Raw genomic sequence first — 461373 nt, 5'->3', positions numbered from 1 at the left:
ATCCCGGTCGCGGCGCGGCGTCGAACAGTTGCATTGCGGTGTACAGACATCGGTTTTCCTTGCTGCTGAGGGTTTTCGGATATGACGACATGGCGGACCCATCGGCCCGCGGACGTCTCCTCAGCAGCGGATCACCTGCAACTGCAGGTGGGAGTGGATGGCCCACGGGGGCGGACGTCCGAGGACGACGACGCGCCGACGGGCCCGGCGGTACAGTGCAGCCGCCGACAGGGACAGGAATGCCCAGGCGAGCAGGACGAGCGCGGCGGCCGGGAGATCGAGGTCGGCGGCTCGGATGAACACACAACCGTGGTCGTGATCGCCGCAGTCCGCTCCGGACATCGACGGGGCCTCACCGATCATCGCAGCGGGCGTCATGCCGGGATGCGACGTCGCCGCCGCCTGATGACCGGCGGGGGAATGGGAGCCGGGGCCGCCGTCCGTCGCGGCCGGACCCGCGATCACGGTGTGCATGAGCATCACCGCGAGCACGAGAGGAAGGATCAGCCCCCGGTACCGTCGAATCGTCCGGGCCCTACGCGAGCTCACCTGTCCCAGGCTAGCGACGTCAGGACGCGGGCGTCGACACCTTCTCCGCGTCCGGGTCCTCGCTGTCGGATTCGATCCCGGCAGCTTCCGCTTCGGCCTCGGCGGCCAGGCGTTTCTGGCGCGGTATGAGGTACTTCCGGTCGACGATCTGGTACACCCCGATCACCGCCGCGGCGAGCGCCCAGCCGAGCACGATGTCGAAGATGTAGTGCTCGCCGGTGTAGGTGAGCGCGAACGCCATCGCCAGCGCGTAGCCCATGTAGAGCGTTTTTCCGAGCGCCTTGACCCGTGGCCACATGAACAGCGCCAGCAGCATGGTGAGGCCGGCATGCAGCGACGGGATGGCCGCGACGAGGTTGGACTTGCCCTGCCCGAGAGTGACCAGGTTCGACGCGGCGTGGATGTTCAGATAATTCCAGCCACGCGCCGAGATGCGCTCGACGTACGGATTCGCGTCGGGGTACGCGTTGTCCAGCGGGCCGAGCAGCCCACCCGGTTCGTTGGCCTCCTGCGAATACATGCAGATCGGATCACGCGGATAGTCCTGCACCTCGGCCGCGGTGCATCGTGCGGCCGCCCACGGCGGGGCACCGGGCACGAGGGTGTATCCGACGAGGGCCAGGAAGGTCGTCGCGACGAAGCAGGCCGCGTACCGGCGCCAGGCCGCACGGTCCTTGAGCCAGAGCCATGCTGCCACGGCATAGGGAATGATGAAGTACGACATGTAGACGACGCTGACGATGACTTCCCACCACGGCGGGCTCGCCTGCTTGAGCTGCTCCTGCAGCCACGCCGTGGGCGTGACGCCGCCGAAGAAGAAGGCGTCGAAGTCGATCGCGAGATGCCAGTGCGTGGGCATGCCGACGATCTGCGCGATGTTGCGCGTCCAGTCGTAGAGGATCAGGATCAGGGCGAACGGGGCCCAGTCGAGAATGATCGTGATGAACTTGCGGCGCCCGATGCTCGCCGCGGCCAGGCCGAGGCACATCAGGATGATCAGCCGGGTGCGGTCGAAGGCCAGGCCCTCGAGGGCGATGTGTACGCCCATCAGCACGAACCAGGCGGTGACGGCGATGCGTCGGACCATGGTCAGGTCGCGACGGTTCTCCGGTTCGGCCTCCATCTCCGCGGCGGCGGCCAGGTCCTCGAGGACCGGCGCGATCCGCGGCGGGTCGGCCTCCGACGCCTGCGGAGCGGGATCACCCTGTCCGGCCGTCTTCGACAGGTTCACATCCGTCGAGGTCGTGTCCTCAGCCGAGCTGCCCTCACCGCGCTTCGAGGACTCACCCGGCCGCGGGACGCCCACCGACTCGTCAACACTCACCCGACACAATCCCGCCCGTCACGCCCCTCAGGGCAACCCACGCTCGTAACCTGCCGTCAGTGTAGTGGCCATCTTCGATCGGTGAGCCACCGCAGCACGGCCCGCGCCCACCGGCCGTCGCCACCGGCACGAACACCGTGGACGTCGCCGGTTTCGACCGAAGTACCGCTCGTGGGCGTGTCGTGGATCACACTGGAGGCCGGCAATCCCCCATCACAGAGGAGGTCTCGGTGCCCAATCGCTACCTGCGCTACGGCGACCAGCGCTACATCATCACCAAGGAGGCGGAGGCCCGGCTGAACCGCACCCTCGATGCGGTGTATTCCGACGGGACGCGCGGTCACGAATGGCTGAATCTGTACCACGACAGCGCCGCCCCGTGCCGGCTGCTGATCGCGGCCGGGGTACCGATCACGATCGAGACGGAGCCGGCGCCCGGCGAGTGACCGCCGCGTCGTCGGATGAGCCCTCTCCGGGCACCGGCATCGCCGACGGGATGCGGGCACTATCGTTGACGCATGCGCATCGGAGCACACCTTCGTGAGGACACCGACCCCTTGGTCACCGCAGCAGAGCTGGGGATCGACGTGTTCCAGATGTTCGTCACCGACCCGCAGAGCTGGAAGAAGCCGCAACCGAATCCGCATGCCGCGGCCATCCGGGAATCCGACGTCGACGTCGTCGTGCACTCCAGCTACCAGATCAACGTCGCGAGCCTGAACAACCGACTGCGTATGCCGTCGCGCAAGGCCGTCGAGCAGCAGGCCGCCGCGGCCGCCGAACTCGGAGCCTTCGGACTCGTCGTGCACGGTGGGCATCTGCGTGACGGCGAGGAGTCGTCCGAGGGATTCGCCAACTGGCGCAAGCTCTTCGACCGCCAGGTCGACAAGGGCGGCTTCGGTGTGCCGATCCTGATCGAGAACACCGCCGGCGGCGACCACGCGATGGCCCGGACCCTGGAGTCGATCGACCGTCTGTGGGAAGCGGTCGGCGACTTCGAGCAGGCCGGCTTCTGCCTCGACACCTGCCACGCCTGGGCCGGTGGCGAGGACCTCGTCGGCCTCGTCGAGCGCGTCAAGGAGATCACCGGACGCATCGACCTGGTGCACCTCAACAACTCCCGCGACGAGTTCGACTCCGGGCGCGACCGTCACGCCAACCTCGCGTCGGGCCAGATCGACCCCGAGGTGCTCGCCGCCGTGGCTGCGGCCGCCGATGCACCGGTGATCCTGGAGACGCCGGCCGAGGGCATCCCGGCCGACCTCGAATACCTGCGCTCAGCGCTGTAGGCCGATCACGACAGATTCCAGCCGGGGGCCGGCGGGGTCACCGGATAGGCCGCGACATTCATGTCGACCGTCCCATCACAGGGCCCGCCGTCGATCGTGGTCCGCCACACGCCTTTGAGCGTGCCGTCGCCCTGCGGCGTGTAATACGCGACCGACTTCGCCGGCCGCCACACCTTGGGCACGCCCGCGCCCTGCCAGCAGTCCCACTCCCAGTCGTAGCGGTGAACCCAGGAACCGTCTCCCCAGGTGTAGCGCGGCGGTTGCGGCAGCGTCGGATTGGCGGGCTTCGGACCGTCGACGACGGTCGCCACGCACGTACCGCCGTCGCATGAGCTCCGGAAGGTGTAGTCGTCGGAGAAATCCGGTTCCGGCTGCCGCGCGGCGAGGCTGGTCCCCGTCTTCGACGCCGCGAATCGCTTCAGTGAGTAGACGCCGTTCCAGGCCGGCTCCGCGGCGTTCGCCGGTCCGGCGCTCACCGCCGGCGCCAGTCCGACAGCGACGACCGCTGCCACGATGCTCGTGATCCCGCCCCTGGTCCATCGTCGTGTGCGCATGTCCGATTGGACCGCATCCGGTCCTCACCTGCAGCGGTTGCCGGAATTGTCGTGGGACATAGTCCGCCCCCGCCCTCGGCGCAGATCACATGGATCAGCGATTGATCCCCTGGCGATATGGGTCTATATTGGCGGTTACCGGCGAGTAACTTAGCTCGAACCGAGACAACTCCACCAGGACCGGCCGGTACCCACTCCAGCCGAATGGGGTCGGACCGGGACCTGGCAGACAACACCGTCATCACGCATACGGCCACACCAGAGAAGGAATTCACCATGGGCCATTACAAGAGCAACATGCGCGACCTGCAGTTCAACCTGTTCGAGCTGTTCGAGCTCGACAAGGTGCTGGAGTCGGGCGACTTCGGCGACCTCGACCACGAGACCGCCGTGGACATGCTCCGCGAGGTCAAGGCGCTGGCCGAGGGCCCCATCGCAGAATCCTTCGTCGACGCCGACCGCAACCCGCCGGTCTTCGATCCCGAGACCCACAGCGTCACCATCCCCGAATCCTTCAAGAAGTCCTACAACGCCCTCGTCGAAGGCGGCTGGGACAAGATCGGCATCCACGAGGAGCTCGGCGGCCTCCCCGCCCCGCGTTCGCTGTACTGGGCGATCGGCGAGATGATCCTCGGCGCCAACCCGCCGGTGTTCATGTACGCCGCCGGCGCCGGATTCTCCGAGATCTTCTACAACAACGGCACCGACGAGCAGAAGAAGTGGGCCACCATCTGCGCCGAGCGCGGCTGGGGCGCCACCATGGTGCTGACCGAGCCCGACGCCGGTTCGGACGTGGGCGCCGGCCGCACCAAGGCCACCCAGCAGGAGGACGGCTCCTGGCACATCGACGGCGTGAAGCGCTTCATCACCTCGGCCGACCAGGACATGACCGAGAACATCTTCCACCTCGTGCTCGCCCGCCCCGAGGGCGCCGGACCGGGCACCAAGGGTCTGTCGCTGTTCTTCGTGCCGAAGTTCCACTTCGACTTCGAGACCGGCGAACTCGGCGAGCGCAACGGCGCCTTCGTCACCAACGTCGAGCACAAGATGGGCATCAAGGCGTCGGCCACGTGTGAGGTCACCTTCGGCCAGCACGGCATCCCGGCCAAGGGCTGGCTCGTCGGCGAGGTCCACCAGGGCATCGCGCAGATGTTCGAGGTCATCGAGCACGCTCGAATGATGGTGGGCACCAAGGCCATCTCTACCCTGTCGACCGGTTACCTGAACGCGCTCGAGTACGCCAAGGAGCGCATCCAGGGTGCCGACATGACCCAGATGACCGACAAGGCCGCGCCGCGCGTGTCGATCACCCACCACCCGGATGTGCGTCGTTCGCTCATGACCCAGAAGGCCTATGCCGAGGGTCTGCGCGCGATCTACCTCTACACCGCGTCGCACCAGGACGCCGCCGCCGCGAAGATCGTCTCCGGCGCCGACGCCGAGATGGCCGCTCGCGTCAACGATCTGCTGCTGCCCATCGTCAAGGGCGTCGGCTCCGAGCGCGCCTACGGCACCCTCGGCCACGAGTCGCTGCAGACCCTCGGCGGTTCGGGATTCCTGCAGGACTACCCGATCGAGCAGTACATCCGCGACTCGAAGATCGACTCGCTCTACGAGGGCACCACCGCCATCCAGGCGCAGGACTTCTTCTTCCGCAAGATCATCCGCGACAAGGGTCAGGCACTGGCACACGTCGCCGGACAGATCCAGAGCTTCATCGACTCCGAGGCGGGCAACGGTCGCCTCAAGGCCGAGCGCGCTCTGCTGAAGACCGCCCTCGACGACGTCCAGGCCATGGCCGCCTCCCTGACCGGCAGCCTGATGGCCGCACAGGAGAACTCGACCGAGCTCTACAAGGTGGGCCTCGGTTCGGTCCGCTTCCTGATGGCCGTCGGCGACCTGCTCATCGGCTGGCTGCTGCTGCGCCAGGCCGAGATCGCCCTCGCCGCACTCGACAACGGTGCCTCCGACGCCGACAAGGCGTTCTACGAGGGCAAGGTCGGCGTGGCAGCCTTCTTCGCCAAGAACATGCTGCCGCTCCTCACCGCCGTGCGCGTCACCGTCGAGAACGTCGACAACGACATCATGGAGCTCGACGTAGCGGCCTTCTGATCTGAGGATCCGCAAACCCACCCTTAATCGGCAAACCCACCACCTTGCGAGGTGGTGGGTTTGCCCATTTGTGGTGGGTTTGCGGAGCGGTCACTCGAGCAGCGAGACGCAGTATCCGGTCGGCTTAGGTTGGGCCACGTAGTACTCACCTTGCCCCTCGGGGCAATCCGGCTCCCGGGACTCCTTGGTCTCGACCTTGAAGTTGGTCGCCTCGCCGGCCGGAACCGGTTGGCCGCAGTCGATCTCACGGGCCTGAGCAAGCGACGTCGTGTCCGCGCCCGACGATTCGGGCAGGTGGTAGCACTTCCCGGCCTGGGCGAGACACAGGACCTCCTTCTCGTTGCCGGCGAACCAGAACGTCGAATAGCCGAGCCCGCAACCGAATCGGGTGAACGACTTGCCGGCGACGACGTAGTGGAAGTCCGTGGTGTCACACGAGATCTTCTCGGCCTTCAGCGAGTCCGACCCTGACGTCACCTCGAGACACTGCCCCACGTCGACGTCGTCGGCGTTGTAGACGATCGCACCGTCGGAGTTCCCGACCAGTGCCACCCCGCCGGCGATCACCGCGCCCACGACGAGGAACGCGAGGACGCCGAGCGTGATCCAGAGCCCCTTGTGACTCTTCTTCGGCGGCGGCGGTCCCCAGGGACCCTGCGGATACTGGCCCGCCGGCGGTTGTCCCGGGTACGGCGGACAACTCACAGACGCCTGCAAACCCACCATTTTTCCGCAGAATCACCCCGTCACAAGGGGCTGGGTTTGCCGAAAAGGGGTGGGTCTGGGATTGCGGTCGCGTCTCAATACGAGAAGGCCCGGGCGTGTCCGGCGAAGGTCTCCTAGCCTCGAGGAGGGAACCACAGACAGTCGGAGACAACTCGAGGGAGAGCCGATGAAGGCACTCGTATTCTACGGTCCAGGCGAGAAGAGCTGGGACGACGTACCCGAACCGAAGATCCTCCAACCCACCGACGTCATCGTGAAGATGGACGCGACCACCATCTGCGGCACCGATCTCCACATCCTCAAAGGTGACGTCCCCGCGGTCGAACAAGGCCGCATCCTCGGCCACGAAGGCGTCGGCACGATCACCGAGATCGGCTCGGCGGTAACCACTCTCGCGGTCGGCGACCAGGTGATACTGTCGTGCGTCTCGGCCTGCGGGAAATGCGACTTCTGCAAGCACGGAGTGCATTCGCACTGTCTCGGCGACGAGGGGGCGCCGGGCATCGGTTGGATCTTCGGGCACCTCATCGACGGCACGCAGGCCGAGTTCGTACGCGTGCCCTACGCCGAGACCTCCGTCTACAAACTGCCGCCGGGGGTCACGCCGGAGCAGGGCGTCGTGCTCAGCGACATCCTGCCGACCGGACATGAGATCGGCATCCGGTACGGCAACGTCAAACCCGGTGATGTGGTGGCCGTCGTCGGCGCCGGACCGGTGGGTCTCGCGACGATCGCGACGTCGGGACTGTACGGGCCGAGCCGCGTGATCGCCGTCGACATCGACCCGAACCGTGTCGAGCAGGCCAAGGCCTTCGGCGCGACCGACGGTGTGGTGTCGTCGGATCCCGATTGGAAAGACCAGGTTCTCGCGATGACCGACGGGCTCGGCGTCGACGTCGCAATCGAGGCCGTGGGCATCCCGCAGACCTTCCAGATGTGCCTGGACGTCGTCCGGCCCGCGGGCCATGTCGCCAACGTCGGCGTGCACGGCGCCCCGGTGGAGCTCGCGCTCCAGGACCTGTGGATCTCCAACATCAACGTCTCGATGGGCCTGGTGAACACCGACACGCTCGGCGTTCTGCTCAAACTCGTCGCGCAGCGTCGAATCGACCCCGACCTGTTCGTCAGCCACCGCTTCGACCTCGGCGACATCATCGAGGCCTACGACGTCTTCGGCCGGGCCGCCGAGACCAAGGCGCTGAAAGTCATCCTGCAGGCCTGACCGACACAACCCACCGGAAAAGGCCGAACCCACCGCCGGTGAGAGGCAGTGGGTTCGGCGAGAAGTGGTGGTCTTACGGACTACTTCGGAGGCATCCGGATGCCGCCGTCGACGCGGATCACCTCGGCGTTCATGTAGCTGTTGGTGACCAGCTCGACGACCATCGAGGCCAGCTCGTCGGGGGCGCCCAGACGATGCGGGAACAGGACCGACTCGCCCAGCTTCGCCTTAAAGGCCTCGGCGGCCTCGCCCTCGCCGTAGATCGGGGTGTCGATCAGGCCGGGGGCGATGGTGTTGACGCGGATGCCGACCGCGGCCAGGTCACGCGCGACCGGCAGGGTCATGCCGACGACGCCGCCCTTGGACGACGAGTACGACGCCTGGCCGATCTGGCCGTCGAAGGCGGCGACACTGGCCATGTTGACGATCGCGCCGCGCTCACCGTGTGCGTCGAGCGGCTCGTTGCGGCTCATCGCGGTGGCGGCGAGACGGATGCAGTCGAAGGTGCCGATCAGGTTGATCGCGATGACCTTCTTGTAGGCGTCCAGGTTGTGTGCCGATCCGAATTCGCCGTCGCGGCCGATGGTGCGCTGGGCCCAGCCGATGCCGGCCGAGTTGACCAGCGCGCGCAGCGGGCCGAGCTCGGTGGCCGCGTTGACGGCAGCCTCGATCTGCTCGGTCGAGGTCACGTCGACGGCGACGAACTGCCCGCCGATCTCCTTGGCGAGTTCCTCACCCTTGTCTGCGTTCAGGTCGGCGACGATGACCTTCGCACCCTTGGCCGCCAGCTGGCGAGCCGCAGCTGCGCCGATCCCCGACGCGCCACCCGTGACGATTGCACTAGCTCCATTGATATCCACGACTCGGAGCCTATCGAGCGTTCTATCGCTCGGTAAAGACCCCGGGCGAAACACTCCGATCGGTCTACACGCACTTCACGTTCGGCTCGGGCGCATACCGGACGGTGCGGGTGTGCCGCTTGACCTCTTGTCCGGTGCGGGCGTCGCGGATGATCCGCGTATTCGACGTCGTGAAACCCTTGCTACCGTTGCTGGCGATGCAGTCGTCACCCTTGGGGAGTTTGATCTTCTCCGGCTCGGTGGGGTCGGTCCGCTCGCCGGTGATCGACTCGACCTCGAAAGCCTTGGTACCCCACAGCCGCACGGTGACCGCGGACGGCGACCAGCTGGTCTCGATGAGCACGCCGTGACGGGTGTTGTTGCGGAACTTCAGGTCGATGGCGCCCTCGAAGACGGTGGCCTCGCGCGCCTCGGGGTACCGCGAGATGTAGTACGCGTGCTCGGTGTGGTCGACGTCCTCGAGTCCGGCGAAGTAGGCGGCGTTGTAGAGAGTGGTCGCGAACTGGGAGATCCCGCCGCCGACGGCCGTCGCGGCGCGGCCGTTGTTGATGATCGTCGAGTCCACATAACCCTCGGCGGCACCACGCGGACCGGTGTGCCCGTTGAGCGAGAACACCTTGCCGGGCAGGACCAGCGCGCCGTCGACCTCGGCGGCGACGAGACGGATGTTCTCGCCGGATGCGCTCGAGAAACCGTCGGTGGTGTACTCGCTGATCAGTTCGCGCACACCGAGTTTGCGGGCGGCTTCGGTGGTCAGCTTGGGGTCGACGTCGTCGTAGACCACGTCGGTGGTTCGGTTGCCGCCGTCCGCGACCGCGGTCGTGGCGAGCGTCTGGAGCGTCTTGTCCCAGTTGATCTTCGAGCCGGTGACCGCCGGCACGACGGTCGGACTGCCACTCGCGAGGCTGAATGTCGCACTGACGGCCGGCCGCTGGGAAGGATCGAGATCTGGGGCGAGCGACTCTCGGGCCTTCTTCTCGTCGACGCGGGGCGCGAGTCCGCCCCGGCCGTCGGGACCGAAGGTCAGCATCGACGCGATGTCCCCCGCCGGGACCTCGACCGTGCGCTTCCGCCGATCGGTCAGCTTCACCGCCGCCGACGTCGCGCGTTCGGCGGGGCCGGCGACGGTCGCGGCGACGACCTCCGGGCTGACGGTCGGCGAGAACGGTTCCATCGGCATGTCGATCGGCGCCCCGTCGAGCCAGCGGTCGACGAGCACGACCGCCGCGGCCTCGCGTGCGACGCGTTCGCCCGGTGCCGGCTCGTCGCCCACCGGCGTCGTGCCCTGATAGTGCACGCCGCCCTCGACCGCCGCCTTCTCCAGCGACCGACGATGGGCGTCGAGGGCCTTGTTCATGGCGGCCGGGTCGAGTTCCACGACCGGTTCGACGTCGAGACCGCGGCCGAAGAGGGCCAGAAACCGCGCGACCGGGTTACGCGGCTGTTCGAGGAGACGCGCGCGGGTCGCGTCCCCGTCGAAGGAGAGGCCGAGTTCTGCCGGCGCGACCTCTGCCGACCCCTCGGGGGTTCGTAGGACGACCGGCTGGGTGGAGCGCTGGGCCAGCTCCTCGATGACGGGGTCGAGCCCGCCGGCGTCGCGATTGCCTGCCGAGATCCCGCCGATGACGGCTCCGCGGGCGGAGTGATCGCGGGTGGCGACGAAGTCGATGGAGAGCGCGAGCGTCACGAGGACGACGACGGCGAGCACAGCGCGTATCGCGTGGCGGACTCGCCGGGCGCTCGTGGTCACAACTCCATCCATCACGGCTGACTACCTGGGCCAGTCGTGGTGGTGGCCGCAGAACTCATACCCCAGAAATGTAGGTGCTCCGGCTGAGCTGTCGGGTCGGGGGTCTGACAGCTCTGCCGGAGCTGTCTTCATGTTTACGCTACTTTTCGGCCGTTGACACGTCCGGGGTCTCGTTTAGTCCAAACATGTGACGAAGGACCCCATTTCGAGGTCGAAAAAGAGACGGATCGAGCGATTCGTCGCCCGATCCATCTCTTTGTTCAGTTCGGTCCGGCAACCGAGCCGGACGCGGGATCAGCCCGCGATGATGGCGGTGACGCCCTGGCCGCCGGCGGCACAGATCGAGATCAGCGCACGACCACCGCCGTTCTCCTTGATCTGCTTCGCCGCCTGCGCGACGATGCGGCCGCCGGTCGCGGCGAACGGGTGACCCGCCGCGAGCGAGGAGCCGTTGACGTTGAGCTTGGACCGGTCGATGGGTCCGAGAGCCGAGTCGAGGCCCAGACGCTCCTTGCAGTACTCCTCGGACTCCCACGCCTGCAGCGTCGCGAGCACGACCGACGCGAACGCCTCGTGGATCTCGTAGAAATCGAAGTCCTGCAGGGTGAGACCGTTGCGGGCCAGCAGACGAGGCACGGCGTAGGTCGGGGCCATGAGCAGGCCGTCGGGCCCGTTCACGTAGTCGACGGCAGCGGTCTCGCTGTCCACGAAGTACGCGAGCACCGGCAGGCCGCGCTCGGCCGCCCACTCGTCGCTGGCCAGCAGGACGGTCGACGCGCCGTCGGTGAGCGGGGTCGAGTTGCCCGCGGTCATGGTCGCGTCGCCGAGGGAGACGCCGAAGACCGGCTTGAGCTTGGCGAGCTTCTCGGCGGTGGAGTCGCCGCGCAGGTTCTGGTCGCGGGTGAGGCCCATGAACGGGGTGATCAGGTCGTCGAAGAACCCGTCGTCGTAGGCGGCGGCCATGTTCTGGTGGCTGCGTGCGGCCAGCTCGTCCTGGTCGGCCCGCTTGATGCCGAATTCCTTGGCCGTGATGGCGGCGTGCTCACCCATCGACATGCCGGTGCGCGGCTCGCCGTTCTGCGGGATCTCGATCCCGAGCTTGGTGAGCAGCTTCACGGCGCCGAGGATCTGGTCCTTGGTGGACCGGGCGCGGTTGACCTCGAGCAGCTGGCGGCGGAGGCCCTCACCGACTGCGATCGGGGCGTCGGAGGTGGTGTCGACGCCGCCACCGATCGCGGCGTCGTAGCGGCCGCGCGCGATGCCGTCGGCGACGGTGGTGATGGCCTGCAGGCCGGTGCCGCACGCCTGCTGGATGTCGAAGGCGGGCGTGTACGGCGAGAGTGCCGATCCCAGAACCGATTCACGGATGAGATTGAAGTCACGGGCGTGCTTGAGCACGGCGCCGCCGGCGACCATGCCGAGCTTCTCGCCCTGCAGGCTGAAGCGGCTCACCAGACCGTCGAGGGCCGCGGTGAACATCTCCTGGTTGCTGACCTTGGCATATGCCTTGTCCTGGCGGGCGAACGGAATGCGGTTGCCGCCGAGGATCGCCACCGGACGGTCGGTGCGGGTCTCGGGCTTCTTCGGGGTGGTGCTGTTCTCTGCCACGTCGATCTCCAGGGTCGTGTGCGGTATCTATAGCGTATTCTTACTCAACAGTAAGTTCGTTGTCGAACGACAGTCAGAGGAGATCAACGTGGCCGCCAACGGAAACACTGGCCTGTACTCGAGCTTCGTCCATTCCGCGCCGGGCGCATTCATCGCCAAGCAGGCCGGACTCCCCGTGCCGCCGCCCCTGCGGCGCTACAAGCCGTCCGAGCCGCCGCTGCCCGGACCCGTACTGCTCGGAGGATCGGGACGCCTCGTCGAACCGCTGCGCGAGATGCTCTCGGGCGACGACTATGACCTCATCCAGAACGCCGTGACCGGCCGCAGCGCCGACAAGTACGGCGGACTGGTCTTCGACGCCACCGGCATCACCTCCCCTGCCGAACTGCGCCAGTTGTTCGAGTTCTTCCAGCCGGCGATGCGCTCGACCGCCCCGTGCGCGCGCTTCCTGGTCATCGGCACCACGCCGGAGCTCGTGACCGATCCCTCCGAGCGGGTCGCGCAGCGCGCTCTCGAGGGCTTCACCCGCTCACTCGGCAAGGAGCTGCTCAAGGGCTCCACCGTCCAGCTCGTGTACGTCTCGCCCGACGCCAAGACCGGTCTGACCGGCCTGGAGTCGACCGTACGCTTTGTGCTGTCCGCCAAGTCCGCTTTCGTCGACGCGCAGGTCATCCGGGTCGGTTCGGCCGACGCGACCGCCCCGAAGGACTGGGACCGACCGCTCGAGGGCAAGGTCGCCGTGGTGACCGGCGCCGCCCGCGGCATCGGCGCGACCATCGCCGAGGTCCTCGCGCGCGACGGTGCTCACGTGATCGCCGCCGACGTCCCGCAGGCCGGTGACGCGCTGTCGGAGACCGCGAACAAGGTCGGCGGCACGTCGTTCCCCATCGACGTGACCGATCCCGAGGCCGGCGCGAAGCTCGCGGAGCACGCTCTCGAACGTCACGGCGGCATCGACATCATCGTCAACAACGCCGGCATCACCCGCGACAAGCTGCTCGCCAACATGGACGACGCCCGCTGGGATGCCGTCATCGCGGTCAACCTCATCGCCCCGCAGACCCTCGTCGAGACGCTGCTGGAGAAGGGCGCGCTGCGTTCGGGCGGCGCGGTCATCGACGTGTCGTCGATCGCCGGTATCGCCGGCAACCGCGGCCAGACCAACTACGGCGCATCGAAGGCCGGTGTCATCGGCCTGGTCGACGCCTACGCACCGATCCTGGGTGAGAAGGGCATCACCATCAACGCCGTCGCGCCCGGCTTCATCGAGACCAAGATGACCGCGGCGATCCCGCTGGCAACCCGTGAGGCCGGCCGCCTGATGAGCTCGCTGCAGCAGGGCGGCCAGACCGTCGACGTCGCCGAGACCGTGGCCTACTTCGCCAATCCGGCGAGCAGCGCCATCACCGGCAACGTGGTCCGCGTCTGCGGCCAGGGATTCCTGGGTGCGTGATGGCCAAGACGATCACACTCCCGGGCGCTCCCGGCACCGGCGACCTGTACGGCAAGGCCGTCACCGCCATGCTGCCGGGTATCGGCAAGCCCGCCCGTGTCGCGGCCGACGCGACCGTCCCCGACACCCGCTACCGCCTCGACGACGTCCGCGTCGATCCCGCTGCGCTGCAGGCGTATTGCCATGCCACCGGTCAGCGCTTCGGCACCACCCTGCCGGTGACGTACCCGTTCGTACTGCAGTTCCCGGTGGTCATGAAGCTGCTGACGTCGGATGAATTCCCGTTCGGCGCAATCGGTTCGGTCCACATGACGAACAAGATCGAGCGCAAGCGTCCGATCGAGGTCGGCGAGCCGTTGTCTATCGAGACGCACGCGGAGAACCTGCGTGAGCATCGCAAGGGAATCCTCGTCGACCTCATCAGCGAGATCAGCGTCGGCTCCGAACTGGTGACGACGCAGACCGCGACCTTCCTCAAGCAGCAGCGGACCAGCCTGTCCGACGAGCCGCGCGGTCCGGAGCCGAAGTCGAAGACCCCGCCGCCGCCGGATTCGATCCTGGCCGTGGACCTCAAGCGGATCCGCGAGTACGCCGCCGCGTCGGGCGACCGGAACCCGATCCACATGGCGAACCTGACGGCCAAGGCCTTCGGTTTCCCCAGGGCGATCGCCCACGGGATGTGGAGTGCCGCAGCCGCAATCGCGAACGTCGAGTCACAGCTGCCCGGCGCGGTCACCTACGACGTGAAGTTCGGCAAGCCGATCCTGCTGCCCGCCAAGGTGAACCTCTACACCCGCCGGATCGACGGCGAGGGGAACTTCGACATCGCGATCCGCGACCGTCGCAAGGGATTCCCGCACCTCACCGCGACGACGCGGAAGGGCTGACGGCACCTCATTCCCGCTTGACCGTTTCCTTCCCGCTGATCGGATCCAATCAGCGGGAAGGAAATAAGCCCGCGAGAGTTACTGCGGGACAAGAAGTCATAGCTACGCGGACCGTCCACCCGCTTCGTCGAACCCTTCGATGATCTCGACGAGCCTGGACAAACGGTCCATGTCGAACACTTGGTCCGGCCCCTGCGGCGCCTTGTCGATGAACGGCGGGTCGTAGAGTTGGCCCGGTTCCATCGAGCCGTTCCGGGTCAGATAGTCGACGATGAGACCGACGAAGTCGATCTGGTCGGCTGTTGCGTTGGTCTCGGCGAGGAAGGCTGTGAAGCGCTCGTTGACTGCCTGCCGGTCGAGTCCGACGAGCGACCGGATGAACTTGGACAGACCTTGCGCTTCGTCGATGGCTTGCTGAAGCTCTTCGGGCGAGCCCGCTCCGCTGCGGCCCAGGAGTTCCTGCAGCGAATCGAGGTCACTCTGCGTCAACGGTTTTCCGGTCCGGAGTTTCTGCAGAGCAAGGTTGTCCGGTTGGTATCGGAGATAGTCGCGAATCTTCGCGGTGAACCGTTCCTTATCCGTCCCGGTGCGCATGACCGGCATGTCGACTTCTTCGACGTCGCCGATGAAGGTATCGGCGAACTCGGTGTAGACGATTGGCTGCTTGGTCTTCTCGAGTAGACCGACGAGCGATCGGACTTCCTTGCGAACTTCCTCGAGCATCTCCGGCGTGACGTCGACCCACCACTCTTCGGAAGCGACTTCACGCAGGAGCGCTTCCTTGGCTTTGATCTTCGGGATGGTCAGCTGTTCGAGAAGGCCGTCCGCGATCTCCCGCATCCGGTCTCTGCGGTGCGAGAACTCGGTCTCGTCGCCTTCGATGACTGCGAGCTGGCCACTGAGCACGATCAAATCGAAGCGTTTGGCCATCTCGTCGGTGTCGCGGATGGTGGTGGGCAGATCGGACAGGTTGTCGACGATCTCGCGGAGTTTCTGCTCGGTCAACGAATCCCATTGGGCGCGATCGCGATAGGCTTCGACCTGGCGACGCCGTGGCCGGACGAGGAAGTTGTCCAGGTTCATAGACTGGACGTGCCGGTGAAGACCGTCTGCGACCTCGTCGCGTAGACCGGGGTAGATTCTTGACCTGTCGAGTGCGAAGACAATGTCGGTGCGCTTCTCGAAGAGCTTCTGCGACAGACTCTTGACGATCGTTCCCTCTGTGGATTCCGGGTGAGCGCCGAAGAACTCGACGTTGCCACACAGGTCGAAGATGAAGAAGTCTTTCTTGTCCTGGTCCGGGCCGTAGAGGTCGGGCCGTAGCCGCGTTCCCCGGCCGACCATCTGCCAGAACTTGGTCTTCGATCGAACCGGTTTGAAAAAGACGAGATTGACGACGTCGGGAACGTCGACGCCGGTGTCCAGCATGTCGACAGAGACGGCGATGTGCGGCTCTGAGTTCGGCTGCGAGAACCGATCAATCAGGTCTTGGCCATGTGAGACCGCGTGTGTGATGACCGCCGCGAATGTTCCTTTGTACTGGGGATAGTTGACGTCGAAGCGTTGCGCGATGAAGTCGGCGTGGCGCTGGTTCTTGGCAAAGATGATCGTCTTGCCGAGCCGGTCGCCACCGGCGACCTTGTGTCCTCTCGTCATGAGTACTTCGAGCGCCTTGTCGACGGTGTCGGTGTTGAACAGCCATTTGTTGACGGCCTCAGCATCGACGGCATCGGGATACTCGTCATCGTCGTCACCGAGCTCCCAATCCTGGGCCTCCCAGCGCTTCTTCTCCTCGTCGGTCAGGTCGTCGTACTTGATCCCGTGGCGTTGAAATCCCAAAGGCACGTTGACTGCTCGCGGCGGGACGAGGTAGCCGTCATTGATGGCTTCCTCGAGTTCGTAGTCGTCGGTGGGAACACCGGTCTCGAGCCCGAAGAGCTGAAAGGTGTTGAAATCGACGTCGTCCTTCGGGGTGGCGGTGAGGCCGAGCAGGAACGAGTCGAAGTACTCGAAGATCCGGCGGTACTTCTGGTACACGGATCGGTGCGCCTCGTCGATGACGATGAGATCGAAGTAACCAGGACCGAAGCGGCGTCGGCCGTTGTCGATCTCGTTGATCAGGCCCATCATCGTCGGATAGGTCGATACGTAGACGCGGCCGTCGGTGCTCTTGTCGGTCAACAAGTTCACCGGTGGCGCCTCGGGTAGGAAGGTCTTGTAGGCGTTCACGGCCTGCTTGACCAGCGCCACCCGGTCGGCGAGGAACAGGATGCGTTTGGCCCAGTTGGCGCGCATCAGCATGTCGGAGAGGGCGATGACCGTCCGCGTCTTACCAGACCCGGTCGCCATCACCAGGAGCGCAGACCGCTGACGCTCGTTCTCGAATCGGTCGGCGACCCGCCTGATTGCTCGCGTCTGATAGTGGCGCTCGACGATCGACGTGGGGACATCGATGTCGGCGAGCTTCTTGCGGGTCGTTCGACGTTGGATCTCGAGCTCGAGTTCGTCTCGCGTGTAGAAACCCTCGACGAGCCGGGCCGGATAGTTCAGATCGTCGTGCAGGTAGATCTCGAACCCGTTGGTATAAAAGATGATCGGCCGACGACCCGTCATGGCTTCCAAGCTGTCGGCATAGAGCGTGGCCTGATGTTTGCCGGCACCGGCGTCCTTGGACGTTCGTTTGGCTTCGACGACCGCGAGCGGCAGCCCGTCTTTGCCCCACAGTACGTAGTCGACGTATCCATTCTTGCCGTCCGGCATCCCGGTCACGGGATACTCGCGGTCCCGCGGCTCGTTCAGAGGCCAGCCCGCTTCGTGCAGCATCAGGTCGATGATGTCGCTTCGGGTTTGGGCTTCGTTGTAGTCGTGGGTATCCCGACGCGGCGCGGCCGCGTCCTTGGCTGCAACGACCTGTGCTCGCAGGGCTGCAATCAGGTCCTCGAGTGTCGCTTTCTCGGCATCCGCCGCCTTGAGCTGGTCGTCGCGGGCGGTGAGCTGGGCGGTGAGGTCGGCGCGCTGCTGGGCGGCCTGTGCGAGTTCTGCATCCTTCTGTTCCAGCTGCGCGTTCAGCTGCTGCAGTTGGGCAACCGTCTTCGCGACCCCTGGACCACCACCTGGTTTAGGAAGACGCTCGCGCTCCAGTTGTACGTCGGCCGCCGGTTTGGAGGCCGGGTTCGACGCGTACTCGCGCGCCAACCACGACAGGATGTGGAACAGCTCGCCCAGCACCCGGAGTCCGAACTCCTTGCTGACAGGCCGGTCGTCGTGGACCGCATGGTTGCCGCTCTTCCGAATGAGGTTCATCTTCGGGAACAGCTGCGGCGGCAACAACTGCTGGAAAGCCGGCTCGTGAATTCGCGCGGAGAGGTCGTCGCGGTACGGAGCCTGGAGGTCGTGCGCGGTGTAGAGCCACTGCACTGTCGATTCGAGTGTCCGACGCGCGTAGAAGCATGTGGTTCGGGCATCGAACAGTGCGTCTCGCTCTGCGCTCTTGGCGCTTGCGTATAGCTGTGGCCACTCGGCATGCAGGAACTCGAAGTTGCCTGTCATTGCTGCCTCCCTTCACCGCCCCTGATCCTGACACAAAGATGCTCCGTTGTTGCCGAGCCGACCAGCGTAGCGAGGCGGTCGGACAAACTGACTGACAATAGCGTTCCGCGGAACGCCAGCAACGCCAGACGGATGTCAACAGCGCATACACCCAGGTCGACGATCAGGTGTTTCCGGCGGCGCCCGTGAATTGTCGCCGATTCATCGAGATGCTGCCCGATTCTCGGATGCAGCAGCACACCTTCCGCCGTCGACTTCTCGGGAACGGCCATCTGATTGTGTAGGCGTGCCGCATCGATGACATCAGATGCGCGACCCTAGAACGAATGGAGCCCCAAGCCGCGTGCCGAGGGCAGAGGCGAACATGGGGCGTTCACGGATCAGGATAGCATCGTTCGGTATGAGCAGCGGTAGCCATCTCGTAGCGTTGTTGAGCAGTGACCGGTTGGCTCCGTATCTGCGGGAGGCTGACGGTGACGAGGCGCTGGCGTTGAGGCTCTATGAGTGGAACACCCAGATTTCCGCAGCGTCGATGGAGGTGCTTGCCTACCTCGAGGTGCTTCTGCGCAACGCGATTGATCGTGAGCTGACCAAATTCGCTGACGAGAGCCGTCGAGGGCTCCCCTGGTTCATGCTGCCGTCGGTGAACGGTCCCTCCCATAACGAGATCACTACCGCGGTTGAGACGACGCGGGGCCGCCTTCGCGGGATCAGCCCGCGCCGGGATGCGCGGGGCCAGATCATCGCGGGGTTATCGTTTGGCTTCTGGACGGCGTTCTTTAAAGCGCCCTATGAGGACTTGTGGCGCAGCGCGCTGACGTATGCGCTGCCGGGTACCCCTTCGGGGAGTCGGAAGAACGTCATTGTGGCCTTGGAGCGCACCCGCAAGTTTCGTAACCGCTTGGCCCATCACGATTCCCTCTTGGCGCAAGACATCCTGCTCGAACTTGACACCATGCTGTCACTGGTGGAGTGGATCGATCCTGACGCACGTATCTGGCTCGACGGCATCCAGAGAGTGACCAAAGTCTATACCGAGCGACCGGTGGCTCCGGTCGACACTCTGGTGGTACCCGCGGGGCTCGCGTGGCCGCTCTATCAGTCGACGTCGGTGTACATCTGTCCGCCTGATCGCAACTTTCGTCCTGCGGACTACATGGCGTTCTACGCTGACAAGGAGATCAAGCCGGAGGTTCCGGCCATCCTGCATCATCGTCCGAATGTGGTGTGGACTTCCGCCGAAGCCGCCCGACTTCAAGGTCTGGCAGGCGACACTCACAAGAACGACCGCAAGATCGGCAAGGCGATAACAGCGAGCCTCTCGGTGGGTTGGACTCATGGCCGGTACCAGGTGTTCCTGCTCAGCTCGGGTGGCCACCCCAAGCACCTGACCCTGGCCAAACCTATCCCGCATCTTTCCACAGGGCGTGGGTCCGCTTACGTCCAACGCCACCGTTACACTACGCACCACTCGCTGGAAACTGCGACAAGCACGGACGAACTCGTCTGAACCCCTGAGCGTTTCAATCCCTGAGTTCGTGCAGCAGGTCGGCAGCGGCAGCAATCCAACTGCTTACATCGTTGCAGCGTTCGATGACCTCGACGACTGAGATCAAGCGTTCCGCGGAACGCTCAACAGCGTCTCTCGGATGGCAGCCGAACGGCAAGCCGTGCTTTCGCGTGAACGCGGCCTTGATCGCGATTCGATCGCCTGGCTTCATCGTCAGAATCTGCTCTGCATATTTGTGTGGGGTGCCCGCATGCCACCGACCTTCGGCCCGGAACTGGTCGGTGTGGTCGTACGCCTCATCTCCTTGTTGATCACCGAAAACTGCACCGACAAACCAGAACACCGGTAGGTTCTCCGAGTCTTCGTCGATCGTCGAGGCATCGTCGAGATTCTGCGGCGACGCTTCCAGATCGGCGGATGTCAGCTGGTCGGGGTGTTCGTCGAGCAGCTGGTGACCAAATGCGGTGATCTTTGCCTTGCCAGGTCCGGCAGCCTCGACGGCTCCACTGACTTTGAGTTGATACAACGCCCAACTAACGCGTGAATGAAGACGAGTGCCGCCCGACTTCACGGTCTCCGCTCGCTGTTTCGGCGTCAGATGCAAGGCATCGGCCACGGCGTCTCTCAGCTCGACTCTGGACCAAGACTGGTCGTCGCTCATCAAGTTGAGGATCGGCCGAGTCAACTCAATCTTGGTCGGGAGTGACGAAACAGGTTGATTCACAGTTCGCCTCGGAAGGCTCGGGATTGGAGCGCATTGAAGAGAGCGTTAACGTCTTGACCTTGCGCTTTTGTAGCCAAACCACGAATGCACGCAATCCGTTCCGCAAACTCGTGCTGCACACCTATTTCCGGGACAGGCACTTCCAGTTGCCGACACACTGGGACCGATAAATGCTTTACCGTAGATCCCGACTCGAATCTACCAAATTGTCTTTGCACAAATGGTGACTTGAGTGCGTACAGTAAGTAGTCCGGAACAAGATACTGCGGATCCGCACGATAAAGCATTAGGCGCTGTCCGAGAAACACACGGCCTGACTCCTCGAGTAGACCAACCTCTCCGACGGGGGCCTCACGCGTGAGTAGTACATCCCCCGGCACCGGCAACACTCGACGTGTCCATCGGTCAAAAACATCGGCCGTCACGTACCGAACGCTCTCTAGATCCACCCGCGCATTCCTGACATTCGAGGTACGGATCATTCTGTACGGAGTAGGAAAGTCCACCGTGGGAGCGGTCTTATTGACACAGTCAACAACGAGGCTGCATACGTCACCTACCGACCTCGTCTGCTCAACGATGCTGCCGTCTCCAAAAATGTCACTGAAGGTCGCACCGATTAGTTCGTCAAGCCGAACGATGGCCTCGCGACGCTTGACCCGTAGGGCCTCGGCATGGTCGAGGATGGCTGCGATGCGGCGTTGTTCGGGGAGGGGAGGGAGCGGAATCTCAATCGCAGACACTACCGCCTTCGATACCTCTTTGAAGGTGGCCCCGTTCCCCAGGCTCTCAAGATACGCGCGATTCTTCCTAAGCCAGTGGTACAGATATTTCGCGTTGAGCCGTTCCGGGAAGGGAACGAAGCTCTTGAAGCCCTGGTTAGTCGCCATCGGTACAGAATTGATTGCAACGTGGCCTATCGGCGCGCGCGAACTGAAGAGAACCGAGTTTGCTGGCAGCAAACTCGCTGAGCTCTTCTCCAAGCCGAGTTTACTTATGGTTCGTGGAGTCTCCTCTATATACGAACCAGTCAAGGCGCTGAGATCCTTCGGGGTGACCCAGGGAACGCCACCGTCCCAGTACTCTCTGACATCCGATTTAGGGGTACCACCAGAAACAATCTCTGCCACTTCGGCAAGCGCTGCCGTCGGCCAGTTCATTCTGCGCCTCCAGCCAACATCTGCCGCAACTCCGCGAGCCCTGACTGAATGTCCAGCTCGATTTTGTCCAGCTCGTCGAGGATTTCTTCCGGTGCGCGGTGCTCGACCTCCTCGTGGACGATCTCCTTGTAGCGATTAAGGCTGAGGTCGTAGCCCTGCTCCTCGATAGCGTTCCGCGGAACGCAGAACGACTGTTCCGTGCGGGCCCGCCTGAGCTCGGAGCCGTCGCGATCGGCCCAGCGTCGCAGCACGTCGGGCAGGTTGTTCTTGACGTGATCGTCGTCGGACAGGTCCGCGAGCGGTCCCAGTTTGTCTGCGTCCAACAACGGGGTCCGTTTGTCGTCGAGCGAATACCCATCGGCTTGGACGTCGTAGAACCAGACGTTCTCGGTGCCGCCGGAGTTGGTCTTGGTGAAGAACAGGATGGCCGTGGAGACACCGGCATACGGTTTGAACACACCAGACGGGAGTTTCACCACTGCGTCGAGCTTGTGGTCGTCGACGAGCATCTTGCGAAGTGTCTTGTGCGCCTTCGATGATCCGAACAGCACGCCGTCGGGCACGATCACCGCGGCTCGCCCGCCCGGCTTCAACAGTCGCAGGAACAACGCGAGAAACAGCAGCTCGGTCTTCTTGGTCTTGACGATCTGCTGGAGATCCTTGGCGGTGTTCTCATAGTCGAGGCTGCCGGCGAAAGGCGGGTTCGCCAAGACCATCGAGTAGGCGCCGGCGTCGCCGGTGTTGGCCTCCGCCAGCGAGTCTCGATACCTGATGTCCGGTTGTTCCACGCCGTGCAGCAGCATGTTCATCGAGCCGATGCGCAGCATCGTGTTGTCGAAGTCGAAGCCGTGGAACATGTCGTTGTGGAAATGCTGTGCGTTCTTACCGGAGTTGATCTCGTCAGCATGGTGTTTACGCATGTATTCAGTTGCCGCCACGAGGAATCCGCAGGTCCCGGAGGCCGGGTCGACGATCGTGTCGCCGGGCTCGGGCGCCATCATCTCGACCATCAACTTGATGATGTGCCGCGGCGTGCGGAACTGCCCGTTCTGGCCGGAGCTCGCGATCTTGGCGAGCATGTACTCGTAGATGTCGCCCTTGGTGTCGAGGTCACGCATCTCGATCTTGTCGAGCAGGTCCACCACCTTCACGAGCATGGCTGCGTTGGGAATCTGCAGGCGCGCGTCTTTCATGAAGTGCGCGTAGGTGGAGTCCTCGTCACGCATCGTCTGGATGAACGGGAAGACCTTCTTGTCGACGGTCTCGAACATCTCATCGGCTGCGTAGTTCTTGAAGACCGACCACCGGAGTTCCTCGCGGTCAACGGGGAAAGGGTTGTTCTGTATAGGCTTCTTCGTCAGGTTCGCGCGGTTGAGGGCGCGCGTCTGCTCGTCGTCAAGACGGCGGATGAACAACAGAAAGGTGATCTGCTCCATCACCTGCAGCGGGTTGGCGATGCCACCCGACCAAAACGCGTCCCAGACCGCGTCGACCTTGCTCTTCTGCTCTCCGGTGATCACTGATTGCACTCCATACCGTCGTTGACGAACCCGAACAGAACTGTATAGCGGAGGGGGAGGATAGCGACGGCGTGTTCGACCCTTCGTGGCTCGTCGCTATCGCTCCTCGCACCTCAGGGAGCAGAGAAAGCAGGGCTTCGACGCGGTGCCTCGCTACGCTCGGTACCGGCTCAGCCGGCAGTGGGAACAGAGGCAGCAGGAGCAGGCGCGGCTCAGATGTCGGTACCGACACCCTTCAGGCCGCGCCAGGCGATGCCGACGAGCATGTTGGTGGCCTTCTCGAGGTCGACGTCGCCCTCGGTGATGCGGTCGGCGACGGCCTCGCAGGCGCCGACGATGGCGACGGCGGTGAGTTCGAAGTCGATGTCGCCGGCCGTCTCGACGGTGGTACCGGCCTTGATGAGCTGCGCGACCATCTCGGTCACGCGCTGGCGACTGTCGGAGACGATCCCGGAGAAGCTGGCGGTGCCGATCGCCACGCGGTACAGCACGCGCCACGACTCGCGGTTCTCGTGGACGAAGCGCAGGAACTCGCGGATGACGGTCACGGCCTGCTCGCGCTGCGAGAGCGACGGGTCGAAGCCCACGCTCATCGCGTCGATGAACAGTCCGGACTCACGGGCGATGCACGCACTGAACAGCTCCTCCTTGGAGCCGTAGTACAGGTAGAGCATCGGCTTGGAGATCTGCGCCTCGGACGCGATGGCATCCATCGAGGTGTCGCGGAAACCGTTCTGCGCGAACACCTTCACGGCGGCGTCGAGCATCTGCTGTTCGCGCACTGCACGTGGCAGGCGCTTGGTTCCGCCCGACATGGCCACCTCCATCCTCACTGTCGTGTCCCGAACGACGATACCCACAAACTTACCAATCGGTAAGTTTAACGTTCGCTCGGGCCAACCCCGACAGACTACTCAGCAGGTCACGACGCCCTTGGACCGGAGGATGCGGATCACCTTCGCGTCGAGCCGCGCGGGCGCGAGACGTCCGCGCTTCACCGCGACCTCCAGGTTGTCCAGGACCGACGAGACGCGGTCGGTGGACAGCCACAGCGCGACGTCGCCGCCGGCGAGGATGAACTTCTCCACCGCCTGTTCGATCGGGTACTGCGCGCTGATCGCCGCCATGCCCGACAGGTCGTCGGAGAAGATGACGCCGTTGTACCGCGGACCGTCGTAGCCCACACCCGTGCGCAGCATCTGGATGGCCGGCCGGCTGATGGACGACGGCAAGCCGTCGGTCAGCCCGGGCACGATGAGGTGCCCGACCATGACACCCGCTGTACCGGGGTCCTGCAGCAGATTGCGGAACGGGATGAGGTCGCTCTTCCGCAGTTCGTCGAGCGTCGGCACGGTCACCACGCCGAGGTGCGAATCGCCCGAACCGTGACCGTGTCCGGGAAAGTGCTTGTAGACCGGCGTGATTCCGGCCTGGGCGAGTCCGGCGGCGTAAGCGCCGGCGTACTCGGTGACCACGGCCGGATCGTTGCTGAACGAGCGATCGCCGATGACCTCGTTGTCGGATTCGTCGCTGACGTCGGCGACCGGTGCGAAGTCGACGGTGACGCCGAGCCCCTTGAGTTTGCGACCGACATCGGCCGCGATCGCCTTCACCTGCTCGGGCGTCTTCGTCTGCGCCAGTTCACGAGGTGAGGCGTGATCGATACCGAGTGCCGACAGCCGCGACACCCGGCCACCCTCCTGGTCGACGGTGACCATCAACGGGATCGGCGAGTTCTGCGAGATCCGTGACGCCGCACCGCTCGTCAGGATCGCCTTGTCGGTCCAACTGCCGACGAAGATGCCACCGATCTCCTCGTCGTCGACGATCTGCTTGGCGTCGACGGCACCCGTGACACCCACGACGATCAGCTGCGCCAGCTTCTGTCGCAGCGACAACTTGGCGAGTTGCTCTGCGCCACAGGGATTCGCGACGGTCGTGGTCGTCGCCGACACCGACGACGGCGAGGCCGACGGCGAGGCGTACGCAGACGTCGTCGACGGCGGGGAGTCCGGTGTCGACGACCCGCACGCGACGAGACCGAGACCCAAGGCCGCGACCGTCCCGGTCGCCAGCACGTTCCGAATCCATCGAGGTCGTCGAGTTGGGCCCATGGTTCGAGTCTGGCATGTAGCCTGAGCAAATGGACGTGGGGTCCATCTCGGCCGGGTCCGCGACCGCCCCCAGCGGTCGCGGTGACAATCGCGCCAGACAGACGCTGATGATCGCCTACGACGGCTCTCCGAACGCCGATCGTGCCATCCGCTACGCCGGACATTTCCTGCGCGCCGAATCCGCCGTCGTCGTGACCGCCTGGCAGCCCGGCGGCATGACCCCCGCACGCCTCTCCACCCTCGCCGGCGGCATGCAGCCGTTCGTCGACACACAACTCGACGCCGGCGTCGACCGCGCGCTGGAGGACGAGGCGGCCCGGATGAACGAGCGCGGCGTGGCACTGGCCCGCGAATCGGGCCTGTCGGCACGCGGCACCCTCGTCGAGGTCGAGTCGACGGTCTGGGGCGCACTCGTCGCCGCCGCCGAGGCGCTCGACGTCGATCTGCTCGTCACCGGTACCCGCGGGGCATCGGGACTCAAGGCGTTGCTGCGGTCCAGCGTCGCCGAGCGCGTCCTCAAGCACTGCCATCGCCCGGTGTTCATCGTCCCGGCCAAGTGTGAGCAGCAGCCGCAGGTCACGCTGTAGGGGTTTCGATACGGCCTCAATGCTGGTTGAGCCGGTAGCGAGCGAAGCGAGCCACCGCGTCGAAACCTCGCGTCCCTGCTGGTTGGGCCGGTCGGTGGGGCGTGGTGGCGGGCGGGTTTCGACGCGACGCCTCGCTTCGCTCGGTGTCGGCTCAACCGGCAGGGGGACGCGCCGCTTCGCTCGGTGTCGGCTCAACCGGCAGGGGGACGCGCCGCTTCGCTCGGTGTCGGCTCAACCGGCATGGGGAGACTCGGTGTCGGCTCAATCGGCATGGGGAGGCTCGGTGCCGGCTCAACCGGCAGGGGCAGCAGGGGATGTCCTCAAGTGTGGGATGCATGTCCTGGACGACGGGATCGCCGTCGGCGACGATGAGCTCATGACACGAACGGTGCTGGTTCTCGGGTTCCCCGGGGTGCAGTCCCTCGACGTGACGGGACCGGCCGACGTCTTCACCACGGCGTCGATCGCACTACGTGATCAGGGTTCGCCCGTCACCTACGACCTGCGGATGGTGTCGCAGCAGGGCCGGCCGGTCGACACCGGCGTCGGCCTGCAGTTCGTCGCCCACCCGCTGCCCGATCCCGCCGAGCCCATCGACACCCTGGTCCTGCCGGGTGGCACCGGGGTCCACCAGGCCACCCAGGACACCGAGCTCATCGACTGGATCCGCGACGCGGCCGGACGCGCGCGCCGCGTCATCAGCGTCTGCAACGGCGCCTTCCTCGCCGCCGAGGCCGGGCTGCTCGACGGTCGGCGCGCGACGACGCACTGGGCCGTCAGCGAGCACCTCGCCGAGCGGTACCCGGCGATCCGGGTCGACGCCGACGCCCTGTTCGTCCGCAGCTCCGACCACGTCTGGACGTCGGCCGGTGTCACCGCGGGCATCGACCTCGCCCTCGCCGTCCTCGAAGAGGACCACGGCACCGAACTCGCCCAGCTCGTCGCCCGGTGGCTGGTCCTCTACATGCGTCGGCCGGGCGGTCAGAGCCAGTTCGCCCCGCCGGTGTGGATGCCGCGCGCCCGACGCGACGTGATCCGCGAGGCGCAGCGACGCATCGAGGCCGAGCCCGGCCTGCCGCACCGGCTTCCCGACCTCGCGCAGGAAGCCGCGATGAGTCCGCGTCACTTCTCGCGGGTCTTCACCGAGGAGACCGGCGAGGCGCCCAGCGACTACCTCGAACGGGTCCGCACCGACGCGGCCCGTCGCGCATTGACCGAATCCTCCGACACCATGCCGGTGATCGCCGCGCGCTGCGGCTTCGGCTCGTCGGAATCCCTGCGCCGCACGTTCAGCCGACGCCTCGGCGTCTCACCGGACCAGTACCGAAAGACCTTTGGCCGACCCCGCAAGACCTCTCGCTGACGCATCACCTCGACCCACGGCATCGAACAGACAGGCAGAACCATGACCCAGATCGCGATCGTCCTCTACCCGCGGTTCACCGCACTCGACTTCATCGGCCCCTACGAGGTGTTGCGGATGCTGCCGGACGCCGACGTCCGGTTCGTCACCCACGAGCCCGGACCGGTCGTCGCCGACTCCGGTGTTCTCGTCGTCGGCGCGACACACTCGTTCGACGAGACGCCGTCACCCGATCTGATCCTCATCCCGGGTGGGCCGGGATGCTTCGGTGCGGCGAAGGACGAGAAACTCCTGGAATGGCTGCGCGCCGTCAGCCCGGCCGCACAGTGGACGGCGTCGGTCTGCACCGGCTCGGTCGTCCTGGCCGCCGCCGGACTGCTGGACGGCCTCCGCGCGACCACCCACTGGTCGTCGCTGACCGCGTTGTCGCTCTACGGCGTGACCGCGGTGTCGGACGAGCGCATCGTGCGTGCCGGCCCCGACGAGCGGATCGTGACCGCGGCCGGGGTCTCCGCAGGCATCGACCTCGCGCTGTGGCTCGCCGACGAGATCGCCGGGACGAAGAAGGCCCAGGCGATCCAGCTCTCGATCGAGTACGACCCGCAACCGCACCTCGACTCCGGCCACCGGTCGAAGGCGTCGGCCGGCACGATCACGGCGTCGACGCTGATGCTCAGCCGCGACATCGACAAGCCGGAGATTCTGAAGCTGAGCACCCAACTGCTGTGGGATCGCGCGCTGGCCAAGGTCCGCGCGCGCCGTTGACAGCCGCAATTACGCGACGTGACACGTCAGATGCGCGGGTGAGACCGGGGTGAGACGAGGCGCGATGGTAGTTTCTTCGCCATGACCAACAACCGCCTTGTGGCCGGCGCCGTCGCCGGTGTGGCCGGCATCCTGGTGGGACTCGGCGCGGTGTTCCTCGGCGGGTTCCTCGCCGCGGAGAACAGCCCGTCCACGGACCTGAACAACATCAATCCGAACAGCGGATTCGTCCAGGGTTCGGTCGACTACGGGTCGCGCGGCGGCGCGGGCGAGACCAACTGACGCCCACCCACGACGCTGCGCGTCGTGGATCCTGGCGGCAGCAGCAACTGAGTAGTACATCGACCACCGCTCCCACAGGTGTCCTGTCGGCACGTGGGGTCGGTGTCGCTGCGGCGATTGCGCTGATCGTCTGCCTGCTGCAGTCCCCGGGACGGATCGCGGCCGACACCAAGCTCGACCTGACGGCCAATCCACTCGGATTCCTGGCCCGGGCGGCGCACCTGTGGACCCCGACGCCCCGATGGGCCAGGTCCAGAATCAGGCCTACGGATACTTCTTCCCGCACGGCGCGTTCTTCGCCGTCGGTGACCTGCTGTCGATTCCGCCATGGATCGTGCAGCGGTTCTGGTGGGCGTTGCTCCTCACCGTCGGCTTCGTCGGCATCGTGCGCGTCGCGGAGGCGATGCGGCTCGGCTCGCCGGCGTCGCGGATCATCGCGGGCGTCGTCTTCGTCCTGAGCCCGCGCGTTCTCACCACTCTCGGCTCGATCTCGTCGGAGACGCTTCCGATGATGGCCGCGCCCTGGGTGCTGCTGCCGGTGATCCGGGCACTCGACGCGCCGCTCTCCGACGCCCGGCCGCTGCGGAAGGAAGCCGCACGCTCGGCGGCCGCCGTCGCCCTGATGGGCGCGGTGAACGCGGTGGCGACGGCCGCCGCCCTCGGCGTCGCGGCCGTGTGGTGGCTCCTGCATCGGCCGCGCGACCGCCGGTGGTGGCGCTTCGGTGCGTGGACCGCGGCCGGCCTGGTTCTGGCGTGCGCGTGGTGGATGGTGCCGCTGCTCATCCTTTCCCGGGTCAGCCCGCCCTTCCTGGACTACATCGAGTCCTCACGGGTCACGACGCAGTGGACGTCGCTGACCGAGGTGTTGCGCGGCGCGAGTTCGTGGACACCGTTCGTCTCGACCGAGCGGGTCGCCGGTTCGGTCCTCGTCACCCAACCGGCCGCAGTGCTGGCCACCGGCGCCATCGCCGCGGCCGGACTCGCCGGCCTGTGCATGCGGCACATGCCGTTTCGCGGTCGCCTCGTCACCATCCTTGGCATCGGCCTGGTCGTCATGTGTGTCGGCTTCGACGGGGGGCTCGGTTCGCCGATCGCCGAGCAGATCCGGGCGTTCCTCGACGGTTCGGGTGCGCCGCTGCGCAACATCCACAAGTTCGAACCGTTCATCCGCATCCCGCTGGTTCTGGGTGTCGCGCACCTGCTCGCGCGGGTTCCGCTGCCGGGCAGCGTATCCGTCCGGGAGACGCTCTCGGCGTTCGCGCACCCACAACGATCCCGTCCGGTCGCCGCGGCCATCGTGCTGCTCGTCGCGGTGATCGGTGCCGGCTCGCTCATCTGGACCGGCCAGCTCGCGCCCGCCGGGACCTACACCGCGATCCCGAACCACTGGAAGCAGACCGCGGACTGGTTGTCCGAGAACAGCACCCGCCCCGGTGACACCCCGCCGGCCCGCGGCCTCGTCGTCCCCGGCGCGCCGTTCGCCGACCAACTGTGGGGTCTCACGCGCGACGAGCCCCTGCAGCCGCTGGCCGACACCCCCTGGGCGGTGCGGGACGCCATCCCGCTGACACCGCCCGGCGCAATCCGCGCGCTCGACTCGGTGCAACGCGAGATCGCCGCCGGACGCGGCTCGCCCGGCCTGGCCGAGACACTCGCCCAGCAGGGCGTGGGATTCGTGGTCCTGCGCGCCGACCTCGACCCCGAGACCTCCCGATCCGCACGACCACTCCTCGCCCAGCAGGCGCTCGACACCTCGCCCGGACTGACGCGGGTGGCGCGGTTCGGCCCCGATGTCGGGCCACCGGGTGTCCGTGGAGTGATGCGCGACAACGGGTTGCGACCCACCATGCCCGCGATACAGATCTATGCGGTCGAGGCGACCGGCTTCGACGGCACCGGCCCCCTGCTCGTCGACCGGAACGGTCTGCCGCGCATCGCCGGCGGACCGGAGGCCATCGCCGCGCTCGCCGAAGTCCGCGCACGCCAGGGTCTTCCACCTCTGGGACCGGTCCTGCTCGATGCCGATGCCCGGCGCGCCGGGATCACCGACGGCCCGCTCATCGTCACCGACACCCCGAACGACCGGGAGACCGACTTCGGACGGGTCGACGACCACAGCTCCGCCATCCGATCGGCCGACGACCCGCGTCGCACGCAGAACGCGGCAGCCGACTACCCCGTCGTCGATCAGCCGCTCGTCCGCGGGGAATGGTTGCTGGACAACCGGAGTGGTGCGGTCGAGGTGACGACGTCGGGTTCGGCGTCGGACGCGGTGCAACCGGGTCAGACCTCCCCCGCGAACTCGCCGGCCGCGGCCTTCGACGGCAACCCCCAGACGGCCTGGGTCAGTGGCGGACTCGAGGGAGCAGTCGGCCGGTGGATGCGGATCGGGTTCACCACTCCCCAAACAGATCTGGCGCTGACGTTGACCACCGCAAAGGCTCTCGGCGCGGATGTGACCAGCGTCCTCGTCACCACCGAGGCAGGCAGCACCGTGGCGTCGGGGCTCGAGCCGGGTACGCCGACGACGGTGACCGCCCCGAGCGGCCCGACGCGATGGATTCAGATCCGCGCCCTGCGCACCGAGGACGGCTCCGCCGGCAACCAGTTCGCCCTCGGTGAGGTGGAGGTGTCGAACCTGCGGACCTCGACGCCGCTGAAGATCAGGCACCGCGTCGTGCTGCCCGAACTCGAAGCCGGAACCGCCGTCGCCCAGTGGCTCCTGTACTCCGAACTCAACGGGCGGGCCTGGTGCGTCGCCGACCCCGCACGCGAGATGACCCGTTGCGCTCCGGGACTCGGGCTGTCACCGGAGACCTCGTCGCTGTTCAGCCGAGCCCTGTCGGTTCCTCGAGACACCACGGTCACCCCGTCGGTCATCCTCCGTCCCCGGCCCGGTGACGCGCTCGATCGGCTTCTCGTCACACCGGGCGACGTGACGGCCACCGGTCCGCGACCGGTCGCCGACCCCCGCGGCGGTCCGGGGGCCGCCGTCGACGGCGATCCCGGAACCGCGTGGACCGCACCGCAGATCCCGGACGAGGAGAAAGCCAGGGATCGCGAAGACGACGAGGAGTCGGCGGAGGACGCCGAGCCGACCCTGGTGATCCACCTGCCCGCCGAGCAACGCGTCGAGGCGCTGAAACTCGTTGCGCCGGGCGACTATCCGGCCACCCCCACCGAGGTCGCCGTCGATCTCGGCACCGGCGAACAGATCCGCGAGGTCGGCAAGGACGGAATCCTCCGGCTCGATCCCGCGGTCACCGACCGCATCGAGATCACCGTCCGCGCACAGCGCGACCTGATCGACGTCAACAGTCTCGGATTCGCCACGGCCGCACCGCCGGGCATCGCCGAGGTCGAGGTCTTCCCGGCACCCGCGTCGCCCGCCGCCGGCGGGGACCGGGTCGTCGAGATCCGTTGCACCGACGGCCTCGGCATCACCGCCGCCGGCCAGGTGGTCGGGATCTCCGCGCGGACCACCACGGCCGCACTGCGTTCCGGCGAGCCGGTGGTCGCACGCGCATGCGCACCCGGCGAGCTGCGGCTGCCCGCCGGTCAGCAGGAGGTGTCGGTCAACCCCGGGCAGGCCTTCTCCGTCGACGCGGTGTCACTGACGGCCGGGGCTCCGGTGACCGGGGTGCCGACGACCACGCCGGACGTCACCGAGTGGACGGCGGCGAGCCGCACCGTACAGATCGCATCCGGACCCGAACGCCTGCTGGTGGTGCCCGAATCGACCAATCCGGGCTGGATCGCGCGGGTCGACGGCCGGGAGTTGTCGCCGGTGGTCGTGAACGGCTGGCAGCAGGGTTGGATCGTGCCGGCCGGGGTGTCGGGTGCGGTCGAGCTCACCTACCGGTTCGATTCGCTGTATCGCTGGTCGCTGGTCGTCGGACTGGCGTTGATGGCCCTGCTGCTCGTCGCCGCATGGTGGCCGTCGTCGCGGCGAGAGAGCATTGCCGAACGGAGAGCGGTGCCCACGGGTCGGCTGACCCTGGTGGCCGCGGGACTGGGGATTCTCGGGGCGTCGTGGCTGCTGTCGGGCTGGTGGGGTCTCGCCGTCGGCCTGGCCGTCGGCGCGGCCGCCGCGGCGGTACCGCAGAAGGTCGGCGTGACGACGACGTTCGTGATGATGATGACCGCCACGATCGGGCTCACCGCCGGCCCGTGGCACGCGTCCGACGGCTACCACGGCTGGGAGTGGTGGGTTCAGTTACCGGCGCTGGTCGCCGTGCTGTCGACCGGCTGGCTGGTGTTCTGGGGGACGGTGGACTCGTGGCCCGAAGGAGAGGACGACCCTTCGAGGCTCGCTTCGCTCGCACCTCAGGGAGCGACAGGGTTGCTGCGGCGTCGTATGTCGCGGTTGCGCAACCAGTTTCGTGCCGGTTCCTCGATGAAGGCGTAGGACGCCGCGGCGATCCCGACCGAGAGTCCCAGCGTGATCACCCAGACGAGGACGGTGTTGCCGTTGAACGGCACGATGCCGAACAGCGGGAAGACGATCGCGAGGACCGCGACGTGCCAGATGAAGATGCCGTAGGACCAGCGTCCCAGCGCGAGCATCACCCGTGAGTTGAGGAAGCGGAACGGCCCCGGGTTGCAGACGAGCGGCGCGAGAAGCGCATAGCCGCAGAGCGCACCGAGAACCATCTTGGTGACGAACTCGATGTTGGACACATCGCCGAGTCCGGTGGGGCCGGCGAAGCGGGTGCAGGCCAGGCCGTACGCGACGACGAGGAGTCCGAGCATCAGCCATCGGTTCGCGCTGAGCCGGATCGCCAGGTTCATCCACCGCCCGCGCGACGCCCCCGCGGTGTCGAGGACACCGGCGACCTCGGCGAGGATCAGGCCCGCGACGAACCACACCAGGTGACCGAACACCCAGTTCTTGGTCTCCACGCCCTCGGCGACCGGCAGCGACGCACCCACCCAGGCCCAGCCCAGGCTGAGCACACCGATCGCGAGGAGGACCGGGATGCGGGCACCGACACGTCGGCCGCGCAACCGCAACAGCGCGAGGCCGAAGACCGGGAGCAGCGCGTAGAACGCGATCTCGACCGACAGGCTCCACATCTGGGTGAGCCCCGCGGTCAGCGTGAGGGGCACGAAGACCTGGGTCAGCGTCAGATTGGCCAGCCAGACGTCGAAGTCGGCGCCCTGGGCCTCCGGCAGCAGGAGCAGCACCAGCACGACGGCCACCACGTACGCCGGCCAGATGCGGACGACGCGGTGCCTCAGATAGCGCGGGATGGAGGGATGCCCGGCCCCGCGGTGCGCGGCGTCGACCCACGGCCGCCAGAGCAGGAACCCGGAGAGGCCGAAGAACAGGGCGACCGCGAGGTCGAGGCGACCGAGGACGGGACCGAGCACCGGGATCTCGACGGCGCGGGTCTGGAAGGCCACGTGAGTGGTGAGCACCCCGATCGCGGCGAGCGCACGCATGCCCTCGAGTTGCGGATAGAAGCGTCGCGGGCTGGTCGCCGGACCGGGGGTGCCGGCGTGCGGCGCTGCGGCGCGCGTATCTGTGCTCGAAGAGGCGACGGAGTCGCGGATCGGGTCGGTGCTGGTCATGCTGGTGACAGGGTAGCCCGGTGGCATCGATTACCCTCGCCACCATGTCTTCGGAGCCGTCCCCGGTGCCCCAATCCCCGGTGGAGCAGTCCGCACCTCGCCGTTGGTCGACCGCGGACCTGGCCGGACCGACGCTGATCTTCGTCGGCAGCTTCCTGATCGCCGTGACCATCGCGTTGCCGACGCTGCTCGTCGGCACCTTCCGCACGATCCCGCTCAGCACCGACTTCACCACCGTGGCCACCGCCGAGAAGGCGACGATCCTCGACCGCTGCTCGCTCGCGACGCCTGCGGCACGGACCCTCGACGCCGATCTCGTCCGCCAGCAACGGGTCGTCGCGGTACAGCCCTCCGACGAGCACCGCGTCACGCTGCAGGCCGGCACCTCGGTCCAGGCGGAGACACTGCGTATCGGCGACCGCACGGTGGAGCCGGAGGACCCGCGGCCCGGCAGCGACGCCGACGCCGACTCGTCGGAGGCCTGCAACGACGCCACGGTCAACGCGGTGAAGGACCGGGTGACGCTCGACCGGGAGACCGCCGAGCCGCAACTGTCGGCGCGCGGGGCGTCGGAGATCCAGTACGACAGCAACCAGGCACCGGTGCTGGTGCCTGATCGCCGCGGATTCACCTACCTGCTGCCCTTCGACACCAGCCTGACCGACCACGAGTTCTTCGACGTCGTCACGCGCACCACCGTGCCCCTGGAGTACGACGGCAACACCGAGGTGGTCGGCAAGGACGTGGCGCGGTTCCGCGCGGAGGTCCCCGCGACCGACCTGGCCCGCGCCGCGTTCGGCCGGCCGGTGGGCACCGACGTCGTCATCACCCGGCCCGCTTCGTGGTTCGGGATCGACGGTCCGCGACGCGACCTGACCGCCACACTGCGACACCGCAGTTCGTGGGATCTCGCAGTGGACGCCCGCACGGGGACCATCGTCGACGCGAAGATCACCGTCGACGAGTTCTACGCCTTCCCCGACGGCACACCCGGTGTGCCCGCGGACTTCCGGCTGCCGCACCTGCAGGCGAACTTCACCTACGACGAGACGACGCAGTCCGAGATGTCGCGGCTGGCTTCGGATCTCGCGACGCCGATCACGATCTGGGGTCGTATCGTGCCGATCGCGACCGGCGTCCTCGGCGTCCTCGCACTGGTCGTCGGCGGATTCCTGATCAACCCGGCGTGGTTGCCGGCACGGTTCCGGCGGACCGATCGGGAACCCCGCGAGACGGCCTCGCATTCGGACTAGCACCCGGCGACGCTCGCCGAGCCGGCGCCGTCCATGACCACCGGTCAGCGGCTCACGACTCGACTCCGGCGAATGCCGCATGCAGGGCACGGACATCGTCGGCGAGCTCTGGCACGGGGCCGGTGACGCCGATGCCGGGCGCGACCTCGTTGATGGCCAAGGCCGCGACGGGCGCATCGGGCAGCCCCCACCCGGCTCGCCAGTCGGCCAGCTGACGGCCTGACGCCACGTAAACGATGCGGCCGAGCCCGACCCAGGCGTGGGCCGCCGCGCACATGGGGCAGTGCTCGCCCGACGTGTACACGACGGCCTCGCCGCGACGGGCCGGGTCGATGTTCCCGGCGGCCCACCGAGCGATCTCGAACTCGGGATGACGGGTGTGGTCCCCTCCGGACACCCGGTTGCGGTCGGCGTACACGACACTGCCGTCGGCGTCGACGAGGATGGAACCGAACGGCTCGTCACCGGCGTCGAGGGACTCCCGAGCCAAGTCGATGCACCTGCGGAGGAAGGCGATGTCGGTCGGCGTCAGCGGTACATGGGACCTCGGATCAGAAGGTTTCGTCACACGTCGACAGTAGGTAGCCGATCGGCAACGGCAAAGACCACGGCCTCATCGCGCGCGTCCCGGAATGCCGGGCGTCAGGAAATCGACTCCGCGGCAAGGCGGCCGAGGGTGTCCTCGAGCTGGGACTCGGTGACGAGTGGGAACTTCACCTGTTCGAGGAGTTTCTTGTCGGTGACCTTCGACCAGTCGTAGGTGTGGCGGACCAGAGTCTCGTTGGGGCCCTGGGACTCCAACTCCCACAACCACTCCCACCCGGGCGGCTCGGTGCCGGCGGGCGCGGTCTGCCAGGCCAGCAGTTTGTCCTTGGCGTATCCGGTGATGTGATTGTCGGTCTTGTACTCGCCGCCCATGTGGTCGCCCGCCATGTTCATGGTGAACACCTCACCGACCTTCTGGATGCGATCGGCGTGGTCGACGCCCCGGATGAAGCCCGAACCGTCGAGCGTCTGATGCTTCTCGGGATTGGAGAGCACATCGAACACCGCGTCGACCGGCGCCTCGATGACTCGTTGGACAGTGACCTGGGTGACTCCGTTGTCGCTCATTCCACAACCCTGCCGAAACTTTCCGACCCCGGCAACGTTCCTGCGTGTGCGGCGAACAGAAGGCTCTCAGCGCGTGAGGGCCCACGTCCCGGCCGCCGCGACCGTCACCGCGACCGCCGCGGTCGCCGCGACCCCGACCACCGAACCGGCGACGGTGAGGATGACCGCCACCTCGACCGCCACGACGATCCAGGTCCCGAACGCGACGCGGGTGCGATCGCGGGCGATGGCCGACAGCAGGACCACCTGGAGAACGGCGAGGGCTGCGCCGATGTAGGCGAAGAGCCACAGGAGCGGGACGAGTTCGTCGTAGCCGTCGCCGAAGACCATCGGCACCATCGGCCCGGCCGCGCCGGCGAGCAGGGTGAGGACCACGCCGACGCCGGCGACCACCGCCACGGCCTGGCGCAGGGAGACCCGGGACCGGGCGGGATCGGCGAGGCGGGGGTAGAAGACGACGCCGATGGCCTGCGGCAGCCAGAACGCGACCTTGGTGGCGATCGCGCCGAGCGCGTACACACCGACCGACTCGGCGTCGAGGACCCGCGGGGAGAGCAGCAGATCCACCGACGACGCCACGATCAGCACGAGCTGGACCTGCGACGCGCGGACCACACTGAGGACTCCCACGGTGCCCGCGTCCGACGTGCGCTCCCCGACCTTCCCGACGACCACCCAGACGACGACCGCCGAGACCGCGGCGCCGATGGTTCCGGCGAACAGTCCGCCCGCCGCACCGGCACCCGCGACGAAGGCGCCCACGATGGGCATCGACCGCAACACCCCGACCGCGGCCAGCACCCACGACAGCGTCCGGAACTCTCCGCGCCCCTGCAGAATGCCCTGACCTGCGGCGATCAGCGTGAGCAACGGGGCAGCGCCGAGGGCGGCCAGCGTCGTCACGACACCGGTGCGCATCAGCAGGGCGACCAGCGGTGTGGCGACCGCGACCAGGACGACGACACACAGCGTCGTCTGGATGCCCACCCGCCGCAGACGACGCTCGTCGCACCCCAGGACCACCTCGCGTGCGACGACGTTCTGCAGGGCCAGCGCGGGCACGCCCAGCACGAGCATCGCCGACAGCAGGACCGCGAACTCGCCGTACTCGCTGACATCCAGATAGCGCGCGCTCGCGGCCAGATGGACCACGTACATGCAGATGTTGGCGACCATCGAGCCGACGGCCACCGATCCGACGGCGCCGACGGTGCCCGAAGCGGCTCGGCGCCGTCCGGTCGGCCTGGTCTGCTGCATGGCACAAGTGTGCCGAGTTGGTACCGGCTCTCGCGCGCAGGGTGCTTTGCACCGGTCGTCGGGCATAGGCAACGATGGGTAGGCTGCAGAATTCACGGACGAGAGATATCGATGTACGACGACAACACGACCTACGACGCCGAATCGACCGATGTCGGTTCGCGTATCGACCCGGTGCTGGCCCGAAGCTGGCTCCTGGTCAACGGCGCGCACTACGCGAAGTTCGAGCCGGCGGCTCGCTCGCGCGCCGACATCGTCGTCCTCGACATCGAAGATGCGGTGGCCCCCAAGGACAAGGTCTCCGCGCGCGACAACGTCGTGCGGTGGATCGGTCCGAAGGACGGTTCCGGTCCCGGCGCCGGTGAGTGGGTCCGGATCAACGGATTCGGCACGCCGTGGTGGGCCGACGATCTCGCCGCGCTCGCGGAGACCGCCATCGGCGGCGTGATGCTGGCGATGGTCGAGTCCGTCGACCACGTGACCGAGACCGCCAAGCGCCTGCCGGGCCTGCCGATCGTCGCGCTGGTGGAGACCGCACGCGGACTCGAGCGGATCAGCGAGATCGCGTCGGCCAAGGGCACCTTCCGCCTCGCGTTCGGCATCGGGGACTTCCGTCGGGACACCGGCTTCGGCGACAATCCGCAGACCCTGGCCTACGCCCGATCGCGATTCACCATCGCCGCCAAGGCCGCTCACCTGCCCAGCGCCATCGACGGCCCGACCGTCGGTTCGAGCGCACTGAAGTTGAGCGAGGCCACCGCGGTGAGCGCGGAGTTCGGCATGACCGGCAAGATCTGCCTCACCCCGTCACAGTGCGCGCCGGTCAACGAGGGCCTGTCCCCCTCCCAGGACGAGATCACCTGGGCGAGAGAGTTCTTCGCGGAGTTCGAGCGCGACGGCGGGGAGATCCGCAACGGTTCGGACCTCCCGCGGATCGCCCGTGCGACCAAGATCCTCGACCTCGCACGCGCCTACGGCATCACCGAGTCGGAGTTCGACGACGACCCGGTGCATGCGCCCGCGCCGTCGGACACCCACCACTTCTGAGCCGCGCGGGTCGCGGTGTTCCCCGGACGGTTGCTCCCGGCGCTCTACCTGACGAGTGTCGTTGCGGCCGTGGCCGTCCTGGCACCGCTGCTCCCCGGATTGATCGGCGTCGCACCGGGTCACCTGCTGTACCGCGATGCGGTGTCGACGCCGCGTACCCACGTCACCGACACCACGCTCGGAATCGGTGACCTGCCACCACGCGCGGTGCCGCAGGACTGGTTCGTCGCCATGGTGTCGTCGGCCGTCGACGGCGGGGTGGTGGTCATCGCGGCCCTGCTGGCCGCGTTGGTCTTCGCCGGTGTCGGGTTCGGCCGGCTGGCGTGTCGCCTCGTTCCGGGTGCCGGGCGTCTCGGCGGCGTCGCCGCCGCGCTCGTGGCGATCTGGAACCCCTATGTGGCCGAACGGCTCCTGCAGGGCCACTGGAGCCTGCTGGCCGAATACGCCTCGCTCGGCTGGATATTCGTCGCCGTGCTCGATCTGCGGGAACGGCCCGAGCCGGTGCGGTTTCTCCAACTCGGCGGATTACTGGCGGCAGCGGGGCTGACGCCGACCGGATCGGTGCTCGCCGGGGTCGTGCTGGCCGTTGCCCTCATCGGTCGTCCGGTTGGTCTGCGGCACAGCCTCATCGCCGTCGGTCTGTGGATTCTGAGCACGCTGCCCTGGGTGGTGACAGCCGTGATCAGCGACGCCACCACGACGTCGGCCGCGGCGGGCGTCGATGCGTTCGGCCTCCGGTCCGAGCCGGGACTCGGCCCGGTCGGGACGGTGCTGTCCCTCGGCGGGATCTGGAATGCCGATGCGGTCCCGGCCAGCCGAACGATGTGGTGGGCGGCGATCGCGACGTTCTGCTTCCTGCTCGTGATCGCAGCGGGCGTCGTCGCCCTGTGGCGTCGTCGTACCGCGCTCGATCCGCTGGTACCCGCGATCGGGGTACTCACCGCTGCCGTCGCGATCCTGCTGGTCCTCACCACCTTCGGTCCGGGCCGGTGGTTGCTGGAGTTCGCGGTCGAACACATCGCCGGGGCGGGCCTCCTGCGGGACACCCAGAAATTCTCCGCACTCCTCGTCCCCGGTGTCGCGCTGGCCGTGGCCGGTGCGGTGACGGCGGCCCGCCGGCGGGTGCCGTCGGGTTTCGCGCTCGCCGGCGTCGTCCTGCTCGTCGTGGCGCCGCTTCCCGACCTCGCCTGGGGCGTAGGCGGTTCCGTGCGGACGGTGTCCTACCCCGACGACTGGGCCGCGGTGGCCGACATCGTGCCCGCCGACCGGGGCTCGGTTGCCCTGTGGCCCACGGACACCGTGCGGCACTACCGCTTCGCCGACGGCGTCTCGCTCGACCCCGCGGCACGCATGTTTCGTGCACCGGTGATCGAGTCGGGCGCACTCACCGTGGACGGCGAGGTCGTCGACCCGCCGAGCGATCATGCAGCAGCCGTTGCGTCCGTTCTCGAATCCGGGGGCGCACCTGCCGAACTCGCCGCGCTCGGTGTCGGATGGGTTCTGGTCGAGAACGATTCGACGCCCGCGCTACTCGCCGCGGATGCGCGTCTCGCCCACGACGGAGACGATCTGCGGCTGTACCAGGTCGGCGAACCGGCCGAACGCGGTGCGGGAGTTGCCGATCGGACTCTGGCGATCGTCGCACACCTGGTGTGGGCGGCGATGCTACTGGCAGGGATCGCGGGGGCGGTCGTCGCTAGCGTGCGAGAACGGCGTCGAACGTCTCGATGAATCCGTCGCAGGTCGCCGCCCAGGAGTAACGGCTCGCCTTGATCCTGGCGTTGCGCCCCAGCCGCTGGGTCTCGTCGGGATTGTCGATCAGCTTTCTCGTGGCACTGACCAGTTCCTCGACGCCGTCGACGAGGAGGCCGGTGTCGCCGTCGTCGATGGAATCGGTGAGACCCACCGAGCTGCGGTAGCCGATGGTCGGGACCCCGTGCTGTGCCGCCTCCACGACCGCCAGACCCCAGCCCTCCTTACGCGAGGGCATCAGGTGGACCTGCGCCTGCGAGAGCAGTTCGTGCTTCCGCCGCTCGCTGACATGGCCGTGGAAGGTGACCGCGTCGGCGACATCGAGTTTCGTTGCCGCGGAACGCAGCTCGTCGGACCACCAGCCACCGCCGATGACGTCGAGGTACACCTCGACCCCGGATCGACGCAGCTGCGTCAACACGGTGAGCGCATCCTCGACCTGCTTGTGCGGGACCAACCGGGACAAGACACACAGACGCACCGGCTGATCGTCGGCCGCCTTGACGGCGATCTCCGCGTCGGCCGGGATGGGATCTATGCCGTTGCGCACGACGGAGATCCGGTCCGCGTCGACACCGAGCGCGACGAGCTCGGTCTTCGACGGTGTGGACACCGTGACGTATCGGTTACGTCGATGAATCCTCGGCGACAGTCGCGACTCGATGAACCAGCCGACATGACCGAGCAACCGGCCGGCGACCGGCCACTGCTCGCGATGGCAGTGATGGACGAGGACCACCGTCGGCGCCGAGGCAACGGCGGTCGCGAAGAACGGCACCCCGTTCTGGGTGTCGACGACGACCTCGGGATCGCATCCCCGCAGCGGCCCGACACCGAACCGACCGGCCAGGATCGCGGCCAGCATCCGCGGGTACACGCTGATCCGCCCGCCGGCTCGCACGAACCGCATGCCGTCGCGGGTCTCCTCACGGGCGGCGCCCGGATACGACGAGGTCAGAAAGGTCACGCGAGCGCCGCGCCGGGCCAATTCGGCGCCGACGCGTTCCAGATAGGTCTCACTGCCACCGCCCTGAGGGTGGCGGGTATCCCGCCAGCACAGCAGCAGGACGTCGGAAGGTACGCGCATCGCACGTCAGACTACCGACAAGTAGCTGCTGAACAGCCATACGACCGGTGGATTAGAGTTCCCGACGATGACGACCACGACTTCCGGCCGGAACCGAATGGCCCGGCTGGCCACCCTGCGACGTGCGGCCGGGCTCCTGAACGACTTCCGGTACGAGCAGTCCGACCCCGCCCGCTTCTACGGTGCTCTGGCGACCGACACCGCGGACATGGTCGAGGCGTTCGTCCCCGATCTCGACGGAGGCGTCATCCTCGACGTCGGCGGCGGACCCGGCTACTTCGCCGACGCCTTCCGGGATCGCGGCGCGCACTACATGTCGGTCGAACCGGACCCGACGGAGATGCACGCCGGCGGGCTCGAGCACCGCGGATCGGTCCGCGGATCGGGCCAGAACCTGCCCTTCGCCGACGACTGCATCGACGTGACGTTGTCGTCGAACGTCGTGGAGCACACGTCGACGCCGTGGGAGATGGCCGACGACATGCTGCGCGTGACCCGGCCGGGCGGCGTCGTCATCATCAGCTACACCCTGTGGTGGGGACCCTTCGGCGGCCACGAGATGGGTCTCACCCACTACCTGGGCGGACACCGCGCGGCGCGTCTCTACACGCGACGCCACGGCCACCCGCCCAAGAACCTCTTCGGGACGTCACTGTTCGCCGTCAACGCCGCCGACGGCCTGCGCTGGGCGGGTTCGGTGACCGACCGGGCCGAGCTCCTGGCCGCCTTCCCCCGCTACATCCCGCGCCGGATGTGGTGGGTCATGCGCGTTCCCGGCCTGCGCGACGTCCTGGGCACGAACCTCGTGCTGGTGCTGCGCAAGCGGTAGTGGTTTCGATACGGCTCGTCGCAAGCTCCTCGCCTACTCAACCAGCAGAAATACTCCTGCCGGCCGAGTAGCGCCGCCCGAGCGGAGCGAGGACGCCGCGTATCGAGGTCCGCTTACTCCGCCGACAGATCCGCGGAGCAGTTCAGCGTTCCGCCGTTACTCGTGGCGGTCGCGAGCTGTTCGCCGTCGACGAGGATGCTGCAGGTCACCGGGCCGCGGACGACGATGGCCGACAGCTTCGCCGTCGTACCCTTCACATTCACCCGTTGCGACCAGGGCGCGCCGGTGGCCGCGATGACGGTCGGCGCGCCGCCGCCCTTGCTGAAGCTGAGCGCGACCACGTCACCGTTGCCGGTGAGCTGATAGGTCACCGTCCCCGAGCGCGGCTTCTTGCTCGGGGTCGACGTCGTCTCCTCGGTGGTGGTCGTGGTGGTCGGAGCCGAACTGGTCGTCGTCTCCTCGCTGGTGGTGGCTGTGGTCGACGACGAACCGGCCGCCGTGGGCGCGTCGTCGCCGCCGGCCTTGGTGACCAGCAAGACGACCAGACCGAGGATCACCAGCGCCGCCAGGGCGACCAGCGCGAGACCGATAGTGCGGCCCTTCGACGACCCGCGCGGCGGCTCACCGTTCTGGGGCGAGTCGTACGGCGACGCACCGTAAGGCGACGCACCCGTGTACCGGGGCTCCCCGTACTGGGGTTCCGTGTACTGGGGTTCTCCGTACCGGGGTCCGGCGTGGGGCTCGGTGTACGGCCCGGGATACGGCTGACCTGAGGGTTGCTGGGTGTAGGCCTGCGACGGTGGCGCCGACGGGTCGTAGTCGGGATCGAACTGTCGGGTCTCCGGCGGATTGTTCCGCGGATCGTTCGGATCGCCCTGGGGTGGTCGGGTCATGCGGACGATTCTGTCATCCACATCCTGATACCGACCTGTGGGCACGCGGCCCGGGCAACACCCGGGCCGCGCGACACACGGATCACCGAGCGGTCGTCACAGGTCGGCGATCGCCTCGAGCGGCCCCGTCCGAGCGGCACGGACCGCCGGCCACAGCGCCGCCAGCACACCGACCACCGCCGACGCGACCAGCGTGATCACGATCAGCGACCACGGAATCACCGGTGCGCCCAGCCCCCAGGCCGCGAGCGTGCGAACCAGGGCCACTCCGATGAGTGTTCCCAGGAGCACACCGACCACGGCACCGAAGATCGAGATGAGCACCGATTCCAGGTAGATCGATCGACGCACCTGGCCACGCACCATGCCGATCGCGCGCAGCATGCCGATCTCGCGCTTACGTTCCACCACCGACAGCGCGAGGGTGTTGATGATGCCGAGCACCGCGATCAGCAACGCCAGCCCGAGCATCGCGTACAGCGTGCCGAGCATCTGGTCGATCTGCGCCGAGATCTGGCCCTTGAACTGGTCGCGGTCCTTGACCTGGACGGTCAGGTAGCCGGCGGTCGCGTCCTCGAGCCCGGTGCGCAGGGTGTCCAGGTCGGCGCCCGCCTCGGCCTTCACGAAGACCGTGACGTCGAAACGCGCCGCGGGCGGGACCAGCCGGTCGTAGACCGCGGACCCGACGACCCACGGCTGGAGGGCCTCGTTGTCGGCGTACACGCCGGCGATGGGGACCTGGACCTGCTCGCCGATGGGCGAGGTGAAGTCCAGGACCTGACCGCGTTCCCAGCCCTTCGTCATCGCCGTGCGATGGCTGATCAGCATCCCGTCGTCCGGCAGCGTCGACGACGCACCGTCCTCCATGTCCATGACCGTGACGTCGCTCAGCCGCCCGCCGACGGCGGAGAAGCCCTGCACCGGCTGACCGTCGACCTTCGCCTGCACGACGCCGAACGAGACCACCTCGCCGACGCCCGGCACCTCCTTCACCGCCGGACCCACCGTGGGCGGCAACGGCCCCTGGTTGGTGCCCGCGAGGATGTAGTCGGCGGTGATGCCCGAGTCGACGGCCTCGTCGACGGTGCCCTTGAACGACTGGCCGAGCGTGCCGATGATCGCCACCAGCATCAGACCCAGCGTCAGCGCGAAGGCCGTCGCCGCCGAACGTCGGGGATTGCGAACAGCATTCGTGCGTGCCAGTCGTCCGATGGTGCCGAACGGTGCACCGACCACGCGGCCGAGCACGCCGACGAACGGACGCGCGACCGCCGGGCCGACCAGGACGGCGGCCAGCACCGCACCGGCCGCACCCGCACCGACCGTCAGAGCCGGCCCCGAGCCCTCGTCCATCGCACCGATGACGATCGCCACGATCGACGCCAGACCGATGACCGCGCCGATGATGGTGCGGTTGCGCAGCGACGCCGATCCCTCGGCCGCCGATGCGCGCATCGCCTCGACCGGCGGCACGCGTGCGGCGCGAGCGGCAGGTACCCAGGCGCTGATCATCGTCACCACGACGCCGACCAGGATGCCCGCGAGAACCGCGCCGACCCCGATCGTCAACTCCCCGTCCGGCAGACCCGACGTCGCGCTGGTGAACGCCTTGAGCGCGGCCGCCAGGCCGATGCCGATGGCCAGACCCAGCGCGCCGCCGAGCACGCCGACGACGAACGCCTCGAAGAGGACCGACCGCGACACCTGGCGCTGGCTGGCGCCGACCGCCCGCAGCAGCGCGAACTCGCGGTTACGCTGCGCGACGATCATCGAGAAGGTGTTGTAGATGATGAACGTGCCGACGACCAGACCGATCGCCGCGAACGCCAGCAGGATGTACTGGAAGATCTGCAGGAACTCGTTGACCTGCGCCTTCTGGTCCTCCCGCACCTGGTCGCCGGTCCGCACGTCGTACAGGTCGGCGTCGGCGCCGAGGAGGGCGCGCACCCGTTCCTGCAGTTGCTCCGGGGACACCCCGTCGACGGCCGACATGTCGACGAGCCCGACATGACGTCCGTCGGTGAACAGACGCGACGCGGTCGCCGCGTCGAACTGTGCGTTGACGTAGCCGCCGGTCGAGGACGGCAGGTCGATCAGTCCGACGACCGTGACGTCGAGCGGGGCGGCGTTGCCCTGGCCGATGACGACCTTGGTCTTCGAGCCGACCTTCAGTCCGGCCTCTTCGGCAGCCGAGGAGTTCAGGGCGATCTCGCCGGCGTTGGCCGGCCCCCGACCGCCCGGAATGATCCGGGCCTCGTCGGCGTCGAGCGCCTCGTTCTCCGGGATGTAGGTGGTACCGACGCTCGGCGCGCCGCCGGTCTGGATGGCCTTGCCGCCCGAGTCGGCGACGGTGATCAAGCCGTTGTTGTTGACGACGAGCTTGTCGATGCCGAGTTCGGCGCGCTGGGCGCGCAACTGGTCGACGACCGACAGCGGAACGCCCGGCGACTGCTGGTCGGCGGGCGTCACCTCGACGGCCACGCCCTGCGCGGCGCTGTCGAAGATGTCCGTGAAGGCCTTCGAGATGGAACTGGTGAACACGATCGAACCGACGACGAAGGACGTGCCGAGGACGATCGAGAAGAGAGTCAGGAACAGACGTAGCTTGTGCGCCCGCAGGTTTCGCAGCGAAACCCGGCGCATCACCGATGATGACGCCACGGCTCAGAGCGCTTTGGAGGTCTCGGCGGGAGCCGACTCGGACGAGTGGGTGTGGTGGACCCCGTCGAGGTTCTTCATCACCTCGAAGACGTCGTCGGCGCTCGGACGGGCGAGCTCCTGCACGATCTGCCCGTCGGCGAGGAATACGACGCGGTCGGCATACGACGCCGCGCGCGGATCGTGGGTCACGATGACGACGGTCTGCCCGAACTCGTCGGTGGCGGCGCGCAGGATGGAGAGGACCTCACCCGACGACCGGGAGTCGAGGTTACCGGTGGGCTCGTCGCCGAAGATGATGGCCGGCTTGCCGATCAGCGCACGGGCACACGCCACGCGCTGCTGCTGGCCGCCGGACAGCTCGCTGGGGAGATGCCCGAGCCGGTCGGTGATGCCGAGTCGGTCGGTGACCGCGTCGAACCATTCGGTGTCGACGGTACGGCCGGCGATGTCTACCGGGAGGGTGATGTTCTCTTTCGCGGTGAGCGTCGGCACCAGGTTGAACGCCTGGAACACGAACCCGATGCGGTCGCGGCGGAGCATGGTCATCGACTTGTCGGACAGCGTCGTGAGATCGGTGTCGCCGATGAAGACGCGGCCGTCACTCGCGACGTCCAGACCGGCGAGGCAGTGCATCAGCGTCGACTTGCCCGACCCCGACGGCCCCATGATGGCGGTGAACTCACCCGCGCGGAACGAGATCGAGACGCCCTTCAGCGCCTCCACGGCGGTGTCGCCCGTGCCGTACCTCTTGGACAGGTTCTCCGCACCCGCAGCCACTCCGTGTTTGGGCTCTCCGGCATCGCGGGCGGCCGCATCAGTCGTCGTCATGCCCTCAACGGTGCCAAATCCGGAGCCGAATCGCTATCAGGTAACCCCCTGATGCCACCCTGAGGGGGAATTCTCACACCTGCCCCCCGCCGGTTGAGCCGACACCGAGCGAAGCGAGGAGTCGCGTCGAAACCCGCCCGCCGCTCGCGGAGGGAAGCCAGGCCTACTTCGGCAGCTGGACCTCGAACGAGTGGATGCGGGTGGGCGATCCGGCGTTCTGCGAGACGATGAGCAGCGTTCGGCTGCGCGTCTTCGCGTACGGGGCGTCGGGGTGCCAGTTGCCCCAGGCGAGCCCGGACATGTCGCCGGTGACGAGACGCGGCGTGCCGGTCGTCGAGAAGATCCGACGCTTCGTCATCGCCTTCTCCTTGCCGGAGAGCTTCTTCTTGCCGGTCACCGAATCCGCCCCGCGGGTGGTGGTCCAGAAGATGTTCGTCAGCTTGCCGGCACCGCGTTCGAGGACGAGGAAGTCGGTGGCGTTGACGGCCAGGACGTCGGCGGCCACCTTGTTGGCATCGGTGCGATAGACGAACTCGCGATCGGCCTTGCCGAAGGTGAGCAGCCGCGCCGAAGTGCGCCCGTCCTGCTTGAGTCCGCCGGCGGTGAGCACGGAGACCTGTCCGGTCGGTCCGACCGCGAGGCCGGTGAGACCGCGCTGCCCGGCCACGCCGGACTTGGACGTCGGGCGCCACGCGGCCGGCAGCGGCAGGTCGCGGACGAACTGGCCCAGCGAGCCGATCTGCCGGACGAACTGGTTGTTGCCGCCGCTGACGACGGTGTAACCGCCGTTGCTCTTGCGGATGCCCTCGAACTGCGCACCGCCGGGCAGCAGCGGCAGGAACCACGGTCCGAGGACCGTGCCGGCGCCGTTGACACCGGGCCGGCCCACGAATGATGCGGTCTCCGAGGAGTATCCGATGCGGGCGGTGTAGAACCGGGCCGGGAGGACGTCCTCGGCGATCAGCGTGTACTGCCCGTTGCCGGTCCGGTCCAGTCCGGTGATCCGGTTGAACTGCGGGACGAAGTCACCGAGGGTCGTCGTGTCGGTGTAGTACGCGGAGACTCCGTCGCCGGAAGCCGGTGCGGCAGAGGCTGGTTGAACTGCGAGCGGAGAGGTCAGCCCCAAAACACAGGCTCCCGCGATCGTGGCCCCCCACAAACGTAGCTTCATGAGGGGCACGATACCTCAACTGTCACATCAGCCTCAGGCCGAACCAGCGGACCGATGGCGGATCAGGCCAGACGCTGCTTGAGGGCGTCCAGTTCGTCTCGCAGCGACGTGGGGAGCTTGGGACCGACGAACTCGAAGAGCTCCTCGATCGACGGGATCTCCTCACGCCACTCGTCGGCGTTGAACGCCAGCGCCTCGGCGACGTCCTCGGCCGGCACGTCGAGCCCGGACACGTCGATGTCCTCGGGCTTGGCGACGATGCCGATCGGGGTCTCGACGCCCTGGGCCTCGCCCTCGATACGGCTGATGATCCACTTCAGCACGCGGCTGTTCTCACCGAATCCGGGCCACAAGAAGCGCTTGTCGTCGCCACGACGGAACCAGTTGACGTAGAACACCTTCGGCAGCTTGGACTCGTCGGCGTTCTTGCCGATGTTGACCCAGTGCTGCAGGTAGTCGCCGACGTGGTAGCCCATGAACGGCAGCATCGCCATCGGGTCGCGACGCACGGTACCGACCTTGCCCTCGGCCGCTGCGGTCTGCTCGGAGCCGACGGTGGCGCCCATGAAGACGCCGGTCTGCCAGTCGCGGGCCTCGGTCACCAGCGGGACGGTGGTCTTGCGACGGCCGCCGAACAGGATCGCCGAGATCGGCACACCCTTCGGGTCGTCCCACTCGTCGGCCAGCGACGGGCACTGTGCGATCGGGGTGCAGTAACGCGAATTCGGGTGTGCGGCCTTGTGATCGGACTCCGGGGTCCAGTCGTTGCCCAGCCAGTCGGTGAGGTGCGCCGGCACGGGGCCGTCGATGTCCTCCCACCAGATGTCGTTGTCGTCGGTACGAGCGACGTTGGTGTACAGGGTGTTTCCGGCCTCGATGGTCTTCATCGCGTTCGGGTTCGAGTCATAGCTGGTGCCGGGGGCGACACCGAAGAAACCGAACTCCGGGTTGATGGCGTAGAGACGGCCGTCCTCGCCGAAGCGCATCCAGGCGATGTCGTCGCCGACGGTCTCGGCCTTCCAGCCCGGGATGGTGGGCTGCAGCATCGCGAGATTCGTCTTGCCACAAGCACTCGGGAAGGCCGCGGCGATGTAGTAGACCTTGTTCGCCGGGCTGGTGAGCTTGAGAATGAGCATGTGCTCGGCCATCCAGCCCTCGTCGCGGGCGATGACCGACGCGATGCGCAGCGCGTAGCACTTCTTGCCGAGCAGCGCGTTGCCGCCGTAACCCGAACCGTACGACCAGATCTCGCGGGTCTCCGGGAAGTGGGTGATGTACTTCTCGGTGTTGCACGGCCACGGCACGTCCGCCTGGCCGGGCTCGAGGGGAGCACCCACCGAGTGCAGTGCCTTCACGAAGAAGCCGTCGTCGCCGAGGATCTCGAGGACGCGCGGACCGACGCGGGTCATGATCTTCATCGACAGGACGACGTACTCGGAGTCGGTGATCTCGACGCCCAGCTTGGGGTCGTCGGAGTCCAGCGGACCCATGCAGAAGGGGATGACGAACATCGTGCGGCCGCGCATCGAGCCGCGGTACAGCTCGGTCATCGTCGCGCGCATCTCGGCGGGCTCGACCCAGTTGTTGGTCGGGCCGGCGTCCTCTTCGGACTCCGAGCAGATGTAGGTCCGCGACTCGACGCGTGCGACGTCGGCGGGGTCGGAGCTGGCGAGGAAAGAATTCGGCTTCTTCTCCTCGTTGAGCTTGACGAGGGTACCGGCCTTGACCAGATCGTCGGTGAGGCGCTCCCACTCGGCATCGCTGCCGTCGGACCACACCACCCGGTCGGGCTGGGTCAGCTCGGCGATCTCGGCGATCCAGGCCAACAGACCCTGATGGTTGGTCGGCGCGCTGCTCGGGTCCAGTCCGGGGATGGTGGCTGCGGTCATCGTTGGGGCCTCCTGGCGAGCGTGTGACCTGCTGGAATGGTCACCGGTCAGTCGTCTAGGTGTCCAGGATACGTGTACCGAGCGGGCGCTAGGTGCGGGGGGCCTGCGACTGCGGCCTATCCCACACCCCGGCGATTTGGGACCAAAGTCCCTGGAAGCGGACCGTCGACGGTTCCCCGGGCTGTTCAGCCGATGCGCCCCGAGCCGCCGGGGATCCACTCGCCGGTCTCCGGGTCGAGGACGGCCGAGCTGAATGCGCCGTCGGCGCCGATCTCGGTGATCTTGTCGACCTGCCCGTCCCGGTCGCTGTCGGTGTACACGGTGAACCCGTCCGGGCCGTTGCGGGTGAGCGAGTCGTTGACACCGTCGTTGTCGGTGTCGACCTCGGCCGGTCCGAGGTCCCAGATCCGGCCGTCCTCGTGCATCCACAGGTGATCGTCGAGATCGTCGGCGGCCGATTCCGCGTGGATCGCGGCCACCGAGTCGACGTGTGGTTCGAGTCCGGACCCGGCGCCGGGCAGGTCGCCGGTGTCGGGGCGGCCGGCGTCGAACGGATCGCCCGCCGGGTTGTCGCCGTCGAAGATCGAATCCATCGTGTTCACCTGTTCCCGTCGTCGGTTCGGCCTGGTTCGTCCGGGTCTGCTTCGTCCGGGTTTGCGGCCCACAACCTCTCGAAGCGTGCGAGGAGTTCGCGGTGGACGACCTCGGCGCGCTCTCGGCGTCGACGCGCCTCCTGGGTCGCCGTGCCGGTGCGCAGACGCCGGATGTCGTCGTCGATCTCCGCGACCTGTTCGGTCATCCGCCGCGCCCGGCGTTCGTGGGCCCGGGCGATCTGTCCCGCTATCCGCGTCTCGGCCGCGGAGAACCGCAGTCCGAGCTGATGGTCGAGTGCGGTGCGGGCGACGGCGAGCCGGTCGGTCCCGCGGGCGATGCGATCGGCACGATCCAGCGCGCCACGACGGACCCGGATCACCCAGACCGCCACCCCGATCCCCAACAGCAGCGTGAGGGGCATGCTGATCCACTGCAATGTCTGCACCGAGGACATCGGTGCGACGACGAGGCGTCCGACACCGAGGCCGGTCGAGGCCCCGATGACGACGAGCAACGCGTCCTCCGCTCCCCCGCGGCGACGACGGCTGCCCGCGCCATCGGCGGGCAACGGGGTGTCGGCCCAAGGATCGGGCGGGGAGGGCTCCTGCGGGGACGGCTCGGGGTCGAGTCCCACCAGCGCGGTGGCCGCAACCTCGTCGATGCGCTCGTCGGCATCCCGGCGGATGCCCTCGGCGAGGTCGGCCCACCGGCCGCGCAACCACGACTGGTGCTCGGCGTCGGCGTCCGGCGCATCCTCGGCGGCAAGAGCGGAGAGCTCGCGGACACGCGTCTGGAGTTCGGCCGAGGTCTGCACCCTCGCGCGGGCAAGTCCAGCGCGCAGGGCGGCGAGCCGGTCGACCCGACCGCGATCCCGCGACGCGAGCAGTCGACGACGCGCACCCATCAGGTCGTCGAGCGCCACGGACGAGTCGGTGTCGGTTCCCGCGTCGGAGCCGCCCAGCAGGTGTTCGACGGCACCCACACCGGCCGCGAGCCGGGCCCGCTCGACGCGTACGGCGTCGGGGAGCTCCTGCGCATCGCGCAGCCAGTCCACGAGCGTTTCGATCCCCGACTCGTCCACCGCGCCGCCGAGTGCCGCCGCTGCGGACACCCCGAACAGCGGCATCGTCCCGAACGGGTCGAGGGTCTTGCGGTGGGCGCGCACGATCCGCGGCCACTCCCAGAAGGCGTCGATCTTGGTGCACACGAGCGCGACGGTGCCGACCTGTGCGCGCATCCGCTTGACGAGGTGACGCTCCTCCTCGCCCACCGACGACGACGGGTCGACGACGACCAGCGCGACCCCTGGCTCGGCCCGGCGGTCACCGGCATGGCTGTCGCGAGCAACGAGATCGAGGTCGGGGGCCAGTTCGTGCACCGCGTCGACGAGCGTGCGGACGCCGACGCCCTCGGTCCCGACGACCAGGACCCCGGAGCCGGAACCGACGCGCTCCGCGTCGAATCCGGTCAGTTCGCGCGCCGCGTCGAGAAGCCGTGCACTCATCCGACACCTCCCGCCAGCAGCCGTTCGGCGCTCTCGCGGTCGTGGCCCGCGGCCGCCGCACGTTCGAGTGCGGCGCGGATCTCGACCTCGCGCCAGAACCGGACGCGACCCACGTGATCAGCGAACGCCGCGGTGAGCTGCGGAACCCCGCTGACCGCGTGCAGGGAGCGGTTGAGTGCAGCGGCGTCGGTTGCCGCCTCCGATCCCTCCGCGAGGAGGCGAAACGCGGTGTCGATGCCGAACGCGTCGATGCGGCGCAGCAACCCCTGCCGCAGGAGTCGTTCGCCCGACCCCGGGGCCCCGACGAGGAACCGGCCGGCCATCGAGGGCATCTCGACCTGCTCCGCGGCGAACTGCGCGAGGGCCGCGAACTCCGCTGCGTCGAGATCGGCGCACGCCAGCAACTGGGACACCGCGTACACGGGCAGCCCGAGCTGCGTCGAGGCCCGGGAGGCGACCTCGACGGCGGAATCCCAGTCGGGATGGGTGTCGGCCTTGCCGAGGACGACGACGACCCGGTCGGCGGGCAGTGCGCGCAGCAGTTCGTGATCGGCCCGGCGCGGCGGCCCGGCCAGCAGGAGAAGCCAGAGGTCGGCATCGGCGGCGGCGCGTGCGTCCTCGCCCGGGCCGATCACCGTCAGCGCCAGCCGCTCGCGCAGGGCCCGCGCCATGGTGTCGCGTCCGGCTCCCGGTCTACCGACCACCTGCACATGTAGAGGACGCAGGAAACGTCGTCCGGCCGTGGACAGGATGGGGACCAACGGCGACGACGGCTCTACGAGTCCGGCGAGTCCGCCCTGCTCAGCCGCCATCGACAGCGAGTTCCGGCCCGGCCGTCCCGCCGGTGACGGGTTCGTCGTCGTGCCCACGTTCGCCCCCACGTCTCACATGCCCTTCCCCGCCCGAAACCCCCGCGGGTTCCCGCGGCTGGCCCGAGACTAATCCCGATTCACCCGGATGGGCTTCCTGACCTCCACATCCCCTCCCGACCGGCCGTCTTGTCCCCACGACTCGCGTGTCACTTCGCGGACACGATCCCCCGCGACTTCGCGGAATAGCCACGATGCGCAACGATGGACGGGTGAACAACAGCGCTGACAGGTCACGGTTGTATCCCCGCGTGACGAGCTTCCGATTCCGCCGGGGGACCCTGACGACCGGGCAGCAACGCAACTGGGAGACCCTCTGGCCCGTGCTCGGCCGCGACCTCGAGATCGGCCCGGAACGCATTCCCGAACCCCAGCTCGATCTCGACGCCATGTTCGGTCGGGACGCTCCGAAGGTGCTGGAGATCGGCAGCGGCACGGGGATCTCGACCGCGGCGATGGCCGAGGCCGAACCCGACGTCGACGTGGTGGCGGTCGAGGTCTACAAGCCCGGCCTGGCCCAGCTGCTCGGCCTCATCGACCGCAACGAACTGACCAACGTGCGGCTCATCCGCGGCGATGCGTCGATCGTCCTGAGGGAACTGATCCCGTCGTCGAGCCTCACCGGCGTCCGGCTCTTCTTTCCCGACCCCTGGCCCAAGTCGCGTCACCACAAGCGCCGGTTCGTCCAGACGGGCACACTGGAGCTGATCGCCGACCGGCTCGTCCCCGGCGGCGTGCTGCACATCGCCACCGACCACGCGGGTTACGCCGAGTGGATCGCCGAGAAGCTCGCCACCCAGGACGCCGACCACCCCCATGTCGTGCAGCTGACCCGCGAGTCCCCGATCCTGCTGGAACGGCCGACGACGAAGTTCGAGGGTCGGGCGGAACGCGAGGGCCGGTACGTCAGCGAGTTCGTGTACACGCGGCCCATCGTGCCGGCTTCCGCGTCCGGCGACACCCCCGACGGGAGCCCCGCATGACCGACCAGACCGCCGGCGGATCCACTGCCGGATTCGCGGACACCATCTCGGGCCAGACCGGCACGCGCCGGATGCTGCTGGTCTGGGATGCGCCCAACATGGACATGGGCCTCGGCGCCCTCCTCGGAGGCCGCCCCACCGCCGCCCACCGGCCCCGATTCGACGCGCTGGGCCGCTGGTTGCTGCAGCGCACGGCAGATGTGTCAGCTCTCACGACGGACCAGGGCGCCGTCGAGCCCGAGGCGACCGTCTTCACCAACATCGCCCCAGGTAGCGCCGACGTTGTGCGTCCCTGGGTGGACGCCCTCCGCAACGTCGGATTTGCGGTGTTCGCCAAGCCGAAACTGTCCGAGGACAGCGACGTGGACTCCGACATGCTCGACCACATCGAACTTCGGAGGCACACTGTTGGACTAGCCGGCGTGATCGTGGCGTCCGCCGACGGTCAGGCATTCCGCGAGCCGCTCCTCGAAGTGGCCGGCGACGGAGTGCCCGTCACCGTCATCGGATTCCGCGAACACGCCAGTTGGGCCCTCACCACCGAGGAACTGGAGTTCGTCGACCTCGAGGACATCCCGGGCGTGTTCCGGGAGCCGCTGCCGCGCATCGGGCTGGACTCGCTGCCGGACGAAGGCGCCTGGCTCACACCATTCCGGCCGCTCAGCGCACTACTGCGCTGACCGGTGCGCGTGCCTCGTCGGATGACGTCGGGGTGCTCGCTGAGGGTGTCACCGACCCCGATACCTCAGGGATCACTCAGGCAACACTGTCAAGATCTCACGCAGAACTGACAGAATCGCGACCGGCACCGTTCACCCCGGCACGGCGCCCGCCCGAGCGCACCGACGGCCCGACACCCCCGATCGCGGCCCAGGCGCCCGACACGTCGCACACGAAAGGACATCAGCGTGTTCCGAGTAATCGGCACATTCGTGTATCGAATGCGCTTCCTCGTCATCGCGGTGATGATCGCCCTGATGGCGGGACTCGGACTATACGGTCTCGACCTCAGCAAGCATCTGAGTCAGAGCGGTTGGTTCGACCCCACGTCGGAATCCGATCGCGGCGCCCGCTACGCCGACAAGGCCCTCGGCCGAGACCACACGTCTGACGTCATCCTCCTGGTCACGCCACCCGAGGGCACGAAAGTCGACGACCCGGCCTTCGGGAAGAAGGTCGAGACCTTCGTCGAAGATCTCATCGCGACGCACCCCGACATCGTCGGGCGCGCCGATCCCGGCCTCTACGACCCGTTCCTCGTCCAGCCTGCGCAGAGCGCCGTCCAGGAGCGGCTGTTCACCCCGGACAAGAGTCAGGCCTTCATCAGCATCGGCGTCGCGGGCAACGACGACACCACGGTGCTGGCGAACTACAACACCATCGAGCCGTTCTTCGACGACATCGCCGAACGCTTCGACATACCCGGTGCCACCTTCGAGCTCGCCGGCCTGCAACCGGTCGCCGGCTCGATGGCCGACGGCATGGACAAGGACATCAAGCGCGCCGAGGTCATCGCGCTGCCGATCGTCGCGCTCATGCTGTTCTTCGTCTTCGGCGGCGTCATCGCGGCGTGTCTGCCGGTCCTGATCGGCGGTCTGACGATTGCCGGCTCGCTGGGCATCATGAAGATGCTCGCGCTGACCACCGAACTCAACATCTTCGCGCAATCGGTGGTCACGCTGATCGGTCTCGGCATCGCGATCGACTACGGCCTGTTCATCGTCTCGCGCTTCCGCGAAGAACTCGGCGAAGGCTATTCCACCAAGGCAGCGGTCCGAAGAACCGTGATGACCGCGGGCCAGACCGTGGTGTTCTCGGCGACGATCATCGTCGCCGCCCTGGCCTGCCTGCTGATCATGCCGCAGGGATTCCTCAAGTCGGTGGCCTACGGCGCCATCGCATCGGTCTCGCTCGCCGCGATCCTGTCGATCACGGTGCTGCCGGCGATCCTGGCCATCCTCGGCCCTCGCGTCAACATGCTGTCGATCGGCACCCTGCTCAAGTACACGGCGATCCCGCTCGTCCGACGCTTCTCCACCGAGGAACGCGCCGCCGCACTCGAGAACCGGTTCTCCGGGCGGATGAAGACCAGTCAGGAAGTCGAGAACGGCTTCTGGGGACGACTCGCCACCTGGGTGATGAAGCACCCGCTGAAGACGGCCATCCCGACCGTCCTCCTCCTGCTTGCCCTGACGGTCCCGTTCGGCAACATCCAGTTCGGCGGCATCAGCGAGAAGTTCCTGCCGCCGGACAACTCCGCCCGCGTGGCGCAGGAGAAGTTCGACGAGTACTTCCCCAGCGAGCGCACCGAGGCGGTCAAGCTCGTCATCGTCTACGACGAGACGAACCAGGAAGACCAGAACAAGCTGGAGGCCATCGCCCAGCAGGCCGATCAGGTTCCGGGATTCACGAACAAGTTCAGCGACCCGAGCAAGGCCGGGTTCGGCTCCTACGACCCCGACAACTACCCCAACGTCGGCGTCTACCAGGTCTCCGCCGGCCTCGTCGACCGCACCAAGGCCGCCCAGGCGATCGAGCAGCTGCGGGCGATCGACACCCAGGGCCTCACGATGTACGTGACGGGTACACCGGCACTCACCCAGGACTCGATCGACGCGCTGATGAACCGGTTGCCCCTGATGGCGATCATGCTGGTCCTCATCACCGGCCTGTTGATGTTCCTGCAGTTCGGTTCGCTCGTGCTGCCGATCAAGGCCGCACTGATGACCGCTCTCGGCCTCGGTGCGACGCTGGGCATCCTGACCTGGATCTTCGTCGACGGCCACGGCGCCGGCCTCGCGAACTTCACCCCGGGCCCGCTGTTCGCCGCGATCCTGGTCCTGATCATCGCCATCATCTTCGGTCTCTCCACCGACTACGAGGTGTTCCTGCTCTCCCGCATGGTCGAGGCCAGACAGCGGGGCGCCAGCACCACCGAGTCGATACGTAGCGGCATCGCCCACACCGGCGGGATCATCACCGCCGCGGCGGCCATCCTGGTCGTCGTGACCGGCGCGTTCAGTCTGTCCGAGATCGTGATGATGAAGTACATCGCGTACGGCATGATCGCGGCGCTCATCCTCGACGCCACCGTGATCCGCATGCTGCTCGTGCCGTCGGTGATGAAGTTGCTCGGCGACGACTGCTGGTGGGCACCGCGCTGGATGCAGACCCTGCAGCGCAAGATCGGTCTCGGCGAGGCCGTCCTCGAGGACGAGCCGGACGAGCAGCGCGACTCCGGCGTCGCACGCAAGATGAGTGCGGGCACGCTCGTCGCAGAGGCGCCGACCTCGGTCATGACCGCGGCCCGCACACGTACCGCCCCGCGGCCACCGGCCCGGGCCGGCGCCGTGCACCCGGCGGTGACGGTCGACAGCCCGTTCCCCCGCGTCCCGCCCCGATGGCACCGGTGACGAACGCACCGTCGACGACGACCCGCCGGCCCGGTGCACCCGTACAGCGCAACGGCGGCCAGGGTCCCGTCCCGCCCGCACCGACGCCCGGGGACGCCCCCGGTCGCCCGGTCCCGGGCCGCGTGGGCCCGTCGGCACCGCCCAACGCACAGCCGTCCGGCGCCCAGAAACCGGGCGGGCCGTCGTCGAACGCACCGGCACCGGGCGCGCCCACCGAGGCACCCGGGCCCGAACGCCGACCGGCGGCGCCGTATCGGCGTCCGGGTCTGCCCAAGAGCGACCGTCCGGACACCGGTGGATGGACTCTCGGCGAAGGCGGCATCCGTCTCGGCGACGCACCGCGCGTGAACGGTGATCGTCCGCCGGTCACCACTCCCCCGCCCCCGGCTCCGCCGGTCCAGACACCCCCGGCCCCGCCCGTCCAGACACCGCCGCCCGCGCCCGCACCCCCGCGCGACACGGGTTCGCGGTCGCCGCTCGGACGGCGTCCGAGCCTCGACGACGCGGGTCGCCGTCCACTGGCCGCTTCGGTGTCGCCGGAGAACTCGACCCCGACGACCCGCGGTCGCCGGACCCCGGGGCCGTCGCCGATGGAACGCGGGCTGAGCCCAGACGCCACACCGGCAGCCACGCCCCGGCCGGGGACCGGCGCACCGGCCCCCGAGCCGAGGTCCGGGGACTCGGACTCCCGCCGCCGCCGTCCGCGCGCCGACCGGCACGCCCGCTCGGACGAGTCCGGCGACGAGTCCCAGATCAGCGTGCAGGAACTGCTCAAGCGCAGCCGCTCGGAAAAGTGATCACCGCCAGGTGACCACCGAGAAGTGATCACGACCGGCCGGTGGGGGTTCGCCTCCACCGGCCGTTCTCGTTATCGATCACTCGCACTCGTGGATCAATCCGGGATGGGCCAGGACTGGGCATTGCCCTGATGTGACTGCGCCCACATCCCGCGCAGGATGTCCTTCAGCACACCATCGCCGGAGGGACAGCCCGCATGAACTCATCGACCTGGACGTCGCCGGAGCACCGCAGAAGCGTGCTCTGGATCGTCGCCCTCGCCGCCGTCGCCATTATCTTCGACGGGTACGACCTCGTCGTGTACGGCACGGTGCTGCCGACCCTGCTCGACGATCCGGGTCAACTGGGCCGTCTGACCCCGGCCACCGCCGGCGCGCTCGGCTCCTACGCACTCATCGGCGTGATGATCGGGGCGCTGGTGGCCGGTGCGTTCGGCGATCGGGTCGGCCGGCGCCGGATGATGTTGTTCAACATCGTCTGGTTCTCGGTCGGCATGGCGGCCACTGCGCTGGCCACCGATCTCGTCTCGTTCGGAATCCTGCGCTGTCTCACCGGTATCGGGATCGGCGGTCTGGTCGCGACCGCCGGGGCGATGGTCGCCGAGTTCGCGCCGACCTCCAAGCGGAACCTGTTCAACGCGATCGTCTACAGCGGCGTCCCGGCGGGCGGCGTTCTCGCATCCCTGCTCGCGATGCTGCTGGCCGATCACATCGGGTGGCGCGGACTGTTCTGGATCGGGGCGTTGCCGCTCGTGACGCTGCTCCCGCTCGCGGTGCTGAAGATGCCCGAGTCACCGCAGTGGCTCGCGGCGCGGGGCCGCTACGAAGAGGCCCGTGAGATCAGCGCGCACACCGGGATTCCGGTGGATCTACGGGCACGCCACCTCGGCGAGGAGCAGGCGCACGCACCCGCGAAGCTGGGCTTCGCCGCCCTGGTCACGCGCCGATTCGCCGTACCCACACTGCTGTTGGGCACGATGAGTTTCGTCGGGCTGCTGCTCACCTACGGTCTCAACACGTGGCTGCCGCAGATCATGGAATCCAACGGATTCGACGCCAAGGGATCGCTGGCCTTCCTGCTCGTGCTCAACGGCGGCGCCATCGTCGGCGGCCTGATCTCCGCCCGTCTCGCCGACCGTCGCGGTCCGCAGCAGGTGGTGGCGACGTCGTTCTGCCTGGCGACCTTCGCGCTCGTCTGCCTCACCTTCGGTCTGCCACTGCCGATCCTGCTGGCCGCGGTCGCGGTCGCCGGCACGGGCACCATCGGTACCCAGGTCCTGATCTATGGTTTCGTGTCGAATTTCTACCCGACCGAGGCCCGCGCCGCGGGGGTCGCCTGGTGCGCCGGCTTCGGTCGCCTGGGCGGGATCGTCGGCCCGGTCATCGGTGGCCTGCTGATCGGCGCCGGGATCTCGTCGGGAACCGCGTTCTACCTGTTCGCCGGGATCGCACTCGCCGGTGCGGCGGCCACGCTGATGGTCGTCTCACCGAGAGCCGCAACGTCGGCCCCCACCTCGCCGGCCGCCCTCGCCGCCACGGAATAGGTCTCTGCACAACGGCTTTCACAACACGGCCTGGAGAAGAACTCAGTCCTCCTCCAGGCCGTGTTCGATGACGTACCGGGTGAGTTCCACGCGATTGCCCAGCTGCAGTTTCCGGAGCGTGGCCTGGACGTGGTTCTCGACGGTGCGGTGACTGAGGGACAACCGTCGGGCGATCTGCTTGGCGCTGAGACCTTTCGCCACGAGCCGCAGTACCTCGGTCTCCCGTTCGGTCAGGGCCGGGGTCGCCGGTGAGGCGTCGGGCTGCTGGGACATCCTGCGGTATTCGCCCAGGACGAGACCGGCGAGCCCGGGCGTGAACACCGCCTGCCCGTCCGCGGTCGCGCGTACCGCGGACACGAGTTCCTCGCGGGACGATGACTTCACCAGATAGCCGCTGGCACCGGCCTTCACGGCCTCGAGCACATCGTCGCGTTCCCCCGACGCCGAGAGCACGAGGATGCGGGTCCGCGGCGACACCTCGAGCACCGCCGCGGTCGCGTCTGCACCGGAACCGTCGGGGAGCTGCATGTCCATCAGCACGACATCAGGGGTGACCGCAGCCGCGCGACGGCCCGCGCTACCCACCCCGTCGGCGGTGGCGACGACGTCGAAGCCCTCGTCGGCGAGGTCGCGGGCGACCGCGTCTCGCCAGATCGGATGATCGTCGACGACCATGATCCGCAGCCGCCCACCTCCGCCGTCCACCACGTGTTCGCCCTCCGATTCGACTGTGTCCATACGTTCCTCCCTCGGTCCCGTGACTGGTTTCATCGGCGCGGGACGGTGAACTCCCATTCGGTCCCGCCGCCGGGTTCGGTGTCGAGGACGGCCGTGCCGCCCAACGCCTCGATCCGGCCGACAATGGATTTCGCGACGCCCAGGCGCCCTTGTGACACTGCTTGAGCGAGTCTGCCCTCCGCGATGCCCGCACCGTCGTCGCGCACACTGACCACCACGTCGTTCCCCAGATCCTCCACCAGGATGTAGGCGCGCGCACCGGGTCCCGCATGGTGGTTCGTGTTGTCGAGAGCGTTGACCACCGCAGCGCGGATCTCCCGCCCGATGCCGGCGGCGACCGGGACGGGGTCGGCCGGAGCACTCACCGAGACCCGGTCGTCGGCGAACATCCGCAGCGCGGCCGCGAGGTCGAGCTCGTCGGCTCCTCCCGCGCCGTCGATCACGGACTCGGAGCCCGCATCGCCGGCGTCGGAGACGAGGCGGCGCAAGGCACGCTCCTGCTCGGCCGCCAGCGACGCGAGTTCCGCTGTGGCACCACCGATCTCACGCCCTCGTCGGGCGATCAGCGCAAGCACCTGCAGCACTCCGTCATGCACCTCCCGCGACAGACGCTCCCGTTCCTCGGCGGCCGCCGCGATACGTGCTGCCGCCGAGAGCTTCTCATGCGACCGGCGGGCATTGGCCGCGGCGAGTCCCACCGCCATACCGGTCGCGACGATCACGACGATCGTGGCGTTGCGCCCGAAGTTCAGGTTCAGCTCGCCCTTGACGAAGGTGCTCGTCCCGCCGACGACGAGACCGGCGACGATCCCACCGATCGGTCCGGCCAGGATCGCCACCGAGATCACCGCGTTGGTGGCCCACAGCGTCGTCGGCCAGGTCTGGTTGTTCCACGCCCAGTCGGCGTCGGCCACATAAGAAGTGGACAGCATCAGGCCGCACACTCCGACCACCTCGGCGGTCACCCAGTACCGGTTACGAGCGAATCCGACAAAGTAGCCGATGCCGCTGACCAGCGTCCAGGCCGTCAGCAGACCGAACAGCGCCCATGCGACGGCCCGGTGGTCCAGGTCGTCGTTGATGGCGATCTGGAAGCCCAGCGCATACAGATATGACAGCAGCCGGAAGATCTGCGCGCCGCGCCACAGCGGGCCGACCGGGTCGACGTCGACGGCACGGGCCAGCCGTCCGGCCTCGGTGTCCCGCATCTGCGCGACCCACCGCGCCGACGGTTGCGCAGTCACGGCGTCCCGGGCTCCCGCGGACCCGCCCCCGCGCCGTCCGCCCCCGCGCCACCCGTCTCAGTGCCACCCGCTTCCGGGTCATTCGGCTTCGGGTCTGCCCGGGTCGCCGGCATCGTGCCACCGGACTCGGCCAACGACTCCGCCGCCGCGTCGGGATCGGTGGTGTCCCATACGGGTCCAGAGGGTTGTGCTTCGTAACCGCCGACGGCCCCGGTGTCGGCATCGGAGTCCGAGGTGCCCTTGAGGTGCCGGATCGCGGTGTTCAGGAAGGCGATGAGCGGCACCGCGAGCAGGCCGCCGATGATGCCCGCCGAGACGAGACCCGCCGCGATCCCCAGGACCACCGCGACCGGATGCAGCCGCACCGAGCGGCCGAGAAGGAACGGTTGCAGCACATGGCTTTCGAGTTGCATCACACCGATCACGATTGCGAGTGCCACGACCGCCGCGATCCAACCCTGGGTGATCAGCGCGACCAACACGGCCAGCGAACCGCTGATCAGCGCGCCGACGATCGGGATGAACGCACCGAGGAACACCAGCGACGCCAGCGGGAGCGCGAGCGGCACCTGCAGGATGGCGAGACCCACGCCGATGCCGCAGGCGTCGACGAAGGCCACGGCGACCGTCGCCCGGACGTACCCGACGAGCGTGCCGAACCCGGCGATCCCCGCCCGCCACACCCGGTCACGGCTCGCGGCGGGTACGGCACCGACCGAGAACCGCCAGATCTGATCGCCTCCGTAGAGGAAGAAGATGAGGAGGAAGAGCGTGAGCAGCGCGCCGGTCAGGATCTCGCTCGCGGTGGTGGCGGTGGCGAGTGCGCCGCTGGTGACCCGGTCCTGGTTGTGCTGCAGGAAGTCCAGGACGTCGCTGCCCGCATTGCGCACCTGGTCGGGATCGAGGTCGAGCGGCCCCTCGATCAACCACTTCTTGGTGCTCTCGACGGTGGCACTGACCTCTTCGACGAGTTGCGGGACACCGCGCATGAACTCGCGCACCACGAAGGTCATGACACCCGCGATGAAGCCCAGGGCCAGGAGGATGTTCAGCAGCACCGCCAGGGAGCGCGGAACCCCGCGACGATCGAGGGCGTCCACCGCGGGCACGAGCATCGCCGCGACGAGAATCGCCAGCGCGACCGGGACCAGGACCTCTTCGAACTCCACGAACAGCTTCGCCGCGACGTACGCCGCGAAGAGGAGCAGGAGCAATCGCCACGCCCATTCCGCGGCCGCCCGCACCTGCGGGTGGACCCTGGCGCGGTCGAGGGACGCGAGGTCTGGGGCAGCATCCGGCCGACCGGCCGGTTCGGCTTCGCTCACGAGAGCAACAGTAGACAGTGGATCTACCTGGTGGTGGTGGACATGCGGGAGTATCGCCTGGCCTAGGGTGGCACGTATGTCGGAGGATGTTGGCTCGCCGGGGGACGTGACCGCCCGCCCGGTCACCCGTCCCCGCTTCTGGTGGGTGCGCTGGGTCCTCCTGGCCGTCGTCCTGGTGATCCTCGGCGTCGAGATCGTGCTGATCTGGCCCGAGTTGAAGAAGGCCTGGCTGCGGATCGGCGACATCAAATGGCATTGGGTGTTCGCCTGCGTCGTCGCCGCGATGCTGTCGATGGACAGCTTCGCGCAGGTCCAGCGTGCGCTCCTGCGCTCCGCAGGCGTCCGGGTGACCCAGTGGAAGTCCCTGTCGGTCATCCTCGCGGCCAATTCCCTGAGCCAGACGATGCCGGGCGGTCAGGTGCTGGCACCCGCCTTCACCTACCGCGAGACGCGTAAGTGGGGCGCGACGCCGGTTGTCGCGTCGTGGCAGGTCGTCATGTCCGGCCTGCTCGCCGGCGTCGGCCTCGCCGTCCTCGGTTTCGGCGGCGCGATGCTCGCCGGCGCAAAGACCAGCCCGTTCTCGGTGGTGTTCTCGGTGGCCGGACTGCTCGCCGTCGCGGTCGTCCTGCAGTACCTCGCCAGCCATCCCGAGTCGTTGAAGAGCACCGGCATCCGGGTCCTGGGGTGGATCAACCAGCTCCGTAACAAGCCCGACGACCACGGCACCGAGAAACTCTTCGAGCTGCTGGATCAACTCCGCGCGGTACAGCTCACCAAACGCGACACCTCGATCGCCTTCGGGTGGAGCCTGTTCAACTGGGTCGCCGACGTGGCCTGCCTGATGTTCGCCTGCTGGGCCGTCGACGCACATCCGAGCATCGCGGGCCTGATGGTCGCCTACGCGGCAGGCAAGGCCGTCGGCACGGCGATCCCGCTGCTCCCGGGCGGTATCGGCGTGGTCGACGCCGTGCTGGTCCCCGCACTGACCAGTGCCGGGATGCCCGCCGCCGACGCCATCACCGCTGTCCTGATCTACCGGATCATCAGTTATGTGTTCGTGGCGGCGGTCGGCTGGGCGGTCATCGCGATCATGTTCCGCACCCGGATCAGGCGCGACGACACGTTCATCGACGTGGTCGAACAAGACGTCGACGAGGCGTCCCGTGGGGACTCGCCACCTACGGAATCCGGTCAAGGGTCCGACACTGATCCACCGCCGGACCCGGTACGGTAAACCACCATGCTGAGCTCGAACCCCACCGACACGGGGACCTCACCGGCGCGGGGAACCGCGACCGGACCGGTTGCGGCCCTGTTCGACGCGGTGGCCATCACGATCTTCGTGGTGATCGGCCGGGCCAGCCACGAAGAGGGCTACGCCCCGGCGGCATTCCTGCACACCCTGTGGCCGTTCCTCGTCGGCTGCGCGGCCGGTTGGTCGATCACCTACGTGTACGCGCACGTCCGCTCCAGCGACTTCTTCGGCCACGATTTCCGCCCCGACCGGGTGGTGCCGGTCGGGATCGTCATCTGGTTCTGCACGGTGACCGTCGCGATGATCCTGCGCTTCATCCTCAGCCAGGGCGTGGCCGTCAGCTTCGTCATCGTCGCGACCGTGACGCTGGCCCTGTTCCTGCTCGGGTGGCGGGCGATCTTCGCGTACCTGGGCCGCCGCGCCGCCGCCCGCTGACACCGCGCCGATGACCGCAAGCCACGCCGGTTGAGCCGGCACACCGCGCCGATGACCGCAAGCCACGCCGGTTGAGCCGACACCGAGCGCAGCGAGGCGTCGCGTCGAAACCGCCCGCCTACGGGGCCGGCGGTGGCCTCGTCTACTCGATGATCGACTCGGCTACTTGATGGTGAAGTACTTCTGGGCCACCTGGAGCGCCGCGGTTCCCGACTTCGGACCCTCGGTGTAGATCACCACGACCTGACCGCCCTGGATACCGACGAACCAGCCGGGCCCTTCCGGACCGTTGGTCCCGACCAGTGCCTTCAGTCCGGGCGCACGGGTCAGGTCGCTGGCGTCACCGGTGGCCGCGGTGGTGGTCATGGCCTTCAGGATCGGCCCGAACAGAGCCGGGTCGAGGCCGCCGAGTTCACCGCCGGTGATCTTGGTCGGCACGTTCTTGAGGACGAACGGCGCCACCGACGACGCCTGCCCCACCGAAGCTCGTGCCAGTGCGACACCGAGCGCGCCCATGTTGGTCATCGACATGTTGGTCTGGCCCGGGCGGAAGCCGATGGTCGCGATACCCGACTGGCCCGGCGTCGGAACGCTGGCACCGGGCACCGTGAACTGCACGCCGAGGCCCAGGCGGTCGAGCAGCGTCTCCCCCTGTTCGGGCTGCTCTCCGGCAACGCGGCCGACCTCGTCGAAGACCGGGTTCAGTGTCGAACCGACCGGATACGCACGGTCGATCTCGATGTTTCGTTCGGCCGCATAGGTGTTCTGCGCCATGCCCAGGATCGCGCCGGTCAGGGCATCGAGGGTGAGGATCGTGGCGGGCTGCCCGACCTCGACCGCGGCGTCGCCGAGGGTGAGCTGCACACCCTGGTCGACGGTCGACAGCACGTCCGGTCCGGGCGGGCCCTGCTCACCGGCCAGCCGACGCGGCCGGACCCCGGGGTTGACCATCTCGACCTGCCAGCCGGCCGTGGCGTCGCGGATCGCCTGCCAGTAGTTGGTCAGGCCGTCCTCGAGCGGCGACGACAGCCGGCGGTCGGCCATCACCAGCTGGTCGGTGCGGTTGACGCTCACACCGGCCACGCGCGCGGGATCGCCGGCGAGGACCTGCATGTCGGGGTCGCGCAGCGTGACGGCGATGACCGGCTTGCCCGGCGACTCGGCCAGCTTCTCGCCGATGACCGCGGGCGTGATCAGCGGCGCGATCGGCGCGATGACGCCCGCCAGTGCGCGGGTCGTGGCCGTCAGATCTCGGGTTTGTGCAGGGTCGATGACGATTTCGTTGACCGGCTGCAGGTACATGAAGACCTTGCCCGACCGACTGCGCACCGACGGTGAGGGAGTCGCATCGGTCCGGATCTCGCGGAGATGTCCACCGGCGCCGAGACCGGGCTGCAGAATCGCCGGATCCCAGGTCACCTTCCAGCCCGACGACAGCTTCCGCGCCGTTCCTTCGCTGCTCGACTCGTAGGCGCGCCCCTTGTCCCAGTTCCACTTGGTGGTCAGGGCGAAGGTCGCGGTGCCGTCGCTGTATTCGACGGGTTTCTCGATGTCGATGTCGATCCGTTGTGCCGACATCGCTTTCAGCGTCGTGGTCAGACTGTCACCGGCCTGACCGGGTGCAGTGGTGAACTGCGCGGCGCCGTCGGCGTCCTGTTGGCTCAGCGCGGTGGCGAATGCGTCGATGGCGGCGGAGGCGCCGGTGTTCGACGATCCGGTGAGCGAACAGGAGCTCACCACGACAGCACAGGTGACCGCGGCACAAGCGGCGGACGTTGCGCGCTTGACCCAGATCTTCATGACGACAATTTTCACTCTTGTCACAGCCGAAATCGACGCTCCCAGCTTCCATTCGGGAATCAAGCCGGTCACGAACGCATCTCGTCCCGCAATCTCCGGCCACACCGCGCGGTTCGTGTGGCGCCCTTCACCGAAAGCCGGGCTAACCGGGCCGCGATCGGCGCGGGCCGACTGCGATGATGGACCCATGGCGTTCACGGTGATCCCCGGCGACGATCGCATGGTCACGACGACCGACTGGCTCACCTCTCGGCACGGGTTCTCCTTCGGCGACCACTACGATCCGGCCAACACCCACTTCGGCGCACTCCTCGCGTTCAACGACGAGGTGGTTGCTCCGGGCGAGGGCTTCGACCTCCACCACCACCAGGAGAGCGAGATCGTCACGTGGGTGGTCTCCGGGACGCTGGTGCACCGGGATTCGGCGGGACACTCCGGAGTGCTCTATCCGGGTCTCGTGCAGCGGATGAGTGCCGGCACCGGGGTCGAACACTCCGAACGCAACGACCCCTCGCCGGAACTGGCGGGTTCCGGGACCGAGCCGGTGCGCTACGTGCAGATGTGGCTGATGCCCGACCGCCACGGACTCACCCCGTCCTACGACCAGGCCGACGTCGCCGACCGGCTGGCGACCGGCGAGCTGGTCCCGGTCGCCTCCGGTGACCCGGACCGTCGGGCCGCGATCTCCGTCGCCAACGCCGGCGCCACCCTCTACGCCGCGCGGCTGGGTTCCGGCGGGACCGTCGAACTCCCGGCCGCCAGATTCACCCACCTGTTCGTCGTCGAGGGACGGGCCGAGGTCACCGTCGACGGCGAGTCCGTCGTCCTGAACCCCGGCGACGCCGTGCGCGGCGTCGACGCCGAACCGGTGTCGGTCACCGCCGACACCGGTGCCGAGATCCTCGTCTGGTCGATGGCGACGGGACTCGGCGGTTCCTGAGGTCCCACCGCTGCCAGAGGTGTGAGGAGCCCCGGCGACGAGCCACGAAAGCCCTGGCGACAGTCATTCGAGGCGGGGCCCTACTCCGCCGTCCGCGACAAGGCGTGCAGATTCTTCGCCGTCGGTGATTTCTCGACGGTGTCCGGGTCGGGGTAGGTCCGGAGCAACCGGTCGACGGTGCCGGCGGTGGTGACGGCGAACCAGTAGTGCTCGTTGCGGTAGTGGTGGAACCGGTGGTTGCGCCAGATCCGGCGGTAGAACGCGTGCCGCGGCCGGTAGTCGGAGTGGATCAGGTAGTGCGTCCACTCGTAGACCAGGCCGATCGCCGGCAGCACGACAAGGAATGTGAGCCCCCGCTCGGCGCTGGCGAAGACGAACAACCCGACGATGACGGCCGCGATCACCACACCGATCAGTACCTGCCACGGGATGAAGATGAGCGGGATGTCGCGCGGATTCCGGTGGTGTTCACGGTGTTTGCGTGCGACAAGCGGGTCGATGGTGACCGGGCCCAGCCGCTTGGGGCGCCAGTGCAGGACGAACACGTGGATCAGCCACTCCACCAGCGGAAAGCTCGCGACCATGGCGACGGGGACCAAGACGTCCGCGAAACCCCAGCCGCCCAACCACACTCGCGCGACGAGGGCCACGCTCAGAAAACCCGCCATGATCCACGGCGACGGGTGCCGGACGAACTCGGCGAATGCGTCACGCAATGACATCGAGTGCCGCGACCGCATGCGACGTTCCTCGGCCGCGACCTGCCGTCGTGCTCGGATGTCTATCTCGTCGGCGGCCATCAGCGCCCCTTCTCCTCGTCGGCTTCGGCGTTCTCGAGCGCCTCGCAGAGTGCGAGCAGCGCCGTCGTCGCGGGTTCGAGCAGGGCTCGGGCAGCGGCTTCGGCTCGTTCGGGTTCGTGGGCGGCAAGAGCGTCGACGAGGGCGCGGTAGCCCTCGATGTTCCCGACCTCGGGTTCCAGCACCCCGGCGAGAGCGGGGACCGCGGGCTCGTAGGCGGCGCGCAGCGAGTTGTACATGAGCCGGAAGGCGATCGAGTCGGCCGCGTCGATGACCGCGCTCCAGAACTCCAGCGCGGCCACCTGCTGGCCGACGGGCTCCGGCTCTGCAGCCAGGTGGTCGAGGATCGACCGGATCGCGACCAGGTCGTCGTCACCGGCGCGCTGCGCCGCGAGACGCGCGACCTCCGGCCCGACGGCCGCACGGGCTTCGACGATCGACCGCGCGACGTTCGGCACGAGCGCCCCGCCGCGGATGAGCAGACGCGGCAGGAGGTCGAGACCGCCCGCCCGGGCGATGTCCTGGACCCGCGCGCCGTCGCCCTGCCGGATGGTGACCAGGCCCGCTGCCGCGACCCGCTTGAGCGCCTCCCGGACCGTCGGCCGGGAGACTCCGAGCATCCGCGCGAGTTCCCGCTCGCTGGGCAGCGCCTCCCCGGCAGTCAGATCTCCCGACAGCACGCCTTCGACGATCTGGTCGAAGACGATCTCGGGCGCGCTCTGCTGGGTCACCGGCTCGAAGGGCATGACCGTGACGGTAGCCACAGTCGGTCAGGTGGTCAAGTGGTCAGACCAATTACCACACCAGGATCGTCAGCTCCGGCCAGACGCGCTATCGCTGCGTAGCGAATCTGCGGAGAAGTGGCGATTCCTGCCCAGGTCAGCGCAACTGGTCCAGCAACCGCAACCACACCTCGCTGACCGTCGGATACGACGGGACCGCATGCCACAGCCGCGACAGCGGCACCTCACCGACGATCGCGACCGTCGCCGAGTGCACGAGTTCGGCCGTCCCACCCCCGACGAACGTCGCGCCCACGAGAACGTCCCGCGCAGCGTCGACGACGAGGGACGCATGCCCCGAGTAGTCGAATCCCAGCAGGTACGACCCGGCGACCGAGATGTCCCCCTCGGCGACGCGCACGTCGAGGCCTGCGTCCTCCGCCTGAGACCGGGTCAGCCCGACCGAGGAGATCTCCGGCCTGGTGAACACCACCTGCGGAACCGCGGCGTGGTCCGAACTCGCCACATATTTCGCCCCGTCGAGTTCCCTGCCCTCCGCCCGGGCGGCGATGACGTCACCGGCGACCCGCGCCTGATACTTGCCCATGTGGGTCAACGCGTTGCGGCCGTTGACATCTCCGACCGAGTACAGCCACGGATGGCCCGGCACCGTCAGGTGGTCGTCGGCCGTCAGCGGCCCCTTCGCCTCCAGCCCGAGCGCGTCGAGGCCCACATCGGTTGTCGCCGGCGACCTTCCGGCCGCGACCAGGATCTCGTCGACGGTGAGCTCCCCCGCGCCGTCGCCCGCGAGCCGGACGACCGCCGGGCCGCCGTGCAGTCGCCCGTATCCCGAGGCAGTTGCGTCGGTTCGTTCGACCGCCTCGATCGTCGTCCCGAAGCGGATGTCGACGCCACGAGCCCGCAGCGCGTCGGCAACCCGTTCCGAGGCAAAGGGTTCCATCCTGGGCAGCAGCCGGTCCCCACGAATGGCCATCACCAGGCTGCGCACCCCGAGGTCGAGCAGCCACGTCGCGGCCTCACAGGCCACCACGCCACCGCCGAGCACCACCACCCGCTCCGGGATCTCGAGGATGTTGGTCGCATCGCGCGATGTCCACGGCAGCGCCTCGCGGAGTCCCGGGATGGGCGGGACCGATGCGGTACTGCCGGTTGCGACGACCACCGCCTCACGCGCGGTGATCAGCCGGTCACCGACGCGGACCTGTTTCTCGCCGACGATCCGGCCGTGACCGCGGATCACCTCGATCCCGGCGCCGTTGGCCCACCGCACCTGACCGGTGTCGTCGTGGGTAGCGGCAGCGTCGTCGAGACGGCCGGTGACGGTGTCCCGCCACCCGAGGACGCCGGCCGGTTCCGGATTCGACGCCGACGCCCGTTCACGGGACCCGGCCAGCGAGCGCGCCTCGTCGAGGGCGTTGCCGGGTCCGAGAAGCGCCTTGCTCGGCATGCACGCCCAGTAGGAGCACTCCCCGCCCATCAGTTCGTGTTCGACGATCGCGGCGGTGCGGTCGCTTCCCCGTATCGCGTAGTCGGCGGCGTTCTCGCCCACCGGCCCGCCGCCGATCACGACGACGTCATAGCTGGCATCTCCCACCATGGATCCACCGTAGGGACCCGCACGCCGACCTCGCTGGTTTTCGCCCTGTTGGATTTCGCCGGTACCGAACGCTGCTGACGGATCGCCCATCCGGTGACAGGATGGAGCGCGTGACTGCTTCGAATACCGATCTCAAGTCCGGACTCGACCTCGAGTGGGTCGACGATTCCGTCCGCATCCAGGACGATCTGTTCGCCCACGTCAACGGCAAGTGGCTGGAGTCGCACGTCATCCCCGACGACCGCTCTGTCGACGGCGCGTTCCACGTCCTGCGCGACAACTCCGAGGAGAACGTCCGCGACATCATCACCGAGTGTGCGGAGTCGAGCCCCGCGAGCGGCTCCGACGCACAGAAGATCGGCGACCTCTACGCGTCGTTCATGGACACCGACCACATCGAGGCGCTCGGCATCGGCCCGATCACCGGTGAGCTCGAGAAGATAGCGGCCATCGACTCGGTGGACGCGCTCGCCCGACGCATCGGCCGACTGCAGCGTCACGGCGCCGGCGGACTGTTCGGCTACTACGTCGACACCGACGCCAAGAAGTCCGACCGCTACCTGGTGCATGTTACCCAGTCCGGCCTCGGGTTGCCCGACGAGTCCTACTACCGCGAGGACAAGCACGCGGACACCCGCACCGCCTACGTGGCGCACGTGGAGCGGATGTTCGCCCTCGCCGGCTTCGACGACGCGGCCGCCCGCGCCGCGACGATCCTCGATCTCGAGACCGCCATCGCCGCCGAACACTGGGACGTCGTCAAGCGTCGTGATGCCGAACTCACCTACAACCTGATGACGCTGGACGAATTCTCGTCCACCGCCGACGCTTTCCCGATCGGCGAGTGGCTGGGCGGCCTGGGCACCACCGGCGACCCGACCTTCGCCGAGGTCGTCGTCGCGCAGCCGTCCTTCGTGTCGGGAGCATCGGCACTCATCGCCTCCCGTCCGCTCGAGGAGTGGAAGACCTGGCTCACGTGGCGTCTCCTGCGGTCCGCCGCGTCGTACCTGTCGTCGGACTTCGTCGACGAGAGCTTCGACTTCTACGGCCGCACGCTGACGGGCGCGGAGACCATCCGCGACCGCTGGAAGCGCGGCGTCGGCTTCGTCGAGGGCGCGATGGGCTTCGCGGTCGGCAAACTCTATGTGGCCAAGCACTTCCCGCCGGAGGCGAAGGCACGTATGGACGAGCTCATCGCCAACCTGGTGAAGGCCTACCGCCGCAACATCTCCGACCTCCCGTGGATGACCCCGGACACCCGGGAGAAGGCCCTCGCGAAGCTCGAGAAGTTCACCCCCAAGATCGGCTACCCCGCCAAGTGGCGCGACTACAGCGCCCTGAGCGTCGACCGAGGCGACCTCATCGGGAACGTCGCGCGCGCATCGTCGTTCGAGCAGGACCGTGAGTTCGCCAAGATCGGCGGACCGGTCGACCACGACGAATGGTTCATGACGCCACAGACGGTCAACGCCTACTACAACCCGGGCATGAACGAGATCGTCTTCCCCGCCGCCATCCTGCAACCGCCGTTCTTCGATCCCGAGGCCGACGACGCGGTCAACTACGGCGGTATCGGCGCGGTCATCGGCCACGAGATCGGCCACGGCTTCGACGACCAGGGCGCCAAATACGACGGCGACGGCAACCTCGTCGACTGGTGGACCGACGCCGACCGCACCGAGTTCTCCTCACGCACACGCAAACTCATCGATCAGTACGGCGAGTTCACCCCCACCGGCCTGGACCCCGAGCACAAGGTCAACGGCGACTTCACCATCGGCGAGAACATCGGCGACCTCGGCGGGCTGTCGATCGCGCTCGTCGCCTATGAGATCGCAACTGAGGGAACCGAACCCCCGGTGATCGACGGGCTGACGGGTACGCAGCGGGTGTTCTTCAGCTGGGCGCAGATCTGGCGCACCAAGACCCGCGACGCCGAGGCGATCCGCCGCCTGTCCATCGACCCGCATTCGCCGCCGGAGTTCCGGTGCAACGGCGTCGTGCGCAACATGGATGCGTTCTACGAGGCCTTCGACGTGAAGTCGGGCGACGCGCTCTATCTGGATGAAGAGCAGAGAGTCCGGATCTGGTGACCGACGCATCCGGCGACGGCGGCCCTCAGGACGGCGCCCCGGCGCCGGCACCGGGGTCGCAGCCGGATGCCTTTGTCCTGGCGAAGGGCCGTGACCTCACGGTCGCCCTGCTCCGACCGGTCGGTGCCGCTGTCGTCCTGCTGGTCGGCTACTTCCTGTTGCCGATCAACCGGGACAGCGATCTCAACGTCCTCGGGATGATCGTGGGCGCGACCCTGCTCGTGTCGTTCTGCGTGTGGGAGGTCCGGAAGTTCACCCGGTCCAACCACCCGGTCGCGACCGCCATGGAGATGCTGGTCGCCCTGGCGAGCTTCTACGTCGTCGCATTCGCCACCACGTATTACCTGTTCTCCGAATACGATTCGGGCAGTTTCAACGAATACCTCACCCGCGTGGATGCTCTCTATTTCTGCCTGACCGTGTTCACGACGACGGGTTTCGGTGACATCGCGGCGGATTCGCAGGGTGCGCGGATCGCGGTCTCGATCCAGATGGCCAGCACGCTGGTGCTCCTCGGACTCGGCCTGAGATTCCTCAACCTGCTGATCAATCAGCGACGCCAGGCCACCGCAGGGTGACCTGGCGTAGCTGATCCGCTTGTCGGAGAGCGATCAGTAGTCCTCGCTCGTAGAGCGATCAGTAGTCATCGTCCCCGTAGACGATCATGCCGCGAATGTTGTTGCCCGCCAGCATGTCGTCGTAGGCCTCGTTGATCTGGTCGAGCCGGTAGGTGTTGGTCACCAGGTCGTCGAGGTTGAGCTTGCCCGCCCGGTACTCGTTGAGCAGCGCCGGAACCTGGGTTCGCGGGCTGGCACCACCGAAGATCGCACCCTGCACCCGCTTCTGCATGAGCGTGAGGTCGAAGAGGTTCATCTGGGCGTCCATGGACTGGAAGTTGCCCATACCCACGACGACGACCTGTCCGCCCTTGCCGGTGAGGGCCAGAGCGGGCGCGATCATCGAGCCGTCGATCTCACCGACGGTGAGGATGGTGGTGTTGGCCATCTTGCCCCAGGTGATGTCGCCGATCGCCTCCAGCGCCGCCTCCATCGACGGGAAGGTGTGCGTCGCACCGAGTTTCTCGGCCATCTGCAGTTTGAAGGGGACGGGGTCGACGGCGATGACGTGGCGCGCACCGGCCGCGGCCGCGCCCTGGATCGAGTTGATGCCGACACCGCCGATACCGACCACGACGACCGTGTCGCCGGCATGGGTCCCGCCGATCTCGACCGCCGAGCCCCAACCGGTGGCCACGCCACACCCGAGGAGTGCCGCGGCCTGCAGCGGGATGTCGTCCTCGATCTTCACCAACGAAGCCTGGTTGACGGTGATGTACGGCGCGAACGTGCCGAGCATGCACATCTGGACGAGCGGGAGTCCATCGTGCGTGTGCGCACGGTTCGTGTCGTCGGCGATCGAGAGACCGGTCAGCAGCCGAGCGCCCTCGTCGCAGATGTTCTGCTGTCCGCGCGAACACGGCTCACAGGTTCCACAGGCCGGGATGAACGCGGTGACGACGTGGTCGCCTTCCTTGAGGTTCGTGACGCCCGGGCCGACCTTGGTCACGACGCCGGCACCCTCGTGACCGCCGAGGACCGGCATCGGCGCGGGGCTGTCGCCGGTGCGGAGGTGGTGGTCGCTGTGGCACAGGCCCGAGCTCACGAGCTTGACCTGGACCTCGCCCGCCACCGGATCACCGAGTTCGAACTCCTCGATCTGCCACTTCTCGCCCGGATTACGGAGAACTGCACCCTTGGTCTTCACATGTGCTCCTTGCTCGTGCCGCCCCGAAACAGGGCGTTAGATATCGCCGTCTGCTTATGCGACGTACATCACATGTTGGTGCAAGCCGTCGACTGCCGCAGCTGTTTCACGTGATCCATGTCACGCGTTTGCGCTACGGCCATCCGACCGCCCGCGCGGCGTCGAATCGGTTGCATGCGACCGTCCTCGAGCCCCTCGTCGGCACGTGAGAGCAACGCATGGAACGATGGCCCCATGTCGGACAAGACCGTTTCGAGTCCCCGTCCCACCCGCAAACTCCGCTGGCTGATCCCCGCGCTCCTGCTTCTCGGCTGGTTGATCATCGGCGGCGTCACGGGACCGTTCGCCGGCAAGCTGGCGAGCGTCGCGAGCAACGACAACAGCTCGTTCCTTCCCGCGTCGGCCGAGTCGACGCAGGTCCAGGAGCTCCTCACGGGCTTCCAGGACACCGACGAGATCCCCGGCATCGTCATCGCCGAACGTTCGAGCGGCATCATCCCCGGCGACCTCGAGTTCCTGCGCACCACCACGTCCGAGCTGGCCGGCACGCCGGGATTCGGTCCGGCGGTCTCACCGCCGATCCCGTCGCAGGACGGTCAGGCCGCGCAGGTCTTCGTCCCGATCCAGAGCGCCGGTGAGCCCGCCGACACCGTCGAGATCCTGCGCGACAAGCTCGCGAACGCCCCCGACGGCCTGACCGTCGCGGTCACCGGTCCCGCGGGGCAGGTCGCCGACCTCGGCGAGGCCTTCGCCGGCATCGACGGCCTGCTGCTGCTGGTCGCGGGCGCCGTCGTGATCCTGATCCTGATCGTCGTCTACCGCAGCCCGATCCTGCCGTTCGTGGTGGTCATCTCCGCGGTCTTCGCCCTCGGACTCGCGTCGGGGCTCGTCTACTTCCTGACCAAGCAGGGTGTTCTCGACCTCAACGGTCAGAGCCAGGGCATCCTGTTCATCCTGGTCTTCGGCGCGGCGACGGATTACGCGCTGCTGCTCGTGTCCCGGTATCGGGAGGAGCTGATCGCGACCGAGGACAAGTATGCGGCGCTCCGGCAGGCGTGGCGCGCCACGATCGAGCCGGTCGCGGCGTCGGCGGGAACGGTCATCGCCGGTGTGCTGTGTCTGCTGCTGTCCGATCTGAACTCCAACAAGAGTCTCGGCCCGGTCGCCGCGATCGGCATCGTCGCGTCGTTCCTGGCGTCGATGACCTTCCTGCCCGCCGCGCTCGCGCTCCTCGGCCGGTCCGCGTTCTGGCCGCTGCGCCCCAAGTACGCTCCCGAGACCTCGGCCGACAGCGGTGCCACCCACCGTCTGTGGAAGCGCATCGCGGACACCGTCGCCTCCAAGCCGCGCGCCATCTGGGCCGGCACGCTGATCGTGCTGCTCATCGGCGCGGCGTTCGCCCCGACCTTCAAGGCCGACGGCATCGCCTCGACCGATTTCTTCATGGGATCGGTCGAGTCCGTGGAGGGCGCCGAGATCCAGGCGAGGCACTTCGACGCCGGTAGCGGCACGCCCACCTACGTCATCGCCGATCAGGCCGCCGGAACCGCCGTACTCGAGGCGGTTCGTGCGACCGATGGGGTGGCAGATGCCGAACTGATCACCGAGGGCGACGCCCCGAAGGTCGTCAACGGCAAGGTCGCGATCACCGCGACGCTGACCGACAACGCGGAGTCGCTCGCCGCGCAGGACACCGTCTCCGACATCCGCTCGGCGGTGGACTCGGTTCCGAACGCCGACGCGCTGGTCGGCGGTACCACCGCCATCGATCTCGACACCCGCGAGACTTCGATCCACGACCGCAACCTGATCATCCCGATAGTGCTGATCGTCGTGTTCCTCGTGCTGGTCGCGCTGCTCCGCAGCGTCCTGGCGCCGGCGATCCTGCTGGCGACCACGGTGTTGTCGTTCGCGACCACACTGGGCGTGGCGGCACTGCTGTTCAACGGCCCGTTCGGCTTCCCCGGCGCCGATCCGGTGGTTCCGCTGTTCGCCTTCGTGTTCCTGGTGGCGCTCGGCATCGACTACAACATCTTCCTGATGACCCGCGTGCGGGAGGAAGCGCTTCTGCACGGGACCCGCATCGGCATGATCCGCGGACTCACCGCGACCGGCGGCGTCATCACCTCGGCCGGTGTGGTGCTGGCGGCGACCTTCGCGGCACTCGCCGTGATCCCGCTGCTGTTCCTCGCACAGGTCGCGTTCCTGGTGGCGTTCGGTGTCCTCATCGACACCCTGATCGTGCGCACCCTCCTGGTTCCCGCCCTGACCCTCGACATCGGTCGCAAGATCTGGTGGCCCAGCGCGCTCGCGAAGAAGGAGGAGCCGGACGAGGCCCGGGAGCCGGTCTTCGACAAGACGTAACACCGGCCACTGCAAGCGAATTCGCTGAACCCCATACCGTTCGCACGGTAAAGGGTTAGCGTCGGGTATTCGCATTTTCCACCTCAGTTGGCTGGTGATCTCATGACCCTTATCGAACACAAGGAAGAGGGCCGCCAGGACTTCTCGTCGTTGCGGCAGGGCGGTCTCAACTGGGACTCATTTCCGTTGCGTCTCTTCATCAAAGGGAACGCACGGTTCTGGGACCCGATGGCGATCGACTTCTCCCGGGACGCCCAGGACTGGGTCGAACTGAACGACGAGCAGCGCCGTAGCGCAACCTATCTCGTCAGTCAGTTCATCGCGGGTGAAGAGGCGGTGACCGAGGACATCCAGCCCTTCATGAGGGCGATGGCGACCGAGGGACGCTTCGGCGACGAGATGTACCTGACGCAGTTCTGTTTCGAAGAGGCCAAACACACCCAGGTCTTCCGGATGTGGATGGACTCGGTCGGTCTCCGCGGCGACCTGCAGGCCTTCGTCGCCGAGAATCCCTTCTATCGCCGTTTGTTCTACGAGGAGTTGCCGGAGTCTTTGCACGCTCTGGAACACGATGCGTCGCCGCGCAATCAGATCCGCGCCAGCGTCACCTACAACCACGTCATCGAGGGCAGCCTCGCGCTCACGGGGTATCACGCCTGGCAGAAGGTCTGCACCCGCTTCGACATCTTCCCCGGCATGCAGAAGCTGATCCGGTTCATCGGCGACGACGAGCGGCGCCACATGGCGTGGGGCACCTTCACCTGCCGCCGCCACGTCGCCGCCGACGACTCGCTGTGGGCCACCGTCGGCGAACGCATGGACGAACTCCTCCCCCTGGCTCTCGGCATGATCGACTGGGTCAACCAGCAGTTCGACGAGCAGCCCTTCGGCCTCGACAACAACGAATTCCTCACCTACGCCGCCGACCGCGCCCAACGTCGACTCTCCGCGATCGAATCCGCCCGCGGCCGCTCGGTGGCCGACATCGACGTCGACTACTCCCCCGAGGTCCTCGAGGACGCCATGGGTGAGGACGACGCGGCGCGGTTGCAAATGTAGTTGCTCTTCTGCCGGCTGAGCCGACACCCCGACCCGACGGCTGAGCCGGCACCGAACTCCCTCCGCCGGCAGCGAGGCCCACACCGCCGGTTGAGAAGCGTGCGTTGGTCGAAATGATGTCGCACGCGACATCAATCCGGCTAGGCGATTTCCGCCGATGTCGCTGCTCCGGATTGATGTCGCACGCGACATCAATCCGGCTACGCTCCCGCCGCCCGCGCGAGGAGCGCACCCAAATCTCGACGCCTTCAACGAGGCAACCCGCATGTCGGACGCAGAACTCGTGTCGGCCTTGCGAGACCTGCTCGGCGCCGAGTTGGTCGCCTATCTAGGCACGGTCAAGGAAACAGGCGGTGTCCGACAGTGGGCCGAAGGTAGCCGTGCGATTGCCAATCCGACAGACAAAGAACGTCTGCGAATCGCCTACCGCGCGGCCCGGATGATCTCTGAACGGGATAGTCCGGCCGTGGCGCAGGCTTGGTTCCAAGGACTCAATCCCATACTCGACGACATCTCGCCCGCGCGAGCCCTCCATGACGGGGACCTCGACGCCGAGGGACCGAGAGTTCTTGGTGCAGCGCGCCAGTTCGCCGCGGTTGGATGAGCGAGGCGTCCGCTTCTAACCGGATCGCATACGCGTCTCGCACCACCTCACCAGGCATCTAGATCGACTACCCGATCGCACCGCGCGTCGACGAGCCGGCGCTGGTGACTGACCAGGACCATCCCCGCCCCGTCGTCGACCAGCTCCTGAAGGAGTCCGATCACCGCCCGTGCCGAGATGGGATCGAGCATCGCCGTCGGCTCGTCGCACAACACGAACCGGGGTGCCTGCACCAGCAGGCGACCGACGCAGGCGCGCTGGAGCTGACCGTCGGAAACCTGCGAGGGAAAGCGGTCGAGCAGAGCAGAGTCGAGGCCCACGCGCCCGGCCACCGCCTCGACGTCACAGTTCCGTCGCACGATCGCGGCGGGTTCGGCAACGATCCGTCGTAACGTCCATCGTGGGTTTGCGACCACCCGAGGATGCTGCGCGAGTAACCCGATGTTCCCCGGGCGTGGGTCCACACCGCGCTGCTCGACGCTGCCTGCTGCGGGCTCGGCGAGACCGGCGAGGATGCGCAGCAGCGTCGTCTTGCCGGTCCCCGACCGTCCGACGACGCCGGTGATCGATCCCGCGTGCGCCGCGATATCGAGGCCGGAGAACACCTCGCGGTCTCCGAAACGTGCGGTCAGGCCGCTTCCGAGCAGAGCCGCCGTCATGAGACGGGCTCGAAGAAGGCGGCGACGTACTCGTCATCGGACGCCGCGAGGTCGGCGGCTGGGCGATCCTCGACGATCCGGCCGGCGCGCATGACCGCGATCCGGTCCAGCCCCGCGCCTCCCGGACGGACCCCCGCCCCAGCAGCGACACCCAACCCCTCGCCCCCTGAACACACCCCCGCCCCAGCAGCGACACCCAACCCCTCGCTCCCTGAGGAGCGTCCGGAGCTTGCGGAGGACGCGTCACGAAGGGCGCCTCCCAACGTTTCCACGTCATGGGTGATCACCAGCACCGCGGCACCGCGTCGAGCGGTGGCCGCCAGGAGGTCCCAGATGGCGGCGGCGAGGTCGGGGTCCAGGGCGGAGGTCGGCTCGTCGGCGACGAGGATCTCCGGATCGCCGGCGAGAGCTGCAGCGATCGCGGCGCGCTGAGCCATGCCGCCAGACAGCTCGTGGGGAAACAGATCGAGCGCGGAGGGATCGAGACGGACCGCCCGGCACAGCTCGGCGGCATCGCACGGGCCGTCGAGCGTCGCTATCACCTCGTCGAGCTGCGCACCAACGGTGCGCACGGGCGTGAACGACGTCGCAACCGATTGCGGCACCAGGCCGACGCGGCGACCACGGAGACCCGTCCATCGCGCGCCACGTCCGACCAGCTCATCATCGATCATCGTCTCGTCGCCGATCGTCAGCCGCCCACGCGCGGTTGCGCCGGCGGGAAGCAAACCGCACAGCGCGGACGCAACCATGGACTTGCCGCATCCGGACTCGCCGATCAGCGCGGTCATCGACGCGGACGGCAGGTCGAGGGCCACACCGTCGAGCACGCGCACCGAACCTCTGTGCCATCGGTGCCGCACCGCGACGTCAACGGTCAGGTCGTCGATCCGCGCGGCGGTCATCGCCACACCTCCCCGCCCGGAGGAAGCGTGGCCCGCCGCAGCGACGAGGCGGCGGCGGCACACGCCAATGCCGCGGCCATGAGGGCCACGCCCGGTACGACGAGCGTCCACCAGGCACCGGTGAGGACGTCTCCCCGCGCTTGTCCCAGGAGGGAACCGAGGCTCGCCGCGTCGGGCGAGAGCCCGACGCCCAGGAACGACAGCGTCGTCTCGTGCCACACCGCATGCGGGAGCAGGACGGTCATCGCGACCAGTACCTGCCCGCTCACCGCCGGGAGCAGGTGCCTCGTGGCGATGAACGTCCTCGACGCCCCGGCCAACCGAGCCGTTTCCACCCATCCGGCCGACGTCGCCTCCAGCAGCTCGGCGCGGACGACGCGGGCCACCGCCGGCCAGTGCGTGAGCGCGATCGAGGCGACGATCGCGATGGGTTCCCCGCGCCACATAGCCGCGATGACCACTCCGACGACGAGATGGGGCAGCGCGTTGACCCCGTCGACCAGCCTCATCACGATCGCGTCGAACCAACCGCCCACGGTCACCGCACCCACACCCACCACCACCCCGATCAACGTGGCGAGAACCGCACATGCGACGGCGATCGCCAACGAGATCCGCAGCCCCTGAGCGGTTCTCACACCGAGGTCGTAACCCGAGTGGTCGGTGCCCAGGAGCGCCTCGCCGCCGGGCGCCTGCAACGATCGTGCGAAGTCGGCGACCTGGTCACCGGCGAGCATCGGCCATCCGAGGGCGACGAGCGCCAGGCCGCCGAGGACGATCCACGGGGCGAACAGCTGCACGCGGTATCCGATGGCGGCCCAGCGAGACTCGATTTTTTGAGAGTCGACGGTCGCGGTCACGCGCTCAACCCGATTCGCGGATCGATCCACACCGCCGCCGCGTCGGACAGTGCCGAACCGATGAGCACCAAGATCGTCGATCCGACCCCCAGGCCGGCGAGCAGCGAGAAGTCCAGGGCCACCGCGGAATCGACGAGCGCCTGCGCGAGACCCGGCCAGCCGAACACGGTTTCGACGATCGCCGCACCGGCGATGAGCTCCGGGAGCCGCGTTCCCAGCAGAGCAAGGGTGGGAAGGACGGACACCGGCGCGACATGTCCACGGAGCAGAGTCCAACCGCCGATTCCGCGTGCCCGGGCGGCATGCACCGCGTCGGATGCCGCCGCGTCGACGACAGCGGACCGCATCGTCAACAGCAGCCACGGGACCATCGACACCGTCAACGCGAGGTAGGGCAACACGGCGTGCGTGAGGAGACCGTCGACCGAGTAGTCGTCGCCGGGGCGTCGGGCACCGGAGGTCGGTAGCCAGCCGAGCCCCACCGCGAAAACGCTGACCAGGACGAGAGACACCACGAAGGGCGGCGTCGCGGCAAGCATGGCGGCTAGCGCCGTGCACGCCCGGTCGAACAGACCGCCACGCCGCATACCGATCACCGCACCGAGCACGATCGCGACCGCCGCAGCCGAGATCAACGCCGCCAACGACATTCCGAGCGTGAACGGGAGCCGCTCCGAGATGACGTGGGCAACGCTCTGGCTCTTCGTCGACGACCATCCGAGGTCCCCGTGCAAGATGTCGGCCCACCAGTTCCACCAGGCCTGGAGCCAGTTCTGGTCGAGATCATAGGCCTGCGTGACGGCGTCCCGCTGCGCCTGCGTCGCCGACTGGTAGCGGTCACCCAGGTGCGCGGTGAGCGGATCGAACGGCGATGCCGCCGCCACTGCGAAGATGCCCAGTGACACCAGAATCGTCGTCGGGATCATCACGAGAACCCGTCGGCGCAACAGACGGAGGGCAGCACGAGCACGTAAACCGTTGGTGGATCGTTTCGTCGGTCGTTGCCCGGTGGAACCACTGGCATCCCCGCCGACAGAGGAGCCCGCCGGCGCGGACGTCCTCTGCGGGCGGAGGGAAATGGTCATGCGGAGGGCGTCCAGGAGGGCAGGTTCCACCACGGCCCCCAGGTCACGCCATGTGAGTGGGGTTCGAGGATCGGGGCGTCGTGTTTCCATCCGGCGCCTCGCGAGGCGTAGGTGTGGCGCAAGAAGGCGAGGAACACATACGACGGCTGCTTGACGTAGATCTGCTGAATCCGGCGGTAGCGCTCGTCGTTCTCCGGCCCCGGAGCGGATTCACGTGCCGCATCGAGCGTTTCGTCGAGACCCGGCGCGGTGAAGTCGCCGGGATTGGAGTACGGCGACGAGTCGGGCACGCGCGTGTGCAGGGTGTCGTAGACCTGCGAGTCGATGCTGTACGGGGTGGCGCCACCGCCCAGCAGGACACCGGCGCTGGTCATCTTCGTCTCGATCTCATCCCAGCTCGTACCGCGGGTGAGCACCTCGACCCCGATCTTCTTCATCGACGCGGCGAAGGCCACCGCGAGATCGCGGCGCAGGGTGTCCGACGCGTTGTAGAGCAAGGGGAACGACGCGCGGGCCCCGCCGCGGCCCCGAATCCCATCGGCTCCCTTGCGCCAACCGGCGGCGTCGAGGATCGAGCCCGCCCGGTCGGCGTCGAACCCGAACTGTGCGCCCTCATCGAAGGCGTCGCCGTAGACCGACGCGATCGGGGTGCTCGCCGCCTCACCCTTGCCGATCAGCACCTCGTCGACGATCGCCGTGCGGTCCACACCTACGTTCATCGCCAGGCGTGCAGCCGGGTCGGCAGTGAAGGCATTGTCGTTGGGCAGCGAGACACCCCGCCAGTCAGCCGATTTCACCGCGACGACCTCGATGCCGTCGCGGTCGGTCAGTCCGTCGGCGAGCCGAGGCGGGAGATTGGCGCCGTCGATCTCGCCGGTACCGATCCGCTGGGCGCGGGTGTTGTCGTCGGGCACGTGGCTGTAGACCAGTCGCCTCACCGAAGGTGTATCGCCCCAGTAATTCTCGCGCACCGCGAGGACGGCCTGGTCGGGTTCCAGGGATTCCAGCGCGTAGGCGCCGGTACCGACCGGCGCGGTGTTGATCGCCCACTCGGCGGCAGGTGTGGTCTCAACCCTCTCCGACGGCACGATACCGAGCAGCAGGTACGGCGACGGGTCGGCGTCGGTGTCCATCCGGACCGTGACTGCTTGCGGGCCATCGGGTTCGACGGCGACGATCGGCGCGAAGTCGGTGGAGATGTCGGCGGCCACCCGCGGATCGACCACTGCCCGGTAGGTCGCCACCACGTCTTCGGCGTCGAAAGCGGTGCCGTCGGAGAAGGTGACCCCGCTCCTCAACACCACCCGCCACGTGCGCGGTGCCACCTGCTCGGGAATCGACTCAGCCAGCGACGGCACGAGGTCGGGCACCCGGTCGTCACCATCCGCGGCAGGGATCAGCAAACCTTCGTAGATCGGCGAGACACCGAGCTGGCCGTAGCCGAGCATCGGGTTGAAGTCGCCGAGGTCCTGCCCCTCACCGAGCACGATCTGATCGGAGGAGGGTGCCGAAGAGCCGCCCGAGCAGCCGGCGAGCACGGGCCCGGCAAGTAGAAGCACTGCACCCGCGGCGGCCAGCAAGTGCCGGCGGCGGGATTCCCCCACACGTGTCATCACGGACATATGTTCCCCCAGACACGCATTTGCCGCCACTCCACGGGTCGTGAACGATGTAGTCCTACATTCACCCGACCAGAGGAGGCGCCGGTGACCGATTTCGACGCGGACTCATGGGCGGCACGTTTCACCCTGCTCAGCGACCCGACGCGACTCCGTCTCGTCGCGGAGATGCATGCCCACCCGGGCTCCACGGTCGCCGAACTGGCCGCCGCGGTCGGGATCACCGAGAACGCGGCGTCGCAGTCGATACGCGCCCTCCGCGATCAGGGCTGGGTGCGCTCGGAAAAGGCCGGCCGGATGGTCCGCTACGAGGTCGTCGGCGACGCGATCGTGCACCGCATCCTGCACGACATCATCGGAGTCGGCCATATCGCCCCAGGTCACGGACACGATCACGCACACCCGTGACAACAGATTAGAACACGTTCTAATCTGTTCGCGTGGATGTCTCCTTCGATGCGACCAAACGGGAACTGACGACCGACCAGGGCACCCTGCGCTACCACGAGGCGGGTGACGCCGACTCTCCGCCGCTGATCCTTCTGCACGGCTCCGGCCCCGGGGTCACCGGCTGGCGCAACTACCGCGGCAACCTCGGCCATTTCGCGCAGACACATCACTGCTACGTGATCGAGTTCCCGGGCTTCGGCGTCAGCGACGCTGTCGAGGGGCACCCGGTCCTCACCGCCGGCGGCTCGGTCATCCGGTTCATGGATGCGCTCGGCATCGACAAGGCCCCGATGATCGGCAACTCGATGGGCGGCGTCGTCGGCGTCAACCTGGCGATCAAGAAGCCCGACCGCGTCGAGAAGCTCGTCACCATCGGCGGGGTGGGCCCGAATGTGTTCAGCCCCAGCCCCAGCGAGGGCCTGCGACTCCTGCAGGAGTTCACCGACGCCCCGGACAAGGACAAACTCGTCCGCTGGCTGAACTCGATGGTCTTCGACCGTTCCCTGGTCACCGAGGAACTCATCGAGGAACGCTGGGAGGCCGCCATCAACCCCGACGCCCAGAAGACCGCCCAGATGATGTACGGCTCTGCGGCTTTCGAGATGCAGCAGCAGTTCATGGCCGCCTCCGACGCCCCGCCGTACTGGGCGTCGATGCACAAGGTCGCCTGCCCGACACTGCTCACCTGGGGCCGCGACGACCGCGTCAGCCCACCCGACATGGCGATGGTCCCCATGCGCCTCATCCCCGACGCCGAGCTCCACATCTTCCCGAAGTGCGGCCACTGGGTGATGATCGAGGCCAAGGAGGCCTTCGAGGCGACGGTCACCTCCTTCCTGACCCGCTGACCGCCCGGTCCCGCTGCACCTTTTCCTTCCACCCCATACGTTTCCTTCCGGCTGGTAGAACTCGATGAGCCGGAAGGAAGCGGTTCCGCGGGAACGGCTTTGCCCCACGCCGTCGAACCATCCCACCGGGTCACACGGTGCTGACCTACCGGGGTACCGAGGTCCAGTGCCCGGAAACCGGCCGTCACCGGGTTCCCAACCCCGAGTCGACCGTGACCGTCGACCTGCGCGACCGACTCATTCCCGTTGCGCCGCAATAGACCTCACCTTGGGCTACATTGCGATCCGCGTCGCGGCGGCCGAAGTCGCCGCGGCCGTCGGTGTCGAGTTGCTCGATGCCGTCATCCGCGTGCGTGCGATCCGTAGGGGGTGGGGGTGACAAACGGGGAGGGTCGAGGTGGGCCGGGTGCGGCCCGGGTCTACCGGGCGGGTGATCGTGCCGCGTGTTCGATTCCGGTGGCGGCGCGTAGCTGTTCGGGGTCGTAGCCGTTGGCGGTGTTCATGTCGCAGCGGACCGTGCCGTAGCCCTCGGGGAGGCTGAATCACCCTAGGTTTTGTGCCGCCTCCAATGTGGGCTGGTCCTCGGGGCCGAGGCCAGCGTAGTGGAGCGTTTCGAACTCGGTCGGGGGAATCTGGCCAATACTCGAGTGCAACCTGCTGTTGTTGTACCAGTCGACCCAACCAGCGGTCGCGAACTCGACGTCGGAGATCGTCCGGTACGGGCCGGAGTGGAAGATCGTGGTCCGGATGCACTCGGTCTTGTACAAGCCGTTCACCGACTCGGCCAGCGCGTTGTCGTAGGCGTCCCCGACCGATCCGATCGACGCTGCGATGTCTTCGAGTCGCAGACGCTCAGTCAGTGTAACCGATGTGTACTGACTTCCGGCATCCGAATGATGAATAAGCTCAGCAGCTTTCACCGGATGCCCTTCCCGATTGCGCTGCCACAGTGCCATCCGAAGCGGGACTGTCACCAACTCCACCGACTTCGATGTCGAGGCATGCCATGCCACGATTCGACGGGAGAACACGTCGATGATGAACACCACATACACCCACCCAGCCCAGGTCCGGCAGTAGGTGAAATCGGTCACCCAAACCCGGTTCGGTTCGGCAGCACTGAACTGTCGGTTCAACAGATCCTCCGCGCGGACACCATCAGCGGATCTGACGGTCGTTCGGACTCCCTTCGACCGTCGAATTCCTTGGTGGCCTAACACTTTCATCGCTCGATCAACGGCGCCATAGGACACCCCAGGCAGAGTTGTGCGATGCAGATGGGCGCGCATCTTCACCCGCCCGTAGAGGCCCTCGGGAGTCATCTTCCGCCGGCCGTCGTCACCGGTGCGCCAGACGACAGTGCGCACCGCATCGACGACGTGGGCATCAGAGACCGTCCGTGCGGCAGGCGTGCGTGATCGCCATGCCCGGTAGGTTCGTGCGGCAATCTGGCAGCCCTGCCCACGCAGGACCCGGCAGATCGACTCGACCGCAAACCCGTTGGCGCGCATTTGATCTATGAACGCCACGATCATCGGTTGCGGGGGTCGAGTTCCCCCGCGAAGAAAGTTGTCGCTGCTTTCAGAATGGCAACGTCTTCTCGTAACTGCTTGTTCTCGGCCTTGAGGCGCTTGATCTCGGCGGACTCCTTCGTAGTGGTCCCGGAGCGGGCGCCGGCATCGATCTGGGCTTGTACGGCCCATCGACGTACCGTCTCCCCGCCGACACCGACCTGCTTGGCGATCGCTTCGGCCGCGGCAGTCAACGACGTGTACTCGCCGCCGTGGGTCTCCAGCAACCGCAAGGCCCTCGAACGGACCTCCGGGTCGATTTTCTTAGGCATGTGCTCATCCTTCCTGACTCAGAAGGAAGCGGTATCAAACCTGGGGTGATTCAGGCCGTTTCCGTAGCCCTGGCCGTCGGTGTACTGGTGGGCGATCATCTGTGCGGCCAGGTCGCGGGTGTCGGCGGTGAACCTCGGCCGTGAGCCGTAGGAGGGGACGACGAACCCGATCGGGGGGCGGGTGGGCCAGATATGGGCGTCATGGGGGTTGAGGTAGCCGATCACGCGCCGCGGCTTGCCGTGGACTTGGGGGCCGCGCCAGTCGCTGAGGCCCCAGACAAGCCGGTTGATCGGGTCGCTGTTGTCGCCGGTGATCTGTCCGCCCCACGATTCGACGTCGACCATGGACACGACGTCGGGGCGGTTCTCGCCTTGCATCTGTCGGTGGGTGGCCAGCACGTCTCGCCAGTTGCGCCGGTACACGCAGTAGACGATGAGCCCCCGCAACCGGCCTGAGTCGAGCCACGACCGCGCCGTATCCCAATTACGGGCGAAATTGCGGTCACGATAGGTGCCGTCATTCGATCGGATCGATAACCATTTATAGGGATAGCTGTCATCGATAGGTGGCTGCCATTCGGAAGTATCAGCAAACACTGTGTCGACCATTATCTTCTTCTCCATTTCTGATGATTCGGGGTTGATCGTCGGAGCGGTAGAGACTGAGTCGGTCGGTGGCGCTCAGCCACCCTGCCGTGACCGACCTACTCCGCAAACCCATTGGGGTAAAGCTGCTCTCAGGTGTAGTGCAACCTGCCGACAGATGTGCTGCCGGAGGGGCGAAAAGACTGTTGTGATCTTCGGTGTTGCGTGGAGGACGGGTGTCCACAACACATCCTGCTGCACCGGTTGGCGTATTTGGGTGTCGATTTATGGTGCGGCCTGGGTTGATACGTAAGTGTCGGTGGCGGATGCCACCCTGTCGTCGGCTTGTCACCTGCGGGCGCCGCCGCGGGGAGCATGCTTATGTCAGTTACGTAGGTGAACACCTGCCCCCAAACGAATACAAGTGCCGGGGTGCCTTCCCCAATGGTCACCATGGAGCCGCACCCCTGATCGACTGAGACGCTGCCCGATCGGCCCGTCAGCATCTGCGCGGAGCAGACATTCTTGTCGCTCTCGCTTCGAGCGTGCGTGCTGACACGCGCCACACGGCGAACCAGCCAGATGGCGGTGCGGGTGGACAGAACTGCGCCGTGATGGCGGTGTACGGGGTTCGCGGGGCTCACTAGAGTGTGATCCGTGACACTTCAGGAAGAGGGCGGCAGGGGTGCGGGCGTACGGCGTCCGCGTTTCGACCCCGAGCTGAAGGCCGGCCTTGCGGTTGTCGGTGGGGTCTTTCCGCCGACCATTACCCCCGACTTGATCCCATTCATGCGACGGTCTTATGCGTCCCCGCCGGTGGCGGAGACCCTTGAGGGCCGCCACGTCCTCCACGAGGAGTACACCGTTCGGGGTCACGGCGGCGACGAGATCGTAACCTCGGTCTTCCGATCCCCTGACCATCCCGGATCGCGGCCGGCCATCGTGTATGCCCACTCGGGTGGGTTGATGTTCGGCGATCGCTTCAACGCGCTGGCGATGAACCTCGATTGGGTCGAGCAACTCGGCGCCGTTCTCGTGTGCCCCGAGTACCGGTTGGCACCGGAATTCCAAGACCCGTATGCCCGCGAGGATCTATACGCCACCCTCGTGTGGTCGGTCGCCAACGCCGGTGATCTGAGCATCGACCCCCGTCGAGTGATGGTCGCCGGCGCTAGTGCCGGGGGCGGTCTGGCCGCTGGCGCCGCACTGGCCGCCCGCGACCGGTCGGGTCCCGCGCTGTGCGGACAGTTGCTCGTCTATCCGATGCTCGACGACCGGGGGCGAACCCCGTCTACCGGGCAGTTCGACGGCGTCGGGGTGTGGGACCGCATCAGCAACGAGACCGGGTGGGCGGCGGTGCTGGGTGACAGATACGGCAGCGACGATGTCTCGCCCTATATCGCCCCTGCTCGCGCTACCGACCTGACCGGCCTCCCACCGGCGTTCATCGACGTGGGGTCGGCGGAGATCTTTCGCGACGAGGCGATCGACTATGCGACCGCGATCTGGCGGGCCGGTGGTGACGCCGAGCTGCACGTATGGACCGGCGGGTTTCATGCCTTCGACATTTTCGCCCCGCATACCGCGCTCGCCCAGGGCATGATGCGTGCCCGTTTCGACTGGGTGGCGAATCGGTTGTCCGACTGAGTTCTCGCAGTGAAAGTTACACAGAACAAAGGAGTTCACGATGACAACGACGAATAGCAGCTCGATCGCCGAGGCGGTCGACCGCGTCGTTCAGGACGCGGCGTCTCGGGTCCCCGGCGTCGTCGCCGGCGTCACGACGGCGGAGGAGACGCTATACCTCGGGGCCTCCGGATACCGCGACCTGGGCACCAAGACGCCGATGACCACCGACTCGGTGTTCGCGATCTTCTCCACTACGAAGGCCCTGACGGGTGTCGCGGCACTGCAGCTGCGCGAGAGCGGGGACCTTGACTTCGACGCGCCGGCAAAGGAATACGCTCCGGCGCTGGGCGAGGTGCAAGTCCTTGAGGGCTTTGACGACAACGGTGATCCGGTCCTGCGGGCGCCCAAGTCCGACATCACCACCAAGCAACTGCTGCTCCACACTGCGGGGTTCGGATACGACTTCTTCAACGAGCAGTACAACCGTCTGGCGGAAAACCATGGGCAGCCCAGCATCGTCACTTCGAGTCGCCGCGCTCTGCAGACACCTTTGCTGTTCGATCCGGGCGAGCAGTGGGAGTACGGCAGCAACATCGACTGGGCCGGACAGGTGATCGAGGGGATTACCGGCCGCCGGCTCGGTGAGGTGTTCCGCGACCGCATCCTCACTCCGCTGGGCATGACCAACACATCGTTCACCCTTGATGGCGACATGGAATCGCGGGTGGCGACCATGCACCAGCGCGGCGCCGACGGGACGCTCGAACCAACCGACTTCCGTCTGCCCGACCCCGAGGTCCACATGGGTGGTCACGGCCTGTACTCGACGGTCGGGGACTATCTGTCCTTCATTCGGATGTGGCTCAACGACGGCTCGGCGACGTCGGGCGAGCAGATCCTGCGGCCCAACACCGTCGAGTTCGCCGCGCAGAACCACCTCGGCGATCTCAAAGTCAAGATGCTCCCCGGGGTGATCCCCACTCTGAGCAACGACGCAGAGTTCTTCCCCGGCCAGTCCAAGTCCTGGGCTTACACCTTCATGGTGAACGACGAGGAGGCGCCGACGGGACGTCCCGCTGGCAGCATCGCCTGGGCGGGGCTGGCAAATCTCTACTACTGGATCGACCGACGCAACTCGATCGGCGGATACTGGGCCACGCAGATCTTCCCGTTCGCCGACGCGGACTCCGTAACCGGTTACCTAGACCTGGAAACCGCGACCTACCGGGCGTTGCGCGGCTGACAATGGGTCTCGCCCGTCCGTCGCCGTCCCGTCGCTGAGGAGTTCGTGATGCAGGAGCTGCTCGGCAGAATCGCGGCGCTCGACCCCGACGCCAGTCTGGGGATTCGAGTGATCGCCTGCTTCGACGAACTCATCCTCGGCGACGTCAACACCCGTGGTCTGCTGGCTACCGCAGCGTCGCTGGCGGGGTGTCCGGCGGGGGCCAAAACCGGCGCCGGAAGATCCGAGCTACGGCTCGGCCCTTCCGGCGACGTGCTCACAGGCGCCCGCCCCGACGACGTCACGGTCAGCCAGCTTCCGGGGGGCGTCCACGTCTGGTTGGAGCGCAGCGGGTCGCCACACGCCAACGACGCGATCATTCTCGAGCGATTAGCGCTAGCGGTGGGCGTACGGGCAGGGATTGAGCGCCGGGAGATCGAGCCGCGCCGCGATCTGCGTGTCGTGCTTGACTCGGCGACGTCCGCGTCGGAGCGAGCCGAGGCAGCCGGACGGCTGGGCCTCGACGGGACCCGGACCCACAGGGTCGTAGCCGCTCCGCTATTCGCTGTGTGGGAATCACATCCGGCGGGTCCCTCGGACGTCATCAGCACCGCGTTTGGTCCGGTACACGCCACGGTCGTGCCTGCCACGACCACCGAGCTCGACGTGCGACCGTCGGGGGTCGGCATTGCCACCCCCATCGACGAACTCGAGGCGTCGTTCCGCACCGCACTCGTCGCGGTCCGGCTGTGCCGCCCGCCGTCGGACCCGTTCGTCTGCGCGGACCGTTACGGCGGGCTGATTCAGCTCCTCGCCGACGCCGGGCCATCCACGACCGCCACCAGCGACTCGGCCCGCATCGCTACGGTGATGGCCCACCCGTGGGCCGATTCCACCATCGAGGCCATTCTGGCCACGTCGTCAGTACGCCAGGCCGCCCGCCACGCCGGCGTCCACCACAGCACGGCGCAGACGCGGTCCGAGCTTCTCCGCGCCGAGGTCGGCTTCGACTTCCAAGACGGGTACGGCCGCATCAGGCTCGGCCTGGCATATCTCGCATGGCGACTCGACTCCTCGCGAGTCTTCGACCTTCCCGCTCCCGGGTAGGACGAATCCGGGCACCCTCCTGATTACGTCGACTCAAGCCCGAACCCCCCTGTCGTTCCACTGGTTTGAAATGCCGACAACGTAGCGTTCTGACACTTGTGTCATCGTCAGCGGTCAGAACCGGCGCGGGTGGGCGCTGCGGATGATCCGGACTCTGAGTGCTCGGGATTCATGGCTTTGTCGTCGGCGACCAGTGCCTCGGTGTGCACGGGCGGCGGCCCGATCCCGTTGAACCGCCTCGAGATGGGCGGTCGCGCCCTTCGGCGCTGTCACGGTGTCCGCCAATCAACTCAGCATCCTGCTCACCCACCGTCGTGGTTCCCCGCGAGGTCACGATCGGGGTGTTGCGTTCAATCCAGTTCCGCAGTGTTGCCTGGTTGATGTCGAGCAGAGCACCCAGGCCTGCGGGCTGTCGGCGGTGCGGCGGGCATGCACGGGGCGCCGCCCCGCGGTTAGTTCTGGAGCTGTTGGACCAGTTCGACGATCATGGTTGCCGACAGCGACAGGATCGCGAGGAACCCGACTACGCCGAGGATGTTTTTCCACCAGGTGTTCTTCAGGTCGCCCATGAGGTTTCGGTTGTTACTCATGGTGAGCAGCAGGTAGCCCAGAAACGGTGCGACGAGCACGGTGAGGGCTTGGGCGAAGATGATCAGTTGGACTGGGGATTTGGTGAACAGGATGGTGATGACCAGTCCCCAGAGCAGGATCGTGGCGCTGGTGCATCGGGCGATGCGGGTGCTGGGTGAGGGACCGCGACCGAGCGCGTCGGAGAGCATGGTGCCGCCGGCGGTGGCGTTTGCGACCATGGCTGAGAACGCAGCACCGGAGAGCCCGAGGGCGAAGATAGTGGAACCAAGCTCTCCGGCAACAGGTTCGAACACTTTCGCGAGGCCGGCCAGGGTAGTGGCTTCAGCACCCTGTTGGCCGAGAACGGCAGCGGCGACGACAATGACCAGCGAGGTCATGATGCCGGGCGCGATGATGCCGGGGATGGTGTCGACGATGGTGGTGTCGCGGTACTGCGCTCGGGTGCGGCGGCGTTCGTGGGTGCCGTAAGAGGTGAAGAACGCAGCGTTGAGTGAGAAGTTCGTGCCGACCATGGCGATGACTACGAGCTGCGCGCCGGGCGGAATCGTGGGGATCAGCCCCTCCGCCGCTTGAAACCAGTCCGGGCGGGAGATGATCGCGCTGACGACAAAGGTGATACCCAGCAGCGCCACGATCACCAACAGGATCTTCTCGACGGTGCGATACACGTTGCGGAACAACAGGATCAATCCGACGAATCCAGTGCACAATGCGGTCCAGACAACGGGGGAGCCGCCGAACACCATGGACAGGCCAAGGCCGGATCCGACAGCGTTTCCGACCGAGAAGCACAGAGTGATGATGAAGACGCCGAATCCTGCGGCCAGGCCGACGCGATGGCCTAGGACGTCCTTGACCGAGCTGATCATCGAGATCGGGGTGCGGATGCCCAGGCGCACGCTCATGTCGGCGTAGACCAGCATGAATGCGGTCGAGACAACGATGACCCAGATAAGGGCGTATCCGTAGTCGCTGCCGGCTTGGACTGCGCTGGCAAGGTTACCGGGTCCGAACTGCCAGGCTCCGGCGACGAAGGCAGGGCCGGCTAGGGCGAGGGTACGCCACCAGGCGCGGGCCTTAGGGGGGCCGGTGATGGACAACTCGGCGGATTCGGTGACATCGGTCGCGGCGTCAGGCGCAGTGGACTCGCGCGTCCCGCTGGACGATGAGGAGGAGGGTCGACTCATCGGTGAGCCTTTCTGTGCGGCGTCCCGGGAGGTCGGGCGCCAAAACCGACCGAGGCCGGTGGAATGAGGTAGATCGTAGGGCGACTTGCCCCGGGAGCCGCAGAATCGGCAGCCCCCGGGGCACCAGTTGAGCGGATCAGGCGAACGCGGCAACCGAGCCGAGTCCGGCCGATTGCAGCGCCGCGGCAATCTCGGCGTCGGCGCCGGCGGCCAGCGGCAGCAGCGGCGAACGCACGGTGGCGTGCTCGAGGATGCCGCGAGCAACGAGGCCTTCCTTGAGAGCCACGGTTCCCTCCATGTGTGAGCCGCGGTGATAGACGTTGGCGGTGACTGGCAGCAGACGGTCGTGGATCTCACGAGCCCGGGTGTAGTCCTTGGCCTTGCCGGCAGCGATGAGCTCGACCAGCGGCTCCGGGGCGAGACCGCCGTAACCGACCAGAGCGCCGTCGACGTCGAACATGGTATGCAGCAGATACTCGTCGTGGCAGGTCAGGATCTGCAGATCCGGGAACTCCTGGCGCAGGACCGGGATCTCGCGGTCCCAGCGGCGCATGTTGCGGACACCATTCTTGGTGGCGAACACGCCGGGCTGCGATGCGATTTCGAGCTGCGTTTCCAGGTCGTAGGTGGCTTTGGTGACGTCAGGGTACTGGAACAGGATCAGCGGTAGACCCGACTCGTCGTAGATCTGCTTGTAGCGATCCTGAGGGGCACCCTTCTGGAAGCCGAAACGCAGCCACCCATGCGACGGGTAAACGAGGCCGGCAGTGGCGCCGGCGTCCACGGCGCGCTTGGCTTCCTCGGCAGCTACCGCGGTGCCTTCGCCGGTGATTCCGGCGATGATCGGCAGCCGATCCTGTACTGCGTCGCGAAAGGCAGCAATGGTTCGGACCTGCTCGTCCTGGGTGAGGAAGGTGCCTTCGCCTGCGTGGCCGAGAACGACCAGACCTTTGACACCGTCCACGCTGGCCAGCCACGACCCGAGTCTCTGGATGGCAGCGTAGTCGACCTCGCCGTCACGGGTGAAGGGGGTGACCGGGGCGGGGGTCAGTCCGCGCAGATCGATGGACTTGGGATCGACAGTGGACATCTGCGTCCTCGCTTTCCTGATGGTTGCTGAACGGCGGTGGCCGCCGAGATCGCGGTCGTGAAATCGTTCTTGGGAACGTTCCCGCTACGGTTGCTACACAAAGTCCACACCAGGCGATGTGTCAACGGTCATGTACAGGGTCGGTTGTTGCTTTCGTCGCAACACGGATTCGAGGGTGTTTGAGAGATGATGAGGGCGATGTCCACCAACAACACCGCCAAGCCGATGGGCGCAGACACCCCAAGCGCGGTCACACTGCTCGACGTCGCGCGCGCCGCGGGCGTGTCGAAGTCGACCGTCAGCCGCGTTCTCGACGAGCGCATTCCGCCCTCACGCTCGGCTACTGCCCGCCGAGTGCGAGAGGTGGCCAACGAACTCGGATATCGGCGCAACACCTACGCCTCGAACCTGCGGCGAGGGGCCACAGCGACCATCGGAGTCGTGGTGCCGCGCCTGAGTGACACGGTAATGGCCTTGATGTTCGAAGCCATTGAGCGTGCTGCGCTTCGTCGCGGGTACTTCGCGATCGTCGCGACCAGCGGAGATGAACCCGCCGATGAAGCAGCTGCGGCATCGACACTGCTCGACCGCAACGTTGATGGACTGATTCTGGCGTCCAGCAGAATCGATGATCCGCTTCCTCAGCAACTCCGGAAGGACCGGGTTGCCCACGCGCTGGTCTTGCGGACCGATGGCAAAAGTCCCTCGGTGATCGGAGACGACGAGGCCGGCGGATACCTGGCGGTGCGCCACCTTGTGGACCTCGGCCACCGCGATATCGGGGTTCTCAGCGGGCCGCTGTTCACCTCGAGCGCCACGGGACGCCTCGCAGGGGCACGTCGCGCACTGTCAGAGGCCGGGCTCACCGTGCCCAGTGATCGGTTCATCGAGTCCGGATATGGGATCGAGGACGGAGCGCAGGCCGCACGGACACTGCTCACCGATCCCGAGGCACGACCGACCGCCGTCTTCTGCGCCAACGACAACCTCGCCATAGGCGCCATGTCCGCCGCCCACGAACTGTCCCTGGCCATCGGTACGGACTTGTCTCTCATCGGCTACAACGACATCCCGCTCGCCGCACGACTCCCCACACCGCTCACCTCGGTGCGTACCGCATTCGACACAATCGCCGCCGAGGCGCTAGCGATCGTCTTGCAACCCGACCCCGGACAACCCCTTGTCCGCACAGTCCTGCCGACACTCATCCCCCGCAACTCGACCCGGCCGTTCGCGCGACCCTGACACCCTGACGCCCGGCGATCGAAACCGTGCCGTCATCCCGGGCGAGTAACACAGCACCCGGGATCGCTGCCGTTTAGCCCAGGTCGGGTCTGTCCGATATTCGGTGTAAGCGGCGGTTTTCCGATTGCTCGGTGGGTCAGCGTTCTTCGGCTGCGGGCATACGATCGGCGAACGTGATTGCCAGGGCGTTGAGCGCTGGCTTCCAGCGTACGGCCCACTTCGTCTGACCGGTACCCTTCGGGTCCAGTGACCGGGTCACCAGGTAGAGCGTCTTGAGTGCGGACTGCTCGTTCGGGAAATGCCCTCGAGCGCGCACTGCACGCCGATATCGGGCGTTGAGACTTTCAATCGCGTTGGTAGAACACAACACTCGCCGAATCTCGACGTCGTAGTCGAGGAAGGGGATGAACTCTTCCCACGCGTTCGCCCACAACGAGACGATCGCCGGGTACGGCGTGCCCCACTTCTCAGCGAATTCTCCCCACCGCACCCAGGCATCAGCGGCGGTCGGCGCGGTGTAGATCGGTTTGAAATCGACGCTGATCTTGTCCCAGCACATGCGGGAGGCATATCTGAAGGTGTTCGGAGATCAGATGGGTGATGCACGTCTGCACTGTGGCCAACGGGAACGCAGCAGACACACTGTCGGGCAACCCTTTCAACCCGTCACAGACAACGAAGAAGATGTCGCGGACACCCCGGTTGTTGAGATCGGTGAGCACCGCCAGCCAAAACTTGGCCGACTCGCCATCCCCGTCGCCGGCCCACTTCCCGAGGATGTCTTTGTGCCCGTCGAGATCAACACCGATCGCAGCGTAGATCGGCCGGTTACGCACCTGCCCGTCCCGGGTCTTGACCATGATCGCGTCAATGAACACCGCCGCGTACACCTTCTCCAGCGGGCGTGCCCACCAACTCACCATCTCCTCGATCACCCGATCAGTGATCCGGAAACGGTGTCTTTCGACACCGACGCACCGTACACATTGAATCGCCCCGGGTTTGCTGGAGGCTCGGTTAGTTGGCTCCAGCGGTTGCCGGGACCGGGTTCTCACGGTAGCTGGTGACCGTGTGGGTCGACCAGTAGGCGGTCTCGTACTCGACCGGCGGGACGTGTCCGATCTCGCCGGGCAGGCGGCGGTGATTGAACCAATCGAGGTACTCGGCGACCGCGATCTCAACCTCGCCGACACCACTCCAGCCACCTCGAGGACGCATCACCGGGTTCCGGATGCACTCGGCTTTGAACAACGAGTTGAATGCCTCAGCCATCGCATTGGCGTACGAATCACCCTTGGAGCCAACCGAAGTCACCGCTTCGGCCTCGGCCAATCGTTCGGTGTAGCGGATGGCTCGATACTGCACGCCGCGGTCGGAGTGGTGGATAAGGCCGGCCACGTCCTGGCCGGCACGCGAACGCGCCCACAATCCCATGTCCAGGGCATCAAGGGCAAGGCTGGTGTGCATGGTGGTCGAGACCTGCCAGCCCACGACCATCCTTGAGAAGACGTCGAGGATGAATGCGGCGTACACCCAACCCGTGTGGGTACGGATGTAGGTCAGGTCGGCCACCCACAGCGCGTTGGGCGCCGCCGCGGTGAACTGGCGTTTCACCCGATCGGCCGGCTGCGGAGTTTCGGCCCCCTCGCTGCGAGTGGTCTTCCGCGTCTTCAGCCGCGGTATCCCGTGCAGCCCATCAGCTTTCATCAATCGTTCAACGGTGCACCGTGCCACGCCGACACCCTTCCTGCGCAGTTCGGCATGAACTTTGCGGGCACCGTAGACGCCGAGGTTGTCGGCATGCACGGTGCGGATCTCGCCGAGGATCTCGCGGTCGCGGACCACTCGTGGCGCCTCGATTCGTCGAGAGCTCAGATGGGCTCGGACTGTGGACGGAGCGATCTGGGTGGCCGTGTCGCGTAGGGCCGCACAGATCGGATCGACTCCGTGTTCGTCACGGGAAGCGGCGACGAACTCCACGATCAGCGCTGTTGGCGGTCGATCTCCGCCGCAAAGAAAGCCGAGGCCTGCTTCAAGATGGTGTTCGCCCGCCGCAACTCCCGGTTCTCCCGCTCCAGCTGCGCGATCCGCTCAGCCTCGCCGGTCGTGGTGCCCGGTCGCACCCCGCCATCGATCTCGGCCTGTTTGACCCAGGTGCGCAGCGCCTCCGGGTGCACGCCGAGTTGGTCGCCGATGCGTTTGAGCGCTCCCGGCCGCGTAGCCGGGTCCCGGCGGGCTTCCACCGCCATCCGCGTCGCCCGCTCCTTCAGCTCAACGCTGTGCTTCCGTGGTGCTGCCATACTCTCCATCCTTCACAGGTTCGAGAGCCTCCGACAACCCCTCGGCGATTCACATCGGCGAAATGCGCCGATATCTCTCCGGTCGTGAGGCCTTTGACATACAGCGACAGCACTACCCGATCCACATCGGTGACGCGTCGTTTGCTCTTACCGACGATCCCCGGATCGAAAGTGCCGTTGCGGTCGCGGGGCACCTCGATCGGCACCTGCCCGCACGCGTCGGTCAGCACCCGATTCGTACGCGTGCCATTGCGTGAATTGCCGGTGTTCCGGCCGGCCACGTCATGTTTGTCATAGCCCAGATGCTCGGTCAGCGCTACACCCTGAGCACGTGAGCTGCGCACCAGATCGCTCACCAAGGCCTGCTCGGCCTTGGTGAGCTCACGCACCGCGTCCGCGGCGGTGACATCGTGTTCCTGACCGGTCCGAACCGGCCCCGCCACTGGGGCATCCACGCCCCCGATTGTGTCGGTCAGCGTCGTGATTCCTCCTGCCCCACGCCGGGGGCGATCAAAACCACTTACACCGAATCAGCGACAGTCCCTAGCGCGCCGGTGGATGCCGAGGACTCTGATTGCTTGCCGCAAAGTGGTGGTGTCAGCGATCTGTGAGACTCCCAGTGTCGAGCCATATGTTGACTCCGCGTCTCAAGGACAGACGATCTCGAGAGTCGCGGCGAGGCCGTGTCAGTCATTGCAAACTTCATCGAATCTGGCTGTGGGGCTGCTGATGGCAGCAATTCGGCACTGAGGTTCGTCCTGACCATCAGCCAGTCCTCCGGGATATCGCTCCGGCCGGGAGCGGTCTTCGGAGTCATGCTACGCCAGATTTGTTGATCCGGAAGACATTTCCTTCTGGATCACGCAGGACAGATTGATATGCACCATAATACGTCGTGTAGGGAGCCTTGACGAGGCGACCGCCGGCTGCGACTGCTGAGTCGGTGAGGGTGTCGACGTCCTGTTTGCCGTGGACCTCGAAGGTCCAGAATGCTGCTGCTGCATCACCGATCGGGGTGTCTTGCGGAAGGTCGAGCAGACTGATGGCGGCCGTAGTGTGAAACCCGAGGATAGTGTCGCCGAGTCTAAGCGCGCGGAAGTGGTCGGAGGACAGCTCAGTGGCTGTCGGTAGCGCGAAAACGCCTGCGTAGAATGCTGATTGCGCAACGATATCATTACAGATGACGCTCACGAACGAGAGCGATACGCTGGGGAATGCTGTCATTTGAGTCTCCTTGGGGAGATCTGGTCCAGTTAGTGGGGGTGGCTAGAGTTGGCCGGCGGGCAATAGCGTTGGCGCCAGGCATGACCTGCTGAACTGCACGGTTGTAGAGCGTTAATCAGCTGACAGTGGCTGCGAGGGCCCGTCGGCGCAGGTACTCGCCTGCTTCGATCGGTGCCAGGTTCGTGTTCTTGCCGATCGGAGCGGGCATCGGTTTGATGACGGCGTCGACGTTGGCATCGCAAAACTGGATGAGTGAGATCAGCTCTTCTTTCGGTGCCTGATCCTGCGGGGGCAGGACGCGGTGGCGGGTCGATCGCCACCGATCGCCGGTCCATCGGGCCATGAGGTCGCCGATGTTGATTACCAGTGCTCCTTCTACGAAAGGTGCGTCGAACCACTGTCCGTGGCTTTCGACCTGGAAGCCGCCGTATCCGACCTGACGGTCAAGCAACGTGAAGATGCTCCAGTCGGTGTGGGGGCCAACACGAAATTGGCCATCCTTGGGTGCGCCGGTCTCTTCCATGGAAGGGTAGCGGTTGATGTTGAGGGTGCGAGTTCCGTTGGCGCAGCGTTCGATGAACCAGTCTGTGCCCAGTCCGAGCGCCGCACCGCAGATGCGGAGCAATTCGTCGTACACGCCGTACATCTGATCCATGTAGCGGTTGGCCTGGGCTTCGAGTTCTGGCACCTCTGTGGGCCACACGTTGGCTCGAAACCAGTACTCGTCTATAGCGGGATCACCGGTGAGGTGATTGCGTCCGATGGTGTAGCTCTCTTTCATGTCGGGTTTGTCGGCGTCTGCGTCCTCTCCGTCGAATGAGTTGGCCTCTCTGCCGCTTGGAAGCCAGCCGCGGCCTCCGACGGTGGTTTCGTATTGCGCCTTGATCTGTGTTGGTAGGGAAAAGAACCGTTTCGCGGCTTCTCGCAGGCTCGCTCCGAGGTGGGCGGCGACGCCATGGTCCGCGAGCAGCAGAAAGCCTGACTCAGTGAGTGCGCGATCCACTTCTGCAGCGACTGCCGCCCGGGACTCGTTGTCTCCGGTGCGCCACGAGTTGAGGTCGATGAGCGGAATGTGTGGTTGGTTCATGGTTTTCCTTTTGTCGATATTGACGAGGGCGATGGCAGGGGGTTGTGCCTTAGCGGCGTCGCTCAGGCTTGGCCGTAGCCGTTCGAGGCGGCAAGAACCCGCGATGCTTCCCGGACGGCGGCGGTGTTGGCCTTACCTTGCTGGGAACCAGCGAGTTTGGCCTTGATGTGGTCGCGGACCACGATTGGTTCGTACGCCAACCCGTCGGCAGCGTCGAGATGGCTTGGCAGTGTCGCAATGGTGGCGTCGATGTTGCCGTCGTGGAAGAAAGCCACCGATCGGCGGCGCTGGATGGTGCCGTCGATGATGGGTGGCTTGACGCGATGCAGAGTCGACATCCAACGGTCGTTGGTCAACCGGGCGGTAAGGTCGCCGAGATTGACCAGCAGGGCCCCATCGATGGGCTGGACGTCATGCCAGTTGCCCTCGCGGCCAAGTACTTGCAGGCCAGGGACTTGATCAGCCCACAGTACGGTGACAAGTCCAAAGTCTGTGTGCTCGCCCATGCCGGTGAGATCGCCATCAAGGGTGACGGTGCCTTCGGGGAGCGCGTAATTGTTCATGCGTAGTACGTCAACCGAGTGGTCGGTGAGGTACTCGAAGTAGTCGTGTGGCAGGTTCAGAGCATCGGCGAAGACGGTGGTCAGGGTGCGTGCGACTCGTGAGGCGTGGACATAGTACTTTTCGACGTTGGTGCGGAAGTTGGCGATGTCCGGCCACACGTTCAGGCCGTAGTCGTCCTCGGAGAGTTCCAAACCTGCGAACGACTGTGCCTCTGTGCCAACATTGAACGCCTCAAAGAAGTCGTTCATCCGTGTCGCAGATTCCAGTCCGAGGCTCAAGCTCAACGATTCGCTCTTCGGGGGTGTGTAGCCGCGATTTCCCTCGACTATGTAGCTCTTCTTGAGGTGCAAGGGCATGGCGAAGAAGGCGTCGACCGCGTCGGACAGCCCGACAAGTACGTCAGCGGGGATCCCGTGGCCAAGAACCTGGATGAACCCGACAGTGGAGCACGCGACATCGAGTTGACGGGCCGTTTCTGCTCGGGCGGCGATGGTGCGTTCCGAGGTGTACGAGCTGATGTCGACGGCGGGGACTTGAAATGTCTCAGCGGTGTCAGGATTTGGAAGCGACATGTGCGTCTTCTCCGATCATGTTGTGGGCTGCGAATGGGGATGAGTCCGACTTGTCGGGTGTCATGGCCCGGCGGGCGTTAACCCGAGTGCCGTGTGATTGAGAGCAAGGTTGAGTGTGAACGCAGTGATCGCGGCCAGGGTGATACCGCTGCCCAGCACGATCTGGGTGGAGTCGGGGAACTTAGCGAACATGCCGGGCATGAAGGTAGGGAGTAGCCCCACGCCCACAGTGGCCGAGGCGATAGTCATGTTGATTGGGTCACCGAGGTTGATGTGACGGAGTGTGTTGATTCCGACGATCGCGACCACGGCGAACATGATCAATCCGACGCCCCCGATGACCGGGCCCGGAAGGCCCGCTACAAAGGCGCCGAGCTTCGGCACCAAGCCCAGCGCGATCAGGATGACTCCGCTGACTGCCGTGACGTATCGACTGAACACCCTTGTCGTGGCAACCGCGCCGACGTTGTTGGTGTACACGGTGTCAATGAAGGCGTTAAAGACGGCTCCGAAAATGCCCGAGATCGCGTCGCCGGTCAGTCCGCGGGCGAGGTCACCACGGCCGATGTCTTTGCCCGTAATCTCGCTCAGCGCCAGAATGCTAGCGGTGGATTCAGCGAACACCACGATCATCACGATCGTCATCGCAACGACCGCCGTCAGTGGGAATTGTGGAGCACCGAAGTGGAACGGCTGGGGAACCCCGAACCAGGACGCATCTCCCACGGCGTCGAGGTTGTAGAGACTCAGGGGCAGCGCGACTGCAGTGCCGATCATTAGCGCCAGCAGCACCGCGAGCTGCCGCCAGATACCGCGACCGAGACACAACAGCGTCACTGCGATGGCGATAACCAACACTGCAAGACCAATGTTGCCGGGCGAAGCGTAGTCGGCGGCTTGGGTGTCTTGACCGACAATGAGTCCCCCTGCGACGCCGATCAGCGATAACCCCACGACAGTCAGGACAGCCCCGGTTACCAGGGGCGGGAAATAGCGCAACAGGCCAGCAAAGGCCCAGGCGAGAGGAATGCCGATGACACCGCCGAGCAGCATCGACCCGTAGACCGCCGGCATACCGTACTCATGGGCGATCAGAATCATGGGCGTCAACGCCGTGAAGGTGCCACCGCAGATCACCGGCAATCGCACCCCGACCGCCTTCCATAGCCCGATGCTCTGAACAACGGTGATGGCCCCCGATATCAGCAAGTCGGCCGAGATCAGAACACCGATGTCAGAAGCGTTTAGTCCGACCGCGGCACCGAATATCAGCGGCACACTGACGCACCCGGCGTACATGATCAGCACGTGTTGAAGACCGAACGCGAACAAGCGTGGGATCGGGGGTCGGAGATCAACGGGGTGCGCATCCGAGGGAGCGTCGGGTTCAGAGACAGCAGGCATGGAATACTCCGGAGGGGTGGGAAAGCGTGGCTCGCCAATATTCTCTAGGAAATATTTCATTGGCTGGATCAATAAAGTTGCGGTGCTGTTTCCGTTGTAACTGCCTGGTTACGTCCGCGACACCAGGTCCGTTTTGGCTGCTTTCGGGGCTGCTACCTTGCGTAGGTGGATGTTGATGACCAGCTGTTGCTCGCGCGGTCTCTGGGAGCCTCGATCCGGGCCGCGCGTAAGGCGGCGCAGCTCACCTTGTCCGAACTCGCACGAAGGACCGATCTCTCCCAGCCCTTCCTGAGTCAGGTGGAAAACGGAAACACGACACCCAGTGTGATCAACCTGCACCGGATTGCGCAGACCCTGGGCACCACCGCGCACGACCTGCTCGAGCAGAGCAACCGGTCGCCGGTCAAAGTAGTCAGGGCACAAGAAGCGCGACGCTACAACCTCGGCCCCTCGGCAGTGTTGCGTTTCTGCGTTACCGGCACCCGTGAATCACCCTAGGTTTTGTGCCGCCTCCAATGTGGGCTGGTCCTCGGGGCCGAGGCCAGCGTAGTGGAGCGTTTCGAACTCGGTCGGGGGAATCTGGCCAATACTCGAGTGCAACCTGCTGTTGTTGTACCAGTCGACCCAACCAGCGGTCGCGAACTCGACGTCGGAGATCGTCCGGTACGGGCCGGAGTGGAAGATCGTGGTCCGGATGCACTCGGTCTTGTACAAGCCGTTCACCGACTCGGCCAGCGCGTTGTCGTAGGCGTCCCCGACCGATCCGATCGACGCTGCGATGTCTTCGAGTCGCAGACGCTCAGTCAGTGTAACCGATGTGTACTGACTTCCGGCATCCGAATGATGAATAAGCTCAGCAGCTTTCACCGGATGCCCTTCCCGATTGCGCTGCCACAGTGCCATCCGAAGCGGGACTGTCACCAACTCCACCGACTTCGATGTCGAGGCATGCCATGCCACGATTCGACGGGAGAACACGTCGATGATGAACACCACATACACCCACCCAGCCCAGGTCCGGCAGTAGGTGAAATCGGTCACCCAAACCCGGTTCGGTTCGGCAGCACTGAACTGTCGGTTCAACAGATCCTCCGCGCGGACACCATCAGCGGATCTGACGGTCGTTCGGACTCCCTTCGACCGTCGAATTCCTTGGTGGCCTAACACTTTCATCGCTCGATCAACGGCGCCATAGGACACCCCAGGCAGAGTTGTGCGATGCAGATGGGCGCGCATCTTCACCCGCCCGTAGAGGCCCTCGGGAGTCATCTTCCGCCGGCCGTCGTCACCGGTGCGCCAGACGACAGTGCGCACCGCATCGACGACGTGGGCATCAGAGACCGTCCGTGCGGCAGGCGTGCGTGATCGCCATGCCCGGTAGGTTCGTGCGGCAATCTGGCAGCCCTGCCCACGCAGGACCCGGCAGATCGACTCGACCGCAAACCCGTTGGCGCGCATTTGATCTATGAACGCCACGATCATCGGTTGCGGGGGTCGAGTTCCCCCGCGAAGAAAGTTGTCGCTGCTTTCAGAATGGCAACGTCTTCTCGTAACTGCTTGTTCTCGGCCTTGAGGCGCTTGATCTCGGCGGACTCCTTCGTAGTGGTCCCGGAGCGGGCGCCGGCATCGATCTGGGCTTGTACGGCCCATCGACGTACCGTCTCCCCGCCGACACCGACCTGCTTGGCGATCGCTTCGGCCGCGGCAGTCAACGACGTGTACTCGCCGCCGTGGGTCTCCAGCAACCGCAAGGCCCTCGAACGGACCTCCGGGTCGATTTTCTTAGGCATGTGCTCATCCTTCCTGACTCAGAAGGAAGCGGTATCAAACCTGGGGTGATTCACCCGTCTCATGGACTGCAACGAGGTAACCGCCGAGCCACATAGCGCCGCCGAATCGGGAACAACCCACGCCGGTGAAGAGTTCGTGTACGTCATCTCGGGCGAGATTCGACTCAACATTGATGGCCAAGACGTCGCGCTGCGCGCCGGCGACACCGTCTACTACTCGGCCAGCGTCCTCCACCAGTGGTTCAACGACACTGACGAGACCGCCGTATTCCTCTTCGTAAGCACGCCCCCAGCTTTTAGGTGGTGGGAGTCCCGGTTTAGGCCACCTCCGCTTCGGAGGCGGCCGTCTCACGGTAGCGCGTCTCGTACTCGATGGGCGGGCAGTAGCCGATCGCTGAGTGCAGCCGCTCGGTGTTGGACCAATGCACCCACGCGGCGGTCTCGCGCTCGACCTCGCCGCGGCCGGTCCACGATCGCTGGCGCTCGATCGGTTCGGTCTTGTACAACCCGATCGCTGATTCCATCAACGCGTTGTCGAGTGCATCGCCGACCGAGCCGAACGATACGGCGAGGCCGGAGTCGCGTAGCGCCTCGGTAGACGCCAGCGCTGTGTACTGGGCGGGTTCAATCGGTCCATGCAACACCGGGTTGTTGTAGTGAGTGTAACTGTCCTTCAAAGACTTCGGCGGGGGTCTTCCAGCCGAGGGCCTTTCGGGGACGGTTGTTGAGGGTGTATGCGATGGCTTCGAGGTCGTTTGCAGACCACCGTGACAGGTCAGTTCCCTTCGGAAAATATTGGCGCAGCAGCCCATTAGTGTTCTCGTTGGACGGTCGCTGCCACGGTGAATGCGGATCGGCGAAGAACACCTGCGTTCCGGTATCCATCGCGAACTGGGCATGAGCGGACAGTTCCTTACCGCGATCCCACGTTAACGTCTTGCGCAACTGCTGCGGCAGCGCCGCTATCGACGCCGTCAGTGCCGCGTTCATCGCGATGGCGCCGTAGCCACCGAGTGCCGGCCCGTTCTTCACCGGCGGTTGCTCACCCCACCCTTGCAAGCGTGGGAGATGGACTAGAATCGTTGCGCGACTGCGCCGTTCGACAACAGTGCCGATAGCCGACCGACCCACACCGATGATGAGATCACCCTCCCAGTGGCCGGGGACAGCACGGTCGTGGGCCTCAGGCGGGCGCTGGCTGAGGACGACATCGGAGGTGACGTGACCCTGCGGCTTGTTGCGTGAGCGAGCACGGGGCTCCCGTAATGCCCGCCCGGTCCGCAGGCACGCCACCAACTCGCGTTTGAGCGCGCCACGGCCCTCGATGAACAGGGATTGATAGATTGCCTCATGACTGATGCGCATGGATTCATCATCGGGGAAATCGACCCGCAGGCGCTGGGAGATCTGCTCCGGACTCCATGCCAGAGACCACCGCCGGTCGGCCCGGTGCGGCTTGTTGAGCCCCTTCCACGGCGGCGGCGTGGGGCCGGCGACGATCGTGCCGTCGGGGCTACGGACAGTGCCCGCCAACCGCTCCTGCACGTACTCCCGCAACTCGACGTTGGCCACGAGTTTCGCTGTTTTCGGGCGCTTGGCGGCCTGCTCAGCTTTCCACTGCGCCACCGAGGCTCGATACTCACGTTTCCCACTCCTGGTAGCGGAGTTGCGGCGCAACTCACGCGAAATCGTTGCCGGACTGCGTCCGATCTGCCGAGCAATCTCTCTCACACCACACTGTTGGGCGCGGAGCAGCGCGATCTCTTCCCGTTCAGCGAACGACAGGTAACGACCCGCCGGCTCGTCCAGACTCAGTGGCGTCATTCCGCCAGCGTGGCGGAACCACCGCGACCCCACCGGCACCGACACGCCGACCGCCACCGACGCCTCCGCCGTGCTCATCCCCGTCGCGATCAACCCCCAAAACTGACGTTGCACCGCCCGCGACGGCTCGGGCCGGCCCGGCGAACGCATCGCCGGCCGCAACGCACGATCAGCTCGCCACTGCCGACGAACCCCCGTGGGCGCATCGCTGGTCTTCTTGCTCCAGTCTGCTGTAGCCAAAGCCAACACCTCCAAGATCAAGGTGTTGCGACGACAAGTTGAATTCACCCTGACTGCCCGCATCGCTGTGGTGCACCAATCCTGTTGCGGTAAACGAGAAGTCGATGCTTCGTCGGGCGAACAAGGGGGACTGCTGCACGGATAGGTGCCAGTGGGGTGTCATACCGCGGTTCCCTTGCCGGTGTGGTTGCCGAAGATATCTCTGAGCCGCAGGCAGTTTGGAGCATCAGCGGTGAAGCTGCGTTGGACCGGATCGTCCTGAACGGGTCGACCTGATCGCCGGCCGTTGCGCCCTCGCTTCTCTCCGAAGACCGACCACCAGCGGTTGTCGCGGCAGATCCGCCATGCGGTCCGCTCAGCCAGATCCCATGTGGCCCCGGCCAGCCGACGCCGGCCGGGAACGCGGAACAAAACCAGCGGCGCACTGTAGTCGATCGCAAGCGCGACGATCCACAACCTTACTCGTGCTGCATCATTCGCGAGGCCGCCGGCAATCCAGAATACGCCGGCGGCGATCAGTAAGAGGAGGATCCGGCCGGCTCGCTCGCGCTCGATCGTGCCCTTCGCAGCGACGACGAACGTCAGAACGCGTTGGCGCCGACCTGGATCGAGACGTAGGCGTCGGACGAGCCTCAGCTGCGCCAGTGCCGGGTGCGGGTCGAGGAGTCGACCCGCATTCGCAAGTGCCCGCAGCGTGAGGCAGTGCCGAACGGTGCCCGCGTCGTGCTCAGCGTCGGCGGTGCCGAGGCGCCGTCGGAGGATTGAGTTTCGCGCGTATGAGTTTCCGTCCCGCCTCTTGAGCTCACCAGATGGGACGGAAGTCGATGCGCGGGACGACAAGGGCCCCGACCGGAACGAATCCGGCCGGGGCCCTTGAGGTCTGCTGGTCACCCAGCGAGATCGTCAATTCGCAGTGAGATTCTCGTTGGTCAGCTTGGTGACACCCTGGTCAGCCTTCTCGACGAGCGAGGCCGGCGGCTCGAAGTGCTTGCCGTACTTGCCGGCAAGTTCCTTGGCACGCGCGACGAAACCGGGCACGCCACCCTCGTAGCCGTTGATGTACTGGATGACACCACCGGTCCAGGCCGGGAAGCCGATGCCGAAGATCGAACCGATGTTGGCGTCCTCGACGGAGGTGAGCACACCCTCGTCGAAGCACTTGACGGTCTCGAGGGCTTCGGCAAAGAGCATGCGCTCCTTCATGTCCTCGAGCGGGATCTCCGTGGTACCCGACTTGAACTGCTCACGCAGACCCGGCCAGAGCTGGGTGCGCTTGCCGTTCTCGTCGTAGTCGTAGAAGCCCTTTCCGTCCTTCTTGGCGGTACGGCCGTTCTCGACCATCCAGTCGACGACGGCGTTCGAGCCGTGCTGCGGAACTTCCTTGCCCTCTGCCTTGAGCGCCGCCTCGGTCTCCTTGCGGATCTTCTGCGGCAGGGTCAGGGTCAGCTCGTCCATGAGCTGGAGCGGCGCGGCCGGGTAACCGGCCTGGGTGCCCGCATGCTCGATGAACGCCGGTTCGACGCCCTCGCCGACGGCCGCGATGGCCTCGTTGACGAAGGTGCCGATGACGCGGCTGGTGAAGAAACCACGGCTGTCGTTGACGACGATCGGGGTCTTGCGGATCGCCAGGGTGTAGTCGATGACCTTGGCCAGCACGGCATCCGAGGTCTTCTCACCCTTGATGATCTCGACCAGCGGCATCTTGTCGACCGGCGAGAAGAAGTGGATTCCGATGAAGTCCTCGGACCGCTTCACGCCCTCGGCGAGGATGGTGATCGGCAGCGTCGAGGTGTTGGAGCCCAGGACGGCGTCGGGCTCGACGATGTCCTCGATCTCCTGGAACACCTTGTGCTTGACCTCGACCGACTCGAAGGCGGCCTCGATGACGAGGTCGACACCCTTGAAATCAGCAGGATCGACGGTCGGGTGGATGCGGGCGAGGAGCGCGTCGCTCTTCTCCTGCGTGGTCTTGCCCTTGGCGACAGCCTTCGCCTCGAGCTTCTCCGAGTAACCCTTACCGCGCTTGGCAGCCTCGAGGTCGATGTCCTTGAGGACGACCTCGATGCCGGCCTTGGCCGACACGTACGCGATTGCCGCGCCCATCATTCCGGCGCCGATGACGCCGACCTTCTTGGCGGTGAACTTGTCGTAGCCCTCGGGACGCGAGCCGCCACCGTTGATGTGCTGCAGGTCGAAGAAGAACGCCTTGATCATGTTCTGTGCGACCTGGCCGGTGACCAGCGAGACGAAGTAGCGGGTCTCGATGATGTCGGCGGTGTCGACGTCGACGTAGGCACCCTCGACGGCCGCGGCCAGGATGGCGCGCGGAGCCGGCATGTTGGCACCCTTGATCTGCTTGCGCAGCAGGGCCGGCAGGGCCGGGAGGTTCGCGGCGAACGCCGGGTTGGTGGGAGCACCGCCCGGGATCTTGTAGCCCTTGACGTCGAACGGCTGCTGAGCCTCGGGGTTCTCCTTGATCCAGGCCTTCGCGGCAGGGATCAGTTCCTCGACGGAGCCGACGACCTCGTTGACCAGACCGGTCTCCTTGGCCTTGGTCGGGTTGAAGCGCTGGCCCTGGAGCAGGACACCCATGAGGGCGTTCTGGATTCCGAGCAGGCGGACGGTACGGACGACGCCGCCGCCACCGGGCAGCAGACCGAGGGTGGCCTCGGGCAGACCGATCTGGACACCCTTGACGTCCGCGGCGATGCGGTAGTGGGTGTGCAGCGCGATCTCCAGGCCGCCACCGAGAGCGGCGCCGTTGATGGCCGCCACGACGGGCTTGCCCAGGGTCTCGAGACGACGCAGCACCTTCTTCATGGCGTTGGTGGTCTCGGTGATCTGCGTGGCGATCTCGGCCTTGGAGACGTCCGAGCGGTCGCTCGTCATGTCCTTGAGGTCGCCGCCGGCGAAGAAGGTCTTCTTCGCCGAGGTCAGCACGACACCGGTGATGTCGTCCTTCTCCGCCTCCAGGCGGTCGACGGTCGCAGCCATCGACTCCTGGTAGAGGGCGTTCATCGTGTTCGCGCCCTGGTTGGGGTCGTCCATGGTCAGGATGACGACGCCGTCGGCGTCCTTCTCCCAGTTGATCATGTTGTCACTCATGGTGATTCGCAGAGTTCTTTCTGTGGAGGGGTCGTCAGAGACGTTCGATGATGGTCGCGACGCCCATGCCGCCACCGATGCAGAGAGTGATCAGGCCGTAGCGGCCGCCGGTGCGCTCGAGCTCGTCGAGGCAGGTGCCGTAGATCATCGCGCCGGTCGCACCGAGCGGGTGACCCATGGCGATCGCGCCACCGTTCACGTTGACCTTCTCGTGCGGGATCTTCAGATCCTTCATCCACTTCATGACGACCGAGGCAAAGGCCTCGTTCAGCTCGAAGACGTCGATGTCGTCGACGGTCAGGCCGGCCTTCTTCAGCGCCAGCTCGGTGGCCGGGGTGGGGCCGGTGAGCATGATGGTGGGCTCGGAACCGACCTCGGCGAACGAGACGACGCGGGCGCGCGGGGTCAGGCCGTTGCGCTTGCCGGCCTCCTCGCTACCGACGAGCACGAGGCCCGAACCGTCGACGATGCCGGAGCTGTTGCCACCGGTGTGGACGTGGTTGATCTTCTCGACGCTCGGGTACTTCTGCAGCGCGACGTCGTCGAAGCCGGCCATGTCGGCGAGGGCGGCGAAGGCGGCCTTCAGCTTGCCGAGGCTCTCGACCGTCGAACCCGGACGACGGTGCTCGTCGTGGTCGAGGATGGTGACGCCGTTGAAGTCCTTGACCGGCACCACGGACTTGGTGAAGTAGCCGCTGGTCCAAGCCTTCTCGGCGCGAGCCTGCGACTCGGCGGCGTAGGCGTCGACGTCCTCGCGCGAGAAGCCCTCGATGGTGGCGATCAGGTCGGCGCCGATGCCCTGCGGGACGATGTAGTGGTCGTACGCGGTGGCGGGGTCGGTGAAGAGTGCACCGCCGTCGCTGCCCATCGGGACGCGCGACATCGACTCGACACCACCGGCGAGAACCAGGTCGTCGAAACCGGAGGCGACCTTGGCGGCCGCGAGGTTGGTGGCTTCCAGGCCCGAGGCGCAGAAGCGGTTGATCTGGGTGCCCGGGACGGTCTCGGGGAGACCGCTGTTGAGGGCGGCGGTACGTGCGATGACCGCGCCCTGCTCGCCGACCGGCGAGACGACACCGAGGATGACGTCGTTGACGTCGGCGGGATCGAGGCCGCCGTGGCGGGCCAGAACCTCGTCGATCAGACCCGAGACCAGGTCGACCGGCTTGACGCTGTGCAGCGCACCGCCGCGCTGCTTGCCACGAGGCGTGCGGATCGCCTCGTAGATGAATGCTTGATCAGGCACGAAAGTGTTCCTTTCACACGAACCACCAGTTGGTTACTCACCGTAGGCTAACGCGGAATCACTTATTTGGCTATACCCCGTGGTCATCGGGTCTGGCGAATCTGTGAATGTGCGCTATGGTCTGTTCACCATGCCGGACCGTAGAACGACCCGCACCAAGGGCGCCGACCGCAAGCGACAGCTCGTCGACTCCGCGGCGTCGCTCTTCGTCCAGCGTGGCTACGCACAGGTGTCGGTGGCGGACATCGCCCGCGCGGCCGGCGTCACCGCACCGTCGGTGTACAGGCATTTCGACGACAAACAGTCACTTCTCGGGGAGGCCGTTCTCGCCGGTGTCGACGACCTCGAAGCGTGCACCGATCGCGCGCTTCGTCACGGAGACGACGCCGCGACCCTGATCTCGACCGTGTGTGCGCTCGCCGTCCAGCGCCCGCAGACGGCGTCGCTCTGGCGCTGGACGAGCAACTACCTGACCGTCGAACAGAACAAGCAGGTCGCGCTCCGCACCCGCGAGGTGATCGGGCAGTGGGCGGCGGCGATCCTCACCGGCCGCGACGACCTGACCGAACGCGAGGCGGTCCAGCTCGCGTGGGCGATCTTGAGCGTCAGCGGCAGCCTGACCGTCCATCACACGCGGATGTCGAGCGCTCGTTCCCGGGAGGAGATCGAGAAGCTGGTCCGACGCCTGCTGGTCCTCAGTCCGTCGACCGCGCCCCCGCTCGACACCGCGCCCGTCATCGCCGGTGTGACGCGCTCACGTCGGGACGAGATCCTCGACGCCGCGGCTGCACTCTTCGCCGACCGCGGCTACTCCGATGTCGGCGTCGACGAGATCGGCGGAGCCGTCGGCATCGCGGGACCCAGTGTGTACAAACACTTCCCGTCCAAGATGGCGATCCTGGTGGCCATCGGTTATCGCAGCGGCGCCCGCCTCGACGCCGGGGCGATGGCGGCTTACGGCGCAACCGACGATCCGGCGAAACTCTTGGCGGCACTCGTCGATTCCTATGTCGACGTCATCACCAGCACGCCCGACCTCTCGGTCAGCTTCAACAACTCGTCCGTGCTCGCCGGGCAGCCCGGCGCGACCGACCTCCTCGACATCCAGCGGCGCTACGTCGCGCGGTGGATCGACCTGCTCGTCCAGGTCGATCCCGATCTGAAGCGCGATCAGGGGGCGATCGCCGTGCACGCGGCGCTGTCGATCGTCAACGACGCGGTACGAATGCGCCGAGGTGCGCAGAGCCCACAGTTCGCCGCACGGATGGCCTATCTGATGAAGGGCGTGCTCGCCATCTGAGCCGCATCTTCGTGCCGGAACGTCGGTGACGACCCTCAATGATCTCCCCCGGAACCCCGCAGTACGGGACACTGTGTCCATGCCGGAAGACCCACCGTCGCGCACGGACAGCCGAGAGCGGCCGGACAACGCCGACGCCAACACACCGCGCTATACGCGAGACGAACTGATCGCCGAGCTCGGCATCGAATCCGATTTCGCCGAGAAGGCTTGGAATGCTTTCGGTTTCGTGCGCCGATCCGCCGACGACAAGGTCGCCACCGAGAGTGACGTCGCCGCGCTGCGCATGTTCGCGGCGTCGTCGGGCGCGATGCCGGAGTCGACGCAGATCGCGATGGCACGAGCGATCGGCCAGACCATGTCGCGTCTGGCCGACTGGCAGGCCGATCAACTCCGGGAGATCGCCGACGACCCGGACATCCCTTGGACGCTCGAGCAGATGAGCGCGGCACTCGGCCAGGTCCAGCAGCTGATCTGGCGACGCCACATGGCACTCGCGCTCGAACGTCACGCCGACCATTCCGCGGATGAGCAGTTCGACCTGATCGTCGGGTTCGCCGACATCGTCGGGTACACGAGCCTCTCACGCCGCATCGACCTCGACGACCTCGAATCGCTTCTCGGGTCTTTCGAGGACGACACCTTCGACGTCGTCGTCGACCACGGCGGACGCGTGGTCAAAACACTCGGAGACGCGGTGATGTTCACGTTCGACGACGCACACGCTGCCGCAGCTGCGGCGATCCGCATCCACGAACTGTCCGAGAACGACCATCTACCACCACTTCGCGTCGGCCTCGCCCGCGGCCCGGTGCTGACCCGACTCGGCGACGTCTTCGGCGAACCCGTCAACATCGCTTCTCGCCTGGCCGGATCTGCCCGCCCGGGAACGACTCTCATCGACGACACCATCGCCGACGAGATCAGTGCCGACGACCGGTTCTATCTGAAATCGATGCCCTCACTACGGGTCCGGGGCTACAAACACCTCAAAGCCCGCGTACTCGAAGCACATCGCGACGGCCCGCTCAGCGACTGACCGGCGAACCTCAACTCGACCGGCAGACTTCGATCGAGGTCTGACAGTCGAGTTGAGGTTCGCCCGTCGTCTGTGGACAGAGATCCAGGGGTCCCGACCTGCCGAACTAGGGTGGCAACCGAACATCTATGGTGGTTTGCGACATCAAAGGGGGGATTTGTGTCGGACTTGGTGGTCGACCCGTCAGCGCTCGAAACCGCAGCGACGGATGTCTCGAACTGCGCCTCACGGTTGATGGCACTCGAGTTGACGTCATATGCAGGCCTTGAGGGTACGTCGTCGACCTTCGGCGAGCTCGCCGGCAACTTCAAGGGTGCGACGGCAGACATGTCGGTCGTGGCAGCTACAGCTGACGAACGCATCTCCACCTCTCTGGCCAATCTGTCCGGCGCAGTCGCCGCATTCTCGGAGCTGGTGGTCGACGCCAAGGACACGACCGTGGAGACCGATTCGAAGAGTGCCGGCGAGATCTCCTCGGCCGTCCCGTACCCCACGCGCGACGGCGATCAGAAGCATCACGTCGTTCCCCTCCAGATGCTGTTGTCGGTGCAGTAAGACCCATGCCACCGAGCTACAACGAGGTGACCTCGTGGAAACCCGAGGTCATGGCACAGATCGCGTTCGGCGTCGTCCGGCTACAGGCCCACCTCGAGGTCGAGGCACCGAAGGCTGGCAACCCGATCCTCAACCTCACGTCCGCGCAGTGGCACGGCGAGGCCCGTGGCGCCGCCGACAACCGGGCCGAGGGCGTCACTCGATGGATCAGGAACACCGCCGACGAGTTCGGCGATCTCGCAGAGGTCCTGCAGACCGGTGCAACCAACATTCGCAACGCGATCACCGCCTTGGAAAGCCGGACCACTCTCGCTGACAGCCGGGGTTACATCCTCGACCGCGGGAGCCGTGGGTACGCAATCAACTTCGATCCGGCTCGCGCGCCCGAGGGCGCCGAGTACGACGCCGGGGAAGCGTACGAGCACCACTCCGCACTATCGAGCCTCGCCACGGCGGCCGACGACACGGTGACAACCACCCGTGATGGCATCAATGGTGCGCTTGGTGAGATCGGGGAGATCGCCCCGGCTTCCGTCGCGACAAACCGGGGAGTCGTCGACCCGAACCTCGCTGAGAGCGACGCGAAGGCAGTACTCGCCGGCACAGCGACACCCGAACAGCGTGGGCGCTTCCTCCGCGCGATGAATCTGACACCAGATCAGTTAGAGAGACTCGCGGCGGGCGAAACAAACGGCATCGAACCGTCAAGACTCGAGTACGCACTGGCTGCCGTCGGCCTGAAGGACATCGACCCCAAGAGCGCCGCGGCCACCGCCGCATTCGGCGCCCTGGAACGACGGGGTAAGGACCTTAGCGCGCTGCACATTGGCCGACATGCGATTCGCGCCAACGATGCAGCTTTGGTCAAGGGCCTCGGTAAGGGGCTGACACGCGGCGTGCCCCTCGTCGGCGTAGGAGTCACGGGACTCGACGAGATCATGAAATACATGCGAGACGAGCAGGACGGCGGCGACACGGCCGCGGCTATCGTCGGCTCGGTCGGAGGCGGCGCGCTGGGTGGCGCTGCCGCCGGTGCCGCCATCGGTACTTTCGCCGGCCCTGTGGGGACCGCGATCGGTGCAGGGATCGGAGCGGCGATCGGTAGTCACTGGGGCTCGAAGGCCGCCAAATGGTTAACGGGAGGTTGATTGATGCATACCGGCAGCAACGACGATGATACGAATCGGCCTCGCCACCAACGCGAGTCGTTCTCGTCGGGGTTCGTTGAGTACTTTCTGTCTGACGCGTGGGCCTACATCAAGAACGTGTTGATCGCGCTGCCAGCCGGAACCGCGTTCATGCTCGGCCTAGTCTGCGGGCACGGAATTGCCGGCTGATCTACCAGGAGTCGATTAAAACATGATCAGTGCCGTTGAATACGCAGTCGTCAACCTCGGAGCCATCGCCACCCTGCGGGCATCAACACCTCAACTGGATTTCCTTGCCCACCACAGTTGGTATGACCTCGACGTCGACTCCGCACACAGATCGATGGCAAGCCGAGTTCTGCTGCGCTCAGAGAGCCCAGAACCTGACTTCACGTCGAATCTCGTCATCCAGCACTTCAGTCTCGGGAGAACCGAGGTTGTACGACTCTCCGAGCTCGACACAACCCTGGACATCGCTGCTCTTGGTGACGCGGTCGTGCTCAACCACGCCGTCGACCTCAACGGGTACCTGTGTGTCGACGACGGCACGTACAGAGCGGACGGATTTCAATTATTCGTGCGTCGATCGCAGTTGGCCTACGCGTCCGCCGACGGTAAGTCGATGCTGTCGATACTCACTGCTACAACTCCAGAACAAACGTGGATGACCACCAACTCCGAGATCACAGAAATGGAAGGCCGTTGGCTACAGACAATAACCAACACAACAAGTGGCGCGAGCCAAGGACCTACCTCACCGGAAAGTTTTCGATGTTCGTCACCTACCCGCTATTGATGTTCCCCGCCGGCACCCTCATCGGGTACCTCATCTCGCCGTCATAACGCGGGAGGAACGCATCCCAACTCGGGCGCGGTCGAGCGAGAAGCAACACTCACCGCCCTGTACGTGGCCTGTTGCTCGCGTCACCGCAGCGGAGGAGCATCGAGGGTCTTTCGGACGCTACTCCAGACCGACTCACCGCGCCGCGCCCGCACTGACTCGCACCGCGCTGGCGGTCGACCGACGGCGGAGAGCGAGTGACATGAAGTTCGCAATGCACGCCGATTACCCGACGCTGCCCTCCCAGAAGGGAACCACCGTCGCAGATCTACCAACACGATGAAGTCGTCATACACAGGACCGAGGATCTCGTAGAAGTCCGCAACCGGTACATCAACCCGACTCCCAGACCTCGATCGAAGTCTGCCAGTCGAGATGACCTCTGCCGGTCACCGGTCGGCGACCGCGCTCACCCGAACCTCGCTCGCCTTGACCACGAGCACGACCTCGATCCCGGTGACCAACCCCAGGTCAGCGACCGCGGCCCAGGTGACCTCGGCCGCCACGACCTGCCCGCCGACGTCGGTGCTTACCACCGCGTGGTCGCCTCGTGGGACCACATCGCGAACGTTGGCGCGCAAGGCGGTTCGCGGACTACCGTGCGGTGCATCGAGATACACGGCCACGGCGCGCGGCGAGAACGTCGCCGCGGCAGGTGTTCCTCCGGTGAGATCCGGGGCGTCATCTCCGGCGGTCCCGGTGACCTGATTCCCGAACTCGTCCACGACCGCGCCGGTCTCGGCCATCCGCCCCACGAACAGATTGAGCCCCGACAGCGAAGCACTGAACCGGCTGCCCGGGTTGGTCAACACGTCTCGCGTGGAACCGGATTCGACGACCCTCCCCCGGTCCAGGACGACGATGTCCTCCGCAAGCCCAAGCGCATCCACCGGATCGTGCGTCACCATGATCGTGGTTCGTCCATGATCGGCGAGCAGACCACGCAGCAGCGCTCGCAGCCGACTCGCGACATCGACATCGAGCGCCCGGAACGGCTCGTCCAACAACAGTATTCGTGGCTCGGCGGCCATCGCCCGAGCGATCGCCACCCGCTGCGCCTGCCCGCCCGACAGCTCATCGGGTTTGCGATCCGCGAGTTCTGAGACCTCCGCGGCGGCCAGCCAACGGGACACTCGATTGCCCACCTCCGCGCGCGGCAACCGCTGCGACGACGGCGCAAAGGCCACGTTCTCCGCGACGGTCAGATGAGGGAACAACCGCGCCTCCTGTGACAACAGCGCAACCCCTCGTCGATGCGGCGGCACGAAGGTGTGGCGATCCCGGAACACCTCATCCCCCAGGGAGATCCGCGAAGGCCCGTCACTGCGAAGCAGCCCCGCGACTACCCGCAACATCGTCGACTTCCCCGCACCATTCGGTCCGACGACAGCGGTCGTCCGTCCCCCGGCGAACCGATGCTCGACCTGCAGCGGCGGCACCGCCTGATCGATGGACACCACCAGATCCGCGCCGCTCACACCGCACCCGCCGTGCTTCGTCGACGGCTGTGCACGCCCACCACCACGACCAACGAGATCACAACCAGGATGAGCGACAACGGGATCGCGGCCTGCGGGTCGTCGACGGAGGACACATAGATCGCCAGCGGCGCGGTCTGGGTGACGCCCGGTGCGTTGCCCGCGAAGGTGATCGTCGCACCGAACTCGCCGAGCGCCCGCGCGAAGGCCAGCACCACCCCGGCGAGCAGCGACGGCGCGATCAACGGCAGTGTCACCCGCCACAGGGTTCTCGACGGCCCGGCACCGAGGGTCGCCGCGACCTCCTCGTAGCGCGTACCCACAACGCGTACAGCACCTTCGACGCTGATCACCAGAAACGGCAGTGCGACGAACGTCTGCGCGAGCACCACCGCGGTGGTGGTGAAAGCGATGTCGATCCCGGCGTCGTGTAGATGCTCTCCGACGATCCCGAGTCGACCGAAGGTGTACAGCAGGGCCAGTCCGCCGACCACCGGCGGAAGAACCAACGGCAGCAGCACCAGCGATCGCACGACCCGGACGAGGAGACCGTCGTGCCGCGCGAAGATCACCGCCATCGGCACACCGACGAGCAGACAGCAGATCGTGCTGATCGTCGCGGTGATCAACGACAATCTCAGCGCGTCGAGCGAAGACGGTGAGGTCACCTGCTCGACGAAGGTGTCCCACGGAGCGCGCACCAGTATGGCGAGTGGAGGAAGGACGATCAACGCGACTCCGAGCGCGGCCAGTCCATACGTCCACTTCGGCAAGCCTGTCGGATCGCGATGAGCGAGACCGGAACGCATGGTCATGGTGCCCCGAAGCCGGCGTCGCGCAGAATGCGTTGCCCGTCCGGGCCGAGGACGAGCTCCACGAACTGCGCCCCGAGTCCTTGGTCTGCGGCGCCGCGGACCGTCGCGATCGGATACCTGTTGACGACCCTCGCGAACGCCGGATCGGTCACGATGCCCACCTGATCACCAGCAGCTCGTGCGTCGGTCACGTACACGATCCCGGCGTCGGCCTGTCCGGTCGTCACCTTGGTGAGAACCGCGCTCACCGACTGTTCCTCCGACGCCGCGTCGATCGTGATCCCGGTGTTGCGTTCCACGGTGTCGGTGGCTGCGCCGCACGGTTGAGCCGACTGGCAGACGACAGTCGTGACGCCCGGCCGGGCGAGGTCACCGAACGACCTCACGTTCAACGGATTTCCCGGCGCGGTGACGATGACGAGGGTGTTGGTCGCGAAGACCTTCGCACCGACCGCCAACTCCCCGAGCTTGGTCATGTTCTTCTCGTCTGCACTCGCGAAGACGTCCGCCGGGGAACCCTGCTGGATCTGATTGGCGAGCGTCGACGACCCGTCGAAGGACATCCGGACGGTCACACCGTCGTGCTGTTTCTCGAACTCCGCCGCGATCGCCGTGAAGGTCTTCTTCAGTGACGCCGCCGCCGAGACGTCGACAACGCTTCCCGCCGGCTCGTTCGACGAGCATCCCGCGACGGCCGACATCGCGATCACGGCGAGGGCCGCCCATCTCCTCATCGAGGGTTCTGCGTGGTCTCGACGATGACATTGGTCGACTTCACGATCGCGGTGGCGATCGAACCGGGCGCCAACTCCAGCTCGCGCGCCGACTGGGCGCTCATCAGCGACGTCACCTCGAAGGGTCCGCACTGCAAAGTCACCTGGGCCATCACCCCGTCCATCAGTACCTCCGTGACGAGACCGGTGAACCGATTCCGGGCCGACCGCGCGACGGGCGCGCCGTCGTCGGGAGCCACGGCGCGTTCCCGCGCCAACTCCGCGAGCCGGGCTCCATCGACCGTGGCCACCGGACCGTCATCGGACTGCTCGAGCACCCCGGACGCGACCCATCGTCGAATCGTGTCGTCGCTGACGCCGAGCAGCGCCGCGGCGTCCTTGATGCGTATGGCGGTCACGCCCGCCATCGTATCCGCACATACGGAATCAATTGCGAACTATCACCGCAGACGCGGACACCAATCCGGTCTTGACTTCAACCGAACTTGAACCCCTAGCGTGAACTGCGCAGCGACCGTCGGAGTTCGGGTCGCCGGACCGATGAGTTACGAGGGGGGTCACGGTCTGTCATGTCGAGGACCGCCGGAGTTCCCCGATGTGCCCCTGAGATGCACCCCGAGCACACCCGGAGACACCGGAAAATCGTTCGCCCCTGTCAGTCCCCATCGATACCGTGGAGAGTTATGAGCTCAGTCACTGTCCCCGCCGCCATGCCCGGCGATGTCGCGACGCCCGACGTCGCGATCGAGGCCATCGATCTGGTCAAACGCTTCGGCGATTTCACCGCGGTCGACGGCGTCAGTTTCACGGTCCCGCGTGGGTCCGTGCTCGGCCTGCTCGGCCCCAACGGCGCCGGCAAGACCACCACCGTCCGCATGATGACCACACTGTCGCCTCCCACGAGCGGCACCGCTCGCATCGCCGGTTACGACGTCCGCGAGCACCCGGACATGGTCCGTCAGAACATGGGCCTGACCGGTCAGGCCGCGACCGTCGACGAGATCCTCACCGGACGTGAGAACCTGCGCATGATCGGCGGCCTGTACGGCATCGCACGCAAGACCCTCGCCCGCCGTTCGGACGAACTGCTGGAACAGTTCTCCCTCACCGAGGCCGGGAACAAGCAGGTCAAGTCGTATTCCGGCGGCATGCGCCGCCGACTCGACCTCGCCGTCAGCCTCCTTGCCGCCCCACCCGTCCTCTTCCTCGACGAGCCGACCACTGGTCTCGATCCGCGGAGCCGCTCCGAACTGTGGGATGTACTGCGTGACCTCGTCGCCGACGGGACCACGCTGCTGCTGACGACCCAGTACCTCGAGGAGGCCGACCAGCTCGCCGACGACATCGTCGTCATCGACAAGGGCCGGATCATCGCGCACGGTACGCCGTTGCAGCTCAAGGAGCAGGCCGGGTCGGCCAGCCTCGTGCTGACCGTGTCGAACGGCAACGACCTCCCCGCGGCGGAGGCCTTGCTGCGCAAGAACGGTGCCGAGGTCTTCGTCGACGTCCCCGCACGCCGCCTCACCACCGCGTCCGGCGGCCTCGGCGACCTCCCCCGCGTCGCCGCCTGGTTCGACGAAAGCGGCATCGCCGTCGACGATTTCGGACTCGCACGCCCGAGTCTCGACGACGTCTTCCTGTCCCTCACCGGCCATCGCGCCGAGGACACCACCAACACCACCGACGAGGAGACCGCCTGATGACCACCACTGCAGAGAAAGACGCGGTGGTCGCGAGCACACCGCGAGTCCACCCGACCTCCCTCTGGCAACAGTCCTGGATCATGGTCAAACGCAACATGATCCACACCAAACGGATGCCGGAGATGCTCTCCGACGTCACGATCCAGCCGATCATGTTCGTGGTGTTGTTCGCGTACGTGTTCGGTGCGTCCATCCAGACAGACAGCGCGTCCTACAAGGAATTCCTGCTGCCGGGCATCATGGGCCAGACCATCGTGTTCACCGCGTTCATCGTCGCGTCGGGAATCACGGCGGATCTCGAGAAGGGCATCATCGATCGGTTCCGGTCACTACCCATCCGTCGGTCGTCGGTGTTGATCGGCCGGAGCATCGCAAGCGTCCTGCACAGTTCGATCGGCATCGTGGTGATGTCGTTGACCGGTCTCGCGATCGGCTGGCGAATCCGCGGGTCCTTCGTCGAGGCAGTTCTCGCGTACGGCCTGTTACTGCTGTTCGGATTCGCGATGATCTGGTTCGGCATTCTCATCGGATCATGGCTGCGAACCGTGGAAGCGGTGAACGGCTTCATGTTCTCGACGCTGTTCCCGATCACGTTCCTGTCGAACGCCTTCGTCCCGACCGACCCGATGCCGACCTGGCTGCGGACGATCGCCGAATGGAATCCGATGTCGTCACTCGTGCAGGCGTTGCGCGTGCTGTGGGGCAACGGCCCGGAGTTCGGTCCGGGTTCGGCACTGCCGCTTCAGCATCCGGTGATCTCGACCATCATCTGGGCGGTCGCACTGACCCTGGTCTTCGCCCCGTTCGCCTTGCGCGCCTACAACAAGCGGACCATCGACTGAACAACATCGAGGGGACTACAGCGGCCCGTTCAGGCGGTCAGCGTGATCGCCTGCAGCGGGTCGCTGTAGATCGCATCCAGCGAGACCGCGCCGGCCGCCTGCTGCTGCACCGTGGCTCCCGAATGCGACACTCGCACATCACGCTCCGTGACGATCGAGGTCTCACGGACGGCACGCGCGACCGTCGGCAGGCTGGTCGGGTAGTCGGTGAACGCCTGGCCGCCGAGGATGATGTGGTCCGGGTTGAAGATGTCGGCGATGAGGCCGACCGTTCGACCGAGGACCTCGGCACGCTCCTCGAGGAGGGCGCGAGCAGTGGCGTCACCCGTACGGGCCAGGCCGTGCAGACCCTCGACGTCGGCCACCGAAAGACCAAGCGCCCGAGCGGCTTCGACGATGCCGGTGTCACTCACCGCGGGCTCCAGTCGACCGGTTCGGTTCGGGTCGAGCAGCGTGGTGGCACCGGTCGGGAAGTGTCCGATGACCGGCGGTCCCGCGGTCGGGGTGTGCACGGTGCCGCCGACGCTGAAGGCGATGCCCAGCATTTCGCGGGCATAGAAGTACAGGAAGCTCGACTGCTCGTCGTCGGGGTTCAGGACCAGCTCGGCGGCGGCCATCGCCTCGACGTGCGAAGCGACCGACACCGGCAGGCCCACGGACTCGGCGATGACCCGCCCGACGGGAGCGCCCTCCCAGCCGAGGCGGTGGTGATCGACGATGCCGCCCTCGGCGACACGACCACCGAGTGCCACGCCGACCCAGAGGACGCGCTTGCCGGTCCAGCGCTCGGCGAATCGGCGGGCGCTCACACCGATTGCGGCGAGGGTCTGCTCGGGGGTCTCGGCCACCGGCGTGGGGATCTGGATGGCACCGACCACGCGGTGCAGGAGGTCGTGGGTGGTGATCGAGGTGACCTTGTATCCGATGTGGATGCCGAGAGTGAGGAACTCGGCGAGGTTGACCTCGAACGGCAGACGCGGGCGTCCGATGGCTCCCGACGGGGCGAGGTCGGCACGCTCGCGGATGAGGCCCGCCTTGAGCAGCGCGCTCACCTGACGGTTGACCGTCGAGATGCTCAGGCCGGTGCGCTCGGCGGCGTCATCGCGGAACAGCGGACCCGCCAGACGGGCGGCCCGGAGGACCAGAGCGGCCGGCTTGTTCGACAGCTCCAGGCGCGGCGTCGACACGTGCACCCGCTGATCCCCCTTTCCGAATCCACGTCGATCTGCGATCGGTCCCGGGATCCGGGTCGACGGTGCCGACGAGGGTACGGATGACAACGGTACGGGCTGGCGACTGACCTGCGGCCCTCGGCGCACCGGACGTGATGCAGGTCGACGGGTCAGCGGAGTGGGTGCGGTGCGCACGGTACGAGTGGAGATCTCAGGAAGAATTGCGGTCATGATTGTCCTCGTCGAAAATCCCCGCGCTCGGGCGGCGGGGCAGGGTGGCTGAAGTGCTCGGAAGAAGAGACTTGGAGCGACACCCCGTGACGAGGCGTCGACTCAGCGCATTCGACGACAACAACAGAGAACACGAGCGAGCGGCAGACGGCAGCCCAGCGCGGTGGTCACATAGGTGACCTCCGACAGGTTGCGGTCGACACTCGTCATGCGGATCAAGCTAGCAACGCCGACCCCGCGGCGGCAAGCCCATTCCTCCAGGTGACGGAGCATTCCGGACCCGAGGACACACACGCTCACCGGCGAATTTAGCCCGGGAGGCAGCGGCTCGCGCGGGTTGTGCTCAGCGTGATTCCAAATCGACACCCTGCACGTACCCGACCTGCGTCCCATCCCGACACGACGAAGGCCGCCTTGTTTTTCCGAGTCGAGTGTGTCGGTGATCGACGGTAAATTGTGAGCATGACCACAGCCGCGGGTGAATCCGTTTCCGACGCCGATTTCCTCGAAATCGCCGAACCGTTCCGTCGTGAGATCGTCGCCCACTGCTATCGGATGATGGGTTCCCACCACGACGCCGAGGACCTCGCCCAGGAGACCTTCCTGCGCGCCTGGCGTGGCTATGCCAAGTTCGACCACCGTTCCTCGGTGCGGACGTGGCTGCACAAGATCGCGACCAACACCTGCCTCACGGCGCTCCAGAGTTCCCAGCGCCGGCCGCTCCCGTCCGGGCTCGGCGGCGACGCGTTCGACCCCGCCGACGACCTCCTCCAGAACCACGAGGTGCCCTGGCTCGAGCCCTATGCCGGCACCGTCGACGAGATCACCCCCGGCGACGACGCCGACCCCGCATACGTCGTCGGCGCACGGGAATCGGTGCGGCTGGCGTTCATCGCCGCCCTCCAGCACCTCCCGGAGCGGCAGCGGGCGGTGCTGATCCTGCGCGACGTCCTGCAGTGGCGGGCGGCCGAGGTCGCCGACACCATCGGTGTCACCACCGCGACCGTCAACAGTCTCCTGCAGCGCGCCCGCGAACAACTGAAGACCGCACGACCCCAGGCGGAGTCCGCGAGTTCGGACGCCTCGGTCCTCGACGACGACGCCAAACGAGAACTGCTCGCTCGATATGTGTCCGCCTTCGAGCGCTACGACGTCGATGCGATCGCGGAGATGTTCACCGACAAGGCGATCTGGGAGATGCCGCCGTTCACCGGTTGGTACCAGGGCCCGGAGGCGATCGGAACGCTCATCCGCAAGAACTGCCCGGCGGAGAAAGAGGGCGATCAGATCCTGCTGCCCACCGTCGCCAACGGGCAGCCCGCATTCGGTCTCTACATGCGTGAGCCCGACGGCGTCCATCGACCGTTCCAGCTCCAGGTCCTCGACATCGATCCGCAGACCGAGAAGGTCGGGTACGTGGTGGCGTTCTTCAGCGACACCATGGAAGCCGACTTCGCCAGATTCGGCCTGCCGCCGACTCCGTACGAGGCACCCGCTCGAACGGAGCCGAGCCCCTTCCACTGACGACGCTCGTGGGGCCCATCGTCAGTCGGGAGTCTGCGGCAGCTGAGAGGGGTCCATCCAGACCACCTCCCAGGCATGCCCGTCCGGATCGCAGAAGCTGCAGCAGTACATGAACCCGAGATCCTCGGGGTCGCGCAGCGGTGTGCCACCCGCCGCGAGCGCTGCGCACACGACCCGGTCGGCGTGCTCTCTGCTGTCGGCGGAGAACGAGACGAGCGCCTCCCGCCCCCGGGCGGGGTCGGCGACCCTCCCGGCCGCGAAGCCCTCGAAGCGTCGGCGCTGCATCAGGATCACCATCGCGGCGTCGTTGATCGACATGCAGGCGGTGGCCGGGTCGCAGAACACCTCGTCGAACCGGAACCCCAGCGCGCCGAAGAACCGCCGTGAGCGGGCGACGTCGGCCACCGGCAGATTGACGAAGAGCATCGATGCCACGGCGGCCTCCAGTCGAGAGCGGGACTCGCCCCCACCCAGGAGCCGCATGTGAATCGGCCGATCGGGACAGGGTCTCACCCGATACAGACCGGCCAGCGCATCCGAACTCATCGGCGTCTAATAGTGTGCAGTCATGGGCGTCATCTATCTTGTGCGGCACGGTCAGGCGAATGCGTTGGCGTACGGCGTATCCGACGCCACGGATGACCTCCGGAACGGTCCGGGCGGGCTCACCGCGACCGGCGATACCCAGGCGGCGGTGTCGGGTGCATTCCTCTCCGGCCAGATCGACGGATTCACCGCCGCCGTGAGTGGCGACCTGCCCCGGCAGAGCCAGACCCTCGACGGTGTCCTCGGCACGTTCGACGCACGACCGGACGCGAAGGTCGACCCCGGTTGGAACGAGTACTCGCTCCCAGCCCTCGTGGGACACGCGTCGCCGGAGATGTACCGCGACGGCCGCAACTACCAGCAGCAGCTCGACAAGGGACTCGCTGCGTGGATCGCCGCAGGTGAACACGACGCCGAGCCGGGACCCGACGGTGGGCCCGCCGAGAGTTACCCGCAGTTCCAGGCACGTGTGCACGACGCCGCGGCACGCGCGACGGAGATGGCCGGATCAGGTCAGACGCTTCTGGTGGTGTCCTCCGCGGGCACGATCACGCAGTGGATCGCACAGCTGTGGGGCATCCCGGACGAGCAGTGGCCGAAGATGGCCCGCTCGATGGTCAACGCGTCCATCACCAAGTTGATCGTGGGCCGGCAGGGTGTCTCGGTGGTGTCGTTCAACGAACACGGCCACCTCTCCGACCGCGAGGGCGGGATCTCGACCTTCCGCTGAGATCGTCTGTGGTGGAGGGGTTCTGACCTCCTACCCCACACAGGAACGCCACCGGCTCCGTCGGCCGAGTCAGCCACCACCCCATACAGGAACGCCCCCGCTCCGCCGGCCGAGTAGCGACGACCGAGCGGAGCGAGCACGCCGCGTATCGAGGTCCCCGACTACGCCCGATGCAGGTTCGCGCCCGGACGGGTGAGCACCACGTTCGGGAGCACCGCGTACCGCGACAGCTGCGTGATCGAGTGTGCGACAACGGCGACGTCATCGGCCGTGATCATCTCGTCCTTCGGGATGCGGTCCTTGAGCCAGTCGGTCATGTCGGTGGCCACGTAACCCGGAGCGATCGTCGTCGCGCTCACGCCGTTCTCCGACTCCTCGAGGTTGAACGTCTCGCACAGCGAGATCAACGCGGCCTTGGTCGCACCGTAGGCGGATAGCTCGGGCTCCGGGTAGACGCCGGTGATAGACGCCACTGCAATGACTTTCGCCGCCCCGTTGGCTTCTGCGGTGGCGCGAAGCGTCGGCAGGACCGACTGCAGCAGGATGTACGGAGCCCGTACGTTGACCTCGTAGAGACGGTCGAAACGCTTGACCGGCATATCCGCCACCGCGCCCTTGGAACCCATGCCCGCGTTGATGATCAACGCGTCACAGCGCCCGAAGGCCTCCGCATGGGCGGTGCCGAGCGCGGTGATCGCCTCCGCATCGGTCATGTCGGCCGGCACGACCTCCACCCGGCCGGCGCCGTGCTCGCGCAGCTCGGCAGCCTTCTTCTCCAACGCTTCCCGGCCGCGCGCGCTGATCGTCAGGTCCCAACCGTCCGCGGCGAACCGTGCGGCGATCGCCGCACCGATGCCACGGGATGCGCCGGTGACCAGTGCGGACCGGGTGTTCGACACTTCGCTCATGTACTCGTCCTCGTACTTCTGCCTGTTCCGTGTGACACTCAGCTGATGTGGCGCAGGCCGTCGGCGATGAAGGCCGCGGTGGCCTCGCCCGCACGCTCGGCGCCGTCGCCCGACGACGCACCCGAGAGGGCGCGGTAGGTGATGCCCTCGGCGATCACACCGAGCTTCAGGTTGGCGAGACCGAGGTAGAAGTCCCAGTCGCCGAGGTCGGAACCGGTTGCGGTGGAGTACTTCTCCGCGATCGCGTCCACCGACGCGTAACGGTCGCTGGTCCACGCCGCAGAGAAACCGAGCACCTGGTCGAAAGCCCCGGTCCGGTACACGCACATGAGCGCGACGTCGGTGAGCGGGTCACCGAGCGTCGACATCTCCCAGTCGACGACGGCAGCGATCCGTGCCGGGTCGTTCGCGTCGATGATGGTGTTGTCGACGCGGAAGTCGCCGTGCACCACCGATTCCCGGGCCTTCTCGGGAACCCGTTCGGACAGCGCCTCGACGAGGCGCTCCACGTCGGGCAACTCGCGCGTCTTCACGTGACCCCACTGCCGGGCCCACAGCTTCACCTGTCGCGCAGCGAATCCCGCCGGACGACCGAACTCACCGAGGCCGACCGCCTGGTAATCGACGGCGTGCAGGTCGGCGAGGGTCCGGACGAGTCCGTCGAGGTTGGCGGCCACGTCGTCATCGGAGTACGCAGCGAGATCCTCCGCGGTGCGCACCACACGTCCGTCGACGAACTCGACGACGGTGCAGGGCGCGCCGATGATCGAACCGTCGGCGTCGAAGGCGACAGTCCGCGCGACCGGCACCGAAGTCGACTGCAGCGCACTGGTGACCGCCCACTCGCGGTTCATGTCGTGGGCTGACGGGGTGAGGCCACCGGTCGGCGGACGACGCGCGACCCACCGGGTCGTGCCGTCGGTGACGGTGTAGGTCAGGTTCGACTTGCCACCGCTGATGAGGTCGATGGACAGGTCACCGGCGAGCTCGACGCCGTTGTCGACGAGGAGCCGACGGAGTTTGTCCGCCTCGAGAGCTGATTCGACTCCGGTCATTTCGCACCCGCCGCGGCCTGAGCCTTCTTCGCACGGCCGACGGCGCGGCGCGCGATGGCCCAGCGATGGACCTCGGACGGACCGTCGTAGACACGGAACGGACGGAGTTCCTGCGCCAGGCGCGCGATCGGCAGGTCGGCGGAGACGCCGAGGCCACCGCACATCTGGATGCTGCGGTCGGCGATGCGCGAATATGCCTCACCGGCAAACGTCTTGGCGATCGAGGTCTCGTCGGAGGCGTGGTTGCCCAGGTCCAGCTCGTGGCATGCCTTGAGCAGGAGCGCGCGCGAGGCGGCCAGGTCGATCTCGTTGTCGGCGATCATCTGCTGGATCATGCCGAGGTCGCCGAGGCGGCCACCGAAACCCTCACGGCGCGAGACATAGTCGACCGCGACGTCGTGGCAGCGCTTGGCGGCGCCGAGCCAGCGCATGACGTGGGTCATGCGGGCGGGGCCGAGCCGGACCTGCGCGTAGCGGTAGCCCTCGTCGACCTCGCCGAGGATGTCGGCGTCGGGCACGAAGAGGTCGTCGAAGGTGACCTCGCAGTGTCCGCCGATCATCGCCTTGTCGATGGTGTTGATGTGGCGACCGACGGTGATTCCCGGGGTGCCGGCCGGAGACAGGAACATCGTCGCGCCGCCGCGATCACCCGGCGAGCCCGCGGTGCGGGCCATGATGATGAAGAATCCCGCGCCCTCGGCGCCGGTGATGAAGTGCTTCTTGCCGTTGATCTTCCAGCCGCCGTCGACGCGGACCGCCTGCGTCCGCAGCGCATTGGGGTCCGAACCCGCCCCCGGCGCCGGTTCGGTCATCGCGAAGGCCGAACGCACCTCGCCCGTGGCGAGCGGGGCCAGGTACTTGTGACGCTGCTCTTCGCTGGCGATGCGCTCGAGCATGTGGATGTTGCCCTCGTCCGGCGCACCGATGTGCAGCGCCACCGGACCGAAGGTGGAGTAGCCCGCTGCCTCGAAAACCGGTGCGCGGTCGGCCATGTCCAGTCCGTGTCCGCCGAACTCGACCGGTGCGTGTGGCGCGAAGATGCCCTCCGCCTTGGCCTTTGCATTCATCTCGCGGCGGAGGTCGTCGCCGCCGGCTGCCGTGATGTCGCCGGCGTTCGCATCCTCGAGCGGCAACACGTAGTCGCGAACGAAACGTTCGGTCTTCTCGACGAGCTCGACCACCGCGGGATCGTGGCGCAGGTCTATGGGCATCGTGACTCCTTTGGCTGGACCGACGGGAACTTTCCCCGACGCCGACCGAGCGATCGTTCGGCCGTCCATACCTTGCCAGGCGTTGCCACCGCGGTCAAGGCGGACCGGATGAAATCCGTGCCGTCAGGTGGTGCGGTAGCCGACCAGCGCACGGGCGAGCTGGAGATTCCGTGAGATCAGTTCGTCCGGGCCCAACAGACCATCGAGCTTGAACCAGGTCGAGACGCCGACACACATGGTGGCGACGGCGCGGGCCGCGTCCTTCGGGTACTCGGTGGTGAAGTCGCCCGCCTCGACACCGGCGAAGACGATCTCGTCGACCATGCGCTGCTGGCGGTCACGGTGGCCGATGTACTTCGGCCGGTAGTCGTCGTCGAGGCTCCGGATCTCCGTGGAACCGACGAAGGCCTGCTCACGGCGGTACATGTGGAACCGCAACAGCGACTCGACGACCGCGTCGAACTGCTTCACCGGTTCGGGTCCGGCTTCCACGATGGCCGCCTCCGACCGGGCCAGCAGGTCGGTCATGGTGCGTTCGAGCAGACCCTGCAGCAACGACTGCTTCGACGGGTAGTGGTGGTACAGCCCGGGCACCGAGAGGTTCGCCCGCGCGGCGATCTCCCGCACCGACGTTCCGTGATACCCCTGCTCGGCGAACGCCGCGAGGGCTGCGGCGAGCGGGATCGGGAGCTCTGGCTCGCCGTAGTCACGCCAGGCGCCCAGAGGTTGCTTCGCCGGTCGTACGTCGGTTTCGCCGGATCCGCTGCTCATGGGATCGACCCTATCTTTCGCCGCAGCACTACTCACCATCGGCGCTGCCGTGGGACAGGCTCTTCTCCAGGATTTCGGCCGGCGACACGAGCAACGCGATACTGAGGTCCACGACGTCCGACTTCGAGAGCTCGACGTCGCCTTCGAGCCATGCGGCGAGCAGACGGCTCAGTCCGCCCACCTGGTAGTGCGCCACGCCCGCGGCCTCGGCCGGGCCGACGTGCACATCGAGGATCGCCGAGGTGCTCTGGAGCGTCAGGCCCGCGAACAGGGCCGTCGACTCCGACCGCTTCGCCGCGATCACCGGGCTCAGCAGCGCCTGCGAGAACAGGAGCCGCCCCTTACGACGGTCCTGGTCGATGAGATCGACGATCGCCGCGACCGCGCCGGACACCTTCATGCGCATGGTCGCCCCCTCGGAGAACGCCGCGAGACTCCGATGGGCGATCTCCTCGATGATCTCGTCGTACACCACGCCGACGAGCTGATCGACCGACTCGAAGCTCTCGTAGAAATAGCGTGCGGTCAGGCCGGCCCGCCGGCAGACGCCGCGAACCGTGACGGCCTCGGCGTCATCGGCGCCGAGCAGGTCCAGAGCTGCGTCGATCAGAGATGCGCGTCGTCGCGCGACCCGGGTGTCGCCGCCCTCCCCGCCGTACGCGCGCAGGGAAGCAGCCGAATCCGACGCGGCGGCGTCGGACCCGTTTTCCGGGGTCGAAGGTCCTCTTCCCATGGTTCCTATCTTGACACCCCAGTAAGTTCATGTTTTATAAAACGGGAAACAAACGTTTCCTAAATCCGACAAGGAGGGGTTCGATGGCATCGGAGCCTATCACCAGTGGAAGCTCGGCCCTGTCGCCGCAATCGTCGGCCGACGTGACTGCGGAGGTCGAGGAGTTCCTCACCGCCGAACGCCCGGACACCGAGTTCCTGCCGTCCACCGCACGCATGTCGCGCGCCGAGCTCGACGCCCTCCCGTCGGCACCTCTCGACCCGCTCGGGGTCGGAGTCCTCGCCGGCGCAGCAAACGTCATCATGCAGCTCAGCATGCCCGCCGTCGGCTACGGCGTGTACGAGTCGAAGGTGGACACGGGCAACCTGTTCAAGCATCCGCTCAAGCGCGGCCGCACGACGCTGAGCTACCTCGCGGTCGCGGGCATGGGCAACGCCAAGGACCGCAAGGCCTACCGAAAGGCCATCGGCAAGGCCCACGCCCACGTGCGGTCGACCGCCGACAGCCCGGTCAAGTACAACGCCTTCGACCAGAATCTCCAGCTGTGGGTCGCGGCCTGTCTCTACCGCGGCACCGAGGACATGCACCGCATCTATGGCGGCGTCACCGAGGTGACCGACGAGTTCTACCAGGCCGGCGCCGTCCTCGGCACCACGCTGCAGGTACCGCGCGAGGCCTGGCCGGCCGACCGTGCGGCCTTCGAGGAGTACTGGAACTCCACGGTCGAGACCCTCGAGATCGACCCGGTGATCCGCGAGTACCTGATGCAGATCGCCCGCGCCGAGTTCCTCGGCCCGATCGTCTCCAAGGTGCTGGGCTGGTACTTCCAGATCCTCGCCATCGGCTTCCTGCCGGACAACTTCCGCCGCAAGATGGACGTCCGGCTGTCGCCGTGGCAGGAGCTCTTCTTCGACAAGCACAACGCAGTCCTGCGCGCCATCGTCACGCGGGCCCCGAAGGTGATCCGCGGGTTCCCGTTCAACCTGCTGCTGGCGGACGTCCGCTGGCGGATGCGCACCGGCCGCCCGCTGGTCTGATCCGTCTCCTGGTTGGGGGAAGCCCGTCCCGCTCACGCCAAGCGGGACGGGCTTTTCGGTTTCCCGTTCGATGAGCCCCTCCCCGCCCGTTGAGCCGGCACCGAGCACAGCGACGATCCGTGTCCCGCTCGTTGAGCAGGCGAGGAGCGCAGCGACGCCCCCTCCCCGCCCGTTGAGCCGGCACCGAGCGGAGCGAGGCGCCGTGTCGAAACGCGCGCGCCTACACCCGACGCAACGCGTCGCGATCCAGTTCGGTGACGTCGGTGTGGCCGGCGAGTCCGAGGGTGAGGTCGAGTTCGGCGATGATGTCGGCGACCGCATCACGGGCGCCGTCCGCACCCGCGAGCGCGAGACCGTACATGTGCGGCCGGCCGATGCAGGCGGCGTCGGCGCCGAGGGCGAGTGCCTTGAACACATCCGCGCCGGTGTAGATCCCGGAGTCGATGAGCACCTTGATCCGGCCGTCGACCGCCGGAGCGATCTCCTCGAGGGCGTCGATCGTGCTGATCGCACCGTCGATCTGGCGTCCGCCGTGGTTGGACACGATGATCCCGTCGACCCCGGCGTCGACGGCGCGGCGGGCGTCGTCGGGATGCAGCACGCCCTTGAGCACGATCGGCAGCGACGTCCGGGCGCGGAGACCCGCGAGGTCGTCCCAGCTCAACGACGGGCGTGAGTAGATGTCGAGGAAGGTCTGCACCGCGGCGCGCGGTTGGGCCGACGTGAGATTCGCGAGGAAGCGCCCGGGTGCGTTGCGCGTGATCGAGATCAGCGTCGCGATGGCGCCGACCGAGATCTCGGGCCGCTCCGCGGTGGCCGCGCGCAGGCGTTCGGCGACGATGTCGACGAAGCGCCGGTCCGAGGTGTACTGAGCGATCCCCTCACCCCGTGCGAACGGCAGCGATCCCAGGTTCAGGTCCTGGGGGCGCCAGCCGAGCATCGTGGTGTCCAGGGTGACCACCACCGCGTCGGCGCTGATCGACTCCGCACGGGCCAGCAGGCTGTCGACCAGGTCGTCGTCGGTGGACCAGTACAACTGGAACCAGCGCGGGGCACCTGCGGTCACGCCGTCCATCTCGGCGGCCACCGCCTCCATCGGCACGCTCGCCTGGTTCGAGAAGATATAGGGCACACCGAGTTCCGCGGCCGCGTGACCGATCAGCCGGTCGGCTTCCGGAGCGGCGAGCGACCCGGCGCCGACCGGCGCGAACAGCACCGGCGCCGGGATGCGGCGCCCGAACAGTTCCACCTCGAGGTTTCGCTCGGAGACGTCGCGAAGGATTCGCGGCACGATCGCCCACCGGTCCAGGGCCTGACGGTTGGCCGCCATCGTGCGACCCTCACCGGCACCACCGCCGATGTACGCCCACGCGCGGGCCGACATCGCCCGCTTGGCGCGACGCTCCAGTTCCGCGAAATCCGTTGGTACACGGGGCTTTCGCCGGTGGACACCAACGGTGTAGATGTCGTTCTGCCGCGCTCGCCCGTATCCCGTGGTCATGGGAGCCGATCGTAACGTCGGGCCACCACGGCCCGCGAGGATTCCGCGGGAGGCGGTCTCAGCGGGTGGCGATCGCCGTCGCGCCGGCCGCTGCGACGGTCACCGCGCCGACTGCAGGCCAGGCACCGATCTTCTTCGCGAGAGGATGCGACCCGCCGAAGGCCGCCAGGTACCCGGCGAGCAGCCCGCCGGCCACCACCGGACCCTTCTTGACCGCCCACTGACGAGTGCACCAGGCACCCGCCGTCGCGAGAACCACCCCGCCGAGTTCTCGTCGTCCGCTGTATCGGGCCGCCGCGAAACCGCCGACCAGACCGACGGCCACCACGGGCACCGTTGCATCCACTGCCATACGACCCAACTTACCGGCAGCCCGCGGTCCGGCACCCATCCGCCGCGTGTCACCGCTCCGAAGACCGGGTACCCGCAGCCATCGGACCCTCCAGCCGACCCCGCACCCCCGAAGGGCCTCGACATGACACAGACCGCCGAGATGACCGACTCATCCCTCCCCCACCGGCCTGTCCTCGACACCGGCTCCTCTCTTCGCGCGATCGACGACGCGACGACCGAACTGGAACTCGTCGAAGAGGTCCTGACCGCTCACTTCCGCCGCCACGCGCTCACCCTGCAGAAGGTGGGTTCCGAGCTCACCCCCGCGGTGGATGCCGTCGGTGCGCGCATCGGCGGTGGGAAGCGCCTGCGCGCCGCCTTCTGCCTGTGGGGTGCACGCGGTGCGGCGCGGGGACTGTCGGTGCCCGGTGTCGTCGAGTTGGCGTCCGCGATCGAGCTGTTCCACTTCGCCGCGCTGGTCCACGACGACGTGATGGACGATTCCGACACCCGTCGCGGCCTCCCCACGGTCCACCGACACTTCTCCGACACGCATCGCGCCGCCGCGCGTCGCGGCAATTCCGACACCTGGGGTACCGCCGTCGCGATCCTCGTCGGCGACATGTGTCTCTCGTGGTCGGACGATCTCGTCGCCGCCGCCGTCGACACCGTCGGCCGTGACACCCGGCAGGCCGTCCGCGCGACCTGGACGGAGATGCGCGACGAGGCATATGCGGGGCAGTACCTGGACATGCTGAGTCAGACCGAGGACCACACCGACGCCGACCGCACCGAACGCATCCTCCGCTACAAGAGCGCCCGCTACAGCATCGGCCAACCGCTTCGTCTCGGCGGCACCCTCGCCGGCGCCGGCGCCGAACTCCTCGCGGACTACGACCGCATCGGACTCAGCGCCGGTGAGGCATTCCAGCTGCGCGACGACATCCTCGGCGTCTTCGGCGACGAGAAGGTCACCGGCAAGCCGGCGATCGACGACATCCGCGAGGGCAAGCGCACCATGCTGATGGCACTCGCCGAGGAATCGGCCAACCGGATGGAGCGGCGGGTGATCGCCGACTGTCTCGGAAACCCGGAGCTCGACGCCGACGGTGCCGCCCGGATGCGCGAGATCCTGGAGTCGACAGGCGCACTCGAGCGCGTCGAGCAGCGCATCACCGAACTCGCCGAGGACGCCCTCGGCGTCGTCGCGGGCGCTTCGGTCGACGAGCGGACCCGTCAGGCCCTGACCTCCCTCGTCGAACGCTGTGTGTGGCGCCGCTCATGACCTCGTATTCTCCTCCGACCGTCGAGCTGCGCGTCTGGGGTGTCGACCGGGTGATGCCCGCGCTCGGAAGGATGGCGTCGGGCCGCCGCGCACTGCGTGCGACACCGGGACTCCGATTCGCCAAACTGCTCGGCACCGGTACCGCAAGGACTTTCACACTCGAGAGCGCCGACCTGCGACACTGGGCCGCACTCACCGTCTGGCACGACGACGACGCGGCGCGGGCGTCCTCTGACTCCCGGGTCCTGCGCCAGTGGCAGGACTCGAGCACCGAGGAACTGCGAATCACGATGCAGCCCATCCGGTCCAAGGGCCGCTGGTCGCGCGTCGATCCGTTCGGGCACCAGTCTCCCGGAACCGCGGCAGAGCGCGGACACGGCTGGACGGGACCGGTCGCCGCACTCACCCGCGCCCGCCTGCGGCCGACGACGATGGCGTCGTTCTGGCGCGCGGTTCCACCTGTCGCATCCGAACTGGCAGACGCGCAGGGCAATCGGCTCGCACTCGGCGTCGGCGAGCTGCCGATCGGGGTCCAGGGAACGTTCTCACTCTGGGACTCCGCTCGCGATCTCACCGACTTCGCCTATCACTCCCCGGCGCACAGGTCGGCCATCTCGCGCACCAAACCCGCCCGCTGGTACGCCGAGGAATTGTTCGCCCGATTCGCCGTCCTCGACGTGACCGGGACCTATCAGGGGAGGCCGGCATGAGTACGACCCGACATTCACCACCCAACAGTCAAGGAGCACAGGCGCACACGCCTCCGCCGCCTGAGGTGCGAGGAGCCCAAGCCCCAGTACCTTCGCTGCCTCAGGTGCGAGGAGCCCAAGCCCCAGTACCTTCGCTGCCTGAGGTGCGAGGAGCGCAAGCCCCAGTACCTTCGCTGCCTGAGGTGCGAGGAGCCCAAGCCCCAGTACCTTCGCTGCCTGAGGTGCGAGGAGCCCAAGCCCCAGTACCTTCGCTGCCTGAGGTGCGAGGAGCCCAAGCCCCAGTACCTTCGCTGCCTGAGGTGCGAGGAGCGCAAGCCCCAGTACCTTCGCTGCCTGAGGGGCGAGGATTGCAAGCGACGAGCCTCGAAGGCCTGCCGAGCCGATCACCCCACCGTCACCACCTCATCCCGCTCGCGTGGGTTCTTCTCGCCGCGACCATCGGGGTGCAGATCGCTTTCCCGCTCACCGGCGGCGGGACTCTCCCACTCACCGTCGCCAGCGTGGTGTTGCTGGCCTCGGCCTCGACGCTTCATCTCGCCGCCACGCGCGGCGTCGGTGCTGCGATCGCGCTGGTGGTCATCGCCGGAGGCGGCGGCCTCGTCGCCGAGGCAATCGGCGTCAGCACCGGATTCCCCTTCGGCACATACGACTACACCGACGGCCTGGGAACCAAGGTTCTCGGCGTTCCGGTTCTCGTACCCCTGGCCTGGATCATGATGTCGTGGCCCGCGCTGGCCGTGACACGACGACTCGTCGGCGCCATGCGGCTGTCCGGCACGAGTGCGCGCGTGGTGACCGCATTCCTGGGGGCGTATGCTCTGACGGCCTGGGATGTCTTCCTCGACCCCCAGATGGTCGATCAGGGCCACTGGGCGTGGCAGTTCCCCGACCCGTCGCTGCCCGGGGTCGACGACATCCCGCTGACCAATTTCGCGGGCTGGCTGCTGGTTTCGTTTCTGATGATCTCCATCCTGGACCGCGTGATCGGCACCCGGAGCGAGAGGTTCGACGACGCGGTACCCGTCACCGCCTACCTGTGGACCTACTTCTCATCGGTGATGGCACATGCGGTGTTCTTCGGTCGTCCGACGGTCGCACTGACCGGTGCGGTGATCATGGGTGTCGTCGCGCTGCCGCTGCTCGTGATCGAGGTGCGTTCGCTCCGGTCCAGGAGACATGGTGCGAGCGTCTGACATCTGGCGTCGCACGGTGGCGGTCGGCACCGGCCTCTCGCTGGCATCGCTCGCTCTCACCGTCGACAACGCGATCCGCGTCCGCCGACCCGGTCTGGCGGACATACCTCCCGCGGAACCCCTTTCGGTGCTGATCCCGATGCGGAACGAGGTCGCCAGGGCCGAGCGTTGCCTCACCGCCGCCCTCGAAGCCATCGATCGCTGGCCCGGACCGGCCCGCGTGCTCGTGCTCGACGACGGTTCGGTCGACGGAACCGATGCACTGCTGGCACGACTGGCCGCGCACGACGACCGGATCGAGGTGTTCGAGGGTTCCCCACCCCCGGCGGGGTGGCTCGGGAAGTCCTGGGCCTGCCGGCAACTGGCCGACCATGCCTACACCGACGGAATCCTGGCCTTCGTCGACGCCGATGTCGTGCTGGAGCCGCACGCCTTCACGTCGTCGTTCGCGTTGTTGCGCAACGCCGGACTCGATCTGGTCAGCCCCTATCCACGGCAGGTCGCGACCAGCGCGGCCGAACGACTGGTGCAGCCGTTGTTGCAGTGGTCGTGGCTCAGCACGCTGCCCCTCGGTCTCGCGGAGAGTTCTCCGCGCGAATCCCTGACGGCCGCGAACGGCCAGTTCCTGATGGTCGACGCCGGGACCTATCGGCGCTCCGGTGGTCACGAGGCCGTCCGCGACGTGGTGCTGGAAGACATCGCACTTCTCCGCGCGATCAAGGCCGGCGGGGGCCGCGGCGTGGTCGCCGAGGGAAGCACCGTGGCGACCTGCCACATGTACGACGGATGGCGTGAAGTCCGTGCGGGATACCGCAAATCGCTCTGGTCCGCGTTCGGTTCCCCGGCCGGGACATCGGCGGTGACCGCCGGCCTCTGCCTGATGTACGTGGTGCCGCCCCTGGCCGCGCTGACCGGGTCACGAACCGGCCTGGTGGGATATCTCGCCGGTGTCGCCTCGCGACTGGTGGCCGCTCGCTGCACCGGCGGGCGAACGTTTCCCGACGCCTTCGGCCACCCTGCGTCGATCGCCCTCTTCACCTTTCTCGCAGCTGATTCGACGCTCGCCCGACACCGCGGCGAGCTCCACTGGAAGGGTCGCACCATCGAGGTTCCCCGATGAGCCGGGTCATCGTCATCGGCGCGGGTGTCGGCGGACTCGCTGCTGCGATGCGCCTGCAGGCGGCCGGCCATGAGGTCACCGTGCTCGAGCAGTTCGATTCCGTGGGCGGCAAACTCGGCGTGATCGAGCACGACGGCTTCGTCTTCGACACCGGGCCGTCCCTGGTGACCATGCCGCACGTCCTCACCGAACTGTTCGCCGACACCGGGGCACCGGTGCACGACGTCCTCGACCTCCGACGTCTCCCGGTCGCGGCACGGTATCGCTTTCCCGACGGCACGGTCCTCGATCTGCCCGACACCCTCGACGCCATCCCGCCCGCACTCGATGCGGCGCTCGGGCCCGGCCGCGGGGACCAGTGGTCGTCGTTTCTCGGTCGCGCCGAGTCGATCTGGGACGTCACCCACGGCCCCTTCCTCGAATCGCCGATGAGTGTGCGGACGATGATCGGCGGGATCGCGACCCCGTCCGACGTGCGTACCGTCGCGCCCTGGAAGTCGTTGCGCGGTCTGGGTACCGAGTATCTCGACGACCCCCGGCTCGCGATGCTCCTCGACCGCTACGCCACCTACACCGGATCGGATCCGCGTCGTGCACCAGCCGCGCTCGCGTCCGTCCCGTGGGCCGAACAGGCCTGGGGCTCTTGGTATGTGGGCGGTGGGCTGGGAAGAATCGCGACCGCGATGCGGGATCGGCTGCTCGCGCTCGGCGGCCGGATCGAGTTCGGGGTCGAGGTGTCCCGGGTCTCGACAGATGATCGCGGCCGCGTCGACGGGGTTCTTCTCGCCGACGGCGGACACGTTCCCGCCGACATCGTCGTGGCGAATGCCGACGCCCGGCAGGTGTACGACCGCCTCGTGCCGCGCCGTTCCGGTCGCATCCCGTCCACGCTGCTGCGACGCTCGACGCCGTCGCTGTCGGGATTCGTTCTTCTTCTCGCCCTCGACAATCCACCCGCTGACCAGGCGCACCATCACGTGTTGTTCGCCGAGGACTACGACGAGGAGTTCGACGCCGTCTTCGGATTCAACGGCCCACCGCGGCCCGTGACCCGGCCGACCGTGTACATCTCAGCGCCCGACGATCCCGAGATCGTGCCCGGGCCCGACACCGGCGCCTGGTTCGTGCTCGTGAACGCCCCGCGTCACGATCCCGAGCATGGAGTGGATTGGGACGCACCAGGACTCGCGGAGAGCTACGCCGATCAGATCATGCAGGTGATGGCCGACCGCGGCCTCGACGTCCGCGACCGCGTCCGCCATCGCCTTCTGGTCACGCCGGCCGATCTGGAACGACGCACCATGACGCCCGGCGGGTCGATCTACGGCTCGTCGTCGAACGGCCCGCGCGCAGCGTTCCTACGGCCGAAGAACACGTCTCCGGTACCGGGGCTGTACCTGGTGGGCGGGTCGTCGCATCCGGGCGGCGGACTGCCGCTGGTGATGATGTCGGCGAAGATCGTGGCGGATCTGATCGAAGGCGCACGGTAGCCGAGCACCCTCACCGCCGCCGAGTAGGCCCGAGGGCCGTATCGAGGCCACCGACCGCTCCCTGAGGCGCGAGCGAAGCGCCCCCCACTGCTCCCTGAGGTGCGAGCGCAGCGCCCCCACTGCTCCCGCTCCCTGAGGTGCGAGCGCAGCACCCCCACTGCTCCCTGAGCTGAGGTGCGAGCGCAGCGAGCCACGAAGGGTCGGCGAGATTATCTCACCAACCCTTCGTGGCTCGTCGCTAACGCTCCTCGCACCTCAGGGAGCGAGCGGGCCATCGCACCTCAGCCTGAATCTTTCACGGTTGAGTGGGTTTTCGCTGATCGGTTGTCGGTTCGGTGTGCGGTGGTCGGTACTGGTGTGTGGGCGGGGTGGATCGCCAGCGTTCGGTTCGCTGGTTGTTCGGGTTCCTGGGGCGGGGGTTGGGGGCGGCTGTGACCGGGTGCGTTGACCGGGGGCTGGTTACGCGGCGAGGCGTTGCCAGCCGTGGCGTATGTGGTGGTTGTAGGGCCAGTCGGTGGGTAGTCGCAGGGTGGTGGTGCGGGCGTGGGTGATGATTTTGCCGGCGACGGTGAGCAGGCGGTGGCGCAGGCGTTTGGGTTCCCAGTGAATCACCCCAGGTTTGATACCGCTTCCTTCTGAGTCAGGAAGGATGAGCACATGCCTAAGAAAATCGACCCGGAGGTCCGTTCGAGGGCCTTGCGGTTGCTGGAGACCCACGGCGGCGAGTACACGTCGTTGACTGCCGCGGCCGAAGCGATCGCCAAGCAGGTCGGTGTCGGCGGGGAGACGGTACGTCGATGGGCCGTACAAGCCCAGATCGATGCCGGCGCCCGCTCCGGGACCACTACGAAGGAGTCCGCCGAGATCAAGCGCCTCAAGGCCGAGAACAAGCAGTTACGAGAAGACGTTGCCATTCTGAAAGCAGCGACAACTTTCTTCGCGGGGGAACTCGACCCCCGCAACCGATGATCGTGGCGTTCATAGATCAAATGCGCGCCAACGGGTTTGCGGTCGAGTCGATCTGCCGGGTCCTGCGTGGGCAGGGCTGCCAGATTGCCGCACGAACCTACCGGGCATGGCGATCACGCACGCCTGCCGCACGGACGGTCTCTGATGCCCACGTCGTCGATGCGGTGCGCACTGTCGTCTGGCGCACCGGTGACGACGGCCGGCGGAAGATGACTCCCGAGGGCCTCTACGGGCGGGTGAAGATGCGCGCCCATCTGCATCGCACAACTCTGCCTGGGGTGTCCTATGGCGCCGTTGATCGAGCGATGAAAGTGTTAGGCCACCAAGGAATTCGACGGTCGAAGGGAGTCCGAACGACCGTCAGATCCGCTGATGGTGTCCGCGCGGAGGATCTGTTGAACCGACAGTTCAGTGCTGCCGAACCGAACCGGGTTTGGGTGACCGATTTCACCTACTGCCGGACCTGGGCTGGGTGGGTGTATGTGGTGTTCATCATCGACGTGTTCTCCCGTCGAATCGTGGCATGGCATGCCTCGACATCGAAGTCGGTGGAGTTGGTGACAGTCCCGCTTCGGATGGCACTGTGGCAGCGCAATCGGGAAGGGCATCCGGTGAAAGCTGCTGAGCTTATTCATCATTCGGATGCCGGAAGTCAGTACACATCGGTTACACTGACTGAGCGTCTGCGACTCGAAGACATCGCAGCGTCGATCGGATCGGTCGGGGACGCCTACGACAACGCGCTGGCCGAGTCGGTGAACGGCTTGTACAAGACCGAGTGCATCCGGACCACGATCTTCCACTCCGGCCCGTACCGGACGATCTCCGACGTCGAGTTCGCGACCGCTGGTTGGGTCGACTGGTACAACAACAGCAGGTTGCACTCGAGTATTGGCCAGATTCCCCCGACCGAGTTCGAAACGCTCCACTACGCTGGCCTCGGCCCCGAGGACCAGCCCACATTGGAGGCGGCACAAAACCTAGGGTGATTCACAGCGGCGGATGGGGTGGTGGCGGTGGTAGCCCAGGGTTTGGGTCCAGGCGAGCAGGTCGGAGGCCAGGGCGACGATGTCGAGCCAGAGTTGATTTTTGGCGAATGAGTCGAAGGGCAGGTTGGCCATGCCGGTGTCTTTGAGGCAGCGGATACGGTCTTCGGCGCGGGCGCGTTGGCGGTGACGTAGTTCCAGGGTCGGCAGGGTCCAGCCGCGGCCGCGGGTGTTGGTGGCGAACACGGTGTAGCGGCGGCCCTCGATGTCGGTGATGAGGTGTTGGGCTCCGTTGTGGGGGTATTCGCGGCGCACGATCAGCCGCATCCCGGGTGGCCAGGGTTCGTAGGCGGTTTCTGCATCACGGACCGGGCGCGGCAGGGTGATCTCGGCGACCTGGGCATCAGCGCGCGGATCGGCATCGTCGTTGGTGATCGCGGTGACCCAGGCAGCTTCAGGCAGCATGGCCAACGCGTCTTTGACCAGTTCGGAGATGGTGAACCCGACCGAGTACTGCAGATTCTGCTCGGCCAGGTGGGCCAGGAACTTCTTGGCACACCCGGCCGAATCGGTACGTATGAGCACCTGGGCGCGTTCGGCGGCGGGTAGCTGGGCCAACGCCGCCTCGAGGGCCGCGATGTGCATGTCGGCACCCTTGGGTGAGGCACCTCCACGCCGTAGGTCCAGGTGCAGGGTCTCCCCGGTGCCGAAGGCGCCGTGGTCGACGAACGAACACATCGGGGAATGCCCGAACACCCGTTTATAGGTTTTCTGGGCCTGTTCTTTCGCCGAGCCGGCCGTCACGGTAGTGGCATCGAGATCGACGATCACCAGCCCGCCATCGACGCTGCCCGCGATGCCCTCCAACGGGCGGGCGGTGGCCCACACCCGCTCCCGCGCTGCGGCGCGAGCCGCACTGATCGCGGTACTGACTGCCTCGACATCAGCAGCTAGCCGGGTGATCACCCGCGACATCGTGGGATCCGAGGCCACCTGCCCGTACACCTGTGGCTGAGCCCGGACCGCGGCCACATCGGCCACGCAGTCACCACCGGCGGCCAAGGTCATCGCCAGATCCAGCACGATCTTGGCCGGGTCGTGGACGGTGGCCGTTGTCCGCCACGGCGCCATGGCCGCGGTCAGGTCGGCGCCCAGGCCCGAGACGTCCACGGTTTTCGTCAGCAACACTGCGCCCGAGGTCGTCACCACCGACTCCGTGCGCGTGGGGTCCACCATCATCTTGGGATACACGTTATTCTTCACCTGCGAGGTGCCTTTCTCCCTGTGACTATTTGTTTGTGGTGAATCAATAATCACAAGGCAGACAGGCACTTTCGCGTATCACACGCCGGACGTCAGCAACATCAGTGAAATATCCAGGCTCAGGGAGCGAGCGGGCCATCGCACCTCAGGGAGCGAGCGGGGCACCGCACCTCAGGGAGCAGTGATTGGCCGCGTCGGTCCCACGGAGCGATCCCCGTTGAGCCGCTTGCGGATCAGTTCCGCGCTGATCAGGCACATCGGCAGGCCGATACCCGGACGCGTGCTCGATCCCGCGTAGTACAACCCCTCGACCTTGCGTGAGCGGTTCGTCGAACGCAGGAATGCGCTCTGACGCAACGTGTGTGCCGGTCCGAGAGCACCACCGCACCAGGAGTTCACATTGTCGACGAAGTCGGCCGGGCCGACGGTGCGGCGGACGACGATGCGGTCGGCGAGGTCGGGAACACCCGACCACTGGCCGATCATCGCGATGGCACGGTCGGCCACCTTCTCGATGTCGGGGTCACCGCCGCCGTTCACGCCACCGTGACCGAGACCGGGATCGGGTGGGACGGGCACCAGGATGAAGACGTTCTCATGATCGGCCGGCGCGACCGAGTCGTCGGTGGCCGACGGCTTGCACACGTAGAGCGACGCGGGATCGGGTATCCGCGTGGGAGTTTCGAAGATGGCGTCGAAGTTGGTCTTCCAGTCCTCGGTGAAGAACAGGGAGTGATGTGCCAGTTCGGGCAGCTCACCGCTCACGCCGAGGTAGGCCAGCACCGCACCCGGCCCCGACGTCGCGCGCTCCCAGTAGCGCTGCGGGAAGGTCTGCAGATCATCGGGCAGGAGCTTCGTCTCCAGATGATGCAGATCGGCCGCGCCGACGACGATGTCGGCGGGCACATCTCGTGTTCCCCCGTCGGATGTCTGCACGCGAACCCCGACCACCTCGGCGCGGCGGCGCAGCCGGCGACCCGGACGTTCCCGCGTGAGCACGGAGGTGGCCGCCGTTCCGGTGTGGATCACCACACCGCGTTCGCGCGCGACGCGTTCGAGTGCGTCGACGAGAGTCGTGAAGCCGCCCTTGGGGTATCGGACCCCGTCGGCCAGATCCAGCCAGCTCATCAGGTGGTACATCGACGGCGTCCGTTCCGGCGACGAGCCGAGGAACACGGCCGGATACCCGAGCACCTGCTGCAACCGTCGGTCGCTGAAGCGCGACGAGATGAACGACTGCAGCGAGCGGGTCAGCAGCGATGCGAGAGTCGACGCGTGGCGCAGTACCGGCAGACTCAGGAACGCGCGCGGGGAGTCGAAGCTGGTGTACAGGAACCGTTCGACGGCAAGGTCATACGCCTGACGCGCGGTCTCGAGGTAGGAATCGAGCGCGGCACCGGCGCCCGGCTCGACCTGCTCGAACACCTCGCGGTTGCGGTCCAGGTCGCCGAAGATGTCGATCGGCGGTTCGTCGGAGCCGTGCTCCCCGAAGAACACTCGGTATCCGGGGTCGAGCCGCACGAGGTCGAGCTGCTCTTCCGTCGAGGTGCCGAGCATCTCGAAGTAGTGGTCGAAGACCTCGGGCATGAGCCACCACGACGGGCCGGTGTCGAACCGGAAGTCGTCCTTGCTCCACAGCCCGGCACGTCCACCGAGGTCGTCGTTCTTCTCGATCACCTCGACGTCGTGCCCGTCGTGGGCGAGCAGCGCGGCGGTGGCCAGGCCGGCGACACCGCCGCCGATGACGACGATGCGTTTACGAGCGGTCATGCGGTCACTCCCCGTGCTCCACGCGGCATTCCGCGGCGGGCGACCGCGCCGGCCGCGATCTTTGCCTTGCCGGCGTTGGGAACCCGGACGCGTTGACGCCTGGCCTCCGACGCCGAGGACTCACGCAGTCGCGCAGTCAGTTCCGCGAACAGGTCGTGGGCGGTGCACACGGCGACACGACTGCTCGCAGGGAGGTGAGGGATGGCCTCCGCCGCAGCGGTGAGGTCGAGGTCGATGTCGTCGAGCCACAGCGACCACGCGTCTTCATCCGGCTTGTCCGGGTTCAGACCGACGAGATACCGACGGCCCAATCCGTCACAGTCCTCGCCGAAGTCGCGCAGGAAGTTGATCTTCTGGAAAGCCGCGCCGAGTCGACGCGCACCCGGTGCGAGGTGGTCGTAGCGCGCATCCGCCTTGGACTCCTCGGCGAGGAACGCCCGCAGGCACATCAGGCCGACGACCTCGGCCGAGCCGTAGATGTAGGCGGCCAGGCTCTCGAAGTCGTGCTCGACCTGCGTGAGATCCGCTCGCATCGAATCGAAGAACGGCGTCACGAGGGCCAGGTCGATCCCGACGCGTCGGGCGGTCCGGGCGAAGGCATGCACCACCAGGTTGCTGCTCGATCCGGTGATCATCGCCGCGGCGGTCTGTTCCTCGAGTTGGTCGAGTTCGTTGCTGCGGTCGACGAGACCCTGTTCGGGGCGCGGTGCGTCGACGATCTCGTCGGCGACCCGGACGAGCGCGTAGATGTTGCGGACGTCGCGGCGGATCGCGGGGGCGAGCAGGCGTGAGGCGAGCCCGAACGAACTCGAGTACGACCTGATCACCAGCGCCGCGCTCGCCTCGGCGACGGCGTCGTACCGCCGGTGCGGCGGGACCACTTCGATATGACCTGGTAGATGCATCATCCGATCGCTCCTGCGGTGTGACGTCGGGGATGGTGGGGATGCGGGCCCGGCAGTTGACGGACCTGGTCGGCGAACCACGGACTGACCGCCCACGGCGTCTTCGCGACGAGGTCCCACACGTCGGGCACCTCGGCCCACGCGTACTCGGCGACCTCATCCGGATTCGGTTCGAGGGCGCCGACCGGACGCGCGACGAAGACGGGGCAGATCTCGTTCTCCACGATGCCGCTCGCGTCGACGGCCCGGTAGCGGAAATCGGGCAGGATGCAGCGCACGTCGTCGACGTCGATCCCGAGTTCACGCTGCGCGTACCGATGCACGGCGTCGACGACGGACTCACCCGGCCGCGGATGGCCGCAGAACGAGTTGGTCCACACTCCCGGCCAGCTGCGCTTGGACAGGGCCCGACGGGTCATGAGGATCCGGTCGCCGTCGACCAGGTGACACGAGAACGCGAAGTGCAGCGGCGTGTCGACGCCGTGCACGCCCTCGCGGTCGGCGGTGCCGCACGGGCGGCCGTCGGCGTCGGCGAGAACCACCGAGTCGTTGGTCATCAGTTCCTCATCAGAAGTCGAGATCGTCGGGGTCGAGAGCAGGTTCTCCCATTCTTCGTCACCGAGGCCCGGATCGGATGGGCCGATCGGACCAGAAGCAGAGCGAGGAGATGTCCCGCGACTCGACGGAGCTCGCCTAGATGGTAGGCAGGTCGGGCGGATCACATCTCGTCGCCGAGGCCCGCTGCACGCATGAGCGCGCACCAGGTGTCCACGTAAGCGTCCACGTCGACGTCACCGACGAGTGACTGCTGCACGACGACGCCCTGCATCACCGAGACCATCGGCAACGCCAGATCTGCGGGTTGACCAGGCAGTTCGTGGCCGGCGTCGCGCCACCGGACCAGGACGTGCTCGAAGACCGCGCGGAGTCCCCGGATGATCTCGCGGACGATCTCCCGCAACTCGGGGTTGTTGGCCGCCTCACCCCAGATGGTCATCACCATCCGGAAGTCTTCGGTGAGCGGTGCGATCTCGGCCAGCACATGCGCCGCGAGTATCCGGATGGCGTCCTCGGGCGACGCGGGAGCGCCGTCACCGTCGACGAGGTCGCCGAGGCCGGATTCGTACGCCAGGAACACCGACCGCGCCACCGCGGCGATCAGTTGCTCCTTGGACGAGTAGTAGGAGTACACCGCGCCGGCGCTCAGCCCCGATTCGCGGATCACGTCGGACATCGAGGCCCGGTGGAATCCCTTCTCGGCGAAGCAGCGGCGGGCGGCGTCGAGAATCTGCTGACTGCGCTCGAGCTTGCGTTCTTCGCTGATCTTCGGCATTCGGCAAGTATAAAACGAATATTCGTTCTTGATTGTTGACCCAGCCGAGCGCATACTTCCAAAAACGAGAGTTCGTTCTTTTTGGAGGCCATGATGACCACGTTTGCCGAAGAGTCGGATCGACAGTCCGCCACCGCGGCGCAGCCGCCCGACGCTCCCGAGGCGCACACCCCGTCGTGGCGCATCGTCGCCGCCCTGGTGCTCGCGATCCCGATCGTGATCAGCACGATCGCCGCGATGTTCGTCTCGCTCGCCGTGGACCCCGAACCGCACGAGGTCCCGCTCGGACTGGTCGCCCCGGCCCCGGCGGCGCAGGCCATCGAGTCGGCGCTGGCCGACCGCGCAGGTGACGACGCCTTCGCGATCGAGCGGTTCGCCGACCCCGCCGCCGCGCGGAGCGCGATCGAGTCCCGCGACATCGCCGGCGCCATCACCGTCGGTCCCGAGGGAGTCACCATCCTGACCGCCGAAGCCGGATCTCCCGCGCTGGCACAGATCGTCGCGGGGGTCGGCACCGGCATCGCGACCGCACAGTCGTTGCCGGTGACCACCGAGTCGGTGGTCGCGCCGCCGTCCACCGACGCACGGGGAACCGGCTTCGCGGCCGGACTGCTGCCGCTGCTCATCGCCGGTATCGCACTCGGTGCATCGTCGGCGATCGCCCTGGCCGGCCGCGTCTGGATGCAGGCCACCGTCGTCCTGCTCGGTCCGCTGGTCGCCGGCCTCGGTTTCGCGGCGGTCTGGTCGTGGCTCGGGGTGATCGACGGACGCGTGATGCCGGTGGCACTGGCGCTCGCGCTGATGATCGGCGCGATCTCCTGGTTCACCGCCGGAGCGGGCGCACTCCTCGGGACGCCGGGCGTCGGCATCGCGGCGATCCTGATGATGCTGATCTCCAACCCGCTGTCCGGGCTCGCGTCGTCGCCGTATCTGCTCCCTGCTCCGTGGGGAACTCTCGGTCAGTGGCTGCCGACGGGCGCGGGCGGCACCCTCACCCGGTCGGTCGCCTACTTCCCCGACGCCTCGATCGCCGGTCCGCTCTGGGTCCTTCTCGGGTGGGTCGCCGTCGGCGCGATCCTGCTGGCGCTCTCCGGCTTCCGGCAGCGACGGGCCTGATCAGGCGGGCAGCCCGCGGGTCTGTCGGAACACCGCGAGCAACAACTGAAGTACGCCGATCACCGCGAGGATCGCACCGATCCCGGCGGTGATCGCCGCCAGCGCCTGAGCACCACCGGCGGACAGACCGACCTGCCAGACGATCGCGGCCATGACCGTCGCGATCACGGCCAGGATGACGCGTGACGGCCGCTCCCACACCGTGACCGCGCCCGGGCCGACCATGCCCGCCGCCTGGGCGGTGGCCCGGATGCCCTCCAGAAACAGCGTGAGCACCGCGATCACCACGCCCAGCCACGGCGGCGCGCCGGCCATCACGACGATCCCGGCGAGGAAGATGTCCGACCACCGGTCGGCCAGCGTGTCGAGGATGCGGCCCCACCGCGTCGCCGCCCCGGTCTGCGCTGCGATGGCGCCGTCCACCCCGTCGAGGACCGCGGCGAGGAGTATGACGAGGGCCGCCACGGCGAACCACCCACGACCGGCGAAGGTCACCGCGAAGGCGATCGCGGTGACCGCGGCACCGCAGACGGTGATCGCGTTCGGGGTGGCGCCGAGTCGCACGAGCGGTCGGGCGCAGGCGCTGCTGAGGAGCACCCACCGCTCGACCCAGAACGAGTCGCGCGGGTCGATGCCGCCGTGCAGCTCCGACCACGCGTCGAGGACGCTCTCCCGTTGCGACCGGCGCGCACGCTGCCTGTCGCGGGCCAGGCCACCCGGTTCAGCCGGCATCGTCACCTGCTCGGGCCCCTGCTCGCCGGACCCCCGCTTTCCGAACCTCACCGAGCGCTTGTCCGACAGCCCATCCCACGATCACCAGTATGTGCAGGACGAAGAGCCAGAGCCCGGCCGCCACCACTCCGCCGATGACGCGCAGACCTCCGTACGGGATCCCGACGTCGATGGGCAGGGACAGGAACAGCAGGAATCCCTGCACGAAGCCCGCGATGAACGACGCCGTGCCGAGCGCCGTCACCGCGGCGACGGCCAGGCTCGGGCCACCCGGCGTCACTTTCCAGTACACCCAGGTCAGTGCGGCGGCGACGGTGAGCCACACCGTGACGAAACCGATGACCACCCGAGCCGCGAGGTCCCAGAAGCCCCCGGTACCACCGCCGTCCGGCGCCAGTCCGGTGATCGACCCGCCCACCGCGACCGCGACGTGCGTCAACGGCGGCACCAGGACGAACAGTGCCAGGATCGACAGGCGGGACCGCCAGCCGGTGAAGCGGTCCTTCTCCGGGTACAGGGTCAGGCACGCGCGGCGGAGGCCCTCGCCGTAGAACGACGCGGGGAACAGGAGCACGAGCGCGCTCAGGGCGGACAGGCCGGTGCCGACCGCGACCGCCTCGTCGAAGACCTCGCGGCCACCCATGGCCGGTGGGATCAGGACGTCCAGGCCCAGCCACGTGCTCGCCGCGTCGGACGCGCCGCGCACCCACGTCGTGGACCAGATGGCCAGCAGCACCCAGGGCACGACCGCGATCGCCGCGTAGTACGTCATTGTGGCCGCGGCGGCGGCGAGGTCGCCGCGGGCGAGGATTCGTCTCGTGCCGGACACCAGCCCACGCACATCGGACGGCGAGATCCGCGACGCTCGCGTCGTCGGCGGGGCTGAGGCACTGAGGGTCACGCCGTCCGGTTTACCCGAAAGTTGCTGCGCCTATTCCGGGCGCGACGGTGCGACGCAGCCGGACCGCCGCGATCAGACCGATGCGAAGAGCGCGATCGCCATGCCGATCATGATGACCGCGACGACACCGTCGAGGATCTTCCACGCCCGCGGGCTGGCGAAGAGATGCGACAGCCGCCGAGCACCCCCGCCGAGCGCGGTGAACCAGAGGATGCTGGCCACGCACGCGCCGATGGCGAAGGCCCACTTGCCGTTTCCGTGGCCGTTGGCGATCGCACCCATGGTCAGGACGGTGTCGAGATAGACGTGCGGATTGAGCCAGGTGAGCGCCAGCGCCGTACCGACGGCGACCCATCGACCGGCGGATTCGGCCTCCTCGGCGTTCGCGGCGATGGCCTCGTTGCTGCGCAGGCAGCGCTTCGCGGCGAGCAGCCCGAGCGCGAGCACGTAGAGACCGCCGACGATCTTGCCGACGGTGATCACCTGTGGATGCGCGGCGACGATCGCGCCGAGTCCGGCCACTCCCGCGACGATCAGCACGACGTCGGAGATCGCGCACACGGCGACGATCGCGCCCGTGTGCCGGCGCGCCACACCCTGCCGGAGGACGAAGACGTTCTGCGGACCGATCGCGACGATCAGGCCGGCGCCGGTGAGCAGGCCGGCGATCGCGGGGAGGAGGTAGGTGGACACGAAAGGAACGCTAAGACCGCCTATCCGATCAGTACAGCGAATGTTTCTAAAGAATCATCAGCTGTTCTTCATCTAGCGTGGTCGCATGGACATCAGTCAGGAAGGTCTGCGCACGCTGGCCGCAGTCCTGCGCGAGGGAACGTTCGACGCCGCGGCGGCGTCGCTGCACATCACGCCCTCGGCGGTGAGCCAGCGGATCAAGGCGCTGGAGTCGGCCGTCGGGCGGGTGGTGCTGCGTCGGACCAAACCGGCGTCGGCGACCCCCGACGGCGAGGTGCTGGTCCGCCTCGCCAGGCAGTGGGAGCTGTTGCTCGCCGAGACCCGAGCCGAGTTCGTCGGCGAACCCGGCGACGACGACACGCCGGTCACCGCGCGACCCCGAGTGCATCTCCCGATCGCGACGAACGCCGACTCGCTGGCAACCTGGTTGCTCCCGGTCCTCGCCCGGTTCCACCGGGACCACGCCGTGGCCGTCGAGGTGTTCCGCGACGACGAGACGCGCAGCAGCGCCCTGCTCAGGTCGGGTGATGCACTCGCCGCGGTGACGTCCGACCCTCTCGCCATCCGCGGCTGCGCCCTGCAATCACTCGGCAGCATGCGGTATCTACCGGTCGCGACACCGGAATTCATCGACGCCTGGCTGTCCGACGGCCTCGATGCCGACGCACTGTCGCGGGCCCCGATGGTCCAGTTCGATCGCAACGACCACATCCAGCTGAACATGGTGGCCGCGTTGGCCGGACGCGCCGTCGACCCGCCCGCGGCCTACATCCCGGCGTCGACGGAGTACCACCGCGCGGTGTCCCTCGGAATCGGCTGGGGCGCAGTGCCGGTCGTCCAGATCCGGGACGCGCTCGACGACGGCCGGGTGCGCCTGATCGCCGACCACCACCTCGACGTCCCGCTCTACTGGCAGTACTGGAAACTCAGTTCGCCTCTGCTGCAACACCTCACGGAGATGGTCATCGCGGGCGCGGCGGAGGTTCTGCGGTAGCCCGGGCGCGGGACCGGCGGGTCACTCGTTCATCGACACCAGCTTCGGCGGCACCTCGTCGTCGAGCGGGTTCTCGATCTCGTCGCGCCACATGCGGGCCGCGAGGTAGAAACCCCACGCGATCGGCACCGGCAGGAGGCCGGCCAGGACGAACGTCGCGGTCAGCCCGATCGCCGCCGAGACCGGGGCGGCGATCGCCATCGACACCGGCATCAGCGCGACCGACACGAAGAAGTCGAGACTCGCGATCCGGCCGAGCAGTGCGGGCGGGACCCGGCGCTGGAGCAGCGTCCCCCACAAGACCATCGGGCCGTCGAACATCACGCCCATGCCGACCCCGGCCGCGACGAACATCCAGGTCGCGTCGGCAACACCCATCAGGACGAGCGGCACGCTCGAGAACGACCATATGCCGAACATGACGGTCAGATACCGCCGCGGCATCGGCAGCGACGCGAACACCAACGACGTGGCGGCCGCGCCGATCCCGAACCCGGCGAGCACCCACGCATGCTGGGAGGCGCCACCGTCGATGCGCTCGCGCAACGCGAAGGGCACCAGCACCTCGATCGGTCCCATCGTCGCCAGCACCAGGACGCAGGCGAAGAACAACGTCCCCCACAGCCACGGGGTGCGGATCATGTAGACGAAGCCCTCGACGAGGTCGACGACAACACCGCCGGCACCTGCGTTCGTGCGCGCGATCTCGGCCTCCGAACTCTCCGGATCGCCCAGTCGTCGCGACGTCACCGGGGTCATCAGCAGATAGCAGAATCCCGACGCGACGGACGCGACGGCGGCGAGCACCACCGCTTGTCCCGGCGCGGTGGCCCCGATGATCGCGCCGGCGATCATCGGACCGACCGCCTGGAACACGACCGGCCGGAAGAAGCCCTCGATACCGTTCGCCGCCTGTAGTTCCGACGCCGAGACCACACCGGGCAGCAGCGCCGAGTACGCCGGGTAGTACATGCCCATCGTGACGCCCGCGAGGAGCGAGGCCGCGACGACCATCCAGAGGTCGAGGACACCGGCCACCGACGCCACACCCACCGCACCGAATGCCAGCATCTTGGTGACCTCGAGGCCGACCATGATGTGGCGCTGCGAAACCCGATCGGCCAGCACACCGCCGACCAGGGTGGAGACGAGCATGCCGACCGCGGCGACACCGGTCGCCAACGACACCTGCCCGGGTCCACCGCCGAGTGCGATGACCTGCCAGATCACGGCTATCGTCCAGATCCCGTCACCGAACATCGCCAGGATCAGACCCGACGCCAACAGCCGGTACTGCTTTCGCGCCAGGGGCTTCAGGGCGCGCGGCAGACGGGTGTCGACGGAGGTGCTCACCCTTCGAGCTTGCCGGACGCGGCGGGTCTCAGGCCAGCGAATATCCGCGGGAGAGCACGATCAGCTGGCTTTTCGGGAGGCCTTCTTGGCCGGCGCCTTCTTGGCGGTGGTCTTCTTGGCGGTGGCCTTCTTCGCGGTGGTCTTCTTCGCCGCGGCCTTCTTCGCGGGAGCCTTCTTGGCGGCCTTCTTCGCCGGGGACTTCGCGGCCGTGTCCGACTCCTCGGACCCGTCGTCGGAGTCTCCCCGGTCCTTCACCGAGGCGCGCAGGGCGGCAAGCAGATCGGCGACCTCCGAGTCCTCTTCGTCCGGCTTCTCCTCGTCCGGCTCCGGGAACGCCTCGCTGCCCTCGGCTTTCGCCTCGATGAGTTTGGACAGCTCGTTCTGGTAGGTGTCCTCGAACTCCGACGGGTCGTAGTCGGAGGCCATCGACTCGATCAGCGACGCCGCCATCTTCAGTTCCTGGTCACGGATCTCGGTGTCCTCGTCGAGGAACCCGAAGTCGGGTTTGCGCACTTCATCCGGCCACAGGAGTGTCTGCAGGGTCATCACCCCGTCGACGACGCGCAGCGCCGCGACCCGAGTGCGATTGCGCAGGGTGAACGACGCGATGGCCAAGCGATCGGTCTCCTCGAGGGCCTTGGCCAGCAGCACGTACGCCTTCGGCGACTTCGACGACGGTTCCAGGTAATACGGCTTGTCGAAGTAGATCGGATCGACCTGTTCGGCCGGCACGAACTCCAGGATCGAGATCTCCGGGCTCTTCTGCACCGGCAGCGTCGACAGGTCGTCCTTGGTCAGGACCACCGTCTCGCCCGACTCCGCCTCGTAGGCGTTCGCGATGTCGGAGTAGTCCACCTCGGTGTCGGTTCCCTCGCGCACGCGGCGATAGCGGATGCGCGTGCCGTCGGAGGAGTCGACCTGATACGACTTCCGATCGTGGCTCTCCGTCGCGGAATAGACCTTGACCGGTACGTTCACCAGGCCAAAGCTGAGATCGCCCTTCCAGATCGAGCGCATGTCGGCCATTCTGCCAGTAGTTCACGCGAGACGTCGGCAACCGGGCACAAACGCGACCGGCGCGGACACCTCTGCGGCGATCGTCGGCCGTTCGACGTCCGGGTGTGGAGAATGGGAGGATGGCAGGCGGAGAGATCCTGGAGGTCGACGGCCGCCGGATCTCGATCACCAATCTCTCCAAGGTGCTCTATCCGGCGACCGGGACCCGCAAGTACGACGTCATCGACTACTACTCGCGCATCGCCGACGTCATGCTGCCGCATCTGCAGGACCGCATCGTCACCCGCAAACGCTGGCCGAACGGCGTGGAGTCGACGCCGTTCTTCGAGAAGGACCTCCCCGACAGCGCACCGGAGTGGGTTCGCCGGTACGGCATCCAGCACAGCGAGCGGGTCATCGAATACGCCCTGGCCGAGGACCGCGCGGCGCTCGTGTGGCTCGCCCAGATGGCCGCGCTCGAGATCCACGTCCCACAATGGCGACTCCCGATCGGACCCGACGGCGAGCGGATGGCGAACCGTATCGTCTTCGACCTCGACCCCGGTCCGCGTGTCCCCCTGCGCGAGACCGCGGGCGTGGCGATGGAGATCCGGAACTGGCTGGGCGGCACCACCACCTACCCGGTGACCAGCGGCGGCAAGGGAATTCACATCTACGCCCGGCTGCCCAAACCGGTGAGCTCGGAAGCCGCCAGGAAGGTCGCGCGGGAGGTCGCGAACGAGTTCGCCCGGCAGAACAGCGATTTCATCACCGCCAACATGTCGAAGAAGATCCGTGACGACAAGGTCTTCATCGACTGGAGTCAAAACAACGCCTCGAAGACCACCCTGTCGCCGTACTCGCTACGCGGACGTGAGCAACCGTGGGTCGCGGCGCCGCGCACCTGGGACGAGATCGCGGATCCCGAGATCGCCCAGTTGCTCTACACCGAGGTCCTCGATCGGGTGGCAGACGTCGGCGACCTCCTCGATGGACTCGACGCGCCGTACGACGACGATCCGGCCACCGACGACGCGCCCGACGAAGCGGACACCCGACCCGACGCGGAGCCACAGGCCGGTCAGATCATCAATCTGCGTGAGTACCGTCGCAAACGCGACGAGTCGAAGACCCCGGAACCCTTCGGCGACGAGGAACATCGGCGACGACTCGAGGAGTCCGACGATGACACGGAACCGGAATCCGGTCCGCGCGCACCGATCTTCGTCATCCAGGAACACCACGCCCGACGGCTCCACTACGACTTCCGCCTCGAACACGACGGGGTCCTGGTCTCGTGGGCCGTGCCCAAGAACCTCCCCACCGACCCGGACCAGAACCGGCTCGCGGTCCAGACCGAGGACCATCCGATGGACTACGCCGACTTCGAGGGCGACATCCCGGCGGGCGAATACGGCGGCGGTCATGTATCGATCTGGGACAAGGGCACTTTCGAGCTGGAGAAGTGGCGCGACAAAGAGGTCATTGTCCGTCTCCACGGTGAGCGCGTCCAGGGCAGGTACGCGCTGATCCGCACCGGCGACAAGAACTGGCTCGCCCACCTCATGACCGACGAACCACGCCCCATCGTGCCCGACAGCCTCACCGACCCGCGGCCGATGCTCGCGACCGACGAGCCGATCGAGAGGCTCGACGAGCGCGACTGGGCGTTCGAGGGCAAGTGGGACGGTTACCGGCTCCTGGTGCGGTCGATAGGCGGCGAGTTCCGTCTCACGTCCCGCTCGGGGATCGACATGACGAAGGATTTCCCCGAATTCGCAAGCATCGCTGACGATCTCGGACTCATGGACGTCGTCCTCGACGGCGAGGCGGTGGCCATCGACTCCACCGGCCGCACCAACTTCACGCTCTTCACCTCGCGCAAGCATACCGAGGAGCCGTACACGCTCAAGCTGCACCTGTTCGACATCCTCTACCTCAACGGGACGTCGTTGCTGCGTAAACCGTGGTCGGTACGACGCGAACTCCTCGAGGAACTCGCGCCCGCATTCCGCCGCTCGGCGTATGTCGACGTCCCCCCGCTGCTGCCGACACCCGCGAGCGCGGCGGTCGAGTACAGCCGCGAACACAACCTCGAAGGTGTTGTCGCCAAGCGCCGCGACTCGGTCTATCAGCAAGGTCGACGCTCCACCAAGTGGCTGAAACACAAGAACTGGAGCGACATCGAGGTCGTCGTCGGCGGGTACCGGCCCGGGCGTGGCAACCGGTCACACACCATCGGTTCGCTGCTGCTCGGCCTGCCCGAGGAGACCGGGCTGCGATACGTGGGCCGCGTCGGCACCGGATTCACCGACGCGCAATTGCGCTCTCTCGCCGAGGAACTCGAGCCGCTGGAGATCTCCCGGTCACCGTTCCTCGAGAAGCTCGACCGCCCCATCGCGTCGAGCGCGGTCTGGGTGCTGCCCAAGATCGTCGGCGAGGTGCGCTTCATGGACTGGACCACCGCCGGCCACCTACGACACCCGAGCTGGCGCGGCATCCGCCGGGACAAGCTCCCCGGAGATCTCTGATGACACATTCCGCCGAGCCACAGTCGAACAGACTCGACCGCTCCGTGATCGTGACCGGTCTCGTGATCGTGTCGGGCATGGTCATGGTGGTTCTCGACACCACCATCGTCAATGTCGCCCTGGAGTCGCTGAGCACCGAACTCGACGCCTCGTTGTCGACGACGCAGTGGGTGGTCACCGGATATCTCCTCGCCGTCGCCCTCGTCATCCCGCTCACCGGCTGGGCGATGGATCGGTTCGGACCCAAGCCGACCTGGATCACCGCGGTGACGCTGTTCGTCGCGGGTTCGGCCCTGTGTGCGGCGGCGTGGTCGATCGAGACCCTGATCGTCTTCCGCATCCTGCAGGGTCTCGGCGGAGGCATGCTCCTGCCGGCCGGGCAGGCAATCATCACCCGCGCCGCAGGACCCGACCGGCTCGGCCGGGCGATGGCCATCCTCGGCGTCCCGATGCTTCTCGGCCCCGTCCTCGGGCCGGTCATCGGCGGCTTGCTCGTCGAGTACACGAGCTGGCACTGGATCTTCCTGGTCAACGTGCCGGTCGGCCTCGTCGCGGTCGCCCTCGCGGTGTGGAAACTGCCGTTCGGCGACAAAGCTCCCGACCGTGACCGTCTCGACCTCCTCGGCCTCGCCGTGCTCTCCGGCAGCCTGGTCTCCCTGCTCTACGGTCTGTCGCGCGCGAGCTCCCATGGTGGCTTCGGCGAGGCCGATGTCCTCGGATGGCTCATCGCCGGTGCCGTGGGTCTGGGCCTGTACACCTGGCACAGTCTGCGCAAGGGCAAGGACTCGATCGTCGACGTCCGGCTCCTCACCAACAAGGTGTTCGCCGCAGGCACCGTGTCGGTGTTCCTGGTCGCGATCGGGCTCTTCGGCGGCATGCTGCTCCTTCCGCTCTACTACCAGACCGTTCGCGGTGAGGGCGCGCTGAACGCGGGCCTGCTGCTCGCCCCGCAGGGCCTCGGCGCGATCGTCGCGATGGTGATCGGCGGACGGATCACCGACCGCATCGGCGCCGGATACGTGGTCCCCGTCGGCGTCGTGCTGGCGATGATCGGCACGTATCCGTTCACCCATGTGGGCTCCGACAGTTCCTACCTGTGGCTGAGTGTTGCCCTCTTCGTCCGCGGCATGGGCCTGGGTTCGGTGATGATGCCGACGATCTCGGCCGCCTACAGCGATCTGAGCAAGGAGGTCGTGACCCGTGCCGCCCCCACCCTCTCGGCGATCCAGCAGGTCGGCGCGTCGTTGGGTAGCGCGTTGCTCGTCACGGCGCTGACGCAGCGACTGACCCACGAGCTGAACTCCCACAAAATCCCGGCCTCCGGTGGCGGCACCGATCAGATCGGTTCCGTCCCACCGGAAGCCATGCCCGTCGTCGGGCCATTGCTGGCCGACGCCTTCGGGTATGCGTTCTGGGTCGCGTTCGCCCTCACTGCGGTGATCTTCGTACCGGCGATGTTCCTGCCGCGGCACCGACCCCGCGGTGCCGACGCCGCACCCGCGCCACCGGCCGGAATCTGACGGTTTCGACGTGAACGACCCGAATGCAACAGCACACCAGGAGGAGTCACGCATGACCCCCGCAGTACACGGCGAGACGATCACAGTGCCCGCGGCCTACGGCGACACCGAGATGTACGTGGCCCGCCCGGCGGACGCGGCCGGGTCGCCGCTACCCGGTGTCCTGTTCATCACCGACGTGATCGGATTGCGCCCCCGTACCCGAGCGATGGCCGACCGGATCGCGTCATGGGGTTACGTCGTCGCGGTACCGCACCTCTTCTACCGCGACGGCACCGCCGCGGAATGGGCGCCGGCCGACGACCTGCTGCTGCCCGAGGCGCGCGACGCATTCTTCAAGAGGGCGATGCCCCGGGCCTCCACCCTGACCTTCGACGTCGCCCGCGCCGACCTCGTCGCCTATCTCGACGCGCTGCACTCGGTGCCGGGCGTCTCGGCCGGCCCGATCGGCGTCACCGGATATTGCATGGGCGGCCGGCTGGCCCTGAATCTGGCGGCGGCCCGTCCCACCGAGGTCGCCGCCGTCGGGATCTTCCACACCGGCAGACTCGTCACCGAGGACGCCGACAGCCCACATCTCCACCTCGTCGACATCGACGCGTTCGTGCTCGCCATCCACGCCGACAAGGACCGGTCGCTGCCGCACACCGCCGTCGCCCAGTTCGAGCATGCGCTCATCTCCAGCGGCGTCACGCATTCGGCAACCGTCTACCCGGGTGCCGCACACGGTTACACGATGTCCGACATCGCCGCATATCACCACGAGGCCTGCGAACATCATTTTGCCGAACTCGAGGCCCTGTTCCGGCGAACCCTCACCGCGTGAGCGCCGGCCTGGACGAGTGCGCCATCAGACCTGCCGATTGGTCTGACGAATGAGTCACACCATCGGGAGTGGAGAGTGTTTCGACTCGCGGCGGCCCCGTGGTGCGCGTGGAGGCCGCCCCTAGGACTAGCCTCGTGGAAGTCAGTGACCGTGACAGGAGCTTTTCGTGTTCGTTGTCGCCCACATCAGCGACCTTCATTTCAACGGGACGCGGTTCAACCGGAGCCGCATCCAGTCGACGCTGAGTTACATCAATGCGCGAGCGGCCGGAATCGACGTCCTGCTGGTCACCGGTGACATCGCCGACGAGGGCGCGCCGAGCGAGTACCGAGAGGCCTTCGGCGTTCTCGACAGTCCCCTGCCGATCCTCATCACCGCGGGCAACCACGACGTCCGCGAACCGTTCAGCGCCACCCTGCTCGGCGCCGAGACGTCGGGACCGATCAACCATGCCCGACGCGTCGGCGACGTGTTGTTCCTGATGTGCGACAGCTCGATCCCCGGACGCAACGACGGTTACCTCGACGACCGGACGATCGCCTGGATGTCGGCTCAACTCGAGTCCGAGGGCCCGGACACACCTGTCTTCATCGCGTTCCATCACCCGCCGGTCGAGCTGCACATGCCCTTCATGGATTCGATCCGGCAGACCGGCGAGGAGCGACTGATCCCGCTCGTCGAGCACCACCCCAACATCGTCGCGTTCCTGTGCGGCCACGCGCACACACCGGCGGTCACCCGTTTCGCCGACCGACCGCTGTGCCTCGCGCCTGGTGTCGCATCGACACTGAATCTGCCGTTCGAGGGCACCGAGATCGTCAACCGCGGCCAGCCGCCGGGCATCGCCTTCCACATCTACGACAAAGGCCGGCTCGTCACACATTTCCGCTCGGTCATGTTCTGACGGCTATTCCGTCGGTCAGCCCCGCGCGGAGATGTCCTCCGGCACCGAGTGGGTCACCGGTCCGAGAGCCCGGGGAGTGACCTCGAAGACCCTGGCGGTGGCGATGTCGAAATAGAGGCCGACGATCTTCACGCGCGACTCGGCTGCCGCACGCCCGACCAGGGGATGCCGGGTGAGGGTCTCCATCTGTTTGACCACGTTGACCACGGCCAGCTGATCGACCTCGGCGAGCCCCATCTCCGCGGCGGCACGACCGGCGGGATGACCCAGCCGAAGTGCCGCGAGGCTCGGGATGGCGTGCCGCAACCATCGGCGGATGGGGCCGGCCTCGACCATGTCCGCGGTACCGACAACCGAAGACTCGTCCTCGAGGAGTGCGTGCATGGCGCCGCACGAGGAGTGGCCGCAGACCACGATCGAGGTCACACCGAGTTCCCCGACGGCGAACTCGAGCGCTGCCTCGACCGACACGTCGTCACCCGGATCGGCGGGTATCAGGTTTCCGACGTTGCGGACGGTGAACAGGTCGCCCGGGCCGCTGGCGGTGATGATGTTGGGCAACAGACGCGAATCCGCGCAGGTCACGAACAGCGAATCCGGGTCCTGGGTCTCCGTGACGTCGGCCAGCATCGCCTGGAGTGCGTCCGCATGCTCGTGCTCGTAGTCGTTCACACCTCCCATGATCGACCGGAGCGCCGCGGGCCGGTCCTGCGCGGCAGCGGATTCCGAGGTCACCCTGCTTCGCCAGGGCGTGAGACCGGCGAACCCGGTGGTGTGCCGGCGCGGAGGGCGACGCGGAGCGTCGGACAGGCGTGCACGTCCCTTCTCGACGACGAGGACCGTGCCGCCACCGGCCTCGTGGGCCCAGCGGAAGTCCTCGAGCATCTCCGACGCCGCGTGATCGAGGAAGTCGGTGTCGAGTTCGAGTGTCAGGTGTGCGGCGTCGGGCACGGCGACCAGCGCCTTGTTCAGTTTGGGCAGCGACAGGAAGCTCAATGAACCTCGTACGCGCACAACCCATTTCCGCGCCCCCTCGGCGCCAGAGGGTTCCGAGGTCACCTCGATCCGCACGACGCGCCACACCAACAGTCCGATCGCGACGGCGAGCCCGATGGCGACGCCCTCCAGCAGGTTGAGGAAGACCACCGAGGTCACCGTGATGCCGTAGACCCACATGTCGCCCGTGCGCAGCGCAACTCGCATGTGCGCCAGTTTCACCAGTTGGATACCGATCACCACGAGCAGTCCGGCGAGCGCCGCTGTCGGGATCTGCTCGACCAGTCCGGTCAGCAGTGCGGCGAAGACCAGCACCCACACTCCGTGCAGCACCGCCGATGCACGGGTGCGAGCACCCGCGGCGACATTGGCGGTACTGCGTACGATGACGCCGGTGACAGGCAGACCGCCGAGCATACCCGAGGCGATGTTCGCACTGCCCTGACCCAACATCTCGCGGTTGAGGTCGGCGCGCGGTCCGGTGTGCATCTTGTCCACCGCCACCGCCGACAGCAGCGACTCGACGCTCGCGATGAGCGCCACGGTCAGAATGCCGAGAAGAACTGCGCTCCAGCCATTGTCGGGAAGCTCGGGCAACGAGATCGCCTCGAAGAAGCTCCCGTCGATGCTGATGCGATCGACGTCGAGCCCGAGTGCGATCACCATGAGTGTCGCACCGACGATCGCGACGAGCGGACCCGGCACCTTGCGCGCCGATGCAGGGAGGAACGGCCACGCCAGAAGGACCGCGATCACCGTTCCACCGACAAGGGCGTCGGACAGGTTGACGTCGGCGATCCCAGCAGGCAGCGTGGTGACGTTCTCCCACGCACCACTCGCCGAGCTACCGCCGAGAAGAACATGGACCTGTTGCAGCGCAATGGTTATCCCGATCCCGGCGAGCATCGCATGCACCACGACCGGAGCGATGCCGAGCGCAGCGCCCGCGACTCGACTGATCCCGAACAGCAGCTGCAGGATTCCGGCACCCACGGTGATGAAACACGTGACGCGCCAACCGAAACTGGCGATCATGTCGGCCACCACGACGGTCAGCCCCGCGGCCGGGCCGGAGACCTGCAACCGGCTGCCGCCGAGTAGGCCGGCGACGACACCGCCGATGACCGCCGCTATCAGCCCGGCCAACACGGGCGCACCCGATGCGATCGCAATACCCAATGACAATGGCAGGGCCACGAGAAATACCACGAGTGATGCAGATAGGTCGTATCGCACCACCTCGCGAACGTCCGGGACCCCGATTCCCTGAATTCGCATGGAAACGACCGTACCGACGTTTTGTTGACTACATATGAACTGCCACTGGGACGACCGTGTCATTTACCAGGTCGGCAGCAGGTAAATGTGAGCTGTCTAACAGATGCAGGCGAATTCACCTGGGCCTCATTTGTCTTCACAAATCAGGAATCGCATTTGACATTTCCATTGTCAGAATCGAGCGATTCTTCCCTCAGTTCGACGACCCGGCGTCGAGCAATTGCTCCAGGATCTGACCACCGATGTCGGCGAGCAGACCGGGGCCGGGATCGGGCAGGTTCTGCGGGAGCACACCCGGTTCGTGGGTGGCGGGGATTCGCGCGGTTCGCGTGGCCTCGAGTCGGATTCCCCGTGTCTGATCCTTGGTCAGCGGCGTGAGGTACTTGCTGAGATCGGTGGCGGTGGTCAGGGTTCCGACGACGCGGAGCCCGGTGGCCCCGAAGTCCGCGGCACCGCGCCGGATGTGGTTGGGCGAGGTCACCAGGACGATGTCGCGGATACCCTTCGCACGCAGGATCTCCGACGTGTACTGCGCATTCGCGACAGTCGATCCCGACTTGTCCTCGGTCACGATGCGAGTGGCGTCGACGCCGTTGTCGATCAGCCAGGCCTTCATGGCGGCCGCCTCGGTGATACCGTTCTTGGGCACCCCACCGGTCACGACGATCGGTGCAGTGGTGGTGATCTCGGCCTGCGACTTACCCGCCGACACGCGATTCACCAACTCGGGGCCATCTTTCCGTTGGCGTTCAACCCGAATCCGAGGACCACTATCGCGACGCGACCGGACACCGGTTTGGGCGTGGTGTCCGGAATGATCTGAGCGGCGGTGGCGACTCCCGAGATCACGTTCCGTGCCGTGGTGGCGAGGAGGGGGTTCAGCACACGCAAGCGACCCAGGGCCGCATTGCTGACCGCCGCATCATCCATCTGGTCGGCCCAGATCGCCTGCAGTGCAAGCGCATCGGTGTCTGCCGGTGCGAGGGTCAGCGCCTTCTGCAGTGCCGCCAGACCGCCCGCGACGTCCCCGCTCGCGAACTTCGACTGTGCGTCGTTGTACAGCCCGGCCGGGTCGACGGCGTCGACCACCGTCACCACGCTCGACCCGCCGGTCGGGAGCGACCCGACTGCCACACCACCGAGCGCGGCCACCGCGATGGTCGCAGCGGCCGCCAGCCGGAAACGCTTCACTCTGGTAACACCAGTCACTCGCGCAACAGTACGAGACCTGCGCAACGACCCCACACCCGTCCGATTCCAGATCGGTAACGGGTGCGGGGCCGGTTGGACCTGTGCCGCCTGCGGCGATCAGCGCCGCAAGCCGGCGACCTTCAGCAGCTCCGGGCGTCGCAGGACCAGTCCGATCCACATCAGGACGCCGAGGTAGGCGGCGAACAGAACGGTGCTGACAAGCGGTTCTTCGATACGCATGTTGGCGGTGACCGCGCCGCCGAGGTAGGCGGTGATGCCTAGTGCCCCCAGAACCGCGGTCCGCGGGATCGCGTACACCACAAGGCAGATGAGCAGCACCACACCCATGACGATGGCCTGGTCGGAATCGAAGCCGAGTTTCTCGGTGCCGTCGACCACCGACTGCGGGCGGATCAGTTTCCCGATGACGTCGAACGCGAGGAATGCGCCGACGAGCACGCTGATGACGATTCCGGTTGCGCGGCGCCAGTTCCGGCCGTCGGTGGTCTCGGATGAATGCTGCCTGGTGATGTCGGTGGCCATGATGTTCTCCCTTGTGGACGAGCGGTCTGGTTGTCGTGCAGGGGTAGACACGGCTCGTGCGGAAAACTCATCGATGAGGCGATGCGGCGACTTCGGTCAGGCGGCCATCAGCCTCACCACCGGGTATTCGCGGGTCGCCTTCTTCTGATATTTCGCATACCTGGGCTGCGCACTCACGACGGCGTTCCAGGCGGCTTGGCGTTCCGATCCGGCCAGCACCACCGGCGTGACGGGCACCGGTTGTTCGCCATGCCGTTCGACGGCCACGGAGTCGGGGTGTGCCGCGAGGTTCGCGTACCAGTCCGGATTGCCTTTTCCACCACCGGAAGCGACGATCAGCCAGCCGTCGTCATCGGGAAACCAGCAGAGCGGGGTCTCTCGTGGTCGACCCGACTTGCGACCCTTGGTGCGCAGGATGACCATGTCCATCCCCCACATCGTCCCGCTCTTGGTCCGAATCCGTTTGACGGTGCGCTCGTTCACCTTCCGCTGATACCACTGCCAGATCGACATGCTGCTCCTTCGATTCGCTCGTCCTGGTCGTCGGTGTCGACGCTAACCGGGAGTGTCCGGCGGGCGCTTCTCGATTCCTGCTCGATGTGGGTCCGGCAGACAAAAGACCCCCGGCAGGTCCCACGAAACGGGGACTGCCGGGGGCCTCGACCGAAAGTGCTTACAGCGCCTTGAGTTCCTCGATGACGCTGTCGACGCTCTTCTTGGCGTCGCCGAAGAGCATCGAGGTGCCGTCGGCGAAGAACAGCGGGTTCTCGATACCGGCGTACCCCGAACTCATCGACCGCTTCAGCACGATCACCGACCGCGCCTCGTCGACGTTGAGGATCGGCATGCCATGAATCGGGCTCGACGGATCGTTGCGGGCTGCCGGGTTGGTGACGTCGTTGGCGCCGATGACGATCGCGACATCGGTACGGCCGAACTCGCCGTTGATGTCGTCCATCTCCTTCATCGCGTCGTATTCGACGTCGGCCTCGGCCAGCAACACGTTCATGTGACCGGGCATGCGACCGGCGACCGGGTGGATCGCGTACTTGACCTCCACGCCCTTGGACTCGAGAAGGTTCGCCATCTCCTTGACCGCGTGCTGCGCCTGCGCCACGGCCAGACCGTAACCGGGCACCACGATGACCTGATTGGCGTAGGCCATCTGGATCGCGGCGTCCGCGGCCGAGGTCGCCTTGACCGTGCCACCCTCGCCACCGGGACCACCGGCAGCAGCGGCGTCGCCACCGCCGAACGAACCGAACACGATGGCCGGGATCGACCGGTTCATCGCCTTGGCCATCAGGTTGGTCAGGATCGAACCCGACGCGCCGACGATCATGCCCGCCACGATCAGCGCGGTGTTGTCCAGCGCGATACCCGCCGCCGCAGCCGACAGACCCGTCATCGCGTTCAGCAACGAGATGACCACCGGCATGTCCGCGCCGCCGATCGGGAAGACCACGAACAGACCCATCACACCGGCAGCCACCAGCAGACCGACCATCCACCACACACTCGCGCCGCCACCATCAGCGGCGTCGACGCCCAGGTAGATCGCCAGACCCAACGCCACCAGCAGCAACAGGATGTTGGCCGCCTGGAACAACTTCGCATTCGCCACGAAGGTCTTCTCCAGGCCCTTGGGCATGATCTCCTGCAGCTTCGAGAACGCCACCAGCGATCCCCAGAACGAGATCGAACCGATGATCGCCGCGATCAGCGAACCCACCACCAGCGGCGACGCCGGTTCGGTGTTGTGGAAGACCGAGAAGCCGGAGGTCTCGATGAACTCCGCCCACGCGATCAGTGCGACGGTGCCGCCGCCGACGCCGTTGAACAGTGCCACCAGCTGCGGCATGGCCGTCATCTTGGTCTTCAACGCCGGCGGGATACCCAGTGCCACACCGAGTGCCAGACCGATGGCGATCAGAATCCAGTTGATGGTCGGCACACCGACCGTCGAGTGGCCGTCGTCGCCGACCGCGCCCTCGTTGTAGATGTAAAGCAGCGTCGCCGCCACCGCAAGACCCATACCGGTCGCGGCGATCCAGTTGCCGCGCACCGCGGTCTTGGGTCCGGTCAGACCCATCAGGCCGTAGATGAACAGCGAGAACGACACGATGTAGAGCGCCATGACCAGATACGACAGGCCCTCGCTCGGGGTGTGCGCGCCTGCCGCGAGCACCAATTGCGAGCCGATCACTTGGCGGCCTCCTTCTTACCCTTGAACATGCCCAGCATCCGGTCGGTGACCGCGAAGCCACCGATCACGTTGAGCGTGCCGAACACCAGCGCGACGAACGCGATAATGCGCACACCCCACCCGGCATCGGCGGGCAGCTTGCCCAGCACCACCAGCGCACCGAGCACGACGATGCCGTGAATGGCGTTCGTGCCCGACATCAGCGGGGTGTGAAGGGTGTTGGGAACCTTCGAGATGACCGCAAAACCCACGAACCCGGCCAGCACCAGGATCGCGATATTCGCGAGAAGTCCGGCGTACATCAGGCAGACACCTCTTTCTCATCCCGCGTGACACACGAAGCAGCGAGCACCTCGTCGTCGAAATCCGGTGTGATCACACCGTTCTCGTCGAGCATCAGCTCGATCAGCGCCAGCAGGTTCTTCGAGTACAGCTCGCTGGCATGCTCGGGCATGGTCGCCGGCAGATTCAGCGGCGCGGTGATCGTCACGTCATGCTTGACGACGGTCTGCCCCGGCTCGGTGAGCTCGCAGTTGCCGCCGGTCTCACCGGCCAGGTCGACCACGACGCTGCCCGGCTTCATGCCCTCGACCGCCGCGGCGGTCACCAGACGCGGCGCCGGACGACCCGGCACCAGCGCAGTGGTGATCACCACGTCGAAGCCCTTGATGGCGTCCTCGAGCGCCTGCTGCTGCTGAGCTCGTTCGTCCTCGGTCAGCTCGCGGGCATAACCGCCCTCGCCGGCCGCGTCGATACCCAGGTCCAGCCACTGCGCACCGACCGACCGCACCTGCTCGGCCACCTCCGGGCGCACGTCGTACCCGGTGGTCCGACCGCCCAGACGTTTGGCCGTGGCCAGCGCCTGGAGCCCGGCCACACCGACGCCGAGCACCAGCACCGTCGCCGGCTTCACCGTGCCCGCCGCCGTGGTCAGCATCGGGAAGAACCGCGTCGACAGATCTGCCGCCACCACGACCGACTTGTAGCCGGCCACGTTCGCCTGCGAACTCAACGCGTCCATCACCTGAGCACGAGAGATACGCGGGATGGCCTCCACCGCGTAGGCCTCCACACCAGCTGCACGCAACGCACCGATCTTGTTGTCGGCGTTGCGCGGAGCCAGGAAGCCGATGAGCTTCTGGCCGCTGCGCAGCTTGCCGATCTCGTCATCCGACGGCGGCGACACCCGCAGCACCACATCCGCCGAATACGGATCACCGATCGTTGCCCCGGCCTCGGTGTACGCCTCGTCGGGGATCAGGGCGCCGAGACCGGCCCCCGACTCCACCACGACGGGCACATCCTTGCCCACCAGCGACGCGACCACCTTCGGGACGAGCGCCACGCGGCGCTCCCCCGGGGCCGTCTCGCGCACGACACCCACTGTCATAACTCTCACCCTGTCTGGTGGCGACGCTGTGTCAGCGCCGCCTTGTTCTCGGCGCCGTCGTCGGCGCACATGTGTACAACGCCGTGACCTGCGTACAAATCGTGCAGCTCCGCCATGTGTCGGCGGTGCGGACGACCTGACGCAGGTCACGAAGTGCTCGGGCTCCGACAGCGATGACTGTCACCCGGCTCACATATAGAGGTTGGAAGAACATAACACGCACTCTCAGCGCAATCTCAGGAGAGTCGGATACCTCACTCCACCCTTGACAAGGGTATTCATCATGAGCTTTACGAATACTGATCAGTAGTGCCCAATCCGTTGGAACAGATCAGGTAACGGTGTATCTACGCTCGTCGAGACCGGTCGCGCCGTCGGGCGCGGGGGACTGATATCGCTCGACCTGAGGGCGACCCTGCTTGTCGATCGCGCGGCACGTGACGGTGTGGTTTCCCTTGTCCGCCTGCCACACGAACCTCCATTGCCGCCACGTGTCGACGCTGTACTCGGTCGTGAGCTCCGCGGGCTGCCACGGGCCGTCGTCGATGCGGACCTCGACGCGCTCGACGCCGATGTGCTGCGCCCACGCGGTCCCGGCGATGACAACCTCGCCCGCGGGATGTGAGGTACCCCGCGCGGGGCGGTCGATACGGGAAGCCAGCTTGATGGGGCCGAGCGCCGACCATCCGCGGTCGGTCCAATACGCCTTCGCCTCGGAGAACCGGGTGACCTCCCAGTCGACGAGCCACTTGGTCGCCGACACGTATCCGTATAGTCCGGGCACCACCTGACGGACCGGATAGCCGTGTTCGATAGGCAGCGGGCCGCCGTTCATGCCGACCGCGAGCAGGGCGTCGCGACCGTCGGTGATCGTCGAGATCGGCGTGCCGCAGGTCCACCCGTCGACGCTCGTGGACAGCAGCATGTCGGCTCCGGGTCGCACGCCGGCGAGGTCGAGGACCTTCCGCATCGGCACGCCGAGCCAGCGCGCGTTGCCGATCAGGTCTCCCCCGACATCGTTGGACACGCACGCGAGTGTCACGAGCCGTTCGGCCATCGGCATCGCCACCAGGTCGTCCCAGGTGAGCGTCACCTCTTTGTCGACCTCACCATGGATCCGCAGCCGCCATTCGACGGTGGTCAGGGTGGGTACCTGGAGGGCGGTGTCGATGCGATAGAAGTCGTCGTTGTCGGTGATGAAAGATGTTGCTCCGGAGAGGTTCAGTTCGGTGCCCGCAGGAATCGGCGGTGCCGGGTCGGCGGGTTTCGGGAGCAGGATCCGCGCACGGTCGGCGAGCGTGCTCGCGGTGTCGGCGAGCATGCGACGACCGATGACACCGATCGCGACGGCCGCCACGGCGACACCACCCGCGGCGAGGACGAAGCGCCGCGAGAGTGGTTGGCGGTCAGCGTCTTCCACCTGGTCATCGTCGCCGACGCGCGACGGTTCGTCGTCCAGCTGGGCCAGCAGTAGCCGCAGCACGACGATGCCCACGACGCCGGCGATGATCGAGGGCAGCGCATACGTCCACGTCGCGCCGGGCCGGTTCACCGCCGCCAGCACCCCGACGGCCGCGAAGACCGCGATGATCGCCGAACCGGCCGGCGGCCTGCGGCGCTCGAGATACCCGCAGGCACCGGCGATGGCGGCGATGATGACGCCCATCCCGACGAACAGGGCGACCTTGTCGGCGATCCCGAAGGTCTCGATCGCCCATTCCCGGACCGCCTGGGGCGAGCGGTCGACCACCGACGATCCCACCGCGAAATACGGCGACGCATCCGGCGACACCGGAACCGCGGCGATCTCGCCCACCGCCAGTCCGGCACCCACCGCGACGATGCCCGCGAGCCAGGGGGCCGCGGCGTGCGCGCGTGGGGTCGACAAGTTGGTCACACTTCTTGATACCGGAGTTCGCACCGGTGGCGGCGGCTCGCGCCGGAAGGCCCTCCATTCGTCCGACGACCATTCGGCCGACCAGCACGAACGGCCCCGGCGCCAGGTCGTCCTCACGAATGGCCGCCAAGACTAGAACAGGTTCTAGTTTGTCCGCTAGTCTGACCGCATGGCTACCAGTACCGAGATCCCGGAGACCGTCGCCCTCGAGGCGGTGACCGAATTCTCCGACGAGGTCGACGTCGTCGTGATCGGATTCGGCATCGCCGGCGGATGCGCCGCAGCGGAGGCGGCGGCGAACGGCGCCCGCGTCATCCTGCTCGAACGCGCCGCGGCACCCGGCGGCACCACCTCGCTGTCCGGCGGGTTCTTCTATCTCGGCGGCGGTACGGCCGTTCAGAAGGCGACGGGTCAGGACGACTCGGTCGAGGAGATGGAGAAGTACCTCACCGCGGTCTCGGTGGACCCCGAGCCCGACAAGATCCACGCCTACTGCGTCGACAGCGTCGACCACTTCAACTGGCTCGAAGGCCTCGGCTTCACCTTCGAACGCAGCTTCTACGCCGAGAAAGCCGTCATCCAGCCCGGCACCGAGGGCCTGATGTTCACCGGCAACGAGAAGGTCTGGCCGTTCAAGGACCAGGCGGTCCCCGCCCCGCGCGGCCACAAGGTGCCGGTCCCCGGGGAGACCGGCGGAGCGAAGTTGGTCATCGATCTGCTCGTCACCCGGCTCGACGAGCTGGGCGCCGAGGTCCGTTACGAGACCGGTGCTCGCCGGCTCGTCGTCGACGAGAACGGCGCGGTCGCCGGTGTCGCGTGGAAGACACCGGACGCCGAGGGCGTCATCCGCGCCGATTCGGTGATCATCGCGGCCGGCGGTTTCGTGATGAATCCCGAGATGGTCGCCGAGCACACGCCGCATCTCGCCGAGAAGCCGTTCGTCCTCGGCAACACCTACGACGACGGCCTCGGTCTGCGGATGGGGCGGTCCGTCGGTGCCGCACTGAAGTACATGGACAAGGCGTTCATCACCGCCCCGATCTATCCGCCCGCGAGCATGGTCATGGGCGTCATCGTCAACAAGTTCGGTGAGCGGTTCGTCACCGAGGACTCGTACCACGCACGGACATCGGGATTCGTTCTCGAGCAGCCCGATTCGGTGGCGTACCTCATCGTCAACGAGTCGCACATGAACGAGAAGCAGAACTATCTGGTCCCCCTCATCGACGGCTGGGAGACCATCGAGGAGATGGAACGCGACCTCGGCATCCCCGAGGGCAAACTGCGGGCGACCATGGCCCGCTACAACGAGAACGCCGCGAAGAAGGAAGACCCCGACTTCCACAAGGCCGCCGAGTTCCTCGAACCGCAGGACACCGGCCCGTGGGCCGCCTACGACCTGTCGCTGGGCAAGGCCATGTACGCCGGATTCACCATGGGCGGCATGGCAACCTCGCTCGACGGTGAGGTGCTCGACGAAGCCGGGTCGGTCATCAAGGGCCTCTACGCCGCGGGCGCGAGCGCCACCAACATCGCCCAGGATTGCAAGGGGTATTGCAGCGGAACACAATTGGGTGAGGGCTCGTACTTCGGTCGACGCGCCGGTCGCCACGCCGCTGCGAAGGTGGCCGCCAGCGCTTGAGCCGGCCGCACACAGCTGACTGAAAACCGTCCCCGAGAAGCACCCTGGCAGCGGGGCCGGCGACACTGTTTGTGTCGTCGGGCCCCGCCTGGAGGGTCGTGATCGGGGGCGGTTCTCAGCGGGCCGGGGAGAACCGGCGCAGCCGCAGACTGTTGCCCACGACGAACACCGAGGAGAGCGCCATCGCGGCTCCGGCGATCATCGGGTTGAGCATCCCGGCCGCTGCCAGGGGGATCGCGGCGACGTTGTAACCGAACGCCCAGAACAGATTTCCCTTGATCGTGCCGAGGGTCCGACGCGCCAGTCGGATCGCGTCGGCGACGACGCGGAGGTCGCCGCTCACCACGGTCAGATCGCTGGCCGCCATTGCCACATCTGTACCGGTGCCCATGGCGAGGCCGAGGTCGGCCTGGGCCAGTGCGGCGGCGTCGTTGATCCCGTCGCCGACCATCGCGACCACGTGGCCGCGCTCCTGGAGCTCGGCGATCACCTCGAGCTTGCGCTGCGGGCTGACACCTGCGGTCACGTCGTCGATCCCGACCTCCGCGGCCACGGCACGCGCCGCACCTTCGTTGTCGCCGGTGAGCAGCTTCGGGGTGAGACCCAGGCGTCGGAACTCGGCGATCGCCTGGGCCGACGAGGCCTTGATCCGGTCGGCCACCGCGATCACCCCGACCGGAACCGGTTCGGAATCATCGGCATCCGCGCCTCCGACCAGGACGACGACCGCCGTCGCACCACCGGCCTCGGCGGTCGACACCGCATCCGCGAGGTCGGTGGGCATCGGCACGGTGACCTTGCTGGGTGACAGGACCTGAACTCGCTTGTCTCCCACGGTGCCTGCGACTCCGGCGCCCTGCGTGGAGACGAAGTCGCGGGCCTTCTCGGTCAGATACTCACGACCCGCATCGGCGACGGCGAGACCGATCGGGTGCTCCGATCCCGCCTCCACCGCGGCTGCCCATGCGAGAACCTGCGTCTCGTCGTGACCGTCGGCCGCGATCACCGTCGACACGGACATGTCGCCACTGGTGACGGTGCCGGTCTTGTCCAGCACGATGGTGTCGACGCGCCGCGTGGACTCCAGCACCTCGGGCCCCTTCAGCAGGATGCCCAGTTGCGCTCCGCGTCCGGTGCCGACCATCAGGGCGGTCGGGGTGGCGAGCCCGAGCGCACACGGGCAGGCGATGATCAGGACCGCTACCGCGGCGGTGAACGCGAAGGTCACGTCGCCACCCGCGAAGCCGTTCGTCGATGCCGCGCCGAGCCAGAAACCCAGTGTGGCAACGGAGATCGCGATCACGGTGGGAACGAACACCGACGAGATGCGGTCGGCCAGGCGCTGCGCGTCGGCCTTGCCCTCCTGCGCGGCAGCGACCATACGCGCCATCTGCGCGAGCGCGGTGTCGGACCCCACGGCGGTGGCCCGGACGACGAGGAGTCCGCTGGCGTTGACGGTCGCCCCGATGACCGCGTCACCCGCGGTCACCTCGACCGGGACCGACTCCCCGGACACCATCGACGCGTCGATCGCCGAAGCACCCTCGACCACGACCCCATCGGTCGCGACCTTCTCACCCGGTCGCACCACGAACTCGTCACCAACTGCCAATTGCCCGATGGGGATTCGAGTCTCCACACCGTTGCGTCGGACCGCGACGTCCTTGGCACCGAGATCCATGAGCGCCCGCAGTGCATCACCGGCTCGACGCTTGGCGCGCTTCTCGAAGTATCGACCAGCCAGCAGGAAGGTCGTCACGCCCGCCGCCGCTTCGAGATAGATGTGCGACGCCCCATCGGTGCGTTGGGGCAGCAGGTCGAATCCGTGGGTGAGTCCGGGAGTGCCTGCGGTGCCGAGGAAGAGAGCGTAGAGCGACCAGCCGAACGCGGCGAGCGTGCCGACCGACACGAGGGTGTCCATGGTGGTCGCGCCGTGGCGCAGGTTGATCCACGCGGCGCGGTGGAACGGGTAGGCGCCCCACACGACCACCGGCGCGGCCAACGTCAGGGACAGCCACTGCCAGTAGGTGAACTGCCAGGCCGGGATCATCGCGAGCGCGATCACCGGGACCGACAGCACCGCCGACACGATCAGACGCTGTCGCAACGCGTCGAGTTCCGGATCGGCGGTCGTCGACGCGGTGCCGTCCGCGTCCGTCGAGGCGGCCGGTGGTTCGGGCAGGATCGGCGCGGCGTCGTAGCCCGCCGCCCGGACAACCTCGATGAGGTCGTCGGCGGCGAGGCCGGTGGGCACCTCGACGTGGGCGCGCTCGGTCGCATAGTTCACCGAGGCGGTGACGCCGTCCAGTTTGTTGAGTTTCCGCTCGATGCGGTTCGCGCACGACGCACAGGTCATGCCGGATATGTCGAGGTCGACCAGTTGCAGGCCGGGACTCGCGGACATCAGTGGTCGCCCCCTGTGGTCGTGTCGCCGTGTGTCATGTCGCCGTGTGGAGTGGAGTCGGGAGCAGTCGTCTCGACGACGCCGTGCGTGGGCGCGTCGTGGGTCACCGGCTCGGGTTGCGGTCCCCACGCCCGGCCGACGCCGAAGGCGATCGCGAATGCGGCGATCAGCGCGACGACGTAGGCCAGGGGACCTTTGGGGATGGTCATGTCACACCAGTGCGTAACCGGCTTCGGCGACCGCTCCGGCGATCTCCTCGCGGGGGATCTCACGGTCGGCGACGACGCGGACGGCTCCGTCTTCGAGCGTCACGTCGACGCTGGTCACACCGGCGATCTCCGCGATCTCCTCGCGAACGGACGCGACGCAGTGCCCGCAGGTCATGCCGGTGACGGTGTAGTTGCTGGTGGTGCTCATGTGTACTCCTTCTCGGTGGTTGATGCCGTACCCGCGGTTGGGGCGTGGGGTCAGGACTTGACGAGCCGCGAGATCGCGGCCATCGCCTCGTCGACCTTCGCTTTGCCGGCCGCGTCGCTCTCCTGCGCGGCGTGCACGACGCAATGAGCCAGGTGCTCCTCGAGGAGACCCAGGCTGACCGCCTGCAATGCCTTGGTCATGGCCGACACCTGGGTGAGGATGTCGATGCAGTACGTGTCCTCCTCGACCATGCGCTGCAGCCCACGTGCCTGGCCCTCGATACGACGCAATCGCTTGAGGTAGTCATCCTTGCGGCCGATGTAGCCGTGCTGGTGCTCGTCCATGTCGCTCCTGTCGTACGGGTACCCCTTAGGGGTATGCCTCAACAGGTATACCAGCATCCGCCCAGAGACGGTACCCCCCTACCGTATGGGGTCGGAGGTCCGCCCCGGCGGGACGCGAGTCGGGCAGCATCGAATGCCCGACGCGATCGCGCGTCGAGATCGGGGAATGCGAGAACTAGGCTCGCAGCGCTGCCGCGAGGCGCGCCAGTGCGACGGCCACCTCGTCGAGGGCCGCGCTGATCGCAGCACGGCGGGCCGCCTCCGACTCCGCATGATCGTCGACGGACCCCGCTTGCGGAGCCGGGATACCGGTACCGGCCTGCTGCGGGAGACCACTCTCTCGTGCGGGTGCGGTCTGCGGCGCGTCCGGGAGAGCGGGTATCGCGTGAGCGGGCGCTGTCGGGTTCGGGGTCGCCGGTGTCGAGGTCGCCGGTGTCGAGGTCACCCGACCCTGAACACCCTGCGCCGGCGCATCCGACCGGTGGCGCCGGCCGTGGTAGTCCTCGGAGACCATCGGTTCCGCGTTGGTGGATCGACGGCCGCCACGGTAGGCCGGGTCGTGAGCGGGCTCGGGCGAGGACCCGTGCGCGGGTTCCCGCGAGGGCGCCGCCTCGGCCGGAGGCGGGGATCCGACCGGTGGCCGGGTCACAGGCGGCGGCGGGGGTGCGGCGGGAGCCGGGGGTGCGGCCGGCTGATGGGAGTCGGGCAACCGGTGAGACCCCATCCGCGGGGGATGCGTGTTCGGCGGCTGCGAACCCGAGGTGCGCTCGGGCCCGGGAACCGGTCGCTGCTGGGCGCCCGCGCCGGACATCACCGACGGGGCGTGACCGTTCGAGTGCGCATAGAAGTGGGGTCCACCGTGACCGACGAAGAAGACACACCCCGCACCTTCCGGCGACGGAACCGGGCAGGGATTGCGTTCGATGAGGGACTGGGCGCGATCGTCGAAGTCGTTCCACTCCAGCCACAGGCGGCGGTCGTGCCTCGGATGTGTACTCGCGTCCGTCGCGTGGTTACCGCGATGACCGATCGCGAGACGGCACTGCAACAACCAATCGGAGTCACCCGACAGTCCCAGCGCCGCCCGTTCGGTCGGCCGGCACACCACCGTCGACCAACAGCCTTCGCCGTTCATACGGACTCCCCTTCATACCTGCAGTGCAAAACGTCTTCGCGCGCCATCCAGCTTCGCGCGCCATCCAGCCATGCCACGCCGGTCTCCCCGTGCTCGAAGAAGTGTTCGTGCCGACTCCGGCGCGCCCCCCGGCAAGCGCCACGGCGTTCCTCCGCGGCCGCGGTGCTGTGATGATCCCGGGCGTCAGTCTACGAAGGAGGCCGGTTCGTTGCCACCCTGCTCGCCCCCGCGCGTCCGGGCGAGAAACAGCACGATCCTGCGATTCACCTCCTCGGGGCGATCGAGATGGAGGAAGTGTCCGGCACCCGCGACGACGGAGGTGGCGCTGCCGTCGGGGAGCACGTCGCGCACATGGTCGGTGAGGGCGGACTGCATGCATCCGTCGTCGGCGCCGTGCAGATACAGGGTGCGGCAACGAGGTTCACCCAACCAGTCGTCGCGGAGATCGGCGTATCTCACGGCGGTCCGGGGGCGGCGCATCGCTCGGTAGTAACCCAGCGCTGCGGACCGATGCGCCCGCGTCGGCAGGGCGGCCAGGGCATGGTCGATGTCGAGGTCGTAATGGGGCCGTGGGTCCCCGGGGTGTCGCAACCGCCAGCGTCTCCACAGCAACGGGATCAGCCAGTCCAGACTCCGCTCGGGCAGCCACGGCAATTGGTTGAACCCGATGTACCAACTCATCGTCGCCTGCCGGACCAGCAACCGGACCGCACCGCGCCCATCGGCGACCGCGCGCCGGATCGCGGGTATCGGCGGCACCGACATCGCGACCACCGCGGAGTAGGGGTTGTCCGAGCGGTGCGAGAGGGCGTTGACCGTCAAGGCACCCCAGTCGTGCCCGATCAGCACCGCGTCCGGCCCGGCACCGACCGCGCGGTGGATGGCGCGGGCATCGTAGGCGAGCGCCGCGACGTGAAAGTCCTTGTCCGGCGGTATGTCCGACGGCGAGTAGCCGCGGGTGAACGGCGCGATGACGCGGTACCCCGCGGCGACGAGTTCGGGTGCGAGGTGGCGCCACGTCCACGCCGAATCGGGAAACCCGTGGAGGCACACCGCAACCGGGCCGTCGGCCGGACCCCACGCCAGTGCGCGCAGAGTGATGTGCCCGAGGTCGATGGTCTCGCGTCGGGGGCCGTCCGGGGCGACGGGGTCGCGCGACTCGGCGTCGCGTGCGTCTGGTGAGCTCTGGGTCATCGGCGTCAATGTAACGCCCATATCCGACCACCGCATCGACTTGCGCGCTTCGACCCGCTTCCGATCAGACCGCGATGCCGGCGAATCCTGTCTCTCGGACAACTCCGTCGACGAGGCGGAAGGTACGGGACTCCCCGACCTCGGCCGTCAGCGGGAAGTCTGTGCGGACGTGCGCGCCGCGCGACTCGGTGCGGGCGCCGGCCGCCGCGACGACCGCAGACGCGGTCAGCGTGAGCGCCGCGTCCTCGACGTCACCCACGTTGTCGGGGACACGCCGCGGCGCATTCGCGATGATGTCGGCGGCGAGCGCCAGTCCGTCAGCGGACCGGCGCAGCGCGACCCGCCGCGACATCGTGTCCTGCAGCAGCCCGCGGTCGAGGATCGGCACCGGCTCCGCCGCCGGTCGGGACGCCACAGCGGCCGGCCGCAGGTCACGTCGGCCCACCGCGACCGCAGCGGCACGACGTCCCATGACGAGCCCCTCGAGCAGGCTGTTCGACGCGAGGCGGTTGGCCCCGTGCAGTCCGGTGCGTGCGACCTCACCGGCGGCCAGGAGCCCGTCGACGACGGTGCGCGCCTCGTCGTCGGTCACCACGCCGCCACAAAGGTAGTGGGCACCGGGCACCACCGGGATGCGGTTGTCGGCGGGGTCGAGACCGGCCGCCCGGATTCCCGCGCTGACCGTCGGGAACCGACGCTCGAAGTCGTGCACCTCGCTGATGTCGAGGTAGACGCAGGGATGCCCCGTCAGTTCGATCGCGGTCTCCACGGCGTTCGCGACCACGTCGCGGGGTGCGAGGTCGCCCATCGGGTGCACGCCGTCGGTCACCGACCGTCCGTGTACATCGACGAGTCGACCGCCCTCACCCCGCACCGCCTCACTGATCAGCGTCCGACGGCCACGGGCGCCCGGCGTGTAGAGCATCGTCGGGTGGAACTGGATGAACTCGAGGTCGGCGACGTGCGCGCCGGCCCGCAGTGCCAGGGCGATACCGTCGCAGGTGGCGCCGCCCGGGTTGGTCGTCGCCGCGTAGAGATGACCGGCGCCGCCGGTCGCGAGCAGGACCGTCGGCGCGTCGACCACACCCCGGCGGCCGTGTCGCAGGTAGGAGACACCTGCCACGTGATCGTCGGACACCAGCACATCGGTGACGATCGCGTCGTCGAGGAAGCGGATCGACGCCCCGGACGCAACCCCGGCAGTTCGCTGCGCGACTGCACTGTGGAGCGCCCGCTGGATCGCGGCACCCGTCGCGTCGCCACCGGCGTGGATGATGCGTCGCACCGAGTGCCCACCCTCGCGGGTGCGCAGGAGTTCGCCGTCGGCATCACGATCGAACTCGGCACCCCACTCGATCAGCGCGGACACCGAGGACCATCCGTCGGCGAGGATCGGGCGCGAGGCGATCGCGTCGGTGAGACCGCCGCCCGCGGCGAGGGTGTCGGCGAGATGGAGGTCGATCGAATCCGTGTCGTCCCGGCCGGCGGGACGGACATCGGGCATGACCACCGCGACCCCGCCCTGGGCGTAGAACGTCGACGTCGGCTGCTCGCCACGATCGGGACGCCAACTCGGGCCCTTGTTCACGACGACGACCGACAATCCGCCCTCCGCGGCGCACAGCGCGGCGGTCAGTCCGGCGATGCCGGCCCCGACCACCACGAGATCGGCACGGGACGCGGTGTCCGCACCCGTGACCAGTCGATGTGTCGACGCACTCATGTCATCCGCCTTTCGCCGGGTCGTACTGTCGACAACCCTGGCGAGGTGTTTTCGATTCCCAGTCGAAAACCCTACTCCGCAGATCCCGGTAGGGAAATGTCTGAGGGTCGCGATGTTTGATCAGCCCGGATCGCGGCAACCCCGACCACCATGAAAACCCTCTGGTTCGACCCAGCGAGCGACACCGACCAGGCCGGGCTCCCCGATGTGCGTCCCGAGACCACGCCGTTCGGGAGCGTCGACACCTATGACCAGGTCGTCGTGGGCGGTGGGATCACCGGTCTGACCACCGGACTCCTGCTGGCGAAGGCCGGTCAGAAGGTCGCCGTGCTCGAGGCGCGCCACATCGGCGCCGCCGCGACCGGGCACACCACCGGCAAGCTCTCGCTGCTGCAGGGCACGAGGTTGTCGTCGATCTCGAGTCGTCACGGGAAGTCCGCGGTACAGGACTACGTCGACGCGAATCGCGAAGGGCAGGCATGGCTGCGGGAGTATCTGTTCCACCGGGGCCTCCGGGTCGACGAACGCGCCGCGTTGACCTTCGCGGCGACGGCGTCGGGCGCGAAGACCGTCGAGAAGGAGTTCGAGGCCTGCCGGGCACACGACATCCCGGTGGAGCACGTCGACTGCCCGGAGCTGCCCTTCGAGATCCACACCGCGATACGCCTGGAGGCTCAGGCTCAGATCGACCCGATGGTGGTGCTGCGTGCGCTGGCCGACGATCTGCGCGCACACGGCGGTCAGCTCTACGAGGGCGTACGCGTACAGGGACTGCGCCACGGCTCGCCCCACACGCTCACGACCGACTCCGGTGACGTCCGGGCCGACTCGGTCGTCATCGCGACCGGTGTCCCGTTCCTCGACCGCGCCGGGTTCTTCGCCCGGGTGCATCCACAGCGCTCCTATGCGGCGGCTTTCACCGTCGACGAGGAGATCCCCCGCGAGATGTACCTCGGCGCCGACGACCCGTCGATCTCCCTGCGGACCGCGACACGGCCCGGCTACGACGGCGAACTGCTGATGGTCGGCGGTTTCGGTCACGAGGTGGGCCGCACGAAGTCCGAACGCCAACACGCGCTCGACATGATCGCGTGGACCGAGAAGCACTTCCCCACCGCGCGCATGGTGGCGCGGTGGTCGGCGCAGGATTACATGACGATCGACGAATTACCCTATGTCGGGGCGCTTCTGCCCGGCATGGAGAGCGTTCAGGTCGCCACCGGATTCGCGAAGTGGGGACTCACCAACGGCGTGGCCGCGGCGTTGTCCATGACCGGACGCATCCTCGGATCCGAGCCGCCCTGGTCCAAGAGCCTGCGGCCCTGGCGCACCTCCGAGATCACCAGGCCCGGATCGCTGGCCTCAGCCGCATCGGCCAACGCGCAGGTCGCGGCATACATGGTCGGCGGTTACCTGAGTCTGTTGAAGCCCGCGAACTCCTCGCCGGACGAGGGCGACGGCAGCGTCGGGCACTCCGGAGCGACACCGAAGGGCGTCTGCACCGTGGCGGGACAGACACGGTCCGTCGCACCGCTGTGCACTCATCTGTACGGAGTGTTGCGCTGGAACGACGCCGAGCAGTCCTGGGACTGTCCGCTACACGGTTCGCGCTTCAGCCACACCGGCGAGGTGCTCGAGGGGCCGGCGACGCGAAAGCTGTTCTCGCAGGACACATCCGAACACTGATTCGCCCCACCGTACCAGATCAACAGCAATCGACCTCGAACCGAACGAACGGAGATCACACGAGATGAACCGAACCGAACGCCACACCTCCGCCACCCCCGCACAGGTCTGGTCGGTGTTGTCCAACGGATGGCTCTACTCGTCCTGGGTCGTCGGCGCATCGCGGATCCGCGACGTCGATCCCACCTGGCCGCAGGCCGGGTCCAAGATCCATCACTCGGTGGGGTTGTGGCCCGCACTTCTCGACGACGAGACCGAATCTCTCGAATCGAAGGCCGGTCTTCTCGAACTCTCGGCTGCCGCTTGGCCGTTCGGGCGGGCCCGCATCCGCATGACCGTCGAGAAGGACGGCAACGGTTCCCTCATCGGCATGGAGGAGTTCGTCGAGACCGCACCGCTGAAGTGGATTCCGCCGGTGGTGCAACAGACCGCGATGACACCCCGGCTCAACGAGTGCCTGACTCGACTGGCGCTACTCGCCGAGCGGCAGGCGAGCTGAGCCGCGGACACCGTCGCCGACCAGGTCAGCGCGATTCGCTCATCTCTCCACGCGTCGCGGATTCGGATGCGCGGCGCCGCAGTCGTTCTCGGTACCCGTAGGTAGCCCTGAGCACGTCGTCGTGACTGTCGGCGCTCGACCCGAGGGCGCCGGCGAAGATCCCCATCGACGTCGCCAGCCACGCAAGCTGGAGGTAATTGTTCAGACCGGCCTGAAAACCCAGCTGGGAGGACAGGAAGGTCTCGTCGATGACGGTCATCGCGGCGATCAGCGTCGCGATGAACAAACCCGCGTAGAGGACCACCGCGCTGAAGGCGACCGTGCAGACCGTGGCCGTGTTGTAGAGGCGGGCACGCTGCCTGGGTGTGTCGGCGGTGCGTTGCCAGAGGCGGTTGTTCACGATCAGCCAGAGCGAGGCCAAGATCATCGACAGGATCGAGATGGCGGCCAGCCGCCACGGGCTCAGCGCATTCGCCATCGACCAGATGGTGGAGAAGAAGATGCCGAACGACGCCGCCGCGGCGGCGGCCGCGGTCATGCCGGTCAGCGTCGGGATCAGGCGCCACGGGCGATTTCCCCGGACCATCCCGGCCGTCAATCGTATTCGCCCGAAATTGCTTGTCGCCAGCACGTATTCGGTGTCGCCGTCACGCACGACGAGCAGGCCGCGAGTTCTCTCGAACGGCTCGGTCGAGGAATCGTTCAGCGCAGACACCACCGTCGCGATGAAGTTGCCCAGCCGTCGTCGAGGTGAGGGCCCGAGCGCCGGGAGCGAGATGACCGCAGCCCCGCGTTCGCGGTCGAGTTCGGCGATGACGACCCGCTCCCGGGAGCTCCGGTCCCGCCCCGCCCCGACGGGAAGGGAGTAGAGGCGGGGCATCTCCGTCACGAACACCACCGCCTCGTCCGGGACGCGGTCGGTGCCCCACACGGTTTCCAGGTCACCGCGCGGGGTCATCTGGAGCGTGGTGTCCCTGCTGACGGTGACTCCCAGGTAGTCCATGCCGAACTGCTCGGCGATCTTGCGAATCCGCTGCTCGCCGTTCAGGATCAGCGTCTCGGGCAAGCCGTGCTCGGCCACCATGCGCAGACTCGGGATGCTCCTGCCCTCCTGATGTTCGAAGGTCCTCAGCCGGTGGGTGGGTCGGTTGGTGTCAGTCCGGGGGTTCGGGTTCGCCGGCCGCCGGCGACTCGAGATCTTCCTCGTCTCCGGTCGTCGCCGGCTCGGACCCCGTCTCCTGGCCGTCCGGCTCGTCGACGTGCTTGCCTTCGAGTTCGTCGACCTTGCGGCGCGCGTCGTCGGGGGTCTGGTCCGGTGTTCCGGTCTCGGCCGGCTCCATCGGCAGTTCTTCGGACATAAAGGTGCGCTCACCATCCAATCTGCTCGGTTCTTCCGGATACGTCCGGTTTCCCGGGATCCGCGGCTCCCAAACACCGCCGAGCGCACGCGCGCCGACCCCTGGGAAGTGTGGGCCGGTCGCGACACCCCGCAGACGTCAGGACTTTCGCACGAACAACCCGATCGGACGAAACGCTTCCCGACCCTCGGGATCGGCGCCCTTGTCGGCGTCGGCCTTCTGGTGATCGCGATGCTGGCGATCATCATCGGGCTCATCGCGATGGTGTTCTGACCGCCGTTCGTGTCCCGGACGGTCGACGGTGATCGTCGAGAGCCCCGCGTCCGATTGAATCCCGTTGCTGGAGCCCAGCATCGACACGGAGTCCACCGTGTCATCCGGGGTCGGCGCGACGTGTCGCGGCGCATCGGTGCTGTGCTCGACCGGCGCGAGTTGCGTGCTGTTCATGCGCGGCCGCCTCCTCACGGTTGTCCGGGCACGTCGATTCGATACGGATGCCCAGCCGGGCGTCCCTCAAACATCTCGACCCGGCCGCCCGAAGGCGAACCGGGCCGACGGTCGATCAGAGCGTGGCGGTATCGATGACGAACCGGTAGCGCACGTCCGAGGCCACCACGCGGTCGTAGGCCTCGTTGATCTGGTCTGCGGAGATGAGCTCGATCTCGGCACCGATGCCGTGCTCGGCGCAGAAGTCGAGCATCTCCTGGGTCTGGGCGATCCCACCGATCATGGATCCGGAGAAGCTGCGGCGCTTGCCGATCAGGGCGCCGGCCGGCACCTCGATCGGGTGTTCGGGCAGACCGAGTTCGACGAGCGTGCCGTCGAGCGCGAGCATGTTCAGGTACTTGCCGATGTCGAGATTGGCCGACACCGTGTTGAGGATGAGGTCGAATCGGCCACGCAGATCGCGGAAGGTCTGCGGATCGCTTGTCGCGTAGTAGTGGTCGGCGCCGAGCCGCAGACCGTCCTCCATCTTCTTCAGCGACTGCGACAGCACCGTCACCTCCGCGCCGAGCGCATGCGCGATCTTCACCCCCACATGCCCGAGACCACCGAGGCCGATGATGGCGACCTTCTTGCCGGGACCCGCATCCCAATGCCGCAGTGGCGAATACAGCGTGATCCCGGCGCACTGAAGAGGAGCCGCCACGTCGAGCGCGATTCCCTCCGGGATGCGGCAGACGTAGTTCTCGTCGACGACGATGGACGAGCTGTAACCGCCGTGCGTGGGCTCACCGTCGCGGCCGATCGAGTTGTACGTGCCGGTGTTGCCGCGCTCGCAGTACTGCTCCTCGCCGAGCCGGCACGGTTCGCACTCGCGGCACGAGTCGACGAAACAGCCCACGCCGACCCGGTCGCCGACCGCGTGGCGGGTGACGTTCTCGCCGACAGCGGCGACCGTGCCCGCGATCTCATGGCCCGGCACCACCGGGAACCTGGTGCCGTTCCACTCGTTGCGCGCGGTGTGGATGTCGGAGTGACAGATCCCCGAGTAGGCGATGTCGATCGCGACGTCGTCGGGGCCGAGGTCCCGCCGTTTGATGGTGGCCGGTTCGAGGGGGCGGTCGGCTGCCGGAGCGATGTACGCGTTGACCGTCGTGGGCATGACGAGAACTCCTAAGGACTTGGGTATCGGAGGTTGAACATCCTCGGACCGTGACCAGTCTGCCGACGCCCGGGCCTCACCGCCACAACGCCACGCGGCAATCCGACGCACCGCGTCGAGCCACTGGATCGGACATCGAAGATCGTTACAATGGCCGACGGTGACGATCAACAGCTCGGTCGACGACGGCCGGCGCTCGCAGTTGCAACCGGTGTCGCCCATCGCCGAGATCACGCGATTCGGAGCGACCACTGCCCACGCGGCTGCGGGCATCGGACGATTCGTCCTACACACGGCAGGCGACGCGATTCGCGGTCGCGCGCCCAGCTCTGCGCGCGTCGCGCACGAGCTACGGTCCACGTTCGAGCATCTGGGCCCGACCTACGTGAAGCTCGGACAACTCATCGCCTCGAGTCCAGGGGTGTTCTCCGACGCGCTGTCCGCGGAGTTCGAGACACTTCTCGACCGCGTCAAACCTGCCGATCCCGAATCGATGCGCGCCCAGTTCGTCGCCGAACTCGGCCGCCCGCCCGAAGAGGTCTTCGCGGCCTTCGATCCGGTGCCGATCGCCTCGGCGTCGATCGCCCAGGTCCACACCGCGACCCTGCGCACCGGCGAGGAGGTCGTCGTCAAGATCCAGCGACCCGGGATCGCCGACCGTCTCGCCCCTGATGTCGCGATCCTCGAACGTCTCGCGGGTCTCGCCGAGATCTCCGAGTACGGCCGAATGCTCAGCGCACGCCACGTCGTCGAGGATTTCGCTGCCGGTCTGGACGCCGAACTGGACTTCCGCATCGAGGCCGACACCATGCGCGAGTGGTACGAGTGCCTCCAACCCGGCCCCTTCGGCGACCGCGTCCGCGTCCCACGCGTGTACGACGAGTTCACGACCCCGCGGGTCCTGACCATGGAGCGCATCCACGCGGTCCGGATCGACGACGCCGCCGCCGTTCGGGCGGCCGGTCACGACGGCGTCGCGCTGTGCCGCAACCTGCTGCTGTCACTGCTGGATTCGGCGTTCCACGGCGGCCTGTTCCACGGCGATCTCCACGCCGGCAACGTCCTCGTCGACGACACCGGGAAGATCGTGCTGCTCGATTTCGGCATCGTCGGCCGGTTCACCCCGCGCACACGCCGGATCCTTCGGCAGCTCGTCGTCGACCTGGTGGTCCGGGCGGACTACGAATCCGCAGGTCGCGCGATCTTCCTGCTGGGTGCGGTCCACAAGCCGGGTTCGACCACCCAGGGCGCCGAGGACATCAAGAAGGTCACGACCCCGCTGTCGACCACCGATCTCGGCTCGATGTCGTATACCGACCTGGGCCGACAGCTCGCCGCCGTGGCGAAGGCTCACGACGCCCGACTCCCCCGCGAGCTGGTTCTCGTTGGCAAACAGCTGCTGTACGTTGAGAAATACATGAAACTCCTGGCGCCGCGGTGGAAAGCCATGTCGGACAAGGAGATCTACGGCTACATGGCAGGCATATTCAAGGAGGCCGAACGTGATCGGCGAGCCGATCGCGATCGGCGGAACTGACATCTGTGCCCAATAACGGCATGTCGGGCCTACTGACGCGTACGGATCGCGATCCGCCCGCTAGGGTGATACCGATTACGCTGCTGATTCACAGGAGTCACACATGAGACGTTTCGTGCCGGCACTGCTGGCCTTCTTCGGTGCTGCGTTCGTCGCGGTCGCCATCGCCATCCCGCTTTACCTGGTCCCGCTGCTGAAGGTGGTGCCCCTCGATCTCGACATCACCTCGGATGCGACGACCGTCGCCGCCGACGGGTCCACCGGCGACCGCTTCCCGGCGGTGATCTTCGACCGTTGCTCGGTATCGGAGGATCGCGCCCGCACTCTCGAGGCGCATCTGACCCAGCAGCGCCGCTCGGTGATCGTCGAGCCGTCTGACAGCCGTCAGGCCACGCTGCAGTCCGCACAGACCGTCCTCATCGACCGTCTGCGGGACGCCGAAGGCCAGGAGACCGAGCCCAGCGTCGCGGCCGCCGGGGAGACCCGCACGTGTGAGGACGGCTTGCTCACCGCGTCCATCGACCGTGTGTCGGTGAACCGGAAGACGTCGGTCCCCAACGGTGCGGTGAGCTCGCTGCAGCTCGAGGCCGTGCCGCCGGGCGGCAACGTGAACGACGTGTCGGTCGCTCTGGACAACCGCAAGGGCTTCCAGTACAAGTTCGGCTTCGACGTCCAGAAGAGGGACTACCTCTACTACGACCTCAACACCCGCCAGGACTGCACCGCGAAGTTCCAGGACGAGGTGGAGATCAAGGGCGTGAAGACGTTGCACTTCGCGTGTGACGTCCCGGAGAAGGATCTCTCGACCCTGCCGAACGCACAGGGCGAGGCCGCCCTCGGCACCATGCTGACGATGCCCGCCAGGTGGTGGGGCATCAGCGGTCCCGGCGTCCGACCGAACGATCCGATCACGATGCACCGCCACGCCTCGGCGACCCGCAACGTGTATGTCGAGCCCATCACCGGCACCATCGTCGACGGACTCGAGGAGCAGCACCAGTACTTCAAGTCGCCCGACCAGAGCGAGGCCACCCCTGAGGTGGTGCGCGAGTTCCGCATGGATGCGCTGAAGGGCACCTTCAAGTGGGCCGACGGAATCGTCACGAAGCAGGCCGACACGGCCAGCGGCTACGTCACGCAGCTGAAGGTCCTGGGCATGTGGCTGCCGATCATCCTCGGCGTGCTCGGCGCGATCATGCTCGTCGTCGCCGGTCTCATGTTCTTCCGTGGACGTCGTGACGACGATGCGGTGACGGCCGGCCCGGCGCCGACCTCGCCCGCCGCGGACGAGCGGACCACCTCGCTGAACAAGCGGGATGCCCCGCAGGCCGGTGGCTCCTCGGCAGCCGGCAACCCGTGGGAGCGGCCCACCGAGCAGATCCCGAAGGTCGACGGCGGCGCACCGCCGGCCGACGACTCGGCGACGCGCAGCTTCCGCAAGCAGCCGCCGCCCGAGTAGGGCCCAACTGCTCCAGCGACCACCGCGGGCGCATCCGGTACTCACCGGATGCGCCCGCGGTGTTTTGGTGCACCTATCGCTCCCTGATCCGAAAGAACGCAATGCAAGGGGCTCCGCTGCCCGGTGCGACACCGTCGCCCACCCAACCACCGGTCGACGTCAACCCGACCCGCAGACTTCGATCGACGTCTGCCGGTCAAGTCGAGGTTCGGCAGTCGGGCTCCGGACGCTCCTGAAGGGAGCGAAGATTGCCCCGCAGCGCCCCTCCCGCCGGTCGAGTAGGGCCGAGCCGCAAGGTGAGGCCCGTATCGAGGCCGGCGACCCGACGCCCACACACAACAAGGGCCGGTGACCCGAAGGTCACCGGCCCTTGCCGTTGTCTCTATGGAGTTGCGAGACCGTTCACTCGGCTCAGAAGAACGCCGGGCGGAAGGTCTTGGCCCACGACTCCTTGAAGGTTCCCTGCCAGTAGTCCCACCAGTGCGCACCGTCCGGGTGATCCGGGTGGTGAGCTTGACGCCCGGGACGAGGGCCAGGCGGCCGACGTAGAGCTGGCTGCTGGTCGACGCGGCGACCTCGAGCGGGATCATCTGAGCGAACTTGACCGGGTCGAAGTTGCTGCTGGACGGATTGACCGAGGAGTCGTACTTGCTGCCCACGCCGCTGCCGGACGAGACGTAGACGTTCTTACCCGCCAGGTTGCCCGCGCTCAGGAACGGGTCGTTCTGGAACCAGGTACCCGCGGGGTAGAAGCCCCACATGTTGAACGGGTTGCCGCCCATCTCGGCGACCGAGGCCATGATGCCCTGGGTGAAGCCGGGCATCGTCACCGTCGGGTAGCCGCTGTAGGACGCGACGGCCTTGTAGAAGCCGGGATGGCGCGAGGCCAGGTTCAGGGCCGAGGTGCCCGACATGGAGAGGCCGGCGATGCCGTTGCGACGGTTGTCGCTGCCATGGCGAGCGGCCATGTAACCCGGCAGCTCACGGGTCAGGAAGGTCTCCCACTTCTGGACGCCCAGCGCGGGGTCGGCCGACTGCCAGTCGGTGTAGAAGCTGCCGCCGCCGCCGAACGGGATCGCGACGTTGGTGCCCTTGCCCGCCATCCAGCGGGCGACGTTGGTGTTGATCAGCCAGCCGCTGTTGTTGTTCGGGGCGCGGAGTCCGTCGAGGAGGTACAGCGTCGGCTTCGGTCCGCCGCCGCCGGCCGAGACGATGCACACGGGCACGGTCCGGTTCATGGCGTTCGAGCGGACGTATTCGACGTTGCAGCCGTTGGCTGCGGACGCCGGCGGAGCTGCGACCAGCGTGGCACCTGACACGGCCACGAGAGCCACGAGTCCGGCGACGAGGCGCTTACGGGCGCGAGTCAGCATTCGTCAGTTTTCCTTTGGATCTCCAGGGCCGAACCGGCCGCTGTCTGGATCTTGCCTACCGGGTACTGCGGGAGTCGTTCGTAGGGGGATTGTATTGATCCCCGCCGTGAGCGGTACCCGTCGCCGTGAAGTGTAACGGCACGATAACGTCGCGGCAAAGGCTGGAACCCGCATCGTGATCCCGATCGGCTGTGCCACGCGTCACACCCACCCCATCGTGAACAGCCCATATGACCCATACGCGGCACCAATGTCTGGTTTTGCCCTCTGAACGAACGAAATTGCCGCGACCGCACCGTTATTCGTTTGGGTGGTTAACGGTGATACGGAGATCGTCACGCACCCGAGCTCGACCGCATCGATCAACACGCCTCGGCCGGGCGCCGCACTCACTAGGGTCGGGGCCGTGGACATGGGTCAATACCTCGGCGCCGACGCGACCGCCCTCGCCGAGCTCGTCGCCTCTGGTGAGGTCACGGCAGCCGAACTCCTCGACCTCGCACGCTCCCGCGCCGCCGCGGTGAATCCCGACCTGAACGCGATCGTCATCCCGATGGATGCCGACGCCGACAGCCGGGTCCGCGCGGAGCTGACCGGACCGTTCGCAGGCGTCCCGTTCCTGATCAAGGACCTCGCGCAGGACTTCCGCGGCTATCCGACGACGCGCGGCTCCCGGTCACTCGCCCGGCATGTGGCCACCGAGCACGCGACGGTCGTGCAGCGCTTCCTCGACGCGGGGCTGGTCATCTTCGGCAAGACCAACACCCCGGAGTTCGGCGCCAAGGCGGTCACCGAGTCCACACTCTGGGGTCCGGCACGCAACCCGTGGAACCTCGACGTCACCCCGGGCGGCTCGTCCGGCGGCAGCGCCGCCGCCGTGGCCGCCGGTGTCGTGCCCGCGGCCGGCGCCAACGACGGCGGCGGGTCCATCCGCATCCCCGCGGCGTGCAACGGGCTCGTCGGGCTGAAGGCCTCGCGCGGCCTGATGCCCTTCGGCCCGGCGAACGGCGAGCCGCTCTTCGGGATGGGAGTCGAGGGCGTCGTGACCCGCACGGTGCGCGACGCGGCCGCCCTCTACGACGCGATCATCGGTCCCACCGCGTCGTCGACCTACCCCGCTCCCCTCCACACCGAGGCCTTCACGACGCGCATCGCCACTCCCCCGCGGCTGCTGCGGATCGGATTCACCACCCGTTCGGCCATCAACCCGGCGCCCCACCCCGAGGCGGTCGCAGCCGTCGAGCACGCCGCGAAGGTGCTCACCGAACTCGGCCATCACGTCGAAGAGGTGGACCCGCCGCACGACGACGCGGAGCTGGCGCGCGACTTCCTCGAGATCTGGTTCGCGAAGGCGGCCGCCCAGGTCGACGAGGCCCGTCGGTTGTCCGGGGCCGGCGACGCCGACTTCGAGGCCGACACACTCGCCCTCGCCGAGATCGGCCGCGCCGCCGGGGTCGTGCCGCTCTTCCGAGCGCTCGATCACGTCAACGACCACGTCCGCGCGCTCGAACGCTTCCACGGGACCCACGACCTGCTGCTGACCCCGACCCTCGCCGTGCCGCCACCGCCCGTCGGGTCGATGACGACCCCGCCTCTTCTGCAGCGGGCCGCGCGTCTCGCGGCCCGGGCGCGTGTCGGCCGGGTGATGTCGCGGGTGGGGATCGTCGACCAGCTCATCGAGGAGAACCTCGGCTGGGTTCCCTACACGCAGCTGGCGAACCTGACCGGCCGGCCGGCCATCAGTGTGCCGCTGCACTGGACCGACACCGGACTGCCGCTCGGGGTCCAGTTCGTGGGCAGGCTGGGCGCCGACGGCGATCTCCTCGCCCTCGCCGCATCCCTCGAGGACGCCGCGCCGTGGTTCCACCGGTACGCCGACATCTCGGTGTGACGCAGCGCTAATGTCTTCTCGAGATCACGTGTCCGGGTGAGGACACGCGGCACATCGACGCGGGGTGAGGAGTTGTCGTGACGAAGCAGGTGGCCGACGCGGTGGTCGTCGGTGCGGGTCTGGCGGGTCTGGTCGCGACATATGAGCTCACCAAGGCCGGTCGACGCGTGGTGGTCGTCGACCAGGAGAACCGCAACAACCTTGGCGGACAGGCATTCTGGTCGCTGGGCGGGCTCTTCATGGTCGACACCCCGGAGCAGCGCCGGCTCGGCATCTCCGACTCCGCGGACCTCGCGCTGCAGGACTGGATGGGGTCGGCGGGATTCGACCGCGACGACGAGGACTACTGGCCGCGTCAGTGGGCCCGGGCGTACGTCGACTTCGCGGCCACCGAGAAGCGGCAGTATCTGCACGACCTCGGGCTGCGCATCACCCCGATCGTCGGCTGGGCCGAACGCGGCGGCGGTTTCGCCGACGGTCACGGCAATTCCGTACCCCGCTTCCATCTCACCTGGGGCACCGGGCCCGAGGTGGTGCGGATCTTCGCCGAACCCGTCCTCGAAGCCGAGAAACGCGGACTGGTCGAGTTCCGGTTCCGCCATCGCGTCGACGAACTCGTCGTCGACGACGGTGTCGCAGTCGGCGTGCGGGGAGCCACCCTCGCGCCGACCGACCTCGAACGCGGCAAGGCGTCGGACCGCGATGTGGTGGGCGAGTTCGAGATTCGTGCGGGAGCGGTCATCGTGACCTCCGGCGGCATCGGCCACAACCACGATCTGATCCGCAAGAACTGGCCGGTCGATCGTCTGGGACCGGCACCGAAGACGATGATCTCCGGGGTTCCGGCACATGTCGACGGACGCATGCTGGGGATCAGCGAGGACGCGGGCGCGAGCATCGTGAACCGTGACCGCATGTGGCACTACACCGAGGGCATCCACAACTGGGACCCGATCTGGCCCGACCACGCCATCCGGATCATCCCCGGCCCGTCGTCGTTGTGGCTCGACGCCAACGGCAATCGGCTCGCGCCGCCGAACTTCCCGGGCTTCGACACGAACTCGACGATGAAAGCGATCCTCGCCGCCGGTCACGACTATTCGTGGTTCATCCTCACCCAATCCATCGTCGAGAAGGAGTTCATGCTGTCGGGCTCCGAGCAGAACCCCGACATCACCTCCAAGGATCTCAAGCTGGCCGCAAAGAGCCGCCTCGCCAAGGGCGCGGCCGCTCCGGTGGATGCGTTCGTACGCAACGGCATCGACTTCGTGGTCGCCGACAACCTGCCCGAACTCGTCAGCGGGATGAACGCGATCGCGCGCGGCCCCGAGCTCGACCTCGCGCACATCGAGCGCGTCATCTCCGCCCGCGACGCCGAGGTGGAGAACAAGTTCTCCAAGGACGCCCAGCTGATGGCGATCAACAACGCCCGACAGTTCATCGGCGACAAGATCGTTCGCGTGGCCAAGCCGCATCGCATCCTCGACCCCGCTCACGGACCCCTGATCGCGGTGCGGCTCAACGTCCTCACGCGCAAGACCCTCGGCGGCCTCGAGACCAACCTCGACTCGCAGGTGCTGCGACCCGACGGCAGCGCGTTCGACGGCCTGTTCGCGGCCGGCGAGGTCGCGGGCTTCGGCGGCGGCGGGGTACACGGCTACAACGCCCTCGAGGGCACCTTCCTGGGCGGGTGCATCTTCTCCGGTCGCGCGGCCGGTAGGGCCGTCGCGCGCGGCTGATCCCACACTCCGGCGCGGTGTCCGAACCCGGTTCCGAAAAGGGTTGCCTGCCCTACATTTTCGCATCCCCGTCGGTGATCGAATTTCGGACATGCGTCGGCTAGGGTATTGGGCGTGCCGGTCCCGCAGACGATCCTGACCCGAAAGACCAAGTCGGCGATCTTTCTCGTCCTCACCATCAGCGACGGTGGCGAGGACACGGTTCGTGATGTGCTGGAGGAGATCCCGGGCCTCAACAACGCGGTGTCCTCGCGTGCCCCCGAGGCCGCGCTGGCGGGCATCGTCTCGATCGGTTCGGATGCCTGGGACCGACTCTTCGACGGGCCCCGCCCACTGTCGCTGCGCCCGTTCGTCCCGTATGAGGGCGAGGTCCACACCGCGCCGGCCACCCCGGCCGATCTGCTGGTGCACATCAAGTCCGACCAGATGGACCTGTGCTTCGAGCTCGGCCGTCTGATCACCGACGCCCTCGGCGAGGCGGTGACCGTCGTCGACGAGGTGCACGGCTTCCGCTACTTCGACCTGCGCGATCTCATCGGCTTCGTCGACGGCACCGAGAACCCGATCGGACAGGCCGCGGTCGACGCGATCACCGTCGGCGACGAGGACCCCGACTTCGCCGGCGGCAGCTACGTCGCGATCCAGCGCTACGTCCACGACCTGTCATCGTGGAACGACCTGAGCACGAGCGACCAGGAAGCCGCGATCGGGCGGACCAAGCTCGACAACGTCGAGATGTCCGACGACGTGAAGCCCGTCAACTCGCACATCGCGCTCAACAAGGTCGAGGACGAGAACGGCGAGGAGATCGACGTCGTCCGCGACAACATGCCCTACGGAGACGTCTCCGGGGCCGGCGAGAACGGCACTTTCTACATCGCCTACTCCGCCGGACCCGACGTCACCGAGGAGATGCTGCGCAAGATGTTCATCGGCGATCCGCCGGGGACCTACGACCGCCTCCTCGACTTCACCACCGCCGTCACCGGTGCGCAGTTCTTCACCCCGACCCTCGACTTCCTCGAGGATCTGCCGCCCGCACCCCAGACATCCGAACCCACCACCCAGGTCCCGTCCGGCCGCGCCGACGGTTCCCTGGGAATCGGTTCCCTGCACTAGTCCCAGCCCGACACCGACCCACGCCGACAGACCCACCGCCCGTCACCACCGCACCAGGAGGCCACCATGAACAACCTGCACCGCGAGCTCGCTCCCATCTCCGAGGCCGCGTGGGCGGAGATCGAGGAGGAGGCGACCCGGTCGTTCAAGCGGAACGTCGCCGGTCGCCGGCTCGTCGACGTGAAGGGTCCTATGGGTGCCGACACGGCCGCGGTGACGCTGGGCCATCGCAGCAAGATCGACTCGCCGGCCGACGGCATCCAGGCCTTCATCCGGCGCACCCAGTCCCTCGTCGAGTTGAAGGTGCCGTTCACCGTCTCCCGTGAGGCCATCGACGATGTGGACCGCGGCGCGCAGGACTCCGACTGGGATCCGGTCGTCGAGGCCGCGCGCCAGCTCGCGCTCGCCGAGGACCGGGCGATCTTCGAGGGCTATGCCGCCGCATCGATCAGCGGTATCCGCACCGAGGCCACGGCGACCCCGATCCAGCTGCCCGAGGACGTCCGCGACTACCCGGAGGCCGTCAGTCAGGCACTGACCACCCTGCGGCTCGCCTCGGTCGACGGGCCGTACTCGGTCGCCATGTCGGCCGAGGTGTACACCCAGGTCAACGAGACATCGAACCACGGCTACCCCATCCGCCAGCACATCCAGCGGCTCCTCGACGGGGACATCGTCTGGGCGCCGGCCATCCGCGGCGCATTCGTCATGAGCACCCGTGGCGGCGACTTCGAGCTGACGATCGGACAGGACGTGTCGATCGGCTACGACTCCCACGACGCCGACGTGGTGAACCTCTACTTCCAGGAGTCGTTCACCTACCTCACTCATACCGGGGAGGCGGCCGTCGCGCTGTTCGGCGGCTGAGCGACGAGACCGACGCACGTCACTTAGCGCAGGCAACTAGTCTGGCGCAGGTGATCGCAGTGACACCAGGCCCGCTCGCTCCGCTCCCGGCGCCCAGATGTTGACCCGCCTCATTCGTACGTACCTAGAGCGGTACCGCATCAACATCGTCATGGTGGTGTCGCTGCAGCTGGTGGCGACCGCGGCGATGCTGTACCTGCCGAGTCTGAACGCCGACATCATCGACAACGGCGTGGCGACCGGTGACACCGGCTACATCCTGCGCATCGGCGGGTGGATGCTGCTGGTGAGCGTCGTGCAGATCGTGGCGACGATCATCGCGCAGTTCTTCGGCGCCCGGGCCGCTCTCGGTGTGGGCCGCGACATCCGCGGCGATCTCCTGCACCGGGTGAACTCGTTCTCCGCCCGCGAGGTCGGCACCTTCGGCGCACCGTCGTTGATCACGCGAACGACGAACGACGTCCAGCAGGTGCAGATGCTGATCGTGATGAGCAGCGCGATCCTCGTGATGGCGCCCATCATGTGTTTCGGCGGCATCATCATGGGCATCCGCGAGGCCCCGGCACTGTGGTGGGTCATCGCGATCGCGGTGCCGATCCTCGGGCTGTCGATGGGTCTCGTCATCGCCCGCATGATCCCCGGTTTCCGCTCGATGCAGGAACGAATCGACGCGGTGAACCGGGTTCTGCGGGAACAGATCACCGGTATCCGCGTGGTGCGTGCCTTCGTCCGTGAAGAGCACGAGCGGAAGCGTTTCGCCGCCGCCAACGACCATCTCGCCGAGGCCACACTGCGGGTCGGCAAGCTGATGGCGCTGATGTTCCCCCTGGTCCTGGTGATCACGAACGTCACGATCGTCGCGGTCATCTGGTTCGGCGGGCACGCCGTGTCGGACGGCAGCGTCGAGATCGGCGCGCTCACCGCGTTGATGAGCTACGTGATGCAGATCCTGATGTCGGTGATGATGGCGTCGTTCCTGGCCATGATGGCTCCGCGCGCGGCGGTCTGTGCCGAGCGCATCACCGAGGTCCTCGACACCGAGACCTCGGTGCATCCGCCGCTCAACCCGATCGGCTTCTCCGGACATCCCGGCACCGTGGAATTCGACGACGCCGAGTTCCGCTATCCCGGCGCCGACGATCCGGTGTTGCGGGGCATCAGCTTCGGCGTGACACCGGGCACCACGACGGCCATCGTCGGATCGACCGGTTCCGGCAAGACGACGCTCCTCGGTCTCGTCCCCCGGCTCATCGACGCCACCGCGGGGACGGTGAGCGTGGGCGGCACCGACGTCAAGCGACTCGATCCCGACGAACTGCGGTCGGTGATCGGTCTCGTCCCGCAGCGCCCGTACCTGTTCTCCGGGACCATCCGGTCCAACATCCGGCACGGCAAGTCCGACGCCACCGACGAAGAGATCTGGGCGGCGCTGCGCATCGCGCAGGCCGAGGAGTTCGTCTCCGCGATGCCGGATGGCCTCGACACCAAGGTCTCGCAGGGTGGCACCACCGTCTCCGGCGGACAGCGGCAGCGGCTCGCGATCGCCCGCGCGCTGGTCCGCCGTCCCGCGATCTACCTGTTCGACGACTCGTTCTCGGCGCTCGACCTCACCACCGACGCCAAGCTGCGCGCGGCGCTGCGGCCCGCCACCCGGGACGCATCCGTGATCGTCGTCGCCCAACGCATCTCGACCATCGTCGACGCCGAGCAGATCGTCGTCCTCGACCGCGGCCGCATCGTCGGCATCGGCACACACGACGACCTGCTGGCGTCGTGTCCCACCTACGCCGAGATCGCCGAATCCCAGCTGGCCGTGGAGGAGCGCGCATGACCCGCCCGGGTGGACCGATGGCGGCCGGCGGCCCCGAATCCAAGCCCCGCTCGTTCTGGCCGTCGATCAAAAGGGTTGTCGCCCAGCTCGGTTCGTACCGCGGACTGATGACGGTCACCCTCACCTCGATCGTCGGCTCGGTGATCCTGCTGGCCATCGCGCCGCGCGTCCTCGGACATGCCACCGACCTCGTCTTCAACGGGGTCATCGGCCGCATGCTGCCGGCGGGCGTGTCGAAGGACCAGGCGGTCGGAGGTCTGCGCGCCCAGGGTGACGACACCTTCGCCGACATGGTCTCGTCGATGGATGTGACACCCGGCGTCGGAGTGGATTTCGGCGACGTCGGCCGAGTCCTGTTCATCACCTTCGCGATGTACGTCGTGGCGTCCGGGCTGGCCTGGCTGGCCGCATACCTGCTGAACATCGTCGTGGTCGAGACGATCCGGGAGCTGCGCGCCCGGGTCGAGGAGAAGGTCCACCGTCTGCCCCTGCGGTACTACGACACGATGCCGCGCGGTGAGCTGCTGAGCCGGGTCACCAACGACCTCGACAACCTGTCGCAGAGCATGCAGCAGACCGTCGCCCAGTTCGTGAACTCGGTGCTGACCGTGATCGCCCTGCTGGTGATGATGATCTGGATCTCGCCGCTGCTCGCACTGATCGCGGTCGCGACCGTACCGCTGGCGATCATCGCGACCGCCGTCATCGCGAAGCGTTCCAAGCCGCACTTCTCCGCGCAGTGGGCGTCGACCGGGGCTCTCAACGCCCAGGTCGAGGAGGCGTTCACCGGCCACGAGCTGGTCACCGCCTTCGGCCGTCAGCGCGAGATCGAGGCCACCTTCGACGAGCGCAACGAGAAGCTGTACCAGTCGAGTTGGCGTGCACAGTTCATCTCCGGCGTCATCATGCCGACCATCATGTTCCTCGGGAACCTCAACTACGTGGCCGTCGCCGTCGTCGGTGGCCTGCGCGTGGCGTCGGGTTCGCTGAGCCTCGGCGAGGTGCAGGCGTTCATCCAGTACTCACGCCAGTTCACGCAGCCGCTGACCCAGATCGGGTCGATGATCAATCTCATGCAGAGCGGTGTCGCCTCTGCCGAGCGCATCTTCGACATCCTCGACGCCGACGAGCAGACCCCGGACGTGGCGAACCCGAAGACCCCCGCGGTCGACAACGGGCTCATCGAGTTCGACGACGTCTCGTTCCGCTACGTCGAGGACAAGCCGCTGATCGAGAACCTCACCCTGACAGCGCGTGCCGGACACATGGTCGCGATCGTCGGGCCGACCGGCGCCGGCAAGACCACCCTGGTCAACCTGATCATGCGGTTCTACGACGTCGATTCCGGAACCATCCGTGTCGACGGCGTGGACTCGGCCGAGATGACCCGCGACGACCTGCGCGAGCGCACCGGCATGGTGCTGCAGGACTCGTGGCTGTTCGGCGGGACGATCTTCGACAACATCGCCTACGGCGACCCGTCCGCATCCCGCGAGGAGGTGCTCGAAGCCGCCCGGATGAGCCATGTCGACCACTTCGTCCGGACACTCCCGGACGGTTACGACACCGTTCTCGACGACGAGGGCGGCGGTGTCAGTGCCGGTGAGCGGCAGCTCATCACGATCGCCCGGGCGTTCCTCGCCCGGCCCACGATCCTCATCCTCGACGAGGCCACCAGCTCCGTCGACACCCGCACCGAGCTGCTCATCCAGAAGGCGATGGCCAACCTGCGCACCGATCGCACGAGTTTCGTGATCGCACACCGACTCTCGACGGTGCGCGACGCCGACGTGATCGTGGTGATGGAGGACGGCCACATCGTCGAGCAGGGCAACCATGAGGAACTCCTCGCCGCCCGCGGTGCATACTGCCGTCTCTACGAGAGTCAGTTCACCGGGGCGATCGAGGCGGGCTGAGCCGACCGCCACCCCGCCGACGGTTGTGGTCGACCAATCCGGACTTCGACCTGGGTTCCGTGTCCTCTGATCCGGCGTCGACGTCGAGGTGATCGCGCCCGACGCGGTTGACGTCGGTGGCTTCGTTAGTCTTCTGGAATGGCACGGCAGGCTGCGAGAGCGCTGCGGGGGATCACCCTGCAGCAACTGCGCTACTTCGTGGAGGTCGCCGCGGAGGGATCGATCAGTGCCGCGGCAGACATGCTCTATGTGGCTCAACCGACCATGTCCGCGGCGCTCAAGGACCTCGAAAGTCGGCTCGGACGTTCACTGTTCGTCCGCTCGAACCGGGGAGTCACTCTCACCGACGACGGGGCAGAGTTTCTCGGCTACGCGCGCCAGGTCGTCGAACAAGCGGAACTGCTGGAGCAGCGGTATCTCGGGCGCGGCCCCTCGCGCCGGCTCCTGGCCGTATCCACGCAACACTACTCATTCGTCGTCGATGCCTTTGCTCGCATGGTGAAAGCGTCCGACGCCGCCGAATACGCGTTCAGTCTTCGCGAGACCCGGACGTGGGACATCATCGAGGATGTTCGCACTCTGCGGAGTGAGGTCGGTGTGCTCTATCGCAACAGTTTCAACGCGAATGTGATCAACAAACTGCTCCGCGAAGCGGGGCTGACCTTTACGCCGATGTTCTTCACGGCACCGCACATCTTCATCGCCCGCACCAACCCGCTTGCGGGGAAAGAGATCGTCACGCTGGAGGATCTCGAAGACCTGCCGCGGCTGACGTTCGACCAGGGCGTGAACAACTCGTTCTACCTCGCCGAAGAAATCCTCTCCACACGTTCATCGAAGCAGGACATCCGCGTGAGCGACCGAGCAACCATCTTCAACCTGATGATCGGTCTCGGCGGTTACACCATCTCGACCGGCATCATCTCCGACGATCTGGATCCGTCGATAGTCGCTGTTCCGCTCGACGTGGACGAGCGCATCGAGATCGGTTGGATCGGGCATGCCTCGGTCTCGTTGACCGCCCAGGCCGAGCGATTCGTGGCGGAGATGCGCGATGTCGTCTCGAGCTTCGGAGTCGATCTCCTGACATAGCTGATTCCTATCCCCAGCTATCGCGAAGCGGAATTAGGCTATGGAAGCGCGCGTACTTACACTTCCTTCAATGCCGCCTCGGACCACCGGTTCCCGGGTGCCGTCGGCCTGACCCATCGGACCGTCACCATCGGGAACCCGGGTCGGAGTGCGGCGAAACTCAAACAGTGAACCGTGCGGTGGCGCCCGTCGCGCAACGCAGCGTAAACGATTGGGAATCTGATCAAACGTGACGAATGAATGTGTCTTCAGCATCAGCACGACTCGCTTCGACGAGGACTACACCCCGTCGAGCAACTCGCGCGAGACGACGAACTTCGCGAATCTCGCACGCGGCGAGGACCGTCGGCAGAACCTGCGCAACGCGGTGACGATGATGAACACCCGGGTCAATGAACTGCTCCACTGGGACAATTCGCGCGGCGACCGCTACGAACTCGAACTCGACATCGTCTCGGTGGACCTGCATCTCGCGTCGAAGGGGGTCGACGCCGCGTTCCCGATGATCGAGGTGCTCGACGTGAACATCGTCGAGACCGCCACGGGCACCCGCACCGAGGGCATCGTCGGAAACAACTTCTCCTCCTACATTCGCGACTACGACTTCAGCGTTCGGCTCCCCGGGCACCGGGCGAAGGGTGTCCCCAGCGACTTCGGCGACCTCCACGGACAGGTCTTTCAACGTTTCCTCGAATCGGACGAGTACCGCGAGAGGTTCTCCCAGTCGCCGGTCATCTGCATCAGCGTCTCGACGTCGCGGACCTACACCCGGCTCACGAACCACCACCCGATTCTCGGGGTGGAGTACGTGGCGGACGAGCTGTCGCTCACCGATGAGTACTTCGGGAAGATGGGGCTCGCGGTCCGCTACTTCATGCCTCCGGGTTCCGTTGCCCCGCTGGCCTTCTACCACCGCGGGGACCTGCTCAACGACTATTCGTTCGTCGCGCTCGCGGGAACGGTCGCGACGATGGAGACGTTCCAGAAGATCTACCGTCCCGAGATCTACAACGCGAACACAGCGGCGGGGCACGTCTACCGGCCGAGTCTTGACTACGGCAATTTCTCACTCCCGCAGGTAACCTACGACCGTCTCGAGCGCAACCGGCTCGCGACCACCCAGGGAAAGTTCACCGAGGTGAGTCTCATGAAACCGTATGGCGATGTGCTGCAGCGGTGGGCGACAAAGCAACCGGCCTGACCACCGAGACCTGAGGTATCCGAGATGAACACACTCCTGCCCACCACGATCGTCGGCAGCCTGCCCAAGCCCTCGTGGCTCTCCGAGCCCGAGAAGCTCTGGTCTCCGTGGAAGTTGCACGACGGCGAGCTGCGGGAAGGGAAGCTCGACGCCCAGACTCTCGCGGTGCACGATCAGAGCCTTGCCGGGCTCGACATCATCAGCGATGGTGAACAGACGCGTCAGCACTTCGTGACCACGTTCATCGAGCACCTCGGCGGCGTCGATTTCGATCGTCGCGAGACCGTGCGCATTCGTGACCGCTACGACGCGAGCGTCCCGACGGTCGTCGGCCCGGTGAGCCGCGAAGAGTCCGTCTTCGCAGAGGACGCGAAGCGTCTTCGCGCTGACACCGATCGGCCGATCAAGTGGGCCCTCCCGGGACCGATGACCATGATCGACACGCTCTACGACGACCACTACCGGAGTCGCGAGCAGCTCGCGTGGGAGTTCGCGACCATTCTGAACCAAGAAGCGAAGGACTTGGAGGCGGCCGGCGTCGACATCATCCAGATCGACGAGCCCGCGTTCAACGTGTTCTTCGACGAACTGAAGGACTGGGGTGTCGCAGCGCTCGAGCGTGCGACCGAAGGGTTGAACTGCAAGACCGCCGTTCACATCTGTTATGGCTACGGCATCAAGGCAAACACCGACTGGAAGGCGACGCTGGGGGCCGAATGGCGCCAGTACGAAGAGTCGTTCCCACTGTTGCAGCAGTCATCGATCGACATCGTGTCGCTGGAGAGTCACAACTCGCGGGTACCTGTCGAGGTGATCGAACTGCTTCGCGGAAAGACCGTCATGCTGGGAGCGATCGACGTGGCCGGCGACGCCATCGAGACGCCGGAGGAAGTCGCCGCCACTTTGCGCAGCGCCCTCCCCTTCGTCGACGAGGACAAGCTCTACGCCAGCGGGAACTGCGGCATGGCGCCGCTCGCTCGTGGCGTCGCACGGCAGAAGATGGTCGCGCTCGCCGAGGGCGCCGGCCTTCTTCGCAGAGAGCTCTCCTGACCTCAGACCGCGAAGGTGCGAGTGTCGGTGGCGGCTTCTCGCATCTGTCCTGGCGTCCGACCGCGCCCCTTTCATCAACGGTCGTCAGTCCCCGCGACCCCGCTCGAGCGCCCCGGCGATCTGTCGTTCGATGCGTTCCGCGGCGAGGGGCGGTACGTCGATGAGCCCATCGAGTTCGGCGCACGCCTTCTTGTAGGCGGACTGGCGTTCCGCGGCGGTGGCACCGGAGTCGGATGCGACGCTGATCAGCTTGCGGGCGCGGTCGAGGGCTTCCCGTTCGATCGGCGAGAAACCGGCCTGCTTGCGGCGTCGTGCCTCGCGTTCGGCGGCGTCGAAGGCCGCGGCGTAGTCGCCGACCGCCTCCCGGTAGTCGGCGAAGTCGGCCGGCGCGACCGTCGTCTCGGTGTCGCCGAGACGCGGGGCTTCGGGCCGCAGTTCCTCCGCGTGGACCCGCGCACGATGGAAGGCAAGGGTGAGCGGTTCCCGCATGTCGGTCATGAGCGGGTACTCGATCAGGGTGGCCAGGTCGAGTTCGTAAGCGAACCACTTCTCGTTGAGCGCATCGTGCTGTTTGAACGTCTTGCGTAGCTGCTCGACGGACGTCGTGGTCAGCTTCAGCTGTTCGGTCTGCGCGGTGGCCCTGATCCGGGCGAGCTCGATCTTGTCCTTGCGCCGCTTCTCGTTGTACTTCGCGATCGATCCGGCCCAGCCCCCGATGACTCCACCGATGGGGAAGATCAGCCACCAGTAGTCACGGGCGAAGTCGAGGATGCCGGTCACAGGTCAACTGTACCGAGACTAACGGTCCGCGATTAGGGTGAACGCATGGCCGATCCGGGCGCACCCCAGCTCGCTCTCGACACGCTGGACGAGTGGCGAGAGTGGTTGCGCGACAACCACCAGACCTCGCCGGGCGTGTGGCTGGTGTTCTGGCGCAAGGGTTCCGGACGCGAGCCCCTCGACTACGACGAGACGGTCCGTGAGGCGCTCTGCTGGGGCTGGATCGACGGCCACACACGCGTTTTCGACGAGGCCCGGCGCGGCATGTGGTTCACGCGACGCGGACGCAACAGTCCGTGGGCCGCGTCGAACAAGGCACGGGTCGCCGACCTCGTCGAGTCCGGACGCATGCAACCCGTCGGTCAGGCGGTGATCGACGACGCCAAGGCGCGTGGCCTGTGGACCATCTTCGACGACGCCGAGGCCGGGATCGAGTCCCCCGAACTCACCGCCGCCCTCGACGCCGATCCGGTGGCACGCACCAACTGGGATGCCTTCCCGCCCAGCGCCCGCAAGCAGGGTCTCGCCCAGATCGCACTGGCGAAGCGCCCCGAGACCAAGACCAAGCGGATCGCGACCATCGTCGAGCAGGCCGCGCGGAACATCCGCCCGTCCTGACTCGACTACAGATCCGGGATCGGGAGGTCCAGGTTCGGTGCGATGATCCCGCCGTCGACCTCGAGGATCTTGCCGGTCACGTATGCCCCCGCAGGCGAAGCGAGGTAGAGCGCGGCGGCGGCGATGTCCTCGGGTTCGCCGAGCCGGTGCATCGGGGTGGCGTTCTCGACCGCGGTACGCATCTCGTCGTTGCCGGCCACGATCTCCAGGGACGAGGTGAGGATCGCGCCGGGCGCGATGCCGTTCACCCGGATCTTCGGGTTCAGGTCCATCGCGGCGATCCGGGTGTAGTGCGCGAGAGCCGCTTTCGCGGTTCCGTAGGCGGCGTACGCACGACCGGGGACCCGGCCCACCGCCGAGGTGACGTTGATGATCGAGCCGTGACCGGTCGTCGCGAGCATCTGCTTGGCGCCGGCCACGACGAGGGCGTGGGCGTTGGCGACGTTGAAGTCGAAGGCGTCGACCAGGTGCTTGGGGGTCGTGTCGAGCAGCGGTCGCGGCATCGCACCGCCCACGTTGTTGACGATCGTGTCGAGTCGCCCGAACTCGTCGACCGCGGCCTGGGCGAGCGCCGCCGCGGCGTCGGCGTTGCTGAGGTCGACGGGGACGACGTGGGCCCGCCGCCCGGCGTCGGCGATCTGTCCCGCCACCTGGTCGAGGTCGAATTCGCTGCGCGCCGCGATCACCACGTCGGCACCGGCCTGCGCGAAGGCGACCGCGATGGCCGCACCCAGGCCGCGCCCGGCTCCGGTGACGACGGCGACATGGTCATCGATACGGAATCTGTCGAGAATCACTCCACGACCTTGCCACGAACCGTCGCAAAACGAGAACGTGTTCTAGAAACTGGTGGCGATCAGTAATCCCGTTCGGGGGTGACCACCGACAGCAGCTCGTCACCGGCCAGGAAACGACGCAGGTTCTCGCCCAGCCAGGGCGCGAACTCGCGCGTCAGACCCGACGCGGGGTTCGCGACATGGGGCGTGATGATGACGTTCGGCAACGACCACAGAGGGTGATCGTCCGCCGGCGGCTCGGGGTCGGTGACGTCCAGCGCGGCACCGGCGATCTCGCCGTCGACCAGCGCCTTGTACAAGGCCTCCTCGTCGACCAGCGGGCCACGCGCGATGTTCACAATCCATGCGTGACTCGGCAGTGCCGCAAGGCTTTCGGCGTTGATCATGTGTCGCGTCTCGGCGGTCGCCGGCGCGGCCAGCACCACGTGGTCGGCCGAGGCCCACACCGAGTCCAGTTCCGATGAGCGTCGAACCTCGTCGGCGCCCGGCACCTCGCGGCCCGATCGGTTCACCGCGACCACCCGCGCTCCGCACGCCTTCAGCCGCGGCCCCAGGGATGCCCCGATGCCGCCCGCCCCGATGATGGCGACCGTCGAGCCGTGCAGCGACCGCACCGACGTGTCGATCCGTTCCTTGTCCCAGTGCCGCACCACGGCGGTGTTGATCTGCCGGAGCCCGGCGAGGAGCAGCGCGAGCGCGTGCTCGGCGACGTTCTCGGCGTAGAAGCCGGACGCGTTGGTCCAGATCCGGCGGTCGTCGACGATCCCCGCGGTGAAGAAGTCCTCGATGCCCGCGGACTTCAGCGCCACCCATTCGACGGCGTCCGGCAGCTCGGGAAACTCGGCGGGAAGTCCGATCCAGACCAGCACGCGCGCCTCGTCGAGGCCGACGACCTTCCCGCCTGCGCTCTCGACCGCGGCGACGAGGTGCTCGTCGCGATTCGGCTCGATCGCGACGGGAACTGTGTTCATCGGGAGACCGCCCGGGCCGCGGTGGTGGCCAACTCGTCGGCGATCTCGTTGAAATGATCCCCGGCGTGGCCCTTCACCCATCGCCACTCCACCTCGTGGCGCTTCTCCTCCTCGATGAGGCGGCGCCACAGGTCGGCGTTCTTCACCGGCTTCTTGTCCTTGGTCTTCCAGCCGTTCGACTGCCAACCGGACACCCACTTCATGATGCCGTTCCGCACATAGGTGGAGTCGGTGTAGATGATCACCTTCGACGGCCTGGTCAGCGCGGCGAGTCCCTCGATGGCGGCGGTGAGTTCCATCTTGTTGTTCGTGGAGTCGGGTTCCGACCCGGAGATCCGCTTCTCGGTGCCCTTGTACCGCAGAACCGCGCCCCACCCGCCCGGGCCCGGGTTGCCCAGGCATGCGCCATCGGTGGAAATCTCCACGACTGCCTCACCATCGGCGCTGGTCGGATTCTCGGAAGAAGGGTTCGCGGGATCTGTCACGCAGGGAAGCCTACGTCAGCCCCACGACGACTCCCAAGACCGTTTCTTCGTGCAGAACCAGGCTGCGCCGATCTCAACCGACCGTGACACCGGCACCGCCGGACCCCTAGTGTGGACGCATGGCTGTCTGGGATCCGGCACGCTATCTGCAATTCGCCGACGACAGGTCGAGACCCTTCCTCGACCTGATCGCGCAGATCCCGACCAACCCGACGACGATCGTCGATCTCGGATGCGGCCCCGGACACCTCACCAAGCACCTGCGTGCACAGTGGCCGGCCGCCGAGATCCTCGGCATCGACGAGTCCGCGGCCATGATCGACCGCGCCATCAGCGACAACTTCGATCCACGCGCCAACTTCGACGTGGCCGACGTGATCGATTGGACTCCGCACCGCACGTTCGACCTGATGATCTCCAATGCGATGTTCCAGTGGGTGCCCGACCAGTTCGCGGTCATCGACCGCCTGTTGAGTCATCTCTCCGACGGTGGTGCCTTCGCGATCCAGGTCCCCAACGGCCGCGACGCCCCGTTCCGCACCGCGCTGGCCGACCTCGCCGCCGCCGAGCCGTTCGCCGAGTCACTGAGCGACGTCCGGCCCCTCCCGCGCCTCGACGCCGAGGACTACCTGCATTTCTTCGTCGAACACGGGTTCCGCGTCAACGCCTGGGAGACCACCTACCTGCACGACCTCGACGGCAACGACCCCGTCTTCGACTGGATCTCCGGAACCGGCGCCCGGCCGTACCTGCAGGCGCTACCCACCCACCAGCGCGAGGAGTTCGTCACCGAACTCAAACGCCGCCTCGCCGAGGCCTACCCCAAGCATGACTGGGGCACGCTCATGCCGTTCCGCCGAGCCTTCGCGGTCGCCACGCGCCCCTGACCCTCTCGCCACGAGCGCTCCTCGCGCCTCGTCGCCTGAGGCGTGCAGAGCGCACGCACTCACTCGTCGCCTGAGGCGTGAGGAGCGCACGCACCCACTCGTCGCCTGAGGCGTGAGGAGCGAAGCGACGAGCCACGAAGGCCTGGTGACCCCATCTCGCCGGCCCTCCGTGGCTCGCTCCGCTCGACCTCAGGGAGCGGGGAAAGTCACGCCCCGGTCAAGCTTTGGCCACCGCCACCGCTCGCACCTGCAACTTCTGCAACACTGCCAACAGCCGTAGCCACAGGGGGTCCGCATGTCCCGACGCAGCCATGAGCGCCTGCGCCCACTCTCGGGTGCCCGCCGAACCCTGATGATCGGCGGCGTGACCGTAGGACTCACCGCCGGACTCCTCTCCGCGGTGGCCTCGCCCGCCGCCGCGTCGGTCTGCGACGTCACCGGCATCACTGGCGGCGACGTCGGCAGTACCGGCAGCACCGGGTCCAGCGATCTCGGCTGGGGCAGCATCGATTTCGGCAGCTACCGGGCCGGCGGCAAGAAGCCCCAGGGTCCGTTGCCCAAACTCAGGGGTGCGACCACCGCCGTATCGTGGGTCACCGGACCACGTAGCCCGGAACGCACGGACACCCGTTTCGGCATCACCGCGACGGATGTCGGCGTCCCCTGGGACAACGGCTCGGGTCAGATCCTGATGGCGTTCGGCGACACCTGGGGCAAATGCGCCGGCCAGATGGTGTGGCGGCACAACACGATGCTCCGCAGCGACGCCAACTCGAACCTCGACAAGGCGATCCGCTTCCCGACCGCGATACCCGGATCGGTTCGCTCCGGCGCATCGGTGACGCCTGCGCATCCCACCTACTCGCAACCGATGTTCAACGCGGTGGGCGTCCGCAACATCGAGGTGGGACGCATCCCCACCGGCGGTGTCTCGATCAACGGCGTCCAGTTCCAGAGCTTCATGTCGATCCACAAATGGCTCGGCCCCGGACGCTGGAGTACCAACTACTCGGCGATCGCGGTGTCGCGCAACAACGGTCAGACGTGGACCGTCGACAACAACACGATCCGCGCGAACCTCGAGTTGACCGTGCCCGGCATACCGCAGATCGCGCAGGGCCACAGCCGCTTCCAGATGGGTGCCTTCCTGCGCAGCGGCGACTACATCTACCAGTACGGAACCCCCAACGGCCGGCAGGGTTCGGCGTTCGTCGCCCGCTTCCGGCCCGGCGACATCCTGAATCTCAGCCGCTACCAATACTTCCGGGGCGGTAATTCGTGGTCGCCGAACCCGGCCGACGCCGCGCCGATCATCGGCCGGCCGGTCAGCGAGATGTCGGTGGCCTACAACGACTACCTCGAGAAGTTCGTCATGCTCACCGAGCGCGCCGGCACCGTCATGATGCGCACCTCGCCGACCCCGGTCGGCCCGTGGAGCGGCGAACGCGTCCTCATCTCCAACCAGCAGTCCAGCGGGCTGTACACCCCGTACATCCACCCGCGCTCGAGCGGCAAGAACCTGTACTTCGTCGTGTCCCGCTGGGACGACTACAACGTGATGCTGGCACGCACCGACCTGTCGAAGTTGTGAGTCCGCCTGCCATCATGGAGCGGTGAGCAGCGAATCATCGACGACGCGCATCGTCCTCATCCGCGCGGTCAACGTCGGCGGCGCCACACTACCGATGGCCGAACTACGCCAGATCGCAACCGAACTCGGGGCGACCGACCCCTCGACGTACATCGCGTCGGGCAATCTCATCTGTTCGCCACCGGGTGACCCCGCCGAATTCGACCGTGCGCTCGAGCGCGCGATAGAGGAACGCTACGGTTTCTTCCGCGAGGTCATCAGTCGCACTCCCGACGAGGTGCGTACCGCGCTCGACGCCCACCCCTTCGAGATCATCGACGACAAGTACTCCTACGTCTACTTTCTCGTCGCCCGACCGGACGCCGACAAGGCTGCCGCGTTCGAGGAGAAGGACTTCGGCGATGACGTCCGGCGCGTAATCGGCGCCGATCTCCACATCCGCTACGCCGACGGCGCAGGCCGATCCAAGCTCACCGCACCTGCCATCGCCCGGGGCCTGGGCGTGCAGGGCACCGGACGAAACCTGCGTACGGTGCGGAAGCTGCTGGACCTCACCGAGGGCTGACGACCGAGCCCGGTGGCCGGACCGCGGGCACGAGCGTAGCGTCGGGACGAGGACACCGCGCACGTCGAGAGGAGTCCCTCGTGAACCAGCCGGTACCTCAGCCCCCTCCGCCACCCGACCCGATGCCCGCTCCGGAGCCGATCCCCGAACCGCCGCCGGAACCGCCGATCCCGGTGCCCACGCCGCCCCCGGCGCCCGATCCGCAACCGGGACCGCCCGATCCGGATCCGCCGCCGCGGCCGGTCGTGATCTGAGCGTCAGCCCCGCGACAGCAGCCGCGAGACGTGATCGAGTTCGGCCAGCTGATCCGACTTCGGCGCCTCCCACAGCTTCTTGGGCAGCCCCTCGAGAACCTTGACCGCCGACTCGGCGCCGTCGAGCACCTCGGTGGCCTCGTCGCGGCCCGCTTCGGATGCGGCGATGAGCCGATCGTCGAGTTCGAAGACCGCGTCGTCCAGCCGGTCGCGCGCCGCCACGAGTTCCTCGTCGAGCGGAATGGCGGGGTTGGCGTGGACATCAGCGATCGCATACCGAATGCGTCGGTGCAGCAACGCCTCTCGCGTGTTGTCGGTGGTCCAGCTCTCCGGCGCGCGGCCGGGCCGGCCGGGGATGAGGTCGGTCGACCGCGCGAAGTTGCGCACCCGTTTGTCCGAGTCCCAGGCGAACCACGCCGCCCCGCCCAGGACGAACAGGGCGACCACCACGGTCGCGACGATGATGATGACCGCGATCATGACCTGACCTCGCCCGGCACGTTTCGCACACGATCTCGCATACCGCCCAGCCTACTCAGGACGAACGCACTCCCTTGGGCGCCTTGCCCGACATGAAACCGAACAGGTACCCGGCGACGCGTCGCATCTGGATCTCGTCGGCACCTTCGGTGATCCGGTATCGCCGGTGGTGACGGTAGATGTGTTCGAACGGTTCGTGCCGCGAGTACCCGCGTCCGCCGAACACCTGCATCGCCTGGTCGGCGGCGTCGCAGCACAGCCGGTTGGCCTGATAGTTGCACATCGAGACCTCCGCCGACGCGGCGAAGTTGCCGTACGTGTCCATCTTCCAGGCCGTCTCCCGGATGAGCGCGCGGATCATCGCGCAACGCGTGTGCAGGTCGACGAGCGGGAACTGGATGGCCTGGTTGGTCGAGAGCTTCTTACCGAACGGCGCCCGCTCGTTGGCGTACTCGACCGCGCGGTCCACGCAGTACTGTGCGGCACCGAGACTCGACGCGGCCTGCCGAATCCGGTTCTCGTTGAAGAAGTGCTGAACCACCTGCAGGCCGGCGCCCTCCGCGCCGAACACCGCCGAATTCGGCACCCGCACGTCGCGCAGGCTGATGTGCGCGTGATCGGTGGGCATGTTGAACGTCCACAGGTACTCCTCGACGGCGAACCCGGGCGCCTGCGGGTCGACGAGGAACGCCGTGATGCCGCGCGCATCGCCGGGTTCCCCGCTCGTCCGGGCGAAGACGATGTCCCGGTGGGCGGCGTGGATGCCGGTGTTCCAGGTCTTCTCGCCGTTGATGATCCAGTCGTCGCCGTCGCGGACTGCGGTCGTCTCCATGTACGTCGCATCGGAGCCGTGCTCCGGTTCGGTGATCCCGAACGCGAAGAACCTGGTGCCGGCGGCGAGACCCTCGACCCACTCCTCCTGCTGCTCGGGAGTGCCGTACTCCAGCATCAGGAGGAGCCCGATGTTGTTGCCGACGATGGCGTGCTCGTTCTGCAGGTCGCAGTGCAGGCCCAGGCCTTTCGACGCGAGGTGCTCGCGGATGATCGCCATGGCGAGGTTCGATCCGTCGCGACCGCCGAACTCCGCGGGGAACGGGTAACGGAAGTGTCCGGCGGCATCGGCACGACGACGCGCCTCGCCCAGCAGCGCTTCCCACTCGTGGTTGGGCAGACCACCCCGGTCCCAGTCCGTGCGGGAGTCCTCGCGCCGGTGGTCGAAGAACCGGATGTTGTCGTCGGCCTGCTCGAGGGGCTTGATCTCCGCCTCGATGAAGGCGTCGAGCTCATCCAGGTAGTCGCTCAGCGACTCGGGCAGTGCGAAGTCCACGGTGAATCCTTCTCGCTAGTGATCGGGGTTTCTGGGGCCGGGCGTGCGGTTACGGATGTGGGACCGCAAAGTACTTCGGATTGGCGACCAGTAACCGCGCCCGCACGTCGGCCGCGATCGCCGCGCGCACCTTCTCGTCGGCGCCGTCGAGTTCGCCGGATCGCAGGGCGTCGCACAGTGCGCGCTGATCGGCGACACCCAGCGCGGCCAGCCGTTGTGCGCTCTCCGCCGCGTGGGTGGCGCCGAGCAGCACCTGGCGTCGAACGACGTCCACGACGTTGCCGGCAACCCTGGTGTGGAACTTGACCTGCGGTGACATCTCGCCGGTCACGGAGTCGGAGCGGAGGAACTCGCCGAGCGCTTCGAGCAACTCGAGCGAGGACGGCGACCCGTGCGGCTCCTCGTCGGGCCCAGGGGTTTCGACGGTCAGCGGGTCCGTGACCACCTCCGGCGACACGATCCCCAGATCGAGCAGGGCGTCGAATTCCTGTTCGGCACTTCGCCGTCCGATTGCAGCGAGTTCGACGGACCGTTCGATGCCGTCGAGGTGGCGGGACGCCTGCAGCGCGCAGATCAGACCCCACCGGACGGTCGCGTACAGCTCCCACCAGCGCAGCGCCTCCTCGGTGGGTCGCCACCCGGCCACCTCCGCATAGGCGTCGAGAAGCGCAGCGCGCTCACCCATCCCGGCGACCGGGGTGGAACCGCCGAATCGCCAGGCCTTGGCGCACAACCAGCCGAGGTCCTCGACCGGGTCACCGATGTGGACCAGTTCCCAATCGAGCACTGCCGCAACACCATCAGCGTCGACGAGGAGGTTGCCGAGCCGGAAGTCGCCGTGGACGACGCAGGTTCGGGGTGACGACGGCGGTGGATTGGCCACGAGCCACTGGGTCGCGAGGACCAGCCCCGCCGGCATCGCGTCGAATTCACGCGGGAACAGTTCGCGAAGCGCATCGATGGGGTCGACGAGTTCTTCGAGGCCGGGCGTCTGCGCGGCGTCGATCCGGTGGACGCGCGCCAGGATCCCGCCGCACTGTCCGACGAACCGCTCGCGCGCGGAAGCGTAGGTGTCGTCCCGGAGAATCCGACGCGGGATCGACTCGCCGCCGATGAAATTCATTGCCAGATAGGGAAACCCGAGAACACTGTCGTCATCGAGACCGGCGTCGAGGATCTTCGGCACCGGGACCCCGGCGTCGGCGGCGGCCTTCAGGACCTCGGCCTCGGCGCCCAATCCGCCGTCGTCCTCCGCGGCCGGTACGGCGCGGATGATGATCGGTTCCGGCGTGCCCGCATCATCGACGACGGTCGCGGCGTAGGTCGCACGGCTCGCCCCCGCGGGCAGTTGCCGGGCGGAATCGACCGACACCCTGGTGCCTCGCGTCGTGCTGAGACGTTCGGCGACTCGTGCGGCCAGGTCCCGGGCCTCATGCACTCCCACGCAGATCCATCCCTTCACGCGCCGCCCGGTGGTCGACGCCATCACCGGTGTAGTCCCCGACACAGCGAAGCTAGCACGGAAGCTGAATCCGCTGTCAGAAATCTCCGGAGCAGCCTGGGTCAGCGCGTCGGGGCCTGGAACTCCGGCTGATCGATGATGCGCACCCACGATCCGTCGGCGCGCCGGGTCACCACCTGAGCTCGCGCACCCGCGCCGTCGCGCGGCGGGGTGGAGGTCAGGGCCAGGTCGTCCCCGAAGACGAGCGTCGGCAACGGCGGCTCCGGGACGAAGGTCGGGCGGTGTTCGAGTACCGATGCCCAGAGGTCGCGAATGGCCGCGCGACCTCTGGTCACCTGCCCCGGAGGAAACGCCATGACAGCGTCCTCGTGATAGAGCGAGGCCACCGCGTCGGCGTCGCCGGCGTTCGAGTACTCGACGAAGAGCCTGGTGAGGTCTTCGGGGGTCTGGGCGGTCTCGTGAGTGGTCATGGCCGTTCCTCTCCTCCGGATGTGCTGGTACCTCCCACCGTCCACCGCAAGGAGAAGTAAGTCCAACTGATGGATATGATCGTGACTATCATCGACAGTTATGGAGATGCGGCAGCTCGAGTACTTCGTGGCGGTGGCCGATGAGGAGGGTTTCACCGCCGCGGCGCACCGGGTGCACACCACCCAGCCCAACATCAGCGCGCAGATCCGCGGCCTCGAACGCGAACTCGGCGCGGCGCTCTTCGACCGGTCGGGACGGTCGGTCCGTCTCACCGATGCGGGACGCGCAGCTCTCCCGAGTGCACGCGCGGCACTGGCGGTCGCCCGGGACGTGACCCACGCGGTGTCCGAGGTGCGCGGCCTGCTTCGCGGGAGCCTGTCGGTGGGCATGGTCGAGGGGTGCACCATGGCACCACTGTTCACCGCTCTGGGCACCTTCGGTTCCGCCCACCCGAAAGTCGCTCTCAGCCTGCGTGAATCCCCGTCGGACCGGCTCATCGCAGCGGTCGCCGACGGCACTATCGACGTTGCGCTCGCCGGCTACGGCGACGAATTGCCGCGCGGCGTCGACTCATTCACCGTCATCTCCGAACCCCTCGTCGCGGTGATGCCGGCCAATGCGTCGTTCGGGGCGAAGGCGAACCTCGACGACCTACGGCAACACTCGCTCATCTGCCTGCCGCGCGGCGCCGGAATCCGATCCGTCTTCGACGACGCGGCGGCGACCCGGGGCGGCCCCATCCGTCCGGCCATCGAGGCGTCATCCCCGGACGCCATCGTCGAGTTGGTGTGCAGCGGCATGGGTATCGGCATCCTCAGCGCCTCCATCGCAGCCGCTGACGAACGGGTGACCGGACTCCCCATCGAGGGCGTCGACGTCGACGCCCGGCTCGGGTTCGTGTGGAGGGGCGACCCGTCCCCCGCGACGCGACGGTTCGTCGAACTCACCCGGGAGGCCTTCGCCGCCCCGGAGTGAGCGCGCGACCTCAGCTCGCCAGCGCGTCCCCGGTCTCGTCCGCCGGCTTCTCCGGTACCGCGGGGTCCACCGAATCGTCGGTCGGCTTCCCGGCGATCCAGTCGCCGATACTCAATCCCCGGCGCCCCCAACGCTTGTCGAAGTGCCGCGCCCGCGCGGTCGCCTTCTCCAGTTTCTTCGGTGAGTAGCGGCGCCGGGCCCAGGTGGACCTCGGTCGTGCCAGGCGAATGGCACCGACCCAGGCGAAGATCGGGATGAACACACCCACGATCGCCGTCGAATACTTGCCCTTCACCACGCAGAAGATCGCACACGCGATGTTGATCGGCGCGGTCAGGGCGAAGGCCACCGGCCCGAACTCGACGTCGGTCTCGGCGTTGAAGGGGTTGAAGCCGAGGAGGACCATTCCCAGCGCGGCCACCGTCAACGCGACGACCTGAACCGAGAGTTGGCCCTCGCGTGACCAGTACACGTCCTGGAGGCGGAGGATCAGGGCGAACTCGTCGAGCACCAGCGAGGCGCCGATACCGACCAGGACAGCACTGATCGACGCACCCGGTTCGGCACCGTACACACCGACGGAGACGAACGCCCCGACGAGCAGGAGGACCAGTCCCGGAACCATGTGGTGGACATGGAGACCGCCGGAGACGTTGTTCTTGAACGGCCCCTTGCCGGCCCGGATCAGGCGCGTGATCACCCGCGTCACGACAAACGTCACCGTGAACGAGGCGAACAGCAGGAACAGTGGAAGTCGTTGATGGGTCAGATCATCGAGGAATTCCACCGTTCACTCACTCCTCGTCATGCGGGCACGATGCCCGTGCGCCGCTGCTCGATGATCAGGCAGCGGTCCTCGACGTAGAGCAGTCCGGCGTCCTCGGCGATCTTCCGTGCCTCGTCCGAACGGATTCCGAGCTGCAGCCACAGCGCCGTCGCACCGGCCTCGACCGCGGCACGCGCCACCTCGGCGCACTCCGGACCCGGACGGAACACGTCGACGAGGCCGACCTGCTCGGGAACGTCCGCGAGGGACCGGTACACCTTCTCGCCGACGATCTCGTCGGCGGTCGGGTTCACCGGGATGATCCGCCACCCGAGGTGCTTCATGTGCGCAGGCACCTCGTTGGCGGGCTTGGCGGTATTGGCGCTGGCACCCACGACGGTGATGGTGTCGTAGGTGGACAGGATCTTCTCGACGATCTCGTCCGTGGTGCGGGGGCCGGCGGAGTCAGGGGTAGCCATTCACCGAGTGTATGTGGTGGTCGTTGACGATTCGGCAGGTCAGGGGTTCCGGGACGTCAGCGCATCACGCCGTGAAGCACGATGGCCACCAACCGCTCGGTCCAGGCGTCGTCGAACTCCCGGTCGCGGAGCAGCAATACGTGCAGCATCGCCGCTCCCCCGACGACCTCGATGAGTCGGTCCGGGTCGACGTCGGGGTGCACCTCACCCCGCTCCACCGCGACGACCAGACGCTCACGCAATCCGCCGAAGACCTCGGCGAAGCCGGCATGGACGCGGCCGGCGAGGGCCGAATCGGCGGCCATGTCGGCGATCAGGCCGGGCAGCGCGACGCGGGTCACCGGTCGGGCGAACAGGTCCCGAGCCGCGTCCACCATCGTCCGCAGATCGGTCTCCATCTCCCCGCTCGACGGCGGCAGACGCGTCATCTGCGCGAACACCACATCGTGCACGAGTTCGGCCTTACCCGACCATCGCCGGTACAGGGCCGTCTTGGTGGTGCCCGCCCGCTCGGCGACGGCGACCATCGTCAGTCGGCGATACCCCACTTCGACGACGAGTTCGGCCGCGGCGTCGAGCACCGCGGAGTCGATCCGCGCGTCGCGGGGACGCCCGGCGATGGTCTCCGCGAGCTCGACACCGACACCATCGACGCCGACGCCGTCAACACCGGCACCCATGCGACCAACTCTCGTAGCAGTCGCGACTTTCCCCAAGTCCCTGCGAGCCCCGCGACCGGTCTGCTGTCATTACGCTACTCACCGTAGCGAATTCTGGGGGTGCCCGTGGCCACTGATCCCACCGTCGAACACATCGACCACCTACAACGCTCCAGCCGGGACAACGCCTCGGTCCCGGACGTCCTCGCCGCCTGGCTCGCCGAGCAACCCGACACACCCGACACCACTCCGGAGGTGACGGTGGCCGCGGGTGGCGACGCCAACGGCATGTCGTCGGAGACGATCCCGGTCTCGGCGACCTGGCCGGGCTCCGACACCAGACACTGGGTGATGCGGATGGCGCCCTCCGCCGGCGACATCCCGGTGTTTCGCACATACCGGATGGACCATCAGTTCGAGGTCATGCGCAAGGTCGCCGAACTGACCGACGTGCCGGTGCCGCGGGTCCACCACCTCGAGCCGACGGGGTCGTTGCTCGGTGCGCCGTTCTTCCTCATGGACCGGATGGAAGGCGACGTTCCTCCCGACGTCATGCCGTACACCTTCGGCGACAACTGGTTCGCCGATGCCGCCCCCGCCGATCGGCGTCGTGCCCAGGACTCCGCGATCCACGTCATCGCCGACCTCCACGCCATCCCCGACGCGGCCGACCACTTCGGTTTCCTCCTCGACGACCTACCCGCGGGGGATTCAGTCCTGTCGCGACTGCTCGCGTGGCTGCACGACTGGTACGACCTCTCGGTCGAGGGAATCGGCCGCTCCCCCCTCGTCGAACGCGCGTTGACGTGGCTCAGCGCGAACTTCCCCGACGACGCCGCATCCGCCGACCCCGTGCTGTCGTGGGGCGACTCCCGACTGGGCAACATGATGTTCGTCGACTTCGCCCCGACCGCCGTACTCGACTGGGAGATGGCGCGAATCGGACCACGCGAACTCGACGCCGCGTGGGTGATGTTCGCGCACAGCGTCTTCCAGGAGCTCGCCACGATGGCCGGACTCCCCGGCCTGCCTGACCTCCTGCGCGAGGAGGACGTCCGCGCAACCTATCTGGAGAGGACTGGGGCCCGGCTCGGTGACCTGCGCTGGTTCTACGTCTACGCCGCGGTGCAGTGGTGCTGCGTGTTCATGCGCACCGGTGCCCGACGCGTGCACTTCGGCGAACTCGAGCATCCCGACGACGTCGACGGCACGCTCTTCTACCACCGTCCGCTGCTCGAACGTCTCCTCGAGGAGGACTGATCGCATGTCCGGTCTCGGACCGCTCGACGAGTTCCCGATTCATCAACTGCCACAACCGATCTCCTGGCCGGCGAACTCCGACCGCAACTTCTATGATCGCGCGTACCTCAACGCCCACGACCGCAGCGGCAAGATCTTCCTGATCACCGGAATCGGCTATTACCCCAACCTCGGGGTCAAGGACGCCTTCGTCCTCATCCGGCGCCGGCAGCCCGACGGCCCGGACACCCAGACCGCGGTGCACCTGTCCGACGCCATCGACGGGGATCGTCTCGACCAGCATGTCGGCGGGTACCGGTTGGCCGTCGACGAGCCGCTGCGCACACTGCATCTCACGCTCACCGAGACCGAGGGCATCGCCGTCGACCTGCACTGGGAGGGCCTGTTCGACCCGCTTCTGGAGCAGCCCCACATCATGCGTCAGGGCGCGAAGGTCACGCTCGACGCGCAGCGCTTCGCCCAGGTGGGCACCTGGCGCGGGTCCATCACCGTCGACGACGAACACATCGAGGTCGACCCGTCCACGTGGATCGGCACCCGCGACCGGTCCTGGGGCATCCGGCCCGTCGGCGAGCCGGAACCCGCAGGGCGACCGTCCGATCCGCCCTTCGAGGGCATGTGGTGGCTGTACGTGCCGATGTCCTTCGACGATTTCCAGCTCGTCCTGATCGTCCAGGAGGATCCCAGCGGATTCCGTACCCTCAACGATTGCTCCCGCGTGTGGAAGGACGGCCGCGTCGAGCAACTGGGATGGCCGCGGATCTCCGTGCACTACGCCTCCGGAACCCGGATACCAACCGGGGCAACCATTTCCGCGACCGGATCGGATGGCTCGGCAGTGACGTTCGAGGTGGAGTCACTGCTGCCCGTCCCGATCCACGTCGGCGGCGGCTACGGCGGCGACCGCGACTGGACCCACGGAGTGTGGCGCGGGGAGAATTTCACCGAGCGACTAACCTACGACATGACCAGCCCGGAGGTCGTCGGCCGAATCCCGTTCGGCGTCATCGACCACGTGGGCCGGGCGGTCTGCCGGGAAGGCGACGGCACGACCCGCACGGGGTGGGGTCTGTTCGAGCACGGTGCGCTCGGCCGCCACGACCCGTCCGGCTTCGCCGACTGGCTCGACGTGGCCCCCTGACCGACGCCCGATCGCGACTTCACCGCCGCCCGCCGACCTATCGACCGTCGCTGAGTCGATACCCCATGCCGCGCACGGTTTCCAGCCGCTCGGCGCCGATCTTGTTCCGCAGCGAGCGCACATAGACGTCGACGACGTTCGACGCCGGGTCGAAGTCATACCCCCAGACATGTCCCAGGATCTGCTCCCGGGACAACACCTGGCCGGGATGCCGGAGGAAGACCTCGAGGAGGGCGAACTCCCGCGCGGTCAGGTCGACCACCGTGGCCCCGATGTGGACCCGCCGTGTCTTCAGATCCAGGTGCAGATCCGCGAACGACAGGACCTGTTCGTTGGTACCCGACGCCACGGCGGAGTCGTCGACCAGACGCAGGCGGACCCGGGCGAGCAACTCCGCGAACTGGAAGGGTTTGGTCATGTAGTCGTTGGCACCGCCCTCGAGCCCGGTCACGGTGTCGGTCACGCTGTCTCGCGCGGTCAGCACGATCACCGGTGTCGTGATCCCCTCGCCGCGCATGTGCGTCAGGACGTCGAAACCGTCCATCGCGGGCAGCCCGATGTCGAGGACCACCATGTCGAAGTCCCCGCTGCGGGCCGCCTCGAGGGCGGATCGGCCGTCCGCCACGTGTTCGGTGCTGTAACCGGCCGCGCGCAAGCCCTTGCCGACGAACGCGGCGATCCGAATATCGTCCTCGGCGATGAGGATTCGGCTCATCGGGTTTCTCCTTCCGCGTGCGGCCACGCCTGTGGTGCGCTGGTCGGCTCTGGTGCCGGGACCTCGATCCCGAAGGTCGCTCCCTGGCCCGGGACGCTGCGAACCCACGCGACGCCGTCGTGGGCCTCGGCGATCGCCCGGACGATGGCCAGCCCGAGGCCGGCACCGGACGAGTGTTCGGCGGACCTGCTCCCGGCACCCCGCTGGAAGCGTTCGAAGATGCGCGGCGCGTCCTCGGGTGACACCCCGGGACCCTCGTCGGTGATCCAGATCGACAGACGACGGCCCGGTCCGGCACCGTCGAACCTCGATCCGAGCCGGATCGCCGTCCCCTCCTTGGTGTGGCGCACGGCGTTGGACGCCAGTTGCAGCATCGCCTGGGTGATGCGTTCGGGGTCGACCTGACACGGCCCTTCGGCGACCTCCATCAGCAACCAGAAGCGGTCGCCGAGCGGCTGCACCTTGGACTCGATGTCGAGCATCAGCTGGGCCGCGTCGACCTCGCGAGACACCACGAAGTCGGGCTGCTCGGATTTCGCCAGCATGAGCAGATCGGCCACGATCCGACTCATCCGGACCAGCTCGCTGTCGACCAGGTCGAGGGTCTTCCGCCGCTCGGTCGGGTCGTCGGGGAGCAGCTCGAGATGTCCACGGACGACGGTGATCGGGGTGCGCAGTTCGTGACCCGCGTCGTCGACGAACTGCCGCTGGGTGGTGTAGGCGTTCTCCAGACGGTCGAGCATCGCGTTGAATGTCTCGGCGAGAGCGGCGATGTCGTCGTGGCCGTCGACCGGCACGCGTCCGGTGAGGTCGTTCTCCCCGATCTCCTCGGCGACCATCCGCACGCTGCGGACGGGGGCCAGGATGCGTCCGGCCACGAGGTAGGCGGCCCCGGTGGTCACGGCCATCCCGGCGAGGCCGACGAGCGCGAGCACGCGCATCGTGCGATCCACCAGTTCGCGCCCCGGATCGGTGTAGATGCCGACGATGAAGGTCCCCGGCCCTGAGGCATCGGAAGCGGCACCAGCAGCGGCACCGGGCGGAGCATCCGAGGACACCTCCACCTTTCCCCACCTGATCTCCCCGTGATCGGTCGCCAGGACTCCCGCCGGGCCGGGTGCGCTCCGCAGCTCGCCGAGCACACGACGGCCTTCCCCCGCGGCGGGCCAGGCGTTGCCGGGGAGCTCGAGGATCTCGGAGTTCCCCACCACGCCGGCCATCACCTCACCCTGACCGGCCGATTGTCGCGACAGGAAGACCTCGAGAAGCCGTGACACCGACGTGAAGGGTTCGGAGGTGGTCGGATCGACGCCCTCGTCGGCGAAGGTGCGGAACTCGCTGGCTTCCTGTGCGACATCGTGATTGGCGCGGCTGTCGACATCGTGGAGGAGCAGGTTGCGGGTGATGACGAAGACCACCACGAGCAACCCGAAGGTGGTGAGCATGATCCACGCGGTGATACGCCAGCGCGCCGGGAGCGCCGGACGCTTTCGCGCCCTCGTGCTCCCGGCGGCGGTTCGACCTTCTCCGGGACCGAGGTCCCGGGAATTGCGATCGTCAGTCGTCGAAACGGTCGTCATCATCCCAATCATCGTTGTCGTCGTGATCGTCGTCGTGATCGTCATCGTCGTGATCGTCGTCGAAGCGGTCGTCGTCATCGTCGAACCGGTCCTCGCAGGCGTCCTCGGCGGCGTCGTCGTCGAATCGGTCGTCACACCAGTCGTCGTCCGAGACCAGGTTGGGCGCCACCGCGCGCGGCTGCAGATCGCCGCCGCTCGGGCGTGGGGCCGGTGCGGGGCCCTGCGTCTGGGGAGCCGATTCGGTGGCCACACTCACCGAGACCGGATCGCCGGCCAGGCTCGGCTCCGCCGATCGGGTGAGCAGGAAACTGGCGGCCACCACCGCGATCGCGAGCGCACCGAGGGAGAGGGTTGCGAGGAGTCGTGAGATCTTCATGTCTCCGACTATGTCGGCCTCCGGTGAGTCATCGATGAGTCGAAGATGAAGGTTTCTTCATCTTCGACTCGTCCCCGTCCAGGCTGCTCAGGAACTCGTCGATCCGCGGCCAGGTCTGCTCGACGGCCGCAGACCCGGCGATGAGCCCGAGGTGGCTGGTCTCCACTGTCGTGAACTCGACCCTCGGCGACCCGGTGAACAGGTCGACGCCGTGGTGGGCCGCCGCCCAGCTGACGATGGCGTCGCGGTGGCTGCCGAACAGCTGCACCGGTACCGCAACCTTCGACAGGTCGACGGTGACGTCGTCGAAGGTCAGGACGCCGCGGGCCAGCTCGCCCCGCATGATGAAGTTCTCCCACATCTGCTCCGACGCCTTGCCCGGATAGCCGGGCATCGTCTCCTGGAAGCGGTCGATGGCCTTCATCCTGGTCAACGCCTCGGTGTCGTCGGCGTTGCGGATGATGTACCCCGGTTTCCTGAGTTCCCGCTGCCAGGCCGTCGCCCGGTAGGCGGTCCGCACGAGCGGCGCCGGGATGCCGCCCAGGGTCCGGAGTGCGAGCGATACCGGCTTGGCACCGATTGGGCGCATCAGCGTCTTCACCAGCGGATACGGCCGGACCCGGTCGTAGTCGAGCGGGGTTCCGACCGCCGTGATCGACCGCACCGGCAGGCCCGGGTCGGCGGCCACGGTGAGGAACGAGATCGTGCCGCCGAGACTCCAGCTGAGCAGGTCGATCCCCTCGCCGGTCGACTGCCGGGCATCGAAGTCCGTGAGGGTCGCGGCGATCGCGCCGGGCACGATGTCGGCGAAGAAATCTGCGAAGCCCAGATGTCGATCGTCGCGGGTCATGTCCCCGAAGTCGACGACGTAGGGCACCCGACCGGTCGACAGGAGGTACTCCACCACACTCAGGCCCGGGGCGAGGTCGTAGCAGTCCGTCGACACCGCCAGCGGCGGGACGAGCAGCACCGGCCGCGTCGACGCCTCGCGGGACGACGTCAGCTGCCCGGCCGTGCCATACCGCCGCACCTGCCGATGCGGCTCGTCCACGATCACGGTGTGCGGGGTTTCGTGCGACTCCCCGATCTCCCCACCCCGTGCGAGGTGAACCAGCGTCGCGACGCCGTCGAGACCACCCATGACAGCTCTCCCCTCGAACATCATCCGCACCCCGCGAGCGCGCGATCGCAGGCCATTCAACACGGGGCCTCGGCACGCGACATGGTTGGGGCCGAGCGCGGGTGGGTATGTCCGGATCGAGGCATCACGGCTCCGGCCGGGTGCCGGCGATCAAGACGCGGTCGGACCGATCAGCCCGCACCGGCGCTGCCACATCCCTGACCGCCCGTGCGTACGAGGAGGAGACACCATGGCCGAAGAACTCAACAACGTCACCGTCGCTTTCCTGGTCGCCACCGAGGGCGCCGAACAGGTCGAACTCACCGAACCCTGGAAGTCGATCGAGGCTTGCGGCGGCAAACCCGTCCTGGTGTCCACCGAATCCGGCACCGTGCAGGCCTTCGACCATCTCGACAAGGCCGACACCTTCCCGGTCGACATGACGCTCGAGGACGCCCGCATCGCCGACTTCGACGCCCTCGTGCTTCCCGGCGGCGTCGCCAACCCCGACTTCCTGCGCGCGTCGGCCCCGGCCGTGCGCTTCGTGCGCGGCTTCTTCGAGGCGGGCAAACCCGTCGCCGCGATCTGTCACGCGCCGTGGACGCTCATCGAGGCCGACGTCGTGCGCGGCCGCACGCTGACCTCGTTCCCCAGCGTCAAGACCGACGTCATCAACGCCGGCGGCAACTGGGTCGACGAAGAGGTTGTCACCTGCCGGGGCGGCGACAACGTGCTGATCACCAGCCGCAAGCCCGACGACCTCCCGGCGTTCAACGCGGCGATCGTCGCCGAGTTCGCCCACAGCCGGGTCCCGAGCTGACGTTCACACCACCGAGATCGGACCCTGTTCTCTCCCGGTGAGGATCAGCAACGCCCGGTCCCCCTGCCCGGTGAGCTCGGCCGCTTGCACCGCCGTCGTCAGAGCGGAAGCTAGTACCACCCGCGGCAGCGTCGACGTCGATCCGATCGCGCGTGCGATGTCGAGGCCGTGGACGGCCAGCTCGAAGGTTCTCGTCGGCAGGTAGTTCGACAGCAGGATTCCACCCCACGGGGTGGCGACCGGCCGGTCGGCGACGCCGGTGATCGCCGCGACCGCGCGGTCCCGCCGTTCGGTGGCCGACCGGAGCACGTCGTCACCCAGGTCGACGCCGGCAGCTACGCCGCGGGCCGTCACCTCCGGCGACGATGCCAGACCTCGAATCCGGGTGTAATACCCTGCCACCGAATCGATCTCGATGTCCTCGGGTTCGGGTTCGGCGAGGTAGTCGGCGACCGTCGTCAGCGATCGGCTCGTGTGCCCGACCAGGGAACGTACCGTCCAGTCCCCCAGTCCCGGCCGGTCCCACTGTTCCGGGCTCACCTCGGCGACCAGGTGCAAGAAATGCTCGGCGCCCGCGACGTAGTCGTCGATCTCTCTGCTCAACTGGTGCTCGTCTGCCATGGTGTCCCCTGCTCCGTCCCGGAAACCGACCGCGAGTCACACGATATCGACGCGGGACACGGTGTGCGAGGTCACCATCCGCGCGGTCTGGACGCGCGACGGACGGACGCCACTCGTACCGTGATGGTCATGACCACCCAGCCCGACAGCACCACCGGCGTCGACACCCGCAATCTCGTCCGCTACGGCGGCCAGTTCTCGCCGGAGGTGATCGTCCGGGCGTCGGGCAGCTGGGTCCACACCGCCGGCGGCCGAAAGCTCCTCGACTTCACCTCGGGTCAGATGTCGGCGATCCTCGGCCATTCCCATCCCGACATCGTCGCGACCGTCACCCGGCAGATCGGCGAGCTCGATCACCTGTTCAGCGGGATGATCTCGCCCCCGGTTCTGGAACTGTCGGCCCGCCTCTCGGACACCCTGCCCGAGGCCCTCGACAAGGTGCTGCTGCTGAGCACCGGCGCGGAGTCCAACGAGGCGGCGATCCGGATGGCCAAGCTCGTCACCGGCAAACACGAGATCGTGTCCTTCGCGAGGTCGTGGCACGGCATGACACATGCCGCGGCGGCGTCGACCTACAGTGCAGGCCGGACCGGCTACGGCCCGGTCGCCCCCGGCAATTTCGCCCTGCCGACGCCCAACCCCTATCGACCCGATTTCACCCATCCCGATGGCACCCTCGACTGGCAGCGTCAGCTCGACTTCGGTTTCGAGCTCATCGATGCACAGTCGACCGGGTCACTCGCGGCGTGCATCGTCGAGCCGATCCTGTCCTCCGGCGGCGTGATCGAGCCGCCGGCCGGCTATTTCGCTGCGCTCAAACGCAAATGCGAGGAGCGCGGGATGCTGCTGATCGTCGACGAGGCGCAGACCGGTCTGTGCCGCACGGGTTCCTGGTACGCCTTCGAACGCGACGGCATCGTGCCCGACATCCTCACGTTGTCCAAGACTCTCGGCGCCGGCCTCCCCCTCGCCGCGGTCATCACGACCACCGAGATCGAGCAGGCTGCCCACGAACGCGGCTATCTCTTCTTCACCACCCACGTATCCGACCCGCTGGTCGCGGCGGTCGGTGTGACGGTACTCGACGTCCTGCAGCGCGACGGCCTCGATACCCGTGCGTCACAGGCGGGTTCGGTCCTGCGCACCGGACTGCTCGAACTCCGGGACCGGCACGACTGCGTGGGCGACGTGCGCGGTCGAGGACTCATGCAGGGCATCGAACTCGTCACCGACCGCGAAACCAAGCAAGGCGCCGACCGACTCGGCGCTGCCGTGACGGCACGGTGCTTCGAGCTCGGTCTCCACATGAACGTCGTCCAGCTGCCCGGCATGGGCGGCATCTTCCGCATCGCACCACCACTGACCGCCTCCGACGACGAGATCCGCACCGGCCTCGACATCCTCGACACCGCGATCACCGAATGCGCCTCGGCGGCAAGCTGATCGACGGCTGAGCCGGGGTCAGGCCTTCGGTCCGGTCCCGGTCGTGTCGTCGGACTCGGCCGGCACGACGCCGCTGGCGGCGGCGAGCTTGGCGATGCGGTCATAGAGAAGGGCGACCACGCCGGCGAACACGATGACGCCGAGGATCTGCGCCCAGGTCTCGAAGCCGTCGCCGACGATGGCGAGTACCGAGTCGTCGCCGGTGGCGGCGACGATGCCCGCGAAGACGACGCCGAAGAGTGCCTCACCGACGATCAGGCCGGTCGCGAGCAGCACACCCATGCGCTTCTTGTGTTCGACTGCGCCACCGCTTCGTTCGGCCCAGCGGTTGTAGAAGTGTCCGAGGAACGCGCCCACCGGGATGATGAGGGTGACCGACATCGGCAGGTACATACCCATGCCCACCGCGAGCGGGGGCAACCGGAACTTCCCTGCGCGACCGAGTAATTCGTCGATGAGGATGACGACCGCACCGATGAGGGCGCCGATCCCGATGAGACCCCAGTTGAGATCGGCGCCGAGCACACCCTTGGCCAGGGTCGACAGCAGACCCGCCTGCGGTGCGGCCAGCGCGTCGGGACCTGCACCGGGAGCGCCGACGAAGCCGAAGACGTCATACATCAGGCCGAGGATCGGCGGGATGATCGCCGAACCGAAGAGTACGCCGATCACCAACGCCACCTGCTGTTTCCACGGTGTCGCGCCGACCAACTGACCGGTCTTGAGGTCCTGCAGGTTGTCGTTGGAGATCGTCGCGACACCGAAGACCACCGCTGCGGTGAACAACGTGTAAGCGATCAGCGCATCGGTCTGCGAGGGGTCCGCGGTCCCGAAGGTCGCCTTGATGAGGAGCGCGGCGATGAGGACCACCAAGATGCCGACGCCGGAGATCGGGGAGTTCGACGACCCGATGAGACCGGCCATGTAACCGCAGACCGCGGCCACCGCCAAGCCGATGACGAAGACGAAGACGATGCTCACCACGATGATCCCGGTGGCACTGCCCTCGAGGACCGTGTCGTGCACGAAGTCCCACAGGAGCAGGCCGATCGGGATGAGCAGCACGAGGATGCTGCCGCCGACGATGTTGAACGGGATGTCGCGCTCGGTGATGTCGACGCTCACGCCCTCGCGACGTGACCGCGACGATGCGAGGGAGCCCTTGATCCCGCGGGCGATGGGTCCCATCACCTTGATGAGGGTCCAGATCGCGGCGATCGCGATGGCACCCGCACCGATGAGTCGCACGTCGTTGGCGAAGACGGCGGAGACGATGTCGCTCAGCGACTCTCCTGCCTCTCCCTGGTTCTGGCTCTCGAAGGGCAGCAGGACGCCGTAGGAGATGAGCAGTCCGACGAGCATCGCGACGCCGACGGTGACGCCGACGAGGTGACCGATACCGATGAGCGACATCGAGAGTCCGGCACTGAACAGCGTGCCGCCCGCTCCCACCTTGATCGTCGCGGTGATCGAGTCGCTCAGCAGCTTCAGCTTCGTCAGCAGCGCGAAGCCGGCCGACGCGATCGAGCCGATGACGATGGTGCGGAGACCGGCCTTGTTCTCCGTCGCACCGCCGGCCGAATCGCCGACCTTCAGGACCTCGGCTGCCGCAACGCCTTCCGGATATGGCAGGTCCGATCCCGTGACGAGTGCGCGGCGCAGCGGGATCGAGTACATGACGCCGAGGATGCCGCCGATCGCGCAGACGGCGACGGTGATCCAGTACGGGAATCCCGTCCACCACCCGATCATCACCAGACCGGGGATCACGAAGATGATCGCCGACAGTGTGCCGGCCGCCGACGCGATGGTCTGGACGATGTTGTTCTCCACCACCGAGTGGTTGGCGAAGTACCGCAGGATGCTCATCGAGATGACGGCCGCCGGGATGGCCGTGGCGAACGTGAGCCCGACCTTGAGACCGAGATAGACGTTGGCCGCGGTGAAGATGAGCGTGATGATGCCGCCGAGGATGATTCCTCGCAGCGTCAGTTCCCGCAGACTTGCCGTGGCCGTGGGCGTCGTCGCCATCAGGTCCCCTCACACAGGCGTGAAAGGCTCCCGCCCTGCCTGGACGCGAACCGTATTCACTTGAGTACAGTCGATCCACCTTAGGTCCGGGCAGTCCGCTCCGTGCAAACTCGGTCCGTTCGGGCCGGGTCGACTCGCGGGTCGGAACGCCCGGGAACGGGTCCCAAAACCCGGCGCCGGGCACCGGCGACGGTAGGGCATGATCTATCCATGACCGAGGGGAAGACGGAGCAGTCTGCCCGTACCCGCCAGGCGCTGATCGGCGCGGCGGAGGAGCTGATCGCGCTGCACGGCGTGTCAGCTGTCTCGAGTCGGCAGATCAGCAAGGCCGCCGGTCAGGGCAACAACTATGCGGTCGGCCATCACTTCGGTTCCAAGGACGACCTGATCCGGGCCACCCTCACCACGCACAACATCCCCATCGATCGACTCCGCCAGAAAGCCCTCGACGAGATCGGGCCGCACCCGCAGGTCCGCGACTGGATTCGATGCCTGGTGTGTCCGGAGATCGAGTACCTCGGCGAGCTCGGCGCCCCGACGTATTTCGCCCGATTCTTCGCGAATGTCTCCAGCGACCCGGCCACCACCGTCCTGCTGTACGAGCAGATGGGCGAGTCCGAGCCGCTGCTGGCGATCCTCGAGGGCTTCTACAGCGCTTTGCCGGAATTCCCCGGCGACGTCCTCGAGATCCGCAACAACATGACGCGCCACATCATCGTGAACACGCTCGCCGACATCGAACGCGCCGCCGAGGCCGGTGACCACCCGGTCACGCCCTGGGAGCACCGGTGCGAGATCGTCGTCGATTCGCTCACCGGTATGTGGCTCGCGCCGGTCACCCCCCTCGCCCCCTGAGGCGCGAGGTCCGAACCGCCACCCCCCGCTCCTCGAGGTGCGAGCGAAGCGCCCCACCCCCCGCTCCTTGAGGTGCGAGCGAAGCGCCCCACGCCCCCCGCTCCTTGAGGTGCGAGCAAAGCGCCACCCCCCGCTCCTTGAGGTGCGAGCGAAGCGCCACCCCCCGCTCCTTGAGGTGCGAGCGAAGCGAGCCTCGAAAGGCCCCCTCGCCTGTCAGATCGTGGTGCCCACATCCTTGGCGACGATGTGGTCGAGTGCGCGTTCGGCCACCGCGGCGATCGTCATCGACGGATTGCAGGCCGCGGTGTTGCCCGGCATGAGCGCACCGTCGAGGACGTAGAGCCCGGGCTGCCCCTTGACGCGCCCCTCGAGGTCGCACACCGTGCCCATGTTGGCCCCGCCCAGCGCATGCCAGGTCGACGGGAAGACGGCGTTGGTGTCGGTGAGAATCGCATCCGGGCCGGCGATCTTGCGCACCGTGCGGTCGATGTGTTTGGTCTGGATCTCCGAGTCACCCTCGTGCGGCCACTTGATGATCGCATCGCGTGCCGCGGAGTCGTAGGAGATGACGCCGCGCCCCGAGCTGACGCCGAAGCCCACCAGCATCGTGGTACCCGCGTAGACCGGCAGCGGGGGCAGAGACGCCTGGATGACGGTGAAGGCGCTCTTGGGATCACTCCAGTTGGGACTGCCGTACACGACCGGACCTCCTTGCACCGCACCGAAATCGATGCTCGGGCTGGTCCAGGTGTAGATGCGGTCCGCGTTGGTGCCCCACCCGCGGCCGAGGTCGTCGGGCAGGTCGGTGATCGTGCCGGCCGCGCGGGCCCGCACGAGAAGCTTGGTGGTGTTGACGCTACCGGCCGCCATGATGAGTGTCCTGGTGACGATCTCCTTGTGCTCCAGCACCTTTCCGGTCTCGTCGGTCCGCTCGACGTCGAGGGACCACTTGCCGTCCTTTCGCCTGCTGACCTGCCGGACGGTGTGCAGTATCCGCACCGTCACCAGCCCGGTGGCCTCTGCCTGCCGGATGTACGTGACGTCGACGCTGTGCTTGCCGCCGTTGTTCACGCCGATGGAACCGTCACCGTTGGAGAAGGCCGGCTTCATCTCGCCGCGCAGTTCCGCCTCGGCGTATCCCCAGTCGATGGGCATCGGGATCTTCTGCAGTGGGAGACCCACGGCGCGAACACGTTTGGCGAACTGTCGCGGCGCCAGGTACTCCGGCGAACGCACGAGTGAGTCCGGCGCCACCGCGACCTTGAGCATCTGTGCGACCCGCGGATAGTGCACCCGGTTCATCAGCTCCCAGTCGAGCGCATTGGGGAAGTGCTCGTTGAACACCGCCTCGCTCGGCTGCAATGTCATGCCCTGGTAGACCAGCGATCCGCCACCGAGCCCGGTGGGGCACAACGCCGTCATGTTCGCACCCGCCACCGATTCGAACAGTCCCACATAGGGTTCGACGCTCAGCGGCTTGCCGAACAGGTTCGGGGTGGACTCGTGCCAGAGCATGCGCTTGTCGGGGTTCGACGCCCGCGGGAAGGTCTCCGCATTGGGTCCGGTCGGCCACCGCTTGCCGCGTTCGAGCATCAGGACGGGCACGCCGGCCTGCGCCAGGCGGAGCGCCGAGACACCTCCACCGAAACCGGAGCCGACGACCACCACCCGATGTTCCTCACGCGTGCGGCGGACACGACGGCCCGGCACCGACGACGCCGTCGGAGTTCCGTTCGCGGACACCGCGACCGCGCTCGCCGCGCCGGCTGCGGTGACCGCCGCGGCCTTGAGGAAGGTACGTCTCGTTGGGTTCGCCCCGGACATGGATCTCCTGTCATCAGTGCGCGAGGAGGTCTCGCGCAGACGTGCTGGGGAACTCACGGTCACCGAAGGGAACGGCCGCGAGCGGGAGAACAACGGGCCTCCGCGTGGGAAGCGCCCGCCCGAAGAAGACTTTGGCATCGACCATCGCCGTGTCAAGGGCAACAATGGATTTCGACCCCGATTCGAAGTCCGCCGCGCGGCACGCTTGACAGATCCTGAGTCATGTGACTGAATCTAGCGAGACGGGTCTACACCACAGATCCCACAGCGGACGATCGACCGGGACGGTCTTCCGAGCAGGCCGAGGATCCGGCCTCTCGAGTTATGCGTCACCTCGGCCACGGTGTGCAGAGGGGTGCACACCGTGGACGGGTCACGACCAGATCACCGAATCTCCACCCGTTGCTAGGATGGCCCGACCACAACGCGGCCGGGGGAAACGTATGTCAGATCACCTGCAGGACAAGACCATCATCATCACCGGAGCCGGTGGTGGATTCGGCAAGGTCATCGCCGAGAAGTGCGCGGCACGCGGCGCACGTGTCGTCGGCGTGGACATCGACGCCGAGGGCCTGACCGCTGTTGTCGACGGCATCGCCGCCGCAGGCGGATCGGCGGTCGGTCAGGTCGCCGACGTGACCGACATGGAGCAGATGCGCGCGGCCGCAACGCTCGCCGTAGAGAGGTTCGGGGCGATCGACGTCATCGTCAACAACGCCGGCGTCATGCCTCTCGCGTTCTTCGCCGATCACGAACGCGCTTGGGAGAAGTGGCACAAGGCCATCGACATCCACATCAAAGGCGTCGTGAACGGCATCTCCGCCGTCTACGACCAGATGATCGCGCAGGGCCGCGGACAGGTCGTCAACATCGCGTCGATCTACGGCAACGGCGGCTTCGAGGGGTCCGGGGTCTACAGCGCGACGAAGGCCGCGGTCACCATGCTGTCGGATTCGCTGCGGATCGAGGCGAAGGGCAAGATCAAGGTCACCACGGTCAAACCCACCGGTGTCGCCGGCACCAACCTCGCGAGCTGGATCGTCAACGACCGCGCGATCCGCGGCATCGTCGGCCAGCGCGTGTCGTCGTACAAGGAACACATCACCCAGATGCTGCAGGGCGAACTACCGCCCGAGCTGACCGACGCGGACTCGATCAAGTACTGGCTCATCACTCCGGAGGACCTCGCCGAGGCCGTCGTCCACGTCATCGACCAGCCCTGGGGCATCAGCCTGTCCGACGTGACCGTCCGCGCGAGTGGCGAGGACTACCTGTACTGACCTCGATACGCGGGACAAGCCGTATCGAAATCAGCGACGACGATGCTCGCCGCGGTACTTGCGGTGGTATTCGTCGTAGAGGTCGGAGTTCTTCTCACGTTCGAGCCGGTTGATCAGGTCGGGGTTCAGTCCGTGCTGGGCCAGCCGGTGACGGCGGTACACGCGGTTCAGCGCGACCGAGAAGAACAGGTAGGCGATGAGGATCGGCATCGTCATGATGATCCGAACGCCCCAGTCCGCCGGGACGAACAGCATCGGGCTCAGGAGAATGATGCAGGGAATGGCCCAACGCACGACCATCCGCCCCGAGGCCCCGGGTCCCGCGAGGTCGTTCTCGACCCAGGCGGTCATCGACTTCGGCAGGGGCGCCCAGTAGCAGTACTTGATGTACTCCCAGGCGTTCGGTGTGGTGCGTTGTGTGGTGCTCACTCCTCGATCGTGCCCCAACCGGGAGCCGACTCCCAAGTATGTTGACGCAGGCCACACTTCTACACGTCGAGCCGCACCTGGCCGGGCACCCACCGACCAGCACCTGAGAATCGGTCATTCAGGTCATGGCTGCGTGTGCTCGGCCCCTCCGCGGTCGGTAGTCTGACCGCGACTCGGCACGGCGTACCGGCGAAAGGACTCCCCCGATCATGAGCTCGGACCCGGAGAACGCCGCGTCCCACCCGACAGACCCCGACCCCATCGGCCCCGATGCCATCGGCGGTCTGGAAGCCGAGCTCACCGACTTCTGGCGACGCGGCCGAATCCGTACGCGTCTGCGGGCCCGAGAGATCGACAGCCGTCTCGACCCGTCGTGCTATCCGCTCATATCCGTGCTCGCACGACACAACTCGATGCCGATGTCCGATTTGGTCAGCGCCGTCGGGATGGAGAAGTCGACGGTCACGCGCCAGATCGACGCCGTCGTCCGGCTCGGACTCGCCGAGCGGCACCCCGACCCCCGCGATGCGCGGGCCCGGGTGATCACGCTGACCGATCACGGCCGCGAACGCGTCGACGCCGTCCTCGCCTCGGCCGTCTCCGAGTGGCGCGCCCGTCTCGCCCAGTGGGACCCGGACGACATCCGCACCCTCACGCGTCTGCTTCACCGGCTCGGCGAGGCGACCAACGACCCGGTCGTCGACCCGAATTCCTGACGACCCGCACACCCCGGCAACGGGGTTCTGCACCATTCGTCGCCCGGCGGGGAATAAACGCGATAGTTGCGCGTTACACCTTTCACGTCCTATAGTTGCAGCATTCAACTAAACGGGCGGCGGCCTTTGCCGGACCCCTGTTTCCACCAGCCTTCTCGGCGCCTGTGTCCACGAGGTCGACGAATCTTCTCGTCGATGTTCCGTGGTCGCCCACCCGGCTCCGTCTCCACGGCGCACGCACGACCCGGAGGAACTCCCGTATGACAACGTCCCCGCCACGCGTGGAATCCGTCGACGACACCCCGATGACCCACAAACAGCGCATCAACGCGCTCGTCGGGCTGCTGCTCGGCATGTTCGTCGCACTGACCTCGGCCACGATCGTGTCCAACGCGCTACCGACGATCATCACCGAGCTGCACGGCACCCAGGATCAGTACACGTGGGTCGTGACCGCGACCCTGCTCGCGTCGACAGCCGCCACCCCGATCTGGGGCAAGCTCTCCGACGTCTTCAGCAAGAAGCTGCTCGTCCAGCTGTCGCTCGGCGTCTTCACCCTCGGCTCGGTGCTCGCCGGCCTCTCGACGTCGGTCTCGATGCTGATCGGCTTCCGCGTGATCCAGGGCCTCGGCCTCGGCGGCATGCAGTCGCTGGTCATGATCGTCATCGCGTCGATGTTCAGCCCGCGTGAGCGCGGCCGCTACCAAGGCGCCATCGCCGGCGTCATGTCGATCGCGACCGTCGCCGGACCGCTGATGGGCGGCGTCATCGTCGACACGAGCTGGCTCGGCTGGCGCTGGACGTTCTACGTGTGCGTCCCGCTGGCCGTCATCGCCATGGTCGTCGTGCAGCGCACCCTGAACCTGCCGGTCATCCGGCGCAAGGTGTACATCGACTACGCCGGCGCACTGCTCATCTCGGCGGGCGTCAGCGCCATCCTGATCTGGGTCACCCTCGCCGGCAAGAACTTCGACTGGGTCTCGGCCATGTCCTTCGGCCTCGTCGCGCTCGGTCTCATCCTGCTCGCCGCCGCGGTGTGGGTGGAGTCCAAGGCCAAGGATCCGATCATCCCGCTGCACCTGTTCAAGGAGCGCACGACCACCCTCGCGACCATCGCCAGCATCGCCGTCGGTGTGGCGCTGTTCGGTGGCGCGGTGTTCCTGGGCCAGTACTTCCAGATCGCCCGCGGCTACTCGCCCACTGCGGCCGGCCTGCTGACCCTGCCGATGGTGTTCGGCTCGGTGGTCTCGGCGACCCTGTCCGGACGTCTCATCACCAAGTACGGTCGCTGGAAGAACTACCTGGTCGCCGGCTCGATCGTGATGGCGGTCGGTTTCGGCCTCCTGGCGACGATCGACGCCCACACCAACATGGCCGTGCTCAGCGGCTACCTGTTCGCGCTCGGCCTCGGCATGGGCATGACCATGCAGAATCTGGTCCTCGCGGTGCAGAACACCGTCGAGCCGAAGAACCTCGGTGCAGCCACCTCGACCGTGACCTTCTTCCGGTCGCTCGGTGGTGCGGCCGGCGTGTCGGTACTGGGCGCGGTGCTGTCGAACCACGTCACCGACCTCATCGGTCAGGGTCTGCGCGCCATCGGCATCACGCAGACCGGCTCCGGCGGCGGCGCGGGTCTGTCCAATCTCAACGAACTGCCGGCGCCCATCGCGGCGATCGTCCGCGGCGCCTACGGCGACGGAACGGCCCGGATCTTCCTCGTCTCGATGGCGATGGCCATCGTCGGCACGATCGCGGTCCTCTTCATCAAGGAGGTCGCGCTCAACACCCTCAGCGGCGAGGACCAGCGACGCGCCGCCGAGGCGGCAATCGCCTCCACCGACGAGGAGTTCGCCCAGGTCATCGCGGGCGAGACCTTCGGCGACACGGATGAGGGCGCGCTCGGACGCCGGGCCGTCATCGATCCCGTCGCGGAACCGCTCGACCGTAGGTCCTGACCCTCGTTGACGAACCGGACGGGCGCGGGTGATCCTTGGCCGGTGAATTCGGACCAGTCGCCCACCCCGGACAGCCACGCCCCGCTGCCGCGCTCCGCGGGCGCTGCCCCGCTGCCGCGCTCCGCGGACACTGCCCCGCTGCCGCTCGAGGGCATCACCGTCGTCGCCCTCGAGCAGGCCGTCGCCGCCCCCTTGGCCACCCGACACCTCGCCGATCTGGGCGCACGGGTGATCAAGGTGGAGCGCGTCGGCGAGGGGGACTTCGCCCGGCAGTACGACTCCGCGGTGCGCGGCGGGGCGGGTTCGCATTTCGTCTGGCTGAACCGGGGTAAGGAATCGGTCGAACTCGACCTCAAGAGCGACGCCGGCCGCGACGCGATCAAGACTCTGATCGCCGGGGCGGACGTCTTCCTGCAGAATCTCGCGCCCGGAGCCGCGGCCCGGCTCGGACTCGGCGCCGACGTCCTGCGCGCCGACCATCCCGAGCTGATCGTCATCGACATGTCCGGATACGGCGACGCCGGTCCGTACCGCGACCGCAAGGCCTACGACATGCTCGTGCAGGCCGAGACCGGCCTGATCTCGGTGACCGGCACCCCCGAGGACATGACCAAGACCGGCATCCCGTCCTCCGACATCGCCGCCGGCATGTACGCACTCACCTCGGTGCTCTCGGCACTGTTCCGCCGGGCGACCACCGGGGTCGGCGCGCGGGTGTCGGTGTCGATGTTCGACGCCACGGTCGAGTGGATGGGCCACCCCATGTACATGCGGCTCTACGGCGGCCGCCAGATCGCGCGGGTGGGCCTCGGCCACGCGGCGATCGTGCCGTACGACAAGTACCCCACGCAGGACGGGACCATCCTCATCGGCGTCCAGAACGACCGCGGCTGGGACACACTGACCCGCGTCGTGCTCGAGCGCCCCGATCTCGCCGAAGACGCTCGGTACAAGACCAACATCGAACGTGTCTCTCGCCGGGCGGAGGTCGACGCCATCATCGCCGCGGAGACCAAGCGGTTCACCACCGACGAACTCGACCGCCGGCTCGCCGACGCCGGAGTGCCCGCCGCCGAGATCCGCGACCTCGAGGCCGTGGTGGAGCATCCTCAACTCAGCGAACGCGACCGCTGGCGTGACGTCGACACCGAGGTCGGACCGATCAAGGCCGTGCTGCCGCCGATGACCTTCGACGACGTCGAGTTGGCGATGGGAGCCGTGCCCGCCCTCGGCGAACACACCGACGCGGTGCTCCGCGAGTTCGGCATCGGCACGGACGAGCAGCCCTGACGATCATCAGCTCGGCGTAGGATCGGCGGAGCGGACCTGCAGCCCTCGGGTCGCGCATTTCTCCTGCACGGATACGACGACCTCTCGGAGGCGATATGTCCGACGATTCGCTGTACACAACCCGGGACTCGGGTGCGCCGGCCGGGAGTGACGAACACTCTCTGACGGTGGGCGCCGGAGGACCGATCGTCCTGCACGATCACTATCTGATCGAGCAGATGGCCCAGTTCAACCGCGAACGAATCCCCGAACGACAGCCACATGCCAAGGGCAGCGGCGCATTCGGAACGTTCGAGACCACCGAGGACGTCTCGGCCTACACCAGCGCCGCGCTGTTCCAGCCCGGCGTCAAAACCGAGATGGTGGCACGGTTCTCGACCGTGGCCGGCGAACGGGGTAGCCCTGACACCTGGCGTGACCCGCGCGGTTTCGCGCTGAAGTTCTATACGTCCGAAGGCATCTACGACATGGTCGGCAACAACAGGCCGATCTTCTTCGTCAAGGACCCGATGAAGTTCCAGCACTTCATCCGTTCCCAGAAACGGCGCCAGGACAACAATCTTCGCGACCACGACATGCAGTGGGACTTCTGGACGCTCTCACCCGAGTCCGCACACCAGGTCACCTGGCTGATGGGCGACCGCGGCATCCCGAAGACGTGGCGCCACATGAACGGCTACAGCTCGCACACCTATCTGTGGGTCAACGCCGAGGGCGTGAAGCACTGGGTCAAATACCATTTCAAGTCCGACCAGGGCGTGGAACACCTGACGCAGCACGAGGCGGACCAGATGGCTGCCGCCGACACCGATTTCCACACCCGGGATCTCTTCGAGAACATCGATGCGGGCAACCACCCGAGCTGGACGCTCAAGGTCCAGCTCATGCCGTTCGACGACGCGGTGAGCTACCGCTTCAACCCGTTCGACCTGACCAAGGTGTGGCCGCACGGCGACTATCCGCTGATCGACGTCGGCAAGATGACGCTGCACACCAACCCGGTCGATCACCACACACAGATCGAGCAGGTCGCCTTCGAGCCCAACAACGTCGTGCCCGGCATCGGCTTCAGCCCCGACCGGATGCTGCTCGGACGGGTGTTCTCCTACGCCGACGCCCACCGGCACCGCCTCGGCGGCAACTACAAGCAGATCCCGGTGAACGCGCCGAAGAACGAGGTCCACTCGTACTCCAAGGACGGCGCGATGCGTATCCACAACGTGACCGACCCGGTCTACGCGCCGAACTCCAAGGGCGGCCCCTCTGCGCTGTATCCCGGTCAGGGAGAACCACAGTGGGCGGCCAACGGTGAGATCCTGCGGAGCGCCTACGTCGATCACCCCGAGGACGACGACTGGGGACAGGCCGGCACGATGGTCCGCGAGGTGTTCGACGACGACGCGCGAGAGCGTTTCGTCGACAACGTCGTCGGCCATCTCCTCAACGGTGTCTCCGAACCCGTGCTGCAGCGCGCGTTCGAGTACTGGAGCCGCGTCGATCCCGACATCGGTGCCCGCATCAAGTCCGGCGTGACCGAGAAGAAGGACGAGTCCGATCCCAAGAAGGACGATCAGGGCAACCCCGCCCGGTCGTCGATGCAGGAGAAGGCCAAGGCCGAAAAAGCCTGACCCTCAACGCGACCCCCGCTCCCTGAGGTGCGAGGAGCGACAGCACGACCCCCCGCCCCCTGAGGTGCGAGGAGCGACAGCACGACCCCCCGACCCCTGAGGTGCGAGGAGCGACAGCACGACCCCCCGCCCCTGAGGTGCGAGGAGCGACAGCACGACCCCCGCTCCCTGAGGTGCGAGGAGCGACAGCACGACCCCCCGCTCCCAGAGGTGCGAGGAGCGACAGCACGACCCCCCGCTCCCAGAGGTGCGAGGAGCGATAGCGACGAGCCTCGAAGGGCCTGGTGAGCCGAACTCGCCAGGCTCTTCGAGTTGCGGGAGACACCGCCGCTGGTCCGTCGCCGACTAGGCTCGACCCCGTGAGTGTGCGCGCAGGCATCATCGTGACCGGGACCGAGGTACTGACCGGGCGGATCACCGACCAGAACGGCCCGTGGCTGTCCGAGCAACTGCTCGAACTCGGCGTCGACGTCGCCCACATCACGATCTGCGGAGACCGGCCCGCCGACCTCACCGCGCAGCTGCGGTTCCTCGCCAACCAGCAGGTCGATCTCATCGTCACCAGTGGCGGCCTCGGCCCCACCGCCGACGATCTGACGGTGGCGACGGTCGCCGAGTTCTGCGGACGCGACGTCCACCTCGACCGGGCCCTCGAGAAACACATCGCCGGCGTCATCCGACGCTGGCGCCCCGACACCGTCGATCTCGACGAGGGCCCCACCCGCATCGGCATCCGTAAGCAGGCCTGTGTTCCCGCCGGCGCCACCGCGATTCCACCCACCGGCACGGCACCGGGCGTCGCCATCCCCGCGACAGCCGGAGACCAGCCTCTTCCCACGATCCTGATCCTTCCCGGCCCACCCGGCGAGCTGCAGGCGATGTGGCCGACCGCCATCGCCTCACCTGCGGTTGCCGACGTGCTGTCCCGCGCCGACGACCTTCAGCAGGAGACCATCCGGGCCTACGGCCTGCACGAGGCCGAACTCGCCGAGACGCTGCGTCGCGCAGAGGAATCGGTCGCCGGCTTCGACGCCCTCGAGATCACCACGTGCCTACGACGCGGGGAACTCGACATGGTCACCCGCTTCGCCGCCGACGACTCCGCAACCTACGGCGAGCTGCTGGCGTTCCTCACCGAACACCATGGGCGACAGATCTTCTCGACCGACGGCTCGACCATCGAGGATCAGCTGATCGCCACCCTCGACGGCCGGCTGATCGCCACCGCGGAATCCTGCACCGGCGGACTAATCGCGGCACGGCTGACCGATCGCCCCGGGTCCTCCGCCTACGTCATGGGCGGCGTCGTGTCGTACTCCAACGATGCGAAGTCCGATCTGATCGACGTCCCCGCCGAATTGATCGCCTCGCACGGCGCGGTCAGCGAAGAGGTCGCCGCCGCGATGGCCGAGGGAGCGCGCCGCCGCCTGAAGTCCGACGTCGCGGTCTCGACCACCGGCATCGCCGGGCCGGACGGCGGGACCGAGGCCAAGCCGGTCGGCACCGTCTGTTTCGGCGTCGCGATCGAGGGACGACCCACCTACACGATCACGCGACGCTTCCCCGGTGACCGGGAACGGGTCCGGTCCCTCACCACCACCGCCGCGTTGCACCTGGTCGTCGGACAGCTGAGAAGAGACTCCGACGCCAGTTGACCTCCCTTGTTGACTTGTCCCCTGCTACTGGTGGAGCGGCCCCTGTGTGGCGGTTGCTCGTCGTTTCGACGCGGTGGCTCGCTGGCGCTCGCTACCGGCTCAACGAGCGTGGTCACCTGGTGGTCGCACGGCTGAGAAGAGACCCCGCAGCCGGTTGAGCTGTCCCCCTGCCGGTTGAGCCCGTCGAAACCTACAGCGGCCCGGTCGGCAACTGCCGGCGGACGAGCTTGCCGGTGGGGTTGCGTGGTAGTTCCTCGACGAACACGACGTCCCGCGGCACCTTGTACCGGGCGAGGTGCGCCTTCACGTGGGCCTTGATGTCCTCCGGCGTCGGATTCGCATGCGGAGCGGAAACGATGAACGCCCGCAACCGTTTTCCGAACTCGTCGTCGTCCACGCCGATCACCGCGACGTCGTCGATGTCGGGGTGTTCGGCGAGCAGGTTCTCCACCTCGAGCGGGTAGACGTTCTCACCGCCGGAGACGATCATGTCGTCGTCGCGGCCGTCGATGTGCAGCAGGCCGTGCTCGTCGAACCGCGCCATGTCGCCGGTGGACATGTACCCGTCGATGACCTCCTTGTTCCGCCCGTCGGTGTATCCCTCGAAGGGCGCGCCGTTGCGGACGAAAAGCCTTCCGCGGATGTTGGTTCCGGAGATCCGTCGACCCTCGTCGTCGAACAGGGCGAGACGGCTCGTGACCGGCGCCCGGCCCACCGTGCCCGGGGCGAGCCGCAGTTCCTTCGGCTGCGCGACCGAGGCCACGGCCACCTCCGTCGACCCGTAGAGGTTGTAGAGGACGTCACCGAAGGTGTCCTGGACGGCTTCCGAAAGCGTTGGCGAGAGGGCCGATCCCGCGATCACGACGATTCGCAGTGCGGACGTGTCGTACTTCTTGATGACGTCGGGACCGAGGGCCACCATGCGGTGGAGCATCGTCGGCACCGCGACCAGGACCTCCGCCTTGTGCTCGGCGAGCGCGGCCAGGGTCTTCTCCGGGTCGAACCGTCGCATCACGACGGCCTTGTTGCCCAGAGCCGCCCCCACACCCCAGAGGGCGAACCCGGTGGAGTGGAAGATCGGCGAGACGATCACCATCGTGCCGCGCTGCGGGAACGGGATGCGGTCGAGCAGGAGTGCGCTGGAGAACGGCGACAACTTCGAGCGTTGCGCTCCTTTGGGCAGACCGGTCGTGCCGCTGGTGAGGATCACGAGTCCGGCCCACTCATCCGGTTCCGCGGGCGTGGACGTGTCCCCACCGTCGACGATGTCGTCGAGGGTTCGAACGCCCTCGGGGACCGGACGCTCACCGTCGACCCAGGTGACGATCCTGAGGGTATCGGCAGGGAGGGCATCGGCGAGGTCGGTGAACTCCTCGTCATAGAGCATCGCGACGATCTTCTCGCGTTCGGCGACCTCGACGAACTGGGTCTTGCCGAATCCGGTGTTCATCATCGCCAGCCGCAGAACGGCTTTGCCGGCGGCACTCATCGTGGTCAGCAGGCCTCGATGATCGCGGGCGATGACGCCGATCACCGAGCCCCGCTCGATGCCGGCGGCCAACAGATGGTTGGCCAGCGCGTTGGCGTTGGCGTTCAGTTCGCCGTAGGTCAGTTCGCCGCGTTCGTCGGCAACCGCACCCGCGTCCGGATACTCGTCCGCACCGTGCGCCACCACCGAGGCGCACGGTCCGATGATCTTCGCGCGCTTGACCGTTGTCAGGAGCTCCTTGGGCCGCGTGGGATCCAGCAGTCCCGAACGCTTGAGCACCTTGAACGCCCCGACGGCGTCCTGCACCTGTTCGACGGCAGTTCCCACCACACCGGTCACCGAGACCATGTCCACCCACCTTTCGCGGCCGGAGCCGCTGTCCGCGCCCACGGGGTCGGCTCGAGGGTGACGCAACGTTGGTCACGGGCGTCACCATGGCCGATGCAGGTGCCAGAGTAGGGCGCGGACTCCCCGCCAATGCCCGATTCGCCGAAATCAGCTGGGCCCCAGCAGCTGTCGTCGATACTGGGGGACGCCTCGGCGGCGGCCGGGTCGAACCGCGACGATCGGTTAACTCATTCGTTGCCAAATCGCGACAACTCTGACAACATCTGTCTCCAGATCGAGAGTGGAGGAACATTTTCAGTTTTCGACGGTTGACGACGATCGTCACCGCTGCGGTGGCATGCACGATGACAGCGACCTTGGGCGTCGCCGGGGTGGGCACGGCCGAGGCCGCGCCGTCGAAGAAGTACCCCGTGTCCTGGGACTTCCGGTCCGCGATCCCGAACGTGCTCAACCAGACGCTGGACGCCCACTGGTCTCCGCCGGGCGCCAACGACCCGTCGTGCAAGCTGACGAAGGAACGCCCCAACCCGGTGATCCTGCTGAACGCCACGGCCACCACGCAGTGGGCCTACAGTGCCGGCGCCCCCTATCTCGCCAACCGCGGGTACTGCGTCTACACGTTCAACTACGGCAACATCACGCCGATCCCCAGCTTCCCCATCCAGGGCCTCGCCGACATCGAGGGGTCGGCCCGCGAGATCTCGCGCAAGATCGATCAGATCATGCGCCGCACCGGCGCGAAGAAGGTCGACCTGGTCGGCTGGTCGCAGGGTGGCGGGCTGCTCCCGCACTACTACATCGACTTCCTCGGCGGCGACAAGAAGGTCGACAAGGTCATCGGCATCGCGCCCGGCAACCACGGCTCCACCGGCGACATGCTCACGTACGTGCGGTATTTCATCCCGCCGTTCGGACCGGTCGGCTACGACATCTTCAAGGCACTCTTCCCCGCCTTCGCCCAGCAGGCCCAGTACTCCGATCTCGTCCGGAAGGTCTACGGCAACGGCGACACCAAGCCGGGCCCGCACTACACGACGATCGTCACCAAATACGACGAGATCGCGACGCCGTTCACGAACGGCTTCCTCGAGGGCGACAACGTCACGAACATCCTTCTGCAGGACGACTGCCCGGTCGATCTGTCCGAACATCTGTCGATCAACTTCAGTGAGCGCACCTGGCGTCACGTGCGAAATGCGATGGCGTTCGCGACATCAAGGGGCAGAACCCCGACGGCTCGCGCTGGAGTTCGCTGAATCCCGAAGCATTCCACTGGGTTCACGCGATTCTGGCGCACGGGATCTACACCCAGCAGAAGGAACTCGGCCGGGGCTGGAAGCCGGGCTAGATCGAACAGTTCTATCTCGAGATGCGTCAGGTCGGCCACATGTACGGCGTCCGCGAGCAGGACATGCCCGAGGACTGGGAGACCTTCTGCATCTGGTTCGACGAGATGACCCGTACCAGGCTCGAGCGTTCGGACATGACCGATCGGGTCTTCGGTGTGGTGACGGCTCCCAAGCCGCCACCGCACATCCCGGTCCTACGGCATGCGATCGTGTGGAACACGACGGTGCGTCCCGTGGCCGGTCTGTCCTGTCCACGGTCACCGCAGGGCTCCTCACACCGGAACTCCGCGAACTGCTCGGCATCGACTGGGGCGCCGGCCGTCGCTTCCTGTTCCGCCTGATCTCGCTGCAGTCGAGGCTGATCATCCCGCGCCTGCCCAAGGCCATCCGCATGGTTCCTCACGCCCGGGCCGCCTACAGATAGGCGACAACCACACTGCATCCCGCACATCGACGAGAACGCTGTGCCCCCGCACACCGAGGCATGCGGGGCACAGTGTTTTCCGATCAGAAGGCGCGCAGGTTCTCCTTCAGGGTCGAGCCGGTGTACTCCTCGCGGATGAGGCCGCGACGACGCAGCTCCGGAGCCAGGCCGTCGGAGATCATGGCCAGGTTCATGCGGGTGGTGGGCAGGTAGAACAGGAAGCCGTCGCCGCCGGCCTCTTCCATGATCTCGCCCATCTTGTCCGCGATGGTGGACGGTGAGCCGATGAGGCCCATGTCCTTCACCTGGAAGCTGCTCGCGACGACCTCACGCAGCGTCTCGTCCTCGCGACCGCCGAACAGTCCGGCGATCGAAGTGTATTCGCCGTTCTGCTTGCTGAGGTCGATGTCGCCCACACGGGTATCGGGATCGATGGCACCGAAGTCGATGCGACCACCCGAGGTGTAGGACATGTTCCACAGGTTGTACTCGATGGCCTTGTCCGTCTTCCGGAACGCCTGGGCCGCTTCGTAAGCAGCCTGGGCTTCGGCATCGGTGGCCGCGATGGTCGGGGTCGCGATGAAGAGGATCTTGATGTCGTCGGGGTTGCGTCCGGCGGCAGCGGCTCGGGCACGGATGTTCTCGCGGTACGTCTTTGCGTCCGCGGCGTCCTTGACGATGGCGATCTGGGTGTCGTCGTAGTTGGCGGCGAGCACGCGACCGAGCTCCGAGCTGCCGGCCGAGCACACCGGCACGTCGCGCTGCGGACCCGGGATCGTGTTCAGCGGGCCACGGCACTTGAAGTACTTACCCACGAACTCGATCGGATTGACCTTGGTGTGGTCTGCGTAGACGCCGGCGTAGGGGTCGGCGATGACGGCGCCGTCCTCCCACGAGTTCTGCAATGCCTTGACGACGTCGATCCACTCCATCGCCATCTCGTAGCGCTCGTCGTGCTCGAGATGCCTTTCGTAACCGAAGTTCTGGGCGACGCGGTCGGTGACGCTGGTGACCACGTTCATGCCCACACGACCCTCGGTGAGGTGATCCAGCGTGGTGAAGGCGCGGGCAGCCAGGAACGGCGGGTACTGGATGGTCGAGACGGTCGGGATGATGCCGATGTGCTTGGTCTGCTGGGTCATCAGCGGGACCAGCGGCAGCGGATCGTTCTTGGGGGCCATGAAGCCGCGACGCAGTGAGGTCTCGGCGGAGTTCTTGTAGGAGTCCTCGACCATCGAGGTGTCCTCGATGAGGATGTAGTCGAACCCGGCACGCTCGAGGCTCCTGGCCATGTCGACGTGGATGTCGGGCTTCATCCAGTCCAGGTGGTTGGTGCCGGTCCACGGACCGTCGCCGTTCGTCGGGCTCCAGGGGTGAATGCCGAAGCCGTCTCCGAGGAACCAACCCATGTGGAACATTGCGATCTCCTGTCGTGAGAAATGGTTGTGTGATGTGTTGTCTGCCGGCCGGATCGGCCTGGCGAGTCAGCGGGTCAGGCCGCAGCTTCCATGGCCTGGTAGGCGCCGATGAGGGTCTGCGTGTAGTCGTTCGACGGCGCGTCGAGGATCGCCATCGTCTCGCCGGACTCGACGACCTTGCCGCGGTTCATCACCAGCAGGTCGTCGGTGATGAACGCGGTGGCCGGCAGGCCGTGCGAGATGAAGACCAGGCCGAGCGAATGCGTCTTCACGTAGCCCTTGAGCAGGTTCAGGACCACCGCCTGCGCGGACACGTCGAGCGCGCTCACCGCCTCGTCGCAGACGAGGATGTCCGGACCGACGACGAGTGCACGTGCGATCGAAAGCCGTTGCCGCTGACCGCCGGAGAGCTGGTGCGGAAACCGTTCGACGAGTTCGGGTGCGATACCGAGTTCGTCGATGATGGCGTCCACGGCGGCGTCCGCCGCCTTCTCGTCCAGCCCGCCGAGGATCTGCGCGGGGCGTCGGATCGCCTCGCGGACGACTCGACGCGGATCGAACGTCGTCGTGGTGTCCTGGGCCACGAGCTGCACCTTGCGGCGGTACTCGAGACGGCCGGGACGCCGCTCGAGCAGCCGGGAGAGATCGCGGCCGTCGACCAGGATCTGCCCCGACGTCGGCGCGGTGAGTCCGACGATCATCTTGCCGAGAGTGGACTTGCCGGAACCGCTTTCGCCGACGATACCGGTTGCGCGGCCACTCTCCAACTTGGTGGTCACACCGCCGACGGCGGTCACCTTTCGCCCGTACTGCTTGTGCACGTCGACGACCTCGATGATCGTGCTCATGCTGCGGTCTCCTCTCTCATCACCGTGTCGAGGGTCGGAAGGCGGTCCAGCTGAGCGGAACTCAGCGTGGGCATGCATTCCAGCAGTCCCCGCGTGTACGGGTGGGTGGCGTGATCGAGGTCCGCAGCCGCGATGGTCTCCACGACGTTGCCTGCCTGCATGACCAGAACCTTGTCGGCGAAGCGACGCGCCAGGGCGATGTCGTGGGTGATGAAGACCAGCGACGCCCCGTTCTGGAGTGTCAGGCTGGTCATCAGCTCCATCACCGATACCGCCAGCGATGCGTCGAGGGCGCTCGTCGGCTCGTCCGCGATGAGCAGTTCGGGCTCGGAGGCCAGCGCGATGGCCATCATGACGCGCTGACGCATACCTCCCGAGAGCTGCCCCGGCACCGACGACATCACCCGACGGGGTTCGACGATGCCGACCTGCTCCAGGCAGGCCTCGGCTGCCGCCGCACGGTCTTTCCGTGATCCGTACCTGCTCTTCGGTAGAACGGCCATCAGTTGGCTGCCCACCGACCAGATCGGATCGAGTGAGCTCATCGCATCTTGGAAGATCATCGAGATCCCCTGGCGCCGAGCCGGAATCTGCTGAGCCTTCTCTGCCAGCAGCGAGCGGCCCGACAGCGACAACGTCGCCGCCGACACCTCGCCCACACCCGGCGGGATGAACCCGCCGAGTGCGTTGGCGATGCTCGACTTCCCCGAGCCGGACTCGCCGACGATCGCGACCCGCTCGCGCCGCCCGATCGTGAACGAGGTCGGGTGGATCTTCTCCACCCCGCCGTAACGGATGGTCAGATCGGTGACCTCGAGGACCGGGCCGTTGCTCGTGACGTTGCTGCCCGTCATGTCGCTCTCTGCATCACCGACGGCCGCCGTGGTGTCCTCGGTCAGCGCGGTCATGGCTTCAGCACCGAGTAGTCGATCACGCTGTCGGTGCGGAAGACGTAGCCCTCGACACCGTTGGCAAATGCGTTGAGCGGCTGCACATAGCCGATGTACACGGTCGGCATCTGGTCCTGCAGGATTCGCTCGGCCTCATTCCACTTGCCCCATGCGGCCGGGGTGAGCGGCTCGCCGGAGGAATTGCCCGCTGCGACCGCATTGTTCAGCGGCGCGTAGTCGAAGTCCGGCCAGTTGATGGGAGAACCCGGGGTGTAGAACAGCGACAGCACGTAGGGCGGGGACTGCACAACCGCGTAGTCACGGCCCATCGACGCCTGGAAGGTCTTGTTGGCGAGCCCCTCCTGGAACACGGCCGAGTTCACCTCGTTGAGCGTGACCTCGAATCCGGCTGCACGAGCCGCGGTCTGGATCTGAACCGCGGTCTCCTTGAGGTCCGGGACGGCGTTGTTGACGGTCAGCTCGAAGTTGACGGGTGTGGTGATTCCGGCGTTGCGCAGGATCTCCAGCGACTTCGCCGGATCGGTGGTGTTGCTCTTCAGTCCGCTGCCGTTGTAGTCGGGAAGCGTGTCGTTGAGGATCGACGAGATCGGACCCAGCCGGCCCTTGTAGACGTCTTTCATGATCGCGTCGTACGGGACTGCGTAGGAGAACGCGCGGCGGACCTCGACGTTGTCGAACGGAGCCATGGTGGTGGTCAGCGGCACGTAGACATAGGCGTTGCTCGGCACGGTGAAGATCTGGGCGGCGTTCGCATCGCGCAGGGCGACCTGGTCTGCAGGACGCAGCTGGGTGGCGACAGATGCATCGCCGCTCTTGACGAGGTTCGACCGCTGGCCGGCGTCGGCGACGACGCGCTGGACGACGCGCTTGACCTCGGGCTCACCGAGGGCGTACCCGGGGTTGGCCTCGTAGACCATCTGCTGGCCGGGGGTGTAGCTGCTCAGCTTGTATGCCCCGAAGCCGAAGTCCGCGTTGGTCTTCGAGTACTCGACACCGTACGGGTCGTCCGCGGTGGCGTTCGCCGTCAGCACCTCGGAGTCATAGATGGCGTACGGGGTGTTGGCCAGCAGCGACAGCAGCGTGAAGCCGTGCGAAGGATCGGCGATGGAGATGGTGACGGTGGCGTCGTCGACCTTCTTGACCTGGTCGGGCGAGGTGATCACCGGGGCACTGACGAACGACACGATGCTGGTGTCGACCTCGAACTTGCGCTTGAACGAAAAGATCACGTCGTCGGCGTCGAGGGCGTTACCCGCGGCGCTCTTGGCCTCGGTGTTGAGGTGGAAGGTGTAGACCTTGCCATCGGGGCTCACCTCATAGCTCTTGGCCAGCACCGGCTCGAACTTGAAGAGTTCCTGGTGTGCCGAGAGCCCGTCCGATCCCGCGATGTACGGGTTGCGGATGAGTGTGGCGCCGGTGTTCAGGAAGAACTCCGCGGCCTCGTAACCGGTTGCGCTCGTCTCGTAGCTGAAGCTCGGGGGCTGGGCCGCGGTCACGATGACCACGCCGCCCTCGGCGGAATTGTTCGACGACCCGCCACCGCACGCACTGAGTGTGAGTGCGACGGCGAGGGCGAGCGCGGTTCCGCTCACCATGGTGGACAGACGTTTCATGAGATCGATGACTCCGTTCTGGGAAGGGTTGTGAGAGTGACGATTGCGCCGGGATCAGATGCCGCGACGGCGTGAGATGAAGGTGGTGACCCGGGAAGCCGCCCACACCGAGTAGGCGAGGGCCAGCACCGGGAACAGGGCGGGCCACCAGCGTCCGACCGCGGCGTCCGCCGCTCCGTCGGCGAGCATGTTGCCCCATTCCGCCGTCGGCAGCGGGATACCGACGCCGAGGAAGCCGAGGCCGGCGCAGAAGATGATCCCCATTCCGAAGATCGCCGACGCGTTCTCCAGGACCGGAGCACACGAGTTCGGGATCACGTGGCGCATCAGGATGCGGAACTCCGATTCGCCACTCATCCGCGCAGCGGTCACGAAGCCGTCGTTCCGCGTCCGCAGCACCTCGGTTCGCATCAGCCTGCCCTGGAATGGCATGAGCACCAACGCGAGTGCCAATGCGATGACCACCGGGTTGCGGCCGAAGAAGGAGACGATGACCAAGCCGCCGATCATCACCGGCATCGCCTGGACCAGATCGATGGTGCGTCCGAGCGTCGCCGCGATCGCGCCGAGTAGCCCGCCCTTCGAGCCGTACATGCCGGCGATCGATCCGATGGCGATGCCCACGGCCGTAGCGAGGACCGTCACGCCGATGGCGATGAGGATGTCGAGACGGAACGCGGTGAGTGTCCTGGAGAGCACGTCGAATCCGTTGGAGTCGGTGCCGAACCAGTGGTCGCCCGACGGCGCGGTCGACGGGGTGCCGACCACCTCGGTGGCCGACTGCGGCGCCAGCATCGGCCCGAACACCGCGAGAAGCAGCAGGAGAGCGAACGGGATGAGAGCCGTGTAGTCGCGAAGCCCGGCCGTCTTGCCGGAACTCCGCAGCGTATCGGGGCATTCCGTCATCGTGGAAAGGGGTGCCATGACCATGTCAGACCTCCTGGTTTCGCGAGTCGCGGCGACGGGGATCGAGAAGACCGGTGGCCACCTCGGTGAGGAAGCAGACGATCAGACACAGGGCGGCGATGACGACCAGGAATGACCGGAGGGCGAACACATCCGACGAGCGGACCGCGTCGACCGCGTACTGACCCAGACCGCCGAGACCGAACAGTGATTCGAGGACGACCGCGCCGCCGAGGAGCAGGCCGAAGATCATGCCGAGCATCGCGACCGCCGAAGGCAGTGCCCTGCGGTAGATGCTCAGGATCACCACCCGTCGCGGAGCGCCCGAGGCGATCCGGAAACGCGTTGCCGAGCTGTCGATCTCGGTGTCGAGTGCCAGCACCAACGACTTCACCAGGATCGCCGAGTGCGACACGGTCATCACCGCCACCGGCAGGATCAGGTGCGCGATGTAGGAGTTGGCCGCAGCGGTGTCTCCCGCGATGAAGGCGTCGAGGACCGGGAATCCGGTGACCTCCGCCGGCGGCATGAGAATCGGGTCGAGTCGTCCGGACGGGGCCGGGACCCAGGCCAAGGTGGCGAAGAAGACGAACAGGAACAGGATGCCGACGACGTACTCGGGGATCGCGCCTGCCGAACTCGCGTAGGAGCGAAGCACTTTGGAGAACCGATTGGTCGGTCGGGTCACGATCAGGTAGGACATCGGCAGGCTGATCAGACAGGCGAAGAACAGTCCGGCACCGATGAGTTCCAAGGTCGCGGGCACCCGGGTGGCCATGTCCTCGACGACCGGGCGGCCGGTGGCGATCGAGCTGCCGAGATCGAGACTGAACAACGAGGTCAGATACGCCCAGAACTGTGAAGCCAGAGAACCGTTGAGGCCGTATGCCTCTCGAGCCTGTTCGAGCGCAGCACCGGACAGTCGACCACCTGATGCCGACACCAGCGGATCGCCGGGGATCAGTTGGACGAGGAAGAATGCGACGATCACGAAGATCAGGAAGTTGACGATTCCCCGACCCGCCGCACGCCCGATCCAGGCCCATTCGGAAATACGCGACCACAACGCCCCGGCTGCGGACCCCTTCGTCCCGGCACTGCCGCCACCGGCGGTTGTCGTCGCGCGTCGTGAATCGACAGCGCCCGGGTCGACGATGCCCGGGTCGACGCTGATATCGACGGTCACTCGATCTCCCATCTAGGACTTGATCTGTTGGGTCTCGATCTGTTGAGTGCCGATCCTGTGGTCGGTTTGTTTCGAAACCCGCGTCTTGGCGTGACTGATCAATTGCGCGGGTTCACATTCGTGATCATCGGCGCGTAGCCGCAGGTCAACGGGCCGTTCGGCATCGACGAGATCTTTTTTGCGCCGAATGTGACGCGCACAACTTGCCCGCGCTGATCTTCGCAAGAGTCCTTAGACTCAGTACCCATCGGCAGTTCAACCCCCGCTGTTGGAAGATCGGAAGTCATACCCATGACGACACCACCCCCGTTCCACCCCCGCTCGCGCGGCGGCTCCGCGCGTGGGCGTCAGGTGTCCTCCCGGCGCGTCCGAGACCTCATCCTCGCCTCGATTCGCAACGGCACCATCGACATCGACGCGCAACTGGTCGAAGAAGACCTCATGATCATGTTCAACTCGAGCCGCGGCTCGGTGCGCGCTGCCCTGAACGAGCTGAGTGAGACCGGCGTCGTCATCCGCCGGCCTCGTGTCGGTACGCGAGTCAATCGCCGGGATCTCGGTGTCGCACTGGACGATATCTCCGCGACCGGCGGCGAGTTGGTTCACATCCAGGTGACCGACCAGTGCATCGTGCCGACCTTCCCGCTCATCCGCGAACGTCTACAGATCGACGACGACGTCGTCCGTCTCGTCGAGAACTCCTTCATCGCGAACGACGAGATCATCGGGATGCGCAGCGCCTATTTCTCTCCGCGTTTCAACGCCGACCCGAATGACCTTCGGGACAAGCCGATGTCGATGGCACGGACACTCGCCGAGTTCTTCGGGGTCGCACCGGGCGGCGCCTCGGTCTCCATCGGCGCCGAACGTGCCGACGAGAGAACCGCCCGCCTGCTCGACGTCCGTCCCGGCGAGACGCTGCTCTCGCGCGAGATCCTCTACACCACCGCCGACGGCACGCCGGTGGAGATCGTCTTCGACCGCTTCCGGGCGGACCGAATCCGCTTCGAATCACAGATCGACAACTCCGACGTGACGTGGTGCGCCGAGCCGGAACAGGCTCCTGCGCCGGAAGAATCGTTGTGCACCAATGAGATTTCGCAGGAGTCGGACCCGGAAGGACCGGTTCGCCTCGCGCAACCTGGGTGAAATAATCGGTTGACCATTCGGCAATGTCGCCCGCGCACTCTGCAGGAGAACGCATCTCGCGACATTCGAAGGGAGCATCGTGATCGTTTCCGTTGTGGCAGGCAATCCGAAGCCTGCATCGAGAACGCTGTCGGCGGCGAGCCTGCTGGCGTCGACCCTCACCGGCAAGGAGCCCGACCATGTCGTCGACGTGGTCGACCTGGGCGCGGGTCTGCTCGGCTGGGGTGACTCCGCGGTGGCGGCCGCCGTCGAGACCGTCGCCAACAGCGACCTCGTGGTCTTTGGGTCACCAACCTTCAAGGCCACCTACACCGGGCTACTGAAGCTCTTCCTCGACCAGTTCTCGACGAGTGACGGCCTCCAGGACGTCACCGCCATCCCGCTGATGCTGGGTGCCGGCCCCGCGCACTTCATGGCACCCGACCTGCTCCTGAAGCCGGTTCTCGTCGAACTCGGCGCAACCGTTCCGGCGGCCGGCCTCTACGTCGTCGACAAACTCTACGACGATGCAGAGGCGTTCCAGCCCTGGATCGATCGCTGGGGCTCGGTCGTGCTGGCCTCGGCAAACGTCACGGTCTCGGCGGGTGACCGATGAGCACGAACGTGGTACCGACCACCGATCTGGACAGTGCTGAACTGCGAAAGGCGTTCGGCGCCTTCCCCACCGGTGTCGTGGCACTGGCCGGGATATCGGACACCGAGCCGACCGTCATCGTCGCCTCGTCCTTCGCCGTCGGTGTCTCCCAGGAGCCACCCCTGGTGATGTTCGCCGTGCAACAGAGTTCGACCACCTGGCCGATGCTGCGCAACCTGCCCAGCCTCGGTGTCTCGGTTCTGGGCGAAAGCCACACCGACGTGATCCGGCAGCTGTCCTCCAAGGACAAGACACAGCGCTTCGCCGGGGTCGGCACGACCGTGCTGCCCAGCGGGGCGCTGCTCCTCGACGACGCGCCGGTCCATTTCGAGTGCGCCATCGAGAGTTCGCACACCGCAGGCGATCACCAGATCGTCGTGCTGCGGGTGACCGGTCTCGCAAACGATCATTCCAAGCAGCCGATCGTCTTCCACCGCTCGGCATTCGCCCGGCTCAGCGCCTGATCCCCCACTGCGCGGCGACCCTCGGTGCGCGCCGCGCAGTGGGTCCGCCGACATCGTTGCCGCGTCGAACCATCCTGTACACCGCCCACGCACGAGCGCATACTGGCACGCAAGCCGGGGAAGAGGTCCACCCGAGGAGCCCGCCATGGCATTTCTGCCGATCCCACGTTCAGACAGGAAGGTCGACCTGACCGGCAAGGTCGCGTTGATCACCGGCGCGGGCAACGGGATCGGCAAAGAGACCGCCCTGCGTCTCGCCGGAGCGGGCGCGCGGCTGATCCTCGTCGACATCGACCGATCCGCCGTCGACGACGTGGCCGCGACGATCGGCACCCGCGCGAACGGGTACGTCGCCGACGTGACCGACTATGCCGCGCTCGACGCCGCCGTCCGGGCCGGTATCGAGCGATTCGGCGGTATCGACATCGTGGTGGCCAACGCCGGTGTCGGAACATACGGTTCGTTCCGGAACATGGCCCCCGAGACCTTCCGGCGCGGTATCGACATCAACGTGAACGGCGTCTTCTTCACCGTGCGGGCCGCCCTCCCCTCGATCATCGAACGTCGGGGGTACCTACTGCTGGTATCCTCGATGGCCGCATTCCTACCCGGCCCCGGCATGGGACCCTATGCACCCGGCAAGGCCGCTGTCGATCATCTGGCGACGTCGTTGCGCGCCGAGGTCGGGCGCCTCGGAGTCGCCGTCGGTTCGGCACACATGAGCTGGATCGACACCCCGCTCATCCGCGACATCCAGTCTGATCTGTCCGTGTTCGACGATTACCTCAAGAAGCTCGGTCCGCCCCTGGACGAGATAGTCGGTGTCGACGTGTGTGCCGACGCTTTTGTCCGTGGCATCGCGCGACGACAGCGCCGCATCTACGTCCCCGGCTGGGTCGCCGTCGCCGCATGGTGCAAGCACTTGCTCTCCACCCGTCTCGGCGACCGGTTGTTCGGACCCGAACTCGACGACTTCCTCGAGAAGACCGACGCCGTTGTTGCAGAGCAACATCGGGCCAGCAGTGGGCGCAACGTCACGACGGCGAACATGCCCACCGTCGCCGAGACCGGTCGATGACATCTGTCGCGACCTCCTTGATCACAGAGTGATTCACACGGGGTCGGGCTTCAGCCGGCCGTCGCGAGTGTCGTTGCCAGCGCGGAATCCAGCGCCGTGCAGAACCAGTCCACGTCGGAGTCGGAGAACACCAGCGGCGGGCGGATCTTCAGGACGTTTCCGTGCTCGCCGCAGACGGATATGAGGACGTGCGCGTCCCGCATGGCCTCCACGATCGCACGGGCACGCCCGCGATCGGGAGCGGCGTCGGCGGTCACGATCTCCACCCCGATGTACAACCCGGCTCCCCGGATGTCGCCGACGGCAGGGTGATCGGCCGCGATACGCGTGATCCCCTCGCGGAGCCGAGCACCGATGCGGGTCACCTGCGCAGGCAGATCCTCGCTCTCGATCACGTCCAGCACCGCGGCCGCCGCAGCCATCGACACCGGGCTGCCCCCGAACGTGTTGAAGTACGGCTGCGTCGTCGCGAACCGTTCCAGCACGTCGGGACGGGCTGCCATCGCGGACACCGGCAGCCCGTTGCCCATGGGTTTGCCCATCGTGACGATGTCGGGCCGCACTCCGTGGCGGTCGAAACCCCACATGGCGTCGCCGGTCCGGCCGAAGCCCGGTTGCACCTCGTCGGCGATGAACACCGCCCCGACCGCGCGCGCCGCGGCGACGGCGGGGCCGAGGACATCGGGGTCGGCGAAGATGCCGTCCGAGGAGAAGATCGTGTCGACGATGAGGCAGCTGACGCCGAACCCCGCGCGCTGTAGGTCGTCGGCCGCTCGCCGTACATGCTCGGCGAAGGTCTCAGCGGTCGAACCCGCCGAACGAGGGTCGGGCGGCGGCACCGTGCGGACCTGCGGACCGAGGACCGGCGCTCCACCGTTCGACGGCGAGATCGCGGTCACCGCATGTGTATTGCCGTGATAGGCCTCGGTCGTCACGATGACCCCGGAGGCTCCCGTGTGGGCCGACGCGACACGCAGGGCCAGATCGTTCGCCTCGGACCCGGTGCACGCGTACATCACCTGGTCGATCCCCGGTCCGAGCGTGGCCAGCAGACGCCCGGAGTAGTCGACGATGCCGTCGTGGAGGTAACGGGTGTGGGTGTTGATCGACGTCATCTGCCGCATCACGGCGTCGACGACATGCGGATGACAGTGTCCGACGCTGGCCACGTTGTTGTAGGCATCGAGGTAGCGGGTGCCGTCGGCGTCGAAGAGATGGCTCCCCTCGCCCCGCACGAGATGTACCGGATTACGGTAGAACAGCCGATACGCCGGCCCCAGCATCCGTTCGCGCGCCTCGATGATCCCGTCCCCATGGCGTCCCACCGAGCCACCGGTGTAGCTGTTGGAGTCCATGATGTTGGAGAAGCTCACGTGGGATCGTCCTAGCTGTAGTGATGATGCGGAGAGAGCCACCCGGCATTTTGGTCTGCTCGGCCCGGTCGGTGTGGCCGACTCGAGGACGCGCGTGAGGCACAGGCGTGAGGTCGGCTGACCCGTGTTCCTCTTTCCTACGCCGCAAATCATTGGCGGGCAACACGAACAGGAGTAAACAGGGGAGATTGTTTCCGCTGCGTTTCCTACTCCGCGCCGATCGCTACGGCCACGTTAAACATCGCCTTTTGGTCTGCTCACGGATACCACTTCGGGCGACACTGTTCCGGTGCCCGGACTACCCCCAGACCACCGCGCGTTCGCGCTGGAGGCCCTGCCTCGCTACGGATTCGCGACGTCCGCCTCGCTGCGTCTGTTGAGTCTGTCGGAGAACGCCACCTATCTCGCCGAAGACGCGGCACGACAACTCGTCCTGCGCGTGCACCGTCCCGGCTATCACCCCATCGAGGCAATCCGCTCCGAACTCCGCTGGATGGCGGCCCTGGGAACCGAGACACCGGTGTCCACCCCCACCCCGGTCGCCGCCGTCGACGGTGCCGAGGTCGTCGGCGTGACCGTGGACGGCCGGACCCTGCTGATCGACGCCGTCACGGTCATACCCGGGTGCACCGCCGAAGAGTCCCCCGCTGTCATCGATTTCGCGACCATCGGCTCGATCACCGCACATCTCCACGAGCACAGCACCAGGTGGCGCGCACCTGCCGACTTCGTCAGGTTCACCTGGGACGTCGACGCCATACTCGGCCCGCACGCCCGGTGGGGACAGTGGCGCGAGGCTCGCGGCCTGTCCTCCGAGGACTGCGCCGACATCGACCGTGCCGTCCGGGTCATCACCGACCGACTCGCCGAATTCGGCACCGGGCCGGACCGATTCGGTCTCGTGCACGCCGATCTGCGTCTGGCCAATCTGATGGTCGATCCGAGCTCGGACCTCCCGGCGATCACCGTGATCGACTTCGACGACTGCGGTTGGTCGTGGCACCTCACCGATCTCGGTTCCGCTGTCTCGTGGATCGAGGACAAAACCGAGACCGAGAACCTCATCGATGAGTGGTTGCGCGGGTACACCGCGGTGCGGCCGCTGCCGGATGACCATCTCGCGCTGATCCCAACCTTCGTATTGTTGCGCCGAATCCATCTGACCGCATGGGTGGCATCGCACTCCGACGCCGACGCCGCACTCGGTATCGCCGACGACTTCGTTCCCGGCACAGCATCTCTCGCCCGCAGGTACCTCGACGATCCGTCGTGGCTACGTCGTGTCACCGCCCGAACCTCCGCGGCCTGACACGACTGCCTCATGCCGATCCCCGCCGTCACGCACATCCACAGGAGCATCATGACCATGTTCAGCCTGGCCGACCGATCGGTGATCGTCACCGGCGGCACCAAGGGGATCGGACGCGGCATCGCCGGGGTCTTCGCGCGCGCGGGTGCCGACGTTGCGATCGCGGCGCGATCATCGGACGAGATCGATTCGGCTGTCGCAGAACTCAGCGGTGTGGGCGACGGCAGGATCATCGGGGTCGTGACCGACGTCAGCAACCGGTCGTCGTGCGACGAGATGGCGCGTACGGTCCTGGAGGCCTTCGGGGCGATCGACGTCGTCTGCGCCAACGCCGGCATCTTCCCCGAGGCATCGCTGGAGACGATGACCGATGCGCAGCTCAGTCAGGTCCTCGACGTGAACGTGAAGGGCACGGTGTTCACCGTGCAGGCCTGCGTGTCCTCGCTCACCGAGTCGGGCAGTGGCCGGGTGATCATCACCTCGTCGATCACGGGCCCGATCACCGGGTTCCCCAACTGGTCGCACTACGGCGCGTCGAAGGCCGCTCAGTTGGGTTTCATGCGCACGGCCGCAGTCGAACTCGCCGCCCAGGGCGTCACCGTCAACGCGATCATGCCCGGGAACGTCCTGACCGAGGGCCTCGTCGAGATGGGCGAGGACTACATCGCGGGCATGACCCGGGCCATTCCGATGAAGGCCCTGGGCACCCCCGAGGACATCGGTCATCTCGCCGCGTTCCTCGCCACCCGCGAGGCCGGTTACATCACCGGGCAGGCGATCGCCGTCGACGGGGGCCAGGTGCTCCCCGAGTCACCCGACGCCATCCCCGCCTGAGACATCGCGACACCCGGATGGGGGAGACCACCGGCGGCCCGGTCGCCGAGGACGTGCGCCGCCGCATCCTCGCGATGCTCGCCCAGGGAACCCTGATTCCGGGCGCGAGGCTGGGCACCGAGCGCGACATGGCCGAGATGTTCTCGGTGTCGAGATCGACGCTGCGCAGCGCACTGCTCCCACTCAGCCGGGCAGGCATCCTGGAACGCCGGACCGGCCGGGGCGGTGGCACATTCATCCGCGCCGATGTCGTCGAACGCCATGCGGCCGAATCTGCCGGCCTCCCCGCGTTGTTGGCGGAGTCCGGACATGCCAGCGCGACGCGGGTGGTCGGTGCGGAACGTCGTCCGGCGACCCCGATCGAGGCGCGGGCCCTCGAGATCACGGACGGTGCAGAAGTGTTCGCGGTCCGCCGGATCCGACTCGCCGATGGTGCGCCGCTGTCGGTCGACCTGGCCTGTTTCCCCGTGGAACTGGTTCCCGGTCTCCTGGAACATCCCCTGGACGGGTCGCTCTACGAACTGCTGCGCACACGGTACGGACTGGTCGCCACCCGGACCACCGAGATCATCGAGGTCGGCGCGGCCAGCGGAAGTGAAGCCGGCTGGCTCGAAATCGGCGTCCGACGACCACTTCTCGCCATCACGCGGTTGTCGCGCGACGACTCCGGCACACCTTTCGAGTACTCCTTCGACCTGTTTCGGTCGGACCGTGTTCGCCTCATCTCGACCTCGGGTGTATCCCGCGAGGTCAGGGGGACCTAGTTCGCGCGCGAACCCACCGAGAAGTCACCCGTATGGCTCATGTCGAACCCGCTACCGGACATGGTGCCCAGCAGGTGCCCGAGGCGCCGGCGCTTCGCGTCGAGGTAGCGCACGTTCGCCGGCATGACACCCACGATCAGCGGAACACGCTGGGCCACCTCTATCCCGGAGTCGGTCAATCCGCGGACCTTGTCGGGGTTGTTGGTCATCACGCGTGCGCGCTCGATCCCGAGGTCGGCCAGGATTGCCGCTGCCGCACCGTATTCGCGTCCGTCGACGGGTTCGTCGAGTTCGAGATTCGCCTCGACCGTGTCGAGGCCCTGATCCTGCAGTCGGTAGGCGGCCAGTTTCTGGAGCAGCCCGATCCCGCGACCCTCGTGTCCACGCAGGTAGACGACGACACCACCGTCGTAACTGATGCGTTCGATCGCCGCGTCGAGCTGGGGTCCGCATTCGCAGCGCTGTGACGAGAACGCCTCTCCGGTGAGGCATTCGGAGTGCACGCGCACCAGCGGGGCGCGCTGGTCCAGCCCCTCTCCGGTGATCCCCGCGCTCACGAGCGCGACGTGTTCGGCACCGGTCTCGGCGTCGCGGTAGCCGATCGCCCGGAGCTCGCCGGTCGGGGTCGGCAGGACCGTCTCCGCCCCGCGGCGCACCCGGGGAACCACCGACCAGCGGTCCGCGTCGTGGACGCGACGGTAGTTGACCAACTCCTCGATGGTGAGCACCGGGAGTCCCATGCGCGACCCCATCGCGGCGACCTGCGGGTAGCGCATCATCGAACCGTCGTCGGCGACGAGTTCGGCGATCACGCCGACCGGGGCGACGTCGGCCAGCGTGCACAGATCGACGGCGGCCTCGGTGTGACCGGGGCGCTCGAGCACCCCACCCGGCCGGGCACGAAGGGGTAGTACGTGCCCGGGCCGGGTGAAGTCTCGGGGGCCGGATGCGGCCCCGGCCAGCATGCGCAGCGTGAGCGCACGGTCGGCGGCAGAGATGCCGGTCGTGACTCCTTCGGCCGCGTCCACGGTCACCGTGTACGCCGTCGCCTTGGGGTCCTCGTTGTTGGTCACCATCGACGGCAGTTCGAGCATGTCCGCACGCTCACCGGCCATCGGCGCACATAGCAGGCCGGAGGTGTTGCGCACGGTCCACGCGGTCCACTCGGTGCTGACACGGTCGGCGGCCAGGATGACGTCGCCCTCGTTCTCGCGGTCCGCGGCGTCGGTCACCAGGACCGGCCGGCCCGCGCGCAGGGCATCGATTGCGTTCTCGATGGCGCTCATCAGCTCTCCTCGACGTCGACGAAGCATGGTCGTCGTGGTCTCCCACGACCTGTGCACCATTCGACACCGCGTCCGTGACGGCACGGAAACCCGCCCGTGGCCGGAGAGTTTCGCCGCCTGCGCTTTATGAAAGTGCAGCTCATCGGCGATCGGGGGTCGAAATACGCCGCTTGATGGACGCGGAGACGGCATTTCCGCCGATCTCGGAGCAGGCCCCGGCTTCCCCACCGCCGACTTCGGCATACTGTTCGACAACACGTCCAGCACAGCTGGACACCCGTGAACCTGGAGGTCTCCGTGGCCAGTGGTCTCGTCGCCTTGCTCGACGACATTGCGACGCTCACCCGTGCCGCAGCCGCGTCACTCGACGACATCGGTGCGGCCGCAGGCAAGGCGAGCGTGAAAGCCGCCGGCGTCGTCGTCGACGACACCGCGGTGACGCCGCGCTACGTCGACGGGTTCACCCCTGACCGCGAGCTGCCCATCGTCCGGAAGATCGCCGTCGGCTCGATCCGCAACAAGCTCCTGATCATCCTGCCCGTCGCGATGATCCTCAGCCAGTTCCTTCCCCAGGCCCTGCCGTATCTGCTGATCGCCGGTGGTCTGTTCCTCTGCTACGAGGGCGCGGAGAAGGTCTACGAGGCGATCGCCGGAGGCCACCACGAGGAGGCGTCGGGCCCTGCGCAGGGCGATCCCGAGTTCGAGAAGACCATGGTCAACGGCGCGATCCGCACCGACCTCATCCTCTCGGCCGAGATCATGGTGATCTCGTTGTCCTCGGTCGAGGACGAACCGTTCTGGACACGTCTGGCCGTGTTGATCGTCGTCGCCTTCCTGATCACCGCGCTGGTCTACGGCGTGGTCGCGATCATCGTGAAGATGGACGACGTGGGGCTTGCGCTCGCGCAACGGGAGTCGACGTTCAGTCAGAAGATCGGCCGCGGCCTGGTCACCGCGATGCCCAAGATAATGGCGACGCTCACCGTGGTCGGCATCGCCGCGATGCTGTGGGTCGGCGGCCACATCCTCATCGTCAACGTCGGTGAGGCCGGGTTCCACTGGCCCGCCGATCAGCTGCACCACATCGAGCACTGGTTCGGCGACCTGGTGCACGGTGGCTTCGGCGGCGTGCTGTCCTGGACCGCCGGGACCGTGGTGTCCGCCCTCGTCGGCCTCGTCGTTGGCGCGATCGTCGTCGCCATCCTGCACGTCATCCCCAAGCGGAAGAAGAAGGACTCAGCCCCGGCGGCTGGTTGAGTAAGCGACGAGGCCCCACACCCACCCCGGTGATCACCCCACCCGACGCACCGGGCACCCTCGGAACCTGTGAGCACATGGGAACTGTTCGCCGTCCTGCTGGCCGGTGTGGGTGCGGGCGCCATCAATGCGGTCGTCGGTAGCGGCACCCTCATCACGTTCCCGACGCTCGTCGCATTCGGCGTCCCGCCGGTGAGTGCGACGATCTCCAACGCCATCGGTCTCGTCGCGGGCGGCGTGTCCGGAACCTGGGGTTACCGCCGTGAACTCGAGGGACAGTGGCCGCAGCTGCGGTGGCAGATACCGGCGTCGTTCGCCGGCGCGATCGTTGGGTGCTGGTTGCTGCTGCATCTGCCGGAGACGGTGTTCGAGGCGGTCGTGCCGGTTCTCCTGATCGCCGCCCTGATCCTCGTGGTGGCGCAGCCGTGGATTCAGAAGTGGGTCGGCCGCCGCTCCACCGCGCCGACGAACCTCGGAACGCCTCGCCTGACCGCACCGCGTATCGCCGCGATGATTGCCGGGACGTTCGCCGTCGGCATCTACGGCGGCTACTTCACGGCCGCGCAGGGGATCATGCTCATGGCGGTCCTCGGCGTCGTCGTCCCCGACCACCTGCAGCGGATGAACGCCGCCAAGAACCTGCTGTCCCTGGTCGTGAACGTGGTGGCCGCGGTCACCTACACGCTGGTCGCCTTCGACCGGATCGACTGGACGGCGGCCGCACTCATCGCCGCCGGTTCGCTCCTCGGTGGCGTCATCGGGGCTCGATACGGACGACGACTCTCACCCCGCGCACTCCGCGGGGTGATCGTCGTCGTCGGTCTGATCGGGCTGTGGCGACTGTTGGCGTGATTTCGACGGAGCTCAACCAGCAGAGACACACCGCTCAACCAGCAGAGACACACCGCTCAATTAGCAAGGCACGCCGCTCAACCAGCGGGCTACACCAGACGATCGCCGGTCGACGGGTCGAACAGATGGACGGCCTTGTCGGCCTGGCGCAGCCGGATGCCGTCACCGCGCTTGGCCGGTGACCGCTCGGCGGACCGCGCGACCATCACCATCGGTTCGCCGTCCAGGTTCCGTACCGACTGGTCGGCGAGGTTGGCGTAGATGTAGGTCTCGCTGCCGAGTTCCTCGAGCAGCGCGACCTCGGCGTCGAGCCCGGTGTCGCCGCCGGCGAGCGCCAGATGTTCCGGACGGATGCCGACGATCACCGAGTCGAGGCCGGAACGACGCAGTGCCGCCTCGGATTCGGCGTCGATGTCCACGGCGCCACCGGAGACGGTGATGGTGCCGTCGACGACGGGTGCGGTGAAGAGGTTCATCCCGGGCGAGCCGATGAACCCGGCGACGAAGGCGTTGACCGGCTTGTCGTAGAGGCCGGTCGGGGTCGAGAACTGCTGCAGCTGACCGTTCTTGAGGACCGCGACCCGGTCGCCCATGGTCATGGCCTCGACCTGGTCGTGGGTGACGTAGACCGTGGTGGTGCCGAGCCGACGCTGCAGGGCGGCGATCTGCGTGCGGGTCTGGACGCGCAGCTTTGCGTCGAGGTTGGACAGCGGCTCGTCCATGCAGAACACCTGCGGTTCGCGCACGATCGCGCGACCCATGGCCACCCTCTGGCGCTGACCTCCGGAGAGCTTGGCCGGCTTGCGGTCGAGGAAGTCGGTGAGGTCGAGCAGCTTGGCGGCCTCGGCGACCTTGCGCTTGCGTTCTTCGGTGGGCACGCCACGCATCTTGAGCGCGAATCCCATGTTCTCCCCGACGGTCTTGTTCGGGTACAGCGCGTAGTTCTGGAAGACCATCGCGATGTCGCGGTCCTTGGGTGCGACCCCGACCATGTTGTCGCCGCCGATGCGGATCTGTCCGGAGTCGATGTCCTCGAGTCCGGCGAGCATGCGCAGCGCCGTGGACTTACCCGAACCCGACGGTCCGACGAGGACGACGAACTCGCCGTCGTTGATGTCGAGGTCGAGGGAGTCGACAGCCAGCTTGTCCGCGCCCGGGTAGACGCAGCAGGCCTTGTCGTAGGTGATGGAAGCCATGATGTTCTCCGGTTCTGTCTCAGAGGTTTTCGAGTCGGTGGGTGTGGGCGGCGATCATTTGATGGCTCCAAACGAAAGGCCGCGGACCAGCTTGTTCTGGGCGATCCAGCCGCAGATGACGACCGGTAGTGCGGCGAGGACCGACGCTGCCGACAGCTGCGCCCAGTAGAGGCCCTGCCCGGACATGAAGCCGGTCAGGAACACCGGCATGGTCTGCGCGTTCACCGCGGTCATGTTGACCGCGAAGAAGAATTCGTTCCACGAGAAGATCACGCAGATCAGTGCGGTGGCGGCGATCCCGGGCGAGATCAGTGGCAGGATCACCTCCCGCACCGACGTCCACAGGCTGGCGCCGTCGATACTCGCCGCCTCCAGCAGTTCGCCGGGCACCTCGAGGAAGAAGGACCTCATCATCCACACCGCGATCGGCAGATTCATGGCGGTGTAGAGGATCACCAGCGTCCAGATGTTGTCGAGCATTCCGATCTCGCCGACGATGACGTACAGCGGGATGATCGCCGCGACGATCGGCAGCATCTTGGTGCTGATGAAGAAGAACAAGGCGTCCTTGGTCTTTCGCACCGGTCGTAGCGACAGGGCGAACGCGGCGGGTACGCCGAGCAGCAGCACCACGATCGTCGACACGATGGTCGCGAACAACGAATTGAGCAGTGGTGTGGCGATTCCCGCGTCGAAGACGTCGCGGAACTGTTGCAGAGTGGGCTCGAAGAAGAAGGTCGGCGGGTTGGTGGCCGCGTCGCTCTCCTGCTTGAACGCGGTCAGGACCATCCAGAGGACGGGGAAGAAGAACCCGATGGCGATGATCCAGGTGACCGCGGTGAGCAGGCCTGCCCGGGGATTGCGGCGTCGACGGATCTCGTTGCCGGACTGCACTTCTGCGGGACGCGCCGCGGCGCGGTCGGGGCGGATGTCGGTGCTCATCAGGCCGGCTCCTCTGTTCCGGAGAATGATTTGAAGATCAGACGCAGTGCCAGCGTGGCGACGGCGATCGTGCCGACCACCGTGACGACACCCATCGCCGCGGCCTGACCGATGTCGAAGCCGAGGAAGGCGCGTTGGTAGATGTAGTACGAGAGGTTGGAGCTCGACACCCCGGGCCCACCGGAGGTCATCATGTACACCGCGTCGAAGGTGTTGACGAGGTAGATCGCGCCGAGCACGGCGCCCAGTTCGATGAACCGCCGCAGATGCGGCAGCGTCAGCTCCCGGAACAGGCGGAAGCTCGTGGCGCCGTCGACGCGGGCCGCCTCCTGGATGTCACGCGGCATCGACTGCAGCCCGGCGAGGATGAGCAGCATCATGAACGGCGTCCACTGCCAGACCAATTCGGCCATGACGCTCATCAGCGGAAACTCGGAGAGCCAGTCGGTCTCGATGCCGAAGGGGCTCAGCGCCCAGTTCACCAGGCCGTTCGTCGGAGACAACAGGCTGGTCTTCCACAGCAGTGCCGCCGCCACCGGGGTGACGAGGAACGGCGTGATCAGCAGTGTTCGGACCACGCCGCGGCCCAGGAACTTCCGGTCCAGGAGCAGCGCGAAGATCAGCCCGAGGATCACCGAGACGAGAACGGTGCCGACGATCAGCAGGATCGTGTTGACGGTGACCCGCCAGAACTGGCTGTCGCCGAAGACCGCGACGTAGTTGTCGAGGCCGACGAACGCTCGGGAGTCCGGGCGCACCAGGTTCCATGACTGGGTGGAGTAGTACAGGGTGAACACGAACGGGATCTGCGTGACCACGATCACGAAGATCAGGGCCGGCAGCAGGGGTCCGCGGCGGCGCCAGCCCTCCGCCCGCGAGATGCGGTCACGTGAGGACGTCAATGGTGTCCGCTCGGGCGAGGATTCCTCGGGCGAGCGCGTGGAGACTGCGGTGGCCATGATCACTGCTCCCTCTGGTAGGACCTGCCGACGACCTCGGCATACTCCTGGGACTGGGCCAACGCGTCCCTGACGCTGATCTGCCCGGCAATCGCCGCCGAGATCTGTTGGCTGACACGGGTTCCGAGATCCTGGAACTCCGGGATAGCGAGGAACTGGACTCCGGTGTAGGGCACCGGCTTCAGCGTCGGTTTCAGCTGATCCGCCGCCTGCATCGCGGTCAGGGTCTGCTCGGCGAACGGCTTCGCGAGCTCCTTGTACGCGGGCAGCTCATAGGTCGACAGTCGGCTACCCGGCGGAATGTGGCTGGGGCCGAGCTTGTCCGAAACGTACTCGATGTAGCTCTTGCTCGTCATCCAGCGGATGAACGACCACGCCTCGTCGGGATGCTTGCTGCTCGACGGGATGCCGAGCGACCAGGTGTAGAGCCAGCCGTTGTCCTGCTTGGCCATACTCGGCGCCGGAAGGTAGCCGACGTCGCCGGCGATCGACGAGGTCTCGGGGCTCTCGAGGACCGAGACCGCCGAGGTGGCGTCGTACCACATCGCGACCTGCCCCTGGGAGAGCAGGTTTCCGCATTCCTGGAAGCCCGACGACGACGCGCCGGCTTCACCGTAATTGCGGACGGTGTCGACGTAGAACTGCACGGCCGCCTCGACTTCCGGGCTGTCGAGCTGCGCGTTCCAGTCCTCGTCGTACCAGCGACCGCCGAAGGCGTTGATGACGGTGTTGAGCGGAGCGAGCACCTCACCCCAGCCGGGCTTGCCGCGCAGGCAGATTCCCGCGGTGCGATCGTTGTCGAGCTTCTTCGCGACCTCCGCCACCTCGGGCCAGGTCGGATTCGGCGGGAGGGAGACCCCGGCCTGCTCGAACAGCTTCTTGTTGTACATGAGGAAGGACGACTCGCCGTAGAACGGCGCCGAGTACATCGATCCGTCGTGGGACAGCGCGGTTTTCAACGTCGGGATGAAGTCGTCGGCGTCGTACTCGGGATCGGCATCCATGTACGGGCTCAAGTTCACGAGCCAGCCGTACTCGCCCCACATCGGGGTCTCGTAGTTGCTGATCATCACGACGTCGAACTCGCCGCCGCCGGTGGCGACCGAGGCGGTGATCTTGGCGCGGGCCTCGTTCTCCGAGAGCGTCACGAACTTCACCGAGACACCGGGGTTCTGCTCTTCGAACTGGCCGGACAGCGCGACTGCGTCCTGCATCTGCGAGTTGGAGACCATCGCCACGGTGATCTCGCGCCCGCCTCCGCCGGTGAGTGAGCCGGCGCCGGAACAGCCGGTCATCACCAGCGCCACGGTCGCCACGAGGGCGCCGAACATTCGGTGTCGGGAGAACTTCATTGTTCGCCTTTCTCTTGCAACACAAGCCATTCCGCCGTCGCCACGTCGGTGACCAGAATCGTCGCGTAGCCACCTCGGAGGGCACCGAGGATGGACTCCTGCCGGTGCTCACCGCCGGAGACGAGGATCGAGGTGGGACACGCCCGGACCGCGTCGAGCGGGACCGAGACGGTCCGGTCGACCAGGCTGGACGCCACCGCCGTTCCGTTCGCGTCGTAGAACCGGCCGCCGATCTCGCCGACCGCGCCCAGTTCGATGAGTTCGTCGAGGACGATCGCGTCGATGAAGGACCCTTCGAAGAGGGTCGTGGAGGTCGACACCGACCCCACTCCGAAGAGCATGACCTGCGCTCCGCGGGCTGCCGAGAGCGACTGCGACAGAATCGAATCGCGGTTCACCGCGGTGACCGTCTCGGGATCGACGTAGAGCGGCGCGACCAATCGGAGGGGGCGGGCGTGCAGGCGTTCGGAGAATCTCGACAGAGCATGATCGACGCCCGTGTGGTATTCGACGGAGGTCATCGAACCGTCCATCTGTACGACCCGCTGGCACGATGCCGAGGCGCCCATGGCGTCGGCGACCGCGACCTGCTCGGGCCCCCAGGTGAATCCGAAGGTGTCGGTGGCCTGGATGCGTCGGGTCAGGACCGATGCGCCGGCCCGTCCCAGTGCGGCGTTGCCGGTGGTCGAGCCGTCGGCGATCTCGTCGATGACCAGGACCTCGTCGAGGCCGAGCGTCTCCTCGACCGCGCGCTCGAGTTCGGTGTGGATCGACGAGGACAGATGCGCCGGCGCCGACACGGAGACGTGGACCAGCCCTTGCGCTCGCGCCCGGGCGACGAGCCGACCGGCGGTGGGTCGGGAGACGCCCAGCCGAGCAGCGATCTCGGCCTGCGTCAGGCCTTCGAGGTGGTACATCGTCGCGGCGCGGACCAGGAGCCGCAGGTCCTGGCCGGTATCGGTGCCGCGTGGGCCGACGGAGCGTCCCGACGAACTCTGCTGGTCGTCGGCGGTGTCGACCGCCTGCTTGCGAGGCGCCATCGTGGCTTACCCCCGTTCTCTCGTGAGCATTTGCTCACTGGCGGTGAATGTGCTCAATAAGCTAGCATCCGAGATGTGAGCCACGCAACAACCGATACGAACGTCCCAGGCGCACCCGAGGTGATGCGGGCCGGTGTCCTCCGCCCGGATCTGTCTGTCGGCACCGAGACCCGGAGGTCACCACGCCCGGCGCCGGACGACGTGCTGGTGGCGGTGCGGGCGGTCGGCGTCTGCGGCTCGGACACCCACTACCTGCGTCATGGCCGCATCGGCGACCACGTCGTGCGCGACCCACTCGTCCTCGGACACGAGGCGTCCGGCGTCATCGTGGCGGTGGGCGACGGCGTCAGCCCGGACCGCGTCGGCGAACGCGTCTCCATCGAGCCGCAGCGACCCGATCCGACGACCGCCGAGACCAAACGCGGGGACTATCACCTGTGTCCGCACATGGAGTTCTTCGCGACGCCGCCGATCGACGGCGCCTTCGCCGAATACGTCACCATCGGAGCGGATTTCGCCCATCCGATACCGCCGGAGGTCTCCGACGAGGCCGCGGCCCTGTTCGAGCCGCTGTCGGTGGGGATCGCCGCCCTGCGCAAGGCTGCTGTGGGTGCCGGCGACTCCGTCCTGATCGCCGGTGCCGGGCCGATCGGGTTGATGATCGCCCAGGTGGCGCGGGCGTCCGGCCTGACACGCATCGTGGTGAGCGAACCCGACGAGCTGCGTCGCGGACGGGCGACGGACTTCGGCGCCACGGAGGCCGTGGCGCCGGGCGACGGGATGGACGCGGTCGACGCCTTCGTCGACGCGAGTGGCGTCGCTGCCGCCGTCCGGGATGGCATGACCCGGGTACGGCCGGGCGGTCATGTCGTCCTCGTCGGCATGGGTGCCGACACGATGGAGCTGCCCGTCACGCTCATCCAGAACCGCGAACTCGTCGTGACCGGGGTGTTCCGGTACTCCAATACCTGGCCGACGGCATTGGCACTCGTCCGCACCGGCGCGGTGGACCTCGACGCCATGGTCACCGCCCGGTTCGGCCTCGACGAACTGGCCGACGCGCTCAACGCCGACCTCCGGCCCGGGAACATCAAGGCCGTCGTCTATCCCGGCATCTCGACGTGGCCCGAGAACCATCAACACGACACCACACAGACAGGAGAGGCCGGCCGATGAGCACCTCGCTGAATGCCGACGCGCTGACCCGGATCAGCGGCGCCGATGTCCCCGCCTACGACCGCACCACCGTCGTCCCCGGCATCGTGCACTTCGGCGTCGGCGCGTTCCACCGCGCGCACCAGGCCATGTACCTCGACCGCTTGCTCGCAGCGGATCCCGGTGCCGGGGAGTGGGGCATCTGCGGTGTCGGCGTCCGGCCGGCCGACGCCGCCATGCGCGACGCGCTCGTCCCCCAGGACGGCCTGTTCACCCTCACGTTGAAGCACCCGCACGGCGAGGTCGAGACGTCGGTGATCGGTTCGATCGTCGAATATCTCTTCGCGCCTGACGATCCCGAGAAGGTCCTGGAGCGCCTCAGTGATCCGGCGACCCGGATCGTGTCGCTGACCGTGACCGAGGGCGGCTACAACTTCTCCCCGTCGACCGGCGAGTTCGACGCCGGCAACCCCGACATCGTCGCCGACCTCGAGGGCTCGGCACCTCCGCGCACCGTGTTCGGTCTCGTCACCGAGGCACTCGCACGACGCCGCGAACGCGGTGTCCCGTCGTTCACGGTCATGTCCTGCGACAACATCCAGGGCAACGGGCACATGGCGCGGTCGACGTTCCTCGCCTACGCGCGGCTTCGTGATCAGGACCTCGCCGACTGGATCGAGAGCAACACCCGCTTCCCCAACTCGATGGTCGACCGCATCACTCCCGCAACGCCTCCCGAGCTCGCCGACGAGGTCGCCGCGCGCACCGGGATCGTCGACGCGTGGCCGGTGGTCGCCGAACCCTTCACCCAGTGGGTCCTCGAAGACGACTTCTCGATGGGCCGGCCCGCGCTGGAGGCGGTGGGTGTGCAGGTCGTCGACGACGTGACCCCCTACGAATTGATGAAACTGCGGCTGCTCAACGCCGGCCACCAGGCCCTGTGCTACTTCGGCTACCTTCTCGGCTATCGCTATGTCCACGACGCCGCGTCGGATGACGACATCCGAACCCTGTTGCGCCGCTACATGACCGAGGAGGGCAAGACCACCCTTCAAGAACTCCCCGGCGTCGACGTCGACGCCTACATCGACACGCTGCTCGAACGCTTCGCCAACCCGGCCATCGCGGACACCATCGCGCGACTGTGCCAGGACTCGTCGGATCGGATCCCGAAGTGGCTGCTGCCGGTCATCGCCGAACGGCTGGCAACCGGGCAGCGCAGCGAACTCGCCGCGGCGGTGGTCGCGAGCTGGACCCGGTACGCCGAGGGCACCGATGAACAGGGCGAGCCGATCGATGTCGTCGATCCCCTTGCCTCGGAGCTGGTTCCGCGGGCGAAGCGGTCGCGCACCGATCCGCTGGCCTTCGTCGCCGACCGTGAGCTGTTCGGGACTCTCGCCGAGGAGGAACTGTTCACGACGCCGTATCTGTCTGCGCTGGAATCCCTGCGCACCAAGGGTGCCCGCGCCACACTCACCGAGTTGCTCTCATGACCCTGGTCGCCGGCATCGATTCATCGACCCAGTCGTGCAAGGTCGTCATCTGCGACGCCGACACCGGTGCGGTCATCCGTTCGGCGAGTGCACCGCACCCGCCCGGCGCCGAGGTTCACCCCGACCGCTGGTGGGATGCCCTCGGCACAGCGGTGGCCGCGGCCGGCGGATTCGACGACGTGTCCGCGGTGTCGGTGGCAGGACAGCAGCACGGGATGGTGTGTCTGGACGAGTCGGGGCGCGTCGTGCGGGATGCGTTGTTGTGGAACGACGTTCGGTCGGCGTTGAGTGCCGCCGACCTGGTCGACGAGCTCGGCGGACCCGGGGCGTGGGCCGAGGCGGTGGGCGTCGTCCCGGTCGCGGCGATCACCGCGGCCAAGCTCCGCTGGCTCGCCGACAACGAACCCGGGAGCGCCGATGCCACGGCAGCCGTGTGCCTTCCGCACGACTGGCTCACCTGGCGGCTCCGCGGCAGCACGGACCTCGCCGAGCTGACCACCGACCGCAGCGACGCGTCGGGAACCGGATACTTCGGCGCGGCCTCCGGCGAGTACCACGACGATCTCCTGGAGTTGGCCTTTCGCGGGCGGCGACCGGTCCTACCCGTCGTCCTGGGTCCGGGCGACCGGGCAGGAACCACCTCCACCGATGTGGTCGTCGGCGCCGGTGCGGGTGACAACGCGGCAGCCGCCCTCGGACTCCATGCCCGACGCGGGGACGCGGTGGTGTCCCTGGGCACCTCGGGTGTCGTCTGCGCGGTGTCGGACACCGCCCCCTGCGACGCTGCCGGTCTCGTCGCCGGTTTCGCCGACGCCACCGGCCGGCACCTGCCGCTGGTATGCACTCTCAACGGCGCGCCGGTGCTGGCGTCGACGGCGAAGATGCTCGGCGTCGACTTCGACGAGTTCGCACGACTTGCGATCTCGGCCGACCCCGGCGCCGGAGGGCTGACGATGGTGCCCTGGTTCGCGGGCGAACGCTCCCCCAACCTCCCCGACGCCACCGGCACCCTCACCGGTATCACCGCCGGCAACCTCAGCCCGGCGACGATCGCCCGCGCAGCGGTCGAGGGACTGATCGCGTCGCTCGTGTACTGCCGCGAGAAGATCGAGGAACAGGGCGAACGCGTCGAACGCGTCCTGCTCACCGGCGGCGGCGCGAAATCGGCTGCGGTGCGGGCGATCGCACCGGCGCTCTTCGGAGGCGAGGTCGAGATCCCCGCCGACGGCGAGCACGTGGCCCTCGGTGCCGCCCGCCAAGCCGCCTGGGCCCTCACCGGCGAGCTGCCGGAGTGGGATGTGCCGCGCGAGACACTCACCGCAACAGCTACTCCTGAAGTGTATGAGCGCTACCGCGAGATCGCGGACGCAGTAGCCGCCTCCGCTCCCTGAGCCTGGATATTTCACTGATGTTGCTGACGTCCGGCGTGTGATACGCGAAAGTGCCTGTCTGCCTTGTGATTATTGATTCACCACAAACAAATAGTCACAGGGAGAAAGGCACCTCGCAGGTGAAGAATAACGTGTATCCCAAGATGATGGTGGACCCCACGCGCACGGAGTCGGTGGTGACGACCTCGGGCGCAGTGTTGCTGACGAAAACCGTGGACGTCTCGGGCCTGGGCGCTGACCTGACCGCGGCCATGGCGCCGTGGCGGACAACGGCCGCCGTCCACGACCCGGCCAAGATCGTGCTGGATCTGGCGATGACCTTGGCCGCCGGTGGTGACTGCGTGGCCGATGTGGCCGCGGTCCGGGCTCAGCCACAGGTGTACGGGCAGGTGGCCTCGGATCCCACGATGTCGCGGGTGATCACCCGGCTAGCTGCTGATGTCGAGGCAGTCAGTACCGCGATCAGTGCGGCTCGCGCCGCAGCGCGGGAGCGGGTGTGGGCCACCGCCCGCCCGTTGGAGGGCATCGCGGGCAGCGTCGATGGCGGGCTGGTGATCGTCGATCTCGATGCCACTACCGTGACGGCCGGCTCGGCGAAAGAACAGGCCCAGAAAACCTATAAACGGGTGTTCGGGCATTCCCCGATGTGTTCGTTCGTCGACCACGGCGCCTTCGGCACCGGGGAGACCCTGCACCTGGACCTACGGCGTGGAGGTGCCTCACCCAAGGGTGCCGACATGCACATCGCGGCCCTCGAGGCGGCGTTGGCCCAGCTACCCGCCGCCGAACGCGCCCAGGTGCTCATACGTACCGATTCGGCCGGGTGTGCCAAGAAGTTCCTGGCCCACCTGGCCGAGCAGAATCTGCAGTACTCGGTCGGGTTCACCATCTCCGAACTGGTCAAAGACGCGTTGGCCATGCTGCCTGAAGCTGCCTGGGTCACCGCGATCACCAACGACGATGCCGATCCGCGCGCTGATGCCCAGGTCGCCGAGATCACCCTGCCGCGCCCGGTCCGTGATGCAGAAACCGCCTACGAACCCTGGCCACCCGGGATGCGGCTGATCGTGCGCCGCGAATACCCCCACAACGGAGCCCAACACCTCATCACCGACATCGAGGGCCGCCGCTACACCGTGTTCGCCACCAACACCCGCGGCCGCGGCTGGACCCTGCCGACCCTGGAACTACGTCACCGCCAACGCGCCCGCGCCGAAGACCGTATCCGCTGCCTCAAAGACACCGGCATGGCCAACCTGCCCTTCGACTCATTCGCCAAAAATCAACTCTGGCTCGACATCGTCGCCCTGGCCTCCGACCTGCTCGCCTGGACCCAAACCCTGGGCTACCACCGCCACCACCCCATCCGCCGCTGGGAACCCAAACGCCTGCGCCACCGCCTGCTCACCGTCGCCGGCAAAATCATCACCCACGCCCGCACCACCACCCTGCGACTACCCACCGACTGGCCCTACAACCACCACATACGCCACGGCTGGCAACGCCTCGCCGCGTAACCAGCCCCCCCCGGTCAACGCACCCGGTCACAGCCGCCCCCAACCCCCGCCCCAGGAACCCGAACAACCAGCGAACCGAACGCTGGCGATCCACCCCGCCCACACACCAGTACCGACCACCGCACACCGAACCGACAACCGATCAGCGAAAACCCACTCAACCGTGAAAGATTCAGGCTGAGGTGCGAGGGCGACAGGCGGCCCTTCGTGACGCGTCCTCCGCAAGCTCCGGACGCTCCTCAGGGAGCAGAGGGGTGACGCGTCCTCCGCAAGCTCCGGGCCCTCCTCAGCTCAGGGAGCAGAGCGGTGACGCGGTTTCGCGCGAACCCGCCCGCGCCCGACGGCCGCGGTGGACGATGGAGGTCATTGCTCCGACGGCGGGAGATGCCATGATCGACTGGGATGGTGCAAGGTACGCGGAGGTGAGCGGGCTTCAGCGGATGGTCGCGGAGGAGTCGATCGCCGATCTCGCGCTCTCCGGGAACGAGCGACTTCTCGACGTCGGCTGCGGGGACGGGTTCATCACCATGTTGCTCGCCGAGCGACTCCCCGACGGCTCGGTGGTCGGCGTCGACCCCTCGCACCGGATGATCGATCGCGCTCTGGCGCGTGTGCCGTTCGACATGCTGCGCGTCCAGTTCCACGTCGACAACGTGCTCGCGTTGCCGTTCGAGGAGGACTTCGACATCGCGGTCTCGTTCAATGCGTTGCACTGGGTCCACGAGCAGGGTGAGGCCCTGCGTCAGATCGCCCGCAGCCTCGTCGGCGGTGGACGCGCCGTGCTGCAGATGGTGTGCGCTACCGAGCGGCCGAGCATCGAGGACGTCGCCATGCAGGTCGCCGCCGATCCTCGATGGTCCGGCAGTTTCGAGGGATTCAGCGCGCCGTACGTTCACGTCGAACCGTCCCACTTCGGCGATCTCGCCGCGGAAGCCGGGTTCACCGTCGACGACCTGACGGTCAAAGACCTGTCCTGGCAATTCGATTCGATCGACGACTTCCGTGCGTGGTTCGGGGTGGGCGCCTCCGATTGGACGAGCCGGATCACCGATGCGGAGATCGACGGGTTCGTCTCCGCGGTGATCGACCGGTACCAGGAGATCGTCGGCGACACTGCGCTCTTCCGATTCAGCCAGCTGCGGGCCTCACTCACCAGACGGGCCTGAGACGACAACGGGCGGGCCACCTGTGAGAGGTGGCCCGCCCGTTCGCGTCCCGCAGGTCAGGGGACGTAGTTGAACGTATCCGGATCGGGGCCGATGCGATCATCGGTGTTGAGACCGTCGATCGCCGCGACCTCGTCGTCGGACAGCTCGAAGTCGAAGAGCGCGAAGTTCTCCTCGACGCGGGCGCGCGTCACCGACTTGGGAAAGACGATGTCGCCCCGCTGGATGTGCCACCGCAACGTGACCTGAGCGGCCGAACGTCCCTTGGCCTCTGCGATCTTCGTGATGACCGGGTCGTCGACGACCTTTCCCTGCGCGATCGGCGACCATGCCTCGGTCGCGATGCCGTGCTGGGAGTTGAAGGCACGCAAAGGATTCTGCGACAGATACGGATGCACCTCGATCTGATTCACGGCCGGGACCACATCGGTCTCGGCGAACAGCCGCTCGAGATGGGACTGCTGGAAGTTCGACACACCGATGGCGCGTGCCTTGCCCTCGGCGTAGGCCTTCTCGAGGGCCTTCCAGGTCTGGACGTAGTCACCCACCTCGGGCAGCGGCCAGTGGATCAGGAACAGGTCGACCTGGTCGACACCGAGGTCGGCATTCGTCCTGTCGAGCGCCTTCAGCGCATCGTCGAAGTCGTGGAATCCGTTGTTCAGCTTGCTCGTGATGAACACCTCGTCGCGGGCGAGACCGGAATCCCGCAGCGCTTCACCGACCCCCTTCTCGTTGCCGTACATCTCGGCGGTATCGATGTGCCGATACCCGACCTCGAAAGCGGTCAGCGTCGCCGCTCTCGTGTCCTCGGGCGGGACCTGGAAAACGCCGAATCCCAGCTGCGGGATCGTGACCCCGTTGTTGAGCGTGATGTTCGGGGTGATCATCTCTGCCCCTCCTTCGATTCGAGTTCTGATACTTGCGCCCTCCGAGGGATTGAAAGACTCAGCGGAACACTCGATGGACGTCACTGCGCGACGATGCCGTCGAGCGCTGTCAGACTGAGGTCGTCGAGCTTCACGTCATAGGCGCCGAGTAAGTCCTTGAGAGCGGTTTCCCTACGGGTACCGGGAATCGGAACCATCCGCTCATAGCGGGCCAGCATCCAGGCCAGGACAGTCTGGTGGCGCGATGCTCGCGCGTAATTCGCAACTTCGGCGAGCGCCCCGATCTCATAGACACCGGACTTCCGGTCCGGCCCCCCGAACGGGCTCCAGGGGAAGAAGGCCAACCCGAGGTCCGCTGCCAGATCGATTTCGCTCTCGCTACTGCGAAACCAGAACGAGTACTGGTTCTGCACCGCCACGAGACTCTCTCCCAGGATCTCCTTCGCCACGAGGATCTGGCCCCGATCGACGTTCGAGACGCCGGCAGTCCGGATCACGCCTTTGTCGACCAGTTGCGCAAGCGCTTCGACCGATTGCGCGAACGGAACCTCGGGATCAGGCCGATGGAAGTAGTAGAGGTCGATGATGTCGACTTCCAGCCTCTCCCTGGATGCCTCCGCCGCCGCTGTCAGCTGGCTCGGGCCTCCAGTGCAATAGCGTGAACCGTCGGGGTTGACCGCCCGCCCACCCTTCGTCGCCACGAGCACGTCCTCGCGTCGCCCACCCCACTGCCGCAGCGCATCCGCCACCAACACTTCGCCGTATCCGACGGGTTCATCCGGAAGGTGGTAGCTGTCGGCGGTGTCCAGAATCGAGACGCCCCGATCGAGTGCCCAATGGATCAACGCGATCGCTTCGTCCCATGCCGGACGTTTCGGAAGGCCAGACAACGGCCACATCCCGAATCCCAACCGGCTCACCCGCTTTTCCGCCAGATAGATGTAATCCACCTCTGTCACAGCTCCTCTCACCGGGACTGTCGGCTACTTCACGCGCTCGCCGTAGAGCGTCACGACACTCGCCTGATCTGCCATCCGTTCGAACCCCTCGATGACGGTCCTCATCTCAGGACTGCTGGAGGTCATGGACTGGAAGGCCTCGTAACTGTCGACCTCGATGTCTTCGACAATCTGGATCCGCGCGTCCTCGCGGTCACTGCCGAGAATCTCGCATGGCATGAACCGGATCACCGAATCCTGCATCGGAGTGATGATCTGATCGACGGTGGTTGACCACTTCCGATACTCGTCCATCGACACGCCTTCGGCCAACCGGTACATCACAAAGATCTTCTGCATGCTTGCTCTCCTTCGTCGTTGGGTTCGGTTCATCTGCTGCACCGCAATGTTTTCGGCCGCCAATTACGCGCGTATCAACTGCGGGTTGAGCCGTGATTGCGCCGCGGATCGCGCCGGGAACCGCCCTCGCCACGGCACCGACAGCGTCTCTGATGGCGAAACGACGATGTATAACGGCGCAAACCCGCCGTAATGCTGAGTCCGTAACTTCCCTTCGCACAGGCACTTCGCCTCATCAGGCCCGACGAAAGGAAGAGAACTTGTTCAAACTGGGATGGTTCGTCAACGGATACAGTCCGAAGACATGGACGGGCCCATGGGCAGGTAACCACGCCTCCGAGTGGACCGGGCCGAACTTCTGGATCGATGTGGCACGAGGGCTCGAACGTGGCGGTTTCGACATGTTCTTCATGGAGGACTCGGCGATGGTCGAGGACACATACGGGGGAACCGCGGAGACGACACTCAAGTACGCCGAGATGGCTCCGAAGAACGACCCGATGCCGCTCGTGCCGCTGCTGAGCACGTTCACGCGGCACATCGGCATCGTCTCCACCATCTCCACCATCCAGTACCACCCGTACATGGCTGCACGACTCGGTGCGACGCTCGACCATCTCACCGAAGGTCGGGTGGGCCTCAATGTCGTGACGTCGGTGAGTCACCGGGTCGCCCAGAACTACGGTTACGAACGACATTTCGACCACGCCGAGCGGTACCAGATGGCCGAGGAGTGGATGGATGCGGTGAACGCTCTGTGGGGTTCGTGGGAGGAGGGCGCACTCGTCCACGACCTCGAAGAACCACGCTTCGCGGATCACAAGAAGGTGCACCCGGTCGACTTCGTCGGCAAATACTTCCGGACCCGCGGTCCGTTGAACACCGTCCCGGGCCCGCAGGGCCGGCCGGTGATCGCACAGGCCGGCGGGTCTGCGCCCGGCCGCGATCTGGCCGCGCGAAATGCAGACGTCATGCTCGGACTCGTGAAGTCCCCGGAGGACATGGTCGAGTTCCGGGCCGACATGGATCGTCGGTTGCGCGAGTACGGCCGGGATCCCGAGGACCTTCATATCTTCTTCATGGCACACGCCTTCATCGGCGAGGACGATGCCGCCGGAAAGGAGCGTTACCAGCGTTCAGTGGATCATCGGACCCATCCCGATGAGATCGAGAAGCGCCTCTGGACGATGTCATACACCAGTGGCGGCGAGATCGACTACGCAAAGTACGACCGTCACGGACCGATCCCCACCGAGTTGGGCAACGGTGAGACCACAACCCACAAGCTCATGCTCGCGGCGGCCGCCGAAGGGAAGACGCTCTACGACTTGGTGACCGGCCCCATGAACTACGGCATGGACTTCGTAGGGTCGGCGAAGACCATTGCGGCTCAGATGGACGAGGTCATGAAGAGCACTGAGCGTCCGGACGGATTCCTCATCCAGGGCATCGACGACGAGCTGTCCCGTCGCACGCTGACGGAGATCACCGACGGATTGTGCGCGGAGCTTCAGCGGCAGAGACTCATCCGCACCGGATACTCCGGCCGAACATTCCGCGAGAACCTGTCCAACTGGGACTGAGTAGCGCCAGGGCCGTGACGAAGCGGCCGCGGCGATGCCTTTCGACGAGGTGGTCATTCATTCAAGAATATTCCTGTTTAACCGGATCACTGCTCGCCATAAATCAACAGACCTATTCAATGGTGAATATTTGGTTGGGGATTAATATTCAATGCTTGCGTTCAATGCTGAATCGCGGCGGAAGCACCTCGAGGAGAGTTCGCCACCACATTCCACCCACTCCGTCGTTCACCGATGCAGGTACCGAACAGCCTGCGGCACCTCCGGACGACTCCAGCTCCAACACATGGATACTCGGTCGGAACACCCGACACCAGGCGGCTGCCAGAGCAGGCAGACATCGATCGAACATTCAGGTCAGCTACTCGATATTTGCGCCACTGTTACGCCGGAGGCAAGACAGGCGAGGCTATGTTACCCGCTCGTTAGGAAGTCGCCTTCCGTTTGACGGACTGTTCGACCGGCGAAACAGTATTGGAGTTGCCGACGGCCAAGAGCACTGTGAAAGCTCATATTACTTCGAGGGATCTGCGAATTCTTTCGCACACCCTCTTTTTGACAATGAGGAGACAAGTACACATGTTGAATAGAGGCCTTCGCGCTTGGAAACAGCGCAGAATGACAAGGGGGGTGCTGGCCGCCGGGACCGTCGGCATCGCTGTCGGTGCACTTCTGACGGGTTGTGGGTCAGGGGAGAACGAGGCCAGCTCGGCGGCTGCAAACGAAGCCCTGACATCTATCCTGAGTAATTTCACCCCGGCCCCAGGTGACGAGGTCCCCAACGTCGACGTCAAGTTCGCGATGTGGCCTTATGGCGATACGACCATCGGGTTCATCGGCATCGAGAAGGGCTGGTTCAAAGAAGCGGGAATCAATCTCGAACCGGCCCAGGGACAGACCCAGTTGGACAGTCAAACTTCCGCGAATCTGGTCTCCGGTGCTCTCGACACGACGCTCGACTTCCTGCCGACCCGAGTCAACAAGTACGAGCAGCAACCGTCGATCAAGAGCTTCGGCGTGACCAACATGTTCATCGGCAACTACGTGCTGGCTTCTCCGTCGTCCGGCCTGAAACCGCTCTCGGATTTCCTCGTGGATGGCGCCGACTTCAACGCGGCCGTAAGCAGCGTCGTCGACGAGATCCAACCCGAGCGAATCGCACTGTCCGACCAACCGGCGCCGCACAATCTCTTGAACGCCCTGCTGAGCATCGCAGACAAGACGACGGGTGACCTCAAGAACGTGCAGGTGCTCGAAGACACGAAGATCGTCAACCTCGCCAAGGGCGGCGGGACCGATGTCGCGATGGTATCGGGTGCAGCGCAGGCCATTCAGCTGCTCAACATGGGTTTCACCCCGATCTTCGCCTTCCAGGATCTCGCAGACAATCTGCCGGCGGGAGACGACCGAGTCGCTGCCGGCGTCGGCCATGTGTCGCTCGCAGCCACCTCGTCCTACATCGGCGAGAACCTCGACACCGTCCTGCGCTTTCAGTCGGTGTACTGGCGGATCATCGACTACATTCAGACCAAACCCGAGGAAGCACTTGCGGTCTCGCTTCCCCATCTCAATCAGGCAACCGGCTTCAACCTGTCCCTCGAGGAATCGATGCGGATCTTCCGGGACTTCTATCAGATGGTCGGATTCGGCGACTCGGCCAAGTTCTACGATGATCCGACTTACCCGCTGGGGCTCGGCCCTGTGTACGAGGCCCAGATCGCAACTGCGAAGGGCCACGGCGTCATCAAGGGAGACGTCTCGCCGACCGACTTCGTCGTCGGCGGTCAGGTCTACCACATCATGAACGAGCTGAAGACCAAGTACGACCAGGCGGTGAGCATCTCGACGGCATCCGACGAGGTGAAAACCAAGGCGCAGGCATACTACGACGCCTTCAACTTCCTGGACGCCTACCGGACGCTGTCGGCAGCCTCGCCGACCGCGCAGCAGTAGCCATCGCCGGCGGTCTCACACGCGACGACAGTTGATGGGTGAGACCGTCGGTGATACGTCATCGTGCACCGTCCCAGTGTCGTGAACCGATGCACCGCAATGGAATTACTGGTCGAACAAGTAACCGCACATCCCACGGAGATCAGATGGCGACGACACATCCGGACATGACCCCTTCACTTGAACTCAACGACGTAACCAAACGCTTCCGATTGGCATCCGGAGGCACGGTCACAGCCGTGGACGGTGTGTCGATCACCATCCCCAGAGGGGAGTTCGTCTGCGTGATCGGCCCCTCCGGCCACGGTAAGTCGACTCTGATGAACCTCGTGGCCGGGTTCATCACACCGGATGAGGGAGTGATCAGTGCTCACGGCGAGCCCGTAACGGGTCCCGGACCCGATCGCGGGATGCTCTTCCAGGCGGACACCCTGTTCAACTGGATGAAGGTCCGTCGCAACGTCGAGTTCGGTCTGAGGGCACGCGGCCTGCCGAAGTCGGAACGCAAGCGGATCGTCGACAATCTTCTGCATGCCGTCGGTCTGACAGAGTACGGCGACGCGTGGCCCAAACAGCTGTCCGGCGGTATGCGCCGACGTGCGGCGATCGCAGCGGTCTTCGCGAACGAACCAGAGGTCCTACTCATGGACGAACCTTTCACGGGCCTCGATTTTGCGCGCCGGAACGTCATCTACGGCGTACTGCTGGACCTGTGGCGGCGTGTCAACAACACCGTTCTGTGCATCACCCACGATCTCGATGAGGCATTGACCATCGCGACTCGCGTGATTGTCGTCGTGCGGGGACGCGTCGCGCTCGACGAGCCACTGGACATGCCGTATCCGCGTACCCCCGAGATGCTGGCCGCGCCAGAACTCGTAGATCTACGTGTGCGTGTCCTCGACCACCTCGAGAATGCGGTCGGCGACACGGTCGGTAGTGCACGGTGAGTGTGATGACTCGGTGGGTGACCCGGTTCCGGCCGGCCGACCTCATTCTCGAGGTCGCCGGAATCGGGCTGGTGATGCTGTTCTGGTACGCGGCCACATTGGTCACCACCCGCAGCCAGGTCCCGACCATTGGCCAGACTCTCTCCGCAATTCAGGACGGCTGGAACGGCATCCCTGCCGTTCAGTTCTTCGACTTCTCCACCGGTGGAATCAAGAGCGCGCTCGTCTTCACCACAGTCCACGTCGTGGCAGGCGTCGGGGTCGGCAGCATCGCAGGCCTACTCGTCGGCGTGATCCTCGCGGTCTTTCCGGTCTTCCGTTCCTACGCGCAACCAGTGCTGATCGTCGCCGGCACTGTACCTCTGATGGTGCTCCTACCGTTTCTGCTGATCTGGTTCGGGACCAGCACCTTCGCACAGACGGGACTGGTGGTCGTGTCGGCGTTCATCACGGTGGCGGTCTCGGTCCAGTCCTCGGCGATGACCGTCATGGGACAGTATGCGAACTACGCTCGCACACTCGGCGCGTCGGAGACGACAGTGGTCACGCGCGTCATGCTGCCTGCGATCGTTCCCAACGCCATGTCGGCGATCCGAGTGTCGTTGGCGGCCGGTTGGGGTTGGCAATGCGTCGCGGAACTGGTCGGCGGCAACAACGGCGCCGGTCGAATCATCAAGGCCACAGCCAATATCGGTGCTGTGGACGCAATCTTCGCCATGTTGCTCTGCGTGGTTGTGACCGCATTGCTGGTGGACGGCGCAGTGACGACGTTGGGCAAATTGTTGACGCGCTGGCAAGCGTGAGAAGGGGGAGTTTCCGAAAATGACCGCTGGAAGCATTGTCCAACGAAGACTACCGCGCCCGGCGCTGACTGTTCGCTGGCGCAAACCCAGATCGCCGCGGATCGGTCCGCGGTCCGCGCGTGCTGCGATCGTGACGTTCGTGGCCCTGTTCGTGCTCTGGCACCTCGTGTCGATGGTCGCCGGAACGAGTTCGATATCCGGACAGCGACTGGTTCCCAACATCATCGACCTCGCCGGCGCCTTCCGATCGTTGTCGAACTGGTGGGTCGGAGGTCTCGGGGTACCGACAACCGGATCCGGACATGCAGAAACGTATTCCGGTGCGCTGCTGTCGATCTTCTACCACACGGCAGTGACCCTGGGCAGGCTGGCCGGGGGCCTGCTGTTGGGAATGGGCGCGGGCCTCGTTGTCGCGTGCATCGTCGGATGGTCGCGGATCGGTCGCCGTCTGTTCCGGTTTCCCGCCCACTCCGCGCGAATGATTCCGCTGCTCGCGATGATGCCGCTCTTCGGGCTCTGGTTCGGAAACACCGACACCGGCGCGGTCCTGTTCGTCGCGGTGGCGGCATTTCCCATCGTCTTCGTCGTGGCGGAAACCGCCATTGCCGCTGTGCCGGAGGCATTCTCGAACTCCGCACGAACCCTGGGCGCAGGACGCCTCCGGACCTACTTCACTGTCGTGATCCCGGCGGCAGTACCGCAAGTACGTGGCGGGATCATGCTCGCCCTCGGTCAGAGCTGGAGCATGGTCATCGCCGCGGAGTTCTTGGGCCAGCCCACGGGACTGGGCAACATCGTCAACCAATCCGAACAGTTCGGGCACACCAACATCATCGCCCTCGTCGGATTGCACGTCGTGATCTGCGCCGGGCTCACGTTTGCATTAGCGGGATGGGCGTTCGGGCGCATCACGCGCTGGAGCGAGTAGGGAGAACAGACGACATGACCACGACAAGAATCCGCCGACAGAACTTCAGCCACCGGGCGTACACGCTCTTGAGATTCGCCATCAAGTCCGGTCGACTCCCCTCTGGATTTACCCTCGACGAGCGCTCGATCCAAGGCAACTTCGGGTTCTCGCGTTCAGCCGTCCGCGAAGCGATGCAGCGGCTTGCGGTTGACGGTCTCGTACAGCGACGTCCCGCGGTGGGCACCACCGTCCGCAGCGAGCCCATCCCGATTCCGGTGCAGGACATAGTGCCCGAAGATTCCCATCAGGTGATGACATATCGCCGTCTCGAGACATTCACCATGACCGGCAACAGCTACCTCGAGATGCGCCTCGGCGACCGGGAGTCCGACGTCACGATGTGCGAGGTGCTGTTGTCGGTCGGCGGCGAACCCATCGGCGTGCTGACGACCTTCGCCGCGGGGGCGAACTCAGGGTCACTCCTGCAGGGATCTGCCCAGATGCACACCCTGGAGGTTGAATTCCCCATCCAGTACCCCGGTGTGGACTTCGGTTCGATCGATGTCTCCGTAGACGCACGCGTTGCCGATCCCGAGATCGCCGGCATCCTCGGCGTCGAACCGGGTTCCGCGCTGTTGGTGCGTGAACAAGTGCTGCGCGACGCGCGGGGTGTCACCTGGGAGTACGGGTTCGCCCAGTATCGAGCGGATCGCGTCATCTTGACGTCTGACCGCGTGATTGCCACGTCCAAGAAGCCACGTACGTGGGTGGCCGATTTCAACGAGTCCTTCCGCCACCAACGACGCGCCGTATGACGAACCGGGCGGGCCACCCGTGAGGTGGCCCGCCCGTTCGCGTCCCGCAGGTCAGGGGACGTAGTTGAACGTATCCGGATCGGGGCCGATGCGATCATCGGTGTTGAGACCGTCGATCGCCGCTACCTCGTCGTCGGACAGCTCGAAGTCGAAGAGCGCGAAGTTCTCCTCGACGCGGGCGCGCGTCACCGACTTGGGGAAGACGATGTCGCCCCGCTGGATGTGCCACCGCAACGTGACCTGAGCGGCCGAACGTCCCTTGGCCTCTGCGATCTTCGTGATGACCGGGTCGTCGACGACCTTTCCCTGCGCGATCGGCGACCATGCCTCGGTCGCGATGCCGTGCTGGGAGTTGAAGGCACGCAAAGGATTCTGCGACAGATACGGATGCACCTCGATCTGATTCACGGCCGGGACCACATCGGTCTCGGCGAACAGCCGCTCGAGATGGGACTGCTGGAAGTTCGACACACCGATGGCGCGTGCCTTGCCCTCGGCGTAGGCCTTCTCGAGGGCCTTCCAGGTCTGGACGTAGTCACCCACCTCGGGCAGCGGCCAGTGGATCAGGAACAGGTCGACTTGGTCGACACCGAGGTCGGCATTCGTCCTGTCGAGCGCCTTCAGCGCATCGTCGAAGTCGTGGAATCCGTTGTTCAGCTTGCTCGTGATGAACACCTCGTCGCGGGCGAGACCGGAATCGCGCAGCGCTTCACCGACCCCCTTCTCGTTGCCGTACATCTCGGCGGTGTCGATGTGCCGATACCCGACCTCGAAAGCGGTCAGCGTCGCCGCTCTCGTGTCCTCGGGCGGGACCTGGAAAACGCCGAATCCCAGCTGCGGGATCGTGACCCCGTTGTTGAGCGTGATGTTCGGGACTGTCATACGCGATCTGTCCTTTCCTAGTGGCGAGACGGGGTCGTACGTCGGCACTGCGTCGCCGGGTCAACCCTGGCCGGAAGTCGCACGACCATGTTCGGTTTCAAGGCACGCCTGGGCGGGGAATATTCCTGCACACCGTTTGACCTGCGCCGATTGCTCCGACGCGTCAGTTCTTCCGAGGAAGGCGCCGCTCGCGCTCCTCGGTGAGCTGCATCTCCTCGAAGTCGGCGAGTCGGCTCCGGGCCGGTTCCCCGAGCTCTTTCGTCACCAGCGAGACCAGCAGCTCGGTCAAGACGAATCCGTGCGCCATCGAGTCGAAGGGGCCCGGTCCGGTGTGGCTGGTCGTCAGGACCGATGCCGCCTGGGAGGCCAGGGGGGACAGATAGACGTCGGTGACCAGCACCAGTTGAGCACCGCGCTCGGCGGCCCGCAGCCCCCATTCGATCGTGGTCTGCTGGTACCGGCGATAGTCGAAGAGGACAGCGACGGTGCGATCGTCCACGTCGGTCATCGCGGCCATGCGATCCGCCGAACCGGGTGGGATCAGGACGACGCCGGGGCGCAGCATGCGCAGGTACTGGTGGAGTTGGGCAGCAAGGACCGAGGTGAACCTGCCCCCCATGAGCATCACACGACGGTCGGTGTCGGCGAGTGCCGCGACCGCCGCGGCGAGGTCGTCCTTCGACAGATTGTTGACGGTCGCGCGAACGCCCTCGGTGTAGAGCACCGCCGCGTCGGCCAGAGCGGAGTCACCTGTCGACCGACCCAACTGCTCGGGGTCCGAATCATCGCTTGTCGGATAGACGGTGACGGGTGAGAACAGGCGTGTCTGCACCTCGTCGCGCAGAGCCTCCTGGAACGCGCCGTACCCGGAGAACCCCAGTTTGCTCACGAGTCGCAGGGCGGTCGGCGCGGATACCTTTGCCTCGCCGGCGAGTTGCGCGATGGGAACGAGACCTGCAGTGGGATATCCGTCGGTGAGAGCCGCGACCACGCGGAGTTCGCCGGGAGCCAACGACCCGCGAACCTGGCGGATGCGTTGCGCGACGGTCCCCTCGAGCGGTGCACCCTGAGTCATGGGCGAAGTCTAATCGGCGCGCCGGCGCCGCCGGATGTGAGAGCGCCGGGCGAGACAGCGATCGGCGCATTCTAGGCGGACAAGAGTCGGAATACCCGGAAACAAACGTTTTACACGTTACGCCTGTACGCATCGACGTAACGGATGTAACGTCACGCCCATCCCCGGTTCAGCTCAAACCAGGAAGCAGCGATGACCTTGCAGAACAGTCCGGCGGAAGCCCCCGCCACAGTAAGGGGCGCACCATCCGCGGCCCCCGCCGAGGATCGATGGTCCCGGCTCATCCAGCACGACCGCGTGCACCGCACTCTCTACACCGAGCCCTCGGTGTTCGACGAGGAGATGATCAAGGTGTTCGGCGGCGAGTCGTGGGTGTATCTCGCCCACGAGTCCCAACTACCCGAACCGAACGCGTTCGTGTCGGTACGCATGGGTCTGCGGCCGGTGATCGTCACCCGGGACCGGCGCGGCGGACTCCACGCGATCTTCAACCGCTGCGCCCACCGCGCGGCGACCATCTGCCGTGAAGAGTCCGGCACCGCGAAGAGTTTCCAATGTCCGTACCACGGATGGACCTTCCGGAACACGGGCGAGTTGGTCGGCGCACCGTGGCCGCAGGGGTACGGCGAGCTCGACAAGGAACGTTTCGGCCTCACCGTCGTCCCTCGCGTGGAGAGCTACCGCGGATTCGTCTTCGGCACGATGAACTCCGACGCACCACCCGTCGACGAATGGCTCGGACACGCCCGTCCGTGGCTCGACTACTGGATCGACCGGTCGCCGACCAGTGAGGTGTCGGTCCGTTCGGCGGCCTATCGAATGGGCTTCCGCGGCAACTGGAAGCTGGCCTTCGACAACGCCGGAGACGGCTATCATCCAGCCTTCTCCCATCGCTCCCTGCTCGAGATGGCCTCGCGCATGGGCGATGCCAAGGACATGTCCTACTTCGGCAAGACCCCCGACGACGGCCCCATGAAGGTCTACGCCCTGGGCAACGGACACAGCGTCATCGACCAGCGCCCCGTATACGAAGGGACGGGGAGCTTCTGGGCCAACCAGCGCCCACAGCCCGGCCGCGAACGGTTCGAGGAACAGATCCGCGCGGAGCACGGCGACGACGCGGACCGACTGCTCGACCTGGCGATCGGCGCACAGATCAACCTGAGCATCTTCCCGAACCTGCTGGTCATCGGCAACCAGATCCAGGTCGTCGAACCGCTGGCGGTCGACAAGACCCAACTCACCTGGCATGCCACCTCGATCGGAGGCGTCCCCGACGTCGTCAACACGATGCGGATGCGCACCCAGGAGGATTTCCCGGCCTTCGGTGAACCCGACGACCAGGCCAATTTCGAAGAGGCACAACGCGGTCTGGCGGCCCCGGAAGCCGAGTGGATCTTCATGAACCGTGGTCTCGACGCCACCGACTGGCAGACCGTCGAACACGACGGCGTGATCCGTTCCGCGGTCACCGACGAGATCCACATGCGCAGCTACTACGAGGAGTGGCGACGCCGCATGGGAGGAGCGACCCGATGAACCTCGACCGTCTACCCGACACCTACTCGGACACCTCGTCCTTCTCCTACCACGTCGACGACGAGTGGTACGACGACCTCGACCGGTTCCGTCAGGTCCTGACCGATGACTGGCCGGCCGCTCCCATCACCGATTGGCATGAGGCGCAGTCGTTTCTGACCGCCGAGGCCCGACTGATAGACAGCGGACGGTTCAACGACTGGCTGGATCTGTTCACCGGAGACTGCCTCTACTGGGTACCGGTGACCGCCGGTGGCGGGGACCCGCGCCGCGAGGTCAGCCACGCCTTCGACGACCACCGTCGCCTCACCGACCGGGTCTACTGGTTGCGGACCGGACTGGCGTACAGCCAACTGCCCCCGTCGAGAACCCGACGCCTCGTCACCAACATCGAGTGTCTGGACCATCCCGACGGGTTCCGATACGTCAGGTCCAACTTCGTCATCCACGAGATGCGCGCAGGCACCGCCAAGACCTACACCGGGTGGTACGGACACGTGCTGCGCAAGACCGGAGACGGCTGGCAGGTCCGGCTCAAATCGGTCAACCTGATCGACTCCGAGCAATATCACGAGAACCTGACGCTGGTGTTCTGACATGACCGCAGCGGACGGCGCCGTTCCGGGCGACAACGAGATCACTGGCACGGCAAGCGAACTCATCACAGAACTGCAGTTGCTGCGTGCACGTGTGGGCCGTATCGAGCGCGAACTCGCGACGACGCGCCCGCTCGTCGCCGCGGTCCGCAGTCTCCAGATCTGGGACTACACCCCCTACGGGATCGATCCGGGCAGCGACTGGGTGGCGATCGACCGCACCGCCGCCGCCGAACTCCTCGCAGCACTAGCGGGGATCGACCATTGGAAGCCGTGGACGACCCCGATCGAAGCGAGGCCGCAACCATGACCGACCGCACCCTGACGGTCATCACCCACGTCGACGATCCCTCGATCGGAGTACTGGAAGCGGCTGCCGCCGACAACAGTTGGTCGATGACAATGGTCGCGCCGTTCCGGGGTGACCCACTACCCGGCGTCGCGGATCTCGACGCGCTCGTCGTACTCGGAGGCCCCCAGAGTGCCTACGAGGTGCAGGACCACCCGTATCTGTCCGACGAGATCGCCTACCTGCGCGAAGCCCATGCCCACGAGGTACCGGTCCTCGCGCTCTGCCTCGGCTCACAGCTACTCGCCGACGCCCTCGGAGGCCGTTCCAGGCCGGGCGACAACGGCTTGGAATGCGGCTTCATCGACGTCACCGCGACCGACCCGGAGTCGTTGCTGAACGGCACGTTCTTCTCTTTTCACTCCGACTCGGCCGATCCGCCGCCCGACGCCGAGGTTCTGGCGCGTAGCGACCGGTATCTGCAGGCGTGGCGCACCGGTCGGTCCACTGCCGTCCAGTTCCATCCCGAACTCGACGGCCCTGGCATCGAGGCGCTGCTCGCCCTCGAGGGCGCCAAGCTCCGACAGTTCGGCGTCGACGTCGACGCCATCCGCGAATCCATCCCGACCAGCGGTCCCCAACCGGGGCGCCGCCTCCTCGACACCTGGCTCGACGACGTGCCGGTACGAGATCCCGCCCATCACTGAACGATCGACAGTCCCGACTCCAGCCCATCAGTCACATCCCAGGAGGTTCTCATGACCGCAGCGAAGTTCGTCGAGAAGTACGACCTGTATCGACCCGAAGACCACCGTGCGGCGGAGCACGCCATCGACACCATCAACCGCGAGGGCATCGAAGTCGTCCGGGTGGTCTGGCCCGATCAGCACGGCCTGCTGCGCGGCAAGGCACTCACCGTCCCGGCTTTCCTGGCCGCGATGAAGGCCGGCAACGAGATCACCATGGCCCCCTTCTTCTTCGACACCGCCAACGCCATCGTGTTCAACCCGTTCAGCCCCGACGGCGGATTCGACTTCGACGGCCTCGGCGGCAGCCCCAACGTCAAGATGGTGCCCGATCCCGGGACCTTCACCGTGCTGCCGTGGGCGGAGAAGACCGCCCTGGTCTTCTGCGATCTCTACATGTCCGACGGCAAGCCGTTCCCGCTCGCCCCGCGCACCATCCTCAAGAACACACTGGCCGAGATGGCGTCGAACGGTTACAAGATGGTCGCCGGCATCGAGATGGAGTGGTACCTCACCAAGGTCGTGGACAACGGGCTCGGCACCTGCTCTCTCGGTGCACCCGGTTCGCCGGCCGACCCGCCGACGGTCGCCCCGGTCGCCCGCGGCTACAACTACCTGCTCGTCGATCACCTCGACGAGGTCGACGACATCCTGCGTCCGATCCGGAACGCTCTGTCGGACATGGGGTTGCCGATCCGTTCGTTCGACGACGAGTGGGCTCCCAGCCAGATGGAGACCACGTTCGACATCCTTGACGGCCTGGCGGCGGCCGACGCGGCAGCGTTGTTCCGCACCGCCACCAAACAGATCGCCAAGCGCAACGGTCATCTCGCATCGTTCATGTGCACTCCCGCGATCGCCGGCTTCTACGCCAACGGGTGGCACCTGCACACCTCGGTCGCGGACAAGGAGACCGGTGCGAACCTGATGGTCCCCACCGACGACGCGCCACTGTCCGAACTCGGGGTCCACTATGTCGGAGGCACCCTCGCCCACGGCGCAGCGGCCTCGGTGTTCACCACTCCGACGATCAACGGTTACCGGCGCCGGCGGCCGTATTCACTTGCACCCGACCGCCTCGCCTGGGGGCACGACAACCGGGCCGCGATGATGCGTGTCATCAGCGCCCCCGGAGACGTGGCGTCGCACGTGGAGAACCGCGTGGGCGACTCGGCGGCCAACCCGTACCTGTACATCGCAGCTCAGGCGGCCGCCGGTCTCGACGGCATCCTCAACCGCACCGATCCCGGCCCGGTCAGCGATGACCCCTACAGTGCCGATGTTCCGCAGCTCCCGGGTTCGCTGGCCGAGGCCATCGATGTGCTCGAGCAGGACGCGTTCTATCGCAAGGCCTTCGGGGACGGCTTCATCGACTACCTGGTCACGATGAAGCGCAGCGAGGTCAGCCGGTACGACGCCTGGGTCACCGAGAACCCCGACGACTCGACCTACGTCAACGGCGTGACCGACTGGGAACACCGCGAGTACTTCGAACTCTTCTGAGTTCGAACCACCCGATTCGATCGCAGTAGGTAGGGATAGAGGAGTTCCGTTGCCCACCATCACGTTCATCAGTCCCGACGGCACCAAGCACCAGCTGGAGGCGAAAGCCGGTGCGTCGGCGATGGAGACGGCTGTCAAGTTCGGTGTACCCGGCATCGTCGGCGAATGCGGAGGCGGGTTGTCCTGCGCGACGTGCCATGTGTTCGTCGAACCGGGCGACATCGACCGCACCGGCAGAGCCGAGGACTTCGAGGAGGAGATGCTCGAAGACGCACTCACCCCGGCGACCGAGTGCAGCCGGCTGTCATGCCAGATCCGGATGACCGATGAACTCGACGGACTGGTCCTGACGATCGCACCCGAGCAATGAGCGGACGTATTCTGATCGTCGGCGGCGGCGAGGCAGGTCTCAGCATCGCGGTGACCCTGCGCGAACTGGGACACGGCGACGAGATCTGCCTTGTCGGCGCGGAACCCTTCTCTCCCTACCAGCGACCTCCGCTGTCCAAGGAGTTTCTCGCCGACGGCGGTGAACCGTCAGTGCTACGTGCGCCGGAGTTCTACGCGGCCAACGACATCCGTCTGCTCACCGGCCGTTCGGTGGTGTCGGTCGAGCGTCGTGATGACGACGACAACGTCGGCGGCGGTGTCGCGACACTCGACGACGGCACTGCTCTCGAGTTCACCCGGCTCGCCCTGGCGACCGGCTCCATTCCCCGGCGGTTGCCGGTTCCCGGCGCCGACGCCGAGGGGGTGGTGGCGCTCCGCACCGTCGACGACGCACACGTCATCCGCGCGGGTCTCGACGCCGACCGTGACGTGGTCATCGTCGGCGGCGGCTTCGTGGGCCTCGAGGTCGCCGCGGCCGCGCGGGCTCGCGGCGCGACGGTGACTGTCATCGAGGCCACCGATCGTGTCCTGGGACGTGTTGCGGCCGAACCCATGTCGACGTTCGTTCGGCAGTATCACGAGTCCACCGGCATCCGGATCGCGACCGACCGTGGGGTGACCTCCATCGGCGGTACCGCGGGACGCGCCGACTCCGTCGTCCTCGACGACGGTGAATCGATACCTGCGGATCTGGTCGTCGTCGGCATCGGCGCTGTCCCGGCCACCGACCTCGCGACACTCATGGGCGTGCGGTGCGGCCCCGGCATCGTCGTCGACGGCGATGCCCGAACCAGCGATCGGTACGTGGTCGCGGCCGGAGACTGCACCCTGCAACCGCATCCGCATCGGCCGGGAGAACTGCTCGCCGTGGAGTCGGTCAACAACGCGGTCGAGCAGGGCAGGATCGCCGCGCACACCCTGTTGGATCGGGAGCCCCCGCCGCGGGGCGTGCCGTGGTTCTGGTCCAACCAGGGTGCGCTGAAGATCCAGATAGCCGGAGTCTCCGACGGTCACGACCGGTACGTCGTCCGCCGTCACGGCGCGGACCGTCTGACTGTGCTGTACTACCGCGACGGCCTGCTCATCGCAGGCGACACCGTCAATGACCCGCGTGAACACATGGCCGTCAAACGAGCTCTCGCACAACGGTTCACGATCGATCCAAAGGCGGCACAAGACACGTCGGCGCCGCTCAGATCGCTCGTCGGCCCCCTGGTCACGACCAGCTGAGAGAACTCGTCCACGCAACCACCGGGACGTACGGCTCGATTCGGCCACGCGCGGAGACGCCGCGGGGCGCAACGGTCGGGCACACCCGATGCCGCTTCCCGACGAACACGCGGCCGATCGCCCTGATGCCGACTTCTCGCCCGTTTAGTAAGTTACACGCACGAAAACTTCGCATTCGGGTATTGCAGAGGCAATATTTCTCGCATATGGTCCTTCTTCATGACCGCAGTTAGTGACGACCGCCACTCGGTCGGCGTCAGCACACAGACTTTCCGCACCGCGATGGCGGACCTTCCCGCCGCGGTGTCGATCATCACGACGGCCACACCGTCGGGGGAGCCACGAGGCGCAACCGTCTCGGCGGTGACGTCGTTGTCCAAGGACCCGGCGATGCTGCTCGTCTGCCTCGACAACGCCTCGGACACCCTCGCCGCGCTCGAGCCGGACCGCGACTTCCTCGTCCACATCGTCTCCGACGAGCTACAGGACACCGCGATGGCCTTCGCGACCAAGGGATCGTCGAAGTTCGACGGGGTGGCCTGGTCGTCGACCTCCACCCGCACACCACGGATCGACGGTGCCACCACCGTTTTCGCGTGCACCGTCCACTCGCTCGTACCCGGCGGCGACCACACGATCGTCGTCGGGGACATCCACGAGATCGACCACGACGCCACCCGTCCGCCGGTCGTCTACCACCGCCAGAAGATGCACTCCACACAGCACTGAACCGCCCGTTTGTCCACCTCCCCCATCATCTTTCGAGGAGACCACCGCAATGACAACCACCACACCGTCCGACCTCGCGTCGGAGACGGTGACCGCTTTCGCTTCCCGGCCGCACGGACCGGTCATCGGTGGTCGCGAGATCATCGACACCTCGATGTCGCTGGCGACGCTCGACCCGTCCACCGGTGACGCGCTGACCTCCATCGCCGAGGCCGACGACGCCACCGTCGACGCGGCCGTCCGCTCGTCGCAGGAGGCCTTCGACTCCTCGTGGTCGACGATGCTGCCCGGCGAACGCGAACGCATCCTGCATCGCTTCGCCGATCTGATCGAAGAGAACGCCGCCGAGCTCTCGGCCTATGACGCACTCGAGGGCGGCAAGCCGGTCAGCTACGTCGAAGCGGTCGACCTCCCGCTGGCGGTCGAGCAGTTCCGTTACTTCGCCGGATGGCCCACCAAACTCGCCGGCCAGACCGTCCCGGTGTCCACCCCGGACGCGCACGTCTACACCCGGAAGCTGCCGCTCGGCGTCGTCGCCGCCATCACGCCGTGGAACTTCCCGCTGTGCCAGGCTGCGATCAAGATCGCCCCGGCCCTTGCTGCCGGGAATACCGTCGTCCTCAAACCCTCTGAGCTGACGTCGTTCTCGACGATCCGACTCGCCGAGATCGCCCTCGAGGCAGGTCTGCCCGAAGGCGTGGTCAACGTGGTCACCGGCCGCGGCGAGACCACCGGCCAGTCCCTGATCTCGCATCCCGGCGTCGCCAAGATCTCGTTCACCGGTTCCGAGCGCGTCGGCCGCCACCTGGGCGCCGAGGCCGGCCGGATGCTCAAGCACGCGTCTCTCGAACTCGGCGGCAAGAACCCGCACATCATCTTCGCCGACGCCGACATCGAGAAGGCCGCATCGGCCGCCGCCACCACCGCCTTCTTCTACTCCGGACAGGTCTGCTTCAGCGGATCGCGGCTCATGGTGGAACGTGCTGCCCTGGACCAGGTTCTGGAGATCGTGGCATCCCACGCAGCAGCCCTGAAGCTCGGTGCCGGACTGGACCGCGACACCACGATGGGGCCGTTGATCTCCTCGGCGCACCGCGAGAAGGTCGAGGGGTACCTCGCCTCCGTCGCCCAGACCGACGCGTCGATCGCGTTCGGTGGCGGACGACCGGCGGACCCGGGGTTCTTCCTGGAGCCCACCGCGATCCTCGGGCCGAAGGACTCCGACGTCGTCGTCGCGGACGAGATCTTCGGTCCGGTACTGGTCATCCAGCCGTTCGACTCGATCGACGAGGTCACCACCCGCGCGAATGCCGGCAAGTACGGCCTGACCGCCGGCGTGTGGACCGACGACGTCCGCAAGGCGCACACCGTCGCCCAGAGCCTCCGTGCGGGAACCGTGTGGGTCAACACCTACGCCGACTACAACGCGGCCGCCCCGTTCGGCGGCTTCAAGGGGTCGGGCATCGGACGTGACTGCGGCCCTGAGGCTCTCGACAAGTACGTCGACACTCAGACCGTCTGGATGTCACTCTCGTGACCGCCGGCGGCGTCCGACCTCCGAGGGAGAAGCGCTTTGTAGTGCAATTCCTCGTAGACCATGATCTCGGTCGTGCCCACGCCCGGGATCAGGCGGACGCCGTCGTCGAGCGCGTCGAGGAGTTCATCGCCCGAACCGGTGACCAGCTCGGCCAGGACGTCGTAGCGGCCGACGGTCAGCGCCACGTACGACGTCCGGCTCAGCTTCGTCAATCCCTCGGCGACATCCTGCGCCCGCGCACCCGGGGCCAGGCGGATACCGACCCAGCAGGTGTGGGAGTACCCCATGCGCAGCGGATTGACGATCGCCATCACATGCACCGCACCGGATTCGGTGAGTCGTGCGTGGCGCTGGCGGATCGTCGCCTCCGAGACGTCGAGCTCCCTCGCCACCTCACGGAACGAGGCACGGCCGTCCACCGCGAGACGCGCGACGATCCGCTGATCGAGCGAATCCAGCTCGCGCGGACGGACTCCCGAGTTCTCGACGTCGTCGCGATGGAACCTCGCCTCCTGGTAGTGGATGCGTAGATACGGCAGGACCTCCACCTGGCCTACGCCGGGCAGGGACCGGATGTCCTGCGTCAGAACCTCTCTCAACTCAGCACCGTCGACACAGATCAGTTCGACCTGGATCACGAAAGGCCCGGTGGTGACAGTCACGTAGTCGACTTGCGGAAGTCGGGCGAGTTCGGCGGCGATGATCGTCGGCGGACGAGTCCCGTCGACCGTCAGCAAGGCCAGGGCCGTCGCCCCGAAACCGAGACGAGCCGGATCGGTGACCGCACCGATGGTGATGAAACCCTCTGCCAGCAGTCGCGCGACGCGCTTGCGGACCGTCTTCTCGGTGAGATCCACGAGGCGTGCGAGATCCGAGTAGCGCGCCCGGCCATCGGCCTGCAGCACATCGATCAGCGCGTGGTCGACCGCGTCGAGATCGGCATCCGTCCCCGACGGTCCGCTGCCCGAGCCCACGTCCGAAATCACGGGTCGAGCCTACAGCGACCCACCCCTCCGACCCTCCCCTACGTGCGCGGACCGCGCACGGAGCCCATCACCTCAACCGTTTGCACAGACGAGGAGTCAACAACATCATGCGTATCGGTCTCTTGCAGGAAGGTGACCTCACCGGCACCACCGCGGCCCAGCGGTATCACGACCTCATCGACGAGGTCGCCCTGGCCGACGGCCTCGGCTTCTCCACCTGGGGCACCTCCGAACAGCACTTCAGCCCGCCGAGCTTCTCGGTCGCCGCGCCGGAGGTGCTCTACTCCGCCATCGCGATGCGCACCGAGCGGATCAAGCTGCGCACCATGGCCTCGGTGATGCTGAAGTGGAACCATCCCATCCTGGTGGCCGAGCGTCTCGCGACCCTCGACATCGTCTCGCGTGGTCGCGCCGAGGTCTGCACGGCCCGCTCCAACAACCTCACCACCCTGGCCGCGTTCGGCGTCGACCCCAAGGACACCCGCGATCAGTGGGAGGACTCGATGGACGTCCTCATGAAGGCGATGGTCGACGAGAAGCTCGAACACGACGGTCCCGTCTGGAAGATCCCGTCGGTCGAGATCGTGCCCAAGCCGGTGACCACGCCGCACCCGCCGGTGTCGGTCGCCGCGTCGAGTGTCCAGAGCCACGAGAACGCCGGCGTCCGCGGCATCGGCGTGATCACCTTCGACAACTACTTCGGGTTCGACTACCTGCAGGAATGCACCGACGGGTACACCCGCGCCTTCGCCGCGGCCGACCACTCTCAGGTCGCCGCGCCCAACGAGTACCGCGGTCTGTACGTCGCGACCGCCTACTGCGCCGAGACCCGTGAAGAGGCGCGCAGCGTTGCCCGACGCGTCACGATGGACTACTTCAAGTTCATCCTCGACCTCTACGTCCCGTTGTCGAAGCAGCCCGGCTACACCTACCTCGACACCCTCGAGCAGCTCATCGAGCACCAGGACGACATGGACTGGCTGTGCGACTACAGCCCGTCGGTGATGGTCGGAACCCCCGCCGACTTCATCGAGCGCATCGAGCGTCTCGAGTCGATGGGCATCGACGAGGTCCTGCTGCGCCTCGACGGCGTCGGACACGAGAAGATCATGAAGTCGCTGGAGCTCATCGGTCATGAGGTGATCCCCCAGGTCGACAGGGAAGGAACCGGCAGATGAGTGTCAGCGAGAACCCGCAGCTCGACACCGAGCTGCAGAGCCTGATCGAACAGATCCAGGACCCGGCCAACCAGGGCGAGCCGCTCGTGGCGCGCGACTACCTGCTGCTCGCCGCCGTCTGCGTCGCGATCCCCGTCCTCCTCATCGTCTTCGGGATGGCGCTGTCATGACGGCAACCGAACCCACCACCGGCGCCGGCTCGTCGTCGGCGAGCGACAACGGCTGGCCGCTACCCCGATCGTCCCGGACCTGGGGCGGCGGTTCGGTGTTCACCGCATCCATCGCCACCGCCGTCGCCACCTGGTGCTTCATCATCGGCGGCTACGTCTCCTACTACCTGCAGGCGGGACCGGGCACCGTCGCGATGATCGCCGGCTCCTTGATCGGCATCCTCTTCATCGCGCTGGCCTGCGTGCCGATCACCGCGAAGTACGGCTGCGACACCGTCACGTCGACGGTCCCGCAGCTCGGTGTTCGCGGCAAGTACCTCGCCGTGGCCCTCATCTACCTGGCCACCATCGGCTGGAACATCTACCTGATCGTCCTGCTCGGCAGGTCGGTGGTCGCGATCGCGGGCGCCGTGGACATCTCGATGCCGAGCTGGACTGTCGGCCTCATCGGGGTCATCGCGATCGGTCTGGTCGTGGTCATCCTGCGCAAGGGCGCCGATTCGGTGAAGGACTTCACCCGGCTGATCGCCGCGGTGGTCATCCTCCTGGCGATCGCGGTGATCGTGCTCATCGTCAAGGACACCGGCTGGTCGAATCTGATGTCGCTGCCGGCCACCGCACCGTACGACGACGAGAAGGCCAACTGGGCAAGCGGTCTCGAGGTCCTCATCTCGGTGAACCTGTCGTGGTGGGCCTACACCGCGGCGATCGCGCGCAACGGTGCCCGTGCCCGGACGTCGTTGTGGCCGGTCGTGTTCGCCCTAGGACTCGGCGTGGGTCTCGGCTCGCTGGCCGGCTTCTACGGCGGGCTCGTGGTTCCCGACTCCGCAGGCGACCCGACCCTGTTCGTCGTCGACCTCGGCGGCACCGCCTTCGGCATCGTGGCCCTCGGTTTCGTCGTCGTGTCGAGCTTCGGCACCACCACCGTCGGCATGTACTCCGCGGCACTGGCACTGCGTCAGTTGCCGGGCGTCAAGAACCTGTCGTGGCGGATGTCCACCGTTGTGGCCGCCATTCCGGCGCTCATCCTGGTCGGGTTCTTCCCGAACCCGGTGTTCGACAACTTCTCGGTGTTCCTGGCCTTCCTCGCGATCGCCTTCGCGCCGATGTGCGGCATCCAAATCGTCGACTGGTTCCTGCTCCGCAAGCAGTCCTACGACGTCGCCGCGATCTACGACGCGACGCCGCGGTCCACATACTGGTTCACCGGCGGCATCAACCCCGTCGCGTTCGGCTCGTTCGCGCTCGGCGTGGTCACGTACCTGTACCTGCTCGACCCGGTCAGCTACGTGTTCCGCTCGCCCTTCGAGTACATGACGGCATCGATCCCGACCGTGATCGTCTCCGCCGTCGCCTACTGGATCGGCAGCCGGGTGTTCTACGTCCGCAGTGGACGTTTCGGCTACGTCGCCGGCCCTCGCTGAGCTCCCTGTCTCCCATCCCTTCACCACGAGAGGTGATTCCTCATGCACGACGTCATCGTTCTGTACAACCATCCCGAAGACCCCGAGGCCTTCGACGCGCACTACACGGGTACTCACATCCGGCTCGCCGAGGCACTCCCCGATCTGGTCGAATTCGCCTGGGGCAAGACCACTGCCGAGGGTGAGCAGGCACCGTACTACCTGGTCGCCCGCATGACCTACCCCGATGCCGAGACCGCGGGCGAGTCCTTCGCCAGCCCGGCCGGTGTCGCCTCGGTCGAGGACCTGGCCAACTTCGCCGGCGCCGGCGTCACGGTCCTGCACGTGCCGCGTCTCGCTGCCGGAGAGCCGAAGTGACCGAAGCAGTGACAGCCGACACGATCGTCATGGCCGGGCAGGTCCTGGCCATGACGGGCCGTGCCGACGAATCCCAGGGACCGACCGCCGTCGTCATCAACGGAGACACCATCACCGCGGTGATCCCCGCCGATGAGGTCGGCCCCTGGTTCGGGGACCACACCACCGTGCTCGACTGGCGGGACAAGGTGCTGATGCCCGGCTTCGTCGATCCGCACGCGCACACCGAAGTGGCGTCGAAGGCCGACCGACAGATGGTCGATGTCCGCGCGCCCGGATGTCCCGACATCCCGGCAGTACTCGCACGTCTCCGCTCCGAACTCGGTTCGGCGAGAGACGGCTGGCTGGTGGGCCAGGCCAACCTGTTCTACGACCAGAAGCTCACCGAGCGCCGGTTCCCCACCCGCGCCGAACTCGACTCGGTCAGCACCGATCTCGCGGTCGCGATCCGGGCCGGCGGTCACCTCAGCATCCTGAACACGCGAGCTCTCGAGCGCGCGGGCATCGACGCCGACTACCAGGCCGTGGACTACAGCGTCACCGGCAAGCCGTCGGTGCATCGCGACGCCTCGGGTGCGCCCACCGGCGTGGTCACCGAGATGGACGCACTCCTCGGCTTCCCCGGACTGACGCACGAGGAGACCGCCCGGGCGCTCGAGACCGGGATCGCCGATCTGTTCACCGCCAACGGCGTGACCACGATCGGTGAGATCTCCGATTCCGTCGACGGACTGCGGATGTTCGACGCCGGGATCGCGGCGGGACGCATCTCGACGCGGATGTTGGTCTATCTGTGGGCGCCGGGCACGGTCGGGCTCGACGAGGCTGTCTCGCATGCCGATTGGTTGTCGCCCAGGTCCACCCCGGATCGGTTCGCCATCCGGGGCGTGAAGGTGTTCGCCGACGGCGGTTACTCGGCCAAGCGAGCAGCACTCACCCGCCCGTATGCCGACGACTGCCACTCCCACGGCGAACTCGCACTGAGCCCGGAGGAGATCGCGGACATCGCACTGCGCACGCGCCGTGCGGGTCTGCAGCTCGCGATCCACGCGAACGGCGACCGGGCACAGCTCTCGGTCTGCGAGGCGCTGGCCGACATCGCCGACCGTTTGCCACCGGGGCCCACCATCCGCATCGAGCACGCCGGCAATTTCGTCCCCGACTACGAGAAGCTCTCCGCGGCATGGACGACGGCCGGGATCATGCCGGTCCCGCAGCCGGTGTTCCTCTACAACTTCGGCGAGTTCATCCCCGGCTACGTGGGTGAGTACGCGCAGGATCGCCAGTTCCCGTTCCGGCGGATGCTCGACGACGGTTGGAACGTCTCGGGCAGTTCGGATGTATGGGTCGGTTCGGAGATCGGTCAGACCAACCCGTTCCTCTCGATCGCGAGCGCCGTGGGGCGTTGGACGTTCCACCACGAGGTGATGTCACCCGACCAGTCGGTCAGCATCTACGAGGCGCTGCGCATGCACACTGTCGGCGGCGCAACGGTTCTGGGGGTGCAGGACTCTCGCGGCACCGTCGAACCGGGCAAGCTGGCCGACCTGATCGCGCTGGACCGCAATCCCCTCGAGACCCAACCCGAAGCGCTGCGCGACATATCGGTATCGGATGTGTTGCTCGGCGGAACTCAGGTCCACCCCCGATCCTGAGCCCCACCATCACCCAGGAGTCAACGATGACCGACCTTCGTGTCCCCGCACTGACACTGCGATCCGAGCTCTGGATCGGCGGCCGTAATGTGCCGTCCTCGGACGGCGGCCTGTTCCCCGTCTACGACCCGGCCGACGGGACGCTGCTCGCCGAGGTCGCCGACGCGACCCCAGACGACGGCCGACGCGCGCTCGACGCGGCGGCCGCCGCACAACCCGGGTGGGCGGCGACCTCTTCGCGCACACGCGCCGAGATCCTCCGTCGGGCCTGGGAATTGATCCAGGAGCGTCGGAACGAGGTCGCCGCGGTCATCACCGCCGAGATGGGCAAACCGCTGTCCGAGTCGCTGGGCGAGGTGACCTACGGCGGCGAGTTCCTGCGGTGGTTCGCGGAAGAGGCGGTGCGGATCAACGGGCGGTACACCACGTCCCCGTCGGGCGCGGGACAGATACTCGTCACCAAGGAACCCGTCGGGCCGACTCTGGCGATCACGCCGTGGAACTTCCCGCTGGCCATGGGAACACGAAAGATCGCCCCCGCCTTGGCCGCGGGGTGCACGATGATCGTCAAGCCGGCGCCGGAGACGCCGCTGACGATGCTCCTGCTCGCCGAGATCTTCACGGAGGCCGGCCTTCCCGCGGGTGTGCTGTCGGTCCTGCCGACCTCGGACGCGGCCGCGCTCACCGGCCCACTGCTCGACGACCCACGACTGGCGAAGATCACCTTCACCGGGTCCACCGGCACCGGGAAGCTGTTGCTGCGAGCAGCCGCCGACAACGTGTTGCGGTCGTCGATGGAACTGGGTGGCAACGCCCCGCTCATCGTCTTCGACGACGCGGACATCTCCGCCGCCGTCGACGGGGCGCTGGCCGCGAAGATGCGCAACGGCGGCCAAGCCTGTGTCGCGGCCAACCGGATCTACGTCGACAACAAGGTGCGCGAGCAGTTCACCGCCGAACTCACCGACCGCATGCGAGATCTCACCGTCGGATGTGGATCGGCCGAGGGAACCGACGTCGGGCCACTGATCAACGAGCGCCAGCGCGGTGTGGTTGCCGAGCTGGTCGACGACGCCGTCGCCAAGGGAGCGCGACTGCTCCTCGGAGGCAGGTCCGTCGACGGTCCGGGCTTCTTCTACGAGCCGACGGTGCTGGCCGACATCCCCGCCGATGCGCGTCTCGTGACCGAGGAGGTCTTCGGCCCGGTGGCGGCGATCATCGGATTCGACGACGAGGACGAGGCCGTCGCCGCGGCGAACGCCACCCGGTATGGGCTGGCGGCCTACGTCTTCACCGAAGGACTCGACCGCGCGATGCGGGTGTCGCGCGCCATCCAGGCCGGAATGGTAGGGGTCAATCGCGGGATCATGTCCGACGTCGCCGCCCCGTTCGGTGGGTACAAGGAATCCGGACTCGGAAGGGAAAGCGGCAGTGAAGGAATCGAGGAATACCTTGAAACCAAGTACATCGCTCTGCGTTGACCCGGATGCGTCTGCCGACGCGGCTGACCTCGACGCGGCCGAGCCCGGCGGGGCCGTGGCCCCCCGCCCGGCCGCGGTGCCCGAGGCCGCGGTCCTGACCGACCCCGATGGCGCGATCCTGGTGTTCCCGGCCGCGACTGCGACGCCGGCCGCCGTGCACTTCCTGATCACGCACTCCTCCGGCCTCGTACACGCGGCGATGCCGTCCGGACTGCTCGATGCGCTGCGCATCCCGGACCAGCCGGTGCTGCCGTCGGAGGACTCCGGCACGTCGTTCACCGTCGCGGTCGACGCGGCGATCGGGATCGGTACCGGCATCTCGGCGATCGACCGCGCCCACACCTTGCGCGTGCTGGCCGATCCGCGCAGCGCCCCGGACGACCTGGTCCGTCCCGGGCACGTGCTGCCGATCAGGTGTGCCGCCGAGGCCTACACGGGGCTGCGCTGTTGGGAGCGCGCGGTCGCCTTCGTCTCGAGCGCCGGACACCCACCGGTCGCGGTGGCGGCGCGGCTCGTCGACGAGGCGGGAGAGCCGCTCGACGCGGCGTCGGCGGTGTCGTTCGCCCTCTGGCACGGACTGGCGCTCGATCCGATCGGGCTCCCGATCTGAGTCGCCGGCCGACACCCACGTCAGAAGAGTGACGCATATCACCCGGGAGGCGCACTCGGGTGCGCTGACGCTCCTCAGTGCCGTCGGGCCGTTCCGGATGGTTGCCCCGCGTGCACCCAGAACCCCCCATTGTGCTCCTTGTTTTGTGGGAATCCGCACTCACCGTTTCCCAGGACACATTTTCTGTGCCACACTTGTCGGGCGGTCATCAGTTTTGGTGGCTGCTGAACTGAAGAAAGAAGTACAGCAGTATGGCACAGGGAACCGTCAAGTGGTTCAACGGCGAAAAGGGCTTCGGCTTCATCGCACCCGACGACCAGGGCGCAGATGTCTTCGTCCACTACTCTTCGATCACCGGTAGCGGCTTCCGCAACCTCGAAGAGAACCAGCGCGTCGAATTCGACGTCGAGCAGGGAGCCAAGGGCCCCCAGGCAACCAACGTCAGCGCGCTCTAAGCACACCTGACTTCACGAAGCGCCTCATCCGATTCGTCGGATGGGGCGCTTCGTCGTTCGTGGATCGAGTTACGAAACCTGCTGGTGCACAGATTGTCTCGGCGTCGCCCTACCGGAGAGTGCGCGGCAGCCGGGACACCGGGACGACGACGGTCCCCTCGATGGTTGCCGACGACAGGATGCCGACGACGAGTCCCCGACTGTTCTGAACCCCCGCACCACTGTCGCCCGACTCCGAACGAAGGCTCGTCAGAATCGAATACGAGTCGTGACTCGTGAGAAACGGCGGCGCGACCGAGAATCCGTGCGAAGTGCGTAGCACCTCGGCGGGATCGGTGACCCTTCCCGTTCCGTAGCCCGTGGTGATCCCCGACTTCCAGACCAGCTGGCCGCGGTGGAACCTCGCATCCCAATCCACTCGGTCGACACGGACCGATGCGCGTGGAGCGAGGCTGATCACCGCGATGTCGAGTTGCCTCGCGACGCGGTTGGCGGTGATAGTCCCGATCCGGTTGCCCTTCTGGTCGAATACCGGCCGACCCACGTCCCCGCAATGTCCGGCGGTCAGCGCCTTCTTGCGAGAGATGACCGCACCGAGTGTGCAGCTGTTCGACGTGACGACGGTGTCGTCGATGCTGATCGCCATTCCCGACCGAACCGTGATCACCGCGGCGTCCGCCACGACGGCGGGTGCTGCGAGCAATGCCGTCGACACTCCCAGCGTCATCAGCACACGAAACCGAATCCCCATGTTTCCTCCCCAGGCAACCTGGACAGCCTAACCGGGCCGGCCATCGTCGGCGCGACCGACGGGCCGCGGTGCCGCCCTCGACGAAACCCACCCCGGCCCGATGTAAGCCACGTCACAATGGTCATGCGGGCCGGCGGCTGTCGGGCGGCGGCCTCCGCATGGCGGACGCCCGGGCAACGATGCCGGCGACGAGACGTGAGGGTGATGCAGATGTCCGATCCCGTTCTGGTCCTGACGAAGGCCCGCACATCGTGTGAGATGCGAGCGGTCACCGACTGGGCAGCGACCGCGTACCCGGACGCCGAGATCCGTCAAGGTGCCGATGTCGACTTCGACTCCCTCTCGCCCGGCACGCTCCTCGTCCCCGTCCGTCCGGTGTGGTTGCCGGCGGCTCGCCAGGGTGAGCGGCGGGTCACGCTCGGTGACGTGCTGGTGCTGTCGAACCCCCGGCGCCCCCTCGGACTCATGCAGCCCGTCATCCGCAGGCGTCGTCCGGACGCCCTGCGCGTGGTGGCGGGCGAACCGGCCACGATCGCCGAGCTTCGCGAACGGCACGCACGCGACCAGGCCGAGGGCGAGCCCTTCGGCCAGTTCGTCCGCCTTCAGGCATCGGTGTCGGCCGAGCGCGCGGAACGCCAGATCGTCGGCGACAGGTACAAGGTTCCCCGACTGGTGGCCGAGCAGATCAGCAGCTCGGCACGGTTCCAGAGCGGGGCGGCCAAGCTCGCCGCCGAACTGGGCCGTCCCATCGACGCGGTGGTGTCCGAGGCGACCGACAAACTCTCGGGTTTCGTCGCCACCCAGAGCAGGCTGATGGACGACATCTTCTCCGCGACGTTCAACAGGCTCCACGAACGCGCGTGGAACGTCACGGTGGACGTCGACACCCTCAGTTCGCTGAGGATGCTGAACAAGTCGACGGGTCTGGTGTTCCTGCCCTCGCACCGCTCGTACGTCGACCCGTTGGTGCTGGCGAAGGTCCTGCGTAACAACGACTTCCCCCGAATCTCGTACTCGGCGGCAACAACCTGTCGTTCTGGCCGGTGGGGCCGGTCGCACGGCGCGCGGGCATGATCTTCATCCGGCGCAAGTTCGGGTCGGATCCGGTCTACAAGTTCGCGATGCGCTCGTATCTCGCCTACATCATCGAGAAGCGGTTCAACCTCGAGTGGTACATCGAGGGTGGGCGCAGCCGAACGGGCAAGCTGCGCAAGCCGATGCTCGGATTGCTGAACTACGTCGTCGACGCGGTCGGTCAGCTCGACGACGCCGATGTGACGATCGTGCCCACGTCGATCGTGTACGACCAACTGCAGGAAGTCGGGGCGATTGCCGCCGAGGACGCGGGCGGGGTCAAGAAGCCCGAGGGTGTCGGCTGGTTGCTGCGGTATGCCAAGGCGCAGCGCAGCTACCTCGGCGACGCGCGAGTCCGTTTCGGCAGACCGATCTCGATGCGGGCGGCGCTGGACGAAGCGGGTGACGGGCCCGCGCGTCTGGAGAAGGTCGCGTTCCGCGTGATGGACGAGATCAACTCGGCCACCCCGATCACCGCGACCTCGCTCGTCGGTTTCGCCGCGCTCGGTGCACAGGATCGTGCGTACACCCTGCCCGAGATCGAAGCGGTACTCGCTCCACTGCTCGACTACATCGAGCGCCGCGGGCTACCCGGCCCAGACCCCGCGCTGTGTCGTGGCGTCGGCCTCGTCCGTACTCTCCGAGTGCTGGCCGGCAACGGCGTGGTGAGCTGTTACGAGGGCGGATCGGAACAGGTGTGGTCGGTGGTGCCCGAGAACCGCGCGGTCGCAGCGTATTACCGCAACGGCGCGCTGCATCATTTCGTCGACCGCGCCATCGTCGAGATGGGGATGCTTGCGCTGGCGGAGGGCGAGGTCAAGGCCGGGAGCACGCCGATCCGAAGTAACCACGTCGGTTCCCCGCCGGCTCCGGACGAGAATCTGCTGACCGCCGCCCAGCGCGAGGCCCTGCGCATCCGCGACCTGCTCAAGTTCGAGTTCTTCTTCCCGCCCAAGACCGAGTTCCTCCATCGTCTCGGCATCGAACTCGATCTCCTGGCCCCCGGCTGGCGCGCGGTCTATCCGACGCAGGAGTGGACCTACGAGGTTCTGCACGGACACACCGGAGCACTCCTCGCACGGCGGACGCTGCAACCGTTCTTCGACGCCCAGCTGGTGGTCGCGACCAAACTGGTGGAGCTGGGCAACACCAGCCAGGAGAAGGACGTCCTGATCGCCGACTGCCTGGGCCTCGGACGGCAACTGGCACTGCAAGCGGTTCTCCGTAGCAAGGACTCGGTGTCCAAGGATCTCTACGACGGCGCCTATCGCCTCGCCGACAACCGCGGTCTGATCCACGGCGAGGACATCGTGGATCTGCGGGTGGCCCGCCAGGACTGGCTCGACGAGGTCGAGCTGATGCGGGACCGTCTCGCACGTATCGCCTCGATCGAGGATCTGCAGCCGGACGTCTTCGGGGAGGAGGAACAGTGAGCGCCTTCACCGACCGGATGCGGGCCATCCGCTCCGCGCCGACGGGGAAGAAGGTGGCCGCGCTCTTCGACTACGACGGCACCCTGATCGAGGGGTTCTCCGCCGCCGCCATCATGCGGGCGCGCGTGCGCAGCATGGAGTTCGGGCTCGGCGAGCTCGCCGACTTCCTCCTGATCGGACTGCGCGGGGTCGTGTCCGAGCAGGACTATGCCGAGGTTCTCGCGGCCACGCGGCCCACCTTCGCGGGTAAGACGTATGCGGAGCTGATCGCCTTCGGCGAGCATCTGTTCAAGTACGAGACCGCGGCCAAACTGCGTCCCCAGATGTGGCAGATCCTGCGTGCCCATCGCGAGATGGGGCACACCATCGTGATCGCATCATCGGCCACGCGATTCCAGATCGAGCCGATCGCTCGGGAGATCGGGGCGGACTTCGCGCTCGCCACCGACGTGGAGGTCGTCGACGGCGTGGTGACCGGAAACATCAAGGGGCGTCCACTCTGGGGACCGGGCAAGGCAGCTGCGGTCCGGGAGTTGGCTCGTGCGAACGACATCGATCTCGATGCGTCGTTCGCCTACAGCGACGGGAACGAGGACATCCCCTACCTGGAATCGGTGGGTAACCCGGCAGCGATCTCGCCGCGTCGAATCCTGCGCGCGGAGGCGGAGTCTCGCGGTTGGCCGATCATCGATCTCAAGAACCCCACCTACAACCGCTTGGGGATGCTGGCCCGGACCGGCGCCTTCTACGCGTCGTTCATCGGCTCGGCCGCAGTCGGCGCGGCCGCGGGGGTCGTGCGCCGCGATCCGCACGCCGTCGTCGAAGCGCTCCCCACCGGCAATGACGTCGGACTGTCGTTGGCCGGCGTCCATGTCCAGGTGCTCGACGGCGGCGAGTACCTCTTCTCGGACCGGCCGTGTGTGTTCCTGTTCAACCATCAGTCGAAGCTCGACCTGCCGGTCATGATCAACCTCGTCCGCTCGGATGCGACCGGGGTGGCCAAGAAGGAGGTGCAGCGCGTGCCGGTTCTCGGCGAGATCCTGCGCCAGGCAGGGCTCGTCTTCATCGATCGGACCGACCGGAGCAAGGCGATCGAACAACTGGCACCGGCGGTGAAGGCCCTTCGCGACGACGGCATGTCCCTCGTCGTGGCGCCGGAGGGCACACGATCGCCGACGCCGCGGATCGGGAAATTCAAGAAGGGACCGTTCCACATCGCCATGCAGGCCGGGGTCCCGATCGTCCAGGTTGTGCTCCGCAATACCGGCGAATTGATGTGGCGTGGTTCCCAACTCATCAGGCCGGGTACGGTCGAGGTGATGGTCCTGCCACCCGTCGACACCAGCGAGTGGACCGCCGACGAGATCGGCACCCGCGCCGAGGAGGTGCGGCAGATGTATGTCACGGCGTTGGCCGACTGGCCGCTGGAGTCGTTCGTCGACGACTCGGTGGAGTCGCTGCGTGGAAAACCGGAGGAAGAGACCCGATGAGCGACGACCCCGATCTGACAGAGGGCACGGACCGGCCACTCGACTGGGCGAGCGACCCGCACATGAGTTCGGTGGACACCATCATGTGGCGCGGCGACACCGACCGCCGCATGCGCGGCACCATCTGCATGCTGGAGATCTACGACTGCGACCCGGACTGGGACCGCTTGGTGGCCGCACACGAGTGGGCCAGCCGCATGGCGCCGCGATTCCGGCAGCGCGTCGTCGACTCCCCCTTCGGCACCGGGACACCCAGTTGGGCTGTCGATCCCGACTTCGACCTGCATTACCACCTGCGGCGAATCAGCCTGGGGGGCGACGGCAGCATGCGAGAGCTGCTCACCACCTGCGAGCAACTCGCGATGACCGCGCTCGACGCCGCGCGCCCGCCGTGGGAGGGCTACCTGATCGAAGGGCTGCCCGATGGCCGGGCCGCATATTTTCTGAAGGCGCATCACGCGCTCACCGATGGGCTCGGTGCGATCCTCGGCTTGGCGCAGTTGCATTCGCCGACAAGGGAACACAACCCGAAGAAGCCGCAGCCTCCGAACCCCGACCCGGTGAACATCACGCCGATCGATCTGCTGCAACGGCAGATCGCCGAGGAGGTCCGCCGGGTTCCGCACCGCATCGACACCGCATTCCGCGGCGTGCGCGCACTGGTGAATCCGCGGCAGGCGTTGAGTACCGCTCTGCGCTATGGCCGTTCGGTGCCGAGAGTCGCGGGACTCGTGAGTCCTCCGGGTTCGCCGTTGCTGGCTCACCGCAGTCTGTCGTGGCGGTTCAGTGCGTTCGAGGTTCCGTTCACCGGCCTCAAAGCGGCAGCGACGGCGGCGAAGTCGTCGGTCAACGATGTCTACCTGGCCGGACTCATCGGCGGGTTCCGGATCTACCACGAGAAGATGGGCACTCCGGTGGAGACGATGCCCGTCGCGATCCCCATCTCGGTACGACGGCCCGAGGATCCCGCCGGCGGAAACCGGATCGCGGTGGGTCGACTCGCGGGCCCGGTCGGTATCGCCGATCCCTTCGAACGCGTCCTCACCATCCGCGAACAGGTACGTCAGGCCAGGCACGAGCCGGCGGTCGACATCTTCAACACTCTCGGATCGGTGATGGCCTGGCTGCCCGGCACGGTCCTCATGCGCTTCAGCGGCACCACGAGCCAGAACGACCTCCAGGCCAGCAACGTCCCCGGAATCCCCTGGGACACCTACGTCGCCGGCGCCAAGGTGGAGCGCATGTTCCCGTTCGGCCCGCTCCCCGGTTGCGCGATGATGGCCACGATGATCACCCACAACGGAACTGCTTGTCTCGGAATCAATTCCGACGGTGCCGCCGTCACCGATCAGGAGTTGTTCGCCGACTGCCTGGTTGCCGGATTCGGGGAGGTGCTCGCGTTGGTCGCGGACGCCGACATGACGCCCGGGGAACTCAAGCGGGTGGTGTGAGGGCACCACTCACAGACGTCATTTCGACGTTGCGACTTCGTTCGAGGTCGCAGCGTCGAAATGAGGTCTGCCAGTGGGGCGACGAGGGACCGCACCGGTGAACGCGGTGATGCTCGTCCTCATGATCGTCGTCGGTGCGGCGGCCATGGTGTGCGCGATCATGGCGGCTTTCACCTACCTGCGCCGCAAACGGGATCCATTGACAGCTGACCGCCTTGCGCGACGATGGCTGGTGGCCACCGCAATCTTCGGGATCAGCGCCATCGTGCTGCGGTTCGTGTGGTTGTTGCTGCTCTGAACGGTCCGATGCATTCGGACTAGTTGCACTAGTCCGAATAGGCTTACACTAGGGCATGAAGTCCATCAGCAGCAGCGAAGCCAAAGCCCGGCTGAACGCCGTCTTGGCCGAGGTCGAACGGACGGGACAGCCGGTCACCATCACGAACCATGGTCGACCTGTGGCAGTGCTCGCCCCCGCCACGCCGCGGGCGCGCCGGTTCGGACAGTTCCCTGGCATGACGATTCCCGACAATTTCGATGATCCGCTGCCTGACGACGAGCTCGAGGCCTGGGAACCGAAGCCGTGACCGACATCCTGCTCGACACCAACGCTCTCCTCTGGCTCGTGACCGACCCAGACCGCCTCGCTCCGTCAGCTCTGGACATCCTCGGCGATCCCGCCAACAACCTCTACGTCTCGGCAGCGTCGGCCTGGGAAATCGCGATCAAGACCAGGCTGGGCCGCCTGGATGCAGGCCCCCTCTTGTCCTCGTGGAGCGAAACCATTGCGGCGATGGCAGCAATGGATCTACCCATCGACGCGATCGATGGAGCACATGCCGGACAACTCGTGTGGGACCATCGCGACCCGTTCGACCGCATGATCGTCGCTCAGGCCACTCGCCGTGGGCTGACCATCGCCACCAGCGACAAGGCCATCCACCGGGGAACACTGGTCCCCGTCATCGACACCCGCCGGTGATGGAGACGATGTCCGACCCATTGCCTACTGTTGGCCCATGGACTTCCACGCATTCGCCGGCCTGTGGGAACGTCATCCCGCATGGCGGCTCCTGCGTGCTCACCATTCCCCGCTCATCCTGACGTTTCTCGGGAACTACTTCGTCGAGGGCAACCGGGGTGCGAGTTCGGCCACCGACCTGGCCGCCGCGTTGGACGACCTGCTCTACGACCTGAACACCGCAGCCGCAGCGGACGGCGGGCCCGCGCGGTTCCCCAAGGAACCGCGAGCGTACCTCGAGGACTGGGCCGCAACGGAGGCGGGCTTTCTCCGTCGCTTCTATCCGCCGGGTGACGACGAAGTCCACTACGAGGTGACTCCGGCCTTCGAAAAGGCATACGCGTGGGTCCTCTCCCTCCAGGGGAGAGCCCTTGTCGGTACCGAATCACGGCTGCACACCGTCGTCGAACTTCTCCGCCAGATCGTGCACGGCGTCGAGTCCGACCCCGAGGTCCGACTCGCCGAGTTGCGGCGGCGTCGTACCGAAATCGATGCCGAGATCGACGCGGTCGAGTCCGGCCACATCGCAGTTCTCGACCCGACAGGCGTCAGAGACCGCTACCAGCAACTGTCGTCGACGGCGCGCGAGTTGCTCTCCGACTTCCGCGAGGTCGAGGACAACTTTCGTTTCCTCGACCGCGCCGCCCGCGAGAAGATCGCGGCCTGGGACGGCCCCAAGGGCGAACTCCTCGCCGAGCTGGTGGGCAGTCGTTCGGAGATCGCAGCTTCAGACCAGGGGCGCAGCTTCCAATCGTTCTACGAATTCCTGCTCTCGGACTCCCAGCAGGCCGAACTCGGTTCGCGTCGACGTCATTTGCGGTGCGCTGAGCGTGCCGGACGAGCCGTGGGCCTGTTCCGCTGATCGAACATGGCGCTGGAGGATATCTCACCGGAAGTACGGCTCGTCCTGCACCCAGTTGAACCCCCGGCTTCGTAATGTCAACGCGTCGTGGTCCATCCGGTGCGCGACGATCGTCGTCGGGTTCCCCTCGAGGTCGCCGGTCAGGACCAGGGTGTCGTCGTCGGGGCGGTCGATGGCCAGCGACGCGAGCGGTTGTTGTATCTGCACGGTCTCGTCGTCGATCTCGGCCGTTACTGGCACCAGGGCGCCGTTCATCATCTGCACAGTCGTCGAGCCACCGATGTCGAAAATGACTCGTTGCCAGCGCGTCTCGTCGGTGGTCAGCGGGCGAACCGGGTTCCCGTCCACGCGGAAGTCCTGGACCGACCAGATGCCGTACAGCTCCGGCTTCGGCGCACCGGCGCCGTACTCCTGGTAGCCGGCCCAACTTATCTGTGCCGCGCCGATCGCAACCCAGATGCCGAGTGCCACCTGCACTCCCACCGCCCACCGGTTGAGCGTGTCACGTGTGAACAGTGCGGGCGGTGTCAGTGGTTTCGCTGCTCGTCCGAAGACGAACAGCTCCATCAGGTTCCGCATCTGCGGCGTCAGCAGTATGAGCGAGAAGGCCACCAGGTGGAACGACAGGATCTTGACCGGCACGTCGAAGGTCATGTTCAGGATGAACACCTGGACCATCGCGACAAAGCTGACCAACGCCCCCAATGTGGCTGTGCGCGTCCAGAACAGGAGCAGACCGCCGACCACCTCGACGCTGCCGAGCAGCACCTCGTAGACCGGAGAGCTACCGACCTGCAGCCACAGCACCGACGCCGGGCTGAAGTCCCCGAACGGCTCGAGCAGCGCCGCGAGCGGTGGCGGACCCATCTGCGACGGGATCAGCTTCGCGAATCCGTAGAAAAGCATCTGTCCGCCGAGAGCGAGCCGCAGGAGCAGCATCGTCCACGACCACAGCCGCGCGTAGTCGGGACGTTGACGGTCCAGAATCGACCAGAGGGCGGTCACGAGAACAGCGACGACGCCGATCAGAAACAGGTAGATCCAGATCGCCGCTTGGTCCCCGCTCCCGGAAGTCGCGTTGAGGACCGCGTCGACGCCGAAGATGTTGCGGCCCAGCCACTCCATCACCGGCGCCAGCGCTTTCATCTGCCACAGCATTGCGCTCTCCGGAAGCAGGCTTCCCGCCGGTCCGAGGAACACGAAAGTGATCTGCGCGAAGGTCAGGCAGAACAACGAGGTGTAGGTGAAGGTGAACCGGAACGCCGCCTTCCTCACCGGACTCCATGTTCGGGGCGACGCCGAGGGTTCAGTGACGCAGACTGGCGGGCTCGGGACCGCATCGATCACACTCATACCGCGACGCTAAGGCGGCGAGGATATCCCGCACATCAGTGGAAAGTACTGACCTACCCCCTACTTTCGAGTGAGTTCATCTCCGGGGCCACTCGGGGTTGACCGCGACCGCGGACCTGGCCGGACGGGTCTCATGGCGCGTCCGGGACGGGGCGACCAGACTGACGCGACCATTGCTCCGGGTCGTCGTGCAGCAACCGCGCGCGTCCCTTGCGGCGGTAGCGCCAGATCTGCGTCGCACCCAGTCCCCACAGCAGGAACTGTGCCGACATCGCCCACGTGAATGCCTCTGCGGGATAGCCCACGACACCATCCGCGGTGCGCCAGTCGAGGATGAGGCCGATCAGGCCTGCGGTGACGAGGGTTGCGAAGAAGCCGGCCTGATTGATGAGCCCGGTGGCGGTACCGGTGCGAGACGCCGGGTTGGATGTGCGGCCGAGATCGAAACCGACCATCGACGCCGGGCCGCCCATCCCGCAGATCACGACCAGCACGATGAGCAGCCAGAACGGAGCCTCCCCCGGCCACACCAGCACCACGGCCCACGCAGCCGCGATGCTCGCGATCACCAGCAGGACCAGCGTGGACCGATGCCACGGCCACCGGGTGATCAGCCACGCGAACACCGGGCCGAATCCCATGATCGCGAACACCATGATCGTGAGCAGCACACCCGCAGAGCCCGCGCTCATGCCCTGGCCCTCGACGAAGAACGGGTAGCCCCACAGGAGCCCGAGGACGTTCGTGCTGAAGGGGGTGGAGAAATGCATCCAGAAACCCAGGCGGGTGCCGGGATGCTCCCACGACGCGCTCAAGCTCTGCCGGATACCGGCCACACCGAGGACCGGGCCCGACACCGAGCGCGCCGTCGGAGAGTCGCGAACAACCAGCAGGGTGGCCACCAGCAGGACGGCCCCGAGCCCCGCGGTCGCGATGTACGCGCGGGTCCACCCCAGGGTCGACAGCGCCCACGTCATCGGGATCGCCGCCGCGACGGCGCCCAGCTGACCCAGCACTCCGGTCAGCTGTGTCATCAACGGGATTCGTCGGGCCGGGAACCAACTGGTTACCAGCCGTAGCACGCACACGAAGGTCATCGCGTCGCCGATGCCGACGAACAGCCGGGATGACAGCGCCCACGGATAGTTGTCGGCGAAGGCGAAGCTGACCTGCGCCAGCGTGAGGATCAGCGTCCCGGTGAGCAATACGCGACGCGAACCGAACCGATCGACCAGGAGCCCGACGGGCACCTGCATCAACGCATAGACCAGCAGCTGCAGCACGACGAAGGTCGACAGCTGCGACGCGGTGATGTCGAAACGTTCCGCCGCCAGCAAACCGGCCACGGCCAGCGACGAACGCTGCAGAACCGCGACGAAGTAGACCGTGAGACCCACCAGCCAGATGACCATCGCCTGGGTCGAGCGCGAGGGCTCGGTCATCGTCGGCAGCCTCCGGTCGATCGCGCGGACAGGAATCGTTCGCTCACCTAATCATTGTCGGGGGTGGACGAACGGTCCCGATCGGTGGCCTACGCGCCCCGCCCTCGCCTTCCGTTGCTGCGAGCTTCGATGGCCGCGACAGAGTTCCTGAACTGCTTGCCCAGGACTCGGGTACCGACAGCTCCGAGCACGCCCGCGAGGAACCGTCCCTTGAGGTTCTTTCCGTCCCTCACGACGACGACGTCCACGTCCGTTCCGCCTGTGGGTTGCGGCGTGAGCGTGTACGTGTGCCCTGAGTGGCCGCCCCACAGGTTCGAGTCGGTGGTCGTCATCACGACGCGATGGGGGTCGGTCCAGTCGTAGTGCAGCGTTTCCCAGATACCGTTCGAGCCCTCCGTGACATCGGCATCATGGGGGCCTTGGTGGAGGACCTTGAGGTAACTGTCTGCGCTGTTACCGAAGAGTTCTTTACGACCTGGTCCGAAGTCGGTGAGGCCGGCGAGAAACTGCTCGGGCGTCACGGTGGTCGTGTCGTGCATGTGGATCGTGGTCATGGCATGTACCTCGACGAGTTGGGGATCCGCTCCCGTCCAGTCGGCAGCGGCGACTGACCTATCAAGAACACCACTCGCACGCACGGCGCGGAAGGGATCTACTCGACCTGATCGAGCAGTCCGGCCACGACGCAGACACCCACGAGAGGACAGGTAGCGCAAGGTCGCCGCCTGATCCCGACTGCAGAAGTAGCCGTGACGAAGCCGGTCGGCACCGAATACGTTGCGGCGCAGAGGCTCCACCAACCGGATATCGCTCATACTCGGCTGGCCCCGGTTTGTCCGGGAGCAATCCTCCCACCGCGTCGGCCCCTCGGATCGCCCCACTCCGGAGCCCCCAGTCTCGACCTGCACATATCACGATCAGACTGTACGGTTTATCTATATCTGTTCTGCAAGAAAGTTGGGTTTGCTGTGGTCGCGTCGGACGTGCGAATCAATGACCTGTTCAAGATAGGGATCGGCCCATCGAGTTCTCACACAGTCGGCCCGATGGTGGCCGCGTCGGCGTTCCTAACCGAACTCACCGAGACCGAAATCGTCGACACCACCCAACGATTGAGCGTCGTACTGCGGGGCTCGTTGGCAGCCACTGGGGAAGGGCACGGAACTCCCGGTGCGGTATTTGCCGGCCTCCTGGGGCACATACCCGCAACCTGCGATCCTGCGGCAGTCCGCAATGCATGGGAAGCCGGCAGGGGCACTGACACGATCACGATCGCCGAGCGACGGATTACACTCGACCCCATCGTGTTCGAACCGCGGGAACCACATCCACTCCATCCCAACGCAATAGACCTCACGGCATTCGACGAGCATGGCACAGCCGTGCTGGAACGGACGTATCTGTCGGTCGGCGGGGGCTTCATCGAAACAGTCGGACTTCCGCCATCCCCTACTTGCGAGGCCGAGATCCCCTTTACCTTCAACTCCTTCGGTGAACTACACCGCCTCTGTAGCGAAACCGGTCTGACCATCGCCGAACTGGTTGCGGCGAATGAGGCTGCGGTGGGAGTTGATCCGGGCTCAGCGGCATCCGAAATCTGGTCTGCCATGAACGATTGCATCGAATCGGGTCTGGGACCTGGTCCCAAGACCCTTCCCGGCGGACTGGGAGTCCGTCGGAGGGCGCCGGCATTGGCGGCTCGCGTAGCGGAGGAAGACGGGTTCTCAGCCGCGGTCGCTCGAATCCAACTCGATGCAATGGCGGTCAATGAAGAGAACGCACTGGGAAATCGTGTCGTCACTGCTCCCACGAACGGAGCAGCCGGGATCATCCCGGCCGTCATCTCTCACTACGTCAGAAGTGCACCATCTGCGGGCCGGAACGGTATCGTCGCCATGTTGTTGACCGCTACTGCGTTGGGCGCAATCATCAAATCCAACGCATCGATCTCCGGCGCACAGGTGGGTTGCCAGGGTGAAGTCGGCTCCGCCTGCGCCATGGCGGCGGGCGCCCTGTGTGCCGCCCTCGGCGGAACCGTCGCCCAGATCGGCAAGGCAGCCGAGATGGGCCTCGAACATCACCTCGGCCTGACCTGCGACCCAATCGGCGGATTGGTGCAGGTGCCGTGCATCGAGCGCAACGCGATTGCCGCAGTTACGGCAGTCCAGGCCGCAACTCTCACATTGCAAGAGGACGACCACGCCCATCTGGTGTCCTTCGACGCTGCTGTAAAGACGATGCGCGACGTCGGTGCCGACATGCACGAGAAGTACAAGGAGACTTCGCTGGGAGGCTTGGCCGTCAGCCTCGTCGAATGCTGAACTGCGCCCGCCGCTATGCAATTCCTACTGCCAAACAAACAAATTCGAACACGCAACCTGCCATGCCGGGCGAGGCCGGCAGGTTGCGTGTTCGAAGCCAGTCGGGGCTCAGGCGTCCCACACCGCAGGAAGCGACTTTGGTCCCCGCGTCCTCCATCCGTGCACCCACGGTTCCTTGTCCGGGTCAAGGCGTACTCCTGGAAGTCCCCGGAAGATCTCTTCCAGGACAACCTGGCTCAGACCCCGGGCAGTGAAGTGTCCGACACAGGTGTGCCGCCCGAAGCCGAAGGCCATGTGATTCTGCTGCGGCCTGTCCAGGTCGTACTCCTCGGGACGCTCCCACCGCTCCGGATCTCGGTTTGCCGCACCCATCACGAGGCCGACGCTCATTCCCGCCGGAATGAGTACACCCCCGATCTCCATGTCCTTGAGGACATCTCGCTCGACGACACTGAACGGGGGCAGCCACCGCATGGCCTCTTCAAAGGCGATCGGTCCCCACTTCCCGGGGTCTTCGGTGAGACGGTTTCGATAGTCCTCGTTGGGCAGGACCCCGAGCAGGGTTGCGGCGATTCCGTGACCGGGTTCCTGGAACCCGCCCACGATGAGGACGTTCACACTTCCGATCACGTGGTCGATCGACCGCAGCTCTCCCGGTGGGCACCCGTGGTGGAACAGATGCCACAGGACGGTGCCATCGGATTCTTCCGACAACGAGGCACGTCGCTTTTCGAGGTAAGCCCTGACCTCCGTCTTCACCTCCTCGCCGAGCTCGGCAACGCTGGCGTCTCGCCCTCGGTTCACCAGGTAGGCGCCGAGGCTGTTGAACCACTTCTTACGCGTTTCCATGTCCAGGTCGTCCATGCCGAGCATGACGCCGATGACCTCAAGGCTGATCGGTTCGAGCAGGTCGATCGCCAGGTCCGCTTGGCCGAGGCCTTTGATGTCGTCGACTCGGCGGCGTGCAACCTCGCGGAACAGCGTCTCGCGTCGTGAGTTCACGGCCTTGCCGCGAAGCGGGGGATTGACCGCGCCGCGCAGTTCCGCGTGACCCTCACCCTCGAGGCTGAGGATGTTGGGTGCACCGTAGGCCGTCTTGAACGGCTCGACGGGCCCGTGGAGGTGTTCATCGTCCCGGCCCGCGGCCTCGCACAGAGCCCACGTGGTCAGCAGCACGAGGTGGCTGTCAGGGGCATACGCGACCGGGGACTCCGCCTGGAGGCGCTGGTAGATGGGATAGGGATCGTTCTCGAGCTCATCGAGGGTCACGTCCAAGGGGATATCCGTCACCAACGTGGGCGGGGTGTCGACTGTACTGGTCATGCTTGGCTCCTCACTGATAGTCGAGATCTGCCGCGTCGCCGCTAGCCGGACACGGCCGCGGCCCTGCGCGACGCGGCAAAGTCGAGTGCTTCCGCGTAGCTCTTCTTCTGTTCGATCATTCGGCGGTACTTCATGATGTGACGCTGCCCGTTCAACGTGAGCGCCCCGACGACACCGTTCCCTGAACGGAAGAGCACGACGAAGTGCTCTTCTCCGAGACTTCCGGACACCACCTCGTAGTCCTCGGTGGTGACACCGACGAACTGAATCCTGCTTCCGTACCAATCCGACCAGAAGTACGGCACCGTGACGTACGGCTGGGATAACCCGGGCGTCACTGCATTTCGCGCAGCTCGAGCTCCTTGCTCTGCCGCCGCCATGAAATGCTCGATGCGCATCCGCCGCTCGAACAGCGGGTTGTGCCACGATGCCACGTCCCCGGCCGCATACACGTTCGTAACGCTGGTTCTCAGGTGCTCGTCACAGACGACACCGTTGTCCAACTCCAGGCCGCTGTCGACCAACCAGCCGGTCGCCGGCCGTGATCCGACACCGACGACCACCAGATCTGCAGGGATTCGACGTCCGTCACTGAGGGCGACCGCTTCGACATGGCCTGCACCCTCGAACCCCACAACGCCGGTGCCGCACAGCAACTCGGTGCCGAACTTCGCATGGAGGGAGGACAGCGAAGCACCCATGTCGGCGCCGACGGCGCGGACCAGCGGCACCTCGGCTGCCTCCACGATGGAGACGGTCAATCCGCGCTTGCGCGCTGCCGACGCCACTTCGGCGCCGATGAATCCGCCGCCGATGACGACGACGTCACCGCCACGATCCAGTGCCGACCGAACGGCACGGGAGTCTTCGAGCGTGCGCACGACGTGTACGCCGTCAAGGTTCTCGGCGCCGGGAATCATGATCGGTGACGATCCCGTCGCGATCACCATCGACGAGTAGTTGTACTCGCCGTGGTTGGTCACCACAACCTGTCGGATCGTCTCCAGGCGGATGGCCGTCTCACCAAGAGCGAGGGTGATGTCGAGGTCACGCAACGACTCGTCCGACGACAGGTAAATCGGTTCCGTGTCGCCCTCCGGTTCGAGGAATTCCTTGGAGAGCGATGGGCGATCGTACGGCAGATGAATCTCGTCACCGACGAGGGTGATCGCGCCCGCGAACCCTTCGGAGCGCGCCGCTTCGGCGGCACGAACACCGGCCAATGACGCACCGACGATGACGAGATGTTCCATGTCGTTCACGGCGGTCAGGACGCCTGCTTGCTCAGTGCCGCCGTCGGACAACCCGCGATGGCGGAGTCGATCTCGGCTTCGAGTCCCTCGGGAATCACCTCGCCGTTGATCAACTGCAGCTTGCCGTCGTCGCCGACCTCGAATGTGTCGGGAGACAGTGCCTCACAGATTCCGATTCCGGTGCACTTCTGCCAGTCCACTAGGATCTTCACTTGTCGCTCCTTCCTCTGGGAGGGCTGCGCTCCCATCGATGCATGTCGGTGTCAATGACGACGCCGGAGGTCGGAGAGCGTCTCCGATGGCTACCCACCCTGAACTCGTGTACAGAAACTCTATCGTTGTGCAGCACGCTTTTCCTTGCTCGGCGACCGACTTTCACGACGCCGAAACACAGGATTTACGAAGCTGCGTCGTTCGCTTCAATGTCGAGCCGGCCGAGCACCCAACGGACGACCAGATCGGCAGTGGGGGCCAGGACGCTGTCGTCGTACGTGGCATTCGCCGAATGGTTGGAGGGACTCGTCGCAGGGTCGCCCGTGGACGCGCCGACGAGCAGGAACACACCCGGAACCTGTCGCAGGATCCACGAGAAGTCCTCGGCGATCGCCAGCGGTTCGTCGAGCTCGCCCACAGCATCGCCGACGATCGCCCGCAGTTTCTCGAGTTCACCGCCCGACGTGACCGTGGGGACGGTGTCCTTGCGGACGTTGACCTTCACCGTCACGCCGTGACTGGTCGCCACACCTTCCGCACCGGTACGGGCCAGCTCTTCGACTTCATCGATGGTCGACTCCGAGAACCCACGGATCACCCCGCGTAGCTCCGCCCTCTCGGGAATGATGTTGCGGGCGACGCCCGCCGACACCGTCCCGTATGTCAGCACGGCGCGTTCACGCGGGTCCACCCGCATCGACATCATTGCGGCGGAGTTGGTCACGAACGCCGCGGCCGCAGACAGCGGGTCGCGGGCCAAGTGAGGAGCCGAACCGTGCCCTCCACGGCCATGGAAGACGACATCGATGAGTGTCGACCCCGCCAGCACCGCGCCGCCGCGCGACACGACCTCACCGCACTTCAAGTGGTGTGCAAGAACGTGGAATCCCAGCGCGGCGACCGGACGGGTACCGAGAACATCGAGCAATCCTTCATTCAGAGCCAGTTCGGCGCCGCCGTGCCCTTCTTCACCGGGTTGGAAGAAGAAGATCACGTCGCCGGCCAGTTCTTCGCGCCGTTTCTGCACTTCGAGGGCGGCGTGCAGGACGATGGCCATGTGGCAGTCGTGCCCACAGGCATGCATGGCGCCGTTCGTCGCCGCCCAGGGAAGACCTGTCTCCTCCTCCACCGGCAAGGCGTCCATGTCGGAACGCACCAGTACGACGGGCCGTGATGCACCGTTGACCGAGCCTCGGCCGCGCACGATCGCGATGACCGAGGTCAGCCCGCTTCCCAGTCGGCACTCGATCCCGGCGGCTTCGAGACGTTCCCGGAGGTAGCGCTGGGTCCACGGCAGATCGAGCCCGACTTCTGGATGCCCGTGCAGTTCGTGTCGGGTTGCGATGATCGAAGTCATCGAGAGATCACCTCCAGTAGGTGTTGGTCGAGAGTCACTGACATGCCGTCCGGACTCTCGAGAACGACGGCTGAAAGACGGCCACCACGGATGGCGATAGGCGAGAGAGCGACGTCAGCTCCGCCCACGGAGGCCGGGTCCTCCGCACCGGACGCCACTGTTTGGATGTCGACGAGTCGGTAGCTGCCTGCGGGCGATGCACCCGGGAACGCCTGTCCGGCAGGACGCACCAGTCCGAACGGCCGGTCGCCCGAGCCGATCACTTCCTCGACCCCGTATAGGTCGACTGCGACGCCGTCCCGGCGAAGGTGCTGATGCGAGAGTGCGGCCGACTGCTCCGTGACCTGCACCACCCACGCGGTGAGCGGAATGCTGTGTTCGAGCCCGTAGGCCACGAGCCGGCCGAAAGGATTGGCTGCTGCGGACGATGCGTCGACAACGGTGACGAGTTCCAGGTAACTTCCGTCCAGTGGAATAATGCGGTTTTCGGTCCCCGCGCCTTCGTGTCGTCCTCCACCTATCGTCTCGAGTCCATAGATCGTGCGGAAACTCTCCACTCCTGCATCAAGTTCTGGAATGGAAATCACGATATGGTCGATGCACGCAGGCAGCATGTTCTGCAAACTCCGGGTCAATGGTGAGGGGTGGTTTGTCGGATGGCCAACGGAAAGACGGACGCTGATCTCGACTCCGCGTCGTCCGCTCCGATTCTGAAGATCGGGCACATCGCCCAGATGCTCGGGGTGTCGGCAGCCCGGCTGCGTCTGTGGGAGGACGAGGGACTGATCACTCCCACCCGAACCGAGTCGGGTCAAAGGCGTTACTCGATGCGGGATCTCAGGCACTTGGAGCGGGTTCGACGCCTACTCGACAGTGGAGAGGTGACGTTCGCCGGCGTCCGTGCTTCGCTCGGCAGCACCGGTACCGAGGATTCGGAGGACGAACCCGTCGAGAAGGACGGAACCAGCCAACCGGATGTCGGGGCACGAGCGAAACTCCTACGGCAGCGATCGGGGTTGAGCTTGAGGGACGTGGCGGGACGGATCGACATGAGCCCGTCTGCACTGAGCGCCTTCGAGCGAGGTAACACGAGCCCGAACATCGGCCGGCTCACCCAGATCGCCCATGCGATCGGTGTGACCACCAACGAATTGTTGGGTGTGGCGCCGGAGAACGAACAGATCGTCGTGAGGCGCAACCGACGCAAGAAGATCGTCGATTCGTCCGGTGTCGTCATCGAGAACCTCTATCTCTCCACGACCGCTCTTCAATCACAGATGGTGACCGTGAAGCCTGACTGCGGCAGTGGGCACCCGATGACCCACGACGGGGAGGAGTTTCTCACCGTCGTCGAGGGCTCACTCGAAGTCGTCCTGGATGCCACGGAGATCTACGTACTCAACGCCGGGGACTCGATGAATTTCGAGAGCACGCGGCCACATTCGTATCGCAACCCGGGAACCACCGACGTCCGGGTCGTATGGGTGAACACGCCACCGACGTTCTGAAACGCCGGAGGCGTGTTCAGTTGTCTCAGTCCAGAATTGCCACAGCACGGATCGGCGATCCGGTGCCTCCGAGGATGTTCAACGGAAGTCCGAAGAACTCGAACCGCTTGTTGACCACCTGGCCGAGATTGGCCAGGTGCTCGGTATTGACGATGCCGTACTTCTTACACACCATGTGACCGGGGAACGAGTTGTCCAGGCTGTTGTCGATGGCGTTGCAGTCGGTGCCGAGGTTCACCACACCCTTCTCGGCGAGGTATTCGGCACCGCTCCAATCGAATCCGGGGTTCTCGTCGATGTACTTGGGTTGCGGGAACCACCGGTCGCCGTAGTCGAACCACGCAAGGACGATGTCGCCCGGGCGGATCTGCTCGCCGGCCTCGGCGAGCTTGGCTTCGGCGATCTTCACGTCGTCGATGCTGGCATAGCCTTGTTGCTCCGGATCGGGTGACTGGAACTGCACGTGCGACAGGTCGATGCAGACTGCGGACCCGTAGTAGTACGTCAGCGGGATCGCGTCGAGCGTCTTGCCGTCCGGGTCGTACTCGAACGTCGCGTCGGTGTGGGTGCCGGCGTGCTCGCTGATCAGCAGATCACGTGCATGGAACCCGTCGTGTGTTCCGAATTTCTCCTTGAACTCCTCATGTGTCTGGTGGACGACGATCTTGGTCTCCTGATGGCCGAACCACATCGGCATGCCCTCGTAGATGGGGCGGGTCAGGTCGACGATCGTCCGGCGTCCGTCCAGGAGGTGTGCGCCGAGCGTCGGCACCTGGAGGTCCGAATCAGCGATTGGGATTGCAGTCATGAGTTCTCCCCTTTCGGAGAGAACTCTCCGAACGTTTGATTGAAGAAGACGAGGCCCGACTCGTCCCTGGTGTGCGTGGTGGCCGACAACACATCTGCCACCACCAGCACGTGATCGAGAACCTCGACCTCGAGCACCGACTTACACTCCAGGTTGTAGATCGCGCCTTCGATCGCCGGCACACCCAGCAGCGGGCCGAGTCCGGAAACCGATGCGTCCGGAAGGAATTTAGGTTGGCCGGGAGCCGCCTGCCGAGCAGCCAGATCTGCTGACTCCGCGGACAGGACCGCCACGCCGAACTCACCGAGTTCCGCGATGGACTGTGCCGTGGCCGTGGACTGCTTGATCGAGAAGGCGATCCGGGCAGGATCAGCTGAGAACGACGACAACGAACTGAGCGTCACTCCCCAAGGACGATCGTCGACCACTGAGGTCACGATCACCACTCCACTCGCCAGCATCCTCATCGACTGTGCGAAGTCAGCCGCGGGGATGGGGGCGATACTCGAAGATGGTCGGGTCCGGAAGCGCGGTAACGACTCCATCACGGTCTCAACACTGGTCATCAGGAGATCCCGACGTAATCGCGAACGCGTCGCGCCGCGTCGCTGCGATCGGTCTTGGAGTAGACGAGGTGGCGCACGAATGCCGGCGGCGTGGCATTCACGTTTTCGAAGAGCCCGACACGACCTGCGTGGGCACCGGCAACCAGATCCCAGACGAAGTTGAAGAACGTGTTCTTCTCGCGAGCCGTGACACCCGTGCCGGGGAAGAAGGCTTCCATTCGCGGACCGAATTCAGGGTGATCCCAGACCTTCTCGGGCCACCGCGCGATGAGGGCCTGGCCGCAGAGATCACGGATCTGGTACGTGATCTTCGGGTAGTTCTCGATCGAGTAGAGGCGGCCGGCTGTCGTGAGTTCCGGATTCGGAACATGAAGGCCGTTCCATTCCACCGATTCCGAGATTGTCGCGAGCGAGTACGCCTTCAGAGTCTGTGCGTAGAGCGTGATGTCGGCGACTGCTGCCTGAACGCCCGGGATCTTGTTCGTTCCGAGAATCTCCGTGATGACCTGTGCCACACCGGTGAACATCTCGGCACGGAATGCGAGGCGGGTCATGATGGACCACAGCGAGTAGACGCAGCTCTCGTAGTACAGGTCCAGCAGACCCAGGTTGTACTTACTGAACACGTACTCCCGCGGAACGAACACGTTGTCGAAGATGATGGTCTGGTCGAGTTCTTCGCCCGCGTGATCGAGCGGGTGGTCGTTGCGCGGGGTGTTCATGCGTGCGGTGGGCTCACGCAGAACCAGTGAGAGTCCCGGCGAGTTCATTGGGATCGCGGCCCAGATGGCGGCTTCGGGACCGACACCCTCGCCCAGCGTCGTCGACAGGGTGAAGAAGTGCGCGAGGGAGCCGATGCTACCCGCAACCTTGGCACCCGAGATCACGATGCCGTCCGACCGGTCTTCGACGATCCGCAACTGCGACGGGCGCTCGTTGCGCGGGACGTTGCGATCCGACTGCGGGTCGGCGATCAGATCCGTGCTCAGCAGGTTGTAGTCACCCGACAGTTTGACGAAGTTCCGGATGTTCTCGGCGAACTCGGGGTTCTCCGCCTCGATGCGGTCGATGGTGGACAGGAAGCCCAGGGCCATCATCGGGCCATAGTCGTTGGGGCGACCGTACATTCCCATCGTTCGCTGAGTAATGAATCGTGTTGCCTCACGCTTGGCGAAGAGGTGCTCCCGGGTCGTGGGGACCTGCCAGCCGATCGCGCGCCGGCCACCGTCCTCGGCGATGTACGTCAACGTGTCCTGGTGCTCCGGATCGAACTGTGCGTCCTGGATGCTCGCCAAGGTCTCGACAGCGCGAAGGTCGGGGTGCGTGGTGACATCGGTGATCTCTTCACCCTGCGAGGAGATGATCCGTCGGCCGTCCAGCAGGGAAGCCTTGTACTGGGCACCGGTCATCAGGTGTCCACCCGTGCTGTCCAGCTGGTTGGTCACCTTGTCGATACGCAGCCGCTGCGGGTCGAATGCGGCCGAGTCCGGAATCGAGATGGTCATTGTGAACCTTTCGTAAATCTTGTTGTCGTCAGCCGCGGATGACCGCGATGGCTTCTGCTTCGATGAGGAATCCGTCGTACATGAGGCCCGCGACGCGCACACCGGTGCCGGCCGGGCCTTCTTCGGGGAGGAATTCCATTCGGACGCGAGTCATCTTCTCCCAGTTGGCCTGCACTTCGTCACCGGCGCCGTCGAAGCAGTAGTAGGTGTTGACCTTCACCACGTCGTCCCAGGTAGCGCCGGCCTCGGCCAGCACATTCGTCAACGACTGGAACACATTTCGGGTCTGGGTCTCGATGTCACCCTCGCCGACGACGTTCCCGTGCTCGTCAGAGGAGAGCTGCCCGCCAGTGAAGACAAGGTTTCCCACCCGCCATCCCTGCGAGAACGGCGTCTTGATGTGGTGTGTCCACGTGCTGTTCATCAGTCGCTGACGGTCGGTGCCATCACCGACGGCGACCTCAAGACCCAGATCCGACATTGCTAGTTCCTCTCTTTTTCAGACTGTTTCAGGCCTGGCCGGCAGCACTCGGCTGCAGCGAGCCCGAATTGTTCTCGATGTTCGGTCGGCTACCGCCAGACCACCGGACCAAGCCCAGGTAGAGCACCAAGCTGACCACCGAACCCACGGCCCAGGTCAGGTCGACACCATCGAGCGCCTTTGCGATCGGCCCGACGTAGAACGTCACACTGAACGGCAGCTCCACGATGAATGTGACGACGTACGCGACGACGGCCGGAACGTTGAACTTGCCGTAGCCACTGGTGCTGTCGACGAACGCCTCGGGGTCGTAGTCGCCCTTCTTGATGACGTAGTAGTCGACGAGATTGATGACGCTCCAGGGGATCAGGAGCATCGACAGGAAGTGAATGAACCCGTAGTAGGAGTCGAGGAAGTTCGATGCGGCATACCCGGCCACCACAGTCGCGAGAATCGCCACGACGACGGCGACGGCATTCCTGGCCCGTGCCTGGGGGATCCAGTCCGGCTTGAAGGTCTGGAAGATCGTCAACACCGTGAGGGACGGTCCGTACAGATTGATCACGGCAGCGTCGATCGCACCCAGGAACAACATGATCAGGACGAAGACCTTGAACGGACCCGGCAGCAGGCTGACGAGACTTTCGACCGTTCCTTCGCCCACAACGGTCACCAACAGCGCACCCAAGATCATCACCGGCACTGCACCCAGAACGGTTCCGAGGTAGGTGAACCAGAACGCGGGCCGACTCGGAGTCGTCGAAGGAAGGTACCGCGAGTAATCCGAAACATAAGGGGCATAGGCGATCTGCCAGATGGCAGCGGTAGAGATCATGCCCATGAAGCCGATCCCGTTGAAGCCAAGGTCGGTCTGCGCGATACCCAGGTCAGAGCCGTTCGCGATGAGCGAGATGGCCAGAATCACCACCGCTGCGCCGAACAGGACCAACAGTACCTTGTTCGCGCGGTGGATCAGATCGTGCCCGACCACCACAACGACCAGCGTGATGGCGGCACAGAAGATCAAACCGCCCACCCCGTCGATGAAGGGGAATAGGAGCGCGATGGTATCTCGCGCGAGGATCAGGATAGAGGCAAGGAACCCGAAGTACACGAAGATGACCGCGCCCAACACGAGCAGCGCACCGTACATACCGAACTGCGCACGCGCCTGAATCATCTGCGGGACACCGAGTTTAGAGCCCTGGACCGAGTGCAGAGCCATGAGCACGGCGCCGAGCAGGTTACCGATCAGAATCGCGACCACGCACCATAGCGCGCTGAGTCCATAGACCGTGACGCCCAGGACACCAGTGACCAGCGTCAGTGGCATCACGTTGACCCCGAACCAGATCGGGAACAGATCGCGAACCTTGCCTCTTCGGCGCTCCTCGGGCACCGGTTGGATGGTGAGTTCCTCCACCAAGGATGGGTTCTCGGTTGTCATCGACATTCCTATCTCTGCGTCACTCCATGGCCCCTTTGCCTTGTGTACTGAAAACATACTTGTGTGCAGGAGGGTTGTGCGCGTCGGAAACAGAGACTTGACCTGCGTTAACCTGAACGAAACTTTCTGCAACTTGACACCAACATGCACTTCATCGAGGTTTTTCGACCTCGGAGTAGACAAACGACCGCGCGCACATTCGTATGGCTTTCTTGTGTTCGTTCGGTAGTTACGTGCGTGAGTCCGTTCGTGGGAGCGCCAATGTCCGGGCATCGCTTACTTCTGAGTGCGCCGCCCAAGTCGTGCACGCAGAGAAGGATTATGAGAATGCGCAATCAGTGCGAGAGCGCCGCCGCTGCGTGTCGGACGATGGCTCGACTCCGACAGTGCGTGAGCATCTTCTCGGTTCGGCACCCGTGCCGAACCGGGCACCAGATGCCCCGACGCACCACTGAGCGCTTGGAGCGCAACGTGCTCGCCTTGCGCCGCCGCCGCAAGCGCGGTGCGGTCGTGCTGGCTGCCGAGCTCGGGATGCACGCCTCGACAGTGGGCCGGATCTCGGCACGCCATCAAATGCCGCACTTGAGCGCGATCGACCCGATCACCGGTGAGGTGGTGCGCTCCTCGCGCCGCGACCCCCACCGCTATGAACACCGCACTCCCGGATCGATGGTCCACGTCGACGTCGAAGAGCTCGGCCGCATCCCCACCGGCGGCGGGTGGCGCCTGCACGGCCGTCACGCGGCGATCTCAGTTGCCAACCGGCACAAGACAACCAAGATCGGCTATGACTACGTGCACACCGCGATCGACGATCGCACTCAGCTGGCCTACAGCGAAGTACGGCCCGACGAGAAAGACCTCACGAGTGCAGGATTCTTGCACCGTGCGATGAGGTGTTCACCGGCCACGACGTGCGGGGCACGGCGGCTACTGACTGACAACGCCCCGGTCCACCGGCGCGGCACCAACTGGGGTTGGGTGTGCACGGCCTGGGGACTGCGGCGCAGGTTCATCAAACCCGGCCGCCCGTGGACCAACGGAAAAGCAGAACGCTTCAACCGGACCCTGCTCAACGAATGGGCCTACGCCCGCCCCTGGACCTCCAACCGCGCACTTGACCAATTCCTGCGTCGATACAACACTCAACGAGGCCACTCCGCACTCGGCGAAAACCGCCCATCAGCCGGCTCACCGCCTGACAACAACGTGTCAGGTCACTCCAACTAACCCCGCGCCATGTCCACGAACCGGCTCAGGTGCAACTGGTGCGCGACTGTGATCGTGGCGGTCGGGCCGTTACGGTGCTTACCGACGATGATGTCGGCCTCGCCGGCACGAGGATCGTCGCGCTCGATCGAGTCGGGGCGGTGCAGCAGGATGACCATGTCGGCGTCCTGCTCCAGCGAACCCGACTCACGAAGGTCGGAGACCTGAGGCTTCTTGTCGGTACGTTGCTCGGGACCACGGTTCAGCTGGCTGATCGCGATCACCGGGACCTCGAGTTCCTTGGCCAGCAGCTTGAGCTGACGCGAGAACTCCGAGACCTCTTGCTGCCGGGACTCGACCTTCTTACCCGAGGTCATCAGCTGCATGTAGTCCACCGCAACGACTTTCAGGTCGTGGCGCTGCTTGAGACGACGCGCTTTGGCGCGGATCTCCATCATCGTGAGGTTCGGCGAGTCGTCGATGAAGAACGGCGCGTCCGAGATCTCACCCATACGACGGGCCAGGCGTGTCCAGTCGTCGTCGCTCATGGTGCCGGCACGCATGTCGGCGAGTTTGACCTTGGCCTCCGCCGACAGCAGACGCATGACGATCTCGGTTTTGCTCATTTCCAGCGAGAACATGGCGGCGGTGAGGCCGTGGCCGATCGCCGCGGACCGCAGGAAGTCCATGGCCAGCGTCGAATTGTGCGTCGGCACCATCGCTTCGCCGGCGAGGTAGAGGTGCTCGTCGTTGTCGACCTCGACGCAGCGAACCGGGACCGAGTCGACGGGACGCACCGCAACGACGCGTCGAACGCCGGCCTTGCGACGAAGTTCCTTGTGCCGGATGGCCTTGTGATGGACGGTGAAAACGTCCTCGTCGGCGTCGACGCGCAGCCAGCCGGTGGCCGACCGCTTGTAGTTGAAGCCCAGGCCGGCCACGAGATCGGCGACGACCGCGGTCATGTGCCGGGTCGCGGCGGGCACGGTGATCCAGCCGTCGTCGTCGACGGTGGCCCGCGCGTCGAGCAGACCGGCCAGCAGCGCACGGCGCTGCGCGATGGACCCGCGCAGGTACTCGTAGGGAATCCGTCCGCCAAGGTCGGCCATCAACGTCATGACATCCACCGGGCCCTCGGCGTCGATGCGCATGCTGATCTCGGGATCGTCGAACGCCATTCCCGCGAGCGCCGCAACCGTGTACGGACCGTAGGCGAAACGCTTGCGCGGCAACTCGAGTGGTGCGGTGTTGCGGATGACCGCACACCCGACGTGCGCACGCAGACCCGCCGTGGTGACGACCTGACGCTCACCGTCGATCTCGGCCGCCCACTGATGCTGTTCGTCGGCGACCAGCAGCGCGCCGTCGTTGAATTCGACCTCGTAGCAGGGACGTTCGGTCATGACGTCGGTGGCCGCGACCACGCGTGTAGGTCGGCCGTGGGCGTCGAGCAGCTGGTCGCCGACCGCGACCTTACCCATCGTCGTCCACCCGGCGGGCGTGGGGAGCGGGGTGTCGAGGGCGAGGGCCTTACCGACGCCGGGTCGTGCGGCGACGATGATCATCTGGCCCGGGTGCAGACCGTTGGTCAGCTTGTCGAAGTCCGCGAAGCCGGTCGGCACGCCCAGCGAGATACCGCCGCGCGAGGCGATCGAGTCGATCTCGTCCATCGTCGGCTGCAGCAGGTCCTCGAGGGGGAGATAGTCCTCGGCCTGCCGGCGTTCGGTGACCTCGTACACCTCGGCCTGTGCGCGGTCGACGACCTCCGCCACATCCTGGCCGTCGTTGCCCGCGTAGCCGTACTGCACGATGCGCGTACCGGCCGTGACCAGACGCCGCAGGATGGCCTTCTCGGCGACGATCTCGGCGTAATAGCCGGCGTTGGCCGCCGTGGGCACCGTGGAGATCAGGGTGTGCAGATACGGGGCTCCACCGATGCGCTTGAGCTCGCCCGCGCGTTCGAGTTCGGCGGCGACGGTCACCGCGTCGGCCGGTTCGCCCTTGGAGTAGAGGGTGAGGATCGACTCGTACACGGCCTGGTGCGCCGGACGATAGAAGTCGACGGTGCGGATCTTCTCGACCACGTCGGCGACCGCGTCCTTGGACAGCAACATGCCGCCGAGCACGGCCTGCTCGGCAGCAAGGTCCTGAGGGGGTTGCCGACCGAAGTCCTCGGCGGGGAGGGAGTCGGAGTCCCGGCCCCGCTCCTTGTCACCGGCGGCGGGACCGCGCCCGCGGTCATCCACAACAGCCACGCGTGTCTAACCTCTCGCAACGCTCGACCCATACGCCCCGGGCGAATGGATACGACCTCAATGGTGTCGGCCCCGGCAGGCCACCTCGCGAGTCTCCGGTGTCGACGTCATGCTCTGTCTGTGCTCTATCCGTCTCTTCCTATCGGGTCGCGCCGACAAAGCTTGCCACCAAGCGCGCGGAAACAGGACCGAGACCTGAGCCGAGACACTAAGACCTCCGACCCGACGACTCAAACCGGACTGTTAGCGAATCTGGGGAGGACTTGTGGACGACGTGTGAGTGATCGGGGGACCGTTTGTGCACCCGTTGTGGACAACCTGAGGAATTCGGTTGTGAACAACTATGTTGTCGCAGGTCAGAGGACCAGATTGTTTCCACAATCAAGAAAGTGAAATTCCTTCGGTACTCTTCGGCGCGTCGTTCCGTGGGCGTGTTGCGCGCGCCGTTCAACTACGTGTGGCGAACAGTTTGGTGAATTTCCCGAGTGATCTGCGTAACAGCTCGTCAGGGCGCAATCAGTCGCCCGACTTATCCGCAGTTGGCCGACAAGGAGCCCAGCGCATGTGATGCAATGGCGATCGTGTCGAGGTTGGGGTTGGGAACCGGGGTCATCCGTCGAACCGTCGGGGCGGTCGCCGCGCTGACGGTGGCCGCCGGGATCGCAGTCGGCGCGCCGTCGGCCGGCGCCGTTCCGGGCCCCACGATGCCCGTCGAGTTCGACCTGTCGCGCTACCAGCCGGTCGATTCGACGACGTTCCGCTCGCTCGCCTACAACGACAACGGGCGCTCGTTCTTCACGACCGGCCGCTGGATGTGCCAGATCGGGCAGGGATACCGCTACGTCGGCTGTCAGGGCCGCCCGGCGACCGCCCCACCCACCGCGACCGGTGCCGCGATCTCGGCCGACCAACAGGGCCCATGGTGGGTCAACCGAGACCAGACGTATCGCTTCGGCTCCAAGACCGGTTTCCGGCCGCCGGTTCTCGGTGTGGGCAAGCGCGTCACGATCGCCGGTGTCACGTGCACCGTCCCGCGCCGCGACGTCGTCGCCTGCCGAACCGGTCAACGGGCGCTGATCTTCACGCCCGCGTGGCACAAGTTCTTCTTCCCGTCCTGGGACACTCTCGGCCCGGGCAACAACGCCGTCGCCCACAGTGCGAACCCCGCGCCGCAATACCTGCCGCCGCGGCTGCAGTACTGGAATCAGTTGCCCGCCAACCCGCCTGCGCCGAAGTAGGGGACCTCGATACGCGGCGTCCTCGCTGCGCTCGGTCGTCGCTACTCGGCCGGCGGGGGTGAGTCGTCGCCACTCGGTCGGCGGGGGCCCTTCGTGACGCGGCCTCCGCAAGCTCCGGCCGCTCCTCAGGGAGCGGGGGTCGCGTCGATCCCTCGACAGAGTTCGAACTCGGCTACAGACACGACAAGGCCGGGTGGAATCTCTTCCACCCGGCCTTGTGTGTTCGACGCTGGGGTCAGCTTGCGGCGACGACCGCGAGCTGCACGGTCGCCTCAACCTGCGGGTGCAGGGTGACGGTGACCGGGTAGCTACCGGTGGCCTTGATGTGACCCTTGGGCAGCACGACGTTGCGCTTGTCGACGACGGGGCCGCCTGCGGTCTTGATGGCACCGGCGACGTCTGCCGCGGTGACCGAACCGAAGAGCTTGCCCGAGTCGTGGGTCTTGACGTCCAGCGAGACCGCGGCGAGGCCCTCGAGGGCCTGCTTCAGCTCGTTGGCGTGCTCGAGACCGCGAACCTCGCGAGCCTCCTGCGCACGGCGGATGCCCTCGACCTGCTTCTCGGCGCCGCGGGTGGCCTTGATGGCCAGGCCGCGGGGCAGCAGGTAGTTGCGGCCGTAGCCGTCCTTGACCACGACGATGTCGCCGGCCTCGCCGAGGTTCTCCACGGCGGCGGTGAGGATGAGCTTCATGTCAACTGATCCTTTCCGCTTATCGGCTGGTCGAGGTGAAGGGCAGCAGGGCCACCTCACGCGAGTTCTTGACGGCCACGGCGACGTCGCGCTGGTGCTGCACGCAGTTACCGGTCACGCGACGCGAACGGATCTTGCCGCGGTCGGACAGGAAACGACGCAGAAGCGCGGTGTCCTTGTAGTCGATGTCGGCCTTCTTGTCCTTGCAGAAGCTGCACGCCTTGGTCTTGGTGACCTTCTCGACGCGAGGCTTCCGGCTGGCCTTTGCCTTTGCCATATGTGTATTGCTCCAGTCAATGCTTCTTCGGGATCGGTCACTGCCGTGCCCGAGGCTTTCCGAGACCGCTCACACGTGAGCGTGTGTCCCGGGAGATATCAGAAAGGTGGTTCGTCGTCCCCGCCACCGAACGATCCGCCGCTGCTGGCAGGCGCGCTGCCCCAGGGATCGTCGGCGACCTGCTGGTTCGATCCGCCGCCGCGGCTACCGCCGCCGCCACCGGATCCGAATCCGCCGCCACCACCGCCGCCGCGTGAGGCGCGGTTGACCTTGGCAGTGGCGTAACGCAGCGAGGGGCCGATCTCGTCGACCTCGAGTTCCACGACCGTGCGTCGTTCGCCTTCTTTGGTTTCGTAGGACCGCTGCTTGAGCCGTCCCTGCACGATGACCCGGGAACCCTTGGTCAGGCTTTCGGTCACGTTCTCCGCGGCGTCGCGCCAGATGTTGCAGCGGAGGAACAGCGCTTCGCCGTCCTTCCACTCATTGGTCTGACGGTCGAAGGTGCGCGGGGTGGAAGCCACCGTGAAGTTGGCAACCGCTGCTCCGGACGGCGTGAACCGCAGTTCCGGGTCGGCGGTGAGATTGCCGATGACGGTGATGACCGTGTCGCCTGCCATGTGTGTTTCCCCTCGGGTCGTTGGTGGGCACTCGCTGATCGACATGCACCGGGATTTCCTGGGTCAACCCTAGAACCCGGTACCGACGTCTTCAGACGTTCAAGGAACCCTGTGGATTACTTCCGCAGGACCTTGGTGCGCAGTACCGACTCGTTCAGCTTCAGCTGACGGTCGAGCTCGGTAACCGTGGCGGGCTCGGCATTGAGATCGATGACGGCGTAGATGCCCTCGTTGTGCTTCAGGATCTCGTAAGCAAGACGGCGCTTGCCCCAGATGTCGACACCATCCACCGAACCGCCATCCTTGCGGACAACATTGAGGAAAGTATCGAGTGAGGGTGCGACGGTGCGCTCGTCCAGATTCGGATCGAGGATGACCATCAATTCGTAGTGACGCATAAGACCACATCACCTCCTATGGGCTAGGTCGGCCACGGACTGTCCGTGGCAGGAGGGTCGCCTGCGTCGGCAACCGGTCCAAGATACATGACCAGGACGTTCTCCAGGAAATCCGAGGTCGTGGAGCACCGGGGTCGCCTCGCCCTTCGTGGCTCGTCGCTTGCGCTCCTCACACCTCAGGGAGCAGAGGTCGTGGCTCGTCGCTTGCGCTCCTCACACCTCACGGAGCAGGGCTCGGACGCGACGACCTACTCTGTTGGCCATGTCGGAGCCGCGGACCAGTACGCCTCGACGGATCACGTGGCTGTCCGGGCGCGGCGAGACCGCGCTCATCGTGGCGGTGACGGTGTTGGCGACCGCGGCGACGATGTTCTGGAGCTACGTGGTCAAGGCGCGCTGCGGCGGGGCTCCGTTCGACGCCCAGGGGCGCAGCGCCAACTGGCCCGCCGGCGATCCGGGCGGTCTGATCCCCTGCTACTCGGATCTGATGTACCTGTGGCTCGGACGTGACATCAACAACCACGTGTTCCCCTACATCCACGGGGGGATCACCGACGACGGCACGCTCTTCGGCGGGGTCGTCGAATACCCGGTGCTGTCCGGACTGTTCATGTACGTCGGCGCGATCGGCGCCCACACCGACTCAGAGTTCTTCACACAGACCGCATTGTTGTTGGCCCCGTTCGGTTTTGCGATCACGGTGATGCTCGCCCTCATGGTCCGATGGTGGGCGCTGCTGTGGGCGGCCACTCCCCCGCTGGTCCTGTACTCGTTCCACAACTGGGAGCTGCCGGTGGTGGCGACCGCGGTCGCCGCGATCGCGGTGATGACGTGGGGCGGTTCGATCGACCCCGACACGGGCCGACGAAGACTTCCGTTGCGGGCCTGCGCCGTGATGGCCGCGGTCCTGCTGGCCATCGGTTTCTGCCTCAAGCTGTATCCCGGGATCTTCGTGCTGCCGCTGGCGGCCTACGTCCTGACCGGAGGCGCCGGCGGACTGCGGCGCGCCGGGCGGCGCGGCCTCGACTGGGTCGGCGCGGCCTGGGTCGCGGCCGCCGCGGTCATCACCGTGGTCGCGATCCAGTTGCCGTTCATGGTCCTCGGATTCGACGGCTGGAAAGCGGCGCTGACGTTCCAGGGCCGGCGTCGTGCGGACGTCGACACCAACTCCATCTGGTACTGGGGACTGCGCTACCTCACCGGGACCACCGACACCTACCACTCCCTCGTCGGGGTCATCTCCCCGCTGCTGATCCTCGCGAGCTTCGCCGTGGCCATGTACCTCGGGTGGAGACACTACGAGCGGATCTGCGTGTTCCCCTGGATCGGCGTCAGTGGGGCGATGCTCGCCGGGTTCATGCTGTTCCACAAGGTGCACTCACCGCAGTACACGCTCTGGATTCTCCCATTCTTCGTGCTCATGCGAGTGCGATGGCAGGTCATCGCCGTGTACCTGCTCACCGACATCGCACTCGATCTGACGATCTTCCGCCTGTTCCCCATCCGCGACGCCGGCGATCCCCTCCCCTGGTGGGTGCTCACCGGTGTCGCCGGCTCGGTCTGGGTGCACGCGTTGCTGCTCGTCTACCTGATCGGCACGCTGGTCCGCACCCCGCTGCGTGAACCGCTCGCGTGGATGACGGTCCGCGACGGCGCGCACGTCGATCGCCCCGACAAACAGTCAACTCGGCCGGTACCGGCTCCGGGCAGGGCCTGACATGAGTTCATGGCTGGGCGCTGGTCCGCTCGTCGGTGAACGGGTCACATTGCGGCCGTTGACCATCGACGACGCACCCGCGCTCGCGCGAGTGGTCGGGGACCCGGCCCGGTTCCGCTGGTCTGCCGGCGTGCCCGTCGACCTCGCGTCTGCCCGACGCTTCATCGAGACCGCGAACGCCAGACCCGACGCCCGTGTGGCATTCGCGGTCGTCGACAACACCGACGGCTCGATCGTCGGGTCGACGAGCTTCTACGACATCGACGAGCCCAACCTCACCACGTGCATCGGGTACACCTTCTACGCCGAACGCGTCCAGGGCACGACGGTCAACCCGACCGCGAAATACCTGCTGTTGCGACGCGCCTTCGAGGACTGCGCCGCCGTGCGGATCACCTGGCACACCCACGAACACAACGCGCAGTCCCGCGCCGCCATCGCGAAGCTCGGCGCCCGGTTCGAGGGACTGCTCCGCAAACACCGGCGGTTCGGCGACGGGTGGCGGACCACCGCGCTCTACTCGATGACCGACGACGAGTGGTCGGACGCGAAAGCCGCACTGCTACAACGGATTGGCTGACACGCCGGGCGTCATGGCTCCTTCGAGTGGTCGGGATGGCCGTGCGTCCGGCGCTCTTCTTTCATCCGCGCCTCGTGCAGATGCCGTTCTCCGTCGGTCAACTCGTTGCGCACCCGTTCCGTATGCGCACGGAACGGGTGCCAGTACGTGTCGTCGAATTCCTCGACGACCTGAAATGTCCAGCGTCCGTTGATGACATTGCGTCCGACCATCTCTGTTGCGAGAATGTCCGCGATGTCGGCGTGCCCGTCTTCACGTAGCGAGTCCACGGCCTCCCCGAGCAGAAGATCCGCGTGCCCGATGAGCTGGTGGAAGCTGTAGAGGTGACCGCGGGCGCGTTCGACGTACTCGAGCGCCTCACCCACTTTGCCGACCGCCTCGGCGGTCGAGTCCGGGACCTGTTCGCCACGCTCAGCCATGTCCCGACAATACCCACGCCGAGGGTGCGTCAACCTTCAAATTCGCCGACCGATGTAGCTGCCGTAGACGCGATCCTCGTCGAACCCGTCGTAGATCTCACTGACCTCACCATTGAGCGCCTGGCTGATCTTGTGACCCAACTGCCTGAATTCGCTCTGCGCCTCAGCGGATCTCGGCGCCAAGGCGGAGAGAGTGCACAACCAGCGGTGGATGATGCGCAGATCGTCGGTGGACAAGGGGCCGCGTACCCAGTTCGCCTTTTCCCAGGTCTGGCGTTCCCATGCCTGCCACGGATGGTCCCATCCGCTCGGCGGCGAGATCGCGAAGAGTCCGCGCACGATGACGTCGTTGCGATCGATCCCGGCCTCCGTGCGCCAGCGGTCGACGATCCGGGAATAGGTCAAGTAGTCGGCGGCGGTCCAGACGCCGTCGCGCAGGCCCTTCCAACCGGCACGCCGCAATGACCGGCCGACCTTGGCCTCGAGTACCGGGCTCGGATGTTTCGGATCGCCGGCCCCCGCGAAGTACAGGTACCACGTGAACCCGGCCGGGCCGAGCTTCTCGATGGTGTTGCCGCCCTTGTCCGGTCGCAGCATCGCGTACGCCGCGCCGGGGTCGTCGCGACTAGCCAGCGCGGCCTCCTGGAGGAGTCGGCCGAGACGTTTGCGATCTGCGGCCACGGCGGCGATCCGCTTCTTCCCGTCTGCGTTCTGACGGCCCAGGCAGAATGCGACGACGTTCCACAACAGCGCGATTGCATCGTCCGGGGACTCGCCGGCGACGGCGCCGAGGGCGAACAGGTCTTCTCTGCCGATCTTGCTGCCGTGCAGCGTGTTCGGCATGTCGAACTCGGCGAGATGGTCGATCCACCACTGCTGGTCGACCAGGACGGAATCGGTCAGGAGTTCGGCCGCGCGATCGCCGTCGGCGAGCCAGTCGATGAGGTCGTCGGGAACAGCTAGTTGTGAGGGATTCATGCTGGATTGGACGCGCCGACGCGGAGTTCGGTTCCCTCCTTCTGATACGCCGACTCGGCCGGCGCCGTCAGCTCACGGGCTCCCGGCCGAAACCGTCTCGGCCACTTCGACTTCGGCGCGCCGCCGCACGAGCCGCGACGGGAGGCGTAACCGGATGCGGTCCGGTGCGCCGTCGAACACACCACCGGCCGGATCGTCGTACCAACGACCGTCGTTTCCGCGCCGGACGAGGTCCTCCTGGGGATGCCAGATCTGCCAGATCACGACCGCACACAACACCATGACCATCAGCCCCCGGACCACGACCGCGGTGGTGAACCACTGGTCGGGCAGCCAGCGTCGTTCCTGATCGAGGAACAGGCTCATGCGTGGAATCCAGATCAGCGCGTCGACCGTCATCCACGTCAGCAACAGACGGGTGTGCGGGATCGCCAGAACTGCCAGCGGCACGAGCCACAGCGAGTACTGAGGGCTCCACACCTTGTTGGCCAGCAGGAAGCCGGCCACCGCGAGGAACGCCAACTGTGCAACGCGCGGGCGGTGCGGCGCACACAGGCCGATGACGGCGACCGCCACCAGGACGAGCACCGTCAGCCCGACCGACAGCGCGTTCAGAAGATTGATGTTCCATGTGAAACCAAGCGTGTCGGCGAGGATGCGGTAGATGGTGTCGGCATCGGCCGAGCGGTCCGCGTTGAACCTGAAGAACTCCCACCACCCGCTCGGATAGGGGATCAGGATCGGCAGGTTGACCAGCAGCCAGGAGGCGACAGCCGCCGCGGCAGCCGCCCCGAACTCGCGGATCCGGCCGGTCCGCAGACACAGCGCACCCAGGACAACCAGCAGCAACGCCGGATAGAGCTTGGCCGCCGCGCCGATACCGATGGCCACACCCGCGATCCACGGCTTGTCTCGCGACCACGCGAGCAACGCGACCGCGACGGCCGCCGTCGCGATGGTGTCGAAGTTGGTGAAGGCGTGGACGAACACCAGCGGCGACAGCGCCGCCAGCCAGACCGTCCACATCCGGGCGCGCGCGGTGAGGGCCGTCGCCCAGATCGTGACCAGCCAGAACAGTGCCAGACCCAGCGCGACGACGGTGAAGAACAGCACGACGTCGAGCGCGCCGGGGACGCCCCAGTTCTCCTCGGCCCACACCCAGCCACGAGTCAGCTGCGCGGCGCCGTACATGAACATCCCGGTGAGCACGGGGTACTCCATGTAGCGCTTGATGGTCTGGCCGTCGGAGCCCTCCTGGAACCAGAAGTCCCGGTAGGGCAGCGCTCCGGTGTTGAGCCGTTCCGCCCCGTACAGGCTGATCACGTCGCTGTAGCAGAGGTTGGTGAACTGCCGCTGGTCGTCCCAGTCGAGCCGCATCTCCGCGCCCGGACGTCCGGCTGAACCATCGTCGGGGGGCGCCTGCTGCAGGCAGCCGGCCTTGCCGAACCAGCCGAGCGCCAACCCGCACAAGGCGAGGGCGAACAGCACTCGCAGAGGCGTCAGATGCCGGCTTCGGCCGATGACGGCGTGGGCGCCGACCGGTCCGCCGATGAGTGAGCTCGCCTCGCGGACCAGGTTGTCGGTGCGCGTCGGGAGTACGCGTTCGGCGTCGATGCGCTCATCCGGCGCAAGAGGTGCAGGGCTGTCCCAGGCAGTGTCGGCGTCGGCGGAGTCCGACGAGGTGCCCTGGTCAGCCGACCGGCGGTTCAGGGATTCCTCCGCCGTCCCCACCACCGTCGGGCTGGTTTCCTCCGCCGCCACCCGGCGAGTTTCCACCGCCCGGCGTATCGGCGCCACCGGAATCCGCTCCGCCCGGCGAGTTGCCGCCGCCACCACCGCGCGGTGCACCCGGGATCGGGATGGTCACGCCGGGGGCGAGAGTCAGATTGCCGTCGCCGCCCTGCTCGGGGATCTCGAACGTCGGCGCGGAGGCCGGACCCCGTGAGCGGGTCGACGGCGCGTAGGTCGTCGCCGGCGCCTCATACGGCACACCGGCGACGCCGCCGATGGCCTCGGGTTCGGGGAACTCCTTGATCTCCTTGCCCTCGAGGGCGGAGTTCATCGCGGCCTTCCAGATCTGCGAGGGCAGGCCACTGCCGTAGATGGAGGCGCCGTTGTAGTTGGTCAGCGCCGTGCCGTCGTTGGTGCCGACCCAGACCGCCGTGGACAGCTGCGGGGTGTACCCGACCATCCACGCGTCCTTGTTCTTGCCGGTGTCGCCGAGCTGCACCGTGCCGGTCTTGGCGGCCGACGGGCGCGAACCGAGCGACGAGTCGTAGAGCGAGTTGCCGTTGGAGTAGGCCGCGATCGGCTCGAGCGCCGCGGTCACGTTGTCGGCGACCTTGGCCGGGAACACGCGCTTGCCCTCGGACTTCCGCTCGAAGAGCACCTGCCCCTCGGAGTCGACGACCTTCTGCACGAAGTACGGCTCGTGGTAGACGCCGGACGCCGCGAGGGTCGCGTACGCCGAGGCCATGTCGATGACGCGGGACTGGTACTGGCCCAGGACCACACCACCCTCGGGCGAGCCGTTCGCCTCCTGGAGGGTTTTCTCGATGTTGCCGAAGGACTCGGCGACGCCGGCGCGGTGCGCCGCATCGGCGACGTCCTCGGCGCCTCGCTTGAGGTCCATCATCAGCCGGTAGTAGACGGTGTTCAGCGACATCTTCATCGCGGTGGCGAGGTTGCAGGTTCCGCAGCTCTCACCGTCGGAGTTCTCGACCGTGAGTCCACCGCTGGCCTCGAAGGGCGCCGAGCTGTACGTCTTCGACAGCGGGATGTCCTGCTCGAGCGCCGCGACGAGCGCAAAGACCTTGAACGACGATCCGGTCTGCAGACCCGCCTGTGCGAGGTCCCATCCACCGGCGTTGTCACCGCCGTAGTAACCGCGCACCGCCCCGCTCTGCGGGTCGACGGACACCACCGATGCCAGGAGATCGTCGGGCTCGCCGTTCAGCTGGCCGTTCGGGCACTTGTAGATCTTATTCTTGCGGCAGGCCGCCTGGACGACGCCGTTCTGCACCTGTGGGTCGATGGTGGTGCTGATCTTGAGGCCACCGGTCTGCAGCTGCTTCTCGGTGATGCCGACGCTCGTGAGTTCTTCGAGCACACGACGTTTGATCAAACCGTTGGGGCCCGGCGTCTCGTCGCCACCGCTGACGCGCGGCTTGATGGTCTTGGGGAAGACCGCGTTGTCGGCCTGCTGCTTGGTGATCGCACCGGTCGCGACCATCCCGCTGAGCACGTAACGCCAGCGGGCCTCGGTCGCCTCGCGGTTGTTCTCCGGGTCGTAGTAGGACGGGGCGCGGATGACCCCGGCGAGCAGAGCCGCTTCCTCGAAGGTCAGCGGATTCCTCTTGGCCCGCGCCTTGTCGGTGATCGACTTGTTGAAGTACTTCTGCGTGGCCACGGCGACGCCGTAGGCACCGCGGCCGAAGTAGATGGTGTTGAGGTAGGCCTCGAGGATCTTCTCCTTGGACCAGCCGTGCCGCTCGTTCATCTTGGCCGCGATCGCGAGTTCCTTGAACTTGCGATCGAAGCTGCGTTCGTCGCCGACGATCGCGTTCTTGACGTACTGCTGGGTGATCGTCGAACCACCGCCGGCCGACTGGTTGCCGGTGATCTGACCGATGGCGGCGCGGGACAGACCACGCGGCGAGAAGCCGTTGTTGGTCCAGAACTCGCGGTCCTCGGCGGCGACGATCGCCTGGATCATCGTCTCGGGGATCTCGTCGAACGGCACCACCTGACGGTTGCCGTCGGGCTGGGTGATGTCGGCGAGGGTGCGGCCGGAGGTGTCGACGATCGTGGCCTTCTGGCTGACCTCGGGTTCGGGGATCTCCGCGGTGAAATAGGTGAAGGCGAATGCGACGATCAACACCAGCACGATGGCCGGGACGATGGCGCCGATGGCGCCGAGTGCCCACGCAAATCGCTTGTGCCGCATCTCCGCGGCCTGCCTGCTGCCTCGACCGTTGTTACCGCCACCGTTGCGACCCGGACGGGGTCCGGTACCGCGCGGTGTGGGCGAAGAACCGTACGCCTCGCTCATCGTCCACCTTTCCTACCGGGCCGTGCGGCATGTCACACACACCGCTGACTCGGTCTCACTCTCTGGCCTCGTGCCACTCCACTGTGACAGCACACCTGGGACCACGGCAAGAAACCGCAGGCCAGCGCGCTACTTGGCCACGCGTCGGGTTCGACGCGTGGTCTGTGGCGGCAGCCCGGCAACGTATGACTGCACCAGATGGTTCCAGCTGCACGTCCGACACACTTCGACGACGTGCACCGAGAACTCCTCGGCGGTGGTCGCCAGCCGGGCGATCTCCTCGGTGCTCCGCGCTGAGCCGCTGACTTGGCCAAGCCGTTCGCCGAACACCCAGGAAACCAGCGTGACCTGCTCTTTTCGGCAGATCGGGCACATCGTTTCGCTGGGCCGACCGTGGAATTTCGCCGCGCGCAGAAGATACGGACTCGCATCGCACACCTCGGCCACGGCGGTCCGGCCCGCGTGGACCGAGGACAGCCGAGCGCGCCGCTGCAGGGCGTAGTCGACGATCTGGCGTTGCACGGGTTCAAGCGTACGTGGTCACACCTTCGACGTCGGCGCGACGGGTCCGGGCGCCGGCGCGAGTCGGGTCGCCGCCCGGCGGCGCGCGGTGTACCTTGCTCGACCGACCCTGGTCGTGGACACGGTTATATCGGTGCGATACATTGGCAAACACATCGGAGCGAGGTGTTGCGCTGTCAGCACGTTCCGACACATCGTATGAACCGGAGGGGGTGACGCAGTGCTCGAGTTGGCGATTCTCGGATTGCTCCTCGAATCCCCCATGCACGGATACGAGCTGCGCAAGCGACTCACCGGTCTCCTCGGAGCCTTCCGTGCCTTCTCCTACGGTTCGCTGTATCCGACCCTGCGTCGGATGCAGGCCGACGGTCTCATCGACGAAGCCGACGCGCCCTCGGGCATGAAGGTTCGTCGTGGGCGTCGGGTGTACCAGCTCACCGATGCCGGTCGCGCTCGGTTCGCCGAGCTCGTGGCCGACACCGGGCCGCAGAACTACACCGACGATGGTTTCGGTGTGCATCTGGCGTTCTTCAGCCGGACTCCCGCAGTTGCGCGCATGCGCATCCTCGAGGGCCGTCGCCGGCAGGTCGAGGAGCGCCGCGAAGGGTTGCGGGAGATCGTCGGACGGTCCAACCGGGCGGTCGATCGCTACACTCGCCAGTTGCATCAACTCAGCCTCGAGTCCAGCGAACGGGAGGTCCGCTGGCTCAACGAGCTGATCGCCGCCGAGAGCTCCCAACAGCGAGACGGGACTCCAAGTCCGTTCGATTCCGACACGTTCGATTCCGACGACACCGCTCGGGACGACGCCGGAACCGAACAGTCACCTGTCGATCCGGGGCCGGACGCCGGCATCGGACGATCCGATGACGAATTGCCAGAACCGGACTCGACGCAGAGCCGGGACGAACAGCTCGGGCACCCGAGCAAGTGAAAACACCGGTGGCGCAGCAAAGGTCTGCGACGCCGCAACAAGAAGGAGAGCCCGACCATGGGTGAGCCCAATAAGGTGCGCGTTGCCATTGTGGGCGTAGGAAACTGCGCTTCATCCTTGGTGCAAGGCGTGCAGTACTACAAGGACGCCGACGAGAACTCCAGCGTTCCCGGCCTGATGCATGTGAAGTTCGGTCCGTACCACGTCCGCGACGTCGAGTTCGTCGCCGCGTTCGACGTGGACGCGAAGAAGGTCGGCTTCGACCTGTCCGACGCGATCTTCGCGAGCGAGAACAACACCATCAAGATCGCCGACGTGCCGCCGACCGGTGTCACCGTCCAGCGCGGCCACACCCTCGACGGTCTCGGCAAGTACTACCTCGAGACCATCACCGAGGCCGACGGCTCGGGTGTCGACGTCGTCCAGGCCCTCAAGGACGCCGAGGTCGACGTCCTCGTCAGCTACCTGCCGGTCGGCTCGGAGCAGGCCGACAAGTTCTACGCACAGTGCTGCATCGACGCCAATGTGGCGTTCGTCAACGCTCTGCCGGTCTTCATCGCCTCGGACCCCGAGTGGGCCCAGAAGTTCACCGACGCCGGTGTCCCGATCGTCGGCGACGACATCAAGAGCCAGGTCGGCGCCACCATCACCCACCGCGTGATGGCGAAGCTGTTCGAGGATCGCGGCGTCACCCTCGACCGCACCTACCAGCTGAACGTCGGCGGCAACATGGACTTCAAGAACATGCTCGAGCGCGAGCGCCTGGAGTCCAAGAAGGTCTCGAAGACCCAGGCCGTGACCTCCAACCTGACCGGCTCGCTCGCCGGCAAGGTCGAGGACAAGAACGTCCACATCGGCCCGTCGGACCACGTCGCATGGCTCGACGACCGCAAGTGGGCCTACGTCCGCCTCGAGGGTCGCGCCTTCGGTGACGTGCCGCTGAACCTGGAGTACAAGCTCGAGGTCTGGGACTCCCCCAACTCGGCCGGCATCATCATCGACGCCGTGCGCGCCGCCAAGATCGCCAAGGATCGCGGCATCGGCGGACCGATCCTCCCGGCATCGGCCTACCTGATGAAGTCGCCGCCGAAGCAGCTCGCCGACGACGTCGCGCGCCAGCAGCTCGAGGCGTTCATCGTCGAGGCCTGATCCTCGGAGAACGATTCACACGTCCCCGTCGGGATTCGTGAGGTACACCCTCACGATCCGGCGGGGACGTCGTCGTTTCGGGCGACATGTTCGGCGAATCCGCCCGTGACCTCATCGCCCTTGGCCGACAATGGGTCGTCGGATCACCGGCTGCTGGACGAGCGACGAGGAGACGACCGGAATGGCTTCGAAACTGATCAAGGCATGTGTCGCAGTGGCTGTCTCGGGTGTCGTCGTCATACTCGGGCTGTCCGGGGTCGGACCGGCCGCTGCTGCACCGTCCCCCCACGCCGACCGTGACCGTGGTCGGCGGCTGCGACGGGGCGAAACTCGTTCAGCCCCAAACCCTTTCGTCGATCTATTGCGGCGACGCCGGCGTAATCGTCACGAACGTCACCTGGCTCGCGTGGACCGACACGTTCGCGGCAGGCTTCGGTACCGAGAACCGTAAGCTCTGCAAGCCGAGCTGCGCGGCCGGCAAGGTGGCGTCGTACCCGGTCGGCATCTGGCTGTTCGCGCCGAAGCAGGGCGCGTTCACGCAGGTCTCGCTCTACTCGTCGATCACCGCCCCGCCAGAGACCTATCAGCTCACCGGGTACGTGCGCTGACGCTCAGCTGATCTCGCCGCTGTCCTGCAACACGGTCTCCTCGGCTCGATGTTCGTCGGGATGTTCCTCGGCGGCGAGCCGCGGGATGAGTCCGCCGGCCAGGACGTCGGACACCTGGCGCTTCGAGAGTCGGTGCCGGACTTCGACATTGCGGACCTTGGTCACGTTGCGGACGGTTAGGACGTCATCGGCACCCAGGGCATCCCGCAGATTCTCGAGCCGGAGGGTGTCGTACTGCTCGACGGTGTCGTAATCCGCCGGATCGACGAATTCCACTGCCAGCACACCGAAGTTCGCGAGATTCTGCCAATGGATGCGGGCGAACGACTTCGCGATCACCACCCGGAGGCCCAGGTGGCGAGGCGCGATCGCCGCGTGTTCGCGTGATGAGCCCTGTCCGTAGTTGTCACCTCCGATGATGTGGCCGGTGTCCGCGGATCGTGCTCTGTCCGTGTAGGTGTCGTCGATGCGCGTGAAACAGAACTCGGCGAGCCTGGGGATGTTCGACCGGTACGGCAGAGCTTTCGCGCCGGCGGGCGAGATGTCGTCGGTGGAGATGTTGTCGCCGACCTTCAGCAGGACCGGGGCCTCGACGACATCGGGCAGCGAGTCCAGGTCCGGTAGATCGGAGATGTTGGGGCCCTTCACCGGTTGGACCTTCGCGGCTTCCTCCGGCGGCAGCGGCGGGACCATCATCGCGGTGTTGACCGAATGTTCCTGCGGCAGGTCGAGCTCCGGGTAGGAGACCTTGTTGTCGGCGGCCCAGTCGCGGGGGTCGGCGATCACGCCGGTGAGCGCCGACGCGGCTGCGGTGTCCGGCGAACACAGCCATACCTTGTCGTCCTTGGTGCCCGACCGTCCGGGGAAGTTGCGCGGCATCGTCCTCAGCGGGTTCTGCCCGGTCGCGGGCGCCTGCCCCATGCCGATGCAGCCCATACAGCCGGCCTGGTGGATCCGCGCGCCGCCGATGACGAGATCGGTGGTGGCCCCCATCTTGGTGAGGTCGGTGAGGATCTCCCGTGACGTCGGGTTGATGTCGAAGCTGACATCGGCTGACGTCTGCCTCCCCGCCACCATCGCTGCGGCGATCGCGAAGTCGCGGAGGCCGGGATTGGCACTCGACCCGATCACCACCTGCGAGATCTCCTCCCCCACCACCTCACTGACCGGAACGACGTCTCCGGGTGACGAAGGTTTCGCGATCAGCGGGACGATCTCGGTGAGATCGATGGTCTCCTCGGCGTCGTAGGTCGCCCCGTCGTCGGCGACGAGTTCGGTCCAGTCGCCTTCGCGGTCCTCGGCGCGGAGGAACTCGCGCACCGCGTCGTCGCTGGGGAACACCGTCGTCGTCGCGCCCAGTTCCGCGCCCATGTTCGCGATCACGTGGCGGTCCATCGCGGTCAGACCCGCGAGCCCGGGACCGTGATACTCGATGATCCGGTTCACGGCACCCTTCACGTCGTGGCGTCGGAGCATCTCGAGGATCACATCCTTGGCCGAACACCACTCCGGCAGTTCGCCTTCCAGCCGGACACCCCAGATCTCGGGCATCCGGATGTTCAGCGGGCGACCGGTGATGGCGAGAGCCACCTCGAGTCCGCCGACCCCGATCGCGAGCATCCCGAGCGATCCCGCCGCCGGCGTGTGCGAGTCGGACCCGACCATCGCCTTTCCCGGTATGCCGAACCGCTGCATGTGAGTGGGATGCGAGACACCGTTGCCCGGCTTGGAGAACCACAGCCCGAAGCGCTCACACGCAGTGCGCAGATACTCGTGGTCCTCTGCGTTCTTCTCGTCGGTCTGCAGCAGGTTGTGGTCGACGTACTGGACACTCGCCTCGGTCCGGGCGCGGTCGAGACCCAGAGACTCCAGTTCCTGCATGACCAGCGTGCCGGTGGCGTCCTGGGTGAGGGTCTGGTCGATGTGGATCGCGATCTCTTCGCCCGGGGTCATGTCCCCGGCCGCCAGATGGGATTCGATGAGCTTGCGGGCAACGTTCTGGGCGGGCATCGCACACTCCTTATCGGCTCACGTCCGAGCCACACTGGCTCGGGACTGAACCGACGTCAGAACCTGTCCGGGTTGTCGACACCGCGACACACCTGGCGCTCTCGCTCGGACTGTTTCCCATGGTCTCAGCGATGACCGTCACACGCCAGGGTCCGGCACCCGCACGCGCCCCGCGTGTCAGAGGCGGGAAAGTCGCGAATCGGGAATCCGCAGGTCATCCATCCGACCCAGTGACCCCGACACACGCTTCACATAGAGTGTTGTCGGTTGCTCCGAGCGTCTGAACCCCGGACGAATCGGACATCACCAGACCACGTACCAACAGAAAGGCACAATCTCATGGGCGTGAGCCTGAGCAAGGGTGGAAATGTCTCGCTGACCAAGGAGGCCCCGGGACTGACCGCGGTGTCCGTCGGCCTCGGGTGGGACATCCGCACCACCACCGGCACCGACTTCGACCTCGACGCCAGCGCCATCGCGCTCGGCGCCAACAAGAAGGTGCTGTCCGACCAGCACTTCGTCTTCTTCAACAACCTGCGCTCGCCCGACGGCTCGATCGAGCACACCGGCGACAACCTGACCGGTGAGGGCGAAGGCGACGACGAGGTCATCAAGGTCGACCTCGCCGCCGTGCCGCCGGAGGTCGATTCCATCGTCTTCCCCGTGTCGATCTACGACGCCGATGCGCGTTCGCAGTCGTTCGGGCAGGTCCGCAACGCATTCATCCGCGTCGTCAACCAGGCCGGCGGCTCCGAGATCGCCCGCTACGACCTGAGCGAGGACGCCTCCACCGAGACCGCGATGGTCTTCGGCGAGCTGTACCGCAACGGTGCGGAGTGGAAGTTCCGCGCCGTCGGCCAGGGCTACGCATCGGGGCTCGCGGGTATCGCCCGCGACTTCGGCGTGAACGTCTGACCCCGGTTTTCGCCGGCTGTCCCGCAGCAGATTCCCGTGGATGCCGCACCTCTCCTAGAGTGGGTGCGGCATCCTCGTGTCTTCACCCTCCGACGTCGCCGTCGGCAGCGGTCCCTTGAACACCTCAGAAAGGCCACCATCCAGTGGTAGTAAGAATTTTCGGCCTCTCGGTCGTCGTGACGATCGTGTCGCTGATCATCGCGTTCCTCTATGGCGGCGTCGAAGCGCTGATCCTGACGGCGATCCTGGGTGTCTTCGAGATCTCACTCTCCTTCGACAACGCGGTCATCAACGCCACGATCCTTCGCCGCATGAGCGAGTTCTGGCAGAAGATCTTCCTCACCATCGGCATCCTGATCGCCGTCTTCGGTATGCGTCTGGTGTTCCCGCTGGTCATCGTGTGGCTCGCGTCGGGACTCAACCCGGTCGACGCACTGGACCTCGCGCTGAACCCGCCGCCCAACGATGCGGCGTACTTCGCCAACGGTGATCCCAGCTACGAGACGATCATCACCGACGCCCACCCGCAGATCGCTGCCTTCGGCGGCATGTTCCTGCTGATGCTGTTCCTGGGCTTCGTCTTCGAACAGAAGGAGATCACCTGGCTGTCGTGGATCGAGCGGCCGCTGGAGAAGATCGGCAAGCTGGAGATGCTCGAGGTCGTCATCGCGATCACTCTCCTCGTGCTCACCGCGACGTACATCGCACCGGCCGACGAGCGGTCGACGGTCATGATCGCCGGCGCACTCGGCATGATCACCTACATCCTGGTCAACGGACTCGGCGAGTACTTCAACGTCGAGACCGAAGAACACGACGAGGCAGCAGAGCCGGGTACGGATTCGGCCGAGAAGGCAGCAGTCGAGGAGAACGGCCGCAAGGGTCCGTCCGACCTTGCGAAGGCCACCGGTAAGGCAGGATTCTTCCTGTTCCTCTACCTCGAGGTGCTCGACGCCTCGTTCTCGTTCGACGGCGTCATCGGCGCGTTCGCCATCACCGCCGACCCGATCATCATCGCCCTCGGCCTCGGCCTCATCGGCGCGATGTTCGTCCGTTCGCTCACCGTGTACCTCGTCCGCAAGGGCACGCTCTCGGAGTACGTGTACCTCGAGCACGGCGCGCACTGGGCCATCGGTGCGCTGGCGTTCATCCTGCTGTACTCGATCGGCACCCACGTGCCGGAGATCATCACCGGCCTGATCGGTGTCGCGCTGATCATCGCGGCCCTGATCTCCAGTGTGGTTCGCCGGAACCGACTCGCCGCGAAGGGCGAGGAGGAGAAGGTCGAGGTGTAGCCCTTCGAGGCTCGTCGCTTCGCTCCTCGCACCTCAGGGAGCAGAGGCGGCCCGACCGCTTCCTCGCACCTCAGGGAGCAGAGGCGGCCCGACCGCTTCCTCGCACACAGGGAGCAGAGGCGGCCCGACCGCTTGCTCGCACACAGGGAGCAGAGGCGGCCCGACCGCTTCCTCGCACCTCAGGGAGCAGAGGGAAACCAACAACTGCGCCGCAGATCCACTCGGATCTGCGGCGCAGTTGTCGTATGAGGGCGCCTCAGCCCTGGTGCTGCGTGAGCTGCTGACTGATCTGCTGGTTGATCTGTTGCAGGCCGGGCACGGAGAGGCCCGGGAGCTGGCCCTGGATGGTGCGCAGGACCGAGGAGTCGTCGCGCACCTTCTCGCTCGACTGCACCAGAACCGTTCCGGCGCCGGTGAAGTCGAACTGCCGCTCCTCGCCTGAGCTCACCCCGAACCGCTGTCCGGCGGCGGCGATGAAGCTGTTGACCCACGCCTGGTCGTAGTGATGGCTCGGGGACGGGCAATCCGACCATCCGACAAGCGCTTCAGGGTCGACACGTACGGGCGGCTCGACGAACATCACCGGCCCGTTCGACGACGCCAGGAACTTGCCCGTGCCGATCAGGGTGAGGAAGCCCGGCACGATCGACTGGTTCAGCGACAGATTCGGCTGGAAAGCAAGCAGATTCGAGGCGCGGATGGTGAGGTTGCCGTCCTCGAGGTCGTAGGCGTTGATGTCGTATCCGCGGTCACCGATGATCAGCTTGCCCTGCCCCTCGGCCACCACGTAGTCACCGAGGTACAACGGCGCCGAGAACTGTTGCGCCACCATCTGCAGCAGTTGGCCCTGCAGACCCTGCTGGAGCGAGGTGAACTGCATCTGACCGTAGTAGGCGATCATCGCGCCCTTGGACATGAACCAGGGCTGGGTCAGGTCGATGCAGAACGAGTAGTTGTTGTCCGGAACGTTGTCGTCCGACGGCAGATTCATCGGACTCCACACGGTGTTGAGTTGGCTCACAGCTTCTCCTCCGATGCCTGCACGTACACGATGCCCTGGCCGGTGCACTCCAGTTGCATTGCCTCGCCACCGGTCCGGCCGACGTTGCGCCAGCTGACCGTCGACCGCAGGTTGGTGTTGACCTGTCCCGCGGAGCCGACGAAGGCCTGCGGGTCGACGGTGACAGGCGGCTTGTTCGGCGACACCTCGAGTTCGAAAACGCCTCCGTGGCCGAGGACCACGGCAGATCCCGGACCGGAGAGCTGCGTCGTGAACATGCCCTGACCGGTGACCACACCGGCTGCCGCGGACCGCAGTGCGCCGAAGAGGCCCCCGCCTCCGCCTCCCCCGCCACCGCCGCCCTGGGAGGCCACTGAGACCACCGATGCCTGCAGGTTGGCGCCGTACGCGAGCAGGCGGGAGGCCTCGACGCGGATGGTCCCGCCGACCGCGCCCAGATCGACGACGTGGACCTCGATCCCGAGGAACCCATAATGCACCTCGCCCTGTCCCTGCGCGATCATCGTCGACTCGTGCTCGCCGGCGAGCATGCGACCGGCCATGCCGCCCATCGCACCCAATCCCGGCATGCCGCCGCCCATTCCGGCGCCGGCGATCTGATGCGGCTGGAAGAAGACGTTGCCCTTGTAGAAAAGCATCGCACCCTTGCGGGCGACGATCGGCCCGCTACGACCGATATCGACGGACACGACCTTGCTGTTGACCTTGGTGAACATTCGCTACCTCACCCTCACCGCTCGGCCGGTTGGATCGACACGACGCCGGTTCCGTCCCACCTCAGTGAGAACGCCTCGCCGCCGCCCTGTCCCATGACCGAGCGCCAGGAGACGTCGGTGACGAAGGACTGGTTCAATTGCCCACGGGCACAGACGAATGCATCCGGGTCGACGACCAGCGGATACTGCGGTGACACCTCCAGGTGGATCAGCGGACCGCCGTTGGACAGCAACGCGATCTGGCCGTGACCGCTGACCGTCGTCGTGAACAGGCCCTGGCCCGACGACGCGCCGCGCAGACCCGAGAACGCCACATTGGTCTGCAGATTCCCGTTGAGCACCATGAGCTGCTGGGACTCGACCTGCAGCGTCTCGTTGTTGAGTTCGATGATCGTCGTCTCGGCCGCGTTGTGGGCGAAGTAGACGACGCCGTTGCCCGAGGCCTCCATCAGTGACAGCGCTTCGCCTGTCGCCCGTTGCTTGAGACCCGCGAGCACGCCGTCGCCACCGCCGAAGCCGGCCGACTTGAACGCGATCTGACCCTCATAGGCCACCATCGACCCGCTGATGGCTCGGACCGCGGTGTTGTTCAGCCTGGCCTCGACCACGCGTTTGGAGCGTTGTACCAACTGCATTCGACGTGCCTCTCTCGCGCCGCCGGGAGACCGCCGCTCGGCCGCCCTCACGTTTCCCCGACGCCATCCCGCATCCCGGCAGCGCTGCCGCTCGGCACCCACCCCGCCGTCGAGGCGGCTGATCCGCTCAGCCCTGAGTCGGTCGGTCCGGCCTCATACGGAGTTGAAATTAGCCGATAGCATCGTGTCGTGCCCGGAAACTTCGTACGTCGTTGGTTCGGCAACGATTCACGCACGAATTCCGCCTCACCTGCATCATCGGAACAAATGACAGCGGCCTTCCTGGAGTCCGAATCCGTCCTCGCCGAGATCGATCCCGCGGTCGGTGTGGTGGCCGCCACCGACCCGCGGTCGCAGCTGCGCGGTGCCTGGTCGGCGATCCGCGAACAACACGCCCAGGTGACCGCCGACTACCTCCAACTGCTGTCCCCACCCGAGGGCACGCGCGGGCGCAAACAGGACTTCGATCGCGCCACCGAGGCGCTTCGCACGGTCACGGCGTCGATGCGCGGCTTCGCGGAGGCGAACGCGGGTGCCCTGCAGCGGGCCCGCGCCACCATGCAGGCCGCGAACGCCCAGGACCATGAGGCGCGCGTCGCGTCGCATCGGGCGATGACAGCCCTGGAGAACGCCGGTCCCACGATCGCCCGGTTGCAGTCGGTGATCAGGGCCACCGACGAACTCGACCGTGCCTTGAGTGTTTTCGAGCAGAGTGCGGGCTTACGTGACCGGCAGTCGGCCGCTGCGACGGTAATCACGTCGGCACAGCGACTCGAGACCATTCTCCGTGAGGCACCCGCCTACGCCGACCGTGCCCGTCAGGTCATCCGGTCGGTGGAAACCCGACGCAGCGCCATAGCGACCCGCGGTGCCCACGTTCCCGACACCCTGTCTCAGTTGCGTCGTGAGTTCAGCGCGGACTGTTCAACGGACCTGCAACGCACCGAAACCCTCGTCGACGAGCGCCTGGCCCATGCGGATACGGCGATCTCGGCGGCGCGGAGGATGCTCGACGATGCCCCCGACCAGGCAATCGGTCAGGCCGACGCCGCACGGGACGACCTGTCTGTCGCCGAGGCCGCCGTCGACGCCGTCCTGGATCGGCTACGTGTGCTGCGCGAGGTGCGCGCCGACCCGCAGGGCGCCGAACAACGCGTGCGATTCCGCCTCCGCGACGCTCAACTCTTCGCGGTGAACCACTCCCTGGTTGACGAATGGGGCTCGGTACTCGATGCTCAGGCCGACCGGATCGAGCGTGCAAAGGGGGACCTCGATCGCGTCCATCCCGACTACTGGGGATATCTGACCCGGCTGCGGGCCGTGGACGACCGGATCAGCGAGATCGTTTCCCGGATGAGAGGACAGGTGGCCGCGAGATGACCACCACGGCACGCCACGACGAGGCCGGGCTCGAACCCGGAACAATCCGGCATTTCGACCATTTGGGACTCGGGACGCGCGAACAGTTGTTCCTCCGGCATCCGGAGCCGATCGATCGCACCTGGCCCGCGCAGAGGCTGGCGATCGCTCTCGGAGCCACGCTCTACGTGCCCGCCACCCGCCCCGATCTCGCCGACGTCATCCGAAAGCGGCGTGCAGAGGGCGTGATCTCGATGGTCATCGATCTCGAGGACGCGATCGCCGACCACGAGGAGGCGGACGCCATCGATCACGCGGTCGCGGCACTCCGCGACATCGCGGAGACGCCCGGCGATCCGATGCTCCTGTTCGTCCGCCCACGTTCGGCCGACCGCATCATGCGCATCGCCACCGCCCTCGACGCCGGCGCACCATCCGCGCTGACCGGTTTCGTGATCCCGAAGTTCAACTGCGCCAACGCCGAAGAGGCTTTGCAGGCGGTCACCCAGGCGAGTGAGCTGCTCGGTCAGCACCTGTGGGTGATGCCCGTCCTGGAATCCGCGTCGGTCGTGCATCGCGAGACACGAGACGAGGAACTGACCACCTTGGCCGCACTCCTGAGTGCACACCGCGCCAACGTGCTCGCCGTCCGGATCGGCGCCACCGACATCTGCGGCTACTTCGGGATCCGACGCGACCGCGACCTCACGATCTACGACGTCCGGGTCGCCGCCGACGTGATCGCGGGCATCGTGAACCACCTCGGACGCAGCGACGAGTCCGGTTTCATCGTGACCGGACCGGTCTGGGAGTACTTCGCCGACCACGAACGCATGTTCCAGCCGACGTTGCGCCACACACCTTTTCGCGAGAGCGACGCGGTGTATTTCCGGCAGCAGCTGGTCAGCCGGGATATGGACGGCCTGTTGCGTGAGATCACGCTCGACCGCGCCAACGGGCTGCACGGCAAGACGGTCATCCATCCCGCCCACGTCGCGGCGGTGCACGCGCTGTCCGCAGTGACCCACGAGGAGTACCACGACGCGCTCGACATCCTCGCCGGAGAAGCCGGTGGTGTGCGGGCATCGTCGTATCGAAACAAGATGAACGAGCTGAAACCACACCGGAATTGGGCGCTGCGTGTGATGGACCGGGCCGCGGCGTTCGGCGTGACCCGTCAGGGCGTGAGCTTCGTCGATCTCCTGACCGCCCTCGCCACCCCCGGCCCGGCCGTCCGGTGAACGGTGACACGATGAGCCACAACCAGATCAACCGGGAACCGGACTGGGTCACCACGCGCTTCGGCGTGCACGTGGCATCAGACGGCACCGGGGATGCCGGGCACTCGCTCCGCGATCTGGTCGTCCTCGGCCTGCGACACAACAAGCGGCGCGCGCACCTACTCGTCTCCACCGTGCTCGGCAAGCACATCCCCACTCCGCCGAGCATCGTGCGCGGTGCGGCCGACGCTCTCGGTGCGGCCGTCATCGAACGGATCGGCGCCGACGCCGCGCGCGACGCCATCGTCTTCGGCTTCGCCGAGACCGCCACCGGCCTCGGACACTGCGTCGCCGAGCGGATCTCCGCGTCCCGATACCTGCACTCGACTCGCCGGCGGCTTCCCGGGGTGGTCGTGTCGGGGACCTTCGAGGAAGGCCACTCACACGCCACGACCCACCTGCTCGCGCCAAGCGACCCGGACTTCCTCGACCCCGCGACACCGGAAGAGACGCTGATCCTCGTCGACGACGAGATCTCCACCGGTACCACGGCACTGGGTGCGATCGAGACGATCCTCGCGACGCGTCCGCGTACCCGATTCGTCGTCGCGTCGCTCGTCGACATGCGAACCCCGGACCGCCGTGCCGAATGCGCCAAGGCCGCAGCCGATCTCGGCGTCGAGGTCTCCTATGTTGCGCTCGCGTACGGCTCGATCACGCTCCCACCCACTCTGCTCGACGACGTGTGGGCGCTGGACTCGGACGCGTTGAACCCCCTCGCACCGGAACGCGCCGACGTCACCACGCTCGGCCTCGACTGGCCGCAGGCGGTACCTGACGGTGGCCGTCACGGTTTCGAACGGAACGATACGGAGCCCTTCCACCATGCGACCGCGGCTGCCGCCGACGTGATCGCAGATCATCTCGACCCACGACGCCCCGTCGTCGTGATCGGCCACGAGGAACTGATGTATGCGCCCCTGTGCATCGCCGAAAGCCTCGAGCAGCGTGGTTTCGTGACCGGCTATCAGACGACCACGCGGTCGCCCGCCCAGGTCCACGACGTACCGGGCTACCCGCTCCGCCGCGGATTCCGTTTCCTCGCACCCGAATCCGATCCGGCGACACCGCGCTACATCTACAACGTCTCGTCGGACGCCCTGCCCGATCCGCAGGTCGTGATCGTGATCGACACCCCGGCCGACACCCCCGAACTCCGCGCCCCCGGCGGCCTTCTCGACGTCCTCACCGCGGCCGGTCATCCGGTGACGCTCGCGGTGCTTCCGGCGACCGACCAGGCGCAGCTGCGAGCCTTCCGAGAGGAGTCTGCGCGATGACCGCGTCCACGCCCCCGCTGCAGGGTCCGCACTTCGGTTCCTACGCACCCGAGGAGGTGACATGGCTGCTCAAGGACCTGTCCGACATCGCCCTCGAAGGCGACCTGCACGAGCGGGAGCGTCGGATCCAGTCGGGTAAGGCGCATTACGCCGAATCCCTGCCGATCGAATACCAACCCGGTCGCGAGTATCAGGACCTCTTCCACGCGACCCTTGGGTCGTCGGCGCAGCGACTCGCCGAGGCCGTCGGCGTCGTCTCGGAACTGATTCTCGCCGAACGTCATTCATCGCCCACTCTGGTATCGCTCGCCCGAGCCGGCACTCCCGTCGGCATCCTGATCCGCCGGTGGATGCAGACGGTCCACGGGATCGAGCCGCAGCACTACACGATCTCGATCGTGCGCGACCGCGGGATCGACACGGTCGCACTGGATCACATCGTGGCGAGTCACCCCGCCGAGTCGATCGTGTTCGTCGACGGGTGGACCGGGAAGGGCGCGATCCAGCGCGAACTGACCGCGGCGCTGGCCGAGTACGCGCGACTCCCCGAACGCCCACTGCTGCACGACGAGCTGGCCGTGCTCGCCGACCCCGGTTCGTGTACCACGCTGTTCGGCACCCGCGACGACTTCCTCATCGCCTCGGCATGCCTGAACTCGACCGTCTCGGGTCTGGTGTCGCGCACGATCCTCAACGCCGACCACATCGGTCCGGGAGAGTTCCACGGCGCCAAGTTCTATCGGGACCTGGCGGAGTTCGATGTCTCCGGCCGACTGCTCGACGCGGTGAGCGCCGAGTTCCCCGCCGTCGCCGACCGGGTCCGCGCCGCCCTGGCGGTCATGACGCCTGAGGAGCGGACACCGACATGGTCGGGCTGGCGCTCGGTCGAACAGATCCAACTCGACTACGGACTGTCGTCGATCAACCTGGTGAAGCCAGGCGTCGGCGAGACGACCCGCGTGCTGTTGCGCCGCGTCCCGTGGCGAATCCTGGTCCGCGACGACGACCTGCCCGAACACCGCCACATCCGGCTGCTCGCGGCCGAACGCGGAGTGCCGGTGGAGGTCTCACCCGGCCTCGCCTACTCGTGTGTCGGCCTGATCAAGGAGGACGCGTGAGCGTGCTCGTCGCCACCGACCTGGACCGGACGATGATCTACTCGCAGGCCGCCATGGGCGACGCTCAGTTCGCCGCCCTCGACACCGTCTGCGTCGAGATCTATCGCGACGCACCGCTGTCCTACATGACCACCACCGCCGTCGAGCTCCTCTCCCGCCTTGCCGACGAGGTCCTGGTGATCCCGACGACCACCCGGACGCCGGCGCAGTACGAGCGGATCGCGCTCCCGGGCGGCCCGTTCCGGTACGCGGTGGCGAGCAACGGCGGCCGCATCCTCGTCGACGGAACCGACGACCCGGACTGGCGCCGGAAGATCGAACGTGTGGTGTCCGCGTCGGGCGCGGGCCTCGACGAGGTGCTCACCGAACTGCGCGCCCGCGTCGACGATTCCTGGGTCCGGTCGCTGCGGATCGCCGACGACCTGTTCTGCTACCTCGTCGTCGAACCGGCGGCCCAACCGGATGAGTTCCTCCCCTCGTGGCAGGACTGGTGTGCAGCGCGCGGCTGGACGGCGTCGCAGCAGGGTCGCAAGATCTACGCGACGCCCCGGTCGGTCACGAAGTCCGCGGCAATCGCCGAGGTGCGTCGTCGGCTCGTCGACGATGGCACCGTTCCCGCCGACGCCAAGCTGTGTGCGGCCGGCGACGGATGGCTCGACACGGACCTCCTGTCGGCCGCGGACCACGCGATCAGGCCCCGGCACGGCGAGCTGGAGCTCCTCGGTTGGTCAGCGCCCGGCCTCGACGTCACCGCCGCGACGGGGGCTCTCGCCGGCGTGGAGATCCTCGAGTGGTTCCACGACCGGTGTTCGGTCAGGACGGCATCAGACCGAGCACGTCCGAGTGCCCGTTCCGTCGGCACCAGCTGATCAGGTACCGCGCATGCAGGCCGCACCAGCGGTAGACGGCGGCCTGCGTCATGGGCGAGGATGCGGGTTCTTCACCGCGCTCGGAGATGATCGGACCCAGGTAGTGACTCGTCACCTTGTTCGCCGTGTTGGGTGAGACCTTCGCGGCGCGCGCCAGACTCGCGCCGTCGGACGCGTGACCGGAGGCGATGGCGCCCGCCAACCGTCCGGCGGTGTGTCCCCGTTGCCCGGTGAACAACTCGTACAGCGGCGCTCGACGCGGAGTCCCGGGTTTCTCGGCCAATCCCTGACCCAGCGCGACCGCCCGCACCGCACTCATGAGCGTCGCGAACCCGTCGGCCTTCGCGATGACGCCGGCCACCTCGTCGCGCAGTCGCGCTTCGTCGAGGTGATCATGTTCGAGCCCGTGGCCCTGCGTCGCGAGGATGACCGGCGCCTGTCGATCGTGCTTGTTCAGGGCGTCGATGGCATCGAGACCGTCGAAGTGCCACTCCAGGTCGGGCCGGTTCCAGATGAGATCTGCGACCACGACGTCGAACCTGACATGACCCGCAACGGATCGGGTGAACTCGTCCTCGCTCGTGGCGACGGTGACCACGGCCTGCTCGAGGGCTCCTTGGAGAGGGCCGGCCACGACGTGACCCAGCGGAGAGGCGACCAACACACGCAGACGATTCGGCACGTGCATGATTTTGCCCGATATCGCCGATCCATGCGCGATCACGCATTGATTGGAGTCATTCGAGCGCATTGTGACCCGATTACCTATCAATCAGGTCGCAAAGACGGTGACTTGTCGCCAGATGTTCGTAACTCTAGAGAAGTAGACGTTGAGAGCAGTTCATCTCTCCGCCTGCACATGGATCGCGAGCAAGGTCGATCACGGTTCCCAGCGCGCCGTCCGGTCGAACAGTCGGCAGCATTGGAGCCGGCAGGAATCTTCTCGACAGAAGGACGGTACCGATGTCAGCCCCTCTGGACGAACTCCGCCGCCCGCAGGCAACGACCCCCCAACCCAACGTGTCCCGATTGGCCTCCGTCAACCGGGACACCCCCCAAGCCGCGGGGTCTCGATCCCACCCCAAACGGCTCGCCGCAGTGGTCGCCGAAGGCGATCTGTTCGACGCCGCACTCGTGGCCCTCGTCGAGGGCGCCGGCTACGGGGCGACACTCGTCGAGCCCGCGCAGATCCCGGCCCTGCGCAACCCGGCCGTCCTGCTGGTCCGGTCGGCCGGGATGCTCGCACTGGTCCGACGTGCGCCGATGCTGCGCACCGTGCGCGTCGTGTTCCTCGGTGACGGGGTTCCGGGACGCGACCACATCCGTATCGCCCCCCGTGCCGCCGGCGCCGAGTCCGCACTCCGCCAGGCCCTCGCCGCCATCATCGGGCCGCCCGAACAGTCGACGCCTCCGGCACCCGCCAACCGAGTGCGCGTGACCGAGCGGGAACGCGAGATCCTGCAGACCTACACTCTCGGCGCCACGCTCCGCGAGACCTCCCAGAAGCACCAGATCGCGGAGAGCACGGTACGCGAGCACTACCGCCGCGTCGTGCGTCGTTACGAAGAGGCCGGGCGCCCCATCGGCAACAAGGCCCAACTCCTCCTGGAGTTCATGGCCGACGGCTGGGTTCGGCCCTGAGGGGCACCCGAGTGACCTAGGGCCCACGACGTCGCGGCGTCGTCGGCTCAGACTGGAGAGCATGAGGTATCGCCCGATCACCGCCGGTCTGGCCGCTGCAGCCGCGTGTACCGTCGCCGCGGCGTACTGCGCCTGGGTGCGGCCGTGGGTGATGACCTGGGGTGCGACCGAGGACGAGGTGGCCGCGAAACTCCCGGGAGACGAACTGCTACCGGGTGCCGACGGCATCGCCACCCGTGCGATCACCATCGACGCGCCGCCGGCCGCCGTCTACCCGTGGCTCGCGCAGATGGGACCGTCACCCCGGGGCGGCGCCTACACGTATGACTGGATCGAGAATCTGCTCGGCCTCGACATGCACAGCACCGACCGCGTACTCGAGGAGTACCAGCATCCCGCCGTCGGCGACACGATCGGCCACGGCGCGGAGGCCTCCCGGATCGAGATCGCCGAACCCGACCACGCGTTCGTCACCCGTACGGCCGACGGCGACTGGGTGTGGTCGTTCACGCTGGTCCCGGTCGGGCAGTCGACACGGTTGATCAGCCGCAACCGCTTCCGGCTGCCCGGGCTGGGCAAGAAGCTGGCGATGATCCCGATGGAACCCGGGTCGCTGATCATGGAGCGAAAGATGCTCCAGGGGATCAAGGAGCGCGCCGAGGCCCTCGCGCACGCCGAGTGACCTCGCAGGTCACGTGGGTTACACGGGACGGCGTGTCGGGCGTGGCACAGTGAGAGGGTGCTGCTGCCGACGTTGACCCCCACCGCACCGGATGATCCCGACGTGATCCGGATCGGCGAGGATCGACTGTCGCGGGAGGATCTGGTGGGAGCGGCGACCGCCGTCGCGGAACGGATCGCCGGTGCACGCACCGTCGCGGTCCTGGCACACCCGACGGTCGAGACCGTGCTCGCGCTGGTCGGGGGCCTGATCGCCGGAGTGCCGGTGGTCCCGGTGCCGCCCGACTCCGGTCCGCGCGAGTTCGCGCACATCCTGGCCGATTCCGGGGCGCAGGCGTGGTTGGGGCAGGCTCCCGCCGACGCCACGTTGCCCGTCGTTCCCGTCCGGCGCTACGCGAAGTCGTGGCACCGGCATCCCGAACCCCACGCCGATTCGACGGCCTTGATCCTCTACACCTCCGGCACCACCGGGCTGCCCAAGGGCGTGCCGATCACCCGGCAGGCGATCGCCGAGGGACTCGACGCTCTCGCCGACGCCTGGCTGTGGACCGCCGATGACACTCTCGCGCACGGCCTCCCGCTCTTCCACGTGCACGGACTGATCCTGGGTGTCCTCGGACCGCTTCGTCGAGGCGGCCGTCTCATCCACACCGAGAAGCCCACCGCCGCGGGTTACGCCCACGCCGCCGAAGCCGGCGCGAGCATGTTCTTCGGGGTCCCGACCGTCTGGAGTCGCGTCGGCGCCGAACCCGAGGCAGCCCGAACCCTCGCCGGCGCACGCATTCTCGTCTCGGGCAGTGCACCGCTGCCGGTACCCGTCTTCGAGCGGGTCCGCGAACTCACCGGCCACGAGATCGTCGAGCGCTACGGCATGACCGAAACCCTGATCACCCTCAGCACCCGCGTCGACGGTGAGCGCCGCCCCGGCTGGGTCGGGCTGCCCCTCGTGGGCGTCGAGACCCGGCTCCGGGAGGGCGACACCGACGTGCCCCACGACGGCGAATCCGTCGGTGACCTGCACGTGCGGGGTCCGATGATGTCGTCGGGCTACCTCAACCGGCCCGACGCGACCGCCGAATCGTGGCTCGACGACGGCTTCTTCGCCACCGGGGATGTCGCCGTCATCGATCCCGACGGCATGCACCGCATCGTCGGCCGTCGGGCCACCGACCTCATCAAGTCCGGCGGCTTCCGCATCGGTGCCGGGGAGATCGAGACCGTGCTCCTGGCGCATCCGGCCGTGCGCGAGGTCGCGGTGGTCGGCGTTCCCGACGACTACCTCGGCCAGCGCATCGTCGCTTACGTGGTGGGCGACGACGTCGCCGACACCGAGCTGATCGAGTTCGTCGCCGGCGAGTTGTCCAATCACAAACGGCCGCGCGAGGTCCGCTTCGTCGAGTCGCTACCCCGCAACGCGATGGGCAAGGTGCAGAAGAAGCTGCTGAGCTGATCCGGCCGCGCGGCCGGGTCCGTGTTCGTGTCCGCTGAAAAGCACCCTCGAAAAGCGCCCTGAGCAGCGGATTCGGCGGCATGGTGTCGTCGGGCGGCTGTGGAGGGTCTCTTTCAGGGGCGGTTTCCAGATGGAGTTGTCCACAAGCCCTGTCCGCGCCCGCTCGGACAACCCGGGTCACCCGACACTGAGCCCATGGACTACGCGCAGCTCACCGAACGCTTCGGAGGTGTCGTGTCGACCCGCCAGTTACTGGAATCCGGTGAGACCACGGCTGACATCCGACGCGCCGTCGAATCCGGTGTCATCCATCGAATCCGACGCGGGTGGTTCCGGATGCCCGACGCCGATCCCGAGATCGTCGCGATCGTCTCCGACGACGCCGTCGTATCGTGCGCAACCGCTCTTCGACGCCACGGGTTGTGGATACCCGAGAGTCCCGTCGAATCCCATTCGCGCGTGACGCGTTACGAACGACGCCGATCCCCCGATCGTTGCCGACGCCACGGCCGCCCGACTCCGGCGCGTGCGGCCATCGACGACGTCGCGACAGCGCTCCAGTACGCCGCACGATGCTTCGACGAGGAGGGCTTCGTCATCCTCTGCGACTCAGCACTTCACCACGGCAAGCTGGATCTCGACGACCTCCGAGCCGAGTTCCGACTCGCACCGCTCGCGATCAGGAACGCCATCGAGAAGTGCAACCGGCTCGCGGCGTCGGGAACCGAGACCGCTGCACGACTGCGGCTGAAGAGTGCCGGGCTGCGCGTCGAGGTGCAGCATCAGGTGCCCGGTGTGGGTTGGATCGATCTGCTCGTCGGTGAGCGGCTCGCGATCGAGCTCGACAGCCGGGCCCACCACACCGGCGAGGAGGACTACGAACGCGACCGGGTCAGGTCCCGCAAACTCATCCCGCTGGGTTACCTACCGATGCGGCTCACCTACGCGCAGGTGTTCGGTCACTGGGAGACCACCTACGCCGACATCGCGGACACAGTCCGGAAGGGCTACCACCGCAACCGCGCCGCAGCTGGAAACCGCCCCTGAAATCGGCCCTCCACGGGCGACCCGACGACACCATGTCGCCGGTGCCGCTGCAGAGGGTCGTTTCCAGGGGTCGTTTCCAGGGGCGGTTTTCGGGAGCGGTTTTCAGTGCCCAGCGCTCAGTTGGTCCAGCCCCGCTCCCCCATCCAGCTCGTGATGATGCCTACCGCCTCCTTGAGGTGCGGGATCTGCTCGCGGCCCGAATAGTAGTGTGTCGCACCGGTGATCGTGTGCAGCGTCTTGTCCGGGTGGCCGACGGCGTCGAAGAGCCGGTGGGTGTGGCTGGGCGTGCACGCGTTGTCGGCCGAGTTGCCGATGACCAGCGTCGGCACCTCGAGATCGGCGGCGCAGCGCGGGCCATCGCCGTGGGCGTCGTCATAACTCCACTGCGACAACCAACTTCGCAGCGTCGTGAACCGCGCCAGGCCGACCGGCCCCATGTTGACGATGCGCGGATCCCCCAGGTAGCAACCGAGTTTCCGGTCGCTCGGGTCGACGGAGAGGTCCAGCCACCGCGGGTCGGCCATGGTACCGTGGACGATGAACCCGCGTTCCATCAACGGCTCACCGCGGTCGCGAAGATCGGCGAGTTGTTCCTTGACCCACGCGGTGATCCGGCGGTTGCGATCGATCTGCGCGGCCCGGTACCGCTCCAGGAACTCCGCCGTGTACGGCGGCTGGTTGGGGTTGGCCGGGTTGTAGAGATCCAGCTCGGGATCCCGCTTGTCCGGGTCGGTTTCGTCGAGGATCGATGGATCCATCCACTCGGTCAGCGTTCCGTGGCGGGAGACGTGGGCGGCGAGCAGCATCATGCCGTCGGCCGCGGGGAGATCGAGTCGGGTGAGATCAGGCGACTCACCGGCCGGGGTCTCGGTGACCGTCGCGTGCTGCGCCTGCTGCTGGTAGTACAGCGACAGCGCACCGCCACCGCTCCAGCCGGCCAGGATCACCTTCTCGTAGCCGAGTCGTTCCTTGGCGTCCTTCACGCAGGCACCGAGGTCCTGGACGACCTTCTCCATGATCAGGGCAGAGTCGACGCCGCGATACCGGCTGTTGCAGTAGATGACGTGATGCCCCGCCCGTGCCAGTGCGTTGGTCATCGGCAGGTAGGCGCCGCCGCCGATCGGGTGCATGAAGACGATGACGTTCTTCGACGGCACGCCGACGGGCTTCAAAAGGTAGCTCTCCAGCACGACGCTCTCGGTGACGCCGCCGTAGGTGTCCTTGTAGGCCGACGTGTCGTCGAAGACGACCAAGTAGGGGATGCGCTCGTACTCGTGGCGCGGCAACGTCGACGTCATGCCCGTGCCCCTTCCTCGACGGCGGCCGGTGCCGACTCGGTCATGACCGGCGTCGCGATGAGACGACGACGCGTGTCGATCGCGATGACCTTCCACTCCACGCGCTCGAACTCGTCGAACTTGCGGCGCGACCGCTCGCGGGCCTTCTCCGGGATGCCGTGGTGGATGCCCTGCGGCGCATGCGAGATCAGGCCGGGCGGCATGCCGATCCCGAACATGCTGCCGCCGTGGAAGAACGCGATCTCGTCGAAGTCGGTGTTGCGGTGGTACCAGGGCAGCCGCTCGGCTCCCTTGCGGGCCTCGGCCGGACGCGGCAGGAAGTTCATCACGTACACGCCGGTGGCTTGCATGAACAGGTGCACGGTCGGCGGGAGATGCACCGATTCGGAGGTGATGACGTCGTAGTCGGAGATGTTGAAGGTGAACGGGAACAGATCCCCGCGCCAGCCCTCGACGTCGAGCGGATGGAAGGGATAGAACAGCGTCGTCTGCCCCTCGCGCTGGCGGAAGCGGACCTCGTACTCGTCGCGTCCATCGCCCTCGAAGACCTCGGCCTCGGGAACACCGACGAGCGACGAATCGAACGGGAAGAACCGTCCGAGCACGCCCGGCTCGGGAACCCGGTACTCGTCGACGGCCTCGATGATCAGCAGCAGCGACTCGTCGTCCGGGATCTGCCGATAGGTGCAGCCCTTGGGGATGTAGACGTAGTCACCCGGCCGGTAGGGCAGCCGGCCGAACTCGGTCTCGAAGTAACCGCTGCCCTCGTGGACGAAGATCAGCTCGTCACCGTCGACCGGCCGGAACCAGAACCGCGCGGCCTGACCGCGGCGGCTCAGCGAGATCCGGCAGTCGTCGTTGTAGAACATCAGCAGCGGCTCACCCGACGGGTCGATCTGATCGGTCGGCGTGAGCTCGGTGACGAAGCGATCGACGCCGGTGTGGGTACCGACGGCGCGGAACTGCGTGGGGTCGTTGCGCCGGTAGAGATGGGCGGTGCGACCGGTGAACCCGTAGCGACCGAGCTCGTCGTCCTTGAGGTCCTCGAGGTCGCGGTGGACCTGTCGCGGCGTGCGACCTTTCCGGTGCTGGATGAACGATTCCACTGGCTGACTCCTGTGTGAGTGGTCGGGAGAGCGGACGGACAGGCGCAATCACCTGCGCGGGAGCACTCCTCGGTGGTTCCCGTACGACTTTTCTGATGCTAGATTCAGGTTCAGAATATGACAAGGACCACATCGTTTGTCGGGACCACATCCGACCACAGTGAACGCGTGGTTCGATGAACTGATCAGTCTCCGGAAGGAGTGCTCGGTGCCGCCGACGAACAAGGGACGACAGACCGAGGCCGCGTTTCTCGACGCGGCGCGACGTTGCTTCGCCGACCTGGGCTACCTGAACACCAAGATCTCCGACATCGCCGCGGCCGCCGGGCGCTCCACGGGCTCGTTCTACAACTACTACGACAACAAGGATCAGCTCCTCGAGGCGCTGCTGGACCAGTTCAGCGACGAGGTGGTCGAGGGCTCCCTGGCCACGAGGCACGCCGACCCGGAGGCGGGCGTGCGGGCAGCCGTCACCGCCTACTGGTCGACGTACAAGAAGTACCTGCCCGAGATCATCGGCCTGTTCCAGATGTCCATGCTCGACGACGAGTTCCGGGATCGCTGGCACGCGAACCGCGCGTCGGGGATCAAACAGGTGCTGGCGGGACTGCACAGCGCGGAGCGGGCCGGATACGACGTCGGCCTCCCACTCGAGCCGCTTGCGTCGGCGCTGGTGAACACGCTCGAGTCCTCGTGCTGGTCCTGGCTGGCCGTCCGCGGAGGTGTCGTCGGGTCCATCCCCGACGACGAGACGGCGATCGACATCCTCACCACCATCTGGTACCGCACGGTGTACCGGTCAGGCCCACACATCCGACGCTGATCGCGGACAGGATCTGGTCCTTGCGCCGCGTCGGCGCCAGTTGTGATGCTGGGACGCATGACGATCGACGTCCGGCCCGCGACGATCTTCGCCGACATCGCGACGATGGTCGGGCCCAAGAAGCCGACTTCCAACGTGTGCTGGTGTCTCAGTTACCGCATTCCCAGCAAACAGAACCGGGCACTGGTCCGCGAGCAGCGCGGTGAGTACGTGAAAGAGTTGTGCGACAGCGGGGTTCCGCTCGGGGTGCTGGCCTACGAGATGACCGACGACGGCGAGGACGTGGTCGGCTGGGCAGCGGTCTCCCCGCGGGCCGACACCACCTTCGCCCGCAACCGCAAGATCCCGCACGTCGACGACCTCCCGGTGTGGTCCGCGTGGTGCCTCCGCGTCCGACCCGGCCACCGCCAGAAGGGGATCTCGCACGCGCTCCTCGAGGGAGCTGTCGAATTCGCCCGGTCGCATGGGGCGCCGGCCATCGAGGGGTATCCCGTCGACAATCACGGGGAGAAGGTCGATCTCACGATGGCCTACGTCGGCACCCGCGGGGTGTTCGAGAAAGCCGGGTTCGAGTGGGCGGCCGACACCACCTCTGTACTGGATGGGTTCCCGCGGGTGCTGATGCGGAAGTCGTTGGGGTAAGGGGGGTTTCGACGCGACGCCTCGCTGCACTCGGTGTCGGCTCAACCGGCGGAGATGAGCTGGTCCAGCTCGCAGTCGGGCACGTGGATCCACCCCTCCCGCAACGCAACCGGCATGTCTTGCGCGGACGGCAGGGATATATGTCCCAGCTCGGCCGCACGCGCGATCAGCGCGGTGACGACGGCGTCGAAAGCGTCGTCGTCGCTGCACATCTGGCCCTGCCACTCGCCGAGATGCAGCCACGGCGCGGCAGTGCGCAGCGCATCGGCCAGTCCGGTCAGCACAGTTCGGTTGGCGGCTCGCTTGTAGCCGCGCGAGGTGAGTCCCCAGCGTTTGAGTGCTCCGGCCGGGTAGGCCTCGACCGCCCAGCCATTGACGCGATCGTCGACGCCGAGGTCGGCGAGCAGACCGGCGCACCGGAACGCGACGTGGGCTATCTGGTCGGCCGACACGCTGAGCGGCCGGCCGAGATCGGATTCGGCGATCCACAGGTCGGTTCGACGCAGCGCGAGCGGGCGTCGGTTCGCGATATCGTCGAGCCGACGACCGGCGCCCAATCCCTGACGATGGTGCGCGAGAACGAATTCCACGAAGTCGTCCGGCCAGCCGAAGGGTGAGTCGATCCCGACGCGCGTCGCACCGGCGACGAGGCGTCGGATCTCGGCGTCATCGGCTCCGACGACCAGCTCCACCAGTTCGGCTCGGTCGTCGAACCAGTCGAGGACCGCGACCGCGGTCTTGGCCGGCGATGCGGACAGGTCGACACCGACCGTCCGCATCGCCGGGGTCATGCTCAGAAGTTGCCGTCGAGGAATTCCGCGTAGGCGGGAAGATCGAGCTGGCCGTGGCCCGACAGGCCGATGACCACGACCTCTTCCTTGTCACTGTCGGCGACGTGGGCGGCACACGCGGCAATGGCATGCGTCGACTCCGGGGCCGGGACGATGCCCTGCGTCCGTGCGAACTGCACGCCCGCACTGAACGCGTCGTGCTGGGTGATCGCAACGCCCTGAACGAGTCCGAGCTCCACCGTGTGGCTCAGTGCCGGTGCCATGCCGTGGTAGCGCAGGCCACCGGCATGGATCGGATCCGGGACGAAATCCATTCCGAGCGTGTGCATCTTGAGCAGTGGCGTGAGACCGGCGACGTCGCCGTGGTCGTAGCGGTACTCGCCCTGGGTGATCGACGGGCACGCGGCGGGCTCAGCGGCCACCACGCGCGGGTTCGACCGTCCGTGCAGCTTCTCCCGCAGGAACGGGAACGAGAGGCCGGCCAGGTTGGAACCGCCACCAGCGCAACCGAACACGACGTCGGCACCATCCGGCTCGACGGCGTTGAGCTGATCGACGGCTTCCACGCCGATCACGCTCTGGTGCAGCACGACGTGGTTGAGCACACTGCCGAGTGCGTAGCGGGTGTCCGCGTTGGAGGCGGCGACCTCGACGGCCTCGCTGACGGCCATTCCCAGGCTGCCCGTGGTGTTCGGATCCTTGGCGAGCATCGCCCGGCCCGACTCGGTGAGGTCGGAGGGGCTCGGGTGGATCGTGCCGCCGTAGGTGCGGATCAGGAAGCCGCGGTACGGCTTCGAGCTGTACGACGCGCGGACCTGCCACACCTCGACGTCGATGCCGAACTGCGCACCCGCGAACGCCAGCGCACTACCCCACTGACCGGCGCCGGTCTCCGTGGTCAGCTTGGTGACGCCGTCGAGACTGTTGTAGTAAGCCTGTGCCACAGCGGAATTCGTCTTGTGGCTGCCGACCGGGCTGACGCCCTCGTATTTGACGTAGATGCGCGCTTTGGTGTTGAGCGCCTCCTCGAAGCGGCGGGCGCGGATCAGCGGCGACGGACGCCACATCTTGTAGATCTCGCGGACCGGCTCGGGGATCTCGATGTAGGCCTCGGTGGAGACCTCCTGCGCGATGAGTCCGCTGGGGAACAGCGCGGCGAGGTCGTCGGGGCCCACCGGCTCCTTGGTTCCTGGATGCAGATGGGGCGGGATCGGGGTCTCGAGCTCAGCCGCGAGGTTGTACCAGTGCGTCGGTACTCCGACCGTCACCAGATCGGGATTGGTGGCGTCTACTTGCGTCGTCATGGTCGTCCACTCTAGTGCTCGAGACCTGCGGCGTACTCCGGCCTCTGCATTCTCAGGTCACGATTTGGGGAGCCTGTACTCCTGTCGAGGGCGCCCGGTGGTCCCGTACTGCAGCGACATCCGCAACCGGCCTGCCGCGACGAGGTTGGCGAGGTGCCGACGCGCGGTGGGCGCCGCGATCCCGACCTCCCGGGAGACGTCGTCGGCGAACAGCGCGGTCCCGGGATCGACGAAGAGATCGAGGATCCGCTGTTCGGTCGGCGACCCGCTGTCCGATCGGTCGACGGCGCGGGTGCCGAAGCGCAACGCGGACAGCGCGGCGTCGACGGCATGCTGGTCGACGTTCTCGCCGCTGAGGACCCGCCGGTACTGGGCGTACCCGGCGAGGCGGCGGGCGAGGTCGGCGTCGTCGAAGGGTTTGATCAGGTACGCCAGCGCACCGGCGCGCATCGCGGTGCGAACGGCGGACGTGTCGGTCTCGGCGCCGACGATGAAGCAGTCGCAGTCGAGGTCGGCGACCAGGTCGATGCCCGAACCGTCGGGCAGGTAGACGTCGAGGAGCGCGAGGTCGATGTCGGGATGATCGGCGAGGGCGCGTCGCGCCTCGGCGACACTGCCGACTCGTGCGCGGACGCTGAAGCCGCGCACGGCGTCGACGATCGTCGAATGCAGTGCCGCGACCCGGAAGTCGTCGTCGACGATGAGGACGCCCAGATCCTCACTCATTGCTGCTCACTCCCTCGTCGGACTCCACGGGCGCGATGACGCCCGGGAGCCGGGCGACGAACAGTGCGCCAGGCGGATCATGCTCCGGTGTCGGCGACCGTTCGCCACCGGGGTCGGCAACCCACAGGTCTCCCCCGATCCGTCGCGCGACCTGCCGGGCGAGGGCCAGCCCCATTCCCCGGCCGCCGGGCACGTGGTCGCCCGGTTTGGTGGTGGCTCCTTCGGCGAAGACCTCGTCGGGGTCGTCGAAGGAGATTCCCGGGCCGGAGTCGGCGACCGAGATGAAGAGGGTGTGCCCGTCCGCGATCACCTCGACCTCGACCACCGCGTCGGTGCCGGTTCCGGAGGCGGCCTCGATTGCCCCGCCGGAGGCGGCCTCGATTGCATTGTCGATGAGGTTGCCGAGGACGCTGGTGGCGACGACGGGCTCGGTGAGCGTCCCCTGCAGCCAGGTCTGGTCGCCGAGGCGGAGCGTCACGCGGCGTTCGCGCGCTTGGGCGGCTTTCGCGTCGAGGAAGGCGTGGAGGTGGGGTTCGCGGACGTTGTCGAGTCCGTCGAGCAGTGCCCCGTCGGGGCCGGTCCCGGACAGTTCTTCGAGGTAGGCGAGCGCTTCGTCGGCGTGGCCGTGTCGCAGCAGTCCGGCGAGGACGTGCATCCGGTTGGCGGTTTCGTGCCGCTGCGCGCGGAGGGCGGCGCCCATCGATCGGATCGAGTCGACCTCGTGGCTGAGGGCCTCGACGTCGGTGCGGTCGATGACCGACAGGACCATCCCCAGGTCGCGGCCGTCGGCGTGTACCCGGTGCGAGCTGACGAGGACGACGCGGTCGCTGACGGTGGCGGCGAGGGGTTCGTCCGTGGGTGTGTTCAGGACGGCGGCGACGCGGGGGGTGAGACCCAGGTCGGCGGCAGACGTACCCGCAGGGGCGTCGATGTCGAGGAGGGCACGGGCCCTGTCGTTGATGACCCGCACGATGCCGTCGGCGTCGACAGCCAGGACGCCGTCGGCCATCGAGTGCAGGACGGCGCCCTGCTCGCGGACGAGTTCGGCGAGCTCGTCGGACTCCAGGCCCAGGGTGAGCCTCCGCCAGCGTCGGGTCAGCATCACCGAGCCGAGTGCGCCGATGCCGAGTGCCGTCAGGGCCAGGAGTGTCGTGGCGATGATGTCGCTGCGGGTTTCCGTCGCGAGCTGCTCGGTGGAGACCCCGACGCTCACGAATCCGACGACGCGACCGCGGGCATCGACGACGGGGACCTTCGCTCGGACCGACTCACCCAGGGTGCCGCGGTCGGTCGCGACGTCGTCGGAACCTGCGAGCGCCCTGGATGGATCGGTCGACACCGGTTTGGCCAGTTCCGCGACCTCCGGGTGGGCGAGCCGGATGCCCTGGTCGTTGCCGATCACGACGAACAGTGCACCGGTCCGCTGTCGGACCGCGGTCGCCTCGCGCTGCAACGGACCGTCGGCGAGCCGGGCCGCGTCAACGGCCGGGCCCTGGTTGGCGGCCACCGCGGCCCGGACCCCGGTGTCGGCAGCCACCGACCGGGCGATGGCGAGGGCTCGCTGCGCGTACTCGTCGCGGACACGGTCGTCGGCCCCGGCGATGACGAGACCGAACCCGACCGCGAGGCTGACCGCGAGGACAGCGAGCTGCAGGAGCAGCACCTGCGTCCGTAAACGCATGAGGTCAGCCTAGTGGCGGCGCCGAAGCCGGCGCCGCCACCGACATCGGCTCGGTCAGAACGGCACCGCTCCGACGAGAACACCGGCCCCGAGCATGACCAGGGAGACGACCGCCGCCCGCCAGAGGACCTTCTTGTGATGGTCGCCGAGGGTGACGCCGGCCAGTGCCACCAGCAGCAGGATCGCCGGGACCAGCGGACTCTGCATGTGCACCGTCTGACCGGTGATGGAGGCGCGGGCCATCTCGGCGGGGTCGATGCCGTAGCGCGTCGCCGTCTCGGACAGGACGGGCAGCACGCCGTAGTAGAAGGCGTCGTTGCTCATCAGGAAGGTGAACGGGATCGACAGGACGCCGACGACGATGGCCATGTGCGGACCCATCCAGTCCGGGATGCCCTCGGCCAGCCAGTGGGCGATGGCGTCGACCATGCCGGTGCCGTTGAAGACGCCCGTCAGCACCGCGGCCGCGAGCACCATGGCGACCACCGAGACGATGCTCGAGCTGTGGCGGGTGATGGCGGCCTGCTGTTGCTTGACGTGCGGGAAGTTGATCGCCAGGGCGATGCCGGCGAAGACCATGAACAGCACGGGGATGGCGACGATGTCGGCTCCGAGGATCGCCAGCAGCGCGACGGTGAGACCGGCGTTGACCCAGAAGAGCTTGGGCCGCAGGGTTTCCCGGTCGGGGTCGAGGACACCGGAGAACGACCGGTCGCGGCCCTGGTCCGAGGTGTCGTCGGAACCCGCTGGCGTCGAATCGGTTCCGGACGAGCCGCCACTGCCGCGTCGACGATCCTCGGGCGGGAGTGCGGTTCCGGTTCCGGCAGCGACCAGCACCTCTTCGCGCGGAGCCAGCAACGATTCCTTGATCTCGAGGGTTCCGATGCGGCGGCGTTCGAGGACGCCCAGGTGGTAGGCGAACGCCAGCACGACGACGAGCGCGGCGGCCAGGGCGGGGATCATCGGGACGAACACGTCGTTGGTGTCGATGTTGAGCGCGCTCGCGGCTCGGGCGGTGGGGCCACCCCACGGGAGGATGTTCATGGTGCCGTTGGCGAGACCGGCGACGACGGTCAGAACCACCGGGCTCACACCGAGTTTCATGTACAGCGGCAGCAGTGCGGCGGTGGTGATGATGAAGGTCGTCGAGCCGTCACCGTCGAGCGAGACGACCATCGCGAGGACCGCGGTGCCGACGACGAGTCGTGCCGGGTCGTCGCGGACGGCGCGGATCACCCGGCGGACCACCGGGTCGAAAAGACCGACGTCGATCATGATCCCGAAGAAGATGATCGCGAAGAACAGCATCGCCGCGGTGGGCGCGAGGTCCTTGATGCCGTCGGTGATCATGTCGCTGATGTCGAGGCCGGCACCCGCGAACAGGCCGAACGCGACCGGGACGAGGATCAGCGCCACCACGGGCGTGGCCCGTTTGGTGATGATCAGGACCATGAAGGTGGCCACCATTCCGAGGCCGAGTGCTACCAACATTGTCTAGCTCGATTCTGATGTGGATGTGAGGGGGGCCACATTCGGGTGGCCGCATCAGAAGTGTTGGGGGAGCCGGCGGCACAGTCACGCTTGAGCGCATAAGTATCGTTTTGAGCTTTTTGCTCACCCCGCGAGGAGTGGCGAACGTGGGGATATGGCGCGCATCTTCTCTACGGAATCCCTAGTCGGGGAGCATCGGTGCGTCGTCGCCGTGGTGTCGGCCGATGAGCACGGCCCGGGTGACCGAATCCCGACCGAACCGGTCGCGCAACAGGTCCATCGTGGCGTCGAGTTGCTCTGCGGTGACATTCGGCCCGCTCGCTACGCTCCCGGCGCCTGGGTCGGTGTCGAAAGGCAGCGTCAGCTGGATGTTGTCGTGGTCGTCGAGGTTGGTCAGCGACAGCCCGACGAGGGTGCAGCCGCGTTCGCGGATGACCGGCATCGCGTCGGCGAGGAGCCCGCGCGCCGACGCCATGAGGATGTCGGTGCGGTCGGTGGACTCGACGAGCGTCCGAGACCTGGTCGCGCGGGCGAAGTCGTCGAAGCGAAGGCGGAGAACGACTGTGCGACAAACCCTCTCGGCGGATCTGAGCCTCTTTCCGAGCCGTTCGACGATGGCCGTGATGGTCGCCTCGAGGTCGGCTTCGGACTTGGGACGACGACCCAGTGCGCGTTGCGAACCGATCGACGATCGGCGCTTGCCGGCCTCGACCCGACGTGGGTCCTGCGCCAGCGACAGGGCGAACAGGTGCCGGCCGGCGCCAGATCCGACGATCGCGCGCAGCGATTTCTCGCCGATCTCCGCGATCTGGCCCACGGTCTCCACCCCGGCGTCGTGCAGCTTGGCCTCGGTGACCGGTCCGACGCCCCAGAGCCGACGCACCGGCAGGGGATGGAGGAAGGCGAGCTCGGTACCGGGCGCGACGATGAGCAGACCGTCGGGCTTGCCGACCGCGCTGGCGACCTTCGCCAGGAACTTGCTGCGCGCGCCACCCACGGTGATCGGCAGCCCGACCTCCTCGCGGACGCGGGTCCGGATCGTCGTGGCGATGTCGTGCGGGGTTCCGCTGATGCGTCCCAGTCCGCCGACGTCGAGGAACGCCTCGTCGACGGAGATGCCCTCCACCACGGGGGTGGTGTCGTGGAAGATGTCGAAGACCTCGTGGCTGGCCTCCATGTAGGCGTCGAACCGGGGCCGCACCACCACGGCGTCCGGGCACAGCGCGCGTGCCTCGTGACCGGGCATCGGCGAGCGCACTCCCCTGGCCTTGGCCTCGTAGCTTGCCGCCAGCACCACACCGCCGCCGACCAGCACCGGGCGGCCTCGCAGGGTGGGGTCGTCGCGCTGCTCGACAGATGCGTAGAACGAGTCGAGATCGGCATGCAGGATCGTCGCGTCCTGCCGGTCCCGTCGCTCGATCCGCATAGAACATATGTTCGCATACCGGCACGACACCCGGTAGACGCTTGACTTCAAGTGAACTTGAACTTGAAAGCTGGGCCGCATGACACCCACACAAGAAGCGGCCTGACGCATGGATGCACTCGCGAAGAAGGTCGCGTCGGTCCTCGCACTCGGAACTCTCATGGTGATGCTCGACGTGACCGTCACCGTCGTGGCCATCCCGCGCCTGGCCGAGTCCTTCGACACCCCACTCTCGACCGTCCAGTGGGTGACCACGGCCTACACGCTCGCGCTCGTCGCGGTGATGCCGACCTCCGCGTGGGCGATCCGGAGGTTCGGCGCGAAGCGCGTCTACATCTCGGCGCTCACCCTCTTCGTCGTGGGCTCGGCACTCGCCGGGCTGGCCTGGAACATCCAGAGCCTCGTCATGTTCCGTGCGATACAGGGTTTCGGCGGTGGGTTCCTCCAGCCGGTCGGCATGACGATCGCGTTGAGCCTCGTCGACGAGCGGCACCGCGGTCAGCTCATGGGCTGGCTCGGCATCCCGCTGCTCGTCGGCCCGGTATTGGGTCCGACCACGGGTGGACTGCTCGTCGACCACGTGGGCTGGCGATCGCTGTTCCTGATCAACGTCCCGGTCGGTGTGCTCGCAATCACGCTGGCACTCAGGCTCTTTCCGCGCCCTGTCAGCGCCGCGACGGAGACCCTGGATTGGGCGGCCCTGCTCTGCCTCGCGCCGGGTGGCGCCCTACTGGTCTACGGTCTTGCCCAGGCCGGGGAGGCCGGTGAACCGTTCGACGCGAACGTCGTGGTCCCGGCGGGGATCGGTCTCGCGCTGCTGATGTTGTTCGTGCTCCGCACGCTGCGTTCGCCCGGGCCACTGCTCGATCTGAGACTGCTTCGCAAACGCTCGCTGGCCACCGGATCCGGTGCGATGCTGCTGGTCGCCGGCGCATACTTCGGGTCGATGATGATGGGGCCCATCTACATTCAGGCGGTGCGCGGTGACAGCGCCACCACGGCCGGGATGATCATGATCGCCCAGGCCCTCACCACGGCTGTGGTCGCGCAGGTCGCGAGCCGAACCGTCGACCGCACCGATCCACGCCGTGTCATCTGGTTCGGGATCAGCGCCACGATCGTCGCGATGACCCTCATGACCACCGTCCTCGACCACGACACCCCCTACCCCGTTCTCATGGGCATCGGCGTCGTGATGGGCGTGGGGATCGGTTCGACGTTCATGCCCCTGATGACCGCGGGGCTGCGCGGTGTCGAGGGTCCGGACACCGGGTCGGCGACCACGATCCTCACCACCGGCAACCAGTTCGCGAGCGCGATCGGCGCCGCGCTCGCCGCCACGATCCTCACCTCGCTGTTCAACTCGCGGACGGAGGTGCTCGATGGCACCGGGATGACCGGCGCCCAGCGTATGAACCCGGAGGAACGGACCGCCGCGGCTCCCGACCTCGCGAGCGCCGTCGCCGACACGTACCTGCTGACGCTCGGTCTTCTGGTGGCGGCGATGGTCTTGGCGCTGTGGCTGCCGCGGGCGGCCGGGCCGATCGCAGCGTCTCAGCCCGCCGTCGACGACGAACCGGGGCGCCCACTCGACGCGTCCAGGTAGTTCACCTGGTACCGCGCCCGGCCTCCCGCCGGGAGCGGTACCTGCGGTTACGCCGTGACTCTCGTTGCTCACATCAACGACCGACGACGAGGAGCGGGGTGCCTGCCACTGCCACCCGCGCAACAGTCATCCTGATGATGTGATGACCCCCACTTCGAACACCGTCGACGGAGTGCTGCGCCGCACTGCCGCGAGATTCCCCGACCGCGCCGCCCTCCATTTCGGCGACGACACGCTGACCTACCGCGAACTCGACGACGCGGTGACCCGCGCCGCCGCGCATCTCCTGTCCCTCGGCCTCGCCAAGGGTGATCGCGTGGCCGGCTACGGCACCAACTCGCACGCCTATGTCATCGGCTACCTCGCCGCGGCGCGTGCCGGGCTGGTTCACGTGCCGATCAATTACGCGCTGCGCGGCGGCGAGCTGAGCTATCTCCTGGAGCAGTCCGGCGCGCGGGCCGTACTCGTCGACCCGGCACTCGCCGACAACCTCGACGCCGTCATCGACATCGTGCCGGCCGAGTTCGTGCTCCCCCTGCGCGACACCGACGACTCACTCATCGCCATCGCGACCGCCGGAGACGTGCCCGCCCTCGACGTCGCGGTGGACGACACCGACCTGGTGCAGTTCCTCTACACCTCGGGGACCACGTCGAAACCCAAGGGCGCCATGATGACCCACCGCGCCCTGATCCACGAGTACACCTCGTCGATCATCGCGCTCGACCTCGACGCCGACGACAACCCGCTCATCTGCATGCCGCTCTACCACTCGGCGGGCATGCACGTGTTCATGCTCCCGTACCTCGCGGTCGGCGCGACTGTCCGGTTGATGCCGGCGCCGGACATCCCCGAGATCCTGCGGCTCGTCGAGGAGTACGAGATCGGTTCGCTGTTCCTGGCACCGACGGTGTGGGTGCCCCTGGCCGCGCACCCCGACCTCGAGACCCGCGACCTGTCGTCGCTGCGCAAGGCGCAGTACGGCGCGTCGATCATGCCGGTCACCGTGCTACAGCGTCTGCGTGAGCGCTACCCCGACCTCGGCTTCTACAACTGCTTCGGCCAGTCCGAGATCGGGCCGCTGGCAACGGTTCTCCGCCCCGCAGAGCACGACGCCCGACCCGCATCGTGCGGCCGTCCGGTGTTCTTCGTCGAGACCCGCGTCGTCGACGCCGACGGCAACGACGTCCCCGTCGGCGAGCCCGGCGAGATCCTGTACCGATCGCCGCAGCTGTGCCAGGGCTACTGGGACAACCCGACCGCCACCGAAGAGGCCTTCCGCGACGGTTGGTTCCACTCCGGTGACCTCGTCACACGCGACGAGGAGGGTTACGTCACCGTCGTCGACCGCATCAAGGACGTCATCAACACCGGTGGCATCCTCGTCGCGTCGCGCGAGGTCGAGGATGCGATCTACACCCATGCGGCCGTCGCCGAGGTCGCCGTGATCGGCACCCCGGACGACAAGTGGATCGAGGCGATCACCGCGGTCGTGGTGTTGCGCGCCGAGGCCGTGGTCACCGAGGCCGAACTGATCGATCACGTCAAACAGCAGCTCGCACCGTTCAAGGTCCCGAAGCTGGTGAAGTTCGTCGAGGAACTGCCGCGCAACCAGAGCGGCAAGCTCCTCAAGCGGGAGCTGCGCGCCTAGAAACCGTCACCCTTCTGGCGAGATCAGGCTGTGTTCGCTCCCGCGTGCCGGGGTCAAACGCAGCCTGATCTCGTTCGGGGACCACTACCGTGGACCCCATGACCGAGCGCACGAACACAAACAACGACGTGGACATCAAACCCCGTAGTCGCGACGTCACGGACGGCCTGGAGAAGACCGCCGCTCGCGGCATGCTCCGCGCGGTGGGCATGGGAGACGACGACTGGGCGAAACCCCAGATCGGTGTCGGGTCGTCGTGGAACGAGATCACGCCGTGCAACCTCTCGCTCGACCGCCTGGCCAAGGCCGTCAAGGACGGCGTACACGAGGGCGGCGGATACCCGCTCGAATTCGGCACCATCTCGGTGTCCGACGGCATCTCGATGGGCCACGAGGGCATGCACTTCTCGCTGGTCTCCCGCGAGGTGATCGCCGACAGCGTCGAAACCGTGATGAGTGCGGAGCGGCTCGACGGCTCGGTCCTGCTCGCCGGCTGCGACAAGTCCCTGCCCGGCATGCTCATGGCCGCCGCCCGGCTCGATCTCGCGTCGGTGTTCCTCTACGCCGGGTCGACGCTGCCGGGATACGCCACGCTGTCCGACGGCAAGGAACGTCAGGTCACCATCATCGACGCCTTCGAGGCGGTGGGCGCATGCTCCCGCGGCCTGATGAGCCGTGAGGACGTCGACACCATCGAGCGCGCGATCTGCCCGGGTGAGGGCGCCTGCGGTGGGATGTACACCGCCAACACGATGGCGAGTGCGGCCGAGGCACTCGGGATGTCGCTCCCGGGTAGTGCTGCTCCCCCGGCGCCGGACAAGCGCCGCGACCAGTTCGCCCGCCAGAGCGGTATCGCTGTCGTCGAGATGCTCCGACGCGGAATCACCGCGCGCGACATCATGACCCGCGAGGCCTTCGAGAACGCGATCGCCGTGGTGATGGCATTCGGCGGGTCCACCAACGCGGTGCTCCATCTGCTCGCCATCGCCAACGAGGCCGAGGTCGAACTGTCGCTCGACGACTTCATCCGCGTCGGTTCCCGCGTCCCCCATCTCGCCGACGTCAAACCGTTCGGCCGGCACGTGATGACCGACGTCGACCGCATCGGTGGTGTGCCGGTGGTGATGAAGGCCCTCCTCGACGCGGGGCTCCTGTACGGCGACTGCCTCACGGTGACCGGCAAGACGGTCGCGGAGAACCTCGCGCACATCGCGCCGCCCGACCCCGACGGACAGGTCCTCCGCGCCACGAAGTCCCCCATCCACCCGACCGGTGGCATCACCATCCTCAAGGGATCGCTGGCTCCGGAAGGCGCCGTGGTGAAGTCGGCGGGCTTCGACTCCGACGTATTCGAGGGCACTGCACGGGTTTTCGACCGTGAGCGCGCCGCGATGGACGCACTCGAAGACGGCACCATCACGGTCGGAGACGTCGTCGTCATCCGCTACGAAGGCCCCAAGGGCGGACCGGGCATGCGCGAGATGCTGGCCATCACCGGCGCCATCAAGGGCGCCGGCCTCGGCAAGGACGTGCTGCTGATGACCGACGGCCGGTTCTCGGGCGGCACCACCGGGCTGTGCGTGGGCCACGTCGCGCCGGAGGCCGTCGACGGTGGCCCGATCGCCCTCGTCCGCGACGGCGACCGCATCCGTCTCGACGTCGGGCGCGGTCTCCTCGACCTGCTGGTCGACGACACCGAACTCGATTCCCGCGCAAAGGAGTTCACTCCCCTGCCACCCCGGTACACGCGTGGCGTCCTGGCGAAGTACTCGAAGCTGGTCACGTCCGCTTCGCAGGGAGCCGTCTGCCGCTGACGGCCTCCTGCGGAGCTGCTCTCCCAGCGAGGCTCGGTCAGTCGTCGACGACGATGACGTTGACGTCGATGTTGCCGCGGGTGGCGTTGGAGTAGGGGCAGACCTGGTGCGCGCGGTCGGCAAGGGCCTGCGCCTGGTCCTGGGGAAGGTCGGGGATGACGACCTCGAGAGTGACAGCGAGCTGGAAGCCGCCCTGCTCGTCGGGGCCGATGCCAACCTTGGCCCCGACGCTCGAATCGCCCAGCGTGGCCTTGGCCTCGCGGGCCACCGCCTGCAGGGCGGAGTGGAAGCAGGCGGCGTAACCGGCGGCGAAGAGCAGCTCGGGGTTGGCGGCACCGCCGGCACCACCCATCTCGCGCGGAATGGCGAGGTCGGTGTCGACGAAGCCGTCGGTGGTGCGGACGTGGCCGTTGCGTCCCGCGCCGGTGGCCAGGGCCTCTGCGGTGTAGAGGGCGTTCATGTTCGTCTCCTTCAACTGGTGGGAAATGATTTGATTCTTCTGATCAGTTACGGCCGCGCGCCTGGTCGGTGACCTTGTGCGCCAACGCATGCAGGGTCGACGCCTCGTCGTACGTGAGATCCAGGTTGTCCACCAGGCATCCTTGGATCCGGCCGCCCTGGCTACGCAGCGCATCGCCTTCCCGGGTCAGGTGGACATGAACGACGCGGGCATCCTCGACCGAATGTTCACGGTTGGTGTACCCGGCCCGCTCGAGACGACGTAGTAGCGGCGACAACGTCCCGCTGTCGAGCTGGAGCCGCTCGCCCAGTTCTCGCACGGTGAGCCCGTCCTGTTCCCAGAGGGCGAGCAGGACGAGGTACTGGGGAAACGTGAGCCCGAACTCGGACAGCACCTCTCGATAGAGGCCGGTGACGGCCCGGGTGGCGGCGTACAACGAGAAACAGAGCTGTCGGTCAAGCGGCTCCGGATTGGTGGGCACGCCCAGAACAGTAGTGCGCAACTTAATTGTGCACAACCTACTTTCCCCTCCGGGTGGTCGCCGACGTCGCCCGTCCCGGCCAGCTGACCATGATGGTCACGATGGTCTGTTACACGTTCCTCGGGCTGTACCTGCTGTTCGGCGGGTACATATCAGCGGCGGCCCCTCGGGGGATGACTTTGCGTTCTGTCGCGGTTACCGCGACAGAACGCAATGTCGTCTTGATCCACTGAGCAGGTGACGAGGTCGTCTCGGTTCCCTCACGAACCAGTCACCGCGAGTTCACTCCTGTACTCAGGCGGGCACTCTCGACCCATGCGTCTACGCCGTCGAAGTGCAACACCGGCCATCGTGTCGGCATCTGTGGCCGGTCTGATAGCCGGGGCAACCGCGGTCGCGGTCGCCGACGATCCACCCGAGTACGTGGCGCTCGGGGCGTCGTTCTCGGCGGGTGTCGGGATTCCGTCGCCGGTGCCGGGATCGCCGAGCGGCTGTGGCCGCTCCACCAGCAACTTCCCGAGGACAGTCGCCGAAGAACAGGGTTACCGACTCAAGGACATGAGCTGTGGTGGTGCCCAGACCCGGCATCTCACGACGAGCCAGACCGCCGGTCAGCCACCACAGTTCGACGGCCTGAGCTCGACGACGGACGTCGTCACGATGCAGATCGGCTACAACGACGGAAACGTGTACTCCGGCAGCATCGCCGATTGCTCCCAGACCGCCTCGGGCAGCTCACAACTCGCTCCGTGTGAAGCTCGAACCCTCGGCCGGTACTCCGCCGAGATCCAGGTGACGGCCGCGAACATCGCCGCCGCCATCGCGGGGGTCAAAGACCGCGCACCGTCGGCCCGGATCCTCGTCGTCGGGTATCCGGCGGTCTACCCGCAACAGGGCAACTGCCCCGGACGAAACCCGTTCTCAGCTCCGGACACCGCCTTTCTCGACCGTCTCGAGGTCGAGCTGAACACCATGCTGAAGACTCAGGCCCAGTCGGCAGGTGTCGATTTCGTCGACACGTACGGCCCCAGCGTCGGGCACGATTCATGCAAGCCACAGTCGACGAGGTGGGTGGAGCCCTACACGAATCCGATTGGCGCGCTAAGGCTTCATCCGAACGCGAAGGGTCACCAGCAGGTGGCGAAGGCGGTTCTCGCCGCGCTCGACTGATCTGTGCCGGGGCCTACGGGTGGACTCGTCGGGCACGGAACACGACGTCGTGCGTGTGATGTCCTCCACCGGCGGCCTTGCCGCGTTCGCGTGTCTCGTCGGTGACGATGTCCCAGTCGTCACCGAGCAGCTCCGCGAAACCGCCGGGCTGGAGGTAATCGTCGGGATCGAACCCGTGAGCCCGCACACCCTCCGGCGCATGTGCGACGACGAGCAGCGAACCTTCCGGACCGACCGCGGCGACGAGTTTCCGAGCGACCTCGATCTCCTCGACGGGGATCGGGAAGTAGTGCAGCGCGACGAGGCCGTAGTCGCCGCCCGGGACGGGGTCGACGACGAGGTCGGCGTGTTCCCAGGTGATCGGCAGATCGCCGCTGATCTCGCGTGCCCGGTCGAGGGCGACCTGCGAGATGTCGACCGCGGTCACCCGCCAACCGCGTTTCGCCAGCCAGCGGGCGTCGGCGCCCTCGCCCGACCCGACGTCGAGCGCGGTGCTCGACGACAACGCGTCTGCCTCGGTGATCAGCGCGGGATTGACGTCCGCCGTCCACAGCCGCTCGGCATTGCCGTATCGCTCGTCCCACTCGGCTGCCCGCTCGTTTCCCATTCTGAAATTCATAGCAGCTCGCCGCGTCCGCATTCGAGCTATGGAACGGGCGGCTTGTCGACGACGCGGGCGATCCGCTCGATCGCCTCGGTCAGCACCTCCGGCGAACACGCGACGTTCAGCCGAGCGAAACCCTTACCCGGCGAGCCGAACGCGGGACCGTAGTGCAGCGCGACCCGGCCGTGCTCGAGGATCGGCAGGCCCGGGTTGTCGCCGAGGCCGGCGTCGCGGAGGTCCAGCCACGCCAGGTACGACGCGTTCGGTCGTGTGTAGCCGACACCCGGAAGATGTTTGGCCAGCAGCTGATCCAGCAGATCGAGGCTCTCCCCGATGACCTCCAGGGTGGCGTCGAGCCAGTCGTCGCCCTGAGTGAAGGCGGCTTCGGTAGCGGCGCGGCCGAGGATGGACGTGCGGTACTGCACCTCGTCGGGCTGACGTGCGACGATCGCCCGGGTAGCGTCCGAGGTGGCGACCATCAGCGCGCACTTGGCCCCGGCCAGGTTGAACGCCTTACTCGCCGAATGCGCCGCGATACCGACCTCACGCGCGGCGTCGCTGACCGTCAGGAACGGGGCGAACCCGACACCGGGATGAACCAGCGGAGCATGGATCTCGTCGCTCACGATCGTCGCACCGTACGACGCCGCGAGTTCAGCCAAGCGGGCCAGGTCGGCGGCGTCGTGGACGAGCCCGACCGGATTGTGCGGGTGACACAACAGCACGGCCCGCGCACCTGCCCGCAGCGCCCTCTCGATGCCGCCGAGATCAATCCGCCATTCCGGCTCATCGAGCAACGGCACCTCGACGACGGTTCCGCCTGCCTCCGGGATGAGCTCGAAGAACGGCGGATACACCGGCGGCATCAGGATGACGACGTCACCCGGCCGGATCGCCGCACGCAGCGTCTCCACGATCACGACGCTCACATCGGTGGTCAGAGTGACGTCTTCGGCGGTCACCTGCCAGTTCCAGCGGCGATCGGCGAAACCCGCGAAAGCCGTTCCCACACCGCCCGAGTCACCGGCGTAACCGACATCCGACGCCCGGATGCGGTCGATCATCGCCTCCGCGACGACCGGCGCGAGCTGATAATCCATCTCCGCGATGAACAGCGGCAGCACGGCATCGGGGTGCGTGGACCACTTCGAGCTGGTGCGGCGTCGGAGTTCGGCGAGGGGCGGTGCGGTGGGTCTCGGCGTCACGGGGTTCTTGATACCAGCTTCGACCCGCCACCTACCCCGTCGGCGAACACTCGAACCGCACTCGCCCGACCACGGATGCCGTTCGGCGGCGACAATCCGAATTGTTACAGCAGTAAAAACTCTTGCGAATGTGTTGCCGATAACTACATGTTCTGGTTAGCATTTTACTGTCAGTAAAACCGGCCACGTCGCCCAGCGTCGCGGTTGAACACCGCGAAGCGTTGCCCGACACCGCCTCACCGTATCGCCGCGCTGTCGACGCCCGACACTCACGGCTCTGACAGCGGCACACCGTGCCGTACATCCCCTCGTGACCTCAGTTGTCGCTTAATCCCTAAGGAGACACATCTATGCATGCCGAGATTGCCGGCGCCGGCCTGTCCGGACTCGTCCTGGCCTCTGCGCTGGCGCGCAACGGCTGGACCGTTCGCGTCCACGAGAAGACCGGAGAGCTCCGAGAGATCGGCGCCGGAATCTACCTGTGGGAAAACGGTTTGCGGGCACTGGAATCCATCGGCGCCTACGATGCGGTCGTCGCGCGAGCGGAACGCCTCGACGAGCCGACGTTGCGCGATCATCACGGCCGAACCCTCCAGACCGAATGGCTGCGGAACAAGCGGCTGTACACCGTGGGCCGTCGCCACCTCCACCGATGCCTGGTCGACACCGCGACAAGCCTCGGCGTCGACATCCGGACCGAGTCCCCAATCGCAGGCGCGGAGTCGGGCGGAACGCTCATCGGCTCAGATGGCACCCACTACCCTGCTGACCTCGTGGTGGGCGCCGACGGCGTCTACTCCCGTGTGCGCGAGTCACTCGGATTGCGCACCAAGATGGTCGATCTCCGCGACGGCGGAGGTCGCCATCTCATCCCTCGTACCAGCGACGACCCGGTTCACCGCGCCATCGAACAGTGGAACGGGGGCCGGCGGATCGGCGTCGTGCCCTGCTCACCGGAGGAGACCTACGTCTTCCTCTGCTGCCCCGCAGACGACGTCGCCGGCCGACGTCAGCAGCCATTCGACCCGGAGACGTGGATCGAGAGCTTCCCGGACTTCCGCTCCCAGCTGGAACGGATCCCTACCGACGGTGAGGGCCGTTGGGCGCCGTTCTACGACGTCCACGTATCCGATTGGTACACCGGACGCGCCGCACTGCTCGGCGATGCCGCCCACGCGATGTCTCCGAACCTCGGGCAGGCCGCATGCGTGGCCATGACGAATGCGGTCGCACTCGCGTTGGCCATCGGGCAAAGCCACTCCATCGACCGAGCACTTCGTATGTGGGAGAGCGAACAACGGTCGTTGAGCGACGGCGTGCAGGCGTATTCGCGCATCTACGGGCGCGTCGGTACCCGCTGGCCGTCCAACCTCCTCGATGTGCGATCGAGCGTCGTCCGGCGCTTCCTGGGCACGCGGTCCGCACAGGGGGCAATCAACTTCGCTGCCGAGCAATTCCCCGAAGGTGAGCTCACCAAGACCTGGTGAGGTCGCCGTCCCACGCGCTGGTCAGTGCCGCTCAGTGCCGTCGTTCGTCCCCATTCTGAAACCCGTGACCCTCCGAATCACGGCTTTTCGTAAGGAGTTTGTCTCATGCGTCTCCCCCTGACCCGACTCGCGCGAGCCTCTGCGGTGCTTGCCGGGTGCACAATTCTGATCACGTCGTGTGCAGAAGACGGCAGCTCATCCGACGCGATCCGGGAGATCGACACATCCGGTCAATCCTGGAGTGTCGACGCCCTTCTCACCGACTGCGCCGCTCCCGGCGTCGATCCCGCCGGGTGCGTCGGACCGAACTCGGAGGGCAAGTACACATCGCTCTCCCGTGAGCAGGTCACCAAACCGTGGCAGTTGTGCTCGGTCCTGCCCCACATGAAGGACTCGACCTGGATCGGCATCAACTACGGTGAGGTGAGCCAGGCGAAGTCTCTCGGAGTGGGGCTGTCGACCAGCGACGCCGGCGGTTACAACAATCTCTCCGAACAGGTTTCGCAGGTCGAAAACTGCGTGTCGTCGGGTGCCGACGCGATCCTCCTCAGCGCGGTGAGTTTCGAGTCGCTGAACAACGCAGTCAAAGATGCTGTCGCGGCGGGTGTCCCGGTCATCGACGTCGGAAACGGGGTGTCCAGCAACGAGGTTGCGGGCCATGTCCTCCAGGACTACGTCGACATGGGCCGGTTGATCGGTGAACACCTCGTCTCCCTCGACCGGCCGATGCGGGTCGCCTTGCTCCCCGGCCCGGCGGGTGCCGGCTGGGCCGAGCGTTCCCGTGAGGGCTTCGAGGCCACGATCGCGGGTTCGCAGGTCACCGTTGCCGACGTCAAGTACGGGGACACCGGAAAAGAAGTGCAGCTCAAGCTGGTCGAGGACGTCTTGGCATCGAATCCCGACATCGATGCGCTGGTGGGCAACGCGGTCATGGCCGAAGCGGCCACCCAGGTTCTCGGCGAGCGCGGACTGGCCGACCGGATCGGCGTCTACACCACCTATGTGACTCCCGAACTCGTCGAGTTGATGGGCGCCGGCCGGGCCAATTGTGGCCCCTCCGAGCAGTCCAGCCTCATCGGGCAGATGGCAGTGGACTATGCCGTCCGCGTGCTCGAGGACTTGCCCGCTCCCGGTGCCGTCGAGCGATATGCGCCCGTTCCGGTGGTCGTCTGCGGCTCGGCCGAAGGCGAATTGGCCAACATCGACGAGTTCGACATGAACGGTAGTTTCGCGCCGCCGAGCTTCCGGCCGAATTACTCACTGAAGGCCGCCCAGTGAATGCCGACACGAGCGAACAACTGGTATTGCACGGCAAGGTTCTCGCGATGTCTGCTCGTTCCGACATCACGACTGTCGTGGTCCGTGACGGGGTCATCGTCGACCTTGGCGGCGATGATCTCTTCCGCCACCTCGTCGGCCTGGGAACCGAGATAACCGAGTTCGACGGTGTTCTCGCTCCGGGGTTTGTCGATCCCCACACCCACTTCTCCCAGTACGCAGCCGCACGCGCACGCGCCGTCGATTGCCGTGTGCCGACCGTTCGCACGATCTCTGAAGCGCTCGACGCCCTGAGTGACGGACTGCGCGCAGGCAGACTGTGCGGTCCCTGGCTGGTGGGCTACGGAAACCTGTTCTACGACCAGAAACTCGCCGAACGCCGGTTACCCACTCGCGACGAACTCGATTCCGTGTCCATTACCCACCCGATCGTCGTGCACTGCGGCGGTCACGTCTCGGTGCTCAACTCAGCAGCTCTGGAACTCGCCCGGGTGGAGCGGTTCCTGGGGAGCACCGAGGGCCTCTGGGGGCGCCCGGTCGTCGAACTCGACTCGGCCGGACGCCCAACCGGGGTGGTAGGCGAGATCGATCGCCACCTCGGAATCCCCGAACCGGATCACGAGGAGCTCGTCGACGCGTTCACCTCCGTGTACCGGTCGGAGTTCCTCAGGTACGGGGTCACGACCATCGGTGAAATGGTCGAATCCGAGCGGAATCTGAACGCCCTCGCCGTATCCTCGCGAAGCGGCGCGGTGCCGGCCAGGTTCGGTCTCTACGCCATGGCCCCCTCGTTCGCCCCACACGACGAGGCGTTGCAATGGGTCCGGGAAGCGACCCTGGGCGGACGCTTGAGTGCCTGCGGAACAAAGGTTTTCGCTGACGGCGGTTACTCGGCGAGAAATGCGGCGAGTCTGACCGAGTACTCCTGTGATCACGCGCCGCATCCCGGTTATCACGGCAAGCTCAACCTCGAGCGCAGCGCCTTGATCGCCGCACTCGAGTCGACGCAGGCAGCGGGCGTCCAACTCGCCATCCACGCCAACGGCACTCGTGCACAACAAGAGGCTCTCGACGCGGTTTCGGCGGCCGGACCGATACGCCGAGGAGGCGTCCGGATCGAACATCTCGGAAACGTGCTGGAGGATCCCCAGAACACCGTCCGACGCTGGCGCGACACCGGAGTCCTCCCGGTGATGCAGCCCGGGTTCCTCACCAACTTCATCGCCGATTTCGTTCCGATGCTGTTCCCCAGCACCGGAACCCGTGGCCGGATGCCGTTGCGGACGATTCTCGACGAGGGCATCTGGCCGGCGTTCAGTTCGGACGTCGCGATCGGTGGCGAGGCCGGAGCGAGCAACCCGTTCGCCACCATCGCCTCAGCGGTCGGACGAAAAGGATACTGGGGACGCCCGGTCGAACCCCACGAGGCGATCACGGTCGGCGAAGCCCTGCGGTGCCACACCCTGTCCGCGGCCGAGTCACTCGCGATGAGCGGTCACGTCGGAACCATCGAGGTCGGCGCTCATGCCGACCTGATCACGCTGGACCACGATCCCCGCGCCGTCGGTGTGGACGACATCGCCGACATCCGTGTCACGCGGACATGGATCGGTGGCGTACTCGAATTCGAGGAGGCGTACGCGTGAGCGCGGTCGTGACCCTCGAGGCGGTCGGGAAGACCTTCGGTCCGGTGACCGCCCTCGCCGACGTCTCCTTCGACATCCGGGCAGGCGAGATCCATGCGCTCATGGGTGAGAACGGCGCCGGGAAATCGACACTGATCAAAGTGCTGGCCGGTATCCATCAACACTCATCGGGCGAGGTGAGGGTCGACGACCGAGCGGTCCGGTTCAAGAACCCGAAGGAGTCCCGTTCCGTCGGCATCCGCACCGTGTTCCAGGAGCTCAGTATCGTGCCGTCGTTGACGGTGGCCGAGAACGTCGTACTCGGAGAAGCCCCCGGTTCGCGCGCTTTCGTGAACCCGAAGGACGTGCGGCGCCAGGCCGCCGAAGCGCTGGAGTTGCTCGGGGTCGAGCTCGACCTCGACCGGCCGGCGCGTTCCCTGGCACGCTCCGAGCAACAGCTGATCGAGATCGCACGCGCTCTCCGGCATCAGCCTCGTGTGCTGATCCTCGACGAGCCGACCGCCTCACTCGGACACGAGGAGAGCCGTCGTCTACTGACGATCGTGGACGGTCTGCGCGCACGTGGGGTGGCAGTGCTCTACGTGAGTCATCGCATGGCGGAGGTCGTCGAGATCGCCGACCGGGTGACGGTGCTGCGGGACGGCCGATACGTGAACACCTCCGAACGTCCGATCATCGAGGACGAACTGGTCGAACGCATGATCGGACGTCCGGCGGAGACCCTCTACCAGCACACCGCTCGCACCCCCGGCGAGGAAGTCCTCCGCGTCGAGGGACTGAACACACGTTTGCTGAGGGACGTCGCCATGCACGTCCGGCGCGGTGAGATCGTCGGCATCGCCGGACTGATCGGCTGCGGAAAGTCCGACATCGGGCGCGCCCTCTTCGGGCTCGAACCATCCACTGTCGACCGCGTCAGAGTGGGCGGCGCCGATGTTCGACCGGCACAACCGTCGAAGATGCTGCGACGCGGTCTCGTGTACTACCCGGCCGACCGTCGGCGCGAGGGACTCGTCCCGATGCGGGCGATTCGCGAGAGCATGACCCTGGGCGCTCATCGTGCCGGCGGTCTCACCACCAACGGTCTGATACGGACGAAGAACGAGCAACAACGGTGCCGCGAGTTCGCGGACAAGCTCGACATGCGCCCGCGCGATGTGGAACGCCGAGCCCAGTCCTACTCCGGCGGAAATCAGCAGAAAGCCGTTCTCGCACGCGGCCTTCTGCGCGACTCCGACGTCCACATCTTCGACGAGCCGACCGTCGGTATCGACGTCGGTGCGAAGGCCGACGTCTACCGGCTCCTCGGTTCGTACGCAGACCGCGGGTGCGGAGTGGTCATGATCTCCTCGGACCTGACCGAACTCGTGGGTGTGAGTGATCGCATCTACGTGGTCGCCGAAGGCCGGATCACCGCCCATCTCAAGGGCGCGGAGATCGATGCCGACCGCGTCGGGCGGGCCATGTTCGGCCTGCCGGCGACCCCGGATCCCGAGCCCTCTCCTCTTCCCTCCACGACAACGAAGGAGTCGGTCGCATGACCGCTGCTGCCTCAGCGCTGACCACTGTCCGCTCCGGGCGACGTTCCCTACGCCCGCTCTTGTACGACTATCTTCTTCCCGTTCTCCTCGTCGCGATGGTGGCGCTGTTCGCCGTACTCGAACCGCAATTCGTCGAGAGCTCGAATCTCGTCAACGTGGCGCGACAGTCCGTCTTCCTGCTGCTGATCACTTTGGGCCAGATGATCGTCCTCATCCACGCCCAGCTCGACCTGTCCGTCGGCGCGACAGTGGCAGCAACGAGTGTCCTCGTCGCGACCGTGACCCGAGAGGTCGTCCCTGGCGCGAGCGTCGCCCTGGGACTTCTGGTCGGCTTGGGTTTCGGTGTCGCGGTCGGCCTCGTCAACGGTGCGCTCGTCGCGTTCTGGCGAGTGCCGTCCTTCATGGCGACGCTCGGGACCACATCGATCCTCACCGGACTGGCACTCATCGTCTCGAACGGCGCTCCCGTCACCGGAATCCCGTTGAAGTTCTCCGATGTTCTCGGCACCGGACAGGTTCTCGGGATACCGGTGCCGGTCGTGCTAGGAGTCGTGGTGATGATCATCGTCGCAGTGCTCCTCGGTCGGGCACGTCTGGGACGGGACATGTACGCCGTCGGCGGTAATCCGGAAGCCGCACGCGCGGCGGGTATCAACGTGCGTCGCACCGTCATGATCGGCTTCGTGCTCTGCTCGGTCCTGGCCGCCTTCGCAGGCGTCTTGCTGACGGCTCGCGTCGGATCCGGAGAGGCCTCCCTTGGCGGTAGCTACGTCATGCTCTCGATCGCGGCCGCCGTGCTGGGCGGCACCTCGCTCTTCGGCGGTGAGGGCAAGGTCTGGCGGGTCGTCGTCGGTGTCCTGTTCCTGGGCGTGCTGAGCAACGGCATGAACCTGTTGCACGTCTCCAGCTACGTCCAACAACTCGTGATCGGCACCGTGCTCATCTGCGCGGTCGGACTGGAACGACTGAGGGAGTCGCTGTGACCCGGCTGAGCTGCTCGATCTCGTCGGCGAGAATGTAGGCTGACTGCGACATGTCGACTCCACCCCCTCCGTCCGAGGCCCCGACGAGCGGCCCCGACGACGCCGAACAGCTCGGTGCGGAAGTACGGCGGAATCGCAAGAAGCGCTCGATGACGTTGGGGCAGCTCGCAGAGCAGACCGGACTCTCCATCGGTTTCCTGTCGCTGGTGGAGCGCGGACGAACAAATCCGTCCTTCACATCGTTGCTACGAATCGCCGGCGCGCTCAACATCCCGATGTCGGCCTTGATGCCGGGCCCCGACCAGCCCGCAGACGAGAGCTCCCCGGATCCCGGCGGACGAGAGCCCCACCGACACGCAGTGCATCCCTCCGGGGTCTACCGAGATCGCTACATAACACCCGAGAACGCCAAGACGATTCAGGTGCTCGAAGCGATCCTCGAACCGGGAGACCGGTCTCGCGTGGCCCCGTACAAGCACTCGGAGGAAGAGGAACTGATCCTCGTTCTCGATGGTGAGCTCGAGTTCGACACGGGCGACACGACTCGGTTGCTGCGCGCCGGCGATGCTCTCCTCATCGATCCACGCATACCTCACTCATATCGAAATCCGGGCGAGGTCGCGGTCCGCTGGTTGTGGATCTCGGCCACCGCCTGAGCCCGAACCCGTCCTCGCCCGAGCCCGCCACTTGCGATGCGCCCGGGCACGCCCGCATACCCAGAGGAGCCCCCTCGTGCACCTCCGCACGTTCACCGTCGAAAACCCGGCCACCCTGACGTCCGTCGCGGAGGTCCCTGACATGGGTCCCGCCGAAGCCCGTGAGGCCGTCCGGCGTGCCCATCACGTCCTGGATTCCTGGGCGTCACGGGCACCACGTGACCGCTCGGACATCTTGATGCGAGCACACCGGATGATGATCGAAGACGCCGACTCACTCGCCGACCTGGTGTCCCAGGAGAACGGCAAGTCGATGTCCGACGCCCATGCCGAGATTCGTTATGCGGCAGAGTTCTTCCGCTGGTATGCAGAAGAGGCGGTCAGATCCGAGGGAACCTTCGGCGTCGCCAATTCCGGCGGCAGCCGCAACATCGTCACCCATCGTCCGGTCGGCGTGGCGGCCCTCGTCACACCGTGGAACTTCCCCGCCGCCATGGTCACGAGGAAAGTCGCGCCTGCCTTGGCCGCCGGATGTTCGGTCGTGCTCAAGCCGGCGGCCGAAACCCCGTTGACGGCAATGGCGATCGCCGACCTCCTCACCAGAGCAGATCTCCCCGACGGTGTCCTCACGACCGTCACGACAACCGATCCCGGACCGGTGGTCGACACGTGGCTCGGTGACGAGCGCGTGCGGAAACTGTCATTCACCGGGTCGACACGTGTAGGGCGTCTCCTCCTGCACGCTGCAGCCGACCGAATCATCAACTGCTCCATGGAACTCGGGGGAAACGCGCCCGTGATCATCACCGAGGATGCTGATCTCGAGCAGGCCGTCGCCGGAACCATGATCGCCAAATTCCGTAATGGCGGCCAGGCGTGCACGGCCGCAAATCGGATACTCGTGCACCGAACGGTGGCCGACGATTACGTCGCCCTCCTAGCCGCGCGAGTCGGCGACCTTGCGGTCGGCGACCCCCGTCGAGGTTCGGCCATCGGACCGATGATCAGTGCGCGAGAGCGTGACCGCCTGGTCACCCAGGTCGACACCGCAGTCGCCGGCGGCGCGCGCGTGGTCCGGCAGGCGCCGCTACCAGACCTCCCCGGGCACTTCGTCGCACCGACCGTCCTGACAGACGTGGCACCCGGATCGCCGATCCTGAACGAGGAGCTGTTCGGTCCGGTCGCTCCGGTGGTGACCTGGCAGGACGACGACGAAGTGATCGCCCTGGCCAATGCCACCGAGCACGGCCTCGCCGCCTACGTGTTCGCCGGAGACACGTTGCGGGCGATGGCGCTCGCCGAACGGATTCAGGCGGGGATGGTGGGTATCAATCGCGGTGTCGTGTCCGACCCCGCAGCTCCGTTCGGCGGGTTCAAGCAGAGCGGCCTGGGACGAGAGGGAGCTCGTGACGGTCTCCGCGCGTTCCAGGAGACGCAGTACCTCAGTGTCGACTGGCCCTTCTGACGCCGGCCCGCTTGCCCGCTCGCCCGAGATGAGCCGGCAACCGCTGTCTCGGTTGTCGGCGTCCGGGACATACGCGGGCGACCGTTCGGTGTGCTGACGGCTTCCGACATCGACGCCACCGCCGGAAGCAGGCAGACTGGTCGCCATGGCCTTTCCTCTTCGCATCGGTGTCCAGATCCAGCCCCAGCACGCTCCCGAGTACAAGCTGATCCGCGACGCGGTCCGCCGTGCCGAGGATGCGGGCGTCGACGTCGCCTTCAACTGGGACCACTTCTATCCCCTCTACGGAGCTCCCGAGGGTGAGCACTTCGAGTGCTGGACGATGCTCGGTGCGTGGGCGGAACAGACGTCGCGGGTAGAGATCGGCGCGCTGGTGACCTGCAACTCCTACCGGAATCCGGAGCTGCTCGCCGACATGGCCCGCACCGTCGACCACATCAGCGGCGGGCGTCTCATCCTCGGTGTCGGCGCCGGTTGGTTCGAGAAGGACTACGACGAGTACGGCTACGAGTTCGGAACCGTCGGCTCGCGCCTGAACGACTTCGGTGCGGCACTACCGCGGATCAAGTCGCGCCTGGCCAAGCTCAATCCCGCACCCACCCGCCACATCCCGATCCTGATCGGCGGCAGCGGCGAGAAGAAGACGCTGCGCTACATCGCCGAGCACGGCGACGCGTGGCACGGCTTCAACGACGTCGAACAGTACCGCCACAAGTCGAAGGTGCTCGCTGAGCACTGCGCAGCGGTTGGACGCGATCCCGAGACCATCGAACGTTCGTCGGCCGTGCAGTTCGACGGCGACGTCGATGCGCTGCTCCGCGATGCCGACGCGCTGGCCGCGGAGGGAGTCACCCTGCTGACCGTCGGCGTGACGGGTCCCGACTACGACCTCACCGCCGTCGAAGCCCTGTGCCGGTGGCGCGACACTCGACGTTGAGCACGTGCCGGTACCGCTCGAGGTCGGAGTCGGACATACACTCACCCGAATGCGGCGGCTGATTGGATTTGTGATCATGCATTGGGTATCAGCGTTTCGTGGTGGGTGGGGGCAAGTCGTGGCACGTCGTATCTCGGCGGCACTGGGGGCCATCGGTCTCGCGCTCGGCCTGACCCTCGTGCTGGGTGGTATCGGAGCCGGTACGGCCGCCGCCGAACCGCCTACGCGTCTGCCCACCTATGTCGTCGACTCGGCTGAGGCGATCACCCCGGCGCAGCGGGCCCAGCTCGAGGAGGCCGTCGACAAGCTGTACAACGAGCACGGCATCCAGATGTGGATCGTCTACGTCCGCAGCTTCGACGGTCTCACCAGCGAGAACTGGGCCGACCAGACCGCGGTCGCCAGCGAGCTCGGTGACCACGACGCACTGCTGGCCGTCGCGACCGAAGACCGTGCCTATCGCCTGTTCGCACCGGACAGCATCGGCGGGCTCGACCAGTCGACCCTCGAGGACGTCGCCAACGATTACGTCGTGCCGCAGCTTCGTGACGGCAAATGGGCCGAGGCCGGCCTGGGCGCGATCAACGGTCTCTCGAATGCCCTCGACCCCAGCTACACCGGTGTCATCACCGCCGGAGTCGTCGGCGGCGCCGTGGTGGTCGGCGGTGGCGGCGCGTACCTCTACTCGCGGCGGCGCAAGCAACGTCGGATCGACGGCAGCCTGGAGACCCTGCGTGAACAGGAACTGACCGTCGATCAGCTCACGGAGCAGCCTCTCGACGTGTTGGATCCGTGGTCGCGCGAGGTGCTCACCGATCTCGACAACGCCATCCGCACCAGCGAAGAGGAACTACGGCTGGCCGTCGGCGAGTTCGGCGACGCCGAGACCGCGCCGTTCACGAAGGCACTCGAACGTGCGAAACGCGATCTCGCGCAAGCTTTCACCGTCCGGCAACGCCTCGACGATGACATCCCGGAGACCGACGACGAACGCCGCCGGATGCTCGTCGAGATCATCACGTCCTGCACAGACGCCGACGGCGCGCTCGACAATCAGGTCGAGGCCTTCGACACGATGCGCAACCTGCTGATCAACGCCGACGCGCGGTTCGACGCGATCACCCAGCAGCTCATCGGCCTGCGCGCACGCCTCGACCCGGCATCACAGCAGCTCGCCGCGCTGACCGAGAAGCACGGCGAGCAGACGCTCGCGTCGATCCTGTCGAACGTCGAACTCGCCCGGCAGCAGATCGATTTCGCCGAGGCGACCGCCGACCAGGGGCGAGCCGCGAGTGCCGCACCGGTCGGACAGCAGGGTCCCGCGGTCGCCGCGATCCGCTCGGCCGAGGGCTCCATCGAGCAGGCCACCGTGCTCCTCGACGCGATCGATCATGCGGACGCGAACATCTCTGCCGCATACTCCCGCATGCCGGCGCTGATCGACGAGGTCGAGGCCGAACTCGCCGAAGCCGCGTCGCTGATCGCCGACGGCGGACCTGCGCTGGCGGCGGCCTCCACCGCCGCGCGAACCGCTCTCGACGCGGCTCGCGCCGGCTTCGACGCCGATCCGCTCGGAACGTTCACCGCCCTGGTCGACGCGGACGCCGATCTCGACGATGCACTCGACGCCGCACGGGACTCCGCCGCCGAACGCACCCGCCGCGCACAGGTGCTGACCGCCGCACTCGAGTCGGCCACCGCCAAGGTGACCGCGGCGTCGGACTTCATCGGCACCCGACGCGGCGCCGTCCAGTCCACTGCTCGTACACGTCTTGCCGAGGCGCAGCGCCTACTCCAGGCGGCGCAGAACGTTGCCGCAACCGATCCGGTCGCCGCGACCTCGTCGGCGCGTCAGGCCGGCGCTCTCGCCGACCAGGCGTTGATGGCCGCCCAGGGTGACGTCGTCCGTTGGCAGCAGTCGCAGCAACCGCGCTCCAGCGGTTCGTCAACCGCAGGCGCCGTCCTCGGCGGCATCCTCGTCGACAGCTTCCTCCGAGGCACCGTCAGCGGCGGACGCGGAGGCCACCGCGGTGGCGGATACCCGGGCGGGTTCGGCGGCGGCTTCAGCAGTGGCGGACGCAGCCCCGGCTCGTTCGGCGGCTCCGGGTCGTCGGGACGGATCGGGACCGGCGGGCGGTTCTAGGCCGTTCCGCCGGCGACACGACTCTCGCTCCCTGATCCGAAAGAAGCGACACGACTCTCGCTCCCTGATCCGAAAGAAGCGACACGACTCTCGCTCCCTGATCCGAAAGAAGCGACACGACTCTCGCTCCCTGAGGTGCGAGGAGCGTTAGCGACGAGCCTCGAAGGGCTGGTGACATCTACTCGCCGGGCCCTTCGTGGCTCGCTTCGCTCGCACCTCAGGGAGCAGAGGGCGGGGCACTTCGCTCGCACTCAGGGAGCAGAAGGCGGGGCACTTCGCTCGCACTCAGGGAGCAGAAGGCGGGGCACTTCGCTCGCACTCAGGGAGCAGAAGGCGGGGCACTTCGCTCGCACTCAGGGAGTAGAAGAGCCACCGCGCGTTGGGTTCCCGTTCACATCTGAGCACCCGGCGGTTCGCTTGGCTCTCCTAGCGTCCTGCGAGTGCGAATCCAGTTGCCGCTGTTCACCTCCGCCGGCCTCGACGCCGGGCGGTCGTCCCGCGCCCATGTGACCTGCCGCTACAAGTGCGGCGACGCCTGCCGTCACGACCCCGGGAACTCCAGCGACAACACGTACTTCCGAGACGTCGTGCGTACCGCAGCGGTCTCACGTCGAAGCGTCCTCAAGACCTCGGCAGGTGCAGCGGTCGCGGCCGGCGCGGCATCGGTGCTCGCGGCCTGTGGCGACGGCGGATCGGGTACCGGCGCATCGACTTCCGGATCAGCCTCCGGGGATGCGCTGCCGGGTATGAAGTTCACGGCCGTCCCGGCCAACACCGCGGACGCCGTGGTGATCCCCGATGGGTATCGACAGGAGATCGTGATCCGCTGGGGCGATCCCGTACTGCCCGGCGCCCCGGAGTTCGACTTCGCCAACCAGACCCCCGAGGCCCAGGCCGGCCAGTTCGGCTTCAACAACGACTTCGCCGGACTCATCCCCGTCGACGGTGCACCCGGACACTTCTACCTCGTCGCCAACCTCGAATACCCCACCGAGCCCTTCATGTTCACCGGCTACAAAGACGGTGAACCGACCGAGCAACAGGCGCGGATCGCGATGGCCGCAGTGGGTATCGCCGTTGTCGAAGTCGTCGCGCAGAACGGTTCCGGCGCCCTGAAAACCGTTGTCGGACCCAGGAATCAGCGCCTCACCGCGGCGAGTCCGTTCCGGCTGACCGGCCCTGTCGCCGGCAGCGAGTTCGTCCGGACCACCGCCGACCCCGCCGGCACCACCATTCTCGGCACCTTCGCCAACTGCTCGGGCGGTCTGACGCCGTGGGGCACGATGCTCTCCGGTGAGGAGAACTTCAACAACTACTTCGCCAACGCCGGCAAGGTCACCGACAAGACGGCCGCCGAACGCCTCGAGCGCTACTCCTTCGCCGACGATGACGACGAACACCACTGGGGCCGCTTCGACAAACGCTTCGACCTGGCCGTCGAGCCCAACGAGGCCAATCGCTTCGGCTACATCGTCGAAGTCGACCCGCACGACCCGAAAGCCGTTCCCGTCAAACACAGTTCGATGGGCCGGTTCAAACACGAATCGGCCAACATCTACGTCGTCGACAGCGGGCCCGACAAGGGCACGGTGGTCGCCTACAGCGGTGACGACGAGAAGTTCGAGTACATCTACAAGTTCGTGTCGAGCCGAAAGATCAAGAGCGGACTGTCGAAGACCGCGCGCGAACACAACATGCGCATCCTCGACGAGGGGACCTTGTACGTCGCGACGTTCACCGCCGAACCCGTCGACGGTTCCGGCGCCCTGCCCGCGGCAGGCAAGTTCGCGGGCAAAGGGTCGTGGAAGCCCCTGCTCACCGTCAACGCCGACGGTACGGCCCGGTCGTACATCGCCGGCATGTCGCCGGCCGCGGTCGCGGTGTTCACCCGCGAGGCCGCCGACGCCGTCGGTGCCACCAAGATGGACCGTCCCGAGGACATCGAGCCGAACCCGAAGACCGGCAAGGTGTACTGCGCACTGACCAACAACAGCGACCGCGGCACCGACGGCAAGGCCGCCGCCGATCTCGTGAACCCCCGCAACGAGAACAAGAACGGTCAGATCCTGGAGATGACCGACAACCACACCGGCACGGAGTTCACCTGGGAACTCCTGCTCGTCTGCGGCGACCCTGCCGCCGCCGACACCTACTACGGCGGCTTCGACAAGACCAAGGTCAGCCCGATCTCGTGTCCCGACAACGTCGCTTTCGACCCCCACGGCAACCTGTGGATCTCCACCGACGGCAACGCCCTCGACTCCAACGACGGCCTGTTCGCCGTCGCTCTCGACGGTGACCGCCGCGGCGAGACAAAGCAGTTCCTGACCGTCCCCAAGGGCGCCGAGACGTGCGGTCCGGTCATCGACAGCAACCGCATCCTGATCGCCGTGCAGCATCCCGGAGAACTCGACGACCACTCTGCGGACAACCCTGCATCGCACTGGCCCGACGGCGGCAACACCCAGCCGCGGCCGTCCGTCGTCGCGGTCTGGCGCGATGGTGGGACCCCGATCGGCGTCTGACCTTATTCCGAGCGTCGGTCGCGTGGTGGTTTCGATACGGCTCGTCGCAAGCTCCTCGCCTACTCAACCAGCAGGACTCCCACTCGTCGCAAGCTCCTCGCCTACTCAACCAGCAGGACTCCCACTCGTCGCAAGCTTGTCAACCAGCGGGACATCCGGCCAAGTGTCGGAGACCTCACAGCGCCGTCGGGTATTACTTCGAAGTTCTAAGTATTAGAATTTCTAAATGTGTCCGCACCAGATCCCGCACAGCTCGCCTCGGCCCTCCGGCCGACCATCACGCGGCTCTACCTGGCTCTGCGACGCCGAGCGCCGCTGGTCCAGCTGACCGCCGCCCAGACCTCGGCACTGAACGTCCTCGCCGATCACGGGTGGATGCGCATGGGCGAGCTCGCCGAGCGTGAGTCCGTCCGGATGCCCACCGCGACGTCGGTGGTCGACGGGATGACCAAGCACGGCCTCGTCGAACGCCGGCCCGACCCGGCCGATCGTCGTGCAGTTCTGGTCGGCCTGACCGAGCACGGACGGGAACTGGTCGAACGGATACGCCTCGGGCGCGATGTCGCGCTCACGAATGCACTGGCCAACCTCAGCGTCGAACACCGCGAAGCGCTTGCCGCGGCGGCCCCCGCACTGCGAGCACTTCGCGACGAGCTGGACCAGCACCCCGCGCAACGCACGGCCGCGCAATCCGCAGCGGCCAAGACCTGACCTGTCGAGGCGTATCCGGCCCATCTCGTCCCATATCGACAGCATCAGCTCAGAGGATCTTCATGACCGTCACCGACGACAAACTCGCGTCGAACTCCGCCACCACCCCTGACACCGAGGAACCGACATCGCTGATGTCGTTCTTCCGCGAGCAGCCGAGGGCCGTGTGGATCACCGCCTTCGCGGCCACCATCGCCTTCATGGGCATCGGCCTCGTCGACCCGATCCTGCACAGCATCGCCCAGGCGCTGAACGCTCCCCCGAACAAGCTCACCCTGCTCTTCGGTGTGTACGTCGGCGTCCAGTGCGTCGCCATGCTCCTGACCGGTTGGGCCGCATCACGTTTCGGACCCAAGCGGACCCTGACCGTCGGCCTCGTGCTGATCGTCATCGCGGCGGGCATCTCGGCCTTCGCCGGCAACATCGATCAGCTGATCGCCTTCCGCGTCATCTGGGGCCTGGGTAACGCATTGTTCCTGGCCACCGCACTGGCGTTCATCGTCTCCTCGGCGAAGGGCAGCCGGCAGGGCGCGATCATGATGTACGAGGCGGCGCTCGGCATCGGACTCGCCGTCGGACCTCTGATCGGTGCGACGCTCGGCGAATGGACCTGGCGCGCCCCCTTCGGCGGCACCGCAGTTCTCATGTTCATCGGCGCGGTGCTGTGCGCGGTGATGCTCCCCGCCGACGGCCCGCGGAACACCCGCGCCCATGTGCGGATCATCGACCCGCTCAAGGCACTCCGTAATCGCACGCTCCTGATCGCCGGTTTCGGCTCCGCCTTCTACACCGGCGCACTGTTCACCGTCATCGCCTGGGCGCCGATCGCCATGGGGCTCCGCCCGATCCACGCCGGTCTCGTCTTCTTCGGCTGGGGCCTGCTCACCGCGATCGCCGGTGTCTTCCTGGCCGGTCCGCTGGCACGCGTCATCGGCGACAAGGGCGGCGTGCTGGTGGCGATCACCGGCTACGGCATAGTGATGGCCCTTGCCGGCGTCGGAACCCTCAGCGATCAGGTCTGGCTCATCGGACTGGCCGTCGTCCTGTCCGGACTCCCCTCGGGCATCCTGAACACCCTGTTCACCGACCTCGCCATGTCGTCGGGCGGCAAAGACACCCCGCGGTCGGTCTCCAGTGCCGGCTTCAGCTTCCTGCGCTGGGCAGGCGCGGCCGTCGCCGCGGTGCTCGTCGCCTACCTCGCCGAGTGGTTCGGCGACGGCGCACCCTGGTGGTTCGCCACCGGCTATTGCGTCGTCGCGCTGGTCGCAGTGTCGCTGGTGAAGACCGCACCCAAGCACACCGTCGATCCCGACGCCGCGCTCATCGGAGCCGAGGAGTACTGATCCCACGGCCCAACAACGGATCGCGGCAACCGGTTACGAGCGCTTTCGCGAAGTGGCCGCCCACTGCCCCACCGGACGGGTACCGTCACCCGCCGTGACGCATTCGAAGGTGATCGCGGCGGTCAGAAGCTCCGAGCTCTCCCGGGACAACGCCGCCGCCCTGGTGGAGGTCTGTGCAGCGGCGGGTTCGGTGCGTGTTCAGGTCAACATCAGCGACGAACCGGTGTCACCTGCCATGCGCATCGACCAACTCGATCCACCGATCGTCGCCGTGGTGACCGTCTGGGCGGCTGACCCGGGCGCGGTGGTCACCGCGCTCGAAAGCCACCTCGACGGGGCCATCGCGGCCTGGGAGGTCACCGAACGGACTCCCCTGAACCCGCCGATACCGGCCGACGGCACGCGGGTCGACGCACTGTCGAACATCGCCTTCCTCCGCCGCCCGGCCGACCTCGACCGCGACGAATGGTTGAGCCGCTGGCTCGACGATCACACCCAGGTGGCGATCGACACCCAATCCACGTTCGGCTATGTCCAGAACGTCGTCGAACGTCCACTCACCGACGGCACTCCCCTCGTCGACGGGATCGTCGAAGAACTGTTTCCGATGACTGCCGTCTCCGACATCCATGCGTTCTACGGCAGCGCCGGCGACCAAGCCGAGCTGGATCGTCGTATGACGTTGATGCTCAACAGCATTGCGCGTTTCGGGGCGGACCGTGATCTCGACGTCGTACCGACGTCCCGCTACGACTTCGATCTCGGCGGGCGGAGCTGACCTCGATTCAGCCGGCCGGTGGACACGACCGCGGGGGTCAGACCGCGGAATCGGGGAACGCGATGACCGACAGGAATCGCACGGGTAGTTCGACCAGCTCGACCGGCCCGTGCGCTCCTTCACCGTCGAGCTGAAGAGCGTCGCCCGGGTGCATCCGGTACACCGAGCGGCTGTGCGCGTAGTCCATCACGCCCTCGAGCACATACAGGAATTCGGTACCGGCGTGCTGGAACAGCGGCTGGGTCACCGACTTCTCGGTGAGGGTCACGAGCAGACATTCGAGCCGTTTGTGTTCGCCGCGAAGCGATCCGAGAAGCTCATACTCGTGTCCTTCGCGGGAGCCCTCACGGACGATCTCGTTGCCCTCCCCCGCCTTCACGAAGACAGCTGACCGCTCCATCTCCGCTCCGCGGAACAACGACGTCACCGAGACGTCGAAACCGTTGGCCAGGCGGGCGAGGGTACTGAGGCTGCACGAGGTCTGTGCGTTCTCGATCTTCGACAGCATCGCCTTGGAGATGCCGACGCGGGTCGCCATGTCGCCCACCGACAGTCCCTGCTGACGACGCAACCGCCGCACGTTGTGCGCGATCGCGGTCTCGAGCTCGAGTTCCTCGACCGACTGGTCGACGGGGCGTTCCCGTGCAATACCGGACTGGTTCCGGATCAGGGGATCATCGGTCACCTGGCCAGCATAGTGAGCAAGGTCGTTCACTGTCAGTTGACACACGATTCAGCGCCCTCTCCTGGGTTACCCCGTCGACCAACTTCACCACTCAGAAGGACTGGGCGGCTCCCGGGATCCAGCTCGTACCGGCGAGGGGCACGCGCGCCATAGCGGATGCCTCGATCGAGATCGCGACGAGGTCCTCGGGCTCCAGGTGCTGGAGGTGTGCCTTGCCGCAGGCGCGAGCGATGGTCTGGGCCTCCATGGTCATCACCCGGAGGAAGTTGGCCAGACGCTTGCCGCCGAGCACCGGGTCGAAGCGTGCCGACAGTTCCGGGTCCTGGGTGCTGATGCCCGCCGGGTCACGCCCGTCCTGGAAGTCGTCGTAGTAGCCGGCGGCCGAACCGAGGGCCTCGTACTCCTTGGCATAGCGGGGATCGTTGTCGCCCAACGCGATCAGAGCCGCGGTACCGATGGCGACCGCGTCTGCCCCGAGCGCCATCGCCTTGGCGACGTCGGCACCGTTGCGGATACCGCCGGAAACGATGAGCTGGACCTCGCGGTGGACCCCGAGCTCCTGCAGTGCTTGGACGGCCTGCGGGATGGCCGCGAGCGTCGGGATGCCGACATGCTCGATGAAGACGTCCTGGGTGGCGGCGGTGCCGCCCTGCATGCCGTCGACCACGACGACGTCCGCACCGGAGTGCACGGCGAGTTTGACGTCGTAGTAGGTGCGGGTGGCACCGACCTTGACGTAGATCGGCTTCTCCCAGTCGGTGATCTCGCGAAGCTCGTTGATCTTGATGGCGAGGTCGTCGGGACCGGTCCAGTCCGGGTGCCGGCAGGCACTGCGCTGGTCGATGCCCTGGGGGAGCGTCCGCATACCGGCGACACGCTCGGAGATCTTCTGGCCCAACAGCATTCCGCCACCGCCCGGCTTGGCACCCTGACCGAGGACGACCTCGATGGCGTCGGCCTTGCGCAGGTCGTCGGGATTCATGCCGTAGCGCGAGGGGAGGTACTGGTAGACCAGGTTCTTGGACTGGCCGCGTTCCTCCGGCGTCATGCCGCCGTCGCCGGTGGTCGTCGACGTCCCGACCTCGGATGCACCGCGTCCCAACGCCTCCTTGGCGCCGGCCGACAGTGCACCGAAGCTCATGCCCGCGATGGTGACCGGGGTCGACAGGTGCAGCGGGTACTTCGCGTTGCGGGAGCCGAGCACGACGTCGGTGTCACAACGCTCGCGGTATCCCTCGAGCGGGTAGCGCGACATCGAGGCGCCGAGGAACAGCAGATCGTCGAAGTGGGGGAGCTTGCGCTTGGCACCCCAGCCGCGGATGTCGTAGATGCCGGTCTCGGCCGCCCGCTGGATGGCGGCGATGGTGGTGCGGTCGAAGGTGGCGGATTCGCGGAGTCCGCGCTGCTCGACGCTGAGGTTCTCGGTCATGGTGATGTCTCTTTCGATGATGGGCGCGAGGGGTGTTGGGGCCCTTCGTGGCTCGTCGCTGACGCTCCTCGCGCCTCAGGGAGCGGGGTGGGCTTCGCTGACGCTCCTCGCACCTCAGGGAGCGGGGTGGCTTCGCTGACGCTCCTCGCGCCTCAGGGAGCGAGGTGGCTTCGCTGACGCTCCTCGCGCCTCAGGGAGCGAGGGTCGACTCAGTAGGCGGAAGCGTTGTCCACCTTGAAGTGGTAGAGCTCGCGGGCCGATCCGTAACGGGTGTAGGCGTTCAGGTCGTCGTCGCCGTAGCCTGCGGCCTTCAGCAGGCCGGCGAGCTCCTCCAGGTGTTCTTCCTTCATCGGCTTGGCGATGCAGTCGGCACCGAGGGAGGCGACCTCGCCGCGGACGTAGATGCGGGTCTCGTAGATGGAGTCGCCGAGGCCGTCGCCCGCGTTGCCGCGGATGACCAGACGTCCCGCCTGGGCCATGAATGCGCTGTTGTGTCCGACGCTTCCGCCGACGACGATGTCGACGCCCTTCATCGAGATGCCGCAGCGCGCGGCCGCATCACCTTCGACGACGAGGAGTCCCCCGTGCGCGGTCGCGCCGGCCGACTGCGAGGCATTGCCCTTGACGATGACGCTGCCGCTCATCATGTTCTCGGCGACACCGGTGCCGGCGTTGCCGTTGATGGTGACCTCGGCCTGCTGGTTCATGCCGGCGGCGTAGTAGCCGACGTGTCCGTTGACGGTGATCTTCACCGGGGCGTTGACACCCGCCGCGACGCTGTGCGCGCCGGCCGGGTTGTCGATGACGACCTCGCCGGAGATGTCGCCGTGGAGGGCCGAGTTGATCTCTCGCAGTGGAGTATTCGCGAGATCGAAGTGGTTGTTCGGGCTCATCGTCTCAGCTTTCGCCGTGTCGGTGGGGTATTGGGTGGTGGGATCGGGAGTCCCAGGTTGTTCGAGTGTCACCGCGTCCATGCGTAGACCACCTCGGGCTCGGGCTCCCAGATGCGGGCGTTCTCGACGCCGGGAAGCTTGGCCAGGGCGCGGTACTCGCTGGCGATCGCGACCCAGTCGTCGGTCTCGGCGATCACCGCGGGCTTGCAGGCGATGGCGTCGCGGACGACGGCGAAGGAGTCGTGGTTGGAGACCACCAGGGTGTAGAAACCGTCGAAGGTGGCGCACACCTCTTTGAGTGCAGTTTCGACATCCTTACCTGCGGCGAGCTGGTGGGCGACGAAGCGGGCACCGACCTCGGTGTCGTTCTCGCTGTCGAATTCGACTCCCTCGGCACGGAGTTCGCGACGGATCGTGGCGTGGTTCGAGAACGATCCGTTGTGCACCAGACACTGCTCAGGTCCCACCGCGTACGGATGCGCACCCGACGGAGTCACGGCCGACTCGGTGGCCATGCGGGTGTGGCCGACGCCCTGCCAGCCGGAGGCGTTTGCCAGGCCCCAGGATTCCGCGAGATCGCGGGGAGCGCCGACGCCCTTGAGGACGGTGAGGTCGGCGCCGAATCCGGCGACCAGCGCCTCGGGGTAGGCGGCCCGGGCGGCACCGAGGAGATCCTCCGCGGGCACCGGTGCGGACGCGACCAGCGTGTCGTCGATGAGCTTTGCCGCAACTGAAACGCCGAGCGCCGCACCGAGCGTCGCCGAGACCTCGTCCGGCAGAACCTCGAGCTCGAGCAGCGAGACACAACCGTGGCCGGGAGGAGCCCACTCGGGTTTCCGTATACGGCGATGCCGGCCGAGTCGGCGCCACGATCCTGCATCTCACCGAGCATCTCGGCGAGCATCGCACCGAGTCGGGGATGGAGTTCCGGATTACGCAGGTGCAACCCGACGATTCCGCACATTGTCGAATCCTTTACGTCGTAGGGGAGTTGGGGTGTGGGTCAGCTTTCGCGGCCGAAGGCGGCGCGCGTCAGAAGGCTGTGAGGTACTGGTCGACTTCCCAGGGGGAGACCGCGGCGTGCCAGTTGAAGAACTCCTCGCGCTTGAGGTTCGAGAAGTAGGTCGACACCTTGCCCTGGTCGGCAGGCCAGTCCTGGGGGAGAGCGGCGTCGAGGGTGCCCATCACGACCGCGTCGGACTCCAACGCCTCGACTGCATGCAGCAGGGTGAGAGGCAGATCCGCGATGTGGCTGGGGGCGCCGCCGACGGCTCCGGGGTCGAGGCTTCGCTTGATGCCGTCGAGGCCGGCACCGAGCAGCGCGGCCGCAGCCAGGTACGGGTTGGCCGATCCGTCGCCACCGCGCAGTTCCACGCGCTGGTCGTCGGGAACCCGGATGTAATGAGTCCGGTCGTTGCCGCCGTAGGTGGCTTTGCGCGGTGCCCAGGACGCACCCGAGCGGGTGGCGGTGGCGCCGGTTCGCTTGTAGGAGTTGACGGTCGGCGCGATGACTGCCTGCAGCGCCGGCGCGTGTTCGAGGATGCCGCCGATGAAACCGTAGGCGGTGTCCGAGAGGCCGAGCCCGCGATCGTCGTCGCTGACCTGCGGGAAGACCGGCTCGCCGCCTTTGGTGAGGGAGAGGTGGAAGTGCAGTCCCGATCCGGTGCGGTCGGCGAAGGGCTTCGGCATGAAGGTGGCGATCATGCCCTTCTCGGCGGCCAGCGCCGAGAGGAGGTAGCGCAGGGTGACGACGCGGTCGGCGGTGGTCAGCGCGCCGGCGTACTTGAAGTTCTGCTCGAACTGTCCATTGCCGTCCTCGTGGTCGTTGGCGTAGTTGCCCCACCCCAACTCGTTCATGGCAGTGGACACCGTGGTGAGGTGCTCGTACATCCGGGTGAGCCCGCGGACGTCGTAGCACGGCTGGTCGGAGTCGTCGGCCGCGTCGGCAGTGACGAGCGAACCGTCCTCGGCGCGCCTGAGCAGGAAGTATTCGACCTCGGCACCCACCCACGGCTCGAAGCCGGCGTCGGCGGCCTGCGCGACCAGGGTCTTGAGGATGTTGCGCGGAGCGAACGGCCACGGCTTGCCCTCGACGTGCGGATCGCACTGGACGACGGCGAGGCCCTTCTTGATGAACGGGATGGGGAGGAAGGAACTGACGTCGGGTACCGCGATGAGGTCGGGATCCTTGGGCTCCTGGCCGATGGCACCGACCGCGTAGCCGGCGAAACCGACTCCGTCCGTCGCGAGTTCGTCGACAGCCTCGACCGGCACCAGCTTGGCGCAGGGCTTGCCGCGAAGGTCGACGAACATGGCGAGGATGAACTTGATGTCGTTCGCCGCGCAGAGTTCGGCGAGGGTGCTGGTGTCGGTGGTTTCGTTGGTCGTGGTCATGATGCGCTCCGGGTCGACTCTAGGTGTTGCCTGTCGGATTGTCCACTCGCGTGAATCAATGTCTACCGTTAGTAGACAGGCCGAATGTTTCGTCCCTGTTTCGGGTTCGTGAGCGGTCGGTGTCGTTTCGACGCCCGATGTGACGGGACGAGAAAGACCCGGAGCCCACCGGTTTCACGGTGGGCTCCGGGCCGTTGTTCACTTTCTCCGCGCGATCAGACCTGCGCCGGTGGGGTCGATGCGGGCATCGACTTCTCCACCGATTCGGCAGCTGCCGCCGGCGACAGGGAGGCGAGGCCGCCACCCGGGTGACCGACACTGGCGCTGGGGATCTCGTATGCGGTCTCGGCGTGCAGCACGGTGTCGAGGCCGACCATCTCGGTCTCCTCGTCGACGCGCAGGCCGATCAGCTTGTCGAGGCCCTTCGCGATGAGCCAGGTCATCACGAACGAGTACGTGCAGGTGATCGCGATACCGGCGAGCTCACGCCAGATGATGTCGGGGTCACCGCCGAACAGGACACCCTGGACACCGGCCGGGGCGACCTCACTGGCGAACAGGACGATGCAGAGGGTACCGACGATGCCGCCGACGCCGTGCACGGCGAAGGCGTCGAGCGTCTCGTCGATCTTCAGCCTGCTCTTGAAGCTCAGCAGGAAGGCGACGACCGCCGCGGCGAAGATGCCGACGAGGAGTGCACCGAGCGGGGCCATGCTGCTGGCTGCCGGGGTGATGCCGACCAGACCTGCGACCACACCGGTGATGATGCCCAGCGAGGTGACATGGCCTTCACGCCACTTCTCGATGATCGCGAAGCCGATCATGCCCGCGGAACCGGCGAGAAGCGTGTTGAGGATGACCGACTGGGCCAGGAAGTTCGCGCCGAGCGCGCAGCTGCCGTTGAAGCCGAACCAGCCGAAGAACAGGATGCCGCCGCCCAGCATGGTCATCGGGACGTTGTGCGGTCGCTCCATGCGACGCTTCCGGGCACCGAGCACGACGGCCAGCGCGAGCGCTGCGACACCGGAGTTCATGTGGACCGCGGTTCCGCCTGCGTAGTCGACGATCTCGACCTTGTTGAGCAGGAAGCCGCCCTTGTAGTCGTCGTCGACATCGGCCGAGAACACCCAGTGGGCCACGGGGAAGTACACCACGAGCAGCCAGATCGGTGCGAAGACGAGCCACCCGGAGAACTTCATGCGGCCGGCTGCGCCGCTGGCCACGATGGCGATGGTGATGGCCGCGAACAAGATGAACCACGCCGCGAAGTACAGCGTCTGGGTCGCACCGGAAGCGTCGTCGGTCAGCCAGTTGGTCAGGCCGATGAAGTCGGTCGGGTTGCCGATGAGGCCCCACCCGCCCACCGACGGCCCGGACACGAGTCCATAGCCGATGACGACATAGAGCACGGCGGTGATACCGAGGGTCGAGATGACCATCGACATGATGTTCAGCACGTTCTTCGAGCCGACCATGCCGCCGTAGAAGAAGGCGAGGCCGGGGAACATGAGGAGGACGAAGACGAAGGCCGCCAGCATCCAGGCCAGGTCGGCGTTAGCCGCGAGTATCGGTTCCATGGGCGATCTTTCGGTTCGGAGGCTTGAGGTCGGGGGTTACTTACACCATCAGCTCACGGGCGTCATTGACCGCGTAGGTATGCGACGACTCTGTCGCGATAGTCGAGGAATCCCTTGTAGGCGGCGATGTCCTCACCGAGTGTCTCGATGACGGTGGCCAACTGATCGGCCCACTCGGGTATTCGCTTCACGTCCTCCAGCGAGGCCATGAATGTCCGGATATTGAACGTCACGGCACCCGACATCGGCAACCGGACGAAGTGTTCCAGTTCGATTCGCAGGCGTGCCCTGGCGAAATCGCCGTCGGTGACCATGGCTGGAACGTCGGCCGCCCACGCCGGCAGCTCCTCCAGACTCACGTCGAGTTTGTCTGAATCCGATGCCGACAGAGTCCAGTTCACCCTGCGGTACACCTGATCTGCCGGTAGCCTGCGCAGGAACTGTTCGGCGCGGGCGACGATGCCCTCGCGAAGCATGCGCGGAACCGGCGCGTGGATCTCGTACATGTCCATGCCCACGTCGAAGGAAACCGACCACGCCGCGGCGAAGGTGACGACACCGGCGTCGAAGTACAGGTGTCCGTCGCGTTCGGTGACGAGGAGGAGATCGTCGGGCACTTCTCGGGCCAGGAACTCCATGGGCCCGTAGGGAAGGGAACTCGGGTCACCGAGCACGAATTGCTGGTCCGTGCCGAGGATCTCGTTGCGCCAGTGGAAACGGCCGTCGCCGTGCTCGTCGAGGTGCATGAGGCCGGGGTAGGAGGCGCTCAGGTCGCGCAGGTAGTAGAGCAACAGGTCCCAGCAGGCGATCTCCATCCCTGCCCGGACACGCACCCGCGACGGGTCGTTGTCGAGGATTCGGCGGCGGTCGGCCATGATCGCGGGGTACTCGGCACCACCGAGATCGACCAGGTGCCTTCCCCATTCACCGCCCCGCGTGCGACGGGGGATGCGAGCGGGTTCGACGTTGACGCTGTAGGAGAACTCCTCGAGGTCGTCCGGGAACGGCCACGGCAGGCTGGACAGACGGTCCACCGGTTGGGTGAGGTAGTTCTGGGTCGCTGCGGTCGGGATCGCTTCTGTGGTCACAGATCCACCTCGATGTCCTCGCCCCGGGACACGCAGCAGAGCATCGCGTCGCCGAGCGCCTTCTCCTCGTCGGACAGGACGAGGTCTCGATGTTCGATGGTGCCGCCGCGCACGGGGATTCGGCACTCGCCACATACGCCCTGGCGGCAGAGGTTGGCCACTTCGACGCCGCTGTCGAGGAGGCGCTGCAGCAGGGACACACCGGCCGGCACGTCGATCTGGCTGCCGGTGGAGGACAGCGTCACGGTGAACGGGTCGCCGGGCTCCTGCTCGGGCGCGGAGAATCGTTCGAGATGTACTCGCGCCGTAGGCCACCCGGCCTGGACCGCGAGTTCTGTATAGGTCTCGAGCAGGGCGGCCGGCCCGCAGGCATAGGCATGCGTTCCGAGCGGCTGGGAGCGGAATCTCTCGGCGAGCAACTCCGCCGTGGCCTCGACCCCGGACACCTCGTGCAGGGTGATGTTCGGCTGCTGGGCGAGCGCACGGAGATCGTCGAGATGGGCTTCGCAGCCGGGACGGTACGAGTACACGATGTCAGCACGACGCCCCTCGCGCGCCAGAGCCCGTGCGTGGGACAGGACCGGGGTGACACCGATTCCGCCTGCGACGAGCAGAGCGCCGCGCTGGTCGAGGATCGGCGCGAACATCGATCGCGGACCCTCCACCTCGATCACGCTGTCCTCGGAGAGGTTGTCGTGCAACCAGTCCGAGCCGCCACCGGCGCCGCGTCGCAGCACCGAGATGCCGTAGGTGTCGGGGAACATGCCGTCGTCGACGAGCGAGTAGGCGTTGCGATGCTCACCGGCCGTGATGATGAGATGGCTGCCCGGCTGATAAGGCGTCAGGACCTGCGGGGCGTCGTTGAGCGGCGCGAACCGGAAATGGGTGATGTCCTCGGTCAGCCGTCGAACGGTGACGACGCGCATCGGGCGCGGCGCGGTCGCATAGCCCGGGTGCAGATGCGCGGGGATGGCTGCTGCGGTCATGCATCACCTCCGGCCGCTGATGCGAGGAAGCTACCCATCGTCGGCGAATGGTGCTCGTGGATCGCCAGATCCCGAGCGCAACCGGGGCACGAGACGACCCCGCCGGCGCGTCCTTCGACGCGGAAGGTGTTGCGGCAGTGGGCACAGTAGAGCGGTAGGTCACGGGTGTGGACGACGTACGACAACAGTTCGGCCGGCACCGCACCGGCCTCGCGTGCCATGGCCAACGCGGTCATCACGTCGTACTGACCGCCGGTGACGAGAATCCGTGTGCCGGTGATCGCGGCATCGAGGGCGTCGTTCAGGGACGACCTGTCCTGATCGTCGGAGAGGCTGTCGACGACCAGCAGCCGGGTTTCACCGACCGCCTCGGCGGCCGCGACCCAGTTCCGCGACACGTGGGCGGTCTCGGCGTCGTCGCCGACCGCGATGACGAGGAAGGCCGCCCCGGTGGTGTCGACCGCCGGGGGAGTGGCCGGCCAGACCGGCATACCCGGACCGGTAGGTGCCGGAGGTGTGGGTGCGGCGGCCCGTAGCCACTGCGCGGCCCGGTCCCGGAACTTGATGATGCCCTTGTAATCCGCCATGTCCTCGGGCAGTTCGGCCAGCACCTCGGCGGCACGACGACGCCACGGATCGACGGTGGCCAGCTGCTCCAGGGGGAGCATGTAGGTGCGGATCAAGAACATGACCGCTCCCGAGTCGGGGAGCCGGATGAGGTGTTGCACCTCGACGCGGAGGTGGACCCGGCGTCCGAACTCGGCGTCGTCGACGAGCTGGATGGTTTCCCGGTCGGGCCCCCACTCGGGGTATATCTCGGTCGAGACGTCGAGGCGGCGGTCGATGGTCAGGGTCCAGTTGGTCCGCCGGTACGGCTGGTGCGGCTGCAGCCGCTTGAGGAACTCGTGGGCCCGGGTGATGACACCTTCCTTGCGCACCCGCGGCACCGGCCCGTGGATCTCCAGGAAACTCATGCCGACATCGAAGCCGAAGCTCCAGTCGGCGGCGAAGGTGACGACACCGGCGTCGACGAAGAGCTGATCGTTGCGCTGGTCGAGGAGAGCGATGTCCTCTTGGACCTGAGAAGTGATGTACCGCAGTGGTTCATCGGGGAGGGTGTCGGGGTCACCGTAACGGAAGTGCTGCTCGATGCCAAGGATGTCGTTGCGCCACAACCATTCGTCTGGTCCGGTCGAGCTCAGGTGCATCTGGTCGGGGTAGGCGGCGTCGAGTTCGCGCATGAGGGTGAACATCGCGTCCCACGCGGCGGGCACCATGTGCGGGAGGACCGCGTGGCGGGTCGGATCGGCGGCGAGGATCGCCGCACGCTGATCGAGTTCGGCTCGGTACTCGGCGTCGATGTCGACGACTGCGGTGCCCCACTGCCCGGCGGGCGTCGTGACGAGTTGCTCCGCGGGTTCGACGTTGGTGCTGTAGCGATACCGGTCCTCGGGGAACGGGAACGGGAAGCCTGCGACCAGATCGGCCTCGATCTGCGCTGCGGCGGTGGTGTTGTGGATGGTGCTGGTCACAGGGGAACCTCCAGGATGCAGCCTTCGGCGGCGCGCGAGACGCACGGCATGACGGCGTCACCGGCATCCTTCTCCTCGGCGCTGAGGTAGAGGTCGCGGTGGATGGGTGATCCGGTTGCCAGGGGGATGCGGCATTCGCCGCACACACCCTGACGGCACAGATTGGGGACCTCGACGCCGGCCTCTTCGAGGGCTTCGAGCATGCTCGTCCCCGGGGGGACGTCGATGCTCCGCCCCGATTCGGTGAGGTCGACGCGGAACGGGTCGCCTGCGTCGAGCGCGTCGATGCCGAACCGTTCGAAGTGGATTCGCGAGTCGGGCCACCCGGCCGCGACTGCCGCGTCGACGACCGCGTCGATCATGGCCGACGGCCCGCACACGTACAGGTGGGTGCCGATCGGTTGAGCGCGCAGGGTTTCGAAGAGACGCGCGGTGAACGAGACCCGGTCGGTGAACAATTCGGCGCGGCCACGTCCGAGAGCGGTCACGTCGGCCAGGTGGGCCGCGGCGTCTTCACGGAAGACATAGAGCAGTTGGGTGTCTCGGCGCCAGCGGACAGCCGCTCGCAAGTGCGACACCATGGGCGTGATGCCGATGCCGCCGGCAACCAGCAGGTGCTTGCGAGCGCGCGCGACCGGCGCGAAGGCGTTGCGGGGAAGTCCGACGGTCAGCAGGTCTCCGACGGCGAGTTGTTCGTGCAGCCAGCGGGATCCGCCATTGCCGTCGTCGACTTTGAGGACCGAGATCGAATAGTGCGTGGGATGTCTGCCGTCGCCGGTCAGGCTGTACGCGTTGGTGCACTCTCCGGCGTGCACCACCAGATGGCTTCCGGGGACGAAGCCGGGAAGGGCTCGTCCGTCCGGGTCGGCGAGCGTGATGCTGCGGATGCCGGTGACGCTCGTGTCGATCGCGGACACCACGAGTTGCATCGTGGCGGCACGGTCGGCGCGGGTTGCCGACGGAGATCCGTTTGCGGCCGAATCCGCCTCTGCGACGGTGATGCTCACAGAACTACCTCCTCACCGGTGGACTGGGGTCGGGCGGTCTCGGCGTCGACCATGAAGCCCAGATACTGGCCCGTTCGTCGGGATACGTGGTAGTAGACGAGCAGGTCGCGTCGGCAACCCACGCAGGGGGTGACGTCGTCGATCGCCGCTCGGGCGCGGGTCACCGTCCGGCAGTGCGAGCAGAACACATCTACCTCTGCCTGTTCGGCGGAAACCGTTGTCATGACCTCGATCTCGTCGTCTTCGAGGCCTGCGCTCACTGCGACGCCGCGCAGCCGTAGCGCCGATCCGGCGTCGGCGACGATCCAGACCCGGATCCCGACGGTGGCCTCGGCGAGCGCCGCGGCAAGCAGTTCGGCGGCCGTGTCGGCGCTGCCGTGGATTCGTGTGGTGACCAATGGCGGGAGGTCGGCCTCCCAGCGACCCAGTGCGTCGGCGACGTCCCCGACACCGACCAGCAGGTAGGAACTGCCGGTCGGTGTGGGTGTCGTCGTCTCGACCAGGTCACCAGGTCGCGCCCACGCCGGCACGCTGGAGTACGCGATCTGCGACATGACGACCGATCAGAGGAGAGTGGCGTCGCGCAGGCCGGTGTAGAAGGCGAGCGCATAGTCCGGGGTGCTGAAGTAGATCTTCGATCCCTTGGGGAAGAAGATCGCGTCCTTGGCCTTGGCCACGGTCTTCTGCCCGGTTTCCTTGTTCTCCAAGAGGAACTCGCCCTCGAGAACGACCTTCATCTCGTCGTATTCGTACTCGTAGTACAGCGGTTCGTCGGTGTGGCGGAGTTCGAAGTATCCGCTGCACATCGGGCTGCCGTCGGGGTTCTCATAGACGTCGCCGATGAAGCCCTCGGTGCCCGGGTACTCGGCTTCCGGCATCTTCGGCAGGTCCTTGAAACCATCGCTGGTCACGCGGAACTCCAACGCCTTGACACTCTCGATCGTCACGATGCTCCTCCATGTCTCACTCGGGCGCGTACGCGCTCGTCGGGGTACCTGTTCGCGGCGTCCACTGCTGTCACCTCGGGTTTCGGGGCGACTCTTCAGAGTGGACGTCGTCCCCTGTTATGAAACAAGTGGCGTGTTTCAGCGATGTGACGGCTTTGTAATGGTGTGCTACGCGCGGTTCGGTTCCTTCGCGCATGTGACCATGCGGTTGCCCGAGACCCCGGACCCGCACCCGCAACCTGCCCGGGCGAGCTGACTTTCGCTCACGTGCTCCGTTGCCGCTCACGACCAGGTTGGCAGCCAGGGCCATCGGGTGAGCGGAGACGGATGACGTGAGCGAAAGTCGTGACGGCTACGGCTGGCGGTAATCGAGAAGCCCGATCCAGAACTCGTCGGGTATCACCTCGCCGGCGCGCAACACGCGCGCGAGACCCGCGGCCATGAACGCGCCGAGCAGTCCCAGCCACAATCCAGACAGCGAGATCGCGATCCATGCGACGGCGACCGCGGACGGCCAGGGGTCGAGGATCAGCAGGATCGGCGCGAAGAAGAAGCCCGCCCCGATGAACCACGACGACAGCGCGCGGTCGCATCGCGCCACGGCGACGAGCCACCGCGGGGTCGAGTCGGTGGGTGTCACACCCAGCGGAGGCTTTCGATTGCGGTGAGTCGTCGAGTCCGTGGTCATCGGACACCTCCCGTGAGGATCGTGACTTCAGACTCCGCTTCGTACGTCTCGAAAGCCACTACCTAGCAGGTAATCGGCCCGAGGGCTTCAGAAGCGCTCACCCTTCCGTTTCCGCTCACACGATAAAGGTGAGCGCGAACGGAATCGGTGAGCGAAAGTCGCAGGTAGTCGATCCGGGGTGTCAGTCGAGCCAGTCCAGCACCGATGCCGCGGTCCAACTCTGCTGCATACTGCCCAGCGGCTCCCCGGTGAAGGGCTCGTAGTACTCGGCGAAGGAACCGTCCGTGGCCTGCCGCAGACCCTCCTCCCGGAGACGCGCGGAGCGCTCGGTCCAGCCGCGACGCGCAAAAGCCCAACTGAACAGCCACGTCATGACCGGCCACACCGGACCACGCCAGTACTCGCGCGGCCGGAAGTCGGCCGAGATCGGCGACGTCGACGGCGGAACGGCGTACCGGAGGTCGGGGTGCCCGCAGAAACGCGGACCGTCGAACAGCCGGAGCAGTGCGCGTTCCCGGTCGCGGGGGAGACCACCACAGATGAGCGGCGCGAACGCCGCGATGGTCTCGGTGGTGATCCACGAATTCGCGCGCAGGTCGAAATCCCTTGCGGCACCGTTTCGGTCGTTGGCCGCGGCGACGACGCCGGCGCGGAAACGGTCGGCCCACGCGCGCAGGTCGCGGACGTCGGCCAGCGGCTTCGAATAGTCCTCACCGATCGTGGCGAGCACGTCGCAGGCCACGGCGAAGATCGCACTGACGAAGACGTCCTCGACGGCGAAACTCATGACCTTCGGCAGCAGATCGTCGTCATAGTTGGCGCGCTTCATCTGCTCGACGAGCCAGATGTAGCGGTCGTACTCGAGGTCGGTCGGCCGCATCGACAGGTCGGACACATGATCGAGGTCGGCTCGGATGTACGGCGGAAGGTCGAGCCCGGGAACGACATTCGCGTATGCGGAATCCCAGCGCGGCGAGTTGTCCATGCCGGATTCCCAGCCGTGGAAGATGGTGATCCGGCCGCGCCCCATGGGATCCCGGGCGTGAGCGAGCCAGCGATGCCAGCGCACCAGCGAACTCCATCGGCGGTCGATGAACTCGTTGGCCACCGCCCGCGTCGTGCGACCGTGGCGTCTGGAATGGTCGAGGATGCGCTGCACCGCGATCGCGTGCACCGGAGGTTGGGTGATTCCGGAGGTGTCGGGAAAGTCGGGGGCGCACTCGGCCAATCGCGCGCACTCCCAACGAGAAGGGCCGGGGAAGTACCCGTCACGACCGTTGGCGAACACGATGTGCGGGATCATTCCGTTACGCCACTGCGCCGAGAGCAGGGTGTCCATCTCGATCACCGCACGCTCGACGGACAGCGGCGCGAGACCGACGGTCACGAACGCGGCGTCCCAGCTCCACATGTGCGGGTACAGCTTGGGTGCCGCACTCGTCATCGTGCCCAGGTCGTTGCCGCGCAGAAGATAAGCGGCTCGTGCCGACAACTGCGTTGGGGTGAATCCGTACCTGGCCACCTCGAAGATTCTGCCTCGGGCCGCCCCCGAGTGCTCACCGAGGTGGCGGAGGGTGGTCGACATGACGATTTCGGCATCCGGGTCGTCGAAGTAGGGTTGGCAGAGTGCCCACCGCATTGATCACCGGGGCCAGTCGTGGCGTCGGCGCCCAGATCGCCCGACAGCTCGCCCCCACCCATGACCTGTTGTTGGGCGGACGGCCCTCACCCGAGCTCGACCACCTCGCCACCGAACTCGACGGTGCGAGCACCTTCGCCGTCGAGCTGACCGACTACGACGAGGTCGCCGCCGCGGTGGAGGCCATCAACGAACTCGACGTCCTGGTCCACAACGCCGGCGTCGGCAGCAGCCTCGAACACGTCTCGGACACCCCCGTCGAGGAATGGCATCACGTACTCGAGGTGAACCTCATCGCCGTCGCCGAGCTGACCCGGCTCCTTCTGCCTGCTCTCCGACAGGCGGAAGGACACGTCGTCTTCGTGAACTCCGGGGCAGGCCGCAAGGCCAAACCCCGCTGGGCGCCCTACGCCGCGAGCAAGTTCGGCCTGCGGGCACTCGCCGATTCTCTGCGTGCCGAAGAGCCGACGCTTCGGGTCACCTCGGTCTATCCCGGGCGCATCGACACCGACATGCAGCGCGAACTGGTTGCGATCGAAGGGCGGGACTACGACGCCTCGCAGTTCCTGCGCCCGGAGTCGGTCGCAGCCGCCGTCGTGCACGCCATCCAGACGCCCGTCGACGCACATCCGCAGGACATCGTGCTGCGGCCGACGGGGCGGGGTTGACCCTTCGAGGCTCGTCGACTTCGGAGCCCCGACTGCCAAACCTCAACTCGACCGGCAGACGTCGATCGAAGTCTGCCGGTCGGGTTGAAGTCGACCGGTGGTTGGGTGAGAGACGGTGTCTCACCAAGCCTTCAACCTGGGGAGCCGGCTCAGAGCTGCGTCAGATCCTCGGGACGCCAGACCGCGCGCATCGACGAGACCTTGCCGTCGGCGTTGAAGACCATGATGTCGACCGGGGTGATCTCGAAGGCGAGACCGGCGGTCTTGGTCACGAGGGTGAACTCGAAGACGGCGGTGTCGCCCGCGACCTTCTTCCACTTGAGGGTGGCGGTGCGCTCGTCCATGCCGGTGATCACCGAGTAGAACTCGACGAGCTGTTCGCGGGTGTTGCGGATGTCGGCGCCGATCGGGTCCTCGACCGTCGCGTCGGGCGCGTAGAGGTCGGCGATCTGTTCGGCGGTGCCGGAGTTCAGCAGCTCGACATAGGCGTCCACCGCCGCGTCGATCTGGTCGGCGAGTCCGGCTTGCTCCACGGTCATGAATCCTCCAGAAATTAGAACGTGTTCTAGTTCCGCACCGTAGCACGCGCGTCCGTCGACCGGTGGATGTTTCCGGTGCATGCAGGCGGTTGTTTGATACGTTCGCCGCAAGAGTCCCTCGGGCATCGAGTCCGTCGAGATCGACGAGGTCCAGCAGTGCGGAAAGGCCGGTATCCGTGACGATGTCCGACGCACCGCACGGCCCGCGGTCGGGTGCGCGGTGACCCCGATCCTGGCCGCACCCCTGGACCCCGGGAACGAGCAGGCCCGACGGTGGGCCGAGGACGAGCTCTCCGAAGAGGTCTACCAACCGCCGGAACCGTCGTGGTGGGACGAGTTCAGCGACCGCGTGTGGGGATGGATCGCCGACAACGTCCTGGATCTGTTCGGCGGCTCGGACACGATCCGGGCGATCGTGATCGTGATCGCCATCGTCCTGATCGTGGGACTCGCCGTGCTCGTGATCCGGCGCGTCCGGCGCATCCCGCGACTCCCGAAGATCACCGACACCACCGCAGCGAAGGTCGTGCTGCCCGGAGGTCCGCGCTCCGCGAAGGAACTCCGCGCGGAGGCCGAGACGCTACACGCCGCCGGCGATTACGACGGCAGCGTGATCTCCGCGATCCGTGCGCTCGCCCGACGGGCCATCGAACGGGATCTGCTCGCCGACGAGCCGTCCCTCACCGCACATGAGGTGGCGACCGACCTGGCGTCCCTGTTCACCGACCACGGCGTCGAACTCCGGAGCGCCGCCGACCTGTTCGACGCCATCGCGTACGGCGACCGCCATGCGTCGGCCGGTTCGGCCCGTGCAGTGCTCGACCTCGAGCGCACCGTGTCCTCCGCTCAGCCCGCCGCGGAAGACGCGTCGGGTCCGCGGCGCCTGGCGGTGCCACGATGACCACGACACTGCGCGCACCGTCGATCGCACCCGCCCCGCCGAAGCGCGGCACACCCGGCTGGATATGGGTTCTCGTGGTGCTCCTCGTGGTCGCGGTGGTGGGCGGGATCGGCCTGCTCGGTGTGTCCGCACTGACCGTGTTCGGCGCGGAGCCCGGGCCCGGTGTCAGCTACGACCCCGACAACCCGCGGCCCCAGGGCACCCGAGCCCTGGCCCAGGTCATCGACGAACAGGGCGGCGACCTGCGGCAGGTTCGTGGGCTGGACGAGTTCACCGGCGCCCCGCGTCCCGGGAGCAACACGACGGTCGTCGTGTCGTCGGTGGGCGCGCTGAACTCCGGTACCGCACAACAATTCCTGGATCGGGTCTCCGACGCACACCGGGTGATCCTGATCGCCCCGCAGGACAGCGCACTGTCGCTCCTCGGACTGCCTGTCCGGCTCGAGTACGGCGGCGCCCCGACCGGGGTTCTCGCCGGTTGCACGACCACCGAGATCGACGCCGACGACACCATCACCGGCGGAGCGCTCGGCTACAGCACGTCCGAACCGGGCGCGACGGCGTGCTTCACCACCGGTAGCTCATCGAATGTGCTGATCCTGCCGGCCTCGTCCACCCGCCCGGAGATCGTGGTCGTCAGCGGCGACATGCTCATCAACGACAACCTCGCGCTCCGAGACAATGCCGGGGTCGCCATACGGCTCCTCGGCAACGCCGACGACGTGCTCTGGTACGTCCCCTTCTTCACCGACGAAGTCGCGACAGAGGAAGAGGACTCCGACATCCCCCGGGCGATCGGACCGCTGATCGTGCTCGCCGTGTTCGCCGTACTGGCCCTGATGCTGTGGCGGGGACGCCGTTTCGGCGCGCTGGTCACCGAACCGCTGCCCGCGGTGGTCAAGGCGGTCGAGACCACCCAGGCGCGGGGTCGGATGTACCACAAGGCCCGCGCCGACACCCGCTCCGCCGCCGCACTGCGCATCCACACCCTGACCGCGCTCGCCTCGTATCTCGGCCTGCCCTACGACGCCGGACGGGCCACCGACGAGTTGGCCATTCCCGAATGGGAAACGGTTGCGGCACAAGGTGAGAGCACCGACCCTGCGGTCCACGCCATCATCACCACCGTCGTGTCCGTCACCGGACGCGACCTCGCACGGGTGCGTGCCCTGCTCGCCGGACCGCTCCCCACCACCGACACCGGCCTCGTCATCTTCATCAGCGAACTGACCGCCCTCGAGAAGGAAGTCCGACACACGCCATGACCGTCGATCCATCCCGCACCTCCGGCCCCGGTCCGTTCGAGAAGGTTGCGCCGCCGCAGAATCCGCACGGCGGTGCCCCATCGCCGAACAGGGCACGTGATGCCCTCGGTGCAGTACGAGCCGAGGTTGCCAAAGCCGTTGTCGGACAGGACCCGGCGGTCGCAGGCATCCTCATCGCCCTGTTGTGCCGCGGACACATCCTGCTCGAAGGCGTCCCCGGCGTCGCCAAGACACTCCTCGTCAGATCGGTGGCGGCGGCGCTCGACGTCGAGACCAAACGGGTGCAGTTCACCCCCGACCTGATGCCGGGCGACGTCACCGGCTCACTCGTGTTCGACGCCGCCAGTTCGGAGTTCACGTTCCGCGAGGGGCCGGTGTTCACCAACCTGCTGCTCGCCGACGAGATCAACCGCACCCCGCCGAAGACTCAGGCGTCGTTGCTGGAGGCGATGGAGGAGCGGCAGGTGACCGTCGACGGGGTGGGCCGCCCGCTGCCCAGTCCATTCCTGGTGGCCGCGACGCAGAACCCCGTCGAGTACGAAGGGACCTATCCACTGCCGGAGGCTCAGCTCGACCGTTTCCTCCTGAAGGTGACGCTGCCCGTGCCATCACGCGAGGACGAGATCACCGTCCTCACCAGGCATGCGGCGGGGTTCGATCCGCGGAACCTCGCCGCTGCCGGACTTCGCCCGGTGGCGTCGGCCGCCGACGTCGAAGCCGGGATCGAGCAGGTCCGCCGCGTCGGCGTCGCACCGCAGGTGGCCGCGTACATCGTCGACATCGCCCGCGCGACGAGGTTCTCGCCGTCCCTGGCTCTCGGCGTCAGCCCACGTGGTGCGACCGCACTGCTCGGGACCAGCCGCGCGTGGGCGTGGCTCAACGGCCGCGACTTCGTGACCCCCGATGACGTTCAGGCCCTGGCTCAGTCGACGCTCGCGCACCGGTTGTCGTTGCGACCGGAAGCCGAACTCGAAGGCGTGTCGGTGGGTTCGGTCCTCGACGCCGCCGTCAACTCGGTTCCCGTCCCGCGCTGATGTTCCTCACCGGCCGGTTCCTGCTCCTGGTGCTGCTCGGCGCGGTGCCGATCCTGGTGTGGCCGAACTACGCCGTGCCTGTTCTGTGGGTGCTGTTCTGCGTGCTGCTGATGTGCCTCGACCTCGCGCTCGCCGGGTCGACGAAGACCATCGCGATGGCACGGTCGGTGCCCGGGCCGGTCCGGCTGGGGGAGAGCACCTCGTGCTCGATCGCGGTCACCAACACCGGAACCGGTACATTTCGCGGTGTCCTCCGTGACAGCTGGCAACCGTCGGCCGGGGCCACCGACTCGATCCATCGCCTGACCGTGCCGCGCGGCGAAACACGCACCGTCACGACCACTCTCACGCCGACACGTCGCGGCGACCGGCCCGCCGTCCGGGTCACGGTCCGCCGACTCGGTCCTCTGGGACTCGCCGGCCGGCAACGCGGCGTACCGCTCCCGGGCCGGGTCCGCGCATTGCCGCCGTTCGGGTCACGCCGACTGCTGCCCTCCCGGCTCGCTCATCTTCGGCAGCTCGACGGTCGCTCCGCGGTCCGGATCCGCGGTCAGGGAACCGAATTCGACTCGCTCCGCGACTACGTCGAAGGCGACGACGTACGCAGCATCGACTGGCGGGCGACAGCACGACGCCGGTCGACGGTCGTGCGGACGTGGCAGCCGGAGAAGGACCGGCACATCGTCATCGTGCTGGACACGTCGCGCACCTCGGCGGGTCGCGTCGGCGATGTCCCGCGCCTCGACGCCGCGATGGACGCCGCCCTGCTGCTCGCCGCCCTGGCATCGCATGCCGGCGACCGCGTCGACCTGATCGCCGGTGACCGGCGCGTCCACCGACGAGTCGTCGGAGTGGGCCAGACGACGCTGCTCAACAGCCTGGTCACCGCGATGGCCAACCTCGAACCAGCTCTGCTGGAAGCTGATTGGCCGATGCTCGGCGCCGAGGTCGCGAAGATCAGCCGTCAGCGCGCCCTGCTGGTATTGCTCACCCCGCTGGAACCTGCCGCCGTCGAGGAGTCACTGCTGCCGCCGCTGTCGGTTCTCGCGCAGCGCTACAAGATCGTCATCGGATCCGTCGCCGACCCGGCGCTCCAGGAGATGCTCGACGCCCGGGAGGACCCGGAAGCCGTCTACGACGCGGCGGCCGCGGCCAGGACCGTCACCCTGCGCAACCGGACGGCCACCGCCGTCGGACGCCTCGGCGTTGACGTCGTGGATGCTCCGCCGGACAAGCTGCCCGGACGACTGGCCGATCACTATCTGCTGCTGAAGTCGCGCGGGTTGCTGTAGCCGTTGTCCCGGAGTCGGTCAGGCCTTGGCCTGCACGGCCCGGTAGCCGAGGAAGCCCAGGTAGCCGGCCAGGCCAACCAGGCCGAGTCGTCGGGTGCGGGGGGACACCAGCGCAACACCGATCGCGGTCTCGCAGGCACCGTTGCGGTAGGTCCAGGTGGTGGTGTCGTCGGGGAATACGGGTGCGGTGATCGGCGCGAACAACTCCGGCTTGACGAAGTGCGTCAGACCGACCGCGGCCAGACCTCCGCCGATCAGCGAGACCGCGTCCAGGGACTTGTCGTTCTTGGCCATTCGGGTGTTCCTCTCGGGTGGGAATGCTCCGTTCATTCCTACACGGTGGGCGCGGTGAGGCCACGATCCAGCTCGGCGAGGTCCCCGGTCTCGCCCGCCTCGTGCGCGCGTCGTCCGGCGACGAACACGTACACCATGAACAGCAACCAGGCGGTCACGCCGATCCCGATGCGCGCCCAGGTCGGCAGCGGCGAGGGCGTCACGAAGGCCTCGATCACCCCGCAGAGCAGGAGCACGACGACGAGGCCCAGCGCCACACCGATCGCGGCCCGACCCTCCTCACCGAGAGCGGCAGCGCGCGTTCGGTTCCCGGGTGACACCCAGGACCAGAAGATCCGCAGGCCGACCCCCGCGGCGACGAACAGGCAGGTCAGTTCGAGCATGCCGTGCGGCAGGAGAAGCCCGAAGAACAGATCGCCGCGGCCGTGCCGGATCATGATCGAACCGATCACCACCAGGTTCAGGATGTTGGAGTACAGCATCCAGATCACCGGCAGGCCGAAGACACCGACCACGATGCACATCGCGGCCAGCCAGAAGTTGTTGGTCCACACCCGCGCCGCGAACGAGGTCGCCTCGTATTCGCTGTAGTAGTTCTCGAAGTCGTTGGTGACGAGACGCTCGATCTCCTGCGGCGAGGCGAAGGAACTCTCGATGCGGGGGTGCTCCAGAACCCACCAGGTCATGACGGCGGCCGCGAGCAGGCAGACGCCCGTCACGGTCAGCCACCACCACCGAATGCGGTACAACGCGGCGGGGAACGTGACGGCAAAGAAGTCGACGAACGTCGACCAGGTACTCACCCGCGTGCCCGACGCCCGCCCCCGGGCCCGCGCCAGCAACGCCGACAGGTACGCGACGAGCGAGGCGTCGGGCGCCGTCGAGCGGATCACCGACAGGTGCGTCGCCACCCGCTGATAGGTGTCGATGATCTCGTCGGCCTCGGCTCCGGTCAGACGACGCCGGCGCGACAACTCATCGAGCCGCTCCCACGTCGCGCGGTGCGCGGACACATAGGCGTCGAGATCCACCCGGCCAGATTAACCGCCATCCCGGCCGCTGCGGAGCGTGTCATTCGAGGGGCGTCGTGGCTGTGCACTCGCACCGCGCTATCGGCGTTCCGCGTCGTATGGTGAGGCGTGCCATCCGGATCGTTGCCGCCACGACCGGTGATGGCGGGTGCGCCGATCCCGATCGGGCCGCCGCCGACCGTCTGGGGCGCCGGAGCGTCGGCCACCGTCGGGGTGGGCCGAGACGACCTGGTCTCCGGTGAGGCGGTCGCACTCGCGCTACCACCGGGCGGTCTCGGCTACCGGATTCTGTCGGGGATGATCGACGTCGCACTGGGGATCGCCCTGTGGTTGTTCCTCTGGTGGTTGTCGTACAAGGTGACCGGCGACCTCAACGACGCGTGGCGGGGCACCGTCAACACGTTGCTGCCCATCATCAGCGTCGTCGCCCTACCGACCGTCACGGAGACACTCACCGGCGGCAAGACCGCCGGCCATCTGATCGTCGGACTGCGGACCCTGCGAGACGATGCCGGGCCCACCGGTTTTCGGCAGTCGCTGACCCGTGCGCTCGTCGGGTTCATCGAGATGTACGCCTGCCTGGGCCTGCCCGCGCTGATCTGCGCCGCGATCTCGCGGAAGAACAAGCGGCTCGGCGATCTCCTCGCCGGCACCTACGTGATCCGAGACCGGCACAGGATCGAAGAACAGCATCCCATCGAGATGCCCGCCGGACTCGTCTCGTGGGCGGTGGCGGCCGACATGGCGGCCCTGCCCGACGGCCTCGCCGTGATCATCCGCCAGTTCCTCAACGGCTGCCACGGCATGAAGCCCGAACCCCGGGCCGCCGCAGCGCGTCGGCTGGTCTTCGACGCGGCGCCCTTCGTGGCGCCCGCGCCGCCGCAGAGCGCGTCGTTCGAGGATGTGCTGTCGGCGATCATGGCCGAACGTCGACGCCGCGACGCCGAACGACTCGAACGCGAAGCACGCCTGCGGGAGAGATTGTTGCGGTGAGACCGGCCTGGCCTTCTGGGATCGGGCTACCCCAACCAGGCGCGGGCAGCGAGGACCAGGGCCCGCACACCGATGTCCAGCGTCGGATCGATCACCGGCGCGTAGTGCGGAGAGTGGTTCGACGGCACCTTCAGCAACGCCGGGTCCGTCATGTCGCCGGTGGTGAACAGCGACGGATCCGCTCCGCCGAGCAACCAGTACGACAACGGTGCGTCACAGCTGGTGGCCAGGATGCCGACATCCTCGCTGCCCGCGCCGGCCCCCGGATCGAGGATGTTGGCCGCGCCCAACCAGTCCGCGAAGGCGCTCAGCGTCTTGCCCAGCGCGTCCGGATCATTGGTGACCACCGGGAACCGTTCGATCTCGGTGATGGTCGGATCTTCCGGCGCTCCCGCGGCGGCCGCCTCACCGCGCACGATTCGCTCGACGCTGTCGAGGATCTTGCCGCGAACGGTCTCGTTGTAGCTGCGGATGTTCAACTGGATCTCGGCTTCTCCCGGAATTACATTCGCGGCGTCACCGGCGTGGATCGATCCGACGGTGAGCACGGCCGTTGCGGTACTCGGGATCTCCCGCGAGATGACGGTCTGCAGCCTCATCACCGTCGCTGCCGCCAGCACGATGGGGTCGACCGAAGCCTCGGGCATCGAGCCGTGTGCACCACGACCCACCAGCCGTACCCGGAGTGAATCCGACCCGGCATACGATGCTCCGGGGTGCCCGGCGATCTTGCCGGCGGGCAGCGGCGAGACATGCTGACCGAGCACGACGTCGGGTTTGGGAAAACGGTCCCACAGGCCGTCGTCGACCATCGCCTGCGCGCCGGCACCGAGTTCTTCGGCGGGTTGGAAGATGACGACGACGGTGCCCGACCATCCCGATGTATCGGATGCGAGGATGGCCGCCGCACCCAGGAGACATGTGGTGTGCAGGTCATGACCACACGCATGGGCGACCGGGACCGTCTTACCGTTCTCGTCGGTCGCGGTGACGGTGCTCGCGTAGTCGAGTCCGGTGTCCTCGCAAACAGGTAGGGCGTCCATGTCGGCGCGCAGCGCGATCGTCGGACCATCCCCGTTTCGCAGGATGCCGACCACCCCGGTCCTGCCGACGCCGGTCGTCACGTCGAAGCCCGCCGACTCGAGCCTCTCGACAACCACGCCGACGGTCCGTTGTTCCTGGAAGCCGAGTTCCGGGTGTCTGTGGAGGTCTTTGTAGAGGTCGACGAGCGAAGGGTCGATCGGGATGTCTACAGGAGTGGTCATGCCACGACCTCCAATGGCGGGCGTCCGGAACCGGGTCTCCGGCCCGGCTCCATCGTCACACGGGGGAGGGACCGCGTATGCCGGTTTCAGCGTTCCCGGATGGAGACCCAGGTGCGCCTCACTTCAGGTCGGCGCTGGACTTCCCGAGGACGCGGCGCGCGATGATCAGCTGCTGAATCTGCTGAGTGCCCTCGAAGATGTCGAGGATCTTGGAGTCGCGGGCCCACTTCTCCAGCAGAGAGGTCTCCGAGAAGCCCGCTGTCGCACCGATTTCCACCGCTTTGTTGGTGATCTCGGTGACCGCACGGCCCGCCTTGGCCTTCGACATCGAGGCCTCGGTGGAGTTCGGCTGCTTGTTGTCCGCCATCCAGGCGGCCCGCAGCGTGTGCAACCACGAAGCCTCCCAGTCGGATTCGAGGCGGATGAACTCGGCCACCGTCGCATGCTGAGACGCGGCCGTACGGTCATAGTCGATCTCGTGACCGGCCTCTTCGAGCATCCGGCGGAGTTCCTCCAGGGCGGCGCGGCCCAGGCCGATCGCCATCGCCGCGACGACCGGGCGGGTGTTGTCGAAGGTCTGCATGACCCCGCCGAATGCCTTCTTGGTGTCGATCTCCGGCGACCCGAGCAGGTTGTCGGCGGGGACCCGGGCGTTCTCGAAGCGGATGACGGCGGTGTCGGAGGCCTTGATGCCGAGCTTGTGCTCGAGGCGGGCGACGCTCACGCCCTCGGTGGTCATCGGGACGACGAAACTCTTGATGGCCGCGCGTCCGACGCTCTTGTCGATGGTCGCCCACACGACGACGTGATCGGCGCGCGAGCCCGCGGTCACGAAGATCTTCTCGCCGTTGATGAGGTAGTCGTCACCGTCGCGGGTGGCCGTCGTCGAGACAGCCGCGGAGTCCGATCCGAAGCTGGGTTCGGTGATGGCCATGGCCGCCCAGACGTCGGAGAACTTCTCCAGCTGTTCGGGGTTGGCGACCGCCGCGATGGCGGCGTTGCCGAGGCCCTGACCGGGGATGGAGAGCAGCAAGCCCACGTCGCCCCAGCTCATCTCGAGCGCCGAGATCAGACCCCGCATGTTCGCGCCGTTCACCGACGGGCCCTCGTCGTCGCTCGACGAGTCGGCCGACTTCTCCGACCCGCGCCCCTGCTTCGCCAGTTTCGCGAGGTCGTCGAGTTCGACGGGGTACTCGTGCTCGGCTTTGTCGTACTTGCGCGAGATCGGCCGGAAGATGTGCTCGGCAGCGAGGTGGGTGCGCTCGACCGTCGAATCGAACTTCTTCGGGAGCTCCAGGTTGATCGCCATGGCGATACCTTACTGCTCGGTAAGTTCGTTGCCAAGTCCTTCGCCGTCACACCCGCCGAATAGCCTGGAACCGTGGCCTACGACGAGGAACTCGCCTTCCGCATCCGCGCGCTTCTCGCGACGGAAGTGGGCGTGGACGAGGTGCCCATGTTCGGCGGCCTGGCCTTCCTGATCAACGGCAACATGGCCGTGACCGTCAGCGGCAAGGGCGGGATCATGGTGCGCGTGCCGCCCGAGGAGACCCACACCCTGCTCGAGTACCCGCACACCGCCCCCATGCACATGTCGGCGCGCGAGACGCTCGGCTGGCTGCGCGTCTTCGAAGAGGGGATCGCGTCGGATCGGCAATTGACCCGCTGGGTCACCATCGGCGCCGACTACGCCCGGAGACTCCCGCCGAAGTGAGGCGGAAGCTCGACGAGTGGCCGCGGACGGTCATCCTGGTCCCGTTCGGCCTGTTCTTCGTCCTCTTCGGTCTGTACGGGCTGCTCGGTGCGGAGGTCACCTGTGGCGGCGAGCCGATGTCCGCGGACGACCGGTGTGTCCAGCACGCCAACGACGACGGGGAGTCGCTTCTGACGCCCGAGCAGCTGGCGGCTCTACCGACAGCGCCCAGGGGCGTCGAGTTGTCCCCGCAGTTCACCGAGTTGTACGCCGACATCGCGTCGATACCGGAGTGGGCCGGCCGGTCCCGCGACGAGCAACGCGCCCGGGATGCACAGAACAACCGGGTCATCGTCGTTCTCGGGTTGATCGCCACCGGCGTCGGAGTCGGGAGCGTCTACGTCAAGAGATGGTGGCTGCGTCGCAAGGCGTAGTCGCCCGCCTCAAACACCGACGGTCAGGACGCCCGGTGCGCGATACTCCTGACTGCGTATCCAACGTGAAGGTGTCGGGAACCGAACATCGATCTGAGCCACGCAGACCGAAGCGTCTGCCGGTGGGGGAGTTCCGATGTCTTCCGATTTCTCCGACCGAACAGACTTCGACAATGCCAACCGCGGTCTGATCGGGGTACTCGAACCGGCTGTCATTCACGGTGGGGACGGCCGGGTCGTCTACGACGCCGCTGGTTTCGCCGAGGCGACCGCCGGTGACTGTCCCGACACCGTGAACCCCAGTCTCTGGCGTCAGGCGCAGCTGACGTCCGTGCATGGTTTGTTCGAGGTGACCGACGGCATCTACCAGATCCGCGGGTACGACCTGTCGAACATGACGCTGGTCGAGGGCGACACCGGTGTGGTGGTCATCGATCCGCTGGTCTCGTCGGAGTGTGCGGCGGCCGCCCTCGCCCTCTATCGCGAGCATCGTGGTGACCGTCCGGTGAGCGCGGTCATCTACACCCACTCCCACGTCGACCACTTCGGCGGTGGGCTCGGCGTCGTCGACGCCGACACGACGGTGCCGATCGTCGCGCCCGAACACTTTCTCCAACATGCCGTCTCCGAGAACGTCTACGCCGGCACCGCGATGCTGCGGCGCAGCATGTACCACACGGGGATCGTCCTGCCGGTCGGTGCGACCGGAACCCTCGGCGCCGGCCTCGGCCCCAGTACATCCACCGGCACGGTGGGTCTGATCGCGCCGACGCTCGACATGACCCACACCGGGCAGGAGGAGACCTTCGACGGTGTCCGGATGGTCTTCCAGGTCACGCCGGGGACGGAAGCGCCGTCGGAGATGAACTTCTGGTTCCCCGACCATCGAGCACTGTGCCTGGCGGAGAACGCAACTCACAACCTTCACAACCTCCTGACCCTCCGCGGTGCACAGGTTCGCGACGCCCGGATCTGGTCCCGGTACCTCAGCGAGGCCATCGAGATGTTCGCCTACGACTCCGATGTCGCTTTCGCGTCGCATCATTGGCCGACGTGGGGAACCGAGGAGATCCTCGTCTATCTGACCCAGCAGCGCGACCTGTACGCCTACCTGCACGATCAGACGCTGCGTCGACTCAACCAGGGCTACCTCGGCAGCGAGATCGCCGAGGACTTCCCGATGCCACCGGTGCTCGACGCGGCCTGGCACGCCCGCGGTTACTACGGCTCGGTCAGCCACAACGTCAAGGCCATCTATCAGCGCTATCTCGGCTGGTACGACGGCAACCCGGCGCATCTGTGGCAGCATCCACCGGAAGCGGCCGCCGCTCGGTACGTACAGGCACTCGGCGGTATCGAGGCCACGGTCGCCAAAGCGCGAGAGTTCGCCGACGACGGGGATCTCCGATTCGCCGCGGAACTGGCCGGTCATGCGGTGTTCGCCGATCCGGACCATGCCGGTGCGAAAGAGCTACTCGCACAGGTCTTCACAACGCTGGGTTACGGCGCCGAATGCGCCACCTGGCGCAACAACTTCCTCGTCGGCGCCGACGAACTCGGCGGGCGGGTCCACGCCGCCCCGATCAACGCCGCCGGAGTGGCGTCGGCGCTCACCGTCACCCAACTCTTCGACAGTCTCGCCATCCGCATCGACGGTCCGCGGGCCTGGGACCTCTCGGCCTCGATCCGTTGGCATATCACCGATCTGGACGAGACCTACCGGATGGAACTGTCGAACGGCGTCCTGATCCACTTCCCCACGCGGCGGCAGGATTCCGCCGATCTCGTCGTGACACTCACCAAACGCGATCTACTCGGACTTCTCACCGGCGCGGCGCCCGACGGTGCCGTTCTCGACGGCGACACGTCGGTGATCGCAACCGTGATCGGGCTGATCGACAACCCCGACCCGGGATTCCCGATCGTCACACCGTGATCGAAGCAGTTGGGCGGCAACACTGTTCGGTCGCGGGCCCTTCGTGGCTCGTCGCTAACGCTCCTCGCACCTCAGGGAGCAAGCGGGCCGTCGCTAACGCTCCTCGCACCTCAGGGAGCAAGCGGGCCGTCGCTGGCGCTCCTCGCACCTCAGGGAGCAAGCGGGCCGTCGCTGACGCTCCTCGCACCTCAGGGAGCAAAACGGACCGTCGCTGGCGCTCCTCGCACCTCAGGGGACGACGTTGACCATCCGGCCGGGCACCACGATCACCTTGCGCGGCTCGGCACCGTCGAGGAGAGCGGCGACCTTCTCGTCGGCGAGGGCGGTGGAGCGCAGGGTGTCCTCATCGGCATCGGCGGCGACGGTGATGCGGCTGCGGACCTTGCCCTTGACCTGGACCGGGATCTCGATGGTGTCCTCGACCAGCCACGACTCATCGGCGACCGGGAACGGCGCGCGGACGACGAGGGTGTCGTGGCCCAGACGGTGCCACAGTTCCTCGGCGATGTGCGGTGCCAGCGGCGCGAGCATGATCACCAGAGCTTCGACGGCATCCCGTGGGGCACCGGTCTTCTCGAAGTTCTTCGTGAGGTGGTTGGTCAACACGGTCAGCTTGGCGACGGCGGTGTTGTTGCGCAGCGCGTCGTAGTCCTCGCGGACGCCGGCGATCGTCTTGTGCAGCACGCGCTTCGTGTCGTCGTCGGACTCGGCGTCGGCAACGCGGGACGCGCCGGACTCCTCGTCGACGACGAGGCGCCAAATGCGCTGCAGGAACCGCTGCGAGCCGACGACATCCTTGGTCGCCCAGGGCCGCGACTGGTCGAGCGGGCCCATGAACATCTCGTAGACGCGCAGGGTGTCGGCACCGTAGTCACGGCAGATGTCGTCGGGCGTCACCGAGTTCTTCAGCGACTTGCCCATCTTGCCGTACTCCTGGTTCACCTCTTCACCGTTATAGAAGAACTTGCCGTTCTCCTCGGTGACCTCCTCGGCCGGCACGTAGATGCCGCGCGAGTCGGTGTAGGCGTACGCCTGGATCATGCCCTGGTTGAACAGCTTTCGGTACGGCTCACGGCTCGTGACGTAGCCGAGGTCGAACAGGACCTTGTGCCAGAACCGCGAGTACAGCAGGTGCAGCACCGCGTGCTCGACGCCACCGATGTAGAGGTCGAGGCCACCAGGATCGTTCGGGCCGTGGAGTTCCGGACGCGGGCCCATCCAATAGGCCTCGTTGTCCTTGGCGCACAGCGTTTCCTGATTTGTGGGATCGATGTAGCGCAGCTGGTACCACGAGCTGCCCGCCCACTGCGGCATGACGTTGGCGTCGCGGGTGTAGGTCTTCGGACCATCACCGAGATCGAGTTCGACGGTCATCCAGTCGGCGGCCTTGGCGAGCGGCGGCGACGGCTCGCTGTCGGCGTCGTCAGGATCGAAGGAGACCGGGGCGTAGTCCTCGACCTCCGGGAGTTCCACCGGCAGCATCGATTCCGGCAGAGCGTGCGGCTGACCGTCGGCGTCGTAGACGATCGGGAACGGCTCGCCCCAGTACCGCTGGCGGGCGAACAGCCAGTCGCGCAGCTTGTACTGGATCTTGCCGGTGCCGACCCCGTCGGCCTCGAGACGCTCGACGATGGCCGCCTTGGCGTCCTCGACGTTCTTGCCGTTCAGGAAGTCGGAGTTGACCAGCGGGCCGTCGCCCACATACGCCTCGACCTGCACGTCGGTGTCGGAGCCGATGACCTCGATGATCGGCAGGCCGAACACGGTCGCGAACTCGTGGTCGCGGCCGTCGTGTGCGGGGACGGCCATGATGGCGCCGGTGCCGTAACCCATGAGGACGTAGTCGGCGATGAAGACCGGAACCTGGTGTCCGTTCACGGGATTGATCGCGAAGGAGCCGGTGAAGACGCCGGTCTTCTCCTTGTTCTCCTGGCGCTCGAGATCCGACTTCGCCGCGATCGACGCACGATAAGCGGCGATCGCCGACGCGGGATCGCCCGCGCCGCCGGTCCACCGCTCATCGGTGCCCTCCGGCCAGGCGTCGGCGGTCAGCGCATCGACCAGCGGGTGCTCGGGTGACAGCACCATGTAGGTGGCGCCGAAGAGGGTGTCGGGACGGGTGGTGAAGACCTCGATGTCTCCGACGCCGGGTGCGCTGAACTCGACCTGGGCACCGCGCGAACGGCCGATCCAGTTGCGCTGCATGGTCTTGACCTTCTCCGGCCAGTCCAGCAGGTCAAGGTCGTCGAGCAGGCGGTCGGAGTAGGCGGTGATCCGCATCATCCACTGGCGTAGGTGCTTCCGGAAGACCGGGAAGTTCCCGCGATCGCTGCGGCCGTCGGCGGTGACCTCCTCGTTGGCCAGCACCGTGCCGAGACCGGGACACCAGTTGACCAGCGAGTCAGAGAGGTATACGAGGCGGTGGTCGTCGATCACCGCGGTGCGCTCCGCGGGGGAGAGGTCGGCCCAGGACTTACCGGCGTGCTCGCCGGTGAGTTCGCGTGCGCCCGAGACGAACTCGTCGACCAGCTCGGAGATGCGTCGGGCCTTGCCCTGATCGGCGTCGAACCAGGCGTTGTAGATCTGCAGGAAGATCCACTGCGTCCAGCGGTAGAAGTCGACGTCGGTGGTGGCGACGCGTCGACGCTCGTCGTGGCCGAGGCCGAGGCGCCGGATCTGGCCGAGGTAGCGCTCGATGTTCTGCTCGGTCGTCGTCCGCGGGTGGGTGCCGGTCTGGACCGCGTACTGCTCGGCCGGCAGACCGAAGGAGTCGAAGCCCATCGTGTGCAGGACGTTCTTGCCCGTCATCCGCTGATAGCGCGCGAAGACGTCGCTGGCGATGAAGCCCAGCGGGTGGCCGACGTGCAGACCCGCGCCCGAGGGGTAGGGGAACATGTCCTGGACGAAGAGCTTGTCGGGGGCATCGGCGGAGCCGCCACCGAAGGGGCTCAGGTCACCGGCCAGCGGACCGACGGGGTTGGGTGCCTCGTAGGCATGCTCGTCGGACCAGGTCTGCTGCCAGCGCTGCTCGAGCTCACCCGCAACCTCGGCGGTGTACCGATGAGCGGTGGCCCCGGAGGCGCCGTTGGTGCTGGTGGTGTCGACTGAAGTCACCCGACCAGGGTAAATCCTGTCCCCGAGCGGCCTGAAATCCGGTCAGCTCGGCGACGTCCGGCTATGACGTACCGCTCACCGACGATGCTCGATTCGGTCGCACCGGGGAGCGGTCGTATGCTGTGGGTCGTGAATGCCCTGTCCGTCGCCGTTGCCGTGCTGCTCTTCGCGCTGGCCGGGCTCTGGGCCACGGTCGGGGTCCGCGGGCTCCGCGGCTCACTCCCGCGCAATCGACGTCTCGGTGTCCGTACCGACGAGACCATGCGCTCCGACGAGGCCTTCCGCGTCGCCAACCGCGTCGCCGGACCCGGAACTCTCGGCGCAAGCCTGATCCTCGTCCTCGGCGCTGTGGCCACCCTCGCCGTCGACGGCGACTGGTCCATCCTGTTCGGCGTCGTCGCCCTGGTCGCCGCCCTGGTCATCATCGGGCTGGTCAGCGCCATCGGCGTCCGCGCCGCCGCCACCGTGCCGGCCGAGGCCGAGGACGCGGGTTGCTCCTGCTGCTCGGGTCGCGACGAAGGCCACGGCCACACCGCGCCGGCGGGGGAGAACAGCGGATCATCCGATCCCGCCGCCGACTGCGGCACCAGCAGCTGCGGTGCGTGCTCGCTGCGCGGCGTCTGCGCAAGCGACTCCGCCCAGGCCTGACCGGGTCTGCTCCGGCAGCTCTGACGTATGCGCGCGCTCAAGAACCTCCTCGACCGCTCACCGATCGACGGATTCATCCTCGCGATCGTGGCCGCGGTGGTCGTCGCCGCTTTCCTGCCCGTCCGCGGGGCGGCCGGGGATGTGTTCGAGTGGGTCGTCATCGTCGCGATCGGCGCCCTGTTCTTCCTCTACGGCACGCGGCTGCATCCGCGTGAGGCACTCGAGGGCCTCAAGCACTGGCGCCTGCACCTGACGATCCTGACGTTCACCTTCGTGGCGTTCCCGATTGTCGGCCTCGCCCTCAAACCGGTCGTCGAGCCGCTGATCGGTGCCGATCTCTACGCCGGGCTGTTGTTCCTGTGCCTGGTGCCCTCGACGGTTCAGTCGTCGATCGCGTTCACGTCCATCGCCAGGGGCAACATCGCCGGTGCGATCGTCAGCGCCTCGGCGTCGAACATCCTGGGCGTGTTCCTCACCCCGCTGCTCGTGGTCGCGCTGATGCACAACACCGGCGGCGCGAGCATCGACGCGTCGTCGATCCTGAAGATCGTGGCGCAGATCCTCGTGCCATTCGTCATCGGTCAACTGGCTCGGCCGTGGGTCGGGCCGTTCTTTGCCCGGCACGCCAAGATCACCAAGCTCGCCGACCGCAGCACCATCGTCCTCGTCGTCTACGTCGCCTTCAGCGAGGGCGTCGTCGACGGCATCTGGTCGTCGGTCGACGCCGCGCAGGTGATCGCCGTGTCGGTGATCTCGCTGTTGCTCGTCTTGATCATGCTGGTGGTCACCGGATGGGTGCCGAAGAAACTCGGCTTCGATCGCGCCGACACCATCGCCATCCAGTTCTGCGGCACCAAGAAGAGCCTCGCCACCGGACTGCCGATGGCGACCGTGCTCTTCGCCGGCTCGACCGTCGGGCTCATCGTCCTACCGCTGATGATCTTCCATCAGATCCAGCTCATCATCTGCTCATGGCTGGCGACGCGGTACGGGCGTGAGGCGGAGGCGGTCGAGGCGGAAGCGTAGGGACGCGGCCAACCGACCGCCGTCGCCGCTAGCCCAGGTGGCTGGTGAGCACAAGTGCCTGAGCGCCGGGATCCTCTCCATCTAGCCAGTACTCCTGGTGGCGAATGTTGGCGAGTTTGGCCCGGATGACGTTCACCAGCGCGGCACGTCCACCGTTGATTGCAACACCCGCGGCCAGGTCGACTACGTGCTCGGGCGCCGTTGTGGCGTAGGGAAGCTTGAAGCCGCAGATCAGACACCAATGGCGGTTGTCAGACCCCTCGGCAAGCCAGTAATGCCCGAAGTCCATCAGTTTGTTGCACTCGTCGACGACCATCAGGAGCTCGGGAGAGGGGGTGAGGTTTGAGGCGATCCCGAAGCCGAGCTTGCCGGTCGACTCCCCGGCGATCGCGAGGACACCGTCGTTCGTGTACTGGAGAGTGGACACGAACTCGCCTGCGCCGGTCGCGGATCGACTGAACACCGACTTGGTGAGATATCCGAACTTGTCTTGATCCACCTGCGAGACCTCCGTTTACACCTCAGTTCGACCCGATTCTCGGCGTCTGGAAAATGCACGTTAGACAGCCGACCAACCGGGCAACAATCGTCCAAAATGATGAAGGTGGAGGACGTTCGCTCAGCCCAGCGGCGTCGACAGCGGCAGATTCACGAAGCTCGGGCGACTCGGGTCGAGCTGGATGTGCTGCGGCTTCAGCCCGGACTCGTTGAGCAACGGCCGCAACGGAAGACCGCGAGGGAAGTTCATAGCGAACACGTCGACGCGCAGGCGGTGACCAGGCTTCACGATCGCCTCGGTGGGCAGCAGCCCGATGTCGATGCTGACCGGTCGTCCCGGCGCCACCGGCTGGCGGGTGGACAGCGTGAGGTCGTAGAACGGGTCGATCACGTCTCCGTTGGGCGCGAATTGTGATGCCCCGCGGTCATATCCGCGCAGCGACGCCATCACCTGTCCGGAGGAGATCACCTTCGACGTGCCGTCGGGTGCGACGTCGTTGAGGGTGGCCGTCCAGTACCCGTCGGTGGCGTCGAGGACGGTGTTCAGCCGGACGTTCGAGTAGCCGGACACGCTGCGCGTCGTCGTGAGCGGGGGAGTGGTGAACGAGAGTGCGGCGCGTTCGGAGATCCGGGCGTCGTCGGCGCAGAACGGGAAGATCGCCAGCGCGCCGGCCAACTGTTGTGCGGCGTCGCGTGAACACATGGGTGCGAGCCCGGGCGCGATGGTCATACGTGCACGCGACTGCGGGGCCTTCGTGGTCAGGCTGCCGTCGCGGACCGCGTGGGCGGCGGTTCCGCTACGACGGTCGCTCAGATAGAGGCGCTGGCGCTCCATCCCGGCGCGCGGGAACTGCTGTGCGGTGATCCAGGAGTCACCGACCTGCTTGAGCTGCACCGGACCGTAGGAGTCGATGCCATTGTCGATTCCCTTGAGCCACTTGTCGAACCACGCCTTCTGCAGCACGTCGAGGCGCGGCGGCGTGCCGGCCCGTCCCTGCTGTCCGCCGCCGATGGTGAGGTGATAACCGTCGCCCATGATCAGCTGCTTGCGGCCCGGCGGCAGCGGGATCTTGTTGTACATGCGGACTTCGGAGTTGGTGAACAGGTCGAACCAGCCGCCGTAGATGAACGTCGGCGTGGTGATCTTCTCGGCACGGTCCAGCCAGGCCGAACGGGGTTCGGAGTTGTTCTCCAGCAACTCCTTCAGCTCCGGGGGTACCGACGCGACGTCGGGGGTGAGCAGCGCCGAGAACAGCTGCGGATAGAACGTCAGGGGATCGGAGATCCGGTCGGCGAGCCACTTCCAGTCGAAGGTGCCGTTCAGCATCGACGCCACGTTCGGGATCATCTTGGTGGTGTTGACCAGCGTCAACCACATCGGCAGGAAGCCGACACCCAATGCGCCGCCCGGAGCGACGATGTCGCGGATCAGATCGCCGCCCGGCTCGACCGGGAAGATCGCCTTCAGCGCCTTCGGGTTCTTGTTGGCGGCCTGGATCTGGTTGATCGCGGAGTAGGACACACCCGACATGCCGACCTTGCCGTTGGACCACCGCTGCTTCGACGCCCAGTCGATGACCTCGACGGTGTCGCGCTGCTCGCGGTCCTGGAAGACATCCCACTTGCCCTGCGAGAAGCCCGTGCCGCGCACGTCGACGACCACCTGGGTGTAGCCGCTGCGGACGAGGTCGAAGTCGACGAGGAAGGTCTTGGCGCCACCGTCGCGCAGCGTGTGTGCGATGTCGTTGATGCCGTCGATCGGCGTGCCCGACAGGTTGATGGATCGGGCGATCTGCAGCAGGAACGGCTCGAGCACCGGGTGCTGCGTGACCGCCGAACCGACCGTGGTGATCAGCTTGGTGTACGGGGTCATGTTCACGATGACCGGCGTCCTCGTCGACGTCGGGCGCTCGCGTGCATCGGCGGGCCGGTAGACGTTCGCGCGCAGGACGGTGCCGTCACTCATCCGGATCGGGACGTCCCAGGAGACGTTCACGCCGGCGTAGGGTTGCGGGCCGTCATGGCTCGCCGCCCAACGGGCGGCAGGAGCCCCTCCCGTCGGTCCACTCGGCGCGGCACCCGCGACCACGGTCGGCGCGACCAGCACCGCGACGAGTGCGATCACCCCCGCCAGCAGACGAACACTCTTCGACGACCCGCCCATACACACCCCCGCGTGTGATGCGCCGCGCCGACGGTCGAGCGTCGTCGCGGCGATACCTGATCAAGCGATCACAACTTAGCATCGGTGGTGATGTGGGTCACCAGCGGTCGGCCGGGTGCTCGCTGGGTTTTGGCGTCCGGCTCACCGGGCCTTCGTGGCTCGTCGCTTTCGCTCCTCGCACCTCAGGCAGCAGGGGTGCGCCCCGCGGAACAGCACGACAAGGGGTGCGCTCCCGCGGAGCAACGGGCACGGTCAGTTCAGGCTGAGGTCGATCGGATGCGTTGCGAGCAGCGGCATCGGCCAGGGCTGCCGGCGGAGAATGTCGAACCAGACGTCGGTTGCGGGTGGGGCCAGCAGGTCGCGGGGGAGTGCGGAGGCGAGCATCCAGCTGAACTGGTCCAGTTCATCATCGAGCTGTCCGATTCCCCATCCGCTGTACCCCGCGAAGATGCGCACGCCCACGAGCACCTCGGCGAGCGGTTCCGGATCGGCGTCGAGGTCGACGAGGACGACACGACCGTCGACCGGGCGCAGAGCGGGATGATCCTCGACGTCGTGGCCGTGCTTCATCACGCCGAGGCACAGCGCCGCGTCCTGCTTGACCGGACCGCCGATGTAGAGCGCCCGGGGGGAGGCCGCGATGTCCGTCCACTGGGGCAGCAGGTTGTGCACCGCGGTCTGGCTCATGCGGTTGAGGATGACGCCGAGACTGCCCGCCTCGTTGTGCTCGATGACGTAGATGACCGTGCGCGCGAAGGTCGGCTCGATGAGATCGGTCGACGCGATCAGCGCGGTTCCGGGGCGGACGCGATGGGTGGGGTCCGCATCCCACGGGACACCTGGCATGCGTCCAGTGTCACCGCTTCCCGCCGAAGGATCCCCGGAGCGGAATTCCGGTGTGGGATCGTCTGCGTCGTCACCGCCCGCCACTCAGTCATCATCGCACGTTCGTCGAGTCCCGGGTCGACACAGTCCGCGGTCGACAACCCGTCGGTGAGTACGCTTGAACAGGTGAACAGCACCGAGGTGAGCCACCGCCGAGGGTGGTCGGGGTTCATCGATTCGCTCCGTCACTCACCAGGTCTGGGACGGTTGCTGTTCGTTCGTCTATCGAGCCAAGTCACCGACGGGATCTTCCAGGCCGCACTTGTCGGAAGCATCCTCTTCAACCCCGAACGGCACGCGGATCCGCTCGCCGTCGCCGGCGGTCTCGCGGTGTTGCTGCTGCCGTATTCACTCATCGGTCCGTTCGCCGGCGCGCTGCTCGATCACTGGGATCGGCGCAATGTGCTGCTGTACGCGAACCTGTTACGCGGCGCGATCATCGGACTCGTCGCGATCGCGGTCGCATCCGGCGCACCGGACGTGGTGGTGCTGATCTCGGCGCTCGCCGCCACCGGCGCGAGTCGGTTCGTCGCGGCCGGCCTGTCTGCCGGACTTCCGCACGTCGCCAGACGCGAGGTGATCGTGGCGACCAACGCATTGTTCACCACGCTCGGCGGCGCGATGCTGAGCGTGGGACTCGGGATCACACTGGGTCTGCGCGCGATCTTCGGCGACGACAACTCGGGAAGTGCACTCACGATGCTGGCCGGGATCGTGCTGGCCGTCGTGTCCGGCGGTCTGGCCCACGGCTTCCGGCCGCTGCAACTGGGTCCCGACGAACCCGACGATCCGGGCAGGTCGGCGTTCCATGCGGTCTCGGTCGGTCTGTGGCACGGCGCCCGTGCGGTGGCGACCCACAAGACGGTGGCGGCAGCGTTGTCGGCCATCGGCGCCCACCGACTCGTGTTCGGGATGAACACGCTCATGATCCTGGTGCTGACGCGGCAGATGGGACCCGGCGACGGACTCGATCGGGTCAGCCTGGTCATCGGGTTCACCGGCGCCGGTGCCCTCCTCGCCGCGGTGATCACCCCGATCGCGGTGGGCCGCGTCGGGAGATTCACGACGCTGATGTGTGCGTTGGCTGTCGGAGCGATCGCCGAGGTCACGGTCCTGGGGTTCCACTTCGCCGTGATCTGCGGGTCGGCCTTCGTGTTGGGTCTGATCGGGCAGGTCGCCAAGTTGTGCGGCGACGTCGCCATGCAGGTCGACGTCGGCGACGCGGTACGCGGTCAGGTGTTCTCCGTGCAGGACGCGGTGTTCAACATCGCCTATGTCGGCGCCGTCACCGTGGCCGCGCTGGCGATCCCCGCGGACGGTCACGCGACCGTGCTCGTCGTCCTGGGGGTGGCGCTCTACCTGCTGGGCATGGTGGCGGTACGCGCCCTCTACAACCGCGCCGAAGCAGCCGGCGAACCCGCGGCGAGCCGACAGGCCGTCACCGACCCCGCCGCGTGAACCGCGGATCGCGCTTGTCGTAGGCCGCGTCGGCGACGCCGTCCCCGTTCAGATCCACCAGGACGACGTCGGTGTCACCGTCACCGTCGGAGTCGATGTACAGGCGCTCGGCCAGGATCCGGCCGCCCTTCTCCGATCCGACGAGCTCGGCTTCGGTGTCTCCGTCGGCGTCGAGGTCGAGTCGCAGGACCCCCGGCCCGTCGCCTTCACCCGACTCGGCGTCTTCGGCCGCCGGGTCGGGAGCAAGACCGGCGCCCGGTTCGTCCCGATCGACGGGCCGGTCCCACAATCCCGCACCCGAGTCGCGGTAGAACGCGTCCGGCAGGTCGTCGTCATCGGTGTCCAGAGCGGCGACATCGGCGACGCCGTCGGCATCGGTGTCCCACATGGCGTCATCGAGTCGGCCGTCGCCGTCGAAGTCGAGTCGGACGGCGTCGGGTCCGGAGTCGCCGAATGTGGCGTCGGCAGGAGTGGACCAGCGGGTCGTCGAACCGTCGCCGGGCCCGAAGAAGTACTCGATCACCGGGTCCATGCGTTCTTGGACGCATGCACCACCCCGGCCGGTTCCATCGATCGCATGCCACATCACCCCCGGCGTGTGACCGAGCTCGCCGGTACCCGGTAGGTTGAGGCCCTATGTACGTCAGCGACCTCGGCGAGCAATGGCATGCGGCCCGGCTGAAACCGGCCCTCGCGCATCTCGACTCCGCGTCCGCCGGACGATCGTCGTATGCCGTGATCGGTGCGATGACCGCACACCTGTGGCGCGAGACCGAACGCGGCTCCTACGTCGCCGCTGACGACCGTGCCGAGGAAATCGCCCGCGACACACGCAATCTCGCGGCCCTCATCGGACACACGCCCGATGAGATCATCTTCCGTGAGAGTGCCCGCGCAGCTCTGCGGGCCCTGCTGACCAACTGGAGTCTGCCCGTCACCTCGACGGTCTGGGTGGCCAAGAACGAGTTCGGCCCCAACCTCGAGGAGTTCGAGCGCCGCGGCTACGCCGTGCGCACCATGCCCGACGGCGACGTGTACGGCCACGTCGACACCGATGCGCTCGAGAACATGCTGCAGTTCGAGCAGCCCGACTTCATCCACGTCTGCCACATCGGTTCGATGTCCGGTGCAGTGCAGCCGGTTGCGCGGATCGTCGAACTCGCGCACCGCGTCGGCGTGCCCGTGGTGGTCGACATGGCCCAGTCCGTCGGGCACGTCCCCACCGTCACCGGCGCCGATGTCGTCTACGGCACCAGCCGCAAGTGGCTCACCGGCCCACGTGGTGTCGGGTTCGTCGCGGTACGCCGAGATTCGTTGCGGCCGGTCGAGATCGACGGCTCCGACGCGTTCATCGCCGGCCGACTCGGGCTCGGGATCGCGGTCCGCGAACTCCTCGACATCGGACAGCAGCGGGTGTTCCGTGAGCTGGCGATGATCGGCAGGGCCACCCGCGAGCGACTGCACGGCATCGCCAGCTGGGAGGTCCTCGAGCCGCTCGACGAGCCATCGGCGATCGTGACCCTCGCGCCGCCGCCCGGATGGCAGTTCGAGGACCTCGCCGCGGCCCGCGACAAACTGCTCGCGCTGGGCATCCTGATCACCGCGGCCGACGCTTGGCGGGCACCGCTGGCAACCGAGACGCCCGTCCTGCGGCTCAGCCCGCACCTCGACGTGCAGCGGGAGGACCTCGACCGTCTCGCAGATGCGTTGCGCACCATGGGGTATTGAGGGGTTTCAGCCGGCGGTGGGGAGCACCTGCGCGACGATTTTCTCGATCTCCGGTCGGGCGAGGTCCGCGTCGCGCTGAACCAGGCCGATACGCGTGCGCCGGTGCAGGACGTCGTCGACGTCGAGGGCACCCTCGTGCGTGACCGCGAACTCGATCTCGGCGCGGGTGACGTCGATGCCGGGCGCGATCGGCTCCAGCGGCCGATCGACGGTTGCGGTCTCGACGACCGTCGGAGCCTCTCCGCCGAACCGCGCCACCAGCGACGCCGGAAGGCCCTCCTCACGCGGGTCCCGCAACGCGCCGACCAGTGCTGTTGTGGTGGTGACACACTCACCCGCGGTCATTTCGGTGGTCGCCAGGGCGGCATCGACCGCATCCTCGGCCATCCGCCGGTAGGTGGTGAGTTTGCCGCCGAGTACGGTCACCAGACCGTCGCCGCGGACCCGGACACGGTGCCGGCGACTGACATCCGCGAGGCCATCCGACCCGCCGTCCCCGGCGTTTCCACGCTCGTAGACAAGTGGTCGCAGACCGGCGAACACCCCGACGATGTCGGACCGGCCGAGTGTCCGGGTCAGCGCCGGGTTGATCGCGTCGAGCAGGAAGTCGATCTCGGAGTCAGCGGGTGTGGGGACATCCGGGATCGGGCCCGGGGCTGCGACATCGGTGACGCCGATGTAGACCCGACCCAACTGCGCTGGTAACGCGAAGACATACCGGGACAACGACTTTCCCACCGGCACGGTCAGCGACGCGGTCGGATTGCCCAGTGTGGCCGCGTCCACGACGAGATGCGTTCCGCGACTCGGCTGTACCGCGATCGAGTCGTCGACGGCCCCGGACCAGACGCCGGTGGCGTTCACGACCATCCGCGCGCCGACGTCGAAGGACTCGCCCGAGAGCAGATCGGTGACCGCGGCCCCCCGACCGTCGACCCGGTCGGCGCGGGTATGAGTGCAGATCAGCGCGCCGAACGCGGCCGCGGTGCGTGCCACCGCGACGACGAGCCGGGCGTCGTCGATCAGTTGCCCGTCGGTCGTCGAGATCCCTCCACACAGTCCCTCCGGCGAGAGGGTCGGGAAGCGCCCGAGTGTCTCCATCACCGACAGGCGCGAGGGCGGCGGCAACAACGAGCTCGGCGTACCGGCGTTGCGGCGCAGGAGATCTCCGGCACGCATACCGACGCGAAGGACCGATTTCTGCCGTTCACCACGATCGGGGAGTATCTGCCGGAGCGGCGAGATCAGGTGCGGCGCAATAGATGTCATCAGATGATGCCGCTCGACGGCACTCTCGCGGGCGATCCGGACATCGCCCTTCGCGAGGTACCGGAGTCCGCCGTGCACGAGTTTGCTGCTCCACCGCGAGGTGCCGGAGGCGAGGTCACCCTGCTCGACTAGGGCGACACGCAGGCCACGCGTCGCGGCGTCGAGCGCGACACCGACACCGGTGATACCGCCGCCCACGACGAGCAGGTCGAGGGGTTCGGTGCTCGACGCCATCGACTCGAGGGCACGCCGGCGGGTCCGGACCGACAAGGTGGCCATCAGCAGGACCTCCTCATGTCACCGGTCGCAGGTAGCCGACGATCACGCTGTGGAGTTCGGTGCCCCATCCCTCGGCCAGGATGTCCGAGACCAGGGCGCCCGACTGCAGGAAACTCTGCGCGATCAACAGCACCATCGACGCCATCCGCTTGGCGTCGCCGGCACGTACCTGCTTGCGTCCCTGTCCGTGCGCCAGCAGGTCCGCCAGCAGCGCGAGGACACCCTGCTGACTCGTGCCGAGACGCTCGAACACATACGGCGCCATGAATTCCCGCTGCTCACGCCACAGTGAGGACATCAATTCGCTGTCGCGCAACGCCCCGACCACGGTCACGACCTGGTCGGCCAACGCGTCGAGATCCTGGGGTTCACCGCGCTCACCGAGCACGGCGTCGACGATGGTGAGAACCTCGCGGGTGAGCAGATCGCGGATGATCTCGGTGATGTCGGTCCAGCGTCGGTAGACGGTGGGACGACTCACCCCTGCCTGGCGGGCGACCTCTGAGACGGTCACCTTGCGACCGCCATTTCGCAGCAGGCAGACCCTGGCTGCGTCCAGAACGAGATCCCCGATCTCCTCGTTACGGATTGACATGATGTGTAACACTGTAACGGATCACTCAATCGGCGGGGGGCCGACCAGATGACCATCGAACACGCCACCATCGTGGCCAGTCCATACGCGCGCCATGGAGCCGGCCTACGCGTCGCCCACGACGCCGCGGACCTCCTGAAGGCCCAGAACGTCGAGGTGGACATCATCGTCGGCGAGGACATGGCCGACGCCGCCGACCTCGCCGGCAAGGCCGCCCGGGGCGACACCGATGTGCTGGCGATCGCCGGCGGCGACGGCACCATCCGCCTGGCGGTCGAGGCCAGCATCGGCTCGGGTAAGCCGCTTGCCGTCATCCCCGCGGGCAGCGGGAACGACTTCGCCCGCAATCTCGGCATCCCGCTCGGTACCGCCGAGGCCGTCCAGGTGATCCTCGACGGCCATCGCCGACCCGTGGACCTGGGCCGCGTCAGTTTCCCCGACGGGCGCAGCGCCCTGTTCGGCACGGTCGCGGCCACCGGCTTCGACGCCGCCGTCACCGCACGCGCCATCGACATGCGCTGGCCCCGCGGCCAGGCGCGGTACACGATCGCGGCACTACTCGAACTCATCGCGCTGCGCTCACGGCACTACCAGGTCCGCGTCGACGACGACACCGTCGAGGCCGACCTCGTCTTCGCCGCGATCGGGAACACCACCTCCTACGGCGGCGGCATGAAGATCACTCCGAAGGCGTCGGTGTCCGACGGGCTTCTCGACGTGACACTCGCGAAGAACCCGCCGCGTTTCGCCCGGCCGACGCTCGCCCGCGTCTTCCCGAAGGTGTTCACCGGTAGGCACGTCGACCATGCGCTGGTACAGACGATGCGCGGCGCCGAGGTCGAGCTCTACTGCGACCCGCCCGCGCTCGTGTCCGTCGACGGAGATCTCGTCGGCGAACTGCCCGCGGTGTTCGAGGCGGTCCCGCACGCGATCGAGGTGTTCACGCCGGCGCGGCAGGCACCGACGCCGAGCTGACGGGTACCTACTTCTCTCCCCGCGCCGCCCACCACTCCCGGAGCGCCTGTTCGGCCTCCTCGTGGCTCAGCGGTCCGCGGTCCAGCCGCAGTTCCTTCAGATGCCGCCAGGCCTGCCCGACGACCGGGCCCGCCGGGACGCCGAGCAGCTCCATGATCGCGTTGCCGTCGAGGTCGGGACGGACCTTCTCGAGGTCCTCCGCGGCCTTGAGCGTCGCGATCCGCTGTTCGAGATCGTCGTAGTTCTGCTGCAGCCGGCGTGCGCGTCGCTTGTTCCGCGTCGTGCAGTCGGCCCGCACCAGCTTGTTGAGCCGGTCCAGCAGCGGACCGGCGTCGTTGACGTAGCGGCGGACCGCCGAGTCGGTCCACGCGCCGTCGCCGTACCCGTGGAAGCGCAGGTGCAGGAACACCAGATCCGCGACATCGGAGACGACGGCCTTCGGATACTTCAGCGCACGCATCCGCTTGCGCACCATCTTGGCCCCGACCACCTCGTGGTGGTGGAAGCTCACGCCGCCGCCGGGCTCGTGGCGTCGTGTCGCCGGCTTGCCGATGTCGTGCAGCAGTGCCGCCCAGCGCAGGACCAGGTCGGGATCGCCGTCCTCGAGGTCGATCGCCTGCTTGAGCACGGTGAGCGAGTGCTGGTAGACGTCCTTGTGCTGGTGGTGCTCGTCGATCGTGAGCTTCATCCCGGGGATCTCGGGCATCACCCGTTCGGCGAGGCCCGTCTCGACCATCGCGTCGATCGCCTCCAGGGGGAACTCACCACAGATGAGCTTGTCCAGTTCGGCGCGGACGCGTTCGGCCGTGATGCGCTCGATCTCGCCGTTCATCTCGGTGATGGCCTGCCACACGCGCGGCGCGAGCTTGAAGCCGAGCTGGGAGATGAAACGGACGGCGCGCAGCATCCGGAGCGGATCGTCGCCGAAGGACTGTTCCGGCGTCGCCGGGGTGTCGATGACCCCGGCCAGCAACGCGGTCATCCCGTCGAGCGGATCGCAGAAGTCCTCCGCGCCCTTGGCGCCGATCCGGACGGCCATCGCGTTGACGGTGAAGTCGCGGCGAACGAGGTCGTCGGAGAGTGTCTCGCCGAAGGTGACCTCGGGATTGCGGCTGACCTGGTCGTAGGTGTCGGCACGGTAGGTGGTGATCTCGATCTGGTGCTCGCCCTTGCGGACGCCGACGGTGCCGAACTCGATGCCGACATCCCAGAAGGCGTCGGCCCACCCCCGCAGGAGTCGGGAAACCTCTTCCGGGCGCGCGTCGGTGGTGAAGTCCAGATCGTTGCCGAGCCGGCCGAGCACGGCGTCGCGTACCGAGCCGCCCACCAGGTACAACTCATGACCCGCCGTCGCGAACAGCTCACCGAGGGGAGCCAGGACGTCGTCGAGCTCCCGGAGGGCAATCGCGGCCGCGGCCAGCAGCCGCACCTTGCGGTCCGGATCCGACACCGTCGGCCGTACATCCGACGGAGAAGAGTCATTCACGGCTTGCCACCCTACCGTCGTCACCCGCGGCGTCGACGCCGTGGCGGAGGCCGGACCACTGGTCGAGTCGTGGCCACCTGTCTCATCCGTCGTACACCGTGTCCGCGCGTTCCGCGGCCGGTGTCCACATCCGCCACACACTACGAGGCGTCCGGGCAAACTGCAGGTGACCAGCCGCTAGCATCGTGGAGTGTCCACCGATTCCTCGACCAACCCTTCAGACGTCAGCGACGTCTCGTCGGGTTCGCGTGGCGACGGCGGCGGACAAGCAGGTCAGAACCCCTCCGGCCAGGGGCGTCGGACCCGTCGCGGCCGACGGCGTCGCGGCCGGCGCAAGGGCGACGGTCGCGGAGCCGCGTCGGTGCACAACAGCGGTGGTCACGCCACCGCGGGCCACAAACAGTCGGGTGCCAAGCAGAACGGGCAGAAACCGAACGGCCACAAACCCGGCCCGCACAAGCAGCACAATCCGGCGACGTCGCCCGCGCCGTCCACCGGCCGGCCCACGCCGAACGATCTCGTGCGCGCCCGGACCGTCGATCCCGCGTGCCCCGACCCCGTCGAGGCCGAATCGGTGGAGAAGCTACCCGTCGACCCCGACCGCGCACGTCCCAAGGTGACGCCGCCGAAGCCCTCCGACATGGCCACGGTGACGGCCACCATCACCACCAAGGGCCTGACCCAGGCAGGAGGGAAGGCCGGTAAGGGTCGACGCCGCGCCTCGCGGGCGGATCGCGCGGCCGACCGGACGGGCGACCGCACGAACACCGACAAGCTCCGGACCGTGCGGGAGACCTCGGCCGGCGGACTCGTCATCTCCGACCTCGGTCTACCCGTCGACGAGCTGTCCGCCGCACTGATCGGCCGGGTGGATCGTCGCGGCCGGATGATGTGGTCGCTGCCCAAGGGGCACATCGAGACCGGTGAGACCGCCGAGCAGACCGCGATCCGGGAAGTCGAGGAGGAGACCGGGATCCAGGGCACGGTCGTCGCTCCCCTCGGCAAGATCGACTACTGGTTCGTGAGCGAGGGTCGTCGCATCCACAAGACCGTGCACCATTACCTATTGCGTTGCGTCGGTGGTGAATTGTCCGACGCCGATTACGAGGTCAGCGAAGTGGCGTGGGTGCCGTTGCACGAGTTGCCGCGTCGGCTCACGTACTCTGACGAGCGACGACTCGCCCGGATGGCCCGCGGCGTGATCGCCGATCTCGCCGCCGACCCGACCCGACTCGCCCAGTCCGAGGCCGACAGCATTCGCACCGAACCCAACGCCTATGAGAAAGCCGCCGCCGCGCGCAATCAGCGCCGCAACGAGCCCCCGCCCCCGGCTCGTCCACGCCGGCGCCGACGCCGTCCCCGACGGCCCGCGGCCGGCGATGGCTGAGCCGCGCCTGTTGCCTGCCCGGTCGGGTTCGTTGTCTCGACCTTCTCCCCGCCGATCCGCGCGACGCCATGACCGTCGCGGCGGAATCCGCGATCCCCGGCGGGTCCGGGTCGCGACCGCAGTGACAGCGGTGTTGGGAGTCGTCGCGCTGCTGTTGCTGCCGGGCCTCGCCGCACCGGCGGTCGCCGTGCCCGAGACGGGTTCCAACGAGCAGGCGAGCCCTGTCCAGCAGTCGTCACCGCGTTTCGCACGCATCGTCATCGATTCGATGACCCCGTCGATCGTCACCACGACAAGCCGCGGGGTGGTCACGGTGAACGGTCGTGTCGACAACATCGGCGACCGCTCGATCAGCAACCTGTCCATCCGCCTCGAGCGCGGTGATGCGGTCGCGTCCGCGTCAGGGCTGCGCACCGAACTCGCCGACGACGATCCCGCGGTCGCCGTGGCAGGTCCCTTCGAAGCGCTCAGCGAGACACTCGAACCGGGGGAGAGCGTCGGTTTCCGAATGTCGATGGCGCTCTCCGCCGGTTCCGGTCCGGACGGCCAGGGGCTCGGGATCTCCGCGACCGGCGTCTACCCCCTGCAGGTCAACGTGAACGGCACCCCCGACTACGGCAATGCCGCCCAGGTCGCCGGCTCGCGGATGTTGCTTCCGGTGCTGTCGCTGCCGCCCGACGAGGTCCGCGCCCGCGACTACGTCGACCCGACCACCGACGAGACAGGTTCCCCGGGTGTACCCGGCCTGGGACCCGACGGCTCGGTCTCCGCCGATCTCGCCAGCCCGGCCCGGATGACGATGCTCTGGCCGCTGGCCGCGCCACCGCAGCTCGCGCCCGGCGTGCTCGGCGGCAACACCGAACCCGTCCGGCTCATCAACGAGGACATGGCCCGGTCCCTCGACACCGGCGGGCGGCTGAACGAACTGCTCAAGGCACTGCAGAAGGTGGTCGGGGAACCACCGAGGGAGCAGTCCGGCCCGCCCTCGTCCGAGCCCCCCGCCGAGAGTTCGACAGAACCGACGCCGGTCGCGATGCCCGGCTCGGAGAAGCTCGCGGAGAGCATGTGCCTGGCCATCGACCCCGACCTCATCGTGACCGTGCGCGCGATGTCGCTCGGGTACGAGGTGTCGACGAACCCCTCCGACCCGACCTCCGCCACCCGCCCGGGCAACGGTTCCGACATCGCCGGGCGCTGGCTCGACTCGTTGCGGTGGACGGCGAACCGGATGTGCGTGGTGGCGCTGCCCTTCGCGCAAGCCGACCTCACCTCACTGGCCCGGATCGGCAACTCCGGCCTCACCGAGGCCGCACTGCGCACGCCGGCCGACATCGTCGACCTGATCCTGGGCGTGCGCAGCGTGCGCGGACTGTCGGTGCCTGCGCTCGGCGCGATCGACGACGCCGGTGCCGATGCCCTGGCCGACGCCGCGATCACCTCGACCGCGCTGGCGTCGAACTCGATCGTGCCGACCGGCCGCCGCGACGACTCGGGCCGGTACCGGGTCGGACGTCTCACCGCTCAGGCCTTCGACCCCCCGATCACGGCGTCGCTCGCCGCGGTCGGCACCGCGCCTCGCACACCGGCCCTCACACCCGAGTCACAGCAGGTCGACCTCACCGACGAATCGATGGGCAGTCGCCGCCAGAGCGCGCTCGCCGCACTGGCCTATCCGGCGATCGCGGCGCCGCAACCGGATTCGGCGGAAGGGGACTCCACGACGCCGCGACCCGTTGCGGGTCGCTCCGCGTTCCTGGTCCCTCCGACGTACTGGTCGCCGACGGTCGCCGATTCCGACGCCTTGTTCGCGACCGCACGCCTGCTGCTCGAATCGGGCGCCGCGACGCCGACGCCCCTGCCGTCCCTGGTGCAGGAACTCGCCACGGCCGACGCGACCGGCCGCCTGACGAACCCGCCGGGAGTGGGTCCGGTGGGCCGCGTCGGATCCGTTCTCACGACAGAGGCCACCGCCGCGATCCGGCGCAATGTCGAGGACAGCTGGCAGTTCGAAGGCGCGCTCGTCCGGTCGGCCGACGTCGCCGCCACCCCCGAGCGATACATGTCGCCGCTGCGTGAGGACCAGTTGCGCGCGATCAGGGCCCCCGACGCCGAGGGATCTGCCGTCCACACGCACCTGCGCCGCCTCCAGGAGGAGCGCATCGACGCCGTCGCGTCGACCCTGCATCGGCTTGGTCAGTCCGTGACGATCCTCGACCCCGGCGGCCGGTACACCCTGGCCTCCGAACGCAGCCCGGTCCTCCTGGCCGTCCGCAACGACCTCGCGCTGCCGGTCCGCGCCCGCCTCACCACGTCGGCGCCCGAGGGGATCGAGATCGGCGATCTCGGGGTGATCGAGATCCCGGCCCGCGGAACACGCCAGATCCAGCTGCCCACCCGCGGTGAGAGCTCCGAGGCGATCACCATCGACATCCGGCTGGCCACGGTGACGGGGGTACCCCTCGGCCAGCCGATCACCCTGCAGGTGCACACCAACGCCTACGGCAAGCCGCTCTTCTACATCACCATCGTCGCGGGCGTGGCCCTCGTCCTGCTGACCGCACGCCGGTTGTGGCACCGCTTCCGCGGCCAGCCGGACCCCGCCGACGCCGACCGTCCGGAACCCGACGAACTCGAGCGGATGCTGGCGGGGAGCGGGTATCAGGAGCGACGCCGTACCCTGCAAGGCGAAGGTCGGCCACCCGGTGAAGAGCCGGAGGACCCCCGACACGACCCCTGATCGAGCACTATCCGAGGACGGCGAAACAGTACGTGAACTGGAACGATGTGCCGCGCGAACCGCGGCCGGGGACACCCGGTGCGGTGCCTCCCCAGCGTCCGGGACGCGCTGCTCCCCGCCGGATCCCGCCCGGATCCGGCCCTGTACCGCCCGCACCCCGTCCCGGCCGACCGCTCCCGCCGACCGCCCCCGGTCCCAGGCAGACCCCGGGGCCCGTTCCCGGGAACGTCCGACTCGACGCCCCGCCGGCAGCTCGTCCCGGCCGCCTCGACGCGGCCGGCTACCACGAACGGCACAGCGGCGAGACCGATGCGGTCAACACCGGGTCGTCGAAGAAGCTGACCGCAGGCGACGAGGCGTCGTCGACAGGTCTGGCGCGCGACTCCGACTCCAGCATCCTGCGGACCAGCGGCTCGATCGCGATCGCCACCCTGTTCAGCCGCATCACCGGCTTCCTGCGGACCGTTCTCATCCTGGCGATGCTCGGATCGGGGATCGCCTCGGCGTTCCAGGCCGCCGACGTACTGCCGAACATGATCGCCGAGGTCGTGCTCGGCGCGGTGCTGACGGCCATCGTCATCCCGCTGCTGGCACGCGCCGAGGCCGAGGACGACGACGGTGGCCAGGGGTTCCTCAACCGCATCTTCACGATCACCGTGGTGGTGCTCGGCACGGCCACGGTCCTGGCCGTCATCGCCGCGCCGCTGCTCACCTACCTCAATCTCGGTGACGGGAAGGTCAACCGGGATCTGTCGACCCATCTCGCGTATCTGCTGTTGCCCGAGATCCTGTTCTACGGGCTCTCGGCGTTGTTCATCGCGGTCCTCAACCTCCGGGGCCTGTTCAAACCCGGTGCCTGGGCGCCCGTCCTGAACAACGTCGTGCAGATCTCGACACTCGTGCTGTACGCGCTGATGCCCGGTGAGATCACGCTCAACCCGGTACGGATGAGCGATCCGCAGCTGCTCGTACTGGGCATCGGCTGCACGCTCGGCGTCGTCCTGCAGGCGATGGTCCTGGTCCCCTTCCTGCGCAAGGCCGGGGTGCGTCTGAAGCTGGAATGGGGCATCGACGCCCGGCTGCGCCAGTTCGGCAACATGGCGCTGGCGATCGTCGCCTACGTCGCGCTGTTGCAGGTCGGCCTGATCGCGACCTACCGGATCGCCGCCTCGGCCCAGGAATCCGGCGTCAGCATCTACTTCACCCACTGGCAGTTGCTGCAGCTGCCCTACGGCGTGCTCGGCGTGACCATCCTGACCGCGATCATGCCGCGCCTGTCCCGCAACGCAGCCGCCGACGACACGAAGGCCGTGGTCGAAGACCTCTCGCTGGCGACCCGCCTGACGATGGTCGCGCTGGTACCCGTCGTGTCGTTCATGACCTTCTTCGGACCGGCGATCGCGATCGCGGTGTTCAACTTCGGCCGGTTCGACGCATCCGACGCCTCCCAGCTGGGGTCGGTCCTCGCCTGGGGTGCGTTCACGCTGATCCCGTACTCGATGACGCTGGTCCAGCTGCGCGTGTTCTACGCCCGCGAGGACGCGTGGACCCCGACCTTCATCGCGCTCGGCATCACCGTCGTGAAGGTGACCTCGTCGTACATGGGTCCGGTGATCTTCGATGACCCGGCCAACGTCGTGCGCTGGCTCGCCCTGTCCAACGGGCTCGGCTACCTGGTCGGCGCCATCGTCGGCCACTACCTGCTCCGCAGCCGCCTGCGCGGCGCCCGCCTGACGAACGTCACCCGCACCACGCTGGTCACCCTGGCGGTCTCGCTGGGCGTCTCGGCCACCGTGTGGGCCGTCGCGAAGATGTCCGGCCTCGACCACATGATCGGCTGGCTCGGCAAGGTCGGGTCGGTGGTCTACCTTGTCCTGACGGCGACCGTCGTGCTGGCGGTGACCTACGCGGGGCTCGCCGCCGCGAGGGTTCCCGACGTCGTCGCGATCGGGAACTCGGTACGCCGTCTCCTCGGCCGGTTCATCCCGGCGCTCGCCCCGCCGGCCGAGCCCGAACGCGAACAGTCCCCGGCGATCACAGTTCAGTTTCCGCGCGTCTCCGCCGACGAATCGCTCCCGTACTCTGGTCAGGTACAGGTGCTGCGCCGCTTCGACAGGGGTACCGCGACGTGGCAGTCCTACTCCGTACACACCGGCGGCGCGATCGGCGCAGGCCGGGATGTGCGTCCCATCCCAGAGCGCGCACCGGTTCCGCGCGACATCAGATACCGGAGGAAAGGAGTCCGTCGCGTGAGTGACAGCGAGATCGACACGACTGCGCCCACCGGGTCGCCCGTCGAATCCGGTCCCGGCGAATCCCGTTCCGGCGAACCGCAGAGTTCTCAGACACCCGCTCACGCCCGGACTCCCGGCGCAGACAACGCTGATGCGCCGACGACCGTCGTCCCGGAGAGTCCCGCCCCACGTCCCCGCGGCCCGCGGCTGATCCCGGGCGCCGCGGTCGCCGGTGGCCGCTACCGGCTCCTCGAACAGCACGGCGGCACGCGCGGCCTGCAGTTCTGGCGCGCCCAGGACATCAACCTCGACCGTGAGGTCGCGCTGACCTTCGTCGACGCCGACCAGCTCGCGCCGCCGCTCGAACGCGGGCAGGCGGTCAAGACCACCGATCAAGGGCCTCAGGCCGTCCTGTCACGCACCCTGCGGCTCGGGCAGATCACCTCCGACGGCGTCGCCCGGGTGCTCGACGTGGTGCGCGGTTCCTCCGGCGGCATCGTGGTCGCCGAGTGGGTGCCCGGGTCGTCACTGGCCGACGTCGCGCGCTCGCAGCCGTCCCCGATCGGCGCGGCCCGCGCCGTGCGCTCACTGGCCGCGGCCGCCGAGATCGCGCATCGCTCCGGTGGCGCCCTGTCGATCGACCACCCCGATCGCATCCGCATCAGCCACGACGGCAACGCCGTTCTCGCCTTCCCCGGCACGCTCGCAGGTGACGACAAGGCCTCCGATGTCCGCGGCCTCGGCGCGGTGCTCTACGCACTGCTGCTGAACCGGTGGACCCTCGATCCCGAAACCGGGTCACGCCTGATCACCACCGACGACGTCAAGGAACCGATCGGCGGTATCCCGGTGGCCGCACCGGGTGAGAACGGTCAGCCCATCGAACCGCGGGCGGCAAAGCCCGACGTCCCGTTCGAGATCTCGGCGGTCGCGGCCCGTGCGCTCGACGGTTCCCGCGGGATCCGCACGGCTGCGACCGTCCAGCACGTCCTCGACCAGGCGACCGTCGTCGACCTCAACACCGACATGCTCCCCGCGATCACCAATGCCGGCGCCCCGCCGCCGGTCACGGCCACACCGCGCGTCGGCAGCGTCGAGCACACGCCGGGTCGTAAGAACCTCGCACTGCTGATCGGCGCCGGACTGCTCGCGCTCTTCGTGGTCATCGCGCTGATCGTGGGGGCCACCAATGTCTTCGGAAGCGGTGACGGGTCGAGCGACATCGACTCGATCCTGACCACCACCGAGCCGGCCACGCCGGGCGAACAGGCACCGGCTGCGAAGGCCCCGACCGAGACCGCGCCGGCACAGAACATCCCGTTGCAGTCGGTGTCCATCGTCGACTTCTCGTCGCAGCCGCCGGACAACTCGGCCAACGTCGGCAACGTGATCACGGGTGCCGCTCCGCCGTGGGAGACCGACAACTATCGGGGACGGCCCGATTTCGGCGGTCTGAAGCAGGGTCTGGGTCTGATGTTCGACCTCGGCAGCGACCAGGCCGTGAAGTCGGTGACCATCGAGTCGCCGACCCCGGGATTCGACGTGGAGATCCGCACCTCCCCGAACGCGAAGCCCGCCTTCGCGCGGACCACGCCGGTCGCGGCGGGCCGCGTCGGCGAGAACTCCACGACGATCGAGGTCGCCTCCCCGCAGCCGAGCCGCTACGTGATGGTGTGGATCACGACGCTGCCGCCGGCGGCCGGTGGCTACCAGGCCGAGATCGGCCGCGTCACGATGGCGGGCTGACCGACTCGTTCGCGAGCTTCGGCACCGCCGGCCCGGTAGCCGGTCCAGCAGTTTTCGGCGTCCACCCGGGTGGTCCGAAGATGTAGCCGAGGCGGGCACGCCAACTCGTCGACGATCTCACGTCCCGGGCGATCGCTGCATACTCGTGTGTTTCGAGCGTCCAGATGTTGTAGGTGTCAACCGGTTTGGTGAGTCCATAGCGTGGGCGGCGCACCTCCGGCGTGAAGGAGCCGAACATCCGGTCCCAGATGATGAAGACGCCACCGTAGTTCCGGTCGAGGTACTCGGGATCGCGACCGTGATGCACACGGTGATGCGACGGAGTGTTGAACACGTACTCGAACGGTCGCCACATCTTGTCGATGTGCTCGGTGTGGATCCAGAACTGATAGATGAGATTCAGCGAGTACGCGAAGAAGACGAGCGCCGGCGGCACGCCGAGCAGCGGGAGCGGCAACCACATCACGATCGCCGCGCTGATGTTCCACTTCTGACGCAACGCGGTGGCGAAGTTGAAGTACTCGCTCGAGTGATGCGCCTGGTGGGTGGCCCAGACGATGCGCACACGGTGTGACACCCGGTGGACCCAGTAGTAGATGAAGTCCACCGCCACGAAGGCGATGACCCACGAGTACCACTGGTTCATCGGTAGCTGCCACGGCGCGACGTAGGTGAACAGGGCCGTGTAGGCGATCAAACCGAGGAGCTTCCAGAAGGCGCTGGTCGCGATCGAGACCAGGCCCATCAGGACACTCGCGCGTGCGTCGCGGGTTTCGTATGCGCCCGGCAGGGGACCGGTCTCGTCGTCATCGTGGTCATGCTCGAGCTTGGCCGCGGCGAACCATTCGATCGCCAGCATGCCCACGAAGAACGGGATCGCGAGCACGGTCGGCTCCCGCATCGGTTCCGGCAAGAACTCCAACACCGTGTACTCCCTGGCTCACCATCTGACACGTCGGCATGTCAGTTTGCTTCTGACAAGGTATCGTGTCAGAAGCTGAGCTGTAAAGACCCCCGGTCGCCGATTCGCCGGGTCCGCGATGAGAGGAGCCAAGGTCCGTGCCCACGCCTGCGACTGCCGGATCCTCCGCCACCGGAGCCGGGGGCCGACGCTACGGGGGAGCGGATCCGACCGAGCGACAGGCTCGACGCCGCAGCGCGCTGATCAGCGCCGGTCTCGATGTCTTCGGCACCGACGGGTACGCCAAGGCCTCCGTCAAGAGCATCTGCGATCAGGCCGGCCTGACCCAGCGCTACTTCTACGAATCCTTCAGCGACCGCGCCGACCTCCTCGTCGCCGTCTACGACGATTGCGTCGACTACGCACGCACCTCGACCCTGGCCGCCGCGGGACGCTTCCTGGACACCGGCGGCGACGCGACGCCGGACGCATCGGAAGGCATTGCGGGAGAGCTCATCTCCGAGGCGGCTCGTGCCATCCTCCAGGCGTTCGTCTCGGCACTCGCCGACGACGCCCGCCGCGCGCGGGTGATGCTGGTCGAGGTCGTCGGAGTCACTCCGGAGATCGAGCGCGTGCGGATGCGCGCGATTCACGGCTGGGCCGAGCTGATCCTGATGCTGGCGCGGGGGAATCGGCCGGCCAGCGCGCGTCAGCGTCTGGCCTCGGTGGGTCTGGTCGGAGCGGTGACCCAACTGATGGTCGACTGGTATGTCGCAGGTACCGGCGAAACCGACGTACCGCGCGAACCGCTCGAGGACATCCTCGACGTGTGCGTCGAACTCTTCGTGGCCGCCCACGATCGCCTGCTGAACTGACCCTCCCGATCCGCCGAATTGCCCTCATGGGAGACACCCGGGGAGTAGATTTCGGGTCATTCTGCTTCAAGCCGCGGGGCCGCTACTCCCGGGAGGCGACGGATGAGTTCAGCAGAAGATCGCGCCAGGCAGCTGGATCTTGTTGCGCGCCTGAAATCTTCCTATCCGGAGCTCCCGGATGCGCCGACGCCCGATCTCCTGGATCACGCGCGCCTGGTCGCCTACCTGAAGCCGGTTCACGACGTCGGCGGTGAGCCGGATGCGCCGATCTTCTACGAGGGGAAGGCATACGAGCTGTGGGAGCACATGACCTACGTCATGTGTGAAGTACTGGCGTGGCGTGGGATCTGGCTGTCCGAGGAGCGTCGGCGTATCGGCAACGTGGACGTCGGCCGTGCGGAGTATCTCGGGCTCCCGTACTACGGCCGCTGGTTGCTGGCGGTGGCGCGGGTCCTCGTCGAGAAACACCACATCGCGCTCGGTGAACTCTCCGAGCGCATGCTCGAGGTACAGCAACGGTATGCCGGGGGACTCGCGGGCAAGACACTCGAAGCGCAACCCCGCCACGTCGGAGACGGCTCCGACGTTCCCCGCAACACCCATCACCGCCACGCGGTGGGGGTCGGGGACCCGCAAATCTACGCCGGAAAGGCCGGCGACGCGCGTTTCGCCGTCGGGGACAGCGTCCTCGTTCGGGAACTACCGGTCGTGTTCTACACGCGCACACCGGAATACGTCCGCGGTGCGACCGGTGAGATCTCCGCTGTCGCCTACGAGAGTCCCGCACCCGAGGACGAGACATGGGGGCTGTCCGACGCGCAGTCCGAGTGGTTCTACGTCGTGCAGTTCCGGATGAGCGATCTGTGGCACGGCTACACCGGAACCGACGGCGACACCCTACGGACCGAGATCCCGGAGAGGTGGCTGGCGCCGGCCGGTCGAGAGGAGAGCTAGGAGATGAGCGACGCCCCCGGTGCACACGGCCACGATCACGACCATGCGCGCACGGTCGCGCCGATGGTCGAGGAGGTCACCGATTTCGAGGTCCTCGAGATCGCTCTGCGCGAATTGTGTATCGAGAAGGGACTTTTCACGGCGGAGGAACACCGCCGGTTCACCGAGTTCGCCGAACAGATAGGGCCGACGCCGGCCGCCACCCTGGTCGCGCGGGCCTGGCTGGAACCCGATTTCAGAGAGCTGGCGCTCGCCGAACCCATGACGGCGAGCAAGGAGGTCGGGGTCGACTGGCTCGAACCCACCGGATTCGGGACTCCCAGCGATTTCACCGCTTTCTCGATCCTCGCCGACACCCCGACGCTCCACCACGTGATCGTGTGCGCATTGTGCTCCTGCTATCCGCGCCCGATCCTCGGCAACTCTCCCGAGTGGTATCGCACGCCGAACTACCGGCGCCGAATGGTGAGATGGCCGCGACAGGTGTTGTCGGAGTTCGGTCTCCAGCTGCCCGACGACGTGTCGGTGCGCGTCCAGGATTCCAACCAGAAGCACCGCTTCATGGTGATGCCGCAGCGCCCGGCGGGTACGGAGGACTGGACACGGGAACAGCTGGCCGAGATCCTCACCCGGGATTCCTTGATCGGGGTCGCGCTGCCGAAACCGGGGGTGACCACCAACGCGGTGACGACCATTCGACCGGCCGTTCACCCGGCAGGAGGGTGACGATGTCGACGGAGGCCCGACCCGATGATGTCTACCCGCCGCTCGCCGAGGTCGTTGAACGCGATCAGGTGTGGCCGCGGATGGCCGCCGAATACGGTGTCACCAACCTCGTTCCACCCTGGAAGACCAGCCTCGACGGCCTCTGCGATGCACTCGACCGCGCCGCCGACAACGGTTGTGCGGCACCCGGGGCAGTCGAACGCCGGGACGAGGAGGACCGGTTGGCGGCGAGCCTTTACGCCGAGCTGCCGTATCCCGAGAATCAGCTCGTCGCCCTGGCCCATACCCTTCTCGACCGCGGGGTGATCGACGAGCGCGGGCTCGCGGAGAGGATGGCCGCGGTCCGAGCGCGGCTGGAGGCGTGAGGCCGCGCGCAAACCGGCTGTCCACAATCGAATCGGTCCTGTAGACAATCGCCTCGCTGCCGCCTCGTGTGTTGACTTCTCCATTACTCTCAGCGCATGGCCGGGGGGAACGACGCAGTTGACCTGCGTACCGATGAGCAATTGCTGCGCGCTCACGTCGCCGGCGATCCGGATGCGTTCTCCGATCTCGTCAACCGCCACCTCGACTACCTGTGGTCGGTCGCCATCCGGACCAGCCAGAGCCCCGAGGATGCGGCCGACGGACTGCAGGACGCATTGCTCGCCGCACACCGGACCGCGCGGGATTTCCGCTCCGACGCGAAGGTGACCAGTTGGCTGCACCGGATCGTCGTCAACGCGTGCCTCGACCGGATCCGCCGCAACAACGCCCGCAGGACCGTCCCGCTGCCCGAATGGGACGTGATGTCGATCGCGGACACGAGTGATGACATCGCCGCGGTGGATCTGTCCGTCTCGATCGGCCGGGCGCTGCATGCACTGCCCGATGGTCAGCGGCAGGCGATCGTCGCCGTCGACCTCGAGGGCTACTCGATCGCGGAGGCCGCCTCGCTGCTCGGTGTCGCCGAGGGCACGATCAAGAGCCGATGCGCGCGGGGACGCCTCAAACTGGCTCAGGTCCTCGGCCATCTCCGGACTGCCGATGAGGCGTAAGACCATGCCCGGCAATCTCTTCCCGTATCGGATCGGCCGGAACGGAACCGGAACCGCGCGTCGTGCGTCCAAGTATTCGATCGATGCCGACGACGACCGACGAGATGCCACCCACGAGACACCGACGCCCGACCTTCGGAATGGAAGACTGACACCATGACCCCGCGGGGACCTGACGACACCGAGTACGGCGATCTGCCCGAGCCGCCGTATTCGGCGGACACCCTGGCCGACTTCCATGCCGGAGTGCTGTCCGAGCGCGCCGATGCCCACATCCGTGCCCGGATCGTCGATGATGCTGCCGCGCAGGCGATCCTGGCGGCACTGGACCGGACGACGAGTCAGCTGCGCGCGTCGACTCCGGCCCCGCATCGGGTACCGGATCAGGTTCGAGCCGATGTCCAGGCCACACTGGCCGCCCTCGGCGGAGGCTCGCCCGCGGTCACAGGTCCGTCCTCCACTTCTGCACCCTCCACTTCTGCACCCTCCGGCCCGGACGCGCCGGTAAATCTCGCCTCACGACGGACAAGGTCCCGCCGGTCCACGGTCTTACCGATGGTGCTGGCCGCGGCGGCGGTCGTGGTCGTCGCCCTCGGCTCGATCGGTGTGCTGCGGTTGGTGTCGGCGTCATCCGATGACACTCCGCCACCGATGCAGGCCCAACCCGCGTCCACCCGGACACTGGACCCGACCGGCTTCGCGTCGGCGCTGTCGGTCCTCGGCCGCACCGACGGTGCACCGTTCGCGTCGGTCGCAGCACTCCGACGCTGCACCGCGGAACATCTCATCCCCACGACCGTCGCCGTCGTCGGATCCGGACGGATCATCTTCCACGGCGACCCCGCCGCCGCCATCCTGCTGTCGACAGGGATCGCCGGCCGCTTCGACGCGCTCATCGTCGGCCTCGACTGCGACACCGGCAACCCGGCGTTCCTGGCCCGGGGCACGATCGGCGGCTGAGCACGCCAGGCGCCGGCACCGAGACCTCCGTCACCACGCCGGACGCATGGACCTGACCGGGAACATCTGCGCTTACCCTTGTGTTGAAGCAGCCGTGATCCCGACGAGACACTCCGGGATCCGGCATACCCCACAGCACGGAGGACGGATGAGCCAGCCAGAGACCCAGCAGATCCACGACGTGATCATCATCGGATCTGGTCCTGCCGGGTACACCGCGGCGATCTACGCCGCGCGCGCCGAGCTAGCACCGATCGTCTTCGAGGGAACCCAGTTCGGTGGCGCGCTCATGACCACCACCGAGGTCGAGAACTTCCCCGGTTTCCAGACCGGCATCCAGGGCCCGGCCCTGATGGACGAGATGCGCGAACAGGCGATCCGATTCGGCGCTGACCTGCGCATGGAAGACGTCGACACGGTCCGCCTCGAAGGCGAGATCAAGGAGGTCGAGGTCGGTGGCGAGGTGTTCCGCGCACGCGCGGTGATCCTCGCGATGGGTGCCGCCGCGCGCTACCTCGGCGTCGAGGGCGAACAGCAGCTCCTGGGGCGCGGCGTCTCGGCATGTGCGACCTGCGACGGATTCTTCTTCAAGGACCAGGACATCGCTGTCATCGGCGGTGGCGACTCCGCGATGGAGGAGGCGACCTTCCTCACGAAGTTCGCACGCACCGTCACGCTGGTGCATCGACGTGACGAGTTCCGCGCGTCGAAGATCATGCTCGACCGCGCGCGCAACAACGACAAGATCCGCTTCGTGACCAACGCCGCCGTGCGTTCGGTCGTCGGTGACGGTTCCGTCAGCGGACTCGAGATCGAGGACACCCGCACCGGCGAGGTCAGCACGCTCGATGTGACCGGCATGTTCGTCGCGATCGGTCACGACCCGCGGAGTGAGCTGGTCCGCGGACAGATCGACCTCGACGACGAGGGCTACGTCCGCGTGCAGGGGCGCACCACGTACACCTCGCTGCCCGGGGTCTTCGCCGCCGGCGACCTCGTCGACCACACATACCGCCAGGCCATCACGGCAGCAGGCAGCGGCTGTGCCGCGGCCATCGACGCCGAGCGCTGGCTGGCCGAGCAGGGTGAAGCGCCGGCGCACACCGTCGACGCCGAGTCCGTCGCCGAGGTCGAGGCAGTTCAGGCACCTGCCTGACCACCTACTTCCACCACTCCCGAACTTCATTTCTGAGTCCATCTGAGGAGGACACCACCATGGGTGCAAACACCGTCGTCGTGAACGACACCACCTTCAAGGACACCGTTCTCGGCGCCGACAAGCCGGTTCTGGTCGACTTCTGGGCCACCTGGTGCGGTCCGTGCCGCATGGTCGCCCCGGTTCTCGAGGAGATCGCCCGCGACCACGGCGACAAGCTCACCATCGCCAAGCTGGACGTCGATGAGAGCCCGGCCACCGCGCGTGACTTCCAGATCATGTCGATCCCGACCATGATCCTGTTCGACAAGGGTCAGCCGGTGAAGACCATCGTCGGCGCCAAGGGCAAGGCCGCCCTTCTCCGCGAACTCGATTCGGTGGTCGGTCAGTCCGCCTGACCTGCATCATCCTCTGATCCACGGCGAGAGTCCGACGGGTGAACGACGCTGTCGTCAGCCCGCGGACTCTCGTCGTTGGTAGTCTCGGCCCGGGTCCCCGGCCATGTGGGACACGAGCCGACAACGCCACGGCTGGACCGGTTCCAGTTTGGTGTAGTGAACTTCAGCTGAGAGAATGCAGGCTGATGCTGACCGGTGCCGCTGTCATGCGGTCCGCCAGATATCGCCGGCAGGGCGTCACCCTGCCGCGATTCGTACGAGGGGTGACGACATGCCATTGTTCCGACTTGGGGATCACGGCTCGGCGGTGGCCGAGATCCGCTCCATCCTGGTCGGTCTCGGTCTGTTGCCCGAGGGTGGCGAGCCAGTCTTCGACGAATACTGTGACCGGGCGATTCGGGCATTCCAGCAGCAACGCGGCCTGATCGTCGACGGCATCGTCGGTCCCGCGACCTACCGGGTTCTCCGAGAGGCGTCGTACCGTCTCGGCGCCCGCGTCCTCTCCTACCAGCTGTCGGCACCGATGGTCGGCGACGACGTCGCCACCCTCCAACACCGCCTCCAGAACCTCGGCTACTACACCTCTCTGGTCGACGGCATCTTCGGACTCACCACCCACAACGCTGTCTGTCTGTACCAAAGTGAATACGGACTGGCCTCGGACGGGATCTGCGGTCCGGCCACCCTGCGTTCGCTCGAACGACTCGGCACCCGCGTCACCGGTGGTTCGCCGTACGCGATCCGCCAAGAGGAGCACGTTCGGCGTTCCGGTCCGCAGCTGTCGGGAAAGCGGATCCTCATCGATCCGGGTTCTGGCGGGATGCATCATCTGTCCACCGGCGACCTCGCCCAACGCGAATCCGATCTGCTCTGGGATCTGGGCGCACGGCTCGAGGGCCGGATGGCCGCCGCCGGGATGCAGACCTTCTTGTCGCATGACGGGCGCGGTCGCCCGGGTGACAACGAACGCGCCCGCGTCGCGAACCTCATGGATGCCGACCTCATGATCTCGCTGCGCTGCGGTCACTACCGCAACCCGCAGGCCAACGGTGTCGCGTCGTTCTACTTCGGCAACAACCACAATTCCTTCTCGACGATCGGACGCAATCTCGCCGGATTCATCCAGCGCGAGATCGCCGCCCGCACACCGCTTGCCGACTGCCGGACGCATGAGCGCACGTGGGATGTCCTGCGGCTAACCAGAATGCCTGTCGCACTGATCGACGTCGGCTACATCACCAACCCGCAAGATGCTGCGGTTCTTGCCGATTCGGATTGGCGCAACGTCATCGCCGACGCCATCCTGGTCGCGGTGAAGCGGTTGTACCTGCTCGACCAGGATGATCGTCCTACGGGCACTTACACTTTCGCAGACCTGCTGGCTGCGGAGAACAGTTCGCGCTGATCCGCGTCTGACCTGATCCCACCGGGACGGCTGTCCGTTCCCGTCCGGCGAGATCGATCTCGGCCATCACCACGAGCTTCTGCAGCGCGCTCTCCACCTCGAACTTCCAGCCGAGTCCCTCGTCGAGTTCGAGACGGAATCGCGGAAACCGTTGATGGGATGACACGACGTCGAATCCGGAGTCCTTGAGGAACGACGCGTCGATCATGCATGCCGTGCACAGATCCGCCTGAGGATCCTCGAGGATCTCGCGTGCGACTTCGATGATCGCCTCGTTGGTCCAGAAGTCGAGATCGGGAAGGCCGTTGCCGGCGGGAGCCTGGCCCGGCTCTGCCGATCCGGACAGTGTCGAGCCCGAACAGGTCGGATCCGCCGGAGAACCGAAGTCGGCGGCACCGGCACTGTTGCGTACAAGACCGAACGCCTCCACGGCGCGAACACCTCGGCGGATCAGATCGCCGAGCACCGCGTCGAGCAGAATCGTGGCGACTTCTTCGTGGCCCGGTTCGGTGCGGATGCTGGTCAGCAGAACCGCGTCGTGACTGACCGGTGAAGTGGGGAAGTGCTGCGACCGGGGAACCTTGTTCGGCGGTGCGTAGATCGCCGTGCCGATGACGGAGTTGGTCGTCGACTCGATGGCCACTTGTCCGCACGCGCCCCATTCGAGGAGAAGTCCGGAGATCCAGGCTTCCTTGTCGAACTCGCTTTCATACGGTTCACCGTTGGTGGTCGGTTCGACTTCCCAGAAGACACATCGCCGAGTGTGGTGGGGGAGTAGCTCGAAGGATCCGAGTTCCAGCCGCATGATCGACACGCTCATGTCGACGAACTCCGGAACCGACGACGTGAATCGACGAAAACTATTGGGCTGCAGCCCGTTTCGATTTCCAGACGTTCATCTGGTTCATCAATCGTCACTGTGACATTACTTCCGCATCCGCTGGTACCGAGAATCTCGCGGCTGAATTCACTTCTTCGTGTTGATGAACTCGACGATACGTTCCAAGTCATCAACCGAACCGAATTCCACGACGATCTTCCCCTTCCGCTTCCCTAGACTGACTGTAACCCTGGTGTCCAGGCTGTCGGACAGACTCTCGGCAAGGTCCTGGAGTCCGGGCATCTGCATCGGCTTCCGCCTCGGAGCTGGCTGCTTCGACTCGGCGCCGTCTCCGCGGTTCGCGAGGGTGACCGCTTCTTCGGTGGCCCGCACCGACAGGCCTTCGGCGACGATCCGTGCAGCCAGCGCCTCCTGCGCCTCGCTCCCCGTCTCGAGGGAGAGGAGGGCACGGGCGTGGCCGGCGGAGAGTACGCCCGCCGCGACGCGCCGCTGGACCGGGATGGGCAGCTTCAGAAGGCGGATCATGTTGCTGATGAGCGGACGTGACCGTCCGAGCTTGGTCGCGAGTTGTTCGTGAGTCACACCGAACTCTTCGAGCAGCTGCTGGTACGCCGCTGCCTCTTCCAACGGGTTCAACTGCGCCCGGTGAATGTTCTCGAGCAGCGCGTCCCGCAGCATGTCGCCGTCAGGGGTCTCACGGACGATCGCCGGAATGGCTTCGAGGCCCACTTCCTGGCTCGCACGCCATCGCCGCTCACCCATGACGATCTGATAGGCGACTCCATCGGCCGTCGGCTTCGCCAGTCGTCGTACGACGATGGGCTGCATTAATCCGAATTCTCGGATCGAGTGCACGAGCTCCGACATCTGCTCGTCGTCGAAGACCGTCCGGGGCTGGTTCGGGTTCGGCTGGATCTGCTTCGGCGGAATCTCACGGTAGACGGCGCCGGCCTCTTCGGGACTCAACACATCAGGACTCGGGGTGCCTGCGGGGGAGGCGCCGCCGTCCACTGCAGGGGAGGGGCCCTTACCGATAACGACGTCAGCTGCTGCATTGCCCAGGCGGGGTGCGCCGGTCTGATCCTCGGTGGGGCCGGTTGGGATGAGTGCGGCCAGCCCACGTCCCAGTCCGCCTCGACGTTGCGCAGTGTCCCGTTGACTCATGCCTCTACCTCCACTCGGAACCAGATCCCTGTCGTCTTCATGCCTGGGGGCTTTCCGCGGCACGGAGCGCCAACTCCCGTGCGGCATCGAGGTAGCTCATCGCTCCGCGCGACCCGGGGTCGTATTCGATGATCGTCATCCCGTAGCCAGGTGCCTCGGACACCTTGACGCTGCGGGGAATGATCGTGCCGAGCACCTTGTCGCCGAAGTGGCGTCGGACTTCTTCGGCAACCTGATCGGCGAGCTTGGTCCGGCCGTCGTACATCGTGAGGACGATCGTGGACACATGCAGCCCGCGGTTCAGATGCGCCTGAACCAGCTCGATATTCCGGAGGAGCTGTCCGACACCCTCGAGGGCGTAGTACTCGCACTGGATGGGAATGAGGACCTCGCGGGCCGCAACCATCGCGTTGACGGTCAGCAGGCCGAGTGACGGCGGGCAATCGATGAACACGTAGTCGATCCCGTACTCGGCGAGCACCTCGTCGGAGAGTGCGTTGCGTAGACGGTTCTCGCGCGCGACCAACGAGACGAGTTCGATCTCGGCGCCGGCCAGGTCGAGCGTCGCCGGTACGCAGAACAGTCCCTGCTGGCTCGGCGACTCCTGGATCGCCTCCTTGAGGGTCGCCTCGCCGAGAAGAAGTTCATAGACGGATGCGATGTTCTCGGCACGGTGATCGATCCCGAGGGCCGTACTAGCGTTGCCCTGTGGGTCCAGGTCGACGACGAGAACACGCAACCCGTGCAAGGCCAGACCGGCGGCCATGTTGACGGCAGTGGTGGTCTTACCGACGCCGCCCTTCTGGTTCGCGACCGTCATGATCCGCGTGTGCTGCGGACGGGGGAGTTGGCCGGCGCCGCCAGGGGTCAGGACCTGACTCGCGCGCTCCGCAGCCATCGCTATGGGGGTGTCGGCGTATGGTCCGCCCGCGACGGGCGGGGCTCCAGCGGCCGGCGTTTCACGTGAAACGTTCGGGTCTTGATCGACCACGCGGGCACTCCTTTGACCTACCTGGTAGGCGTTCGAGTTGTCGGTTCCGGGCGACGTGGCCCCGGTTCCAACAGATGCAGAATCGTCAACGGCAGCGCGCTGAGACGCGCCGCCAGAACGCTTCCTATTCTGCGCCTTACGCGGACTCCATACCAATTCAGAACTCCCTCTGTATGACACCGTCGGCACAATCAGCCGTCCCGGCGCGATCGATGCGGCCGATACTCATCGGCGTCGCGAACTTTTCGTTCGGGACCGCTCCGCCTTGGTTCCCACGACGACGGTCGTCGGGGTCTCCAAAATCTCCCCGCACGTGACAACGCGGAGTTCACTGATCCCCGAACGTCCGACGACGGCGCGGTCGCGTTCGATCTCTTCGGCCGCCGACGATCCCTTGATCGCAATCATCCGACCGCTCGCGCGAACCAGGGGAGCGGACCACTTGGCGAGTCGCTCAAGGGGGCGACCGCACGAGACGTCACCACATCCGCGAGCCCGACGGCTGCGCGCACGGCCTTCTCCTCAGCACGACCGCGAACCACTGTCACGTTCTCCAGCCCCAAGGACTCCACCGCCCTCTCGAGAAAGGTGCTTCGACGAAGCAGAGGCTCGATGAGTGTGATGGACAGATCAGGCCGCGCGATCGCCAACGGCAGGCCCGGGAGTCCGGCTCCGCTGCCTACGTCGAAAACACGCTCGTCCTTCTCGATCAGCTCGCCGATCACCGCACAGTTGAGGATGTGTCGGTCCCAGAGCCGGGGCACTTCGCGCGGCCCCATGAGCCCGTGATCGATTCCGTCGGTCGCCAGAATTCGCCAGTAACCCACTGCCACTTCTTCACGGTCACCGAACACCGCGGCAGCGGAGTCGGGTGGTGTCTGCAGGGCATCGAGGTCGGGATGGTCATCGGGTTGAGCGTCTGACGACACTGCGCCTCCGTTTCTAGTCGGTCCTATGACAGTGTTTCACGTGGAACCTCACGCGACTGACGGTCGGTGCACATGTCGACGAATGCGGTCCGTTTCACGTGAAACCACAGTGATGTGATTCGGTCGGAGCGCCGATCATCGCCTGGGGCGGACTATCGAGCAGCACCTAAAGACAGCCAAGGACCGAGCAGCCCGGCGTCGAAGCATCGACCACGACGCGACCGCGCCGGCAGTAAACCGTCGGGGGGTTGCCTCAGCCAGAGGTCGTCGGGGACTGGCCGTTGACTCTGCACCAAGCAATCAGCTCGACGGCGGGATCGCGATCAGCGCCGGCGACATCGAGACGTAGGCGGTCGACTCGCGACCGCCGAACCGTCGGGCCGCCCGAACGCTTCGCAGTACACGCGATTCGTCTCGGCGGCACCCGACGCAACAGCGCCGCCGCCCCAGGCCGACAGACCGGGGGCGGCGGCGGGTCCTGTCGCGCCTCGAAGGGACCAACCAGCAAACCCGCTCCGACATGGGCGGGGACCTGATGCCCGCGTTCCGTCAGTAAGAGTCGCGCTCTTCAGATCAACGATGCTCGTCGGCGATCAATGCGCCAACGGCGATGGATACCGCCGCCCCGGTATCGCTTCGGCCAGGAAGATGTGAAGACGGCTTCTGGGCCTGCATCCGCGATGTGCGTTGAAGGCATTGGAGCGTCGAGCAGTCCTCCATCGCCTTTGCTGTCTGGACCAGGCCCACAGGACCGTCAGTCGCTATTACCCATCAGTGCATCAGTGCCGGTTTGGCCGTAGCCAGCCAACCCACCCATCACCGGCGTTTCACGTGAAACCGCACTGGGGCTAGGGGAGTGACGCGGCTCCTGATTCATTACTTGGTCACGGGGAGTCCGACCGGCCCCGGACAACAGTCAGAATGGCGAAGATGCCGGGCACGAATCGAAGCCCAGATGAAGCCCGGGGTCAGAACACTGTGAACTCACCCCACGCTCGAATGCCGCGATACAGCCTAAACGTAGCGCGCTCGTCCTTGGTGCCGGCGATCCCGCTCGACAACCAGATCACTCGATCGACGCCCAAGGCTTCCATTCCATGCATGGCTGGCGCCAATATGGAACGGCGCGGAACTCCGGTGGGGGAGCGGAGGAGCCTCCGACGCGCACAGCCACGCGCGCATCTGAACCGACACGTGACGAAACGAACCGGATGGCCGAGGGTGCACCGAAACCGGCCGGAATTGTTCGCCAAACCCACCGAAACCAGAGACGTTTCACGTGAAACGACACCTCTGTAATTCTCGGTCATCACACCCAGATGCCGGGCAACGGGGGCAGGGGACTACCCCACAAAACAACTCAGGCCCCGACCATCGGTCAGGGCCTGAGGACAATTCGTAGTCCGCGGAGAGATCTACTCCGGCAGGACCACCACGCGACGCTTGGGCTCGGCGCCTTCGCTCTCGCTCACGACACCGTCGACGCCGGCGACCGCGTCGTGGACGATCTTCCGCTCGAACGGGGTCATCGGATCCAGCGCCTCACGCTCGCCCGACTTGAGCACGCGCTCGGCAACCTCGCGGCCGAGACGTGCCAGACGGTCACGGCGATCGGCCCGCCACCGCGCGACGTCGAGCATCAGCCGGCTGCGCTCGCCCGTCGCCTGCTGGACGGCGAGACGGGTCAGCTCCTGGAGTGCGTCGAGAACTTCGCCCTTGCGGCCGACGAGCTTGGTCAGATCGTCGCCACCGTCGATGCTCACGACAGCCCGGTCACCGTCGACGTCCAGATCGATGTCACCGTCGAAGTCGAGGACGTCGAGCAACTGCTCGAGGTAGTCGCCCGCGATCTCGCCTTCTTCGACGAGGCGATCTTCGTCGTCCTCGTCATCATCTTCATCGTCGTCCTGGTCGTCGGCGACGTCCTCAGCGGACTCCTCGACGGCGTCGGTGTCGGCGACGTTCTCGGCACCGGTCGATTCAGTGGTGTCGGTCTGGTCTTCGGTCGAGGCCTTGGCGTGGTCCTGCGCCTCGGTCTCCGAACCGGTTTGAGTTGCAGTCTCTGCTGTCATCTCATTCACCTAACTCTGTGCTTCTTCGTACAAGTCTTGTGCGGTCATCGTTTGCCGCCACCGCGCTTTCCACCGCGCTTGGCGGTGGACTTCCCGCCCCGGTTGGGGGGTTGCTTCTTGGAACCCGGAGCCGCGCCGGCGCCTGAGCGCGTCGGCTTCTGTCCGGGTTTCGGCTTTGCACCCGCACCGGAGTCGGCCGCGGTCGACTCGCCGGGGGAGGAGGTCTCAGAGGTCTCGGACGCGCCGTCGGTCGAGTTCGCCTTGGTCAGGGACACACCTGCGGAGCCCGAGTCGGCGGCAGCCGCGTTGCGCTTCTTGCGGTCCGGCCGGGCGCCCGGCTTGGGAGCGTTCGCCTTCAGCTTCTCCTGCTTGAGGCGCTTGGCCTCTTCCTCTTCCTTGGCGATCTTGCCGAACACCAGGTGCTGCTGACCGTAGGTCCAGATGTTGTTGCTCATCCAGTAGAGGAGGATCGCGACGGGGAAGAACGGGCCGGTGACCAGGATGCCGATCGGGAAGATGTACAGCGCGAGGTTGTTCATCATCCGCGTCTGCGGGTTCTCGAGAGCAGCCTCGGGCTGGCGCTGCACCGATGCCCGCGAGTTCATGTGCGTCGCGATGGACGCGACGATCATCATCGGAACGACGACGTAGGCGATCTGCGGACGCGTGAAGTCGATGGGGGCGCCCGGCTCGACGAAGGCCTGGAACTCAGTGGCGGGTTCGACGAGGTACGACGACAGCGGCACGCCGAACAGACGTGCGTCGAGGAAGTTCTGCACCTGTTCGGCACTGAACACGTAGTTGCCCTGCGAGCGGGTCTCGGCGGCACTCATGCCGAGCTGGCCCATGCCGGTGCCCATACGGTTGAACGAACGAAGCACGTGGAACAGACCGATGAACACCGGGATCTGCAGAAGCATCGGGAGGCAGCCCAGCAGTGGGTTGAACCCGTGCTCCTTCTGGAGCTTCTGCATCTCCTCGGTCATCTTGACCCGGTCCTTGGCGTACTTCTTCCGGATCGCCTGGAGCTGTGGGTTGATCTCCTGCATCTTCTTCGTGGTGCGGATCTGCTTCACGAAGGGCTTGTAGAGAATCGCGCGCAGGGTGAAAACGAGGAACACCACGGACATTGCCCAGGCGATGCCGTCGCCGCCGGGACTGGCGGGAGTGACATGGCTGAAGAGCCAATGCCAGACCCACATGATCCCGGACACCGGGTAGTAGATGAAGTCGAGCACGGGTCAGGTACCCCTCACTTGTTGTTCTCTAGGTGGAATCGTTCCGCCGGGACGGTGGCTGATGGGTCCGGCCACTGTGAGCAGAGTGCTGCCCGCCGGAGAGTTCTCGGATCCAGCTGCAGAGATCACTCCACAGCTCGCGGGGGCCCTTCTCTGGAACCGGGTCGTATCCGGGCTTGTGCCACGGTCCGCACTTGAGCAGTCGGACAATCGCGAGCAGCGAGCCGTACAGAAAACCGTGACGTTCGAGGGCTTCCACCGCGTAACCCGAGCAGGTCGGCTCGAACCGGCACGTCGGTAGGCGCAAGGGCGAAACCCATGTGCGGTAGAGCTCGATGAGAAAGATGACCGTGCGCCGAGGGAGCCGATGGACTCCACGGCGCAGGCGAGCCATGACGGTGAGCTGATCGTCCGCGAGCGCGGGCGAGTCGGTCCGGGTGTTCGGCGCCGACGATGACGGGGTGGGGGCGTGG

406 protein-coding genes, 15 pseudogenes and 4 other annotated features (2 of these 425 only partly in view) are annotated in these 461373 nt (G+C 66.8%); of the genes and pseudogenes, 202 read left to right on the top strand and 219 right to left on the bottom strand.

The genetic code is table 11. The features are described from left to right. The 3 genes from BLU62_RS25735 to BLU62_RS25725 all read right to left on the bottom strand — a co-directional run. A protein-coding gene (locus tag BLU62_RS25735) for a DUF305 domain-containing protein (RefSeq protein ID WP_074852640.1) crosses the window boundary here: on the bottom strand, positions 1 to 50 show its beginning. It extends 640 nt beyond the left edge of the window; only the first 50 of its 690 coding nucleotides appear in the window; its start codon is at positions 48 to 50; its stop codon lies off the left edge, out of view. Positions 51 to 120: 70 nt separating this feature from the next. After that, positions 121 to 549: a hypothetical protein gene (locus tag BLU62_RS25730; RefSeq protein ID WP_074852639.1), complete on the bottom strand. Its 429-nt coding sequence runs from the start codon at positions 547 to 549 to the stop codon at positions 121 to 123. Between the two features lie 19 nt (positions 550 to 568). Continuing rightward, positions 569 to 1873 (bottom strand): phosphatase PAP2 family protein, encoded by a 1305-nt coding sequence (locus BLU62_RS25725; protein WP_425284593.1) that lies wholly within the window; start codon positions 1871 to 1873, stop codon positions 569 to 571. Between the two features lie 230 nt (positions 1874 to 2103). On the opposite strand from BLU62_RS25725, the gene BLU62_RS25720 reads away from it, so the two are divergent. Then, positions 2104 to 2319, top strand: coding sequence for a hypothetical protein (locus tag BLU62_RS25720; protein ID WP_005194730.1), 216 nt, complete (start codon positions 2104 to 2106; stop codon positions 2317 to 2319). 72 nt (positions 2320 to 2391) lie between these two features. Continuing rightward, positions 2392 to 3162, top strand: coding sequence for a deoxyribonuclease IV (locus tag BLU62_RS25715; RefSeq protein WP_074852637.1), 771 nt, complete (start codon positions 2392 to 2394; stop codon positions 3160 to 3162). Positions 3163 to 3167: 5 nt separating this feature from the next. Here BLU62_RS25715 and BLU62_RS25710 read toward each other — a convergent pair whose 3' ends face one another. Next, the gene (locus tag BLU62_RS25710) at positions 3168 to 3716 is read right to left on the bottom strand and encodes an Rv2253 family sensor-like surface protein (RefSeq protein WP_244278324.1); all 549 of its coding nucleotides are present in this window, start codon (positions 3714 to 3716) and stop codon (positions 3168 to 3170) included. A gap of 276 nt (positions 3717 to 3992) precedes the next feature. Here BLU62_RS25710 and BLU62_RS25705 point away from each other — a divergent pair, with 276 nt between their 5' ends. After that, positions 3993 to 5828, top strand: a complete 1836-nt coding sequence (locus tag BLU62_RS25705) for an acyl-CoA dehydrogenase (protein ID WP_074853305.1) — start codon at positions 3993 to 3995, stop codon at positions 5826 to 5828. 90 nt (positions 5829 to 5918) lie between these two features. Here the strand turns inward: BLU62_RS25705 and BLU62_RS25700 are convergent, their stop codons facing one another. Further along, positions 5919 to 6545 carry an LppU/SCO3897 family protein gene (locus BLU62_RS25700; RefSeq protein ID WP_244278323.1) on the bottom strand — a complete coding sequence of 209 codons (627 nt, stop codon included), beginning with the start codon at positions 6543 to 6545 and terminating at the stop codon, positions 5919 to 5921. Between the two features lie 175 nt (positions 6546 to 6720). Here BLU62_RS25700 and BLU62_RS25695 point away from each other — a divergent pair, with 175 nt between their 5' ends. Continuing rightward, positions 6721 to 7776 carry a zinc-dependent alcohol dehydrogenase family protein gene (locus BLU62_RS25695; RefSeq protein ID WP_074852636.1) on the top strand — a complete coding sequence of 352 codons (1056 nt, stop codon included), beginning with the start codon at positions 6721 to 6723 and terminating at the stop codon, positions 7774 to 7776. An 80-nt stretch (positions 7777 to 7856) separates the two neighbouring features. Here the strand turns inward: BLU62_RS25695 and BLU62_RS25690 are convergent, their stop codons facing one another. From BLU62_RS25690 to BLU62_RS25680, 3 genes are all read right to left on the bottom strand, one after another. After that, positions 7857 to 8636, bottom strand: a complete 780-nt coding sequence (locus tag BLU62_RS25690; protein WP_024497427.1) for an SDR family NAD(P)-dependent oxidoreductase — start codon at positions 8634 to 8636, stop codon at positions 7857 to 7859. 64 nt (positions 8637 to 8700) lie between these two features. Further along, positions 8701 to 10386 carry a VanW family protein gene (locus tag BLU62_RS25685; protein ID WP_425284592.1) on the bottom strand — a complete coding sequence of 562 codons (1686 nt, stop codon included), beginning with the start codon at positions 10384 to 10386 and terminating at the stop codon, positions 8701 to 8703. A 294-nt stretch (positions 10387 to 10680) separates the two neighbouring features. After that, positions 10681 to 11994, bottom strand: a complete 1314-nt coding sequence (locus BLU62_RS25680; RefSeq protein WP_074852634.1) for an acetyl-CoA C-acetyltransferase — start codon at positions 11992 to 11994, stop codon at positions 10681 to 10683. 88 nt (positions 11995 to 12082) lie between these two features. On the opposite strand from BLU62_RS25680, the gene BLU62_RS25675 reads away from it, so the two are divergent. Further along, positions 12083 to 13447 carry a 3-oxoacyl-ACP reductase gene (locus tag BLU62_RS25675; RefSeq protein WP_074852633.1) on the top strand — a complete coding sequence of 455 codons (1365 nt, stop codon included), beginning with the start codon at positions 12083 to 12085 and terminating at the stop codon, positions 13445 to 13447. After that, positions 13447 to 14334: a MaoC/PaaZ C-terminal domain-containing protein gene (locus BLU62_RS25670; protein WP_074852632.1), complete on the top strand. Its 888-nt coding sequence runs from the start codon at positions 13447 to 13449 to the stop codon at positions 14332 to 14334. Before BLU62_RS25675 ends, BLU62_RS25670 begins: the two co-directional genes overlap by 1 nt. 102 nt (positions 14335 to 14436) lie before the next feature. On the opposite strand, the gene BLU62_RS25665 is transcribed toward BLU62_RS25670, so the two are convergent. Next, complete coding sequence (locus BLU62_RS25665; RefSeq protein ID WP_074852631.1) at positions 14437 to 17883, bottom strand: DEAD/DEAH box helicase family protein; 3447 nt, start codon at positions 17881 to 17883, stop codon at positions 14437 to 14439. Beyond that, the gene (locus BLU62_RS25660) at positions 17880 to 18155 is read right to left on the bottom strand and encodes a hypothetical protein (protein ID WP_074852630.1); all 276 of its coding nucleotides are present in this window, start codon (positions 18153 to 18155) and stop codon (positions 17880 to 17882) included. Before BLU62_RS25660 ends, BLU62_RS25665 begins: the two co-directional genes overlap by 4 nt. 128 nt (positions 18156 to 18283) lie before the next feature. Between BLU62_RS25660 and BLU62_RS25655 the strand changes: the two genes are divergently transcribed. Continuing rightward, positions 18284 to 19393 (top strand): hypothetical protein, encoded by a 1110-nt coding sequence (locus BLU62_RS25655; RefSeq protein ID WP_074852629.1) that lies wholly within the window; start codon positions 18284 to 18286, stop codon positions 19391 to 19393. Positions 19394 to 19406: 13 nt separating this feature from the next. On the opposite strand, the gene BLU62_RS25650 is transcribed toward BLU62_RS25655, so the two are convergent. The 5 genes from BLU62_RS25650 to BLU62_RS25630 all read right to left on the bottom strand — a co-directional run bounded on the left by BLU62_RS25650 (position 19407) and on the right by BLU62_RS25630 (position 24911). Next, complete coding sequence (locus BLU62_RS25650; protein WP_280141557.1) at positions 19407 to 20117, bottom strand: winged helix-turn-helix domain-containing protein; 711 nt, start codon at positions 20115 to 20117, stop codon at positions 19407 to 19409. After that, a complete protein-coding gene (locus BLU62_RS25645; protein WP_084811889.1) occupies positions 20114 to 21277 on the bottom strand; it encodes a restriction endonuclease subunit S in 1164 nt (387 codons plus the stop codon). The genes BLU62_RS25650 and BLU62_RS25645 overlap by 4 nt, the downstream gene beginning before the upstream one ends. After that, positions 21274 to 22797, bottom strand: a complete 1524-nt coding sequence (locus BLU62_RS25640; RefSeq protein WP_074852626.1) for a type I restriction-modification system subunit M — start codon at positions 22795 to 22797, stop codon at positions 21274 to 21276. Before BLU62_RS25640 ends, BLU62_RS25645 begins: the two co-directional genes overlap by 4 nt. A 212-nt stretch (positions 22798 to 23009) precedes the next feature. Further along, positions 23010 to 23612 (bottom strand): TetR/AcrR family transcriptional regulator, encoded by a 603-nt coding sequence (locus BLU62_RS25635; protein WP_074853303.1) that lies wholly within the window; start codon positions 23610 to 23612, stop codon positions 23010 to 23012. 99 nt (positions 23613 to 23711) lie between these two features. Next, complete coding sequence (locus BLU62_RS25630) at positions 23712 to 24911, bottom strand: glycoside hydrolase family 3 N-terminal domain-containing protein (protein ID WP_074852625.1); 1200 nt, start codon at positions 24909 to 24911, stop codon at positions 23712 to 23714. 29 nt (positions 24912 to 24940) lie between these two features. Here BLU62_RS25630 and BLU62_RS25625 point away from each other — a divergent pair, with 29 nt between their 5' ends. The 5 genes and pseudogenes from BLU62_RS25625 (at position 24941) to BLU62_RS25600 (ending at position 32316) form a co-directional block, all read left to right on the top strand. Then, a complete protein-coding gene (locus BLU62_RS25625) occupies positions 24941 to 25498 on the top strand; it encodes a universal stress protein (protein ID WP_074852624.1) in 558 nt (185 codons plus the stop codon). A 376-nt stretch (positions 25499 to 25874) separates the two neighbouring features. Further along, positions 25875 to 26861: a GlxA family transcriptional regulator gene (locus BLU62_RS25620; protein ID WP_074853301.1), complete on the top strand. Its 987-nt coding sequence runs from the start codon at positions 25875 to 25877 to the stop codon at positions 26859 to 26861. Positions 26862 to 26903: 42 nt separating this feature from the next. Beyond that, positions 26904 to 27626, top strand: a complete 723-nt coding sequence (locus BLU62_RS25615; protein WP_074852623.1) for a DJ-1/PfpI family protein — start codon at positions 26904 to 26906, stop codon at positions 27624 to 27626. 81 nt (positions 27627 to 27707) lie between these two features. Next, complete coding sequence (locus BLU62_RS25610; RefSeq protein ID WP_074852622.1) at positions 27708 to 27908, top strand: DUF2613 domain-containing protein; 201 nt, start codon at positions 27708 to 27710, stop codon at positions 27906 to 27908. Positions 27909 to 27991: 83 nt separating this feature from the next. Beyond that, positions 27992 to 32316 (top strand): annotated as a pseudogene (locus tag BLU62_RS25600) (DUF3367 domain-containing protein). Here the strand turns inward: BLU62_RS25600 and BLU62_RS25595 are convergent. Further along, positions 32235 to 33482, bottom strand: a complete 1248-nt coding sequence (locus tag BLU62_RS25595; protein ID WP_074852620.1) for an acyltransferase family protein — start codon at positions 33480 to 33482, stop codon at positions 32235 to 32237. The pseudogene BLU62_RS25600 and the gene BLU62_RS25595 sit on opposite strands and share 82 nt — an antisense overlap. A gap of 44 nt (positions 33483 to 33526) precedes the next feature. Here BLU62_RS25595 and pgfA (BLU62_RS25590) point away from each other — a divergent pair, with 44 nt between their 5' ends. Beyond that, positions 33527 to 34735 (top strand): cell envelope lipid trafficking protein PgfA, encoded by a 1209-nt coding sequence (pgfA, locus tag BLU62_RS25590; protein WP_208863665.1) that lies wholly within the window; start codon positions 33527 to 33529, stop codon positions 34733 to 34735. A 52-nt stretch (positions 34736 to 34787) separates the two neighbouring features. On the opposite strand, the gene BLU62_RS25585 is transcribed toward pgfA (BLU62_RS25590), so the two are convergent. The 3 genes from BLU62_RS25585 to BLU62_RS25575 form a co-directional block, all read right to left on the bottom strand. Continuing rightward, entirely contained in the window at positions 34788 to 35303 is a 516-nt protein-coding gene (locus BLU62_RS25585) for a nucleoside deaminase (RefSeq protein ID WP_074852618.1), read from the bottom strand. 74 nt (positions 35304 to 35377) lie between these two features. Beyond that, positions 35378 to 35848, bottom strand: a complete 471-nt coding sequence (locus tag BLU62_RS25580; protein WP_074852617.1) for an SRPBCC family protein — start codon at positions 35846 to 35848, stop codon at positions 35378 to 35380. Between the two features lie 66 nt (positions 35849 to 35914). Further along, positions 35915 to 37105, bottom strand: coding sequence for a polysaccharide biosynthesis protein (locus BLU62_RS25575; RefSeq protein ID WP_074852616.1), 1191 nt, complete (start codon positions 37103 to 37105; stop codon positions 35915 to 35917). Between the two features lie 111 nt (positions 37106 to 37216). On the opposite strand from BLU62_RS25575, the gene BLU62_RS25570 reads away from it, so the two are divergent. Further along, on the top strand, positions 37217 to 38152 hold the full coding sequence (locus BLU62_RS25570) for an HpcH/HpaI aldolase/citrate lyase family protein (RefSeq protein WP_074852615.1): 936 nt from the start codon (positions 37217 to 37219) through the stop codon (positions 38150 to 38152). Positions 38153 to 38167: 15 nt separating this feature from the next. Continuing rightward, entirely contained in the window at positions 38168 to 39883 is a 1716-nt protein-coding gene (locus BLU62_RS25565) for an MmpA family trehalose lipid delivery protein (protein WP_074852614.1), read from the top strand. Here the strand turns inward: BLU62_RS25565 and BLU62_RS25560 are convergent. After that, on the bottom strand, positions 39849 to 40991 hold the full coding sequence (locus tag BLU62_RS25560) for a glycosyltransferase family 4 protein (protein WP_074852613.1): 1143 nt from the start codon (positions 40989 to 40991) through the stop codon (positions 39849 to 39851). The genes BLU62_RS25565 and BLU62_RS25560 overlap by 35 nt on opposite strands. 67 nt (positions 40992 to 41058) lie before the next feature. On the opposite strand from BLU62_RS25560, the gene BLU62_RS25555 reads away from it, so the two are divergent. After that, positions 41059 to 41820 carry a class I SAM-dependent methyltransferase gene (locus BLU62_RS25555; RefSeq protein WP_074852612.1) on the top strand — a complete coding sequence of 254 codons (762 nt, stop codon included), beginning with the start codon at positions 41059 to 41061 and terminating at the stop codon, positions 41818 to 41820. A gap of 113 nt (positions 41821 to 41933) precedes the next feature. Here the strand turns inward: BLU62_RS25555 and BLU62_RS25550 are convergent, their stop codons facing one another. From BLU62_RS25550 to BLU62_RS25515, 8 genes are all read right to left on the bottom strand, one after another. Beyond that, positions 41934 to 42713, bottom strand: coding sequence for a hypothetical protein (locus BLU62_RS25550; RefSeq protein WP_074852611.1), 780 nt, complete (start codon positions 42711 to 42713; stop codon positions 41934 to 41936). Between the two features lie 96 nt (positions 42714 to 42809). Continuing rightward, positions 42810 to 45356: an ABC transporter permease gene (locus BLU62_RS25545; protein ID WP_074853300.1), complete on the bottom strand. Its 2547-nt coding sequence runs from the start codon at positions 45354 to 45356 to the stop codon at positions 42810 to 42812. Between the two features lie 21 nt (positions 45357 to 45377). Next, the gene (locus BLU62_RS25540) at positions 45378 to 46202 is read right to left on the bottom strand and encodes an ABC transporter ATP-binding protein (protein ID WP_074852610.1); all 825 of its coding nucleotides are present in this window, start codon (positions 46200 to 46202) and stop codon (positions 45378 to 45380) included. A 163-nt stretch (positions 46203 to 46365) separates the two neighbouring features. Continuing rightward, positions 46366 to 47373 carry an esterase-like activity of phytase family protein gene (locus tag BLU62_RS25535; RefSeq protein ID WP_074852609.1) on the bottom strand — a complete coding sequence of 336 codons (1008 nt, stop codon included), beginning with the start codon at positions 47371 to 47373 and terminating at the stop codon, positions 46366 to 46368. 62 nt (positions 47374 to 47435) lie between these two features. Further along, complete coding sequence (locus tag BLU62_RS25530; RefSeq protein ID WP_074852608.1) at positions 47436 to 49262, bottom strand: phosphoenolpyruvate carboxykinase (GTP); 1827 nt, start codon at positions 49260 to 49262, stop codon at positions 47436 to 47438. 185 nt (positions 49263 to 49447) lie between these two features. Next, on the bottom strand, positions 49448 to 49855 hold the full coding sequence (locus tag BLU62_RS25525; RefSeq protein ID WP_425284591.1) for a DUF6802 family protein: 408 nt from the start codon (positions 49853 to 49855) through the stop codon (positions 49448 to 49450). 5 nt (positions 49856 to 49860) lie between these two features. Further along, on the bottom strand, positions 49861 to 51360 hold the full coding sequence (locus tag BLU62_RS25520; protein ID WP_074852606.1) for an ERA-like protein 1: 1500 nt from the start codon (positions 51358 to 51360) through the stop codon (positions 49861 to 49863). Then, positions 51357 to 52172, bottom strand: coding sequence for a hypothetical protein (locus BLU62_RS25515; RefSeq protein ID WP_074853298.1), 816 nt, complete (start codon positions 52170 to 52172; stop codon positions 51357 to 51359). Before BLU62_RS25515 ends, BLU62_RS25520 begins: the two co-directional genes overlap by 4 nt. 251 nt (positions 52173 to 52423) lie before the next feature. Between BLU62_RS25515 and trmB the strand changes: the two genes are divergently transcribed. From trmB to BLU62_RS25495, 4 genes and pseudogenes are all read left to right on the top strand, one after another. Continuing rightward, on the top strand, positions 52424 to 53212 hold the full coding sequence (trmB, locus tag BLU62_RS25510; RefSeq protein ID WP_074852605.1) for a tRNA (guanosine(46)-N7)-methyltransferase TrmB: 789 nt from the start codon (positions 52424 to 52426) through the stop codon (positions 53210 to 53212). Next, positions 53209 to 53892 carry an NYN domain-containing protein gene (locus tag BLU62_RS25505; protein ID WP_074852604.1) on the top strand — a complete coding sequence of 228 codons (684 nt, stop codon included), beginning with the start codon at positions 53209 to 53211 and terminating at the stop codon, positions 53890 to 53892. The genes trmB and BLU62_RS25505 overlap by 4 nt, the downstream gene beginning before the upstream one ends. 228 nt (positions 53893 to 54120) lie before the next feature. Next, positions 54121 to 57422, top strand: a pseudogene (locus tag BLU62_RS25500) (MMPL family transporter). Between the two features lie 197 nt (positions 57423 to 57619). Further along, the gene (locus BLU62_RS25495) at positions 57620 to 58966 is read left to right on the top strand and encodes an MFS transporter (protein WP_074852603.1); all 1347 of its coding nucleotides are present in this window, start codon (positions 57620 to 57622) and stop codon (positions 58964 to 58966) included. A gap of 42 nt (positions 58967 to 59008) precedes the next feature. On the opposite strand, the gene BLU62_RS25490 is transcribed toward BLU62_RS25495, so the two are convergent. Genes BLU62_RS25490 through BLU62_RS25480 form a run of 3 tightly spaced genes read right to left on the bottom strand, consistent with a single transcriptional unit; the run spans position 59009 to position 62273 of the window. Further along, entirely contained in the window at positions 59009 to 59704 is a 696-nt protein-coding gene (locus BLU62_RS25490) for a response regulator (protein ID WP_074852602.1), read from the bottom strand. A 29-nt stretch (positions 59705 to 59733) separates the two neighbouring features. Continuing rightward, complete coding sequence (macS, locus tag BLU62_RS25485) at positions 59734 to 60948, bottom strand: MacS family sensor histidine kinase (protein ID WP_208863664.1); 1215 nt, start codon at positions 60946 to 60948, stop codon at positions 59734 to 59736. Further along, a complete protein-coding gene (locus tag BLU62_RS25480; protein ID WP_074852600.1) occupies positions 60945 to 62273 on the bottom strand; it encodes an AI-2E family transporter in 1329 nt (442 codons plus the stop codon). Before BLU62_RS25480 ends, macS begins: the two co-directional genes overlap by 4 nt. A 76-nt stretch (positions 62274 to 62349) precedes the next feature. Here BLU62_RS25480 and BLU62_RS25475 point away from each other — a divergent pair, with 76 nt between their 5' ends. Continuing rightward, positions 62350 to 63507 carry a lysylphosphatidylglycerol synthase transmembrane domain-containing protein gene (locus BLU62_RS25475; RefSeq protein ID WP_074852599.1) on the top strand — a complete coding sequence of 386 codons (1158 nt, stop codon included), beginning with the start codon at positions 62350 to 62352 and terminating at the stop codon, positions 63505 to 63507. Positions 63508 to 63513: 6 nt separating this feature from the next. Continuing rightward, positions 63514 to 63963 carry a DUF3054 domain-containing protein gene (locus BLU62_RS25470; RefSeq protein WP_074852598.1) on the top strand — a complete coding sequence of 150 codons (450 nt, stop codon included), beginning with the start codon at positions 63514 to 63516 and terminating at the stop codon, positions 63961 to 63963. A gap of 162 nt (positions 63964 to 64125) precedes the next feature. Here the strand turns inward: BLU62_RS25470 and BLU62_RS25465 are convergent, their stop codons facing one another. Next, positions 64126 to 65763 (bottom strand): NTF2-like N-terminal transpeptidase domain-containing protein, encoded by a 1638-nt coding sequence (locus tag BLU62_RS25465; protein WP_074852597.1) that lies wholly within the window; start codon positions 65761 to 65763, stop codon positions 64126 to 64128. 187 nt (positions 65764 to 65950) lie between these two features. Here BLU62_RS25465 and BLU62_RS25460 point away from each other — a divergent pair, with 187 nt between their 5' ends. Next, on the top strand, positions 65951 to 66703 hold the full coding sequence (locus BLU62_RS25460; RefSeq protein ID WP_074852596.1) for a pirin family protein: 753 nt from the start codon (positions 65951 to 65953) through the stop codon (positions 66701 to 66703). Between the two features lie 80 nt (positions 66704 to 66783). Here the strand turns inward: BLU62_RS25460 and BLU62_RS25455 are convergent, their stop codons facing one another. The 3 genes from BLU62_RS25455 to BLU62_RS25445 all read right to left on the bottom strand — a co-directional run bounded on the left by BLU62_RS25455 (position 66784) and on the right by BLU62_RS25445 (position 69840). Beyond that, positions 66784 to 67503, bottom strand: a complete 720-nt coding sequence (locus BLU62_RS25455) for a sterol desaturase family protein (protein ID WP_074852595.1) — start codon at positions 67501 to 67503, stop codon at positions 66784 to 66786. Further along, a complete protein-coding gene (locus tag BLU62_RS25450; RefSeq protein ID WP_074852594.1) occupies positions 67503 to 68246 on the bottom strand; it encodes a FadR/GntR family transcriptional regulator in 744 nt (247 codons plus the stop codon). The genes BLU62_RS25455 and BLU62_RS25450 overlap by 1 nt, the downstream gene beginning before the upstream one ends. Positions 68247 to 68379: 133 nt before the next feature. Further along, entirely contained in the window at positions 68380 to 69840 is a 1461-nt protein-coding gene (locus tag BLU62_RS25445) for a dihydrolipoyl dehydrogenase family protein (RefSeq protein WP_074853296.1), read from the bottom strand. A gap of 101 nt (positions 69841 to 69941) precedes the next feature. On the opposite strand from BLU62_RS25445, the gene BLU62_RS25440 reads away from it, so the two are divergent. Both BLU62_RS25440 and BLU62_RS25435 read left to right on the top strand, forming a co-directional pair. Further along, positions 69942 to 71933, top strand: a complete 1992-nt coding sequence (locus tag BLU62_RS25440; RefSeq protein ID WP_074852593.1) for a M13 family metallopeptidase — start codon at positions 69942 to 69944, stop codon at positions 71931 to 71933. Next, the gene (locus BLU62_RS25435; RefSeq protein WP_074852592.1) at positions 71930 to 72511 is read left to right on the top strand and encodes a potassium channel family protein; all 582 of its coding nucleotides are present in this window, start codon (positions 71930 to 71932) and stop codon (positions 72509 to 72511) included. Before BLU62_RS25440 ends, BLU62_RS25435 begins: the two co-directional genes overlap by 4 nt. Before the next feature lie 58 nt (positions 72512 to 72569). Here BLU62_RS25435 and BLU62_RS25430 read toward each other — a convergent pair whose 3' ends face one another. Continuing rightward, entirely contained in the window at positions 72570 to 73697 is a 1128-nt protein-coding gene (locus tag BLU62_RS25430) for an NDMA-dependent alcohol dehydrogenase (protein WP_074852591.1), read from the bottom strand. 234 nt (positions 73698 to 73931) lie between these two features. Between BLU62_RS25430 and BLU62_RS25425 the strand changes: the two genes are divergently transcribed. The 3 genes from BLU62_RS25425 to BLU62_RS25415 all read left to right on the top strand — a co-directional run bounded on the left by BLU62_RS25425 (position 73932) and on the right by BLU62_RS25415 (position 77724). Continuing rightward, on the top strand, positions 73932 to 76061 hold the full coding sequence (locus tag BLU62_RS25425; protein ID WP_074852590.1) for an MMPL family transporter: 2130 nt from the start codon (positions 73932 to 73934) through the stop codon (positions 76059 to 76061). Positions 76062 to 76163: 102 nt separating this feature from the next. Further along, complete coding sequence (locus tag BLU62_RS25420) at positions 76164 to 77120, top strand: R2-like ligand-binding oxidase (protein ID WP_074852589.1); 957 nt, start codon at positions 76164 to 76166, stop codon at positions 77118 to 77120. Between the two features lie 265 nt (positions 77121 to 77385). Then, positions 77386 to 77724: a hypothetical protein gene (locus tag BLU62_RS25415; RefSeq protein WP_074852588.1), complete on the top strand. Its 339-nt coding sequence runs from the start codon at positions 77386 to 77388 to the stop codon at positions 77722 to 77724. 47 nt (positions 77725 to 77771) lie between these two features. Here the strand turns inward: BLU62_RS25415 and BLU62_RS25410 are convergent, their stop codons facing one another. From BLU62_RS25410 to BLU62_RS25390, 5 genes are all read right to left on the bottom strand, one after another. Further along, positions 77772 to 78383, bottom strand: a complete 612-nt coding sequence (locus tag BLU62_RS25410; protein WP_074852587.1) for an ABC transporter ATP-binding protein — start codon at positions 78381 to 78383, stop codon at positions 77772 to 77774. Further along, complete coding sequence (locus tag BLU62_RS25405; protein ID WP_074853294.1) at positions 78380 to 79288, bottom strand: ATP-binding cassette domain-containing protein; 909 nt, start codon at positions 79286 to 79288, stop codon at positions 78380 to 78382. The genes BLU62_RS25410 and BLU62_RS25405 overlap by 4 nt, the downstream gene beginning before the upstream one ends. After that, positions 79285 to 80025: an ABC transporter permease gene (locus tag BLU62_RS25400; protein WP_208863704.1), complete on the bottom strand. Its 741-nt coding sequence runs from the start codon at positions 80023 to 80025 to the stop codon at positions 79285 to 79287. The genes BLU62_RS25405 and BLU62_RS25400 overlap by 4 nt, the downstream gene beginning before the upstream one ends. A 119-nt stretch (positions 80026 to 80144) precedes the next feature. Then, positions 80145 to 81074: an ABC transporter permease gene (locus tag BLU62_RS25395; protein ID WP_244278390.1), complete on the bottom strand. Its 930-nt coding sequence runs from the start codon at positions 81072 to 81074 to the stop codon at positions 80145 to 80147. Positions 81075 to 81229: 155 nt separating this feature from the next. After that, positions 81230 to 82855, bottom strand: coding sequence for an ABC transporter substrate-binding protein (locus BLU62_RS25390; protein WP_425284589.1), 1626 nt, complete (start codon positions 82853 to 82855; stop codon positions 81230 to 81232). A gap of 84 nt (positions 82856 to 82939) precedes the next feature. Between BLU62_RS25390 and BLU62_RS25385 the strand changes: the two genes are divergently transcribed. Together BLU62_RS25385 and BLU62_RS25380 are read left to right on the top strand one after the other, a co-directional pair. Further along, positions 82940 to 83260 carry an ArsR/SmtB family transcription factor gene (locus tag BLU62_RS25385; protein ID WP_074852585.1) on the top strand — a complete coding sequence of 107 codons (321 nt, stop codon included), beginning with the start codon at positions 82940 to 82942 and terminating at the stop codon, positions 83258 to 83260. A gap of 32 nt (positions 83261 to 83292) precedes the next feature. After that, on the top strand, positions 83293 to 84150 hold the full coding sequence (locus BLU62_RS25380) for an alpha/beta fold hydrolase (RefSeq protein WP_074852584.1): 858 nt from the start codon (positions 83293 to 83295) through the stop codon (positions 84148 to 84150). A gap of 542 nt (positions 84151 to 84692) precedes the next feature. On the opposite strand, the gene BLU62_RS25370 is transcribed toward BLU62_RS25380, so the two are convergent. Then, positions 84693 to 85993 (bottom strand): IS3 family transposase gene (locus tag BLU62_RS25370; protein ID WP_099047828.1). Its coding sequence is split into 2 segments (ribosomal slippage): positions 84693 to 85720 and positions 85720 to 85993, totalling 1302 coding nucleotides; the frame shifts between segments, so codons are not numbered across the junction. Continuing rightward, positions 85590 to 85721, bottom strand: a sequence feature (AL1L pseudoknot). It overlaps the preceding gene by 132 nt. A gap of 18 nt (positions 85994 to 86011) precedes the next feature. Continuing rightward, positions 86012 to 86440, bottom strand: coding sequence for a hypothetical protein (locus BLU62_RS25360; RefSeq protein WP_244278322.1), 429 nt, complete (start codon positions 86438 to 86440; stop codon positions 86012 to 86014). Between the two features lie 795 nt (positions 86441 to 87235). Here BLU62_RS25360 and BLU62_RS25355 point away from each other — a divergent pair. From BLU62_RS25355 to BLU62_RS25345, 3 genes are read left to right on the top strand one after another with little or no spacing between them, the layout of a single operon-like run. After that, complete coding sequence (locus BLU62_RS25355) at positions 87236 to 88225, top strand: alpha/beta hydrolase (protein WP_244278321.1); 990 nt, start codon at positions 87236 to 87238, stop codon at positions 88223 to 88225. Between the two features lie 40 nt (positions 88226 to 88265). Next, positions 88266 to 89450 carry a methyl acetate hydrolase AcmB gene (gene acmB, locus BLU62_RS25350; protein WP_074852582.1) on the top strand — a complete coding sequence of 395 codons (1185 nt, stop codon included), beginning with the start codon at positions 88266 to 88268 and terminating at the stop codon, positions 89448 to 89450. Between the two features lie 48 nt (positions 89451 to 89498). Next, complete coding sequence (locus tag BLU62_RS25345) at positions 89499 to 90536, top strand: CdaR family protein (protein WP_074852581.1); 1038 nt, start codon at positions 89499 to 89501, stop codon at positions 90534 to 90536. A gap of 452 nt (positions 90537 to 90988) precedes the next feature. On the opposite strand, the gene BLU62_RS25340 is transcribed toward BLU62_RS25345, so the two are convergent. Both BLU62_RS25340 and BLU62_RS25335 read right to left on the bottom strand, forming a co-directional pair. Next, a complete protein-coding gene (locus BLU62_RS25340) occupies positions 90989 to 92227 on the bottom strand; it encodes an Nramp family divalent metal transporter (RefSeq protein ID WP_244278320.1) in 1239 nt (412 codons plus the stop codon). 223 nt (positions 92228 to 92450) lie between these two features. After that, complete coding sequence (locus tag BLU62_RS25335) at positions 92451 to 93404, bottom strand: dihydrodipicolinate synthase family protein (RefSeq protein ID WP_074852580.1); 954 nt, start codon at positions 93402 to 93404, stop codon at positions 92451 to 92453. Between the two features lie 198 nt (positions 93405 to 93602). Here BLU62_RS25335 and BLU62_RS25330 point away from each other — a divergent pair, with 198 nt between their 5' ends. Then, complete coding sequence (locus BLU62_RS25330) at positions 93603 to 94649, top strand: LacI family DNA-binding transcriptional regulator (protein WP_074852579.1); 1047 nt, start codon at positions 93603 to 93605, stop codon at positions 94647 to 94649. Between the two features lie 136 nt (positions 94650 to 94785). Here the strand turns inward: BLU62_RS25330 and BLU62_RS25325 are convergent. The 7 genes and pseudogenes from BLU62_RS25325 to BLU62_RS25290 form a co-directional block, all read right to left on the bottom strand. After that, positions 94786 to 95634 (bottom strand): annotated as a pseudogene (locus BLU62_RS25325) (IS256 family transposase); the annotation flags it as partial. A gap of 32 nt (positions 95635 to 95666) precedes the next feature. Beyond that, a pseudogene (locus BLU62_RS25320) lies at positions 95667 to 96949 on the bottom strand (IS3 family transposase). Then, positions 96543 to 96671 (bottom strand) — a sequence feature (AL1L pseudoknot). Its footprint overlaps the pseudogene before it by 129 nt. 50 nt (positions 96950 to 96999) lie before the next feature. Further along, positions 97000 to 97404 (bottom strand): annotated as a pseudogene (locus BLU62_RS25310) (transposase); the annotation flags it as partial. A 358-nt stretch (positions 97405 to 97762) separates the two neighbouring features. Next, positions 97763 to 98173, bottom strand: coding sequence for a VOC family protein (locus BLU62_RS25305; protein WP_074852576.1), 411 nt, complete (start codon positions 98171 to 98173; stop codon positions 97763 to 97765). A 115-nt stretch (positions 98174 to 98288) separates the two neighbouring features. Further along, complete coding sequence (locus BLU62_RS25300; protein WP_074852575.1) at positions 98289 to 99260, bottom strand: isopenicillin N synthase family dioxygenase; 972 nt, start codon at positions 99258 to 99260, stop codon at positions 98289 to 98291. Between the two features lie 62 nt (positions 99261 to 99322). Next, positions 99323 to 100396, bottom strand: a complete 1074-nt coding sequence (locus BLU62_RS25295) for an isopenicillin N synthase family dioxygenase (protein ID WP_074852574.1) — start codon at positions 100394 to 100396, stop codon at positions 99323 to 99325. A 60-nt stretch (positions 100397 to 100456) separates the two neighbouring features. Beyond that, the gene (locus tag BLU62_RS25290) at positions 100457 to 101800 is read right to left on the bottom strand and encodes a uracil-xanthine permease family protein (protein ID WP_084811939.1); all 1344 of its coding nucleotides are present in this window, start codon (positions 101798 to 101800) and stop codon (positions 100457 to 100459) included. A gap of 165 nt (positions 101801 to 101965) precedes the next feature. Between BLU62_RS25290 and BLU62_RS25285 the strand changes: the two genes are divergently transcribed. Next, on the top strand, positions 101966 to 102298 hold the full coding sequence (locus BLU62_RS25285) for a helix-turn-helix domain-containing protein (RefSeq protein ID WP_244278319.1): 333 nt from the start codon (positions 101966 to 101968) through the stop codon (positions 102296 to 102298). On the opposite strand, the gene BLU62_RS25280 is transcribed toward BLU62_RS25285, so the two are convergent. Further along, positions 102290 to 103590, bottom strand: a protein-coding gene (locus tag BLU62_RS25280; protein WP_099047828.1) for an IS3 family transposase whose coding sequence is annotated in 2 segments (ribosomal slippage) — positions 102290 to 103317 and positions 103317 to 103590 — 1302 coding nt in all. Because the reading frame shifts where the segments join, the coding sequence is not laid out codon by codon here. The two genes, BLU62_RS25285 and BLU62_RS25280, sit on opposite strands and share 9 nt — an antisense overlap. Beyond that, positions 103187 to 103318: a sequence feature (AL1L pseudoknot), on the bottom strand. (Overlaps the previous gene by 132 nt.) 61 nt (positions 103591 to 103651) lie before the next feature. On the opposite strand from BLU62_RS25280, the pseudogene BLU62_RS34010 reads away from it, so the two are divergent. Then, positions 103652 to 103858 (top strand): annotated as a pseudogene (locus BLU62_RS34010) (cupin domain-containing protein); the annotation flags it as partial. Positions 103859 to 103907: 49 nt separating this feature from the next. Here the strand turns inward: BLU62_RS34010 and BLU62_RS25265 are convergent. From BLU62_RS25265 to BLU62_RS25240, 5 genes and pseudogenes are all read right to left on the bottom strand, one after another. Continuing rightward, positions 103908 to 104210, bottom strand: a pseudogene (locus BLU62_RS25265) (integrase core domain-containing protein); the annotation flags it as partial. A gap of 4 nt (positions 104211 to 104214) precedes the next feature. Beyond that, a complete protein-coding gene (locus tag BLU62_RS25260; protein WP_425284598.1) occupies positions 104215 to 105564 on the bottom strand; it encodes an IS30 family transposase in 1350 nt (449 codons plus the stop codon). A gap of 249 nt (positions 105565 to 105813) precedes the next feature. After that, positions 105814 to 106494, bottom strand: a complete 681-nt coding sequence (locus BLU62_RS34425) for a hypothetical protein (RefSeq protein ID WP_280141555.1) — start codon at positions 106492 to 106494, stop codon at positions 105814 to 105816. Positions 106495 to 106557: 63 nt separating this feature from the next. Then, entirely contained in the window at positions 106558 to 108759 is a 2202-nt protein-coding gene (locus tag BLU62_RS25245) for a 3-hydroxyacyl-CoA dehydrogenase NAD-binding domain-containing protein (RefSeq protein ID WP_074852572.1), read from the bottom strand. 34 nt (positions 108760 to 108793) lie between these two features. After that, on the bottom strand, positions 108794 to 110005 hold the full coding sequence (locus tag BLU62_RS25240; RefSeq protein WP_005196400.1) for an acetyl-CoA C-acetyltransferase: 1212 nt from the start codon (positions 110003 to 110005) through the stop codon (positions 108794 to 108796). A 130-nt stretch (positions 110006 to 110135) separates the two neighbouring features. Here BLU62_RS25240 and BLU62_RS25235 point away from each other — a divergent pair, with 130 nt between their 5' ends. The 5 genes from BLU62_RS25235 to BLU62_RS25210 all read left to right on the top strand — a co-directional run bounded on the left by BLU62_RS25235 (position 110136) and on the right by BLU62_RS25210 (position 114843). Then, complete coding sequence (locus tag BLU62_RS25235; protein ID WP_074853289.1) at positions 110136 to 111305, top strand: TetR/AcrR family transcriptional regulator; 1170 nt, start codon at positions 110136 to 110138, stop codon at positions 111303 to 111305. Between the two features lie 79 nt (positions 111306 to 111384). Then, complete coding sequence (locus BLU62_RS25230) at positions 111385 to 112344, top strand: adenylate/guanylate cyclase domain-containing protein (protein ID WP_074853288.1); 960 nt, start codon at positions 111385 to 111387, stop codon at positions 112342 to 112344. A gap of 159 nt (positions 112345 to 112503) precedes the next feature. Next, positions 112504 to 112899, top strand: a complete 396-nt coding sequence (locus BLU62_RS25225; protein WP_074852571.1) for a hypothetical protein — start codon at positions 112504 to 112506, stop codon at positions 112897 to 112899. A gap of 50 nt (positions 112900 to 112949) precedes the next feature. Then, positions 112950 to 114047, top strand: a complete 1098-nt coding sequence (locus tag BLU62_RS25220; RefSeq protein ID WP_244278318.1) for a hypothetical protein — start codon at positions 112950 to 112952, stop codon at positions 114045 to 114047. A gap of 211 nt (positions 114048 to 114258) precedes the next feature. Beyond that, the gene (locus tag BLU62_RS25210) at positions 114259 to 114843 is read left to right on the top strand and encodes an acetyltransferase (protein ID WP_074852568.1); all 585 of its coding nucleotides are present in this window, start codon (positions 114259 to 114261) and stop codon (positions 114841 to 114843) included. 434 nt (positions 114844 to 115277) lie between these two features. Here the strand turns inward: BLU62_RS25210 and BLU62_RS25205 are convergent, their stop codons facing one another. The 4 genes from BLU62_RS25205 to BLU62_RS25190 are packed head-to-tail and all read right to left on the bottom strand — an operon-like array spanning position 115278 to position 118313. Further along, a complete protein-coding gene (locus tag BLU62_RS25205) occupies positions 115278 to 116366 on the bottom strand; it encodes a sulfate/molybdate ABC transporter ATP-binding protein (protein ID WP_074852567.1) in 1089 nt (362 codons plus the stop codon). Continuing rightward, positions 116363 to 117181, bottom strand: a complete 819-nt coding sequence (locus BLU62_RS25200) for an ABC transporter permease (protein ID WP_074852566.1) — start codon at positions 117179 to 117181, stop codon at positions 116363 to 116365. Before BLU62_RS25200 ends, BLU62_RS25205 begins: the two co-directional genes overlap by 4 nt. Continuing rightward, positions 117178 to 117915: a molybdate ABC transporter substrate-binding protein gene (gene modA / locus BLU62_RS25195; protein WP_074852565.1), complete on the bottom strand. Its 738-nt coding sequence runs from the start codon at positions 117913 to 117915 to the stop codon at positions 117178 to 117180. The genes BLU62_RS25200 and modA overlap by 4 nt, the downstream gene beginning before the upstream one ends. Further along, positions 117912 to 118313, bottom strand: a complete 402-nt coding sequence (locus tag BLU62_RS25190) for a TOBE domain-containing protein (protein ID WP_074853286.1) — start codon at positions 118311 to 118313, stop codon at positions 117912 to 117914. The genes modA and BLU62_RS25190 overlap by 4 nt, the downstream gene beginning before the upstream one ends. Positions 118314 to 118598: 285 nt before the next feature. Here BLU62_RS25190 and BLU62_RS25185 point away from each other — a divergent pair, with 285 nt between their 5' ends. Continuing rightward, a complete protein-coding gene (locus tag BLU62_RS25185; protein ID WP_074852564.1) occupies positions 118599 to 119615 on the top strand; it encodes an ATP-binding cassette domain-containing protein in 1017 nt (338 codons plus the stop codon). Beyond that, on the top strand, positions 119615 to 120460 hold the full coding sequence (locus BLU62_RS25180) for an ABC transporter permease (protein WP_074852563.1): 846 nt from the start codon (positions 119615 to 119617) through the stop codon (positions 120458 to 120460). The genes BLU62_RS25185 and BLU62_RS25180 overlap by 1 nt, the downstream gene beginning before the upstream one ends. Before the next feature lie 29 nt (positions 120461 to 120489). Here the strand turns inward: BLU62_RS25180 and BLU62_RS25175 are convergent, their stop codons facing one another. Further along, positions 120490 to 121653 (bottom strand): ROK family transcriptional regulator, encoded by a 1164-nt coding sequence (locus BLU62_RS25175; RefSeq protein WP_074852562.1) that lies wholly within the window; start codon positions 121651 to 121653, stop codon positions 120490 to 120492. A 672-nt stretch (positions 121654 to 122325) separates the two neighbouring features. Here BLU62_RS25175 and BLU62_RS25170 point away from each other — a divergent pair. Continuing rightward, the gene (locus tag BLU62_RS25170; RefSeq protein ID WP_074852561.1) at positions 122326 to 123387 is read left to right on the top strand and encodes a sigma-70 family RNA polymerase sigma factor; all 1062 of its coding nucleotides are present in this window, start codon (positions 122326 to 122328) and stop codon (positions 123385 to 123387) included. 21 nt (positions 123388 to 123408) lie between these two features. Here the strand turns inward: BLU62_RS25170 and BLU62_RS25165 are convergent, their stop codons facing one another. Next, on the bottom strand, positions 123409 to 123822 hold the full coding sequence (locus BLU62_RS25165) for a VOC family protein (RefSeq protein ID WP_099047920.1): 414 nt from the start codon (positions 123820 to 123822) through the stop codon (positions 123409 to 123411). A 133-nt stretch (positions 123823 to 123955) separates the two neighbouring features. Between BLU62_RS25165 and BLU62_RS25160 the strand changes: the two genes are divergently transcribed. Further along, the gene (locus BLU62_RS25160) at positions 123956 to 124663 is read left to right on the top strand and encodes a histidine phosphatase family protein (RefSeq protein ID WP_074852560.1); all 708 of its coding nucleotides are present in this window, start codon (positions 123956 to 123958) and stop codon (positions 124661 to 124663) included. Between the two features lie 161 nt (positions 124664 to 124824). Here BLU62_RS25160 and BLU62_RS25155 read toward each other — a convergent pair whose 3' ends face one another. From BLU62_RS25155 to BLU62_RS25135, 5 genes are all read right to left on the bottom strand, one after another. Beyond that, on the bottom strand, positions 124825 to 125571 hold the full coding sequence (locus BLU62_RS25155; protein ID WP_074852559.1) for an SDR family NAD(P)-dependent oxidoreductase: 747 nt from the start codon (positions 125569 to 125571) through the stop codon (positions 124825 to 124827). Between the two features lie 38 nt (positions 125572 to 125609). Continuing rightward, on the bottom strand, positions 125610 to 126626 hold the full coding sequence (locus BLU62_RS25150) for a phosphotransferase family protein (RefSeq protein ID WP_074852558.1): 1017 nt from the start codon (positions 126624 to 126626) through the stop codon (positions 125610 to 125612). Then, a complete protein-coding gene (locus BLU62_RS25145; protein WP_074853280.1) occupies positions 126623 to 127837 on the bottom strand; it encodes an acyl-CoA dehydrogenase family protein in 1215 nt (404 codons plus the stop codon). The genes BLU62_RS25150 and BLU62_RS25145 overlap by 4 nt, the downstream gene beginning before the upstream one ends. Positions 127838 to 127960: 123 nt before the next feature. Beyond that, a complete protein-coding gene (locus BLU62_RS25140; protein WP_074852557.1) occupies positions 127961 to 128608 on the bottom strand; it encodes a TetR/AcrR family transcriptional regulator in 648 nt (215 codons plus the stop codon). 28 nt (positions 128609 to 128636) lie between these two features. Further along, positions 128637 to 129341, bottom strand: a complete 705-nt coding sequence (locus tag BLU62_RS25135; protein ID WP_074852556.1) for a TetR/AcrR family transcriptional regulator — start codon at positions 129339 to 129341, stop codon at positions 128637 to 128639. A gap of 83 nt (positions 129342 to 129424) precedes the next feature. On the opposite strand from BLU62_RS25135, the gene BLU62_RS25130 reads away from it, so the two are divergent. Beyond that, positions 129425 to 130378 carry an oxygenase MpaB family protein gene (locus BLU62_RS25130; RefSeq protein ID WP_074852555.1) on the top strand — a complete coding sequence of 318 codons (954 nt, stop codon included), beginning with the start codon at positions 129425 to 129427 and terminating at the stop codon, positions 130376 to 130378. A 220-nt stretch (positions 130379 to 130598) separates the two neighbouring features. Here the strand turns inward: BLU62_RS25130 and BLU62_RS25125 are convergent, their stop codons facing one another. Next, positions 130599 to 131879, bottom strand: coding sequence for an alpha-hydroxy-acid oxidizing protein (locus BLU62_RS25125; RefSeq protein WP_074852554.1), 1281 nt, complete (start codon positions 131877 to 131879; stop codon positions 130599 to 130601). A gap of 58 nt (positions 131880 to 131937) precedes the next feature. Then, positions 131938 to 132231 carry a hypothetical protein gene (locus BLU62_RS25120; RefSeq protein ID WP_167544026.1) on the bottom strand — a complete coding sequence of 98 codons (294 nt, stop codon included), beginning with the start codon at positions 132229 to 132231 and terminating at the stop codon, positions 131938 to 131940. A 123-nt stretch (positions 132232 to 132354) separates the two neighbouring features. Between BLU62_RS25120 and BLU62_RS25115 the strand changes: the two genes are divergently transcribed. The 5 genes from BLU62_RS25115 (at position 132355) to BLU62_RS25095 (ending at position 138010) form a co-directional block, all read left to right on the top strand. Then, on the top strand, positions 132355 to 133497 hold the full coding sequence (locus tag BLU62_RS25115) for a polyprenyl synthetase family protein (RefSeq protein WP_074852553.1): 1143 nt from the start codon (positions 132355 to 132357) through the stop codon (positions 133495 to 133497). Then, positions 133494 to 134207, top strand: a complete 714-nt coding sequence (locus BLU62_RS25110) for a monooxygenase (RefSeq protein ID WP_074853276.1) — start codon at positions 133494 to 133496, stop codon at positions 134205 to 134207. The genes BLU62_RS25115 and BLU62_RS25110 overlap by 4 nt, the downstream gene beginning before the upstream one ends. 347 nt (positions 134208 to 134554) lie before the next feature. Beyond that, the gene (locus BLU62_RS25105; RefSeq protein ID WP_084811884.1) at positions 134555 to 135400 is read left to right on the top strand and encodes a carotenoid biosynthesis protein; all 846 of its coding nucleotides are present in this window, start codon (positions 134555 to 134557) and stop codon (positions 135398 to 135400) included. Further along, positions 135387 to 136520 (top strand): glycosyltransferase family 2 protein, encoded by a 1134-nt coding sequence (locus BLU62_RS25100; RefSeq protein ID WP_074853272.1) that lies wholly within the window; start codon positions 135387 to 135389, stop codon positions 136518 to 136520. The genes BLU62_RS25105 and BLU62_RS25100 overlap by 14 nt, the downstream gene beginning before the upstream one ends. Then, complete coding sequence (locus tag BLU62_RS25095; RefSeq protein ID WP_074852552.1) at positions 136517 to 138010, top strand: phytoene desaturase family protein; 1494 nt, start codon at positions 136517 to 136519, stop codon at positions 138008 to 138010. Before BLU62_RS25100 ends, BLU62_RS25095 begins: the two co-directional genes overlap by 4 nt. Positions 138011 to 138469: 459 nt before the next feature. Here BLU62_RS25095 and BLU62_RS32980 read toward each other — a convergent pair whose 3' ends face one another. Next, positions 138470 to 138622, bottom strand: a complete 153-nt coding sequence (locus BLU62_RS32980) for a transposase (protein WP_159441583.1) — start codon at positions 138620 to 138622, stop codon at positions 138470 to 138472. A 45-nt stretch (positions 138623 to 138667) separates the two neighbouring features. Between BLU62_RS32980 and BLU62_RS25080 the strand changes: the two genes are divergently transcribed. Beyond that, positions 138668 to 139968 (top strand): IS3 family transposase gene (locus BLU62_RS25080; protein WP_099047828.1). Its coding sequence is split into 2 segments (ribosomal slippage): positions 138668 to 138941 and positions 138941 to 139968, totalling 1302 coding nucleotides; the frame shifts between segments, so codons are not numbered across the junction. Then, positions 138940 to 139071 (top strand) — a sequence feature (AL1L pseudoknot). It overlaps the preceding gene by 132 nt. Here BLU62_RS25080 and BLU62_RS25075 read toward each other — a convergent pair. From BLU62_RS25075 to BLU62_RS25055, 5 genes are all read right to left on the bottom strand, one after another. After that, positions 139960 to 141228: an IS1380 family transposase gene (locus tag BLU62_RS25075; RefSeq protein WP_084811883.1), complete on the bottom strand. Its 1269-nt coding sequence runs from the start codon at positions 141226 to 141228 to the stop codon at positions 139960 to 139962. The genes BLU62_RS25080 and BLU62_RS25075 overlap by 9 nt on opposite strands. A gap of 171 nt (positions 141229 to 141399) precedes the next feature. Then, positions 141400 to 142998 (bottom strand): phytoene desaturase family protein, encoded by a 1599-nt coding sequence (gene crtI, locus BLU62_RS25070; protein WP_074852550.1) that lies wholly within the window; start codon positions 142996 to 142998, stop codon positions 141400 to 141402. Continuing rightward, positions 142995 to 143906, bottom strand: a complete 912-nt coding sequence (locus BLU62_RS25065) for a phytoene/squalene synthase family protein (protein WP_074852549.1) — start codon at positions 143904 to 143906, stop codon at positions 142995 to 142997. Before BLU62_RS25065 ends, crtI begins: the two co-directional genes overlap by 4 nt. Continuing rightward, the gene (idi, locus tag BLU62_RS25060; RefSeq protein WP_074852548.1) at positions 143903 to 144460 is read right to left on the bottom strand and encodes an isopentenyl-diphosphate Delta-isomerase; all 558 of its coding nucleotides are present in this window, start codon (positions 144458 to 144460) and stop codon (positions 143903 to 143905) included. Before idi ends, BLU62_RS25065 begins: the two co-directional genes overlap by 4 nt. 161 nt (positions 144461 to 144621) lie before the next feature. After that, on the bottom strand, positions 144622 to 145236 hold the full coding sequence (locus BLU62_RS25055; protein WP_074852547.1) for a TetR/AcrR family transcriptional regulator: 615 nt from the start codon (positions 145234 to 145236) through the stop codon (positions 144622 to 144624). Between the two features lie 93 nt (positions 145237 to 145329). On the opposite strand from BLU62_RS25055, the gene BLU62_RS25050 reads away from it, so the two are divergent. Next, the gene (locus BLU62_RS25050; RefSeq protein ID WP_074853269.1) at positions 145330 to 146352 is read left to right on the top strand and encodes an ABC transporter permease; all 1023 of its coding nucleotides are present in this window, start codon (positions 145330 to 145332) and stop codon (positions 146350 to 146352) included. Here BLU62_RS25050 and BLU62_RS25045 read toward each other — a convergent pair whose 3' ends face one another. From BLU62_RS25045 to BLU62_RS25035, 3 genes are all read right to left on the bottom strand, one after another. Further along, on the bottom strand, positions 146353 to 147084 hold the full coding sequence (locus BLU62_RS25045) for a CDP-alcohol phosphatidyltransferase family protein (RefSeq protein WP_084811882.1): 732 nt from the start codon (positions 147082 to 147084) through the stop codon (positions 146353 to 146355). It abuts the gene before it with no gap. Further along, positions 147074 to 147985, bottom strand: a complete 912-nt coding sequence (locus tag BLU62_RS25040) for a YhjD/YihY/BrkB family envelope integrity protein (protein WP_074852546.1) — start codon at positions 147983 to 147985, stop codon at positions 147074 to 147076. Before BLU62_RS25040 ends, BLU62_RS25045 begins: the two co-directional genes overlap by 11 nt. 72 nt (positions 147986 to 148057) lie before the next feature. Continuing rightward, on the bottom strand, positions 148058 to 148678 hold the full coding sequence (locus BLU62_RS25035; RefSeq protein WP_074852545.1) for a LysE/ArgO family amino acid transporter: 621 nt from the start codon (positions 148676 to 148678) through the stop codon (positions 148058 to 148060). 85 nt (positions 148679 to 148763) lie between these two features. On the opposite strand from BLU62_RS25035, the gene BLU62_RS25030 reads away from it, so the two are divergent. Beyond that, positions 148764 to 149672 carry a LysR family transcriptional regulator ArgP gene (locus BLU62_RS25030; protein ID WP_074852544.1) on the top strand — a complete coding sequence of 303 codons (909 nt, stop codon included), beginning with the start codon at positions 148764 to 148766 and terminating at the stop codon, positions 149670 to 149672. A 21-nt stretch (positions 149673 to 149693) separates the two neighbouring features. Here BLU62_RS25030 and BLU62_RS25025 read toward each other — a convergent pair whose 3' ends face one another. Then, positions 149694 to 151025 (bottom strand): MFS transporter, encoded by a 1332-nt coding sequence (locus tag BLU62_RS25025; RefSeq protein WP_074852543.1) that lies wholly within the window; start codon positions 151023 to 151025, stop codon positions 149694 to 149696. Between the two features lie 60 nt (positions 151026 to 151085). Continuing rightward, positions 151086 to 152042 carry a non-homologous end joining protein Ku gene (ku, locus tag BLU62_RS25020; RefSeq protein ID WP_483099064.1) on the bottom strand — a complete coding sequence of 319 codons (957 nt, stop codon included), beginning with the start codon at positions 152040 to 152042 and terminating at the stop codon, positions 151086 to 151088. A 119-nt stretch (positions 152043 to 152161) separates the two neighbouring features. Here ku and BLU62_RS25015 point away from each other — a divergent pair, with 119 nt between their 5' ends. The 4 genes from BLU62_RS25015 to BLU62_RS25000 all read left to right on the top strand — a co-directional run bounded on the left by BLU62_RS25015 (position 152162) and on the right by BLU62_RS25000 (position 157802). Then, the gene (locus tag BLU62_RS25015; RefSeq protein WP_074852541.1) at positions 152162 to 154552 is read left to right on the top strand and encodes an ATP-dependent DNA ligase; all 2391 of its coding nucleotides are present in this window, start codon (positions 152162 to 152164) and stop codon (positions 154550 to 154552) included. Further along, the gene (locus tag BLU62_RS25010; RefSeq protein ID WP_074852540.1) at positions 154552 to 156072 is read left to right on the top strand and encodes a DHA2 family efflux MFS transporter permease subunit; all 1521 of its coding nucleotides are present in this window, start codon (positions 154552 to 154554) and stop codon (positions 156070 to 156072) included. Before BLU62_RS25015 ends, BLU62_RS25010 begins: the two co-directional genes overlap by 1 nt. Before the next feature lie 52 nt (positions 156073 to 156124). Then, positions 156125 to 156898, top strand: coding sequence for a dienelactone hydrolase family protein (locus BLU62_RS25005; protein ID WP_074853265.1), 774 nt, complete (start codon positions 156125 to 156127; stop codon positions 156896 to 156898). Positions 156899 to 157064: 166 nt separating this feature from the next. After that, positions 157065 to 157802: a metallophosphoesterase family protein gene (locus BLU62_RS25000; RefSeq protein ID WP_074852539.1), complete on the top strand. Its 738-nt coding sequence runs from the start codon at positions 157065 to 157067 to the stop codon at positions 157800 to 157802. 15 nt (positions 157803 to 157817) lie between these two features. Here the strand turns inward: BLU62_RS25000 and BLU62_RS24995 are convergent, their stop codons facing one another. The 8 genes and pseudogenes from BLU62_RS24995 to BLU62_RS24960 all read right to left on the bottom strand — a co-directional run bounded on the left by BLU62_RS24995 (position 157818) and on the right by BLU62_RS24960 (position 167294). Next, positions 157818 to 160076 carry a SulP family inorganic anion transporter gene (locus BLU62_RS24995; protein ID WP_074852538.1) on the bottom strand — a complete coding sequence of 753 codons (2259 nt, stop codon included), beginning with the start codon at positions 160074 to 160076 and terminating at the stop codon, positions 157818 to 157820. A 193-nt stretch (positions 160077 to 160269) separates the two neighbouring features. Beyond that, a pseudogene (locus tag BLU62_RS24990) lies at positions 160270 to 161267 on the bottom strand (ElyC/SanA/YdcF family protein). A gap of 117 nt (positions 161268 to 161384) precedes the next feature. Beyond that, a complete protein-coding gene (locus BLU62_RS24985) occupies positions 161385 to 161810 on the bottom strand; it encodes a DoxX family protein (protein WP_074852537.1) in 426 nt (141 codons plus the stop codon). Between the two features lie 96 nt (positions 161811 to 161906). Beyond that, entirely contained in the window at positions 161907 to 162323 is a 417-nt protein-coding gene (locus tag BLU62_RS24980) for a nitroreductase family deazaflavin-dependent oxidoreductase (protein ID WP_074852536.1), read from the bottom strand. 160 nt (positions 162324 to 162483) lie between these two features. After that, positions 162484 to 164016 carry an NAD(P)(+) transhydrogenase (Re/Si-specific) subunit beta gene (locus tag BLU62_RS24975; protein ID WP_074852535.1) on the bottom strand — a complete coding sequence of 511 codons (1533 nt, stop codon included), beginning with the start codon at positions 164014 to 164016 and terminating at the stop codon, positions 162484 to 162486. Next, positions 164013 to 164318, bottom strand: coding sequence for an NAD(P) transhydrogenase subunit alpha part 2 (locus tag BLU62_RS24970; protein ID WP_074852534.1), 306 nt, complete (start codon positions 164316 to 164318; stop codon positions 164013 to 164015). The genes BLU62_RS24975 and BLU62_RS24970 overlap by 4 nt, the downstream gene beginning before the upstream one ends. Further along, on the bottom strand, positions 164318 to 165406 hold the full coding sequence (locus BLU62_RS24965; protein ID WP_074852533.1) for a Re/Si-specific NAD(P)(+) transhydrogenase subunit alpha: 1089 nt from the start codon (positions 165404 to 165406) through the stop codon (positions 164318 to 164320). Before BLU62_RS24965 ends, BLU62_RS24970 begins: the two co-directional genes overlap by 1 nt. Positions 165407 to 165737: 331 nt before the next feature. Beyond that, on the bottom strand, positions 165738 to 167294 hold the full coding sequence (locus tag BLU62_RS24960) for a molybdopterin-dependent oxidoreductase (RefSeq protein WP_425284611.1): 1557 nt from the start codon (positions 167292 to 167294) through the stop codon (positions 165738 to 165740). Positions 167295 to 167472: 178 nt separating this feature from the next. On the opposite strand from BLU62_RS24960, the gene BLU62_RS24955 reads away from it, so the two are divergent. Further along, a complete protein-coding gene (locus tag BLU62_RS24955) occupies positions 167473 to 168945 on the top strand; it encodes an FAD-binding protein (protein WP_074852531.1) in 1473 nt (490 codons plus the stop codon). A gap of 115 nt (positions 168946 to 169060) precedes the next feature. Here the strand turns inward: BLU62_RS24955 and BLU62_RS24950 are convergent, their stop codons facing one another. The 7 genes from BLU62_RS24950 to nadB all read right to left on the bottom strand — a co-directional run bounded on the left by BLU62_RS24950 (position 169061) and on the right by nadB (position 176162). Next, complete coding sequence (locus BLU62_RS24950) at positions 169061 to 171349, bottom strand: heavy metal translocating P-type ATPase (protein WP_074852530.1); 2289 nt, start codon at positions 171347 to 171349, stop codon at positions 169061 to 169063. After that, positions 171349 to 171558, bottom strand: coding sequence for a hypothetical protein (locus BLU62_RS24945; protein WP_074852529.1), 210 nt, complete (start codon positions 171556 to 171558; stop codon positions 171349 to 171351). Before BLU62_RS24945 ends, BLU62_RS24950 begins: the two co-directional genes overlap by 1 nt. Position 171559: 1 nt before the next feature. Further along, entirely contained in the window at positions 171560 to 171766 is a 207-nt protein-coding gene (locus BLU62_RS24940) for a heavy-metal-associated domain-containing protein (protein ID WP_074852528.1), read from the bottom strand. 50 nt (positions 171767 to 171816) lie between these two features. After that, positions 171817 to 172110, bottom strand: a complete 294-nt coding sequence (locus BLU62_RS24935; protein ID WP_074852527.1) for a metal-sensitive transcriptional regulator — start codon at positions 172108 to 172110, stop codon at positions 171817 to 171819. A gap of 175 nt (positions 172111 to 172285) precedes the next feature. Beyond that, positions 172286 to 173245, bottom strand: a complete 960-nt coding sequence (locus tag BLU62_RS24930; protein ID WP_074852526.1) for a hypothetical protein — start codon at positions 173243 to 173245, stop codon at positions 172286 to 172288. A gap of 183 nt (positions 173246 to 173428) precedes the next feature. Next, complete coding sequence (locus tag BLU62_RS24925; protein ID WP_074852525.1) at positions 173429 to 174439, bottom strand: alpha/beta hydrolase; 1011 nt, start codon at positions 174437 to 174439, stop codon at positions 173429 to 173431. Between the two features lie 64 nt (positions 174440 to 174503). After that, complete coding sequence (gene nadB / locus BLU62_RS24920; RefSeq protein ID WP_074852524.1) at positions 174504 to 176162, bottom strand: L-aspartate oxidase; 1659 nt, start codon at positions 176160 to 176162, stop codon at positions 174504 to 174506. Between the two features lie 150 nt (positions 176163 to 176312). On the opposite strand from nadB, the gene BLU62_RS24915 reads away from it, so the two are divergent. Together BLU62_RS24915 and BLU62_RS24910 are read left to right on the top strand one after the other, a co-directional pair. After that, positions 176313 to 177848 carry an FAD-dependent oxidoreductase gene (locus BLU62_RS24915; RefSeq protein WP_074852523.1) on the top strand — a complete coding sequence of 512 codons (1536 nt, stop codon included), beginning with the start codon at positions 176313 to 176315 and terminating at the stop codon, positions 177846 to 177848. Positions 177849 to 177912: 64 nt separating this feature from the next. After that, a complete protein-coding gene (locus BLU62_RS24910) occupies positions 177913 to 178347 on the top strand; it encodes an SRPBCC family protein (RefSeq protein WP_074852522.1) in 435 nt (144 codons plus the stop codon). Between the two features lie 25 nt (positions 178348 to 178372). On the opposite strand, the gene BLU62_RS24905 is transcribed toward BLU62_RS24910, so the two are convergent. The 4 genes from BLU62_RS24905 to BLU62_RS24895 form a co-directional block, all read right to left on the bottom strand. Beyond that, positions 178373 to 179431 carry a hypothetical protein gene (locus BLU62_RS24905; RefSeq protein ID WP_074852521.1) on the bottom strand — a complete coding sequence of 353 codons (1059 nt, stop codon included), beginning with the start codon at positions 179429 to 179431 and terminating at the stop codon, positions 178373 to 178375. 70 nt (positions 179432 to 179501) lie between these two features. After that, positions 179502 to 179705: a hypothetical protein gene (locus BLU62_RS24900; protein ID WP_074852520.1), complete on the bottom strand. Its 204-nt coding sequence runs from the start codon at positions 179703 to 179705 to the stop codon at positions 179502 to 179504. Positions 179706 to 179843: 138 nt separating this feature from the next. Continuing rightward, entirely contained in the window at positions 179844 to 180152 is a 309-nt protein-coding gene (locus BLU62_RS32975; protein ID WP_159441582.1) for a hypothetical protein, read from the bottom strand. Between the two features lie 115 nt (positions 180153 to 180267). Then, complete coding sequence (locus BLU62_RS24895; protein WP_074852519.1) at positions 180268 to 181311, bottom strand: NAD(P)-dependent alcohol dehydrogenase; 1044 nt, start codon at positions 181309 to 181311, stop codon at positions 180268 to 180270. Positions 181312 to 181471: 160 nt separating this feature from the next. Between BLU62_RS24895 and BLU62_RS24890 the strand changes: the two genes are divergently transcribed. Beyond that, the gene (locus BLU62_RS24890; protein ID WP_074852518.1) at positions 181472 to 182848 is read left to right on the top strand and encodes an ABC1 kinase family protein; all 1377 of its coding nucleotides are present in this window, start codon (positions 181472 to 181474) and stop codon (positions 182846 to 182848) included. Positions 182849 to 182951: 103 nt separating this feature from the next. Then, the gene (pgfA, locus tag BLU62_RS24885) at positions 182952 to 184307 is read left to right on the top strand and encodes a cell envelope lipid trafficking protein PgfA (protein ID WP_074852517.1); all 1356 of its coding nucleotides are present in this window, start codon (positions 182952 to 182954) and stop codon (positions 184305 to 184307) included. A gap of 411 nt (positions 184308 to 184718) precedes the next feature. Here the strand turns inward: pgfA (BLU62_RS24885) and BLU62_RS24880 are convergent. Continuing rightward, positions 184719 to 185680: pseudogene (locus tag BLU62_RS24880) on the bottom strand (alpha/beta hydrolase). Between the two features lie 412 nt (positions 185681 to 186092). Here BLU62_RS24880 and BLU62_RS24875 point away from each other — a divergent pair. The 9 genes from BLU62_RS24875 (at position 186093) to BLU62_RS24835 (ending at position 198386) form a co-directional block, all read left to right on the top strand. Next, positions 186093 to 187571, top strand: a complete 1479-nt coding sequence (locus BLU62_RS24875; protein ID WP_074852516.1) for an amidase — start codon at positions 186093 to 186095, stop codon at positions 187569 to 187571. A gap of 77 nt (positions 187572 to 187648) precedes the next feature. After that, on the top strand, positions 187649 to 189310 hold the full coding sequence (locus tag BLU62_RS24870; RefSeq protein WP_074852515.1) for an FAD-binding dehydrogenase: 1662 nt from the start codon (positions 187649 to 187651) through the stop codon (positions 189308 to 189310). 114 nt (positions 189311 to 189424) lie between these two features. Continuing rightward, positions 189425 to 190429: a Dyp-type peroxidase gene (locus BLU62_RS24865; protein ID WP_074852514.1), complete on the top strand. Its 1005-nt coding sequence runs from the start codon at positions 189425 to 189427 to the stop codon at positions 190427 to 190429. A gap of 66 nt (positions 190430 to 190495) precedes the next feature. Continuing rightward, positions 190496 to 191296 carry a family 1 encapsulin nanocompartment shell protein gene (locus tag BLU62_RS24860; protein ID WP_074852513.1) on the top strand — a complete coding sequence of 267 codons (801 nt, stop codon included), beginning with the start codon at positions 190496 to 190498 and terminating at the stop codon, positions 191294 to 191296. 97 nt (positions 191297 to 191393) lie between these two features. Next, the gene (locus BLU62_RS24855) at positions 191394 to 193127 is read left to right on the top strand and encodes an ABC transporter ATP-binding protein (RefSeq protein WP_074852512.1); all 1734 of its coding nucleotides are present in this window, start codon (positions 191394 to 191396) and stop codon (positions 193125 to 193127) included. Then, entirely contained in the window at positions 193124 to 195043 is a 1920-nt protein-coding gene (locus BLU62_RS24850) for an ABC transporter ATP-binding protein (RefSeq protein WP_074852511.1), read from the top strand. Before BLU62_RS24855 ends, BLU62_RS24850 begins: the two co-directional genes overlap by 4 nt. 138 nt (positions 195044 to 195181) lie before the next feature. Further along, positions 195182 to 196135, top strand: coding sequence for a LysR family transcriptional regulator (locus BLU62_RS24845; RefSeq protein ID WP_074852510.1), 954 nt, complete (start codon positions 195182 to 195184; stop codon positions 196133 to 196135). A 229-nt stretch (positions 196136 to 196364) separates the two neighbouring features. Next, positions 196365 to 197336 (top strand): putative oxygenase MesX, encoded by a 972-nt coding sequence (locus tag BLU62_RS24840; RefSeq protein WP_074852509.1) that lies wholly within the window; start codon positions 196365 to 196367, stop codon positions 197334 to 197336. Between the two features lie 24 nt (positions 197337 to 197360). After that, entirely contained in the window at positions 197361 to 198386 is a 1026-nt protein-coding gene (locus BLU62_RS24835; protein ID WP_074852508.1) for a methionine synthase, read from the top strand. Positions 198387 to 198470: 84 nt separating this feature from the next. On the opposite strand, the gene BLU62_RS24830 is transcribed toward BLU62_RS24835, so the two are convergent. Further along, entirely contained in the window at positions 198471 to 199166 is a 696-nt protein-coding gene (locus BLU62_RS24830) for a hypothetical protein (protein ID WP_074852507.1), read from the bottom strand. A 45-nt stretch (positions 199167 to 199211) separates the two neighbouring features. On the opposite strand from BLU62_RS24830, the gene BLU62_RS24825 reads away from it, so the two are divergent. Then, a complete protein-coding gene (locus BLU62_RS24825) occupies positions 199212 to 199784 on the top strand; it encodes a YdeI/OmpD-associated family protein (protein ID WP_074852506.1) in 573 nt (190 codons plus the stop codon). Positions 199785 to 199789: 5 nt separating this feature from the next. Here the strand turns inward: BLU62_RS24825 and BLU62_RS24820 are convergent, their stop codons facing one another. From BLU62_RS24820 to rnhA, 3 genes are read right to left on the bottom strand one after another with little or no spacing between them, the layout of a single operon-like run. Beyond that, positions 199790 to 200581, bottom strand: coding sequence for an SDR family oxidoreductase (locus tag BLU62_RS24820; RefSeq protein ID WP_074852505.1), 792 nt, complete (start codon positions 200579 to 200581; stop codon positions 199790 to 199792). 59 nt (positions 200582 to 200640) lie between these two features. Further along, the gene (locus tag BLU62_RS24815) at positions 200641 to 201552 is read right to left on the bottom strand and encodes a D-isomer specific 2-hydroxyacid dehydrogenase family protein (protein ID WP_074852504.1); all 912 of its coding nucleotides are present in this window, start codon (positions 201550 to 201552) and stop codon (positions 200641 to 200643) included. Next, positions 201549 to 202037: a ribonuclease HI gene (rnhA, locus tag BLU62_RS24810; RefSeq protein ID WP_074852503.1), complete on the bottom strand. Its 489-nt coding sequence runs from the start codon at positions 202035 to 202037 to the stop codon at positions 201549 to 201551. The genes BLU62_RS24815 and rnhA overlap by 4 nt, the downstream gene beginning before the upstream one ends. A 119-nt stretch (positions 202038 to 202156) precedes the next feature. On the opposite strand from rnhA, the gene BLU62_RS24805 reads away from it, so the two are divergent. The 4 genes from BLU62_RS24805 to BLU62_RS32970 all read left to right on the top strand — a co-directional run bounded on the left by BLU62_RS24805 (position 202157) and on the right by BLU62_RS32970 (position 205334). Next, a complete protein-coding gene (locus BLU62_RS24805; protein WP_074852502.1) occupies positions 202157 to 202924 on the top strand; it encodes a methyltransferase domain-containing protein in 768 nt (255 codons plus the stop codon). Between the two features lie 295 nt (positions 202925 to 203219). Beyond that, complete coding sequence (locus BLU62_RS24800; protein WP_074852501.1) at positions 203220 to 204515, top strand: glycoside hydrolase family 183 protein; 1296 nt, start codon at positions 203220 to 203222, stop codon at positions 204513 to 204515. 22 nt (positions 204516 to 204537) lie between these two features. Next, on the top strand, positions 204538 to 205080 hold the full coding sequence (locus BLU62_RS24795; RefSeq protein ID WP_074852500.1) for a DUF1697 domain-containing protein: 543 nt from the start codon (positions 204538 to 204540) through the stop codon (positions 205078 to 205080). Between the two features lie 80 nt (positions 205081 to 205160). Beyond that, positions 205161 to 205334 (top strand): hypothetical protein, encoded by a 174-nt coding sequence (locus BLU62_RS32970; protein WP_159441581.1) that lies wholly within the window; start codon positions 205161 to 205163, stop codon positions 205332 to 205334. A gap of 3 nt (positions 205335 to 205337) precedes the next feature. On the opposite strand, the gene BLU62_RS24790 is transcribed toward BLU62_RS32970, so the two are convergent. The 4 genes from BLU62_RS24790 to BLU62_RS24775 all read right to left on the bottom strand — a co-directional run bounded on the left by BLU62_RS24790 (position 205338) and on the right by BLU62_RS24775 (position 209073). Continuing rightward, positions 205338 to 205814 carry a hypothetical protein gene (locus BLU62_RS24790; protein ID WP_074852499.1) on the bottom strand — a complete coding sequence of 159 codons (477 nt, stop codon included), beginning with the start codon at positions 205812 to 205814 and terminating at the stop codon, positions 205338 to 205340. Positions 205815 to 205869: 55 nt separating this feature from the next. Further along, entirely contained in the window at positions 205870 to 207141 is a 1272-nt protein-coding gene (locus BLU62_RS24785; protein ID WP_074852498.1) for an acyl-CoA dehydrogenase family protein, read from the bottom strand. Between the two features lie 49 nt (positions 207142 to 207190). After that, on the bottom strand, positions 207191 to 208585 hold the full coding sequence (locus BLU62_RS24780; RefSeq protein ID WP_074853263.1) for a phosphotransferase family protein: 1395 nt from the start codon (positions 208583 to 208585) through the stop codon (positions 207191 to 207193). Positions 208586 to 208704: 119 nt separating this feature from the next. Further along, a complete protein-coding gene (locus BLU62_RS24775) occupies positions 208705 to 209073 on the bottom strand; it encodes a YybH family protein (RefSeq protein WP_074852497.1) in 369 nt (122 codons plus the stop codon). A gap of 100 nt (positions 209074 to 209173) precedes the next feature. Between BLU62_RS24775 and BLU62_RS24770 the strand changes: the two genes are divergently transcribed. After that, positions 209174 to 210049 (top strand): LysR family transcriptional regulator, encoded by an 876-nt coding sequence (locus BLU62_RS24770; RefSeq protein WP_074852496.1) that lies wholly within the window; start codon positions 209174 to 209176, stop codon positions 210047 to 210049. A gap of 10 nt (positions 210050 to 210059) precedes the next feature. Here the strand turns inward: BLU62_RS24770 and BLU62_RS24765 are convergent, their stop codons facing one another. Genes BLU62_RS24765 through BLU62_RS24755 form a run of 3 tightly spaced genes read right to left on the bottom strand, consistent with a single transcriptional unit; the run spans position 210060 to position 211974 of the window. Further along, positions 210060 to 210836, bottom strand: coding sequence for a hypothetical protein (locus tag BLU62_RS24765; RefSeq protein ID WP_074852495.1), 777 nt, complete (start codon positions 210834 to 210836; stop codon positions 210060 to 210062). Between the two features lie 17 nt (positions 210837 to 210853). Further along, a complete protein-coding gene (locus BLU62_RS24760) occupies positions 210854 to 211294 on the bottom strand; it encodes a CoA-binding protein (RefSeq protein WP_074852494.1) in 441 nt (146 codons plus the stop codon). Between the two features lie 56 nt (positions 211295 to 211350). Then, positions 211351 to 211974 (bottom strand): TetR/AcrR family transcriptional regulator, encoded by a 624-nt coding sequence (locus BLU62_RS24755; protein WP_074852493.1) that lies wholly within the window; start codon positions 211972 to 211974, stop codon positions 211351 to 211353. Between the two features lie 105 nt (positions 211975 to 212079). On the opposite strand from BLU62_RS24755, the gene BLU62_RS24750 reads away from it, so the two are divergent. Together BLU62_RS24750 and BLU62_RS24745 are read left to right on the top strand one after the other, a co-directional pair. Continuing rightward, positions 212080 to 213213, top strand: coding sequence for a phosphotransferase family protein (locus BLU62_RS24750; protein WP_074852492.1), 1134 nt, complete (start codon positions 212080 to 212082; stop codon positions 213211 to 213213). A 4-nt stretch (positions 213214 to 213217) separates the two neighbouring features. Beyond that, positions 213218 to 214354 carry an Rv3169 family protein gene (locus tag BLU62_RS24745; RefSeq protein WP_074852491.1) on the top strand — a complete coding sequence of 379 codons (1137 nt, stop codon included), beginning with the start codon at positions 213218 to 213220 and terminating at the stop codon, positions 214352 to 214354. A gap of 37 nt (positions 214355 to 214391) precedes the next feature. Here the strand turns inward: BLU62_RS24745 and BLU62_RS24740 are convergent, their stop codons facing one another. From BLU62_RS24740 to BLU62_RS24725, 4 genes are read right to left on the bottom strand one after another with little or no spacing between them, the layout of a single operon-like run. Further along, complete coding sequence (locus BLU62_RS24740; protein WP_074852490.1) at positions 214392 to 215069, bottom strand: response regulator transcription factor; 678 nt, start codon at positions 215067 to 215069, stop codon at positions 214392 to 214394. Next, positions 215066 to 216649: a sensor histidine kinase gene (locus BLU62_RS24735; RefSeq protein ID WP_084811881.1), complete on the bottom strand. Its 1584-nt coding sequence runs from the start codon at positions 216647 to 216649 to the stop codon at positions 215066 to 215068. The genes BLU62_RS24740 and BLU62_RS24735 overlap by 4 nt, the downstream gene beginning before the upstream one ends. Further along, positions 216627 to 217025 carry a hypothetical protein gene (locus tag BLU62_RS24730; protein WP_074852489.1) on the bottom strand — a complete coding sequence of 133 codons (399 nt, stop codon included), beginning with the start codon at positions 217023 to 217025 and terminating at the stop codon, positions 216627 to 216629. The genes BLU62_RS24735 and BLU62_RS24730 overlap by 23 nt, the downstream gene beginning before the upstream one ends. Positions 217026 to 217053: 28 nt before the next feature. Further along, positions 217054 to 218166 carry an alpha/beta hydrolase gene (locus tag BLU62_RS24725; RefSeq protein ID WP_074852488.1) on the bottom strand — a complete coding sequence of 371 codons (1113 nt, stop codon included), beginning with the start codon at positions 218164 to 218166 and terminating at the stop codon, positions 217054 to 217056. A 229-nt stretch (positions 218167 to 218395) separates the two neighbouring features. Between BLU62_RS24725 and BLU62_RS24720 the strand changes: the two genes are divergently transcribed. Beyond that, positions 218396 to 218965, top strand: coding sequence for a type 1 glutamine amidotransferase domain-containing protein (locus BLU62_RS24720; RefSeq protein ID WP_074852487.1), 570 nt, complete (start codon positions 218396 to 218398; stop codon positions 218963 to 218965). Between the two features lie 3 nt (positions 218966 to 218968). Here BLU62_RS24720 and BLU62_RS24715 read toward each other — a convergent pair whose 3' ends face one another. Then, positions 218969 to 219586 (bottom strand): maleylpyruvate isomerase family mycothiol-dependent enzyme, encoded by a 618-nt coding sequence (locus tag BLU62_RS24715; protein ID WP_074852486.1) that lies wholly within the window; start codon positions 219584 to 219586, stop codon positions 218969 to 218971. A gap of 129 nt (positions 219587 to 219715) precedes the next feature. Here BLU62_RS24715 and BLU62_RS24710 point away from each other — a divergent pair, with 129 nt between their 5' ends. Further along, positions 219716 to 221029 (top strand): aspartate aminotransferase family protein, encoded by a 1314-nt coding sequence (locus BLU62_RS24710; RefSeq protein ID WP_074853259.1) that lies wholly within the window; start codon positions 219716 to 219718, stop codon positions 221027 to 221029. Positions 221030 to 221047: 18 nt separating this feature from the next. Here the strand turns inward: BLU62_RS24710 and BLU62_RS24705 are convergent, their stop codons facing one another. Next, positions 221048 to 223060, bottom strand: coding sequence for an OPT family oligopeptide transporter (locus tag BLU62_RS24705; protein ID WP_074852485.1), 2013 nt, complete (start codon positions 223058 to 223060; stop codon positions 221048 to 221050). 210 nt (positions 223061 to 223270) lie between these two features. Between BLU62_RS24705 and BLU62_RS24700 the strand changes: the two genes are divergently transcribed. Further along, entirely contained in the window at positions 223271 to 223915 is a 645-nt protein-coding gene (locus BLU62_RS24700) for a TetR/AcrR family transcriptional regulator (protein WP_074852484.1), read from the top strand. A gap of 213 nt (positions 223916 to 224128) precedes the next feature. On the opposite strand, the gene BLU62_RS24695 is transcribed toward BLU62_RS24700, so the two are convergent. Continuing rightward, entirely contained in the window at positions 224129 to 225739 is a 1611-nt protein-coding gene (locus BLU62_RS24695; RefSeq protein ID WP_074852483.1) for a GMC oxidoreductase, read from the bottom strand. Positions 225740 to 226182: 443 nt separating this feature from the next. On the opposite strand from BLU62_RS24695, the gene BLU62_RS24690 reads away from it, so the two are divergent. After that, entirely contained in the window at positions 226183 to 227019 is an 837-nt protein-coding gene (locus BLU62_RS24690) for an SDR family oxidoreductase (protein ID WP_074852482.1), read from the top strand. 30 nt (positions 227020 to 227049) lie between these two features. Here the strand turns inward: BLU62_RS24690 and BLU62_RS24685 are convergent, their stop codons facing one another. Beyond that, a complete protein-coding gene (locus BLU62_RS24685; RefSeq protein ID WP_244278314.1) occupies positions 227050 to 227448 on the bottom strand; it encodes a DUF5313 domain-containing protein in 399 nt (132 codons plus the stop codon). Positions 227449 to 227657: 209 nt separating this feature from the next. Between BLU62_RS24685 and BLU62_RS24680 the strand changes: the two genes are divergently transcribed. From BLU62_RS24680 to BLU62_RS24660, 5 genes are all read left to right on the top strand, one after another. After that, positions 227658 to 228164, top strand: a complete 507-nt coding sequence (locus BLU62_RS24680; protein ID WP_074852481.1) for a MarR family winged helix-turn-helix transcriptional regulator — start codon at positions 227658 to 227660, stop codon at positions 228162 to 228164. A 260-nt stretch (positions 228165 to 228424) separates the two neighbouring features. Further along, positions 228425 to 230119 carry an MDR family MFS transporter gene (locus BLU62_RS24675; protein WP_074852480.1) on the top strand — a complete coding sequence of 565 codons (1695 nt, stop codon included), beginning with the start codon at positions 228425 to 228427 and terminating at the stop codon, positions 230117 to 230119. Positions 230120 to 230203: 84 nt separating this feature from the next. After that, positions 230204 to 231409, top strand: a complete 1206-nt coding sequence (locus BLU62_RS24670) for a CaiB/BaiF CoA transferase family protein (RefSeq protein ID WP_425284610.1) — start codon at positions 230204 to 230206, stop codon at positions 231407 to 231409. A gap of 95 nt (positions 231410 to 231504) precedes the next feature. Next, positions 231505 to 233037, top strand: a complete 1533-nt coding sequence (locus BLU62_RS24665) for a catalase (RefSeq protein WP_074852479.1) — start codon at positions 231505 to 231507, stop codon at positions 233035 to 233037. Positions 233038 to 233396: 359 nt separating this feature from the next. Next, positions 233397 to 234692, top strand: coding sequence for a competence/damage-inducible protein A (locus BLU62_RS24660; RefSeq protein ID WP_074852478.1), 1296 nt, complete (start codon positions 233397 to 233399; stop codon positions 234690 to 234692). Between the two features lie 190 nt (positions 234693 to 234882). Here BLU62_RS24660 and BLU62_RS24655 read toward each other — a convergent pair whose 3' ends face one another. After that, positions 234883 to 236529 carry an acyl-CoA synthetase gene (locus tag BLU62_RS24655; protein WP_074852477.1) on the bottom strand — a complete coding sequence of 549 codons (1647 nt, stop codon included), beginning with the start codon at positions 236527 to 236529 and terminating at the stop codon, positions 234883 to 234885. A 344-nt stretch (positions 236530 to 236873) separates the two neighbouring features. Here BLU62_RS24655 and BLU62_RS24650 point away from each other — a divergent pair, with 344 nt between their 5' ends. The 3 genes and pseudogenes from BLU62_RS24650 to BLU62_RS34000 all read left to right on the top strand — a co-directional run bounded on the left by BLU62_RS24650 (position 236874) and on the right by BLU62_RS34000 (position 238302). Further along, the gene (locus tag BLU62_RS24650) at positions 236874 to 237785 is read left to right on the top strand and encodes an esterase/lipase family protein (RefSeq protein ID WP_244278313.1); all 912 of its coding nucleotides are present in this window, start codon (positions 236874 to 236876) and stop codon (positions 237783 to 237785) included. Beyond that, positions 237707 to 238015 (top strand): annotated as a pseudogene (locus BLU62_RS34975) (oxygenase MpaB family protein); the annotation flags it as partial. The gene BLU62_RS24650 and the pseudogene BLU62_RS34975, both read left to right, overlap by 79 nt. Before the next feature lie 74 nt (positions 238016 to 238089). Continuing rightward, positions 238090 to 238302 carry an oxygenase MpaB family protein gene (locus BLU62_RS34000; protein WP_244278394.1) on the top strand — a complete coding sequence of 71 codons (213 nt, stop codon included), beginning with the start codon at positions 238090 to 238092 and terminating at the stop codon, positions 238300 to 238302. An 83-nt stretch (positions 238303 to 238385) separates the two neighbouring features. On the opposite strand, the gene BLU62_RS24640 is transcribed toward BLU62_RS34000, so the two are convergent. The 7 genes from BLU62_RS24640 to BLU62_RS32590 all read right to left on the bottom strand — a co-directional run bounded on the left by BLU62_RS24640 (position 238386) and on the right by BLU62_RS32590 (position 245477). Then, entirely contained in the window at positions 238386 to 239720 is a 1335-nt protein-coding gene (locus BLU62_RS24640; protein WP_074852475.1) for an NtaA/DmoA family FMN-dependent monooxygenase, read from the bottom strand. A gap of 74 nt (positions 239721 to 239794) precedes the next feature. Further along, on the bottom strand, positions 239795 to 240568 hold the full coding sequence (locus BLU62_RS24635; RefSeq protein ID WP_074852474.1) for an ABC transporter ATP-binding protein: 774 nt from the start codon (positions 240566 to 240568) through the stop codon (positions 239795 to 239797). Further along, positions 240565 to 241476 (bottom strand): ABC transporter ATP-binding protein, encoded by a 912-nt coding sequence (locus BLU62_RS24630; protein WP_074852473.1) that lies wholly within the window; start codon positions 241474 to 241476, stop codon positions 240565 to 240567. The genes BLU62_RS24635 and BLU62_RS24630 overlap by 4 nt, the downstream gene beginning before the upstream one ends. Then, the gene (locus BLU62_RS24625) at positions 241473 to 243092 is read right to left on the bottom strand and encodes an ABC transporter substrate-binding protein (RefSeq protein WP_074852472.1); all 1620 of its coding nucleotides are present in this window, start codon (positions 243090 to 243092) and stop codon (positions 241473 to 241475) included. Before BLU62_RS24625 ends, BLU62_RS24630 begins: the two co-directional genes overlap by 4 nt. Positions 243093 to 243146: 54 nt before the next feature. Further along, on the bottom strand, positions 243147 to 244022 hold the full coding sequence (locus tag BLU62_RS24620; RefSeq protein ID WP_074852471.1) for an ABC transporter permease: 876 nt from the start codon (positions 244020 to 244022) through the stop codon (positions 243147 to 243149). 1 nt (position 244023) lies between these two features. Next, positions 244024 to 245184 carry an ABC transporter permease gene (locus BLU62_RS24615; protein WP_074852470.1) on the bottom strand — a complete coding sequence of 387 codons (1161 nt, stop codon included), beginning with the start codon at positions 245182 to 245184 and terminating at the stop codon, positions 244024 to 244026. Positions 245185 to 245282: 98 nt separating this feature from the next. Next, positions 245283 to 245477, bottom strand: a complete 195-nt coding sequence (locus BLU62_RS32590) for a hypothetical protein (protein ID WP_139180073.1) — start codon at positions 245475 to 245477, stop codon at positions 245283 to 245285. On the opposite strand from BLU62_RS32590, the gene BLU62_RS24610 reads away from it, so the two are divergent. From BLU62_RS24610 to BLU62_RS24595, 4 genes are all read left to right on the top strand, one after another. Next, entirely contained in the window at positions 245476 to 246333 is an 858-nt protein-coding gene (locus BLU62_RS24610) for a GntR family transcriptional regulator (protein WP_074852469.1), read from the top strand. The genes BLU62_RS32590 and BLU62_RS24610 overlap by 2 nt on opposite strands. 79 nt (positions 246334 to 246412) lie before the next feature. Continuing rightward, positions 246413 to 246928 (top strand): NADPH-dependent FMN reductase, encoded by a 516-nt coding sequence (locus BLU62_RS24605; protein ID WP_074852468.1) that lies wholly within the window; start codon positions 246413 to 246415, stop codon positions 246926 to 246928. After that, positions 246925 to 247431: a flavin reductase family protein gene (locus BLU62_RS24600; protein ID WP_074852467.1), complete on the top strand. Its 507-nt coding sequence runs from the start codon at positions 246925 to 246927 to the stop codon at positions 247429 to 247431. The genes BLU62_RS24605 and BLU62_RS24600 overlap by 4 nt, the downstream gene beginning before the upstream one ends. 145 nt (positions 247432 to 247576) lie before the next feature. Continuing rightward, positions 247577 to 248509, top strand: a complete 933-nt coding sequence (locus BLU62_RS24595; protein ID WP_074852466.1) for an SDR family oxidoreductase — start codon at positions 247577 to 247579, stop codon at positions 248507 to 248509. Between the two features lie 50 nt (positions 248510 to 248559). Here BLU62_RS24595 and BLU62_RS24590 read toward each other — a convergent pair whose 3' ends face one another. Further along, positions 248560 to 249882, bottom strand: coding sequence for an aspartate aminotransferase family protein (locus BLU62_RS24590; RefSeq protein WP_074852465.1), 1323 nt, complete (start codon positions 249880 to 249882; stop codon positions 248560 to 248562). A 289-nt stretch (positions 249883 to 250171) separates the two neighbouring features. Here BLU62_RS24590 and BLU62_RS24585 point away from each other — a divergent pair, with 289 nt between their 5' ends. From BLU62_RS24585 to BLU62_RS24575, 3 genes are read left to right on the top strand one after another with little or no spacing between them, the layout of a single operon-like run. Next, entirely contained in the window at positions 250172 to 251191 is a 1020-nt protein-coding gene (locus tag BLU62_RS24585) for a phosphotransferase enzyme family protein (protein WP_074852464.1), read from the top strand. A gap of 57 nt (positions 251192 to 251248) precedes the next feature. Further along, positions 251249 to 252025 (top strand): 3-oxoacyl-ACP reductase FabG, encoded by a 777-nt coding sequence (fabG, locus tag BLU62_RS24580; RefSeq protein WP_074853255.1) that lies wholly within the window; start codon positions 251249 to 251251, stop codon positions 252023 to 252025. Positions 252026 to 252042: 17 nt separating this feature from the next. Then, the gene (locus tag BLU62_RS24575) at positions 252043 to 252789 is read left to right on the top strand and encodes a GntR family transcriptional regulator (protein ID WP_074852463.1); all 747 of its coding nucleotides are present in this window, start codon (positions 252043 to 252045) and stop codon (positions 252787 to 252789) included. On the opposite strand, the gene ribB is transcribed toward BLU62_RS24575, so the two are convergent. Next, complete coding sequence (ribB, locus tag BLU62_RS24570; protein WP_074852462.1) at positions 252786 to 254075, bottom strand: 3,4-dihydroxy-2-butanone-4-phosphate synthase; 1290 nt, start codon at positions 254073 to 254075, stop codon at positions 252786 to 252788. The two genes, BLU62_RS24575 and ribB, sit on opposite strands and share 4 nt — an antisense overlap. A 297-nt stretch (positions 254076 to 254372) precedes the next feature. Here ribB and BLU62_RS24565 point away from each other — a divergent pair, with 297 nt between their 5' ends. Both BLU62_RS24565 and BLU62_RS24560 read left to right on the top strand, forming a co-directional pair. After that, entirely contained in the window at positions 254373 to 255332 is a 960-nt protein-coding gene (locus BLU62_RS24565; RefSeq protein ID WP_074853254.1) for a DUF808 domain-containing protein, read from the top strand. A 69-nt stretch (positions 255333 to 255401) separates the two neighbouring features. Then, positions 255402 to 256184 (top strand): sulfite exporter TauE/SafE family protein, encoded by a 783-nt coding sequence (locus BLU62_RS24560; protein WP_074852461.1) that lies wholly within the window; start codon positions 255402 to 255404, stop codon positions 256182 to 256184. Between the two features lie 89 nt (positions 256185 to 256273). Here BLU62_RS24560 and BLU62_RS24555 read toward each other — a convergent pair whose 3' ends face one another. The 5 genes from BLU62_RS24555 to BLU62_RS24535 are packed head-to-tail and all read right to left on the bottom strand — an operon-like array spanning position 256274 to position 261673. Continuing rightward, the gene (locus BLU62_RS24555) at positions 256274 to 257380 is read right to left on the bottom strand and encodes an ABC transporter ATP-binding protein (RefSeq protein ID WP_074852460.1); all 1107 of its coding nucleotides are present in this window, start codon (positions 257378 to 257380) and stop codon (positions 256274 to 256276) included. Between the two features lie 54 nt (positions 257381 to 257434). Beyond that, entirely contained in the window at positions 257435 to 258322 is an 888-nt protein-coding gene (locus BLU62_RS24550; RefSeq protein WP_074852459.1) for a carbohydrate ABC transporter permease, read from the bottom strand. Continuing rightward, positions 258322 to 259281 carry a carbohydrate ABC transporter permease gene (locus tag BLU62_RS24545; protein ID WP_074853252.1) on the bottom strand — a complete coding sequence of 320 codons (960 nt, stop codon included), beginning with the start codon at positions 259279 to 259281 and terminating at the stop codon, positions 258322 to 258324. Before BLU62_RS24545 ends, BLU62_RS24550 begins: the two co-directional genes overlap by 1 nt. Before the next feature lie 2 nt (positions 259282 to 259283). Next, positions 259284 to 260633, bottom strand: coding sequence for an ABC transporter substrate-binding protein (locus BLU62_RS24540; protein WP_074852458.1), 1350 nt, complete (start codon positions 260631 to 260633; stop codon positions 259284 to 259286). Further along, positions 260630 to 261673, bottom strand: a complete 1044-nt coding sequence (locus BLU62_RS24535; RefSeq protein ID WP_074852457.1) for a sugar-binding transcriptional regulator — start codon at positions 261671 to 261673, stop codon at positions 260630 to 260632. The genes BLU62_RS24540 and BLU62_RS24535 overlap by 4 nt, the downstream gene beginning before the upstream one ends. 123 nt (positions 261674 to 261796) lie before the next feature. On the opposite strand from BLU62_RS24535, the gene BLU62_RS24530 reads away from it, so the two are divergent. The 5 genes from BLU62_RS24530 to BLU62_RS24510 all read left to right on the top strand — a co-directional run bounded on the left by BLU62_RS24530 (position 261797) and on the right by BLU62_RS24510 (position 268395). Then, positions 261797 to 262849, top strand: a complete 1053-nt coding sequence (locus BLU62_RS24530) for an NAD(P)-dependent alcohol dehydrogenase (RefSeq protein WP_074852456.1) — start codon at positions 261797 to 261799, stop codon at positions 262847 to 262849. Then, positions 262846 to 264321 carry a mannitol dehydrogenase family protein gene (locus BLU62_RS24525; protein ID WP_074852455.1) on the top strand — a complete coding sequence of 492 codons (1476 nt, stop codon included), beginning with the start codon at positions 262846 to 262848 and terminating at the stop codon, positions 264319 to 264321. The genes BLU62_RS24530 and BLU62_RS24525 overlap by 4 nt, the downstream gene beginning before the upstream one ends. Continuing rightward, entirely contained in the window at positions 264318 to 265712 is a 1395-nt protein-coding gene (locus BLU62_RS24520) for a xylulokinase (RefSeq protein ID WP_074852454.1), read from the top strand. Before BLU62_RS24525 ends, BLU62_RS24520 begins: the two co-directional genes overlap by 4 nt. A 143-nt stretch (positions 265713 to 265855) precedes the next feature. Beyond that, a complete protein-coding gene (locus BLU62_RS24515) occupies positions 265856 to 267229 on the top strand; it encodes an IS1380 family transposase (protein WP_280141564.1) in 1374 nt (457 codons plus the stop codon). Between the two features lie 389 nt (positions 267230 to 267618). Next, positions 267619 to 268395, top strand: a complete 777-nt coding sequence (locus tag BLU62_RS24510; RefSeq protein ID WP_074852453.1) for a class I SAM-dependent methyltransferase — start codon at positions 267619 to 267621, stop codon at positions 268393 to 268395. A 56-nt stretch (positions 268396 to 268451) separates the two neighbouring features. Here the strand turns inward: BLU62_RS24510 and BLU62_RS24505 are convergent, their stop codons facing one another. The 3 genes from BLU62_RS24505 to BLU62_RS24495 form a co-directional block, all read right to left on the bottom strand. Continuing rightward, positions 268452 to 269282 (bottom strand): aldo/keto reductase, encoded by an 831-nt coding sequence (locus BLU62_RS24505; protein ID WP_074852452.1) that lies wholly within the window; start codon positions 269280 to 269282, stop codon positions 268452 to 268454. Positions 269283 to 269362: 80 nt separating this feature from the next. After that, a complete protein-coding gene (locus tag BLU62_RS24500) occupies positions 269363 to 270232 on the bottom strand; it encodes an aldo/keto reductase (protein ID WP_208863663.1) in 870 nt (289 codons plus the stop codon). Between the two features lie 33 nt (positions 270233 to 270265). Then, positions 270266 to 270580: a hypothetical protein gene (locus BLU62_RS24495; RefSeq protein WP_074852451.1), complete on the bottom strand. Its 315-nt coding sequence runs from the start codon at positions 270578 to 270580 to the stop codon at positions 270266 to 270268. 260 nt (positions 270581 to 270840) lie between these two features. Here BLU62_RS24495 and BLU62_RS24490 point away from each other — a divergent pair, with 260 nt between their 5' ends. From BLU62_RS24490 to BLU62_RS34970, 6 genes and pseudogenes are all read left to right on the top strand, one after another. Further along, the gene (locus BLU62_RS24490; RefSeq protein ID WP_074852450.1) at positions 270841 to 272163 is read left to right on the top strand and encodes an NtaA/DmoA family FMN-dependent monooxygenase; all 1323 of its coding nucleotides are present in this window, start codon (positions 270841 to 270843) and stop codon (positions 272161 to 272163) included. A 480-nt stretch (positions 272164 to 272643) separates the two neighbouring features. After that, positions 272644 to 274116: an ABC transporter substrate-binding protein gene (locus tag BLU62_RS24485; protein ID WP_139180071.1), complete on the top strand. Its 1473-nt coding sequence runs from the start codon at positions 272644 to 272646 to the stop codon at positions 274114 to 274116. A gap of 239 nt (positions 274117 to 274355) precedes the next feature. Continuing rightward, complete coding sequence (locus tag BLU62_RS24480; protein ID WP_208863662.1) at positions 274356 to 275066, top strand: ABC transporter ATP-binding protein; 711 nt, start codon at positions 274356 to 274358, stop codon at positions 275064 to 275066. Positions 275067 to 275083: 17 nt separating this feature from the next. Further along, positions 275084 to 275869 carry an ABC transporter permease gene (locus tag BLU62_RS24475; RefSeq protein WP_159441580.1) on the top strand — a complete coding sequence of 262 codons (786 nt, stop codon included), beginning with the start codon at positions 275084 to 275086 and terminating at the stop codon, positions 275867 to 275869. 130 nt (positions 275870 to 275999) lie between these two features. Next, a complete protein-coding gene (locus tag BLU62_RS24470) occupies positions 276000 to 276797 on the top strand; it encodes an ABC transporter permease (RefSeq protein WP_074852447.1) in 798 nt (265 codons plus the stop codon). Further along, positions 276761 to 276970, top strand: a pseudogene (locus BLU62_RS34970) (GntR family transcriptional regulator); the annotation flags it as partial. The gene BLU62_RS24470 and the pseudogene BLU62_RS34970, both read left to right, overlap by 37 nt. On the opposite strand, the gene BLU62_RS34420 reads toward BLU62_RS34970, so the two are convergent. Then, complete coding sequence (locus tag BLU62_RS34420; RefSeq protein WP_280141554.1) at positions 276953 to 277084, bottom strand: hypothetical protein; 132 nt, start codon at positions 277082 to 277084, stop codon at positions 276953 to 276955. The pseudogene BLU62_RS34970 and the gene BLU62_RS34420 sit on opposite strands and share 18 nt — an antisense overlap. A gap of 6 nt (positions 277085 to 277090) precedes the next feature. Between BLU62_RS34420 and BLU62_RS33995 the strand changes: the two genes are divergently transcribed. After that, positions 277091 to 277594: a UTRA domain-containing protein gene (locus tag BLU62_RS33995; protein WP_244278311.1), complete on the top strand. Its 504-nt coding sequence runs from the start codon at positions 277091 to 277093 to the stop codon at positions 277592 to 277594. A gap of 51 nt (positions 277595 to 277645) precedes the next feature. On the opposite strand, the gene BLU62_RS24460 is transcribed toward BLU62_RS33995, so the two are convergent. Both BLU62_RS24460 and BLU62_RS24455 read right to left on the bottom strand, forming a co-directional pair. Continuing rightward, on the bottom strand, positions 277646 to 278476 hold the full coding sequence (locus tag BLU62_RS24460) for an aldo/keto reductase (RefSeq protein WP_074852445.1): 831 nt from the start codon (positions 278474 to 278476) through the stop codon (positions 277646 to 277648). A 163-nt stretch (positions 278477 to 278639) separates the two neighbouring features. Continuing rightward, a complete protein-coding gene (locus tag BLU62_RS24455; protein ID WP_074852444.1) occupies positions 278640 to 279551 on the bottom strand; it encodes a MurR/RpiR family transcriptional regulator in 912 nt (303 codons plus the stop codon). Positions 279552 to 279743: 192 nt separating this feature from the next. Here BLU62_RS24455 and BLU62_RS24450 point away from each other — a divergent pair, with 192 nt between their 5' ends. The 9 genes from BLU62_RS24450 to BLU62_RS24410 all read left to right on the top strand — a co-directional run bounded on the left by BLU62_RS24450 (position 279744) and on the right by BLU62_RS24410 (position 288110). Next, entirely contained in the window at positions 279744 to 281090 is a 1347-nt protein-coding gene (locus BLU62_RS24450) for an aromatic ring-hydroxylating oxygenase subunit alpha (protein ID WP_074852443.1), read from the top strand. Then, positions 281087 to 281686, top strand: a complete 600-nt coding sequence (locus BLU62_RS24445) for an aromatic-ring-hydroxylating dioxygenase subunit beta (RefSeq protein ID WP_074852442.1) — start codon at positions 281087 to 281089, stop codon at positions 281684 to 281686. Before BLU62_RS24450 ends, BLU62_RS24445 begins: the two co-directional genes overlap by 4 nt. A gap of 1 nt (position 281687) precedes the next feature. Further along, positions 281688 to 281996 carry a hypothetical protein gene (locus BLU62_RS24440; protein WP_244278309.1) on the top strand — a complete coding sequence of 103 codons (309 nt, stop codon included), beginning with the start codon at positions 281688 to 281690 and terminating at the stop codon, positions 281994 to 281996. After that, on the top strand, positions 281993 to 282682 hold the full coding sequence (locus tag BLU62_RS24435; RefSeq protein WP_074852441.1) for a type 1 glutamine amidotransferase: 690 nt from the start codon (positions 281993 to 281995) through the stop codon (positions 282680 to 282682). Before BLU62_RS24440 ends, BLU62_RS24435 begins: the two co-directional genes overlap by 4 nt. A gap of 51 nt (positions 282683 to 282733) precedes the next feature. Next, complete coding sequence (locus BLU62_RS24430) at positions 282734 to 284224, top strand: glutamine synthetase family protein (protein ID WP_074852440.1); 1491 nt, start codon at positions 282734 to 282736, stop codon at positions 284222 to 284224. 49 nt (positions 284225 to 284273) lie between these two features. Further along, the gene (locus BLU62_RS24425; RefSeq protein ID WP_074852439.1) at positions 284274 to 284594 is read left to right on the top strand and encodes a 2Fe-2S iron-sulfur cluster-binding protein; all 321 of its coding nucleotides are present in this window, start codon (positions 284274 to 284276) and stop codon (positions 284592 to 284594) included. Further along, on the top strand, positions 284591 to 285844 hold the full coding sequence (locus tag BLU62_RS24420; RefSeq protein WP_074852438.1) for an NAD(P)/FAD-dependent oxidoreductase: 1254 nt from the start codon (positions 284591 to 284593) through the stop codon (positions 285842 to 285844). The genes BLU62_RS24425 and BLU62_RS24420 overlap by 4 nt, the downstream gene beginning before the upstream one ends. A 219-nt stretch (positions 285845 to 286063) precedes the next feature. Next, a complete protein-coding gene (locus tag BLU62_RS24415; protein WP_074852437.1) occupies positions 286064 to 286573 on the top strand; it encodes a flavin reductase family protein in 510 nt (169 codons plus the stop codon). Between the two features lie 49 nt (positions 286574 to 286622). Next, positions 286623 to 288110, top strand: a complete 1488-nt coding sequence (locus tag BLU62_RS24410) for an aldehyde dehydrogenase family protein (RefSeq protein ID WP_074852436.1) — start codon at positions 286623 to 286625, stop codon at positions 288108 to 288110. On the opposite strand, the gene BLU62_RS24405 is transcribed toward BLU62_RS24410, so the two are convergent. Beyond that, positions 288083 to 289096: an Lrp/AsnC family transcriptional regulator gene (locus BLU62_RS24405; protein WP_208863661.1), complete on the bottom strand. Its 1014-nt coding sequence runs from the start codon at positions 289094 to 289096 to the stop codon at positions 288083 to 288085. The two genes, BLU62_RS24410 and BLU62_RS24405, sit on opposite strands and share 28 nt — an antisense overlap. A 107-nt stretch (positions 289097 to 289203) precedes the next feature. On the opposite strand from BLU62_RS24405, the gene BLU62_RS24400 reads away from it, so the two are divergent. The 8 genes from BLU62_RS24400 to BLU62_RS24370 all read left to right on the top strand — a co-directional run bounded on the left by BLU62_RS24400 (position 289204) and on the right by BLU62_RS24370 (position 296426). Then, positions 289204 to 290274, top strand: coding sequence for an LLM class flavin-dependent oxidoreductase (locus BLU62_RS24400; RefSeq protein WP_074852435.1), 1071 nt, complete (start codon positions 289204 to 289206; stop codon positions 290272 to 290274). Beyond that, positions 290271 to 290444, top strand: a complete 174-nt coding sequence (locus tag BLU62_RS32965; protein WP_159441579.1) for a hypothetical protein — start codon at positions 290271 to 290273, stop codon at positions 290442 to 290444. The genes BLU62_RS24400 and BLU62_RS32965 overlap by 4 nt, the downstream gene beginning before the upstream one ends. After that, positions 290441 to 291868 (top strand): purine-cytosine permease family protein, encoded by a 1428-nt coding sequence (locus tag BLU62_RS24395; protein WP_074852434.1) that lies wholly within the window; start codon positions 290441 to 290443, stop codon positions 291866 to 291868. The genes BLU62_RS32965 and BLU62_RS24395 overlap by 4 nt, the downstream gene beginning before the upstream one ends. A gap of 42 nt (positions 291869 to 291910) precedes the next feature. Then, a complete protein-coding gene (locus tag BLU62_RS24390; RefSeq protein WP_074852433.1) occupies positions 291911 to 292225 on the top strand; it encodes an EthD family reductase in 315 nt (104 codons plus the stop codon). Next, the gene (locus tag BLU62_RS24385; protein WP_244278308.1) at positions 292222 to 293880 is read left to right on the top strand and encodes an amidohydrolase; all 1659 of its coding nucleotides are present in this window, start codon (positions 292222 to 292224) and stop codon (positions 293878 to 293880) included. Before BLU62_RS24390 ends, BLU62_RS24385 begins: the two co-directional genes overlap by 4 nt. Before the next feature lie 26 nt (positions 293881 to 293906). Then, positions 293907 to 295361, top strand: a complete 1455-nt coding sequence (locus BLU62_RS24380) for an NAD-dependent succinate-semialdehyde dehydrogenase (protein WP_074852432.1) — start codon at positions 293907 to 293909, stop codon at positions 295359 to 295361. Continuing rightward, positions 295333 to 295971 carry a 3,4-dihydroxy-2-butanone-4-phosphate synthase gene (locus BLU62_RS24375; RefSeq protein ID WP_244278307.1) on the top strand — a complete coding sequence of 213 codons (639 nt, stop codon included), beginning with the start codon at positions 295333 to 295335 and terminating at the stop codon, positions 295969 to 295971. The genes BLU62_RS24380 and BLU62_RS24375 overlap by 29 nt, the downstream gene beginning before the upstream one ends. 251 nt (positions 295972 to 296222) lie before the next feature. Continuing rightward, complete coding sequence (locus tag BLU62_RS24370; RefSeq protein WP_004020476.1) at positions 296223 to 296426, top strand: cold-shock protein; 204 nt, start codon at positions 296223 to 296225, stop codon at positions 296424 to 296426. Between the two features lie 109 nt (positions 296427 to 296535). Here the strand turns inward: BLU62_RS24370 and BLU62_RS24365 are convergent, their stop codons facing one another. Then, positions 296536 to 297177: a trypsin-like serine protease gene (locus BLU62_RS24365; protein WP_074852430.1), complete on the bottom strand. Its 642-nt coding sequence runs from the start codon at positions 297175 to 297177 to the stop codon at positions 296536 to 296538. A gap of 204 nt (positions 297178 to 297381) precedes the next feature. Here BLU62_RS24365 and BLU62_RS24360 point away from each other — a divergent pair. The 7 genes and pseudogenes from BLU62_RS24360 to BLU62_RS24330 form a co-directional block, all read left to right on the top strand. Beyond that, a pseudogene (locus tag BLU62_RS24360) lies at positions 297382 to 299684 on the top strand (glycerol-3-phosphate 1-O-acyltransferase). After that, positions 299681 to 301174: an HAD-IB family hydrolase gene (locus BLU62_RS24355; RefSeq protein WP_074852429.1), complete on the top strand. Its 1494-nt coding sequence runs from the start codon at positions 299681 to 299683 to the stop codon at positions 301172 to 301174. The pseudogene BLU62_RS24360 and the gene BLU62_RS24355 overlap by 4 nt, the downstream one beginning before the upstream one ends. Then, the gene (locus tag BLU62_RS24350; RefSeq protein WP_074852428.1) at positions 301171 to 302625 is read left to right on the top strand and encodes a wax ester/triacylglycerol synthase domain-containing protein; all 1455 of its coding nucleotides are present in this window, start codon (positions 301171 to 301173) and stop codon (positions 302623 to 302625) included. The genes BLU62_RS24355 and BLU62_RS24350 overlap by 4 nt, the downstream gene beginning before the upstream one ends. Positions 302626 to 302734: 109 nt before the next feature. Beyond that, complete coding sequence (locus BLU62_RS24345) at positions 302735 to 302923, top strand: hypothetical protein (protein ID WP_074853239.1); 189 nt, start codon at positions 302735 to 302737, stop codon at positions 302921 to 302923. Positions 302924 to 302978: 55 nt separating this feature from the next. Next, positions 302979 to 303212, top strand: a complete 234-nt coding sequence (locus BLU62_RS24340) for a type II toxin-antitoxin system Phd/YefM family antitoxin (protein WP_074852427.1) — start codon at positions 302979 to 302981, stop codon at positions 303210 to 303212. Next, entirely contained in the window at positions 303209 to 303607 is a 399-nt protein-coding gene (locus BLU62_RS24335) for a type II toxin-antitoxin system VapC family toxin (protein WP_074852426.1), read from the top strand. The genes BLU62_RS24340 and BLU62_RS24335 overlap by 4 nt, the downstream gene beginning before the upstream one ends. 37 nt (positions 303608 to 303644) lie before the next feature. After that, positions 303645 to 304442: pseudogene (locus tag BLU62_RS24330) on the top strand (DUF3375 domain-containing protein); the annotation flags it as partial. Between the two features lie 90 nt (positions 304443 to 304532). On the opposite strand, the gene BLU62_RS24325 reads toward BLU62_RS24330, so the two are convergent. From BLU62_RS24325 to BLU62_RS24315, 3 genes are all read right to left on the bottom strand, one after another. Beyond that, on the bottom strand, positions 304533 to 305861 hold the full coding sequence (locus BLU62_RS24325; protein WP_074852425.1) for a DoxX family protein: 1329 nt from the start codon (positions 305859 to 305861) through the stop codon (positions 304533 to 304535). Positions 305862 to 305992: 131 nt separating this feature from the next. Then, a complete protein-coding gene (locus BLU62_RS24320) occupies positions 305993 to 307303 on the bottom strand; it encodes an MFS transporter (protein ID WP_074852424.1) in 1311 nt (436 codons plus the stop codon). 89 nt (positions 307304 to 307392) lie between these two features. Further along, positions 307393 to 307857, bottom strand: coding sequence for a hypothetical protein (locus BLU62_RS24315; protein WP_074852423.1), 465 nt, complete (start codon positions 307855 to 307857; stop codon positions 307393 to 307395). Between the two features lie 414 nt (positions 307858 to 308271). On the opposite strand from BLU62_RS24315, the gene BLU62_RS24310 reads away from it, so the two are divergent. After that, entirely contained in the window at positions 308272 to 309624 is a 1353-nt protein-coding gene (locus tag BLU62_RS24310; RefSeq protein WP_084811877.1) for an L-serine ammonia-lyase, read from the top strand. 108 nt (positions 309625 to 309732) lie between these two features. Here the strand turns inward: BLU62_RS24310 and BLU62_RS24305 are convergent, their stop codons facing one another. The 5 genes from BLU62_RS24305 to BLU62_RS24285 all read right to left on the bottom strand — a co-directional run bounded on the left by BLU62_RS24305 (position 309733) and on the right by BLU62_RS24285 (position 314384). Next, positions 309733 to 310947: a cytochrome P450 gene (locus BLU62_RS24305; RefSeq protein ID WP_006357799.1), complete on the bottom strand. Its 1215-nt coding sequence runs from the start codon at positions 310945 to 310947 to the stop codon at positions 309733 to 309735. Between the two features lie 41 nt (positions 310948 to 310988). After that, entirely contained in the window at positions 310989 to 312200 is a 1212-nt protein-coding gene (locus BLU62_RS24300) for an NAD(P)/FAD-dependent oxidoreductase (protein WP_074853236.1), read from the bottom strand. Positions 312201 to 312214: 14 nt separating this feature from the next. Further along, entirely contained in the window at positions 312215 to 312412 is a 198-nt protein-coding gene (locus BLU62_RS24295; protein ID WP_006359148.1) for a ferredoxin, read from the bottom strand. A 185-nt stretch (positions 312413 to 312597) separates the two neighbouring features. Next, positions 312598 to 313770: a M20 metallopeptidase family protein gene (locus BLU62_RS24290; protein ID WP_074852422.1), complete on the bottom strand. Its 1173-nt coding sequence runs from the start codon at positions 313768 to 313770 to the stop codon at positions 312598 to 312600. Continuing rightward, a complete protein-coding gene (locus BLU62_RS24285) occupies positions 313767 to 314384 on the bottom strand; it encodes a VOC family protein (RefSeq protein ID WP_074852421.1) in 618 nt (205 codons plus the stop codon). The genes BLU62_RS24290 and BLU62_RS24285 overlap by 4 nt, the downstream gene beginning before the upstream one ends. Positions 314385 to 314426: 42 nt before the next feature. Here BLU62_RS24285 and BLU62_RS24280 point away from each other — a divergent pair, with 42 nt between their 5' ends. Further along, positions 314427 to 315278 (top strand): MerR family transcriptional regulator, encoded by an 852-nt coding sequence (locus BLU62_RS24280; RefSeq protein WP_074852420.1) that lies wholly within the window; start codon positions 314427 to 314429, stop codon positions 315276 to 315278. Between the two features lie 25 nt (positions 315279 to 315303). Here BLU62_RS24280 and BLU62_RS24275 read toward each other — a convergent pair whose 3' ends face one another. The 5 genes from BLU62_RS24275 to BLU62_RS24255 are packed head-to-tail and all read right to left on the bottom strand — an operon-like array spanning position 315304 to position 320037. After that, positions 315304 to 316086, bottom strand: a complete 783-nt coding sequence (locus BLU62_RS24275; RefSeq protein WP_084811876.1) for a cyclase family protein — start codon at positions 316084 to 316086, stop codon at positions 315304 to 315306. Then, positions 316083 to 316652, bottom strand: a complete 570-nt coding sequence (locus tag BLU62_RS24270) for a flavin reductase family protein (RefSeq protein ID WP_074852419.1) — start codon at positions 316650 to 316652, stop codon at positions 316083 to 316085. Before BLU62_RS24270 ends, BLU62_RS24275 begins: the two co-directional genes overlap by 4 nt. Beyond that, positions 316652 to 318157, bottom strand: coding sequence for a 4-hydroxyphenylacetate 3-hydroxylase N-terminal domain-containing protein (locus BLU62_RS24265; protein ID WP_006359142.1), 1506 nt, complete (start codon positions 318155 to 318157; stop codon positions 316652 to 316654). Before BLU62_RS24265 ends, BLU62_RS24270 begins: the two co-directional genes overlap by 1 nt. Before the next feature lie 28 nt (positions 318158 to 318185). Further along, positions 318186 to 318638, bottom strand: a complete 453-nt coding sequence (locus tag BLU62_RS24260) for a RidA family protein (RefSeq protein ID WP_074852418.1) — start codon at positions 318636 to 318638, stop codon at positions 318186 to 318188. A 28-nt stretch (positions 318639 to 318666) separates the two neighbouring features. Beyond that, positions 318667 to 320037, bottom strand: a complete 1371-nt coding sequence (locus BLU62_RS24255; protein WP_244278305.1) for a purine-cytosine permease family protein — start codon at positions 320035 to 320037, stop codon at positions 318667 to 318669. A 483-nt stretch (positions 320038 to 320520) separates the two neighbouring features. Between BLU62_RS24255 and BLU62_RS24250 the strand changes: the two genes are divergently transcribed. Then, positions 320521 to 321315 carry an integrase core domain-containing protein gene (locus BLU62_RS24250; protein WP_159441578.1) on the top strand — a complete coding sequence of 265 codons (795 nt, stop codon included), beginning with the start codon at positions 320521 to 320523 and terminating at the stop codon, positions 321313 to 321315. Here the strand turns inward: BLU62_RS24250 and dnaB are convergent. Next, a complete protein-coding gene (gene dnaB / locus BLU62_RS24245) occupies positions 321312 to 323549 on the bottom strand; it encodes a replicative DNA helicase (protein WP_074852417.1) in 2238 nt (745 codons plus the stop codon). The two genes, BLU62_RS24250 and dnaB, sit on opposite strands and share 4 nt — an antisense overlap. Positions 323550 to 324121: 572 nt before the next feature. Here dnaB and BLU62_RS24240 point away from each other — a divergent pair. Further along, positions 324122 to 324787 (top strand): hypothetical protein, encoded by a 666-nt coding sequence (locus BLU62_RS24240; protein WP_074852416.1) that lies wholly within the window; start codon positions 324122 to 324124, stop codon positions 324785 to 324787. A gap of 235 nt (positions 324788 to 325022) precedes the next feature. Here BLU62_RS24240 and rplI read toward each other — a convergent pair whose 3' ends face one another. The 4 genes from rplI to rpsF all read right to left on the bottom strand — a co-directional run bounded on the left by rplI (position 325023) and on the right by rpsF (position 326770). Beyond that, positions 325023 to 325478, bottom strand: coding sequence for a 50S ribosomal protein L9 (rplI, locus tag BLU62_RS24235; protein WP_074852415.1), 456 nt, complete (start codon positions 325476 to 325478; stop codon positions 325023 to 325025). A 19-nt stretch (positions 325479 to 325497) separates the two neighbouring features. Continuing rightward, complete coding sequence (rpsR, locus tag BLU62_RS24230; protein WP_074852414.1) at positions 325498 to 325755, bottom strand: 30S ribosomal protein S18; 258 nt, start codon at positions 325753 to 325755, stop codon at positions 325498 to 325500. A 98-nt stretch (positions 325756 to 325853) separates the two neighbouring features. Beyond that, positions 325854 to 326372 (bottom strand): single-stranded DNA-binding protein, encoded by a 519-nt coding sequence (locus BLU62_RS24225; protein ID WP_005194110.1) that lies wholly within the window; start codon positions 326370 to 326372, stop codon positions 325854 to 325856. Between the two features lie 116 nt (positions 326373 to 326488). Next, on the bottom strand, positions 326489 to 326770 hold the full coding sequence (rpsF, locus tag BLU62_RS24220) for a 30S ribosomal protein S6 (protein ID WP_004020660.1): 282 nt from the start codon (positions 326768 to 326770) through the stop codon (positions 326489 to 326491). Positions 326771 to 327032: 262 nt separating this feature from the next. Here rpsF and BLU62_RS24215 point away from each other — a divergent pair, with 262 nt between their 5' ends. Then, a complete protein-coding gene (locus tag BLU62_RS24215) occupies positions 327033 to 328487 on the top strand; it encodes a hypothetical protein (RefSeq protein WP_074852413.1) in 1455 nt (484 codons plus the stop codon). A gap of 1 nt (position 328488) precedes the next feature. After that, positions 328489 to 329067: a GNAT family N-acetyltransferase gene (locus tag BLU62_RS24210; protein WP_074852412.1), complete on the top strand. Its 579-nt coding sequence runs from the start codon at positions 328489 to 328491 to the stop codon at positions 329065 to 329067. Positions 329068 to 329078: 11 nt separating this feature from the next. Here BLU62_RS24210 and BLU62_RS24205 read toward each other — a convergent pair whose 3' ends face one another. The 5 genes from BLU62_RS24205 to BLU62_RS24185 all read right to left on the bottom strand — a co-directional run bounded on the left by BLU62_RS24205 (position 329079) and on the right by BLU62_RS24185 (position 335037). Then, entirely contained in the window at positions 329079 to 329486 is a 408-nt protein-coding gene (locus BLU62_RS24205; protein ID WP_074852411.1) for a hypothetical protein, read from the bottom strand. Between the two features lie 36 nt (positions 329487 to 329522). After that, complete coding sequence (locus BLU62_RS24200; protein ID WP_074852410.1) at positions 329523 to 330464, bottom strand: 8-oxoguanine DNA glycosylase OGG fold protein; 942 nt, start codon at positions 330462 to 330464, stop codon at positions 329523 to 329525. A gap of 72 nt (positions 330465 to 330536) precedes the next feature. Then, positions 330537 to 332225 carry a glycosyltransferase family 87 protein gene (locus BLU62_RS24195; protein WP_425284585.1) on the bottom strand — a complete coding sequence of 563 codons (1689 nt, stop codon included), beginning with the start codon at positions 332223 to 332225 and terminating at the stop codon, positions 330537 to 330539. Continuing rightward, complete coding sequence (locus tag BLU62_RS24190) at positions 332155 to 334515, bottom strand: transglycosylase domain-containing protein (RefSeq protein ID WP_074852409.1); 2361 nt, start codon at positions 334513 to 334515, stop codon at positions 332155 to 332157. Before BLU62_RS24190 ends, BLU62_RS24195 begins: the two co-directional genes overlap by 71 nt. A gap of 129 nt (positions 334516 to 334644) precedes the next feature. Then, positions 334645 to 335037: a DUF5318 family protein gene (locus BLU62_RS24185; protein ID WP_074852408.1), complete on the bottom strand. Its 393-nt coding sequence runs from the start codon at positions 335035 to 335037 to the stop codon at positions 334645 to 334647. Positions 335038 to 335257: 220 nt separating this feature from the next. On the opposite strand from BLU62_RS24185, the gene BLU62_RS24180 reads away from it, so the two are divergent. The 3 genes from BLU62_RS24180 (at position 335258) to BLU62_RS24170 (ending at position 337728) form a co-directional block, all read left to right on the top strand. Beyond that, positions 335258 to 335971 (top strand): PadR family transcriptional regulator, encoded by a 714-nt coding sequence (locus BLU62_RS24180; RefSeq protein WP_074852407.1) that lies wholly within the window; start codon positions 335258 to 335260, stop codon positions 335969 to 335971. Between the two features lie 57 nt (positions 335972 to 336028). After that, complete coding sequence (locus tag BLU62_RS24175; protein ID WP_074852406.1) at positions 336029 to 337120, top strand: inositol-3-phosphate synthase; 1092 nt, start codon at positions 336029 to 336031, stop codon at positions 337118 to 337120. Positions 337121 to 337416: 296 nt separating this feature from the next. Beyond that, complete coding sequence (locus BLU62_RS24170; RefSeq protein ID WP_425284584.1) at positions 337417 to 337728, top strand: hypothetical protein; 312 nt, start codon at positions 337417 to 337419, stop codon at positions 337726 to 337728. 3 nt (positions 337729 to 337731) lie between these two features. On the opposite strand, the gene BLU62_RS24165 is transcribed toward BLU62_RS24170, so the two are convergent. Then, complete coding sequence (locus BLU62_RS24165) at positions 337732 to 339738, bottom strand: aconitate hydratase (protein ID WP_074852405.1); 2007 nt, start codon at positions 339736 to 339738, stop codon at positions 337732 to 337734. A 339-nt stretch (positions 339739 to 340077) separates the two neighbouring features. On the opposite strand from BLU62_RS24165, the gene BLU62_RS24160 reads away from it, so the two are divergent. Then, positions 340078 to 340653, top strand: a complete 576-nt coding sequence (locus BLU62_RS24160; protein WP_006361063.1) for a TerD family protein — start codon at positions 340078 to 340080, stop codon at positions 340651 to 340653. Between the two features lie 143 nt (positions 340654 to 340796). Continuing rightward, positions 340797 to 341948: a DUF475 domain-containing protein gene (locus tag BLU62_RS24155; RefSeq protein WP_074852404.1), complete on the top strand. Its 1152-nt coding sequence runs from the start codon at positions 340797 to 340799 to the stop codon at positions 341946 to 341948. 256 nt (positions 341949 to 342204) lie between these two features. Here BLU62_RS24155 and BLU62_RS24150 read toward each other — a convergent pair whose 3' ends face one another. The 3 genes from BLU62_RS24150 to BLU62_RS24140 are packed head-to-tail and all read right to left on the bottom strand — an operon-like array spanning position 342205 to position 344320. Beyond that, complete coding sequence (locus tag BLU62_RS24150; protein WP_074852403.1) at positions 342205 to 342969, bottom strand: AIM24 family protein; 765 nt, start codon at positions 342967 to 342969, stop codon at positions 342205 to 342207. Further along, complete coding sequence (locus BLU62_RS24145; RefSeq protein ID WP_074852402.1) at positions 342966 to 343685, bottom strand: AIM24 family protein; 720 nt, start codon at positions 343683 to 343685, stop codon at positions 342966 to 342968. The genes BLU62_RS24150 and BLU62_RS24145 overlap by 4 nt, the downstream gene beginning before the upstream one ends. Positions 343686 to 343699: 14 nt before the next feature. Continuing rightward, positions 343700 to 344320: an AIM24 family protein gene (locus BLU62_RS24140; RefSeq protein WP_074852401.1), complete on the bottom strand. Its 621-nt coding sequence runs from the start codon at positions 344318 to 344320 to the stop codon at positions 343700 to 343702. Between the two features lie 267 nt (positions 344321 to 344587). On the opposite strand from BLU62_RS24140, the gene BLU62_RS24135 reads away from it, so the two are divergent. From BLU62_RS24135 to BLU62_RS24115, 5 genes are read left to right on the top strand one after another with little or no spacing between them, the layout of a single operon-like run. Beyond that, on the top strand, positions 344588 to 345700 hold the full coding sequence (locus BLU62_RS24135) for a hypothetical protein (protein WP_074852400.1): 1113 nt from the start codon (positions 344588 to 344590) through the stop codon (positions 345698 to 345700). Then, the gene (locus BLU62_RS24130; protein ID WP_074852399.1) at positions 345697 to 346920 is read left to right on the top strand and encodes an HpcH/HpaI aldolase/citrate lyase family protein; all 1224 of its coding nucleotides are present in this window, start codon (positions 345697 to 345699) and stop codon (positions 346918 to 346920) included. Before BLU62_RS24135 ends, BLU62_RS24130 begins: the two co-directional genes overlap by 4 nt. A gap of 11 nt (positions 346921 to 346931) precedes the next feature. After that, positions 346932 to 348236, top strand: a complete 1305-nt coding sequence (locus tag BLU62_RS24125; RefSeq protein ID WP_074853231.1) for a phosphoribosyltransferase family protein — start codon at positions 346932 to 346934, stop codon at positions 348234 to 348236. Continuing rightward, positions 348233 to 349354, top strand: coding sequence for a cysteine protease StiP family protein (locus BLU62_RS24120; protein ID WP_074852398.1), 1122 nt, complete (start codon positions 348233 to 348235; stop codon positions 349352 to 349354). Before BLU62_RS24125 ends, BLU62_RS24120 begins: the two co-directional genes overlap by 4 nt. After that, complete coding sequence (locus tag BLU62_RS24115; RefSeq protein WP_074852397.1) at positions 349351 to 350223, top strand: HAD family hydrolase; 873 nt, start codon at positions 349351 to 349353, stop codon at positions 350221 to 350223. Before BLU62_RS24120 ends, BLU62_RS24115 begins: the two co-directional genes overlap by 4 nt. Here the strand turns inward: BLU62_RS24115 and BLU62_RS24110 are convergent. Then, complete coding sequence (locus BLU62_RS24110; protein ID WP_074852396.1) at positions 350168 to 350911, bottom strand: MSMEG_1198 family transcriptional regulator; 744 nt, start codon at positions 350909 to 350911, stop codon at positions 350168 to 350170. The genes BLU62_RS24115 and BLU62_RS24110 overlap by 56 nt on opposite strands. Positions 350912 to 351186: 275 nt before the next feature. On the opposite strand from BLU62_RS24110, the gene BLU62_RS24105 reads away from it, so the two are divergent. The 4 genes from BLU62_RS24105 to BLU62_RS24090 all read left to right on the top strand — a co-directional run bounded on the left by BLU62_RS24105 (position 351187) and on the right by BLU62_RS24090 (position 355042). Next, positions 351187 to 351864: a helix-turn-helix transcriptional regulator gene (locus BLU62_RS24105; RefSeq protein ID WP_139180066.1), complete on the top strand. Its 678-nt coding sequence runs from the start codon at positions 351187 to 351189 to the stop codon at positions 351862 to 351864. Between the two features lie 61 nt (positions 351865 to 351925). Continuing rightward, positions 351926 to 352546, top strand: a complete 621-nt coding sequence (locus tag BLU62_RS24100; protein ID WP_074852395.1) for an SRPBCC family protein — start codon at positions 351926 to 351928, stop codon at positions 352544 to 352546. A gap of 57 nt (positions 352547 to 352603) precedes the next feature. Beyond that, positions 352604 to 353995: an acyl-CoA synthetase gene (locus tag BLU62_RS24095; protein WP_074852394.1), complete on the top strand. Its 1392-nt coding sequence runs from the start codon at positions 352604 to 352606 to the stop codon at positions 353993 to 353995. 195 nt (positions 353996 to 354190) lie between these two features. Continuing rightward, positions 354191 to 355042, top strand: coding sequence for a type IV toxin-antitoxin system AbiEi family antitoxin domain-containing protein (locus BLU62_RS24090; RefSeq protein WP_074852393.1), 852 nt, complete (start codon positions 354191 to 354193; stop codon positions 355040 to 355042). A gap of 116 nt (positions 355043 to 355158) precedes the next feature. Here BLU62_RS24090 and BLU62_RS24085 read toward each other — a convergent pair whose 3' ends face one another. Further along, positions 355159 to 356340: an alpha/beta fold hydrolase gene (locus tag BLU62_RS24085; protein WP_074852392.1), complete on the bottom strand. Its 1182-nt coding sequence runs from the start codon at positions 356338 to 356340 to the stop codon at positions 355159 to 355161. Next, positions 356337 to 357446, bottom strand: a complete 1110-nt coding sequence (locus BLU62_RS24080) for a homogentisate 1,2-dioxygenase (protein ID WP_074852391.1) — start codon at positions 357444 to 357446, stop codon at positions 356337 to 356339. Before BLU62_RS24080 ends, BLU62_RS24085 begins: the two co-directional genes overlap by 4 nt. Before the next feature lie 208 nt (positions 357447 to 357654). Between BLU62_RS24080 and BLU62_RS24075 the strand changes: the two genes are divergently transcribed. Then, positions 357655 to 358269, top strand: coding sequence for a TetR/AcrR family transcriptional regulator (locus BLU62_RS24075; RefSeq protein WP_074853228.1), 615 nt, complete (start codon positions 357655 to 357657; stop codon positions 358267 to 358269). A 57-nt stretch (positions 358270 to 358326) separates the two neighbouring features. Then, positions 358327 to 358911, top strand: coding sequence for a GNAT family N-acetyltransferase (locus BLU62_RS24070; RefSeq protein WP_074853226.1), 585 nt, complete (start codon positions 358327 to 358329; stop codon positions 358909 to 358911). Between the two features lie 41 nt (positions 358912 to 358952). Here BLU62_RS24070 and BLU62_RS24065 read toward each other — a convergent pair whose 3' ends face one another. The 6 genes from BLU62_RS24065 to dinB form a co-directional block, all read right to left on the bottom strand. Then, the gene (locus BLU62_RS24065) at positions 358953 to 359702 is read right to left on the bottom strand and encodes a DUF429 domain-containing protein (RefSeq protein ID WP_074852390.1); all 750 of its coding nucleotides are present in this window, start codon (positions 359700 to 359702) and stop codon (positions 358953 to 358955) included. 2 nt (positions 359703 to 359704) lie between these two features. Next, positions 359705 to 361006 carry a TrpB-like pyridoxal phosphate-dependent enzyme gene (locus BLU62_RS24060; RefSeq protein ID WP_074852389.1) on the bottom strand — a complete coding sequence of 434 codons (1302 nt, stop codon included), beginning with the start codon at positions 361004 to 361006 and terminating at the stop codon, positions 359705 to 359707. Positions 361007 to 361063: 57 nt separating this feature from the next. Next, positions 361064 to 361732 carry a response regulator gene (locus tag BLU62_RS24055; protein WP_074852388.1) on the bottom strand — a complete coding sequence of 223 codons (669 nt, stop codon included), beginning with the start codon at positions 361730 to 361732 and terminating at the stop codon, positions 361064 to 361066. Continuing rightward, positions 361725 to 363413 (bottom strand): sensor histidine kinase, encoded by a 1689-nt coding sequence (locus BLU62_RS24050; protein WP_074852387.1) that lies wholly within the window; start codon positions 363411 to 363413, stop codon positions 361725 to 361727. Before BLU62_RS24050 ends, BLU62_RS24055 begins: the two co-directional genes overlap by 8 nt. A gap of 54 nt (positions 363414 to 363467) precedes the next feature. Continuing rightward, positions 363468 to 364904: a CitMHS family transporter gene (locus BLU62_RS24045; protein WP_074852386.1), complete on the bottom strand. Its 1437-nt coding sequence runs from the start codon at positions 364902 to 364904 to the stop codon at positions 363468 to 363470. A gap of 181 nt (positions 364905 to 365085) precedes the next feature. Further along, positions 365086 to 366330, bottom strand: coding sequence for a DNA polymerase IV (gene dinB / locus BLU62_RS24040; RefSeq protein WP_074852385.1), 1245 nt, complete (start codon positions 366328 to 366330; stop codon positions 365086 to 365088). Between the two features lie 109 nt (positions 366331 to 366439). Here dinB and BLU62_RS24035 point away from each other — a divergent pair, with 109 nt between their 5' ends. From BLU62_RS24035 to ilvD, 3 genes are all read left to right on the top strand, one after another. Then, the gene (locus BLU62_RS24035; protein WP_074852384.1) at positions 366440 to 367936 is read left to right on the top strand and encodes a DHA2 family efflux MFS transporter permease subunit; all 1497 of its coding nucleotides are present in this window, start codon (positions 366440 to 366442) and stop codon (positions 367934 to 367936) included. Between the two features lie 142 nt (positions 367937 to 368078). Further along, positions 368079 to 369587, top strand: coding sequence for an acyl-CoA synthetase (locus BLU62_RS24030; RefSeq protein ID WP_074852383.1), 1509 nt, complete (start codon positions 368079 to 368081; stop codon positions 369585 to 369587). A gap of 98 nt (positions 369588 to 369685) precedes the next feature. Next, positions 369686 to 371401 (top strand): dihydroxy-acid dehydratase, encoded by a 1716-nt coding sequence (gene ilvD, locus BLU62_RS24025; RefSeq protein ID WP_074852382.1) that lies wholly within the window; start codon positions 369686 to 369688, stop codon positions 371399 to 371401. A 37-nt stretch (positions 371402 to 371438) separates the two neighbouring features. Here ilvD and BLU62_RS24020 read toward each other — a convergent pair whose 3' ends face one another. Beyond that, a complete protein-coding gene (locus BLU62_RS24020) occupies positions 371439 to 371861 on the bottom strand; it encodes an organic hydroperoxide resistance protein (RefSeq protein ID WP_074853224.1) in 423 nt (140 codons plus the stop codon). A gap of 43 nt (positions 371862 to 371904) precedes the next feature. Further along, entirely contained in the window at positions 371905 to 372342 is a 438-nt protein-coding gene (locus BLU62_RS24015; protein WP_074852381.1) for a MarR family winged helix-turn-helix transcriptional regulator, read from the bottom strand. A gap of 315 nt (positions 372343 to 372657) precedes the next feature. Between BLU62_RS24015 and BLU62_RS24005 the strand changes: the two genes are divergently transcribed. Further along, complete coding sequence (locus tag BLU62_RS24005; protein ID WP_074852379.1) at positions 372658 to 373512, top strand: SGNH/GDSL hydrolase family protein; 855 nt, start codon at positions 372658 to 372660, stop codon at positions 373510 to 373512. A gap of 13 nt (positions 373513 to 373525) precedes the next feature. On the opposite strand, the gene BLU62_RS24000 is transcribed toward BLU62_RS24005, so the two are convergent. Both BLU62_RS24000 and BLU62_RS23995 read right to left on the bottom strand, forming a co-directional pair. Further along, entirely contained in the window at positions 373526 to 374119 is a 594-nt protein-coding gene (locus tag BLU62_RS24000; protein ID WP_074852378.1) for a class I SAM-dependent methyltransferase, read from the bottom strand. Between the two features lie 38 nt (positions 374120 to 374157). Further along, the gene (locus tag BLU62_RS23995; protein WP_074852377.1) at positions 374158 to 375321 is read right to left on the bottom strand and encodes a MalY/PatB family protein; all 1164 of its coding nucleotides are present in this window, start codon (positions 375319 to 375321) and stop codon (positions 374158 to 374160) included. A 350-nt stretch (positions 375322 to 375671) separates the two neighbouring features. Here BLU62_RS23995 and BLU62_RS23990 point away from each other — a divergent pair, with 350 nt between their 5' ends. The 13 genes from BLU62_RS23990 to BLU62_RS23930 all read left to right on the top strand — a co-directional run bounded on the left by BLU62_RS23990 (position 375672) and on the right by BLU62_RS23930 (position 392814). Beyond that, on the top strand, positions 375672 to 376808 hold the full coding sequence (locus tag BLU62_RS23990; RefSeq protein WP_074852376.1) for an FAD-dependent oxidoreductase: 1137 nt from the start codon (positions 375672 to 375674) through the stop codon (positions 376806 to 376808). 105 nt (positions 376809 to 376913) lie between these two features. Further along, positions 376914 to 378086 carry a TMAO reductase system periplasmic protein TorT gene (gene torT / locus BLU62_RS23985; protein ID WP_074852375.1) on the top strand — a complete coding sequence of 391 codons (1173 nt, stop codon included), beginning with the start codon at positions 376914 to 376916 and terminating at the stop codon, positions 378084 to 378086. A gap of 47 nt (positions 378087 to 378133) precedes the next feature. Further along, positions 378134 to 379732, top strand: a complete 1599-nt coding sequence (locus BLU62_RS23980; protein WP_074853222.1) for an amidohydrolase — start codon at positions 378134 to 378136, stop codon at positions 379730 to 379732. After that, complete coding sequence (locus BLU62_RS23975; protein WP_074852374.1) at positions 379729 to 381273, top strand: sugar ABC transporter ATP-binding protein; 1545 nt, start codon at positions 379729 to 379731, stop codon at positions 381271 to 381273. Before BLU62_RS23980 ends, BLU62_RS23975 begins: the two co-directional genes overlap by 4 nt. Further along, positions 381270 to 382256 (top strand): ABC transporter permease, encoded by a 987-nt coding sequence (locus BLU62_RS23970; protein WP_074852373.1) that lies wholly within the window; start codon positions 381270 to 381272, stop codon positions 382254 to 382256. Before BLU62_RS23975 ends, BLU62_RS23970 begins: the two co-directional genes overlap by 4 nt. A gap of 50 nt (positions 382257 to 382306) precedes the next feature. Beyond that, positions 382307 to 382912: a helix-turn-helix domain-containing protein gene (locus BLU62_RS23965; protein ID WP_074852372.1), complete on the top strand. Its 606-nt coding sequence runs from the start codon at positions 382307 to 382309 to the stop codon at positions 382910 to 382912. A gap of 76 nt (positions 382913 to 382988) precedes the next feature. Then, positions 382989 to 384377 carry an NAD-dependent succinate-semialdehyde dehydrogenase gene (locus tag BLU62_RS23960; protein ID WP_074852371.1) on the top strand — a complete coding sequence of 463 codons (1389 nt, stop codon included), beginning with the start codon at positions 382989 to 382991 and terminating at the stop codon, positions 384375 to 384377. A 145-nt stretch (positions 384378 to 384522) separates the two neighbouring features. After that, positions 384523 to 385314, top strand: coding sequence for an LLM class F420-dependent oxidoreductase (locus BLU62_RS23955; protein WP_074852370.1), 792 nt, complete (start codon positions 384523 to 384525; stop codon positions 385312 to 385314). Positions 385315 to 385390: 76 nt separating this feature from the next. Beyond that, entirely contained in the window at positions 385391 to 387457 is a 2067-nt protein-coding gene (locus BLU62_RS23950) for a TPM domain-containing protein (protein ID WP_074853220.1), read from the top strand. Positions 387458 to 387897: 440 nt separating this feature from the next. Further along, entirely contained in the window at positions 387898 to 389982 is a 2085-nt protein-coding gene (locus BLU62_RS23945; RefSeq protein WP_074852369.1) for a PhoX family protein, read from the top strand. Positions 389983 to 390210: 228 nt separating this feature from the next. Next, positions 390211 to 390693: a MarR family winged helix-turn-helix transcriptional regulator gene (locus BLU62_RS23940; protein ID WP_074852368.1), complete on the top strand. Its 483-nt coding sequence runs from the start codon at positions 390211 to 390213 to the stop codon at positions 390691 to 390693. Positions 390694 to 390755: 62 nt separating this feature from the next. After that, positions 390756 to 392036 (top strand): MFS transporter, encoded by a 1281-nt coding sequence (locus tag BLU62_RS23935; RefSeq protein WP_074852367.1) that lies wholly within the window; start codon positions 390756 to 390758, stop codon positions 392034 to 392036. 112 nt (positions 392037 to 392148) lie between these two features. Continuing rightward, entirely contained in the window at positions 392149 to 392814 is a 666-nt protein-coding gene (locus BLU62_RS23930; protein WP_425284609.1) for a hypothetical protein, read from the top strand. Positions 392815 to 392851: 37 nt separating this feature from the next. Here the strand turns inward: BLU62_RS23930 and BLU62_RS23925 are convergent, their stop codons facing one another. From BLU62_RS23925 to ggh, 14 genes and pseudogenes are all read right to left on the bottom strand, one after another. Then, on the bottom strand, positions 392852 to 393544 hold the full coding sequence (locus BLU62_RS23925) for a helix-turn-helix domain-containing protein (RefSeq protein WP_074852365.1): 693 nt from the start codon (positions 393542 to 393544) through the stop codon (positions 392852 to 392854). A gap of 46 nt (positions 393545 to 393590) precedes the next feature. After that, complete coding sequence (locus BLU62_RS23920) at positions 393591 to 394928, bottom strand: FMN-binding glutamate synthase family protein (RefSeq protein ID WP_074852364.1); 1338 nt, start codon at positions 394926 to 394928, stop codon at positions 393591 to 393593. 209 nt (positions 394929 to 395137) lie between these two features. Next, positions 395138 to 395902, bottom strand: coding sequence for a GltB/FmdC/FwdC-like GXGXG domain-containing protein (locus BLU62_RS23915; RefSeq protein ID WP_074852363.1), 765 nt, complete (start codon positions 395900 to 395902; stop codon positions 395138 to 395140). Further along, a pseudogene (locus tag BLU62_RS23910) lies at positions 395890 to 396785 on the bottom strand (class II glutamine amidotransferase domain-containing protein). The gene BLU62_RS23915 and the pseudogene BLU62_RS23910 overlap by 13 nt, the downstream one beginning before the upstream one ends. 68 nt (positions 396786 to 396853) lie before the next feature. Further along, positions 396854 to 398215: a type III glutamate--ammonia ligase gene (gene glnT, locus BLU62_RS23905; RefSeq protein ID WP_074852362.1), complete on the bottom strand. Its 1362-nt coding sequence runs from the start codon at positions 398213 to 398215 to the stop codon at positions 396854 to 396856. Positions 398216 to 398430: 215 nt separating this feature from the next. Further along, on the bottom strand, positions 398431 to 399792 hold the full coding sequence (locus BLU62_RS23900; protein WP_074852361.1) for an ammonium transporter: 1362 nt from the start codon (positions 399790 to 399792) through the stop codon (positions 398431 to 398433). Between the two features lie 62 nt (positions 399793 to 399854). Next, a complete protein-coding gene (locus tag BLU62_RS23895; RefSeq protein WP_074852360.1) occupies positions 399855 to 400880 on the bottom strand; it encodes a heme-dependent oxidative N-demethylase family protein in 1026 nt (341 codons plus the stop codon). Continuing rightward, positions 400877 to 401866, bottom strand: coding sequence for a PDR/VanB family oxidoreductase (locus tag BLU62_RS23890; RefSeq protein WP_074852359.1), 990 nt, complete (start codon positions 401864 to 401866; stop codon positions 400877 to 400879). The genes BLU62_RS23895 and BLU62_RS23890 overlap by 4 nt, the downstream gene beginning before the upstream one ends. Next, on the bottom strand, positions 401863 to 403398 hold the full coding sequence (locus BLU62_RS23885; protein WP_084811874.1) for a heme-dependent oxidative N-demethylase family protein: 1536 nt from the start codon (positions 403396 to 403398) through the stop codon (positions 401863 to 401865). The genes BLU62_RS23890 and BLU62_RS23885 overlap by 4 nt, the downstream gene beginning before the upstream one ends. Then, positions 403395 to 404405 (bottom strand): PDR/VanB family oxidoreductase, encoded by a 1011-nt coding sequence (locus tag BLU62_RS23880; RefSeq protein ID WP_074852358.1) that lies wholly within the window; start codon positions 404403 to 404405, stop codon positions 403395 to 403397. The genes BLU62_RS23885 and BLU62_RS23880 overlap by 4 nt, the downstream gene beginning before the upstream one ends. Then, complete coding sequence (locus tag BLU62_RS23875) at positions 404402 to 404959, bottom strand: dimethylamine monooxygenase subunit DmmA family protein (RefSeq protein WP_074852357.1); 558 nt, start codon at positions 404957 to 404959, stop codon at positions 404402 to 404404. Before BLU62_RS23875 ends, BLU62_RS23880 begins: the two co-directional genes overlap by 4 nt. Positions 404960 to 404968: 9 nt before the next feature. Beyond that, on the bottom strand, positions 404969 to 405352 hold the full coding sequence (locus BLU62_RS23870) for a cupin domain-containing protein (RefSeq protein WP_074852356.1): 384 nt from the start codon (positions 405350 to 405352) through the stop codon (positions 404969 to 404971). 352 nt (positions 405353 to 405704) lie between these two features. Continuing rightward, a complete protein-coding gene (locus BLU62_RS23865) occupies positions 405705 to 406040 on the bottom strand; it encodes a hypothetical protein (protein ID WP_074852355.1) in 336 nt (111 codons plus the stop codon). Between the two features lie 181 nt (positions 406041 to 406221). Further along, positions 406222 to 407562: a glucosylglycerate hydrolase gene (gene ggh, locus BLU62_RS23860; RefSeq protein WP_074853216.1), complete on the bottom strand. Its 1341-nt coding sequence runs from the start codon at positions 407560 to 407562 to the stop codon at positions 406222 to 406224. Between the two features lie 104 nt (positions 407563 to 407666). On the opposite strand from ggh, the gene BLU62_RS23855 reads away from it, so the two are divergent. Then, complete coding sequence (locus BLU62_RS23855; protein ID WP_074852354.1) at positions 407667 to 408347, top strand: SDR family oxidoreductase; 681 nt, start codon at positions 407667 to 407669, stop codon at positions 408345 to 408347. A 149-nt stretch (positions 408348 to 408496) separates the two neighbouring features. On the opposite strand, the gene BLU62_RS23850 is transcribed toward BLU62_RS23855, so the two are convergent. Further along, on the bottom strand, positions 408497 to 408886 hold the full coding sequence (locus BLU62_RS23850; RefSeq protein WP_074852353.1) for a nuclear transport factor 2 family protein: 390 nt from the start codon (positions 408884 to 408886) through the stop codon (positions 408497 to 408499). A 220-nt stretch (positions 408887 to 409106) separates the two neighbouring features. On the opposite strand from BLU62_RS23850, the gene BLU62_RS23845 reads away from it, so the two are divergent. The 4 genes from BLU62_RS23845 to BLU62_RS23830 are packed head-to-tail and all read left to right on the top strand — an operon-like array spanning position 409107 to position 413378. Beyond that, positions 409107 to 409787 (top strand): DUF4129 domain-containing protein, encoded by a 681-nt coding sequence (locus tag BLU62_RS23845; protein ID WP_074852352.1) that lies wholly within the window; start codon positions 409107 to 409109, stop codon positions 409785 to 409787. Beyond that, the gene (locus BLU62_RS23840; RefSeq protein WP_084811873.1) at positions 409784 to 411052 is read left to right on the top strand and encodes a DUF4350 domain-containing protein; all 1269 of its coding nucleotides are present in this window, start codon (positions 409784 to 409786) and stop codon (positions 411050 to 411052) included. Before BLU62_RS23845 ends, BLU62_RS23840 begins: the two co-directional genes overlap by 4 nt. Then, positions 411049 to 412086, top strand: coding sequence for an AAA family ATPase (locus BLU62_RS23835; protein ID WP_074852351.1), 1038 nt, complete (start codon positions 411049 to 411051; stop codon positions 412084 to 412086). The genes BLU62_RS23840 and BLU62_RS23835 overlap by 4 nt, the downstream gene beginning before the upstream one ends. Next, positions 412086 to 413378, top strand: coding sequence for a DUF58 domain-containing protein (locus BLU62_RS23830; protein ID WP_074852350.1), 1293 nt, complete (start codon positions 412086 to 412088; stop codon positions 413376 to 413378). The genes BLU62_RS23835 and BLU62_RS23830 overlap by 1 nt, the downstream gene beginning before the upstream one ends. A gap of 18 nt (positions 413379 to 413396) precedes the next feature. Here the strand turns inward: BLU62_RS23830 and BLU62_RS23825 are convergent, their stop codons facing one another. Next, a complete protein-coding gene (locus tag BLU62_RS23825) occupies positions 413397 to 413672 on the bottom strand; it encodes a hypothetical protein (RefSeq protein ID WP_074852349.1) in 276 nt (91 codons plus the stop codon). A gap of 38 nt (positions 413673 to 413710) precedes the next feature. Beyond that, on the bottom strand, positions 413711 to 414703 hold the full coding sequence (locus tag BLU62_RS23820) for a stage II sporulation protein M (RefSeq protein WP_074852348.1): 993 nt from the start codon (positions 414701 to 414703) through the stop codon (positions 413711 to 413713). Between the two features lie 141 nt (positions 414704 to 414844). Here BLU62_RS23820 and BLU62_RS23815 point away from each other — a divergent pair, with 141 nt between their 5' ends. Continuing rightward, positions 414845 to 415696 carry an RDD family protein gene (locus BLU62_RS23815; RefSeq protein WP_074852347.1) on the top strand — a complete coding sequence of 284 codons (852 nt, stop codon included), beginning with the start codon at positions 414845 to 414847 and terminating at the stop codon, positions 415694 to 415696. Positions 415697 to 415722: 26 nt separating this feature from the next. Here the strand turns inward: BLU62_RS23815 and BLU62_RS23810 are convergent, their stop codons facing one another. Beyond that, complete coding sequence (locus BLU62_RS23810; protein WP_074852346.1) at positions 415723 to 416961, bottom strand: amidohydrolase; 1239 nt, start codon at positions 416959 to 416961, stop codon at positions 415723 to 415725. Positions 416962 to 417079: 118 nt separating this feature from the next. Next, the gene (locus BLU62_RS23805; protein ID WP_074852345.1) at positions 417080 to 418270 is read right to left on the bottom strand and encodes an acyl-CoA dehydrogenase family protein; all 1191 of its coding nucleotides are present in this window, start codon (positions 418268 to 418270) and stop codon (positions 417080 to 417082) included. A 72-nt stretch (positions 418271 to 418342) separates the two neighbouring features. On the opposite strand from BLU62_RS23805, the gene BLU62_RS23800 reads away from it, so the two are divergent. The 3 genes from BLU62_RS23800 to BLU62_RS23790 all read left to right on the top strand — a co-directional run bounded on the left by BLU62_RS23800 (position 418343) and on the right by BLU62_RS23790 (position 421024). Further along, positions 418343 to 418675 carry a TfoX/Sxy family protein gene (locus BLU62_RS23800; protein WP_005200634.1) on the top strand — a complete coding sequence of 111 codons (333 nt, stop codon included), beginning with the start codon at positions 418343 to 418345 and terminating at the stop codon, positions 418673 to 418675. Next, complete coding sequence (locus BLU62_RS23795) at positions 418672 to 419088, top strand: hypothetical protein (RefSeq protein WP_006868506.1); 417 nt, start codon at positions 418672 to 418674, stop codon at positions 419086 to 419088. Before BLU62_RS23800 ends, BLU62_RS23795 begins: the two co-directional genes overlap by 4 nt. Before the next feature lie 136 nt (positions 419089 to 419224). Further along, positions 419225 to 421024 carry an alkyl/aryl-sulfatase gene (locus BLU62_RS23790; RefSeq protein WP_074852344.1) on the top strand — a complete coding sequence of 600 codons (1800 nt, stop codon included), beginning with the start codon at positions 419225 to 419227 and terminating at the stop codon, positions 421022 to 421024. A gap of 228 nt (positions 421025 to 421252) precedes the next feature. On the opposite strand, the gene leuS is transcribed toward BLU62_RS23790, so the two are convergent. Beyond that, the gene (leuS, locus tag BLU62_RS23780) at positions 421253 to 424138 is read right to left on the bottom strand and encodes a leucine--tRNA ligase (protein ID WP_074852342.1); all 2886 of its coding nucleotides are present in this window, start codon (positions 424136 to 424138) and stop codon (positions 421253 to 421255) included. A 117-nt stretch (positions 424139 to 424255) separates the two neighbouring features. Here leuS and BLU62_RS23775 point away from each other — a divergent pair, with 117 nt between their 5' ends. Together BLU62_RS23775 and BLU62_RS23770 are read left to right on the top strand one after the other, a co-directional pair. Beyond that, complete coding sequence (locus BLU62_RS23775) at positions 424256 to 424786, top strand: SdpI family protein (RefSeq protein ID WP_074853212.1); 531 nt, start codon at positions 424256 to 424258, stop codon at positions 424784 to 424786. Positions 424787 to 424813: 27 nt separating this feature from the next. Further along, positions 424814 to 425812, top strand: a complete 999-nt coding sequence (locus tag BLU62_RS23770; protein ID WP_074852341.1) for a bile acid:sodium symporter family protein — start codon at positions 424814 to 424816, stop codon at positions 425810 to 425812. 28 nt (positions 425813 to 425840) lie between these two features. Here BLU62_RS23770 and BLU62_RS23765 read toward each other — a convergent pair whose 3' ends face one another. From BLU62_RS23765 to BLU62_RS23755, 3 genes are all read right to left on the bottom strand, one after another. Continuing rightward, positions 425841 to 426311, bottom strand: coding sequence for a hypothetical protein (locus BLU62_RS23765; protein ID WP_074852340.1), 471 nt, complete (start codon positions 426309 to 426311; stop codon positions 425841 to 425843). 120 nt (positions 426312 to 426431) lie between these two features. Beyond that, positions 426432 to 428474 (bottom strand): CocE/NonD family hydrolase, encoded by a 2043-nt coding sequence (locus tag BLU62_RS23760; RefSeq protein ID WP_074852339.1) that lies wholly within the window; start codon positions 428472 to 428474, stop codon positions 426432 to 426434. A gap of 252 nt (positions 428475 to 428726) precedes the next feature. After that, positions 428727 to 429320: a YqgE/AlgH family protein gene (locus tag BLU62_RS23755; RefSeq protein ID WP_084811934.1), complete on the bottom strand. Its 594-nt coding sequence runs from the start codon at positions 429318 to 429320 to the stop codon at positions 428727 to 428729. 165 nt (positions 429321 to 429485) lie between these two features. Between BLU62_RS23755 and BLU62_RS23750 the strand changes: the two genes are divergently transcribed. Further along, complete coding sequence (locus tag BLU62_RS23750) at positions 429486 to 430817, top strand: MFS transporter (RefSeq protein ID WP_074852337.1); 1332 nt, start codon at positions 429486 to 429488, stop codon at positions 430815 to 430817. Here the strand turns inward: BLU62_RS23750 and BLU62_RS23745 are convergent. After that, positions 430798 to 431349: a hypothetical protein gene (locus tag BLU62_RS23745; protein ID WP_074852336.1), complete on the bottom strand. Its 552-nt coding sequence runs from the start codon at positions 431347 to 431349 to the stop codon at positions 430798 to 430800. The two genes, BLU62_RS23750 and BLU62_RS23745, sit on opposite strands and share 20 nt — an antisense overlap. 104 nt (positions 431350 to 431453) lie before the next feature. Here BLU62_RS23745 and BLU62_RS23740 point away from each other — a divergent pair, with 104 nt between their 5' ends. After that, positions 431454 to 432545 (top strand): aminotransferase class V-fold PLP-dependent enzyme, encoded by a 1092-nt coding sequence (locus BLU62_RS23740; protein ID WP_074852335.1) that lies wholly within the window; start codon positions 431454 to 431456, stop codon positions 432543 to 432545. A gap of 6 nt (positions 432546 to 432551) precedes the next feature. Here the strand turns inward: BLU62_RS23740 and BLU62_RS23735 are convergent, their stop codons facing one another. After that, positions 432552 to 434093 (bottom strand): glycerol-3-phosphate dehydrogenase/oxidase, encoded by a 1542-nt coding sequence (locus BLU62_RS23735; protein WP_074852334.1) that lies wholly within the window; start codon positions 434091 to 434093, stop codon positions 432552 to 432554. Positions 434094 to 434106: 13 nt separating this feature from the next. Beyond that, complete coding sequence (locus BLU62_RS23730) at positions 434107 to 434688, bottom strand: TetR/AcrR family transcriptional regulator (protein WP_074852333.1); 582 nt, start codon at positions 434686 to 434688, stop codon at positions 434107 to 434109. 48 nt (positions 434689 to 434736) lie between these two features. Between BLU62_RS23730 and BLU62_RS23725 the strand changes: the two genes are divergently transcribed. Continuing rightward, complete coding sequence (locus BLU62_RS23725) at positions 434737 to 435663, top strand: diacylglycerol/lipid kinase family protein (protein WP_074852332.1); 927 nt, start codon at positions 434737 to 434739, stop codon at positions 435661 to 435663. A 7-nt stretch (positions 435664 to 435670) separates the two neighbouring features. Here the strand turns inward: BLU62_RS23725 and BLU62_RS23720 are convergent, their stop codons facing one another. Further along, positions 435671 to 437113, bottom strand: a complete 1443-nt coding sequence (locus BLU62_RS23720; protein ID WP_074852331.1) for a CCA tRNA nucleotidyltransferase — start codon at positions 437111 to 437113, stop codon at positions 435671 to 435673. A gap of 226 nt (positions 437114 to 437339) precedes the next feature. Between BLU62_RS23720 and BLU62_RS23715 the strand changes: the two genes are divergently transcribed. The 3 genes from BLU62_RS23715 (at position 437340) to BLU62_RS23705 (ending at position 445253) form a co-directional block, all read left to right on the top strand. Next, a complete protein-coding gene (locus BLU62_RS23715; RefSeq protein ID WP_074852330.1) occupies positions 437340 to 438536 on the top strand; it encodes an NUDIX hydrolase in 1197 nt (398 codons plus the stop codon). Further along, the gene (locus BLU62_RS23710; RefSeq protein WP_244278301.1) at positions 438427 to 441273 is read left to right on the top strand and encodes a DUF6049 family protein; all 2847 of its coding nucleotides are present in this window, start codon (positions 438427 to 438429) and stop codon (positions 441271 to 441273) included. The genes BLU62_RS23715 and BLU62_RS23710 overlap by 110 nt, the downstream gene beginning before the upstream one ends. A gap of 338 nt (positions 441274 to 441611) precedes the next feature. Then, entirely contained in the window at positions 441612 to 445253 is a 3642-nt protein-coding gene (locus tag BLU62_RS23705; protein ID WP_074853209.1) for a murein biosynthesis integral membrane protein MurJ, read from the top strand. Here BLU62_RS23705 and BLU62_RS23700 read toward each other — a convergent pair. Beyond that, positions 445237 to 446178: a sterol desaturase family protein gene (locus BLU62_RS23700; RefSeq protein ID WP_074852329.1), complete on the bottom strand. Its 942-nt coding sequence runs from the start codon at positions 446176 to 446178 to the stop codon at positions 445237 to 445239. The genes BLU62_RS23705 and BLU62_RS23700 overlap by 17 nt on opposite strands. A 134-nt stretch (positions 446179 to 446312) precedes the next feature. Here BLU62_RS23700 and BLU62_RS23695 point away from each other — a divergent pair, with 134 nt between their 5' ends. The 9 genes from BLU62_RS23695 (at position 446313) to BLU62_RS23655 (ending at position 453665) form a co-directional block, all read left to right on the top strand. Further along, a complete protein-coding gene (locus BLU62_RS23695; RefSeq protein ID WP_074852328.1) occupies positions 446313 to 447029 on the top strand; it encodes a TetR/AcrR family transcriptional regulator in 717 nt (238 codons plus the stop codon). Positions 447030 to 447131: 102 nt separating this feature from the next. Then, entirely contained in the window at positions 447132 to 447983 is an 852-nt protein-coding gene (locus tag BLU62_RS23690) for an SH3-like domain-containing protein (protein ID WP_074852327.1), read from the top strand. 3 nt (positions 447984 to 447986) lie between these two features. Then, entirely contained in the window at positions 447987 to 448709 is a 723-nt protein-coding gene (gene scnC / locus BLU62_RS23685) for a thiocyanate hydrolase subunit gamma (RefSeq protein WP_074852326.1), read from the top strand. Between the two features lie 2 nt (positions 448710 to 448711). Further along, a complete protein-coding gene (locus BLU62_RS23680; protein WP_074852325.1) occupies positions 448712 to 449074 on the top strand; it encodes a thiocyanate hydrolase in 363 nt (120 codons plus the stop codon). A gap of 96 nt (positions 449075 to 449170) precedes the next feature. Beyond that, positions 449171 to 449746: an RNA polymerase sigma factor SigM gene (gene sigM / locus BLU62_RS23675; protein ID WP_074852324.1), complete on the top strand. Its 576-nt coding sequence runs from the start codon at positions 449171 to 449173 to the stop codon at positions 449744 to 449746. A gap of 156 nt (positions 449747 to 449902) precedes the next feature. After that, complete coding sequence (locus BLU62_RS23670) at positions 449903 to 450706, top strand: hypothetical protein (RefSeq protein WP_074852323.1); 804 nt, start codon at positions 449903 to 449905, stop codon at positions 450704 to 450706. A 148-nt stretch (positions 450707 to 450854) separates the two neighbouring features. After that, positions 450855 to 451862: a thioredoxin-disulfide reductase gene (trxB, locus tag BLU62_RS23665; RefSeq protein ID WP_074852322.1), complete on the top strand. Its 1008-nt coding sequence runs from the start codon at positions 450855 to 450857 to the stop codon at positions 451860 to 451862. 59 nt (positions 451863 to 451921) lie between these two features. Continuing rightward, the gene (trxA, locus tag BLU62_RS23660) at positions 451922 to 452260 is read left to right on the top strand and encodes a thioredoxin (RefSeq protein WP_006361161.1); all 339 of its coding nucleotides are present in this window, start codon (positions 451922 to 451924) and stop codon (positions 452258 to 452260) included. Positions 452261 to 452531: 271 nt separating this feature from the next. Further along, positions 452532 to 453665, top strand: coding sequence for an N-acetylmuramoyl-L-alanine amidase (locus tag BLU62_RS23655; protein ID WP_074852321.1), 1134 nt, complete (start codon positions 452532 to 452534; stop codon positions 453663 to 453665). Here BLU62_RS23655 and BLU62_RS23650 read toward each other — a convergent pair. The 7 genes and pseudogenes from BLU62_RS23650 to yidD form a co-directional block, all read right to left on the bottom strand. Further along, positions 453610 to 454485: a hypothetical protein gene (locus BLU62_RS23650; protein WP_074852320.1), complete on the bottom strand. Its 876-nt coding sequence runs from the start codon at positions 454483 to 454485 to the stop codon at positions 453610 to 453612. The genes BLU62_RS23655 and BLU62_RS23650 overlap by 56 nt on opposite strands. A gap of 147 nt (positions 454486 to 454632) precedes the next feature. Next, positions 454633 to 455670, bottom strand: coding sequence for a ParB/RepB/Spo0J family partition protein (locus BLU62_RS23645; RefSeq protein ID WP_074852319.1), 1038 nt, complete (start codon positions 455668 to 455670; stop codon positions 454633 to 454635). Positions 455671 to 455707: 37 nt separating this feature from the next. Next, a complete protein-coding gene (locus BLU62_RS23640) occupies positions 455708 to 456661 on the bottom strand; it encodes a ParA family protein (RefSeq protein WP_074852318.1) in 954 nt (317 codons plus the stop codon). 225 nt (positions 456662 to 456886) lie between these two features. Then, a pseudogene (rsmG, locus tag BLU62_RS23635) lies at positions 456887 to 457590 on the bottom strand (16S rRNA (guanine(527)-N(7))-methyltransferase RsmG). 1415 nt (positions 457591 to 459005) lie between these two features. Then, a complete protein-coding gene (locus BLU62_RS23630) occupies positions 459006 to 459662 on the bottom strand; it encodes a Jag family protein (protein ID WP_074852317.1) in 657 nt (218 codons plus the stop codon). Between the two features lie 44 nt (positions 459663 to 459706). Then, positions 459707 to 460900, bottom strand: a complete 1194-nt coding sequence (yidC, locus tag BLU62_RS23625) for a membrane protein insertase YidC (RefSeq protein WP_074852316.1) — start codon at positions 460898 to 460900, stop codon at positions 459707 to 459709. Positions 460901 to 460928: 28 nt separating this feature from the next. Next, on the bottom strand, positions 460929 to 461373 hold the 3' portion of the coding sequence (gene yidD / locus BLU62_RS23620) for a membrane protein insertion efficiency factor YidD (protein WP_074852315.1). The gene runs 53 nt beyond the window's last position; 445 of the gene's 498 nt are visible here — the last part of the coding sequence; its start codon lies off the right edge, out of view — the gene reads right to left on this strand; the stop codon is at positions 460929 to 460931.

This window comes from Gordonia westfalica, from assembly GCF_900105725.1.
Classification (GTDB): Bacteria; Actinomycetota; Actinomycetes; order Mycobacteriales; family Mycobacteriaceae; genus Gordonia; species Gordonia westfalica.
This window is presented reverse-complemented; position numbering and strand designations above follow the sequence as displayed.

Coding starts and splice junctions, on each gene's coding strand:
- BLU62_RS24995 (WP_074852538.1), bottom strand. CDS start 160,076: ATGCGAATTCAGGGAATCGGGGTCCCGGACGTTCGCGAGGTGGTGCGA.
- BLU62_RS25535 (WP_074852609.1), bottom strand. CDS start 47,373: ATGAAGCTACGTTTGTGGGGGGCCACGATCGCGGGAGCCTGTGTTTTG.
- crtI (WP_074852550.1), bottom strand. CDS start 142,998: ATGACCGCTCGTAAACGCATCGTCGTCATCGGCGGCGGTGTCGCCGGC.
- BLU62_RS23965 (WP_074852372.1), top strand. CDS start 382,307: ATGTCGACTCCACCCCCTCCGTCCGAGGCCCCGACGAGCGGCCCCGAC.
- BLU62_RS25305 (WP_074852576.1), bottom strand. CDS start 98,173: ATGACAGCATTCCCCAGCGTATCGCTCTCGTTCGTGAGCGTCATCTGT.
- BLU62_RS24520 (WP_074852454.1), top strand. CDS start 264,318: ATGACCCTGGTCGCCGGCATCGATTCATCGACCCAGTCGTGCAAGGTC.
- BLU62_RS24635 (WP_074852474.1), bottom strand. CDS start 240,568: ATGAGCACGATCATCGAGGTCGTCGACGTGCACAAGCAGTACGGGCGA.
- BLU62_RS23735 (WP_074852334.1), bottom strand. CDS start 434,093: ATGGCCACCTTGTCGGTCCGGACCCGCCGGCGTGCCCTCGAGTCGATG.
- BLU62_RS25615 (WP_074852623.1), top strand. CDS start 26,904: ATGACCCAGATCGCGATCGTCCTCTACCCGCGGTTCACCGCACTCGAC.
- BLU62_RS23775 (WP_074853212.1), top strand. CDS start 424,256: ATGCTGTGGGTCGTGAATGCCCTGTCCGTCGCCGTTGCCGTGCTGCTC.
- BLU62_RS24540 (WP_074852458.1), bottom strand. CDS start 260,633: ATGAAGTTCTCCCGACACCGAATGTTCGGCGCCCTCGTGGCGACCGTG.
- BLU62_RS24860 (WP_074852513.1), top strand. CDS start 190,496: ATGAACAACCTGCACCGCGAGCTCGCTCCCATCTCCGAGGCCGCGTGG.
- BLU62_RS25200 (WP_074852566.1), bottom strand. CDS start 117,181: ATGACCATGCGTTCCGGTCTCGCTCATCGCGATCCGACAGGCTTGCCG.
- BLU62_RS24680 (WP_074852481.1), top strand. CDS start 227,658: ATGAGCTCGGACCCGGAGAACGCCGCGTCCCACCCGACAGACCCCGAC.
- BLU62_RS23680 (WP_074852325.1), top strand. CDS start 448,712: ATGTCGACGGAGGCCCGACCCGATGATGTCTACCCGCCGCTCGCCGAG.
- BLU62_RS25490 (WP_074852602.1), bottom strand. CDS start 59,704: ATGGACACAGTCGAATCGGAGGGCGAACACGTGGTGGACGGCGGAGGT.
- BLU62_RS24620 (WP_074852471.1), bottom strand. CDS start 244,022: ATGGTCATGGCACCCCTTTCCACGATGACGGAATGCCCCGATACGCTG.
- BLU62_RS32975 (WP_159441582.1), bottom strand. CDS start 180,152: ATGAACAGCACGCAACTCGCGCCGGTCGAGCACAGCACCGATGCGCCG.
- BLU62_RS23690 (WP_074852327.1), top strand. CDS start 447,132: ATGAGTTCAGCAGAAGATCGCGCCAGGCAGCTGGATCTTGTTGCGCGC.
- BLU62_RS24430 (WP_074852440.1), top strand. CDS start 282,734: ATGACCGCAGCGAAGTTCGTCGAGAAGTACGACCTGTATCGACCCGAA.
- BLU62_RS24815 (WP_074852504.1), bottom strand. CDS start 201,552: ATGAACACAGTTCCCGTCGCGATCGAGCCGAATCGCGACGAGCACCTC.
- BLU62_RS24550 (WP_074852459.1), bottom strand. CDS start 258,322: ATGAGCACCGACATCCGCCCCGACCGCGCCGCGGCGCGTCCCGCAGAA.
- BLU62_RS24625 (WP_074852472.1), bottom strand. CDS start 243,092: ATGAAACGTCTGTCCACCATGGTGAGCGGAACCGCGCTCGCCCTCGCC.
- BLU62_RS23980 (WP_074853222.1), top strand. CDS start 378,134: ATGTCTGCTCGTTCCGACATCACGACTGTCGTGGTCCGTGACGGGGTC.
- BLU62_RS25180 (WP_074852563.1), top strand. CDS start 119,615: ATGACCACCACTGCAGAGAAAGACGCGGTGGTCGCGAGCACACCGCGA.
- BLU62_RS25425 (WP_074852590.1), top strand. CDS start 73,932: ATGTCGGACAAGACCGTTTCGAGTCCCCGTCCCACCCGCAAACTCCGC.
- BLU62_RS25505 (WP_074852604.1), top strand. CDS start 53,209: ATGACCGACCAGACCGCCGGCGGATCCACTGCCGGATTCGCGGACACC.
- BLU62_RS23990 (WP_074852376.1), top strand. CDS start 375,672: ATGCATGCCGAGATTGCCGGCGCCGGCCTGTCCGGACTCGTCCTGGCC.
- BLU62_RS25390 (WP_425284589.1), bottom strand. CDS start 82,855: ATGTCCGTGATGACACGTGTGGGGGAATCCCGCCGCCGGCACTTGCTG.
- BLU62_RS25095 (WP_074852552.1), top strand. CDS start 136,517: ATGAGCCGGGTCATCGTCATCGGCGCGGGTGTCGGCGGACTCGCTGCT.
- BLU62_RS32590 (WP_139180073.1), bottom strand. CDS start 245,477: ATGGGTATGACTTCCGATCTTCCAACAGCGGGGGTTGAACTGCCGATG.
- BLU62_RS23710 (WP_244278301.1), top strand. CDS start 438,427: ATGAGAAAGCCGCCGCCGCGCGCAATCAGCGCCGCAACGAGCCCCCGC.
- BLU62_RS24280 (WP_074852420.1), top strand. CDS start 314,427: ATGGCCAACGGAAAGACGGACGCTGATCTCGACTCCGCGTCGTCCGCT.
- BLU62_RS25230 (WP_074853288.1), top strand. CDS start 111,385: ATGCCGGAAGACCCACCGTCGCGCACGGACAGCCGAGAGCGGCCGGAC.
- BLU62_RS24655 (WP_074852477.1), bottom strand. CDS start 236,529: ATGGTCTCGGTGACCGGTGTGGTGGGAACTGCCGTCGAACAGGTGCAG.
- BLU62_RS24950 (WP_074852530.1), bottom strand. CDS start 171,349: ATGTCCGCGAGTCCCGGCCTGCAACTGGTCGACCTCGACATATCCGGC.
- BLU62_RS23655 (WP_074852321.1), top strand. CDS start 452,532: ATGCCATTGTTCCGACTTGGGGATCACGGCTCGGCGGTGGCCGAGATC.
- BLU62_RS23770 (WP_074852341.1), top strand. CDS start 424,814: ATGCGCGCGCTCAAGAACCTCCTCGACCGCTCACCGATCGACGGATTC.
- BLU62_RS25455 (WP_074852595.1), bottom strand. CDS start 67,503: ATGGCCGCCGACGAGATAGACATCCGAGCACGACGGCAGGTCGCGGCC.
- BLU62_RS24725 (WP_074852488.1), bottom strand. CDS start 218,166: ATGGGTGGTCTCGACGGCGTCGCGACGCTGGTTCACCTCGCACGGGGT.
- BLU62_RS25495 (WP_074852603.1), top strand. CDS start 57,620: ATGAACTCATCGACCTGGACGTCGCCGGAGCACCGCAGAAGCGTGCTC.
- BLU62_RS23920 (WP_074852364.1), bottom strand. CDS start 394,928: ATGACCGAGAACCTCAGCGTCGAGCAGCGCGGACTCCGCGAATCCGCC.
- BLU62_RS25530 (WP_074852608.1), bottom strand. CDS start 49,262: ATGACCGCAGCCACCATCCCCGGACTGGACCCGAGCAGCGCGCCGACC.
- BLU62_RS25705 (WP_074853305.1), top strand. CDS start 3,993: ATGGGCCATTACAAGAGCAACATGCGCGACCTGCAGTTCAACCTGTTC.
- BLU62_RS24160 (WP_006361063.1), top strand. CDS start 340,078: ATGGGCGTGAGCCTGAGCAAGGGTGGAAATGTCTCGCTGACCAAGGAG.
- BLU62_RS24940 (WP_074852528.1), bottom strand. CDS start 171,766: ATGAGCACCACCAGCAACTACACCGTCACCGGCATGACCTGCGGGCAC.
- BLU62_RS24325 (WP_074852425.1), bottom strand. CDS start 305,861: ATGAGTGTGATCGATGCGGTCCCGAGCCCGCCAGTCTGCGTCACTGAA.
- BLU62_RS24030 (WP_074852383.1), top strand. CDS start 368,079: ATGACCCCCACTTCGAACACCGTCGACGGAGTGCTGCGCCGCACTGCC.
- BLU62_RS24125 (WP_074853231.1), top strand. CDS start 346,932: ATGAGCCACAACCAGATCAACCGGGAACCGGACTGGGTCACCACGCGC.
- BLU62_RS25395 (WP_244278390.1), bottom strand. CDS start 81,074: ATGATCCCGACGACGATTCTGGTGTCACTGGGCATCTTCGCAGTGGCG.
- BLU62_RS24805 (WP_074852502.1), top strand. CDS start 202,157: ATGGCTGTCTGGGATCCGGCACGCTATCTGCAATTCGCCGACGACAGG.
- BLU62_RS24265 (WP_006359142.1), bottom strand. CDS start 318,157: ATGACCATCTCGATTCCGGACTCGGCCGCATTCGACCCGCAGCGGCTG.
- BLU62_RS24050 (WP_074852387.1), bottom strand. CDS start 363,413: ATGCGTTTACGGACGCAGGTGCTGCTCCTGCAGCTCGCTGTCCTCGCG.
- BLU62_RS25415 (WP_074852588.1), top strand. CDS start 77,386: ATGTCGGACGCAGAACTCGTGTCGGCCTTGCGAGACCTGCTCGGCGCC.
- BLU62_RS24320 (WP_074852424.1), bottom strand. CDS start 307,303: ATGACCGAGCCCTCGCGCTCGACCCAGGCGATGGTCATCTGGCTGGTG.
- BLU62_RS24435 (WP_074852441.1), top strand. CDS start 281,993: ATGACCGACCGCACCCTGACGGTCATCACCCACGTCGACGATCCCTCG.
- BLU62_RS24260 (WP_074852418.1), bottom strand. CDS start 318,638: ATGTCGGATCTGGGTCTTGAGGTCGCCGTCGGTGATGGCACCGACCGT.
- BLU62_RS23865 (WP_074852355.1), bottom strand. CDS start 406,040: ATGACCACGGACTCGACGACTCACCGCAATCGAAAGCCTCCGCTGGGT.
- BLU62_RS24930 (WP_074852526.1), bottom strand. CDS start 173,245: ATGAACGGCGAAGGCTGTTGGTCGACGGTGGTGTGCCGGCCGACCGAA.
- BLU62_RS25400 (WP_208863704.1), bottom strand. CDS start 80,025: ATGCTCGCCGGTGACCAGGTCGCCGACTTCGCACGATCGTTGCAGGCG.
- BLU62_RS24970 (WP_074852534.1), bottom strand. CDS start 164,318: ATGTACGCCGGACTTCTCGCGAATATCGCGATCCTGGTGCTGGCCGGG.
- BLU62_RS24455 (WP_074852444.1), bottom strand. CDS start 279,551: ATGACTCAGGGTGCACCGCTCGAGGGGACCGTCGCGCAACGCATCCGC.
- BLU62_RS23805 (WP_074852345.1), bottom strand. CDS start 418,270: ATGGCGATCAACCTGGAGCTCCCGAAGAAGTTCGATTCGACGGTCGAG.
- BLU62_RS24110 (WP_074852396.1), bottom strand. CDS start 350,911: ATGCACGTGCCGAATCGTCTGCGTGTGTTGGTCGCCTCTCCGCTGGGT.
- BLU62_RS23670 (WP_074852323.1), top strand. CDS start 449,903: ATGACCCCGCGGGGACCTGACGACACCGAGTACGGCGATCTGCCCGAG.
- BLU62_RS24060 (WP_074852389.1), bottom strand. CDS start 361,006: ATGACGACGCAAGTAGACGCCACCAATCCCGATCTGGTGACGGTCGGA.
- torT (WP_074852375.1), top strand. CDS start 376,914: ATGCGTCTCCCCCTGACCCGACTCGCGCGAGCCTCTGCGGTGCTTGCC.
- BLU62_RS25445 (WP_074853296.1), bottom strand. CDS start 69,840: ATGGTGGGAGATGCCAGCTATGACGTCGTCGTGATCGGCGGCGGGCCG.
- BLU62_RS25245 (WP_074852572.1), bottom strand. CDS start 108,759: ATGAGTGACAACATGATCAACTGGGAGAAGGACGCCGACGGCGTCGTC.
- BLU62_RS25155 (WP_074852559.1), bottom strand. CDS start 125,571: ATGAGCGAAGTGTCGAACACCCGGTCCGCACTGGTCACCGGCGCATCC.
- BLU62_RS25470 (WP_074852598.1), top strand. CDS start 63,514: ATGCTGAGCTCGAACCCCACCGACACGGGGACCTCACCGGCGCGGGGA.
- BLU62_RS25335 (WP_074852580.1), bottom strand. CDS start 93,404: ATGTCCACTGTCGATCCCAAGTCCATCGATCTGCGCGGACTGACCCCC.
- BLU62_RS24100 (WP_074852395.1), top strand. CDS start 351,926: ATGAGGTATCGCCCGATCACCGCCGGTCTGGCCGCTGCAGCCGCGTGT.
- BLU62_RS25185 (WP_074852564.1), top strand. CDS start 118,599: ATGAGCTCAGTCACTGTCCCCGCCGCCATGCCCGGCGATGTCGCGACG.
- BLU62_RS24740 (WP_074852490.1), bottom strand. CDS start 215,069: ATGAGCCGAATCCTCATCGCCGAGGACGATATTCGGATCGCCGCGTTC.
- BLU62_RS24610 (WP_074852469.1), top strand. CDS start 245,476: ATGACGACACCACCCCCGTTCCACCCCCGCTCGCGCGGCGGCTCCGCG.
- BLU62_RS33995 (WP_244278311.1), top strand. CDS start 277,091: ATGACATATCGCCGTCTCGAGACATTCACCATGACCGGCAACAGCTAC.
- BLU62_RS24715 (WP_074852486.1), bottom strand. CDS start 219,586: ATGGCAGACGAGCACCAGTTGAGCAGAGAGATCGACGACTACGTCGCG.
- scnC (WP_074852326.1), top strand. CDS start 447,987: ATGAGCGACGCCCCCGGTGCACACGGCCACGATCACGACCATGCGCGC.
- BLU62_RS25300 (WP_074852575.1), bottom strand. CDS start 99,260: ATGAACCAACCACACATTCCGCTCATCGACCTCAACTCGTGGCGCACC.
- BLU62_RS25610 (WP_074852622.1), top strand. CDS start 27,708: ATGACCAACAACCGCCTTGTGGCCGGCGCCGTCGCCGGTGTGGCCGGC.
- BLU62_RS32965 (WP_159441579.1), top strand. CDS start 290,271: ATGAGTGTCAGCGAGAACCCGCAGCTCGACACCGAGCTGCAGAGCCTG.
- BLU62_RS24300 (WP_074853236.1), bottom strand. CDS start 312,200: ATGGAACATCTCGTCATCGTCGGTGCGTCATTGGCCGGTGTTCGTGCC.
- BLU62_RS25635 (WP_074853303.1), bottom strand. CDS start 23,612: ATGTCGGGCGGAACCAAGCGCCTGCCACGTGCAGTGCGCGAACAGCAG.
- BLU62_RS24875 (WP_074852516.1), top strand. CDS start 186,093: ATGGGTCAATACCTCGGCGCCGACGCGACCGCCCTCGCCGAGCTCGTC.
- BLU62_RS24925 (WP_074852525.1), bottom strand. CDS start 174,439: ATGACCCAGAGCTCACCAGACGCACGCGACGCCGAGTCGCGCGACCCC.
- BLU62_RS24165 (WP_074852405.1), bottom strand. CDS start 339,738: ATGCCCGCCCAGAACGTTGCCCGCAAGCTCATCGAATCCCATCTGGCG.
- BLU62_RS24205 (WP_074852411.1), bottom strand. CDS start 329,486: ATGGCTGAGCGTGGCGAACAGGTCCCGGACTCGACCGCCGAGGCGGTC.
- BLU62_RS25290 (WP_084811939.1), bottom strand. CDS start 101,800: ATGCCTGCTGTCTCTGAACCCGACGCTCCCTCGGATGCGCACCCCGTT.
- BLU62_RS24090 (WP_074852393.1), top strand. CDS start 354,191: ATGGACTACGCGCAGCTCACCGAACGCTTCGGAGGTGTCGTGTCGACC.
- BLU62_RS24630 (WP_074852473.1), bottom strand. CDS start 241,476: ATGACCGCGCTGACCGAGGACACCACGGCGGCCGTCGGTGATGCAGAG.
- BLU62_RS25015 (WP_074852541.1), top strand. CDS start 152,162: ATGGCAGGCGGAGAGATCCTGGAGGTCGACGGCCGCCGGATCTCGATC.
- BLU62_RS25715 (WP_074852637.1), top strand. CDS start 2,392: ATGCGCATCGGAGCACACCTTCGTGAGGACACCGACCCCTTGGTCACC.
- BLU62_RS25145 (WP_074853280.1), bottom strand. CDS start 127,837: ATGCCCATAGACCTGCGCCACGATCCCGCGGTGGTCGAGCTCGTCGAG.
- BLU62_RS24730 (WP_074852489.1), bottom strand. CDS start 217,025: ATGAAGATCTCACGACTCCTCGCAACCCTCTCCCTCGGTGCGCTCGCG.
- BLU62_RS24240 (WP_074852416.1), top strand. CDS start 324,122: ATGGCGATCGTGTCGAGGTTGGGGTTGGGAACCGGGGTCATCCGTCGA.
- BLU62_RS24315 (WP_074852423.1), bottom strand. CDS start 307,857: ATGACCACGATCCACATGCACGACACGACCACCGTGACGCCCGAGCAG.
- BLU62_RS24450 (WP_074852443.1), top strand. CDS start 279,744: ATGACCTTGCAGAACAGTCCGGCGGAAGCCCCCGCCACAGTAAGGGGC.
- BLU62_RS24760 (WP_074852494.1), bottom strand. CDS start 211,294: ATGGCTACCCCTGACTCCGCCGGCCCCCGCACCACGGACGAGATCGTC.
- BLU62_RS23915 (WP_074852363.1), bottom strand. CDS start 395,902: ATGGACGCGGTGACACTCGAACAACCTGGGACTCCCGATCCCACCACC.
- BLU62_RS25630 (WP_074852625.1), bottom strand. CDS start 24,911: ATGGGCCCAACTCGACGACCTCGATGGATTCGGAACGTGCTGGCGACC.
- BLU62_RS24225 (WP_005194110.1), bottom strand. CDS start 326,372: ATGGCAGGCGACACGGTCATCACCGTCATCGGCAATCTCACCGCCGAC.
- BLU62_RS25450 (WP_074852594.1), bottom strand. CDS start 68,246: ATGCCCTTCGAGCCGGTGACCCAGCAGAGCGCGCCCGAGATCGTCTTC.
- BLU62_RS25660 (WP_074852630.1), bottom strand. CDS start 18,155: ATGGCCGTTCCCGAGAAGTCGACGGCGGAAGGTGTGCTGCTGCATCCG.
- BLU62_RS24460 (WP_074852445.1), bottom strand. CDS start 278,476: ATGACAGTCCCGAACATCACGCTCAACAACGGGGTCACGATCCCGCAG.
- trmB (WP_074852605.1), top strand. CDS start 52,424: ATGCGCAACGATGGACGGGTGAACAACAGCGCTGACAGGTCACGGTTG.
- BLU62_RS23825 (WP_074852349.1), bottom strand. CDS start 413,672: ATGGCCAAGAACGACAAGTCCCTGGACGCGGTCTCGCTGATCGGCGGA.
- BLU62_RS25220 (WP_244278318.1), top strand. CDS start 112,950: ATGGCACAGATCGCGTTCGGCGTCGTCCGGCTACAGGCCCACCTCGAG.
- BLU62_RS24215 (WP_074852413.1), top strand. CDS start 327,033: ATGTCGGAGCCGCGGACCAGTACGCCTCGACGGATCACGTGGCTGTCC.
- BLU62_RS24745 (WP_074852491.1), top strand. CDS start 213,218: ATGTCCGGTCTCGGACCGCTCGACGAGTTCCCGATTCATCAACTGCCA.
- BLU62_RS24710 (WP_074853259.1), top strand. CDS start 219,716: ATGACCACCCAGCCCGACAGCACCACCGGCGTCGACACCCGCAATCTC.
- BLU62_RS24045 (WP_074852386.1), bottom strand. CDS start 364,904: ATGTTGGTAGCACTCGGCCTCGGAATGGTGGCCACCTTCATGGTCCTG.
- BLU62_RS25170 (WP_074852561.1), top strand. CDS start 122,326: ATGACCACAGCCGCGGGTGAATCCGTTTCCGACGCCGATTTCCTCGAA.
- BLU62_RS25410 (WP_074852587.1), bottom strand. CDS start 78,383: ATGACGGCGGCTCTGCTCGGAAGCGGCCTGACCGCACGTTTCGGAGAC.
- rpsR (WP_074852414.1), bottom strand. CDS start 325,755: ATGGCAAAGGCAAAGGCCAGCCGGAAGCCTCGCGTCGAGAAGGTCACC.
- BLU62_RS25540 (WP_074852610.1), bottom strand. CDS start 46,202: ATGACGACGACTGATGCGGCCGCCCGCGATGCCGGAGAGCCCAAACAC.
- acmB (WP_074852582.1), top strand. CDS start 88,266: ATGACAACGACGAATAGCAGCTCGATCGCCGAGGCGGTCGACCGCGTC.
- BLU62_RS23730 (WP_074852333.1), bottom strand. CDS start 434,688: ATGTCAATCCGTAACGAGGAGATCGGGGATCTCGTTCTGGACGCAGCC.
- BLU62_RS24755 (WP_074852493.1), bottom strand. CDS start 211,974: ATGGGTGCCGGTGTTGACGGCGTCGGCGTCGATGGTGTCGGTGTCGAG.
- BLU62_RS24440 (WP_244278309.1), top strand. CDS start 281,688: ATGACCGCAGCGGACGGCGCCGTTCCGGGCGACAACGAGATCACTGGC.
- BLU62_RS23725 (WP_074852332.1), top strand. CDS start 434,737: ATGACCATCGAACACGCCACCATCGTGGCCAGTCCATACGCGCGCCAT.
- BLU62_RS24000 (WP_074852378.1), bottom strand. CDS start 374,119: ATGGGAAACGAGCGGGCAGCCGAGTGGGACGAGCGATACGGCAATGCC.
- BLU62_RS25665 (WP_074852631.1), bottom strand. CDS start 17,883: ATGACAGGCAACTTCGAGTTCCTGCATGCCGAGTGGCCACAGCTATAC.
- BLU62_RS25125 (WP_074852554.1), bottom strand. CDS start 131,879: ATGACCACGGGATACGGGCGAGCGCGGCAGAACGACATCTACACCGTT.
- BLU62_RS25010 (WP_074852540.1), top strand. CDS start 154,552: ATGACACATTCCGCCGAGCCACAGTCGAACAGACTCGACCGCTCCGTG.
- BLU62_RS24070 (WP_074853226.1), top strand. CDS start 358,327: ATGACGATCGACGTCCGGCCCGCGACGATCTTCGCCGACATCGCGACG.
- BLU62_RS24915 (WP_074852523.1), top strand. CDS start 176,313: ATGAAAACCCTCTGGTTCGACCCAGCGAGCGACACCGACCAGGCCGGG.
- BLU62_RS24705 (WP_074852485.1), bottom strand. CDS start 223,060: ATGGCGACGACGCCCACGGCCACGGCAAGTCTGCGGGAACTGACGCTG.
- BLU62_RS25030 (WP_074852544.1), top strand. CDS start 148,764: ATGGACATCAGTCAGGAAGGTCTGCGCACGCTGGCCGCAGTCCTGCGC.
- BLU62_RS23950 (WP_074853220.1), top strand. CDS start 385,391: ATGCATTGGGTATCAGCGTTTCGTGGTGGGTGGGGGCAAGTCGTGGCA.
- BLU62_RS25420 (WP_074852589.1), top strand. CDS start 76,164: ATGACCCTTATCGAACACAAGGAAGAGGGCCGCCAGGACTTCTCGTCG.
- BLU62_RS24650 (WP_244278313.1), top strand. CDS start 236,874: ATGACAGCGACCTTGGGCGTCGCCGGGGTGGGCACGGCCGAGGCCGCG.
- BLU62_RS24365 (WP_074852430.1), bottom strand. CDS start 297,177: ATGGGGATTCGGTTTCGTGTGCTGATGACGCTGGGAGTGTCGACGGCA.
- ilvD (WP_074852382.1), top strand. CDS start 369,686: ATGACCGAGCGCACGAACACAAACAACGACGTGGACATCAAACCCCGT.
- rpsF (WP_004020660.1), bottom strand. CDS start 326,770: ATGCGTCACTACGAATTGATGGTCATCCTCGATCCGAATCTGGACGAG.
- BLU62_RS24410 (WP_074852436.1), top strand. CDS start 286,623: ATGACAACCACCACACCGTCCGACCTCGCGTCGGAGACGGTGACCGCT.
- BLU62_RS23645 (WP_074852319.1), bottom strand. CDS start 455,670: ATGAGTCAACGGGACACTGCGCAACGTCGAGGCGGACTGGGACGTGGG.
- BLU62_RS25260 (WP_425284598.1), bottom strand. CDS start 105,564: ATGCGTTCGCCGGGCCGGCCCGAGCCGTCGCGGGCGGTGCAACGTCAG.
- BLU62_RS25405 (WP_074853294.1), bottom strand. CDS start 79,288: ATGACCGCCGCGCGGATCGACGACCTGACCGTTGACGTCGCGGTGCGG.
- BLU62_RS24395 (WP_074852434.1), top strand. CDS start 290,441: ATGACGGCAACCGAACCCACCACCGGCGCCGGCTCGTCGTCGGCGAGC.
- BLU62_RS24250 (WP_159441578.1), top strand. CDS start 320,521: ATGCCCCGACGCACCACTGAGCGCTTGGAGCGCAACGTGCTCGCCTTG.
- BLU62_RS25110 (WP_074853276.1), top strand. CDS start 133,494: ATGACCTCGTATTCTCCTCCGACCGTCGAGCTGCGCGTCTGGGGTGTC.
- BLU62_RS23935 (WP_074852367.1), top strand. CDS start 390,756: ATGACCGTCACCGACGACAAACTCGCGTCGAACTCCGCCACCACCCCT.
- BLU62_RS23650 (WP_074852320.1), bottom strand. CDS start 454,485: ATGAGCGTGTCGATCATGCGGCTGGAACTCGGATCCTTCGAGCTACTC.
- BLU62_RS25235 (WP_074853289.1), top strand. CDS start 110,136: ATGCCGGACCGTAGAACGACCCGCACCAAGGGCGCCGACCGCAAGCGA.
- BLU62_RS25550 (WP_074852611.1), bottom strand. CDS start 42,713: ATGACCCGACCACCCCAGGGCGATCCGAACGATCCGCGGAACAATCCG.
- BLU62_RS25330 (WP_074852579.1), top strand. CDS start 93,603: ATGTCCACCAACAACACCGCCAAGCCGATGGGCGCAGACACCCCAAGC.
- BLU62_RS25465 (WP_074852597.1), bottom strand. CDS start 65,763: ATGAAGATCTGGGTCAAGCGCGCAACGTCCGCCGCTTGTGCCGCGGTC.
- BLU62_RS25575 (WP_074852616.1), bottom strand. CDS start 37,105: ATGCAGCAGACCAGGCCGACCGGACGGCGCCGAGCCGCTTCGGGCACC.
- BLU62_RS24065 (WP_074852390.1), bottom strand. CDS start 359,702: ATGACCCCGGCGATGCGGACGGTCGGTGTCGACCTGTCCGCATCGCCG.
- BLU62_RS25525 (WP_425284591.1), bottom strand. CDS start 49,855: ATGGATTCGATCTTCGACGGCGACAACCCGGCGGGCGATCCGTTCGAC.
- BLU62_RS23790 (WP_074852344.1), top strand. CDS start 419,225: ATGTCTTCCGATTTCTCCGACCGAACAGACTTCGACAATGCCAACCGC.
- BLU62_RS25345 (WP_074852581.1), top strand. CDS start 89,499: ATGCAGGAGCTGCTCGGCAGAATCGCGGCGCTCGACCCCGACGCCAGT.
- BLU62_RS24340 (WP_074852427.1), top strand. CDS start 302,979: ATGAAGTCCATCAGCAGCAGCGAAGCCAAAGCCCGGCTGAACGCCGTC.
- BLU62_RS25655 (WP_074852629.1), top strand. CDS start 18,284: ATGAGCAGCGGTAGCCATCTCGTAGCGTTGTTGAGCAGTGACCGGTTG.
- trxA (WP_006361161.1), top strand. CDS start 451,922: ATGGGTGCAAACACCGTCGTCGTGAACGACACCACCTTCAAGGACACC.
- BLU62_RS25460 (WP_074852596.1), top strand. CDS start 65,951: ATGGCGTTCACGGTGATCCCCGGCGACGATCGCATGGTCACGACGACC.
- BLU62_RS24700 (WP_074852484.1), top strand. CDS start 223,271: ATGACCGAGGGGAAGACGGAGCAGTCTGCCCGTACCCGCCAGGCGCTG.
- BLU62_RS24200 (WP_074852410.1), bottom strand. CDS start 330,464: ATGAATCCCTCACAACTAGCTGTTCCCGACGACCTCATCGACTGGCTC.
- BLU62_RS24020 (WP_074853224.1), bottom strand. CDS start 371,861: ATGAACGCCCTCTACACCGCAGAGGCCCTGGCCACCGGCGCGGGACGC.
- fabG (WP_074853255.1), top strand. CDS start 251,249: ATGTTCAGCCTGGCCGACCGATCGGTGATCGTCACCGGCGGCACCAAG.
- BLU62_RS25440 (WP_074852593.1), top strand. CDS start 69,942: ATGGAGCGCGTGACTGCTTCGAATACCGATCTCAAGTCCGGACTCGAC.
- BLU62_RS24955 (WP_074852531.1), top strand. CDS start 167,473: ATGGCTACCAGTACCGAGATCCCGGAGACCGTCGCCCTCGAGGCGGTG.
- BLU62_RS24290 (WP_074852422.1), bottom strand. CDS start 313,770: ATGACTTCGATCATCGCAACCCGACACGAACTGCACGGGCATCCAGAA.
- BLU62_RS24120 (WP_074852398.1), top strand. CDS start 348,233: ATGACCGCGTCCACGCCCCCGCTGCAGGGTCCGCACTTCGGTTCCTAC.
- BLU62_RS24965 (WP_074852533.1), bottom strand. CDS start 165,406: ATGACAGTGGGTGTCGTGCGCGAGACGGCCCCGGGGGAGCGCCGCGTG.
- pgfA (WP_208863665.1), top strand. CDS start 33,527: ATGTCTTCGGAGCCGTCCCCGGTGCCCCAATCCCCGGTGGAGCAGTCC.
- BLU62_RS25055 (WP_074852547.1), bottom strand. CDS start 145,236: ATGCCGAAGATCAGCGAAGAACGCAAGCTCGAGCGCAGTCAGCAGATT.
- BLU62_RS24145 (WP_074852402.1), bottom strand. CDS start 343,685: ATGTTCACCAAGGTCAACAGCAAGGTCGTGTCCGTCGATATCGGTCGT.
- BLU62_RS24555 (WP_074852460.1), bottom strand. CDS start 257,380: ATGGCTTCCATCACCTACGACAAGGCCTGCTGCGTCTACCCGGGCGCG.
- BLU62_RS25545 (WP_074853300.1), bottom strand. CDS start 45,356: ATGCGCCGGGTTTCGCTGCGAAACCTGCGGGCGCACAAGCTACGTCTG.
- idi (WP_074852548.1), bottom strand. CDS start 144,460: ATGACCAACGACTCGGTGGTTCTCGCCGACGCCGACGGCCGCCCGTGC.
- BLU62_RS24535 (WP_074852457.1), bottom strand. CDS start 261,673: ATGGCGCCTCGCAAGCAGGCGGTCGACACCGCCGACGACCAGCAGAGT.
- nadB (WP_074852524.1), bottom strand. CDS start 176,162: ATGAGTGCGTCGACACATCGACTGGTCACGGGTGCGGACACCGCGTCC.
- BLU62_RS25520 (WP_074852606.1), bottom strand. CDS start 51,360: ATGAGTGCACGGCTTCTCGACGCGGCGCGCGAACTGACCGGATTCGAC.
- BLU62_RS24720 (WP_074852487.1), top strand. CDS start 218,396: ATGGCCGAAGAACTCAACAACGTCACCGTCGCTTTCCTGGTCGCCACC.
- ribB (WP_074852462.1), bottom strand. CDS start 254,075: ATGAGCGCCATCGAGAACGCAATCGATGCCCTGCGCGCGGGCCGGCCG.
- BLU62_RS23745 (WP_074852336.1), bottom strand. CDS start 431,349: ATGGACCCGGTGATCGAGTACTTCTTCGGGCCCGGCGACGGTTCGACG.
- BLU62_RS24845 (WP_074852510.1), top strand. CDS start 195,182: ATGGCACGGCAGGCTGCGAGAGCGCTGCGGGGGATCACCCTGCAGCAA.
- BLU62_RS24835 (WP_074852508.1), top strand. CDS start 197,361: ATGAACACACTCCTGCCCACCACGATCGTCGGCAGCCTGCCCAAGCCC.
- BLU62_RS24055 (WP_074852388.1), bottom strand. CDS start 361,732: ATGAGTGAGGATCTGGGCGTCCTCATCGTCGACGACGACTTCCGGGTC.
- BLU62_RS24800 (WP_074852501.1), top strand. CDS start 203,220: ATGTCCCGACGCAGCCATGAGCGCCTGCGCCCACTCTCGGGTGCCCGC.
- BLU62_RS24495 (WP_074852451.1), bottom strand. CDS start 270,580: ATGCAGAAGATCTTTGTGATGTACCGGTTGGCCGAAGGCGTGTCGATG.
- BLU62_RS24575 (WP_074852463.1), top strand. CDS start 252,043: ATGGGGGAGACCACCGGCGGCCCGGTCGCCGAGGACGTGCGCCGCCGC.
- BLU62_RS24105 (WP_139180066.1), top strand. CDS start 351,187: ATGTCAGCCCCTCTGGACGAACTCCGCCGCCCGCAGGCAACGACCCCC.
- BLU62_RS24640 (WP_074852475.1), bottom strand. CDS start 239,720: ATGTTCCACATGGGTTGGTTCCTCGGAGACGGCTTCGGCATTCACCCC.
- BLU62_RS24905 (WP_074852521.1), bottom strand. CDS start 179,431: ATGGTGGCCGAGCACGGCTTGCCCGAGACGCTGATCCTGAACGGCGAG.
- BLU62_RS24420 (WP_074852438.1), top strand. CDS start 284,591: ATGAGCGGACGTATTCTGATCGTCGGCGGCGGCGAGGCAGGTCTCAGC.
- BLU62_RS25160 (WP_074852560.1), top strand. CDS start 123,956: ATGGGCGTCATCTATCTTGTGCGGCACGGTCAGGCGAATGCGTTGGCG.
- BLU62_RS24595 (WP_074852466.1), top strand. CDS start 247,577: ATGGCATTTCTGCCGATCCCACGTTCAGACAGGAAGGTCGACCTGACC.
- BLU62_RS24510 (WP_074852453.1), top strand. CDS start 267,619: ATGATCGACTGGGATGGTGCAAGGTACGCGGAGGTGAGCGGGCTTCAG.
- BLU62_RS24945 (WP_074852529.1), bottom strand. CDS start 171,558: ATGACCATCCCCAAAGGTCCCCTGGCCTACGTCGTCGCGCTGATCGCC.
- BLU62_RS25645 (WP_084811889.1), bottom strand. CDS start 21,277: ATGAACTGGCCGACGGCAGCGCTTGCCGAAGTGGCAGAGATTGTTTCT.
- BLU62_RS24695 (WP_074852483.1), bottom strand. CDS start 225,739: ATGTCCGGGGCGAACCCAACGAGACGTACCTTCCTCAAGGCCGCGGCG.
- BLU62_RS23740 (WP_074852335.1), top strand. CDS start 431,454: ATGTACGTCAGCGACCTCGGCGAGCAATGGCATGCGGCCCGGCTGAAA.
- BLU62_RS23955 (WP_074852370.1), top strand. CDS start 384,523: ATGGCCTTTCCTCTTCGCATCGGTGTCCAGATCCAGCCCCAGCACGCT.
- BLU62_RS24690 (WP_074852482.1), top strand. CDS start 226,183: ATGTCAGATCACCTGCAGGACAAGACCATCATCATCACCGGAGCCGGT.
- BLU62_RS25120 (WP_167544026.1), bottom strand. CDS start 132,231: ATGGCAGTGGATGCAACGGTGCCCGTGGTGGCCGTCGGTCTGGTCGGC.
- BLU62_RS25670 (WP_074852632.1), top strand. CDS start 13,447: ATGGCCAAGACGATCACACTCCCGGGCGCTCCCGGCACCGGCGACCTG.
- BLU62_RS24130 (WP_074852399.1), top strand. CDS start 345,697: ATGACCACCACGGCACGCCACGACGAGGCCGGGCTCGAACCCGGAACA.
- BLU62_RS24515 (WP_280141564.1), top strand. CDS start 265,856: ATGATGGTGGACCCCACGCGCACGGAGTCGGTGGTGACGACCTCGGGC.
- BLU62_RS23850 (WP_074852353.1), bottom strand. CDS start 408,886: ATGACCGTGGAGCAAGCCGGACTCGCCGACCAGATCGACGCGGCGGTG.
- BLU62_RS24900 (WP_074852520.1), bottom strand. CDS start 179,705: ATGTCCGAAGAACTGCCGATGGAGCCGGCCGAGACCGGAACACCGGAC.
- BLU62_RS25620 (WP_074853301.1), top strand. CDS start 25,875: ATGACACGAACGGTGCTGGTTCTCGGGTTCCCCGGGGTGCAGTCCCTC.
- BLU62_RS25130 (WP_074852555.1), top strand. CDS start 129,425: ATGGCATCGGAGCCTATCACCAGTGGAAGCTCGGCCCTGTCGCCGCAA.
- pgfA (WP_074852517.1), top strand. CDS start 182,952: ATGAGACGTTTCGTGCCGGCACTGCTGGCCTTCTTCGGTGCTGCGTTC.
- BLU62_RS24775 (WP_074852497.1), bottom strand. CDS start 209,073: ATGACCACTCACGAGACCGCCCAGACCCCCGAAGACCTCACCAGGCTC.
- BLU62_RS25005 (WP_074853265.1), top strand. CDS start 156,125: ATGACCCCCGCAGTACACGGCGAGACGATCACAGTGCCCGCGGCCTAC.
- BLU62_RS24005 (WP_074852379.1), top strand. CDS start 372,658: ATGCGTCTACGCCGTCGAAGTGCAACACCGGCCATCGTGTCGGCATCT.
- BLU62_RS24390 (WP_074852433.1), top strand. CDS start 291,911: ATGCACGACGTCATCGTTCTGTACAACCATCCCGAAGACCCCGAGGCC.
- BLU62_RS23900 (WP_074852361.1), bottom strand. CDS start 399,792: ATGGAACCGATACTCGCGGCTAACGCCGACCTGGCCTGGATGCTGGCG.
- BLU62_RS24445 (WP_074852442.1), top strand. CDS start 281,087: ATGAACCTCGACCGTCTACCCGACACCTACTCGGACACCTCGTCCTTC.
- BLU62_RS23830 (WP_074852350.1), top strand. CDS start 412,086: ATGTTCCTCACCGGCCGGTTCCTGCTCCTGGTGCTGCTCGGCGCGGTG.
- BLU62_RS24370 (WP_004020476.1), top strand. CDS start 296,223: ATGGCACAGGGAACCGTCAAGTGGTTCAACGGCGAAAAGGGCTTCGGC.
- BLU62_RS23840 (WP_084811873.1), top strand. CDS start 409,784: ATGACCACGACACTGCGCGCACCGTCGATCGCACCCGCCCCGCCGAAG.
- BLU62_RS25210 (WP_074852568.1), top strand. CDS start 114,259: ATGATCAGTGCCGTTGAATACGCAGTCGTCAACCTCGGAGCCATCGCC.
- BLU62_RS24270 (WP_074852419.1), bottom strand. CDS start 316,652: ATGACCAGTGTTGAGACCGTGATGGAGTCGTTACCGCGCTTCCGGACC.
- BLU62_RS24910 (WP_074852522.1), top strand. CDS start 177,913: ATGAACCGAACCGAACGCCACACCTCCGCCACCCCCGCACAGGTCTGG.
- BLU62_RS24275 (WP_084811876.1), bottom strand. CDS start 316,086: ATGACTGCAATCCCAATCGCTGATTCGGACCTCCAGGTGCCGACGCTC.
- BLU62_RS25295 (WP_074852574.1), bottom strand. CDS start 100,396: ATGTCGCTTCCAAATCCTGACACCGCTGAGACATTTCAAGTCCCCGCC.
- BLU62_RS24985 (WP_074852537.1), bottom strand. CDS start 161,810: ATGGCCACCGACATCACCAGGCAGCATTCATCCGAGACCACCGACGGC.
- BLU62_RS24525 (WP_074852455.1), top strand. CDS start 262,846: ATGAGCACCTCGCTGAATGCCGACGCGCTGACCCGGATCAGCGGCGCC.
- BLU62_RS25570 (WP_074852615.1), top strand. CDS start 37,217: ATGTACGACGACAACACGACCTACGACGCCGAATCGACCGATGTCGGT.
- BLU62_RS25050 (WP_074853269.1), top strand. CDS start 145,330: ATGACCACGTTTGCCGAAGAGTCGGATCGACAGTCCGCCACCGCGGCG.
- BLU62_RS24980 (WP_074852536.1), bottom strand. CDS start 162,323: ATGTCGATCTGGCAGTGGTATCAGCGGAAGGTGAACGAGCGCACCGTC.
- BLU62_RS24665 (WP_074852479.1), top strand. CDS start 231,505: ATGTCCGACGATTCGCTGTACACAACCCGGGACTCGGGTGCGCCGGCC.
- BLU62_RS24855 (WP_074852512.1), top strand. CDS start 191,394: ATGTTGACCCGCCTCATTCGTACGTACCTAGAGCGGTACCGCATCAAC.
- BLU62_RS24135 (WP_074852400.1), top strand. CDS start 344,588: ATGACAGCGGCCTTCCTGGAGTCCGAATCCGTCCTCGCCGAGATCGAT.
- BLU62_RS24935 (WP_074852527.1), bottom strand. CDS start 172,110: ATGGACGAGCACCAGCACGGCTACATCGGCCGCAAGGATGACTACCTC.
- glnT (WP_074852362.1), bottom strand. CDS start 398,215: ATGACCACGACCAACGAAACCACCGACACCAGCACCCTCGCCGAACTC.
- BLU62_RS24305 (WP_006357799.1), bottom strand. CDS start 310,947: ATGACCAGTACAGTCGACACCCCGCCCACGTTGGTGACGGATATCCCC.
- BLU62_RS24190 (WP_074852409.1), bottom strand. CDS start 334,515: ATGAGCGAGGCGTACGGTTCTTCGCCCACACCGCGCGGTACCGGACCC.
- rplI (WP_074852415.1), bottom strand. CDS start 325,478: ATGAAGCTCATCCTCACCGCCGCCGTGGAGAACCTCGGCGAGGCCGGC.
- BLU62_RS24675 (WP_074852480.1), top strand. CDS start 228,425: ATGACAACGTCCCCGCCACGCGTGGAATCCGTCGACGACACCCCGATG.
- BLU62_RS24530 (WP_074852456.1), top strand. CDS start 261,797: ATGCGGGCCGGTGTCCTCCGCCCGGATCTGTCTGTCGGCACCGAGACC.
- BLU62_RS24345 (WP_074853239.1), top strand. CDS start 302,735: ATGCTCGTCCTCATGATCGTCGTCGGTGCGGCGGCCATGGTGTGCGCG.
- BLU62_RS24505 (WP_074852452.1), bottom strand. CDS start 269,282: ATGATCACCCCGAACATCACGCTCAACAACGGGGTCACGATCCCGCAG.
- BLU62_RS24735 (WP_084811881.1), bottom strand. CDS start 216,649: ATGACGACCGTTTCGACGACTGACGATCGCAATTCCCGGGACCTCGGT.
- BLU62_RS25515 (WP_074853298.1), bottom strand. CDS start 52,172: ATGGCGGCTGAGCAGGGCGGACTCGCCGGACTCGTAGAGCCGTCGTCG.
- BLU62_RS25595 (WP_074852620.1), bottom strand. CDS start 33,482: ATGACCAGCACCGACCCGATCCGCGACTCCGTCGCCTCTTCGAGCACA.
- BLU62_RS24035 (WP_074852384.1), top strand. CDS start 366,440: ATGGATGCACTCGCGAAGAAGGTCGCGTCGGTCCTCGCACTCGGAACT.
- BLU62_RS25710 (WP_244278324.1), bottom strand. CDS start 3,716: ATGCGCACACGACGATGGACCAGGGGCGGGATCACGAGCATCGTGGCA.
- BLU62_RS25150 (WP_074852558.1), bottom strand. CDS start 126,626: ATGACCGGAGTCGAATCAGCTCTCGAGGCGGACAAACTCCGTCGGCTC.
- BLU62_RS25045 (WP_084811882.1), bottom strand. CDS start 147,084: ATGCCGGCTGAACCGGGTGGCCTGGCCCGCGACAGGCAGCGTGCGCGC.
- BLU62_RS24600 (WP_074852467.1), top strand. CDS start 246,925: ATGAGCACGAACGTGGTACCGACCACCGATCTGGACAGTGCTGAACTG.
- BLU62_RS25625 (WP_074852624.1), top strand. CDS start 24,941: ATGGACGTGGGGTCCATCTCGGCCGGGTCCGCGACCGCCCCCAGCGGT.
- BLU62_RS25135 (WP_074852556.1), bottom strand. CDS start 129,341: ATGGGAAGAGGACCTTCGACCCCGGAAAACGGGTCCGACGCCGCCGCG.
- BLU62_RS23815 (WP_074852347.1), top strand. CDS start 414,845: ATGGCGGGTGCGCCGATCCCGATCGGGCCGCCGCCGACCGTCTGGGGC.
- BLU62_RS23890 (WP_074852359.1), bottom strand. CDS start 401,866: ATGACCGCAGCAGCCATCCCCGCGCATCTGCACCCGGGCTATGCGACC.
- BLU62_RS25475 (WP_074852599.1), top strand. CDS start 62,350: ATGTCGGAGGATGTTGGCTCGCCGGGGGACGTGACCGCCCGCCCGGTC.
- BLU62_RS25580 (WP_074852617.1), bottom strand. CDS start 35,848: ATGAGCGACAACGGAGTCACCCAGGTCACTGTCCAACGAGTCATCGAG.
- dinB (WP_074852385.1), bottom strand. CDS start 366,330: ATGCGGATCGAGCGACGGGACCGGCAGGACGCGACGATCCTGCATGCC.
- BLU62_RS24380 (WP_074852432.1), top strand. CDS start 293,907: ATGACCGACCTTCGTGTCCCCGCACTGACACTGCGATCCGAGCTCTGG.
- BLU62_RS24895 (WP_074852519.1), bottom strand. CDS start 181,311: ATGCCCACGACGGTCAACGCGTACATCGCTCCGGCAGCCGACCGCCCC.
- BLU62_RS24545 (WP_074853252.1), bottom strand. CDS start 259,281: ATGGCCACCGCAGTCTCCACGCGCTCGCCCGAGGAATCCTCGCCCGAG.
- ku (WP_483099064.1), bottom strand. CDS start 152,042: ATGCGCTCGATCTGGAAGGGCGATCTCAGCTTTGGCCTGGTGAACGTA.
- BLU62_RS25695 (WP_074852636.1), top strand. CDS start 6,721: ATGAAGGCACTCGTATTCTACGGTCCAGGCGAGAAGAGCTGGGACGAC.
- BLU62_RS25140 (WP_074852557.1), bottom strand. CDS start 128,608: ATGAGCAGCGGATCCGGCGAAACCGACGTACGACCGGCGAAGCAACCT.
- BLU62_RS24140 (WP_074852401.1), bottom strand. CDS start 344,320: ATGCAGTTGGTACAACGCTCCAAACGCGTGGTCGAGGCCAGGCTGAAC.
- BLU62_RS24400 (WP_074852435.1), top strand. CDS start 289,204: ATGCGTATCGGTCTCTTGCAGGAAGGTGACCTCACCGGCACCACCGCG.
- sigM (WP_074852324.1), top strand. CDS start 449,171: ATGGCCGGGGGGAACGACGCAGTTGACCTGCGTACCGATGAGCAATTG.
- BLU62_RS23755 (WP_084811934.1), bottom strand. CDS start 429,320: ATGCCAGGTGTCCCGTGGGATGCGGACCCCACCCATCGCGTCCGCCCC.
- BLU62_RS24790 (WP_074852499.1), bottom strand. CDS start 205,814: ATGATCGCGGTCATCATCATCGTCGCGACCGTGGTGGTCGCCCTGTTC.
- BLU62_RS24285 (WP_074852421.1), bottom strand. CDS start 314,384: ATGCTGCCTGCGTGCATCGACCATATCGTGATTTCCATTCCAGAACTT.
- BLU62_RS24825 (WP_074852506.1), top strand. CDS start 199,212: ATGGCCGATCCGGGCGCACCCCAGCTCGCTCTCGACACGCTGGACGAG.
- BLU62_RS24350 (WP_074852428.1), top strand. CDS start 301,171: ATGAGCGACGACCCCGATCTGACAGAGGGCACGGACCGGCCACTCGAC.
- BLU62_RS24415 (WP_074852437.1), top strand. CDS start 286,064: ATGACCGCAGTTAGTGACGACCGCCACTCGGTCGGCGTCAGCACACAG.
- BLU62_RS23875 (WP_074852357.1), bottom strand. CDS start 404,959: ATGTCGCAGATCGCGTACTCCAGCGTGCCGGCGTGGGCGCGACCTGGT.
- BLU62_RS25555 (WP_074852612.1), top strand. CDS start 41,059: ATGACGACCACGACTTCCGGCCGGAACCGAATGGCCCGGCTGGCCACC.
- BLU62_RS25560 (WP_074852613.1), bottom strand. CDS start 40,991: ATGCGCGTACCTTCCGACGTCCTGCTGCTGTGCTGGCGGGATACCCGC.
- BLU62_RS25115 (WP_074852553.1), top strand. CDS start 132,355: ATGACACAGACCGCCGAGATGACCGACTCATCCCTCCCCCACCGGCCT.
- BLU62_RS24770 (WP_074852496.1), top strand. CDS start 209,174: ATGGAGATGCGGCAGCTCGAGTACTTCGTGGCGGTGGCCGATGAGGAG.
- BLU62_RS23835 (WP_074852351.1), top strand. CDS start 411,049: ATGACCGTCGATCCATCCCGCACCTCCGGCCCCGGTCCGTTCGAGAAG.
- BLU62_RS24210 (WP_074852412.1), top strand. CDS start 328,489: ATGAGTTCATGGCTGGGCGCTGGTCCGCTCGTCGGTGAACGGGTCACA.
- BLU62_RS23810 (WP_074852346.1), bottom strand. CDS start 416,961: ATGACCACTCCTGTAGACATCCCGATCGACCCTTCGCTCGTCGACCTC.
- BLU62_RS25065 (WP_074852549.1), bottom strand. CDS start 143,906: ATGATGCATCTACCAGGTCATATCGAAGTGGTCCCGCCGCACCGGCGG.
- modA (WP_074852565.1), bottom strand. CDS start 117,915: ATGAGGAGATGGGCGGCCCTCGCCGTGATCGCGATGTCGGCCGTCGCG.
- BLU62_RS24175 (WP_074852406.1), top strand. CDS start 336,029: ATGGGTGAGCCCAATAAGGTGCGCGTTGCCATTGTGGGCGTAGGAAAC.
- trxB (WP_074852322.1), top strand. CDS start 450,855: ATGAGCCAGCCAGAGACCCAGCAGATCCACGACGTGATCATCATCGGA.
- BLU62_RS23760 (WP_074852339.1), bottom strand. CDS start 428,474: ATGGGCGGGTCGTCGAAGAGTGTTCGTCTGCTGGCGGGGGTGATCGCA.
- BLU62_RS24085 (WP_074852392.1), bottom strand. CDS start 356,340: ATGACGTCGACGTTGCCGCGCCACGAGTACGAGCGCATCCCCTACTTG.
- BLU62_RS23970 (WP_074852373.1), top strand. CDS start 381,270: ATGACCGCTGCTGCCTCAGCGCTGACCACTGTCCGCTCCGGGCGACGT.
- BLU62_RS34420 (WP_280141554.1), bottom strand. CDS start 277,084: ATGGGAATCTTCGGGCACTATGTCCTGCACCGGAATCGGGATGGGCTC.
- BLU62_RS23630 (WP_074852317.1), bottom strand. CDS start 459,662: ATGACAGCAGAGACTGCAACTCAAACCGGTTCGGAGACCGAGGCGCAG.
- BLU62_RS24850 (WP_074852511.1), top strand. CDS start 193,124: ATGACCCGCCCGGGTGGACCGATGGCGGCCGGCGGCCCCGAATCCAAG.